We start from the raw sequence: 450486 nt of genomic DNA on the forward strand, positions 1-450486 counted from the left end.
GGTGCAGTTCCTGCGTCAGGACACCCGGCTGCCCGGTGTGGTGGCGCTGACCGGCACGATGGCGTACCCCGGATGAGATTCGAGCGGGTGGCCGCGGGTACCCCGGCGTATGTGGGCTGCCGTCGACCGGGTGCGTGACGCGGGCCGGACCGGTCACCGGAGGCTGCGCACGTACTTCCTCGTGGCGGTCCAGGCGGGCCTGGCCGCCGCGTTGGCCTGGACGATCGCCCGGGAGGTGCTCGGCAACCCGGATCCGACGTTCGCGCCGGCCGCGGCGGTGAGCGTCATCGCCGCCTCGCTCGGCAACCGCACCCGGCGGACGGTGGAGCTGGTGGCCGGTGTCGTGCTCGGCATCGTCGTCGGTGACCTGCTGGTGAGTCTCCTGGGCACCGGGCCGTGGCAGACCGGTGTGATCGTGTTCCTGGCGGTCTCCGCGGCGGTGCTCGTCCGCGGCACCGGCGCGCTCGTCACCCAGGCCGGGGGTACGGCGGTCCTGGTCGCCACGCTGACCCCGGTGTCGCCCGACCTGGAGCTGCCCCGGACCGTCAACGCGCTCGTCGGCGGTGTGGTCGGCCTGCTCGTGGTGCTGCTGATCGCGCCGTTGAACCCGCTGCGCGCGGTCCGCCGCGTCGCCGACCCGGCGCTCGACACGTTCGCGTGCCAGATGACCGCGTCGGCGGAGGCGCTGGCGCGGGCCGACGTGCGCGCGGCCGACGAGGTGCTGGCCCGGATGCGCGCCGCCGAGACGGAGCTGGCCCAGATCGACGAGATGGTCACCGCCGCCGACGAGGTGGTCCGGTTCTCCCCGGTGCGCTGGCGGCGACGGCGGGCCCTGGCCGCGTACCGGCACGGCGCCGTGCACCTGGACCGGGCGTTCCGCAACAGCCGCGGCATGGTCCGCCGGGTCGGCACCACGCTGCGGGACCGGGAGCCGGTGCCGCCGCAGCTACCCGCCGCGCTCGAGCACTTCAGCGAGGCGATCCGGCTGCTGCACCGGGAGTTCCTGGCCGCCGAGGAGCCGGTCGCCGCCCGGGAGCGGGTGCTGTGCGCGGTCCGCGACGCGGGTGAGGCGTGCCGGCAGGACATCGGCTTCTCCGGCACCATCGTGGTGTCGCAGTTGCGGACCGTCGCCAACGACCTGCTGCGGGCCACTGGTGTGCCGCCGGACGAGGCCCGCCGGCTCGTCCGCCGCGCGGCCGCGGCGCGCTGAGAGGGCCGGTCACGCCTCGGTCAGGCGGGACTTCTGCACCTTGCCCATCGCGTTGCGGGGCAGTGCGCCGACGAGCCGTACCTGCCGGGGGCGCTTGTGCGCGGACAGGTGCCGCGCCACGAAGTCGATCAGCTCGGTCTCGGCCACGCCGTCGCCGACCACGTACGCGGTCACCTGCTGGCCCAGGTCGGGGTGGGGCGTGCCGACCACCGCCGCCTCCCGGACGCCCGGGTGGGCCAGGAGGGCGTCCTCCACCTCACCGGCCCCGATCCGGTAGCCGCCGCTCTTGATCAGGTCGGTGGCGGCCCGGCCGACGATCCGGTGCGCGCCGTCCGGGTCGACCGTGGCGATGTCGCCGGTGCGGAACCAGCCGTCGGCGGTGCGGGTGGCCGCGTCGGCCTCCGGCCGGTTCAGGTAGCCGTCGAACAGCGTGCCGCCGCGTACCTGCAGCTCACCCATGGCGGCGCCGTCGGCGGGCAGCGGGCCGCCGTGCTCGTCCACCACCCGCGTGTGCACGCCGGGCAGCGGCACGCCCACCGTGCCGGGCCGCCGGGGAGCGTCCGCGCGGGCGCTCACCGTGACGAGCGTCTCGGTCATCCCGTACCTCTCCAGCGGCCGGTGTCCGGTCAGTCCGGTCAGCGCCGCGAAGACCGGCTCGGGCAGCGCCGCGCTGCCGGACACGAGCAGCCGGGCGCCGCGCAGCGCCCGCGCCGCCGCGGGTTGCGCCGCGATCCGCGACCAGATCGTGGGTACGCCGAAGTACAGCGAGCCGCCGGCTGCCGCGTACCGCTCGGGGTGGGGCCGGCCGACGTGGTGCAGCCGGCTGCCGACGCGCAGCGGGCCGAGCACGCCGAGCACCAGTCCGTGCACGTGGAACAGCGGCAGGCCGTGTGCCAGCACGTCGTCCGGGGTCCAGGCCCACGCGTCGGCGAGCCCGTCCAGGCAGGCGGCGACCGCGCGGCGGGACAGCACCGCGCCCTTCGGCGCGCCGGTGGTGCCGGCGGTGTAGAGGATCAGCGCGGTGGCCGCCGGGTCCGGTTCGGGATGCGCGGTGTCCGCGCGCCGGGCCAGGTCCAGCGGTACGACAGGCGGCGAGCCGGCGTCCGGCGTGCCGGGCGGCGCGAGCAGCAGTTCCGCGCCGGAGTCGCGCAGGATGTGGTCGCGTTCCATCGGCCCGGCGTCGGGCGGCACCGGCACCACCGCCGCGCCGGCGAGCAGCCCGCCGACCACGCCGACCACCGTCTCCAGGCTGGCCGTGGCGGGCACCGCCACCCGGGTCGCGCCGCGCAGGTCGTCGGCGACGGCGGCGGCCGCGCGGCGCAGTTCCACCCAGGACAGCGACCGGTCGCCCACCCGGACCGCGCCGGGGCGTTCGTCCGTGGACCCGGCGAGCCGGCTCAGCAGCGACACGTTCACCCCTTTCCGGTATGTCCGCCCGATGTACCGCGACCGTAGCCGGGCCGGTCACCCCTGCCGGGCGTGCCGTCGGGTATGTGTCATCGTGGTCGGCGGCGAGGGAGGGATGGGCATGTCGGGTCCGTTGCGCGGGGTGCTGGTCGCCGACTTCTCCAGGATCCTCGCCGGGCCGTACGCCACGATGCTGCTGGCCGACCTCGGCGCGGACGTGGTCAAGGTGGAGGCGCCCGGCGGCGACGACACCCGCGGCTGGCGGCCCCCGGTGCGCGACGACGTCTCCACCTACTACCTCGCGGTCAACCGCAACAAGCGCTCGCTGGTGCTCGACCTGACCGACCCCGGCGACCGGACGCTGGCGCACCGGCTGGCCGACCGGGCCGACGTGCTGATCCAGAACTTCCGCCCGGGCGCGCTGCGCCGCTTCGGCCTCGACCACGACACGGTCACCGCCCGCAACGCCCGCCTGGTGTACGCCTCGATCAGCGGCTTCGGCGACGCCGGGGGCGCCGACCTGCCCGGGTACGACCTCATGGTGCAGGCCGCGGCCGGGCTGATGAGCCTCACCGGGGACGCCGACGGCCCGCCCTACAAGGCCGGGGTGGCGGTGTTCGACGTGATCGCCGGGCTGCACGCGGCGGTCGGGATCCTGGCCGCGCTGCGGCACCGGGAGGAGACCGGGCGCGGGCAGCACGTCACAGTGGACCTGCTCTCCTCGGCGCTGTCCGGGCTGGTCAACCACACCAGCGCGTATGTCGCGGGTGCGGCGGCACCGCACCGGATGGGCAACGCGCACCCGAGCATCGTGCCGTACGAGCCGCTGCCCACCGCCGACGGCGAACTGGTGGTGATCGCCGGGAACGACGGCCAGTTCCGTACCCTCTGCCGGGTGCTCGGCGTGCCGGAGCTGGCCGGCGACGCGCGGTTCCGCCGCAACGCCGACCGCACCGCGCACCGCGACGAACTGCGCCCGCTGCTGGTGGCGGCGCTGTCCCGGCGCGGCAGCGCGGAGTGGTTCGCCGAGCTGCGCGCCGCGGGCGTGCCGTGCAGCCCGATCAACTCGGTCGCCGAGGGGGTCGCGCTGGCGCAGGGGCTCGGCCTGGATCCGGTGGTGACGGCCGGCGGCGTGCCGGGCATCCGGAACCCGATCGGCCTGTCCGAGGCGCCGCCCCGCTACGAGCTGCCGCCGCCGGGCCTCGACGAGCACGGCGCGGAACTGCGCGCCTGGCTCGCCGCGGAGTGAGCCCGGCCGCCCACCGGGCGGCCCGTCAGAGCGTCTCGACCAGGCGGAAGCGTTCCAGCACGGCCGGCGTGTCGTCGTCCACCGTGAAACCGGGGTCGCCGAGCCAGCCGCGGTAGTCCTCGCCGTGCCAGAACCGCTCGTGGCCGGCCCGCCAGGCGGCGACCGTGTCGAACCCCTCGCCCTCGTCGCGCGCGTGGTCGAGATCGACGTCGCCGAGGCGGGCGACGCGCACCTCGACCAGCTCGATCACCGCCACCGGCCGGCCGTCGGAGTCGATCACCGCGAAGCGGGTGCCGACTGCGGGCAGCGGCTCACCGTCGATCTCGTAGTCCTGGACCAGACCCGTGGTGGTGGTCTTGCTCCCGTCGAGCACGGCGGCGACGAGCTGGTCGCGCAGCGGTCCCGGGAAGGCGAACTCGAAGGTGGGCAGGTCGGCGTCCATGCGCGGCAGCGTAGCCGGGCCACGCGGGACGGGCGACCGCCTTCCGCGGCGCCCGGCCACCCAGCCCGGCCACCCAGCCCGGCCACCCAGCCCGGCCACCCAGCCCGGCCACTCAGCCCGGCGGCGGCAGCGTCCGGTCGAGCCAGTCGAGCAGGACCCGCTCGTACTGCGGGCTGACGCCGTCCAGATCCTCGCGCTCCCCGAGCGTGGGGGCGTGGTCGCAACCGGCCAGCCGGGCCACCGTCAGCTCGGCGTCGCGGGCGCTCCGCCGCCACACCGCGAGGCTCTCCTCGATCGGGACCCACGCGTCCGTCTCGCCGTGACAGAGCAGCACCGGGCCGGTCAGCCGCGCCAGGACCGGCGCCGGGTCGTAGTCCATGTCGGTCCAGGTGCCGGGCGTGGCGGGCAGCTCCTCGGGCAGGGACGCCAGCGGGAACCACTGGCGCCGCGCCGCCGCGTCGATCGCCGCCTGCGCCACCGGGCGGGCCACGTCGCCGCGCAGGTAGTCCTCGACGAGCGCGCGCAGCCGGGTCAGCTCAGCCACGTCGGCCGGGCCGTACCCGTTGCGGCGCAACTGCTCGGCGGTGCCGTAGCGCATCTGCCTCGCGGGGCTCACGCCGCTGCACCCGACCAGGACCAGGAAGCCGACCGGGCAGCGGGTGGCGGTGAGCGCCGCCGCCCACGCGCCCTGGCTGAAACCCCAAAGCCCGACCGGGGCCGCCCCGACGTGCCGGCGCAGCTCGGTCACCGCGGCCGACGCGTCCTCGGCCTGGTCGGCCAGCGGCACGTCGTGCCCGTCGATCCGGGGGCGGCGGTCGTAGCGCAGCACCGCGATCCCGGCCGGAGGCAGCAGCCGGGCCAGGTGCGCGTACAGGAAGTGGGAGCGTTGCCCGGCGTGCGAGCCGTGCAGCACGACGAGGCCGCCGCGTACCGGCCCGGCCGGCAGGTCGACGACCGCCGGCAGTCCCGCCGCGCCGACCGTCGTCTCCACGCACGGCAGTGAACCACGAGCCGTCCCGGCCGGTGGTCCCGGCCGCCGTCCGGAGCGCCCGCGTGCGTACGCTGACCAGGTACGTCGCCGACCGTGGAGAACCGCCATGACCAGCCCCGCACCCCGTGCCGTCCGGGTCGCCCGCCCCGAGGACGTGGCCGCCCTCGTCGACCTGATCGAGTCGGCGTACCGGGGCGAGCGCAGCCGCCAGGGCTGGACCCACGAGGCGGACCTGCTGGCCGGGCAGCGCACCGACCCGGAGATGGTGACCGCGGCGGTCACCGGCCCGGGCGGCGTGGTGCTGGTCGCCGAGCAGGACGGCGCCCTGGTGGCCTGCTGCCAGCTCGAACGCCGCGACGACCACGTCTACTTCGGCATGTTCGCGGTGGCCCCCGGCCGGCAGGGCGGCGGCCTGGGCCGGGACCTGCTGGCCGAGGCCGAGCGATACGCGGCCGAGCAGTGGCACGCCGGCGAGATGCGGATGACAGTCATCGTCCAGCGCGACGACCTGATCGCCTGGTACGAGCGGCGCGGCTACGTGCGCACCGGTGAACTCAGCCCGTTCCCGTACGGCGACGAGCGCTTCGGCGTGCCGCTGCGACCGGACCTGGCGTTCGAGACGCTACGCAAGAAGCTCGGCTGACTCAGCCCGCCACATCCCGGCGGCCGTAGGCCCAGCCGCCCAGGGCCGCCAGGGCGAACGCCGCCGCGACCAGCACGCCCTGAGCCGTCCAGTTCGGCGCCGCGTCGGGCACGCCAGCGAGATGCGCGTACGGGGACAGCGCGCCGATCCAGGCGGGCGCGCGCACGCTCTCCGTCACCACCGTCAGCAGGAAACCACCCGCTGTGGGCAGCATGCCCAGCACGGGAACGAGCCGGGGCGCCGCGCCGACGGCGAGGGTGGCCGCCCCGGCGCCGAGCAACGCCAGCGGCAGCACGTTGAGCATGCCCGCCAGGGCGGCGGTGAGCGGCAGGCCGGCGCCGACCACCGTGGTACCCAGCCACGTCGCGAGACCGGCCGCGACCGCCAGCGCCACCGCCCCGGCGGACGCGCTGCCCACCTCGGCGGCGAGCAGCCGGACCCGGCTGACCGGACCGGACCGCAGCAGCGTGAGCCGGCCGGCGACCTCCGCGGCGACGAAGGCGTTCAACCGCGCGGTGGCGAACGCGCCGATCGGTACCGCCAGCAGCGCGAACAGCGTGGCCACGTACCCCCGGACCCGGTCGAGCCCGCCGAAGCCCGCCCGCGCGGCGAGGTCGGCGAAGGCGGGGTTCTGCTCCAGGAAGCCGGTCAGCGACGTGGCGAGCACGCCGATCAGCAGGAAGTAGGCGGCGACACCGGTGGCCCAGCCGGCGAGCGGACGCAGGGCGCGCCGCATCGCGAAGGCCGGCACCGAGTGCAGCAGGTGGCGTCGCGGTGCCCGGCCGGCCGGTGGGCGCAGCAGTCCGGCGCCCACGTCGCGCCGGGCGCACAGGGCCAGCGCCGCCCCGGTCAGCACGACGACGGCGGCCAGCGACACGAGCAGCGGCGCCCACCGGTTCTCGTGGTACGGGCGGGTGAGCGCGAGCGGACCGTACGGCGGCAGCCACCGCAGCCACGCCGCCGCCGGCCCGGAGTCGCCGGCCATCCGCGCCAGCAGGCCGGCCCCGAGCACGGCCAGGCCGCTACCGGCCGCCCCCGCCCTGGTCGGCTGGACCTGCACGACGACCGCGCCCACCGCGACCGCGAACGCCCCGGCCGAGGCGAGACCGGCCCCGTGCAGCAGCGCACCCTGCCACGGCGTGCCGGCCGCCGTCAGCGCGGCCGCGAGCAGCGAACCGGTCACCGCCGACGTCGCCGTCAGCGGCGCCAGGTGACGCCGCAGCACCGCCGCGGGTGTCAGCCGGCCGGCGAGCAGCAACCCCCACCGGCCGGCCTCCTCCTCACCCCGGGTCACCCGGACGGTCGCCAGCAGGCTCCACACGCTGACCAGCACGGCCAGCACCGTGCCGGTGCGCCACACGGTGAACCCACCGGCGGTGTCCAGGGCGACGGGCTCGCCGAACAACGTACGGATCGCCGGGTTGTGCGCCAGCGCCTCCAGGGCGGCGGCGTCCATGCCCTCGCCGACGGCGCCGGCGTAGGTGGCCACCACCAGGGCGGACATGCCGACGGTCACACCGGTCACGACGAGGGCCGGCCGCCAGATGCCGCGGGCGGCGAGCAGGCTGACCGCTGTGCCGGCCGGGCGGGTCACGACTGCTCCCCGTAGTAGTCGAGGAAGATCTCCTCCAGGCTCGGCTCGCGCACGGTCAGCGTGGTGATCTCCGCGCCGGACAGGGCGCGCAGCGCGGCGGCGGGCGGGCCGGCGAGGGTGAAGCGCAGCAGTCCCTGCCGTTCCTCGACCGCTTCGACGCCGGGCACGCCGGCCAGGCCGGGTGCGGGGCCGGTGAACCCTACCGTCACCTCGCTGCGGTGCAGCCGCCGCAACTGCGGCACCGGGGCGATGTCGACGAGCCGGCCGGCCCGCAGGATCGCCACCCGGTCGCAGACCGCCTCCACCTCGGCGAGCTGGTGCGAGCAGAGCAGCACGCTCTGCCCGTTGTCCCGCGCCTCGCCCACCGCGCGGCGGAACTGCAGCTCCATCAGCGGATCCAGCCCGCTCGTCGGCTCGTCGAGGACGAGCAGCGGCGCCCGGGTGGCGAACGCGGCGACCAGCGCGACCTTCTGCCGGTTGCCGGTCGAGTAGGTGCCGGCCGGGCGGGACGGGTCGAGCGCGAACCGCTCGACGAGGTCGGCCCGGTAGCTGGCGTCCACGCCGGGACCGGTCGCGGCGAGCAGGTCGAGGATCTCCGCGCCGGTGAGGTGCGGCCAGAGCGCCACGTCGGCGGGCACGTACGCCAGCAGCCGGTGCGCCGCCCGCACGTCAGCGGCGTCCGCCTCGAAGATCCGGGCGACACCCCGGGTGGGACGGGCGAGGCCGAGCAGCAACCGGATCGTGGTGGACTTGCCGGCGCCGTTGGGGCCGAGGAGACCGACCACCTCACCGGCTTCGACTGTCAGGTCCAGGCCGTCGAGGGCCACCAGGCGGCCGTAGTGCTTCGTCAGATCACGGGTGCGGACGGCGGGGACTCCCATGGCGCGGCTCCTGGAGACGGCGGGACAACGACCGCCGACCAGGCTTCCCGGCACACCGCGCTCACCGTACTGCCGATGTCCCGCCCCGGGGAAGCCCCGCCCGTGTCGTCATGGCCCCACCGGCCGGTCGACCAGCGCCACCAGCTTCTTCGGGGCCAGCACGCAGTAGCTCTCGGTGAGCAGCTCGGCGACCTCGGTCCAGTCCGTGTCCGCGTCCAGCCGCAGGCCGACCACGTCGGCGGCCCAGTCCGGCTTGAAGAAGTGCGGCCCGGCCGCGAGCAGCCCGGCGATCTCGTCGCCGGGGGAGCGGAACGTCATCACGCAGACCGGCTCGTCGGTCGCCGCGGCCCGCGCGTACGCCGCCTGGTGGCCCGGGTCGACGGTGAGCACGTGGGCGAACGTGCGGCCGCGGATCCGCCACCGCACACCCACCCAGGCCGCTTCCTCGTAGGTCTCCGGCAGGCCGAGACAGACCGGCCGCAGGCGGTCGAGGTGCTCGGGTGGGACGTCTCCGGGGCCGGTCATGCGCGCAGGCTAGCCGCAGCCCCCGACATTCCGGCCGCACCGGCGTGGCGACCCCGCCACAGCGCGTCCGACCAGGAAATGTCGTAGCCGGGGAGTACGACAGCGATGAGTTTCGGTGAGCCGCACGGTCATTGCCGGGAGAACCCCCTCGGACGAGAGGACGAGACATGAGCGGCATACGAGTACTTGTCGGCACGCGCAAGGGCGCGTTCATCCTGACCTCGGACGGCAAGCGTGACGACTGGACCGTCGACGGACCACATTTCGGCGGCTGGGAGATCTACCACCTGACAGGTTCACCCGTCGAACCGGACCGGCTGTACGCGTCCCAGTCCGGCGGCTGGTTCGGGCAGCTGATCCAGCGCTCGGACGACGGCGGCCGGACGTGGACGACGGCCGGCAACGACTTCGCCTACAGCGGCGAGGTCGGGCAGCACCTCTGGTTCGACGGCACCCCACGGCCGTGGGAGTTCAAGCGGATCTGGCACCTGGAGCCGTCCCGCCACGACCCCGACACGGTGTACGCGGGCGGCGAGGACGCCGCCCTCTACCTGACCACCGACGGCGGCCAGAAGTGGTCCGAGCTGACCGCCCTGCGGCAGCACCCGACCGGCCCGTCCTGGCAGCCCGGCGCGGGCGGGATGTGCCTGCACACGATCCTGCTCGACCCGGCCGACCGGGACCGGATCTACGTGGCGATCTCGGCGGCGGGCGCGTTCCGCAGCGACGACGGCGGCGCGAGCTGGCTGCCGATCAACAAGGGGCTGCGCTCGGGCGAGATCCCGGACACCGACTCCGAGGTCGGGCACTGCGTGCACCGTCTCGCGCAGCACCCGTCCCGGCCGGACACGCTGTTCATGCAGAAGCACTGGGACGTCATGCGCACCGACGACGCGGGCGCGAACTGGCGGGAGGTCAGCGGCGACCTGCCGACGGACTTCGGCTTCCCGATCGCGGTGCACGCGCACGAACCGGAGACGGTCTACGTGGTGCCGATCACCAGCGACTCGCTGCACTACCCGCCGGAGGGCAAGCTGCGCGTCTACCGCAGCCGTACCGGCGGCGAGCACTGGGAGCCGCTGACCGAAGGGCTGCCGCAGTCGCACTGCTACGTCAACGTGCTGCGCGACGCGATGGCCGTGGACACGCTCGACCCCTGCGGCGTCTACTTCGGCACCACCGGCGGTCAGGTCTACCACTCGGCCGACGGCGGCGACACCTGGGCGCCGATCGTGCGGGACCTGCCGGCCGTGCTCTCGGTCGAGGTCCAGGTGCTGCCGTGATCCGGGTGGTGCTGCCGGCGCACCTGAAGAACCTGGCGCACGTCGCCGGCGAGGTACGCGTCGAGGTGGCCGGGCCGCCCACCCAGCGGGAGGTGCTCGACGCGTTGGAGACCGCGTACCCGATGCTGCTCGGCACGATCCGCGACCGGCACAGCGGGCAGCGCCGGCCGTTCGTCCGCTTCTACGCCTGCGAACTGGACCTCTCCAACGAGTCCCCGGACGCGCCGCTGCCGGAGGAGGTGGTCGCCGGCAAGGAGCCGTTCATCGTGCTCGGCGCGATGGCCGGCGGCTGAGCGGCGCGACCGGCGGTCGCACGACCGATCGGCGGTTGCGCGGCACGATCGGGAACCGCGCCCGTCACCGCCACGTCTGACCCGCATGACAGGTCACGGACCCCGGACGCTTGGATGGACGATGGCCGCCGCGCTGGCTCTCGCCGGCTGCACCGCGTCACCCCCGGCCGCCGATCCGCCGCCCGGCGGCCCGCCGTCCGCCGGGCAGGTCGTGCCGGCCGGCGGGCTGCGGCTGGTGGCGTTCGACGGCTGCGACGAGGCGCTGCGGCAGCTCCGTACGGCCGCGAAGGCGGCGGTCGGGCCGTGGGGTTTCGGGCCGGACGTACGCCTGCAGTTCAGCGCGGAACGGGCGGCGGTCGGCGGCAACGTTCCCAAGGACGCGAGCGCGGCGTCCGCGCCGGTCTACTCCGGCACCAACGTGCACGAGGCCGGTGTGGACGAACCGGACCTGGTCAAGACCGACGGGCGGCGGATCGTCACGGTCACCCGGGGCGTGCTGTCGGTGGTCGATCCGGCGAGCCGCCGCGTGACCGGCCGGCTGGCGCTCGATCCCGACGCCGAGCGGTTCGCCGGCGACGAGGGGAGCTTGCTGCTGCACGGTGACCGGGCGCTCGTGCTGCTGCACGCGGGCCGGGTCGTCAAGGGCCCCGTACCGGACGGGCAGACCCGCCCGGGCCGGACCCCGCAGGCCCGGCTGGTCCTGCTGGACCTCGCCGGAGCGCCCCGTGTGGTCGGGGAGTACCGGATCGACGGCCTCCTGGTCGACGCCCGGCAGTCCGGCGCGACCGCCCGTGTGGTGATCCGGTCGGCGCCCCGGCTCGACTTCCCCTATCAGTCCGACCGTAAGACGGACGCCCAGCGGATCGCCGCCAACCGGGCGATCATCGACAAGGCCGCGCTCGACGACTGGCTGCCCCGCTACGAGATCCGCGACGGTGTGCGGACCGTCGGCACCGGACGGGTGGGCTGCGACCGGGTCAGCCGGCCGGCCGGCTTCTCCGGCGCCTCGATGGTCACGGTGCTCAGCTTCGACCTGGGCGCGTCCGCGCTCGGCGCCGGTGACCCGGTCACCGTGGTCGCCGACGGCGAGACCGTCTACAGCAACGGCCCGCGCCTCTACGTCGCCAACGACCAGCGCTGGCGGACGTGGCGTGGCGGGCCGTCCGGGGCACGTGACGCCGGCACCGAGATCTACCAGTTCGACACCGAGGGGGCCACGCCACGCTTCGTCGCCGCCGGGTCGGTGCCCGGCTGGCTGATCGACCAGTACGCGCTGTCCGAGTGGGACGGTCACCTGCGGGTCGCCACCACCACGGGCGAGACGTGGGGGCGGGAGAGGTCCTCCCAGTCCGGCGTCTACGTGCTGCGCGCCGACGGGGCCACGCTGAAGCGGGTCGGCGCGGTCACCGGCCTCGGCAAGGGCGAGCGGATCTTCGCGGTGCGGTTCGTCGGTGGCACCGGATACGTGGTCACGTTCCGGCAGACCGACCCGCTGTACGGCGTGGACCTGCGCGACCCGGCCGCGCCCCGGGTCACCGGCGAGCTGAAGATCAACGGGTACTCGGCGTACCTGCACCCGGCCGGCGACGGCCGCCTGATCGGGGTCGGCCAGGACGCGACCGACAGGGGACGGGTGACCGGCACCCAGGTGTCGCTGTTCGACGTCGCCGACCCGGCCCGGCCGGCGCGCATCGCCCAGCACCACATCCCCGGCGGCTGGTCCGAGGTGGAGCACGACCCGCACGCGTTCCTGTACTGGGAGCCTGAGCGCCTGGTGGTGCTCCCGGTGCAGCAACCGGGCGTGGTCACCGACCGCGCCGACGGCGCCAGGCGCGCGCCGTCCGGCGGCGTGCTGGCGCTGCGCGTCGGCGACAAGGGCTTCACGGTGGCCGGCGCCGTCGACCACCCGGGCGCCCTGGCCGACGGTCGCGAGTGGGCACCGATCCGCCGCTCGCTGATGATCGACGGCGTGCTCTGGACGGTCTCCGACGCCGGTCTCAAGGCGACCGCCCTGGCCGGCATGACCACCCTGGCCTGGGTGCCGCTGACCTGACGACGACGGAGGAAACCCGTTGCGGCGGCGGGCGCCGTTGCGGACGATCGGGCCGTGCGCATCCGGCTGCGGCGACTGTGGATCGACGGGCGCGCCTTCACCTGGCGGGCGGAGATCCGCGAGGTACGGGGCGACACGGACTGCCACCGCTGCGTCCGGCTCCGGATCTGGGGCGGCGGGAAGACGGGCCAGGCGCTCCAGGCGGATCTGCTGTCGACCACCTGGGGGACGCGCTGGTCGCCCTGTGCCGTCGACGACGCCTACCCGGCCTCGGCCGACGTACGCGCCGTCGTCGAGTACGCCCTGCGGCACGGATGGCAGCCCGATCGGCGCGGCGGCACGTACCGGCTCGCCGAGCGGGAGCACGCGGACCGGTTCCGGTTGCCCGGATTCCTGCTCACCGACCGGCTGCGCGGACCGGAGGGCGGTGACCCGACGCGGCGCGTCGTGCCGGCGTGGGCCGCCGCGGACAGCGACTGACCGGACCTCGCCGCGCGCGACGAGGTCCGGCACGTCACTGTTCCAGCGCCGCCTCGGCCGCCGCGACCTGCGGCCCCACCCGCAGCGCGTACGCGACGACGCCGCCGAGGAGGAACGTCGTGGCGGTGACGGCGGCGATCCGGTTGCCCGGCTCCTGCGCCATCCACAGCGCCACCTGCCGCCACTCCGGCCCGCCCGGCGCGGCCAGGAACGCTCCCAGCGCCGCCCACGCGGTCGGCACCTGCCAGGCGGCCCGGGCACCGGCCAGCGCGGCCCCGAGTCCGACCAGCCCGGTCAGCCCGGCCGTGTCGCGGGCCAGCACGGACAGCGGCCCGAAGTCGGCGCCGAGCAGGCGGGCGGCGGCCAGCAGCCCGACCACCACCGTGCCGTACCCGAGCAGGTGCCCGGCCCGGCGCGGCGCCCACTGCCACGCGGCGGTCTTCTCCAGCGCCGGGTCGGTGCCGGCGAGCGTCGGCCCGAGCGGCGCCACCGCCATCGCGGTGGTGAGCACGGCGAGCCCGGCCGGCACCTCGGGCCGGTCGCTGAAGGCGGACCAGGAGACGGTCATCACCGCGACGGCGACTGCCGATCCGGCCAGGGCGGCGGGTATCCGGCGGGACCGCACGTACAGCGGCAGCCAGCGGGTCACGGCGCGGCCCGTCCGGTGAGCGCCGGCATCAGGTCCGGCTCGCAGCGCGCTGCCGCGTCCCGCAGCGCGGTGACCCGTCGCAGCTGCTCCGGCTCGGGCAGCGTGCGCAACTGCCGCACCCCGTTCCGGATCTCCGGCTGCTGCGTGTCGGTGTGCCGGTACCCGGTCCAGGAGTCCCACAGCCGTACCGTCTCGGTGTCCAGCAGCCAGGCCGCGGCGATCGCCGGAGCGATGTCGTCGCCGCTGCGCCCGCAGCCGTACCACGTGGTGCCGCCGCCCAGCGCGATGCGCTCGGCCACGTCCGCGGCCCGGCCGGTGTCCGGGTCGACCTCCAGGAGGAACTGCACGGTGCCCGCTGCCGGCTTGGGCCGGTGCCACTGCTCGCTGTCGTTGCTGCCGATGGTGTCCAGCCGCAGTTCCACCGCGCGGGTCGGCGCGTCCGGCAGCTTCGCCAGCGCGCGCAGCCCTCGGCGGGCCTCGGGAGTGATCTGCGGCAGCAGGTGCGCGTTGACGGCGGTGACGCACACCTGCGGCGTGCCGTCGGCGCAGACGTAGCGGCGTGCCTCCGGATCGAGCTGCCAGATGCCGGCGGGGCCCGGCACGCCGATCAGGAGGAGGCCCGCGACGCCACCGGCGAGGCTCGCCGCCGCGCCGGCCCGGACCGGCCACGACCTGCCCGCCGCCAGCAGCAGGCCGGCGAGGACAAGCCCGGCCCCCAGCGTGAGGCGGCTGAGCAGCAGCCGGTCGGACAGCGTCTCCCACGGGGTGTCCGGCGGCCAGGAGATCATCAGGGACGCGTTCGTCAGCCGGCTGTCCGACCCGCCGAGCATGGCGGTGCCCTCCTGCGCGACCAGGCCGGCGGCGGCCAGCAGCGGCGGCAGCAGCGGTGAGGACCACAGCCGGCCTACCGCCACGCCGACCCAGGCCGCGCCCACCAGCACCAGCACGTCGATCAGGGGCCCGGCGAGTCCGCGTACGCCGAGGTAGGCGCCGCCGGAGGCGACCACCGCCGCGCTGGCGGCGAGCACGAGCAGGTGCGCGGCCGCGACGGCGACGCCGAGCGCTGTCATCGCTGGTAGCGTGCGCTGCCAGCGGGGCCGGCCGGTGCTGTTCATCAGTTCCTCGGCGCGGGTGCGCCGGTCCCGGCGGCCCAGCACCGCGCCACCGGCGAGCGCGAGCGGCATCAGGAAGAACACGTCGGAGGCGTGCACGTAGCCCAGCCGCAGCCACTGCCCCTGCCAGAAGCTGTACATGCTCGCCGTGCCGAGGGCGCCGATGGCCAGCAGCAGCACCGCCACGGCCGGCGCGTTGGAGCGGCGCAGTTCGATGCGTACCTGTCGGATCATCAGGCGCTCCGGTGCCGCTTGAGGAGGTACGAGTAGCCGCGCTCGGCGGCGCTGTCGCCGACGCCGCCGGTCTCGCCGTGGCGGACCAGGTCGGCGGGCAGGCCCTGGAACACGCGGGTGCCCTGGTCCATCAGGATGACGTCGGAGCAGGCCGCCACCACGTCCTCCACCAGGTGGGTGGAGACCAGCACGCAGGCGTCCGCGCCGAGTTCGCGGATCAGCTCACGGAACTCGACCCGCTGTTCCGGGTCCAGGCCGACAGTCGGTTCGTCGAGCAGCAGCAGGTCCGGTTCGTTCACGATCGCCTGGGCGATGCCGGCCCGGCGCAGCATGCCGCCGGACAGCGACTTGAGCTTGGCGTCGGCCCGGTCGGTGAGGCGTACCCGGTCGATGGCCCGCTGGGCGGCGCCCGGCACCGCCGAGGCGGGCATCTCCCGCAGCCAGGCCACGTACTCGACGTACTCCCGCACGGTGAACCGGGGGTAGTAGCCGAACTGCTGCGGCAGGTAGCCGAGCCGGCGGCGCACCGGCCGCAGCTCACGGGACGCGGTGGCGTCCGCGCCGAGCAGCCGCAGCACGCCGGCGTGCGGCTTGACCACAGTGGCGAGCGCCCGCATCAGGGTGCTCTTGCCGGCGCCGTTCGGGCCGAGCAGCCCGTGCACGCCGGCGCCGAGCGTCAGGCCCAGGTTGTCGACGGCCAGGTGCCGCCCGGCCTTCACCGACAGTCCCACCGCCTCGATCCGCCAGGCGTGCCGGGTCGGCGCCACCTCGTCGGCGCTCACTGCGCGTACCAATGTCGTCTCCTTCTCGGGGGCAGGGTCGGTCGCGGCGCCGGGCGGGCGCCGTGTCGTGGTGGTGCGGGTCGCGGCGTCAGCGCCAGCCGGCGGGCCGCCGCAGGTGTTCGGCGCGCAGCGCGGTCAGCAGAGTGAGCACGACGGCGGCCGCCGCCCAGGCGGGCATGGTGGCGGGCCGGAGCAGGGCGTCGGTCGCGGCGGCGGCGCGGGCCGCGTCGGCGGCGCCGGTGAACGACACGACCGCGACCGCGGTGAGCCAGCCGCCGCCGAGGACGGCGGCGGCCACCGGCACGCCGACGCGGCTGCCGAGCAGCAGCGTCGCGGCGGTGAACGTCAGGCAGGGCAGCAGCCACAGCGCGGGGTTGCGGCCGACCGCCAGCCCGGCCGCCGCGAGCACCGGCGCGACCAGGAGCAGAACCGCGAGGGTACGGCGAAGCAGCAGTTCCAGCCCGGCGCGGGCGGTGCCGGCGACCACCTCCCAGTTCGGGTTGGCGCGGCGGGACCAGGCCACCGCGAGCCCTGCGAGCGGCGCCACCGGCGCGAGCAGCAGCACCGCCGAGGGCTGCTCCGGGTAGTTGCGGTCCAGCAGCACCGCGGCGAGGATCGCCGTGCACGTCATGGCCGCCCAGGCCAGCAGCGACCAGTCGGTCCAGCGCAGCCACCACCGTCGCAGCGGGCGCCGGCGCACCGGCTGCGGCCCGGTGCGGGCCTGTTCCAGGATCGCCTCCCGGGCGTCGCCGAGCAGCGCCCGCAGTGGCGGGGCGGCCAGCTCGCCGAGCCGGTCGCGGCACTCGGCGCAGCCCTCCAGGTGCACCTCGATCGTCCAGGTGGTGGCGTCGTCGGGGCTGCCCGCCGCGTACGCGGCCAGTGCCGGCGGGGGAACGTGAGCGGTCATGCCAGTGCCTCCCGTAGCGCGTTGCGGGCACGCCGCGCCCGGCTCTTCACGGTGCCCTCCGGCACCCCCAGCAGGACGGAGGTCTCCCGGACGGTCAGTCCGTCCAGGACCATCGCGGCGAGCACCGCCCGCAGTTCCGGGGCCAGCGCGTCCAGCGCGGCGCCCACCTCCGAGCCGAACGACCCGGCGAGCGCCTCGTCCTCGGCGGCCGGCGCGCTGCGGACCGGAAGGACGTCGGTCGGCACCTCCTGCATCCGGGCGCGGCGGCGCAGCGCGTCGACCAGGCGCCGGGCCGCGATGGTCCAGATCCAGCCGGCGGCCGAGCCACCCGGCGCGTCCGCGCCGTCGGAGCGCCGCAGCCCGCTGAACGAGCCGGCGGCCCGCCACACCGTGAGGTACGTGTCCTGGAGGACCTCGGCCACGATGCCGTCGTCGGCGCACCGCCGCCGCAGCCGGATCGCGAGCCACGGCGACGTACGCCGGTACAGCTCGTCGAACGCGTCTAGGTCGGCGCGCGCGACCCGCCGCAGCAGCCGCTCCTCGTCCTGTTGGCTTCCTCCCACGCCTAGATGGTCGTGCACGGCACCTCCGACGGATCACGGCGCGGCGTGACCTGGGTCACACCGAGCCGTGAGGGAGGTCCGTCACTCCGCCGCGGCGAACGGTCCCTTCGGGCCGAACGCCAGCGCGGCGAACCGCTCGCCGATGCGGCGGTCGGCGGCCGGGTCGGGGTGCAGCTCGTCGGGCAGCGGCAGTTCGGCGTAGTCGGCCTCGCCGTACAGCTCCAGCCCGTCGAGGTAGTGCAGGTTCGGGTCCGTCCCGGCCCGGGACGCCACGATCCGGGCCAGCTCGGCGCGGATGACGCGCAGCGTGAGCCGGCCGGTGGCCCGCTCGGCGGGGTCGCCGGTGGCCCGGAACCGCACCCGGCCGTCGACGAGGTCGACCGCACCGGGGCCGGGTGTGTCCTCCTGGGCCGGGCACAGGATCGACGACACGACCAGCAGCGGGGTCTGCGGGTGCCCCTCCCGGATGGTGTCCAGGAAGCCGTGCACGGCGGGGCCGAACGCGCGCAGCCGCATCAGGTCGCTGTTCACCACGTTGATGCCGATCTTGACGCTGATCAGGTCGGCCGGGGTGTCGCGCATCGCGCGGGCGGTGAACGGGTCGAGCAGGGCGCTGCCGCTGAACCCCAGGTTGACCAGCTCCACGCCGGCGAGCGTGGCGGCCACCGCCGGCCAGGTGCCGGTGGGGCTCTCCGCGTCCGAGCCGTGGCTGATCGAGCTGCCGTGATGCAGCCACACCCGGCGGCCGCCCGTGTCGGCCGGCTCGACCGGCGCGTCGGTGCGCAGCGCCACCAGCTCGGTGATCTCCCGCTGTGGCAGCCAGATCACCACCTCCTTGTCGGTGGCGGGCAGGTCGGCGAAGCGCACCGTGGCGACCGGACCCGGCTCGACGCCGGCCGCGCCGGTGGCCAGGTCGACGGTGAGCACCTTGCCGCCGTCGGCGGTGGCGTGACCGGCGAGGTGTCCGTCGACGACCAGGTCGTAGCGGCCGTCGGGACGCGGCCCGGAGCCGCGGTAGACCATCTTCGTCGGCAGTACGTCCAGCTCGACGGTGGTGGCGCGGGTCCGGAACACCAGCCGTACGCCGGACGGCATCGCCTCGGCCATCGTCAGCTGCGGGTCGGTGTTCTGCGCCCGGGCCCACGCGGGCAGCCGGTGCGGCAGCACCCCGTCCGCTGTCTGCTCCAGGTCGAGCGCGCCGCGCAGCAGGTCGGTGGTGACCGGGGTGGTGAGGTGCGGGGATGGCATGATCCCGATCCTGCCCCCGGATCCGGCGGAGCGGCCACCTGATTTATCCGACAGGCCGGACTCGTGACGCTGGGTCAGTCGGTGAGCACGCGCTCCTCGTACCGGGCGATCATGGTGGCGAGGACGAGGTCCGGGTCGGTGGCCCACACCTCGGCGTTGAAGATCTCCACCTCGACGTCACCGATGTAGCCGGCGGCCTCCACCGCGCGGCGCAGCGGCGGGAAGTCGATGTGCCCGTCGCCCATCATGCCGCGCCCGAGCAGCACGTCGGCCGGCAGCGGGGTGAGGAAGTCGCAGACCTGGAAGCTCGCGATCCGTGCCCCGGCGCGGGCGATCTGCCGCCACACGTCCGGATCCCACCAGACGTGGAACGTGTCCACCACGACGCCGACCTGCTCGGCCGGGAACGCCTCGGCCAGGTCGAGCGCCTGCCCGAGTGTGGACAGCACCGCCCGGTCGGCGCAGTACATCGGGTGCAGCGGCTCCAGCGCGAGACGTACCCCGCGCGCGCCGGCGTACGGCGCCAGCTCGGCCAGCGCGTCGGCGACCCGCTGCCGCGCGCCCGCCAGGTCGCGGGAGCCGGGCGGCAGGCCGCCGACGACGAGCACCAGGCAGGCGGCACGCAGCTCGGCTGCTTCGTCGATCGCGCGCCGGTTGTCGGCGAGCGCCGTGGCCCGTCCGGCCTCGTCGGCGGCGGTGAGGAACCCGCCCCGGCACAGCGACGACACCCGCAGCCCGGCGTCCGTGACGAGCCGCGCCGCGGCCGGTACGCCGATCTCGGCCACCGGCTCGCGCCACAGCCCGATCGCCGGGATGCCGGCGCGCACGCAGCCGTCGACCGCCTCGGCCACCGACCAGCGCTGCGTGGTGCGCTGGTTGAGCGACAGCCGCGCCAGCCGGGCATCGGCGGTCATCCGGCCACGCCCGCGACGTCGAGGTACGCGCGCATCCGCCGCGCCGCCAGCTCCGGGTCGCCCAGCAGTCCGGCGGCGTCGGCCAGCCGGAACGCCTCGACCAGGTGCGGTACGCCGCGCCCGCCGTGCAGGCCGCCGACCATGGTGAAGCCCGGCTGCCGTCCGTTGAGCCAGGACAGGAACGCGATGCCGGTCTTGTAGTACGGCGTGGGCGGGGCGAACAGGTGCCGGGACAGCGGCACCGTCGGGTCGAGGATCGCCCGGAAGCCGGCCCGGTCGTCCGCGTCGAGCCGTCCCAGCGCGGCCGACGCGGCCGGGGCGATCGCGGCGAACGCGCCGAGCAGCGCGTGGCTGAACCGCTTCCCGTCGCCCTCGATCAGCTCCGGGTAGTGGTAGTCGTCGCCGGTGTAGACCCGCACGGCCGGCGGCAGCAGTTCCCGCAGCCGCACCTCCCGGCCGGCGTCGAGCAGCGACACCTTCACGCCGTCGACCGCATCGGCGTGGGCGTGCACCAGCGCGGCGAACGTCGCGGTGGCCTCGTCCAGGTCGGTCGAACCCCAGTAGCCGGACAGCGCCGGGTCGAACATGTCGCCGAGCCAGTGCAGCACCACCGGCGCGCCGGCCTCCCGCAGCACCCGCTCGTAGACGCGCAGGTAGTCGTCCGGGCCGGTGGCGAGCGCGGCGAGGTGCCGGCTGGCCATCAGCACCGGCGTGGCACCGCACTCCTGGACCACGGCGACCTGCTCGGCGTACGCGGCGACCACCTCGTCGAGCGTGCCCGGCGTGCCGGTGAGCTGGTCGGTGCCGGCCCCGGCGACGATGCGCCCGCCGTAGGCGGCGGCCTCGGCGGCGCTGCGCCGGATCAGCTCACGCGTGGCCGCCCAGTCCAGCCCCATCCCGCGCTGCGCGGTGTCCATCGCCTCGGCCACACCGAGACCCCACGACCACAGGTCACGCCGCACCGCGAGCGTCGCGTCCCAGTCCAGCCGCGCCGGGCTGCCGGGGGAGTTGTCGGCGTACGGGTCGGCGACGACGTGCGCGGCCGCGTACGCGATCCGGCCGGCCGGCGGCGCGGACGGCCGGTGCCAGACGGGCGGTTCCCGCAGCGTCAGCTTCTCGGTGCCGCCGTCCGGAGCCGGCAGCGTGACGCGTGCGCTCACCGGGGGATCTCCTCGATCGTCACCCGCCGCCCCTCGCGGGCCGAGCGCAGCCCGGCCTCGGCCAGTTGCACGCCGCGCGCACCGGCGAGGAAGTCCCACGGGAACGGCTCGTCGTCGACGACGTGGCGCAGGAACGCCTCCCACTGCACCTTGAACGCGTTGTCGTGCTCGCCGTTGTCCGGCACGGTCTGCCACTGCGCGCGGAACGGCTCGGTGACCGGCAGGTCCGGGTTCCACACCGGCATCGGGGTGGCGCCCCGGTGCTGGATGCGGCAGTCGCGCAGCCCGGCGACAGCGCTGCCGTGCGTGCCGTCGACCTGGAACTCGACCAGTTCGTCCCGGTGCACCCGGACCGCCCAGGAGGAGTTGACCTGCGCGACGATGCCGCCGGCCAGCTCGAAGATGCCGTACGCGGCGTCGTCGGCGGTGGCCCGGTAACGGGCGCCGGTCTCGTCGACGCGCTCCGGGATGTGCGTGGCGGTGACAGCGGTGACGGCGGTGACCGGGGCGATGATCTGCTCCAGCACGTAGTGCCAGTGCGGGAACATGTCCAGCGTGATGCCGCCGCCGTCCTCGGCGCGGTAGTTCCAGCTCGGACGCTGCGCGGCCTGCCAGTCGCCCTCGAACACCCAGTAGCCGAACTCGCCGCGCACGGACAGGATCCGGCCGAAGAAGCCGCCGTCCACGAGCCGTTTGAGTTTGCGCAGGCCGGGCAGGAACAGCTTGTCCTGTACGACGCCGTTGCGGACGCCCTTGGCGGCGGCGAGCCGGGCCAGCTCCAGCGAGGCGAGGAACCCCTCGGCGAGCGGCTTCTCGGTGTAGACGTGCTTGCCGGCCTCGATCGCGGCCCGGATCGCCTTCTCCCGCGCGGTGGTCACCTGCGCGTCGAAGTAGATCCGGTGGGCGTCGTCGGCGAGCGCCGCGTCCAGGTCCGTCGTGTACGACGACAGCCCGTGCCGGGCGGCGATGGCGGCGAGCCGGTTCTCGTCGCGGCCGACGAGGGTCAGCTCGGGCCAGATGCGGCTGCCGTCGCGGGCCGGCACGCCGCCCTGGTCCCGAATGGCGAGCAGGGACCGGACGAGGTGCTGCCGGTAGCCCATCCGGCCGGTGACGCCGTTGAGGATGATGCCGACGGACGTGCGTTCCACTGGGCCTCCCCGCAGGTGAATGCGCTTTCAGTAAGCGCTTTCAGGGTGCTACCGTAGCCACGCCGGAACACCGGGTCAAGACGTTCCGCAGGGAGACGCATCGATGTCGCACGTGACGCTGGAAGACGTGGCCAGAGCGGCCGACGTCTCCCTGGCCACCGCCTCCCGGGCCCTCAACGGCAGGCGCGTCACCCCGCACCTGCACGACCGCGTCCTGGCCGCCGCCGCGCGCCTCGCGTACACGCCGAACGCCCACGCCCGCGCGCTGGCCGGCGCGTCCCGCCGCAGCGTCGGCGTGGTCTGCCACGACGTCACCGACCCCTACTTCGCCGCCGTCGCCGGCGGCGTCATGCGCGTCGCCGCCGACAACGACCTGCTGGTCATGCTCGCCAGCACCTTCCGCGACCCGGAACGCGAGATCGCGTACGTGTCGATGCTGCGCGCCGAACGGGCCCCGGCGATCCTGCTCATCGGCTCAGGCTTCGAGGATCCCCGCTGGGAGCGGGCCATGGCCGCCGAGCTGGCGCCCTACCTCGACGGCGGTGGCCGGGTCGCGGTGGTCAGCCGGCACCGCACCCTCAAGGTCGACAGCGTGCTGCCGGAGAACCGGGCGGGCGCCGCCGAGCTGGCGCGCACGCTGCTGGGCCTGGGGCACCGCCGCTTCGCGGTGCTGTCCGGCCCGCCCGAGCTGACCACAGTCGCCGACCGGCTCGGCGGGTTCCGCGACGAGCTTGCCGCCGCCGGCGTGGCGCTCGACCCGGGCGCGGTGGCCGAGGCGGCGTTCACCCGCGACGGCGGCTACCGGGCGATGACCGAGCTGCTCGACCGCGGGCTCGACGCCACCTGCGTGTTCGCGTGCACCGACGTGATGGCCGTCGGCGCGTACGCGGCGCTGCGCGACCGCGGGCTGTCCGTGCCCGGGGACGTCTCGGTCGCCGGCTTCGACGACATCCCTGTCGTGCGCGACCTCACCCCGCCGCTGACGACAGTGGCGCTGCCGCTGCACCGGCTCGGCGAGGAGGCGATGAAGCTGGCCCTGACCGAGAACGCCGGTCGCCGCCGCCGGATCGTGCGGCTGCCCGGCGAGGTGGTGCTGCGGGCCAGCACCGCGCCTGTGGCCTGAGCCCGGCCGGCAGGGTGCCGTCATGATCGAGGACGCGCCGTGCCGCTGACGAACCCCTGGCTGACCGGTCCGACGCCGACGAGGACGCTGGACCGGGACCGCCTGGAGGAACGCATCCTCAACCTGCTGTCGTCGCAGAACATGTGCGTGCTCGCCACGGCCGGTCCGGACGGGCCGCTGGCCACGCCGGTGCGCTACTACCCGCTCGACTTCACGCTGATGTTCACCGCCGCGCCGCGCTCACCGAAGATGCGCAACATCGCCGCCGACCCGCGGGTGTCCGTCGGCGTCTTCGCGCCGCTGGTCGGCCTGGCCAGCAGCCGCGGGGCGCAGGTGTTCGGCACCGCCCGGGTGCTCGGCCCGGAGCACCCGGACCGGGCCCGCCACTGGGCCGCGTTCCGCTGGGAGAACGAGCACGCCGAGCGGGGCCGGTCGCTGTCCGAGCCGCCCGAGGACCCGCTCGTCGTGATCGAGGCCGACCGGATCGTCTACACCGAACACTGGCTGCGCCGCGAGGGCTACGCCCCACGCCAGCACTGGCGTCGCTGACGCCGCTCGCCGTCCTTGCGGTGGTGTCGCGGCGGGCGTCGCCCGCGGCCCGCCACCTGTGGCCGAGGCGCGCTACGGACCGGCGGGGGAGCGGGTGGCGCGGAGCAGATTCCCGGCCAGCCGCAGGTCCCCGCCGCCGACCTGGGCGAGCACGTGGATCGGCTCGACAGTGACCTGCGTCCAGAGCGGCTCGGGAAAGGCCGCGCGCAGGGCGTCGGCGCCCAGGCCCCAGCCCTCGCCCGCGTCCGGCGACACCGCCAGCACAAACACCGCGCCGCCGGGCGTGGTCAGGCGCGGCAGCAGCGCCAGGTAGTCGCGTACCGCAGCGCCGCGCCGATCGAGCGAGTGCAGCAGGCCGGAGTCGAACACCGAGTCGTACGGCACCGGTGGCACCGGGATCGCCGTCGCGTCGCACACCTCGAAGCGCACCGGCAGACCCGCCGCTGACGCCTTGGCCCGGGCCTGCTCGATCGCCACCGGTGAGATGTCGACGCCTGTCACGTCGTGTCCGCGGCGGGCCAGCGCGAGCGCCAGCTCACCGGTGCCGCAGCCGACGTCGAGCACGCGCGGGCCGCGTACCCCGGTGTCGAGGACGGCGGCGAGCGCCGGCTGCGGGCCGCCGATCTCCCAGGGCGGACGCTCGGCGTCGCGATAGAGGCGGTCGTAGTGGACGTCGTCCGGCTCGTCGGTCATCGCGTACCCCCTCGGTCGGCGCGGCCACCCCCGAGCGTGTCACGTCCGGCGGCGATCGGTGCCCCGCCGGGGTCAGAACCGCAGGCGGCGCAGGTAGCGGTAGCCGACGGCGGCGGTCTGCTGCGGCGTCACATCCGGGGTGTCGTTCTCCACGATGTACTCCATCACCTGGTGCCCCCGGAAGATCCGCGCGAAGTCGATCATCCCGGTGCCCAGGTCGGCCATGTCGCCGGTGGCCGGGTCGCGGTCCTTGACGTGGTACTGCAACACCCGCTGCGGCGCCGAGCGGATCACGTCGAGCGTGAAGCCCTCCGGGTCGTCGACGCCCTCGCCGGAGTTGATGCCGCCGGTGACCGCCCAGTAGATGTCGATCTCCAGGTGCACCAGGCGCGGGTCGAGTTCCTCGGTCAGTACGTCCCACGGCCGCCGGCCGTTGCCGAAGTCGATGGTGAACTCGTGCGCGTGGTTGTGGTAGCCGTAGCGCAGGCCGGCCTTGCGCGCGGCGGCGGCCTCGACGTTCATCTGCTCCGCCCAGCGCTTCCAGTCGTCCTCGCGGTCGGAGTTCAGGTACGGCACCACCATGAACCGCTGGCCCAGCGTCCGGGCGTTCGCGATCTTCTGTTCCAGCGCGGCGGCGTCGGCGGCGATGCCGTCGTGGCTGGAGCTGGCCTTGACGCCGATGCCGTCCAGGAAGCGGCGCAGCTCCCGCGCGGTACGGCCGAAGTAGCCGAGCGCCAGCTCGACCCGGGGGTAGCCGATGCGGGCCAGGTGCGTCAGCGTCGCGTCGTAGCCGGGCGAACTGTTGAGCGCGTCACGGACCGTCCAGAGCTGGAGGCTGATCAGCTCCTTCGGCACCGGGCGCCGGCCGTGGTGGTGCCCGCCGCCGGCCTGGGCGGCAGTAGCGCCGAGCCCGGTGGCGAGCCCGATCCCGGCGAGCGCCGCCAGGGAGCCGCGCAGCAGGTCGCGCCGGTCCAGCGACTGCCGCAGCGCGGCCTGTCCGTCGAATCCGTAGCACATGGTCGCACTCCTTCGTCGCCTGTGTGCCGACGCTACAAAAGCCATGTCGATATGTCTATGTCTTTCGGTGCTCTGAGTCGAACTTTCGACCGGCGCGGCGGAAAGCCGAGACTGCGCGTTGCCGGTGCCGCGTGGCAGGCTCGGGGCGTGGCCGCATACGACGTCGCTCTCGTCCTGCTCGTCGACCCGTCCGGCGCGATCCTCATGCAGCACCGCGACGGCAACACCTCGGTGTCGCCGTACCAGTGGAGCCTGCCCGGCGGCAGCATCGAGCCCGGCGAGACACCGGAGCAGGCCGCCCGCCGCGAGCTACGCGAGGAGACCGGTCTGACCGCCGGTGAGCTGCACCTGCTGTGGAGCGGCCCCCGCCCGCACGAGGACGGCTTCGCGCACACCGTCACCGTGTACGTCTTCCGCGGCACCACCGACGCCCGGCAGGAGGACGTGGTGCTCGGCGAGGGACAGGCGATGGTCTTCGTACCCCGTGACGAGGTGCTCGACCGCGACCTCGCGGTGAGCGCCGCCAAGGTGCTGCCGCTGCACCTCGCGGAGACCGCCTAGCTGTAGCGCCCGGTCAGCGCCCCGGCGAGTACGCCGGCGAACCGGGGGAGCAGCTCGTCGTCGGGCAGATGATCCGGGTTGATCTCGGTGACCGACAACCCGGCGAAGCGCGGGCTCGCCACCAGCTCCGCCAGCGTCGCCGCCGCCTCGCCCAGGCTGAGCCCGAACGGCTCCGGCACGTCCGCCAGCGGCGCGTCCACGAAACTCAGCACGTCCACGTCGAAGTGCACCACGAACCGGTCGGCCGCGCCCTCGGCCACCGACCGGGCCCGGCGCGCCGCCGCCCGCGCGTCGGCGTGCACCTCGTCGGCCGGCACGTACGCCAGCCCCAGCTCCGCCACCAGCTCCCGCTCGTGGTCACCCCGGGGCAGCGAGTCCCCGTACACCACCACGCGCTCCGGCGACAGCAGCGGCACCGCCGGCCCGACACCCGCCACCTCGGGCAGCGTCCCCGGCAGGCCGAGCATGTGCGCCAATCCCATCGCGTCCAGGTTGCCGTTCGCGCGGGTCTCCGGCGTGTAGAGATCCGGCCCGCCGTCCACGTACACCAGCGCGGGCGACAGCCCGGCCCGCGCGCAACCGGCGACCAGGCCGACGGTGACCGTGCAGTCGCCGCCGAGCACCAGCGGCGCGCGCCCCCGGCCCAGCGCCGCCGCGACCCGGTCGGCCGCCGCCGAGGCGACGGCGGCCACCGCGCCCGCGTTCTGACCCCTCGGGTACGCCGGATCCGGCCGCCACCGGAAGCCCGGCACGTCGCCGGCGTCCTCGACGTCGGCGCCCAGCAGATCGAGCAGGCCGGCGGCGCGCAGGGCGGCGGGTGCGCGCTCGATGCCAGGGGTGTGGGCGCCGGCGCTCGACGGCGCTCCGACGACCGTCCACTGACGATGATCCATCGCCCCACCCTAACCTCGGGTGGGGCCTGACACCGGGATCAGCGCAGCACCAGCAGGTCCAGCGCGTCGATCACCGGGCCGCTGTGCACATGCGCTGCCTCGCGCAACCGCCGGACGCCGGCGGCGTACTCCGCATCGGTGATCAGCTGAAGCGGCGTGTGCGCCTCCCGGCGCAGGCCGGCCGCCGCGTCCCGCAGCGACGGCGCGGTGACCTGCGGGACCTGCTCGACCGCCGCGGTGGCAAAGCCGGCGGCGGCGAAGGCGGCCTCGACGTCGGCGATGCCGGAATACGTGTCCAGCACGCGAACGGCCTCGGGGAAGTAGTCGAACAGCGTGATCGCCTCGTGCCGTCCGGCGAACGCGGACCGGATGAGCACCGGGGCGCCGGGCCGCAGCACCCGGCGCAGTTCCCGCGCCGCGGCGGCCAGGTCGGGCACGTGGTGGATGACCGTGGACAGCCACGCGCCGTCGACGCTGCGGTCGGCGAGCGGGATGTGCCCGGCGTCGCCGGCCACGAGCGGCGTGAACGCGCACCGGGCGCGCATCGCCGCCGAAGGCTCGACGGCGACCACCTCGACGCCGGGGAACCAGTCGGTGAACGCCCGCGCCCATCTGCCGGTCCCGGCGCCCAGGTCGAGCAGTCGCGTACCCGGGCGCGGGGTGAGGTGCCGGGCGACGGCGGCCCGCCAGGCCGTGAGACCGTCGTCGGTGAGGTGCCGGGTCGCGGCGAACGCCTCGGCGGCGGCGTCGTGGTATGCGATGCGGGCCATGCCGACAGCCAACTCCCCGGCGGGTCGACGGGCAAGCACTGTGGCGCGCGACGCAGGTCGGGCGGGGGATCAGTGGATGAGGCTCGCGTGCCAGTCCCGCAGGAACGCCTCGGCCAGCGCTCGCGCCCGGGGACGTACGTCGAAGCTCTCCCCGACCCGGCGGCGGGCCATGTGCGACAGGCCGTCGGCGGCCTCGTTGAGCGGGTGTCCGCTGTGCGCCTTGACGTGCTGGAAGGACAGGTCCGGCCGTCGGCTCACCTGGTCGGCGAGACGTACCAGCGTCGGCCGGTCGGACCAGCGGCGCCGGCGCAGGCTGTACCCGGCCGGCATGTCCGCCACCGCGCCGGACTGCCAGCGGTGCAACCACCGCAGCGCGGAGAGGCTGTCCACCAGCACCGTCATCGCCGGAGGCGGCTCGTCGTACGCGGTGAGCAGGAAGTCCACCGCCCGCAACTCGTTGATCAGCACACGGGACGCGCCGGTCGGGTCCAGGCGGCCCGTGCCCCGGCTGCGCAGGCCGTACCGGCCGTCGCTCACCACGTACCCGATGCCACCGGCGCGGCCCTTCCAGCTCGCGTCGGTCGCGGCGACGACCGGCGCGGACGCCGCCGCCCACCGCTGGACCTGCCCACGTCCCCGTTCCGGCTCGGGGCGTGGCCGGCAGTCGGTGCCGTGCTCCTCGGCGAGGCGGGTGGCGTTGTCCAGGAGCTGCCCGGCCGAGGCGAGCTGGTCGTAGTGCGCCGCGGTCAGGGCGAGGGTGACCGCGTCGCCGATGCGCTGGCACTGCGGGCAGGTGGTACGGAAGACGTAGCGGCGCAGCGGCAGCGCGCGGTCGTACAGGGGTGCGGGGAGCAGGCTCAGGGCGTGGCGGAACTCGTCGGGTCGCATGGTGCCTCCTGACGGGCGGGGGAGGGCGGACGGTCAGGCCGGTGCGACGGTCCAGTTGCCGTCGGCGGTGATCTGCACGAGCGCGGGCGTGGTGAGCGGGCGGACGCCGGAGTACGCGCCGATCTCGTTGACGAGCAGGCCGCCCTCGCCGTCGTCCAGCGAGTACGCGTGGACGACGAAGTTCGACGACCCTCGCCGGTGGGTGATCCGCACGGCGGTGGCGTCGCCGCCGAGCAGCAGCACGTCGTCGCCCTTACCGGACGCCTTTCCGGTCTCCGCCGTGGTGGCCAGCTGCGCGACGGTGCCGATGGTCAGCGTCCATGAGCCGCTGGCCTCGATCTCGAACTGCGTGGTCAGCGAGCCGTCCTCCAGGTTGATCCACCGCTTGCCGGTGTACGAGCCGATCTCGTTGACGAGCAACCCGTCGCCGTCGCTGGTGAGGACGGTGTTGCTGCTGCACCGGCAGGTGAACTTGACGACCGCGAGGTCGGTCAGGTCGGGGATGCGTACCACGTCGTCGCCGCGTCCCTTCACGACCTTCGGCTTCGGGCTGGGCGACGGCGCCGGCGGCTCGGTGGTGGCCGGCGCGGCCGAGGTGGGCGCGGCGGTGGTCGGGGCCGCCGTGGTCGGCGCGGCGGACGGGGACGCCGAGGTGGGGGCGGTGCTGCGCTGAGCCGCCGTGACCGCGGTGACCGGCTGCGGCTCGTCGTCCTCGGTGAGCGCGCCGGCCAGGACGACGCCGCTGATCGCGAGCGCCAGCACGACGCCGCCAGCGACGAGGGGACGGGCGCGTGCGGGGCGGTTCGCTGCGGCGGGCGGGTTCGGCATCGTCGCGTCGCCGGTCCGCTCGGGCGGCGCGGGCTGGGTCGGGTCGGACATCGCGGTTCCTCTCGGTCGGGGTGCGGGGCGGGGGTGGGGCCCGCCCCGCAGCGGTGGCAGGTCAGCCCAGCGAGACGGTCACGCCGCCGGAGAACGGCGAGTCGTGCAGCTCCAGGCGGGCGAGCTTGACGTCCTTCGGGATGTCGAAGACGACCACGCCGGTGACCTGGTTGCCGGGGTTGATGTCGTTGAGGAACGTCTCGGCGTTCTTGTTGGCGTAGATGGCGGCCGAACCGTCGGCGGAGTACTCGGTGCCGTTGGCGGCGTACGCCTTCTGGCTGCTGCCGTCGAACATCTGCGACTCCTTGCCGATGTTCTTCACGTTGAGCGTGACCAGGCAGAACTGGCCCTGCGCCTTGGCGCCGAACGTCGACGTGCCGACCTTGCTGACGCCGCACTTGGCGGACTTGACGGTGAACTCGAACTTGCCGTCGCGGGCCGGCTGGCCGATCTTCGCGGTCTTCGGCTTGTCGTCGCTCTTACCGGCGTCCGCCTTGCCGCCGTCGGTGTCTCCGGCCGTCGCCTCGGTGCCGGATTCCGCCTTGCTGCCGGTCGTGTCCTCGGTGGTGCCGGCACCGCAGCCCAGGGCGACGAGGGCGCCGGCGATCAGGGCGAGCGTGGTGGTCTTGCGCATCGTTAACCTCCTGCTGTGAACGTGGCGGCGTCAATAAGAGCATCATCTGTGAACGCTGTCAACAAGCATGATGCTTGACAGATGTGACACACTCCGAACGTGCAGGAGACACCGACAATCACCGCAGCGGAGATCGCCCGGCTCGCCGGTGTCGGCCGGGCCGCCGTCAGCAACTGGCGCAAACGACACGGGGACTTCCCCGAGCCGGTCGGCGGCAGCGCCACCAGCCCCGAGTTCGACCTCGCCCAGGTCGAGCGCTGGCTGCACGCCCAGGGCAAACTCCCGGAACTCGCCACCGCCGACCGGCTCTGGCGGCACCTCGCCTCGGCCGGCGCCTCACCGGCCGCCGGGCTCGCCGCCGTCGGCGCCCGGCTGCTGGCCCGGCAACGCGGCCAACGCCCCACCCGCCCGGCGGACCCGCAGCTGAAGGCCCTGGCGCCGGACATCGACGTGCTCGCCGACGAACTCGGTCCACAGGGCGCCTTCGACGCGCTCTGGCAACGCTTCTCCGCCCCCGGACCGGCTCGCCCGCACGCCACCCCCGACGACATCGCCGACCTGATGGCCGGGCTCGCCGCCGTCGCCGGCGGCTCCGTCCTCGACCCCGCCGCCGGCACCGGTGCCACACTGCGCGCCGCCGTCCGCGCTGGCTGCACCTCCGCGTACGGGCAGGAGATCGACCCCGACCTCGCCCGGCTGGCCGGGCTGTGGCTGGCTCTGCGCGACGTATCAGGGGAGGTGACCACCGGCGACTCGCTGCGCGCCGACGACTACCAGGGACGCACGTTCGACGCCGTCGTCTGCCATCCGCCGTTCGGCGCCAGTAACTGGGGCGACGAGGAACTCGTCCACGATCCCCGCTGGATAGTCGGCACCACCCCGCGTACCGAACCGGAACTCGCCTGGGTTCAGCACGCGCTGGCCCACCTGCGCCCCGGCGGCCACGCCGTGCTCCTCATGCCCCCCGCCGTGGCCGGCCGCCGGCCCGGCCGCCGCATCCGAGCCGAACTGCTGCGTCGCGGCGTGCTACGCGCCGTCATCGCGCTGCCGCCGGGGGCGGCCGCGCCGCACGGCGTACCCCTGCACCTGTGGGTGCTGCGCCGCCCACCGGCCGACGCGCCCCCACCGGCGCGGACGCTGCTCGTCGACGCCGCCACCGGCGACCACACCCGCATCCTCGACACCTGGCGGTTCTTCGCCAACGACGGCGAGATCGACGAGCCCGGCTACGCCCGCGCCGTCCCGGTCATCGAACTGCTCGACGAGGAGATCGACCTCACCCCCGCACGTCGCCAGCCCGCCGTCGCGGGCGAGGAGACAGGCGAACATCTGGTACGCACACGCGAGCGCCTCGCCGCCGTCGTCGCCGATCTGCCCACGCTGATGCCGCAGGTCACGCCCGCGGCCGACGGGAGTCATGGGGAGTTCCTGACGGTCGGCGAACTGATTCGGGCCGGCGCGTTGCAGCTCCTCGGGCCGATCCGGGGTGCTTCCGGCGACGACGGTGAGCTTGCCGGTGACGGTCGGCCGGTGCTGACCGTGCCGGACGTGCTCGGCGGTGGCGAGCCCTCGGGCCGCGACGACGGGCGACTCGGGCAGGAGATCGTCCTAACGACCGGGGACGTGGTGGTGCCGATGATCGCGCGGCAGCTCACCGCACGGGTGGTGACGGCAGAGGGCGCCCTTTTGGGGCGCAACCTGTATCTGTTGCGGCCCAATCCCGCCGCGTTGGATTCGTGGTTCCTGGCGGGGCAGTTGCGGACGTCGGCGAACGAGCGGCAGGCGTCGAGCTTGTCGGGGACGCTGCGGTTCGACGTGCGGCGGGCGCAGGTGCGGCGGGTGTCGCGGGAGGAGCAGGAAGGGTACGGGGAGGCGTTCCGGCGGCTGCACGCGTTCGAGTCGGCGCTGCGGCAGGCGGCGACGCTTGGGGCGGAACTGGTGCAGCTCACTGCCGACGGGCTGGCCCGTGGCGCGGTCTGCCCCACGGATGGGCCAGGGTGATTCCCCGGCGGACATTCCTTCCGTCAGATATCCGACGCGGGGGCGGCGCTTCGGTGACAGATGCGGAAGCCTGCGGGCCGGTGGCCCGCCGTGCATCCTCCGCCTGAGACGACACGCTGACGCTCGGTTGATCGTTTCGGCCGAGTAGGCGACTACAACGATGCAGGACGGCAGTGATACTGCTTGTCTTAAGGCAATCGAAAGGAAACTGGTGAGCACCAAGCACCAAGAGTTGGCCAACTTCATCTGGTCCGTGGCCGACCTGCTCCGCGGCGACTACAAGCAGTCCGAGTACGGACGAGTGATCCTGCCGTTGACAGTGTTGCGACGGCTGGACTGCGTGCTGGAGCCGACGAAGGACGCGGTGCTTGCCCGGCACCAGCAGCTCAAGGACGCCGGCGTGCAAAACATGGACCCGGTGCTGCGGAGGGCAGCCGGGCTGTCGTTCTACAACACCAGCGAGATGTCGTTCCGCAAGCTGCTCGGCGACCAGGACCACGTGGCGCTCAACCTGCGCGCCTACATCGGCGGCTTCTCTCCGGGCGCTGTCGACGTGCTGGACAAGTACGGCTTCGACGCCCAGATCAGCCGCCTCGCCGAGGCCGGGCTGCTCTACCAGGTGGTCGCGAAGTTCGCCGACATCGACCTGCACCCGGACGTGGTGTCCAACCACCAGATGGGCTACGTCTTCGAGGAGTTGATCCGCCGCTTCTCGGAAATCAGCAACGAGACCGCCGGTGAGCACTTCACCCCGCGCGAGGTCATCCGGCTGATGGTCAACCTGCTGCTGGCTCCTGATGAGGACGACCTCGTCACCCCCGGCATCGTGCGGAAGATCTACGACCCGGCCTGCGGCACCGGCGGCATGCTCACCGAGGCGCAGGAGCACATCCAGGCCCACAACCCGCACGCCACCGTCGAGGTCTACGGTCAGGAGCTCAACGGCGAGACGTACGCGATCTGCCGCTCCGACATGATGCTCAAGGGCGGCGACCCGACGAAGATCGCCTTCGGGAACTCGTTCAACCAGGACGGCCACGAGGGCGAACGATTCGACTACATGCTCGCCAACCCGCCGTTCGGCGTGGAGTGGAAGAAGGTCGAGAAGTTCGTCAAGGACGAGGCGGCCCGCGGTCACGCCGGCCGGTTCGGCGCCGGGCTGCCCCGGATCAACGACGGCTCGCTGCTCTTCCTCCAGCACATGATCTCGAAGATGAAGCGCCCCGAGGACGGCGGCAGCCGCCTCGCCATCGTCTTCAACGGCTCGCCGCTGTTCACCGGCGCCGCCGGGTCGGGGGAGTCAGAGATCCGCCGCTGGATCCTGGAGAACGACCTCCTCGAAGGTATCGTCGCCCTGCCGGACCAGCTCTTCTACAACACGGGCATCTCCACCTACTTCTGGATCCTCACCAACCGGAAGGACTCGGCCCGCGCGCGCAAGGTCGTGCTCATCGACGGCCGGGACTACTGGACGAAGATGCGCAAGAGCCTCGGCGACAAGCGCAAGATGCTTACCGACGAGCACATCGCCGACCTGACCCGGGCATACGTGAACGCGCTGGCTATCGCGGACGATGCGGAGCACCCGCAGCACGCAAAGGTGAAGGTCTTCAAGACCACCGACTTCGGCTACCAGCGGATCACCGTCGAGCGTCCGCTGCGGCTGCGCTTCGAGGTCACCGAGGAGACGGTTGCGCTGCTCGCGGAGGCGAAGGCGGTGCTCAAGTACGCGGAGCGGGAGTCGCTGCTGGCGGCGGCGAAGTCGCTGATCGGGACGGCGTCAGCGACGCGTGCCGAGTTCGCGATGAAGCTGAACGGGCTGGGCAAGCTGCCGGCGGCGGTGGAGAAGGCGGTGTGGGAGGCGTTCTCGGTCAGCGACCCGGAAGGCGAAATGCAGACGGACCGCAAGGGCAAACCGCTGCCGGACGCGGACCTGCGCGACAACGAGAATGTGCCGCTGGAGGAGGACGTCTACGACTACCTCAAGCGCGAGGTACTGCCGCACGTTCCCGATGCATGGATCGATGAGACCAAGGCCAAGATTGGTTACGAGATCTCCTTCACCCGCCACTTCTACGTCTATCAGCCACCGAGACCACTGGCAGAAATCGACGCCGAGATTAGGGCGCTGGAATCTCAGATCCAAGCGCTGCTCAGCAAGGTGACGGTATGATTTGGAAAGATGCAACTCTACGTGCTGTGGCAGAGGTTGCGCTCGGTCGTCAGCGCGCCCCGCAGCATGCGGCAGGGCCGAATATGGTTCCGTACTTGAGGGCCGCCAACGTCAAGGACGGCAAGCTCCAACTCGATGACGTGCTGCAGATGAACTACACGCCAAGCGAGCAGGAAATCTTCAAACTTCGTCCGGGCGATGTGCTAGTCACTGAAGGTAGTGGCAGCCGTTCGGTGGTGGGATCATCGGCAGTGTGGCGGGGCGAGATTAGTGGAACGATCTGCTTCCAGAATACACTCCTTAGGATCCGGCCGAGGTTAGGCATTGCGGACGGCGGTTTCTTGGCATGGTGGGCGCGAGCGGCGCGTGCCTCTGGCGTGTTCGCATCGATTGCGGGTGGTGCAAACATCTATCATCTAGGAGCGGAGAGAGTTCGACAGCTCTCCCTGCGGCTGCCTCCACTTGAAGAGCAGAGGCGGATTGCGCATTTCCTCGATATAGAGTTGGGGAAACTTTCCAAGTTGAGGGAAGCTAGGCTTCGATCTCGCGAGCTGCTTAGGGAGCGAATCGAGGCGGTGTCCGCTGAGGCATTCGCGACCTCGGGGATGCCGCGAACGATACGCCTTCGCATACTGGCGGAAAAACTCACTGTGGGTATCGTAGTCCAGCCCGCTGCCCTCTATAGCGATCACGGGCTCCCCTTTCTTCGTGGCCAAAATCTGGCGGCTGGGTGCATTAATGATCGCGATTTGAAATACATCTCGTCGACAGATAACTTACTGAACAAGAAGTCAATCCTCCGTTCAGGTGATGTCCTTGTTTCTCGTGTCGGGCTGACGGGCCAAGCGGCGGTTGTTCCTGGGTGGGCAGTTGGTGGCAATTGTGTGGGAATGCTGATCGTTCGGCCGGGGTCGTCGTGCCTGCCAAAGTTTGTAGAGTTAGCAATCAACTCGAAGCCTTCGCAAGAACAACTTCGCCTGCTGTCAGGTGGCTCTGTGCAGGAAGTGTTGAACACGTCTGCTCTGGCGCAACTCTCGATCCCTAAGCTGTCCCTCATTGAGCAGGAAGCCGTCGTGGCGAAGGTCCTGGAGAACACTCTGCCAATTAAGGATGCGTTGCGAGTCATCGATGCTCAGTTGGCGGCCCTTCATGAGAAGGGGCAAGCATTGATGGTAGCGGCGGTTACGGGGCAGATTGACGTGACGACAGCAGGTCTGGACGTATGAGCGGCGTTCATCAGGAGCACTTATTGGAAGCGGCTATCGGGGCGGGTGTGCAGGCCTCTGGGTGGTTGCTCGGGACGGCCAGCAACTACGACCGCCAGTTCGGACTCGACACTGCCGACGTGTTCGCCTTCATCGGCGCAACCCAACCTGACGAATGGGCCAAGCTGCTGGCGTACCACGGGAACAACCCGGACTTGGCGCAGCGGCAGTTCGCCCAACATCTCGCCAAGCAGATCGACGAGCGCGGCCCCCTGGACGTCCTCCGTCGAGGCGTCAAGGACAAGGGCGTCCTTATCCGTCTCGCCTACTTCAAGCCCGCCCACGCCATCACCGACGACGCGCTCAAGCTCTACCGCGCCAACCGCCTCACCGTCACTCGCCAGCTCGCGTACTCGACCAGCAACAACAACACCCTCGACCTGGTCCTGTTCGTCAACGGCATTCCCCTCGCCACGGCCGAGTTGAAGAACCCGCTCACCGGCCAGACCGTCGAGGACGCCAAGGAGCAGTACCGCAAGACCCGTGACCCGAAGGAACTGATCTTCGCGCGCCGTACCCTCGTGCACTTCGCGGTCGACCCCGACCTGGTCTTCGTCACGACGAAGCTCGCGGGGGAGAAGACCCGGTTCCTGCCGTTCAACACCGGGTCGAACGGGCCCGGCGTGTCCGGTGGGGCAGGTAACCCGCCGGCCACGGACAAGGGTTACCGCAGCTCCTACCTGTGGGAGCAGATCTGGCACCCCGACGTGTTCATGGACCTGGTCCGGCGGTTCCTGCACTACGACAAGGAATCCAAGGCGCTGATCTTCCCGCGCTATCACCAGTGGCACGCGGTCACCCAGCTCACCGACCACGCGGCCCGCCACGGGTCGGGCCACAACTACCTGGTCATGCACTCGGCCGGGTCCGGTAAGTCGAACACCATCGCCTGGCTGGCGCACCGGCTGTCCAGCCTGCACACCGCGCCGAACGTCGCCAAGGACGGGCTGCGCCCCAACGAGCCGGTCTTCGACAAGGTCATCATCATCACCGACCGGGTCGTCCTCGACCGGCAGTTGCAGGACACTGTGTTCCAGTTCGAGCACGTGCCCGGCGTGGTGCAGCGGATCGACAAGGACTCCGCGCAGCTCGCCGCCGCGCTTCAAGGTGAGACGGCCAAGGTCGTCATCACCACGATGCAGAAGTTCCCCTACGTGCTCAACCAGGTGCAGGGCCTCAAGGGCAAGCGGTTCGCGGTCATCGTCGACGAGGCGCACTCGTCACAGTCCGGCGACTCGGCCGCCGCGCTGAAGAAGGTGCTGCTCAAACTCGGCAGCGACGACGTCGACGAGTCGGGCGACCTGCTCACGGCGTCGGCGCTGGCCCGAGGCAGGCACGAGACGCTGTCGTACTTCGCGTTCACCGCGACCCCGAAGCCGAAGACGCTCGAACTGTTCGGCACGCCGCACCCGGTCACCGGTAACCCGCACCCGTTCCACACCTACTCCATGCGGCAGGCCATCGACGAGGGATTCATCCTCGACGTGCTGCGCAACTACCTCACCTACAAGTCGTACTGGAAGCTCGCCAACGCCAACCCCGACGACCCGGAGGTCGACCCGAAGAAGGCCGGCGCCCAGCTCGCCCGCTTCGCCAGCCTGCACCCCACCATGCAGGCGCAGAAGGCGGAGATCATCGTCGAGCACTTCCGCAAGCACACCGCGCCGCGCCTCGGCGGGCGCGCCAAGGCCATGGTGGTCACCGGCTCCCGCGAGGCCGCCGTCCGTCTGCACACCGCCATCAAGAAGTACGTCGAGATGCAGGGCTACGTCGGCTGTGACTCGCTGGTGGCGTTCTCCGGTGACCTGGAGGTCGACGGCGTCGAGCACACCGAAGCGCGGATCAACGGCTTCGGCGAGGGCGAACTGCCCGGCAAGTTCGCCTACACCGCCGCTGACGACAAGCACGCCGGCACGCCGAAGGCCAAGCAGCACACCGAGTACAAGATCCTGGTTGTCGCCGAGAAGTACCAGACCGGCTTCGACCAGCCGCTGCTCACCACGATGTACGTCGACAAGCTGCTCAAGAACGTCGCCGCGGTGCAGACCCTGTCGCGGCTCAACCGCACCCACCCGCTCAAGAGCCAGGGTGACGTGTTCGTTCTCGATTTCGTCAACGAGGCCGGCGACATCGCCGAGCAGTTCAAGCCGTACTTCGAAACCGCCGCCACCACGCCCACCGACCCGAACCTGCTCTACACGGCGCAGAACACGGTTACGGGCTACCCGGTCCTCGTCGACTCGGAGATGCAGGCGTACGCCGAAGCGCTGCTGGAGGCGGAGCGGAAGGCGACCACGGAGACCGGTCTCCAGCGGGCCCACGCCGCCCTCTACCGCTTCACCGAGCCGGCCGTCCAGCGCTTCAACGCCCTGGCCGCCGACGACCCGGAGGCCGCGGACGGCTTCCGGTCCGCGCTGCGCGACTACACCCGGATGTACGCGTTCCTCAGCCAGGTGGTGCCCTACCACGACGAGGAACTGGAGCGGCTCTACCTGTACGGGCGCGCGCTGCTCAACCGGCTCCCGCGCCGGCAGGACCCGTCCGTCGACATCGGTGAGGTGCAGCTGACCCACCTGCGGGTCAGCAAGACCGGTGAGCACGACGCCTCGCTGTCCCCCGAGGGGGAACAGATGCTGCCCGGCTTCGTCGGCGGTGGTGTCGGCTCGCAACACGACCCGGAGAAGGTCGCGCTCTCGGAGCTGATCGACGTGTTCAACGACCGGTTCGGTATCGGCCTGGGCGAGGCGGACAAGGTGTGGGTCGAGCAGCAGATCGTCGCCCTGGCCGAGGACGGCACGCTGGAAGCCGCCGCGCTCGTCAACGACGAGAGCAACTTCGGCGTCGTCTGCGACAAGCGGATCGAGGACGTCATCCTGTCCCGCCACGACGACAACGGCAAGCTGATGCAGCGCTACCTCGACGACGAGAGCCTGCGCTCGCAGCTCAACCAGTTCGCACGCCGGCAGGCGTACCAGATGATCCGCCGCCGCAAGGGCATCGCCTGAGCCTTCGCACCTCGCCGAGAGGAGGACGGTTGTCCCCGTCCGAGCCCACCTTCCACCTCTGGATCGCGGTGGACGAGTCCCGGGTCATGACCGCGCTCACCCCGCTGAAAGTGACCCGCTCGCCACGTCGGCACGAGTGGGGCAGCATCACCGACCTGCGGGCGGTCCCGACCGCCCCGGAGCCGTCCAAGCTTCCTGGCGTCGTCGTGCTCTGCACCGTCGCGGTGCTCATCTCCGTCGTGCTCTGCTCCGCGGGCGCGCCACTGCTGGTCATTCTGTTTCTGGTCGCACTCCTGCTGTGCCTCGGGCTCGCCGGCATCACGGCGACGAAGCCGCCACCTCAGATCGAGGCGCCCGACCAGGCGGCCTTTCCGGCCCTGCACCACACCCTGACCGAGGCCGAGGACCGGGAAGACTTCCTCGACCTGGTGGAGTTGGCGGTGCGAGCCGGCCGAGCGCTGCCCGAGGTGGACCGTGTGATGGACGCCGCGGAGGGCGGGCAGATCCTGGCCCAGGCACTCTGGGAGGCGAGCGATGTGCTCAGCCGCCGGCAGCAGTTGCGTACTCAGATAGGGCGCCGGCAGCCCGGCCCGGCGGGGGATTCGACGAGCAGCGTGGGGAAGGCGCTGACCGAACAGCGGCAGCGCGTGACAACGCTGTGGGACGAGACGGAGTCGGAACTGACCCGGGTGCGTAACGCGCTCGAACTCGCTGCCGTGGCGGCCGAGAACGCGGCGCACGATCCCGGTGCGGACGACGCGGTCCGGGAGGCTTATCAGGAGTTGCTCGACATCTATGGGGAGCGGTACTAGCCGACGACTCGTTGGTGTCGTCTGACAGGGCTGCCGGGGGAGACGGATGCACGCGCAGGAACGAGTCGCGGATCGATACGAACTGACGTATCCGATCGGTCACGGCGGTATGGGGGAGGTGTGGGCGGGTTTCGACGAGAAGCTGGACCGGCCCGTCGCCATCAAGTTCCTGCGTAAGATCGCCATGTCCGACAGTGAGCGCGACACCGCCATCGAGCGGTTCATCCGCGAGGCGCGCGTCACCGCCCGCCTCGACCACCCTGGCGTGCCGAGCGTCCACGACGTCGGTCACCACGGCGACGACCTCTACCTCGTCATGCAACTCGTGCCCGGTGTGCTTCTCTCCGAGCTGATCGCCGAGCGCGGCTGGCTCGCCGTGCCGTGGGCCGCCGCGATCGGCGCGCAGATCTGTTCGGTCCTCGCTGCTGCGCACGCCGCCTCCCTCGTCCATAGGGACCTCAAGCCGCAGAACGTCATGGTCACCCCGGCCGGCGCGGTGAAGGTGCTCGACTTCGGCGTCGCGGCGCTCCTGGGGGCCGACGTACCGCGGCTTACCGCCACCGGCAGTACCCTCGGCACACCCACCTACATGGCCCCGGAGCAGGCGCTCAACAGCGCGGTCGGTCCTCGCGCCGACCTGTACGCGCTCGGCTGTGTCCTGTTCGAACTGCTCACCGGCAACCCGCCGTACCGGGCCGACAATCCGCTCGGCATGTTGCACCGGCATATGAACGACCCGGTGCCGTCGGTGGTCGAGCACCGCGCCGGAGTGCCGGACGCCCTCGGGCAACTCGTCTTCGGGTTGCTCGCAAAGGACCCTCAGCACCGTCCCGGTTCGGCCGCCGAGGTGTACGAGATCCTGGCCCCGTTCGGCGCCGTCGAGCCAGAGCGGGCCGCGGACCTGGCGATGGCGGTAGCCGGTGGGCAGCGGGTCGACCCCACCATGCCGTACCGGTATCCGTTCGGCCCGCTTCCGCCCCGGACGCCGCTGCCATCCACGCGTGTCGACATCGCGCGGCCTCGCACCGCGGTGGAAGTCGTCGAGCCGCCGTCGCTCGACGAGTTGGCCGAGGTGGAGGAGCGCGCGTGGGCGCTTGCCGAGGAGGAGCGGTTCACCCAGGCAGCCGAACTGATCGAGACGGCCATTCGGCCGCTGAGAAAGGGGCATGGAGCCAAGCAACCGCGGATCTTGGAGCTGCGGCTCAACCTCGCCAACCTCCACGTTCTCGCCGGGGCTTTCCGGCAGGCACTGCCGGAGTTTCAACAGCTCATCGTTGACCTTGCCCAGCGGCCCGTCCCGGATCAGGAGCTGATCTGGCAGTGCCGGCAGCAGGCGGCGGTCTGCCAGGCAGAGCTGGGTGAGGCGACCGCAGCCCTGGCGGAACTGAGAGATCTGTTGGCCGAGGAACAGCAGGCGATGGGACCAGACGAAGCCGGCTTGTTCCCGCTACGTCAGCAGGTTGCGATGCTCGCCGCCAGCGTCGGCGACTTCACTCAGGCCCGGCTCGGACTGCAGAACCTGTGGCGGGACATCAGTCGGTTGCACGGATCCGGCTCCGCCTCCGCCTCCGAGGTGGAGGCGTTGTTGACCCACTTGGACCGGCTGGAAGACGCTGCCCTGAGGGCTGATCGGAGGGAGTAGTTCAATGCGCAAGATCACGGTCGAGCTCGATGTCGATGCAGGCCAGTACGCCGACATCGTCAACGCAATCTGGCTGCAGATGGTGGCGATCGGGTGCGACTTCGCTGTAGTACCGGACGGTCGGGCTGTGTCCGATGAACTCGACGAACGCTGGGACACCTACAGCAAGGTGTCATGGAAGAGCGGCGGTAGGAGGGGAACGCCACAGGAGGTCGCAGCGAAGACTCAAGGCTCAGGTGTTCCCAAGCGGGGCTGACGATGGCAAGGGGCACGGCTGGGATGGTGGCGCCTGGCAGACGATCGACGTGTCGAGATGAAGTTCTGCAGGCAGCGAAGGACCTGGCTGCGCGGAGTTCCGACGGGACGTTCACACCCGAGGAGGTCGTTCGGCTGCTGCTCGCGAGAGGTACCGCTTATGCGGAGAACACGGTTCGCACGCATGTGATCTCTCGCATGTGCGTCAATGCTCCGGGGCACCACGCGCGCCGGTACGCGGATCTTGTACGGGATCAGAGAGGGCGTTACCGGCTCGCTCGACCTGGTGAACTGGGGACCGAGTGAACCTTCCCGATATTCAGGACGAAAGCAGACCAAGTCTCGGCACTGAAGGTCAGAACGGGCCCAAGAGCGTCCTTGGAGTCTCGTACGGCGACGGTATCGGGGAGGTCGGTCGATACCTCGACGCAGTCGCCACCGTTGTCGCCGCTACGGGTGCTCTTGCGCCAACGAGCGCCGGTCAGATCAGTCATGCCGCATCTCCCCGATGATCCTCTTGATCATGTCCCTCGATTCTGCCTCACCCAATGCGAGAGCATCTACGCCCTTCCAGGTGTTCTCGTAGGCTGCCAGCTCGTCGGGCTTGTCCAGGTAGAGGGCGCCGGTCAGGGACTCGCTGTAGACGACAGAGGGCTCAGGCGCTGCTCGTCCGCCTTTCGTGGCGGGAAAGTCGAGGATGACGAAGGACCCGGCCACCGCACCGGGATGCGGCCCGGCGGCCAGCGGCACCACGCGCACCGACACGTTCGGCAGCTCGGCGGTTCCTAGCAGGTGGCTGAGCTGGTCGACCATGACAGACACACCACCAACCGGCCGCCGGAGCACTGCCTCCGAGAGGACGGCCTCCAGTCGCGGGGGCGTTGGAAGGCGGCGGGTCAGCAGGGCTTGTCGCTGCATGCGCACCTCGACCGCCCGTTCCCGCTCCTCCATGCTCAGCCGGCTGCCCGGATGGAAGAGCCCGAGCGCGTACTCCCGAGTTTGAAGCAGCCCGGGGATCAACGATTCGTCGTAGCGACGAAGATGGGCAGCGGCGGACTCCAGGCCGACGTACAGCTCGAACCAGCTCGGTACCGCGTCCCCGTACGCGTGCCACCACCCCTTCGACTTCGTCTCCGCCGCCAACCCCCGCATTGCGTCGGTCATCTCCGCGGACACGCCGTACAACTCGCACATCGCCTTGACGTCCAGCACCCGCACCGACCCGAGGCCGCACTCGATGCGCCAGATCTTCTGTCGGCTGTACTCCAGCGCCTCCGCCGCGGCGTCGAGGGTCACGCCGGCCTCGTTGCGGAACTGGCGCAGCAGACGGCCGAGCTGTCGGCGCGGCACGGTCGAACCGATGTCTTCTGCCATCCGGGCACTCCCTGGTTCCATCCGGCAACAACGAGTGACATTGCTCTGCAACGTTTACTCGTTCCTACGAAATAAGTCAATGCACAACGTGGAAAGTCGCGCTTGGAACGTTGCGCATCCACTGCGCACTGTCACAGGATGACTACCGGCACGATGGCCTGGCGATCTCTGCGGCCGGCCGCTGTGCCTGTCGATCGGTGATCCGTTGAGTAGCCCTGGTGCCGTACCGCTGAACGGAGCTGCGGTATCAGGGCGGGGTGGGCCCGCCAGCGCGGGACGGGCAGGCAGGCCCACCCCTTCCACGACAAGGAGGACAGGCTGATGAGCGCCCGTAACGATCGACCGGGGCGGGGCAGCGGAGCGAACGCGTACCCCTCACTGCTGCCGTGGCAGGTGCGCGAGCGCCGCTTCCCGCCCGCCCGGTTCGGGCGCCGCGGCCTCGACCCCGATGCGGTGTACGCCTACCTCGGCCGGGTCGCCGGCGACATGGCCTCGCTGCACGCCGAGATCACCAGGCACCGCCAGGAGACCCTGCGGATCAAGGTGGCGCTCCGCCGCTGGCAGTCCGAGCAGGCGCGGCAGGCGAACGGCGAGCGTCGGTGACCGCGCGCTGGGTCATCCACCTGCCGGTGACCGCTGCCGACCTGCCCGCCGCACAGCGCCTGGCCCGCGTCGTGGCACGGTGGACCGGGGTGCTGCCACAGGCCGACCCGGGGGAGACAACCGTGTCGGCCGAGGACGACCAGAACGTACGCCATCAGGTCTTCTGCGACCTGCTCGTGCCCGGCGGCCGGCGGTGCCTGCTCCGCGCCGATCACGACGGCCCCTGCTCCCGCCGCGTCCATCGCTGACGCCGCTCGCCGTTGCCGAATCGTCGGCTGCTCGGCCTCGGCGCCGCAGATCCGTCAGCCCGCAGGCAGTTGCGTCAGACGCCGTAGAGATCACTGGCTCGGCTAACGTGCTCAGCAGGGGAGGTGGTCGCGTTGATGCAAGGGGACGCCCGGTTCAAGAAGGAACGCCACAAGGTGCCGAAACGGGCGCCGCGACAAGTCAGCGGCAAGGGCGCTCCACCGTCCAGCGCCACGGTGAAGCGTGAATACACGGTCCGACGCGGCCCCTGGGAAACCCCGGCGATGCGGGCCGGCGACGGCAGGAGGCCCGTATGGCTGTGGCTACAGGATGAGGAGGTCCACGCCTCCCTCGTCCCGGTGGACGGCACGCCGCCGTGTCGGCTGAGCCCCGCAGACGTCGCCCGACTCCTGCTCGCCGACCCGTCTCGGGCGATGCCGGCTATCCGTGCGCTGACCGGCGTCGCCGACGATGAGAAGGCGTTGGATTGCCTCCGGGGTTGGCGTCAGGCCGGCCGGATCGCGGCCAAGCTCAACGCCTCGGACCTGTCGGGCCGGCGGGTGGTGGAGGCGATGCGGAAGCCCGACCGGAGCGACCCGGACGGCAGCATAGGTACGGTGTCGGGCGGCCTTCCGAGCATCAACAAACGCCGCCGGTGACACGTGGGGCAGCTCATCTCCACTACCGCCCCCAATTCCGCGGCCCACGCGGACACCGATCATCTTCGATTGAGGGTCAGCATCGCGAGCGTGCGCCACGTAGGGTGGGCTTCGGACGTCTCCCCGTAACCGGAGTGCATCTTGAGCCTCAAGTACTACCTCTACCTGTCGCATCTCAAGATCGGGCTCCTCGCGGCACAGGTCGCCTCCTCCGCCCAGCACGAGTCCGAGCTCGCCGTGGACCTCAAGGTCGTCCGCTACAGCCGCAAGGCGGTCCTGCCCGAGCGCCACGACCTCGACAAGCTGGAGAAGGTGATCCGGCACCTGCAGGACGCCGACCAGATCGGCGCCGCGGATGAGGAGCGCCCCTACGTCCAGGCCTGCCTGGAGATGCGTTGGCAGGTGTTCCCGACCGCCGGCATCGTGGTCTTCGCGGGGACGCTCGACGACCAGGTCGTCGTCCTCGGCGGGTCGGCGTCACACGTGGTCGGTGGCGGTGATGCCGAACCGGTCGGATCGGTCCCGCCGTACCTGTTCCGCAAGCTTCAGGAACTGCGAGCCGACCCGGGCGAGTTCGACGACGAGCGCTTCCACGAGTCGTTGGCGCAGATCGGGGCCGCCCTGCCGGGGCCGGCGCAACGGGTCGAGTTCGTCGCGAAGCGGCTGGCCGAGAAGCCGGGCCCGAACGGCGTGCTGCTGGGCAGTCCGATCTACGTGGCGCTCGTCGACTAGGGCCTCGGTGTGGACGCGGGGGAGGTCATCCGGTGGCGGCCGGGGGAGACCGTCCTCGACACGTTCCGCATCGAGGAGGTCGTCGAGACCGGCGGTACGGGGTTCGTCTACCGCGCCCATCACCTCGCCTGGGGCGTCGACCTGGCGGTGAAGACGCCGCGCCCCGACCTGGCAGCGGCGCCCGGGATCCTCGACCTGCTCGCGCAGGAGGCGCAGGCATGGACCGAACTGGACCCGCACCCGAACGTGGTGGGCTGCAACTACGTGCAGCGCGTCGGGGCGTACCCGGTGGTCTTCGCCGAATGGGTCGCGGGCGGCGACCTGACCGCGGCGGTGCGGGACGGGCGGTGCCGCGATCTCCCGCGGGCCCTGGACGTCGCGATCCAGATGCTGCGCGGCATCGGCCACGCGCACGCGGCAGGTCTGGTGCATCAGGACATCAAGCCTTCCAACGTCATGTACGACGGTGAGACCGCACGGGTGACCGACTTCGGAACGGCCAAGGCGAAAGCGTCCGTGTCGCACAGCGCAGCGGGTGGCGTCGAGACCTCGTACGCGACGCTCGGCGGATTCACACCGCAGTACTGCTCCCCGGAGCAGGTCGATCCGGACGGAAGGATCGGCCGAGCCAGCGACATGTGGTCCTGGGCGCTGACGGTGATCGAGCTGCTGCACGGGCGCCGGCTCTGGAAGTGGGGACACGACGGTGCGGATGCGCTGGCGTCGCTACGCGGCGATCTCCCGCAGCCGCTGCGCGACCTCCTGTCCGGCTGCCTGGTGCCCGACCCCCGGTCGAGGATCGGCGACACCGCCGAGGCGGAGGCCGTCCTCCTGAGCGTCTATGCGGACTGCACATCGGGTCCCTACCCGCACTCCGACCGGGTGCCGCCGTCTCTCAAGGCCGACGGCTTGTCGAACAAGGCGCTGTCCCTGTGGGACCTCGGCGACCAACGCCGGGCGATCGAGATGTTCGAGCGGGCCAAGGCGATCGACCCGCACAACGTCCGCGCGGTCTACAACCACGGGCTCCTCAGATGGGCCGAGGGGCTGGTCACCGACGAGACCCTCCTGTCGGAACTGCGCGCCACGGGCGACTCCTGGGAGGCGGACTACCTGGCCGCGATGGTGCACATGGAACGCGGCGACGGCGTCCTCGCGGCCCGGCACCTGGCTGAGGCGGACCGCAAGCATCCGGGTTCGCCGGAGATCGCGGCCGCGCGGGAGCGCTGTGCCCGGCTGGAGCCGAGGGGCACGCTCGAGGTGTTCGGGCAGCTGTCCGGCCAGGTCGTCGCGATGGCCTGCGATCACGACGCGACACACGTGGTGGTGGCCGAGAGGTCAGGGCGGGTGCGGGTCTGGGACGCCTTCGCGGGCCGGGTGGTCGCGGAACTCGCCGCCTCCGGCCCGGCTCCCGTCGACGTCGCGATCGACCACGCCGGAGCGCGGGTCCTCGTCTGCTACCAGGATTCCCGCGTCGAGCGGTGGCGGCTCGCCGACGGCACGGCCCACCTCGAAGGCCGGCTGGACGGAGGAACAGCCGTGGCGCTCAGCCCCGAGGGTGGCTTCGCGGCTGTGGGTACGGCCGACGGCCGCGTCCTCGTCTTCCGCACCGGCGCGTGGGAGCCGGTCGCCGGCATCCGGCCCCACGACGGCACTGTCACCCGGGTGATCCTCGGCCCGGACGCCGAGGTGTGCGTCTCCGCCTCACTGGGCCGTCCCGGCTCCGCTGTCGACCACCGGGTGGAGCAGTGGTGGCCCCTGCGGGACACGAGGATGCGGGGCCTGCACATACCCGCCGACGAGATGGACGGCGACGGCCAGAAGGTCGCCCTGGCACCGGACGGGTCGACCGTCCTGAGGATCGGCTACCGGTCCCTGACGGTGGTGGACATGCGGGTCTGGGACGAACCGCGACGGTGGGAGGTCCCCTGGCTGACCGGATACCGCATGCTCGGCGTCTCCGGCCGGGCCGGCTGGGCGCTGCTCGACCCCGGGACCGGAGACCTTCAGGTCCTCGAACTCGCCATCCGCCGATGCGTCCGCACCTTCCCGAAGGACTGGGCGCGGGGTTCACGTCGCGACGCGACGGCGTTCAGCGGGGACTGCGGCTACGCGGTCATCGCCGAGTCGCACGGCTACAGCGGCCAGACCTCGCTCTCCCGACTTCCCATGCCGCTCAGCGGACACCTCGCTCCCTGGTCGTACGCGCCGCCCCGCCCGGTCGGTGCCCTCGCGCGCGACGAGCGGGCGTTCGACCAGGTCATGGAACGCATCGAGGCGATGATCGCGGCCGGAGAGGATCGGCGCGCGGCAGACGCGATCCGCGAGGCGCGAGCCGTTCCGGGCCACGAACGTCACCCGCGGCTACGCCGGGCCTCCGGGGCCCTGGGGCGGAACCTGCGGCGCACCGGACTGATCGGCATGTGGCTGGAGCAGGAGCTGTCCGATGTCATGCTCGCCCGTGGCGCCTTCGACGTCGGCGCCTCCGGCCGGTTGTTCGCCTTCCCCGCCAACGTCGACGAGGTCGAGATATTCGACCTGGAAACGCTGGAGAAGGCAGGCGGGGTCACCGAGCGGCGGAACCCCGCCACCAGCCTGTCCTTCGCCAGGGGCGGCCGGGACGTGATCATCGGCTACGCGGACGGATCGGTGGCCTGCCACGACACCAGGACGTTCCAGCCCCGGTTCAAGGTGGCCGGCGCCCTGCCGCGCGACGATGGGAACACCACCCTCGACATCTCGGGCGACCTGCTGGCGGTCGGCTTCGGCCATGGATTGGCGACGGTGTGGTCGCTGGAGGCGGCTGCCTGCGTCGCGACGGTCCGCACCGGACCCGGCACGATCGTCGGCGTCACGGCCGACGAGGCGTCCCGCTCGATCGCCGTGCAGCTGCTAACCCATGACGCGGCCGCGGCCGCCGTGGAGGTCCGGTCGATGGACACCGGAAAGCCCGTGAAGACCTTTGCGGACGTCGACCCGCACACGGAGATCCGCTTCGCCTCCGGAATGCTGCTGCTGGCCGAGATGACCCGCCTGACCGCGTGGCGACCGGGTGACAGGCGCCCGTCGTACCGGCTCGACCGGGTCAAGCACAGCTCGTCGGCGGCGTTGGCCTTCACGGACTCGCGTCGGCTCGCCGTCATCGCCGGGCTGACCGGCTTCGTCGTGTGGGACACCGCGAGCGGAGAGCTGGTGTTCGACGGGAGGGCCCTCGACGGCCCGGCCGGACGCCTCTCCGGGGTCGAGGAGGTGGTGGTGTCGCCCGACGGGAGGTTCGCGGTGGCCGGAGACCCGGGAGAGCAGACCGTCGACGTCTGGGATCTGCGCGCCGGACGCCGCATCCGCTCCCTGCACGGTCACCACGTCCGGGTCAACGCGATACGCGCCGACGACGCGTTCGGCACCGTCGTCACCGGCGACCACCAGGGCAATGTCCGCATCTGGGGCCTCGATTGGGACTACGGAGAGTGATCCGATGACCGAACGCCGCCAGCACGAGGAACTGCGAGCCGCGTTCCTGGCCAACCGGGAGCGCGTCAGAACCTGGCTCGATGCCTGGGAGATCCCCGAAGTGGTGTGGACCGACGAGTTCAACGAGATCCCTGCGCCCTGGATCGTGCGGGAGCAGGACAGGGAGAGCTGGCTCAAGCGCCACGCACCCTTCCTGGACGCGTACCACTGGTTGTTCGTCGGACGGCCGCTGACCCCGGGGGTCCGCGAGGTGCGGGCACTGTGGCACTTCGGGCCGGCACACCGGTTCGCGGAACTCGATCTGACGATCACCAGCGTCTGTGACCCCGAGTACCTGGCCGAGAAGCTGACCCTGGCGGTTCACCACGCCGGCTTGAAGGGCTGGCGTGACGAAGACGCGCAGCCGCTCTATCAATGGCTCGTCGAGGGTGTGCACACGACGCCCCTCGGCAACGGCGTGCGGGGCAGCAACCGTTCGGGGTTCGTCCTGTTGCGTTTCACCCGCTTTCCGACCTCCGACGGCGACGTGATCGTGCGTCTGACCGCAGCGGAGACCGATCGCGCCCTGGACGGCTCACCTCTCGACGACAACGGAGTGTCGGTTCCTGGCGGCTAGACCAGCGGCACTGTGCGGCACGGCCGCGATCGCCACTGAGCTGGACTGCCCGCGTCCGCGACCCGAGAATCAGGTGACCAGGCCGGTGCGGTACGCGTACACCACCGCCTGCACCCGATCCCGCAGGTCCAGCTTCGTGAGGATCCGCGACACGTACGTCTTCACCGTCTCCTGGCTGATCACCAGCCGCGCCGCGATCTCGCTGTTCGACAGCCCGTCCGCGATCAACCGCAGCACCTCCAGCTCACGCGGCGTCAGCCCCACGGCCGCAGACGCGCCCTCGGCGGGACGGATCCGCGCCGCGTACCGGCCGACGAGCTGCCGCGTCACCTCCGGCGCCAGCAGCGCGGCGCCGGAGGCGACGGTGCGGATGCCGTGCAGCAGCTGCGCCGGTGGGGCGTCCTTGAGCAGGAACCCGCTCGCGCCGGCGCGCAGCGCCTCGTAGACGTACTCGTCGAGGTTGAACGTCGTCACCACCAGCACCTTGACTGGGTGGGCGACGCCCGCGCCGGCCAGCAGGCGGGTCGCCTCGATGCCGTCGAGCACGGGCATGCGTACGTCCATCACCACCACGTCGGGCCGCAGGCGGCCGGCGAGGTCGACAGCGGCGCGGCCGTCGCCGCACTCACCCACCGCCTCCATGTCCGGCTGCGCGCCGATGATGGTGGCGAATCCGGTACGGATCAGGGCCTGGTCGTCGCAGACGAGCACCCGGATCGGCGCGGTCACGACGCGCTCCTGGTGGGGATGCGCGCCCGGACGACGAAGCCGCCGCCGGCCCGGCGCCCGGCGTCGAACTCGCCGCCGAGCACCGTGACGCGCTCGCGCAGCCCGGCGAGGCCGCGTCCGCTTCCGCCCGGACCCGCGGCGCCCGTGCCGTGGCCCTCCGTGCTGATCTCCACCGTGATCTCCCTGTCGCCATGGTGTACGTGGACGGCGGTGGGACGGCCGTGGGCGTACTTGAGCGCGTTCGTCAGCGCCTCCTGCACCACCCGGTACGCGGCCACCTCCGCGCCGCCGGTCACCTCCGCCGGGCTGCCCTCCTGCGTGAACTCCACCGGCTGCCCGGCCTGGCGGGTCTGCTCCACCAGGGCGTGCAGCTCGCCGACGGGCGGGGTGCGTGCCTCCGTACCGTGGTCGGGGTTGAGCACGTCGAGCAGCACCCGCAGGTCGCCGATGGCGCGGCGGCCGGTGTCGGTGACGGCGGTCAGGGCGGCGTCGAGGCGGTCGGGCGCGGCGGTCAGGTAGCGGGCCGCCTCGGCCTGCACCACCATCGCCGTCACGTGGTGGGTCACCACGTCGTGCAGTTCACCGGCGATGCGGGCGCGTTCGGCGGCGCGGGCGGTCTCGGCGACGTGCCGGCGGCGCTCGGCCTCGGCGGCGCGGTTCTGCCGCAGCCACGACCCGGTGCCCCAGGCGAGCGCCAGCAGCAGGTAGAACGTGGTGAAGCCGACCACCCCTTCGGTCGACCCCTGCCGGTCGAGGGCGACGGCCAGTCCGACGTACGCGAGGGAGCCGGTGAGCACCGTCGTACGGCGGCCTCGGTCCAGGTGGGCGCCCGCGCTCACCAGCGCGACGGCGAGCGCGGCGCCCGCGAAGGTGTGGTACGCGCGTACCTGGTCGAGCGCGAAGCCGAGTGACACCAGGGCGAGGGACAGCGCCGGGCGGCTGCGGCGCAGCGCCAGCGGAAGGCACTCCAGCGCGATCACCACCACTGTGAGCGCGTCGAACGGCCGGGCGGGCAGATCGCCGAGCTGCGTACCGATGCCGCGCAGCGGTGGGGTCACTGATGCGAGCGCGATCACCAGCGCGAGCGGGAGATCCCGGACCGTGACGGGCCAGCGCCGCCACGAGTCCGGGAGCATCCGTCGGGTGATCATCAGGAGACCGTAACGCTCTCCGCCGGGGCCTCGGCCGCGCGGCGGCGCCGCGTCACGATGTGGCCGCGGCGGTGGGCCAGCCAGAGGAAGACCACTGTCAGCACCGCCCCGGCCGCGACCGTGTAGAGGCTGCCCTCCGGCCCGAAGTCGCCGCCGCTGAGCAGCGTCGAACCCGACGTGCTGGCGTCCAGCAGCCCCGCCGACTCGCCGTTGCCGGAGACGACGACGCTGAAGACGCCGCCGGCGGCGAAGTTCCAGCCGAAGTGCAGGCCGATCGGCACCCACAGGTTGCGGGTCGCGGCGTAGCAGGCCGCCAGCATGAACCCCGCCTCGATCGCGATGGCGGTCGCGCCCCACAGGCTGGCGTCCGGGTTCAGCAGGTGCATCAGGCCGAACAGTACGCCGGTCAGCAGCAGCGAGAGCCACGTACCGAGCCGCTCCTCGACCAGGCGGAACAGCAGGCCGCGGAACATCAGCTCCTCGGTCACCGCCGCGGCGGCCATGAACCCGAAGATGCCGACCGCGCCGGACACCGAGCCGAGGCCGTGGACGTGGTAGCCGCCCATGAGGGCGATGTTGACGATGACCGCCGCGAACATGGCGAAACCGATCAGCACCCCGCGGTTGAGCCTTGCGGCCGCGCCGTCCCGGGCCAGCTCGGTGACCTCGCGGCGTTCGGTGCGGCGCACCACCCACCCGTACGCCATGATGGCGGCCGCGGCGGTCGCGACGCCGAGGATCAGGCTGAGCCAGGCGTTGTCCTGTGCCGCGACGACCGCCTGGCTGCCGACGAGACTGACCGCGACGACGGCCAGGAACTGCTTCACCACACGCATGACGATTCCTTCGAGAGGTCCGCGGCCGGAGCGCCGCGGTCACCTGGAACGCTATGGATTCGCGGGCCGGGAATCGTCACCGTGCGGTGGACACTTGCGGGTAGCTCGCACGGGGGACAAGCACTTCGGGGGCGTGCCCTGAGCAGAACGGCTGGCCTCGAGGCGGCCGCGGCGGGCAGGCTGCCGGCATGGCGACGGGCTTCGGCGGTGAGGTGGCGACCTACTACGCGCGGCATCGGCGCGGCTATCCGCCCGAGGTGCTCGACGCCCTGGCGGCAGCCTTCCGTCTCGGCGCCGATGACACGGTGGTTGACCTCGGTTGCGGCACGGGCCAGCTGAGCATCCCGCTCGCCGATCGGGTGGGCGCGGTCATCGGCATGGATCCGGAGCCGGACATGCTGGCGATCGCCCGGCGAACGGCAGTGGACCGGGGGACGGCCAACGCCACGTGGGTGCTCGGCGGCGACGGTGACGTCCCGGCGTTGTCCCGGCTGCTCGGCGAGGGCACGGTCGGTGCACTGACCGTCGCCGTCGCCATTCACTTCATGGACCGCGACACCCTGTTGCAGGCGGCCCGGCCGATGGTGCGCCCCGGAGGTGGCATCGTCGTCGTCACCAACGGCGAACCGCTGTGGATGCAGGACACCGAATGGTCGCGCGCGCTACGCGTGTGCCTGGAACGGATGCTCGGCCACCCGGTGACCGGGACATGCCAGACCGACGAGGCCGGGCGCCGGCGCAACCGGGAGGCGCTCGTGCGTGCGGGCTATCGGTACGGGGAGACGTCGGTGCGGTACGACGCCCCGCTCACCGTCGACGACATGGTGGGCGGCGTCTTCTCCGCGATGTCCGCCGAACATCTGCCGTCCTCGCGGAAGCGCGCGGCGTTCGCCACCGACGTGCGCGACGCCCTCGGTGGGTTGGACAGGGTGACCGAGCGGGTCGACGTCCGGCTGCAGTACGGGATCGCCCGCCCTCGCGCGAGTTCAGGCGGCAGTTACGTCACCAGGCGGTAGTTGGGGATGCCTCTGGTGCGTTCCTCGATCGGTGCGGCAGTGGACAGGGCCGTCACTCCGGCGGGAACCGGGGCCCGGGAGACGTGGATGCCCTCCAGGCAGGTGTCGCACCAGAACGAGACGTAGCCGTACCCGGCACCGGGTGGCCCGGTGAACACCATGCGAAGAGTCCGGTGACGGCAGTTCGGGCACCGGTGGTCGGACCTGGCTGGCAGCGTGCGGTAGACGACTTCGTACGCGTCCAGCCACCCGTCGAATGTAGCCACCCTGTACTCCTCGGGCCTGACCGGCGGTCTCCGACCATCGGTCTCGTGGGCACCGGATCACCCCTGGGAAGTCCTAGGTGGGATCTCGCTGAGCTTGTCCGCGGTGAGTGCGACGCTGCTGACCGTGCGACCGTTCTCGTCGGCGAACTCCACCTCGTAGGCGCGGTCGTGTCGGCGGTACATATGGACGATGGTGCCGACCGCGCCGGCTGGGAGGTTCTCCTCGGGCAGGGCCTCATTGATCTCGACCACGTCGTGCAGACGCAAGGCCACCGCTACTCCACCGGCAGCCGGTAGGTCGCGGCGACGAGTTCTCGAAGGTGTGCGAGCACGTCGGGTTTCTGGTCCGTCTCCGGCAAGTCCTGTTCGCCCTCCGCCACCAGAGCGGTACGCCAATGGGTTACGACTTCGCGCTGGGCCTCCGGGGACAGGTCCTCCAGCCAGAACGAGCCGAGGTTGTTGTCGATGATCTCCTGAAGATGCTCGGCGGCGCGTCTGTCCGACAGCCGGGACACGAGAAAATCCAGTGTCCAGTCGAACAGGCCCCCGGTCGCTGTCCAGTCGATCCCGGGCCGGAGGACGATGAGACCGGCCATTACTTCCCCACGATGAAGACGCGCGGGCCTAACCCGCGATCGGCTATGAACTGTTCGACCATGGCTGTCTGCTGCGCCGAGAACCTGGAAACGTCGACCGGGACGAGATCGGCCTTCTCCAGGTGCCTTTCGATCTGGTACTGAAGTTGTGGCCACTGCCGGTCGAAATACTGGCCGGCGAAGTTGCCCACCGCATCATAGGTGCGTCCCGGGGCGTCCACCCAGTCCGCCGAGGAGTCCGGCGGCGCCCGCCGCAGCCGTACCCCGAGCTGCTGCTCGATCCGGACGGCTGTCTCGGCCTCGGCCGGCCGGAATCTGCCGGTCGCAGGATCCATGCCCAGATCGCGAACCCGCTGCTCCTCATCTATTTTCGGGATCTGGGGAGGGTCCGTGTCGCCGCCGGGTCTCGACGGGCCTGGCTCTGGTGAACGGTGCGTCAGTCGGCGTAGCGCCTCCCTCAGCTTCTCGATCAGGTCGCCGAGCCGCCGCATCTCCGGCATCAGCCGCCGCAGACTCGCCAGCAACCCCCGCAACAACCGCCCGATCCGCGCCGCCCACGACGCCACGGTCGTCGTCACCTGCTCGACCACCAGCGGCGTCGCCAGCCCGGCCGTGGCGACCAGTTCGGCCGCGTACACGATCAGCCGGGACACGCAGGCGGCGATGGCGTCGCGGACCAGCAGCCGCACGGCCGCGACCAGGCCGGCGGCGCCCTCGGTGATCGCGGCCATCGCCTCGGCGCCCTGCGCCAGACCGGTGACGGCCTGCTGCTGCTCGGCCGCCCAGCGGCGGTAGCCGGTGGCGGCGGCGCCGGTCCACCCGGCGACCTCGGTGTGGACGGCGTGGGTCAGTTCGGCGGCGTCCTCGCGCAGCGACGCAGCGACGTTGCGCCAGGTCTGGGCGTGCGCGGTGATCTCGGCGGGGTCGCCGGCGAGCCAGTCGAGCGCCTCGCTGAGCGGCTTGACGTGCTCGATGAGCCAGGCGATGCCGTACTGGAGGAGGACCCCGGCGGGGTCGGACACGAGGGCGAGGGCGTCGAGGCCGGCGCTGACGACGCCGAGGCCGCCGTCGATCCAGCTGCCGGTGCGTACGCCCTGGGCGATGAGTTCGATGTCCTCGCAGATCCACACGCCCGCCCAAGCACTCGGCGCGGTGTCCGGGGCGGCGGCGACCAACGGGTTCGTGGTCACCGACGGTGCCGTACCCGGTCGAGCAGGTCCGCGGCGTGCGCGTCGGAGGCGCGGTACCGCTCGGCGCTGGACCGCAGCCTCCCGGCGGTGTCCCGGACCGAGGTGGCGGCGGTGCCGATGCCGTCGGTGAGCGTCCGCTGGAGGCCGTCGAGCAGGACCGGCATGATCGCGCAGAGCTGCCCGTACGCGTCGGCGCTCATCCGGACGTGTTGCCCGGCCTGCCGTGCGGTGTCGATGCTGTCGGCGCAGCGGCCCAGGTGGGCGGCGTGCGCGGTCAGGTCGTCCGGGTCGACCCGGAGGCCGTCACCGGGCGGCATCCGGCGCGCCCGGGTCGGTGCCGAGCCGCCGCTGGTGGGACTCGACGATCGCCCGCGCGGCCGGGTCGTCCGCGCCGAGCGTCTCGGTGGTGACCTCGGTGAGCCGTCGCAGCAGGTCGGCGCGGGCGTCCCGGGTGACCGCCAGGATCTGCCGGGCGGTGTGTGCGGCGGAGTGCTGCCGGACGCGTTCGTCGAGTCGCAGGCCGGTGAGCAGCCCGGACGCGTCGACGGTGACCTCGACCAGCCCGTCGGCGCTGCGGGCGGTGCCGGTCAGTGCCTGTGTGCGGGCGGACAGGTCGCGGGCGCGCGCCGCCCGGGCGACCAGCGACGACTCCCACTCGTCGAGCCGTCGTGCCGCCGCGTCCAGCGCGGCCTCGTCCGCCCACATGACGACCCTCCCTAGAGGACGGCGGTGCCCGACACGGTAGCAACCGGTCGCGATGCGTGTGGGCCCCGTGACGGCGCGGTGGTGGCCTGGCTCCCCTGTGGAGGGACATCCGGGCGTGCCGGGCGTTGCTAGGGTCTGGTTGACCGTGACGGGGAGGAAACGGGATGACACAGGACGCCACGGCCGACGACTACGCGGCGCGCGTCTCCGGCTACCGCGAGGAGCTGGCGGCCCTGCGCGCCGGCGGGCGTCCCGCCGGCGGCGTGACCGCCGAGGCGCACGGCCGGGCCGCCGACGGCCAGGTCGAGGTGACGGCGGAGGACGGGCGGCTGCGCTCCGTCGAGCTGGCCGCCCCGTTGATGCGGCTGTCCGAGGACGAGCTGGGCCGCCTGGTCGAGCAGGCGGTGAACGACGCGCTGACCGCGTCCCGCGGCAGTCTGGCGAGCAGCGAACCGGTGGCCGACCTGTCCGCGCTGACCGGAAGCCTCGGGGCCGTCCTCGCCGAGAGCGAGGCCGCGATGCGCCGGCTCCACGGCGCGATCGCCGATGCCGTCGCCGCAGCCGGTCCGGCGACCGGGCTCGGCGGGGACGTCCCGGCGAACGGCCCGGCGGACCTCCTGCACCAGGTCATGGACGTGCTGGGCACCGCGACCGGCGGGACGCCGGCCGACGACGACGGCGGGGACGAGCGGTGGAGCGGATCCGATGACGCCGGGACCGTGCGCGCGGAGGTCGACGGCTCGGCCCGGCTGACCCGCCTGGAGGTCACCCGACCGCCCCGCCGGCTGTCCTCGGCGGAGCTCGGCGAGTCGGTGGTGGTCGCGGTCAACCGCGCGCTGGAGCAGATCCCCCCGGCGGCGGCGCCGCAGGGGATCGGCTCGGCCGCGCTCGACGCGCGGCTGCGCGAGTTGCAGGAGGCCAGCGTCCGCCAGATGTCCGCGCTCACCGGCGCGCTGACCGGCGTGATGCAGACCATCCGGGAACCGGGACGATGACCGACCGAGAGGAGCGCTGATGGCTCGCGAGATCGAGATCGATCCCGAATCGATCATCGGGGCGGGTGACGACATCGTCGCCTCCGCGCAACGTCTGCGCGCCGCGCTGTCCGCGTTCGACGCCGAGCTGGCGGCCTTCGGCACCCCGTGGGGCAACGACGACCTCGGCTCGCTCATCGGGATGGTGTACGAGACGATCCGCGACCTGGCGCTGGAGAGCTACGACGCAAACCTCGTCGAGATCGAGGACATCGGCAAGCTGAGCCGGGTGATGGGCCTCAACTACCAGGAGACCGAACGCATGATCACTGAGAGCCTCGGCCGCTTCCGTGAGGTGCTCGGCTGACATGGGAATGACCCTGCCCGGAGAACTGGTGTCCCTGCTCGGCATGCTCGGCTACACCTGGCCCGAGGCCGACGAGACGAAGCTGCTGGAGATGGGCCAGGCGTGGCTGGCCTTCCCGGACCGGCTCCGTGCTCCGGTGGCCGACGCCGACCGGTCGGCGCAGCAGATGTGGACCCAGAACCGCGACGACGCCATCGAACGCTTCCAGACGAGCTGGCAGGCCGCCGACTCGGCGAAGACCAAGCTGGACGACGGGGCCTCCGCGGCGGCGCTCATCGGAACCGGGCTCATGGTGTGCGCCGGAATCGTCCTGGCGTTGAAGATCAACGTGATCGTGCAGCTGACGCTCCTGGCCATCCAGATCGCGCAGGCGGTCGCCACGGCGGTGGTCACCTTCGGTGCCTCACTGCTGGAGATCCCGATCTTCAAGCTCATCACCGGTGTCCTCATCGACCAGTTGCTGAACATGGCCACCGAAGCGGTGCTCGGTGGGTAAGCGGGGAAAGGCCGGTCTCTTCACGCCGGTCGAGAAGTGGCTCCGGGCCCGGATGCGGCACCGCCGCTACGCGCACATCTTCCGCGGTCACGTGAACACCAACGCCAATCCGCCCCGGGGTACCGGCTTCCACCACCGGTTCATGGGGGAGAACCCGCCGGGTGCCCGGGTCCGCGTCGACGCCGACGGCCGCGAGATGATCCTTGAACGGCACGCCGACGGCACGTACCGCGCCCGCGTCGACGTGCAGGACGACGGCGGCGTCTGGCGCCAGAAGCGCGGTTCGAGCACCTTCTTCCCGGACAACTGGACGCCGCAGCGGGTCGACGAGACGATCGAGGGCGCGTTCCGGTCCGGCGGCCCGCACCCGGACGACCCGAACAAATGGCAGGGGAGGGCGAACGGGCTGCTCGTCGAGGGCTTCTACAATCCCGGTGGCACGACGTGGTACTCGGCTTGGCCGGTGGGGGGACGCTAGCTGTGGGTGACATCCAGTTCGGGCGCAATCAGAACGGCGCGCCCACCATGACCAGCGGTGACGCGCGTTTCCGCCCGTTCGCCTCCCAGCTCGTCAGCGACATCCAGACGTACGCCCCGGACTGCCTCGAGCTGTTGCAGTGCATCGACGACGTGATGTCCGGGCGCTCGGACTACGAGGAGTACGAGGGCAACTCCGCTGTCGTGCGCTGCACGCCGACCGGCGTCAGCGTGGACAGCCTCGGCCCGGTGCCGTCGGGAGCGTCGTACACGGTCGACGAGGCCCGCACGGTGATCCTCGCCTACTTCGACTTCCTCGCCCCCTCGCCCGAGGAGAAGAAGCGCCACCTCGCCACCTGGGAGCGGGAGCACGGCGGCCCGTTCCCCGGGCGGCACCTGCTGCGTCTGCCCGGCTGACGCCGCTCAGCGGGCCAGCCGGGCGATCGCCGCCACCGACCGGTCCACGTCCGCCTCCGTCGTGGTCGCGTTCGACACCGAGATCCGCATCAGCCGCCGACCCCGCCACGTCGTCCCGCCGGCCCAGCACGTCCCGTCGGCCTGTACCGCGGCCACCACCCGGTCGGTGCGTGCGTCGTCGCCGAACCCGACCAGCACCTGATTGAGCACGACGTCGTTCACCACCTCGAACCCGGCCGCGGTCAGCCCGTCGGCGAACCGCCGGGCCAGCGCGCAACACCGCTCCACCAGCGCGGCGACGCCGTCGCGGCCCAGCTCCCGCAGCCCGGCCCAGACCGCGAAACCACGGGCACGGCGCGAGGACTCCGCCGTCAGGTCCGCGCCCGCGGGCACCCCACCGGAACCCACGAGGTACGCGGCCGCGTACGACATGGCCGCCGCGTGCACGTCGGGCCGGGCGCAGAACGCGAACGCGGTGTCGTACGGCAGGTTCAGCCACTTGTGGCCGTCGCAGGCCCACGAGTCGGCCGCCTCCAGCCCGTCCACCAGGTGCCGGGTGGCCGGACTGGCACCCGCCCACAGCCCGAACGCGCCGTCCACGTGCGCCCAGCCGCCGTACCGGTGGACCAGGTCGCAGGCGCGGCGCAGGTCGTCGCACGCGCCGGTGTTCACGTTGCCCGCCTGAAGGCACACGATGATCGGTCCGGGGCCGGCGTCGCGCAGCGCCGCCGCCAGGGCGTGCGGGTCGATGGCGCCCTGCGGGCCGGTCGGCACCGGGCGCAGCGCGTCGGTGCCGAGGCCGAGCAGCCGCAGCGACCTGTCGATGGTGGCGTGCCGTTCGGCGCCGGCGAACACCCGGACCGCCGGTGCGCCGTGCAGCCCTCGTCGTTCCACGTCCCAGCCGGCGTCGGCGAGCACCTGGTGGCGGGCGGCGGCGAGCCCGGCGGTGTTCGCGGCCTGCCCGCCGGTGACGAACCCGGCCGACGCGGTCGCCGGGATGCCCAGCAGCTCCTTCAGCCAGGTACCGGCGGCCGACTCGGCGGCCACCGCGGCGGGCGAGGTGACAGCGTTGAACGCGTTCTGGTCCCACCCGGCGGCCAGCATGTCCGCGGCGGTGGCGGCCGGCGAGGCGCCGCCGATGACGAAGCCGAAGTAGCGCGGCCCGGCGGTGGCCACGAGTCCGGGTTCGGCGGCGGTCACCAGCTCCGCGAGCACCTGTTCGGGCGGGGTGGGCGCGTCCGGCAGCGGGCCGGCGAACGCCCTGTGCAGCGCGGTCTGGTCCACGGGTACGCCGACCGGCCGGTCCGGCAGCGACAGCCGGTAGTCGGCCGCGTGGTCGGCGGCGCGCCGGAACAGGTGCCTCAGCTCGTCCATCGCCGCACCCTAGCCCTGGTCGCCGCTCTCTCCGAGGGCGGTGTCGAGCCGGTCCAGGTGCAGGGCGACCGGCCCGACGGTGAGCAGGCCGCTGCCCGCCCCGGCCAGCTCGCCCGCCGCCGGGGCGAGCGAGAACCGGGCCCGCAGCATCGCGTCCCGGTCGTCGAGCGCGACGGCGGCCCGCGCGGTGAGGCACCACAGGGCCTCCATGAGCAGGTCACGCGGTGGCGCCGGGGTGCGACGCAATGCCTTGGCGGCTTCCTCGCGCCGGCCGTCGGCGAGCAGGAGCAGCGGGCGGACCCAGGGCGCGTACGGGCCCCAGTCCGTGTCCGCCGGGAAGACGGTGGGCAGGTCGTGCCACACCCGCAGGCAGAGCAGCGCCAGCGGCGCCAGCCCGCCTTCCACGCCAGGCATGCCGCAGCCGGCCAGCCCGGTCGCCCACGACAGGTACGCCGCCTCCGCGTCCGGGTACGCGGCGCCGGTGGCGGTGGTCCGCATGGCCCGGTAGCCGCCGGTGAACACGCCGACGAGCGGGCTCTCGTGCCGGGCGGCGAGCCGGTCCGCCGCCTCGGCGTGCGCGTCGGCGGTGGTGAAGTCGGCGAGCGCGCTCCGCGCCTGCACCCGGATCAGGTGCCCGAGGATCTCCACTGTGGCCAGGCCGTGCCGCGCCGCGAGCGCTACCAGTTCCACCCCGATCGCGTCCCGCTCGGTGGCCAGCCCGGCCCGGCGGAACGTCTGCATGTACACGCCGTTGAGGGCCTGGGCCAGCAGCGCCGGATCGGCCACCCGCCGGGCGATCGCCTCCGCCTCCCGCGCCGCCTCGGCGGGGCGCGGCGACGCCGTACCGCGCGACTCGATCGCGACGGTGGCCAGCAGCCGCGCCCGGGTCGCCTCCGGCGCGTCCGGACCCAGCCCTGCGAGGGCCCGCTCGGCGGCCGCGACGACCCGGGCCGCCTGCGCCGGGTCGTCCGAGCGGGTCCAGATCGCGGGTACGTCGTACCCGCCGATGACCCGCGCGGTGAACTCCGGGTCGCCCAGTTGCTCGGCCGCGGTGATGGCCGCCTCGCGCTGGTCCCGGGCGGCCTCCAGTCCGCCCGGCCCGGTCACCGCGAGGCTGCGCAGCAGCCCGACAGTGGACTCCAGCCGGGCCCGCGCGCCGGGCACCACACTGCGCTCGTACGCCGCGGCGGTCTCCGCCCAGACCCGCGCCGGGCCTGTCGGTTCGGGTTCGGCCTGGCGCAGCAGGTCGGTCTCCAGCCGCCGCAGCCGCGGCCCGGGGTCGAGTCCGAGCTGGTCGCGCAGCAGTTCCCGGGCGCGGCGCAGCACGGCGAGCGCGTCGGCCTGCCGCCCGGCCCGGTAGAGCGCCGACGCCAGCAGCGCCCACCCGTCCTCCCGCCACGGGTGCGCGGCGACGTGGGCGTCGAGATCGGGTACGGCGTCGGCGGCCCGGTCCAGCGCCAGCAGCGCCTCGGCCCGCCGCTCGACAGCTGTCAGCCGGATCTGGTCGAGCCGGGCGCGTTCGGCGTGCGCCCACGGCTGGTCGAAGCCGGCGTACGCGGGTCCCCGCCACCAGCCCAGCGCCTCGTCGAGCCGGTCCAGCGCGGCCCGGGGCAGCGAGTCGGCCGCTGCGGTGACGGTGTCCTCGAACCGCCAGGCGTCGACGGTGTCCGGGTCGGCGCGCAGCGCGTACCCCGGTCCGTCGGTGACCAGCAGCCGGGCCGGCTCGCGGGGCGGACGGTGCGGTTCGAGGCGGCGGCGCAGCGCCGCGACGAACGTGCGGACCGCGCCCACCGCACCGGCCGGCGGGTCGTCCCACAGGTCGTCGACGATCTGCCCGACCGGCACGGTCCGGCCCCGGGCGGCGACCAGCCGCGCCAGCACGGCCCGGTGGCGGGGCCCCTTGAGGTCGACCGGCGCACCCGCGTCGTCCCAGGCCGTGACCGGACCCAGCACACCGAAACCGACAGGCACCGACCCCTCCTCGACCAGGGGTCACCGTATCGCGCTCATCGGTTGCTCATCCGGCGCCGCCACGCTGGTCAGGTACGACGAGACGAAAGAGGGATCGAGATGAGCACCACCATCGCGGGATTCGACTATCAGCGCGTTCCGGTCGCCGAGGGTGTGACGCTGAACGTGGCGGTGGGCGGCTCCGGCAGCCCGGTCGTGCTGCTGCACGGCTTCCCGCAGACGCACCTGATGTGGCGGCACGTCGCCGCCGACCTGGCGGGCGAGCACACGGTGATCTGCCCGGACCTGCGCGGCTACGGCGCCAGCGACAAGCCGGCCGCCGCCACCGAGGACACGTACAGCAAGCGGACCATGGCCGCCGACGTGGTGGCGGTGGCCCGCGCGCTCGGCCACGAGCGGTTCGCGCTCGCCGGGCACGACCGGGGCGCCCTGGTCGCGGTCCGGGCCGGTCTGGACCACCCGGACACCGTCACCCACCTGGCGTCGCTGGACGTGCTGCCCACCCTCGACATGTGGGACGTGCTGCACGGCGTGTCCGCGTCGGTGGCGTTCCACCTCTACCTGATGGCCCAGCCCCCCGGCCTGCCCGAGAAGATGATCGCGGGCAGCGCCGACGCGTTCTTCGGGCACTTCCTCGACGCCTGGGCCGGTGACCCGGCGGCCATGCCGGCCGAGGTGCGTGCCGAGTACCTGCGAGCCTCCCGGGAGGCGGTCGACTCGATCGTCGCGGACTACCGGGCGTCGGCCGGGATCGACGTGGCGCACGACCGGGCGGACCGGGACGCCGGGCGACGGCTGGCCATGCCGGTCACCGTCATCCAGCAGGACTGGGGCGCCGCGCTCGGCTACGACGCGGCGGCGGTGTGGCGGGCGTGGGCCCCGGACCTGGAGCACCGCACCACCACGGCCGGGCACTTCATGGCCGAGGAGGCGCCGGGCGAGATCGCCGAGGCGCTGCGTGCGCTGCTGAAGCGGTAGGCACGGCGGTCCGGGCGCGCGTGGCGCCCGGACCGTCCGCCCCCGTCCGCTCAGCCGGCCCGTCTCCGGACGTGCCACAGGCCGAACGCCGCCAGCAGACCGGCCGCGCCGAGGTGGAGCGCCAGCTCGATCCACTGGAACGCCCAGAACCGGCGGTTCGGCTGGTACGTCAGGTCCACGTGCAGGTCGAGCGCGCCGAGGCAGGCCGCGGTGTCGCCGAACGTGCCGGTGGCACCGGTGCGCGGCGGGTCGCGGAAACAGGTGCCGAACGCCTCGTCGGAGAGCTGCCGCCCGTCGGCGGTCCGCAGCGGGCTGATGCCGGTGACCCACGCGCCCGGCACGTCGAGCCCGCCGACGACCGGTGAGCCGGTGATGCTGCCCAGGTTGCGGGCCCGGTTGACGGTGTCGGCGGTCATCGGCACGGTGACGCGCTCCGGTGGCAGGTAGTGCGGGCGCAGCAGGTTCGGCACCGCGAGCTGCACCACGACCACGGCCAGGAACACCACTGCCATGGCCGGCAGGGTGCGGCGCAGCAGCAGCCCGGCGACCACGCCGAGGACGAGGCCGAACACGGCGTACCCGACCGGCGCGATCCCGCGCGCGCCGAACAGCACGGTGCTGAACCGGTCGCCGGCGATCCGGTCGACGGGCGAGGCTGCCCAGGTCAGCAGCGCGCCGAGCACACCGGCGACGAGCGCGGCGGCGGCTGACAGCACGGCGAGCTTGACGGCCAGCCAGCGGCGGCGCGGCACGCTCTGGTTCCACACCAGCCGGTGCGTGCCCTGCTCCAGTTCCCGGGCCACGAGCGGCGCGCCCCAGAACGCCCCGATCAGCGCGGGCACCAGTGCGAACCCGCCGGCGAGGAACAGCATCGTCTGCGCGTACCGGTCGGGCAGCCGGGCCGGATCGGGCACGGCGCGGATGTCCGCGCCGAGGCGCAGCAGGTAGGCACCGGCCAGCACCAGCGCGACGGCGCCGACGAGCGCCGGGAGGCGGAACTGCCGCAGCGTCATCCGGATCATCGGGTCACCGCCGGGTGGGCGGCGGCCCGGGACAGGTACGCGAGGACCAGTTCCTCCAGTGTGACCGGCGCGCCGTCGCGTACCGCCGGGCCCCGGACCACGACGCGGCCGGGCTCGGCCCAGACCACCTCGGCCCCGGCGGGCGCGGCGGCGGTCTTGCGATGCGTGGCGAGCAGGTCCGGGACCGGGCCGGCCACCTGCACCCGGGCGGCGCAGAGCACGACCAGGTGGTCGCAGACCTGCGCCACGTCGCCGAGCAGGTGCGAGGAGAGCACCGCCCCGGCGCCGAGTTCCCGCACGAAGCCGGCCAGTCCGTGCATGAACTCGCGGCGCGCCAGCGGGTCCAGCGCGGCGGCCGGCTCGTCGAGGATCAGCAGCTCGGGACGCTTCGCGGCGGCCAGCGCGAGGGCCAGTTGCGCGCGCTGGCCGCCGGAGAGCCGGCCCGCCTTCTGCGCCGGGTCCAGGCCGACCTCGTCGACGCGCCGCCGGGCCAGCGCCGCGTCCCAGGACGGGTTCAGCCAGGCGCCCATCCGCAGGTGCTCGGCGACGGTGAGGGACGCGTACACCGGCGTGTCCTGGGCGACGAAACCGACCCGGGCCAGGTGCGCGGCGTCGGCGGCCGGCGGCGAGCCGAGCACCGTCAGCGAACCCGAGGTGGGCGCGATCAGCCCGCAGGCCAGTTGCAGCAGCGTGGACTTTCCGGCGCCGTTGGGGCCGACCAGGCCGACCACGTGCCCGCGCGGAACGCTCAGGTCGCAGTCGGCAAGCGCGGTGCGGCGGCCGTACCGTTTGGTCAGCCGCTCGGCGTGCAGGGCGAGTGGTGGATGCATGCGACTCATCCTGGGCACGCCCGGAGTGGCGGACATCGGTCCGGAGCAGGGTCCGGCACTCGGCCGGCCCCTCCTTTCGGCCGGTTCGCGCCGGCCCGCGATCTCCTAGCGTGCTGGGCATGGCTACCGAACGGCTCACCCGGGTGGCAGCGACGGCGGGGCTCGCCGTGGTGCTGCTCGCCGCGATCGGCGTCCAGGCGGTGGCGATCGCCGCGAGCTGGGGGCTGCGGTACTGGCTTCCCGGCGGCGCGGCCGCCGTCGTGGTCGGCGTGCTGACTCTGGTACGCGACAGGCAGCGCGTCGTCACGGCCACCGCCGGACTCGTCGTCGCCGGGTCGGCAGTCGCCGCGGCCCGGCTGTTCGACCTGCCCACCGAGCCGGGACCGGCGCTGGCGCTGGCGTCGGCCGTCCTGGTCGGATCGGCGGTACGCGCGCTGCCGCCGCTGCCCGCCGGTCTGGTCGCGGCCGGTGGTCTCGTGGTGGCGGCCGGGGCGTGGGCGGCGGCCCGCCCGGGCGCGGGCGGGTCCGGGGTGGTCGCGTTCAACGGGCTGTGCTGGCTCGGCGGGGTCGCCGCCGGGCTCACGCTGCGGCTGCTCGACGAGCGGGCCCGGGCCGCGGCCGAGCGGGTACGCCGCGACGAGCGGCTGGAACTGGCCCGGGAACTGCACGACGTGGTGGCGCACCACGTCACCGGCATGGTGGTGCAGGCACAGGCCGCCCACCTGGTCGGGCGGCGGGATCCGGCGCGCGCCACGGAGTCGCTGGCCGGCATCGAGGCAGCAGGCGGCGAGGCGCTGCGGGCCATGCGCCGCCTGGTCGGGGTGCTGCGCGACACCGCCGACGCGCCGCCGGCCTCGGCCGGTACCGAGCAGATCGAGGAGCTGGTCGAGCGGTTCCGCTGGCAGGGCCCGCCGGTGCGGCTGCGCCTACCGGGGGAGACGGCCTGGCCGCCGGAGGTCACCAGCACCGTGCACCGGATCGTCCGGGAGGCGCTGACGAACGTGGCCCGCCACGCCCCGCACGCCGGACAGGTCATCGTGGACGTGGCGCAGGAGCCGGACGCGGTGGTGGTCGAGGTGACCGACGACGCGTCGGGGGCGCCCGCCGACCAGCGGGGCGGATACGGCCTGATCGGCCTGCGCGAGCGCGTCGAGGCCCTCGGCGGCACGCTGCGCGCCGGTCCCCGCCCCGGGGCCGGGTGGTCGGTGCGGGCGGTAGTGCCGAACGGGAGGGCGTGATGACGATCCGGGTGCTGCTCGCCGACGACCAGGCGATGGTCCGCGGCGGGCTGCGGCTGATCCTGGAGGACCAGCCGGACATCACAGTGGTGGCCGAGGCGTCCGACGGCGTCGACGCGGTGGCCCAGGCCCGCCGCCTGCGCCCGGACGTGTGCCTGGTGGACATCCGGATGCCGCGCCTCGACGGGCTCCAGGTGACGCGGGCGCTCGCCGGGCCCGGGGTGGCCGACCCGCTGCGGGTCGTCGTGGTCACCACGTTCGACCTGGACGAGTACGTCTACGGCGCGCTGCGCGGGGGAGCGGCCGGGTTCCTGCTCAAGGACGCCGGTCCGGCGCTGCTGGTGGAGGCGGTGCGGGCGGCGTATCAGGGTGACGCGCTCGTGTCCCCGTCGGTGACGGTCCGGCTGCTGCGGCACCTGACGCCGCCCGTCCCGCCCCGCGACGAGCGACGCCCGGCGTTGTCCGAGCGGGAGATCGAGGTGGTACGGGAGATCGCCCGGGGCCGCACGAACCTGGAGATCGGCGCGGAGCTGTTCATCTCGCTGAGCACCGTGAAGAGCCACGTGTCGACGGTGCAGACGAAGCTCGGCCTGCGGAACCGTACCGAGATCGCGGTCTGGGCGTGGGAGCACCGGGTGGTCGACTGAATCATTGGCGGACGCCATACCGTACGTTGTACGTTAGTGCCCTCGTCGACGGAGGGGGCACAGACGTGGAACACGCGATCCTCGCGGAGGGCCTGCGCAAGCGGTACGGGGACACGGCCGCGCTGGACGGATTCGACCTGCGGGTGCCACCCGGCACCGTGTGCGGGCTGCTCGGCCCGAACGGCGCCGGCAAGACCACAGCCGTACGCATCCTGGCCACACTGCTGCGCTTCGACGCCGGGCGCGCCGAGGTCGCCGGCTACGACGTGGCCGGGCAGGCCGACCGGGTACGCCACCGCATCGGCCTGGTCGGCCAGCACCCGGCGGTGGACGAGGCACTGAGCGGGCGGGAGAACCTGGTGATTTTCGGCCGGCTGTTCCACCTGGACCGGGCCGCTGCGAGACGGCGGGCCACCGAACTGCTCGACCGGTTCGGGCTCGCCGACGCCGGCGGGCGGCCGGTACGAACCTACTCCGGTGGCATGCGCCGCCGCCTCGACCTGGCCGCCGGCATGATCCTCGCGCCGTCGGTGCTGTTCCTCGACGAGCCGACCACGGCGCTCGACCCGCGCGGCCGCAACGAGGTGTGGGAGGCGGTACGCGACCTGGTCCGCGGCGGCACCACGGTGCTGCTCACCACGCAGTACCTCGACGAGGCCGACCAGCTCGCCGACCGGGTCTGCGTGCTCGACGCCGGGCGGGTGATCGCCGAGGGCACCCCTGACGCGCTCAAGTCCCGCCTCGGCGGCGACCGGATCGAACTGGTCGTCCGCGATGTCGCCGACCTCGCCACCGCCGCCGGGCGGCTGCGCGCCGTCGCCCGCGCCGAACCGGCGGTCGACCCGGACCGGCGGGCGGTCAGCGCCCAGGTCGGCGACCGGGCCGGCGCGCTGACCGAGGTGCTGCGCGCGCTCGACGCCGACGGCGTGACGGTGGCCGACGTGGCGCTGCGGCGACCCACGCTGGACGAGGTGTTCCTCCAGCTCACCGGCGGGCCGTCCGTCGCCCGGACCGGCGTGGAGGTGACCGCGTGACCGCGATCGTGACCCCGGCCCGGCGCCCGTCGCTGGCCGGTGACGGCCTGACGCTCACCGGGCGCGCGCTGGCGCACTGGCGGCGTGAGCCCGGCCCGCTGGTCGGCTCCCTGGGCTTCGACATCCTGATGGTGCTGATGTTCGCGTATCTGTTCGGCGGCGCGCTCCAGGTGCCCGGCGGCGGCAGCTACCGCGAGTTCCTGATGCCCGGCATGTTCGCCATGACCATGGTCTTCGGTATCAGCATGACCACCATGGCGGTCTCGGCGGACCTGGACCGCGGCGTCACCGACCGGCTGCGGTCCATGCCGGTGTCCCGGCTGGCCCCGCTGCTCGGCCGCGCGGCCGCCGACCTGATGTTCGCGGTGGTGACGCTCGCCGTCATGCTGGGCGTCGGCCTGGCGGTCGGGTGGCGGGCGCGCGGCGACCTCGGCGACATGCTCGCCGCGCTCGGGCTGATCCTGCTGCTGCGGTTCGCGCTGGTCTGGGTGGGCATCTTCCTCGGCCTGACCGTGAAGGGGCAGAGCGCGGTCACCGCCGTGCAGACGCTGGAGTTCCCGCTCGGCTTCCTGTCCAGCGCGTTCGTGGCGCCGTCCACCATGCCCACGTGGCTGGGCGCGGTCGCCGAGTGGAACCCGCTGTCCGCGACCGTCGGGGCCACCCGGGAGCTGTTCGGCAACCCCGGCTGGGGCGGCGACTCGTGGGTGGCCGCACACCACCCGCTGCTGGCGGTGCTGTGGCCGCTCGTGCTCGTCGCGGTGTTCCTGCCGCTGTCGCTGCGCCGCTACCGGGCGCTGAGCCGCTGAGCCGGACCCCGGGGGCGGCAGCGTGCCGCCCCCGGGCGCCGGTCACGGCCCGGTGAGCACGACCAGCTCGCCGGTGGCCCGGGTCATCGCGACGTACCGGTCCACCGCCCCGGCGATCCCGTCGCCGAACGACTCCGGGTCGACCAGCACCACCAGGTCGAACTCCAGGCCCTTGGCGAGCACCGGGCTCAGCGACCGGACCCGGTCCGAGGCCCGGAACGCCGGATCGCCGATGACGCACGCGACGCCCTCGGCGTGGGCGGCGAGCCAGCCGTCCACCACCGCGCGCAGCTCGGCGCGGTCGCCGTACCGCACCGGGGCGCCGTCGCGGATGGACGTGGGCACGTTGGCGTCCGGGAGGACGGCCCGGATCACCGGCTCGGCCGCCGCCATCACCTGCGCCGGGGTGCGGTAGTTGACGGTCAGCGTCGCCACCTCGACCCGGTCGAACCCGGCCCGCGCCAGCCGCTGCGGCCACGACTCGGTGAACCCGTGCCGCGCCTGCGCCCGGTCACCGACCACCGTGAAGCTGCGCGACGGGCAGCGCGCCAGCAGCATCTGCCACTGCGCGTCGGTCAGCTCCTGCGCCTCGTCCACCACGACGTGCGCGAACGGCCCCGCCAGCAGGTCCGGATCGGCGGCGCTCAGCACGCTGGAGTCGACCAGGCTGGTGCGCATGTCCTCGCCGTACAGCATGGTCATCAGACCCTCGCCGTCGTCGTAGGCGTGCGACGCGATCAGCGCGTCGACCACCGTGTCCATCTCGGCGCGCTGCGCGGCCAGCACCCCCTCGTCGCGGCGCCGCCGCAGCGACGCCTCCGGGTCGCCGACCCGCCGCCGGGCCGCGTCCAGCCACGGCAGGTCCGCCACCGTCCAGGCCCGAGGGTCGGCCCGCCGCAGCGTACGGATCTCCTCGACGCTCAGCCAGGGGGCGCACCGGCGCAGGTAGGCCGGCACCGACCACAGGTCGGCCACCACGTCGAGCGGGTCGAGCAGCGGCCACGCCCGGCCGAACGCGGTGACCAGTTCCCGGTCGCGCCCCAGCGCCCGGCGGACCGCCTCCTCCGGCTCGTCGCCGCGGTACTTCTCCACCAGGATCGTGAGCAGTTCCTCCCACACCTCGTCGCGGGCCTCGTTGTGCGGGACGCCCGGCCCGGCCGCCTCGAACGCCGTCGTCCAGTCGTCGGCGGTCAGCCGCAGTTCGGCGTCCCCGACACCGACCGTCATCCCGGTCGCGGGCGGCTCCTCGTAGAAGCGGACCGCGGCGTCGACAGCGCGCACCAGCTCGCCGGACGCCTTCAGTCGCGCCACCTCCGGGTCGGTCTCCGGCGCCGCCGCCGCGCCCTCCGGCACCAGGTCGGCCAGCGTGCAGATCTGCACGTCCTCCTCGCCCAGGCTGGGCAGCACGTCCGACACGTAGTTCAGGTACGGCTGGTGCGGCCCGACCACCAGGACCCCGCCGCGGCGCTCGCCCAGCCGCGGGTCGGCGTGCAGCAGGTACGCGGTGCGGTGCAGCGCCACCACCGTCTTGCCGGTGCCGGGGCCGCCGTCGACCACCAGTGCGCCCCGCGACCCGGCCCGGATGATCGCGTCCTGGTCGGCCTGGATGGTGCCGAGCACGTCGCGCATCCGCGCCGACCGGGTCGCGCCCAGGCTGGCGATGAACGCCGACTGGTCGTCCAGCGCGGCGTGCCCGGCCAGCCCGTCGGCGGTGAACACCTCGTCCCAGTAGTCGGTGATCCGGCCCGCGGTCCACCGGTACCGGCGGCGGCTGACCAGGCCCATCGGGTCGGCGTGAGTGGCGCCGAAGAACGGCTCGGCGGCGGGGGAGCGCCAGTCCAGCAGCAGCCGGCTGCCCGCACCGTCGGTCAGGCCGAGCCGGCCCACGTACACCGGTTCGCCGCCGTCCGCGCCGACCATCCGGCCCAGGCACAGGTCCAGGCCGTAACGGCGCAGCGTACGCAGGCGCGCGCTCAACCGCCGGACCTCCTGGTCCCGGTCGACGGCCTGCCGGCCCCGGCCGCCCGCGGCCCGGCGCGTGGCGTCGAGCCGGTCGGTCAGGTCGGCGATCGAGCGGCGCAGGCTGTCCGCGATGGCGGCGAAGTGCCGCTCGTCGGCGGCGATCAGATCGGGGTCGGCCTTGGCCGACAGTCGCTCGGGAAGATCGAAAACGCTCGTGGCAGGCAGGTTCAACTCGTCTCCGATCACGGGCACGGCCGAGCCTCCGCTCTTCGCGGCTTTTCGAATGGCGCGGCAATGGGTTACGGCCGGCAATTGTGCTCCCTGCCCCCGGTCTTGCGGCAAGACCGGGGGTGCGCTATATGTTGGTAGTGGCGGGAGAACCCGCCATTCTTTTTGCGCGAACAATTCTCGGGCTCCCCTTTTCCGGCGTCCCGCCGACGGCTGGCGACCGGCCCGGCCGGTAGGATGACGGCACCATGTCGAAGGAGCGCCGGCGCAAGGCCGATCCCGCCCGCAGCCTGGCCCTTCTCTGGCGCACCCGGGAACCGGCCAGCCGCGGCGCCGGTCCCGGTCTCAGCGTCGACCGGATCGTGCGTACCGCGATCGAGATCGCCGACGCCGAGGGCATCGACGCGCTCACCATGCGCCGGGTCAGCGAGGCGCTCGGCGTGGGCACCATGTCCGTCTACACGTACGTGCCGGGTAAGGCGGAACTGCTCGACGTCATGGTGGACGCCGTCCTCGGTGACCTGCCGCGCCCGGCTGACGTGCCGGGTAGCTGGCGGGGCCGGCTGGAACGCATCGCGCGGGACAATCTCGCCCTCTACCGGGCCCACCCGTGGCTGCTGCGTGCCGAGACGACCCGGCCGGTGCTCGGCCCGAACGTGCTCGCCAAGTACGACTACGAACTGCACGCCGTCGCGGACATCGGCCTCGACGACGTGGAGATGGACGCGGTGCTCACGCTCGTGCTGGGGCACGCCAAGAACGCGGCCCGGGTCGCGCTGGACGTGGCCGAGCTGGAACGTGAGACCGGGATGACCGACGACCAGTGGTGGCGGACGCACGGGCCCTGGCTGGAGAAGTTCATGACCGCCGGCAGCTTCCCGCTCGCCGCGCGGGTCGGCACCGCCGCCGGCATGGCGCACGGCGCGGCGTACGGGCCGGACCACGCCTTCGAGTTCGGTCTCCAGCGGGTGCTCGACGGCATCTCGGTGGTGGTGGCCGAGCGTGCCGGTGGCGAGCCGGGGCCCGGGAAGACCTTGTAATCCTACTAGTTAAGTAGGAAACTCTCGTTGGGGTCGACGATCCCCCGTCACCCCTCGCCCCCGGCTGCCCTCCGTCGCCCGCGCGTACCCGTAGGAGCCCCTCATGAGCAACGCGCCCACGCCACCCGAACCGCCCACCGCAGGCACGTCCCGGCTCGCCTTCAGCGAGGACTGGGCCGCCACCGTCCTCGGCCTCGCGCTGCTCCTCCTGGTGCTGGCCGGTGCGATCCCCGCCGGGCTGGTGCCGTGATGGCCGCCGTCCCGGAGCCCGCCACCCACACCACCGCCGCCGGGTCGTCCGCGGCCTCCACCGCGGACGCCCCGGCCGCCGCGACCCCGGTGGACCGACCCGCCGGTACGCCCGCGGTCGCGCCACCCCGGGCCGACCTGCGCTCCGGCGCGTTCTGGGCCTGGACCGGCCTGGGCCTGCTGGTGGTGCTCGGCCTCGCCGCGCTCACCCGGTTCCTCGAACAGAACGTGCCGGTCTGGGCCGAGGGCAGCGCGGTCGAGGACGTGGCCGCCGCGATCGAGTACCCGGTCTACGCGATCCTGCTCGGCCTGCTCGGCAACCTCGTCGTCACAGTGACCGGCCTGCGGGACCGGATCTCCGCCGCGTTCCGTACCGAGTTCTTCATCAAGACCGGCCTGGTGCTGCTCGGCGCCTCGATCAATCTGGCAGTCATCGCGAGCGCCGCCGGTCCCGCCATCGCCCAGGCGCTGCTGCTGATCAGCGGCGTGTTCCTGTTCACCTGGTGGCTGGCCGGGCGGTTCGGCCTGGACGAGAAGCTGCGCGCGCTGCTCGCCTCGGCGGTGTCGATCTGCGGAGTCAGCGCCGCGATCGCCGCCGCCGGCGCGGTACGGGCACGCCGGGAACAGCTCGCGTACACGGCCAGCCTGGTCATCGCGTTCGCGCTGCCGTCGATCTTCCTGCTGCCGTGGCTGGCCGACGTGCTCGGCCTCTCCGACGCGGTCGCCGGCGCCTGGATCGGCGGCAACATCGACACCACCGCCGCCGTCACCGCGGCCGGCGCGCTCGCCGGTGAGGACGCACTCCAGATCGCCAGCATCGTCAAGGTCACCCAGAACGCGCTGATGGGCGTGGTCGCGGTGGCGCTCACCGCGTACTTCGCGCTGCACGTGGAGCGCCGGCCGGACGCCCCGCGCCCCGGGCTGGGCGAGCTGTGGCGCCGGTTCCCGAAGTTCGTGCTCGGGTTCGTCGCCGCCTCGGTGATCGCCACCTGGTATCTCGACGCGGCCGGGTCGGACGGCAAGGCCACCATGGCGATCGTCACCGACCTGCGGGTCTGGTTCCTCATCCTGGCCTTCGTCAGCATCGGCCTGGAGGTCCGCGTGTCGTCGCTGCGCGAGGCCGGCTGGCGGCCGGTGACCGTGTTCGGCGCCGCCACCGTGTTCAACCTGGTGCTGGCCCTCGGGCTGGCGTCGGTGCTGTTCCACGGCTTCACGGTCTGACCGCCGTCCGTCCCCGTACACCTTGGAGGAACGCCGTGCCCGAGCCCGCCGACACCCTGGTCGACGCCGACGCCGACGCGCTGCGGGCGCTGCTGCGGCACCAGGCCAGCACCGTCACAGCGGTCACCGCCGCCGGGCCACCGGCGGCCGGGTTCACCGCCACGTCGTTCACCGCGGTGTCGCTGCGACCGCCGATCGTCTCGTTCTGCCTGGACCGGGGGTCGTCGAGCTGGCCGGTGGTGTCCCGGGCCCGGCACGTCGGGGTGCACCTGCTCGGGCACGGCCAGCACGAGCTGGCCCGGACGTTCGCCACCAGCGGGATCGACCGGTTCGCCGGGCCGACTCGCTGGCGGCCCGGCCCGGAAGGGGTGCCGGTCCTCGACGACACGCTGGCCTGGCTGCTGTGCCGGGTGGTGGACCGGGTGGTCGTCGGGGACCACGCCGTGGTGCTTGCCGAACCGGAACTGCTGCGGCACGCCGACGTCGGCTCGCCGCTGCTCTACCACAGGGGGCGGTACGCGGGCCTGGCCGACACGACCGACCCCGGCGACCGCCGCTCCGCCGCCTGACCGGCCGCCGCTATCGTGGCCGCGTGATCACCTGCGTCGTGCACTACACGATCGACCCCGCACAGCTCGAGGCGTTCGAGCGCTTCGCCCGTACCTGGATGCGGCTGGTGGCACGGCACGGCGGCGTGCACCACGGCTACTTCCTGCCCGCCGAGGGCGCCAGCGACCGGGCCGAGGCGCTGTTCAGCTTCGAGAGCCTGGCGGCGTACGAGCAGTACCGGTCCCGGTTCGGAGTGGACCCGGAGTTCGTCGCCGCCGACCGGATCCGCGACGAGTCGGGCTGCGTCCTGCGGTACGAGCGCACGTTCATGCGCCCCCTCCTGCCCGCCGACTGACAGGAGCCGTCCAGGATCGGGGCGGCGCCGAAGGCGTGGTTCGTCCTAGAGTGGCGGCGATGACGAGTGTGGTCCGGCTGAACCGTTGGGCGCAGGTCGATCCCACCCCCCACCCGTACGACCCGGCCGCCGCGTTGGACGTGGTGCGGCGCCTGGCGCCCCCGGTGCCACCCGCCGCGCCCGCCTTCCCGTCCCTGCGGCCGAGCGATCCGGTGGCCTGGGACGCGTACCAGCGGGCCTGCCAGCAGTCGCTGGAGTGGAACACGGCGATGACCGAGGCGCTGGTGCGCGAGTACGGCCCGTGGGCCTCCGGCTGGGGGATGGCTCCGCATGCGACGTGGGATTGCTGGGCGCCGTTCGTCACCTCCCAGGAGGAGACAGTCGCCCTGGTCGCCGAGCAGCTCACACGGTGGCGGCGCTGGCTGGAGGGAGCAGCCGACCGGTTCGGTCGCCTGCTGCCGTCGCTGGACGCCGCTGCGGCGGCGGGGCCGGACGACGCCGTCGCGGCCTGGGAGGCGGCGATCACCGAACTGCTGACCGCGACGGTCGCCTGGGTCGAGGACGACGACGGGTGGCAGGGGCGGTGCCACCGGGTGCTCACCTGGCTGCTGACCGCCGCCGGCCTGCCGGAGGAGCGGAGCGTGACGCTGGTGAACCAGGCTCTGGGCAGCCGGTTCGACGGCTGGGTGCGCCTGTCCGCGGCCGATGTGGCCGACATCGCCGAGCACCTCGCGCGGGACGTGGTCGGCCCGCGGTACGGCGCGTTCGCCGGTCCCGGTCAGGGCGGCGACGACTGGCCCGACACGTGGCCGGACGGCTGGCCCTCGTGGCGGGCCACCAACCGGGCCCGCCCGCACAGCTAGCGGCGATCGCCCAAGCCCACCCGCCTAACCCTGGCGCGGGGACTTCGCGGCGGCGGCGTACCGGCGGGCCAGGCGGGCGAACGCCTCGCGCAGCTCCGGCGGCCCGACCACCTCGATGTCGGCGTCGTAGCGGCCGAGCACGGCGGCCAGCCCGGGCCACGACCAGGCGCCCAGCACCAGCCGGCAGCGGTCCGGGCCCAGTTCCTCGACGATCCCGTCACAGGTCCACCCGGACACCACGCGGGCGGGCAGGTCGAGGATCACCTCGCCCCGGCAGGGCCAGTCGCCCGGCCCGGTGGCGCCCTTGAACCGGCCGGCGACGTACGCGGCCACGTCCCCGCCGGGCAGCTCGCGGGGCGTGAACCGGGGGCCGGTGGGCGTACGCGGGCTGATCCGGTCGACCCGGAACGTGCGCCAGTCGTCGCGGTCGAGGTCCCAGGCGACGAGATACCAGCGCCCGCCCCAGGTGACCAGGTGGTGCGGCTGCACCCGGCGCGGCGGCCGGCCCGCGGCCGGCGTCGTCGTCGACACCGACTCGTAGTCGAAGCGCAGCTCCTCGCGGGCGTGCACGGCGGCGCTCAGCGTCATCAGCAGCGCCGGTTCCACCCGGTGCCGGACCGGCGTGCCGGCGCGTTGCACGTCGACCACCCGCAGCGCGTCCACCCGGTGCCGCAGCCGCGCCGGCATCACCTGCCGCACCGTGGTCAGCGCCCGCGCCGCCGCCTCCTCGATGCCGGTCACCCCGCCGGCGGCGGTCTGCAACGCCACGGTGAGCGCGACCGCCTGCTCGTCGTCGAAGAGCAGCGGCGGCAGCGCCGAGCCGGCGCCCAGCCGGTAGCCGCCGTCCGGGCCCTTGGCGCTCTCGATCGGATAGCCCAGCTCCCGCAGCCGGTCGACGTCGCGGCGCACGGTACGCGGGCTGACCCGCAGCCGTTCGGCGAGCAGCGATCCGGGCCAGTCGCGTCGCGCCTGCAACAGGGACAGCAGGGAGAGCAGTCGGGCGGAAGCCTTCGGCACGACACGCATTCTGCCGCGAGAAGAGGACACTTCCTGACCGCTATGCCTGCGAGGGTGGACCCGTACCCGATCAGGACCGGAAGGAACGATGACGATGACCGGCACCACCACGACCCCCACCACCCTGGACGCCGAGCGGACCGACCTGCTGGCCGAACTCGCCGAGGCCCGGAACATGCTGATCAACACGGTGCGCGGCCTGACCGACGAGCAGGCCGGGCAGAAGCCGACTGTCAGCGCGCTCTGCCTGGGCGGCCTGATCAAGCACGTCGCGTCCACCGAGGAGGCGTGGCTGCGGTTCGTGGTCGAGGGCCCGTCGGCGATGTCCTTCGCCATGCCCGAGGGCGTCACCTGGGAGGACTTCATGTCCGGGCAGGCCCGCGAGCTGCCGCAGTGGGCGATCGAGCGGGGACGGGACTTCCAGATGCTGCCCGAGGACACGCTGCCGGCCATCCTGGACCGGTACGCCCGCATCGCCGCCCGTACCGAGGAGATCGTGGCCGGCGTCGAGGACCTGTCGGCGACCTGGCCGGTGCCGGACGCGCCGTGGAACGAGCCCGGTTCGGTCCGCAGCGTCCGGCGGGTGCTGATCCACGTCATCGCCGAGACCACCCAGCACGCCGGGCACGCCGACATCCTGCGCGAGAGCATCGACGGGCAGACCACCACCTGAGCCGGCCGGAGACCGGGACGTGACAGTGCTCGACCAGCGGACACTCAACCGGGCGACGCTCGCCCGGCAACTGCTGCTCGACCGCGCCGGCCTGCCGGTGGCCGACGCCGTCACGCACCTGTGCGGGTTGCAGGCCCAGGAGCCGCAGGAGCCATACGTCGGGCTCTGGTCGCGGCTGCGGGCCTTCGATCCGGCGGTCCTGTCGGACCTGCTGGTGCGCCGCCGCCTGGTGCGTACCCACCTGATGCGCCGCACCGTGCACCTGCTCGCCGCGGACGACGTGCTGGCCTGGCGGTCCCGGCACGACGCGATGCTGCGGCAGCGGGTGCTGGGCGTCTACCGCGGCGAGTTCGACGGGGTCGATCTCGACGAACTCGCCGCGGCGGCCCGGGAGGTCCTGGCCGACGGCGAGCCGCGCACCACCGCCGAGATCGTGGCGGCGCTCGCCGCGCGCTGGCCGGAGACCGACCGGCGGGCGCTCGGCGAGATCGTGCTCGCGCTGGTGCCGGCCGTGCAGGCGCCGCCGCGCGGACTGTGGCGGAACACCGCCGGCGTCCGTACCGTCGCTCTGGCCCGGTGGCTCGGCCGCGACGCCGACCCGCCCGGCCCGGACGGCGACGACCCGGCCGGGCGGGCGCTGGTGCGGCGCTACCTGGCCGCGTTCGGGCCGGCCGCGTCGGCGGACCTGCGCGCCTGGTGCGGCCTCGCCGGGCTGCCCGCCGCGGTGGCCGCGGTCCGCGACGAGCTGGTGGCCTTCCGGGACGCGCGCGGCCGCACGCTGCTGGACCTGCCGGGTGCGCCCCGGCCCGACCCGGACACCCCCGCGCCGGTACGGTTCCTGCCCGCCTTCGACAACGCGGTGCTCGGCTACCACGACCGCACCCGGATCATCGACGACGCCCACCGCAACCTCTCCGTGGCGGGGGCCCGGTTCGTGCTCGTCGACGGCCGGGTCGCCGCCACGTGGACTGTCGACGCGGGCGTCGTGGTGGTCACGCCGCTGCGCGCGTTCACCCGCGCCGAGCACGCGGCCGTCACCGCCGAGGGCGGCGCCGTGGCGTCGTTCCTGTCCGAGGGCGACAACCAGGGGGTACGCGTCGCCGCCCGTTGAGCCGCGCCGCGGCGCCGGTGCGGCGTGCGCGCGCCGAGGCGTACGTCAGGCGTGCACGGCCCGGCCCATCCGGGTGACCGCCTCGGTGAGCACGGCGGGGGAGGTGGCGAAGTTGAGCCGCACGAACCCGGCACCGCCGGAGCCGAAGACGTGCCCGGAGCTGAGCGCCACCCGGGCCCGGTCGAGGAACATCCGCGCCGGACCGGCCAGGTCGCTCGCCACGCCCGGTCCGTCGCCCGCCTCGGTGGGTACGCCGAGGCGCCGGCAGTCCAGCCAGGCCAGGTACGTGCCCTCGGGCGGCCGCCACGACACCGTCGGCAGGTGGTCGGCCAGCAGCGATCCGAGCAGCGACCGGTTCGCGTCGAGGCCGTCGAGCAGCCGGTCCAGCCACGGCCCGCCGGCGCGGAACGCGGCGGTGTGCGCGAGCACCCCGAGGTGGCTGGGGCCGTGGCTGACCTCCTCCGGCATCCGGGCCAGGTCGTCCGCCGCGTCCGGCCCGGCGACCGCCAGCGCCGCCTTGAGCCCGGCCAGGTTCCACGCCTTCGACGCCGACAGCAGCGCGAACGCGTTCTGGGCGCCCGGCACCGTCAGGTACGGGGTGAACCGCGCGCCGGGCAGTGCCAGCGGCGAGTGGATCTCGTCGGCCACCACCCGTACGCCGTGCCGCGCGGCCAGCTCGGCGACGGTGGCCAGCTCGTCGGGCCGGTGCACCACACCGGTCGGGTTGTGCGGGTTGCAGAGCAGGAACGCCGGCCGCTCACCGATCGCGCGGGCCCGGCGGAACGCCTCCTCCAGCGCGGCCGGGTCGAGCCGCAGGTCCGCGCCGAGCGGCGCCTCGAGGACCTGCCGCCCGGCGTTTGTGACGAACGCGTAGAACGGCGGGTAGACCGGGGGAGTGACCACCACCGCGTCGCCCGGACCGGTGACCAGGCGCAGCACCTCGACCGTACCCATCATCACGTCCGGCACCAGCGAGGTCCGGCCGACCGGGAAGTCGGCCCAGCCCCACCGCTGCGCGGCGAACCCGCCGACCGCCTCGGCGTACCCGGTGCCGAACGCGTAGCCGGTGTCGCCCAGCTCGACCGCCCGGCGCAGCGCCTCGGCCACCGGCGGCGCCAGCGGCACGTCCTGCTCGGCCACCCACAGCGGCAGCACGTCCGGCGGGTAGAGCCGCCACTTCACGCTGGTGCGCTGCCGGAGCTGGTCGAGCGTGAGCTGGGTGAGCGGGTTGCCCTCGTCGGCGGAAACGACCATGCGGCCCACACTAGGTTCCTCCTACCATCGCCGGATGACCCACCCGGCGTACCCGCTGCGCACGCCCCGGCTGCTGCTGCGCCCGGTCACGCTCGGCGACCTCGACGACGTGCACGCCTGGCAACGCCGCCCGGACGTGGTCCGCTGGATGGCCGGGGCCGCGCCGCGTACCCGGGCGGAGTCCCTGGCGTCGGTGACCGCGATGGCCGGCGAGGACGCGCTGCGCGCGGAGGGCGACTGCCTGACGCTCGCCGTGGTGCGCGACGCGCGGGTGATCGGCGCGGTCGAGCTGGTCTGGCGCAGCGCGGCGGACCGCACGGCCGAGCTGGGGTACGTCTTCCACCCCGACCACGGCGGCAGTGGGCTGGCCACCGAGGCGGCCGGCGCGCTGCTGGACTGGGGTTTCGGCGGGTTCGGGCTGCACCGGGTGATGGCCCGCTGTCACGCGGACAACGCGCCGTCGGCCCGCCTGATGGCCCGGCTCGGCATGCGGCGGGAGGCGCGGCACGTGCGCAGCTACCGGTTCCGGGACGGCTGGGCCGACCAGCTCGTCTACGCGATCCTCGCCGACGAGTGGCGGGCCGGGGTCAGATCGGGCTGACCGCGCTCAGCCCACCCGCCCCGGCGAGCGGCACGGTGCCGGAGGGCGGGCGGTCATGCCGCCTCGCACTCGTCTCCGACCCGGATCTCCCCGGTGGTCAGCGGGACCAGGCGGACGCCGAACCAGGTCTTGCCGTCGTAGCGTCGGTGCCGGGCCAGCGTGCGGATCGGTTCCTTCCCGCGCGCCAGGGTCTCCGGGTCGATGAGCGTCACCGAGCAGCGGTCGCAGCGTTCGGACACCCGGAAGTCGACGGCGCCGATGCGCACACGCGTCCAGCCGTCCTCGGCGAACGGTTCGATCGGCCCGTCCAGCACCACAGTCGGCCGGAACCGGGCCATCGCCGGCGGCTCCGGTGCGGGCTCGCCGCGTTCGAGCGCGCCCTCGACGATCCAGTCCCGCAGCCGCCGCAGCGACGGCGCCGTGGCGACCAGCAGCGGCCCGGCGTCGGACAGGTTCAGCGGGTCACCGGGCCCGCCGCCGTGCTCGGCCGACATCGGCCGGCGGCGCGGATCGTCCAGCCAGGCCAGCCGTACGGGCCGGCCCAGCCGCGCGGACAGCCAGTCGTGGGCCTCGTCGGCGGCGAGCCGGACCGTGTCCAGCCGGGACATGTCGGTCGGGACCGGCGGCCCGTCGACCGGCTCGGCGACTGTCAGCGACGACCCGTCGCGGGCGGTGAGCGTGATCGACCCGGAGCCGGGCACGGCGGTCAGGCCGAGCAGCGCCGGAAGGACGCCCGAGCCCAGTTTGCCGCCGTCCGGGCGCAGCACCAGCCAGCGGCGGTCGTGACGCAACCCCCACGGCTGGACGTCGGCCCGGTCGACGTCGACGCCGCCGAGGGACTTGACCGGATACAGGTGTACCGAGGCGAGCCGTATCACCACGCCCTCAGCCGATCTTGGGGGTGGCGCGGTCGATGATCGCGGCGAGGTCCAGTCCGCCCGGCAGCGTCCCGTACGCCTGCCCGTGGTCGCCGTCGAGCCGGGACGCGCAGAACGCGTCGGCGACCGCCGGGTGGCCGTGGCGCACCAGCAGCGCGCCCTGCAGCACCAGCGCCAGCCGCTCCACCACCCGCCGGGCGCGCAGCTCCAGGTCGGTGTGGTCGGCCAGCTCGTCGCGGACCCGGCGCACCGCGGCGTCCAGCCGGGCGTCCGCGCCGGCCGCGGCGGCCACCTCCGCCTCGTACGCGGCGAGCACCTGCGGTTCCCGGGTGAGCGCGCGCAGCACGTCCAGCGCGGCGACGTTGCCGGAGCCCTCCCAGATCGAGTTCAGCGGCGACTCGCGGAACAGCCGCGGCATGCCGGACTCCTCCACGTAGCCGTTGCCGCCCAGGCACTCCAGCGCCTCGGCGGCGTGCCCCGGCCAGCGCTTGCACACCCAGTACTTGCCGACTGCGAGGGCGAGACGCTTGAACGCGGTCTCGCCGTCGTCGCCGCGCGCGGACCGGTCGGTCGCGCCGGCCAGCCGGACCATCAGGACGGTGGCCGCCTCGGACTCCACCGCCAGGTCGGCCAGCACGTTGCGCATCAACGGCTGGTCGGCAAGGTAGTCGCCGAACGCCCGCCGGTGGGTGGCGTGGTGCACGGCGGTGGTCACGCCGTGGCGCATCCCGGCCGCCGCGCCGATCACGCAGTCGAGCCGGGTCAGGTTGACCATGTCGATGATGGTGCGCACGCCCCGGCCCTCGTCGCCGACGCGCCACGCCACCGCGTGCTCATACTCGACCTCGGCGGAGGCGTTGGAGCGGTTGCCGAGCTTGTCCTTGAGCCGCATGAGCCGCATCGGGTTGCGGGTGCCGTCGGGCAGTACCCGGGGGACCAGGAAGCAGGTGAGGCCGCCGGGCGCCTGGGCGAGGGTGAGGAACAGGTCGCACATGGGCGCCGAGGTGAACCACTTGTGCCCGACGAGCCGGTAGCTGCCGTCCGGCTCCGGCCGGGCCGTGGTGGTGTTGGCGCGCACGTCCGAGCCGCCCTGCTTCTCGGTCATCGACATGCCGGCGAGCAGGCCGCGCTTGGTCTGCGGCGGGCGCAGCCCGAAGTCGTACTCGCGGGTGGTGAGCAGCGGCTCGTACCGGGCGGCCAGGTCCGGGCTGTGCCGCAGCGCGGGCACCGCCGCGTAGGTCATCGAGATCGGGCAGCCGTGCCCGGCGTCGGGCCGCCACAGGTAGAAGCCGGCGGCCCGGGCGACGTGCGCGCCCGGCCGGTCGTCGGCCCACGGCGCGGCGTGCAGGCCGTGACCGACGGCGGTACGCATCAGCTCGTGCCAGGACGGGTGGAACTCCACCTCGTCGACGCGGTGGCCGTACCGGTCGTGGGTACGCAGCACCGGCGGGTGCTCGTTGGCGAGCCGGCCGTGCTCGGCGGCCTCCTCGCCGCCGGCGAGCCGGCCCAGCTCGTGCAGCCCGGGCAGCGCCCAGCCGGCGCCCTCGCGGGCCACGCCGTCGCGCAGCGCCGGGTCGTCGGCGGTGTCGTGGCCGACCATCGGCGGGACCTGGTTGACGACCTCGTGTGTGGTCACGGCGGCAACTCCCAGCGCAGGTGGCGGATCGGGTCGGGGCCCGGATTGAACCACCGTTCACTCCGCACCGGCAAGCGCCCGCCGACCTGTCAATTTGACTGGTTTCGTTTGACATCATCCGGCTCGGAGATAAGACTCGCCGAAACTTTCTTTTGTCCGGGAAGTGGCTAGGGGGGCCTGTGTCCAGGAAAAAGCTCGGCGTGCTCGGCGCCGCACTCACACTGACCGTCGGCGTCCTGTCCGGATGCACCGGAGGCGAGGCGGTCGACGTCGGCGGCGGGGGGAACGCCGGCGGCGCCGGTGGTGTCCTCAACGCCGCGATCGGCGGCGAGCCGGACCAGCTCGACCCGCACAAGACCTCGGCGTACTACAGCTTCCAGGTGCTGGAGAACGTCTACGACACGCTCGTCGAGCCGGACGCCGACCTGAAGATGGTGCCGTCGCTCGCGACGAAGTGGACCACCAGCGACGACCAGCTCACCTGGACGTTCACGCTGCGCGAGGGCGTCAAGTTCTCCGACGGGTCGCCGCTGACCTCCGAGGACGTCGTCTACTCGTACGAGCGGATCATCAAGGAGAAGCTGAACAACGCGTACAAGTTCGCCACCGTCAAGTCGGTCACCGGGCCCGACCCGGCCACAGTGGTGGTGACGCTGAGCGCGCCCACGCCGAACCTGCTCGCCAACCTGGGCGGCTTCAAGGGCGTGGCGATCGTGGAGAAGTCCAACGTCGAGTCCGGCGCGGTGAAGACCGCGCCGGTCGGCAGCGGCCCGTTCAAGGTGGCCGGCTACACCTCCGGCGACAGCGTCAAGCTGGTCCGCAACGACTCGTACTGGGGGGACAAGCCGAAGCTGGACGGCGTCACGTTCACCTTCGTCAAGGACCCGACGGTGGCGCTGCAGAACCTGCGCAGCGGCCAGGTCCAGTGGACCGACAACCTGCCGCCGCAGCAGGTGAAGTCGTTGCAGGACGGCGACGACCCGGTGGTGAAGTCGGCGGCCTCCACCGACTACTGGTACGTGGCGCTCAACGAGGCCCGCAAGCCGTTCGACAACCCCGAGGTGCGGCGCGCCGTCGGGTACGCGCTGGACCGCGAGGCGATCACCAAGGCCGCGAAGTTCGGGCTGGCCACCGTCAACCAGACCGCCATCCCGAAGGCCAGCGCGTTCTACTACGACTACGCGCCCTACAGCCACGACCCGGGCAAGGCGAAGCAGATGCTCGGCCAGGCCGGCGTGAGCAACCTGACCATGGATCTGATGGTCACCAGCGAGTACCCGGAGACGGTCACCGCCGCGCAGGTCATCGCCGCGCAGCTCAAGGACGTCGGCATCACCGTCAAGATCCGTACGCTGGACTTCGCCCAGTGGCTCGACGAGCAGGCGAAGGGCAACTTCGACGGGTTCATGCTCGGCTGGCTCGGCAACATCGACCCGGACGAGTTCTACTACGCCCAGCACCACAGCGGCGGCACGTTCAACTTCCACAAGTACAAGAACCCGGCGGTGGACAAGCTGCTCGACGATGCCCGCACCCAGACCGACCAGGGCGCCCGCAAGCAGGCGTACGAGCAGGCGGCGAAGCAGATCGTCGACGACGCCAGCTACCTCTACCTCTACAACCCGGACGTGGTGCAGGGCTGGTCGAAGAAGGTCTCCGGCTACGACGTGCGCACCGACCGGGCGATCCGGTTCCGGTCGGTCGCCCTGGCCAAGTGATGGCCCGCTTCGTCCTGCGGCGGGTCCTCCAGTCGGCGGTCGTGCTGGTCGGCGTCACGCTCGTGGTGTTCCTGCTGCTGCAACTGGTGCCGGGCGATCCGGTCCGGGTGGCGCTCGGCACCCGGTTCGATCCGCAGACGTACGAGGCGCTGCGGGAACGGGCGGGCCTCGACCAGCCGCTGCCGGTGCAGTACGCCAGCTACCTGGGGCACGCGCTCACCGGTGACCTGGGGGTCAGCTTCCGCACCGGCCAGCCGGTGAGCGCTATCGTGCTGGAACGGCTGCCCGCCACGCTGTCCCTCGCCGTCACCGCCGTGGTGTTCGCGCTGCTCGTCGCGTTCCCGCTGGGCATCGTCGCGGCGGTACGCAGCGGCTCCGCCGTCGACCACGCCGCCCGCGTGTTCAGCCAGTTCGGCGTCTCCGTGCCGGACTTCTGGATGGGCATCATGGGCATCCTGCTGTTCGCCGGGGTGCTCGGCTGGCTGCCCCCCTCCGGCTACGTGGCGCTGACCGACGACCCCGGCAGGTGGGCCACCCACGTGGCGCTGCCGGCGGTCACCGTCGGCCTGGTCACCGCGTCGATCCTCACCCGGTTCATCCGCTCCTCCGTGCTGGAGGTGCTCTCCGCCGACTACGTGCGGACCGCCGAGGCGAAAGGGCTGCGCAACCGGGTGGTGATCATGCGGCACGTGCTGCGCAACGCGCTCATCCCGGTGGTCACTGTGGTCGCGGTGCAGCTCGCCAGCCTGCTCGGCGGCGTCATCGTGATCGAGGTGCTGTTCGCCTGGCCCGGCATCGGCCGGCTCACCTTCGACGCCGTGCAGGCCCGCGACTATCCCGTCCTGCAGGGCGCGGTGCTGCTGGTGGCGGCGCTGTTCCTGCTGGTCAACCTGCTGGTGGACATCCTCTACGCCCGCCTCGACCCGAGGATCACGGTCAAGTGAGCGCCACGACCGAGAGCACCGGACGCCGCGTCCTGGACGCGCTGCGCCGCGACCCGCTCGCCGTCGGCGGCACCATGGTGCTCGTGCTGCTTGTGGTGGTCGGCGTTGCCGGCCCGTGGCTCGCACCGGCCGGCGTCAACGACGTCGACGTGGACCAGATGCTGCGCCCGCCCAGCGGCGCGCACCCGTTCGGCACCGACGAGCTGGGCCGCGACGTGCTCAGCCGGGTGCTCGTCGCCGCCCGCGTGTCACTGCAGGTCGGCGCCGTCAGTGTCGGCATCGCGCTGGTCGCGGGCGTGACGCTCGGGCTGTTCGCCGGCTACTACCGGGGCTGGCTGGACAGCGTGCTCATGCGCTGCATGGACGTGCTGTTCGCGTTTCCGGTGCTGCTGCTGGCGGTCGCCATCGTGGCGGTGCTCGGCCCCGGCCTGCTCACCGCCATGGTCGCGATCGGCGTGGTCTACACGCCCATCTTCGCCCGGATCACCCGCGCCGGCGTGCTCTCCGTACGCGAGCAGGTGTTCGTCCGGGCCGCCGTCTCCATCGGCGCGTCCGACCTGCGCATCATGCGCCGGCACGTGCTGCCGAACATCGCCGCGCCGCTGATCGTGCAGACGTCGCTGTCGCTGGCGTTCGCGATCCTCTCCGAGGCCGCGCTGTCCTTCCTCGGCCTCGGCATCCAGCCGCCCGCACCCGCCTGGGGCCGGATGCTGTTCGACGGGCGCGGCTTCGTCACCGACGCGTGGTGGCTGGGCGTGTTCCCGGGCGCGGCGATCTTCCTCACCGTGCTGGCGTTCAACCTGGTCGGCGACGCGCTGCGCGACGTGCTCGACCCGCGCCAGCTCACCCTGGGCGAGGCCCGCAGGAGTACCCCATGAGCGAGCGCACCGACCGCATGCCGAGCCAGCGCCGGCATCCCATGACCGACGCGACGGTGCTGTCAGTGGACGACCTCACCGTCACCGTCGGCACCCGTCGCGGCCCGGTCCGTGCCGTCGCCGGGGTGTCCTGGCAGGTGCGGCAGGGGGAGACGTTCGCGCTGGTCGGCGAGTCCGGCAGCGGCAAGAGCATGACCCTGCTCGCCGCCACCGGCCTCGCGCCGCGCGCCGCCACAGTCACCGGCCGGGTCCGGCTGCTCGACACGGAACTGACCGCGCTGCCCGACGACCGCCGCCGCAAGGTCCGCGGCCGGCACGTCGGGTTCGTCTTCCAGGACCCGATGACCTCGCTCAACCCGGTGCTGCCGGTGGGCCGGCAGGTCACCGAGGCGGCCGAGGAACACCTCGGGCTGACCCGCCGCGCCGCCCGTGACCGGGCGGTGGAGCTGCTGGAGCTGGTGGGCATCCCGTCGGCCGCGCGGCGCGTCGACGCGTACCCGCACCAGTTCTCCGGCGGCATGCGCCAGCGCGTCGCCATCGCGATGGCGCTCGCCTGCGAGCCGGACCTGCTGATCGCCGACGAGCCGACCACCGCGCTCGACGTCACCACGCAGGCGCAGATCATCGAACTGGTCGCGGACCTCCAGGCACGGCTGGGCACCGCAGTCGTCTGGGTCACCCACGACCTGGGCGTGGTGGCAGGCATCGCAGACACCGTCGCGGTCATGTACGGCGGGCGGATCGTCGAGCAGGGCCCCGTCGACGCGGTGTTCGACACGCCCACCCATCCGTACACCCGGGCGCTGCTGGCGGCCCGGCCGGACCCGTCCCGGCGCGGCGAGGACCTCGTCGCGATCCCCGGGTCGCCGCCGAGCCCGCTGGACCTACCGCCCGGCTGCGCGTTCTGGCCGCGCTGCCCGGTCCGCGCCGACCCCCGCTGCGAGCACGAACTGCCGCCGCTGACGCCGGTCGGCGACGGGCACACGGTCCGCACCTTCTACCGTGGAGAGGCCGGATGAGCGCCGACACCCCGGACGTGGTCGCCGAACTGGACGACCTGAAGGTGCACTTCCCGACCCCGGCCGGCACGGTTCGCGCGGTGGACGGCGTCAGTCTCGCCGTACGCCGGGGCGAGACACTCGGGCTGGTGGGCGAGTCGGGCAGCGGCAAGTCCACCGCCGGTCTGGCGCTGCTGCGGCTGGTCGACCCGACCGCCGGACGGGTCCGGGTGGCGGGCGAGGACGTGACCCGCTGGTCGCGCCGCCGCCTGCGCGCGACCCGCCGCCACGTGGCGATGGTCTTCCAGGACCCGCAGGCGTCGCTGGATCCCCGCCGGACGGTCGGCGACAGCATCGCCGAGCCGCTGATCGTGCACCGGCTCGCCAGCTCCGCCGCCGCCCGGCGGGCCCGGGTCGCGGAGCTGCTGGACCTGGTCGGCCTGCGCGCCGACACCGCCGGCCGCTATCCGCACGAGCTGTCCGGCGGCCAGCGCCAGCGCGTCGGTGTGGCCCGCGCGCTGGCCGGGGAGCCGGACCTGATCGTCCTGGACGAGCCGATCGCCTCGCTGGACCTGAGCGTGCAGGCGCAGATCATGAACCTGCTCCGGCACCTGCAACGCGACCTGGGGCTGACCTATTTGTTCATCGCGCACGACCTGGCCGCCGTCGAGCACATGAGCGACCGGATCGCGGTGATGTACCTGGGCCGCATCGTCGAGACCGGCCCACCCGAGCGGATCTACCGGCACCCGGCCCACCCCTACACGGCAGCGCTGCTCTCCGCGGTGCCGGTAGCAGACCCCCGCGTCGAGCGGGAGCGCCGCCGGATCGTGCTCACCGGCGACATCCCGAGCCCGGTGGACCCGCCGAGCGGTTGCCGCTTCCGTACCCGATGCCCCCAGGCCCGCCCCGCGTGCGCCGAGACCGACCCGGCGCCGGCCGAGGTGGGCCCTGGTCACCACGCCGCGTGCCTGTTCCCGCTCGACGGCGAGCGCGACGCCGGCCCGGGGGAGGAGGGCGCGACGACGCGCGCGGACGCCGCCGGCACGGCGTAGGCTCACCGCCGATGACGTTCACCACCCGGCCGACGCTGCGCGGCACGTTCGGCATGGTCTCGTCCACGCACTGGCTGGCCAGCCAGTCCGCGATGGGTGTGCTGGAACGCGGCGGCAACGCCTTCGACGCCGCGGTGGCCGCCGGGTTCGTGCTGCACGTCGTGGAGCCGCACCTCAACGGCCCGGCCGGTGAGGTGCCCGCGATCCTCGCCACCGCGACCGACCCCACGCCGCGGGTGCTGTGCGGCCAGGGCCCGGCCCCCGCCGCCGCGACTGTGGCGCACTTCCGGTCGCTCGGCCTGGACCTCGTCCCCGGCGCCGGTCCGCTCGCCGCCGTCGTGCCGGGCGCCGTCGACGCCTGGCTGTTGCTGCTGCGCGACCACGGCACCCGCACGCTCGCCGAGGTGCTGGAACCGGCGATCGGCTACGCCGCCGCCGGCCACCCGCTGGTCGGCCCGGCCGGGCAGACCGTCGCGCGGGTCCGGTCGCTGTTCACCGACCACTGGCCGACCTCCGCGCGCCTCTGGCTCCGCGACGGCCGCCCGCCCGCGTCGGGGGAGATGGTCACCAACCCGGCGTACGCGGACACGCTGCGCCGCCTCGTCGACGCGGGACGGGCCGCCGGTGCGGACCGGGAGGCGCAGATCGAGGCGGCCCGGCGCGCCTGGCGGGAGGGTTTCGTCGCCGAGGCGATCGACGCGTTCAGCCGGCTGCCGTTCCGCGACTCCAGCGGGCGCGCGCACGCCGGGCTGGTCACCGGCGACGACCTGGCCGGATGGTCGGCCACCTGGGAGGAACCGGTCACGCTGGACTGGCACGGGCACACGATCGCCAAGACCGGCTTCTGGGGTCAGGGCCCAGTGCTGCTCCAGACGCTGGCCGTCCTGGACGCGCTCGACGACCCGCGTGTCCACGACCCGTCGAGCCTGGAGGGCATCCACGCGCAGGACGAGGCGCTGAAGCTCGCGTTCGCCGACCGGGAGGCGTGGTACGGCGACACCGACGTTCCGGCCTCCGCGCTGCTGTCCGCCGAGTACGCCCGTGCGCGGGCCGCGCTGGTCGGCGACCGTGCCGACACGACGCTGCGCCCCGGCAGCCCGGCGGGCGAGCCGCCCCGGCTCCCGTCCCACCTGCACGCCGACGTGCGTCGCGGGGCCGTGCCGCAGGACCCGAGCACCGGCGAACCCACGGTCCGGGCCGACGGAGTGACCCGCGGCGACACCTGCCACGTCGACGTGGTGGACCGGTGGGGCAACATCATCTCCGCCACGCCCAGCGGCGGCTGGCTGCAGAGTTCGCCCGCCATCCCGGAGCTGGGTTTCCCGCTCGGCAGCCGGTTGCAGATGTGCTGGCTGGAGGAGGGGCTCGCCTCGACGCTGCGGCCGGGCCGGCGTCCGCGTACCACGCTCAGCCCGACGCTCGTGCTGCGCGACGGCGAGCCGGTGATGGCCTGCGGCACGCCCGGCGGCGACCAGCAGGACCAGTGGCAGCTGCTGTTCCTGCTGCGGCACCTGGCCGGCGGGCAGGAGTTGCAGGAGGCGATCGACGCCCCGACGTGGCACACGACCAGCTTCCCCGCGTCGTTCTACCCGCGCGAGGTCGAGCCCGGCGTGCTGGTGCTGGAGGACCGGATCGACCCGGACGTGCTGGCCGGCCTGCGCGCCAGGGGCCACACCGTCCGCCTGTCCGACCCGTGGAGCCTGGGCCGCATGTGCGCGGTGACACGCGACCCGCGCACCGGGCTCCTGTCCGCCGCGGCCAACCCCCGAGGCGCCCAGGGCTACGCCACAGGCCGCTGACCCCACCCTCCCGCCCCTCGCCTGCGTTGATCTTGCACTTGTGGCCCCGGCGTAACTGGCATAACGGGCGTTCGCCGGGCCGCAAGTGCAAGATCGCCGGGGAGGGGGCAGGGCGGGGGGCGGGTCAGTCGTTGATCCGGGTTATGTTGCGGATCTTGTTGGCGGCGTCGAGGGCCGCCACCTTGTACGCCTCGGCCAGCGTCGGGTAGTTGAAGACCGCGTCCAGCAGGTAGTCGACCGTGCCGCCGCAGCCCATCACCGCCTGCCCGATGTGGACGATCTCGGTGGCGCCGGTGCCGAACACGTGCACCCCGAGCAGCCGGCCGTCCTCGGGTGAGACCAGCAGTTTCAGCATCCCGTACGAGTCGCCGACGATCTGCCCCCGGGCCAGCTCCCGGTAGCGGGCGATGCCCACCTCGAACGGGACCGACGCCTCGGTCAGCTCCTCCTCGGTCTTCCCGACGAAACTGATCTCCGGAATGGTGTAGATGCCGATCGGTTGCAGGTCCGACATGCCGCGCGCCGGCTCGCCGCAGGCGTGCTGGGCGGCCAGGCGACCCTGTTCCATCGAGGTGGACGCCAGCGCGGGGAAGCCGATCACGTCGCCGACGGCGTAGATGTTGTCGACGGCGGTGCGGTAGTCGGCGTCGACGGTGATCCGGCCCCGGTGGTCGGCGGTCAGCCCGGCCGCCTCCAGCGCGAGGTCGTCGGTCTGCCCCTGGCGGCCGGCCGAGTACATCACCGTGTCCGCGACGATCTTCTTGCCGCTGCGCAGGATGCAGAGCGCGGCGCTGCGGTGCTTCTCCACGGCGGCCACCTCCTCGCCGAAGCGGAAGGTCACCGACAGGTCCCGCAGGTGGTACTTCAGCGATTCGACGATCTCCTCGTCGCAGAAGTCGAGCATCCGCGGGCGGCGCTCGACCACTGTCACCTTGGTGCCGAGCGCGGCGAACAGGGACGCGTACTCCATGCCGATCACCCCGGCGCCGACCACGACCATGCTGCGCGGGACTGCCTGGAGGTTGATCACGCCGTCGGAGTCGACGATGGTCCGGTCGTCGAAGTCGACGCTGTCCGGGCGGGCCGGGCGGGTGCCGGCGGCGACGACCGCCTTGTCGAAGCTGACCCGGGTCTCCCGGCCGGAGCCGGCGTCCACCCAGACGGAGTGGGCGTCGGCGAACCGGCCGGTGCCGGTGATCAGCGAGACCTTGTTGCGGGCCAGCTGGTTGCGGATGACGTCGGTCTGCCGGGTGATCACGTGCTGGGTGCGGGCGGCCAGGTCGGCGACGGTGATGTCCTCCTTGACCCGGTAGCTGCTGCCGTAGAGGTCGCGCTGGCTCAGGCCGGTCAGGTAGAGCACCGCCTCGCGCAGGGTCTTGGAGGGCACGGTGCCGGTGTTGATGCACACGCCGCCGAGCATGTCGCGGCGGTCCACGATCGCGACGCGGCGGCCCAGCTTGGCCGCGGCGATGGCCGCCTTCTGTCCACTCGGTCCGGAGCCCAGCACCAGCAGGTCGTAGTCATACACGAGCGACAGCCTGGCAGGGTCTCGCAACCGGTGCCAGCCGAGACGCCCCCACGAAAGCTGATCACTGCCGTAGGGTGCGCTGATGCGCCGCCCCGTAACCCTGATCATGCTCCTCGGACCGCTGCTCGTCGCCGGGTGCACCACGACCCCCGCCGCCCCGGCCGCGACCCCCTCGGCCTCCACCCCGCCGAGCCCGACCGCCCCCGCCGTCGACTACGCCGCCTGGCAGGCGGGGCGGTCGACGCCGGTGGCCGACCCGGTCTATCCGGCCCGGGGCACCGACGCGCTGGACGTCCTGCACTACGACCTCGCGCTGGAGTGGGCGCCGTCGACCACCACCCTCACCGGCACCGCCACGCTGCGGATCCGGCCGGTGAAGGACGCGCCGAACCTGGTCCTCGACTTCATGCCCTACCAGGTCGACAGCGTCACACTGGACGGCGCGACGGTTCCCGGCGCGGTGGCGAAGGAGAAGCTGACCGTGTCCGCCCCGGTGGTGGCGGACGAGCCGGTGACCCTGGTGGTCACCTACCACGGCCGGCCGAAGACGACCCCGATGCCGTCGCACCGCAAGGACACCGAGGCCCTGGGCCTCACCGTCACCAAGGAGGGCGGCCTCTGGACCATGCAGGAGCCGTTCGGGGCGTTCACCTGGTACCCGGCGAACGACCAGCCGTCGGACGAGGCGCTCTACGACATCCGGGTGACGGTGCCGGCGGGCTGGTCCGCGATCGCCGGCGGCACGCCCGCCGGTCAGTCCGGCACCACGTTCAGCTACCGCAGCACCGACCCGGTCGCGACGTACCTGACCACGCTCGCGGTGGGGAAGTACCAGAAGCTGACCGCGGCGGGGCCGCGCGGCGTGCCGCTGACCTACTGGTACCGCAAGGGCGCGGACGACAAGCTGCTGCCGTACCTGAAGAAGTCCCCGCAGTACCTGACCTGGCTGGAGAAGAAGTTCGGCCCGTACCCGTTCCCCTCCGGCGGCGTCGTGGTGGTGGACTCGGCGTCGGGCATGGAGACCCAGCAGATGATCACGATGGGCCGGAAGATCGAGAACACCGCGGCCCGCCGGGACCGCTGGGGCAGCGACCTGATGCACGAGTACGCCCACCAGTGGTTCGGCAACTCGGTCACGCCCACCACCTGGACGGACCTGTGGCTGAACGAGGGCTGGGCGACGTACATCCAGGACCTGTACACGAAGGAGACGCAGAAGCTCAGCGAAGCCAGCCTGGACCGGTACCTGCGCGAGGGTGACGCCGTCCTGCGCAAGAAGCTGGGCCCGCCCGGCCGGCCCGACCCGAAGCGGTTCGCCGAGGGCAACGTCTACCTGTGCCCGGCGGCGATGCTGCGCGAGATCCACCGGACGGTGGGCGACAAGGCGTTCTTCGCGCTGGCCCGCGCCTGGGTCCAGGAGCAGCGCAACACACCGCAGGACCGGGCCTCGTTCATCGCCTTCGTCAACAAGCAGACCGGCCGGGACTTCACCGCGCTGATCAACGCCTGGCTGGACTCGCCGACCACGCCGAAGAAGATCACCCCGAAGAAGATCGGCTGACCCGGCGCGGGGCCCCGCCCGTCCGGCGGGGCCCCGCGCCGCGTCTCAGCGGCCCTGGAGCGAGCGGACGTTGTCGCCGAACGTCCAGCCCTTCGACCCGTCCCAGTTGACCGACCAGGTCATCAGGCCCTTCAGGCGCCCCTGGTAGGTGTTCCACGCCTGAGCCACCAGCGCCGGGCTCATGTAGCCGCCGCCGGCGCCGACCTGCGCGGGCAGCCCGGGGACCTGCCGGTCCAGCGGTACGCGGATGGTGGTGCCCTGGATGACCAGGCCGGCGTCGAGGCAGTTGGTCTGCGCGACGAAACCGGCCACGGTGCCGGCCGGGTACGAGTCACCGGCGCAGCCGTACATCGAGCCGTTGTAGTACTGCATGTTCAGCCACCACAGCCGCCCGTTGTCGGCGTACTTCCTCACGATCGGCAGGTACGCGCCCCAGATCGAGCCGTAGGTGACGCTGCCGCCGGTGACGTACGCGGTCTCCGGCGCCATGGTGAGCCCGAAGCCGGCCGGCATCTGGGCCAGCACCCCGTCGATGATCCGGATCAGGTTGGCCTGCGAGGGGGAGAGCTGGTTGATGTTCCCGCTGCCGGTCAGGCCGGTCTCGATGTCGATGTCGATGCCGTCGAAGTTGTGCCGCTTGAGGATCGGTACGACGGTGGCGACGAACCGGTCGGCGACAGCGCTGGAGCTGAGGTCGATGCCGGCGGTGGCGCCGCCGATGGACAGCAGCACGGTGAGCCCGGCGGCCTTGGCCTGGCACACCTGCGCCGGGGTGGGCACCTTGACGCCGGCGTCCATGCCGTCCTCCCAGAGCACGGTGCCGTCGGCGCGGATGACCGGGAATGCTGCGGTCACCACGTTGTAGCCGTGGCCGGTGATCCGGGAGTCGGTGATCGGGATCCAGCCGAGGCCGGGGTGTACGCCGTTCGCGGCGCCGTCCCAGTTCTCCCAGTAGCCCTGGAGCACCTTGCCGGTCGGCCGGGACCGCAGCGTGCAGGTGTCACCGCCCGGGGTGGTCGGGCTGGACGACGCGGTGGGCGTGGGCGTGGGCGTCGGCGTCCGCGTGGGGGAAGCGGTCGGGGAAGGGGAGGCGGTGGGGGAGGGCGACGGCGGTCGGGTGGTGGGGCTCGGCGACGGTGTGCCGCCGGTGCAGGCGCCGAGGTCGGTCCAGAGCGCCGGTACGGCGGCCGGGTTCCAGCCCGCCCCGGCCGGCGGGGTGTGCGTGACGAGCGCCTGGTAGAGCCGGCTGCCGTAGGTCACCCGGCTGCCGGCGGTCCAGGTGACGCCCTCGGCCCAGGCCGGCGCGTCACACGCGACGAGCGCGCCCACGGCGCCGGTCGGTGTGGCGGCGGTGGCGGGCAGGGCGGCGGCGGTGGCGGCGAGCAGCGCGACGCCACCGAGCAGAGCGGTCATCCCACGTCCGAGTCGCATGACATACCTCCTCATCGATGCGCCGGAGGTTATCAGTTAACTTTGTTAAGTGTAAATGCGGCGTACCCTGTCACCACCCCGCTCAGGGCGTGACGCAGGAACGAAAGCCGCCCGCGGGCGGCCGGGAAGGACGGCGGCGGACGTGGACGCCAGACGCACCACGGTGCGCGACATGCGCCGGGCCAACAGGTCGGTCCTGCTGACCCGGATCTGGCTGGACGGCCCGCTCAGCCGGCACGAGCTGGGCCAGTCCACCGCGCTGAGCCTGGCCAGCGTCAGCAACCTGGTCGGCGAGATGATCAACGAGGGTCTGGTCGAGGAGGCCGGCTCGGTCGAGTCCGACGGCGGCCGCCCGCGCGTGCTGCTGCGCGTCGCACCCGGCTACGGCTACCTGGTCGGCGCCGACGTCGGCGAGACCCGCGTCCAGGTGGAGCTGTTCGACCTGAGCATGACCGCGCTGGCCAAGGCCGAGTACCCGATCACCGCCGCCGACCCCGACCCCGAGCGGGTCGCCGCCCACCTGCGGCACGGCCTCGCCGCCGTCACCGAGCAGGCGGGCGTCGACCCGGCCGCGGTGCTCGGCTTCGGCGTCGCCGTCGCCGGCACCGTCGAACGCACCGCCGACGCCGTCGTGCACGCCCAGACGCTCGGCTGGGACGGCGTGCCGCTCGGCGCGATGCTGCGCGCCGGCACCGACGTACCGGTGCACGTGGACAACGGTGCGAAGACGCTCGGCCAGGCCGAGATGTGGTTCGGCGCCGGCCGCGGCGTCCGGCACGCGGTGGTCGCCCTGGTCGGCTCCGGCGTCGGCGCGAGCGTGGTCGCCGACGGCGTCGGCTACCGCGGCGCGCACAGCAGCGCCGGGGAGTGGGGCCACACCACCATCGTGTACGGGGGCCGCCGCTGCCGCTGCGGCAACCTCGGCTGCCTGGAGGCGTACGTCGGGGCGGAGGCGGTGCTGGACCGGTTCCGCCAGGCCAACCGGGGCCGCCCGGCGCCCGGCGCGGACGAGGAGACCGCCTTCGGTGAGCTGCTGCGCTCCACCGGCAGCACGGCCGCGAAGGTGATCGACGAGACGGTCGGCTACCTGGGCGCCGGGGTGGCGAACCTGGTCAACCTGTTCAACCCGGAGCGGGTGGTGCTCGGCGGCTGGGCCGGGCTGGCCCTGGGCGAACGGCACCTGCCCGCGATCCGCGAGGCCACCGCGCGGCACGCGCTGCGGCAGCCGTACGCGCAGACCTCGATCGAGCTGTGCCGGCTCGGACCGGACGCGGTCGCGATGGGCGCGGCCACCCTGCCGATGACCCGGCTGCTGCGCGACGGCGGCGTGCCCCGCGACCCGGCCGCCCGCCCGGGCCCGGCGTGGGGGCCGGGCCGGCGTCACTGACCGGCCCGGCCCCCACGCGGCGACGTCAGCGCTGCCCGCGGACCCGCCGCACGGTGTCCCGGTACCACAGCGCGCTGCGCTTGGGGGTGCGGCGCTGCGTGTCGTAGTCGACCCGGACGATGCCGAACCGCTTGTCGTAGCCGTACGCCCACTCGAAGTTGTCCAGCAGCGACCAGGCGAAGTAGCCGCGCACGTCCGCCCCGGCGGCCCGGGCGCGTGCCACCGCCCGCAGGTGCTCGGTGAGGAAGCCGACCCGGTCGTCGTCGTTCACGAACCCGTCGGCGTCCGGCTCGTCGTCGAACGCGGCGCCGTTCTCGGTGATCACCATGGGCGTGCCCGGGTAGTCGCGGTGCAGCCGCACCAGCAGGTCGGTGAAGGACTCCGGCACGATCTCCCAGTCCATCGCGGTACGCGGCAGGTCACGGCGGACCACCCGGCGCACCGGCTTGCCGTCGTCGTCGCGGTCCCGGCCCTGCTCGTCCACGCCGGAGTGCAGCTGCCCGAAGTAGTAGTTGACCCCGAGCACGTCGATCGGGGTGGCGATGACGTCCAGGTCACCGTCCTGCACGGGGATGCGTACCCCCTCGGCGGCCAGGTCCGCGATCACGTCCTGCGGGTACTCCCCGCGCAGCACCGGGTCGAGGTAGAGCCGGTTGGCCAGCCCGTCGGCGGCCCGCGCCGCGTCCCGGTCCGCCGCGCTGCCGGTCTCCGGGTCGGCGGTGGACAGGTTCAGCGTCAGGCCCAGCTCGATCGGGGACCGGGCCGCCTCGCGCAGCCGCCGTGTCGCCAGCCCGTGCCCGAGCAGCAGGTGGTGCGCAGCGGCGATGCCGTCGCCAAGGTCCCGCCGGCCCGGGGCGTGGTCGCCGTAGGCGTACCCGAGCATCGCCGAGCACCACGGCTCGTTGAGCGTGGTCCAGGTGCGGACCCGGTCGCCGAGCGCGGCGAAGACCAGCTCCGCGTAGTCGGCGAACCGGTACGCGGTGTCCCGGTTCGGCCAGCCGCCCGCGTCCTCAAGCTCCTGCGGCAGGTCCCAGTGGTACAGCGTCACCCACGGCTCGACGCCCCGGCCGAGCAGCTCGTCCACCAGCCGGTCGTAGAAGGCCAGCCCGGCCACGTTCGCCGGCCCGCGCCCGCCCGGCTGCACGCGGGGCCACGCCACCGAGAACCGATACGTGTCCAGTCCCAGGTCCGCGATGAGCGCGACGTCCTGCGGCATCCGGTGGTAGTGGTCGCACGCCACGTCGCCGTTGTCGCCGTTCGCCACCGCGCCCGGCACCCGGCAGAACGTGTCCCAGATGGACGGGGTGCGGCCGTCCTCGGCCACCGCGCCCTCGATCTGGTACGACGACGTCGCCACCCCCCACCGGAAGGTCGGCGGCAGCGTGTCGATCGGGTCCGCGTCGGCGACTGACGACGAGCGGGTGAGATCGGTGTCCATGGTTCTCCTCGCGGGTAGCGGGTGGTGGTGTCGGGCGGGTCAGCGGGACAGGGGCGCGACGGCCGGGTGCAGCCGGCACGCGACGGCCCGCGCCGGGTCGTCGACGCGCGGGGCGCCGAGCACCGGCACCTGCTCGTCGCACCCGTCGAACGCCTTCGGGCAGCGGGGATGGAACGCGCAGCCGGACGGCATGGCGCGCAGGTCCGGCGGGGAGCCGGGGATGCCGGTCAGCTCGCGGCGCGGTCCGTGCAGCGCCGGGAACGAGTGCAGCAACCCCTCGGTGTACGGGTGCAGCGGTTCCCGGTACAGCCGGGCGGCCGGCGCCTCCTCGACGATCCGGCCGCCGTACATGATCGCGATGCGGTCGGAGAACTCGACGAGCAGCGACAGGTCGTGGGTGATGAACAGCACCGCGAAGCCGAGGCGTTCGCGCAGCTCGGCGAGCTGGCCGAGGATCTGCCGCTGCATCACCACGTCCAGCGCGGTGGTCGGCTCGTCCATGATGACCACCTGCGGTTCCAGCGCCAGCGCCATCGCGATCATGACCCGTTGCCGCATGCCGCCGGAGAGCTGGTGCGGGTAGCTGTCCAGCCGGTCGGAGGAGATGCCGACCAGGCGCAGCAGCTCCCTGGCGCGGGCCGACCGGCTCGCCGCCGTGCTCTTCGGCTCGTGTGCCCGGATCACGTCGAGCAGCTGGGTGGAGACCTTGTGCACCGGGTTGAGCGAGTTCATCGCGCCCTGGAACACGATCGACGTCTCCGCCCAGCGGAACTCGCGCAGCTTCGCCGGGCTGAGCGTGAGCACGTCGACCGGCGGGCCGTCGGCCGGGTGGTAGATGACCTGGCCGCCGCTGACCACGCCGGGCGGGGGCAGCAACCGGGTCAGCCCGTAGGCGAGCGTGGACTTGCCGCTGCCGCTCTCCCCGGCCAGGCCGAGCACCTCGCCGCGGTGCAGCGTCAGGTCGACGTCGCGGACCGCGCGGACCGCGTCCGCGCCGACGCCGTAGTCGACGCACAGCCCGCGGATCTCCAGCACCTGGTCGCTCATGCGCGCTTCCCTTTCTCGTCGGCGGGCGGCCCGACGGCGTCGGCGGGCGGCCGGCCGTCGGCGTCGCGCGCCTGCATGGGCACCGTCGCGGTGACCGGCGCGAGCACCGGGGTGAAGCCGACGCGCATCGCGACGACGCGGCCGTCGGCGGTACGGATCCGGGTCCGGCCGCCGGTGCGCAGCCGCGGGCTCACGAACTCGTCGATGCCGAAGTTGATCAGCGCGAGCGCGGTGCCGAGCAGCGCGATGGCCAGCCCGGCCGGCACGAACCACCACCAGGCGCCCTGCGCCAGGGCCTGCTGTCCCTGCGCCCAGAACAGGATCGTGCCCCAGTTCCACGACGTCATCGACGAGATGCCGATGAACGCCAGGGTGATCTCCGACATCACCGCGAAGATGACGGTGCCGACGAAGCCGGAGGCGATGATCGCGGTCAGGTTGGGCAGGATCTCGAAGCCGATGATCCGCCAGGTCCGCTCGCCGGTGGCGCGGGCGGCCTCGACGTAGTCGCGGCGGCGCAGCGACAGCGTCTGGGCGCGCAGTACCCGGGCGCCCCACGCCCACGAGGTGAGGCCGATGATGAGCGCCACGAGCATGTCGCTGGCCTGGTCGACCAGGGACGTGACGATGATGATCAGCGGCAGCGCCGGGATCACCAGGAACACGTTCGACACCGCCGACAGGCCCTCGTCGGCCGCGCCGCCCAGGTAGCCGGAGGTCACGCCGATGAGGATGGACAGGATCGTGGCGAGCACGCCGGCGATCAGGCCCACCACCATGACGCTGCGCGCGCCGACCAGGATCTGGCTGAAGATGTCCTGCCCGAGGTGGGTGGTGCCGAACCAGTGCCGGGCCGAGGGCGCCTGGAGCACGTCGGCGCTGCGCGCGTCCGGGTCGTACGGCGCGATCCACGGCCCGATCACCGCCAGGAGCACGTACACCCCGAGGACGGCCAGGCCGGTCGCGGCCTTGGCGTTGGCGACGAAGCGGAACCGGCGGCGGCGTGCCCGGGCCGACGGCTGCGCCATCGCCCCCTGGCCGGGGATGACCTGCTCGATGCTGGACGGGGAGAGTGTCATCGCTCAGCTCTTTCGGGTCCGCGGGTCGAGGAGCAGGTACGCCACGTCGGCGAGCAGGTTCGCCACCAGCACCGAGATCGTGATGATCAGGAAGATGCCCTGCATCAGCGGATAGTCCTTCGCGCCGACGGCCTGGAAGAGCTGGAACCCCAGGCCCGGGTACGAGAAGACGATCTCCACGAGCAGCGTGCCGCCGACGATGAAACCGAGCGACAGCGCGAACCCGGACACGTTCGGCAGCAGCGCGTTACGGGCGGCGTAGCTGAGCGCCACCCGGCGCTCGGACAGCCCCTTGGCGTGCGCCACGGTGATGTAGTCCTCGCTGGCGACAGTCACCATCATGTTGCGCATGCTGAGGATCCAGCCGCTCATCGACGACACCAGGATGGTCGCCGCGGGCAGGATGCTGTGCTGGATCGCGCTCGGCACGAAGTACGCGTCGAACGCCGGCACCAGGCCCGGCTCGTAGCCGCCGGAGGAGGGGAAGAAGCTGCCCGGCCCGGCGAACAGCGCGATCGCGACCAGGCCGAGCCAGAAGTACGGGATCGACGACAGGAACGTGGTGGCCGGCAGCAGCCCGTCGATCCACGAGCCGCGCCGCCAGCCGGCGCCGACGCCGAGCGCGGTGCCGAGCAGGAAGCTGACGATCGTGGTGACGCCGACCAGGCCGACGGTCCACGGCAGGCTGTCGCCGATCACCTGCGACACCGGGGCGGGGAAGAACGTGAACGACAGGCCCAGGTCGCCGTGCAGGAGCTGCCCCCAGTAGGCGACGTACTGCTCCCACAGCGAGCGGTCGGAGTCCAGCCCGAACAGCACCCGCAGCGAGGCGATCGCGTCGGCGCTGATCCGGCCCTGGTTGCGGGAGATCAGCGACTGGACGGGGTCGCCGGGCACCATCCGCGGGATGAAGAAGTTGAGCGTGATCGCCGCCCAGGCGGTGAACAGGTAGAAGGCCACCCGTTGCAGCAGGAACCTCATCGGGCCGCCTCCGTTCCGGCCTTCTCCGCGTCTGCCACCGTCTCCACGTTCGCTGGCTGCTCCGCGTTCGCCGGCTTCTCCGTGGCGACGGTGTCCGCGTCGTACAGCCAGCACGCCGCCCAGTGGCCGGGCGCGTCGTCGACCGGGATCGGCGGCGGCAGGTCGGTGGCGCAGCGCGGCATGGCCGCCGGGCAACGCGGGTGGAACCGGCAGCCGGCCGGCGGGCGGATCAGGCTCGGTGGCTCGCCGTGACCCCGCTCGCCCGCCGCCGCGCCGTCGCCGCCCGCGCCGGTGATCCGCTCCGGATCCGGCGCCGACTCGATGAGCAACCGGGTGTACGGGTGGGCCGGGCGCTGGGTGACCGTCTCGCTGTCGCCGCCCTCGACCATCCGCCCGGCGTACATGACGATCGTCTCGTCGGCGAAGTAGCGGGCCGAGGCGATGTCGTGGGTGATGTAGAGGATGGCCAGGTCGAGCCGATCCTTGAGGTCCTGGAGCAGGTTGAGCACGCCGAGGCGGATCGACACGTCGAGCATCGACACCGGCTCGTCGGCGAGCAGCACCTCGGGGTCGGCGCCGAGCGCCCGCGCGATCGCCACGCGCTGGCGCTGCCCGCCGGACAGCTCGTGCGGGAACGCGTCGAGGTAGCGCTCCGGCGGGGTGAGCGCGACCCGGGCAAGCAGGTCGGCGAGCGCCTTCTCCAACCCGTCCGGCCCGGTCCCGGCGTTGCCGTGGATGCGCAGCGACCGGGTCAGGTGGTAGCGGACCGTGTGCACCGGGTTCAGCGACGCGAACGGGTCCTGCAGGATCAGCTGCACCCGGCGCACGTACGCCCGGAACCGGCGCCCGCCGCGTACCCGGGTCGAGCGGCCGTGCAGCCGGATGTCACCGGCGGTGCGCGGGTAGAGCTGGGCCAGCAGCCGGGCGACTGTGGACTTGCCGGAGCCGGACTCGCCGACGAGCGCTGTCACCCGGCCACGGCGCAGCGCGATCGATACGTCGTCGACGGCGTGCACCACCGCCGGGGTGCGGGAGAGGAGGTCACGCAGCCGCCGGCGGACGGGGAAGTGCTTGGTCAGGCCGACGGCCTCCAGCACCACCTCGTCGGCCGGCGCTGGTGCGCTCTCGGTCAACGTCATGCCGCATTCCTGTCTCAGGGTTGCCGAAGCGATGGGCGGGCGCCGCCGGCCCGGCCGGGGGGATCGTGGCCGGGCCGGCGGCGGCGGGTCAGCCGGCGGCCGGCTTGAGGTGCAGCACCACGTCCACCGCGTTGGGCTGGGTGGGCTGGAGCGCGCCGTACGGGTTCGAGTCGTCCGGCCAGCCGGTCCAGTTCTTCGTGCTGTACGCGCCGCCGATGTTGTCCGCGCCGACCGGGATCATCGGCACCTGCTCGACGAAGATCTTCTGCAGGGTGGCCATCGCCGTGGTGCGGGTGGCGTCGTCGGTGGCGTTGGCGTACGACACCAGCGCGTCGGTGGCCTCCTTGCTCTGGAACCGGCCGAAGTTGCCCGCCGGGGAGGCGGTGCCGATCGGCTTGAGCACGCGGCCGTCCATGATGGTCCGGTAGATGTCGTACGGCGTGGCGCCGGACTCGGTCCACCGGAACGTGGCCTCGAAGTTGCCCTGCTCGACGTTGCGGAACCAGGCGTCCTGGTTGGCCTTGTCGACGGTCGCCGCGATGCCGATCTTCGCCAGGTTGCCCTTCACGATCTCCAGGCTGGTCTGGTAGTCGGACCAGCCGGCCGGGTCGGTGAGCCGGATCGTGACCGGCTTGCCGCTCTTGTCCTTCAGCGTGGTGCCGTCGAGCTTGTAGCCGGCGCCGGTGAGCAGCGCCTTGGCGCCCTCGACGTCGACCTTGTGCTCCTGGCCCTTGTACTCGGGCGCGATGAACGAGTCACCGGCCGGGCTGGGCAGGCCGGTCACGCTCTTGACCTCGGGGTGGAAGTAGCCGGCCTCGGCGGTGGTGAAGATGTCCGCCCGGTCGATCACCATGTTCATGGCCTTGCGCAGCGTCGGGTCGTCGAACGGCTTCTTCGTGGTGTTCACGTAGAGGCCGTGGATGCCGAGCACCGGCGGCGCCCACATCTTGTGGTTCTTCTGGTCCTTCGCCACGAACACGGTCTGGTAGTTCGGGATGAAGACGAAGCTCCACTCCGACTCGCCGTTGGCGAGCGCGGTGGTCTGCGCGCTGTTGTCGGTGTAGGAGGTGTACCGCAGCTCCTTGACCTTCGGCGGGTCCTGCCAGTAGCCGCTGTCGCGTACGGAGAGCGTCGTGGTCGCCGGGGTGAACGACTTCAGCGTGTACGGGCCGCTGCCGACCGGCTGCTTCACCGGGTCGGTGGCCGGGTCGGCGATCTTCTCCCACAGGTGCTTCGGCACGATCGGCACCCGCCACAGCACCTTCTGCTGATTGACGAACTGCGGGCTGGCCATCGAGATGGTGACCTCGTTGCCGCTGGCCACGGCGTCGGTGTACGGCACGCCCTGGTCGTTGAGCGCCGGGAACTTCTTCACCAGGTTGTAGGTGAAGGCGACGTCCTCGGCGGTGACCTTCTGCCCGTCGGACCAGGTGGCGTTCTCCCGGATGGTCACCTTGACCGTCTTGTAGTCCGATGACCACTCGGCCTTGGTGGCCAGCCACGGCTTGAACGGCTCGGCCGGCTTGACCGGGTTCCACATCATCAGCGGCTCGTAGATCTGCCACCGGTAGCCGAGCGACGCGGCTGCCGAGGTGGTGAGGAACGGGTTGTTGTTCTCCGCCTGCGGGCCGTTGGGCATGCCGACGTTCAACACCGTCGCGGCCTGGCCGCTCTTCTTGTTCGCGTTCGGGCTGTCGCCGCAGGCGGCGGCGCCGGTGACCATCGCGCCGGCCAGCGCGAGGGCGAGGAGTTGCCGTCTTCTCATGGAGGTCTCCCTCGGTGGTCCCGCAGTCCTCGGGCGGGATGTGGTGGATGGAGGGTGTGCGGTGGTGCCACCGGCGGGCGGGCCCGCCGGCGTGATCGCCGGTACGGCGGGGTGGGGTCAGGTGACGCGGGCGCCCGTCGGCTCCCGCGCGTCTGTCGAGTCCGGTGCGGTCGGGTCGCTCGTGGTCGTCGAGTCGCGGGCGGTGAAGCCGGTGGGGATGACGGTCGGGGTGTCCGGCAGCGGCGTGCCGGCGAGGTGCCCGATGAGCAGGCGGGCCGCGGCCGTACCCATCTCCCGCAGGGGTTGGCGCACGGAGCTCAGCGGCGGGTGGGTGTGCCCGGCCAGCGGAAGGTCGTCGAAGCCGACCACCGCCACGTCCTGCGGGACGCGCCGCCCGGCGTCGCGCAGCGCCTGCAACGCCCCGGCCGCGGACAGGTCGTTGTGGGCGAAGACGGCGTCGAACGGTACGCCGTCGGCGAGCAGCCGCCGCACCGCCGTGCGCCCGCACTCGAAGGTGAAGTCGCCCTCCACCACCCGGTCCGGCTCGACCGGTACGCCCGCGTCGGCGTAGGCGCCGGCGAACCCGGCGAGCCGTTCCCGGGTGCAGCCGAACCGGCGCAGGCCGGTGACGACGAGCGGCCGTCGCCGGCCGAGCGCCAGCAGGTGCGCGGCGGCGGCCCGCGCGCCCGCCTCGTTCGTGGTCCGCACCGACGGGAAGCCGGGCTGGTGGCCCCGGTCGTCGATGAGGATGACCGGCAGGCCGCGCCGGTGCAGCTCGGTGATGTAGTCGAGCGTCCCCTCCGGCTCGACCACGAGCAGGCCGTCGAACGACTTGGCCGAGACCTGGGAGGCGAACCGGCGCATCGACTCGTCGCCGTGGGTGCAGGTGAACAGCAGCATGCCGTAGCCGGCGGCCTCGACCACGTCGGCCGCGCCCTGGAGCACCTCGCCCATCCAGGGCCAGGTCAGCGCCGGGACCAGCATCCCGACCACCCGGGTACGACCCCGGGCCAGCCCGACCGCGCGGGCGCTCGGCACGTACCCGAGGTCGCTGATCACGGCGCGGACCCGGTCGGCGGTACGGACGTGCACCTCGCCCTTGCCGTTCAGCACCCGGGAGACCGTCGTCTTGCTCACCCCGGCGCGGGTGGCGACGTCGGCGATGGTGATCGGCACGTGACGCTCCCGGGTCGCAGGGATGAGCGGGGTGTTTCGGAACCGGTTGCGGAAGCGGTTCCGTGGCAGTCAACCCAAGTGGCGTCAGTCACGTCAATCACAATTGGATAACGATGTACTACTAAGTTCGAGCCTTGAAAAAAGTGCCCGGGCTGCGACTCCGCCGATCATGGCGATGAGCAGGGTCGATGCCTCGTTCTTCCGCTCGACGCGGTCCGAAATGGACGCTCAGGGGCGGGCGTACACGTCCCCGGAGTTGGCCTCGTCCGGCAGCGTGCGCAGGTACGCGGCCACAGCGGCCGCCTGACGCCAGCCGGGCAGCGCGAACTCCATCTCGTCACCGATCGCCACGGTGAACCGGGTGAAGCCGAGCGCGGTGAGCCGGTCCAGGCAGCGCGCCGCCGCCACCCGCGCGATGGTGGTGAACTCGAACGACAGCGCCGGAACCGGCCGGCTCAGCCCGGCCAGCACGGCGTCCTCGAAGCCCTCCACGTCGATCTTCACGAACGCCGGTACGCCGTACGCGGCCACGAGCGCGTCCAGCGTGGTGCCCGGCACCTCGATCTGCGCGTCCCAGGTCTCGCCCGCCCAGCCGGGGGCGCCGTCGGCGGCGCGGACGAACCCGGGGGAGGCGGTGGAGACGGTCGGGTTGGCCGAGTTCACGTGCAGTCGCACCGGCCCGGCGGTACGCCCGCACGCCGCCTCCACCACCGTCACGCCGTCGTCGCCCGCGTACATCTCGCGCAGCACCCGCGCGCACAGCGGCTGCGGCTCGACAGCCACCACAGTCGCGCCCAGCCGGCGGAAGCTGCCCAGCCGGTCGCCCACGTGCGCGCCCACGTCGAAGACCAGGTCACCGGCGCGGACCAGCGGGGCGTAGAACGCGTCGAGGGCGGCGTCGCGCGCCGGGTCGCCGTGGTAGAAGTCCAGCGACCGGCGCAGACCGGACATCGCCGGGTCCGCCTTGAGCGTCTCGATCACCCCGTCCCGCACCCCTCCGACGCTAGCCACCTGGGCATGTTCGCGAGCCTCATTCGCGCCCCTTGAGCAATCACCCCATCCCCCTAGGACGCCGTAGAGATGGTGCGCTGCCCCGCACCCGCTCCGCATCTCCACGCGAGCGGTCAACGACGACCAGCGGATCTTGGTACGAAACGGCCCCCATGGGGGCCGTTTCGTACCAAGATCTCCCGCAATCCCGGTGACCGGAACGCGGATCCCGCTCATCAGGACTCGCCCTCGTTGCCCGAGGAGTGCCAACCACGGGTGGAACGTCAGGGGTGTCTCCGTCCTCGTTTGACACCCCTGACGTTCCACCCGCTCGCGGGGCGCAGCGGACGCCAGGGGAGGGGCTGGGCGCGGCAAGGGCTGGCGGGCAGACAGGGCAGCAGCTGTCCCGGCGTTCGCTCCGCTCCTACCGGCCAACAGGCTCGCCCGGCCCCGGCCCCGGCCCCGGCCCCGGCCCCGGCCCGGCCCCGGCCCCGGCCCCGGCGGCGCGGGCGCCGGATTCGGCATGCGGTTACGGGTTCTCGACGACCTCCTGGCCGAGCGGCCACAGCGCCGCCGGGACCAGCTTGAAGTTCGCCACCCCGAACGGGATGCCGATGATCGTCACGCAGAGCGCGATGCCGGCGAGGATGTGCGACAGGGCCAGCCACCAGCCGGCCAGCACCACCCAGAGCACGTTCGCCAGGCCGGAGGGCAGACCGGCGCCCGGCTTGCGCACGATCGTGCGGCCGAACGGCCACAGCGAGTACGACGCCAGCCGCAGCGAGGCGACGCCGAACGGGATGGTGACGACGAGGAGGAAGCAGATCAGGGCGGCCACGCCGTAGCCCAGGGCCAGGACGAAGCCGCCACCGAAGACGAGCCAGAGCAGGTTCAGCAGAAAGCGGATCACCACTCCATGGTCGCTCGCGCGGGCAAGCCCGCCGACGCCGCCCGTGCGCGGGCAGCGCGCCGCCACCGCCTGCACCGGGGCCGCTCAGTCCGCCAGCAGCGCCGCTACCGCGTGCGCCGTCGCCGGATGCGTGGCGACCAGCACCGCCGCCTCGCCCACCGGCGCCGCCTCGCCCGGCGTCGTGTCGTCGTCGGCCGGCTGCCAGTCGCCGGAGCAGCCGAGCAGCACCGCCACCGCGTCGACCGCCTCGGGGTGGGCGACCAGCAGACCGTGGACCGGACCGGTTCCCGGGGACGGCGCGAGTGGGGTGGACGGGGCGGGCGTGGCCGCCCACGGCGGTGTCCAGGCGTCCAGCGCGGGCAGCGTGGCGGGGAACGTGCGTTCCGCCTCGCGGACCAGCAGCGGCACCAGCTCCGGGCCGTGCTCGCGCAGTGTGGTGATCAGCGTCGGCAGCCAGGGCAGCAGCACCGGGTCGGGCAGTCCGGCGAAGGCGGACGACATGGTCTCCACCACGAACGACGCGAGCCCCGGCACCGGTTCGAGCGCGTGCACGAAGCCGGACAGGTACTGCGGGAACGCGGGCACCACGAGCGGATTGGCGAGCAGCTCGGCGCACTGTTCGCGCAGGCGCGCCAGCGGCAGCAGGCCGAGCTGGTGGCGGGCGGCCCAGAGCAGCGCGAGCTTGGCCGGGGCCTCCGGGTGGGCCTGCGCGACGGCCAGTTCGAGCTGGGAGCGGTCGCACCCGAGCGACAACGCGAGGCTCTCCATGCTGAACAGGAAGCCGAGCATCGCGCCGACCTGCCGTACGCCGGTGGACTCGTCCACGAACGCGGTGGGCAGCAGCGTGCAGTAGTGGGCGTACCCGGTGGTGACGAACGTCCGGCACCAGGCGGGCAGCGCCGGTGCGGTGGTGCGGTGGTGGGCGAGCAGCCGCCGGATGCGGCGCAGCACGTCCGGCGCGTCGTCCACCGTGCGTTCGGCGGCGAGCAGCTCCACCGCCCGCGCGCCGAGTTCGTCGACCAGGCGTGGGCTGTCCAGCAGCCGGATGGCGTCCTCGACGGCGGCGAGCGCGCGGGCGGCTGTCGCGTCGGGGCCGCGTACCGCCCGGCGCAGCCGCTGCTCCAGCACCTGCTCGACGGTGACGCCCTCGTAGCCCAGCTCGATCAGGGCGCGCTGGTTGCGGCCGAGCGCGAGGTCCCAGCTCTCCTGTTCGGAGCGGTGGCCGAGGCGGCGCTCGCCCATGATCGGGCGGACCGCGTCGGCGGGCAGCAGGTGCCGCAGCATCCACAGCAGGTCGGAGCAGGGTGCCAGCGCCGGGTCGGCGTGCAGGTCGAGCAGGGCCCGCTGCACGGTGCGTCGTTCCAGGTCGAGGCCGAGGGGGCGCAGCCGGTCCAGGACGTCGCGGGCCAGCGGCGGCAGGGAGTCGTACCCGACCTGGCCGACGCGGTCGCCGCCGAGGAGGATCTCGCAGAGCCGGCGGACGTCGCGGCGGCCGGGCACCACGTCCTTCTCGATGCAGGTCACGGCGGCGTCGGCGAAGTCGTACGGCGTGGGCCGCGCGCGGTTACGCATGGTGGCGAGCAGGATCGACGTCTCGAACACGGCGATCGCGTCGGCGGTGCTGGCGAGGTAGCCGTTGCGGCGGGCGAGCCGGACGATGTCGACGCACCAGCCGCGCAGTTCGGCCTCGTCCAGCTCGTCGAGGACGGGCGGGGCGGCGAGGAACCCGCTGAGCCGGTCCGTGGCCGGGCCGGTCGCGGCCGGCGCGGCGGCGCGGGCCCGGCGGCCCTTCTTCTCGGTACGCTGCCCGGCCAGCCGGTACGGCGTGAGCCGGGTGCGGGCGACAGCGGCCGTCCAGTTCGCGGCGGCGATGGACACGGTGCCCGGGGCCAGCCCGAACTGCGCCTCGATGGCCGAGTGGCTGGACGGGATGAGACCGTAGCGCCAGCGGGTGCCGGTGCGCGGGCTGATCGGGAAGTCCGGCGCGGTCGAGTCGAGGCCGAACTGTTCGACCCGGCTGGCGGCGTGGAAGGCGCCGCAGACGTAGAGGCAGTCGGCCGGGTCGGCGCCGCTTGCGGCGAGGTGCTGTCGCATCCGGGTCCACATGTGGCGTTCGCGGTCCTCGTCGCGCTCGTCGCGGGCGGACCGGGACGGGCGCAGCCGCCGGAACAGGCTGCCGATCAGCACCATGACCTGGCGGTACGTGTCGTGGTCGGCGTCGGCGAGCGGCCGTTCGACGTACTGGTCCCACCATTCCGACCAGTGCCGCACCTTGCCGTGGTGCAGCAGGTGGGCCTCCAGTTCGGCGAACCGGGGGCGCAGGTCGCCGATCTCCACGCCGACCGCGTCGCCGTGCAGTGCCGTGTCCTCGTCGGCGGACACGGCGGCGGAGTCCGGCCCCGGTGCGGCTTCGGTGTCGTCGCGGGGGGTCCACTGGAAGACGTGGTCGGTGGAGCGGTCCACGAGCACCAGCTCCACGCCGGGGGTGTCCAGCGCGTACGCGACGGCCTGGTATTCGGCGGACGCCTCGGTGATCGGGGCGACCACGCTCAGCGGGCTCCACTCGGCGGGGAAGCCGTCGAGTTCGGTGGCGAACGCCTGCACCGCCACCGGCAGCCGGCAGTTGCGCAGCTCGTCGAGCAGGGGGCGCAGGTCCTCGCAGAGTTCCAGGTAGATCACCTTGGGCGGGCGGGCGCGCAGGCGGCGTGCCATGGCCAGCGCCGAGGCGGGGGAGTGGTGGCAGACGGGGAAGATCTCCAGCCGTTCGCGCAGCGCCCGGTCGACGTCGTCGACCATGCCGGTGAGGATGCCGGCGAGTGCGTCCGGGGAGCCGGCGAACGCGGCGGCGGCGTCGGTGAGCTGGTCGCGCAGCGGGCCGAACAGGCCGGTGGGTGCGGGCGCGGTCATGACAGCGACGCGATCGCCTGGCGGCCGCCGTCGAGGAAGCCCTCCCAGTCGCCACCGTCGGCCTTGGCGCGGGGCTCGACCACGCCGTGCAGGTACTTGTTGAGGATGGCCAGGTCCTCCGGGGCGCGGCGGGCCAGTGAGCCCATCAGTGAGCCGGCGAGCGTCTGGGCGCGCAGGGTACGGTCGCCGAAGAACTGGCTGTGCAGGATCGCGTCCTCCAGCACGCCGATCTGCTCGGCGGTGGACAGCGCCGACTCCAGCTTCTCGTCGTCGCTGGTGGCGGCGGACGCGGCGGCGCGCAGGTCGGCGAAGCTCTGCAGCAGGATGTCGAGCAGGGTGGGCGGCACGTCCAGTTCGATGTGGTGCCGGCGCAGCAGTTCCTCGGTGCGGAAGCGGACGATCTCGGCCTCGCTGCGCTTGTTGGTGACCACCGGGATGCGGATGAAGTTGAACCGCCGCTTGAGCGCGGAGGACAGGTCGTTGACGCCCCGGTCGCGGCTGTTGGCGGTGGCGATGACGGAGAAGCCGGGCTTGGCGAAGACGATGTTGTCGTGGTCCAGTTCCGGGATCGAGACGTACTTCTCGGACAGGATCGAGATGAGCGCGTCTTGGACGTCGCTGGTGGAGCGGGTCAGCTCCTCGAACCGGCCGATCACGCCCTGCTCCATGGCGGTCATGATCGGCGAGGGGATCATCGACTCGCGCGACTGACCCCGGGCGATGACCATGGAGACGTTCCACGAGTACTTGATGTGGTCCTCGGTGGTGCCGGCGGTGCCCTGCACGACGAGCGTGGAGTTGCGGCAGACCGCGGCGGCGAGCAGTTCGGCGAGCCAGCTCTTGCCGGTGCCGGGGTCGCCGATGAGCAGCAGGCCGCGGTCGGAGGCGAGCGTGACGATGCTGCGTTCGACGAAGCTGCGGTCGCCGAACCACTTCTGCGGGATCTCCCGGTCGAGGCCGTCGGCGCGTTCGGAGCCGAGCACGAACAGCCGGACCATGCGGGGGCTCAGCCGCCAGGAGAACGGCTTCGGCCCGGTGTCGACGGATTCGAGGTAGGCCAGCTCGTCGGCGTACTTGACCTCGGCGGGGGCGCGGAGCATGTCGGACATCAGGAGTGCTCTCCTAGGTGAGGAAGTTCTTCAGCTCGGCGACGAGCTTGCGGATGTGGCCGGAGATGACGGGGGTGCCGAGGTCGGAGAAGCGCTGCCGGAACCAGGGGTTGACGCTCTGGTCGCCGGAGCTGTTGACCGAGCCGACCGGGATGAACTTCACCCCGGAGCGGTGCACGGCCTCGATGCCGTCGAACAGCGGCTGGGACCTGTCGAACTCGTAGAAGTCGGAGATCCAGACCATGACCGTGTTCCGCGGCTCGATGATCTTGGGTCGGGCCAGCGCCATGGCGACCGGGCCGTCGTTGCCGCCGCCGAGCTTGGTGCGCAGCAGCACCTCGAACGGGTCGTGCACCCACGGGGTGAGGTCCAGCGCCCGGGTGTCGTACGCGATCAGGTGCACGTCGACCTTGGGCAGGCCGGCGAAGATCGAGGCGAGGATGGTGCAGTTGACCATCGAGTCGACCATCGAGCCGGACTGGTCGACCACCACGATCAGCCGCGACGGGGTGGTCCGCCGGGCGGTCTGCCGGTAGTAGAGCCGGTCGACGTAGAGACGCTCGTCGTCCGGGCTCCAGTTGGTCAGGTTCTGCCAGATGGTGCGGTCCAGGTCGAGGTTGCGGAAGACCCGCTTGGGCGGCACGGACCGGTCGACGGCCCCGACGGTGGCCTGCGCGACCTGGGTACGCAGCACCTCGGCGACCTGGTCGACGTAGCGGCGGATCAGCGACTTGGCGTTCGCGAGCGCCACCCCGGACAGGTTGGACTTGTCCCGCAGGAGCTGCTCGATCAGGGACATGCTCGGGGTCAGCCGGGCGGCGAGCACCGGGTCGGCGAGCACCTCGCGCAGCCGCATCCGGGCCACCAGGTCACCCTCCAGCCCGGCGAGCGTGGCACCCAGGCCGGTGCCCTCGCGGCGCAGCTCACCGGGCTGCGCGCCGCACGCCTGCTCGAACCAGCCGGCGTCGGCCTGCCAGCGGGCGAGCTGCCCGGCGCTGACCTCGCCGCCGCCGGTGGCGAACACGTTGAGCAGCAGCTTGGACGCCAGCGCGGCACGGCGTACCTCGGTCTCGGCCGGCTGGAACGGCCCGGCGGCGGCCGTGGTGTCGTCGCCGGGGGTGAGCAGGCCGCGCAGCTCGCCGGCGAGGGCGGGGAAGCGCTGCACGACGGTGTCGACGGAGACGGCCGGGTCCAGCAGCGCGGCCGGCAGGCCGAGGTCGTCCACGACGGCGACGCTCGCCGACTCCAGGCCGGGCTGCTCGTCGGGGTGGAACAGGCGGGCGAGCAGCCGCCAGTAGAGCACCTGGCGGCGGTTGGCGTGGGTGCGGTCCTCGGTCATCGGCGCAGCAACCGTCCCGCGCGTTCGCGCAGCACCGCCACGGCGTCGCCCGCCTTGGCCTCGGCCTTGGCCGTCTTCGGGTCGGTGACGCCGCACGCCCAGTCGCCGTTGTGCGCCTCGACCGTCTGCCGCTTGACGGTGGCCCGGACCGCGAGGGGTTGCAGCAGCCAGCGGCCGTCGTCCCAGCGGAGCAGGCCGAGACAGGCGGTGGAGGCGGTGACCAGCGCGGGCGTGAGCGGACCGGCGGCGGGCAGCCGGTCGGCGGCCAGGTGCAGGGACCGGCCGTCGAGGTCGAGCGCCGGGACGCCGTCGTCGTCGCGGACGGTGTAGCCCTCGACCAGTACCGGTTCGGCGATCGCGGCGGGGTGGCGCAGCAGCGGTGGGGTCGCCGCGGCCGTGGCGCCGGCCAGCAGCACCCGGGCCGTGGCGAACGGGTCGGCCGGCTCGCCGAGGGCCGCGCGGTCCTCGGCCCAGTGCAGGTCCGCGCCGTGGGCGGTGAGGTCGGTGACGGTGATCGCCCGCCGCTGGGCCAGGGCGGTGAGCAGGACCGGGTACGCCTCCAGCAGCCGCCAGCCGGCCGGGCCGACGATGGTGGCGACCTTCGCCGCGACCACTGTCACCCGGACGAGCCGGGGCGCGCCGTCCCCGGCCGGTTCGAGCAGTGCGTGCACCTGCGCCTGGAACGCCGTGTCGTGCTCGTGCAGGTCGACGCCGAGGGGCAGCAGCCGCCCGGACACCGGCTCGCCGGGCGCGGTCTCGCCGTGCGCGCCGAGGGTGAGCAGGACGGCGCGGGTCCACAGGTCGGCCCACCGGCGGGCGGGCACCTGTGGCAGCGACGCCACCGGCAGGGCGGCGCGCAGTTCGGCGGCGAGCCCGTCGAGGAGCACCGCGATGCGGCGTGACGCCGGGTCGGCGAGTGCGGCCTCGACCGGCGCGGCGGCGCCGGAGAGCAGCTCGTGGTCCGCCCCGCGCCAACCGGCGAGTGCCAGCTCGTGCAGCCAGGCTCGTGCGCCGGCCAGGGCGGGCGGGGAGACTGTGGTGCCGTCCGGTGCGGCGGTCCACGCCGCGCGGGGCCGGCCGAGCGCCGTGTCGAGGCGGTCGAGCAGGGCGTCGTGTGCCGCGCCGAGCAGTGCGGCGCGGGCCCCGGCGAGGGCAGCGAGGTGGTCCTCGGCGAGCGCGCCGGTGCGCACCGCGCCGGCCGCCGCGTCCGTCCGCTCGGCCAGCGGCGTGCCGCCGACCGCCGCGGCCAGCGCGGCCCAGGCGGCGGCGCCGGGCTCGTCGGCGCGGGCCAGCCCGGCGGTGAGCGTGTCGTCGGCGCGGTCGACGACGGCGAGCGTCTCGGCCAGCCCGGGGATCGTCCCGTCGTGGAGCCGGGTCAGGTGCGCGGCGAGCATCAGCGCACCGCCGCCGTGGCCGGGAACCAGTGCAGCTCCGGCACCGCCGTGGTGGCGGCCGGGACCTCGAGGTAGGCCAGGTGGCGCAGGAAGCGGCTGAACACCACGGCGGCCGGGCCCGGCTCGTGCCGGGCGTCGGTGCGGGCCAGCAGGGCGGTGCCGCTGTCGACGCCGTCGCCCACGTCCACCCGCAGGTAGCGGGCGACCTGTTCGGCGCCGTACTGCAGCACCGCCTCGTCGGCCAGCGCGTGCAGGTGCTTGCAGAGCATGGTGCCGCGCAGCCCGCCGCAGGGCCGGTTGTTGTTGGTGCTGCAGTTGACCGCGTGCGTGCCGGCGGTCACCGAGGAGACGTAGACGCGTTCCACGTCGGAGCCGCTGGACACCACCCCCTGCAACCGCCCGTCGGCCAGCTCCACGAAGGGCACCTTGGCCAGCTTGCGGGCCCGCGCGGGCGGCGCCACCCGCAGCACGCTGCGCCGTCGCCACGAGGCGTCGTTCGCCTCCGTCATCTTCCCGACCTCCCCGCCGGCCGGCCGCCGCCGGGCACGCCGGGACGCCGTCGCCGGCCGTGATCCGTGCCGCTGTGACGACAAGGATCATGGACCACGGGTACGACAGGAGCGCCGTCGCGGGCGGCGCCGGGAATACCGTGCGGCCCGGCGGGTAGAGGAGGGCGTGATCGAGCCCGAGCCGTCGTGCCTGTGGCGCCCGGGCAGGCGGGCGGTGCCGTGACCCCCGTGGCTCCGGCGGCGCGCCGCGAGGCCCGGGAGGCGTACGAGCGGCTGCGCCGGTACTTCATCGTGGCTCTCCAGGCCGGCCTGGCCGCCGGTCTGGCCTGGTACGTGGCCAGCACGCTGCTCAAGAACCCGCAGCCGCTGTTCGCGCCGGCCGCGGCGGTGGGCACCATCGCCGCGGCGATCGGCAACCGGATCCGCCGCACCGCCGAACTGCTCGGCGGCGTGATCCTCGGCGTGCTGGTCGGCGACCTGATCATCAAGCTGATCGGGGCCGGTCCGGTGCAGACCGGCCTGGTGGTCGCGCTGGCGATCTCACTTGCGGTGGTGATCCGGGGCAGCGGCGCCGTGATGGTGCAGGCCGGCAGCACCGCGGTCCTGCTGGGCACCGTGGAGCCCAGCGCGCCGGACCTGGCCGTGCCGCGTACGGCGAACGCGCTGGTGGGCGGCGGGGTGGCGGTGGTGGTGGTGGCGCTGCTGCTGTTGCCGCTGAACCCGGTCCGGGTGGTGCACCGCGCCGCCGGGCCCACCCTGGACCTGTTTGCCAACGAGCTGACGGCGACGGCGAACGCGCTGGCCACCCGGGACGCCGGGGCGGCCGAGGCGGCGCAGGGCCGGTTGGAGGCGGCCGAGGTCGAGCGGAAGCAGACCACCGAGATCGTCGCGGCGGCCCGGGAGGTGACGTCGCTGTCGCCGTGGCGGTGGCGGCGCCGGGCCCAGTTGCGCCGCTACGAGAACGCCGCCACCCACCTGGAGCTGGCGTACACGAACAGCCGAAACATGGTCCGCCGGGTGGTCGCGTTGCTGGAGGCCGGGGAGCCGGTTCCGGCGGCCCTGCCGGCCGCGGTAGAGGCGTTCGGGCAGTCGCTGCGGCTGCTGCACCGTGACTTCCTGGCCGGACGGCCGCCCGACATCGCCCGCTCGCGGGCGCTTACCGCCGCCGACGAGGCCCGCCGGGCCCGGGCCGCGGATCTCGGTTTCTCCGGCACGATCGTGGCCTCGCAGCTGTTCATCGTGATCGGCGAACTGCTCCAGGCATCCGGCATGACCAAGATCGAGGCGGACCGGCTGGCCGGTGTCTGCGAGCATCGCCCGGACTCCCGCCCGGACCCAAACGACCGTTAAGCTTCGGGGGTGGGAATCGAGGAACTGTACCCCGCCGGGCGTCTCGTCGCGGCCCAGCGCGCCGCCGCCGCTGCGGGCCTGGACGCGCTGCTGCTCACCCCGGGTTCCGACCTGCGCTACCTGACCGGCTACGACGCCCGCGAGGGGGAGCGGCTGACCTGCCTGGTGGTGCCCGCCGAGGGTGAGCCGACGCTGATCGTGCCGGTGCTGGAGCGGCCGGACGCCGAGGCCGCGCCCGGCACCGGGTACCGGATCGTCGACCACGCCGACGGCACCGACCCGTGGCCGCTGGTGCGCGCAGCGCTGCCCGGCCCGGTCCGCGCCGTCGGGCTGGCCGACCGGATGTGGGCGCAGCAGGTCCTCGCGCTGCGCGACGCGCTGCCCGGCGCGGCCCAGCGGCTCGCCTCCGACGTGCTGCGGGAGATGCGGATCCGCAAGTCGCCGGCCGAGGTGGCGGCGCTGGCCGAGGCGGGCGCCGCGATCGACGCGGTGCACCTGCGGATGGGGGAGTGGCTGCGCCCCGGCCGCACCGAGCGCGAGGTCGCCGCCGACCTCGCCGCCGCGATCCGGGCGGCCGGGCACGCCGCCGTCGACTTCGTCATCGTCGCGGCCGGGCCGAACGGCGCGAGCCCGCACCACGGCACCTCGGACCGCCCGATCGGCGCTGGCGAGCCGGTGGTGGTCGACATCGGCGGCACCATGCCGTCGGGCTACCGCTCCGACTGCACCCGCACGTACGTCACCGGCGCTCCCGCCCCGGCCGAGTTCGTGGACTACTACGCGGTGCTGTGGGAGGCGCAGCGCGCCGCCGTGGCCGCCGTCGCGCCGGGCGTGACCGCCGAGGCCCTCGACGCGGTCGCCCGCGACGTCATCGGCGCCGCCGGTCTCGGCGACGCCTTCCTGCACCGCACCGGTCACGGCATCGGCCTCGACGGCCACGAGGAGCCGTACGTGGTGACCGGTAACCCCCGGCCGCTCCAGGCCGGCATGGCTTTCTCGGTCGAACCCGGGATCTACCTCGCCGGGCGGCACGGAGCCCGGATCGAGGACATCGTCGTCTGCACGACGGACGGCGGGCAACGGCTCAACACCACCCCCACGGAGCTCATCGCGCTATGAACGTCGACCGGATCCTGCCCACCGACGAGGCCCACGACCTGCTGGGCCTCGCCACCGAACTCGCCGACCGGGAGCTGGCCCCGGCCGCCGCCGGTTTCGAGGCCCGCGCCGAGTTCCCCCGGGAGGTGCTGCGCACCCTGGGCCGGGCCGGCCTGCTCGGCCTGCCCTACGCGGAGGAGCACGGCGGGGCGGCGCAGCCGTACGAGGTGTACCTCCAGGTGCTGGAGATCCTCGCCAGCCGGTGGCTGGCAGTGGCCGAGGCGGTCAGCGTGCACACACTGTCCTGCTACCCGCTGGCCCAGTTCGGCACCGACGAGCAGCGCAAACTGCTGCCGGACATGATCGGCGGGGAGCTGCTCGGCGCGTACTGCCTCTCCGAGCCGCAGGGTGGCTCGGACGCGGCGGCGCTGACCACGCGGGCGGTGCGCGACGGCGACGCGTACGTGGTCACCGGCACCAAGGCGTGGATCACGCACGCCCGGGTGGCCGACTTCTACAACATCTTCTGCCGCACCGGCGGCCCCGGCCCGAAGGGCATCTCCTGCCTGCTCGCGGACCGGTCCACGGCGGGCATCCACCCGCAGGCCGCCGAGCGCACCATGGGCCTGCACGCCTCGCCGATCGCGCAGATCGCCTTCGACGACGCCCGGGTGCCGGCGGAACGGCTGATCGGCGGCGAGGGCGCCGGGTTCACCATCGCGATGTCCGCGCTGGACTCCGGCCGCCTGGGCATCGCCGCGTGCGCGGTGGGCCTGGCCCAGGGCGCGCTGGACTACGCGGTCGGCTACGCCCGGGAGCGCCGCCAGTTCGGCCGCGCGATCATCGACTTCCAGGGGCTCGGGTTCAACCTGGCCGACGCCGCCACCCAGATCTCCGCGGCGCGGGCGCTCACGCTGGCGGCCGCGCGGCTGCGCGACGCCGGACGGCCGTACTCGATCGAGGCGGCCAAGGCGAAGCTGTTCGCCACGGACGTGGCGATGCGGGTGACCACCGACGCGGTGCAGGTGCTCGGCGGCGCCGGATACGTCGCCGACCACCCGGTCGAGCGGTACATGCGGGAGGCCAAGGTGCTCCAGATCGTCGAGGGCACCAACCAGATCCAGCGGCTGGTCATCTCCCGCGCGCTGGCGAAGGGCTAGCCTGTCGCGGTGACCTTCCCCCGGATCACCGCGGACCCCGACGTCATGGGGGGTGCGCCCTGCGTACGGCAGTCGCGCATCCCCGTGGCCACCCTGCTGGCCATGATGGCCGAGGGCATGTCCGTCACGGACATCCTCACCGACCTGCCGTTCCTGGACGAGGAGGACATGGCGGAGGTGCTGAACTACGCGGCGGACGCGGTGCGCGACCGGACGGCGCGCTGAGCGTCACCGCGGCGGGCCGGGTGCGGCGTGGGAGCGCTTTTCCGGCTACTGTGCAGCGCGTGGAGGAGATCGACCGTGCCATCGTCGCCGCGCTGACCGGGGACGGTCGGCTGTCGTACACGGATCTGGCCGAGCGGGTGGGCCTGTCGGTGTCGGCCGTGCACCAGCGGGTCCGCCGGCTGGAGCAACGCGGGGTGATCAAGGGGTACGCCGCGCGGGTGTCGTTCGAGGCGCTGGACCTGCCGCTGACCGCGTTCGTGGCGATCCGGCCGTTCGACCCGTCGCAGCCGGACGACGCGCCGGAGCGGCTGGCGCACCTGTCCGAGATCGACTCGTGCTACTCGGTGGCGGGGGAGGACTTCTATCTCCTGCTGGTGCGGGTGGCCGGCCCGGCCGACCTGGAGCGGGTGCTGCAGGAGATCCGTACCGCCGCGAACGTCACCACGCGCACGACAGTGGTGTTGTCCACGCCGTACGAGAACCGGCCGCCGAAGATCAGTGGCGAGCTGACCGGTCGGGGGCGTCCCCGCCCGTCGGCGGAGCCGGCAGGTTCCACCGCCTGAGCACCCGCCGGCCGTGCTCGTGCCCGAGCACGCTGAGCGTGGCGGTGTCCAGCCGCAGCAGCGCCCCGGCCGAGGGCGGCAGCCCGATCCAGCGCGCCCCGAGCACGCGCAGGCTGTGCCCGTGCCCGGCGAGCGCGACGTCGCCCTCCTCCAGCAGCGGCGCGATCCGGTCCAGTACGCGGTCCAGGCGGGCGCCCACCTGCTCCGGTGACTCGCCGCCGGGGCCGCCGTCGGTCCAGATCGACCAGCCGGGCCGTTCGGCCTGGATGTCGGCGGTGGTGCGGCCCTCGTACTCGCCGTAGTTCCACTCGGCCAGGTCCGGCTCGATCGCGTCCACGGTGAGCCCGGCCAGCGCGGCGGTGCGGGTGGCCCGCTGCCGGGGGCTGGACAGCACCCGGGCGAGACGCCGGCCGGCGAGCAGCGGGGCCAGCGCGCGGGCCTGCCGTTCGCCGTCGGCGGTCAGCTCCAGATCGGTGTACGAGGTGTGCCGGTGGGCGGCGCTCCAGGTGGTCTCGCCGTGCCGGATCAGCAGGATCTCGTTCACCGGCCCAGTCAACCACGCCGCGACGGGCGCGGCCCGTCGACGGTTCACCGGGGAAGGCGGCGCTACCGGGTCGCCGGCGTGGGTTCGGTCAGGCCGTCGCGTGCCGGGACCGGCCGGCCGGGCGCCCGTTCCCCGGCGGGTGCGCGCAGTTGCAGGACCGCGACGGCGGCCAGCACCAGCGCACCGCCGGCGAGTTGCGCGGGGGTGAGGGCCTCGCCGAGGGTGAGCGTGGCCAGCGCGGCGGTGACCACCGGCTCAAAGGTGGACAGGATGGCCGCGGTCGACGGACCGGTGCGCTTCAGCCCGGCGAAGAAGGCCAGCATCGCCACGACCGTGGAGATCACGGCGATGGCGGCCAGCCAGAACCATCCCCGCCACCCGAAGCTCAGGTCGACGCCGCCGGTGACCAGGGCGCCCGCGCCGAGGGTGCCGGCGGCACCGGTCATCACCAGCGCCGACAGCGCCACTGGTGCCAGCCGGTGCACGACGGTGTCGGAGACCAGGATGTAGACCGTGTAGGTGACGGCGGCGGCGAAGGCCAGCAGCGCCCCGAGCGGATGGAAGCCCGCGCCACCGGCGCCGAGCAGGACCAGCAGCGTTCCACCCGAGGCGGCCACCAGCGCCGCGCCGCGTCTCGGGCTGAGCCGGTCCCGGCCGAGCAGGACCGCCGCCACCGTCACCAGGACCGGGTACGTGTAGAGGATCAGCGCCAGCAGGGACGCGTCCATCAGTTCGAGCGCGGCGAAGTACAGGCTCGCCTGCGTGGCGTACCCGATCGCGCCCAGCCCGAGGGCGACGGCCACCACCCGCCCGCGCCTCGTCGCCGGCCGCTCACCGCCGCCGTCGCCCGGCGTCGCGCCGCGCAGGCCCGGCCGGGTGAGCAGGACGAGCCCGAGCAGGACGGCGGCCAGCCCGAAACGCACCAGCAGCAGAGCCGTCGGGGAGACGCCGGCGTCGTACGCGAGCTTGCCGAAGACGGCCATCGCGCCGAAGCAGGCGGCGGACAGGAGACACAGTGCGGCACCCACGCGCCAAGGATCACCGGCACCGACTGCCCAGGTCCAGCGAAGAATTCCGCAGGTGAATCATTAGGATTCCCGCATGATCGAGCTGGACCTGCGGCGGTTGCGTTTCCTGCGGGAGTTCGAGGAACGCGGCACGATGGCCGCTGTCGCCGCGGCTCTGGGCTACAGCCCGTCGACTGTGTCGCAGCAGCTGGCCCTGCTGGAGAAGGAGGTGGGCGTCCGGCTGCTGGGCCGGGCGGGCCGCGGCGTACGGCTCACCGAGGCCGGGCACGTGCTCGCCCGGCACGCCCGGGTGCTGCTGTCGGCGGCGGAGGCGGCGGAGGCCGACCTGGCCGCCCTCGACGGTGACGTCCGGGGGACCGTCCGGGCGGGCGGTCTGCAGTCGGCGGCGCGTCGCCTGCTCGTGCCGGCCGTGGCCCGGATGAGAGCCGAGCACCCGCGGGTCCGGGTGGAGGTCTTCGAGCTGGAGCTCGAACAGTCCCTGCCGGGCCTGCGCCTGGGCACCGTCGACCTGGTCATCGGCGACGAGTACGACAGCCAGCCTCGCCCCCGCCCGGCGGGGCTTCGTTTCACGCTCCTGTTCGAGGAGCCCTTGCGGCTCGTGCTTCCCGCCGCGCATCCCCTCGCCGGTTCCGGGGGACACGTCGCGGTCACCGACCTGCGGTCCGAGGTGTGGACCGCGTCCGCCGAGGGCACCGGGCACCACGCCATGGTGGTCGGGACGTGCCGTCGTCTCGGCGGCTACGAACCGGACCTGCGGCACCGTTCCAGCGACGCCGACGTGCAACTGGAGCTGGTCCGGGCCGGCGCGGCGGTCGCCCTGATGCCGGCGCTGACCCTGCCCGGGGACGACCCAGCGCTGGCGGTGCGGGGCATCGCCGAGACCGCCCTGCGGCGCCGCCTGGTGGCTGTCACCCGGGACACGCCGCCGGCGCCCGCCCTCACCGCGTTCCTGGCCGCCGTCACGGACCGGGCCCGCGACCTCGACGCGTAGGCGCCCACCTTCAACCTATTGTCCTAGGACGCCTTACGCGATGTGCGCCGGTCAACGGCGTTTGACACGACACGCGCCGGGGACGCCACAAGGGCAAGGCGCAGCCGGACGAGGGAGGGCGACATGAGCTTCACCGACAAGGCGAAGAACAAGGCCCAGGAGATGAGCGGCATGGCCAAGGAGCGGATCGGCGACGTGACCGACAACGAGCGGTTGCGGGCCGAGGGCGCCTCCGAGCAGAGCACGGCGCGGGCCCGGCAGGCCGGGGAGCACGCCAAGCAGGCCGGCCGCGACGTCAAGGACGCCTTCAACAAGTGAGTACGCGAACGGCGGGCCACCTCATCGCTGAGGTGGCCCGCCGTCGGGTGTCCGGGGTCAGTCGTCGCGGTGGGCGAGCCACCAGGCCTGGCCGGCCTCGGGCAGCGTGTCGATCGGGTCGTAGTAGGCGTAGCGCTTGTTCAGCGCCTCCAGGTCGGCCGACTCGATCGAGGTGCGGTAGTTCTTCGTCCAGTACGAGATGCCGCGCTCACGGTCGTAGTCGGTGAGCATGTGCACCCAGCGCTTGCCGACGAACGGCACGTCGCAGACGATCCGCGGGGTGGCGTAGCCGGGCAGGTAGCCCATGATGTCGTGCTGGAGCTGCTGGGCGTGCCAGACCGGGACGCGCCAGTGCTCGGCGTTGGGGATCATGTCGCACATGTAGAAGTAGTACGGCAGGATGCCCGCCTCGCCCTGCAGCGCGAAGCACAGGTCGAGCAGGTCGGCGCTGGTGGCGTTGACGCCGCGCATGAGCACGCCCTGGTTGCGGACGTCGCGGACGCCGACGTCGAGCGCGGTCTGTGCGGCCTTGGCGACCAGCGGGGTCAGCGACTGGGCGTGGTTGACGTGGGTGTGGATGGCCAGGTTGACGCCGCGGCGGGCGGCGGTGCGGGCGACCCGTTCGAGGCCCTCGACCACGTCGGGCTGGAGCCAGTGCTGGGGCAGGCCCATGAGCGCCTTGGTGGCGAGCCGGATGTCGCGGATCGTCTCGATCTCCAGCAGGCGCATCAGGTACGACTCGAGGTTGCGCCACGGCACGTTGGCGACGTCGCCGCCGGAGACGACCACGTCACGGACGCCGGGGTGGGCCTTGAGGTAGGTGATGTGGGCGTCGTAGCGGTCGACCGGCTTGAGGGTGAGCTTGAGCTTGTCGACGGCGGGGGTGGAGTTGCCGACGAGGTCCATGCGGGTGCAGTGGCCGCAGTACTGCGGGCAGGTGGAGAGCAGCTCGGCGAGGACCTTGGTGGGATAGCGGTGGGTGAGACCCTCGGCGACCCACATGTCGTGTTCGTGGAGGCTGTCGCGGCTGGCGTACGGGTGGGACGGCCAGTCGGTGCGCCGGTCGGAGGCGACCGGGATCATGTAGCGGCGGATCGGGTCGGCGAGCAGCGCCTCGGTGCTCATCGGCTCAAACGGCACCATGGTGTTGAGCATCTGCGGCGGCACCAGCATGGACATGGTGGCCAGGGCCTTCTGGTCGGCCTCCAGGTCGGCGTAGAAGGTCTCGTCGACGGTGTCGCCGAGGACGGCGCGCAGCTGCTTGATGTTCTTGACGCAGTTGACCCGTTGCCACTGGGCGCTCTCCCACTGGTCGCGGGTGATGTGGCGCCAGCCGGGGAAGCGGGTCCAGTCAGGTTCGACGAGGGGCGCGCGGCGGTATTCGTAGGGCTGTCCGGCGGTCGGGACGGCGACCGGCGCGGGGCGGGGCGTCGGGATGGTCTCCACCGGTTGGGTCTGGGTCACGGCCCCTCCTCGTCAGTGTGCGGTTTGATCAACGGATGCGTAGGCTACTGGAAAATCTGCGGTGAAGAAATTAGTCTGCCGGAAGTTTTCCCGCGACGCGACCCCTGGCCGGGGGTTCGGGCGGCTGGACATAGGGGGTCGGGCGTGACGTCACCGGTGGGTCTGCACCGAGTCGTGGAACCGGCGGGGGTGCTCCCGCAGGCGGCCTGGCGGCTGGACCCCGACCCGCGGATCGCGGCGAACGAGGTGCGGATCCGGGTCGAGCGGCTGAACCTGGACGCGGCGAGTTTCCGGCAGCTGGCGGAGAAGCACGGCGGCGACGGGGAGAAGGTCCGCGCCGAGGTGCTGGAGATCGTGTCGGCCCGGGGGAAGATGCAGAACCCGGTGACCGGTTCCGGCGGCATGCTGATCGGCACCGTCGAGGAGGCGGGGCGCCGCTCGCCGCTGGGGCTGAAGGCGGGTGACCGGGTGGCGACGCTCGTGTCGCTGACACTGACGCCGCTGACGATCCTCGACGGGCTGGCCCGCTGGGACGGGCGCAGCGAGCAGGTGCCGTGCGACGGGTACGCGATCCTGTTCGCCCGGTCGATCGCGGCGGTGCTGCCGCCGGACCTGCACCCCGAGCTGTCCCTGGCGGTGCTGGACGTGTGCGGGGCGCCGGCGTTGACGGCGCGGGTGGTGGCCGAGCAGGTGGCGCGGCGCTCGCGTGAGGGTGATCCGCGTCCGGTGTCGGTGGCGGTGATCGGCGGGGCCGGCAAGAGCGGGTCGTTGTCGCTCGCGGCGGCGCGGCGGGCGGGCGCCGCCCGTACCGTCGGGGTGGTTCCGGTGGACGCGGAGCGGGACGCGCTGACGGCGGCCGGGCTGGCCGACGTGGTGGCGCTGGCCGACGCGCGGGATCCGGTGGGGCTGTCGACGGCGGTGACGACGGCGCTGGGTGTGCCGGCGGACGTGACTGTGGTGTGCGTGGACGTGCCGGGGTGTGAGCACGGTGCGGTGCTGGCCACGGCGGACGGCGGCACGGTGATCTTCTTCTCGATGGCGACGAGCTTCGCGGCGGCGGCGCTGGGCGCGGAGGGCCTGGCGGCGGACGTGACGATGCTGGTGGGCAACGGGTACGTGCCGGGGCACGCGGCGCTGGCGCTGGATCTGTTGCGGACCGAGCCGGGGGTGCGCGGTCTGTTCGAGGCTCGTCTGACGGCAGACTGAGACCATGACGAACCCCTCGACGCTGTATCGCGGCGGAGTGCTGCACTGCCCGGCCGACCCGAGCGCGACGGCGCTGCTGGTGCGGGACGGGCGGATCGCCTGGTTGGGTACGGACGCGGACGCGGACGCGCCGCGGGCGGACCGGGTGGTGGAGCTGGGCGGTGCGCTGGTGACGCCGGCGTTCGTGGACGCGCACGTGCACGCGACCGATACCGGGTTGGCGTTGTCGGGGCTGGATCTGTCGGCGGTGCGGTCGGCGGGTGAGTTGCTGGAGGCGGTGTCGGCGTTCGCGGCGGGTCTGCCGGGTGACGCGGTGGTGCTGGGGCACGGCTGGGACGAGTCGGGCTGGGCGGATCCGGCGTTGCCGGATGCGGCGGCGCTGGACCGGGCGGCCGGTGGGCGGCGGGTGTATCTGTCGCAGGCGTCGATCCATTCGGCGCTGGTGTCGGCGGCGCTGCTGGCGGCGTGCCCGGAGGTGGTGTCGGCGGCCGGGTACGAGGCGTCGGGGTGGTTGCGGCGCGACGCGCATCACGTGGTGCGGGCGGCGGCGTTCGCGTCGGTGTCGCGGGCGCAGCGGGTGGCGGCGCAGCGGCGGGCGCTGGAACACGCGGCGTCGCTGGGTGTGGCGGCGGTGCACGAGTGCGGTGGGCCGGACATCTCCGACGAGGAGGACTTCACCGGGCTGCTGGCGATCTCGGGGGCCGGGGTGCCGGAGGTGTACGGGTACTGGGGTGAGCTGCTGGGTGCGGCGAAGGCCCGGGAGCTGGGTGCGGTGGGCGCGGGTGGTGACCTGTTCGCCGACGGGGCGCTGGGGTCGCGGACGGCGCACGTGTCGGCGGCGTACCTGGACGGTGAGGCGGGGGCGTGCGGGCACGGGTACGTGTCGGCGGAGCAGGTTCGTGATCATCTGCTGGACTGTGCGGCGCACGGCTTGCAGGGCGGGTTCCACGCGATCGGGGACGCGGCGATCGGGACGGTGCTTCAGGGCTTCGGTCTGGCGGCGCGGTCGCTGGGTGTGGACCGGTTGCGGGCGTCCCGGCACCGGGTGGAGCACGCGGAGATCATGAGCAAGGCGTTGATCGCCGGGTTCGTGGAGTACGGGATCGTCGCGTCGATGCAGCCGGCGTTCGACAGGTTGTGGGGCGGCGCGGGCCGGATGTACGAGTCGCGGCTGGGGTTGGCGCGGTCGCTGGAGTCGAATCCGATGGGTGCGATGCACGGGGTCGGTGTGGCGTTGGCGTTCGGGTCGGATTCGCCGGTGACGCCGCTGGATCCGTGGGGGTCGGTGCGGGCGGCGGCGGCGCATCACAACCCGGCGCAGCGGATGAGTGTGCGGGCGGCGTTCGCGGCGCACACGCGCGGCGGGTGGCGGGCGGTGCACCTGGACAACGAGGGTGTGCTGGCGTTGGGGGCGCCGGCGACGTTCGCGGTGTGGGACACCCCGGCGGGCGTGGAGCGGGGGCTGCCGGTGGTGCTGGCCGAGGATCCGGAGTTGCGGGGCGCGGACGATCCGACGCCGCTGCCGGTGTGCCGGGCCACCGTGTTGCGCGGTGACGTGATCTATCAGGAAGGGTCTTCGTGACAGGGAAGCTTGGGCTGGATCCGGCGCTGGTGGCGCGGGCGCGGGAGTTGGCGCGCCGGGCCGGGCAGCCGGTGGTGGATCTGGCGCGTAGTCACACCACGGTGTCGGTGGAGCGGGCGGTGCTGCGGCTGGCCGGGGTGACCGGCGCGGACCCGGACGGTATTCCGTGGGTGAACCGGCTCGTGGACGCGGTGGTCGCGGACGTGGGGCTGGGGCACGGGGTGGCGGCGCCGGTGTTCGACGCGCTGGCGCGTGAGGGCATCACGGATGTGACGTTGCTGGCGCAGAAGGCGGCGGCCGGGTCGGTGCGGTTCGCGCAGCCGGCGGGCAAGGCGGCGACGGCTGCGCGGCGGGCGTCGCGTAAGGCGGTGGCGGCGGGGATCCGCAGCATCGACAGGCGGCGCGCGGAGCGGGACCGGCTGGTGAAGCGGTTCGGGGATCCGGAGCGGCGGCCGTGGATCTACCTGATCGTGGCGACCGGTGACATCTACGAGGACATCCCGCAGGCGCAGGCGGCGGCGCGGGCCGGCGCTGACGTGATCGCGGTGATCCGGTCGACGGGGCAGTCGCTGCTGGACTACGTGCCGGAGGGGGCGACCCGGGAGGGCTTCGCGGGTACGTACGCGACGCAGGAGAACTTCCGGTTGATGCGGGCGGCGCTTGACGAGTCGTCGCGGGAGCTGGGCCGGTACGTGCGGTTGACGAACTACGCGTCGGGTCTGTGCATGCCGGAGATGGCGACGCTGGCCGGGTTGGAGCGTCTGGACATGATGCTCAACGACTCGATGTACGGGATCTTGTTCCGCGACATCAACCCGATCCGTACGTTCGTGGACCAGCGGTTCTCGCGGCAGGTGCACGCGCGGGCGGGCATCATCATCAACACCGGTGAGGACAACTACCTGACCACCGCGGACGCGGTGGACGAGGCGCACACGGTGACGGTGTCGCAGCTGCTGAACGAGTTCTTCGCGCACGAGGCGGGGCTGGCGGACTGGCAGCTGGGGCTGGGGCACGCGTTCGAGATCAACCCGGATGTGCCGGAGTCGTTCCGGTTGGAGCTGGCGCACGCGTTGCTGGCGCGGGAGTTGTTTCCGGACGCGCCGTTGAAGTGGATGCCGCCGACGAAGCACATGACCGGTGACGTGTTCCGGGGCAACCTGCTGGACGGGTTCTTCAACCTGGTGGGCACGATGACCGGGCAGGGGATCCTGCTGGTGGGGATGATGACCGAGGCGGTGGTGACGCCGTGGTTGTCGGACCGGGACATCGCCCTGCAGAACGTGCGGTACGTGCTGGGCGCGGCGGGCGGGTTGCACGAGGACTTCGTGCCGGCGCCGGGCGGGTTCATCCAGGAGCGGGCGCACCGGGTGCTCGGTGAGGCGGTGGATCTGCTGGAGCGCATCGGGGACCAGTCGTTGCTGACGGCGATCGCCGAGGGCACGTTCGGGATCATGAAGCGGCCGGCGGACCGGGGCAAGGGCTTGGACGGGGTGGCGCGGCACGAGGCGGACTACTACAACCCGGCCACGGAGATCCTGGAGCAACCCTCATGAGTGAGAAGACGGTCGTGCGGCCGTACGGGGACACCACCGGTGACGGCATGGTGCAGGTGTCGTTCACGTTGCCGGTGCCGCACGACAAGCGGGCCGAGGGCGCGGCGGTGCAGCTGGCCAACAGGATGGGCATGGACCCGGCGATGCTGGTGCACGCCAAGCCGATCGGCGACGGGTTCACGTTCTTCGTGGTGTACGGGCGGGTGAACCACCTGGTGGACCTGTCGAAGGTGCAGGTGGTGGAGCGTGACTATCCGCTGCTGTCGGCGAAGGAGGTCAACGCGGTGGTGAAGCGGCGGCTGCGCCGCAAGCTGTCGGTGGTGGGCGCCTGCATCGGCACCGACGCGCACACCGTGGGCATCGACGCGATCCTCAACGTCAAGGGCATCGCCGGCGAGAAGGGCCTGGAGTACTACCGGGAGCTGAAGGTCACGAACCTGGGCGCGCAGGTGAGCGTGCCGGAGCTGGTCGAGGCGGCCCGGCGGGAACGCGCCGACGCGGTGCTGGTGTCGCAGGTGGTGACGCAGCGCGACGCGCACCTGCACAACACGCGGGAGATGTCGGCGGCGTTCCGGGAGGCGATGCCGGCCGGGCGCCGGCCGCTGCTGATCGTCGGCGGGCCCCGGTTCGACGAGACGATGACCGGCGAGCTGGGCGTGGACCGGATCTTCGGCCGTGGCACCACCCCGGGTGAGGTCGCCAGTTACCTCGTCCACGCCTTGATCACCTCCAGGAAGGCGAACGTCGCATGAGCGATCCCCGTGTGGGTCTGACAGTCACCCACCGCCGGTACGTGCCGTACTCCCACGCCCACTACGCGGGCAACCTGGTCGACGGGGCGTACGCGCTGGGGTTGTTCGGGGACGTGGCGACCGAGGTGTGCATCCGCACCGACGGTGACGAGGGGTTGTTCGCCTCGTACGCCGACGTGCAGTTCCGGGCGCCGATGAAGGCCGGTGACGTGCTGGAGGTGACGGCGACGGTGACCCGGGTGGGCACCCGCAGCCGCACCATCGACTTCGCCGCGACAGTGGTGTGCCGGGGCCGCCCGGACAAGGGCGAGTCGGCCGCCGAGGTGCTCGACGAGCCGATCGTGGCGGTCACGGCGACCGGCACGGTGGTCGTGCCGCCATCACCGTGAGCGCGAGGAGCGAGCCGGCTGTCGTCTGCGCCGACGTCGGGTCGACGTACACGAAGGCCGCGGTGGTGGACCTCGACGGCGGCCGGCTGGTTGCGGCGGCGTCGGCGCCCACCACGGTGGGCACGGATGTGCTGCACGGCCTGGACGCCGCGGTCGGCGCGGCCACCGCGTCGGCCGGGGTCGCTGAGGTGCCCTGGTACGTGTGTTCGTCGGCCGGGGGTGGGCTGCGCCTGGCGGTGGTGGGTTACGAGCCGCTCGTGACCGCTCAGGCGGGCCGGCGGGTCGGTCTGTCGGCGGGCGCGAACGTGGTCCACGTGGCCGCGGGGCGGCTCGGTGGGGCGGACGTGGCGGCGTTGCGGGCGGCCCGCCCGGACGTGGTGCTGCTCGTCGGCGGCACCGACGGCGGGGACGCCGACACGGTGACGCACAACGCGACGCGGCTGGCGAAGGCCCGGTTCCGGGTGCCGGTGGTCCTCGCGGGCAACGCCGACGTGCGTGCCGACCTGCACGCGCTGCTGGCGGGTGCGGGGGTGCCGGTGACGGTGGCGGACAACGTGCTGCCCCGCATCGGGGTGCTCGAGCCGGCGTCGGCGCGGGCGGCGATCCGGGAGGTGTTCCTGCGGCACGTCATCGGCGGCAAGAAGCTGTCCCGGGGTACGCGGTTCGCGCGGCTGGTCCGCGCCGCCACCCCCGACGCGGTGCTCACCGGCGTGGAGGTACTGGCCGGGACGCTCGGCGGTGACCTTGCAGTGGTGGACGTGGGTGGGGCCACCACTGACGTGTACTCGGTGCTCACCCCCGACGAGCGGGACAGCGGCCCCAGTCAGGAGGTCGCCGGGACGCTGTGGCGGGCCCGCACCGTCGAGGGGGACCTGGGCATGCGGTGGAGCGCGCCGGGTGTGGTGCGCGCCGCGGTCGAGGAGCGGCTGCTGGACGCGGCCGAGGAGGCGGAACTGACGGTCGCGGCGGCGGTACGGGCCGCCGACCCGGGGTTCCTGCCCGCCGGTGACGGCGAGCGGGCCGTGGACCGGCGTATCGCGGCCCTCGCCGCGACTGTGGCGTTGCGGCGGCACGCGCGGGGTGCGGCGACGGGGGAGCGGGCCGGGCGGGACCTGCGGGAGGTGAAGCTGCTCGTCGGCTCGGGTGGGGTGCTGCGGCACGCCGACCCGGGTGACGCGGCGGCGGTGCTCGACGCGGTGCTGACCGATCACGCGGGCGGGTGGGCGTTGCCGCGGGCGGCCCGCCCGGTCGTCGACGTGGACTACGTGCTGGCCGCCGCGGGGCTGCTCGCCGACGATCATCCGGGTGCGGCGGCGGCGATGCTGCGGCACCACCTCGGCGCCTGAAGCAGCCTCGGGAATCGAGACGCGCCGACGCGACACGCCGTGTCGCAACACACGACAGGCCCGGGTGGGTTGACAGCGGCGGGGGTCTACGCCGTACCGTCTTTGAGTCCTACCACGGGAAGCGGCTGTTGTTCGCTTCGTCCCTTCGTCCGCTGGCCGAGCGACCGGAAGGTTGCGGCGGCCAGGTCCAGCGGGCGGGGGTCGGCGGGGCGGCGCGAACCGGCCGCGGTTACCGGTGTACGGGCAGGGTGAGAGGCACGGCCAGTAGACAACGGCCAGGCGGGGGCAGCCAGTCCACGTCGGGTCGGTCCGAAGGTCGGCGCCGATCGTCTTCGCCCCACCGGCCGGGAAGGGCCTGGGAGCATCGGGGCGCGGCTTAGGCCGCGCCCCGATTTCATCCCCCCGATGTTCCCCGTGTCAGCGGCCCAGCCCTTGTCAGCGGCCGAGCCGCCGGTAGCTGCGCACCGCCGCCGGCGCGGCCACCGCGATGAGCGCCACCGGCCAGGCGATCGCCAGTTCCAGCGCGTGCCGGGCCGGCCACGAGTCCCCACCGAGGCCAGGGTTGCCGAACAGGTCCCGGGCCGCCGCCACCGTCGCCGACAGCGGGTTCCACGCGGCGATCGCGCCCAGCCAGTCCGGCATCAGCTCCGGCGCCACGAACACGTTGGACAGGGCGGTCAGCGGGAAGGCCAGCGGGAACACCACCACCGCGACCGTGTCCGGGTTCGGCACGAGCAGCCCGAACAGGATGCCCACCCAGGTCATCGCGACGCGCAGCAGCAGGATCAGCGCCACCGCGGCCAGCGCCGGGCCGACGCCGTCGCGCCACTGCCAGCCCACCAGCAGCCCGCACACCACCAGCGTGGTCATCTCCAGGCAGGCCCGTACCAGGTCGGCGCCGGCGCGGCCGGACAGCAGCGCCGAACGGGCCATCGGCAGTGACCGGAACCGGTCCACCACACCCCGGCCGGCGTCCACCGCGATGGCCGACGCGGTCGCGCCGAGGCCGTAGAGCATCGTCATGACGAACACGCCCGGCAGCAGGAACTCCCGGTAGCTGCCGTCGCCCGGCACGGACATGCCGCTGCCGAACACGTAGCCGAACACCAGCACGAACATGATCGGCAGGCTGAAGTAGAGGATGATCTCCTCCGGGGCGCGAACCACGTGCCGCATGTTCCGCCCGGCCATCAGCCACCCGTCGGTCAGGGCCCTCACGACGCCACCCCCACCCGCTGCGCGTCGGCGTGGCCGCCGGTGAGCCGCAGGAACGCCTCGTCCAGTGTGGGACGACGGACCAGCACGTCGTCCACGGCGATCCCGGCGTCGTCGAGGGCCCGCAGCACGGCGGTGAGCACGGCGATCCGGTCGGCCACCGGCGCGTCGACGCGCCGCAGCTCGACGTCCACCGTGGCGGTCGCGCCGGTGGCGCGTTCCACCACCGCCGCCGCCGCGGGCAGGTCCGCCGCGTCGCGGACCACCAGTTCCAGCCGGTCAGCGCCGATGCGGGCCTTCAGCCGCTCCGGGGTGCCCTCGGCCACGACCCGGCCGGTGTCGATGACGCACACCCGGTCGGCGAGGTGGTCGGCCTCCTGCAGATATTGGGTGGTCAGCAGCACCGTGGTGCCGTCGTCGACCAGCTCCCGCACCGCCGTCCACAGGCCGTTGCGGCTGCGCGGGTCCAGGCCGGTGGTCGGCTCGTCGAGGAACAGCACCCGCGGCGGCACCACCAGGCTGGCGGCGAGGTCCAGGCGGCGGCGCATCCCACCGGAGTAGCCGCCCGCCGACCGGTCCGCCGCCTCGGTCAGGCCGAACCGGTCCAGCAGCTCGTCGGCGCGGCGGCGGGCCCGGCGCGCGGACAGCCGGCGCAGCCGCCCGAACAGCATCAGGTTCTGCCGTCCGCTGAGCACCTCGTCGACCGCCGCGTACTGGCCGGTCAGGCTGATCGCGGCGCGGACCCGGTCCGGGTCGGAGGCGACGTCGTACCCGGCCACCCTGGCCCGGCCGGCGTCGAAACGCAGCAGCGTGGTGAGGATCCGCACCGCCGTGGTCTTGCCCGCCCCGTTCGGGCCGAGCACCCCGTACACGGTGCCGGCCGGCACGGCCAGGTCGAAGCCGTCCAGGGCGGTGGTGCGTCCGTACGTTTTTCGTATCCCGTCGGCCAGTACGGCCGTCGCGTCGTCGGTCATGGGAGTCAGCGTCACCGGCGGCGCTGACCGGGCGCGTACCGCGCGCGCACCGGGCGGCGCCGCGCCGGTCAGCGCCCGTCGACCAGCGCCAGCGCCCGCTGCCGGGGCAGGTCCGCGCCCCGGGCGTACGCGGTGGCGAACCCCGCCTCACCCAGGTGTTCCCGCAGCTCGGCGGCGGTGGGTGTGCCGGCCGGGGCGTCTGCGGCGCCGGTGCCTGCGAGCAGCGCCGCCGCCGCGCCCAGCAGCCGGGCCGCCGACTCGGGGTCGCCGTCGCGCAGCAGCGGCCCGGCCAGCCCGTCCGCGGCGGCGGCCACCACCGGCACGTCCCACACGCCGACGCCGGCGGTGAGGACCTGCCGGTAGTGGGCGCGGGCCGCAGCCGGGTCGCCGGTGGCGTCGGCGAGCTGCCCGAGCGTCACCAGCGCCGCGAGCCGCACCACATCGGCGCCGAACCAGCCCGACGGGCATTGCGCGACCGCCCGCTCGCACAGCGTCCGCGCCCGCTGCGGATCCCGGTCGCGGCGGGCGATCTCGCCGAGCCCCAGGTACGCGGCGGCGACCAGCTCCGGCGCGCCGGCCGGCCCGGCGATGCGCCGCACCCGCCGGAAGTCCTCGGCCGCGCCGGTCAGGTCACCGGCGGCGAGCCGCCCGTCGGCGCGGGTCCGCAGCAGCTCCGCCAGGTCCAGGGTGGAGCCGAGCTGCTCGGCCAGCTCCAGCGCCTCCGCCATCGGCGCGGCCGCCGACGCCACGTCACCGGTGCGGTAGGCCGCCTCGGCGTGGGTGGACAGCGTCACGATCATGCCCCAGCGGTCGTCGAGGGCCCGGAAACCGGCGAGCGCGTCGTCCAGGTCGGCGTGGGCCTGGGCGTGACGGCCGTGCAGCAGGCTGACCATCGCGGTGCCCAGCAGGCCCAGCGCCCGGCTCCACGGGTCGGCGCCGAGCAGCCGGTCCCGGACGGCCTGCTCGTGCAGCGCCGCCGCGTCCTCCGGCGACGGCGGACCGCTGGCCATGCCGGACAGGTAGAGCAGGAACGGATGCCGGGGCGGCCGGGCCATGGTCCACAGGATCCGCGACGCGGCGTCGACCTCGCTGCGCTCGCCGCCACCGGCGAGCGTGGCGATCAGCAGGGCCAGCGCGTACTCCTCGGCCAGGCCGTCGGGCGGGCCGTCGAGCCGGTCGACCAGCCGCCGGGCCAGCGCCGCGCCCTCCCCGCGCAGGCCCCGCAGCCACCAGTAGAACGTCAGCGCCGCGACCAGCCGCAGCCCGGTCGCGGTGTCCGCGTGCCGCAGCGCCGCGTGCAGGTCGTCGCGGGCGGCGTCGAGGCGGCGCAGCCACCGCTCCTGGCCGCCGCCGCGCAGCGCCACGTCACCGGCCTGCGCCAGATCCAGGAAGTACGCGGCGTGCGCGTCGCGTACCCGCCCGGTGTCGCCGTGCTCGGCGAGGCGAGCCGCCGCGAACTCGCGGATCGTCTCCAGCATCCGGTAGCGCTCGCCGGTGGCCTCCACCAGTGACTTGTCCACCAGGCCGGTGAGCACGTCCAGGACGTCACCGGCGTCCGGCGCGCACACCGCCTGCACGGCGGCCAGGTCGGCGGCGCCGGCGAACACGCTCATCCGGGCGGCCAGCCGCCGCTCCGGCTCGTCGAGCAGGTCCCAGCTCCACCCGACGACCGCCTCCAGCGTGCGGTGGCGGGGCGCCGCGGTGCGGTCGCCGCGGCGCAGTAGCCGGAACCGGTCGTCCAGCCGGGCCGCGACCTGCGTCACCGGCAGGGCCCGCAGGCGCGCCGCGGCCAGTTCCAGGGCCAGCGGCAGCCCGTCGAGGGTACGGCAGATCCGCAGCACCGCCGGGGTGGTGGCGGCGTCGAGGGTGAACCCGGGCGACACGTCGGCGGCCCGGTCGGTGAACAGCCGCACCGCCGGGTAGGCGGCCGCCGCCTCCGGTGCGGCCGGCCCGTCCGGGGCGGGCAGCCCGCCGACGGGGCACAACGCCTCGCCGGTGAGGCCCAGCGGTTCCCGGCTGGTGGCGAGCACCCGCAGTCCGGGCGCGGCGGCGAGCAGCCGGCCGGTCAGCCGGGCCGCGTCGTCGATCACGTGCTCGCAGTTGTCCAGCACCAGCAGCAGCCGCCGGTCGGCCAGCGCCGCCACCAGCCGGCCGGTCAGGTCGGCGGGGCCGCCGGGGGTGCGCAGGGCGGCGTCGCGCAGGTCCAGTGCGGCCAGCACCGCGGGCGCGACCGGCGCGCCGGGCGCCACGGCGGCCAGCTCCACCAGGCACACCGGCCCGTCGTGGCCGGACGCGACGGCGGTGGCCAGGCGGGTCTTGCCGGCGCCGCCCGGGCCGTGCAGGGTGACCAGCCGCGCCGCGCCGAGCAGGTCGTGGACCCGCCGCAGCTCCGGTTCCCGGCCGACGAAGCTGGTGAGCGGGCTGGGCAGCCGGGCGGCCGGCGCGGCGTCGTCGCGCAGCAGCGCCGTGTGCAGGGCGGCCAGTTCCGCCGACGGGTCGGTGCCCAGTTCCTCGGCCAGCACCCGGCGGGCGTCGGCGTAGACGGCGAGCGCCTCGGCGCGGCGGCCGGCGCCGTGCAGGGCTCGCATCAGCTGGCCGTGCAGCCGTTCCCGCAGCGGATGCGCCGCCACCAGGTCCCGCAGCTCGGCGATCAGCGGTGCGCCGGCCGGCGCGAGCGCCAGTTCCGCCTCCACGCGGTCCTCGACCGCGGCCAGCCGCGCCTGCCGCAGCCGGGCCGCCTCGGTGTCGGCGAACGGCGCGCCCGTCACGTCCGCGAGGGGTTCGCCGCGCCACAGGCCGAGCGCGTCGCGCAGCAGCGCCGCCGCGCCGGCCGGGTCACCGGCGGCGAGCGCCGCCCGCCCGGCCGCGGCCAGCCCGGTGAACCGGTGCACGTCGACCCGCTGCGGATCGATCGCCAGCCGGTAGCCGGCCGGGCCGAACTCGATGGGCGCGCCCGGTAGCAGCCGGCGCAGCCGCGACACCTGCGACTGCAGGGCGTTCGCGGCCTGTTCGGGTGGCCGGTCGCCGTACACGCCGTCGACGAGACGCTGCGGCGCCACGGTGCGGCCGGCGTCGAGGAGCAGCAGCACCAGCAGCGCGCGCAGCCGCCCACCGGCGACGGGCAGCACGCTGCCGTCGGCCGCGTACGCCTGGGTCGCGCCGAGCACACCGAACCGCATGCGCCCGATTGTCGCCTGTCGCCGGCGACGCCCACACTCCCCACCCGCCGGTCACAGGTGGTGCCGGCGCCATTCGGACTGCTCCTGTTCGGCGGCGACCTGCTCCTCCAGCGCGGTCCGGCGCACCTGGCTGCGCCACGGGTCACTCGACCGCAGGCCCAGCAGGACCACCGAGACGCCGGCCACCGCCAGGATCGCCAGCGCGGCCACCGCGGGCAGCCGGCCGGCCCACGGCAGTCCCACGGCCATCGCGACCACCACGGCGGTGGGTACCGCCGAGATCCGGTGTGTCACGCGCACCCCCAGCGCCAGCAGCCCCGACATGTAGATGACCACCCCGGCGATCAGCACCCGGCTGTCCAGCGCGGCGGCGTGTTCCCGCCAGGGATCACCGTGCGGGTGGGAGATGGCGGTGAGGTAACGCTTGAGGCCGAGGGCGAACAGGATGATCCCGGTGATCAGCGGCAGGTGCAGGTAGGCGTAGACGTCGCGGGCGAGCGCCGCCCGGGCGCGGACGTCGCGGGTGCGGTGCAGCCGTTGCTCCAGCGCGGGCGCCAGGCTGTCGAAGTACAGCCACCACAGCGACGCGATGATGGTGACGCCGAGCACCGACGCCACGATCACCGGCCACGTGGCCGGCAGGCCGGCGTTCAGCTTCGGCCCCAGCCCGAGCGAGATGATCGACTCGCCGAGCGCGATGAGCAGGATCAGCGCGTACCGCTCCGCCCAGTGGGCGGCGGACACGACCGTCAGCCCGGCGCTGGGGGCGAGACCCCCGGAGGTGTATTCGATGCAGAGCGCGGCCAGCCACAGCGCCAGCGGCAGCCACGTCGCCCAGGTCTGCCGGGGCGACTCGGGCAGGGCCGCGGTGGCGAGAATCAACGCCACGCTGGTCAGCGGCGGCAGGCCGAGGCGCACGGCGGTCCGTCCGCGGCGGCTGCTGCGGGCCAGGAACACCAGCACCTGGGCCGCCCGGATGACGAGGTAGCAGCAGGCGAACAGAACCGCGGCGGGCGGCCCGGACTGCCGCTGCGCCGGCCCGTCAGCGAACGCCGCCGGCATGGCCAGGGTCAGGACGAACAGGGCCGCCACCGTCACCGCGCCGACAAGCGGCATCACCCCCTGGTCGGTACGGACGACATTGCCCACTGCGGCGAAGGACACCCAGCACCACCACAGCAGCAACAGCAGCAACAGCCCGGCCAGCAACGACCTGCCGCTCAGGGTTTCGGAGAGCACGTTGGTGACGTTCAGGAACGCGAACACGAACACGAGGTCGTAGAACAACTCGACCCGGGTGACGCGGGAGCCGGGCGCGGTCGGCAGGATGCGGCCCCGTCCCCGCTCAGCGCTCATGCTGCCGAGCATGGCAGCGGGCTCAGCCCGCCGGGGCGCTGTTGTCCGATCGGTGGCGCAGGGGCGCGGGCCGACGACCGGTACGGGCGGGTAGCCTTCGGCCCGTGATCGTGGGGAGAAGCCGGTGACGACGCTGGACCGGGAACAGCCGCGTGCCACCGACGGGGCACACGGCGACGGCGCCGCGCGTCCCCTGCCGCTGACGTTCGCCGTGCCGGCCGCCGTGCTGGCCGGGGTGGCGCTGCTGCTGGCGTTCCCGCCGTACGGGTGGTGGCCGCTCGCGCCGGTCGGTGTGGCGTTGCTGGCCGCCGCGGTGCACCGGCGGCGGCTGCGCGCCGGCGCCGGGCTGGGCTTCCTGACCGGGGTGGCGTTGTTCGCGCCGCTGCTGGAGTGGACGAACCTGCACACCGGCTACCTGCCGTGGGCGCTGCTGTCGCTGCTGCAGGCCGCCTACCTGGCGCTGCTGGGCGCCGCCACCGCCTGGGTGTCGCCGCTGGCCGACCGGCACCGGGCGGCGTGGCCGCTGCTCACCGGCGTGCTGTGGGTGGGGCAGGAGGCGCTGCGTGACCGCACCCCGTTCGGCGGGTTCCCGTGGGGCCGGCTGGCGTTCAGCCAGGACACGTCGCCGCTGCTGAAGCTCGCCGCGCTCGGCGGCGCCCCGCTGGTCACGTTCGCCGTCGCGGTCGCCGGTGGGCTGCTGGTGACCGCCGCGTGGCGGGACTGGCGGCGTGCGCCCGGGCAGTGGCGGCCCGTCGCCGGGCTCACCGCCGCGCTGGTGGCGCTGCTCGCCGCCGGTACGGCCGTGCCGACCGGGGTACGCGGCGCGGGCGACACCGTCACCGTCGCGATCGTGCAGGGCAACGTGCCGCGCCTCGGGCTGGACTTCAACGCGCAGCGGCAGGCGGTGCTGAACAACCACGTCGACGCGACGCTGGAGCTGGCGCGGCGGGTCACCGAGGGCGGGCAGGACCGTCCGGACGTGGTGGTGTGGCCGGAGAACTCCAGCGACATCGACCCGTTGCGCAACCCGGGCGCGGGGGAGCGGATCTCCGAGGCGGCCGACGCGATCGGCGCGCCGATCCTGGTCGGCGCGGTGCTGGTGGGGCCCGGCCGGGGTGAGGTGCGCAACGCGGGGCTGCTGTGGCGGCCGGGCACCGGCCCGGATCTGGACCAGGTGTACACGAAGCGGCATCCGGTGCCGTTCGCCGAGTACGTGCCGCTGCGGTCCATCGCCCGCAAGGTCAGCTCCCAGGTCGACCGGGTCCGGTCCGATTTCGTCCCCGGTGACCGTGCCGGCGTGCTGAACACCGGCCCGGCCGTGCTCGGCGACGTGATCTGCTTCGAGGTCGCCTACGACGGCATCGTCCGGGACACCGTCACCGGCGGCGCGCAGCTGCTGGTGGTGCAGACAAACAACGCCACGTTCGACGTGGCCGAGGCCCGCCAGCAGCTGGCCATGGTGCGGCTGCGGGCCGTGGAGCACGGCCGGGCCGCGTTGATGGCCTCCACGGTCGGGGTGTCCGGGTTCGTTTCCCCGGACGGGCGGGTAGACGGTGCGACCGGGTTCAACACCGCCGCGGTGGTGGTGCGGCAGATGGAACTCGGTAACGGCCGTACCCCGGCGACCACGGCCGGGGTGTGGCCGGAGGTGGCGCTGACGGCGCTGGCGGTCGCGGCCCTGGCCGGCGCGGCCGTGCTGCGCCGCCGCCGGGAGGTCGCTCCCGGCTGAGCCGACGAGCGGGAGGCGGTGCGACGGTGGGCGTGGCAGCCGACAGGCGGACGGTCGGCCATCCCGGGGTGGGGCGGGTCCTGGTGGTCATCCCCACCTACAACGAGGCCGACAACGTCGGGCGCATCGTCGCCCGGGTACGCGAGGCGGCGCCGGCGGTGGACGTCCTCGTCGCCGACGACAACAGCCCCGACGGCACCGGCGCGATCGCCGACACGATCGCCGACGGCGACCCGGGGGTGCACGTGCTGCACCGGGCCGGCAAGGAAGGACTCGGCGCGGCCTACCTGGCCGGGTTCGCCTGGGCGCGCTCCCGCGGCTACGACGCGGTGGTGGAGATGGACGCCGACGGCTCGCACGCCCCGGAGGACCTGCCGGCGCTGCTGCACGCCGCCCGCGACGCCGACGTGGTGATCGGCTCCCGGTGGACGCGCGGCGCGCGGGTGCTGAACTGGCCGTGGCGGCGGCTGCTGCTGTCCCGGGTCGGCAACCTGTACGCGCGGCTGGCGCTGGGCATGCCGGTCAGCGACGCGACCGGCGGATACCGGGTGTACCGGGCCAGCGCCCTGGACGCGATCGACCTGGACTCGGTGCGGTCCCAGGGGTATGCGTTCCAGGTGGAGCTGTCGCGTCTGGCGCACCGCGCCGGGGTGCGGATCGTGGAGGTGCCGATCACGTTCGCCGAGCGGGAACACGGCGACAGCAAGATGAGCCCGCTGATCGTGGCGGAGGCGTTGTGGCGGGTCACCCGCTGGGGGGTGCGGGACCGCCTGTCGACCGCGTCCGCCCGCCCGGACGCGCTCGCGCGCTGGCCTTGAGCGAGGGCGTGTCATGCTTGAGGGGCGTGATGACCCCGGGCTGATGAGGTGAGATGCGCCGAGGACTGAAGTACGTACCACCGGCCCTGCTGCTGTTCGCGCTGCTGGAGCTGACCGTTTTCGTGCTGGTCGGCCGGGCCGTCGGGTTCGGCGCGGCGGTGCTGATGGTGTTCGGGGCGTCCCTGCTGGGGCTGGTGCTGCTGCGCCGCGAGGGCATGCGGGCGTGGCGCGGTTTCCGCGCGGCGGCGCAGGCCGGCCGCCCGCCGGGCACCGAGGTGACAGGCGGCCTGGTGGGTCTGCTGGGCGCGCTGCTGCTGGCGCTGCCGGGCCTGGTCAGCGGCGTGGTGGGCCTGCTGTTGCTGGTGCCGCCGCTGCGCCGGCTGGCCGGTGGTGGCGTGCGCCGCGCCACCGAGCGGCGGGTGTCGTCGATGGTCGCCGGTGACCTGTTCGGGCCGCGCCGGGTGCGTGTGTACCGGGGCGCGCCGCAGCCGACCCCGGAGCCCGCTCCGGCCCCGTCGCCTGGTCCCGCGCCTTCGCCCCAGCCGGTCACCGACCCGGGCAAGGCCATCGAGGGCGAGATCGTCGACCGCTGACGCGCCCCCGCTGAGCCGTCAGCTTGATCAACTCCACGTCGCCGAGGTGGTGGCAGCAGACCGCGCCCGACCCCGCCACCTCCCCGAAGTGGCGGGGCCGGCCCCTGCCCGGGCGACGAAAACGCCCCCGGATGATCCCGGGGGCGTTTTCGGTCATTGCGGGAGGTGCTCAGGCGCGACCGCGGCGGGTCCGGACCTCCTGAAGCCGCTCGGCGAGGATGTCCTCCAGCTCGGCGATCGAGCGCCGCTCCAGCAGCATGTCCCAGTGGGTACGCGGCGGCTTGGCCTTCTTCTGCTCCGGCTCGGTGCCGTCGACCAGGCGGGCGACGCTGCCGTCGAACTTGCACTCCCAGGTCGTCGGGACCTCGGCGTCGACGGCGAACGGCACCTCGAACTGGTGGCCCTTGGCGCAGAGGTACTCGCGGGTCTGGCGCGGTGCGAGCTCCGTGTTGCGGTCGGACTCGTAGCTGACCGCTCCCAGCCGGCTACCGCGCAGCATGCGCTCGCCCATGATCGACTTCCCCTCGTTCGTGGTGCTGGTCTTCAGGTGTAACGACCGGTCACCGCTCGCCCATTCCCCGGCCCACGGCGGCAGGGCCGTACGCGGGTCGGGAGTGTCAAGGGTAACCGGCCATGACAGCTGCCCGGCGGGGTCGTCCCCGGCCGGGCCGAATCGGTGGAGTGTTTCGCCTGTCAACGGGGATGTTACCCACCTGTTTGCGTGCCGGAGGTGACGATGAGCAGTGACGCGCCGGTCGGGGCCCGACCACCAGCCGGGAAGACCTTCTTCGGTCACCCCCGCGCGCTGTCCACGCTCTTCCTCACCGAGATGTGGGAGCGGTTCAGCTTCTACGGCATGCGGGCGATCCTCGTGCTGTACCTGACCGCCGCGGTCGCCGACGGCGGACTGAACCTCGGCGACTCCAGCGCCAACGCCGTGTACGGCACCTACAACGCCATGGTCTACCTGATGGCGCTGCCCGGCGGCTGGGTCGCCGACCGGCTGATCGGCGCGCGGCGCAGCGTGCTGTGGGGCGGCGTGGTGATCGCCGCCGGCCATTACGTGATGGCGATCCCCACCGGGTGGAGCGTGTTCGCCGGCATGGCGCTGATCGTGCTCGGCACCGGCCTGCTCAAACCGAACATCTCCACCATGGTCGGTGACCTGTACGAGCGGGACTCGCCGCGCCGCGACGCCGGGTTCTCCATCTTCTACATGGGCATCAACCTGGGCGCGTTCATCGCGCCGCTGATCACCGGCTTCCTCGGCGAGAAGATCAACTGGCATCTCGGGTTCGGCGCCGCCGCGGTCGGCATGACCTTCGGCGTGCTCCAGTACGTGCTGGGCCGCCGCAACCTCGGCGACGCCGGCGCCCGCCCGGCCGACCCACTGCTGGGCGCCGACCGGCGGCGCGCGCTGACCCGCATCGGCGTGGCGAGCGTCGTGGTGCTCGCCGTCCTGCTGGTGCTGCTGGTGGCCGGCTGGTTCACCGTCGACACGGTGGTCAACCTGCTGACCGTGGTGACGGTGCTGGTGACAGTCGGCTACTTCGCGCGGATCCTCACCGACCGGGAGATCAGCGGCACCGAACGCAGCCGGATGAAGGCGTACGTGTGGCTGTTCCTGTTCGCCGCCTCGTTCTGGCTCATCTACGACCAGGCCGGGTCGGTGCTGAACATCTTCGCCGCCGACCAGACCGACAGGTCGGTGGGCGGGTTCACGTTCCCGGCGTCCTGGTTGCAGTCGGTGAACCCGATCCTCATCATCATCGGCGCGCCGCTGGCCGCCGCGCTGTGGCTCAAACTCGGCCACCGGGTGTCCACGCCCACGAAGTTCGCCGTCGGCCTGGTACTCAACGGCCTGTCGTTCGTGCTGATGGCCGCCGCCGCGCAGGCCGCCGTCGGCGGCGATCTGGTCTCACCGCTGTGGCTCGTCGCGGTGTACGCGATCCAGGTCGCCGGTGAGCTGTCCCTGAGCCCGGTCGGCCTGTCCGCCACCACGAAACTCGCCCCGGTCAAGTACGCGAGCCAGATGCTGGGCCTGTGGTTCCTCGCCACCGCCGTCGGCGACGCCATCGGCGGCCAGGTGGCCCGGCTGGCCGGCACCTGGTCCCAGCCGGTGTACTTCCTGACCTTCGGGCTGGCCTCGGTCGTGCTGGGCCTGGCCGCGGTGATGTTCACCCGCCAGATCCGGCACCTGATGGCCGGCATCCACTGACCGCGCTCAGCCCGCCGGGGTCGGCGGCAGCGGCAACGGCAGGCCGGGCAGCCCGTCGATGCTGGTGGCGACGTGGTCCTTGCCGGCGAAGTACGCGCTCAGCGATGCGTCGTCCTCCCGGGCGAACCGCCGTTCGTGCAGGTCACGGTCGGCGTCGTAGGTCATGAACGGCACCGCGTAGCCGCAGGTGTCGCGAACCAGCTCGGCGCGCACCACGATGATCGCCCGCAGCCCGTGCGGGTCCGGGTCGATGTCCGGGAAGTGGGTCAGCAGGCCGGGCCAGCGCGGGTCGTCGCGGAACACCGGCTCGCCGCGCCCGTGCACCCGCACGATGTTCGGCGGGCCGGCGAACGCGCACCACATCAGCGTGATCCGGCCGTTCTCCCGCAGGTGGGCGATGGTCTCGGCGTTGCTGCCGGCGAAGTCCAGGTACGCCACGGTGTGCTCGTCGAGCACCGCGAAGCACCCACGCAGCCCTTTCGGGGACAGGTTGACGGTGCCGTCACCTGACAGCGGGGCGGTGGCCACGAAGAACATCGGCTGCGCCTCGATGAAGTCCCGCAGCCGGCCGTCGATGCGCTCGTACGTCTTTCCCATGCCCCGATCCTCGCCGCCGGCACGGTTGCGGCGCTGCCCCGTTCCCAGCCCGTGGCCGCTCAGCCGGTACGCGTACCGAGCCGCGCCAGCGCCGTCGCCAGATCGCTCACCTGGTCGGCGAGCTGCCCGGCCCGGTGCTGCGCGGCGTCCCGGTCGGCCTCGATCACCGCCGTCCGCGCGGCCAGGTCGGCCGCCCGGGCCTCGGCGGCGCTCGCGGCCCGCCGCGCGTCGGCCAGCTCCGCGGCCAGCGCGTCCCGTTCGGCGGTACGGGCGGCAGCCTGCTCCACCGCGGCGGCCACGTCCGCGCGGGCGCGCTCGACGGAAGCGGCAGCCTCGGCACGGACGGCCTCGATCGCCACGCTCGCCTCGGCGCGGGCTCGTTCCAGCGCCGCCTCGGCGTCGGCACGTGCCGCGTCGGCTCGGTCCCGCTCGGCGAGGGCCTGCCGCGCGGCGGCGGCCTCGGCGTCGGCACGGTCGGCGGCGGTCCGGGCCGCGCGCTCCGCCTCGGCGGCCCGCCCCTGGGCGGCCTGCGCCTCGGCGCGGGACTGATCGGCGCGGTCCAGGGCCCCGGTGGCGGAGCGGGTGGCCCGCTCGGCGTCGGCGCGGGCGGCGTCCCGTTCGGCGGTCACCTCGGCCGCGCGGCGGCGTTCGGCGTCGCGTTCGGTGCGTACCGTGCGCAGTTCGTGCCGGGCGGAGTCGCGGTCGCGTTCGGCCTGCACCCGCAGCGCCTGCGCGGCGCCCGCCTCGGCGCGTGCGGCGTCGCGGGCGTCCTCGGCGGCGGCGGCCCGCTCGGCGGCGGCGGACGCGGTGGCCTGTGCCCGTTCGGCGCGGTCGGCGGCGGCGTCGCGTTCGGCGTACGCGGCGCGGGCCTGCTGCCGCTCGCGGGCCGCCGCCGCGGCGGCGTCCTCGGCCTCGCGGCGGGCCTCGTCGCGTTCGGCGTGCGCGGCGGCGACCTGCGCGGACGTCTCCGCGCGCAGCTCGGCGAGCTGCCGTTCCACACCGGCCGGGGACAGTTCGGCGTGCAGCGCCTCGGTGAGCGTCTCCACGATCTGGTCGAGCCGGTCCACCGCCTCCCAGGTGCGGGCCACCTGCCCGGGCAGGCCGGGGGAGTTGCGGTGGCGCATCCGCGAGTTGCGGGCGGCCCGCTGGCAGGCGCCGTCGTTGTCCCGGCAGTAGCGGAACGGACGGCCCGCGCCGGCGCGTTGCGGCACGTCTCGTCCGCAGTGGGCGCAGGGGCGGATGTCGGTGGCGGGCTCGGCGTCCATCGGGGGCGAAGTCTAGTGGTCGGCGTCCGCGCGGGCCGCGCCGTCGAGGGTGTAGCGGCGTTGCAGCAGCACCGCGACCACCATCACGGCGGCGGGCAGCAGCCCGAAGCCGTAGCGCAGCGCGTCCAGCGCGGCCGGGGACTGGGTCACGGTCTGCCCGGCGGTCGAGGCCACGAACCCGCCGGCGGCGAGGCACAGCGCGTACGCGTAGGGGCCGAGCGCGGCACCGGTGGCCTCGGTGGCGGTCCACACCCCGGTGTACGTGCCGGCCCGCTCGGTGCCGCCAGCCGCGCGGATCACGTCGGGCAGCATCGAGAACGGCAGCAGTTGCATGCCGGCGAACGCCACCCCGAGGACCGCCACGGCGGCCACCAGCACCGGCAGTCCGGCGGGGCGGCCGATCGCCAGCACCAGCGACCCGGCGGCGAACGCGGCCTGCCCGGCGAGCAGGGCACGTTGCTTGCCGATCCGCCGCGCCACCGCCAGCCAGCCCGGGGTGACGAGCAGCGCGGGTGCGACGAACGCGGCCACCAGCACGGTGGTGAGTCCGGGGCGGCCCAGCTCGTACTCGGCGTAGTAGGGCACCCCGGCGAGCATCAGGTGGGTGGTGGTGGACATGGCCAGGTACGCGCCGACCAGCCAGCGGAACTGCCGGTCCCGCAGGCTCGCCGCCAGCGCCCGCCACCCGCCCGGGCCGTGCGGCGGGGCCGTGTCGGCGGCGGTACGGCGCAACCGGCCGATCCCGGCGACGCCGACCAGCATCGCGGCGAGCATCCCCGCCGCCAGCACCACGCCCATCCGCAGGTAACCGTCGCGTGTGGCGTCGTCGCCGCCGGCCAGCAGCGGCGCGAGCAGCCCGGAGACCAGGATGCCGAGCGTCAGCACCACCATCCGGAACGCCATCAGCCGGGTCCGCTCGTGGTAGCCGATCCGCAGGTCCGCCGGGGTCGCCAGGTAGGGCACCTGGTACGCGGCGAACAGCAGGTTGCCGGCGACGAAGAACACCGCCACCCAGCCCGCGGCGGCGGCGCCGGTGAGGCCGCCGGGCACCGCGAACAGGGCGGCGAACGCCAGTGGCAGCGCGCATCCGGCCAGCAGCAGCCGGCGGCGGTGGCCCCGGCGGGCCTGCTCCACGTCGCAGCGGTGCCCGATCCACGGGTGCAGCAGCACGTCGGCGATCTTCGGCAGCAGCAGCGTGAGCCCGGCGAGCCACGGCGCGACGGCCAGCACGTCGGTCAGGAAGTAGAGCAGCAGCAGGCCGGGCACGGTGACCCAGACGCCCATGCCGAGCGAGCCGGTGGCGAACCCGACGAGCGGGCCGCGCGGCAGGGTGACCGCGTCGGAGCGCTGATCCAGCCCGGTCATGGCGGTCTCCTGTCCTCGGGGCGCGCCGCCCCCAATCCAACGGTTGCTGGATTGTAGGGGTAACAATGGCCGGATGACCATGCCTCGCCGCCGGCCGGGCCGGCCCCGCCGCGACGACCAGCGGCCGACCCGTGACCTGGTGCTCGCCGCCGCTACCGCGTTGTTCGCCGAGCGGGGCTTCGACGCGGTGAGCGTCCGCGACGTCGCCGCCGCGGCGGGCGTGGACGCGGGCACCGTCGTGCACCACACCGGCACCAAGGCGCAGCTCTACGACGCCTGCTTCGCCCGGGTGTTCAGCGCCGAGCGGGAGGTCATCGAGGCAGCAGGGGAACGCGCCCGGGCGGCCCTGGCAGCGGGCCCGCAGGACGCGCTGCGCGCGCTGCACGACCTGCTGGACGTGTTCGTCGACTTCCTGGAGGACCGGCCGGAGACGACCGCGCTGTGGCTGCGCCGCTGGCTGGAGCCGCAACGGCACGGCGAACTGGACCGCCGCTACGCCGCCCCGCTGTACGGGCTGGTCGAGGAGCTGCTGGTGGCGGCGTCCGGGGCCGGCGCGCTGACCGAGCCGACCCCGCACGTGACGGTGCGTTCCCTGGTCTGGGCGGTGCACGGGCACGTGGTGGCGCTCGCCGCCGGGATCGGCTCGGGTGCGCGGGAGCGCCGGGAGTTCCGGGCGTTCGTGCACCGCTTCCTCGACGCGCTGTACGCCGGCGGCCCGGGAGACACCCGCCCTTGACGCCGGCCCACGCTCCGGGGATTATCCATCGGTCGTTGGATTTAGGAGGCGGGTATGGCCACATCCAGGGTCGCTGTCGTCGGCGCCGGAGCCGCCGGGCTGGCCACGCTCAAGGCGCTCGCCGACGCCGGTGTCCCGGCCGTGGCGTTCGAGGCGGCGGACACGCTCGGCGGCCTCTGGGTGTACGGCGCACCCGGCTCGCCCGCGTACCGGACGCTGCACCTGAACACCAGCAAGGGGCGCACCGAGTTCGCCGACCACCCGATGCCCGCCGACTGGCCGGACTACCCCGACCACACCCGCGTCGCCGGCTACCTCGGTGACTACGCCGACCGGTTCGGGCTGCGCGAGACGGTAAGGCTGCGGCACACCGTCGACCGGGTCACCCGCACCGGCGACGGCTGGCGGGTGCGCGCCACCGGACCGGACGGCCCGGTCACTGTCGACGTCGAGGCGGTGGTGGTCGCCAACGGGCACAACCGGGTGCCGAAGCGACCCGAGCCGTACCCGGGCGAGTGCACCGCCGAGCAGATGCACAGCCACGACTACCGCGGCCCGGAACAGCTCGCCGGCCGCCGGGTCCTCGTGGTCGGCGGTGGCAACTCCGCCATGGACATCGCCGTCGACGCCTCGTACGCCGCCGCACGGACGCTGCTGTCGCTGCGCCGCGGCGTCTGGGTGGTGCCCAAGTACCTGCTCGGCCGCCCGTCGGACACGCTCAACGGCGCGCTGGCCCGCCGGCTGCCCTGGCGGCTGCGCCAGCGGATCAGCCAGACCATGATCACCACAGCGGTCGGGCCGCCCACCCGGTACGGGCTGCCCGCACCCGCGCACGGCTTCCTCCAGGACCACCCGACGCTGTCCGACGCGCTGCTGTCCCGGCTCACCCACGGCGACATCCAGGCCCGGCCCGGGATCGCCCGCTTCGACGGCGACCGGGTCGAGTTCACCGACGGCCGCCACGACGAGGTCGACCTGGTCGTCTGGTGCACCGGCTACCGGGTCGAGATGCCGTTCCTCGACCCGGCGCTGCTCGGCGACGGCGCCGACCGGCTGCCGCTCTACCGGCACGTGTTCCACCTGGACGCCCCCGGCCTGGCGTTCGTCGGGCTCATGCAGTCCACCGGCGCGGCGTTCCCCCTGGTCGAGGCACAGGCCCGGCTGGTGGCCGCGCGACTGGCCGGCACCTGGACGCCACCGGACCCGGCCCGGCAGGCCGCCGCCTGCCGCGACGAGCTGCGCGCCGCCGCCGCCCGGTGGGGGCAGCGCCGTCCGCACATGCGCGTCGACTTCGACGTCTACCTGGCCGAACTGGGCCGCGAACTGGCCGCCGGCCGGCGCCGCGCCGGAGCGGGACGATGAGCGCGGCAGGCAAGGAGCGGGCCGGAGTGGACGCGCCGGTCCGTGGCAGCGGGCTGGCCGGACGGCGGGTGCTGGTCACCGGCGCCCGGGGCACGTTCGGGCAGCACCTGGGCGCGGCGCTGACCGCCGCCGGTGCGCACGTGGTCGGGCTGGACCTGCACGCCGACCTCGACGCCACGCCGCCGGTGCTCGGCGTCGACCTGACCGACCCGGCCGCGACGCCACCGGCGGTGGCCGCGGCAGTCGACCGGCTCGGCGGGCTGGACCTGCTCATCAACAACGCCGGTGTGGGCGGGCCCGCGCCCGCCGAGCTGCCGCCGGACGAGGTGGTACGCCGCCAGATCGAGGTGAACCTGCTCGCCGCCTGGAGGACCACCGCCGCCGCGATGCCGGCCCTGGAGGCGGCCCGCGGCCGGGTGATCTTCGTGGCCAGCCGGATGGCGGTGCTGCCGCTGCCGCTGGCCGCCGCGTACGGGGTCAGCAAGCGGGCGCTCGTCGCGTACGCCGACGCGCTGCGCCACGAAGTCGGCACCCACGTCGGCGTCAGCGTCGTCTACCCGAGCATGGTCGCCTCCCCGATCCACGACAGCACGGTGGCGGCCGGGCTGTCGCTGAGCGGGGTGTCCCGGCCGGAGCCGGTCGAGGGGGTGGTGGCGGCGATCCTGCGCGCCGCCACCGCCCGGCGCGCGCCCCGGGATGTGGCCACCACCCGGCGCGGCCGGATCGAACTGGCGCTGGCCCGGCACGCACCGGCGCTGGCCGACCGGATGGTGCGCCGTACCGTCGCCACACGGCTGGCCGCCGGTGACCTGGACGGTGCGGCGCTGGCCGAGGGCATGGTCCGGCGGCACCGGCAGGACCGCCGGTAGCCTGCTCGCCATGGCCGTCTCGCCCTACATCGCCCGGCTGCGCCGCCACGTCGGCCACGACCTGCTCATGCTGTACGGCGTCAGCGGCGTGGTCACCGACGACGCGGGACGGGTGCTGCTGGCCCGCCGGGGCGACAACGGCCGCTGGTCGGTCCCGGCCGGCACCGTCGACCCGGGCGAGCAGCCCGCCGACGCGCTGGTGCGGGAGGTTCACGAGGAGACGGGCGTCAAGGTGGCGATCGACCGGCTCGCCGGTGTCGCCACCCACCCGGTGGTCTACCCCAACGGCGACGCCTGCGAATACCTGAACATCTGGTTCCGCTGCCGGGCGGTCGGCGGGGCGCCGGCGGCCGACGGAGACGAGTCGCTGGCGGTGGCCTGGTTCGCGCCGGACGCGCTGCCCGACCTGGACGACTGGGCGCGGCTGCGGATCGGCACCGCGCTCACGGACGACGCCCCACCCTGGTACGCCGCACCGGGCGAGAGCCACCCGGCGCTGCACCAGCCCGACAACCTCTAGGCGAACGCCACCTCGTACGGCCGGTCCGGGGCCAGATTCACCGCACGGTGCCCGCCGGGCGCGTGCACGACGACGCACTGCGCCACCGGCGACACCAGCCGCGCCCGCACCCGGCCCGGCGCCCAGGTCAGCTCCTCGACCGTGACCCGGCCCCGGCAGGTGATGCCGCGCAGCGTGCCCGAGGGCAGGCCGGGTAGCGGCGCGGGGAGCAGCCGCAGGGTTCCCGGGCGCGACTGCACCAGCGACTCGATGAGCACCGCCGGGAGCGCGTGCGCGGCGTCCGCGTTGTACGTGGTCCGGCCCGGGTTGTGCGCGCTCATCAGCGACCGGAAGAACATGTCCGCGCCGAGGATCTTGCGGAGGTTCGCCGCGACCAGGTCGCCGTCGCGCAGCCGTGCCGCCGCCAGCGCCCGGTGCAGGCTGCCGTGCGCCGACCGGTTCTCGTCGCCGCGCAGCGTCAGCGCCCGGTGCGCGGCGGCGGCCAGCTCCGGGGTGTCGTCCGGGTCGATCTCGTGCAGCGGCCACACCGGATACAGGTGGCTGACGTGCCTGTGGTCCTCGTCGCCGGCGCTGCCGGGCCACGCCCACTCGGCGAGCGCGCCGCGCCCGTCCACCAGGTAGTCCGGCGGCCGTATCCCGGCCCACCGGTCGTCGCCTGTGACCTCGGCGGCCAGCCGCAGCGCGTGCCGGGCCGCGGCGACGTCCATCGTGGCGTTGACGGCGACCGGTGCGGTCCGGCCGGTGTCGTCGTGCGGGCCGGTCTCCGGCGAGTACGACGGCACCAGCGCGGGCTGCCCGTCCACTGCGGTCAGCACGTCGGCGAAGAAGTCCGCCACCTCGGCCAGCCAGCCGGCCACCTCGCCCAGCGGCTCGCCGGTGACCAGGTGGTGTTCGTGAAGCGGGTGCAGCAGCCAGTCCGCGCCGGCGAGCCACGCGGTGAACGGCCAGTCGGGGTGGACGTGGAACAGGTGCCCGTGCTCGCCGTCGGTGCGGCTGGGCGCGAGCAGCCCGCGTGCCCCGTACACGGCGCGGGCGTTGGCGCGCCAGTGGTGCACCTGGGCGGCGACCAGCCGGGCGTGCGCGGCTGTCACCTCCGGCAGCGCGCCAATGTTCGCGCCCGCGAGTTGCAGGTTCAGGTTCGCGTCGGTGGTGAAGTCACCGGCCCACGCGGCGTCCCACGAGCCCAGCCACAGTCCGGTCAGCCGGGGCGGCAGCACCCCGCTGGCGCTGAACAGCAGGTACCGGCCGGCGTGGAACAGCCGTTCCAGCAGCGCCGGGTCCAGCCGGTCCGGCGCGGCGGCCTGCCGGGCCAGCAGCTCACCGACTGGCAGCGCCCGGTCGGCGGCGGCCACGCCGAGGTCCAGGCCGACCCGGGTGTACGGACCACGATGGCGCGGCACGTGCCGGGCCAGCAGTGTGCCGTAGTCCCCGGCCAGCGCGGCGAGCCGCCCCTCCGATGCCCGGGTACGCCACGGCGGCGCGTCGGGCCGGTCGACGAGCGTGGTGAGCAGCGCCGGTCCGCGTACCCGCACCCGGTCGCCGTCGACGCTCACGTCGCCGCGCAGCAGGGTCAGCCCCTCGAACCCGTACGCGCCGCCGGCGTCCGGGTAGCGGGCACGGACCCGCAGGAACACCACCCCGTCGCGGCGGTAGGCGGTGTGCTCGTACACCACGTCGGCGGGCCGGCCCGGCAGCTCACCGGTCACCCCGACCACGCAGTCGCCCTGGTCGAGGTGCAGCACCGCGACACCGTCGGCGCGGGAGGCGAAGCAGCGCCGCCGCCCGCCCGACCACTCGACGGTCACCTCCCCGGTGGTGAAGTCGGTGTCGCGCCGGTAGTCGCGTACGGGGCCGGGCGCGGCGTCGACGGTGAGCGCGTACCCGGGGTGGAACGACTGGGTCCACTCCAGCTTCCGGCCGCCGGTGAGCAGCCGGGCGGCCTCGGCCCGGCGTCCGGCGAGCACCAGCGCGCGGATGTGCGGCATCCGGCCGGCCAGCTCGGGCGCGCGGGCGTCCCGGGTGCCGTTCGGCAGGACGAGCCGGTGGTGGTTCACCACGATCCGTTCCGCGTGCGGCCGCCCGTGGACCATGAGTCCCAGCTCGCCGTTGCCGGTGAGGAACGCGTCGGTCCAGTCGCCGGCCGGTGCGGTGTCGTGGATGCGGTGGGCCGTCACCGGCCGGCGCTGGTGTCCCGCACGGTGAGGTGCGGTTCCAGCAACGTCACCTCCGGCACCGGCTCGCCGCTCAACCGCCGCATCAGCAGCGCCACCGCCTGCCGGCCGACCTCCTCGGCGGGCACCGGTACGCAGGTGAGCCCCGACTGCTCGGCCAGCTCGTCCGGGCAGATCGCCACCACCGACACGTCGCGGGGCACCCGGCGGCCCAGCAGCGGCAGCGTGGCGAGCACCGGCCCGACCGCCGACTCGTTCTGCACGACCAGGCCGGTGACGTCCGGGTGGTCGGCGAGCAGCGCCTCCAGGTCCCGGCGTACCGCGGCCGGTCCCTCCTCGCAGGGCCGGGTCACCGCGTCGACGCCGAGCCGCTCGGCCGCGGCACGTACCCCGGCGCGGGTGCGGTGGGCGAACCCGGTGCCCCGGTCGTAGACCGCCGCCGGGGCGCCGAGCAGCGCGACCCGCCGGTGCCCGGCGGCGGCCAGGTGTTCCACGCACAGCTCGCCCGCACGCCGGAAGTCGAGGTCCACGCAGGCCAGCCCGGTGCTGTCGGCGGGGTGCCCGATCAGGACACCCGGCAGCGCCAGCTCCCGCAGCAGCGGCACCCGGGAGTCCTCCAGCTCCACGTCCATCAGCAGCACGCCGTCGACGAGCGCGCTGCCGGCGATGCGGTGCAGCCCGGCCGGTCCCTCGTCAGCGGTGACCAGCAGCACGTCGTGGTCGTAGCGCCGCGCGGTGGTGACCACGGCGGTGGCGAAGCGCATCACCACGGGCACCTGCATGCCGGTACGCAGCGGCAGCACCAGCGCGATCACGTTGGCCTTGCGGCTGGCCAGCGCGCGGGCCCCGGCGTGCGGGTGGTAGCCGAGCGCGCGGACGCTGGCGAGCACCCGGCCGCGGGTGGTGGCCGAGATGGTGCGTTTGCCGCTGAGCACGTACGACACGGTGCTGGCGGCCACCCCGGCGTGCCGGGCCACGTCGGCGATGGTGACCTGCTCACCCGGGGTGCGCCCGCTCACCGGACCGCCCCGACGCGGGAGCCCGCCGGCTCGGCTGTGGCGTCGCCGCCGGTCACGGTCAGCGCACCGGCGAGCCGGATGTCCCGCGCGGACCGGCCGACCAGCACGGAGTGGACGGCGTCCTCCACCACCATCGCGGCGCGGGACTCGTCCCACCAGGCCAGATCGGCGGTACGCAGCCGCAGCGTCACCCGGGCGGCGCAGCCCGGGTCGAGCGTGACGCGGGCGAAGTCGCGCAACTGCCGCAGCGGCTGCTTGACCCGCGAGCGCCGCTGCCGGGTGTAGAGCTGCACGACCTCGGTGCCCGGGCGGCGGCCCGTGTTGGTGACCTCGACGCTCACCTCCACCTCCTCGCCGGCGCGCGCCGTGGCGGTGCTCAACCGGAGGTCAGCGTAGTCGAACGTGGCGTAGCTGAGCCCGTGCCCGAACGGGTACAGCGGCTCACCCCGGTGGTACAGGTAGGTGGCGTCGGCGCCGATGACGTCGTAGTCGAGCAGGTCGGGCAGTTCGGCGGCGTCCGCGTACCAGGTCTGGGTGAGCCGCCCGCCCGGATCGGCGGCGCCGAGCAGCACGTCCGCCAGCCCGTTGCCGTGCTCCTGTCCACCGTGGGCACTCCACAGCACCGCCGGCACGTGCTCCTGCGCCCAGCCCACCGCGTACGGGTAGCTGCTGGTCAGCGCCAGCACGGTACGCGGGTTCGCGGCCTGCACGGCCCGCAGCAGCTCCGCCTGGCCGGTGGGCAGCGCCAGGTCGGCCCGGTCCTCGGTCTCCCGGCCGTTGACCATCGGGTGGTTGCCGAGCACCACCACCGCCACGTCGGCGGCGGCGGCGAGCGCGGCGGCAGCGGCGGCACCGTCGACGAGCAGCGTCACGGTGAACACGGCCGGGTCGCCGGTGGCGACGTTCAGCCGTCCGTCCGGTGCGACGCCGACGTGCCGGCCGGTGGCGAGGTGGTGCAGCAGCGCGGTGCCGTCGGGCCGGTGGTGCAGGCGGAACGTCTCGCGTACCACCCAGCCGCCGGGTCCGTCGCGGTCGGCGACGAGGGCCCCGGTTTCGTCGGCGCCGACGTACCGGCCGGTGTCCACGGCGCGCAGCGCCACCACGTCCTGCCCCCAGTCGACCACGTCGAACTCGATCGCTGTGCCGCCGAGCGCAAGCGGGCCGTCGCCGTCGTGGCGTACCGCCCGGTCACCGACGTGCAGGGTGATCCGGTCGGTGCCGGGGTGGGTGGTCACCTCGGGCAGCCGCCCGAGCAGCCCGGCGTACGGGCTGATCGCGTACGGCGGGGTGCCGCTGTACCAGTCGGTGAGCACGGTGTCGGCGAGCGGGCCGAGCACCGCGACGCGGGTGCCGGGGCGCAGCGGCAGCAGACCGTCGTTGCGCAGCAGCGCCACCGACTGGCGGGCGGCCTCGCGGGCGAGTTCCCGGTGGGCGAGGCTGTCGAGCGTGTCCGGCGGCACGTCGTCGTGGGGGTCCGGGGCCAGGTCACCCAGCCGCGACCGCACGGACAGGATCCGCCGGACCGCCCGGTCCACGTGGGCGGGCTCGATCAGCCCGCGCGCCAGCGCCTCGGTGAGACGTTCCACTGTGGGGGTGCTGTCCTCGTCGTCCTCGGTGAAGCTGTCGATGCCGGCGCGCAGTGCGGCGGCGAAGCCTGCCACGTGGTCGGGCAGGTACTCCTGCACGCCGGCGATGTTGCCGACCGCCCCGGCGTCACCGACCACCATGATCTCGTCGTCGGCGTAGCCGCGCAGCTCACCGTCGATGAGCGGGCTCAGGTGCGCCGGTACGCCGTCGACCAGGTTGTACGACGCCATCACCGCCACCGCCGCGCCTGCCGCCAGGGGAGCGCGGAAGGCGGGCAGCTCGTACTCGTGCAGCACGCGCGGCGGCAGGTCGCTGGAGGTGGTGGCCCGGTCGGTCTCGTTGTTGTAGCCGAGGAAGTGCTTGAGCGTCGGCGCGGTCCGCAGCCGGATCGGGTGGTCGCCGCGCAGCCCGAGCGCGTATGCGGTGGCGAGCCGGCCGGTCAGCCACGGGTCCTCGGACCAGCCCTCCTCGTTGCGCCCCCACCGGGGGTCGCGCAGCGGGTTGACCACCGGTGCCCACACGTTGAGGCCGACGCGGTCCGGGTCGGCCCGGTGCTTGACCCGTACCTCGTCGCCGACGGCGGCCCCGACCGCCCGGATCAGGTCCGGGTTCCAGCTCGCGGCCAGGCCGATCGCCTGCGGAAAGACGGTGGCGGTGCCGAGCCACGCGACGCCGTGCAGCGCCTCGGTGCCGGTGCGGAACGCGCGCAGGCCGAGCCGGGGCACCGGCGCCTGCCACTGGTGCAGCAGGCCGAGTTTCTCCGGCAGGGTGAGCCGGGCCAGCAGGTCGTCGAGGCGGTGGGGGACGGGGTCGGTCATGGTGGGCGCCTCCGGTCGGCGTTCGGGCCGCCACTCGTTCGTCGAAGCGCTTCGACGAACGAGCCGGTGATGCGGCGGCGCGTACGCGAAAAGGGGTGGTGGGGGGTCGGCGGTGTCGGCCCGGAGCGGTGGTGAAGCGCTTCGACAACCGCCGAAAAACACGCCGCTTCGGGGTTGCCCGGTCCCGGAACGCGGCGCTACCGAGGTTGACACCTTCCGGCGGGTGCGGTCAAGGGGTCATCCGGCGGGCAGGCGTCCCGCCTCCACTGTGGCCAGCGCGGCGGTGGCCCCGCCCAGCGCGCCGGCCGCGGACCCGAGCGTGCTGGCCTCCAGTCGTACGCCGGGCGGGACGGGTGTGCGGGCGGCGAGTTCGGCGTGGGCGGCCGGCAGCAGCAACGGTGCGAGCGCCGCCAGGTGGCCGCCGACCACCACCACCTCCGGGTCGAGCAGCCCGGACAGCACCGATGCCGCCTGCCCGAGCAGCCGGCCGATCTCGGTGAGCCCGGTCCGTACCGGCTCGTTCCCGGCGCGGGCCAGGGCCTGGATCCGTTCGATCTCCGGCAGGTGGTCGGTGACCGGCCCGGCGTCTGGTAGCAGCCGGCCGATCACCGCGTCCACGCCGAGGAGCGCGGTGAGGCAGCCGCGCCGCCCGCAGTCGCAGGGCGGCCCGTCGGCGGCCAGCGGCAGGTGCCCGACGTCGCCGGCGAAGCCGCGACCGCCGCGCAGCAGCCGGCCGCCGCTGATCAGGCCCGCGCCGATCGCCGGGCCGCCGGTGAGGTGCACCAGGTCGGTGGTGGCGGCGTACGGGCCGTGCCGCCGCTCGGCCAGCACGGCGAGGTTGGCCTCGGTGTCGACGGCGACGGGGAAACCCGGATCGCGCAGCGCGCGGCGCATCGACGCGGCAAGCGGCACGCCGCGCCAGCCCAGCGCCGGGGCGGCCGGCACGTCGCCGTCCGGGTCGACCAGGCCGGGTACGGCAACGGTCAGGCCGAGCACGGTGCGGTCGGCGCCGATGCGGGTGACGGCCCGCCGGACCAGTGCGGCGAGCGCCTTCACCGTCTCGTCGGGACCGGCGGTGGCGGCGGGGAACGCGCGCCGCCAGGTGAGCACCGGGTCGCCGCCCAGTCCGGCGGCGACCGCCACCAGTTCGTCCGCGCCGACGCGCAGGCCGAGCCCGGCGTAGCGGGAGCCGTCGAGCACGAGCATGGTGGCCGGGCGGCCCACCCGGTTCTCGGTCAGCCCGGTCTCGCGCAGCAGGCCGTGCTCGATCAGCTCGGCGACCAGGCTGGAGACGGTGGCCTTGTTCAGCCCGGTGCGCGCGGCGACGTCGGCCCGGGAGCAGGGGGCGTGGCGGCGGACGTGCCGGAGTACGGCGGCCCGGTTGGTCACCCGCACGTCGCCGAGGTCGGCCGTCGGCCGGTCGATGCTGATCACGTACTGCCCGCCTCCTGCGCCCGGCCCGAGTTCGGCTACAGCTTAAACTAAATGGGCGAGATTCCGGCCGGCCGGGCCCGGCCGGCGAACCACGGCGCGAACGGCGTCACCGGGACCGGTTCGCCGTCGAGCACCACCCGGCGCGGCGGATCCTCCCCGACCACGCTGACCCGCCGGACGTCCAGTGGCCCGTCCACGCGTACACGCAGCGTGTCGCCGTCGCGTACGGCGGTGATCGTGGTGTCGCCGTCGGGGTCCCGCACCACGCTCACGCCGTCGGCGCCGCCCCAGGCCACCAGCGTGACGTCCCGGAACGGCCCGGTCCCGACCGTCGCCGCGGCCGCCACCGTGGGGATCAGCGCGCCGTGCCGCACGTACAGCGGCAGCCGATCGAGCGGCACGCGCACCCGCAGGTGCCGGCCGCCGGGGTGCCGCTGCCCGGTGTACGCGTCGAGCCAGTCGTCGCCCACCGGCAGGTAGACGGCGCGTTCGCCGGACGGGTCGAGCACCGGAGCCACCAGCAGGTCGGGGCCGAGGCGGTACTGGAGGTCGGCGGTCCAGGCGGCCGGGTCGTCCGGGGTGTCGACGAGCAGCGCCCGCAGCATCGGGCCGCCGGTGCGGGCGCTCGCCACCGCCGCCGACCAGAGGTACGGCAGCAGCCGGTAGCGCAGTCGCAGCGCGTCCACCGCGTGCCGTTCCGCCTCGGCCGGGAACTCCCACGGCAGCCGGCTGGTGGTGCCGTGCAGCCGTACCAGCGGGGAGAGCGCGCCGAACTGGGTCCAGCGCACGTACAGGTCCGGTTCGGGGGTGCCGTGGAAGCCGCCGGTGTCGTGGCTCCAGAACGGCACCCCGGACAGCCCGTGGGACAGGCCGCCGCGCAGCGTGCTGGCCATGCCGGGCCAGGTGGCGTTGACGTCGCCGCTCCACTGGGCGCTGTGCCGCTGCCCGCCCAGGTACGACGAGCGCGCCCACACCGTACGGTGCCCGGCGACCTCCTCGGTGACGTCGGCGACCGCGTCGTTGAACAGCAGCGCGTACACGTTGTGCAGTTCCACGCCGGTCATGCCGTTGTGCGCCACCGCGTCGGCAGGTACGCCCTCGGCGAAGTCGGTCTTGAACGCCGCGACGCCCTGCGCCAGCAGCGGCCGCAGCAGGCCCTGGAACCAGCGCACCGCTGCGGGGTTCGTGAGGTCCACGATGGCGCATTCCGGGTAGCTGCCGTGCCAGGTGTCGGCGACGTACGTGCCGCCGTCCGGGCGGCGCAGGAAGTACCCGGCGGCCTCGGCGTCGGCGTAGAGCGGGCTGCCGGTCATCAGGTACGGGTTCATCCACAGGCACACCCGGAAGCCCTGCTCGGTGAGGTCCTTGAGCATGCCGTCCGGGTCGGGGAAGGCGTCGGCGTCCCAGCGCAGGTCCGACCAGTGCCCGGCGACCTGCCAGTAGCAGTCGAGATGCAGCACGTCGCAGGGGATGTCCCGCTCGCGGATGCGCCGGGCCCGTTCCAGTACGCGCTGCTGGCTGTCCGGGAAGAAGCCGGAGGAGATCCAGGCGCCGAACGCCCACCTCGGCGGCAGGTACGGCCGTCCGGTCAGCGTGTCGAGCCGGTCGAGCACCCGCTCCGGGGTGGGGCCGGCCAGTACGTAGTAGTCGAGCAGGTCGTCCGGGACGAGGATCTGCACGCTGCTGTGGGTGCTGGCGCACACGTCGAACTGCACCGGCAGCCCGCTGTCGACCAGGACGCCGTAGCCGCGGTCGGACAGGTAGAACGGCACGTTCTTGTGCGAACGGTCGGACTCGCCGCCGAAGGCGTCGAAGTTCCACATCAGCGGTCGCTGGCCGCGCTTGTCCAGCGGCGTGAACTTCTCGCCGAAGCCGACGAACCGTTCGTCGCCTGGTGCCACGAAGCTCTCGTGCCAGGCGGCGGGCTCGCCGTCGACCGTGGATCGGCCGAGCGGCAGCGTGCGGCGGCGGCCGCTGATGTCCCGCGTACCGCCGTCGGACGCAAGCAGCAGCCGCCCGTCGGGGGTGAGGAAGCGCAGCCCCCACGGGTCCAGGCGCACCTCGGCGACCACGCCGCCGGCGCCCACCCGGACGTGTCCGTCGGCCACGGTCACGGTGGCCGGGTGCGGCTGCGGGTGGACCAGCGTCAGCACTGCCGCGGAACGGCTGCGGACGGCGAGGTCGTCGGCGAGGCGTACCCGGATGATCCCGTCCCCGGCGGCCTCGACGCGCGCGACCAGCGTGCGACCGGACGCGCAGGTCGCGGTGAGCGTGACACCGTGCGCGTCGGTCGCGGCCACAGCGGCCCGCAGCACGTCGTCGGTACCCTCCTCGCCGGGGGCGCGGACCGGCAGGTCGGGCGGGTCGGCCACGAACGTCTCGTACGGGACCAGCGGCGGGCGGTACGGCATGGGCGTCTCCTCGCGGCGTCCACGGGCGGTCCCGCCAGTTTCTTTGGAAGCCCAACTAACTGTCAATGATCGACGGCATTGACTTTCCGTCTCACCTGTTCCTATTTTGGCCGGGATGCCAACTAAAGCGTTGTGGGACGACGGCCGGCTCTGCTACGGCGGGGACTGGAACCCGGAACAGTGGCCGCCCGACGTGTGGCGCGAGGACATCGCCCTGATGCGCGCCGCCGGGGTCAACCTGGTCACCGTCGGGGTGTTCGCCTGGTCCCGGCTGGAACCCGAACCCGGCCGCTACACGCCCGACTGGCTCGACGACGTGCTGGACCTGCTCCACTCGGCCGGCATCCGCGCCGCCCTGGCCACCCCCACCGCGTCGCCGCCACCCTGGTTCTCACTGCGCCACCCGGACGCGCTGCCGGTCACCGCCGACGGCGTCCGCCTGACCCACGGCAGCCGGGACACCTACTGCGCCGCCGCGCCCGCGTACCGGGACGCCGCCCGGAGCATCGCCGAGGTGCTCGCCGCCCGCTACGCGCACCACCCGGCGCTCGCGCTGTGGCACGTGCACAACGAGTACGGCACCACCTGCCACTGCCCGCACACCGAGGCGGCGTTCCGCCGCTGGCTCACCACCCGCTACGGCGACCTCGACGCGCTGAACGACGCCTGGGTCACCAGCTTCTGGAGCCAGCACTACTCCGACTGGGCGCAGGTCGGCACGCCCCGCGCCACCCAGTACCTCGCCAACCCCGGCCAGCTGCTCGACTTCCGCCGCTTCTGGTCCGACACGCTGCTGTCCGCGTACACCGAGCAGCGGGACCTGCTGCGCGCGGCGAACCCGGCGGTGCCTGTCACCACCAACTACGTGCTCGGCGACTGGGTGCCGGTCGACCACGCCCGCTGGGCGCGCGAGGTCGACCTGGTCGCGATCGACCACTACCCGTCCGCCACCGACCTGGGTGCCGAGGAGCAGACCGCGTTCGCCGCCGACCTGGCCCGCGGCTGGGCCCGCCACGGCGCCGGACGGCCGATGCCGTGGCTGCTGATGGAGAGCGCGCCCAACCAGATCCACACCGCCGGGCGGATGCACACCAAGGAACCCGGCCGGACGACCCGGAACAGCCTCGCCCACGTCGCACGCGGCTCCGCCGGCGTGATGTTCTTCCAGTGGCGCGCACCGGCCGGCGGGGCGGAACGGTTCCACTCCGCAGTGGTGTCGCACGCCGGCGCCGACACCCGCGTCTTCCGCGAGGCCGCCGACCTGGGCGCCGCGCTGGGCCGGCTCGCCGGGACCGCGCCGGGCCGCGTCCAGGCGGCGGTGGCCATCGCGTACGACGCGGCGAGCGGCTGGGCGCTGCGGCACACGGGGATGCCCCGCGACGCACTCGACCACCCCGGCGAGGCGGCCGCCGCACACCGGGCCCTGTGGCACGCGGGCGTCACCGCCGACGTGGTGCCGCCCGGCGCTCCGCTCGACGATTGCCGGCTGCTCGTGCTCCCCGCCCTCTACCTCGCCTCGGACGCCACTGCCGACTGGGTACGCCGGCACGTCCACGACGGCGGGCACCTGCTGGTGACCTGGCTCAGCGGCGTCGCCGACGAGTACGCCCGGGTACGCCTCGGCGGCTACCCGGGCGCGTACCGGGACCTGCTCGGGGTGCGGGTGGAGGAGTTCCACCCCCTCGCCGACGACGAACACGTGCCGCTGACCGGCGGCGGGACCGGCCGGATCTGGTCGGAGACGGTGCACCCGGCCGGCGCGGAGACGGTCAGCGCGTACGCCGGGGGAGTGCCGGCCGGGCGGCCCGCGATCACCCGGAACCGGGTCGGCGACGCGTACGCCTGGTACGTCTCCACCCGCCCCGACGACGACACCTACCGGCGACTGCTCACCGAGGCGGCCCGGCTCGCCGGTGTGACCCCGGCCTGTCCCGGCGCGCCCGAGGGTGTCGAGGCGGTACGCCGCCACGACGGCCTGCTCTACCTGCTCAACCACACCGACCGGCCGCAGCGGGTGCCGACTGCCGGGTTCGAGCTGCTCACCGGCGCGACTGTCGACGGCGAGTGGACGGTGGCACCGGGCGGCGTGGCGGTCGTACGCGGGGAGACCCCGTGACGCGGCTCCGGTGGTGGGACGGCGGCGGGCGCTGACGCGCGTACCCCGGGTCAGGGGGTGGCGACGGCGGCGCGGGAGCGGTCGGCGGCGATCCGCACCGCGAGAGCCGCCAGCACCGTGCCCATCACGTACCGCTGCAGGCGCGCCCAGCCCGGCCGGCGGGTGAGGAACGCCGACACCGAACCGGCGCTCAGCACGATGAGCGCGTTCACGGTCAGCGCCACGACGATCTGGGTCAGGCCGAGCAGCAGACTCTGCACCGCCACGTGCCCGCGCGCCGGGTCGACGAACTGCGGCAGCAGCGACACGTACAGGATGGCGATCTTCGGGTTGAGCAGGTTGGTGACAAGGCCCATGGTGAACAGGCGCCGGGGCCGGTCCGGCGGCAGCGGCGCCGGGGTGAACGCCGACGCGCCACCCGGGCGCAGCGTCCGCCAGGCCAGCCACAGCAGGTACGCCGCGCCGGCCAGCTTCACCGCCGTGTACAGCGGCGGGACCAGCACGAACACGGTGGCGATACCGGCCACCGCGGCGGCCAGGTAGACCAGGAAGCCGACGGCCACGCCGAGCAGCGACACCAGCCCGGCCCGCCGCCCCTGCGTCACCGACCGGGACACCAGGTAGACCATGTTCGGCCCGGGTGTGAGCACCAGACCGAGCGCCACCAGACCGATTCCCATGACCGCGCCGACAGTGACCACGTCGCCTCCCCGTTGCCGACCGTGAACCGGACCCTACGCCGGTTGCCGCCGTCCGCGGGTCCCGTAGTGCGCTGGTGGGGTGTTGCGCGGGTCACGTGATCGGGCGTGCGACGGTGATACTTGCCGCATGTCGATCGTGCTGTCCGCACCGGCCACCCCGACCGCTCCCGCCCTGCTGCTGCGCCCGTGGCGCGACGGCGACGCCGACGCGCTGATCGAGGCGTACCGCGATCCGGTGCTGCGCGCCTGGACCAGGCATCCGGTGACCGGCCCGGCGCAGGCGCAGGTGTTCCTGCGCCGCAGCCACCAGGGCTGGGCGGCAGGGCACCGGTTCATGTTCGCGGTGCTGGAGGAGGACCGGGTGGCGGCCTGCGTGGTGCTCAAGGACGTCCGCCCGGGACGCCCGTCCGCCGAGATCGGGTACTGGACGGCCGCGCCGGCGCGCGGCCGGGGTGTCGCGCCACGGGCGGTGGAGGCGGTCACCGCGTGGGCGTACGCCCGGTTCGCCGCCGCCGGGCTGACCCACCTGGAGCTGCTGCACCAGGTCGACAACCCGGCGTCCTGCCGGGTGGCGGAGAAGAGCGGGTACCTCTTCGCCGAGGTGCTGCCGGCCCGCCCGCCGTTCCCCCGGGACGGCCACCGCCACGTGCGCCACCTGCCCTGACGCCGGCCCGCCGCTGCTCTCAGCGGCCGAGCAGGCGCAGCAGGAGCCGTGGCTCGCCCGGCCACGCGTCGAGCAGCACCTGCCGGGGCATCTGCCGGGCGGCGTAGCGCAACGCGAGTGCCACCACCACGATGTCGTCGAGCGGGCCGATCACCGGCAGGAACTCCGGGATCAGGTCGATCGGGCTGGCCACCCAGATTCCGGCGACCACGATCGCGACGCGGGCGCGGCGGGGCACGCGCGGATCGCGGCGCAGCCGTCGTACCGCTGTCACGCAGTCGGGCACGAACGCGGCCAGATCGCGCAGGATCCCCGGCGGCAGGCGCCGGGCCAGCAGCACCAGCACCGCCCAGCTCCCGACCAGGCAGGCCGCCGCCACCGCGAGTCCGATGAGCCAGTCGCGCACGTCGTCACCCCTTTCCCCGGGGGCACGCTACGCCGCAGTCCCGCCCGCCGCGCGGGAACAGTCCGGCCCCGCGCGACGCTGACTCCTGTCGGACGGCGGCGGATACCGTGGGTACGGGAGGTGACGGCGGTGACGACAGGCTGGGAGGCCGCGGTCGAGGCGCAGATCCGCTCGGCCCAGGAGCGCGGCGAGTTCGACAACCTGCCGGGCGCGGGCAAGCCCATCCCGGGGCGCGACATGCCCTACGACGAGGGCTGGTGGATCCGCAGCTTCATGGAGCGCGAGCAGATCCCGTCCGACCTGCTGCTGCCCACGCCGCTGCAGTTGCGCCGCCGCATCGAACAGCTCCCGGCCGAGCTGCGTGACCTGCCGACCGAGGAGGCCGTCCGGTCGTACGTGGCGGCGCTCAACACCGAGGTGGTGGCCTGGCTGCGTACCCCGACCGGGCCACGCGTGGTGGTCCGCCCGGTGAACGTCGACGAGGCGGTGCACCGCTGGCGCGCTGATCGGGAACGCGCCGCGCCGGTCGTCACGGCTCCGGAGCCGCAGCGCGCCACCTCGGCCCGTCCGCGCCGTCGTTGGCGCTGGTGGCGCCGCTGAGAGCGCTCAGGGAAGCGCCGCCTGCCAGGTCCACGCGGTCCGCCGCGGCCGGTCGCCGAGCGGCGCCCGGCCGGTCAGCCACAGCAGCACCGGCGCCGGTTCGCCGCCTGGGGCGTCGGGGAACAACCGGCGCACCACCCGCGCGCACAGCCCGGCGGGTGGCGACCAGTCCAGGCCGAGCCCTCGGGTCAGGTCGCCTGTGTGCAGGACGATCTCGGCCACGCCCATCGCGGCGAACCCGCCCGGATCGCACGGCCCGAAGTGCCACGCCCGGTCGTCCGGGCTCGCCGCGTCGATCGTGGCGGCGAGCATCCCGGCCGCGGCCGCCGCGACAGTGAGCACCTCGGCCGGCGCGGCGTCCGCGCGTACCCGCAGGTCGAACGGGAGATAGCCGCCGTCGGGCCGGCCGGACACCTGACCGGCGTACGCGACCAGGTCGTGCGCGATGTGCGCGGCGGTGGTCCAGCAGGACCAGTCGAGGTCCCCGGCGCGTACCGTCCAGTCCCGGCCGGCGGCGGGCCGCAGCACGGCGGTCATCGCGGCGGCGGCGGACCGGACGTCCGCGCCGTTCACCTGCGCCGCACCCGCAGCACGCAGGTCAGCATCGGCAGCGTGAACTCCCCGTCGGCCGTCTCCGGCCGGCCGGCCAGGTACGCGCGGATGCGGTCGAGCGTCTCGGTGCGCTCCCGTTCCGGCATGACGAGCATCCCGGCCCGGGTGGCGAGCGTCGCCACGAGCGAGTCGGCGGTGCGGCGCTGCCCGTGCGGGAACTCCGCCTGCTCGGGCGAGCCGAACCGGGCCTCGCCGGTCTTCGGCAGGTGCATGGTCGCCGTCGCGGCGCGCCAGCTCGCGGGCGTGTCCCGGGGGCCGATGGCGGCGCTTCCGCTGACCGCCGCGAGCCCGGCGACCCAGTCGACCCGGTCGTCCACGACGTTCCACAGTCCGGCCAGGACACCGCCGGGCGCGAGGACACGGGCGATCTCCGGCCCGGCCACCGCCATGTCGAACCAGTGCATGGCGTTGCCGGCGACCACGGCGTCGACGGAGGCGTCCGGCAGCGGGATCGCCTCGGCGCTGCCGGACAGCGCCCGTACACCAGGCAGGGTGCGGCGGAGTTCGGCGAGCATCGCCGGGTCCGGCTCCACGGCCGTGGCGTCGTCGCTCACCTCGGCCAGCGTGGCGGTGAGCTTGCCGGTGCCCGCGCCGAGGTCGAGCACCCGCGGGCCGGGTGCGGGTTCGAGCGCCCACCGCAGGGCGGCCCGCGCGTAGTCCGGGCGGTGTTCGGCGTACGCGGTGGCCGCCGCGCCGAACGACGACGAGTGCCGGCGTCGTGCCTCTTCGTCCATCCGGTGACCCTATCGACAGCCCGGCGCTCTTGACGTACGAACAGCGCTTCCTGAATACTGGATCGTAGTTCGAGGGGGAGTACCCGACGTTCCACGCATCGCCGTCAGTACGGGCCCGGCCCATCCGGATCCCGGCGGTGCAGCCACCGCTGCGGGTGGCCCGGGGAGACCTTCGTCCAGCAGCGCCGGAACGCCCACGGTCCCGGGTGTCCCGGCCCGGGGCGAAAGGTCTCCCTTCGGTATGTCCGTGTCCTGGTGGGTCTGGGCTGTCCTCATGCTGGCGATCGCGGCGATGCTCGCCGTCGACCTGTTCCTGCACCGCGACAACCACGTCATCGGCTTCCGTGAGGCGGCGGTCTGGTCCGGCGTCTGGATCGCGGCCGGCCTGCTCTTCGGCGTCGTCCTGTGGGTCTGGCAGGGCGGCGACGTGGCGGGCACCTACTACGCCGGCTATCTGATCGAGAAGGCGCTGTCGATCGACAACGTCTTCGTCTTCGCGCTGATCTTCACGTCCTTCGCCGTGCCCGCCGCGTTCCAGCACAAGGTGCTGTTCTGGGGTGTCATCGGCGCCCTGGTGTTCCGGCTGGTGTTCATCTTCGTCGGCGCCGAACTGCTGGAGACGTTCTTCTGGACCGCGTACGTGTTCGGCGCGTTCCTCGTCTACACCGGCTACAAGATGGCGTTCCGCCACGGCGAGCAGACCCCGCCGGACCGCAACCCGGTCGTCCGGCTGGTCCGCCGGATCGTTCCGACCGACCCGGCCTTCCACGGTGACAGGTTCTTCACCCGGGTCGACGGCAAGCGGGTCGCGACTCTGCTGTTCGTGGTCCTGATCGCGGTGGAGGCCACCGACCTGATCTTCGCCGTCGACAGCGTCGCGGCCATCCTGGCCATCACCACCAGCACGTTCATCGTCTGGACCGCCAACGCCTTCGCCATCCTCGGCCTGCGCAGCCTCTACTTCTGCCTCGCCGGGCTGCTGCGCCGCTTCGTGCACCTGCACTACGGCCTGGCCGTCCTGCTCGCCTTCGCCGGCGTGAAGTTGATCCTGTCGGAGACGCCGGTCGGCAAGCTGCCCATCCCGGTCACCCTCGGCGTGATCGTGGCGACGATCGCGGTGTCGATCGGGTGCAGCCTGCGCAGCACCCGCGGCACCGCGCCGGACGGCCGCTGACGCGAGGACGGGCGCACTACCATCTGCGCATGGGCTCGGGCGGGGCGTCTGTCGAAGCCGTCTTCTTCGGCACCTCGACCGTCCACGTGTCCGACGGCAGCTCCGGAATCCTGATCGACGGCTTCCTGAGCCGGCCCTCACTGCTGCGCGTCGCGCTGGGCCGCGTGGCCCCCGACCTCGGACGGATCACCGCCGCGCTCTCCCGGGCCGGCGTGACCCGTGTCGACGCGCTCTTCGTCTCCCACTCCCACTACGACCACGTCATGGACGCCCCCGAGGTGGTGAAGCACCTCGGGGGACGCCTGTTCGGCTCCGAGTCCACTCTGAACGTGGGGCGCGGCGCGGGCCTCGACGAACAGTCGATGACGCGCATGGCCGACGGCGACGAGTACCGCGTCGGCGCGTTCACCGTGCGCGTGTTCGCCGGCGACCACAGCCCGGGCAACAGGTTCCCCGGCGTGATCGAGGAGCCGCTCGTCCCGCCGGTCAGGGCGAGCAGGTACCCCGACGGCGGGTGCTTCTCGTTCCTCATCACCCATCCCGGCGGTTCGCTGCTGATCCACCCGAGTGCCAACTACGTGCCGCACCGGTTCGACGGGCTCGACGTCGACGTCCTCTACCTCGCGATCGGCGCCCTGGGCGTGCAGTCCCAGCGGTTCCAGAACGACTACTGGCGGCACGTGGTGGACGCGACCCGGCCCGGCCTGATCGTGCCGATCCACTGGGACGACTTCTTCGTCTCCCTGGACCGCGGGCTGCGGCCGCTGCCGAGGTTCTTCGACAGGTTCGCCGTGGCCAGGGCGTTCCTCGACCGCAAGAGCCGGGAGAGTGGCATCGCCGTACGGTTCCCGGAGCCCTTCGAGGTCATCAGGCCGTTCGTCCGCTAGGTGCTCTCGTCGCACGCGGCGCCGATCGCGAGGCGCACCTCGACCTGCCGTCCGTGCGACTGGATCACCAGCGGTACGCAGGCCGGGCCCGCCACCCAGGTGCCGCCGGTGTAGACCGACCATGCGGTCGACGCGCCCGCGGCCGGGCACGCCTCGACCTGCACCGTGGTCGTCGGGACGGCACCCCGGCCCCACCCGATGCGGGCGCGATCCTCCCAGCCGGGCGCCACCCGCACCTCCACAGCCGCTCCGACCCGTACGAGCAGGCCCCACTTGGCGAAGAGACGCGTCGGCCCTCGTCCATCGGATGACTCGTTCGGTTGCACCACTGTCGACGACACCGCCACGGTGCCGGCCACGACGCGGTACCCCTCACCCGGAGCCGGTGTCGTGGCGACCGAATCGGCGCACCGCAGGCGCTGCCCGCCCTCGGGCAGTGGTGGCAGCGGCGCGGCCTGTGCGCCGGGGGAGACGGGGGCCGACCCGGCCGGCTCAGGTCGCTCCGCATCGTCCTCGCTCGTGCAGCCGGCGGCCGCGAGCAGCAGGCAGGTGGTCAGGGCGACGTGCCCCCATCTCCGGTTCGCGGCGCGCACGCCTCGATCCTTCCAAACGTCGCCGCCGAGGCAAGCCCGTGCCCGAGATTGAATATTAAAGGATTATCGGTAACAGCAATCCTTTAATTTATATGGCCAAAGGGGACAAATCGCCGCCACACCATAATGACAGTTATGTGCGCGCCAGTAGCCCGACGAGGTTGAAGGGCGGACGTGCTGAAGGTTGCGGCGGCGTCAGCGCCGCGACGTACGCCCGGCCGGACGCACGGTGGTGGCGCCGGTCGGCCCGCTAGGAATGCGAGGGCGGCGCGGGCCGACCGTTCGCCTCGCAGTAGGCCGACGTCAGGGCGTCGAGGAGACTGCCGGAGACGGCGTTGATCCGCTGGCCTTGTCTGATCGGGCCGCCGAGCGCCTTCTCCACGAGCGGTACGGCGTTGGGTGCCAGGCGTGCGAACACCGACGGCCACAGCTGGAGGTATGCGCCTTTCGGCTCGCAGTAGATCGTTGCCAGTCCGGCGCCGCCCTGGTTGAGGCGCGGCAGCAACGTCGTGATCTCGTTCTTGCCGCTGTAGGTGGCGAGTGAGATCAGGCGGTTCGCGTCAAGGGATTCCGCCCAGACGACCAGTTCCTCCAGCATCTGCCGGTACTCAACCGGCGCTTTGGCCGCGGCGGCACGGAATTCGGAGGAGCCGGGTTGCAGGGCGTTCGCCCGTCGGGCGGCGGCCTCTGCCTCCGACAGCTCTGCCACCCGACGGCCGGGATCGATGCGCTGAGGCACCAGCACCTGGGACTGCCCGACGTCGTACGCCGTGACCGTGACGAGGTCGATGACGACCTTGTCGTCGGTGATCGCCTCAAGATAGCCCACCAGCTGCACCAGCTCGTCGGGCGCACTGTCGAGAACGAGCACCAGGCGGAATGCTCCTTCCGCGAGGCTACGGGCGAGTCCGTCGGCGAACGAGGCCGAGTCGACCGATCCCTCCTGGTCGTCGTTGCGCACTGCTTCCACGATGCTCTTGACTCTGCGCCGCGCCAGGTGCGCACCGAGGGTGGTCGACTCAAGGTGATCAGGGTCGAGTCCCTGCAGGTACGCGGCATAGGAAAGCACTTGAGCGACCACGGCGCGTCGCGCCTCCGGGTTGCCGGCGAGCTTGACTTCGACGACGACGAGCCGGCCCGAAGACTCCACGGCCACGACGTCTGCACGGCCGACGCCGAGCTGCACCTCCGTGCCGAGTACGGTCAGGCGCGGCGCCCCGGACAGCGGAAGTATCTGTGGGCCCTCTGCGACCAGGTCGTGCAATGCCTGTTCCGCCGGGTACCGACTTGCCAGAAGTGGTTGCCACTTGCCGGTTGCGTCGGCGCCCCAGATCGCGTTCACGGCGGGACGTTAACACCAGTGTCTGCAGTCGACAGTCCGTCGGCCGCGGCAGGCGGGCTCCGGAACGCGCAGGGTCCCCTCCCGGAACGAGTTCCGGGAGGGGTGACGGCGGCGACGACCAGGTCGACGATGCCGTCGGCGTAGTCGTCGGTCAGTGGGCCGTTGCGCAGCAGCCAGCGGTGGTAGAGCGGGCCGAACAGCAGCTCCACCACCTGGTCCAGGGGAGCGTCGGGGCGGACCTGGCCGGCCTCGCGGGCGGCCTCCAGGCGGGCGCGGACCGCGTTCAGCTGGGGACGGAGCAGCCGGTCGCGCGTCTGGCCGCCCAGATCCTCGTCGGCGAGCGTCTCGATGGTGATGGTGCGGGTGGTGGCGGACAGCCGGGGATCGGCGAACTCGGCGACGGTGGCCCGGAGCACCTGACGCAGATCGGCGCGCAGGTCGCCGGTGTCGGGCAGGGCGATGGCCTCCGGCATGTCGTCGGCGAGCGCGTCCAGGATGACCGCGCCCTTGCCGCGCCACCAGCGGTAGATGGTCTGCTTGCCGATCCCGGCGCGGGCGGCGATCGCCTCGACGGTCAGGGCCTGGTAGCCGGTCTCGGTCAGCAGCTCCAGCGCGGCGGCGAGGATCGCGCGGCGGGACTGCTCGTTGCGGCGGGCGGGCTGCGGGGTCACGCCGCGAGCTTACAGCGAGACGAGACGTTTCGTCTTGACGGGCGCGGTGGTGCCGTGCTCTGCTGGTGCAAGCGAGACGTGACGTCTCGTCTCAGCAGAGATCAGGAGATCACGTGCCGCACATCGCCATGGTCAGCATCCCGTTTCCACGGCCACGTCAACCCGAGCCTGGAGATCATCAGCACCCTCGTGCGGCGCGGCCACCGGGTCACCTACGCCAACGATCCCGCCTTCGCCGAGGCCGTCCGGACCACCGGCGCGGAGCTGAAGCCGTACACCTCGACGCTGCCCGCCGACGGCGGCGCCGGCATCGACGACCCGATCGCGCAGCTCACGCTCTTCCTCGACGACGCCGTCGCCATGCTGCCTCAGCTCCGGACCGCCTACGCCGGCGACCGGCCGGACCTGTTCCTCTACGACATCGCCGGCGCGCCGGCCCGGCTGCTCGGCGAGCAGTGGGGGATCCCGGCCGTCCAGCTCTCCTCGACGTTCGTCGCCTGGGACGGCTACGAGCAGGAGATGGCGCCCGCCGTGGAGGCGATGCGGGCCGACCCGCGCGGCGCCGACTACTACCGGCGGTTCACGGAGTGGCTGACCGCCGAGGGTTCGTCGGTCACCGACAGCATGGCGTTCCAGGGGCGGCCGGTACGCAGCCTCGTCCTGCCACCGGAGGCGCTCCAGCCGAACGCCGACCGGGTGGACCGGTCGGTCTACAGCTTCGTCGGCCCGGTGCTGGGCGACCGCTCCGACCAGGGTTCCTGGGTACGACCGGAGCGCGCCGAGAAGGTGCTGCTCGTTTCGCTCGGCTCCGCCTTCACCCGGCAGCCCGAGTTCTACCGCCGCTGCGTCGCCGCGTTCGGTGACCTGCCCGGCTGGCACACCGTTCTCCAGATCGGCAAGCACGTCGAACCCGCCGAACTCGGTCCCGTCCCGGACAGTGTCGAGGTGCACCGGTGGGTGCCGCAGCTGGCTGTACTGGAGCAGGCGGACGCCTTCGTCACCCACGCCGGCATGGGCGGCAGCAGCGAAGGTCTCTACTGCGGAACGCCGATGATCGCCGTACCGCAGGCGGCCGACCAGTTCGCGAACGCCGAGCAGCTGGCATCCCTCGGCGTCGCCCGGGTCGTCGACTCGGCCACCGTCACCGCCGCGGAGCTGCGCGAGACACTGCTCGCCCTCACCTCGGACCCGACAGTGGTGGCCCGCAGCGCCGAGCTGCAGCGGCAGGCCCGCGCCGCCGGCGGCGCCGACCGGGCCGCCGATCTGATCGAGGCCGAACTCGCCGCGGTACGGGGCGGCGCGGCGAGCGGCGGGTGAGGCGTGGTCGCGGCGGCCGGGTGCCGCCGCCGCGACCACGCGCCGGTCAGTCCTCCGCCAGTACGGTGAAGGTGAATCCGGTGCTCGTCGGACGCTTCAGGGGGATGTCGCACTTGACCCGGCGCAGCACCTCGGACCGGGTGCGCCCGAACCGGCGGGCGATGAGCCGGTCCGGGCGCACCGGCACCGGATCGTCGAACGTGACGTTCACCTGGACCGGCCACCCGTCGAGCGGCACGACCGGCGCGTCCAGGCGCCACGCGCCGGTCCAGTCCAGGGTGAAGCGGCACCGCCGGGCGAACGCCGGGTCCAGCAGTGTGGCCGCCACCAGGTCGGGATCGTTGAGCTGGTGGCCGTGCAGATCGGCGGGGTCGAACGAGCTGACCGCCGCCCGCTCCCGGACGGTGAGCTTGACGGTGCGGTCGCAGGACACGCAGTGCACGAGCAGCCACACGTCCAGCAGTTTGCCGTTGGCGTTGACGCGGAACCGGCCCCGGGCGGCGGTGGCCGACTCCGCCCGGCAGGTGACGCAGCGCAGCGACAGCAGCGGAAGGCGGGTCCGGCGTACGACCCAGGGCAGCACGATATGCGGTTGGAATGACATGGAGAGACCTGATCTCTGAAGACCTGACGCGAGGCCGATTACGCGCGGCCTCGGACGCTGTGGCCGGGCGCGCGAGGGCAGCCCGGGGAGCCGGCGCGCAACAGCCGGCTACAGGCGTGGGGAACGTGTCAGGTTCTAGAGAGCAGGAGGGGTCACGCGGAGTCGTCCTTCTTCGCTGCGACAGGAGTGCGGGAAACGTACGGGACGTCCGGAACCGCTCTCAACCCGTTTTCCGGCGCGGTGCGATGCGTCGCCCGTCACTTCACTCACTAAAAGTTTGCACTGTCTGCAAGATTGCTCGTAGTGTCGTCGCGTGACCCCGGATCAGAGCCGCCCCGGCCTGCGTGACCGCAAGAAGCGCCAGACCCGTGCCGCCCTCAGCGCCGCCGCGCTGCGCCTGGTCGCCGAACGCGGCCTGGACCAGGTGACAGTGGAGGAGATCAGTGAGGCCGCCGACGTGTCGGCCCGCACCTTCTTCAACTACTTCCCCAGCAAGGACGAGGCGCTGCTCGGCGACCAGCCGACCGACCGTGAGGTGCTTGCCGCCCGCATCGTCGCCGCCCCGCCGGAGCTGTCCGCGTTCGACGCGCTGCGGCTGGCCTTCGACGACGTGGTCGAGGCCGTCGAGGCCGACCGCGAGGTGTGGCTGCTGCGCCTGCGGGTGATCGCGGCGAACCCGTCGCTGCTTCCGCGGCTGATCAGCGGCAACGCCGAGACCGAGCAGGTGATCGTCGCGGCGGTGGCCGCCCGGCTGGGCCTCGACCCGCGCCACGGCCACCCGACGCTCGTCACCACTGTTGCCGGCGCGGTCTTCCGCACGGCCCTCATGCAGTGGGTCGAGCGACCCGACACGACGACACTGCGCGACCTGACCGCCCAGGCGTTCGCCGCCGTCGCCGCCGGCCTGCCCGATCCGTACGCCTCGGCCTGAGTCCTTCCTGCCGGCCGCCGCCGTCGCGCGGCCGGTCGCCCGTGCACACGACAAGGAGTTCGATGACCACCGCCACTGTTCCGCCCGCCGAGACGGGTACGCGGATGTCGCGCCGGGAGGTCCTCCAGGCGCTGTCCGGCCTGATGGTCGGCATGTTCGTGGCGATCCTCGCCTCGACGGTGGTGGCGAACGCGCTGCCCCGGATCATCGCCGACCTCAACGGCAGCCAGACCGTCTACACCTGGATCGTCACCAGCGAGCTGCTGGCGATGACCGCGACGGTGCCGCTGTGGGGCAAGATGGCCGACCTCTACAGCAAGAAGCTGCTCATCCAGTTGTCCCTCGGCCTGTTCGTGGCCGGTTCGCTCGTCGCCGGCTTCACCCCGAACGTCGAGGTGCTGCTGCTCAGCCGGGTCATCCAGGGCATCGGCGCGGGCGGCATGACCGCGCTCGCCACGATCGTCATGGCCGCCATGATCCCGCCGCGTGAGCTGGGCCGGTACGCCGGCATCTTCGGCGCCGTGTTCGGTGTCGGCACCATCGCCGGCCCGCTGATCGGCGGCGTCCTGGTCGACACGTCCTGGCTCGGCTGGCGCTGGTGCTTCCTGATCGGTGTGCCGTTCAGCCTGCTGTCCATCGCCCTGCTGCAGAAGACGCTGCACCTGCCGGTGGTGCGCCGCAAGGTCCGCATCGACTGGCTCGGCGCCCTGCTGATCACCTCCGGCGTGTCCACGCTGCTGATCTGGTCGTCGCTGGCCGGCAACAAGTTCGACTGGGCGTCCGGCTGGACCGCGCTGCTGGTCGGCGGCGGGCTGGCGCTGCTCGCGCTCGCCGTGTTCGTCGAGGCCCGCACCGAGGAGCCGATCATCCCGCTCGGCATCTTCCGCAACCGCACCGTCAGCCTCACCACGATCGCGAGCATCCTCGTGGGCGTGGCGATGTTCGGCGGCACCGTGTTCCTCTCGCAGTACTTCCAGACCTCGCTCGGCAAGTCGCCGACCGCGGCCGGCCTGATGAGCCTGCCGATGGTCCTCGGCCTGCTGGTCTCCTCGACGGTGGCGGGTCAGCTGATCACCAAGTACGGCCGCTGGAAGATGTTCCTGGTCGCCGGCGCCGCGGTGATGACGGTCGGCATGCTGCTGCTGAGCACCATCGACGCGAACACGAGCGTGCCGGTGCTGTCGGTGCACATGGCGGTGCTGGGTGTCGGCGTCGGCATGCTCCTGCAGAACCTGGTGCTGGCCGCGCAGAACGACGTGCCGGCCGCCGAACTCGGTGCGGCCACCTCGGTGCTGACGTTCTTCCGCAGCATGGGCGGCGCGGTCGGCGTCAGCGCGCTCGGCGCGGTCCTGGCGAACCGGGTGACCTCACTGACCGTCGAACGGCTGGGCCCGATCGCGGCCGGCGGCGGGTCGGCGGAGGTGCCGGACCTGTCCGCCCTGCCGGAACCGGTGCTGCGGGTCGTGCAGGACGTCTACGGCATCGCCACGTCGGAGATGTTCCTCATCGGCGCGCCGTTCGCGCTGCTCGCCCTGATCGTCGTGCTGTTCATCAAGGAGAAGCCGCTGAACACGCTCAGCGGCGACGAGCGCCGGGCCCGCGAGGAGGCGGCAGCAGCCGCCGGCATGCACTGACCGCGTCCGGTCGAGCGTGGGGCCGCCCCGGGAACGCCGGGGACGGCCCCTCCTCGCGTACGGTCAGCGTTCGGTGCGGTCGTTGATCTCGGTGCCGGACTCGCCAGGCATGGCGCCGATCGACTCCTCGGCGGCCCGGCCGCCGGTGCTCTCGTCGCCCTGCGTCAGCGAGCTGCGGGGCAGCCCGGCCAGGTGTGCCGGGTCCTCGATCGGCTGGGGCGGCCACTGGTCCTGCGTACCGTCGGTCACCCCGGCGCGGCGCAGCGCCTCGACCAGTTGGTCCGGCGACAGGCGGTCGACCTCCTGTATCCCGGCCCCGCGCGCAATCGCCTGCAGTGTCTTCAGGTCTTCGCTCACGAATGTCTCGGCCATGCCCGAGCCTTCCCGGCGCCCAAGACAAGGAAACCCAGCCGGCACCCGCCCCTGCCCTGCCCTGCCCTGCCCTGCGTCGATCATGAGGTTGTTCCGGACAAAACGGACATCGGGCGGCGTCAACCTCATGATCGACGCGAAATGGGGGGTCTGGTCAGCGGCGGGCGGGTTTGCGGTCGGGGCGAGGACGGTCCCGTTCCGGGTCGACGCCCACCTGCACGGCGAACGCCGGATCCACGGCGAGCAGCGGCCGGGGGCCGAACAGGGCCATCCCGGTCAGCAGCGTGTCGGTGTCCCGGCCCTCCCAGCTCGGGCGGCGCTCCGGGTCCAGGTCGGCGTGCTCGCGACGCAGCCGCCGCAGCAGCCCGCGCGCGGCGGCGCCGGTCTCCGGCACCTCGGTCAGCCACCAGCCACCGAGCGCGGTGGCCAGGGAGCACAGCAGCAGCCCGGCGACCGAGGCCGGACCGCCCGCCGAGCGCCCCTCGACCGCGCTGTCCACGAGCCGGGTCAGCCCGACCGCGGCGACCGCGAACAACGGCACCGTGCCCAGCGCGATCCGCCGCCGCTGCCCGGGGGTGAGCAGCCAGCCGTCGCGGACCAGCCGCCCGACCGTACGGCGCAGCGCCCGGCCCACCGCCGGGTCGGCGAGCACCGCCGCCCAGGTCTGCGGGCGGCGCAGCGCGGTGTGCAGGGCGCGTACCAGCGCGGGCGAGCCGGCCGGTGGCGGTCCCTGCGCGTGCAGGGTGGCGAGTTCGCCGACGTCGACCCCGCCCGTGCGGCGCAGCGCGGCCACCCCGACCTGGCAGGCCAGCAGCGCCCGGTCGGTCAGGTACGCCAGCTCGACCCGGTCGGGTGTCGCACCACGGGTACGGCGACCGGTCAGTTCGCGTACCGCCACGGCGATCACGGCTGCCACGGCGACCGCGCCGAGGTAGTCGAGGAGGAAGATCGGCCCGCTGACTCCCCAGAGCATGGCGGCAAGTATCTCAGGAGCCGTGGCGTACCTCGGTGTCCCAGATCTGTGACCACGGACGCCGCAGGCCCCGGGCGAGGAAGATCGGCTCGCCGTTCTCGTCGTTGTCGACGTCGGCCCGCTGGTCGACCCGGCCCGCCTCGGTGACCTCGGTGAACCAGGCACGCAGCGGTTCCGGCCGGGACCAGCCGACGACGATCACCACGTCGGCGTCGTCGGGCGGCCGGCCGAACGTGGCCATGCTGTTGTGCCCGGAGTACGCGCGGGGCAGTCCCCGGGCCGGACCGTACCGGGCCAGCGCGCCGGCCTCGCCGTAGTTGCCGGTCAGCACCACCGCCCGGTCGCGCTCGGCCGGAGGCAGCGCGCGGTGCACGGCGGCCACCGAGTCGGCGAACTCCGGCCAGCCGATCGTCTCGCCCGCGTCGTAGTTGACAGCGACCACGAACCCGGGCAGCCGGTCGGCCGGCAGCGTGGGCAGCAGCAGGACCGCGCTGCTCGCGGCCATCAGCACGGCGGCAGTGACCAGCAACGCCTGCCGGGCCCGGGCCGCGCCCCGCCGCGCCCACTGGACGACCGGCACCACCCCGGCGGCGGTGAGCACCAGCAGCAGCGGCGCGTCGTAGTAGCCCTTGCCGCCGGCCACCACCACGATCGCGACCACCACCAGCCACGCCCAGGCCAGCGACCGGTACGCCGCCCAGGACGGCCGGCGCAGCAGCGCCACCAGCCCGGCGACCCACACCGGGACCGCGAACGGGCTGATGATCAGGAACTGGAGCACCACCGCGTCGATCCGGCCGCTGTAGGAGCTGTCGCCGTCGGCGATCGACGCGGCGACGTCGAGCTGCGGGAAGCCGTGCGCGGCCTGCCACGCCGCGTACGGCACGGCGAGCAGCGCGGCGATTCCCGCGCCGGCGAGCACCCACCGGTCCCGCAGCAGCCGGCGCGGCCCGGCGATCAGCAGACCGGCGACCAGGCCGACGCCGAGCAGGGCGGGCAGCGGCTTGTTGAGCAGGCCGACGCCGAGTGCTAGCCCGGCGCCGAGCGCCCACCGGGTGTCGCCGGTGCGCAGGATCCGTACCACGCACAGCGCGGCCACCAGCCACACCAGCAGGTCGACGCTCGTGGTGCTGAGCAGATGGCCGCCGGCCAGCACGATGCCCGAGGCGGCGGCGAGCACCGCCGCGGCCGTCTGGGCGACGCGGCCGGCGCCGAACTGCCGGGCGATCGCGGCGACCAGGACCACCGCCGCGCCGCCGAGGAACGCCGACGGGGTACGCAGCACCACCAGGTTGCCCGGCGCGATCGTGTCGGCCAGCCGCGCCAGCGCCGGCACGAGGGGACCCTGGTCGACGTAGCCCCAGTCGAGGTGCCGGCCGCACAGCAGGAAGTACAGCTCGTCGCGGTGGTAGCCGTAGCGGCCGGCCAGCGACAGCAGCACGACGGTGAGGACCGCGCCCACCACCAGGGGCGCGGCGGTACGCGGACCGGCGGGCGGCGGGACACCGGGTGCGGCGGCCTCACTCCGATCGATGCCGGCGACTGATTCGGCCACCCGTCCATGATGGCCCCGGCGGGCGGTCCGCCGATGCCCCGCCGCCCTCGGCCGGGTGGACGGAAACCGGTGGCCGGACGGCCGGGGCGGCGGCTAGCGTGCGCGCCGATGCTGATTCGTGACTACACCGACGCCGATTGGGCCCAGGTCCGGCCGATCCTCGCCGACGTCATCACCGCCGCCGACACGTTCCCGTACGACCCGCAGTGGCCGCCGGAGACGATGCGGGAGGTCTGGGTGGAGTGCCCGCCGGGGCGTACCTCGGTCGCGGTCGACGACGACGGCGCGGTGCGCGGCACCGCGAAGATGGGCCCGAACCGGCCCGGGCCGGGGTCGCACGTGGCGACGGCGAGCTTCATGGTCGCGGCGGACGCCCGGGGCCGGGGTGTGGGCCGGGCGCTGTGCGAGGAGGCGCTGGACTGGGCCCGGCGGCAGGGTTTCGCCGCGATGCAGTTCAACGCCGTGGTGGAGACCAACACGGCGGCGGTGGAGCTGTACCGTCGGCTCGGCTTCACGGTGATCGGCACCGTGCCGGAGGCGTTCGCGCACCCGGAGCGGGGACGGGTCGGGCTGCACGTGATGCACCGGCGGCTGTGAGCGCGGCCCGGGAGTGTCGGGGGCCGGGGCTAGGTTGACCGGGACCGTCACCACCCGAGGAGCCGCCATGACCACGCTCACCGACCGTCCGCACACCGCGTTGCTCGTCGTCGACGTGCAGAACGGTGTGGTGGGCGGCGCCCACGACCGTGACCGCGTGGTCGCCACCATCGCCGGTCTGGTCGACCGGGCCCGCGACGCCGCCGTCCCGGTGGTGTGGGTGCAGCACCGCAGCGACGACCTGCCGCCCGACAGTGAGCAGTGGCGGATCGTGCCGGAGCTGTCGCGCCGCGACGACGAGCCGCTGGTGCACAAGGCGTACGGCGACTCCTTCGAGGACACCGACCTGGAGCCGGTACTCGCCGCCGCCCGGGTGGGCCGGCTGGTCGTGACAGGCGCGCAGACCGACGCGTGTATCAGGTCGACGCTGCACGGGGCGTTCACCCGCGGCTACGACGCCACGCTCGTCGCCGACGCGCACACCACGGAGGACCTGTCCGCCTACGGCGCGCCGCCGCCCGCGCAGGTGATCGCCCACACCAACCTCTACTGGAGTTTCCAGACCGCCCCGGGGCGCACGGCCGGCACCGTCGAGGCCGCCGACGTGGACTTCGCGGCCTGACCCGCCGGGACGCGGCGGTCGGTGTCGCGGACCGGCCGGGCCGCCGTCCGCCGTGGCGACCCCGGCAAGTGGCGGCCGGAAAACACCTCGCCGGATCCGGCGGGTTGCTGACAGGCTGCCCGCCATGACCGCTCAAGCCCTCGCCGGGGCGCTCGCCGACGAGCGCCGCCGGACCGTGTTCGCCGCGATCGTGCTCGGCGCCCGGGACGTGCCGGCGGTGGTGGCCCGTACCGGCCTGCCCGCCCGCGACGCCGCGGTGGCCGTCCGCCGTCTCACCGACGCCGGTGTGCTCGCCGACGACGGCGGCGGGCTGCGGGTCGACGCCGAGCGGCTGCGCGAGTTCGCACGGGCCGGTGCGGCATCCCCGGCGGCGCCGGCCGCGAACCCGCGCGAGACGATCCTGCGCACGTTCCTGCGCGACGGCGCGCTGACCCGGCTGCCCGCGCAGCGGGGGCGCCGCCGCGTGCTGCTGGAGCACATCACCGAACGAACCTTCGAACCCGGGCGGCGCTACCCGGAACGGGAGGTGGACGACGCGCTGCGCCGCTGGTGCGAGGGCGGCGAGGCCGACCACGTGACGCTGCGCCGCTACCTGATCGACGACATGCTGCTCACCCGCGAGCAGGGCGTCTACTGGCGGACCGGCCCGTGACCGGGTGGAGCACGCAGGTCGCGCACCCGGACGAGCCGGACGCGGCGCTGCTGCTGCGCGAGTACATGGCGGAGATGGTGCGCCGCTGGTACGGCCGCCCGGAGCGGCCCGGTGAGGTGGACGCCGCGCTGGCCGAGGACCCGAACGACGACCTGGTCCCGCCGGCCGGGCTGCTGGTGGTGGCCCGCCGCGACGGCCGGCTCGCCGGGTGCGCCGGGCTGCGATGGCAGCCGGACTGGGCCGAGCTGACCCGGGTGTACGTGCGCCCGGAGCACCGGGGCGCCGGGGGCGGGGCGGCGCTGATCGCCGCGATCGAGGCGTACGCGACCGCCGGCGGAGCGACGCGGATCCGGCTGGACACCCGCTCCGACCTGGTCGAGGCACGGGCCCTGTACGCCCGGCACGGCTACCGGGAGATCCCCGCCTTCACCAGCGGCCCGTACGCGCAGCACTGGTTCGAGAAGACGCTTGCGGGACGAGTTGACGAGGCGGCGCAGGCGCGCTAAAACAGAACCAGGAACTTGAGTCACCCGGACTCAACTTGAGACCTTGGGCCAGGAGAACCGAGGAGGCAAGAGCCATGTTGATGCGTACCGACCCGTTCCGCGAGATCGACCGGATCGCCGAGCAGTTCTTCGGCACCACCGCCCGGCCCGCCGTGATGCACCTCGACGCGTACCGCGACGGTGACCACTTCTACGCGGCGTTCGACCTGCCCGGCGTGGACCCGGACAGCATCGACTGCACCGTCGAGCGCAACGTGCTGACCGTCCGCGCCGAGCGCCGCCGTCCCACCGGCGAGAACGTCGAGCTGGTCGCCGCCGAGCGTCCGATGGGCACGTTCACCCGGCAGCTGTTCCTGGGCGACACGCTCGACACCGACCGGCTGGAGGCCGGCTACGACAACGGGGTGCTGACGCTGCGCATCCCGATCGCCGAGCGCGCCAAGCCGCGCCGGATCACGGTGAGCACGCCCGCCGAGAGCAACGGCCACCGTCAGCTCACCACCGCCTGAGCACGTCACGCCCGAAGCGGGGGAGGCCGGAGCGCCGGCCGACCCCGCTTCGGCGTACCGGCGGTCAGCGCGCCTCGTCGCCAAACACCCCGTCGGCTGAGAACCTTTCTCACATGCTTCGCCCCGAGGTGCTGCCCCGCGCCCGTACCGCCGCCCTGCCCGCCGGCCCGGCCGACGTCACCGAGGCGTGGCTGCGCAACCGGCGGCTGTCCGAGCACACCCGCGACGCGTACCGCCGCGACGTCACCGGCTGGCTGAGCTGGTGCGCCGAACACGCCGTCGACCCGCTGCGGGCCACCTTCCTCGACGTCAACACCTACGGCCGTGAACTGGAGTCCACACCCCGCGGCCGGGCCGGCCGTCCGCTCACCCCGGCCACCGTCGCGCGCCGGCTGTCGGCGCTGTCGAGCTGGTACGACTTCCTGGTCAAGCTGGGCGCGGTGCCCGCCAACCCGGTGTCGGCGGCGGACCGGCCGCGCGTCGACCGGGACCACTCCGCCACTGTCGGCCTGACCCCGGAGGAGGTCGACGGGCTGATCGCCGCCGCCGAGGCCGACACCGGCCCGGCCGCAGCCCGCAACCGGGCCGCCGTCGCGCTGCTTGCCGACCTGGGCCTGCGGGTGGGGGAACTGGTCGCGCTGGACGTGTCCGACCTGGGCACGGAGCGCGGTCACCGCAGCGTCCGCTTCGTCGGCAAGGGCGGCAAGGTACGCCGGCGCGCGCTCACCCCGGGCACCGCGTACGCGGTCGACGCCTACCTGACCGTGCGGGCCGCCGCGCAGGGTGTCACGGTGCCGGAGCTGACCGGTCCGCTGCTGGTCACCGCCACCGGCGGCCGGTTGGACCGGCACGCCGTGTTCCGGCTGGTACGCCGCCTCGCGCAGCGGGCCGGGATCGCCGCGTGGGCGAAGCTGTCGCCGCACTCGCTGCGTCACGCGTTCGCCACCACGGCCCGCTCCGAGGGGGTGCCGCTGGAGGACGTGCAGGACGCGATGGGGCACGCCGATCCGCGTACCACCCGCCGCTACGACCGGGACCGGCACAACCTGGACCGCGATCCGGCGTACGCGATCTGGGCGGCCCGGGCCCGCCGTAGCGGGTGACCCGTCGTACCCGCGCCGTAGCGTGCGCGGCGTGAGACACGGACTGGAGATCGCCTGCGGCGGCGGCACGCTGACGGTCGCCGACCTGGTGGCGCTCGGCGAGCTGGCCGAGCGGGCCGGCTGGGACGGGGTGTTCCTGGAGGACTACCTCGTGCACCACGCCGGGGACGACCCGCCGACCTGGGATCCGTGGCTGGTGCTGGCGGCGATCGCCGGGCGCACCGGGCGGGTGCGGCTGGGCACGACAGTCACCGCGCTGCCCCGGCGCCGCCCGGTCAAGCTGGCGCGGGAGGTGCTCACGCTCGACCACCTGTCCGGCGGCCGGGCCGGCGTCGCGGTCGGGGTCGGTGACCCGGCCGACCGGGGCCTGGCCGCGTTCGGCGAGCCGACCGACCTCAGGACCCGCGCCGCGATGCTCGACGAGGGCCTCGACCTGCTGGTCGGGCTGCTCGGCGGCGAACCGGTCACGCACCACGGCGTCCACTACCGGGCGGAGGGCGTGGCGTTGCGTCCGGCGCCGGTGCAGTCGCCCCGGGTGCCGGTCTGGGTGGGCGGCAGCACCCAGGCGAAGGCGGTGCTGCGGCGTGCCGCCCGGGCGGACGGGATCGTGCCCTACAAGCTGACCGACACCGACGGCTGGTCCGACTTCACGCCCGATGAGGTGGCCGGCCTGGTCGCCGCACTGCCGGCCCGCCGCGCGGACGGCCAGGCGTTCGACGTGGCGGTCGGCGGCCGGCGGCGGCGTCCCGACGAGCGGGCCGAGCGGGCCTACCTGGCGCAGCTTGCGCAGGCGGGCGCCACCTGGTGGCTGGAGTACGTCCCGGCCGCCGATCCGGCAGCGATGCGGGCCGCGGTGCTCCGCGGCCCGCTGCGCTGACCGGTCAGCCCTGCGGGCGGGGGCAGAGGCAGAACGGCTGCCCGATCGGGTCGAGCAGCACGGTCCACCGCTCGCCGCCGGGCTGGAACCCGGGGCGGGTCGCGCCGGCCGCCACCAGCTCCTTCTCCGCGACCGCCACGTCGTCGACGTAGAGGTCCAGGTGGTAGCGCTTGCCGCCGCTCTCGTCGGGCCAGGCGGGCGGTGTGTATCCGGGCACCAGGCCGAAGCCGATCGACGTGCCGTCCTTGACGATCATGGCGTACTCGGCCTCGCTGTGGGTGATCTCCCACCCCAGCGCGGTGGAGTAGAAGGCCGCGTGCGCAGGCGGGTCGGAGCTGTCGAGATTGATCATGGCGATGTCGGCATTGACTGTCATGCCGACAGTCTGCCGCCGGTGCCTGACATCTTCGGCCCGGCGCGGGCGCGCGTCGCAACCGGCTGCGCAGGGCGTTCCGGTTGCCTACCGTCGACGGTGATGGGCAGGCAGCGGGAGTGGCACCACACGGCCCGGCGTCGCCGCCCGCTACGCGCGGGCGTGCTGATCGCCGGCCTCGGCGTGGGCACCTGCCTGATCGGGGTGGCCGGCCTGGCGGCGTGGAACGCGCAGGTGGTGCTCCAGGCCGACGGGCCGGTGCGGGAGACCGCCGACGGTTTCTTCCGCGACGTCGCGTCCGGGGACACCGACGCGGCGTACGAGCGGCTGTGCGCCGAGGCCCGGGGCAAGTGGAGCAAGTCGGGCTTCGGCAGCTGGGTGCGGACGCCGCCGCAGGTCAGCGGCTACGAGATCGTCGACGTGTCGGTGGCGACCCGCTCGGGCCGGCCGCACGGCACGGTGCTCGTACGGATCAACCGGGACGGCGGCGGCAGCGAGGAACGGGAGCTGCCTGTGGTACCGGAGGGCGGCGGCTGGCGGGTGTGCGGAGACCCGTTCTGAGGCTCAGCCGCGCGGGCCGAGGTCGCCGGAGCGGTAGTGGCGCCGGCACAGCACCTGGTAGCGCACGTCGGCGGTGTCGACGGTGTCGCCGATGACGACCTGCGCGCCCTCGCGCACCACGCGGCCGTCGACCACGCGCGCGTTGAGCAGCCCTTCCCGGCCGCACCAGCACAGCACCTCGACCTGGATGCGGGCCACCTCGTCGGCCAGCTCGAACAGCCGCTGCGCGGCCGGGAACAGGCAGGAGCGGAAGTCGGTGGCCAGGCCGAAGGCGTACACGTCGACGTCGAACCGGTCGACCAGCTCGGCCATCTGCTCGATGTGTTCGAGGTTGTAGAACGACGCCTCGTCGCAGATGAGGTAGTCGACGCGTACCCCCTCGGCCCACGCGTCGCGGACCAGGGCGCGCAGGTCGAGGTCGTCGGTGACCTCGACGGCCTCGTGGGCCAGGCCGATGCGGGTGGTGACCTGCGGGCCCAGCGAGCGGTCGATGCGGGTGGTGACCAGGCCGCGGCGGCCCTGCCGGGCGTGGTTGTGGTTCATCTGCAGCGCCATGGTGGACTTGCCGCAGTCCATTGGCCCCCAGAAGAACTTCAGCGCGGCGGCGTGCAGCGGCCGGCCGTCGACGCCGCGGGCGGCGGCGCAGCCGGCGGCCCGGTCGTCGCCGGGCCCCGGCAGGGGGCGGGCCAGGCAGGTCTGGGCGGCGTCGTCGGTCACGTCGGGGCAGCCTAGTCCATCGACACCGCCCGATCAGGTCCGCGATGATCCGCGGGCGCGGTTGGTCAGAGCACCCGGGGCGGGGTGTTCCCGGCGGCGATGATGGCCCGGCGCATCGGCACGGCGGCCAGCAGGGCGAAGCCGACCACGAAGAAGATCAGCAGCGACACCAGGCCCACCCGGTACGACGAGGTCAGCTGGAAGACCAGGCCGAACGCCAGCGGGCCGAGCCAGCTGGTGCCCTTGTCGCTGATCTCGTAGAAGCCGTAGTACTCGCCCTCCTTGCCGGCCGGGATGAGCTGGCTGAACAGCGAGCGGCTCAGCGCCTGGCTGCCGCCGAGCACCAGGCCGATGCAGCCGCCGAGGATCATGAACGGTACGGGCGCCTCGGCCGGCAGCCGGAACGCGGCGATGATCACACCGGTCCAGAGCACCAGCGACAGCAGCACGGTCTTCCACGCGCCGATGCGCTTGGCGAGCGCGCCGAGGGCGAGCGCGCCGCCGAAGGCGAGGAACTGCACCAGCAGGATGGTCACGATCAGCGTGCTCTGCTCCAGCCGCAGTTCCTCGGTGCCGTACTGGCTGGCCAGGGTGATGACGGTCTGGATGCCGTCGTTGAAGACCAGGAACGCGAGCAGGAAGTACAGCGTCAGCGGGTACGTCTTGATCTCCCGCAAAGTGCGTCCGAGCTGCCGGAAGCCGTCGGTGAGCACGTTGCCGCCCGCCTGCAGGGCGGCGGCGGTGGGGTGTTCGCGCAGCCAGCGCAGCGGCACCAGGGTGAACGCGGCCCACCACACGCCTGCCGACACGATCGACCAGCGGGCCAGGTCCAGCGTGCGCTGGGCGTTGCCATCCTCGCTGAGCATGGTGACCGCTACGAGGTTCAGCGCGAGCAGCAGGCCGCCGCCGAGGTAGCCGATGGCCCAGCCGCGGCTGGAGATGCCGTCGCGTTCGTCCGGGCCGCCGAGTTGCGGCAGGAACGAGTTGTAGACGACCACGGCGGCGCCGAAGGAGATGTTCGCGATCAGGAACAGCGCGCCGCCGAGCAGGTAGCGCTCGCCGGTGACGAACGCGAACGCGATGGTCGCGCCGGCGCCGGTGAACGCCGCGGCGGCCAGCAGCCGCTTCTTGTGCGCCGACCGGTCGGCGATCGCGCCGATCACCGGCAGCACGAACACGGTGAGGAAGACCGACAGCGAGATCAGGTACGGGTAGAACGACCCGGCGGCGACCTTGATGCCCAGCGGGTACACCGCGCCGTCGCAGCTGTCAGCGCCCAGCTCGCAACCGGCGGCGAGTTCGGTCACGGTGGTGAGGAACGGCCCGAGGAAGACCGTGATGACTGTGGTCTGGAACGCGGAGTTCGCCCAGTCGTAGAAGTACCAGCCGGTGCGCTCGCGGCGGGTGCTGCCCGGTCCGGCGGGGTCGGCGACGGCGGGGGTGACCGTATCGGCCATCGGGGGTCGTCCTCGGGGGCTCAGGCGGCCCAGTGGCCGCGACTGCGATAGACGTCACGGAGCACGCTGACGTGATCGGTCATGATGCCATCCACACCAAGATCAAGTAAGTGGTGCATCTGGGCGGGATCGTCGATCGTCCAGACGTGCACCTGCAACCCGATCCGGTGGCAGTACGCGAGAAACCGCCGGTCGGCCACCGGCACCCGCCCGAAGGCGACAGGCACCTGCGCGGCCACCACCGACGGGGGCAGCCGTAGCGGCCGTCCGTGCAGCGAGGCCAGCCGCAGCCGGGCCACGCCGCGCATGCCGAGGCTGGTGGCGACCTTCGGCCCGGCCAGCGCCCGCAGCCGGGCCAGCCGGGCGTCGCTGAACGAGGCGAGCAGCACCCGCTCGCCGGCGCCGGCCCGGGTGACGGTGGTGACGGTGGGCGCCACGCCGCCGTCGGACTTCACGTCGATGTTGAACCGCACCTGCGGCCAGGCGCCGAGCACCTCGTCCAGGCGGGGCACCAGGGCGGCGCCGCCGACGCGCACCGAGGACAGGTCGGCCCAGCGCAGGTCCGCGATGCGGCCCGGCTCCCCGGTGACGCGGCGCAGCGTCGGGTCGTGGAAGACCACAGGTACGCCGTCGGCGGTGGCGTGCACGTCGGTCTCCACGTACCGGTAACCCAGGGCGACGGCACGGGCGAACGCGGCGGCGGTGTTCTCGTCGCCGTCGGCCGCGCCGCCGCGGTGGGCGAACGCCAGCGGCGCGGGCGCGTCGAGGTAGCCGTGACGGGGCTGCACGCGGGCAGTATGCCCGGCCCGGGTGGCGCAGACATGGCCGGGCGGTGAAATTACCTATCCTTCCCTATCGTCGCTAGGATAGGGTCCGATGAGTAACGACATGTATTCGGTGGAGCAGGTTGCTGACCTGCTCGGCCTGCACGTGCGCACGGTGCGCGGCTACATCCGCTCGGGGCGACTGCGGGCCACGCGGATCGGCAAGCAGTACCGGATCGCCCGCGCGGACCTGGACGCGCTGACCGGCCGGCCCGCTGCGGCCGCCTCGGCGCCGGGGGCGGAGGTGTCCAGCGTCGTGCGTCTCGACGGCGTCGACCGGGCCGCCGTCGACCGGCTCGCCACGCTGGTGCTCGCCGGCGTGAACACCCACCACGACCTGGACCGCCCCCTGCGCGTGCAGACGGTCCACGACGAGGAGCGGCACCGCATGACCATCGTGATCCTGGGCGATCTCACCGCCACCGCCGATCTGCTGCGCCTGCTCGACGGGGTGCTCGACGGCGGCAACGGCCTGCTCGGCGGCGGGGAGCGCGGCCGTGACTGACCTGATGCAGGAGCGCGCCGGCGTGCCGGTGCTGGTCTGCGACCCGGACGGCCCACCGATCGCCACCGAGCGCGACGCGCTGGACCTGATCGGCGCGGCGTTCCTCGGCGCGACAGTGGTGGCGGTGCCGGCCGAGCGGCTCGACCCCGACTTCTTCACGCTCGGCACCCGCTTCGCCGGTGACGTGTTGCAGAAGTTCGTCAACTACCGGCTGCGCCTGGCGATCATCGGTGACATCTCCGCGCACCTGGAGCGCAGCGGCGCGCTGCGCGCGCTGGTGGCCGAGTCGAACCGGCACGACCAGGTGTGGTTCGTCCCGGACCTGGCCGCCCTCGACGACCGGCTACGCACCACCCCCTGACCCCGCCCCGCCCCGCCCCGCCCTCGCCTCGCTGATCTTGCACTTGCGGCCCTCGTCGGGGGCGGTTGGCCGGATTTGCCGGGGCACCAACTGCAAGATCAACGGCGAAGCGGCGGGTCGGGGTCGGGGTGTGTCGGGTCAGCCGGACTGGTTGGTGGCCGCGTCGCGGGTTCCGGGGGGCGGGTAGGGCTGCGCCGCGAGCAGCCGGGCCAGGTGGGCGCTGTTGAGCGCCAGCGTGGCGGTGGTGCGGCCGGTCGTGTCGGGTTTGGGGCGGGCGTCGACGTAGTCGGTCTTGTGCAGCGCCTCCCCGACCCAGTAGGTGGCCCCGGCGGCCGGGCAGGTGAACCCCACCTCATTGAGGGCCTGCTGCACCTCGGCGATGGTGTGGTGCGCGCCGTCCTCGTTGCCGACCACGGCCACTCCGCCGACCTTGCCGTAGGTGCGCAGGCGGCCCTGGTCGTCGGTCTCGGACAGCTCGGCGTCCAACCGTTCGAGGACCATCTTGGTCACCGACGAGGGCTGACCGAGCCAGATCGGCGTGGCGATGATCAGGATCTGGGCGGCGAGCAGCTTGGCGCGGATGGCGGGCCAGCCGTCGCCGTCGCCCTCGTCGACGGAGACCCCGAAGCGCACGTCGTGGTCGACCACCCGGACGATCTCGCCGTCGACGCCCTGCTCGGCCAGCGCGTCGAGCACCTCCTGGCCGAGTACGTGTGAACTGGACGTCGCCGGGGAGCGCTTCAGGGTGCAGTTGAGAACGAGTGCTCGGACAGCGGTCATGACGAGGTCCTCTCCGCCTGAAGGGGCGCGGGGACGTGATACCCGCCAGCGGGGCCGGGATGCGTCAGCCGGCGTGGCGGCGGTGGTGGGCGCGGGCGGTGTCGACCGGCCGGCCCGGGTCGATGTGGCGCGGCAGGTCCGGCTCGTCGGGGCGCAGCGGCACCAGGTCGTCGGTGATCGCGTCGATGATCCGGTCGGTGGCCTGCCGGGCCGCGCCGGGGGAGCCCGACCGCAGGTCGTCCAGCGGCACCGGGGCACCGAAGTGCACCCGGATGGCGGGCCGGCGCACGATCGCCCGGGCCGTCGCGCGCAGCATCCCCTTGGGCGCTCGGTAGGGCAGCACCTCGTGCGAGCCCCACTGGGCGACCGGTACGACGGCGGCGCCGCTGGCGAAGGCGAGCCGGGCGGCGCCGGTCTTGCCCCGCTCGGGCCACATGCCCGGGTCGAGCCCGATGCGCCCCTCCGGGTAGACCAGTACCACCGAGCCGCCGGCCACCGCGTGGGCGGCGACCTCCAGGGACCGGTGCACCGCGGCGGTGCCCCGGTCGACGCGGATGTGCCCGGCGTGGCGCATCAGCGCCCCGATCAGCGGGGCGCGGAACAGCCCGCCGGTGGCCATGATCCGGGGCGCGACGCGCCGGACCTGGCAGGCGGCGGCGAGCACCACCGGGTCGAACGGGCTGATGTGGTTGGCGGCCAGGACCAGCGGGCCGTGGCGCAGCGCGTCGGGCACGTCGCCGGTGACCTCCAGCCGGCCGACCAGCCCGACGACGGCGCGGGCGAGCGTCTGCGCGCCCCGCCACAGCAGCGGCGCGCGCCAGAGGGTGCTGTTCATCAGTGCTGGATGGTCGCACGTGCGGGCACGGCTCGGGGGACCGCAGGTCCTCCGGCAAGGGTGATCAGGGTCATTGGTCCCGGGCCGGGTGGGGCCCTGCGGCCCTGCTGCTTTCGCTACGACGCCGAGTAGTATCTACTACGTCTCGTAGTATGCGCAGCTGGGGGTTTCAGGTGGACGCGTTGGACGTCGCCCGCTGGCAGTTCGGTGTCACCACCGTCTACCACTTCTTGTTCGTGCCGTTGACCATCGGCCTGTCCGTGCTGGTGGCGATCCTCCAGACCATGTGGCACCGCACCGGCAACGAGCGGTACCTCAAACTCACCAAGTTCTACGGCAAGCTCTTTCTGATCAACTTCGCGATGGGTGTGGTCACCGGCATCGTGCAGGAGTTCCAGTTCGGCATGAACTGGAGTGACTACTCCCGCTTCGTCGGTGACATCTTCGGCGCGCCGCTGGCCATCGAGGCCCTGGTGGCGTTCTTCCTGGAGTCCACGTTCATCGGCCTGTGGATCTTCGGCTGGGACCGGCTGCCCAAGCGCCTGCACCTGGCCGCGATCTGGGCCGCCGCGATCGGCACCAACCTGTCGGCGTACTTCATCCTCGCCGCCAACTCGTTCATGCAGAACCCGGTCGGCTTCCGGATCAACCCGGACAGCGGCCGCGCCGAGCTGACCGACTTCGTCGCCGTGCTCACCAACAAGGTCGCCCTGGTGACCTTCCCGCACACCCTGGCCGGCGCGTTCCTGGTCGCCGGGTCGCTGATGGTCACCGTCGGCCTGTGGCACGTAATGCGCAACCGCGACAGCGCCGACACCGGCGCGTACCGGTTCGCCACCAAGCTCGGCTCCTGGGTCGTCCTGATCTCCTCGGCGCTTGTCATCCTCACCGGCGACATCCAGGGCAAGATCATGACCGACGTGCAGCCGATGAAGATGGCCGCTGCCGAGGGCCTCTACACCACCGAGAGCCCCGCCTCGTTCTCCGTGTTCACCGTCGGCAGCCTCGACGGCAGCCGCGAGCTGTTCGCCGTCAAGATCCCGTACCTGCTGTCGTTCCTCGGCACCGGCGACCCCAACGGCACCGTGCAGGGCATCAACGACCTGCAGGCCCAGTACGCCAGCCAGTACGGCCCCGGCAACTACGCCCCGATCATCCCGGTCACCTACTGGAGCTTCCGCTTCATGATCGGCTTCGGGCTGGCCGCCGCCGCGATCGCGCTGCTGGTGCTGTGGAGCCAGCGCAAGGGCCGCACCCCCACCAGCAAGTGGCTGCTGCGGGCCGGCCTGGTCATGCCCGTGCTGCCGCTGCTCGCCAACTCCTTCGGCTGGATCTTCACCGAGATGGGCCGTCAGCCGTGGATCGTCTTCGGCGAGATGCTCACCCGTGACGGCGTGTCCCGCAGCGTCTCCCTGACCGAGGTGCTCACCTCGTTCACCGCGTTCACCCTCATCTACGCCGTCCTCGCGGTGGTCGAGTTCAAACTGCTGGTCCGCTACGCCCGCGCCGGCGTACCGGACGTCACCCCCCAGTCCGACGACGACGACACCGACGACGCCGAGCGCCCGCTGGCGTTCGCCTACTGACACCCCGGAGCCCAACCGTGGAACTGACGACCGTCTGGTTTCTCCTCGTGGCCGTGCTCTTCACCGGCTACTTCATCCTCGAAGGCTTCGACTTCGGCGTCGGGATGCTGCTGCCGGTGCTCGGCCGCGACGACAGGCAGCGCCGCGTCCTGATCAACACCATCGGCCCGGTCTGGGACGGCAACGAGGTGTGGCTGATCACCGCCGGCGGCGCCATGTTCGCCGCCTTCCCCGAGTGGTACGCCACCCTGTTCTCCGGCTTCTACCTGCCGCTGCTGCTGATCCTGCTGGCCCTGATCGCCCGCGGCGTCGCCTTCGAGTACCGCCACAAGCGGCCCGAGGCGTCCTGGAAGCGCCGCTGGGACCAGGCCATCTTCTGGGGCTCGGCGATCCCGGCCGTGCTGTGGGGCGTGGCGTTCGCCAACATCTTCCGCGGCGTGCCGCTGGACGCCGACCACGAGTACGTCGGCGGCCTGCTCGACCTGCTCAACCCGTACGCGCTGCTCGGCGGCCTGACCACGCTGGGGCTGTTCCTCACCCACGGCGCGGTGTTCCTGGCGCTCAAGACCACCGGCGACATCCGGGAACGCGCCGGCGCCCTCGCCGTCAAGCTCGGCGTCGGCACCGCCGTGGCCGCCGTGGCGTTCCTGAGCTGGACGCTGAGCATCCGCTCCAGCGCCGTCGCCGTCGTGCTCGCCGTCGGCGCCGCCCTCGCCCTGCTCGGCGGTCTGGCCGCGGCCAAGGTACGCCGGGAGGGCTGGGCGTTCACCGGCACCGCCGTGGCGATCGCGCTCGCCGTGGCGACGCTGTTCGCCGCGCTGTTCCCGAACGTGATGCCGTCCACCCTCGACGCGGCAGGCACGCTCACCGCCACCAACGCCGCGTCCACCCCGTACACCTTGAAGATCATGACCTGGGTGGCAGTGGTGTTCACGCCGATCGTGCTCGCGTATCAGGGTTGGACGTACTGGGTGTTCCGCCGCCGGATCGGGGTACAGAACATTCCGCAACACTGATCGACCTGTGGGCGCAGGGGACGCGGGGCCGGTGCGAGGGGGTCGCACCGGCCCCGCAGGGCGTTACGGGGTCAGCGCGCCTCGCGCAGCTCCGCCAGCCGCGCCTCGATCTCGGCCAGCTCGGCGCGCAGCTTCTCCGCCTGCTGCTCGGCCTCGGCCCGCTCGGCGGCCAGGATCTGCTCCACCGCCTCCTGCACCCCCGGCACGTCGACCAGCGCCACCATCCGCAGCGCCTCAGCCGGCTTCACCACGTACGGCCGGGCCAGCGCCTTCGTGCCCTGCTGCGCGGCCACCGTCCACTCACCCTCGGCGTAGGCCAGCGTGACGGTCAGCCCCGGCGGGGTCTTCGGCTTCGCGGCCTTCACTGCTCGCTTCGCCGGCTTCGGCTCCGCCTGCGGCGCCTCGGTCTTCGGCTCCTCCCGCCGCGGCGCCGGCACCCGCGGCGTGTCCAGCACGAACTCCGGCTCCGGCGCGGCCGGCGGCTGCTCCGGTTCCGGTTTCGCATCCGCGGCCGGACGCCGCCCGGCGCCCTTCGGTGCGATCGCCACGTCGGCGGGGGAGAACGGCAGCTCGTCGCGGCCGAACCGCACCACCACGAACTCCTCCGACGCCGCCGGGTCGGTCAGCTCCACCACCTGCCCGAGCTGCCCGGCCATCTGCCCGGCCGCCTCGGTGAACACCACCCGGGGCTTGCGGCCCGCGGCCAGCGCCTCCCGGATCCCCTGAATCTCGTCAGTGGACAAACCCTGACCCGCCATCACGCCCTCTTCCGTACACCTGTTTGACGCAGCCTTGATACCAGCCGGCTGCGACACCGCGATGATCAGCCCCCGAGGGCCCGCAGCGCCGCGTCGGCGTGCTCGTTCATGCTCAGCTCGCTGTGCACCACGGCGAGCACCCGCCGGTCGGTGCCGATCACGAACGTCATCCGCCGGGTGCTCAGCGCGCCCAGCGGCAGCCGCCGCCGCACCCCGAACGCCCGCGCCACCTCACCGTCGGCGTCGGACAGCAGCGGGTAGTCGAGCCCGTGCCGGCGGGAGAACTCCGCCTGCCGCTGCACCGGATCCCGGCTGATCCCGACCCGGGACGCGCCCACCGCCGCGAACTCCGCCGCCAGGTCCCGGAAGTGGCAGCTCTCCGCCGTGCAGCCCCGCGTCATCGCCGCCGGGTAGAAGAACAGCACCACCGGACCGGCGGCCAGGAACTCCGACAGGCGCCGTGGCGTACCCGTCTCGTCCGGCAGCGTGAAATCCTCGACCAGGTCACCGACACCCACCGCGTCACTCATGACGCGAGGATATGTAGACATCGGCGATCCCGCTCCGTCGTACCCGGCGAGCGGCGGGGAGGCACCGCCGCACGACGCGAAGGACCGACAGTGAAGTACGTGATCATGATCCACTCCAACCCGGAGCCGTGGGGCCACCCCACCTCCGAATACCTCGCCGCCCACCAGGAGCTGCCCGCCGAGGTACGCGAACGGCTCAACGCCGACTTCGAGCAGGTGATGACCGAGCTGCACGCCAACGGTGAGCTGGTCGTCGGGGAGGCGCTCGCCGACCCCCGCACCGCCCGGCTCTACCGGTGGCGCGACGGCGCGCCGCTGGCTACCGACGGCCCGTACTCCGAGGCGAAGGAACACCTCGCCGGCTTCTTCCTCATCGACGTCGAGGACCAGGCCCGCGCCGAGGCCGTCGCCGCGAAGTTCGCCGGCCCGGGGGAGACCGTCGAACTGCGGCCCCTGATGTGGCCGGGCGGGTCCGATCAGTAACGCCACGCCCCTCGCGGACGTGTGGCGCCGGGAGGCGCCGCACGTCCGCACCGCGCTGCTGCGCCGCTACGGGCAACCCGACGCCTGCGAGGACGCCCTGCAGGACGCTGCGGAGGCGGCCGCCGCACGGTGGCCGCTCACCGGTGTGCCCGACGAACCGCGGGCCTGGCTCATCCGGGTCGCCTCGCGACGGCTGATCGACCGGATGCGCGCCGACACAGCCCGTACCCGCCGCGAGCGGCTCGACGCGGTCCGGCAACCCGGCGCCGGCGTCGTACCGCCCGTCGACGACACACCCATGACCGAGGACGACGACACGCTGCGGCTGCTGTTCCTGTGCTGCCACCCGGCGCTGAGCCGCCCCTCCCAGGTCGCGCTGACCCTGCGCGCGGTCGCGGGACTGCGCGTGGAGCAGATCGCCGCCGCCTACCTGGTGCCGGCCCGGACCATGACGCAGCGGCTGAGCCGGGCCCGCGCGACGCTGCGCGAGGCGGGCGCCCGGTTCACCATGCCGCCGCCGGACGCGCTGCCCGACCGGGTGGCCGCCGTCCTGGACGTGTGTCACCTGGTGTTCAGCGAGGGCTACACCCGCACCTCCGGCGACCAGCTCGTCGACGTGGAACTCGCCGAGGAGGCGATCCGGCTCACCCGGCAGGTCCACGCCGCGCTGCCCGGCCACCACGAGGTCACCGGCGCGCTGGCGCTGATGCTGCTCACCCACGCCCGGTCACCAGCCCGCACCGACGCCGCCGGTGACCTCGTACCGCTGGCCGACCAGGACCGCTCCCGCTGGCGCGGCGACCTCATCGACGAGGGCGTCACGCTGCTCGGCCGGGCCCTGCCCCACGGCCCGGTGGGCCGCTACCAGCTCCAGGCGGCCATCGCCGCCGTGCACGCCGAGGCACCGGCCTTCCCGGACACCGACTGGCTGCAGATCAGCGTCCTCTACGACATGCTGAGCCGGGTCGCCCCCAGCCCGTTCGTCACGCTCAACCAAGCCGTCGCGGTGGCCATGGCGCACGGCCCCGCCGTCGGGCTGGCCCTGCTCGACCCGCTGCTGGCCGACCCGGCGATGCGCGGCCACCACCGGCTGCACGCCGTCCGCGCGCACCTGCTGGAACTCCACGGCGACCCGCAGGCCGCCGCCGAGCACTACCGGCTGGCCGCCCGGCTCACCGGGAGCCTGCCCGAACAGCGCTACCTCAACCGGCGGCTGAGCCGCCTGACGGGCGGCTCCTGAGCGGCACCCGGGGCTCAGCGCCACACCGCCGCGACCTCGTCGGCCACCGCGTCGGCCTGGGCGAACCCGGCCCGCGCCGACGCCGCCCGCCGCGCCGGGTCCAGCACGTTGCGGCCGATCGCCGTCCGCGCCGCCCGGTCCGGCGACACCACCGCCACCCGCGCCCCCGCCTCCCGCAACGCCGCCACCTGCGCCGACAGCCGCGGCATCGGCCCGACCGCCGCGCGCGTCGGCGCCAGCACCACCACCTGCCCGCACCCGGCCGCCAGGTCCGCGTTCACCGGCGAGCGGACCCCGCCGTCGACGTAGCGCCGGCCGCCGACGGTCACCGGCGGCCACACCCCCGGCACCGCACAACTCGCGCCGACCGCGTCCACCAGCGGCACCCCGCTGTCCGCGTCGAACACCACGAACTCACCGGAGGCCGCGTCCACGGCGGTCACCAGCAGCCGCGCCGCCGGCCACTCCGGCGACGGCAACCGCGCCGCGATCACCGCCCGCCGTGACTGCTCCGACGGGGTACGCGCCGACAACGCCATCGCGCCGATACGTGCCCGGGCCCGCGCCGCGTCCCGGCCCCGCCCACCGGCCCACGCCCAGCGCAACAGCACGCCCGTCCCGAGCCGGGCCGGCACCTCCTCGCGGGGCGGCCGCAGCTGCGCCTCGTACAGCTGCGCCGGCGGCGTACCCGAACGCACCTGCGCCCCGACCACCGACCCGGCCGACGTACCCACCACCAGATCCGCCTCCTCCAACCGCAGGCCGTGCCCGGCCAGCCCGGCCAGCAGACCCAGCTCCCAGGCCACCCCGGTCACCCCGCCGCCACCCAGCACCAACGCGCGCCCCATGTGACAGTCCTCTCCACCCCGGATGGTCCCGCCCACGGTAACGTCGCCCCCACCGCACGACAGGGGAGAAGGGCATTGACCTCCGTCACCATCGTCACCGGGGGAGGACGCGGCATCGGCGCGGCCACCGCCCGCCGGCTCGCCGCCGACGGCCACGACCTGGTCATCGGCTACCGCGCCGACCACACCGCCGCCGAGGCGGTGGCCGCCGACGTGCGCGCGGCCGGCCGCCGCGCGGTCACCGTCGCCGCCGACACCACCGACCCCGAGCAGGTACGCCGCATCTTCGACGCCGCCGACCGGCTCGGCCCGCTCACCGGCCTGGTCAACAACGCCGGTGTCACCAGCCCGATCGGCCCGTTCACCGACCTGCGCGTCGACGACCTGCGCGAGGTCGTCGACGTCAACCTCATCGGGTACGTGCTGTGCGCCCAGCAGGCCGCCCGGCGGCTCACCCGCGGCGGCGCCATCGTCAACGTCTCCTCCGTGGCGGCCACGCTCGGCTCACCCGGCGAGTACGTCCACTACGCCGCCGTCAAGGCCGCCACCGACACCCTCACCGTCGGGCTGGCCAAGGAACTCGCGCCGCTCGGCGTCCGCGTCAACGCCGTCGCCCCCGGGATCATCCGCACCACCATCCACGCCCGCTCCGGCGCGCCCGATCGCCCCGACACCGCCGCGAGCCGGATCCCGATGGGCCGCGCCGGCGAACCCGAGGAGGTCGCCGGCGCGATCGCGTACCTGCTCGGCCCGGACGCCTCGTACACCACGGGCGCGGTCCTGCGCGTCGGCGGCGGTCTCTGACCCGGCGGTGGCCCGGGGATCTCCACCCCCCGGGCCGCCGCGTCGCGTCTCCTACTGGGTGAACAGCTTCGCCGCCGTGATCAGCGTCTGCACCACCCCGTAGCCCAGCAGCGCCGACACCACCAGCCACGACACCACCAGGCGGACCTGCTGCCCGCCACCGGTCCGCTCGTTCACGATCCGCTCCTCTCCGCCGTCACCGGCTGCCCCGGTCCCGTCTCGTCCCGCCCGGTCGCGGGCTCGTGGTACCGCTGCGGCACCGGCCGCACCAGCAGGTTCGCCACCAGACCCACCGCCAGCACCCCGACCATCGTGATCAGCGCCGGCCGGTACGCCGCCGCGGTCAACGTGCCCGGCTCGCCCTGCGCGTCGAGGAACGCGTTGACGATCAGCGGCCCGGCCACGCCCGCCGCCGACCACGCGGTCAGCAGCCGGCCGTGGATCGCGCCCACCTCGAACGTGCCGAACAGGTCCCGCAGGTACGCCGGCACGGTGGCGAACCCGCCGCCGTAGAACGACAGGATCACGCACGCCAGCAGCACGAACAACGCCGTCGCGGTCTGCCCCACCAGCGCCAGCAGCAGGTACAGCACCATGCCCACACCCAGGTAGACCATGTAGATCGGCTTGCGGCCGATCACATCCGACGTGGACGACCACACGAACCGGCCCGCCATGTTGAACAGCGACAACAGCCCCACGAACCCGCCGGCCGCCGCCACCGACACCGCCGACGTGCCGCCCTCACGGAAGAAGTCCTGGATCATCGGGCTGGCCTGCTCCAGGATCCCGATACCCGCCGTCACGTTGCAGAACAGCACCACCCACAGCAGCCAGAACGACCGCGTCCTCAGCGCGTTGGCCGCCGACACGTTCGCCGTCGTCACCAGCGGTTTGTCCGCCACCTGAGCCGGGTCGAACCCGGCCGGCCGCCAGTCCGGCGCGGGCACCCGCACGTTGAACACACCGAACATCATGATCACGAAGTAGCCGACGCCGAGCGTCACGAACAACCACACCAGCGCCGACCCCGACGCCGTGGAACCGCTGTTCGCCGGGTCGTAACCCGGGTCGTAGAACGACAGCAGCTGCCGGGACAGGGGAGAGGCCACCATCGCCCCACCACCGAACCCCATGATCGCCAGCCCGGTCGCCAGACCCGGCCGGTCCGGGAACCACTTGATCAACGTGGAGACGGGGGAGATGTACCCGATCCCCAGACCGATCCCGCCCAGCACCCCGTACCCCAGATACAGCAACCACAGCTGCCCGGTCGCGATGCCCAGCGCCCCGACCAGGAACCCCGCCGCCCAGAAACACGCCGACACGAACATCGCCTTACGCGGCCCGTTCGCCTCCACCCACGTACCGGCCACCGCGGCCGACAACCCCAGCATCACGATCGCGATACTGAAGATCACCCCGATTGCCGTCTGACCGGTGTCGAAATGCGCGATCAGGGAGTTCTTGTACACGCTCGTCGCGTAGACCTGCCCGATGCACAGATGGATCGCCAGCGCCGCCGGAGGAATCAGCCAGCGGCTGTACCCCGGCGGCGCGACGGTGTGCCGACGATCGAGTGCGGAAAGCATCAGCGCTTCCTCCGTCCAGATGGCGAGAACACCTCCGGTTCATGCCCCCGCCGCACGCTGCGCCCAAACCCGCCCCGCGCCGGACGGTCGAAACCCTGAGCCGAACGGTCACCCCCGCCCCGGCCCGTCATCACCCCACCACCGGCGGTCATCCCCGGCCGGAGATGCGACGATGACCAGGTGAAGATCCTGTCCATCCAGTCGTCGGTCGCCTACGGCCACGTCGGCAACTCCGCCGCCGTGTTCCCCCTGCAACGCCTCCGGCACGAGGTCTGGCCGGTCCTGACCGTGCACTTCTCCAACCACACCGGCTACGGCGCCTGGCGCGGCCCGCTGCTCGCCCCCACCGACGTCGCCGACGTCATCGCCGGCATCGAGGACCGCGGCGTGCTCGGCACCGCCGACGCCGTCCTCTCCGGCTACCAGGGCGACCCCGCCGTCGGCGCCGTCATCCTCGACGCCGTCGCCCGCGTCAAGGCCGCCAACCCGGCCGCCCTCTACTGCTGCGACCCGGTCATGGGCGACGTCGGCCGCGGCATGTTCGTCCGCCCCGGCATCCCCGAATACCTACGCGACACCGTCGTCCCGCGCGCCGACATCGTCACCCCCAACCAGTTCGAACTGGAATTCCTCGCCGGCCGCACCACCGACACCATCGACGACCTGCTCGCCGCCGTCGACGCCGTCCGCGCCACCGGCCCCCGGCACGTCCTGGTCACCAGCGTCCTGCACGGCGACCTGCCCGCCGGCCACCTGGAAGTCGTCGCCGTCTCCGACGACGGCGCCTGGGCCGTCACCACCCCGCTGCTGCCGATCGCCCCCAACGGCGGCGGCGACGTCACCGCCGCCCTCTACCTCGCTCACCTCGCCACCACCGGCTCACCACAGACCGCCCTGGAACGCACCACCAACTCGATCTACGCCGTACTCGAGGCCACCCTCGAAGCCGGCACCCGCGAACTGCAGATCGTCGCCACCCAGGACGCCATCGCCGACCCACCCACCCGCTTCACCACCCGCCGGCTGCGCTGACCGACAACGCGGGTGCACCAGCCGCGCGGGTGCACCCGCGCCGCGACTCGCCGCCCGCACTGGTGGACGACCCCACCGCCCACCAGGCAGGATGCGGACGTGCCACCGCACCCGGCAACCGACGACCCCGCGTTCGCCCAGCGCCTGCGCGACCTCACCCGGCTACGCCGCGTCCGCGACCGCATCGACCGCGAATACGCCAAACCCCTCGACGTCGAAGCCCTCGCCCGCGGCGAACACATGTCCGCCGGCCACCTCAGCCGCCAGTTCCGCCAGACCTACGGCGAATCGCCGTACGCGTACCTCATGACCCGCCGCATCGAACGCGCCATGGCCCTGCTGCGCCGCGGCGACCTCAGCGTCACCGACGTCTGCTTCGCCGTCGGCTGCCAGTCCCTGGGCACCTTCAGCACCCGATTCACCGAACTCGTCGGCGAACCACCCAGCGCCTACCGCGCCCGCCACGCCCCCGACACCGCCGAACCACCACCCTGCCTCACCAAACAAGCCACCCGACCGATCAGGAATCGAGAAGCCCGCACCGGCCGACCACCACTAGCGTGACCACCATGACGATCACCATTCACTACGCCTTCCTGCCCCACACCGACGCCGACGCCGCCATCGCCTTCTACCGCGACACCCTCGGCTTCGAACTCCGCAACGACGTCGGCCAGGGCGACACCATGCGCTGGCTCACCGTCGGCCCACCCAACCAGCCCGAGACCGGCATCGTCCTGCACCCACCGGCCGTCGACCCCGGCATCAGCGACGACGAACGCCGCACCATCCTCGAACTCATCGCCAAGGGCAGCTACGGCGCGCTCACCCTCGCCACCGACGACCTCGACGGCCTGTTCGACCGACTCCAGGCCGGCGGCGCCGACGTCGTCCAGGAACCCACCGAACAGCCCTACGGCGTCCGCGACTGCGCCTTCCGCGACCCCACCGGCAACCTCATCCGCATCAACGAGCGGCGCTGACCCCACCCCATGACCGACGCGCCCCGCACCCGCACCCAACGCCGCCACGACACCACCCACCGCCTCGAAAACGACGTCGACTGCTGGGTCGCCACCGCCGGCCCCGACGGCACCCCGTACCTCGTGCCCCTGTCCTTCGACTGGGACGGCCACACCCTGCTCGTCGCCACCCCGGCCGACAGCCCCACCGGCCGCAACCTCGCCGGCGGCCACGCCCGCGTCGGCCTCGGCCCCACCCGCGACGTCACCATGATCGACGGCCACGTCGAAACCCTCACCATCGACGCCCTGCCCACCGACCGAGGCGACCGCTTCGCCACCCGAACCGGCTTCGACCCCCGTACCCTGACCACGCCCTACCGCTGGTACCGCATCACCCCACACCGCATCCAGGCCTGGCGCGAAGCCGACGAACTACCCGGCCGCACCCTCATGCGCGACGGCAACTGGCTCGACTGACACCCGCACCACCGGACGGAGAGCACAATGAGCAAGGCCACCACCGGCCTGCACCACGCCGACAGCCACGACGTCATCCGCGTCCACGGCGCCCGCGAGAACAACCTGCGCAACGTCGACGTGGAGATACCCAAACGCCGCCTCACCGTCTTCACCGGCGTCTCCGGCTCCGGCAAGAGCTCACTGGTCTTCGGCACCATCGCCGCCGAGTCCCAGCGCCTCATCAACGAGACCTACAGCGCCTTCGTCCAGGGCTTCATGCCCACCCTGTCCCGCCCCGAAGTCGACGTCCTCGAAGGCCTCACCACCGCCATCATCGTCGACCAGGAACGCATGGGCGCCGACCCCCGCTCCACCGTCGGCACCGCCACCGACGTCAACGCCATGCTCCGCATCCTGTTCAGCCGCCTCGGCGACCCCCACATCGGCCCACCCAACGCCTACTCCTTCAACGTCCCCTCCGTCCGCGCCGCCGGCGCCATCACCGTCGACCGCGGCCCCGGCAAGACCCAGACCAAGAAGGGCACCTTCAACCGCCTCGGCGGCATGTGCCCCCGCTGCGAGGGCCGCGGCACCGTCACCGACTTCGACCTCACCGTCCTCTACGACGAGAAACTCTCCCTCAACGAGGGCGCCATCACCATCCCCGGCTACAGCATGGACGGCTGGTTCGGCCGCATCTTCCGCTCCAGCGGCCTGTTCGACCCCGACAAGCCCATCCGCGACTACACCAGACGCGAACTGGACGACCTGCTCCACAAGGAACCCACGAAGATCAAGGTCGACGGCATCAACCTCACCTACACCGGCATCATCCCCACCATCACCAAGTCGATGCTCGCCAAGGACGTCGACGCCATGCAGCCCCACATCCGCGCCTTCGTCGAACGCGCCATCACGTTCACCACCTGCCCCGACTGCGACGGCACCCGGCTCGCCCCCGAAGCCCGCTCCTCGAAGATCAACGGCATCAACATCGCCGACGCGTGCGCCATGCAGATCAGCGACCTCGCCACCTGGGTACGCGACCTGCACGAACCCACCGTCGGCCCGCTGCTCAAGGCACTGGGGGACACCCTCGACTCCTTCGTCGAGATCGGCCTCGGCTACCTCAGCCTCGACCGCCCCGCCGGCACCCTCTCCGGCGGCGAGGCCCAGCGCACCAAGATGATCCGCCACCTCGGCTCGTCCCTCACCGACGTCACCTACGTCTTCGACGAACCCACCATCGGCCTGCATCCGCACGACATCGCCCGCATGAACAACCTCCTGCTCCAACTGCGCGACAAGGGCAACACCGTCCTCGTCGTCGAACACAAACCCGAGACCATCGCCATCGCCGACCACGTCGTCGACCTCGGCCCCGGCGCCGGCACGGCCGGCGGCACCATCTGCTACGAAGGCACAGTCGCCGGCCTGCGCGCCAGCGACACCACCACCGGCCGCCACCTCGACGACCGCGCCACCCTCAAGGACAAGCTGCGTACGCCCACCGGCGCCCTGCCGATCCGCAGCGCCCGCACCCACAACCTGCGCGACGTCGACGTCGACATCCCCCTCGGCGTCCTGGTCGTCGTCACCGGCGTCGCCGGCTCCGGCAAGAGCAGCCTCATCCACGGCTCACTGGCCAAACGCGAGGACGTCGTCAGCGTCGACCAGACCGCCATCCGCGGCTCCCGCCGCAGCAACCCCGCCACCTACACCGGCCTGCTCGACCCCATCCGCAAGGCCTTCGCCAAGGCCAACGGCGTCAAACCCGCCCTGTTCAGCGCCAACTCCGAAGGCGCCTGCCCGACCTGCAACGGCGCCGGCGTCATCTACACCGACCTCGGCATGATGGCCGGCGTCGCCAGCACCTGCGAGGACTGCGAAGGCAAGCGGTTCCAGCCCGCCGTCCTCGACTACCACCTCGGCGGACGCGACATCAGCGAGGTCCTCGCCATGTCCGTCGACGAAGCCGAGACGTTCTTCAGCGACGGCGACGCCCGCACCCCGGCCGCCCACACCATCCTCGACCGGCTCGCCGACGTCGGCCTCGGCTACCTCACGCTCGGTCAACCCCTCACCACGCTGTCCGGCGGCGAACGGCAACGCCTCAAGCTCGCCACCCGGATGGGGGACAAGGGCGGTGTGTACGTCCTGGACGAACCCACCACCGGCCTGCACCTGGCCGACGTCGCCCAACTGCTCGGCCTGCTCGACCGGCTCGTCGACGCGGGGAAGTCCGTCATCGTGATCGAGCACCACCAGGCCGTCATGGCGCACGCCGACTGGATCATCGACCTCGGCCCCGGCGCCGGTCACGACGGCGGCCGGATCGTCTACGAGGGCACCCCGGCGGATCTCGTGGCGGCCCGATCGACGCTCACCGGCGAACACCTGGCCGACTACGTCGGCGCCTGACCGCCGTACCGGCAGCAGGGGAGAGGTGCGGGTCAACACCAGTGTCGTTCGGCGCCTCTACTCTCGGCCGGTGAGCTTCAGCGCCTTCGCCCACCGCGTCCGAGACCCGGCGCTGCCGCACCAGCGCCGGGTCTCCGCACTACGCTCGTGCGTGCAGTTGTACCGCCCAGTCGGCTTCGAGGCGACACTCAGCTTCCTCGAAGAGCAGGCCGGACCGTTCCGGCGCGACGAGGCGGCGCTGCTTCGGGCGCTGGAGCATCTCGCGGCGAGCCGCCGACTCTGGCACGAGGATCTCCAGCGGTACGCCGCCGAACGCCGCACGGCGAAGCAGCTCGGCCACCGGACACCGAGGCGCGCTGATCGAAACCCCAACCTGGGCCCGAGGATCTGGTACGGAGCTGCGCAGCGAGCGGCACTGCACGCGCTGGACTACTGGCGGCGCAGCCGGCTGCCCGAGCTGCTCGCGGGCAACGACCCGGGCGCGCGGGAGATCGGCAGCTCGGTGTCCGCCGGCCTCGCGAACGGCGGACCTTTGACTGTGGAGCAGCATGAGCGACTCGATGACGCGGTACAGCAGGTGCGGCAGCGTGTCGGCGGACGGCTTTACGAGGAGGACGCGCGGGCGTACTTCCGTGCGCGAGACCTGCTGCGCGTGGCCGCGCTCGTCAGGGACGCGGCGACGAACGAAGGCGCGAAGCCTACCTGAGCGCCTGATCATTCGGATTCGATAATGTACATTATGTCAAGTAACGCTGAGACTGGGGCTCCCCGAGCGCCCGCGTGAGGCAGGTGACCGCTTTTGCGGGCCTTCGGGGTGCCGGAGGGTCAAGCAGTCATCCCTGTCGTGCCGCCGGACCGCGTGCCCGACCTGGCGAGCGCTGGCAGCGGCAGCAAGCTCGCCGCGAGCCGGCTCGCACCTCCCGACACGATGTCGCCGCCGTTGCGCCGAGGCACCAATCATCGGGTCATCGGGCCGGCCCACCCACCAGGCGACCCGAGCATCCCCCGCCGAATCCCACCTCACTCCACCCACCGTCCGCCGATCAGGAAGTTGGCGGCGGCAAATCAGACAGCACTCCCGGTCAACCTCATGATCGCCGGAGCTGCCGCCAGTTCGACTATGTGGCTGCATCGGAGCACTGGGGTTACCGCCACCCCGGCGAGATGGAGTTGATCATCGCGTTGATCGCCACTCTCCCCCGACGCGGCCTCCTGACGGGAACGCGAGAATCATGCATAATATCCCTTATGCATGACAAACCGGACGGAACGGTAGGCGCTCTGATCGAGGAGTTCCTGACTGCCCGGGCCACCCGTAAGCCCTCCCCCCACACACTGGCCGCGTACCGGAGGGATCTGACCACTGTGGCCGAGCTGGTCGCGGCCGACGGTGACGCCTCTCCCCTGCACCTACCGGTCAGCACCCTCTCCCCCAAGGTGATGCGCACGGCGTTCGCGCGGTTCGCCGCTCCCCGTGCCGCCGCGTCGGTCCATCGTGCCTGGTCGACGTGGAACAGCTTCTTCACGTTCCTGGTCGCCGAGGGTGTCGTACCGGGGAATCCGATGCCGGCGGTGGGGCGGCCCCGCACGCCGCTCCCCCGGCCCAAGCCGCTGCGGGGCGAGGACACCCCCGAGGAACTGCTGGCAGCGGTGGCCCGGGCGGAGGGCCGGCAGCATGATCCGTGGCCGGAGCGCGACCTGGCGGTGCTGGCGCTGGCGTTGTGCGCGGGGTTGCGGCTGTCGGAGCTGCTGGCGCTGCGGGTGTCGTCGGTGGCCGGGCGCGACGGCGAGCGGCGGGTGGACGTGGCGGGTAAGGGCGGGCGGCCGCGTACGGTGCCGATCGAGGACGCCGTGGACCGGGTGCTGGCGGGTTATCTGGACAGCCGGCGGCTCCGGTTCGGGTCGCGCAGTGTGCGGCCGGATTCGCCGTTCCTGGTGGATCGTCAGGGTGAGGCGTTGCGTCGGGGTGGGCTGCAGTACCTGGTGGAGTCGTGTTACCGGCGGGCGGGTATCGGTGACCGGGTGCCTCGGGGTGCGCGGTTGCACGCGTTGCGGCACACGTTCGCGACGCGGTTGGCGGAGGACGGGGCGAGCGCGGCGGAGATCATGCGGTTGCTGGGGCATGCGTCGTTGGCGTCGTCGCAGACGTACATCGAGGTGACGGCGGGTCAGCAGCGGGCGGCGGTGGCGGCGAACCGTACCAATTGGGCGTTGTCGGGGTTGGTCAAGCGATAGCTGTCAGGCCGAGCTGGTCGGCGACGTACGACAGGTGGTGCGACGTTGCCCAGGCGATCCATTGGGTGGCGGTGCCGGGGCCGGCGTGGCGGGAGGCGCGCAGGGCGATCTGCTCGTCGCCCCAGGAGAAGTGACGCCCGGTGCGCGGCCAGTGGTCGGCGGCTACAAGGGCCTGGCAGATGTCGTAGATGCCGGTGTTGCCGCTGCCCTTGCCGTCGCGCGGCGCACGGTAGGTCCACCAGGCGTCCTGGTGGGTGTAGCGGATGTTGGGTGCTGGCCCTCGGGGTCCGGAGCCGGCGCCGGGGTAAGTGACGCCGTAGTCGGCGAACTGGATGTCGTGGTCCTTGAGCCGCTGCCAGAGGTCGAAGTCCCGCCTGCGGAGCGGGATGGCAGTGTGGGCTGGTACGTGGGAGATCGTGGCGGGCATCGCTCCGGCGGCGACGACGACCGCCTTCCAGGGGTGGCGTCCGGCCCACACGAGGTGTTTGCGGACAAGGGGTTCGGCTGTCGTGAGGTGCCGGTCGGATGCCACCTCGGCGACGTCGATGACGAGGGTGCAGTTCTCCGGTTGCAGTTCGGTGGCGGATAGGACGTGGCTCAGTCGTGCGTCGGTTTCGGTGTCGTCCGGTTCGGTGTGGTCGGCGGTGAGCCGGAGAACGCCACCGTAGGGCGCGGCGGAGTAACGGACGTCGGCCAGTTGTGCGGGGGTGTCGTTCAGGTGGGCGACGGGCAGCGCGGGGATCCCCCACGGATGCAGGTCGTCCGCGATGTCCCGGAGTGGCCGACGGGTGCCGGTGGTGGGCTCGGGGAGGTGGCGCACGTCGACGGCGATGACCATGTCACGCGGGATGCTGTCCTGTGCGCGTTGACTGAAGGTGCATGCGTCAGTGATCGGACCGTGCTTGGAGGGTGGCAGGTCGAAAATCGGGAGGATGTGTGGTGCGAGTTCGTCGGGGACGTGGCTGACGGCCTGGAGTTCGGCTTGGCGTCCCTTGAGGATCGGGTGGTATCCCGTCATTCGCATCGCCCCACACGATTTCGACGACAGTCACTTACGTCGATGGTCCACGTTCTGTGTCCGATCGACAACCATGCGTGTTCATATTGATTGGGGGCGGGCGGATGCGGGTGGGTGCGGCGCGGTCGGTGGCTGTCGGGTGGGTGCGGGAGCGGATGCGCGCGGATCCGTCGATCGAGGGGGCGTTCTTCAGCGGGTCGACTGTGGGGTTGCCGGACGACGCGGTGCTGCCGGCGTGGTCGGACGTGGACGTGTTGCTGGTACGCCGGGAGCCCGGTGTGAAGGTGGGCAAGTTCGTGCACCGGGGGGTGTTGCTGGAGGTCAGCACTGTCACGTGGGCGGAGTTGGGCGGCCCGGAGGATGTGCTGGGGTCGTGGGTGTTCGCGCCGATGTTCCGTACCGATGGGGTGATCGCGGATCCGTCGGGGCGGCTGGCCGCGGTGCGGGAGCGGGTGGCGGCGGGGTTCGCGGATCCGGTGTGGGTGCGGGTGCGGTGCGCCGGTGTGCGGCGGCGGATCGAGGCCGGGTTGCGGGCGGTCGACGCCGGACCGCCGACCGCGGAGCAGGTGCTGGCGTGGGTGTTTCCGACGTCGTTGCTGGCGGTGTGGCCGGCGGTGGCGGGGTTGGCGGATCCGACGGTGCGGCGGCGGTACGTGCGGGCGGAGCGGGTGTTGTCGCGGTTCGGGTTCGCGGATCGGTACGCGGGCCTGCTGGACACGCTCGACGGTGGCGGTGTGGGTGTGGATGCGGCGCGGGTGCGGGAGCATCTGGCCGGGTTGGCGGTGGTGTTCGACGAGGCGTCGCGGTTGCCGCGGGAGGGGTTCGCGTTCGGGGCGGATCTGGGTGCGGCGGGGCGTCCGGTGGTGTTCGACGGTGCGGCTGAGCTGATCGAGGCGGGGCGGCATCGGGAGGCGATGTTCTGGGTGCTGGTGACGTACGCGCGCTGTCATGTGGTGTTGGGCCAGGTGGCGCCGGAGCGGGAGCAGGCGTTCGGGGCGGTGCTGGCGGATCTGGGTGTGGCGTCGGCGGCGGATCGGCGGCGGCGGGCGGACGCGGTGCTGGCGGCGTTGCCGGGGTGGCAGGTGGTGGTGGATGCGGTGGCGGCGGAGGTTGTGGCAGGCTGAGGGGGAACGCGACTGGCGGCACGGGGATGGGTGAACCATCGGGGAGCTCGTCGCGGGGGTCGACCGCCTGGGCCTCCGCGGGCGAGGTGTCGTATGTCTTCTGCGCGGTTGTTGCCGGGTGCGCCGGTGGCGGAGCAGGTGTTGTCGGAGGTCGCCGCGTCGGTGGCGGAGCTGCGTGCGGCGGGGGTGACGCCGGCGCTGGCGACGGTGCTGGTGGGTGACGACGACGCGAGCGCGGGTTATATCCGGATCAAGCAACGGCAGGCGGCGGAGCTGGGTTTCGTGTCGCCGCACGTGCATCTGGCGGCGTCGGCGTCGCAGGCGGATCTGCACGCGGTGCTGGCGGATTTCAACGCGGACAAGACGGTGCACGGGGTGCTGGTGCAGTATCCGATTCCGGGTCATCTGGACTACGACCGGGCGTTGGCGGAGCTGGATCCGGACAAGGACGTGGACGGGATGCATCCGGTGAACATGGGCCGGCTGGCGTTGGGGTTGCCGGGTCCGTTGCCGTGTACGCCGGCGGGGATCGAGGCGTTGCTGGCGTTTCACGGTGTGCCGGTGGCGGGCCGGGAGGTGGTGATCCTGGGCCGGGGTGCGACGTTGGGCCGGCCGTTGGCGATGTTGCTGGCGCAGAAGCGGCCGACGGCGAACGCGGCGGTGACTGTGGTGCACACGGGGGTGGCGGACTGGCCGCGGTACACGCGGCGGGCGGAGATCCTGATCGCGGCGGCTGGGGTGCCGGGGATCGTGCGGCCGGAGCATGTGCGTCCGGGTGCGGTGGTGGTCGGTGGTGGGGTGCGGTACGAGGGGCGGCGGTTGCTGCCGGACGTGGACGAGTCGTGTGCCGAGGTGGCGGGTGCGATCACGCCGCGTGTGGGCGGGGTGGGTCCGACGACTGTGGCGATGTTGTTCCGTAACGCGGTGGACGCGGCGCGGCGGCAGAGCGGGCTGGGCTGAGCGTCAGCCGAGGTCGACGACGAGGGGCCGGTGGTCGGAGATGGTGGCCAGCGGTGTGTGGACGGCGGTGACGGGTGGGAGCCGGTCGAGGCCGTGGCGGTCGGCGAGGATGTGGTCGAGTTGGACGCGGGGTTGCCCGGCCGGGTAGGTGGGGCGTCTCGCGAGGGGCCGCCAGCGGGTGAGCGCGGCGGCGGGTCCGGCGGGCAGGTTGAGGTCGCCGAGCAGGATCCGGGGTGCGGGCAGGGTGCGCAGGACGCGGACGACGCGGCGTAGTTGCCAGACGTTCCAGCCGGGGACGAAGGACAGGTGGGTGGCGGCGACGGTGAGGGGGCCGTGGGGGGTGTCGAGGACGGCGGCGAGCACGACGCGGGGTTCGTCGCGGAGCAGGACGAGTCCGCCGCCGGGGCCGGGTGCGTAGATGGGTGAGCGTACGGGTGCGGCGCGCAGGCGGGTGACCTGCCAGGAGCGGACGGGGTGGCGGCTGATCAGGCCGATGCCGTAGAGGGGTTCGCCGTGGCCGTCGTCGTCGTGGGTGAGGGGGCGGAACTGTTCGCCGGGGGTGCCGACGACGGCGGCGGCGAAGTGGTGGTGGTCGGCGTGCAGGGCGCGGGCGGCCACGGCGGTGAGGTCGAGTTTGCCGCTGCGGGTCTGGTCGCGGTCGACTTCCTGGAGGGCGAGGACGTCGGCGTCGAGGTCGGTGACGGCGGCGGTGAGCCGGTCGGGTTCGACGAGCCCGTCGGTGAGGGATCGGCCGTGCAGCAGGTTGAAGGTGGCCAGGCGCACCTGGACACCCTACGTCGTCGTGGGAGTCTTGCCGGGTGCTGAAACTGCTGTGCTGTTCGATGCTGGTGTTCGTGGCGGTGGGGTCGGTCGGGATGTGGTTGCGGCGTCGCCGGGGGCGGTGAGGCTGGCCACAGGTGGCCTTGTCGCTGGTGGCGGCGTGGGCAGAATGCGGCGGTGGATGCCCTGTCGTTGACGACGTTGCTGACCGCTGCCCTTCTCGCCGGGTGGGTGGACGCGGTGGTGGGTGGCGGCGGTCTGTTGTTGTTGCCGGCGTTGCTGGTGGCGGCGCCGGGTGTGCCGGTGGCGACGGCGTTGGGCACGAACAAGCTGGCGGCGATCTTCGGTACGTCGACGGCGGCGGTGACGTATGCGCGGCGGACGAAGCTGGACTGGGCGGTGGCGGGTCCGGCGGCCGGGTTGGCGGTGCTGACGGCGGGGCTGGGTGCGGCGCTTGCGGGTGCGGTGCCGGGTAGCGCGTACCGGCCGGTGGTGCTCGTGGTGCTGGTGGCGGTGGCGGTGTTCGTGCTGGCGCGGCCGTCGCTGGGGGTGGTGGCGTCGCCGCAGCGGCGGACCCCTCGGCGGGTGGTGGTGGCGGTGGCGGTGGCCGGTCTGGGCATCGCCCTGTACGACGGGTTGATCGGGCCGGGTACGGGGACGTTCCTGGTGTTGGCGTTCACGGCGATTCTGGGTTCGGATTTCGTGCACGCCTCGGCGATGGCGAAGGTGGTCAACGCGGGCACGAATCTGGGTGCGCTTGTGGTGTTCGGGTTGACCGGGCACGTGTGGTGGGCGTTGGGTGCGGCGATGGCGGTGTGCAACGTGGTGGGGGCGGCGGTGGGCGCGCGGATGGCGTTGCGGCGGGGTGCCGGGTTCGTGCGGGTGGTGCTGCTGGTGGTGGTGCTGGCGCTGGTGGCCCGGTTGGGTTATGACCAGTGGATGGCGGGCTGATCGCGGTGGCGGTGCGGGCGGAGCACGACCGGGCGGTGCTGGCGGGTCTGCTGGGCCGGGATCCGGTGTTGCACGCGTACCAGCTGGGTGATCTGGACGATTTCTTCTGGCCGTACACGTCGTGGTTCCGGCGTGGCGACCAGGTGGTGTTGCTGTATCACGGGGTCGAGTTGCCGACGTTGCTGGCGTTCGCGGCGCCGGATCGGGTGCCGGACCTGGCGGGGTTGCTGGCGGAGGCGGCGCCGGTGTTGCCGGCGCGGATGTGGGCGCACCTGTCCCCTGGTCTGGAGGCGGCGGTGGGCCGCTGGTTCGTGGTGTCGGAGGCGGCGGCGCATCACCGGATGGCGTTGACGGATCCGGGGCGGCTGGCGGCGGTGCCGGCGGTGGGTGAGCCGTTGGGGCCGGCGGACGCGGCGGAGCTGGCCGGGTTGTACGCGGTGGCGTATCCGGGGAACTGGTTCGATCCGCGGATGCTGGACACGGGCCAGTACGTGGGGGTGCGGGAGAACGGCCGGCTGGTGGCGGTGGCGGGGGTGCACGTGTTCTCGCCGCGCTGGCGGGTGGCGGCGCTGGGGAATGTGACGACGCATCCGGACGTGCGGGGTCGTGGTCTGGGCGCGGGTGTGGTGGCGGCGTTGTGCGCCCGGCTGCGCGCGTCGGTGGATCATGTGACGTTGAACGTGCGGGCGGACAACGCGGCGGCGGTGCGGCTGTACGAGCGGCTGGGGTTCTCCCGGGTGGCCGGGTTCACCGAGTGCGCGTTGACGTCAGCGGCCGCGGCTGGGTGAGTCGAACCGGCCGGCGCGGATCTCGCGCAGGGCCCGGCGGCGGGTGTCGCCGCGCAGGGTGTCGACGTAGAGGCGTCCGCGCAGGTGGTCGGTCTCGTGTTGCAGGGCGCGGGCGAGGAAGCCGCTGCCGGTGACGGTGAGCGGCTCGCCGTGCTGGTCGTAGCCGTGGGCGGTGGCGTGCAGCGCGCGGGGGGTCGGGAAGTACAGGCCGGGGATGGACAGGCAGCCCTCCTCGTCGTCCTGGAGTTCGTCGGACAGCTCCAGCGTGGGGTTGATCATGTGGCCGCGGTGGCCGTCGGCGTCGTAGACGAACACCTGGGTGTTGACGCCGATCTGGGGTGCGGCGACGCCGGCGCGGCCGGGCGCGCCGAGCAGCGTGTCCATCAGGTCGGTGACGAGGGCGCGCGTTTCGGCGTCGAAGCTGGTGACGGGTTCGCTGGGGGTGCGCAGCACGGGGTCGCCGATGATCCGGATCGGGCGCATAGTCATGCCCGGAAGGCTATCCGTTGCTTACCGGTTTCCGGTGTCCGGTGGGGTGTCGAGCAGGCCGGTGCCGGCGATGCGGTCGCGCAGGGGGCGGCGGCGCAGGGCGTCGAGGACGGCGTACAGCTCGTCGGCGAGCGGCACCGGCAGTTCGGTGTCGAGGTGGCGCACGGCGGCGGTGGTGGCGGCCCATTCGGCTTCGACGGCGGGCAGCAGGGCGCGGGCGCGGTCGGTGAGGGTGACGATGCGGTGGCGGGCGTCGGCGCCGGGGCGCAGGTCGACGAGGCCGGCGCGGCGCATCTGGGCGACGGTCTGGCTGGCGGCGGAGTGGGTGACGCCGACGCGGGTGGCGAGGTCGCGGATGGGCAGCGGCCCGTCGGCGACGAGCGCGCGGACGACAGGTGAGTAGCGGGGCCGGTAGTCGGTGAGGCCGAGCCGCTGGTGGACGGCGGCGACGTCGCCGTCGAGGACGTCCAGGACGTGACGTAGCAGGGTGCCGAGGGCGTCGCGGTCGGGGGCGGTCACGTCCACTAATGTAACAGCGCTGTTGTATCTGACCCGGGGAGGCGACTGATGTATCCGCCGATCGAACCGTACGCGCAGGGGATGCTGGACGTCGGGGACGGGCAGCGCGTGTACTGGGAGACGTGCGGCAACCCGGCCGGCCGGCCGGCGCTGGTGGTGCACGGCGGGCCGGGTTCGGGTGCGGGCGCGTCGTGGCGGCGGTTGTTCGACCCGGCCGCGTACCGGATCGTGTTGTTCGACCAGCGTGGCTGTGAGCGCAGCACTCCCCCGGCGTCGGAGCCGTCCACCGACCTGTCGGTGAACACCACCGGGCATCTGCTGGCCGACATGGAGGTGCTGCGCGCGCATCTGGGGATCGACAGGTGGCTGCTGTGCGGCGCGTCGTGGGGGTCGTCGCTGGCGCTGGCGTACGCGCAGCGGCACCCGGATCGGGTCAGCGCGCTGGTGCTGTTCAGCGTGGTCGCCAACACCAGCCGGGAGATCGAGTGGGTGACCCGGGACATGGGCAGGGTGTTCCCGCAGGAGTGGGCGCGGTTCCGTGACGGGGTGCCCGAGGCCGACCGTGACGGTGACCTGTCGGCGGCGTACGCGCGGCTGGTGAACGATCCGGACCCGGCGGTGCGGGAGCAGGCGGCGCGGGACTGGTGTGACTGGGAGGACGTGCACGTGTCGCTCGCCGGCGGGTTCGCGCCGGATCCCCGGTTCGACGATCCGGTGTTCCGGTACGGGTTCGCCCGGCTGGTGACGCACTACTTCGCGAACCGGGGTTTCCAGCCGGACGGGCAGGTGCTGCGCGACGCGGGCCGCCTGGCGGGCATCCCGGGGGTGCTGGTGCAGGGCCGGCTGGACGTCAGCGGCCCGCCGGACATCGCGTGGCTGCTGACCCGGGGCTGGCCGGACGCGCGGCTGGAGATCGTGGAGTCCGGCGGTCACGGCGGCGGGCACGGCATCGGCGAGCGGGTCGTCGCCGCCCTCGACGAGTTCGCCGCCGCCGGCTGAGCCGCCGCGCACGGCTGCCACCGCCCGCGCAGCCCGAGCCGCCGTGCACGGCCGCTACCGGCCCGCGGAGCCGCCGCGACAAGCCGGGCCGCCGCGAGAAGGCCGGGCCGCCGGGTGCCGGCCCGTCAGCCGGCGAGCAGGGCGCGGATCGGGGCGGCCTTGGCGGCGGCCTCGGCGACCTCGGCTGCCGGGTCGCTGTCCCAGGTGATGCCTCCCCCGGCCCACAGGTGCAGCAGGTTCCCGTCGGCGGCGGCGGTGCGGATGGTCAGGCCCAGGTCGAGGCGGTCGGGGCCGACCCAGCCGAGCGCGCCCATGCTCGCGCCGCGCCCGACCGGCTCCAGCGCGCCGATCTGCGCCAGGGCGGCGTGTTTGGGCGCGCCGGTGACCGACCCGCCGGGGCAGACGGCGCGCAGCAGGTCGGCCAGGCCGAGGCCGTCGGCGGGCGCCGCCGACACCGTCGACTCCGCCTGCCACAGGTCACACCAGCGGCGTACGGCGAAGAGCTCGTCGACGCGCACCGAGCCGGTGCGGGCGACGCGGGCGAGGTCGTTGCGTTCCAGGTCGACGATCATGACGTGTTCGGCGCGTTCCTTGGCCGAGGCGAGCAGGTCGCGGCGCCCGGCGGGGGTGGCAGGGCGGGTGCCCTTGATGGGGCGGGTGACCAGCCGGCCGTGTTCGACGGCGACGAGGGTCTCCGGGGAGGCGCAGCCGAGCGTCCAGCCGGGGCCGTGCAGGGTGCCGCCGTAGCGGGCGCCTGGTAGCGCGGCGAGGCGGGCCAGCGCGGGGCGCGGGTCGCCGGTGTAGCCGGCGGCGGCGTGGCCGACGATGTTGACCTGGTAGACGTCGCCGCGGGCGATGGCGGCGCGGACCGCGCCGACGGCGTCGGCGTGCGCGGCAGGGGTCCAGCTGTCCCGCCAGTCTCCGAGCCGCCACGGTGCCGGCGCCGGTGGCCGGGGCGGCGCCGGGCGGTCGGTGTGGTGGTAGACGACCACCACCAGGTCGGGCAGCGCCGGCGCGGGGCTGGGCGCGCCGGGCGACACGCCGATGGCGTACGCGCCGGCGGCGGCGGACAGGTACAGCGCGGCGCCGCACACGCCGGCGCCGGGGTCGTGGTGGCCGGGCCGGGACAGGTCGGCGCGGTCGATGCCGTGTGCGGCGAGGAAGCGTTGTGCCAGGTCGGCGGGGTCGCCGCCGTCGCCGATTCGCCAGTGCAGCCGGGCGGTCTCGACGAGCCGGCGGCGGCATCCGGGCGGGGCGCCGGGTGCATCGACCTCCACCTGTGGGAGCGCTTCCACGACGTCCGGGCCGTTACGGGTCATCCGTTCAGCCCATTCTGGGTGAACAAGACGCATCCTTGCTCGATACCGCGCAGTTTCGCTTGGTACTGTGCGTCACTGGTCATGTGAACCATGACACAGTGCCCCCACAGTCCGGAGAACCCGATGTGTCAGCACCAGCCCACCTGCCCCTCCGCCGACGCGACCGACCGAGAGGCCGCCCGCGTCCTCGCCTGCTTCCCTGAGCAGGGCTGGAGCCTGCTCTGCAACGGTGTCATCGTCTTCGAGGACACCGGTGAGCTGCTCCCCGACGGGCGCACCATCGCCCCGCACCGGGGTCCGGCCCGCCACGCCCTCGTCGCCTGAGCGATCACGCAGCGTCAGTGAGCGTACGTGCCGGTCATGACCGTCCGGCGCACCGGCCGGGGCGGCGAAAGCACACCGCCCCGGCGTCAGCCGCTCAGTCCTCGAACGCCTCCGGCGCAGGACACGAGCAGACCAGGTTCCGGTCGCCGTACGCGCCGTCGACGCGCCGCACCGGAGGCCAGTACCGGCCCGCCCGGTCCACACCCGCCGGGTAGGCGCCCACCGACCGCGGGTACGGGTGCGACCACTCGTCGGCCGACACCATCGCCGCGGTGTGCGGCGCGTTGGACAGCGGGTTGTCCCCCGCCGGCCACTCCCCCGAGCCGACCCTGTCGATCTCCGCCCGGATCGCGATCATCGCGTCGCAGAAGCGGTCCAGCTCGGCCAGGTCCTCGCTCTCGGTCGGCTCCACCATCAGCGTCCCGGCCACCGGGAACGACATCGTCGGCGCGTGGAAGCCGTAGTCGATCAGCCGCTTCGCCACGTCGTCGACGCTCACACCGGTCGCCTTGGTCAGCGGACGCAGGTCCAGGATGCACTCGTGCGCGACCAGGCCCTTGTTGCCGGCGTACAGCACCGGGAAGTGGTTGCGCAGCCGCGCCGCCACGTAGTTCGCCGCCAGCACCGCCACGCCGGTGGCGCGGGCCAGCCCGTCGGCGCCCATCATCCGCAGGTACGCCCACGGGATCGGCAGGATCCCCGCCGACCCGTGGTTCGCCGCCGAGATCGCCGGCCGCCCGTCGGCGCGCGCACCGAGGGGGTCACCGGGCAGGAACGGCGCCAGATGCGACCGCACCGCCACCGGCCCCACACCCGGGCCGCCGCCGCCGTGCGGGATGCAGAACGTCTTGTGCAGGTTCAGGTGCGACACGTCCGCCCCGAACCGGCCCGGCTTGGCGAACCCGACCAGCGCGTTGAGGTTCGCGCCGTCGACGTACACCTGCCCGCCGGCGTCGTGGACCTTCGCACACAACTGGGCGATGCCGGTCTCGTAGACGCCGTGCGTCGACGGGTACGTCACCATGATCGCGGCGAGCGCGTCCCGGTGCTTGTCGATCTTCGCGTCGAGGTCGACCAGGTCGACGTTGCCGTCGGCGTCGCAGCCGACCACCACCACCCGCATGCCGGCCATCACCGCCGACGCGGCGTTGGTGCCGTGCGCCGACGACGGGATCAGGCACACGTCACGGTGGCCCTCGCCGCGCTCCCGGTGGTAGCCGCGGATCGCCAGCAGCCCGGCCAGCTCACCCTGCGACCCGGCGTTGGGCTGCACGCTGACCGCGTCGTAGCCGGTCACCTCGGCCAGCCAGCCCTCCAGCTGGCCGATCAGCTCCCGGTACCCGGCGGTCTGCGCGTCCGGCGCGAACGGGTGCAGGTGCGCGAACTCCGGCCAGGTGATCGGCTCCATCTCGGTGGTGGCGTTGAGCTTCATCGTGCACGACCCCAGCGGGATCATGCCGCGGTCCAGCGCGTAGTCGAAGTCGGCCAGGCGGCGCAGGTAGCGCAGCATCGCCGTCTCCGAGTGGTGGCTGTGGAACACCGGGTGGGTGAGGAAGTCCGACGTGCGGGCCAGCCCGGCCGGCAGGGCCGCGTCGACGTCGCCGTCGAACCCGTCGACGCCGAACGCCGCCCACACCGCCTGAAGGTGCGCGGCCGTGGTGGTCTCGTCGCAGGACACGCCGACCCGGTCGGCGTCGACCAGCCGCAGGTTCACGTTGCGCTCGGCGGCGGCGGCCACCACCTCGGCGGCGCGGCCCGGCACGGTCGCGGTGACGGTGTCGAAGAACGCGACGTCCGCGACCCGCACGCCCCCGGCGCGCAGCCCGGCCGCGAGCCGCGCCGCCGCCTCGTGGGTACGCCGGGCGATGGCGCGCAGCCCGTCCGGGCCGTGGTAGACGGCGTACATGCCGGCCATCACCGCGAGGAGCACCTGGGCGGTGCAGATGTTGCTGGTCGCCTTCTCCCGGCGGATGTGCTGCTCACGGGTCTGCAACGCCAGCCGGTACGCCGGGTTGCCGTCGGCGTCGCGGGACACCCCGACCAGGCGGCCGGGCAGCATCCGCTCCAGGCCCGAACGCACCGCCAGGTAACCGGCGTGCGGCCCACCGAAGCCCATCGGTACGCCGAACCGCTGGGTGGTGCCCGCGGCGATGTCGGCGCCGATCTCACCCGGCGGGCGCAGCAGCGTCAACGCCAGCAGATCCGCCGCGACCGTCACCAGCGCGCCCACCCCGTGCGCCGCCTCGACCAGGGCGCGGTGGTCCCGGACCGCGCCGGACGCGCCCGGGTACTGCAGGTGCAGGCCGAAGAACTCCGCCGGCAGCTCGTCGCGCTCGACGTCGACCACGCGCACCTCGATGCCGAGCGGCTCGGCGCGACTGGCGATCACCGCGACGGTCTGCGGCAGCGCGTCGGCGTCGACCACGTACACCGGGCTCTTGCTCTTGGACGCGCGGCGGGCGAGCGTCATCGCCTCGGCCGCGGCGGTGCCCTCGTCGAGCATGGAGGCGTTCGCGACTGGTAGCGCAGTGAGGCCGGACACCATGCTTTGGAAGTTCAGCAGCGCCTCCAGCCGGCCCTGGCTGATCTCCGGCTGGTACGGCGTGTACGCGGTGTACCAGGCGGGGTTCTCCAGCACGTTGCGGCGGATCACCGCCGGGGTGTGCGTGCCGTGGTAGCCCAGGCCGATCATGGACACGGCGACGGTGTTGCGCGACGCGAGGGCGCGCAGCTCGGCGATGGCCTCCCGCTCGCTGGCCGGGGCGGGCAGGTCGAGGGTGCCGTGCCAGCGGATCACCTCGGGGATCGCGGCGTCCATCAGCTCGTCGACGGAGCCGTAACCGACGGTGTCCAGCATCCGGCGTTCGTCGTCGCGCCCGGGGCCGATGTGCCGGTCGGCGAACTGCTCTGCGGTCATGCGCTGCGCTCCTTGGGTGGGGCGAGGTCGACGGGTCGGCCTCCCCCTGAGTCGCGCTGACGCGCTCCACAGCGCCTGCCCACGTGGTCCTTTTGCCTGAGAGGTTCCGGGGAGAATCTGCCCCTTCGGCGCCGTCGGGTCGACGGTCTCTCCCACGTGGGTGGTACCGGCACCTCCCACGCTACCAGCGGGCGTGTTTCCGGCTCATGTCCCGGGGGTTGATCACACCGGCGCCGGAGCCGCCGCCACCCGGTCGGCCAGCGCGCACAGGGTGGCGCCCAGCGGGGCGTCGAGGCGCAGCGCCGCGTACCCGTCGCCGCGGGTGACGCCCTGGTTGACGATCGCCACCGGGATGCCGTGGCGGGCCGCCCGCAGCACGAACCGCCGGCCCGACATGACAGTCAACGACGACCCGAGCACCAGCAGCGCCCGGGCCCGCTCGACGAGCGCGAAACAGTCTGCCACCCGGGGCGCGGGGACCGTCTCGCCGAAGAACACCACGTCCGGTTTCAGCGTGCCGGTGCCGCAGAGCGCGCAGTCGACGGTGCGGAACCCGGTCACCGCCTCGTCGGGCAGGTCCACGTCCCCGTCGGGGTTGACGCGCGCCACCCGGGCGTCGAAGCCCGGGTTCGCCTCGGACAGGCGCCGGTGCAGCTCGTCGCGGCCGGTGGCGTTGCCGCAGTCCAGGCACGTCACCTCGTCGAGGCGGCCGTGCAGTTCGATCACGCCGGTGGCGCCGGCGGCGGTGTGCAGCCCGTCGACGTTCTGCGTGATGATCCCGCCGAGCAGCCCGGCGTCCTGCAGCCGCGCCACCGCCCGGTGCCCGTCGTTGGGCGCCGCCCGGGCGATGGTCTGCCAGCCCAGGTGGCTGCGCGCCCAGTACCGCCGCCGGGCCAGCGGGTCGCGGGTGAACTCCTGGTACGTCATCGGGGTGTGCCGCCGCGCCACGCCGCTGGGCCCCCGGTAGTCCGGGATGCCCGACTCGGTGGACAGGCCCGCGCCGCTGAGCACCACCACGTCCCCGCCGGCCACCAGCCGCGCCAGTTCCTCGAACGCCTCACTCACCCGTCCATCGTCCCTCGCCGGCCCCGCACCTCCCACCCGCTCACCCGGTCGCCCGGCGGGGCCGCCGGGTCCGGGCTAGGTTGAGCCCATGCGCGTCGTCATCGCCGGAGGGCACGGAAAGATCGCCAAACTGCTGGAGCGGGAACTGGCCGGACGCGGAGACACCGCGCTCGGGCTGATCCGCAACCCCGACCACGCCGCCGCGCTGCGCGCCGCCGGCGCCGAACCGGTCATGTGCGACCTGGAACACACCGACGCCGACACCCTCGCCGCCCACCTGGCCGGCGCAGACGCTGTCGTGTTCGCCGCCGGCGCCGGACCCGGCAGCGGCGCCAGCCGCAAGGACACCGTCGACCGCGGCGCCGCCGTGCTGCTCGCCGACGCCGCCACCCGCGCCGGCGTACGCCGCTACCTGCTGGTCTCCTCCATGGGCGTGGACGCCGCGCCGGCCGAGGGCACCGACGACGTGTGGGCGGCGTACCTGCGGGCCAAGAAGGCCGCCGAGGACGACGTCACCGCGCGGGACCTCGACGTGACGGTGCTGCGGCCCGGCCGCCTCACCGACGACGAACCCGGCGGCCGGATCACCCTGGCCCGGCACGTCGAACCCGGCGCGATCAGCCGCGCCGACGTGGCCCGGGTGCTGCTCGCCCTGCTGTACGCCCCGGCCACCGCCGGGCACACCCTGGAACTCGTCGGCGGGGACACCCCCATCGCCGACGCGGTCGCCGCCGTCGCCGCCTGACACCCGGCGGCGCGTCCCGGCCCGCGATCACGCGCGGGCCGGGACACCGCTCAACGCTGGTGCCGCGACAACGCCGGCTGCGGCGCGGCCCCGCCGCCCTGCGGCAACTCCCGGGCGATGCGCTCCATCGTGCGCGACAACTGCTCACTGCCGTCGTCGAGGTGCCGGGCCGCCGCCTGCATGTGCGAGATCATCATCTCGCCGAAGATCCGCAACGCCTCCCGCGTCGCCACCGAGTCGTCGAAGCCGCTCCCGGCCGCGCTGCGGTACTCCGTCACCGCCCGCTCGGCCTCCCGCTTCGCCTCCTCCGCCGCCGCCCGCATGTAACTCTCGTACTGGGTACGGGCGTACTCGGCGACCCGGCGCGCGTAGTCGTGGGCCTGCGCGATGATCTGCTCGGCCTCCCGCTGCGCCGCCGACAACAGGTTGACCTCCTTCGCCGCCGGCGCCACCGCCGCCTCCGTGCTCGGGATCACCCCGTGCCGGTGCAGCTCCAGATGGTCGTTGAGCCGCTCGTTCTCCGCCCGCAGGTTCGCCACCTGCGCCGCCAGCAGATCCAGCTCGTCGGCCACCTGCAACCGGAACCGGTCCACATCGGTCTGGTCGTAGCCGCGGCGGGTGAACGCCGCCGACCCGAACTCCCACCGCCGCACCCGGTCCGAGGTCAACCGCACCTGCACCGGACCGGACACCTGCTGCGCGTCGTAACTGCTGATCGGACCCGCGCTCACCGGTTCACCTCCGACTCGTCAGCCCTCGTCATCGTCCGCCACGCCGGGCCGTACCAGTGCTTGCCGTAACCCTCGTGATGCACCTGACCCGGCTGCAGCCCGGCGCCGGTCAACGCCGCCACCGAATGACCCACCATCTCGTCCGAGCCGCACACGTACACGTGCCGCGACCGCCAGTCCCCGTCGGCCAGCACCCGGTCGGCGATACGCACCGACTCGCCCGGCCGGGCCGGATCCGCACCGGCCACGTACGACACCCGCAGCCACGGATGCGTCGCCGCCAGCTTGTCGATCGCCTCGCTGTCGTAGAACTCCGTCCGCGACCGGGCACCCACATACAGGTCCACCCGGCGGCCCGCACCCTCCGCCGCGACCTGCTCCACCAGCGCCTTCACCGGCGCCCAGCCGGTCCCACCGGCCAGCAGCAGCAGATCCGACGACCCGGCCTGCCACAACGTCAACCGGTCACCCACCGGCGACGCCAGGTGGATCTGGTCACCGGCCGCGCACCCGTACACCAGACGCGACGACACCACACCACCCGGCGCGGCCCGCACGTGCAACTCCACCGTGCCGTCCGGACGCGGCGCGTTCGCCGGCGAGTAGTACCGCCACGACCGCACCGCCGGATGCGACACCCCGATCGACTGGCCCGGCGCGAACGGCAACAGATACTGCGGGCGTACCGTCAGCACCGCCACGTCGAACGTGCGCTGCTCGTGCGTCAGCACCTCCGCCACCCACCACGGCGGCGACTGCGCCTCCGCGGCCTGCGCGCCCTCCGTCATCACCTGCGCGACCAGCCCGTACGCCGCGGCCCAGTCGGCGGCCAGCTCCTCGGTCCACGCGTCGCCGCAGAAGTGCCGCAACGTCGCCAGCAGCGCCTCACCGACCGCCGGGTAGTGCTCGGCGCGCACCGCGAACTTCCGGTGATCCGCGCCGAGGTCCCGCAGGAACCCGACCAGCCGGTCCACCTGGTCCACGTGGGACACCACATGCCCCAGCGCGGCCACCAGACGGTCCCGCTGCCCGGCCATGTTCGTGGGGAACATCTGCCGGGTCTCCGGATGCGCCAGGAACAGCGTCGAATAGAAGTAGAGCGGCACCTGGTCGCCGTGCGCGGCGACCAGGGACCAGCTCTGCTTGAGCCGTGCGACGTCCACGCTCAGGCGTCCCCCGCCGACACGACCTGCCCCCGCACCTGCCCGAGCACGACCTGCACGTCGGCGATCACGTCCGCCGGCACACCCAGCTCCACCAGCGTCGCGGTCAGGTGCTCACCGACCTTCGCGTAGTGCTCACCGGTGATGTTCAGCGGCTGGTGCGCCTCGTCCAGCCCACGGCCCGCGTACTCGTTGGGGCCGCCGAGCACCACCGCCAGCATGAGCGCCAGGTGCCGCCGCTGCTCCACCATGTCCACGTCGGCGAAGTAGCCGGCCAGATCCGGATCGGCCAGCACCTTGTCGTAGAACAGCTCCACCGCGGCCTTCACCGCAGCCGCGCCGCCGATGCGCTCGTAGTGGGAGATCGGGGTCGTCTCGCTCGTCACCGTCATGCTCGGTCCTTCCGCCAGGGGTCCGCGGGCAGCGCCGCGGCAGGGGCTCGCCGTCCGGCGCGGAGTCACACAGCGTTCCACGGTGACGTCGACACGCCGACGACCGGAACGGACCATAGCGCGCCCGCCGGGACACTTCACGACCACCCTGTGCCGATCCCGAGAACTGTCAATCACGGACAGTGAACGACGCTGCGGCAATCGGTGGACGCACCGCAACCCACCGGACACGATACGTCAACGTGGACGACGTACCGTCCTTTTCGGACATCCCGCGCGCACGTGCCGTGACCTGCGGCGACTCACACCCGGCCCGGCCCGCGCCGTCAACCCGCCCCGGCCTGCGGGAAAGGACCACACCCCGTCACCAAAACACGAATCGCGCCACACCCTTTCGGGCGCGGCGCGATCCCGTCAACGAGACGCGACGCAGGTCACCCGGCCCGGCGCCGCGCCCGACGCGCCGCCAGCTCGTCACCCACCGACTCCGAGTCCGACTCCGGCTCCACCGCCGGCACGGCCGACTCCTGCCCACCCACCGGCTCCGCCGGCAGATGCGACAACGAACCCTGGATCTCCTTGAACGCGCCACCGATCGCGATGCCGAACACGCCCTGGCCACCCTGCAACAGGTCGACCACCTCCTCCGGCGACCGGCACTCGTACACAGTCGTCCCGTCGGAGATCAACGTGATGCCCGCCAGATCGTCCACCCCACGCGACCGCAACGCCTCGATCGCCTTACGGATGTTCTGCAACGACACCCCGGCATCCAGCAGCCGCTTCACGACCTTCAACACCACCAGGTCGCGGAACGAGTACAACCGCGACGTCCCCGACCCCGACGCGTCACGCACACTCGGCACCACCAGCGCCGTACGCGCCCAGTAGTCGAGCTGCCGGTAACTGATCCCCACCGCCGAACACGCGGTCACACCCCGGTAGCCGACCTCGCCGTCACCGGCCGGATCGGGCCCCACACCCGCCTGCTGTTCCACACCCGGACCAGGATCCCGCGGCTCGTGCATCGGACCAACCTCCCCGCGCCCGTGGCGGTGCCGCGTCGATTCCCCGTACGCGCACCACTCGACACGGCAACCCTAACGCCGCCCCCCGGACTTCACCCGCAGGAGACACCGCGACACGCCGCGCCACCACCCGGCAACAACCACACACGGCGGCCGGCCGCCACCCACCGTGACAACCACCGCCGCGCCGACCCCGGCCACCCGGCCGGGAAACTCAACCCGCGAAGTCCTCCGGACGCACCTGCTCCAGGAACTCCCGGAACTTCTCGACCTCGTCCTCCTGCTCGTCCGGGATCACGATCCCCGCCTCGCTGAGGACCTGCTCCGCACAACGAATCGGAGCACCCACCCGCAACGCCAACGCGATGGAGTCACTCGGCCGCGCCGACACCCGCACACCGTCACCGAGCAGCAGATCCGCGTAGAACACGTTCTCCTTCAACTCGGTGATCTCCACCGCCCGCAACGGCGCCTGCAACGCCGTCAGCACATCCCGCAGAAGATCGTGCGTCAACGGCCGGGCCGGCTTGACCCCCTGCTGCTCGTAAGCGATCGCCGTCGCCTCGACCGCGCCGATCCAGATCGGCAGATAGCGGTCCCCCTCGACCTCCCGCAGCAGGACGATCGGCTGGTTGCTGGGCAACTCCACCCGAACTCCGACCACGCTCAGCTCGCGCACCGCCGCCTCCGTGTCGTCGTCACCTTGCACCGCGCCCTTCCCTGCACGGTACACGGACCAGGACACGGGAGTCCCACGCGCTACGTGCACCACGCCTCGCCGGACGGGCATACCCCGGCAAGCCTACGACACGCTCCGCGGACCAGATCTTTCCGCGCCCACAGACGACGAAGGGCCGGGCGCACACCGCACCCGGCCCCTCGCACCGACCTCACCGGCCCAACGTCGACCGCAGCCCCACCCGCACCAACGCCGCGTGCAACCGCTGCGACAACGCCACCAGCTCCCGCGCCGTCTCCGCCGCCCGAGCCCGCGCCGCCGGATCGCTCTGCCGCGCCAACGGCGCCACCAACTGCGCGAACAACCCGACCTCACGATCCGCCGCCGACCGGTACGCCCGCAGATGCCGAGGCTCCAGCCCGTACGCCGCCAGACCCGCCACCGCACTCGCGATGATCAACGCGTCCGCGTCGTACCACCCCGGCGGATCCGACACCAGCACACCCAGCCGCTCCAACTCCGCGAGCGTCGACTCCTCCACACCACTACGAGCGATCAGACCCGCCCGGTCCAGCCGCACCTCCGACGACTCCACCGGCTCCCGGCCCGGAACCTCACCACCCGGACCCACAGCCACCAGATTCGGCCGCCCCCGCCCCGGCGACGGACCAGACCCGTCCCACTGGGCCAACTGCTCCCGGATCACCCGCAACGGCAGGTACTGATCCCGCTGCGCGGTCAACACGAACCGCAACCGCGCCACATCGTCCCAGCCGTACTTCCGATAACCCGCCGGCGTCCGCTGCGGCTCCACCAGGCCCTCGGCCTCCAGAAACCGCAACTTCGAGATCGTGACGTCCGGAAACTCCGGCCGCAACTGCGCCAGCACCTCGCCGATACTCATCAGCGCAGGCGCCCGCGCCGCCCCGGACGGCGTCGAAGCCGCAGGCTCGTTCACCCCCGGCCGGCCTCCTCCTCCGGGCGCGGACCGGCGATGAACACCACCCGGAACTTGCCGATCTGCACCTCGTCACCGTTGCTCAACGTCGCCGCCTCGACCCGCTCACGATTCACGTACGTGCCGTTCAGGCTGCCCACATCCCGCACCGTGAACGTCCCACCGTCCCGGTGGAACTCCGCGTGCCGCCGCGACACCGTCACGTCGTCCAGGAAGATGTCACTGTCCGGGTGCCGGCCACTCGTCGTCACATCGTGGTCCAACAGGAACCGGGCACCCGCATTCGGACCCCGGCGAACCACCAGCAACGCCATACCCGGCGGCAACGAACCGGACATCCGGCTCGGCACCACATCGGTGTCCGGGCCCTCCAGCACTTCGTCGAGCGAGCCGAGATTGAGCGTCGAAGTGACGTCGAGCGGGGGGAACTCGTCGTCTGGGCGCGTCATGGGACCACCTCACGGATCTGTTCGGTCGGCGTCAGGGAATGGCGGGTCTGGCCGCCGGGCAACACCACACCCGGCGGCTGGCTCCCCGTGCCCGGGAAGGCGCATTCCGCAACGCTCAAACTATTGGTTCTCGGTCGACTGGGCGAGCCTAGCCAGCGCCGAAATGCAGGGCAACCGGACGCGCGGAACCTCGCCGCCGCCCGGAACAGCACGAACTCAGCTCTCGGTGAGCTCGCGGTACGCATCGGCGGTCAGCAGACCCTCGACCGCCGCCGGATCGTCCGGAGTGATCTCCACCAACCACCCCGCACCGTACGGATCCGTGTTGATCACCTCAGGGGTGTCGGCCAACGCCTCGTTGCGCGCCGTCACCGTGCCACTCAGCGGCGCGTAGATCTCCGACACGCTCTTCGTCGACTCGATCTCGCCCAGCGACTCACCAGCCGCCACCACCGCACCGGCGTCCGGCAGCTGCACGAACACGATGTCACCCAGGGCGTCCTGCGCGAAGTGCGTGATACCGACGCGGACGACACCACCGTCACCACCGACCACCCACTCGTGCTCGGCGGTGTACCGCAGATCCTCAGGAATCACCAACTGCGTCCTTCGTCATCGGTGCACCGGAGAAACCGGCGCGGCCGCGACCGGTCACGAAACCGGCCGGGCGTGGTCCAGCTTGATCGGCGCGTGCAGCTGCGAAACCTCCACAACCTCACGATCCTCGGAGGTCACGTTACCGCCGCCCTCCCGCACCGATGCGACCACCCCGCCGGGAATGTTCAACGCCGTACGCATCGTCGCCGGATCACCGATCACCATGATCGTGAACGGACCCGTCAACCGCCGCCCGTCCACCACCAGCGCACCGTCCGGCCCGTCCACGAAATACGTCGACGCGATGATCCGCGCCGCCGTACCGTCCGCGCCCTGGATCTGCATCGCCTCCGCGCCCGCACCCCGCAGCTCCTGCACCGCGTCCAGGATCCCCGACGACGACACCGCCTTCGCCGGCCCCGAGAACCGCACCTCAAGACCCGGACCCACCGCCGGCAACGTCCCCGCCAGAATGCCCAGCTCGTCCGCCCGCCGCGTCGCCTCCTCCAGCGCCGCCTGCCGGCCCTGCTCACCCGACCGCAGCTGCCGCTGGCTCTCCTCCAGCAACTCGATCTCCTGACGCAGCCGCCGCTCCCGCGAATCCAGATCCGACGAGATCCGCACCAGGTCCTCCTCCCGCGTCGCCGCGAGCGTCGGATCCGTCGACGTCGTCTTGAACTGCACCACCAGCGTGAAACCCAGCAACGCCAGCAACACCGCGATCATCGCGCCCGCCGACGAGAACCGCCGCGCCACCGACGGCGCACCCGCCGCCGCACCCGGCTCCGGCTCGGACTCCGGCACCGCCTCCCGCTCCGCGGGCTCCACCGCCTCGTCCGGCACCGGCTCCGCCGGCGCCAACGGGCTCAACTCGTCCGGATCGGGCGCGTCCGGGCGCGGATCCGGCTCACCCGCCGGACCCGACGGCCGCGCCGGCTCCCCAGGCCGCGGCCACCCCGTACCCGTCTCCCTGTGTTCCTCGCTCATCGCCACAAACCTACGCCCGGAACAGGTGCCGGCGGATCGCCGCCACGTTTCCGAAGATGCGCACCCCGAGCACGACCACCACACCCGTGGACAACTGACCGCCCACGCCCAACTGGTCACCCAGGTACACGATCAGACCCGCCACCAGCACGTTCGAGATGAACGACACCACGAACTGCTTGTCGTCGAAGATCCGGTCCAGCTTCGCCCGCACCCCGCCGAACACCGCGTCCAACGCGGCCACCACAGCGATCGGCAGATACGGCTGCAACGCCGCCGGCACCGTGGGGTCCAGATACACCCCGAGCACCACACCGGCGAGCAACGCCAGCACCGCGATCATCGGCCACCTCCCGAAGGGCTGGAAGAACCACCCGGGCCGGACGACCCGGGACTCGACGAACCGGCGGCACCCGAACCCGACGGGCGCGCACCCGCACTCGCGCTCGGACCCGGGGTCGCCGGAGGCTCGGCGTAGCGTAGCCGCGGCTGCGGCGCCGCCGGCAGGGTGAGGTCACCGACCCGCTTCACCCCGAACGACAGACCCGTCTTCCGCGCCACCTCACGCATCAACGCCGCCGCCCGGCTCTCGTCGAACCGGTCCCGCATCGACCGCGGCCCGATCGCCTGCACCTCGTACGGACCCGTCACCGGCCGGTAGTCCACCAGGATCGCCTCACCCGCCGACCGGATCGTCGACGTCGCCGTCAACCGCTGGCCGTTCACCGCCACCGCCTCGGCACCCGCCGCCCACAACGCGTTGGCGACCTTCTGCAGATCCGAATACAGCACCCGCGACGGACCCGCGTCCCCGTTCGTCACACCGTCCTGGTCCGCCGCCGCGTCGGCCAGCCGCACCACCACGCCGTCCCCGCGCACCCGGGCCAGGCCGGTACCCGCCTCCAGCGTGCGCAACCGGGACGCCTGCGAACCGCTCAACGTCGCGTCCCGCTGCCGGCTGACATCCTCGCGCAACTGCTCGGCGCGCTCGGTCAACCGGTCCGTCTCCGCCTCGCGTCCCTTGATCTCCGCGACCAGCCCCGCCCGCGCCGTCGCGCGGCTCGGCTCCTCCGCCATCGTCTCCCGGTACGCCACCGCGAACAGGAACCCGATCAGCGCCAGCACCAGCAGGCTCACCGGCCGGCCGAGCACCTCCCGCACCCGCGACATCGAGCCCGTCGCCCGGCGCGCCGCCGCGTCCCCGTACCCCGGGTCCAGCGGATTGCGGAACAGCTCGGTCAGGAAGTCCGGCGCGTACACCCGGTTCGAGGGGTCGCGCTCGTTCTGCCCGTCCCGCGGCGGCGAGGTGGTCATGCCGGCGCCTCCGTACGCCGGGCCCGCATGGCCCGCACGAGACGGCTCGCCTGCACCACGTACATCGCGCCGGCGACCCAGTAGAGGACCAGGCCCCACCAGGCCAGCCCCCAGCCGATCGCGCCGGCCGCGGTGCCGGCGTCCGGCACGGCGTCGGCCAGCAGCAGGATCGGGAACGCCGCGAGCAGCAGGAACGTCGCGGTCTTGCCGACGTAGTGCACCGGCGGCGGGCCGTAGCCGTAGCGGCGCAGCACCCCGAGGGACACCAGCAGCAGCAGTTCCCGGGCCAGCAGCGCCCCGGTGAACTGCCAGGGCACCACCTCGCGGGCGGTGAAGGCGAGCAGCGTGGCGAGGATGTAGAGGCGGTCGGCGAGCGGGTCGAGCAGCTCACCGAGCCGGCTCACCTGGCCCAGGCGGCGGGCGATCCAGCCGTCCACCCAGTCGCTGGTGCCGCCCACGGCGAGCACCGCGATGGCGGCGACGTCGGCCCGGACCACGAGGAACAGGTAGAGGAAGATCGGCACGCCGACGAGCCGGACGAAGCTGATCAGGTTGGGCAGCGTGAGGACGCGGTCTCCCGCGACCATGGCGGTCCCGGAATCCGGTTGCTCCGCTGGAGCCGGCCGACGCGACACCGAACCCTCCCTTCGCAGCACGGTCCGGCAGCCGGATGAACGGCCGCTGGAGGGACGTGCGCGTTGCCGGCCGGTCAGACGCCGGCGCCCTCTGTGATCCCGGGCTGGGACCTCCCCGACGCGGCCCGTCCTCGTGGTGATCACGGGCCGCCCAGTTGCGCTGCCACTATATCGGGCTCGCCCTTCTCCCCCGGACGCCCGCTGCGTCGTTGCTCAGTGGTGTCACGGTGTCGACCGTCACAACCGCTAAGGCATCCTAGGACACTAGTCGAGCGGTGGGGGCAGGGCGGACAGCGGCGCGAGCGGTCAGGCGGTGCGGGCAGTCGAGTCCGAGCCGGCCTGCGGGGCGGTGGTCGTCGCGGCCTGGCTGAACGCCACCAGCGCCAGCAGCAGCTCGTGCTGCACCCGGTTGGGCATCCGGTCGAGTACGGCCTGCACCGCCCGGTGCCGTCGCTCCTGGAGGTCGCGCAGCAGCGTCTCGGCGGCAGCGGTCGGGATCAGCCGCACCTCCCGCCGGTCGCGCGGGTCGGCCACCCGGCGCAGCAGGCCGACCGCCTCCAGGCGATCGCAGAGCCGGCTCGCCGACGACGGGACCACGTCCAGCAGCTCGGCCAGCCGGTTCACGTTGGTGTCCGGATGCGACACGATCAGCGACAGCACCCGCAACTGGGTGGGCGAGACGCTGACGGTGTGCCGGGAGGTCGCGGAGTCGAGCACACCGATGAGCGCCTCCGCAGCCGACTCGATGGCCGCGGCAAGATTCGGAGGTCGCTCCACTCGCTGTCCCCTGCGATCGTCCCGCTCGTGTTCGCTCCGCCGGCCCGCTCACTGCCCCGTCACGTCGTCGGACCGGCTGGAGCCGCGCCAGTCCAGGCAGACGACGACCGCGTCGTCACGGAGATCCGCGTCGGCATGGTACGCATGCAGTTCGCGCATCACCGTACCAACTGCCTCGGTCGCCGGCTGCAGCCGAGTCGACCGCATCGCGCGCGCCATCGCCCGGACACCGTACGGCTCCTGCTCGTCGGGCTCCGCCGCGTACACGCCGTCGCTGACGACGAAGAGGCGATCGCCCGGCTCCAGAGTGAACTCCTGCACGTCGTAGCGGGTCTCGGCGAACATGCCCAGCGGCAGTTGCTGCTCCAGCGCGATCGGTGTGACGCGTCCGCCGCGCAGCCGCAGCAGTTGCGGCGACCCGGCGTCCACCGCGCGCATCACGCCCCGCCGGCTGTCCAGCTCCAGCAGCAGCGTGGCCACGTGCCGGCTCCCCCGGTGCTGGTAGTAGATGGTGTCCGAGGCCAGCTCCGCCTGCTCCACCAGACTGCCGCCGGAACGTCTGGCGTTGCGCATGGCGTTCACCGTCATCGCCGTGAGCATCGACGCGGCCAGCCCGCTACCGGTGCCGTTGAGCACGGTGAGGGTGAGCCGGTCGCCGTCCACCGACCAGTCGAAGTGGTCACCGCCCACCGTGTACGCCGGTTCGAGCTGCCCGGCGAGCAGCGCGTCACCGAGCCGTACGCTGCGCCCCGGCAACAGGTCCCACTGCATCTCGGCGGCCATGCTCAGCCGCTCCCGCCGCCGGGCCCGCCGGTAGCGGTCGGTCTCCCGGTCCGCCGCGCGGATCGCCACGGCCAGCTCACCGGCGGCGTCGCGGGCGGCCTCCACAGTGGCCGCGTCCGGGTCGCCGGGCAGCTCCACCATCAGCACGCCGAGCCGCTCCCCCCACACCGACAGCGGCAGGTAGGCGCGGCAGCGGCCGTCCTCGACGACGTCCAGCACCGGCTCCTGGCTGCTGAAACAGCGCTGCGCGACGGTGTGGGCCAGCAGCGGGCCGCCGTCGTGCACGTCCGGGTCGAGCACCGGCCAGAGTCCGCTGGCGCGGTAGTCGGCGACGAACACCTCCGCCCGCGCGGCCCCGAGCGTCTGGCGCAGCACCGCGTCCGCGGTCTCCGCCAGCTGGTCGGGTGGCGCCGTGCGCAGGGCACGTGACACCGATCCGGACGCCTCCGGCATGCTCATCCTCCGATGACGACTATTGCTACAGGGCAAACATCATACGAAGGCCGCCCGACGGCGAACGCCCCGCCTCGGCCGGGCGTGACGGGGACCGGCTCAGCCGGCCGGTCGGAGCGCCAGCGCGCCGTGGAACGCGTCCGGCACCGGCTCGGGCTCACCGGCCGGCCGCCACCGCGCCACCGGCACGATGCCGTCGCCGGTCGGCTGCCAGCGGCCCAGCAGCGGCGCGAACCGCTCCGGTGCCCGCATCCGGAACGCCGGACCCATCATGGCCAGCGCCTCCGGGTGCCCGGCCAGCTCCTCGGTGTCGAAGTCGATCGCCAGCCGGCTGCCCGGCGCCACCGCGTGGTACAGCTCGTCGAGCGTACGGGCGAGCGTGTCGTCGTCCAGGAACGCCGCCAGCCCGAGGAAGACCACACCCACCGGCCGCCTCCCCCAGCCCGGCACGAACCGGTGCAGCTGCGCCCGGTCGACGGTCCCGATGTCGGTGGCGTCGCCGTAGCCGTACCCGGCCCGGTCGCTGCCGTCGAGCAGGCTCCGGCCCAGCCGGACCGTCTCCGGGTCCACGTCGGTGTAGAGGACCGTCGCCTCCGGCGCGACCTCGTGCACGTTGCCGCAGGTGGGCACGCCCGCGCCGAAGACCAGGAAGCCGTCGATCCCGTCGGCCGCCATGGCCCGCACGGTGCGGCCGAGGAATCCGCGCAGCGACCGGAAGATCTCCGCGCAGGGCCCGTACGCCGCCTCGAACGCGGCGGCCGCGGCGACGTCCACCGGGCGGTGGTGCCGGCCGCCGAGCCAGTAGTCGATCATGCGGGCGGTACTCGGTCCGTCCGGCTGATCCATCGACGGGGCTCCCTCCCCTGGGCGCTGCACGCCAGCGTACCCACCGGGCGACCCCGGCGGTATCGCCCCGGGCCGGCCGTCCGGGCCGCGATACTGGCCGCGGGAGCGCCGGCCACGAGGAGGTACTGGTGAACTCGGCGAACGGGGCCGCGGTGGTAGTCGGGGTGGACGGCTCCGAACCGGCGAGCCGGGCGGTCCGCCTGGCGGCCCGGGAGGCGCGGCGGCGCAACCGCCCGCTGCGTGTCGTGCACGGGTTCATCTGGCCGCTGCTGCGCGTACCGGTCTCCGCGCCGGCCGGGTCACCACCCGGCGCCGGGCTGCGCAACCAGGCCGAGGAACTGGTCACCGACGCGGTGGCGGTGGCCGAGGCCGAGTCGCCGGGACTGCGCATCACCGGCGAGATCATCGACGGGGAGGCGGCAGCGGTGCTGCTCGGCGAGTCCCCCACCGCCGCCCTGGTCGTGCTCGGCGACCGAGGTCTGGGTGGCTTCGCCGCGCTCGTGATCGGGTCGGTGGCGGTGCAGGTCGCCTCGTACGCCGACTGCCCGGTGCTGATCGCGCGCGGCACCGCCCACGACGACGGCCCGGTCGTGGCCGGCGTGGACGGCTCGACGCTGTCGCGCGCCGCTGTCGAGTTCGCCGCCGAGACCGCGTCCGCGCGCGGCGCCGCGCTGCGCGTGGTGCACGCCCGCCCGCGCGGCCGGGACGACGCCGAGGAGGAGCGGGTGCTCACCGAGGCGGTCGCCGGGATCGGCGAACGGTGGCCGGACCTGCCGGTGCACGCCGAGACGGTACGCGCCAAACCGGTCGCGGCACTGACCACGGCGTCGGCCGGGGCTCAACTGGTCGTGGTGGGCCGGCAGGGCCGGGGCGAGCTGGGCGGGCTGCTGCTCGGCTCGGTGAGCCAGGGGATCCTGCACCGCTCCGCCTGCCCGGTGGCTGTGGTCCGCGCCGCCGACTGAGCGGCGGCCCGGGCACCCGGGCTGAGCGGCGGTCCGACCGGGCCGGGATCCGCCCGGCAACGGTTGGTCCCGGCCCGGGCGGGTAGACGCCAACGGTCAGCCGACAGCGATCCGCAGGAGGCAGAGATGCCAGGACCACGGCCCGGCAGCAACGCGTACGACAAGCAGCGGGCACGCCTTCGCGACCTCGTCGAGCAGTCCGGACGGGCGTCCGACAAGGAGGCGAACCAGGTCGCCAACCGGATCCTCCAGGACGACAGGGGGCAACGCGGTGTGGTCCGGGGCGAACGGACCTACGGCCCCAAGGGCAACCGGGAACCGGGTGACCCGAAGTGAGGACGGCAGCGGTTGTCGACGGCGCCATCGCGGGCGCCGTCGGCAGCGCCGTCCTCAACGCGGTCTCGTACCTGGACATGGCGCTGCGGGCCCGGCCGGCCAGCAGCACCCCGGAGTCGGTCGCCGGACGGCTGGCCGACGTCACGCACGTCGACCTGGGCCCCGGCGACGAGGCGGAGAACCGCCGCTCCGGTCTGGGGCCGTTGCTCGGGTACGCCACAGGCATCGCCGCGGGGGCCGCGTTCGGCCTGCTCGCCGCGCACCGGCGGATCCCGTTGCCGCTGGCCGCAGTCCTGCTCGGCGGCGGGGTGATGGCCACCTCCGACGGCTCGATGACGGTGCTCGGCGTGACCGACCCGCGTACCTGGCGGCGCAGCGACTGGGTCTCCGACCTGATCCCCCACCTGGCGTACGGGCTGTCGGCCGCAGCCACCTGGCGGCGGCTGCGGCCGACGTCGGCTCGCGGTTAGCTCTCGTCGTCGGCGACCGGCTCACCGGCCGGGCCGTACGGCGACACCTGTCCCCTGGGGACAGGCCGCCCCGCGTCCGCGTTCGACGTGCCACGGCCTCGCGAACGGCTGCCCGCCTGGGTGGCCGTCTTCCGGCTGTCCTGGCTGGTGGCGCCGAGGTCGTTCCGGCGCAGTTCCTCCTGCTGCGGCTTGACCACGGGTCTCTCCTTCCCGGTGGAGCGCACGGCCGTCGACCGCGCACCCGACCGGCGTACCCGTCGCCGCCCGGCGCATTCCGGATCGGCCCGGGGGTCTGGCCCGGGCCGGGGCGGGTAACCCGGGTGGATGCCAGACGATCGCAACGTCGCACGTGCCCTGCTGGACCGGCAGTCCCGCACGTACGCGGAGGAGGCCGGCATCGCCCTCGCGGACCGGCCCGGCCCGCTCTACCAGCTGCTGGTGCTCACCACGCTGCTGAGCACCCGGATCCGGGCCTCGGTGGCGGTGGCCGCCGCCCGGGAGCTGTTCGCGGCCGGCTACCGGACCCCACAGGCGATGGAGGCGGCGACCTGGCAGGACCGGGTCGACGCGCTGGGCCGGGGCCACTATCGGCGCTACGACGAGCGGACCGCGACCATGCTCGGCACCGGCGCCCGGCTGTGCCTGGACCGCTGGCACGGCGACCTGCGCCGGCTGCACAAGGAGGCCGGATCCGAACCGGCCGTGCTGCGCCGGCTGCTCACCGAGTTCCCCGGCATCGGCCCCACCGGTGCGGACATCTTCCTGCGGGAGGCGCAGTCGGTGTGGCCGGACGTGCGCCCGTACGCCGACCGGCGCACGCTCGCCGGGGCGCGGCGGCTGGGCCTGCCGGCGAGCCCGGGCGCGCTGGTCGGGCTGGTCGGCGAGGCCGACTTCGGCCGGCTGGCGTCGGCGCTGGTGCGGGTCGCCCTGGGCGAGGAGTCGGCGGGCGAGGTGAGCCGCAGCGCCGCCACGGCCCACTGAGGGCTACTTGGCCGGGCCGGGCTTGGTCAGGTTCCAGGCCAGCAGCGAGGCGAGCAGCGCGAGCAGCACCACGCCGCCGGAGATGCCCTCCTCGCCGCTGTCGCGGCTTCCGGTGAAGCCGAAGTAGATCACGGCCAGCCCGGCCAGCACGGTGACGAACGTACGCATTCCTCGGTCCTTCACGCCCGCACCGTACGACCGGCGGCGCGGGCCGGGGCGGGGATCGGGCGGCTGTCCCCCGTCCGGGTGTCAGTCCGACGTGCGGCCCACAGCGGGACCGCGCAGCCGGACCCGGCGGACCGCCCGTCCGGCCACCTCGACCACCTCGACGGTGAGGCCGGGCAGCCGCACCCGCTCGCCCGGGCCCTCGGGCAGCCGGCCCAGCCCGGCCAGCACCAGGCCGGCCACCGTGGTGTACTCCCGGGACAGCGGGAACGTCACGCGGACGCCCACGTCGGGCAGGTCGTGCAGCGGGAAGTCGCCCGGCAGCAGCAGCGCGCCGTCCGGCTCCCGCACGGCGCGGCGCACGTCCCGGTCGGTCTCGTCGTACAGCTCGCCGACGACCTCCTCGAGCAGGTCCTCCATGGTGACCAGGCCGTCCACGCCGCCGTACTCGTCCACCACCAGCGCGAGCTGCTCGTGCCGCTGGCGCAGCTGCCGCATCGCGTCGGCCACCGGCAGCGTGCCCGGTAGCAGCACCGGCGGGCGTGCGCGGTCACCGACGGGCGCGTCGCCGGCGTCCACCAGGTCGCGGATGTGCACGGTGCCGCACACGTCGTCGAGCCCGCCGGGGCCGATCACCGGCGCGCGGGACCGGCTGGTGGCCGCGAGCCGGCGCATCGCCTCGACGGCCGGCAGGTCGGCGGGCAACGTGGTCACGTCGCGGCGCGCGACCAGGATCTCCCGCAGCGTACGGCCGGCGATGTCGAACGCCCCGGCGAGGATCTCCCGCTGCTGGGCGGACAGGCCGCGCTGGCTGACCAGCATCTCCCGCAGCTCCTCCTCGGTCACCTCCTCCCGGCTGGCGCGCGGGTCGCCGCCGGCGAGCCGGACCAGCAGGTCGGTGGAACGGCCGAGCAGCCACACCGCCGGCCGGGACAGCCGGGCCAGCAGGTCCAGCGGCGCGGCGCTGATCAGCGCCCACCGTTCCGCCGTCTGCATGGCCAGCCGCTTGGGCGCCAGCTCGCCCACCACGAGCGTGAGGAACGTCAGCAGCAGCGTCACCACGAACACCGCTACCGGGCGGGCGGCCCCGCCGAGGAAGCCCAGCGGGCCGACCAGCGGCTCGGCGAGCGTCACCGCGGCGGCGGCCGAGGCGAGGAACCCGGCGAGTGTGATGCCGAGCTGGATGGTGGCCAGGTAGCGGTTCGGTTCGCGGGTGAGGCGGCTCAGCCGCGCCCCGGCCCGCCCGGAGCGCGCCAACCGGCGCAGCTGCCCCTCCCGCAGGCTCACCAGCGCCATCTCGCTGCCGGACAGGGCCGCGTTGATCAGGATCAGGACCAGCACCAGCGCGATCTGCGCGCCCATCAGTCGGTCTCCAGGTCGTCCAGCGAGATCGCGTGGGTCATCAGCCAGCGGGCCAGCGCGGCCATCCCGAACAGCCACAGCGGCGCCGACTCGGTGGGGCCGTTCGTGGCGTAGATGGCGAAGCGCAGGTCCGGGGCCCGGTACGCCTCGATCCGCCACTTGTGGTTCTTGTCCCGCCAGACCGCGGAAGGGTCCATGGCGCCACGGTAGGTGACCGGGACGGGCAGGCGACGCGGGTTGGCTCACCCGGGCGGGCGGACCACCTCGCGGGCGTCGTCGGGCAGCCGCCGGGTGGCGCCGCGCCGGTCCAGCAGCTCCAGCAGCGGCACCGCCACCCGGCGGGTGGTGCCGAGCGCCTGCCGGGCGGCGCTGAGCGTGAACGGCTGCGGCAGCCCGGCGAGCACGCGTACCGCGTCGTCCGGGGCGCCGGGCAGCAGCACCACGTTCCCGGCGAGCTTCAGCAGCGCGCCGGCGCGTACCGCGGCGCCGATCTCGCGGGGGCCGAGCCCGAGGTCGGCCAGGTGGTGCGCCTCGGGGGCCTGGAACGGGCGGTCGCCGTACTCGGCCCGGACCCGGTCCACCGCCCGGGCCACCGGGTCCGGCAGTGTCCCCTGCGGCGCGGCGGTGACCAGGCCGTCGCGCACCCGCAGCGGCGGGCGCAGCAACGCCGTCACCAGGGCGCGATCGGGCAGGTCGAGCCGGTGCCGCAGCACGTCGACGGGTACGCCCGCGGCGAGCGGATGCTCGGCGGCGTACCGGGTCACCTCCTCGGTGAGGCGGCGGCCCAGGTCCCGCCAGTGCTCCGGGTCGGCCAGCCACTGCCCGGCCACCGGCGTCGCGGCCGGCGCCACGCCCATCCGGGTCAGGTCACCGGCGCGGACCAGCCGCCGCCGGCGCAGCTCACCGGGCAGGTCCGGCCGCCCGTCCAGGCCGGCCAGCACCGCCGCGCGGGCGGCCGCCGCGCCCCGGCGGCGCAGCGGCGGGGGGTCCACGTCCAGCACGGTCACGCCGCCCGCCACGTGGTGCCGGCCGGGGTCGCGCAGCAGCGCCCGGTCCCCGATCAGCAGCGGCAGCGGACGGGCCAGGCGCAGCCGTACCGTGTCCGGGCCCAGCGGCCGGACCCGGGCGGGCACCGCCGCCGAGCCCACGTGCAGCGTGAGCGTGGCCGGCAGGTCGGCGGCCGGGTCGCCGGACAGCCGCACGTCGAGCAGGTCGGTACGCCCGAACCGGCCGGGTGTGAGCAGCGCGTCGCCGCGCCCGACCCGGTCCCGGGGCAGGCCGCGCAGGTTCACCGCGACCCGGGCCACCGCCTCGACGGCGGGGTGCGCGACGCCGAGCGAGTGCAGTCCGCGTACCCGCACCGCCTCACCGGTGGCGGCCAGTTCCAGCTCGTCGCCGACGCGCAGCCGGCCACCGCCGAGCGTGCCGGTGACCACGGTGCCGCTGCCGCGCACGGTGAACGCGCGGTCCACCCAGAGCCGCACCGGGGCGTCCCGGGCCGGGTCGGGCAGCCGGGCGGTCAGGCGGTCGAGCGCGGCGCGCAGCTCGGGCAGCCCGGCGCCGGTGACCGCGGAGACCGGCACCGCCTCCACAGCGCCCAGCGACGTCGCGGCGATCTCCGCGCGGGCGCGCGCCGTCGCCGGCCCGGGATCGGCCAGGTCCGCGCGGGTTACCACGAGCAGCCCGTACGACACACCCAGCGCGTCCAGCGCGGCCAGGTGCTCGGCGGACTGCGGCATCCAGCCCTCGTCGGCGGCCACCACGATCAGCGCGGCCGGGACCGGGCCGACACCGGCGAGCATGTTCGGCACGAACCGCTCGTGCCCCGGTACGTCGACGAACGCGATGGTGCCGCCCGACGGCAGCGCGGTCCAGGCGAAACCCAGGTCGATGGTCATGCCGCGGCGGCGTTCCTCCGCCCACCGGTCCGGTTCCATCCCGGTCAGCGCCCGCACCAGCGTCGACTTGCCGTGGTCGACGTGCCCGGCGGTCGCCACCACGAACATGCCGGTCAGTCCCCCACGCTCAGCACCGCGGCACGGACCCGCTCGTCGGCGCCCTCCGGCACGGCGCGCAGATCAAGCAGGAGCCGGCCGTGCAGCACCCGGCCAAGGATCGCCGGGTCGCCGGTACGCAGCGGTTCGGCGTACCGCTCGGGCAGGCTCAGCGCCCACGAGTCCAGTTCCACGCCCGGTGCTCCGCCGCCGCCGACCACAGCCGCGCTGGGCACCACCTCGGCCTTGCAGCCGTCCTCACCGAGCCGGTCCCGCAGCCGCTCCAGCCGTTCCCGCAGCCGGGCCGGATCGGCGTGCAGCGCGTCCCGGGTGGGCGTGGACGGCGCGTACAGGGTGGCGGCCAGCGCGGCGAGGGTGAGCTTGTCCACCCGCAGGGCCCGCGCCAGCGGGTGGCGGCGCAGCCGCTGCACCAGGTCGGCGTCGCCGAGCAGCAGACCGGCCTGCGGACCGCCGAGGAGCTTGTCGCCGCTGGCGGTGACCAGGTGCGCGCCCGCCCGCAGCGTGGTGGCCGCGTCCGGCTCGGCGGGCAGCAGCGGGTCCGGCGCGAGCAGCCCCGACCCGATGTCGGCCACCACCGGCACGCCGAGCGTGGCCAGCTCGGCCACCGGCACCGCCGACGTGAAGCCGGTGACCACGAAGTTCGACGGATGCACCTTCAGCACGAACCCGGTGCGCTCACCGATCGCGGCTTCGTAGTCGGCGCGGGTGGTGCGGTTGGTCGTACCCACCTCGCGCAGCCGCGCGCCGGTACTGGCCAGCAGGTCGGGCAGGCGGAACCCGTCGCCGATCTCGACCAGCTCGCCGCGGCTCACCACGATCTCCCGGCCGGCGGCCAGCGCGGTCGCGGCCAGCACCAGCGCCGCCGCGCCGTTGTTCACCACGTGCACCGCCCCCGCGTCGGGCACCGCCGCCGCGAGCGCGTCCAGCGCCTCCCGGCCGCGACGCGCCCGCCGGCCGGTCCGCAGGTCCAGCTCCACGTCGGTGTGCCCGGCGGCGGCGACCAGCGCGTCCACCGCGGACGGGGCGAGCGGGGCACGCCCCAGGTTGGTGTGCAGCACGACGCCGGTGGCGTTGAGCACCGGGCGGGGCGTACGGCCGGGCAGGTCCGCCAGCACCGCGTCGCGTACCTGATCGGGGGTCAGCTCGCCGCGGCGCGCGCGGTCCTGCGCGCTGACGATCGCGGCCTTGACCCGGTCGCGGCCGAGCGTCGCGGCGGCGGCGGCCAGCGCGGGATCGGCGAGCAGCGCGTCGGTGCGCGGCACCCGCCGTCGCGGGTCGACCTCACGCATCGGCGCACTCCCGGGAACGGTTCTTGGCGGAGACGGACGGGAATCGAACCCGCCTGGCCCGGGTCCCGGACCACACCGGTTTTGAAGACCGGGAGGGGCACCAGCCGCCTGAACGCCTCCACGCAGCAGTCAACCACAGCGGACGGGAGGCCGCCCGGGGAGGTGTCAGACCTGGTCGGCGGCCCGCCGGTCGGCGCGTTCGCGCTGCGGCACCACCGTGTACCGCGGATCGCGTGCCGAGGCGACCCCGCCGTGGAAGATGCCGAACCGGGTGCACACCGACGCGGCGATCAGCGCGCCGCCGGACAGCGCGGACAGCACACGGCTGCGCCGGCCGAGCAGCGCGCCCACGACACCGGCGGCGGTCAGCGCCCGCCCGGCGCGCAGCAGCTTCCCGGGCGTGCCCCGCGTGTAGGGCTCGCTGAGCAGCCCGAGCCGGTTCTCCACCCGGTGCGAACCCCACAGCTCCATCGCCGCGCCCGCGACCGCGAGGCGCCGCGCCGGACCGGCCTGCGCGCCGGGCGCGGCCACCAGCCCGACACCGGCGCCGCTGGCCAGGGCGCTGCCCGCGAAGATGGCGGGCAGTTCCGGGTACGCCTCGTGCCACGACGGCACCGCCGTGTCCGCCAGCAGCACCCCGGTGTACGTGGCGAGCGCCGGCGCGGTGACGGCGGCGACCACACCGGCGGCATGCCCGGCGGGGGGCAGCAGCCGGCGGCCGAGCCCCAGCACGCCACGTTCGGGCAGCAGCGGGGCCGCCTCGGCGATCGCCGCGACCCCGGCGGCCGGGCCGAACACGCTGAGGATCCAGGTGCCCACCGACATCGGCGAGGTCACCTTCGCCACCCGCAGCATGTGGTGGAAGCGGGACGGCCGGCCCAGGTCGTTCACCAGGAAGTACGTGCTCGCGCCCACGGCGGCGAGCGCGGTGACCCGGCCGGCGCGGCGCAGCGCCGGGCGGCCGGTGAGCTGCCCGCCCGCCGCCAGCAGCGACGAACCGGCGGCGAGACCGCCGGTGAACAGGTACGCGGCGATGTCCCACCGCCACACCGGCGGCTTGAGGATGGGCCGGCCGTAGTAGGAGGTGAACTCGGCCGGCGGGACGTTGAGCTGCTCCCCGCCGCCCCTGCCGCCCTTGCCGCCCTTGCCGCGGCGTCGGCGCGGTTCCGCGTCGCGGGGCGGGTGCGGGGCCAGGCCGGCGTCGCGGGAGCCCGCGTCGGTGCGGCCCACACCGGGGCCGGCCGCGGTGGCCCGGCTGCCGTTCTCCCGCTCGGCGGCGCTGGCGTTCCCCGGTTCGGCGGACAGGCGCTCGCGGAAGCGGCGGAACAGGTCACCGACCGGGCGGTCCGGGCTCACGACGATCCTCCGACGAACGCGGCGACGGCAGCCGCCGCCATGGCCAGGGCGGCGAACCCGGCCCGCTTCCACATCTTCGGCAGGTCCCGGGTGGTGACCACCGGGTCCGGCGGCAGCCCGTACACCTCGGGCTCATCCAGCAGCAGGAAGAACGCGCCGTCGCCGCCGACACCATCGGTCGGGTCGTGGCCGTACAGGCGCGCCTCCGGCACGCCGCGCTCGTGCAGCGCGGTGACCCGCTTGGCGGCCCGTTCCCGCAGCTCGTCGAGCGGGCCGTACTGGATCGACTCGGTCGGGCACGCCTGCGCGCAGGCGGGCGTCATGCCCGCGCCGATCCGGTCGTAGCACAGCGTGCACTTCCACGCCCGGCCGTCGCCCTTGCGCTGGTCGATCACGCCGTACGGGCAGGCGGAGATGCAGTAGCCGCAGCCGTTGCAGATGTCCTCCTGCACCACCACCGTGCCGAACTCGGTGCGGAACAGCGAGCCGGTCGGGCACACGTCCAGGCAGGCCGCGTGCGTGCAGTGCTTGCACACGTCGGACATCATCAGCCAGCGGAAGTCGGTGCGGCTCTCCGGGCCGGTGGCCCGCCCCGGTGGCTGGGTGCCGGGCATGCCGAGGAACTCCGAACCGGCGGCCATCCGCGCCGCCGCCTCCGGCTGCCCCGGCGGCAGCCCGGGATTCGTACCCGTGTCGGGGGCCGTGACCGCGCCGGCCGCCGCCGACGCCGGGCTGATCGCCGGGCCGGTCGGGTCGCCGGCGAACGGCGGCGTGCGGTGCCCGGCCGGGCGGGGCTGCTCGACGAACGCGACGTGCCGCCACGAGTTCGCGGTGAGCGCGCCGGTGTTGTCGTACGACATGCCGAGCAGGTCGAAACCCGAGTCGGGGACGCCGTTCCACTCCTTGCAGGCCACCTCGCACGCCTTGCAGCCGATGCAGACGCTGGTGTCGGTGAAGAAGCCCATCCGCGGCGGCGCGTCGACCCAGCCCGCGTCCGGGGCCGGGTCGAGCGGGCCGTACAGGCTGTTGGCGTCAGGCATCCCGATCCCCGTCCTGGTGCGCGGCGGCCGACTGCTCGTCGGTGCTGCCGGCGGCGTCGTCCCCGCCTGCGGCGTCGGTCGTCACCACCGGGATCCTCCGGTCCGCCGTCATCCCGGCCCGTCGCTGGTAGTCGCCCACCAGGTCGAGCAGCGGCGGGCCGGTGGGCCGCCGCCCGGGCCGGATGTCGCAGGTGCCGACCTTGCTCTCCTGGATGAGGACGTTCGGGTCCAGCGTGATGCCGAACAGGTCGTTCGCCGAGTCGCCGGTGACCAGGCCCTCGGTGCCGAAGTGGTACGGCAGCCAGACCTGGTGGATGATCCGGCCGTCCACCCGCAGCGGGGTGAGCCGGTCGGTGACCAGCACCCGCGCCTCGATCACCGCGCGGCCGCTGATGAGGTGCGCCCAGCCCAGGTGGGCCAGCCCGATCTCGCCGGCCAGTTCCGGGGACACCTCGACGAACATCTCCGGTTGCAGCTCGGCCAGGCGTGGCACGGTACGGCTCATCCCACCGGCCGTGTGGTGCTCGGTGAGGCGGCTGACCGTGAACACGTACGGGAAGACCTGGCTGTGCGGCTCCGGCGGACTCGGGTTCATCCGGTTGATCGGATGCTCGTAGATCTTGCGGGTCGGGTTTGCCTGCTGACCGTAGAGCGCGTTGCGCATCGGCGACTCGGCCGGCTCGTAGTGCGTCGGCAGCGGGCCGTCCAGGACGCCGCTCGGCGCGTACAGCCACGCCTTGCCGTCGCCCTGCATGACGAACGGGTCGTCACCGGCGAGCGCGGCCGGGCCCGACGCGCCCTCGGGCGGCCGGTACGACGGCGGCTTCGTCTTCTCGAAGTCCGGCACGTCGTACCCGGTCCACTCGCCGGCGTCCGGATCCCACCAGACGTACTTCTTGCGCTCGCTCCACGGCCGGCCCTCGGGGTCGGCGGAGGCGCGGTTGTAGAGCGTGCGGCGGTTCGCCGGCCACGCCCAGCCCCACTCGGCGGCCACCCAGTCCTGCTCGTGGCGGGACCGGCGGCGCGCAGCCTGGTTCACGCCGTCGGCGTAGACGCCGGAGTAGATCCAGCAGCCGATCGCCGTGGAGCCGTCGTCCCGGGCCTCGCCGAAGGCGTTGAGCGGGCGGCCGGTCGCCACCTCGTACCCGTTGATCTCCTTGAGCACCGCCTCGGCGCTCGGCTCGGCGTGCGGACCGTGCGTGGGGTAGTCCCAGGCCAGGTCCAGCAGCGCGCGGTCGCGGCGCTCGGTGGAGGCGGCCAGCTTCTCCCGCAGCACGCGGCCGAGGTGGTAGAAGAACCACAGCTCGGAGCGGGCGTCGCCCGGCGGGTCGACGGCCTTCTCCCGCCACTGCAGCAGCCGCTGCGTCTGGGTGAAGGTGCCCTCCTTCTCCACGTGCGAGGCCGCCGGCAGGAAGAACACCTCGGTGCGGCACTCCTCCGGCACGATCTCGCCGGTGGCGACCTCCGGGCCGTTCTTCCAGAACGTGGCGCTCTCGATCATGAACAGGTCGCGGACCACGAGCCAGTCCAGGTTGGCCATGCCCAGCCGCTGGGCCCGGCCGTGTGCCGAGCCGACCGCCGGGTTCTGGCCGAGCAGGAAGTACCCCTTCACCCTGCCGTCGATCATGTTCAGGACCTGCTGGTACGTGCCGTGGTCGCCGGTCATCCGGGGCATGTACCCGTAGCAGAAGTCGTTCTCCGGTGTCGCCGCGTCACCCCAGTACGCCTTGAGCAGGCTCGCCGCGAAGGCCCGCGAGTCGCCCCAGAAACCCTTCTGGCCCGGGTGCCGGATGCTGTCCACCCACTCGTCGAACGTCGGGTGGTCGGCGTGGTGCGGCATCGGCAGGTAGCCGGGCAGCAGGTTGAACAGCGTAGGGATGTCGGTCGAGCCCTGGATGCTGGCGTGCCCGCGCAGCGCCAGGATGCCGCCGCCCGGGCGGCCCATGTTGCCCAGCAGGGTCTGGATGATCGAGCCGGTCCGGATGTACTGCACGCCGACGCTGTGCTGCGTCCAGCCGACCGAGTAGACGAGCGCGCCGGTGCGTTCCCGGCCCGAGTTCTCCGTCCAGGCGCGCGCCAGCTCGAGGAACTTCTCCTCCGGGATGCCGCACACCCGGGCCACCATCTCCGGGGTGTAGCGGGCGAAGTGCCGCTTCAGGATCTGGTAGACGCAGCGCGGGTGCTGCAACGTCTCGTCCCGCGGGGCCTGCGCCGGCACCGGCTCGCCGTGCGACTCGTGCTCCAGCCCGGAGGCCGAGTCACGTTCCTTGCCGGTGCCCCGGGCCTTGGCGTTGTCCTCCTGGCCCTCGTACTGCCAGCTCGCGTGGTCGTACGAGCCGGTGTCCGGGTTGTAGCCGGAGAACAGGCCGTCCAGGTCCTCGGTGTCGGCGAACTGCTCGCTGACGATGTTCGCCGCGTTGGTGTACGCCAGCACGTACTCCCGGAAGTCCAGCTCGTTCTCCAGGATGTAGCGCACCACGCCGCCGAGCAGCGCGATGTCCGTGCCCGCGCGGATCGGCAGGTACGTGTCGGCGAGCGCGCTGGTACGCGTGAACCGCGGGTCGACGTGGAAGATCTTCGCGCCGCGCTTCTTCGCCTCCATCACCCACTGGAAGCCCACCGGGTGGGCCTCGGCCATGTTCGAGCCCTGGATGATGATGACGTCAGCGTTGGCGAGATCCTGCTGGAAGTCCGTGGCGCCGCCGCGACCGAAGCTGGTCCCCAGACCGGGGACGGTGGCGGAGTGTCAAATGCGGGCCTGGTTCTCGATCTGGAGCGCCCCCATCGCGGTGAACAACTTCTTGATGAGGTAGTTCTCCTCGTTGTCCAGCGTCGCGCCGCCGAGGCTGGAGATGCCCAGCGTCCGGTTCAGCGGGCGGCCCTCGTCGTCGACGTCCTCCCAGGTCTCCGCGCGGGCGGCGAGGATCCGGTCGGCGATCATGTCGAGCGCGACGTCGAGGTCCAGGTCTTCCCACTCGGTCGCGTACGGCCGGCGGTAGCGAACCGTGGTCTGGCGCAGCGGGCTGGTCACCAGGCTCTTGCTGGCCGAGCCCTTCGGGCAGAGCCGGCCGCGCGAGATCGGGCTGTCCGGGTCGCCCTCGATCTGGGTGACCCGACCGTTCTTGTGGAAGACGCGCTGCCCGCAGCCGACCGCGCAGTACGGGCAGACCGAGCGGGCCATGCCGTCGGCGGTCTCGGTGCGGGCGGTCAGCTCCGCCGAGCGGGCCGACTGGGCGGCGGCGCCGCGACCGAGCGGGTCGGTGCCGGTGAGTTGCCGGTAGACCGGCCACCCCTGGATGAACGTCTTGAAACCCATCCGCGCACCCCCTCTCCGTCGAGAACGGCTCACCTCTGCCTGTAACCCTAGGCCAGCGGCCCGGGGCATGCGACTCGAGCCCACAGACAGAGCCGCCCCGGCCGGATGGCCGGGGCGGCTCTGGGCGTCGGTGTGCATGTCGCCTCTCGGCGAGTGGCGCGACGCGGCTCCAGCCGAACGGTATTCCGCGAAGGCAATTTAGGTGAGGCCCGGGGACACTGGACACACCGACGCTCTGCACAACGGTACCGGGGTCACGGTTCTTCCGCTCGTTCGTCGTGACCCCGGTCACCGCCGGGTCAGCTGTTCCAGTGCTCGGCCACCAGGTCAGCGGCCTGCTGCTCCCACTGGGCGTAGTGGTCCGGGTAAGCACTGACCTGGACGGTCTGGGCGGCCTTGGTCAGCGGCATGTCCTGCCAGCCGTCGACCTGCTTGAGGCCCTTCAGGAACGCGGTGGTGGAGTACTCGGGGTCGGTGATCTGCTCCACCGTGCCCCAACCACTGGACGGGCGCTGCTGGAACAGGCCCTGCGAGTCGTGGTCGTTACGGTCACCGAGGTGGCCGAGGTTCTCCAGCTTCGACTCCTGCAACGCCGTCGCGATCGACACGACGGCGGCGCGCTCGTCCATGCCGGCCTTCTTCGTGGCCGCGATGATCGCCTTGACGTTGGTGGTCTGCTCGTCGTTCAGGTCGATGTGCGACTGGGCGCCCTGGACGCCGTGCGGGATGAGCGCGGCGCTGTCCAGCTTCGCGGCGGCCTGGGTGGTGGTCACGGCCGTGTCGCGCACCGGGGTGCCGGTGTCGTGGTTCAGGGGGCCGGCGGCGAGGCCACCGGCGACGGTCAGACCGGCGATACCGAGAATGCTCTTACGCAGGATCGTGTTCATGGAGGGCTCCATTCGGGGGTCGACGCCCGCGCCGAAGGGGGTTCGGTGCGGGTGCGAGCACCGTCAGGCGCTCAAGAAAAGTTCTTCGGGGGATCCGGCGTCCTGCTCACACGCGGCCCGCAGCACGCCCGGGGGCGGCGTGCGGGGCCGGCTGGCGACGCCGGAGACATCCACAACGACCGCCTGCCCGGGATCATTCCCGGACCCCGCCACCCGCGCTCGCATGCTGCGGGGGTGCTGCTGCGGTCGTTCACCAGGTATAACGCCCCGGCCCCGCCCACGATTCCGCCGCACGGGTGTCCCCCACCACCCCGAAACCCGACACCCGCCCCAACCTCGGACATCGCCCCCGACCCATCCCCCGGTCCACCAGCGTCCCGCCCAGCCTCAACATCCGTCCGTTCCGTCCCGGCCGATCCAATCCCGGCCCCGTCCTCTGCCTGGACTCACCTGGCCCCGTCGACCATGAGGTTGACAGCACACGGTGTCCGGTTTGTCGCAGCAACTTCATGATCGGGGCATGCTCGCGGCGGCGTTCGCACTGCCGGATGGAGATCTTGGTACGAGAGTGCCCCTATGAGGGCCGCGCCACCGTGGGAGATCTTGGAAGGAAACGGCCGCCACAGGGGCCCAAATCTTCCAAGATCTCCCACGGAGTGCCGCGCTAGGCGAACAAGGCGAACAGGTAGCGAGGACGCGACGGTCGATCATGAAGTTGGCGGGGACGAAACGGACATCTCGCGCCGTCATCTTCATGATCGACGGGGTGGGGGCGGGAAGGGCGGGGGGTATGGGGACGGGTTGGGGTTACCCTGATGCCATGTCGGTCACTGCGCACGCGTACCTCGCCCGTCCCGGGCGACCCGCCGTGGTGGCGCGCACCCTGGACGAGCTGACCGGCCCCACGACCGGCATCGTCGAGCTGCCGGTGCGCCTGATGTGGAGCAGCGAACGCGCGTTCGACCTGGGCGACCCGGACGAGTTGCTCTGGATGTACGAGAACGTGCTGCGCGAGACGACCCGGGTGGAGGATCTGCGCGAGCTGATCCATGCGGGCACGTTGCGCCGGCTGTGGCCGCTGCTCAACCTGCCCCGGGGCGTACGCCTGGCCTGGGAGGGCCGGCACCGGAGCCTGCGCGCCGCGTGACCCATCCGCACGACTTCTACCGGCAGGTGGCCCGGGTGGCGCTGGCCGCTGCCGGCCCGCACCGCTTCGTGCTCGGCGGCGGGGTGGCGTGGGCCGTCCACGGCCTGGTCACCCGCCCAACCGAGGACGTCGACCTGTTCGCCGACGTGGAGGGCGCCGCGGCGGCGGCGGCCGACGGGGTACGCGCGGCGCTGGAGCGGGCCGGTTACCGGGTGGCCGAGGTGGACCCGGGCGGGCTGGGCGAGGTGTTCGACGGCTTCGACCGGGACCTGCGGGACTTCGTGGTGAGCCGGGACGGCCGGCAGATCCGGCTGAGCCTGGCCCGCCTGGACCGGCACCGCAGCCCGGTGGTGATGGACCTCGGCCCGGTCATGGACGTGCGCGACCTGATCGCCAACAAGACCGCCGCGCTGGTGAACCGGCGGGAGGTACGCGACTACATCGACGTCTCCGCCGCGCTGGACCGGTACACGGTCGCGGAGCTGCTGGAGCTGGCCCGGCAGGTCGATCCGGCGCTGGACGACGAGGACGTGCGGGCGGCGGGCCGTTACCTCGACGGGCTGGCCGACCGCCGGTTCACCCGGTACGGCCTGGACGCGCCGCGGATCGCCGAGGTCCGCCGCCGGATGGCCGCCTGGCCCCGCTGAGCAGCGGAACCAGGCGGCCGAGGGCGGGACCAGACGACCGGGAGCGGGACCAGGCGGCCGGCGCGGGCCAGCGGGCCAGCGGGCCAGCGGGCCAGCGGGCCAGCGGGCCAGCGGGCCAGCGGGCCAGAACGAGAAAAGCCGGACCGGACGACGGCTCACTTCGTCGGGCGGCCACCCGTGACGCCGAGGATCTCGCCGGTGACGTAGCTGGACTCCTGCGAGGCGAAGTAGACGTACGCGGGCGCCAGCTCGGCCGGCTGACCGGGACGGCCCAGCGGCGTGTCGGTGCCGAACTGCTTCACCTTCTCCTCCGGCATGGTGGCCGGGATCAGCGGCGTCCAGATCGGGCCGGGCGCGACCGCGTTGACGCGGATGCCGCGCTCGGCCAGGTTCTGCGCGAGCGCCTTGGTGAAGTTGGCGATGGCGGCCTTGGTGGTGGCGTAGTCGAGCAGTTGCGGCGACGGGTCGAACGCCTGGATCGACGACGTGTTGATGATCGTCGAGCCCTCCTTCATGTGCGGCACCGCGAACTTGCAGAGCCAGAACATGGCGTACACGTTGGTCTTGAAGACCCGGTCGAACTGCTCGGTGGTGATGTCGAGCAGGCCGTTGTCCTGCGACATCTGGTACGCCGCGTTGTTGACCAGGATGTCGACGCCACCGAGGTCGCGGACGGCCTGGTCGACGAGGGCGCGGCAGTTGGCCTCCTCGCGCAGGTCGCACCGGACCGCGACGCCGGTGCGCCCGGCCTGCTCGATCAGGGCGACCGTCTCCCGGGCGTCCTTCTCCTCCTCGTCGGCGAGGTAGGTGACGAGCACGTCGGCGCCCTCGCGGGCGAAGGCGATCGCCACGGCCCGGCCGATGCCGGAGTCACCGCCGGTGATGATCGCGCGCTTGCCGGTGAGCCGGTCGCTGCCCCGGTACGACTCCTCGCCGTGGTCGGGCTTCGGCCCCATCTCCTGCTCGTTGCCGGGCGGCGTCTGCTGTTGCGACGGCTGGCCCTCCTGCTGTCCGTACTGCTCGGCCGGGTGCTGCTGGGTGAACTGGTCCTCGCTCATGGATGCGCCCCTACCCCGGAGACCGGCGGGAAAACAGCAGCCTGTGACCGGAAGGGAAACGATTCGGGCCGGTGTGGCGCAGGTGACATGTGGTGGTTATGGTGCGCAACGGCGCCCACGAGGCGCGTACCCCCTTTGGAAAGGCACCTCATGACTTCCTCCTCCGGCGCCTCCCGGCGCCAGGTGCTGGCCGTCGCGGCCGCCGCCGCGACCGCTCCCCTGCTGGCCGGCGCGCCCGCCGAGGCGAAGCCGAAGCAGCCGAAGACCTGGGACCTGACGATCCTCGGCACGTCTGACACCCACGGCAACGTCTACAACTGGGACTACTACTCCGACGCCGAGTTCGACGACAGCAAGCACAACGACGTCGGCGTCGCGAAGCTCGCCACCCTGGTCAACCAGATCCGCGCCGAGCGCAAGGGCAGGGCCACGCTGGTCCTGGACGCCGGCGACACCATCCAGGGCACGCCGCTGGCCACGTACTACGCCAAGCAGGAGCCGATCACCAGCACCGGTGAGACGCACCCGATGGCCCGCGCCATGAACATCCTCAAGTACGACGCGGTGACGCTCGGCAACCACGAGTTCAACTACGGCCTGCCGCTGCTGGCGACCTGGATCGAGCAGCTCGGCTTCCCGGCCCTGGCCGCGAACGCGCTCAACGCGAAGACCGGCAAGCCGGCGTTCCTCCCGTACGTGATCAAGGAGGTCAGGCTCGGCGGGCACGGCGCGCCGAAGCTGCGCGTGGGCATCCTCGGCCTGACCAACCCCGGCGTGGCCATCTGGGACAAGGGCAACGTCGAGGGCCGCCTGGTCTTCGCCGACATGGTCGCCACCGCCGCGAAGTGGGTGCCGGAGATGCGCCGCCGCGGCGCCGACCTGGTCGTCATCTCCGCCCACGGCGGCGACAGCGGCACCTCCAGCTACGGCCCGGAGCTGCCGAACGAGAACCCGACCGCGCTGATCGCCGAGCAGGTCCCCGGCATCGACGCGATCCTGTTCGGCCACGCGCACAACGAGGTGCCGGAGAAGTTCGTCACCAACCTCACCACCGGCGAGCCCGTCCTCACCTCGGAGCCGTCGAAGTGGGGCCAGCGGCTGACCCGGATGGACTTCACGCTGGCCCGGGAGAAGGGCCGCTGGACGGTCACCGCCAAGTCGGCCACCACGCTGAACACCAACACCGTGGTCGAGGACCCGGCGGTGCTCGCGGCCGTGCGCGGCCAGCACACCAAGACCGTGGAGTACGTCAACCGGGTCGTCGCCCAGTCGAGCGTGGAGCTGTCCGCCGCCGAGTCGCGGTACAAGGACACCCCGATCCTGGACTTCATCAACCACGTCCAGACCGAGGTGGTCACCGAGGCGCTCGCGGGCGGCGAGTACGCGGGCCTGCCGGTGCTGTCCATCGCCGCGCCGTTCAGCCGTACCGCGGTGTTCCCGCAGGGCGACGTGCGCATCCGCGACGTGGCGGGCCTCTACGTGTACGACAACACGCTGGAGGCGGTCGTGCTGACCGGCGCCGAGGTGAAGGCGTACCTGGAGTACTCGGCGAAGTACTTCGTCACGCTGCCGGCGGGCGCGCCGGTGAACCCGGAGACGATCAGCGACCCGGCGGTGCCGGACTACAACTACGACGTGTTCTCCGGCGTCGACTACGACATCGACATCGCCGAGCCGGTCGGCCAGCGGATCACCCGCCTGGTGGTGGCCGGCACCGACACCCCGGTCGCGGCGGACGCCCGGTTCGTGGTGGCGGTGAACAACTACCGGCGCAGCGGCGGCGGCAACTTCCCGGGCATCGTGAAGACCCAGGTCTACAACGCGCAGCAGGAGATCCGCCAGCTGCTCATCGACTGGGCGCAGGCCAAGGGCGTCATCGACCCGGCCGACTTCTTCGTACCCAACTGGAAGCTGGTCCGCGACGGCGTGCCGGTCTTCTGACCGTGAGGCGGCGGGGCCCGGCGGTGTCCGGGCCCCGTCAGCCGCCCGCGCGCAGGTGCCACTCCGACTCCCCGCCGACCGGGTCCGGCCGGTCCGGCGGGAACTCGGTCTCGGCGGACTCGACCCGCTCCTCCGGGCGTACCCGGGCGGGCAGTTCGCCGAAGCGGACGTGCCGCAGGAACGCGTACTCCTCGTCGGTGAACGACTCGGCCGGCTCGCTCATGACCGCATTGTGCGCTCACCCGTTCCGTCTCCGCATCAACCGCTACGGCAGGGGTATGCCGCCGCGACGACCGCGGGCGACGAGGTGGAGGAGACATGCGCGCAGTACGGATGACCGCACCCGGTGTGCTGGAGCACACGGAGGTGCCCACGCCGCAGGCCGGCCCGGGTGAGGTGCTGCTGCGCGTCGGCGCGGTCGGCGCCTGCCACTCCGACCTGCACATCCTCGACGCCCCGGCCGGGGTGTTCCCGATGCCGATGACGCTCGGGCACGAGATCGCCGGCACCGTGGACACGGTCGGCGCCGGGGTGGACGGCTGGTCGCCCGGCGACCGGGCCGCCGTCTACGGGATCATCGGCTGCGGCCGGTGCCGGGCCTGCCTGCGGGGCGAGGAGAACCGCTGCCGGGTCATCCCGGTCGGCGGCATCGGGCTCAGCCGCGACGGCGGGCTGGCCGAGTACGTGGTGGTGCCGGCGTCCCGGCTGCTGCCGGTCGGGGACATGGACCTGACCCAGGCGGCGCCGCTGACCGACGCCGGGCTGACCCCGTACCACGCGGTGGACCTGGCGCGGCCCCGGCTGCGACCGGGCACGTCCTGCGTGGTGATCGGCATCGGCGGCCTGGGGCACATGGGGTTGCAGATCCTGCTCGCCACCACCGCGGTACGGATCATCGCGGTGGACACGAACACCGCCGCGCTGGACCTGGCCGGCCGCCTGGGCGCCCACCACACCGTGCAGGCCGGCCCGGACGCGGTGGACAGGATCCGCGAACTGGTCGGGCCGGCGCCGGACGGCGCGGACGTGGTGCTCGACTTCGTCGGCGCGCAGCCCACGCTGGACACCGCCCGGCAGGTGGTCGCCACCGGCGGCCAGATCCTGCTGGTGGGCCTGGCCGGCGGCACGCTGCCGGTGCGGCCGGTCGCCGACGAGCCGCCGCCGGTGCCGCTGGAGACCGGTGTGGTGGTGCCGTTCTGGGGCACCCGGGCCGAACTGCACGAGGTGATCGCGCTGGCCCGCGACGGCCGGCTGCACGCCGACGTGCACACGTTCCCCCTCGCGGAGGCGCCGCAGGCGTACGAGGCGCTGCGCCGGGGCGAGGTGCGGGGACGGGCGGTCATCGTCCCCTGAGCGGGGGCAGGCGGTCGAGCAGCGCCAGCCCGGCCCGTACCGGCCGCCGGTCGAGCACCTCGGCGAAACTCGCCCGCCCCTGGCAGAACCGGACGAACATCCGCCAGCCGGGTGGGCTCGCCAGCATCGCGTGGAACACGTCGGGCCGCCGCTCGAACACCTCCAGCAGCCGGTGCCCGGCGCGCATCTCCGGCGTCAGCCGCCGGTCGACCTCGCGGGTGTACGCGTCGAGGTCACCGGCGGCCACCGCCTCGCCGGCCAGCCGGCCCGAGCGCAGCGCGTAGCTGATGCCCTCGCGGCTCCACGGCTCCAGCAGCCCGGCGGCGTCCCCGGCGACCAGCACCCGGCCGTGGCGCAGCGGGGAGTCCCCGGTGCGGCAGCGGGTCAGGTGACCGGAGTCGTGCTCCGGGGTCACCCCGGACAGGCCGAGCCGGTCGGTGAAGTCGCGCAGGTAGGCGCGGGTGCGGTCGCCGTCGCCCCGGGCGGCTATGACACCGACTGTCAGCCGGTCGCCCTTGGGGAACACCCACGCGTACGAGCCGGGTAGCGGCCCCCAGTCGAGCAGCACCCGGCCGCGCCAGCGGTCCCGTTCGGCGGCGTCCACCGGCAGTTCCAGTTCCAGACCGAGGTCGACCTGCCGGAAGCGCACCCCGACGTGCCGTGCCGTCACGCCGGACGAGCCGTCCGCCCCGATGACGGTCCGGGCGCGTACCGTCTCACCGCCGGCCAGGCGCAGGCGTACCTCGTCGGGGTCCTGCTCGATCGCGCGGACCGCGACGCCCTCGCGGACCTGTGCCCCGGCGGCGACGGCGGCGGCGCGCAGCCGGTCGTCGAACTCCTCCCGGCGGATCATGGTGACCAGCGGCGCGGGGTGCCGGCGGGTGAACGCGCGTCGCCCGTCCCGGGTGAACGTGATCCGGTCGACCCGGTCGTGGGCGGGCACCTCGACACGCTCGGCGACCTCGGCCAGCGAGGTGCCGATCAGGCCGCCGCCGCACGTCTTGTACCGGGGGTGGGTGGCCCGTTCGACCACGAGCGTGCGGACGCCGGCCCGGGCCGCGGCGTGCGCGGCGGAGAGTCCGGCGGGCCCGCCGCCCACCACGACGAGATCCATGATCACGGGTGCAGCCTAGGGCACCGCCGTGCCGCGCCGCCCGGTACGACAGTCGAACGGGTGAGCATCATCGGGGCCCGTCCGGGTAACCGCCGGTCGCCGGCCGTCCGCGGGTCGGGCGGTCCACGCCGAGGAGGGAAGCGATGCCTCAGGTCCAGCTGTCTGCGGTCGAGGAACGGGTCTACCAGGCGGTTTCCGCGCTGGAGGTGCAGGGACACGTCCCCTACCCGGACCTGATCGCCCAGGAGACCGGGATGACCGAGGAGGAGCTGCGCGAGCCGCTGCACTCGCTCACCGAGCGGGGGCTGCTGCACCGCGAGGACTCCCCGATGTCCGGCCTGGACTTCGGACCCCGGTGGTGCGCGCGCCAGATGGCGTGATCGAGTCGTTTGCCCCACCGGGCACCGGGTAGCGATCGGAGCCGGGTGATCGACGGTCAGTGGGGGGCACGATGAGCGAGGGCCGGTCGTCGTCGGCGGTGCCTGACACCGGGTACGACGACCGGCGTCGCTGGCGCGCGCTGAGCGTCGGCCTGATCGCGGCGTTCATGACGCTGCTGGACGTCAGCATCGTCAACGTCGCGGTGCCGTCGATCGACCGGGCGTTGCACGCCACGCCGAGCGACCTGCAGTGGGTGCTGTCCGGGTACGCGCTGACGTTCGGCCTGGTGCTGGTGCCGGCCGGGCGGTTCGGCGACGCGCGCGGGCGGCGTACCGCGTTCGTGGTCGGGGTTGGCCTGTTCACGCTGACCAGCGCGCTGGCCGGGCTGGCGCGCTCGCCGGAGTGGCTGGTCGTCGCCCGGCTCGTCCAGGGCGCCGCCGCCGGCGTGGTGAACCCCCAGGTCAGCGGCATGATCCAGGAGCTGTTCCGGGGCGCCGACCGGGGCCGGGCGTTCGGCCTGCTGGGCGCCACGATCGGCATCTCCACCGCCGTGGGTCCGCTGCTCGGCGGCCTGCTCATCCAGCTCGGCGGCGCGGAGCACGGCTGGCGGTGGGTGTTCTTCGTGAACATCCCGGTCGGGATCGTGGCGATGCTGCTCGGCTGGCGGCTGATGCCGGCCCGGGCGACGAACCCGGCCGGGCGGGGCCGCCTCGACCCGCTCGGGGTGCTGCTGCTCGGCGCCGGGGTGACGGTGATCCTGCTGCCGCTGGTGCAGCGGGAGCAGTGGCGGGGCCCGGGCAAGTGGCTGCTGATCCCCGTCGGCCTGCTGCTGCTCGCCGGGTTCGCGCTCTGGGAGCACCGGTACGCCCGGCGCGCCCAGCCGCTGTTCGACCTGCGGCTGTTCACGGTGCGCTCGTACACGCTCGGCGCGCTGATCGGCCTGATCTACTTCGCCGGGTTCACCGCGATCTTCTTCATCTTCACGCTCTACCTCCAGATGGGGCTCGGCTACAGCGCGCTCGTGGCCGGCCTGGCGATCACCCCGTTCGCGCTCGGTTCGGCGCTCGCCTCCGCGCTCGGCGGCCGGGTGGTCACCCGGTACGGCCGTCCGCTCGTCGCGATCGGGCTGCTGGCGGTGGTGGCCGGGCTGATCGCGACCGACCTGGTGCTGGCCGGCAGGCCGCACGACAACGTGCCGTTGCGGACCGCGCTGCCGCTGCTCGTCGCCGGACTGGGCAGCGGCCTGGTGATCGCGCCGAACCAGACGCTCACGCTGTCCGAGGTCCCGGTGCCGATGGCCGGCAGCGGCGCCGGGATGCTCCAGACCGGGCAGCGCATCGGGTCGGCTGCCGGCATCGCCGCGGTGGGCGCGCTGTTCTTCTCGACGCTCGCCGCCGACCGCGGCGACTGGAGTACGGCGTTCCGCCACTCACTGCTGCTCGCCGCCGGGATCATCGTGCTGGCGCTCGGCGCCGCCGTGGCGGACATCGTGCTCGGTCACAGGCGGTCTGCGGGCGGCTCCTGACCGGCGGCGGGCAGCAGGACGGTGGTGAGCAGCCGGCGGGTGCGGCCGGGGCCGGGGCCGAGCGCCGCGTACTCGGCGAACAGGTCGCGGAACCGGGTGACGAACTCGGCGGTCTCAGCGTCGGTGGCGTGGAACGCGTTCTGCCGGTAGCCGGCCACGTCGCGGGCCAGGTCGCCGCCGCCGGCGTCGAGGTAGCCGTCGAAGTCGGCGAGCAGGCCCGCGACGAAGGTGAGGAACGCCTGGCGGTGCCGCTGCGGGCTCATGGCCCGGGCCTCGTCCGGGTCCACCGACGCGGCGGCCTCGTGGAGCCGGTAGCTGCGCTCGACGGCGCCGCGGGCCCGCCGCTCCCCCACCGTGTGCAGCACGCCGTGGTCGGCGAGCGTGGCGACCTGCCGGTAGAGCGTGGCCGGTGGCACGTCGCTCAGCGCGGCGCGCAGGTCGGTGGTGGTGAGCGTGCGGCCGCCCAGGAACGCCTGGACGATGCGCAGCCGGATCGGGTGCAGCAGCAGCTCCACGGTGTCGAGTGCCACAAGGGCTCCCCTTTTTGTTATCGCCTCCGGTAATGTTCTCACTGACGATAACAGAACCGAGGAGTTCGCCGATGGCCACCATCGACATCACCGCCGACCGCATCGACGTCCGGCTCACCACCGCCGAGAAGATCTGGGCCCTGCGCGGCGACCTGTCGTTCCCCCGCTCCGCCGTCAGCGGCGCCGTCGTCGTACCGGACGGTGCCCGCGCCACCCGCGGCATCCGGGCGCCCGGACTCGGCGTGCCCCGCACGCGCAACGTCGGCACCTGGCGCGGCAAGGCCGGCAAGGAGTTCGTCAGCGTCCGCGGCGGGCAGCCGGCCGTCCGCATCACCCTCACCGGCCAGGCGTACGACTCTCTGCTCATCGGCGCCGACGACGCCGACGCGGTGGCCGCGGCGGTGCTGCGGTGACGATCGACCGCCCGCTCGCCGTCGACTCGGCCGGGCAGCGGCTGTCCGGCACGCTCACGCTGCCCGACGGCGCCGGGCCGCATCCGGTGGCGCTGCTGCTGCCCGGCTCCGGGCCGATCAACCGCGACGGCGACCACCGCCGCCTGCCCCTGGGCATCCAGCGGCACCTGGCCGCCGCGTTGAGCGGGGCCGGGATCGCGGTCGCCCGGTACGACCGGCGGGGCGTCGGCGAGAGCAGCGGCGACTTCCTGCGTACCGGCTTCCACGACAACGTCGACGACGCGGCCGCCGTGCTCGCGGCGCTGCGTGCCGACCCGGCCGTGGACGGCGGGCGGCTGTTCCTGGTCGGGCACAGCGAGGGCGCACTCACCGCTGTCGCGCTCGCCGCGCGCGGCGTACCGCTGGCCGGCCTGGTCCTGCTCTCCGCGCCCGGGCGCACCGGCGCCGAGGTGCTGCGCTGGCAGGCCGCGCGGCTGCTGCCCACCCTGCCCGCGCCGGTGCGCCTCGTGCTCCGGCTCACCCGCACCGACCTGGTGGCGAAGGTGGCCCGCAACCACGAGAAGATCCTCGCCACCGACAAGGACGTGGCGTGGATCGGCGGGCAGCGGCTCAACGCCCGCTGGTTCCGGGAGTTCCTGCGCTACGACCCCCGGCCGGACCTGGCCCGCGTCAACGCGCCGATCCTCGCGCTCACCGGCGACAAGGACCTCCAGACCGACCCGGCCGACCTGCCGGTCATCGCCGCGCACGCGGGCGGGCCGGTGCGGACAGGGGTTCTGCCCGACGTCACCCACGTGCTGCGCCGCCGGCCCGGGCCGCCGTCGCTGCGGGCGTACCGGGACAAGGCGAAGCAGCCGCTGGACCCGTCGGCGGTCGAGCCGGTGCTGTCGTGGCTCGTCGCGCACAGCGGCTGAGGGGACACGAAAGGCCGGCACCCGATCCGGGTACCGGCCTTTCGACGGGTCTTACTTGTTCCAGTGCTCGGCCACGATCTCGGCCGCCTGCTTCTCCCACTGCGCGTACGCGTCGGGGTAGGCGCTGACCTGCACGGTCTGCGCGGCCTCGGTCAGCGGCATGTCCTGCCAGCCGTCGACCTGCTTGAGGCCCTTGAGGAACGCCAGCGTCGAGTACTCGGGGTCGGTGATCTGCTCCGGCGTACCCCAGCCGCTGGACGGCCGCTGCTGGAACAGGCCCAGCGAGTCGTGGTCGTTGCGGTCACCCAGGTGACCCAGGTTCTCCAGCTTCGACTCCTGCAGCGCGGTGGCGATCGAGATGACCGCGGCGCGCTCGGGCAGGCCCGCCTTCTTGGTGGCCGCGATGATGGCCTTGGCGTTGGCGAGCTGCTCGTCGTTCAGGTCCACGTGCGACTGCGTACCCTGCGGGCTCACGGCCTGGACCGCGACGGCGGCCGGCGTGGCGGTCTCCGCCGCGTGCGCGGCGACCGGACCGGCGAACACGCCACCGGTGAAGGCGAGACCGGCGATACCGAGGATGCTCTTGCGCAGGATTGTGTTCATGGTGGGCTCCGTTCGGGGGTCGACGCATCCGGGGGGATGCGTGGGCACCGTCAGGCGCTCAGGGTTCTCGGGGAGATCCGGCAGCGCGCGGCGTGCCGGGTGCATCTGCAACGACCGACGGCCCGGGCTTGTTCCGCCCCGGGGGGCGCTGGGCGCCGCCGCTCCGGTCGCGCACCGGGTTACAACGCCCCCCGCCCGCCCCCGATTCCGCCGCCGGGGTGCCGCCCACCACAGCGCAACCGGACATCCCCCCACCCCGCACCCCTCCCTCCCTCACGCGAGACGGCCGGCCCCGGAGGGGCCGGCCGTTCGTCACGGGTGTCGGGTTACCAGACCTGCTGGACGATGTCCGCCGCCTGCTCCTCCCACTGCGCGTACGCGTAGGGGTAGGCGGACACCTGGACCGTCTGCGCGGCGGTGGTCAGCGGCAGCTCGTGCCAGCCGCCGACGTTCTTCAGCGCGTTGAAGAACGCCTTGCTGGAGTACTCCGGGTCGGTGATCTGCTCGGACGTGCCCCAACCGGACGACGGGCGCTGCTGGAACAGGCCCTCCGAGTCGTGGTCGTTGTACGCGCCGAGGTGACCCAGGTTGTACAGCTTCGACTCCTGCAGCGAGGTCGCGACGCCGATCACGGCGCCCCGCTCCCCCACGCCGGTCTCCTTGGCCGCCTCGACGATGGCCTTGGCGTTGTCGAGCTGCGCGTCGTCGAGCGGGATGCGCGACTGCGCACCCTCGACGCCGTGCGGCACGAGCTTCTCCTTCGCCGGCCGGTCGGCCCGGGTCGGCACCTTGTCCAAGCCGGTGGTCTGGCCGGGCTTCACCGCCTCGGTGGAGGTCTTCTTGCCGGTGGCCAGGTCGATGGCGGCCTTGGCGCCGGCGTGCGGCCCGCTGGTCACCGGCGCGGCCACTGCTACGGGGCCGACGGCCAGGCCGCCCAGGACTGCCACACCCGCCACGCTCAGCGCGGCGCGGCGGTTACGGGAGACGGCGGCGGTCTTCGCGACGGCGGTCTTCGCGATGGCGGTCTTCGCGATGGCGGGGAGCCATCGAGTGAAGTGCTGCTTCACGATGGTTGCCCTTTCGATCGTTACGACGCGCTCCGGGGTGAGCGCCCCTCGAGGGACTACCGCCGGGTAGGTGTTTGGGTTCCGGCGGTACGGGGGACACAACGAGCCCCCCGTGTCGGTCATTCCGGAAATGACGGGCACGGCGAAGGCTGCGGTCCAGGTCACCCGCGATTCCGGGCAGTCCCGCCGTTCAGGCGTCGGACCGGGACGATCAGGCCGGACCGCCGAAGCGGACCAGCACATGCCAGAGCTGCTTGAGGTGTTGCAACGTCACCGCGACCGGTCCCCTGTCCGCCCAGCGATGCGGCTCGCGTACCACCGAGGCGGCGGCACGGCCGACGAGCGCGGCGTGCAGCGGCTCCCCCGGGCGGGCGAACTCGGCGTGCACGCGCGCGGCGAGCGGCGGGATGTCCGGACCGCGGAACTCGGCGTCCACGGCGTCGACCGGCAGCACGAAGCCGGGATGGAAGCGCAGCGCCAGGCCGTGCCGCGCGGCGATCGCCGCCAGGCGCCGTCCTGCGTCGGTGCCACGGAACGACGGGTCGACCACGAGCGCCTCCACGTCGCGGGCCAGGCTGATCTCGCCGTGCACCTGCGCCTCGATGTAGTCGTCGAGCGCCCGGCCGACCCGCCCGGACTCCCGTTCCCGGCGGCGCAGCAGCGTCCGCAGCAACGTGCCGGTGTCCATGCCGGCCACGCCCAGGGCGACGCCGGTCCCGGCGGTGGCGGTGAGCAGCGCCGCGAACACCGGCTCGAAGACGTCGACGGTGCCGAACTCGGTGGGCTCGATGTGGCTGTCACCGAAGCTGAACGTGGCCCGGGCCAGCACCTCCGGGCGCAGCCGCAGGTGGCAGGACCCGAACCGGGGGCACGCGCCGTCGGCGTGGCCGAGCAGGTTCAGGCCGCCGTACTTCGGGCGCTGTGCGGGGAGCACGCCGGGACGCTGGTACGCGCCGCCGAACATCGCCTGCTCCCACACGTCCCGGTCGCCACCCGGGTACGCGGTCAGGCCGCCGTTGGAGACGCCGGTCTCGAACTGGCTGCGGTAGACGCCCTCCTCGTCCAGCGCCTCGACCACTGTGCGGCCGTCGCGCAGCACCCGGTCGGGGTGGAAGTTGAGCGTCAGGCGCCCGTACCCGGTGACCGCGGCGACGACCTCCTCGTACCGGTAGGTGGCGCCGGAGGCGGCGAGGTGGCCGGCGATGACGGCGAGCGCCGCGGGGCGGTCGCGCAGCGCGACGTCGCGGACGTGGCGTAGCGCGGCGGACTGGGCGGCGGTGAGGGTGGCGACCGGCACGGGCCCGAGTATCACCGGACGGAACGTCGTGCGGCCACACAGTTTCCGGGCCGGCACCGGCGCCCCGCCGGGGCCGGAACGCGCGACCGGGCCCGGACCGGATCACTCCAGCCGGGCCCGGGTCGGGCGGGTGTCCTCAGTGGCCCCTGGCGATCCACTCGTCCAGGTGCGGCGCCTCGGCCCCGATCGTGGTGTCGTCGCCGTGCCCGGTGTGCACCACCGTCTCCGGCGGCAGCGTGAGCAGCCGGGTACGGATCGACTCGACGATGGTGCCGAAGTCGCTGTACGACCGCCCGGTGGCGCCCGGTCCCCCGGCGAACAGGGTGTCGCCGGTGAAGACCGCGCCCAGGTCGGGGGCGTACAGGCTGCACGCGCCGGGGCTGTGGCCCGGGGTGTGCAGCACCCGCAGCGTGGTGCCGCCGACGGTGATCGTCTGCCCGTCGGTCAGCTCGCCGTCCGGTGCCGTGTCCGGGTGCACCATGTCCCACAGCACCCGGTCGGCCGGGTGCAGCAGCACCGGCGCGCCGGTGGCCCGGGCCAGTTCGGGCGCGACCCGGACGTGGTCGTCGTGGGCGTGGGTGGCGACGATCGCCACCACGCGCCGGTCACCGATCACCTCGCGGATGGCGGCCACGTCGTGCGGCGCGTCGAGGACGACGCACTCGGCGTCGTCGCCGACCACCCAGACGTTGTTGTCCACGTCGAACGTCTGGCCGTCGAGCGAGAACGTGCCGGAGGTGACGGCGTGGTCGACGCGTGCGGTCACGGGAAGACCACCACCGAGCGCAGCACGTCGCCGTGGTGCATCCGGGCGAACGCCTCCTCGACCTGGTCGAGGGCGATCTCCTCGGTGACGAACGCGTCCAGGTCCAGCCGGCCCTGCCGGTACAGCTCGGTGAGCATCGGGAAGTCGCGGCTGGGCAGGCAGTCGCCGTACCAGCTGGACTTGAGCGCGCCGCCGCGGCCGAAGACGTCCAGCAGCGGCAGGTCGACTGTCATCTCCGGGGTCGGCACGCCGACCAGCACGACGGTGCCGGCGAGGTCGCGCGCGTAGAACGCCTGCTTCCACGTCTCCGGACGGCCGACCGCGTCGATCACCACGTCGGCGCCGAAGCCGCCGGTGGCCGCGCGGATGGCCTCCACCGCGTCGTCCTCGGAGGCGTTGACGGTGTGGGTGGCGCCGAACTTGCGCGCCCAGTCGAGCTTGCGGGAGTCGGTGTCCACCGCGATGATCGTGGTCGCGCCGGCCAGGGCCGCGCCGGCCACCGCCGCGTCGCCGACACCGCCGCAGCCGATCACCGCGACCGAGTCGCCCCGGGTCACGTTGCCGGTGTTCATGGCCGCGCCGAGACCGGCCATCACGCCGCAGCCGAGCAGGCCGACCGCCGCCGGCCGGGCCGACGGGTCGACCTTCGTGCACTGTCCGGCGTGGACGAGCGTCTTCTCGGCGAACGCGCCGATGCCGAGCGCGGGCGTCAGCTCGGTGCCGTCGGTGAGCGTCATCTTCCGGGTCGCGTTGTGGGTGGCGAAGCAGTACCACGGGCGGCCGCGATGGCAGGCCCGGCACTGCCCGCAGACCGCGCGCCAGTTGAGCACCACGAAGTCGCCGGGCGCCACGTCGGTGACGCCGTCGCCCACCTGCTCCACGATGCCGGCGGCCTCGTGGCCGAGCAGGAACGGGTAGTCGTCGTTGATGCCGCCCTCGCGGTAGTGCAGGTCGGTGTGGCAGACGCCGCACGACTGGATGCGGACCACCGCCTCGCCCGGCCCCGGGTCCGGCACCACGATGGTGGTGACCTCCACGGGCGCGCCCTTGCGCCGCGACACGACTCCCCGGACTTCCTGGCTCACGGTGCCTCCTTCGTTGCATGCGTCTGCACCCAGAACCTACCGCTGATCATGACCCGCGAACCAATGAAGCCCGGCGGATTGTCCTGGTCATGACCGGGTACCCGGTGTGCCGGTTCTACCAGGTGGGACGGGAGTGATCATGAGGCTGTCGCATGCGCCGCTGCGGGTCGCCATCGGCGCGTACATCCTGAACTCCGGGCTGGGCAAGCGGGGCCTGGAGGGTGAGGCCGCCGCTGGCATGCACGGCATGGCGGCCGGCGCGATGCCGCAGTTGCGGCAGATCCCGCCGGACCGGTTCGCCGTGCTGCTGTCGCGGGGCGAAGTCGCGCTCGGCGCGGCGCTGCTCGCCCCGTTCGTGCCGTCGCTGCTGGCCGGGGCCGCGCTCACCGCGTTCGGTGCGGGCCTGGTGCAGCTCTACCTGAAGACGCCGGGTATGCGCGAGGGCACCAGCCTGCGGCCGAGCCAGGAGGGCATCGGCCTGGCCAAGGACGTGTGGCTGGTCGGCGCGGGGCTGACCCTGGTCCTCGATTCACTGGTGCGGCACCGCCCCTGAGCCGGTCGCGCCACACCGTGCCCGGCTGCCCGCGTACTCAGGCCGCCGCCGGGACCGCGGCGGCGGCCCGCTCGTCGGCGAGCCGGCGACGGGCGGCGTTGCGGTAGCGCAGCACCTGCACCGCGCCGAGCGCCCAGAGCAGGAACTGCACGGCGAACGCCCAGCGGAACGCGGACAGCGGCGGCGCGTCCCGCCCGGCCGGGGTGGCCAGGTCGAGCACCACGCCGACGGCCAGAATCAGCGCGATGGAGGCGACGAAGCCGCCGACGTTGACGATGCCGGTGGCACTGCCGATGCGGTGCACCGGGTTGAACGTGCGGGCGTAGTCGAACCCGATCATCGAGCCGGGGCCGTTCACCGCGAGCACCACCACGAGCGCCACCAGCAGCCAGTGCGGCGCGCGGCCGGGCCAGGCCAGGACCACCGCCCACACCCCGGCGGTGGCGGCGGTGATCGCGAAGACCACCACCGAGCGGTGGAACGGGTGACGCGAGCACAGGTGCGCGATCACCGGCCCGCACACGAGCGTCACCACGGTCATCAGGGTGAGCATCCCGGCCGCCGCGGTCGGCGAGAACCCCTGCCCCTGCACGAGGAACGGGTACCCCCACAGCAGCGCGAACACCGCGCCGGAGAACTGGGTGACGAAGTGCGTCCACAGGCCCAGCCGCGTGCCGGGCTGCGCCCAGGCGTCGGCGAGCTGCCGGCGTACGGTGGCCAGGTCGGGGGCGAGCGCGGTGGCGTGTTCGGCGTGCGGGGTGTCGCGTACCGCGATGAGGACCAGCAGCACCACCGTCGCGCCGAGCGCCGCGGCGGTCAGGAACGCCGGGGTCCAGCCCGCGCGGTGCAGCAGCAGCACCAGGGGTACGGCGCCGAGCACCGCGCCGAACTGGCCGACGGTGCCGGTGAGCTGCACCAGCAGCGGGTTGCGCCGGCCGGGGAACCAGAACGCGACGATGCGCAGCACGCTGATGAAGGTCATGGCGTCGCCGAGACCGACGAGCACCCGGGCGGCGACGGCGGCCGGCACGTCACCGGCCACCGCGAACAGGAGCTGCCCGGCCACCATGAGCGCGCCGCCGGCCAGCAGCAGCCGGCGCGAGCCGTAGCGGTCCAGCAGCACCCCGACCGGCACCTGCATGGCGGCGTAGACGGCGAGCTGGGCGACGGAGAACGTGGCGAGCGCGGCGGCGTTGATGTGGAAGCGCTCCGCCGCGTCGACCCCTGTGACGCCGAGGGAGCTGCGGTGGAACACGGCCGTCAGATAGGCGGTGACGGCCACCGCGTACACCAGGGCGGCGGGGCGGCGACCCGCGCTCACCGCAGCGTCCCGAGCATCCGCGCGGCGGTGTCGATGTGCGCGGCGACCGCGTCGTGCCACGCCTGCGGGTCGTCGCCGTCAAGCGCGGCGAGCTGGCCGGCGTGCTCGGTGAGGGCGACCTCGGCCCAGCCGGGTGAGAGCCGGAAGCTCGCCTCGCCCATGCGCAGCTGGCGGTCGCGCAGCCGGTGGTACAGCTCGGCGAGGATCTCGTTGCCGGCCGCCTCGACCACCGCGGCGTGGAACGAGCGGTCGGCGGCCATCAGGGTGGTGATGTCACCGGCGGCGTGCGCGCGGCGCATCTCGCCCAGCCAGCGGGCCAGGTCGGCGCGCAGCTCGGCGCGGCGCGGCCAGACCCGGTCGGCGGCGTGCAGTTCGACCAGTCGGCGGGCCTCGATGACGTCGGCGATCTCCCGGGCCGACACCGGCCGGATCAGCGCCCCGCGCTTCGGGTAGAGCTTGACCAGCCCTTCGGTCTCCAGCCGCAGCAGCGCCTCCCGGACCGGGGTGCGGGACACCCCCGTCGCCTCGGCGATCTCGCCCTCGCTGACGAGCTGGCCGCCCGGGTAGACCTGTTCCAGGATGGCCTGCTTGAGGTGCCGGTACGCCCGCTCGGCGGCGGACGGCGCGGTCCGGCTGGGATGCGTCATGTATCTAAGACTGCTCCCGGGGTCGGCCGGGCGGCCCGGCGCGGGCCGGGACAGTGGCGCAGACCACGGTCAGGCCCACAGCTCCCGCAGCAGCTTCTCCACCTCGGCGGTCCGCTCGATCTGCGGCATGTGCCCGGTGTCGCGGAACAGGTGAGAGCGCGCGTCCGGCAGCCGGGTGCGGGCGTACGCCAGGTGCGCGGCGGGCAGGACCAGGTCGCGGTCGCCCCAGACGAGCAGCGTGGGCAGGCCGAGCGCGGCCACGGCGTCGAGCAGGTCGGCGCGCCACTGCGGGCGTACGCCGCGCCAGGTGCCCAGGTCGCGGACCAGCTCCAGCATCACCCGGGCCGCGTGCGGCTGCCGGGCCACCGCGAGCGCGGTGGCGAGCCGCTCCTCGGTGACGTACGCCGGGTCGTAGAAGATCGCCCGCTCGGTGCGGCGGACGATCCCCGGGTGCGGGCGCAGCAGCAGCCGGGCCAGCGGGCGTACCGCCAGCAGCCGCAGCGCCAGCGTCACCTCGCGGCCGAAGCCGGCGCTGTTGAGCAACGCCAGGCTGGTGACGCGCTGCGGTTCGTCGACGGCCAGGCGCATCGCGACCGCCCCGCCGAGGGAGTTGCCGACCAGGTGGGCCGGGCCGGTCACCCCCGCCACGTCCAGGAAGCGGGCCACCGCGGCGGCCAGCGCCGGGAGCGTGTGCGGGCCGTCCAGCGGCGCGGAGCCGCCGTGCCCGGGCAGGTCCACCGCGAGCACCAGGTGGTCGCGGGTCAGCGCCGTGTGCAGGGCGGTGAAGTCGTCGAGGGTACGGCCGATGCCGTGCAGCAGCACCACGGGCGGGCCGTCGCCGCTGATCCGGCAGCGCACGCGCCGGCCGTCAACGGTGCGCGCGCCGGCCGGCGGGAGGGCCACTGTCACGCCGTGCGTCCGGGTTCCCGCGCGGCCTCCTCGCCGGTCCGGGCGGCCGGGACCGGCGCGTCGACGCGGCCGGGCGGTACGTCGGCTCCGGCGCGCGTCTCGACCCCGCCGGGCGGCACATCGCCCCCGGCACGCTCGGCGGTCGCCTCGGCCCCTGCGGTCGGCACCTCGGCGACGGTGGCCACCGGGCGGGACTGGCGCATGCCCAGGGCCAGCACCCTGCCGTACCCGGCGGGTGCGACGCGGGCGAGCAGGTCGGGCAGTTTCGCCGACCAGCCGATCAGCACCCGGCCGCGGCGTCGCTGCGCGCCGCGCAGGATCACCTCGGCGGCGGTGGCCGGGTCGATGGTGAGCAGCTTCTCGAACTGCTTGCGCCCGGCCTCGTACTCGTCGAGGGCCACGCCGCTGCCGACGCGGGCGCTGGCGGCGATCCGGGTGCGGATGCCGCCCGGGTGCACCGAGGTGACGCCGACGCCGTCGTCGACGAGCTCGTGCCGCAGCGCCTCGGTGAAGCCGCGTACGGCGAACTTGCTCGCCGCGTACGCGGCCTGCCCGGCGGGGGCGATCAGGCCGAACAGGCTGGACACGTTGACCAGGTGGGAGCCGGGCTCGGCCTTGAGCGCGGGCAGCAGCGCGTGGGTCAGGCGGACCACCGCCCGGAAGTTGATCTCGATGACCCAGAGGAACTCCTCCAGGGTGACCTGGTCGAAGCGCCCGCCCAGCGCCACACCGGCGTTGTTGATCAGCAGCCGGATCCGGGGATGCGCGCGGTGGATCTCGGCGGCGACCCGGTCGGTGGCCTCGGCGTCGGCCAGATCGACGACGTGGGTCTCCACCCGCCGGCCCGGGTACGCGGCCCGGATCGCGGCGACGGTGGCGGCCAGGCCGTCGGCGTCGCGGTCGAGCAGCACCAGGTCGGCGCCGCGCCGGGCCAGCCCGTGGGCCAGCGCCGCGCCGATGCCGCTCGCCGCGCCGGTGAGCACCGCCGTGCCGCCGGGGAAGACGAGGTCACGCATCGGTTCCTCCGGAGCTGGTCGTGGCGGCCGAGGCGGTGGCGGGCGCGCCGGCGCGGTCGAACCGCACGCCGTCGGTAAGCGGGCCGTGCCGCATCAGGCGTACGTCGCGGGGATAGTTCTGGTGCAGCCGCCACGGCGCCTGCGGTCCCTGCTTGGGCAACTGGTCGACGGCGCGCAGCACGTAGCCGGACTGCAGGTCGATGATCGGCACCAGGTCGTCGGTGTCCGGCGCGAGCGGCGTGACGATCTGCCGGCCGGTGTCGTCGAGGTGGCGCAGCAGCCGGCAGACGTACGTGGCGACGAGGTCGGCCTTCAGCGTCCAGGAGGCGTTCGTGTAGCCGATGGTCATGGCGAAGTTCGGCACGCCGGACAGCATCATGCCCTTGTAGGCGACAGTCGAGGCGAGGTCGACCTCGGCGCCGTCGACCACCAGCGTCATGCCGCCGAGCGCGAGCAGGTTGAGGCCGGTGGCGGTGACCACCACGTCGGCGGGCAGCTCCTCACCGGAGGCGAGCCGGATGCCGTGCTCGGTGAACGTGTCGATGGTGTCGGTCACCACCGACGCGCGGCCGGCGCTCAGCGCGGCGAACAGGTCCCCGTCCGGCACCACGCAGAGCCGCTGGTCCCACGGGTTGTAGCGGGGCGAGAAGTGCCTGTCGACGTCGTACCCGGACGGGAGCCGGCCCTTCGCGGCGCGGCGCAGGAACCGCTTCACCACGCCGGGGGCGCGGCGGCTGAGCTGGAAGTTCGCCACGCCGAGCGTGACGTTCTTCCACCGGGCCACCGCGTACGCGGCCTTCGGGGGCAGCCAGCGCCGCGCGGCGTCGGCGAACGGGTCGCGCGAGGGCAGCGCGATCACGTACGTGGGTGAGCGCTGGAGCATGGTGACGTGGGCGGCCCGCTCGGCCATGGCCGGGACCAGGGTGACGGCGGTGGCGCCGCTGCCGATCACCACGACCCGCTTGCCGGCGTAGTCCAGGTCGTCGGGCCAGTGCTGCGGGTGCACGAGCGTGCCGGCGTACCGCTCGACGCCGGGGAACCGCGGCGTGTAGCCCTCGTCGTAGCGGTAGTAGCCGGAGTTGGTGAACAGGAACGCGCAGGTGAGGGTGACGTCCTCGCCGGTGTCGTCGCGCTGGGCGTGCACGGTCCAGCGCGCGGTGGCGCTGTCCCACTCGGCGCGTACCGCCCGGTGGTGGAAGCGGATGTGCCGTTCCACGTCGTACTCGCGGGCGGTCTGCCGCACGTACGCCCGGATGGAGTCGCCGTCGGCGATGGCCTTCGGGTCGGTCCACGGCTTGAACGAGTAGCCGAGGGTGTACATGTCGGAGTCGGAGCGGATGCCCGGGTAGCGGAACAGGTCCCAGGTGCCGCCGATGGCGCCCCGGGCCTCCAGCACCGCGTAGGTCTTGCCGGGGCACTCGCGTCCGAGGTGGACGGCGGCGCCGATGCCGGACAGGCCGGCCCCGACGATGAGGACGTCGACGTGGTCTGCGGCCATCGGTTTCTCCCGTTCGCACCGGCGGTGGACCGGACACTATCCATCGCCGTCGACCGCAGTCAACATCGTGTCGAGTCGAATCGACAGGGTGTCGAGCGGGTGTAGCATCTGCCGACATGACGACCGCCCGTACGCCGACCGGCGCCGCGCCGACGCGCGGGCGGCGGGCCGGCCGGTCCACCGGCGACGACCGGGAGACCGCGATCCTGGCCACGGCCGAGCGGTTGCTGGCCGAGCGTCCCTTCGCCGACATCTCCATCGACGACCTGGCGCGCGGCGCGGGGATCTCCCGGCCCACGTTCTACTTCTACTTCCCGTCCAAGGACGCGGTGCTGCTCACGCTGCTCGACCGGGTCACCGAGGAGGCCGACGCCGCCGCCGGTGGCGTGTTCGAGCGGCTCGCCGAGGATCCGCGCGCCCACTGGCGGGAGCTGATCGCCCGGTTCCACGCCACGTTCGGCGGGCACCGGGACGTCGTGCTGGCCTGCGCCCAGGTGCGCGGCACCAACGCCGAGGTGCGGCGGCTCTGGGCCGAGGTGCTGGAACGCTGGGTCCGCGCGGTGCAGGCCGCGATCGAGGCCGAACGCGCTCGCGGCGCGGCCCCGGACGGTCTGCCCGCCCGGGACCTCGCCATCGCGCTGAACTCGATGAACGAGCGCGTCTGGTACGCCACCTTCGCCGGGGACGGCCCGGCGGTGGCCGAGCGGGACGTGGTGGACGTGCTGCTCGACGTGTGGCTGACCGCGATCTACCGGACCACCGCGCCGCCGGTCACCGCGTCCGGCGGAACTCCATGACCCAGTTGGTCTCCCAGGTGCGCTCACCGTCGGTGGAGAACGCCTGCTCCCAGCGGCAGGAGTCGGCGGTGATCGCCGACCAGAGGAACCGGCAGCGCACCGGCCGCCCCTCGTCGGTGTCGTCGGCGTGGAACTCACCGACGCCGCCGGTGAACCCGCCGACCACCGGGGGCAGTTCCAGCACGCCACGACTGCTGTGCATCCAGTAGATCGACCACAGCCCGGTCGACGGGTTCAGGATGCGCACCGTGGAGCCGGAGAAGCCCCGGCTCGGGCAGCGCATCTCGTCGAAGCTGCCGGCGCCGTCGAAGAACGAGCGCGCCTCGCTGACACCGGCGAACTCCTCCCAGTCGTCGCTGCCGACGTGGCGCTGCCGCAGGCGCCGGTTGGTCACGTCCCAGGTGCCGACGAGGAAGTCGAAGTCGCCCATCAGCGGCCCACCGGCCCCTCGGCCCGGGCGTCCGCCAGGTAGCCGGCGAGGTCCGGCCGGTCCGGCGCGAGCACGTGCCGGATCCAGGCGGTGCGCTCGTGTTCCAGCACGCCCAGTTCCCAGACGCAGCCGACGCCGGGACGGGTCAGGTCGACGAAGTGCGCCGGGTCGTCGTCCGGGCAGTCCAGTGCGGGCTGCCCGGCGATCGCGATGCGGCACTCGACCACGTTGTCGAAGAACCAGCTGTACGCCAGCAGGTACGCCCCGGTGTCCGCGCCCCGGTGCAGCACCACCCAGCTCGCCGGCGGGGTGGAGCCGTCCGGGGCGGGCAGCAGCGCCGGCAGGTACGCGTACGCGGCGTCGACCACCCGCGGTTCGAGGCGGCGGTCCGGCTGGTCCATGTGGTAGCGCTTGACGTGCCGGCCGGCCACCTCGACGGTCCCCGGCACGGTCAGCTCCTTGTCGTGAAAAGCCATGCGGGCACGCTAGGACCGCTCCCCTGACAGCTAGTGTCAGTGGAATGCGGGCCAGTCGACTCCTGTCCATCCTGCTGCTCCTGCAGGCGCACGGCCGGCTCACCGCCGCCGACCTGGCCGCCCGGCTGGAGGTGTCGGCGCGCACCGTCTACCGGGACGTGGAGGCGCTGCACGCGGCAGGCATCCCGCTGTACGGCGAGGCCGGACACGACGGCGGCTACCGGCTCGTGGAGGGGTGGCGGACCCGGCTGACCGGGCTCACCGCCGAGGAGGCCGACCGGCTGCTCTTCGCCGGGCTCCCCGGGCCGGCGGCCGAGCTGGGCTACCAGTCGGTCGTCGCCGCCGTCCAGCTCAAGCTGCGGGCCGCGCTGCCCGCGCCGCTGGCCGACCGGGCGGCCCGGCTGGAGCAGCGCTTCCACCTGGACACGCCGGGCTGGTACTCCGACGGCGACCCGTCGCCGTACCTGGCCGAGGCCGCCGAGGCGGTGTGGCGGCAGCACCGGGTCCGGGTGCGGTACCGGGGCTGGCGCGGCGAGACGACCCGGGTCCTCGAACCGTACGGGCTGGTGCTCAAGGGCGGGCGCTGGTATCTGGTCGCCGCCCGGCCGGACCGCGCTGATCCGGCCACCTACCGGGTCAACCAGATCCTCGACCTGACCCCGCTGGACGAGCCGTTCGAGCGGCCCGAGTTCGACCTGCCGGCCTGGTGGCGCGCGCACGTGGTGGAGTTCCGGGCGGGCCTGCACCGCGACGAGGCGCGCATCCGGCTGTCGCCGCGCGGGTTCGCCCGGCTACGCGAGGTCGGCAGCGACGTGGTGGTGGCCGCCGCCGAGGCGAGCGCCGGCCCGCCCGACGCCACCGGCTGGGTGCACGCGGTCATCCCGATCGAGTCGCTCACCCACGCGCAGGGCGACCTGCTCCGGCTCGGCGCCGACGTCGAGGTCCTCGCCCCGGAGGCGCTGCGCGCCCGCCTGTCCGACACCGCCGCCGCCCTGGCCGCTCTCTACCACCCACCCACCCCGCCCGCCCCGCCTGTCCCCCGGTGATCAAGGAGTTGGTGTCCTTCGAGGAGATCGACTCGTACCCAAACTCCTTGATCACCGGGGCGGGGTGAGGGTTCGGAGGGCCCCGGCCACCGTGGAGAGGGCCCGATCGAGGTCGGAGGGCGGGGTCGACGCGTAGCCGAGGACCAGGCCGGGCGGCTGCGGGCGCTGGCCGTGCCAGGACAACGGATGGACCTTCACGCCCCGGCGCAGCGCCGCCGCCGCCAGCGCCCGGTCGTCGACGTCGCCGGGCAGCGTGACCATCAGGTGCAGCCCGGCCGCCGCGCCGTGCACCACCGCCCCCGGCAGGTACGCGCCTACCGCGCGGATCATCGCGTCCCGGCGGCGTACGTGCCGGTGCCGCAGCAGCCGCAGGTGCCGTTCCAGCGCCCCGGACTCCATCAGCTCGGCCAGCACGAGCTGCGCCAGCGCCGCGTTGCCCAGGTCGGCCGCCCGCTTCGCGGCCACCACGTCGGCGTGCAGCGCGGGCGGCACCAGCAGCCACCCGATCCGCAGCGCCGGCGCGAGCAGCTTCGAGATGCTGCCGACGTAGCAGACCCGGTCCGGCGCCATGCCCCGCAGTGCCGGCACCGGCGGACGGTCGTAGCGGTGCTCGGCGTCGTAGTCGTCCTCCACCACCAGGCCACCCTCACGCGCCCACCGCAGCAGCCGCCGGCGCCGGTCGCCGTCGAGCACCACCCCGGTCGGGAACTGGTGCGCCGGGGTGAGCAGCACGGCGGGCGCGCCGGACCGCTCCAGCTCGTCGACGCGCAGGCCCCTGTCGTCCACCGGGACCGGCGGTGTCGCCAGCCCGGAATAGGCCAGGTGCTGCCGTACGCCGAGCGAGCCGGGGTCCTCCACCGCGACGGTGTGCGTACCCCGATCGCTCAGCACCCGCGCGAGCAGGCCGAGCGCCTGGGACACCCCGGACACGATCACCACCTCGGCCGGGTCGGCACGGACGCCCCGGCTGCGGGCCAGCCAGTTCGCCACCGCCGACCGCAGCGCGGGCGCGCCCGCCGGGTCGCCGTAGCCGAGCGCGGCGGGCGTCATCCCGTGCAGCACGGCCCGCTCGGCCCGCAGCCAGGCCGCGCGGGGAAAGGCCGCCAGATCGGGTACGCCGGGAGTCAGGTCCACCTCCGCGGGTACGGCGCGCAGCTCGTCGAAGACGTCGAGGCCGGGCCGGCCGGCGAACACCTCCGCTGCCCTCCTGGGCCGGGGTGGCCGGGTGACCACGGCGGCCGGTGAGGCGACCACCACCGTTCCGGCCCGGCCGCGCCCGGTCACCTGCCCGTCCTCGGCCAGCCGCTGGTACGCCTCGGTCACCACGCCCCGGGAGACCCCCAGCTCGGCGGCGAGCACGCGGCTGGCCGGCAGGCGGGTGCCCACCGGCGCCCGGCCGTCGGCGATGGCCGATCGCAGCCGGGCGGCCAGCCAGTCCGCGCGGCCACCGGGCGGCGCCTCGCCGACGTCGAGCTGGAGGAAGTCCGCACCGGCCGCTTTGGACTTCTCGATGACGACAGCTTTGGCCCTGTCCATCGGACCATTATGGCCACAGGCTGGACCGTATGACAGCCGCCTTCCTGCTGACCTCTCTCGTCGTCGCGATCAGTCCCGGCACCGGGGTCATGCACACGCTCGCCACCGCCGTGGCCGCCGGACGCCGGGCCGGGCTGGCCGCTGCCGCCGGTGCCACGCTCAGCCTCGTCCCGCACGTGATCGCCGCGGTGACCGGCCTGGCCGCCCTGCTGCGCGCCGGCACGCCCGCGTTCCGCGTGGTGACCTGGCTGGGTGTGGCGTACCTGCTCTGGATGGCCTGGTCGGCGTTGCGCGACCGGGGCACGCTCACCGTCGGCGGCGACCGGCCCCCGCGTCCCACGGCGGCGGTGTTCCGGGACGGGGTGCTGCTGAACCTGCTGAACCCGAAGGTGACGGTGTTCTTCGTGGCGCTGCTGCCGCAGTTCGTACCGCCGGACGCGCCCGCCGCCACCGCGCGCATGCTCGCCTGCGGCCTGGTGTTCATGGCTGTCACGCTGCTGGTGTTCGCCGGGTACGCGCTCCTGGCCGGCGCGCTGCGCCGCCGCGTGCTGTCCCGGCCCCGGCTGACCGTGCTGCTGCGGCACGCCTTCGCCGGCGGTTTCCTCGTCCTGGGCCTCGGCCTCGCCTTCACCGCCTGACCCGTTCCAGCTCACCGCCCGAAAAGGAGTCTCCCCGTGCGTTTCCGGCACTCTCCCGAGATCTGGTCGGCCTTCCCGGAACTGACCTGCGGCGTCCTGCACGCCACCGGCGTCACGCCGGACGTCGACGTCACGCCACTGTCCGCAGGGCATCTCGGCGCCGCCCGGGACCGGCTCGCCGCCGGGCCGGAGGGTGGCTTCCCGGAGATCCAGGCGTGGCGTCGTGCGTTCGCCCGGATGGGCTGCCCGCCGACCCGCTACCGCTGCGCGGCCGAGTCGCTGCTGCGCCGGTTGCGGCGGGACGGCGACCTGCCCCGGCTGCACCCGCTCGTGGACCTCGGCAACGCGCTCTCGGTCCGGTACGCGGTCCCGGTCGCCGTGCTCGACCTGGCCGGGATCAACGGCGACCTGACCGTCCGCCCGGCCGACGGCACCGAGTCCTACCTGGGTCTCGGCGGGGAGTCCGAGCAGCCCGCGCCCGGCGAGGTGATCTTCGCCGACGAGGGCGGGCACGCGCACGCCCGGCGCTGGTGCCACCGGCAGAGCGGCACGTCGGCGGTACGGGCCGACACCGCCGAGGTGCTGGTCGTGGTCGAGGCGATGCACGACGGGTCGGCGCCGACCGTACGCCGGATGCTGGACGACCTGGCGGCGGCGCTGGACGAGCTGTGGCGCGTGCCGTCACGGACGGCGCTGCTCACCGCTGACGCGCCCGAGTTCGCCGTGCCGGTCCGGACGGGCTGACCCGCCGGCGTGGTGGGGGGGTCGCGCGGTGTCACACCGGTGCGCAGGTTCCGGGCATCCGGCGACGACGCTGGTAGCTGCAGGGCTCGTCGTCAGGCGTCGGGGTCGTCGGTGCGGTTGTGCGCGATCGGCTCGTCGTCAGGCGTCGGGGTCGGTGCGGTCGCGCGCCATCAGCTCGTCGAACTCGGCCGGGGTGATCTCGCCGGTGCGCAGCCGCCGGGCGTTCGCGGCGAACCGCGCCATCGCCGCGCCGCGCGGATCCGGCTCGGTGAGCAGACCGGCGTCGGCGGTCCGGGCGCTCACGGCGCCGGCCACGTCGTGCGGATCGGCCAGGTCGACCGGCTCGCCGTGCAGCTCGCGCAGCGCGTCGGCGAGTCGCGCGTCGGCGGCGTCGCCGGTGCCCCACCAGCGCCGGGCGAGGTCGACGGTGCGGCCGAGCGAATCCTCGCCCACCCGTTCGGCGCCTATCTCGGCACGCATCATGCGCAGGAAGCGGATTGTCACGGCATCGGAGTCATCGGCGATCACGCCCGTACCCTAGCGAGCGGGTCCGACGAAACCGCCGGGCGAGCCGGGGTCGTCCGGCCGGTTGAGGTCGCCGCCCGCGGGTAGTGCGCGGACATGCCCGAACGATACGAGGACTACGACCGCGTCGCGATCGTCACCGGCGCGGACTCCGGCATCGGCAAGGCGTGCGCGGTGGCGCTCGCCGAGGCCGGTCACGACGTCGGCATCACCTGGTACGGCGACGCGGCGGGCGCCGACCGCACCGCCGCCGAGGTACGCGCCACCGGCCGCCGCTGCGAGACCGTGGAGCTGGACCTGACCCGGCTCCCCGAAGCGGCGACGGTCATCGACGAGCTGGCCGACCGGCTCGGCGGCCTGGGTGTGCTCGTCAACAACGCCGGCACCGGCCTGTCCGAACCGTTCGTGGACGTGAGCTGGGAGAAGTGGCGGGAGGTGCTGGCGGTCGACCTGGACGGGCCGTTCTTGTGCTCGCAGCGGGCCGCCCGGCGGATGCGCGCGGCCGGGCGGGGCGGCCGGATCATCAACATCACCAGCGTGCACGAGCGCGCGCCCCGGGTCGGCTCGTCGGCGTACTGCGCCGCCAAGGGCGGGCTCGGTCTGCTCACCAAGGTGATGGCGCAGGAACTGGCGGCCGACGGGATCACCGTCAACGCGGTCGCGCCGGGCGAGATCGCCACGCCGATGACCGGGCAGGAGGACGTCGACCCGTTCACGCAGGACCGTCCGGGTGTGCCGGTGGGACGTCCGGGTGACGCGCGGGAGGTGGCGGCGGTGGTGGCGATGCTCACCTCGCCGGCTGCGGCGTACGTGACGGGGGCGTCGTGGGCGGTGGACGGGGGGATGCTGCTGATGGGTCCGCAGGCTTCTGCGCTTTCCTCGGATTCCTGGCGTTCCGTCTAGCTTGCGGTTTGGGGCCGGGGGCGACCGTGCCCGGCTCCGGGCGGTCAGGCTTGATCCCTGCGCCCGGCATGGTCGCCCCCGGCCCCGTCGTGGGTCAGGTGCGTTCGTTGCCGCCGGGATCCGGGGTGGCTCCCACGGGTGCGTCGAGCGGTGCCTGCTGCTGCTCTGGGTAGTGGCAGGCGGTTTGCTGTCTGCCGCCGTCGCGGGTGGTCAGGGTGGGTTCTTCGGTGGCGCAGTGGTCGGTGGCTTTCCAGCAGCGGGTGCGGAAGCGGCAGCCCGACGGTGGGTTGAGGGGGGTGGGCACGTCGCCGGTGAGGCGGATGCGGCCGGCGGGCCCGAGGGTGGTGACGTCCGGGATCGCCGAGAGCAGCGCCCGGGTGTAGGGGTGTTGGGGGCGGGTGTAGATGGTGTCGCGGTCGCCGATCTCGACGATCTTGCCGAGGTACATGACGGCGACGCGGTGGCAGAAGTGCCGCACCACGGCGAGGTCGTGGGCGATGAACACGAACGCCAGGTCCAGATCTTGTTGCAGGCTGCGCAGCAGGTTGATGACCTGCGCCTGGATCGACACGTCCAGCGCGGAGACGGGTTCGTCGGCCACGATCAGCTTCGGCTTCAGGGCCAGGGCGCGGGCGATGCCGATGCGCTGGCGCTGCCCGCCGGAGAACTCGTGCGGATACCTGTTGTAGTGCTCCGGGTTCAGGCCCACGAGTTCGAGGAGTTCCTGCACGCGTTTCTTGACGCCGCCGGGTGGGGTGATCCGGTTGACCTGCAACGGCATCGCCACGATCCGCCCGACGGTGTGGCGGGGGTTCAGCGACGCGTACGGATCCTGGAAGATGATCTGCAGGTCCTGCCGCAACCCGCGCAGCTCACCACGTTTCGCGTGGGTGATGTCCCGCCCCGCGAAGGCGATGCTGCCGGCGGTGGGTTCCAGTAGCCGCACCAGCATCCGCCCGGTCGTGGTCTTCCCACACCCCGACTCCCCCACCAGCCCGAGGGTCTCGCCCGGGCGTACGTCGAAGTCCAGCCCGTCGACCGCCCGCACCGCACCCGTGCTGCGCAGCCCTTGCCGGACCGGGAAGTGCTTGGTCAGCCCCCGCACCGACAGCAGCGGCTCGGTCTCGGTACTCATCGGGCCACCCCCACCTGGGCTACCTCGTCGCGGTAGATCCGCTCCCGCGCGGCGACCGGCAGATGACACGCCACCAGATGCCCCGCGCCCGCCGCAACCAGCTCCGGAACGTCCGTGCGGGACCGGTCGCCGTTCACGTCGGCCCACCGGCACCGCGGATGGAACGCACACCCCGACGGCAGGTTGATCAGACTGGGCGGGTTACCCGGAATGGGCAGCAGGTCCGCGTCGGCGTCACCGTGCAACGACGGCACACTCGACAACAACCCCCACGTGTACGGATGCTGCGGCGCCCGCAACACCCGCTCCACACTGCCGTGCTCCACCGCCCGGCCCGCGTACATCACCAACACGTCATCAGCCACCTGACTGACCACACCCAGATCGTGGGTGATCAACACGATCGCCGACCGGAACTCCTCCTGCAAATCACTGAGCAGGTCCAGGATCTGCGCCTGCACCGTCACGTCCAGGGCCGTGGTCGGCTCATCGGCGATCAGCAGATCCGGATCGTTCACCAACGCCATCGCGATCATCGCCCGCTGCCGCATCCCACCCGAGAACTCATGCGGATACTGATCGAACCGCTTGGCCGGCTGCGGAATCCCCACCCGGCCCAACATGTCCACCGCGCGACTGCGAGCCTCGCGTCTGCCGGCCCTCGGATGATGCACCCGGTACGCCTCAGCGATCTGCCTACCCACCGAGTAGTAGGGGTGCAACGCCGACAACGGATCCTGGAAGACCATCGCCATGTCCCGGCCCCGCAGCCGCCGCACCTCCTCCTCACCCAACCCGACGAGCTGACGCCCACCCACCGAGATCTCCCCGGAGATGGTCGTGCGCTTCGCGTTGTGCAAACCCAGGATCGCCAGCGAGGTGACGCTCTTACCGGAACCGGACTCCCCCACGATCCCCAGCGTGCGACCCCGCTCCACAGCGAACGACACCCCGTCCACGGCCCGCACCACACCGTCCTCGGTGTCGAACCGCACCCGCAGATCCCTGACCCGCAGGTACGGGCCCTCGCCGCGACGCGGCGCCGGAAGCTCCACCATGTCCGATCCCTCCCCTCAGCTCAGCCGGACCCGCGGGTCGATCACCGCGTACAGCACGTCGACGACGATGTTGGCGACCACGATGAACACCGCTGCCAGCAGCACCGTCGCCATCACCACCGGCAGGTTGAGGAACTGCACCGCCTCCACAGTCGCCTTGCCGAGACCCTGGAGGCCGAAGATGGTCTCGGTGATGAACGTGCCGCCGAGGCTGGTGCCGATGTCCAGCCCGGCGATCGTGACGATCGGTGTGATCGCCGCCCGCAGCGCGTGCCGGGTGTGCACCGTCCGGGCGGGCAGGCCCTTCGCCCGGGCCGTACGGACGAAGTCCTCCGACAGCGTCTCCAGCATCTGGGCCCGGGACAGCCGGGCGTACAGCGCCGAGTTGAGGAAACCGAGCGTCATCCAGGGCAGCAGCAGTCCGGTCGCCCAGCGCAGCGGACTCTCGGTCAGCGGCGTGTAGCTGGGGAACGGCAGCAGGCCGGTGGAGTAGACGAGCAGGTACAGCAGGATCAGCCCGAAGAAGTAGACCTGCATCGACGCCCCGGCCAGCGTGATACCGATGGCGGCGCGGTCGAACGCCGTACCCCGGCGCAGTGCCGACACCATGCCCAGCGAGACGCCGAGGCCGAGCCAGAGCACGGCACCGCCGAGGACGATGCTGAACGTCACCGGGGCGCGCTGGGCGACGATCTCGGTGACCGGCTGGTTGTTGCGGAACGAGTAGCCGAGGCAGGGCGCCGGGCAGTCCTGCCGGAAGTCGCCCGAGCCGTAGGTCCGGCCGGCGAAGACGCCGCTGACGAAGTCGGCGTACTGCCGGGGCAGCGGCTGGTCGATGCCGAGGCGGCGCTCGACCTGGGCGATGTCCTCGGCCGTGCAGTTCTTGCCGCACATCACCTTCGCCGGGCTGCTCGGCACCGCGAAGAAGAGACCGAACGTGACCAGGCTGATGACGACCAGGGTCAGGGCGGCGACGAGCAGCCGCCGTACGACGAAACGGAGCACGGGAGCACCTCCCCCGGGGTGGGCGCGGGGGCGGCCGCCGTGGCAGCCGCCCCCGCGCGGCTGTCACTTCTTCACGTAGATGCCGTTGAGCGAGATGATCCCGAACGCGTCACTGAGGAAGGCGTTGCCGACCTTCGAGCCGTGCAGCTCGTAGGTGGCGTCGTAGTAGCAGGGCACCACCGGGGCGTACTTGTCCATGATCATGCGGTCGAGCGCCATCCAGCCGGCGTCCTGCTCCGCGGCTGGCAGGTCGCGGACCCGGTCGATCTCCGCGCTGACCGACGGTTCGTCGAGGTACGACAGGTTCTGGTTGCCCTCGGCCACGATCTCCCGTCCGTCGTAGACCGGCGGGATGACAGTGGAGCCGGTGGGCCAGTCCGAGCCCCAGCCGGTGAGGTACAGGTCGTACGGGTTGTCCTTGCGGCCGACTTCGTCGTAGTAGCTGCTGTTGTCGATCGGCTTCATCACGATGTCGAAGCCCATGTCGGTGAGGTTCTTGCGCAGCGCCTCGGCCTGCTGGGTGCGCAGTTCCAGGTTGGAGTGGGCGAGCACCAGCTTCGGCCGCTTGCCGGCGAGCAGCTCGGCGGTCTTGGCCTTGTCGCCGGTGACCGGGGCGTTGAACAGGTCGTAGGAGACGAAACCGGCGGTGGTGGGCGACATGAGCGTGGTGGCGGGTGAGCCGGCGGCCTGCCCGCCGAGCACCTTGAGCAGGGCGTCCTTGTCGACCGCGTAGTTCAGCGCCCGCCGGACGCTCAGGTCGGTGACCCGCTGGGTGTTGATGCTCAGCACCCAGTTGTACTGCGTCGGGCCGCGCACCACCCGGTCGGCGACGCCCGATCCGGTGGTGCGGGGCAGCACCGACGGCGGCACGTCCGACCAGCTCAGCGCCGCCTGGTCGGCCGGCCCGTCGGCGACCAGGCGCTCGGCGATCTGGGCCTGCTCCAGGCCGAACGTCATCCGGATCGCGTCCGGGTACGCGTTGCGGATCGGGTCGGTCGCCGGATCCCAGTTCGGGTTGCGTTCCAGCTCCAGCGACACGTCGCGCTGGTAGGTCTTCACCCGGTACGGCCCGGACGAGAACGGCCGCAGGTCGTAGTTGGCGCGGGTGTCCTTCGCGGCGGGCACGGGCGCGCTGGTGGGCAGCGCCGCCGCGTACGGCAGGTCGCAGTGCGGCTGCGGGAAGGTGAACCTGATGGTCCGGTCGTCGGGGGTGGCGACGCCGTCGGGCACCGGCTTGCCGCCGTCGTACGGTCCCTTGTAGGTGGCGTTGTACGCCCCGCCCGGGTAGAGCCACTGCTGGATGTAGTGCGGGCCCTCGTTGAGGTTCGCCGCGAACGACCTCGCGATGCCGTGGGCGACGTCCTTGCTGGACACGGGCGTGCCGTCCTCGTACTTCACGCCGTCGCGCAGGGTGAACTCCCAGACCTTGCAGTCGCCGTTGACGTCCTTGCCGGGGTTGGTGGCCAGGTCACCGACGAGCAGCAGCTTGCCGGTGCCGTCCTCCTTGTAGCCGTTGAGCGCGCGGTAGAGCAGCCCGCCGGCGACCTGCTGCACGTTGACGTAGTTGCGGGCCGGGTCGAGGTGCTCGAAGTCGGCCGGCTGCATCACGGTGAGGGTGCCGCCGCGGGCCGCCCCGTCGACGTCCTTCGCCGGGCCCTGGTTGTCGGCGGCCTCGTACGAGATCGATCCGCTCTGGGTCTTGGTCTTCTGGTCGTCGCCGCCCCCGCCGTCGTCGGTGGTGGGGCTGCAGCCGGCGGCGGCCAGCGCCGCCGCGGCGAGGACACCTGTCAGTGTCCGGGTTCGTGCGCGCACGGTGTGCTCCTTCCTGCCCGGCGGCCCCCGCCGGCCGGGCACTGATGGCCGTGGGGACTACCGGGTGGAGCGGGGGTCCAGCGAGTCGCGCAGCGCGTCGCCGAGCAGGTTGAACGCCAGGACCAGCAGGAAGACCGTCAACCCGGGGAACAGGGTGTACCAGGGGTCGCTCGCGACGTAGCCGATGCTGTTGAAGATCATGCGGCCCAGGTCGGGCGTGGGTTCGGTGACGCCGATGTTGACGAACGCCAGCGCCGCCTCGATGGCGATGAACTGCGGCACCATCAGCGAGACGGTGACCAGGATCGGCGCCCAGATGTTCGGCAGCAGCTGCCGCAGCAGGATGTGCGCGGTGCCGGCCCCGGCGGCCCGGGCCGCCTCGACGAACTCCCGCTCGCGCAGCGAGATCACCTGCCCGCGGACCAGCCGCGCGGTGTACGTCCAGCTGAACAGGCCGAAGGTGGCGACGATCAGGCCCACCCGGAAGGCCGGCGACGGCGCCTCCCGGTCGGAGTAGAAGCGGTCCTGGAGGATCGGGATGACCGCGAGGGCAAAGATGAGGAACGGGAACGCCAGCGTGAGGTCGATCAGCCAGTTGACGACGCTGTCCAGCCAGCCCCTGGCCCACCCGGCCAGCACACCCACCGCGACACCGATGCCGGATGCCAGCAGCGCCGAGGCGAACGCGATGAACAGGGACGTCCGCAGGCCGTAGACCAGTTGCATCAGGATGTCCCGGCCGCTGCCCGGTTCGAGCCCGAGCCAATGGTCGGCGCTGATTCCACCGGCGTACCCGATCGGCATTCCGAAATCGTTGAGCCGGTCGGCGAACTTGTCGGTCGGGTCGATTCCGGTGAGCCGTCCCAGCAGTGGCGCGCCGAGTGCGACAAGGGCGGCGACGGCGAGCGTGACGGCGCTGGCGCGGGCCGTACGGTCGCGTTTGAGCCGCATCCAGGCGAGCCGGCCGGGTGACCGGCCGACGAATTCGCCGGGCCGGCCGACGGGGGCGGGAACGGCCTCGACATCGGGGCCGGGAGCGGCCGGTGGGTACGACAGTTCGCTCATGAGCAGTCCTCCCGACGGGGACGAAAACGCCCTGCCACCCGACGGTAATGCGCTATGAGGCGCTCTAAAGAATCGTTCCGGTAACGGCCGTTCCGGTTGTCGTGCATTGACAACGATCCGGCGTACGGAATGCATCGGCGCAATAACGGCTCGATTCGGTTGTCAGCCTTTCAGGTGGCCGTTCCGCGAATTCGGAATGCGTTGCCGCAAGGCACTCGGGCGGTTGTCAGCCGTTCGGGCATTCCCGCACACCGATGTCACACCGACCGGACCGTGGGGTCGGCTGGTGTAACACTTCGTGACTCTTCGCGTTCACACCGTCCACCTAGGGTTCTCGGCGGTCCGGTTCGCACGACGTGCCGGGCCGTCCACCGGCCCTCACCCGGGGCCCCGACGGAAGGACCACCCATGCCCTTCGCCCGACGTACCGCCGCTCTGGCCCTGGTCGCCGCGCTCGGCGGCCTCGCCGCGCCGGCCTCCCCCGCGCAGGCCGCGCCGCGCCCCGGCCCGGAGACCCCCTCGGTGCTGCTGCTCACCGTCGACGACGGCGCCGGCCTGCGCGCCACGGTGCTGACCTGCGGGCCCACCGGCGGCCTGCACCCCGACCCGATCACCGCGTGCCGGCTCGTCGCCCGCGTCGACGGCGACCTGGACGCGCTCGACGTGGACGGCGCGCCGTGCACCTCCCAGTACGACCCGGTCGTCGCGCGTGCCGTGGGCTTCTGGCAGGACCGTCCGGTCTCCTACACGCGGACGTTCGGCAACGCCTGCCTGATGCAGCGCACCACCGCCTCCCTCTTCACCTTCTGACCCCCTCCTTGTCGCGTTGATCATGAGGTTGGCGGCGGTTCCGGTCCGGTTTGCCGCCGTCAACCTCATGATCGACGGGGTGGGTCGGGAGGCGGGTGGGGTGGGTGCGGAGAATGGGTACGGGGTGTTCGGAGGGGAGACTGTGCGGGTGGACGGGCCGGTGGCGGGCGAGGGCGGGCGGGAGTTGCGGGCGGACTGCTCGCGCTGCGCCGGGGTGTGCTGCGTCGCTCCCGCGTTCACCGCGTCCGCCGACTTCGCCATCGACAAGCCCGCCGGGCGGCCCTGCCCGAACCTGGGTGCCGACTTCCGCTGCGGCATCCACACCGAGCTGCGGCAACGCGGCTTCCCCGGGTGCACCGTGTTCGACTGCTTCGGCGCCGGTCAGCACCTCACCCAGCACACGTTCGCCGGCCGCGACTGGCGGGCCGACCCGGCCACCGCACAGCGGATGTTCGACAGCTTCGCGGTGCTGCGGCCGCTGCACGAGCTGCTGTGGTACCTGACCGAGGCGGTACGCCTCACCCCGCCCGGCCCGCTGCGCGACGAGCTGACCGCCGCGCTCGACGAGACCGGCCGGCTCACCGACGGCACCCCTGACGACCTGCTCGCCCTCGACGTCGACGCGCACCGGGACCGCGCCAACCGGCTGCTGTCCCGCGCCGCCGAACAGGCACGCGCCGGACGGGCCGGCCCGGACCGCCGGGGCGCGATGCTGATCGGGGTGGACCTGCGCCGTACCCCGCTGACCGGGGCGAACCTGCGCGGCGCCTGCCTGATCGGCGCCGACCTGCGGGGCGTACGCCTCGGCACCGCCGACCTGACCGGCGCGGACCTGCGCGGGGCCGACCTGCGCGGCGCGGACCTGGGCGAGTGCCTGTTCACGCACCAGTCGCAGCTCGACGCCGCACGCGGCGACCACCGCACGGTCCTGCCGCCCGGCCTACGCCGCCCATCCCACTGGTCCCTGACCCCGACCCCGGCCCCGACGCCCCAGCCGCGCCAGCGCCGCCTCCGACCCCGACCCCGGCGGTGATCAAGGAGTTTGTGTCCGGTTCGGGGCCGGATCGGGACACGAACTCCTTGATCACCGCGAGATGGGCCGGGGCCGGGTTTGGTGGGGGTGGGGTGGGGTAGGCGGCGCGGACGACTGTTGGCCGACGGGAGGGGCCCCGGTGCGATATCGGGCACGCGACGGTGAGGAGCCGGTCGACCCGGCGCACGCCGAGGACGAGGCCGGGCAGGTTCCGCTGGTGCAGACGGCCGCGGACACCGACGTGCCCGCCCCCGCTCCCGGTACGCCGAAACCGGACGAGGTGACCGAGGACGACGTATCCGGCATGGCGGGCGGCGCCTCCGGCAGCAGCTCGGGCGGCTCCTCGATGCCGACCCACCCGGACGCGGCCCGCGGACGGGACGCCGCCCGCTGAACGTTTGCCGTCACCCGCTGCGGGCAGGAGTGCGACATGACCAGTGAAGAGTCCTTCGGCCGCGCGGCCGGCGACGAACCCGACGGCGCGACCGCGTACGAGGCGTCCCTGCGCCCGCCGGGCGAGTCCCTGCACACCACCGACGACACCGGTGACGACTTCGCCGACCTGCCCGCCGAGGACCGGCGCTCGGCACGGGAGGTCAGCCGTGCCGGTTACGACGTCGATGCGGTCTCCGGCACCGGCGACCCGTCGGAGGAGCCGGAGGAGATCGAGGAGGGCCGGCCGCTGCGCTGACGTGCGCGCGGGGTGGCGGCCGGGCCGGCGCCCCGCGCCTCGGTCATGCCCCGGTTCGCCAGCGCGTCGGCGCGCTCGTTCTCCGGGTGCCCGTTGTGGCCCTTCACCCACAGCCACGTCACGTCGTGCCTGGCGCAGGCCGCCTCCAGTGCCTGCCACAGGTCGGCGTTCTTCACCGGCTGCTTCGCGGCGGTCAGCCAGCCGTTGCGCTTCCACGCGTTCAGCCAGCCGGTGATGCCGTTGCGCACGTACGTGCTGTCGGTGTGCAGGCGTACCGTGACCGGGCGGGTCAGGCTCTCCAGCGCCCGGATCGCGGCGGTCAGCTCCATCCGGTTGTTCGTGGTCGGGGTGGCCTCGCCGCCGCACAGTTCCCGCTCGTGCCCGCCCCAGCGCAGCACCGCGCCCCAGCCGCCGGGCCCGGGATTGCCGCTGCACGCGCCGTCGGTCCAGATCTCCACGACCCGGCCGGTCTCCGCCTCCGCCATGCCCGGCAACCTACCGGGTACGCGAGCACGCGGGACCACCCGACCCGCCGCGCCCGGCTAGCGTGCCGGTATGACCACTCCCCCGGGCTTCGCCACGCTCTGCAACTTCCGTGACCTCGGCGGCTGGCGGACCGGCGACGGCCGCACCGTCGCCCGGGGCCGCCTCTACCGCTCCGACTCGCTGGCCAAGCTCGCCGGTGCCGATCTGGAACGGTTCGCCGCGCTCGGCGTCCGCACCGTGATCGACCTGCGGTATCCGTGGGAGATCGCCGACCGAGGCCGGGCCCCGGAGAGCCTCGGCGTCGCCTGGCACAACCTGAGCATCGAGCACCGGCCGTACGTGCAGGCCGACATCGATCCCGGCGTGGACCCGTGGCGCTACCTGGCCGACCGGTACGCCGAGGTGGCCGGCGACGGCGTGGCCGAGCTGCGGCAGGCGATCGAGGTGATCGCGGACGGCGAGCACCCGCTGGTGTTCCACTGCGCATCCGGCAAGGACCGCACCGGGCTGCTCGCCGCGCTGGTGCTGTCCCTGCTCGGCGTGGACGACGACCAGATCGCCGAGGACTTCGCGCTCACCGAGCACGCCACCGACCGGCTGGTGGCCGAGTGGCGGGACCGCAACGGCGGCGCGACGCCTGGCTGGCCGGCGTACGGGCGGGCGCCGGCCGAGATCATCCGGCTGGTGCTGGCCGAGCTGCGGGCCGCACACGGTTCGGTGCACGGGTACGTGACCGGCCGGCTCGGCGTCGGCGAGGAGACGATCGCCGCGCTGCGCGCCCGGCTGCTCACCGGCGGCTCCATCCCGCTGCCCTTCCAGGGCACCACCGGCGGCATGCCGACGCCGGCCGCCCGGTAGAGCACCGCCGACCGATAGCGGGTCCCCACGAAAAGCAGACGACGCCGATGCGGCGGTCTGGCACGCTGCGGGATCGTGGACACGCGGTGGGACGGCCTGCGGGCCGAGGTACGGGCGACGATCGACGAGCTGGTCTCCTCCGGCCGGGAGACGGGTGTGCAGGTGGCCGCGTACCTGGACGGGGTCGCGATCCTCACCGAGCAGGCCGGGCTCGCCGACACCACCACCGGCCGGCCGATGACGGGCAACACGCCCGTGCACGCGGTCTCCACCGGCAAGGGAATCACCGCCACAGTGGTGCACGTGCTGGCCGAGCGGGGACGGCTCGACTACGACCTGCCGCTTGCCGCGGTGTGGCCGGAGTTCGCCCGGCACGGCAAGGACGGCATCACGCTACGGCACGTGCTAACCCACACCGCCGGCCTGCCCGCGCTGGCCGCCGACGTGACGCCGGAGGACTTCACCGACTGGACGCGCATGTGCGAGCTGCTGGCCGACGCGCGGCCGCTGTGGGCACCTGGCGAGCGGCTGGCGTACCACGCCTGGACGTGGGGCTGGCTGCTCGGCGAGGTGGTGCGGCGGGTCACCGGCGCCCCGGTGTCGCGTGTGCTCGCCGAGGAGGTGGCCGGGCCGCTCGGCGTGGAGCGGGAACTGTTCCTCGGCGTACCGGAGGCGGACCTGCCCCGCCTGGCCCGGCTGGAGGACGCCGGCCTGTCCGCGCTGATGACCTGGGCCGGGGCGAACCTGCCGCACTTCGACGCGGTCGCCCCGCCCGCCGTACGGCCGGACACCGTCATCGGCTCCCGCCCCGACGTGCTGCGCGCCGACGTACCGTCCGTCGGCACGATGAGCGCCCGCGCGGTGGCCCGGATGTACGCGGCGCTGCTCGGCCCGGTCGACGGGGTCCGGCTGATCTCCGCCGAGCGGATGCGCGAGGTGTCCGCCCCGGCGGTACGCGCGCAGGAGTGGGTGTTCGGGCAGGAGAGCACGTTCGGGCTCGGGTACGCGGTCGAGGACGACGGATCGTTCGGCACCGCCGGTAGCGGCGGGAGCCTCGCGTTCGCGTACCCGGACCTGGGGTTGACGGTGGCGGCGGTGCGCAACCGGCTCGGCGCGGGCGACGGCGACCCGATGGAGCAACTGCGGACGCTGGTGCGCGACCGCGTCGCCGAGGCGACCGGCCACCGGTAGCGCCGAGCCGGCAGGCGGGCGCCGACCTCGCCCAGGCCGCGCCGGGAACGCAGCCGCGCTAGCGGCGCAGGCGGGCGCGCAGCCGGCCGGCCGCGTCGCCGAGCACCGCGCCGGTCATCGGCAGCAGCGGGCTGGACCGCATCACCGCCAGGTCCTCGGCCGGGCTGGTCACGCCGTCGAGGAACCGCAGCACCCGCTCCGGCGGGTTGCGGTCGAACAGCCGCTCGAAGAACTCCACGCCGCCGACGTGCCCCCGGTCCAGCGCGCGCAGCGCCACCGCGTCCATCCACAGGTGCCGGCCCGGGTACGCGGGCGCCGGCACCGGCGGACGGCCGGCGGCGAGCGCCCCTGCCACCTGGTCGGCCTGGCGCAGCATCGCGGAGAACGTGAATCCGGTGGACGGACGGGTCGCCCCACCCGCGGTACCCAGCCGCACCACCCGAGGGCTCGGGCGGGACTCGAACGGGCCGTCGGTCATCGGGATCACGCCGTCCTCGACCTCCCGCACCCGCAGCGCGGTCAGGTCCAGGCCGAGCAGGTCGGCGTACCCGCGCAGCGCCGCGTCGTAGCCCGCGTCGTCGAGCAGGGCCGGACCGAACTCGGTGTACTCGACGAGCGCGAACCGGTCGTCGACGGGCAGCACGTACCCGAAGGAGACGCCGCGCTGCGGTTGCGGCGTGCGGAAGTCCATCAGCACCGCCCGCTGCCTGTCGAACGTGGGCCGGTCGGCGGACAGCCACCAGCCGCGGAAGTGCTGCAACCAGCTGGTCCGACCCGGCCGCTTCGGCCGCCGGGGCCGCGAGTCGAGCACCCACCCGGCCCGCACCAGATCCCGGCCGTCCGGGTCGCGGACCGTGACCCGCTCACCGTCGTCGTGCAGCTCCCCCGCCGGGACGCTGATCCGGACCGCGTCCAGCCGCCGCTCGGCCGCGGCAGCCCGGTCGTAGACCGGGGCGGAGCGGAGCATGGCGTACCGCAGGGGGTCGAGCGTGAGGACGCGGCGGCCGGCCGGCGTGACCACGTCGACCCGCGACCAGCTCGCGCTCAGCAGCGGGTCGAGGTCGTCGCCGGGCAGGCCCCAGAACGCCCAGGTGCGGTCCTGGCCGCGCTTGTGCACCGGGTCGACCACCGCGACCCGCAGCCCGGTCACGTCGTGGCGGTCCAGCGCGGCCAGGACCAGGGACGCGGCGCCGCCGCCGCCGACCAGCGCGAGGTCGACGTCGACCGGGAAGGAAGCGTGCATCCGGCCACGCTGCCACATCGGCGGAGGCGGCCACCGGCCGACCCGCGCTCAGGCCACCGGCGCGGGCTCCTGCGGGGCCGGGTCGGCGTAGGCGGCGGCCACCGTCGCCCGGTCGAAGACCCGCCACGTCGCGGCGATCACCGCGACCGCCACCACGAAACCCACCCAGTACGGCGCGGTGATGCCGAACCGGGCCGCCACCACGCCGCCGAGCAGCGCGCCGACGCAGTTGCCGCCCGCCGCGACGAACAACGTGGTGCTGCCGACCCGGCCCATCAACGCGGGCGGGGTGAGCCGCTGCCGCAGCGAGTTCGCCACGATGTTCCACAACGCGCTGTGCGCCCCGAACGCGAACAGCGCGAACCCGACCACGGCCGCGCTGCGGGACGCGGCGAGCGCCAGGTGCAGCCCCGCCTCGATCAGCAGCCCGGTCCGCACCGTCCAGGTGGGTGTGATCGCGGCGATCAGCCGGTCCCCCACCAGCGAGCCGAGGACGCCGCCGAGCGCCATGCAGGTGAACAACGCGCCGTAGCCGACCGAGCCCAGACCCAGCCGCTCGGTGGCGAGCAGCACCAGCACCGCCACGGCCGCGGTGAGCGTGACGTTGAGCAGGCCGATCAGCACGGTCATGGTGCGCAGCAGCCGTTGCCGCCACAGCCAGCGGAACCCCTCCGCGACCTCCGCCCGCACGGAGCGCCGCTCGTCCGGCGCCGGCCCGCCGCGGTACGTCCCGGCGAGAAGTCCGACCAGCACGGCGCTCAGCGCGTACGTGCCGGCGTTGAGGACGAACGGCAGCGACGCCGCCAGCACGAACAGGAACCCGCCGAGCGGGCCGGCGATCATGTTCTGCATCACCTGGGTGCCGCCGCCCAGCCAGCCGTTCGCGCGTTCCAGCAGGGAGCGCGGCACCACCGCCGGCAGCACCGCCTGCGCGGCGGTCCGGAACACCACCTCGCCGGTGTTCACCACGAACAGCACCGCGTAGAGCAGCGCGATCCCGGCCCGGTCGGCCAGCATCGCCGCGGCGAGGACCGCGAGTGCGCCGACGCGTACCCAGTCGATGAGCACCATCAGCCGCCGCCGATCCACCCGGTCCGCGAGCACGCCACCGGGTAGCGCGAACAGCAGCCACGGCAGCCACGACACCGCCGCCCCGGCCGACACCACCAGCGGATCGTCGGTGATCGAAGCCACGTACAGCGGCGCGGCCACCGTCGCCGTCCCACTACCCAGCGCGGACAGCGTGCTCGCCGTCCACAGTCGGGCGAAGCGCCCGCCGAGCCGTTCCCCCGTCACGGCGAGGCAACCTACCAGCGGCGACGGAGCCTGCCGACCGGTTTTACCGCCGCCAGGCGAGCACCACCGGCGCTCGCGGGTCCGCCACGTCGAGCACCACGTCCGCGTGCCGCGCCGGGCTCGCCTCGGCCCGGTACCGCTCCTGCCCCGGCAGGTAGCGCGCCCGGTAGCGGCGGCGCACCTCCTCGGCCGAGCCGAACACGTCCAGGTCGCGGATCAGTGCCCGGCGCAGCGTCTCGTGGTCGAACGCGTCCCGGTAGTAGCCCTCGGGCGACAGCGGACCGCGCGCCCGGCGGACCGCGGCGGGCCGGTGGAATCCGTCGACGCTCACCCGGAGCACCGGCCGCCGCTCCCCCAGCACCTCGGCCAGGTCGTCGGCCACACGGGTCTTGCCGGCCGCGTCAGGGCCGTCGACGGCGACCCGCAGCGGGTGCGGCGGACGGCGGGCGGCGAGGTCGTCGGCGAGCCGGGCCAGCAGCCGCGACCGGGTCCCGCTCATCCGTCGGCCCGCGCCGGACGGCGGCTGTTGAGGCGGGCCGCCTGCCGGTTCAGGTGGTCGCGTTCGGCCAGGCTGGACGCCCGGCGGGCCGCCTCCGCGTACAGCCGCGCCGCCCGGTCCGGGTCGCCGTCGCGTTCGTGCAGGTACGCGGCCACCGCCGTGTACCGGGGCAAGGTGTCGTCGAGCGCCGCGAGCGCCGCCAGCCCGGCGCGCGGGCCGTCCGCCTCGCCGACCGCCACCGCCCGGTTGAGCCGGGCGATCGGGCTGCCGGTCAGGCGCACCAGTTCGTCGTACCACTCGACGATCTGCACCCAGTCGGTCTCGGCGGCGGTGGGCGCGTCGGCGTGCAGCGCCGCGATCGCGGCCTGGGCCTGGAACTCGCCCAGCCGGTCGCGGGACAGGGCGGTCTGGAGGATGCCGACGCCCTCGGCGATCAGCGTGGTGTCCCACCGGCTGCGGTCCTGCTCGGCCAGCGGCACCAGGCTGCCGTCCGGCGCGGTCCGTCCGGCCCGGCGGGCGTGGTGCAGCAGCATGAGTGCGAGCAGCCCGGCCACCTCCGGGTGGTCGATGGCGGCGGCGAGCTGCCGGGTGAGCCGGATCGCCTCGGCCGCCAGGTCCACGTCGCCGGAGTAGCCCTCGTTGAACACCAGGTACAGCACCCGCAGCACGGTGGCGACGTCACCGGGCTGGTCGAACCGGACGCCGGACACGGTGCGCTTGGCCCGGCTGATCCGCTGCGCCATGGTGGCCTCCGGCACCAGGTACGCCTGCGCGATCTGCCGGGTGGTGAGCCCGCCGACGGCGCGCAGCGTCAACGCGACGGCCGACGACGGGCTCAGCGACGGATGGGCGCAGAGGAAGTAGAGCCGCAGCGTGTCGTCCACCGCCGGCACCGGCCCGGGCGGCGGCTCCTCGTCCACGAGGTCCTCACGCCGGCGCCGGGCGGCGTCGGCGCGGACCACGTCCAGGAACCGCCGCCACGCCACCGTCACCAGCCAGCCGCGCGGATCGCGGGGCGGGTCGTCCGGCCAGGCGCGCAGCGCCTCGATCAGCGCGTCCTGCACGGCGTCCTCGGCCGCCGCGAAGTCGGCTCCGCGGCGGACGAGGACACCGAGCACGCCCGGGATGAGGCTGCGGAGCGCGACCTCGTCCATCGGACGGATCACTCGGTGATGGTCGGCGGCGCGGTCAGGAACGGGCGCAGCTCCAGCCACTCGTGGATCGGCTTGCCGCCCTGCCCCGGCGCGGCCGACAGCTCGGCGGCCAGTTCGAGCGCGCGCTCGTAGCTGTCCACGTCGATCACCATCCAGCCGGCGATGAGATCCTTCGTCTCGGCGAACGGGCCGTCGGTGACCGGCGGGCGTCCCTCGCCGTCGTAGCGGACGAACGTGCCTTCCGGGGCGAGCGCCTGGCCGTCGACGTACTCGCCGCTCTCCTGGAGCCGGGCCGCGAACTCCTGCATGTAGTGCACGTGTGCGGAGATCTCCTCCGGCGTCCACTTGTCGATCATCGGCATGTCGGACACCGGGGTCGGGCCGCCGCGGTAGTGCTTCAGGAGCAGGTACTTCATGAGTGTCTCCTCGTGGAGGGTGCGACCCATTCTGGCCGCGTTCACTCCGGGGACGAAGCAGGCCGTCCGTTCTCGACATCGGTGGCGGAGGAATCTCGGGGGTCACATCGTGTAGGGCATCCTAGGAGGCTAGTTCTGACGGGTCCGGGCCGCCTGCCCCCGTCGCGGCGGTCCGGACCCGTCAGCGGATCGCCGCGCCCTCAGCGGGCGGCGGTCCGGCGCAGGCCGGTGATCAGCACCGTGCCCGCGACCAGGTGCAACGCCACCAGCGTCAGCGTCGCCGCACTCCCCACGCCCCCGCCCAGCGGCCCGAGCAGGGACACCAGCAGCACCAGGCCCGCGACCACCGTCCACGCCGTCCGGGCGCGGGCGGTGAGCCGCTCCAGCAGGGCCAGCAGCGCCCAGCCGGCCAGCCCGGCGAGCAGCGTGCTCACCACCACGGCCGGCGGCGTCACCCGCTGGTCGGTGGAGCCGCTGCGCGCGATCAGCTCCACCCCCGCGACCGGTACCGCGACCACCCAGCCCAGCAGCGCGGCGGCGGTCGCCGCGAACACCGTGAGCAGGCGGTCCCGGCGGCGGTTCGGGCGGGCGGCGACGGTCGGGATCGTGGTCTCCATCGGTGACTCCTCCACATCGGGACGACTGCCGGAAACGCTAGGTCCGGGGGGCCGCCGCGCGGATCGGGCCGCGGAGCGGTTCCCGGCTCCGTCGCCGGAACGACCACCGCGCGGATCTCCGTCTGGCGACCGATGAGAAGCGGTGGACCGGCGGCCTAGCATCCGGACATGAGGTGCGCGTCCCGGTCCCGGTTCCTGCTGCTGCTCGACGGCGGCATCGCCACCGTGAGCGTCGCCGTGTGCCTGCTCGCGCTGCTGGCCTCCGACGCCGGCCCGGACACGCCCGGCGCGACCGCCGTCGCGGTCGGCCTCGCCGTGGCGCAGGCGAGCTGTCTGCTGTGGATCCGCCGCCACCCGGGGTACGCCCTCGCCGTCGCCGCGCTGGCAGGCGTCGGCCTGGAGGCACTCTGCCCGCAGCTCGGCTGGCTCGGCCTGGTCGCGGTGCCGATGGCGTACGTGGCCCGGCTGCGCCCGCCCCGGTACTCGCTCGTCGCGCTCGGGCTGCTGCTGGCGCCCACACCGTGGAAGCTGGTCACCGGCGGCTGGCGGGACCTGCTGCTGGCGGTGACCGCGCTGGCCCTGAGCTGGACGCTCGGCGAGCTGCAGCGGGGCCAGGCGCAACGGCGCTGCGCGTGGGAATGGCAGGTGCTGGCGGCCGAGCGGGAACGCATCTCCCGGGAACTGCACGACGTGGTGGCGCACCACGTCGCGGTCATCGCCGTCCAGGCAGCCGCCGCCGAGGACGTGTTCGACGAGCACCCGGCGCAGGCCCGCGCCGCGCTCGCCGCGATCGACACGGCGGCCCGGTCGGCGCTGACCGAACTACGGTCCATGCTGCACGCGCTCGCCGTCGACGACGGGTCCGGTCAGGGCGGGCCACAGCCGGGTCTGGCGCAGCTCGACGCGCTCGCCGACGCGGTACGGGCGGTCGGCCTGCCGGTGACGCTGCGCCGGGAGGGCGACGGCGAGGCGCTACCCGGCGGGGTGCAGCTCTCGGCGTACCGGATCGTGCAGGAGTCACTGACGAACGCGCTCCGCCACGGGCACGCCACCCGCGCCGACGTGGACGTCCACTACCGCGACGGCGTACTGCGGCTGGAGGTCGTCAACGACGGCCCGGCGCCCGCCCGCCGGCCCGGTACGCCCACCGGGCGCGGCATCGTCGGCATGCGGGAGCGGGCCCGGCTGCTCGGCGGCACGCTCGACGCCGGCCCGCTGCCGGCCGGCGGGTTCCGGGTCCACGCACGACTGCCGGTCGGAGCGGGCCGGTGACCGTGCGGGTGGTGGTCGCCGACGACCAGGAGCTGATCCGCGCCGGGCTGCGCACCGTCCTCGACGCGCGGCCCGACCTGAGCGTGGTCGGCGAGGCCGCCGACGGCGTCGAGGCGGTCGCGGTGGCGACGCGGACGAGGCCGGACGTGGTGCTGATGGACGTCCGGATGCCCCGGCGCGACGGCATCGCCGCCACCCGGGACCTGGTGGCCGCCGGCAACCCGGCCCGGGTGGTCATGCTGACCACGTTCGACCTGGACGAGCACGTCTACGCCGCGCTGCGCGCCGGGGCGAGCGCGTTCCTGCTCAAGGACACCCGCCCGGCCGACCTCGCCGAGGCGGTACGCGTGGTGGCCCGGGGCGAGGCCCTGCTCGCGCCCACTGTGACCCGGCGGCTGCTGGACCGGTACGCCGACCGGCTGCCCGCGCCCGCGCCCACCGGCGACGCGCTCGCCGCGCTGACCGCCCGGGAGCGGGAGGTGCTGACGCTCACCGCGCGGGCACTGTCCAATGCGGAGATCGCCGCCCGGCTGCACCTGAGCACCGCCACCGTGAAGACCCACGTCTCGGCGATCCTCACCAAGCTGGGCCTGCGCGACCGGATCCAGGCGGTGGTGCTCGCGTACGACACCGGACTGGTCCGGCCGGAGCCGCCGGTCCGGTAGGCGCCGAACCGGACAGCGGACCCAGACGTACCGAGCCGGGACGATTCGCCGTCCGGCCTGGCCCGGCATGTCCGCCGTCTCGCGGCGGCAGGGAGCACACCGGACGGCAACGAAGATTTCTCAATTACCCCCAGTGACCGCCGCAACCCTCCTAGTGTTGGCCACACCGGTGCTCGTCACGGAGTTGGCCACCCGAACGACGTCCCACGCCTACAGCGGACGAAAAGTGAGGGAAGACGCGGATGAAGGCACAGTCATTTCTCGGATCGGCGGCGTTCGGCGTGGGCCTCGGCGCACTGCTGCTCCCGGCCGCCGCGCTGGCGGACACCAGAGTCTCACCCGCCACCACCCCGGTCGGCGGCACCGTCGTGCTGACCACCACGTGCAACCCGAACGCCGGTGACGCGATCTTCCGGGTCACCGGCCCGGACCGGGACCAGAACGTCCGGTCCACCACTGCGGCCGCGGGCGGCGGCCTGAGCGCCGAACTGTTCACCGCCGGGTTCACGCTCGGCACGTACACCGTCGCCACCACGTGCGGCGACGGCAGCGACGGCGGCAGCGCCACGTTCACCGTCACCCCGATCGGCGGCGCGCAGGCCGGTGGCGGCGGACGCGACGGCGACACCGGAGTGCTGATCGCCGGTGGCGTGCTGGCCGCCGGGGCGCTCGCCGGAGGCGCGTACGCGGTCATCCGCCGGCGCCGCGCGGACGCCGCCGCCTGACCGGCTCGCCGAGCGGTCCGCCCGCGCCGGATGCTCCGGCGCGGGCGCCGCGTCCCTGTCGGACGGAGGTGGGATGCTGGCCTCGTCACCGCACGGCGGCCGGTCGCGGCTGCGCACCGTCGCCGTGGTCACCGCCGTCACGGTCGCCGCCGCCGCGGGCGCCGGCCTGGTCTCGGCCGGGCTCGGCACCACGTCGGCGTCACCACCGCAGCCCGGCGCCTCCGCCGCGCCCGCCACCGAACGACCGGGTACGGCAGGCCCCGCGCTGCCCCGCGCCACGCCGGTGCGGGTCACCATCCCGCGCATCGGCGTCGACGCCGAGATCGTCCCGGTCGCCACCGACGCGGACGGCGCGCTCGAGGTGCCACCGCTGGAACGCCCGGAGGTCACCGGCTGGTACCACCCCGGTCCCGCCCCCGGCCAGGCCGGCAACGCGGTGCTCGTCGGGCACGTCGACTCGCAGCACGGCCCGGCGGTCTTCTTCGACCTCGGGCGGCTACGCGGCGGCGACACCATCCGGGTGCTGCGCGCCGACGGGCGGACCGCGACGTTCACTGTGGACGGCGTCGGGGCGTACCCGAAGGAGCGCTTCCCCACCGCACGGGTCTACGGCGGCGACGCGGCTGCGCGGCTGCGGTTGATCACGTGCGGCGGGCGGTTCGACCCGCGGACCGGCAGCTACCCGGACAACATCGTCGTCTTCGCCACCGCGACCCGGTGACGCTCAGTCCGCCAGGTCGGCCAGTTCCGCGCCGAGCAGCTTCGCCAGCAGTTCCACCCGGCCCGGGTCGTTGTCGGCGGTGATGTTCCGGCTGGGCATCTCGACGGTCATCAGCAGGTAGAGATACAGCCGGTACAGCCCGAGCCGCCGCCGTGCCCCGGCGTCGAGCGGGAACGGCGCCGCCGCCCGGTAGGCGCGTACCAGCGGGTCGTCCGGCTCGTCCTCGGCGCGCCGGAACAGCAGCGGCGACACGAGGTCCATCAGCGGATCGCCCCACAGGTACCGCTCGCCGTCGACCAGGCCCGTGAGCCGGGGCGTGCCGTCCGGCCCGTCCACTGCCAGCACGTTGCCGGCCCAGCCGTCGAAGTGCAGCAGCGCCGGACGGCGTACCGCGTCGAGCACCGCCGCGTGCCGCGCCACCAGCTCCCGGATCCGGGACGCGGGTACCGGCAGCGGCACCGCCCAGTCCTCGGCGTCGGCGAGCATGTCGTCCACCATCGCCGTGTACGCGTCCCGCCACGTCGCCCCGGAGGCCCGGTCGCCGTCGTAGCCGTACCGCTCGCCGGTGACGCCGTGCAGCGCGGCGAGCGCGCGGCCGAACTCGGCGCGCAGCGGCCCGACGTCCGCGCCGGCCCGGCTCAGATCCCAGAGGGTACGACCCGGTAGCCGCGCCATGAGCAGCCAGTCGCCCAGCTCGGGGTCGGTGCCGTGGTGCAGCAGCGCCGGCGTCGGCACCCCCGGTGCGCGGTCGGCCACCAGGCGCAGGTAGTGCGCCTCCGCGCCGATCATGTCCCGCTCGTAGCGCAGCAGCGGCAGGTGCGGCGGCGGACCGACCTTGAGCACCACGTCCCGGCCGTCGGTGAGGCGTACCCACCACACGGCGGCGAAGCCGCCACCGGTCAGCGGGCCGCAGCCGGCCACCTCGGCGCCGGGTCCGAGCGAGGCGGCGAGGTAGCGGCGGACCTGATCCGGGTCGAGGGCACGCTGAGTCGGACTCACGCTCATGGACCGGGGAGCGTAGTGCCTGCGGCTGCATCGTGGGTGCAGCGATTGCGAAGACGTGCGGCACCGGCCGGCGGCACGACCGTTTCAGGCAAGCACCCGCCGCAGGGCCTCCAGTTCGGCCTCGGTGGCGCCGGCAGCCTGGAGATAGGCGGAGACCGAGCCGTGATGGCTGCGGATCCACACCATGGCATGAAGCAGGTGCGCCGCGGTCACCGGGCGGGTGCCGTGGCCGATCGCCGCGCCGGCCGGCGATCCGGTGAGGTCCAGAGCGGCGTTCGAGCGCAGGAAATCCTGGGTGACCTCCGCATCGGAAGCGTTCAGGAGAGTCTGGATGACGGCGACGACAACTCCGGTGCGGTCCTTGCCGGAGGCGCAGTGGACCAGGGCAGGTACCGCACCGGGGGCGATGAGCTGCCGGATGATCGCGACGGTGGCACGACCGGCCTGCTCAGCCATGTACGGGTACAGCGCCACCTGGTCGTCCGGCCAGCTCTGCTCGGTGAACACCGGAAAGTGGCAGTGTTTGACGTCGAGACCCGCACACCGGTCCGGCCGGTCGGCCACCTCTCGGACGCTGCGGAGGTCGATGACCGTGCGTAGCCCGAGATCCTCCAGCTCCCGGGCACCCTCGGGCGTCAGGAGATGCAGGGCGCCGGAGCGATACAGGACCCCACGGCGCAACGATCCGACGCCGCCTGCGTCGCGGAGGTTCCGGACGCCGGAACCGCCGGTGGTGGCGTCGGCCGTGGCCCCACGAGTGATCATGGAGGCGACTATACGAGGTCGGTCAGCCGACGCTTGTGGCTTCAGCCGCCTCCCCGTCGACTGCCCCTCTCCACCGTCCTCGCCATCGGACAGCGCGCCCTTTCACCCTGTCCCGTCCGGGAGTCCCCGGCCTACCGGCGGCGAGGGCGGTCGTGGTGTGGGAGAGAATCGCCGGGTGGCGAGACGGAAGGCGCGCGAGGGCGCGGGTGAACGTCCGGCGGCCTGCCCGTGCGGCACCGGCCGGCCGTACGCGGACTGCTGCGGTCCGGTCCACCGGGGCGAGGCGACGGCGGCGACAGCGGAGGCGCTGATGCGGTCCCGGTTCAGCGCGTTCGCGCTCGGCGACGCCGCGTACCTGCGGCACAGTTGGCACTCCACCACCCGGCCGGACCGGCTGGAGCTGGACCGGGGCACCCGCTGGACCCGGCTGGAGATCGTGGAGACCGGGCAGGGCGGCCTGTTCGACAGCGCCGGGACGGTCCGGTTCCGGGCGCACTACCGGGAGGGCGGCCGGGCGGGCGTGCTGGCCGAGCACAGCCGCTTCGCCCGCGAGGACGGCCGCTGGGTCTACGTCGACGCGCTGCCCGAGTGAGGGTCAGGGCGGGCGCGGTCAGGCCGGGCGCGGGGTGGGCTGGGCCAGCTCGGCGATCTCGCGCGGCAGCTGGGACAACGCCCGGTTGAACTGGGCCGGCCCGATCACCCGGTGCAGTGCCTGCAACACCGCCCGGGCGCCGCGCTCGGCGTCGGACGGGGTCGCGCCGGAGCGCTCGGCGACCCGGCGCAGGAACTCGTCGTACCCGAAGACCTCGGGGTCCTCGACCCGGGCGCGGGCCAGCAGCGGACGCAGCTCGTGCGCGACGTGCGCGGACAGGTCGTCGGCCTCGCCGCCGCTGATGCGTTCGGCGAGCGTGCGCAGTGTCGCCTCGGTCAGCGCGCGGGCGGTCTCCACCGGCACGCCGGCGCGGGCGGACACCCGCGCGTAGAACTCCGGTTCGGCCATCATCGGTCCTCCCGTCGCAACGGCAGCGTGGCTACCCGCCGCCGGTCCCGGCAAACGCCGCCGCACCGCTCAGGCCAGGGCTCGTGCCGCCGAGACGATCGCCGAGACGCCGATGCCGGCCCGGTCGAACTGCTGGGCGGGGGTGCCGGAGCCGGGCAGCCCGCGTACCGCCAGGTGGTTGACCCGGGCCGGTTCGCCCAGGTCGGCGAGCGACTCCAGCACCGCGGACCCCAGCCCGCCCTCCGGGTAGTGGTCCTCGACCACGACGAGCCGCCCGCCGGTCTCCACGACGGTCTCGGCCAGGCGCTGCCGGTCCACCGGCTTGATCGAGTAGAGGTCGATCACCCGGGCGTCGATGCCCTCGCGGGTCAGTTCGTCGGCGGCGGCGAGGCAGAGGTGCACCGTCACGCCGGTGCCGAGCAGCGCCACGTCGCCGCCGTCGCGCACCATCCGGCTGCCGCCGATCGGGAACGGCTCGGCGTCGTCGTAGAGCACCGGGTACGCGCCGCGCGTCGTGCGCAGGTAGCTCACGCCCGGGTGGTCGGGCATCTGGGCCACGAGGGCCGCGCAGGAGACCGCGTCGGCCGGGCACAGCACCGTGGAGCCGGGCACCGCCCGCAGCGCCGCGATGTCCTCCAGCCCCATCTGGGACGGGCCGTCCGCGCCGATCTCCACCCCGGCGTGCGACCCGACCAGCGCGATGTCGGCCCGGGACACGCCCGCCATCCGGATGAAGTCGTACGCCCGGGACCAGAACGCGGCGAACGTCGCCGCGAACGGCCGGTAGCCGCGCACCGCCAGGCCCACCGCCGCGGCGGCGAGCTGCTGTTCGGCGATGAACATCTGGAAGAACCGATCCGGGTACGCGGCGGCGAAGCGCTCCGCCCGGGTGGAGTCGCTGACCTCGCCGTCGAGCGCGACCACGTCGGGCCGGGCGGCGCCGAGGGCGCGCAGCGCGTCACCGTACGCGTCCCGGGTGGCGACCTTCGCGCCGCGCTCGTACCGGGGCAGTTCCGGCTGCCCGTGCTCGGCCGGGGCGGTGCGCGGCGCGGCAGGGGGTTTCGGTCCGGCGACCCGGATGCGCCGGGGACCGCCGAGCGCCCGCACGGCCCGGTCGGCCAGTTCCGGGTCGAACGGCTTGCCGTGCCAGGCCGGGTCGTTCTCGACCTCGGGTACGCCCTTGCCCTTGACCGTGCGGGCCAGCACCACTGTCGGCCCGGTGGCGTCGCGTGCCTGCCCGTACGCCTCGTCGATCGCGCCCAGGTCGTGGCCGTCCACCACGATCGCGTGGCAGCCGAACGCCTCGACGCGCCGCCGGTAGGTGTCCAGGTCCCACTCCAGTTCGGTGGGGCCGCGCTGGCCGAACCGGTTGACGTCCACGATCGTGGTGAGGTTGCGCAGCCCGTAGTGGCCGGCCTTGTCCAGCGCCTCCCACACCGATCCCTCGGCGGTCTCGCTGTCGCCGCAGAGCACCCAGACGTGCGCGGGCGACCGGTCGAGGTACTGGGCGGCGAGCGCCACCCCGACGCCGACCGGCAGGCCCTGCCCGAGCGAGCCGGTGGCGACGTCCACCCAGGGCAGCACCGGCGTGGGGTGACCCTGCAGGCGCGACCCGGATCGCCGGTACGTCTCCAGCAGCTCCTGCTCGCTGATCGCGCCGGTGGCGCGGAACACCGCGTACAGCAGCGGGGAGGCGTGCCCCTTGGAGAAGATCAGGTGGTCGTTGCCGGGGTTGCCCGGGTAGGACCAGTCGTAGCGCAGGTGCCGGGCGACGAGCACGGCGAGCAGGTCGGCGGCGGACAGGCTGGACGTGGGGTGCCCGGAGCCGGCCATCGTGCTGCACCTGATCGCGTCCACCCGTAGCTGGGCGGCCAGGTCCGCCAGCCCGGTCAGCTCCTCGTCGCGCAGCGTGCGCTCTGCTTCCACCGTCACCGCGATCGTCTCCCGGGGTCGCCCGAATTCCCGGACCAACGCTAGGCCGCAGACGCGACCATTGGTCCCCTTTCTGGCGATTCATGCTCGACCGGTGAGCAGCCAGAGCGCCACCAGCAAATACGGCAGCACCGCGACCGCGAAGGCAGCCGGGTTGCCCACCGCACCGGCGAGCAGCCCGTACCCGGCGTAGAAGGCGACGATGGTCAGGTCGGTGGCCATTCCGGCGAGCGAGGTGACGGTGGCCCGGGCCGACCCGGTGATCCGGGCCTGAAGCCGCACGTCGGCGAGCACGGTGGCCAGCTGGAACGCGGCGAACGCCGCCGCCAGCAGCACGAACCCCGCCGGGTGCCGCAGCAGCGCCCCGGCGGCGGTCGCCGCGGCCGCGAACACGAGCAGACCGGCATACCCGCTGTGGGACAGCCGCTCGCCCAGCGGCGCGAGCAGCCCGCCCACAGTCATCCCGGCCCACACCAGCAGGAGCAGCAGCGGTACGCCCACCTCGGCCATGCCGGTGTCGGCGGCCAGCAGGCCGGTGTACTCGTCCAGTCCACCCCAGATTGCGGTGACGGCCGCGACCAGCAGCACGGCGGCGCGGACGCGGCGGTCGGCCCGCACCTCGCGCAGGCCCAGGCGCAGGCTGTCCAGCCAGCCGGGCTCGTCGTCACCGGGCCGCTCCCCGGCTCGTCACCCCGGACCGGCCCGTCCGGCTGGTCACCCGGGACCGGCGCGACCGGCGGTGGGCGGTGCTCCGGGAAGCGGGCCGCGACGGCGGCCGCCAGCAGGCACGTCGCCACGCTCGCCGCGCCGACAGCGAGGTAGCCGCCGAGCGCGTACACCGGCCCGGCGAGCACCCCTGATCCGACCGCGCCGAGCACCTCGGCGGTGCGGGTCCGGCCGATCAGCCGGGCGTACCTGTCGGTCGCGCCGAGGCGTTCCAGCTCGGTGAAGACGAGCGCCTCCAGCGCCCCGGAGCGCAGCGCGCCACCGGCGCCCCAGAGCAGGAACCCCACGGTGAACGCCGGGTAGGACGGCAGCAGCACCCAGAGCCCGAACCCGGCGGCGGCCAGCAGCGGCGCGAGACAGAGCAGCAGGCGGCGCGACACCGCGTCGGCCCACACACCGGAGGGCACCTCCAGCACGATGCCGGCGGCCGCCCAGAGCACGAACAGCGAGGAGATCTGCCCGACCGACAACCCGGTGTCGGCGAACAGCAGCACGTAGAGCGGGTAGAGCAGGACGAGGTCGGTGAGGAACGCGTACCCGTAGAGCGTCGCCGCCAGACGGCGGGTCGCTGGTACGCGGGCAGGAGCGACGAGCATGGAACCTTCCCACGGGACGTGACGGACACCGGTCGGAATGCACGGCGTCCGCGGCGGCCCGCGGCCTCGTCGCTCAGGAAGGCATCAACATCGCCAGGTCATGCCGGGATCCTATCCGCCGCGAGGCGCTCCGGTTGTCCCCCGGCGGGCACGAGATCGGGGCGGGACCGTGCGGTCCCGCCCCGATTCGTCGCCGCTGTCGGGTCAGCGGCGGAACTTCTCCACGTCGGCCTGCGGGATGACCATGGTGGCCTCGCTGTCCGCGGCCTGCTCGGCGGTCGGCTGACGCGGTGTGGTCGGCTGGGTGCGGTCGGAGTCGGCGTACGCCGGAATGTGCTGCGTGGCCTCCGCGCCCGCCGGCGACGGCACCGGCTCGGTGGGGTCCTCACTCGCGGCGGCCGTGGTGGCCGGGTGGGCCGGGACCGGCTGCGTGCGGTCCGCCTCGGCGTCGCGGCTCACCGGCTGGGTCAGCTCGGAGTCCGCGTACGGGCCGGTGGCGGCCAGGCGGGCCTCGACGTCACGACGGCCGGCCTGGTACGCGCGGGCGTGCGTGGCGATGGTCCGCGACTCCTCCTCGGCCCGGGTCAGCCAGTTCTCCCAGCGGCTCTGCATCGGCCGGACCAGCCCGCCGCCGACGCCGACGACCAGGATGCCGCCCACGGTGGCGAGCACCGCGATCAGCACCGGGGTGGTGACCGTGGTGGCGACGCCGATCTGGTTGAGCGCGGCGATGACGCCGAGGCCCAGGATGAACACCGAGGCGAGGTTCGCCAGCACCCGGCCGTAGGAGAGGCCGCCGAGCGCGCTGGAGATGATGTCCTTCACCGCGCGGGCGATGGCCGCGGCGACCACCACGATGACGATGGCGACGAACGCCCGCGGCAGCCAGGCGATCACGCCGGCGATCAGGTCGGAGATGGGGTTCGGGCCCCAGATGCCGAACGCGAGTTGCAGCGTCACCAGCAGTACGCCGTAGTAGGCCAGCTTCGCGACGATGTCGCTGGCGTCGTACTTCGAGCGGGCCAGCGCGGTCTTGATCCCGCCGCGCTCGACGGCCCGGTCGAAGTGGACCCGCTCCAGGACCTTGTCCACGAGCTTCAGCACGGCCTTGGCGATCAGCCAGCCGACGATCAGGATCGCGACGAACGCGACCGCCTTGGGCAGGAACAGCATCACCGAACGGAACGCGTCGCCCACCGCGTCCCCGAAGTTGTCTCTCATCGAAGGGCCTCCACGTACGTGGTCCAGGTTTGTTCGGGTGGGGCTACCCGGACCCGCGCGCGGGGAAACGCGTCAGCCGCCGGGACAGCGGTAGACGACCCGGGTACTGGCCTGCGCCGTCGACGGTTCGATGATGTTGACGGTGGCGATCCCGGTGGTCGTCCCGGCCCCGCTGAACGTCCACTTCAGGGTGAGCGCCGCCGTGTGCTGCCCGCTGCCGACCCGCTCGGTGAGCACGGCGCCGGGCGGCGCGTCGGAGCGGAACCACTGGTATCTGATCGTTCCGCCGCGCCCGTTGGTGCGCACGGTGGCCACCACGTCGACAGTCACGTCGCAGGCGACACCCGCCGGCCGGGGCACCGCGACAATGACCCCCTCGACCTCCAGCGGGCGCAGCCGCTGCCACAGGTAGAGGCCGACAGTCAGCAGCAGCACCACGGTGAGCAGCGTGGACAGCACCGAGACGACGCGACGCCAGACCGGACGCGGGCGGATCGGCGGTGCGGTGGGCCAGGGCGGCGCGGGCGGCGGCGTCGCCGGCACGCCCGGCCCGAAGCGCAGCTCGCCGCCCGGGGCCGGCACGTCACTCGCCGCCCTCGCGTGGCCGGTCCGATCCGGGTACGCCCCGGCGCCCGTCGCCGCCGTCCCGGTGGTGTGACCCTGATGCGGTACGCCTGTGGGCTGCCAGGAGGCGGTGGGCTGCCACGACGCTGTCGGTTCCGCGCCGGGGCGCCCAGTCGGCTCCGCCGGCGGACGCGGGTAGACGGTGGCCTGTCCGGTCGCACTTGCCGGTGCCGGGCGCATCTGGACCGTCGCCTCGCCCGCCGGATCGACCGGAGCCGACCGCAGACTCACCGTCTGCTCGTCGGTTGGACCGTCCGGAGCCGCGCCGAGGTGGACCGTCGCCTCGCTCGCCGAGCCGTCCGAGGCCGGACGCAGGCTCACTGTCTGCTCCCCCGCCCTGCTGTCCGGAGCCGCCGGGAGATGAACGGTCGCCTCGTCCGCGTCGTCTGCCCGGCCCGGCCTCAAGTGCATGGTCGGTTCGGCATCGGGCGGCGTCGGCGTGGCTGAGGCGGCGAGGTCTGCGGTGCGGTCGTCCCCGCCGGGGATCGCGGCCAGGTGGACCGTGGGTTCGGCGGTGGATGAATGGTCGGCTGCCCCGGGGAGGTGGACGGTGGGCTCCGACCTGCCGGTCGCCGCCGGGGTGTCGACGGCGAGCCGGACGGTCGGCTTCGCTTTCTCGGCAGTCGACTCCGCCTGCGTGACGGCGAGCGGCACCGTCGAGTCGGCGTCGGCTCGGGGGCGGACCAGGTGGACGGTGGGCTCGGCGGCGTCCGCGTCGCCGGTGATCGGCAGGGCGCGGGTGGGCAGCGCCTCGGTGGGCTCGTCGGGGCGGGTCACGCCGACCGTCCCCGGGACGGGCTGCGGTGCGGGGCAGCGGGCACTGTCGTACTCCTAGCCAGGGGTGCAGTCGTGGTAGAGCGTCACGTACACCGGTGACGTCGAGGTGGTCGTGTTGCCGGCGGCGTCGGCGGCGGTGACCCGGACGGGGATGCGGGCGCTGCGCTTGGGCGTGGACAGCGGGCCGAGCGTGCCGGTGAACAGCCCGCGCCCGGCGGCGGCCATCCGGATCGTGCCGGTGGCGCCGTCGACGGTGTAGCCGAAGGTGACTGTGAGCGCGGCCGGGCCGCTGCGGTCGTCGGTGACGGTGGCGGTGACGGTGCTGCTCTTGGCGCCGTAGGGGCATCCCTTCGGGTCCAGCTCGCCCGGGTCGGCGCTGACGCCGTCCACGACCGGCGCTGTCACGTCCGGTGGCGGTGGGCTGCTGGTGCGCGACGCGCTGGGGGTGGGCGTGCCGGCACGGGTCGGCGTCCCGGTCGGGTCGGGGGTGGCCGACGGCGCGGGAGGTGGCGGCGCGGCGGACACGGTGGACGGGCTGGGCGTCGGTGACGGGCTCGGCGTCGCGGTGCCGGTCGGGTCCGGTACGGGTACGCCGGTGGTGACGGGAGCGGCGCTCGCCGGGCCGGTCGGTCCCGCGGCGGACGTGTCGTCGTGGGCGGCGTAGCTGTAGCCGGCGCCCCCGGCCAGGACGGCGGCGACCAGGGCGCCGGCGGCGAGCGCGGTGCGGGCGCGGCCCTTGCGGAACCGTCCGGCCCGGCCGGTGGTGGTCGTGCCGAGTTCGGTGTGCGCGACGGCGGTGGCGCCCTCGGCCCGGTCCGGGAACGGCCACAGCGCGGCCAGCAGCACTGCCCGCCGGGCCAGCTCGCGCAGCCCGCGTTCCTCCCATTCCGGGCCGTAGCCGGTGCCGGCGACCTGTTCCAGCAGGTCCAGGAACGCCTCGGCGGACGGCGGACGCTCGTCGGGGCGTTTGGCCATGCCGTGGCGCAGCAGTTCGTGCACCGGCGGGGGTGCCGCCTGGGCGGGGATCGGCGCGCTGGCGTGCTGGTCGCGCAGGGAGAGCAGGTCCGGTCCCTGGTACGGGGGGCGGCCGGTGAGGCACTCGAAGAACGTGGCGGTGGCGGCGTAGACGTCGCACGCGGGGCTTGCCGGGGCACCGGTCCACTGCTCGGGGGCCATGTAGCGGGGCGTGCCGGACACCGTGGTGTCGGAGCCCTGGCCGATCGGCATGGCGATGCCGAAGTCGGCGAGTTTGCTCAGCCCGGTGCCGTTGACCAGCACGTTCTCCGGTTTGTAGTCGCGGTGCACGACACCGTGGGCGTGTGCGGCGGCCAGGCCGGCGAGTGAGCCCTTGAGGACGCATAGCGCGGCCTCGGGTGTGGTCGGGCCGTGTTCGCGCAGCATCTGGCGCAGGGAGACGCCGTCGACCAGTTCCATCACGATGGCCGCGCCGTGCGGGCTCTCCACGTACTCGTAGAGGCGGCTGACGTGCGGGTCGTCGATCTCGCCGAGGAGCCGGGCCTCGGTGCGGAACGCGGTCCGGAACGCCGAGTCCTCGCCCAGGTCGCGGATCAGGTACTTGATCGCGACGGGGGTGCCGGTCGCGTCGTGGGTGGCGAGCACGACGCTGCCCGACGCGCCGGCGCCGAGCCGGCGGACCGGGGTGTATCCGGACAGTTCCCAGCCGCTCATGCGACAGACTCCACGGCGTCCCACGGGCGGATGTCGGACGCCGCCTCGCTCGTCATTCTCACCGTGGCGCAGCCGCCGGCCATCGCCGCAACGGCTGCTTCCGGACGCCGGTCGGCGCCCGGTTCTCCGCGCGGCGCGGCGCCGCACGCCAGGTGGTCGGTATCGGACACACCGCCACGATTACCAGACCCCGGCAACCGCCGTCACCTCGTCGATCATGAAGTTGACAGGGACAAAGCGGACAGACATCGCCGCCAACTTCATGATCAACAAGAAGGAGCGGGGGCGCGGGTCAGAAGCGGCGGGGTGCGGGGATGCCTGCGGGTGGAGGGGTGCGGAGCAGCCAGAGGGGGTTGCTCGCGCCCACTATCTCGCCGTCGCGGTCGCGTACCTGGGTGCGGACGTACGTGCCGGCACCGACGCGCACCGGCAGGTCGTGCCAGCCCTGCCGCAACTGCCGCCACGGGACCTGCCCGACCCGGACCGCCGGTGTCGGGTCCGCGACACCGGCCCGGTCGACCTCGCCGGTGACCGTCTCCAGCGTGGCCCCGGCCGGCAGGTCGGTCGCGCGCAGCCGCACCGTGACGGTGTCCTCGGCGAGCACGGCGAGCGCGCCCATCGCGCTGCGGCCGCCCAGCTCCAGGTCCAGTGCGCCCCGGTAGCCGGTCAGGTCGGCGAACCACGCCTGCCCGGCGCGCAGCGCCGCGACCAGGTCGTCCCGGCCGGTCGAGGCCGCCCACACCGAGGTGACGTTGCGGTCCCGGCCGGCCCGCCAGTCGGTGCCGTCGTGGTCGTCGGTGACCCCCACGGCGGTGAGCGGGATCGCGTTGCGGGCCGCCACGTCGTACGCCCAGAGGTGGTCCTCGACCGGCCGGCGTCCGATCTCGATCAGGTCGACGCCGAGCGCGTTCCGGCTGACCAGGAGGCGGGCCAGGGATTCCCGGCGTTCGGTGTCCAGCGGATGGTTCCAGCACACCACGCCGCCGTGCGCGTGCAGGAACTCCACCATCCGCTCGGTGGCGTCGACGTCGTTGTCCCGATACGGCGGGGACGGGAAGCGCGGCAGCGTGCCGTCGCCGCCGAACCAGTTGAGGTGCCGCACCATCGACACCTCGTACGCCCGGTGGTGGGTGACGCCGGGGTACGCGCCGTCGTAGCCGCGCAGCACCTCGGCGCGCAGCTCCTCGCCCGCCTGGCCGGCGCGGCGGGCGCGGTCGAAGACGAGCCGGTCCACCAGGTACGCGCCACGCCCGCCACCGGCCGCCGTCACGCCGAGGCGCAGCCCGCGCAGCGAGTTGTCCCCGGCGACCAGGTCCGGCCAGAGCCGCCGTACGTCGGCGAGCACGTCGAACGTGTGCCGCCGCCAGGCGCCGGGCGGGGCGGGCAGCTCGACGGTGCCGTGGCGGCCGTCCACCGTGTGCCGGACCGTGTCCACGCCGCCGAGGCGGTACCGCAGCACGAGCTGCCCGGCGGGCCGGCCGGGTCCGGCCGGGTGGTGCGACAGCGCGAGTTCCACGGTGAGCGTGGCGTCCCGGCCGGCCGCTTCGGGGCGTACGTCGAGGTGCAGTGTGGTGTCGGAGATGTTGGCGGTGTGCGTCCAGTTCCACGCCTTGCCCGCGTACCAGAGGGTGCCGGAACCGGCGGCGGTGAGGCGCAGCGCGCGGCCCGGGCCGTCGAGGGCGTCCGGCGCGTCCACGAAGTCGGCGGCCGAGACGCTCAGCCGTCCCTCGGTGGCGGGCTGCCAGGTCCAGGCCAGGCCGCCCTCGCGTTCCTCCGGGCCGTCGAAGTGGACGACCCGGCGGTGGTCGTGGGCGGCGACCCGGAAGTCGTGGTCGGTCCACCAGAGCACGTCGACGCCGTTGCGGCGGGCCTGGTCGAGGTGGGCGGCGTAGCTGGCCACGCCCTCGCTGAACGAGGCGTGCAGGTGCATCGCCATGCTGACCGGCCGCCGGCCGCGCGGCGCGGGCGGCGGCCCGTCGTTCGTGGCGGCCAGCCCGATCGGCACGCCGATCCCGGCGACCGCCAGCCCGCCCGCGGCGACGAGCACGCTGCGCCGGTCCAGCCGCCCGCGACCCGCCATGCCACTCCCCCCGTCCGCCGGAGCCAGCGTACGGGCGCAACCTCAGCGCGGGGGCACCGCCACCCGGGCGGCGAGCGGGCGTCCGGCCAGCCGCCGGATCGTCAGGTACGCCTCGCAGCCGAGGCAGAGCCCGAACGCGGCGTTGAGGAAGGCGGCGGCCAGCGCCGCGCCGGTGGCGGCCAGGCCGAGCGCGGGCAGCCCGGCGAACCAGGCGGCCGCGCCGGCGACGCTGAAGACCAGGCCGACGACCTGGGCGAAGCGCACCGGCGCGACCGGCTCCAGCTCCGCCGGCGGGTCCAGCCGGGGCGCCACCAGGGCGCGGAACAGCAGGCCGTACGGCCCGACGCGCGGGTTCAGGGCGGTGAGCGCGAACACCACGGCCTGGGCGAGCAGGAGCAGCCCGGAGCCGGTGACGAGGACGATCGCGAGGACGACTGTGGTGAGGACGGCGGCGAAGCGCGGTCCCCGGGGGTCGAGCAGCATGGGGTGGGTCCGTTCGTGCGGGGGGCGGTCGGTCAGGCGGGACGCGCCGCCGCACAGAGGCTCGTGGCGAGCCGGCCGTGGTCCACCACCCGGCGGCGGGTCAGCCGTACGCCGGTCATCGCGCCGCCCCGGCCGTGAGCGCGTCGATCAGGTCGTCGCGGTCGGGCACGCCGGCGGCGCGGCGCACCACGCGGCCGGCGGCGTCCACCACCAGCACCGTCGGGGTACGCCACACGTCCAGTTCCCGGGCCGCGTCGAGGTGTGCGTCCACGCCGACCTCCAGCACCGCGACAGCGTCGAGGCGGGCGGCGACGTCGGCGAGCACCCGGCGGGCGGCCCGGCAGGGCGCGCAGACCGGGGCGGAGAACTGCACCAGCGTGACCTCGCCGGGGCGTACCCCGAGGGCGGTGAGGGTGGCCCGGTGCGGCGCGTCGGCGGCCGATGGGCGCTTCCGGACGGCACGCAGCCGCCCGTCGTGGCGGCGGCGCCACCAGCCGAACACGGTGGCGGCCGCGAGCACCGCGACGAGCACGACGATCCCGGTCAGGCTGGGCGACTGCACGGGCCCAGGCTGCCACGGCCGGTCGCGGAAGACCATGGTCCGTCCCGGTCAGCGGACGTGAGATCGCCTACTCCGGCGGTAGGAGCAACCGGCTCACCGGCCGGTGAACGTCGCTTTTGTCCTCTGGCGCGCCGCGCGAGCTTGGCAATATTCTCCACCACGCGCGCAGTCGTTGCAGTTCCTTTACATCGCCCGGCGCCGGCCGGGCCATCGAGGAGGCGAGATGCACTTCGACCACCCCGAGCTGGACCGCCGTACGCTGCTGCGGGCCGGTCTCGGCGCCGCAGCGGTCGCGGTCGTCGGCAGTGAGCTCGCCCTGCCGGCCGCCGCGCAGGCCGCGCCGGGCGCGGACCTCGACTGGATCATCAGTTGCGACGAGTGGGCCGCCCGCCCGCCGGCCGACCCGCTGTCGGTGAGCGCGATCCCGACCAACAAGATCATCGTGCACCACATGGCGTTCCCGAACGTCACCGACTACTCCGAGGAGCACGCCAAGCAGCTCGCCCGCGACTGCCAGGACCTGCACATGGACGGCAACGGCTGGTCCGACACCGGGCAGCACTTCACGGTGAGCCGCGGCGGTCACGTCCTGGAGGGACGGCACGGCAGCCTGGACCGGCTGCGGGCCGGCGACCGGCAGATGATCGCCGCGCACTGCCCAGGCGAGAACGGGCGGGCCATCGGCATCGAGAACGAGGGCACCTACGTCACCGAGACGCCGCCGGAGGAGCTGCTCGACTCCCTCGCCCGGCTGTGCACCGCGATCTGCCGGCAGTACGGGCTGCACGCGCACGACATCTTCGGTCACTGGGACTTCCGGGCCACGCTCTGCCCGGGCGCGATGTTCTACCGGGAGTTCCCGGCGCTGCGGCGAGCGGTGTTCACGAAGCTGGGCACGAAGCTGGGCGACGTGCCGGCCCGCCGCTGGCCGGACATCTGGCGTTTCGTCGGCGGCCCGGTGGTCCAGGTCGCGCAGTACCTGCTCACGTTCCGCGGCTACACCGTGCCGGTGACCGGCGTGTTCGACGCGGCGACCGTCGCGGCGGTGCAGGACTGGCAGGCGCGCAACGGCATCCCGGTCGACGTCGACGCCACGCTCACGGCGCCGACCTGGGAGACCCTGGCCCCGGAGCTGGACCAGAAGTCGTCGGGCGTCCCGGTGGTGGCCGCGCAGTCCATGCTCGCCTCCAAGGGCTACGCCGAGGTCACCCCGACCGGCGAGTACGACCACGCCACCCGCACGGCGGTGAAGGACCTCCAGCGCCTGCACGGACTACCGCCCAACGGCAAGATCAGCACCACTACCTGGTGCGCGCTGGTGGGGGGTGTGGTGCGCCAGTCGTTCCACAAGCACTGACGGCGCACCGGCGGGGAGAGCGGTGGGGGTGGCAACGGCGCCACCCCCACCGCGTCGTTGCGGCCTGGATCGCGGCGAAACGTCGGCATTGACGACTGGTGAACGACGGCTATCCCGGACGGCGGTGGTGCGCCGATCATTGCCCGCAGATAGATATGAGTCATTCTCACCTCCGGGCAGAACGCCCGGGCACGGAGGCCGAGACGCCGTCAGCCGGGCGTACCGAACGGCCCTACTCCGCGTCCCCCGGAGGATCGCCATGCCATCACCCGCCATCCGTGCCCGCCTCGCGGCGCTCACCGCCGCCGCCCTCACCGCGAGCGTCCTGACGGTCATCGCGCCGTCACCGGCGCTCGCCGCCACCACGTTCACCCCCGACGACTACTGCCTCGGCCAGTGCGCCGACATCCTGCCCCCCGGGCAGAACGGCAACGCCACGCTCGCCGGCATCCTGGCCCACCAGGCGCTCGGCACCCGCCCCGCGCACTCCAGCGACCAGCTCGACGAGTACGCCAACCTGGTCTACAACTACGCCGGGCTGACCGACGAGCAGATCGCCCACTTCTACAACGACGCCTCGTTCGGCGTCCCCGACGCCCAGGTCGAGAGCAGGATCTCGCCGCGTTCGGACGTCACCATCGTGCGGGACAAGGCCACCGGCGTCCCGCACGTCACCGGCACCACCCGCTCCGGCACCATGTTCGGCGCCGGGTACGCCGGCGCCCAGGACCGGCTCTGGGTGATGGACCTGCTGCGGCACGTCGGCCGCGGCAACGTCAGCTCGTTCGCCGGCGGCGCGCCGGGCAACCGCGAGCTGGAGCAGAGCGTCTGGGCCAACTCGCCCTACACCGAGGCGGACCTCCAGGCCCAGGTGGACGCGCTGCGCCTCAAGGGCACCCGGGGCCAGCAGCTCTACACCGACGTCGTCGACTACATCGCCGGCATCAACGCCTACATCGACAAGTCGATCGCCGACGACAACTACCCCGGCGAGTACGTGCTCACCGGCGCCGGGAAGCCGAAGCACTTCACCATGACCGACCTGATCGCCACCGCCGGTGTCATCGGCGGGCTGTTCGGCGGGGGCGGCGGCAGCGAGATGCAGTCCGCGCTGGTCCGGGTGGCCGCCCGGGCCAAGTACGGCCCGACCGAGGGCGACCGGGTCTGGACGGCGTTCCGCTCGCAGAACGACCCGGAGACCGTGCTGACGCTGCACGACGGGCAGAGCTTCCCGTACGGCGCGGCGCCGCCCGGTGCCACCAGCGCGGTGCTGCCCGACGCCGGCACGGTGGTCGCCGAGCCGCTCGCGTACGACGCCACCGGCGGAGCCGCCGCCCGCACCGGCAGCAGCGCCACCACCAAGGACCTGGTCGGCGGCCTGTCCAACCTGCGGGCGCACGGCATGTCCAACGCGGTGGTGGTCTCCGGCCGGCACACCACCACCGGCAACCCGGTGGCCGTGTTCGGCCCGCAGACCGGCTACTTCGCCCCGCAGCTGCTCATGCTCCAGGAACTCCAGGGGCCGGGCATCAGCGCGCGCGGCGCCGCGTTCGCCGGGCTGAACCTCTACGTGCTGCTCGGCCGCGGCCAGGACTACGCGTGGAGCGCCACCTCCGCCTCGCAGGACCTGACCGACACGTACGCCGTGCCGCTGTGCACCACCGACGGCAGCGCGCCGACGCTGCGCTCCAACCGCTACCTCTACCGCGGCCAGTGCGTCGCCATGGAGGTGCTGGAGAAGCGCAACTCCTGGTCGCCGACGCTCGCCGACTCCACCCCGGCCGGCGCATACACGTTGCGCTCGCTGCGCACCAAGTACGGGCTGGTGGCCTACCGAGGGCTGGTGAACGGGCAGCCCACCGCGTTCACCAAGCTGCGCTCCACCTACCGGCACGAGGCCGACTCGGCGATCGGCTTCCAGGCGTACAACGACCCGGCGGCGATGGGCAGCGCGGCGGCGTTCCAGGCGTCCGCGGCCAGCGTCGGGTACGCGTTCAACTGGTTCTACGTCAACTCGACCGAGGCGGCGTACTACAACTCCGGCTCCAACCCGGTCCGGCCGTCCGGGCTCGACCCGAACCTGCCCGCGAAGGCGGAGCCGGCGTACGAGTGGGCCGGCTGGAACCCGGACACCAACGACGCCACGTACGCCCCGGCGTCGGCCCACCCGCAGTCGGTCAACCAGGACTACTACGTCAGCTGGAACAACAAGCAGGCGCGTGACTTCGGCGCGGCCGACGGCAACTTCAGCTACGGCGCGGTGCACCGGGGTCAACTGCTCGACGGGCCGGTGAAGGCGGCCATCGCCCAGCGCAAGGTCGGCCGCGCCGACATCGTGCGGATCACCGCCGAGGCGGCGGTGACCGACCTGCGCGGCCAGCAGGTCCTCGGCGAACTGCTGCGGGTGCTGGACAGCACGCCGGTCACCGACCCGGCGCTGGCCGCCGCGGTGACCAAGCTGCGGGCCTGGCAACAGGCCGGGTCGCGGCGGGTGGAGACGTCACCCGGCTCGAAGGTCTACCAGCACGCCGAGGCCATCCGGATCTTCGACGCCTGGTGGCCGCTGCTGGCCTCGGCGCAGTTCCGTCCCGGCCTCGGCCCCGACCTGTACGGCGCGCTCGTCGGCGCCCTCCAGGTCAACGAGGCGCCCTCGGGCGGCCAGAACGGCGCCCGCGACGGCACCGTGAACTGGGCGGCGCAGGGCCAGGCGCACAAGGGCTCGGCGTTCCAGTACGGCTGGTGGGGCTACGTCGACAAGGACCTGCGGGCCGTGCTCGGCGACCCGGTGGCCGGCGGGCTCGGGCGCACGTACTGCGGCAACGGCAACCTGGGCGCGTGCCGGCAGGCGCTGCTGGACACGCTCGGCCAGGCCGCGGCGGCGCCGGCGACCACCGTCTACCCGGGCGACTCGTCGTGCGGGGCGGGCGACCAGTGGTGCGCGGACTCGATCGCCCAGTCCGGGCTCGGCGGCATCACCCACCCGCTGATCGCCTGGCAGAACCGGCCCACGTACCAGCAGGTCGTCTCGTTCCCGGCGCGCCGGGGCGACGCGGTGACCAACCTGGCGCAGGGCCGTACCGCCACCGCGTCCAGCACGCAGTTCCTGACCAGCAACACCCCGGCGAAGGCGGTCGACGGCAGCCTCGGCACCCGGTGGGCCAGCAGCTACAACGACAACCAGTGGCTGCGGGTGGACCTCGGCTCGGCCCGGACGATCAGCCGGGCGGTGCTGCGCTGGGAGGCCGCCTACGCCACCGGCTACCGGATCGAGGTCTCCGGTGACGGCAACTCCTGGCAGCCGGTGTTCAGCACCACCGCCGGCAACGGCGGCGTCGACAACGTGACGTTCGCCCCGGTCAGCGCCCGCTACGTGCGGATGTACGGCGTCACCCGGGCCACCTCGTACGGCTTCTCGCTCTACGAGTTCGAGGTCTACGGACGGTGACCGCAGACGACCGGCCGGCGGGTGTTCCCGCCGGCCGGTCGTCCGCGTCCGGGCAGGTCAGTCCCGCCTATTCGAACAGGTGTGCGAGGATGGCCGGGTGTCGAGCGAGGCCACCATCCTGCACGCCGACCTGGACGCGTTCTACGCCTCGGTCGAGCAGCGCGACGACCCCCGCCTGCGCGGCCGGCCGGTGATCGTCGGCGGCGGCGTGGTGCTCGCGTGCAGCTACGAGGCCAAGGCCCGGGGCGTGCGCAGCGCGATGGGCGGCCGGCAGGCGCGGCGGCTCTGCCCGGACGCCGTCGTGGTGCCGCCCCGGATGGCCGCGTACACGTCCGCCAGCCGGGCGGTGTTCGAGATCTTCCGGCACACCACCCCGCTCGTCGAAGGGCTCAGCATCGACGAGGCGTTCCTCGGCGTGGGTGGGCTGCGGCGGCTCGCCGGAGCGCCGGCCGCCGTCGCGGCCACGCTGCGGGAGCGGGTACGCCGCGAGGTCGGCCTGCCGATCACCGTCGGCGTGGCCCGGACGAAGTTCCTGGCGAAGGTGGCCAGCGGCGTGGCGAAGCCGGACGGGCTGCTGGTCGTCGAGCCGGACCGGGAACTGGCGTTCCTGCACCCGCTGCCTGTCGAACGGCTGTGGGGCGTCGGCCCGGTCACCGCCGCGCGGCTGCGCGACCGCGGCATCCGTACCGTCGGGCAGGTGGCCCGGCTGGACGAGCCGGCGCTGGTGTCGCTGCTCGGCGCGGGCGCCGGGCGGCACCTGCACGCCCTTGCGCACAACCGCGACCCACGGGCGGTGCAGGTGGGCCGCCGGCGCTCCTCGATGGGCGCGCAGCACGCGCTGGGACGCGGGCCGCACTCCCCCGCCGACCTGGACGCGGTGCTGGCCGGGCTGGTCGACCGGGTCACCGGCCGGATGCGCGCCGCCCGGCGCACCGGCCGCACGGTGACGCTGCGGCTGCGCTTCGCCGACTACACCCGCGCCACCCGGTCGCACACCCTCGACGAGCCGACCGCGCAGACCGGGCCGCTGCGGGCCGCCGCCCGTGACCTGCTGCGCGCCGCGCTGCCGCAGATCGCGGAACGGGGCGTCACGCTGCTCGGCGTCTCGGTGGGCAACCTCGGTGCCGGGCACACGCAGCTCACCCTGCCGTTCACCGCCGAACCCGGCCCGGCGCTGGACGCCGCCGTCGACGCGGTACGGGACCGCTTCGGCTCGCGGGCGCTGACCCGTGGCGTGCTGCTCGGCCGCGACCCGGGCGTCGAGATGCCCCGGCTGCCGGACTGACCGCCCGGCCTCCTCCCCTGGTAGGAGACGCGCTCCGACCCGTGGCCGCGAACGCGGCCTCCGGGCGGGCGCGACCGGCCCGGCCCGCCACCAGCATCTACAGGCATGACTACGGTACGGAACCGGGCGGCCGGATGGCACCGCCCCCTGATGCTCCTCGTGTCCGCGATGGCGGTGCTCACCGTCGTCGCCGCGGTCGGCGTGCTCGCCGACCCGCGCGTGCTCACCGGCGCGCCGATCTGGCTCAAGCCCCTGAAGTTCGCGATCTCGTTCGTCCTCTACGGCGTCACGCTCGCCTGGATGCTCTCCCTGCTGCCCCGCCGCAGCCGGGCGGCCGAGCGGGCGGCCACCGTGATCGTGGCCATGGCCGTGGTGGAGATGGTCGTCATCGTCGGCCAGGTGCTGCGCGGCACCACCAGTCACTTCAACGGCACCACGACGCTGGACTCGATGCTGTTCAGCGTCATGGGCGCCGCGATCACCGTCCTGTTCGCCGCCCAGCTCGTGCTGGCGGTCGTGCTGTCCCGCCGGTCCCTCGCCGACCGGGCCGGCGGTTACGCGGTACGGCTCGGCCTCGCCGTGTCCCTGCTCGGCATGCTCGTCGCGTTCCCGATGGTGGCGCAGCAGCCGGCCGGCGCGCCCGCCGGGATCAGCGGAGCGCACAGCGTCGGTGTGCCCGACGGCGGCCCGGGGCTGCCGCTGCTCGGCTGGAGCACCACCGGCGGCGACCTCCGCGTCGGGCACTTCGTCGGCATGCACGCGTTGCAGGCGCTGCCGCTGCTGGCGATCCTGCTCGACCGGTTCCTCGGCGCGCGGCTGGACGAGCTGACCCGGGCCCGGCTGGTGCTCGTCGGCGGGACCGCGTACGCGGCACTGACGCTGCTGGTGACCGGCCAGGCGCTGCGCGGGCAGCCGCTGCTCGCGCCGGACGCGCTCACGCTCGCCGCGGCGGCCGTGCTGGTCGCGGCCACGGCGGCGGCCACCGCGCTGGTGCTGGCCCGCCGGGCCCGCCGTACCGAGGTGGTGCTGGTCGGATGAGCACCGCGCTGTTCGGCCTGACGTTCGCGCTCGCGGCCCCGTTCTGGGCGCTGATGATCCTGGCGCCGCGCTGGTCCTGGACCGGCCGGATCGTCGGCTCGCCGCTGATCGTGGTGCCGGTGCTGCTCGTCTACGCGGCCCTGGTGCTCCCCGCGCTCGGCACGGTGCTGCCGGTGGTGACCGCGCCCACGCTCGACGGCCTGCGGGACCTGCTCGGCACCGCCGACGGCGCGGCGGCGGCCTGGGCGCACATGATCGCCTTCGACCTGTTCGTCGGCAGGTGGATCTGGCAGGACTCCCGGGAGCGAGGGCTGCCGGCCCTGCTCACCGCCCCGGTGCTGCTGCTCACCGTCCTGCTCGGCCCGATCGGGCTGGCCGTCCACCTCGGACTGCGCTCCGCGTGGCGGCGGCCGGCGAACGCGGTGGCTCCGGCCGCACCGGTTGCCTAGGCTGACGCGGTGGGCTGGGTCGGTCGGCTGTTCGACGCGCGGGACACGTTCGCGCGGGTCCTGCTGCTGGACCTCAGCGGCATCGGCTATCTGGTGTTCGGCGCGCACGGCGGCCCGGCCGCCACCGGTACGCAGTGGGCGCTGGCGGTCCCGGCGTTCGTGCTGGCGCTGCTGTGCCACCGCCGGCCCCTGGTGAACCTGCTGGTCCAGTCGGCCCTGCTGGTCGCCGCGCTCGTCCTGGTCGACGACGTGATGATCAACCAGGTCGGAGCGAGCTGGGCGCTGCTGGAGCTGACCATGCGGGCCACCCGGCCGCGCACGATCTGGCTGGGCGCCGGGCTGCTCGCCGCCGTCGACCTGTCCGGCCAGATCGGGGAACCGGTCCGTCGGGCGCTCGCCGGCCTGTTCGGGCTGGCCGTCACCGTCGGCCTGCCGCTGCTGCTCGGGCTGGTCGTGCGGACCACCCGGGAACTCGGGCGGCAGGCCGAGGTGCGGGCCGAGGCGGAGCGGCGCCGGCGCGAGTCGGAGAGCCGGGCGGCCCGCGCCGACGAGCGCGGCGCCATCGCCCGGGAACTGCACGACGTGCTCGCGCACCACGTCGCGTCGATGGTGCTGCGGGTCGGCGTGGCCCGGCACGTGCTGCCCGACCTGGATCCCCGGGTCGGTGAGGTGTTCGACGACGTGCACGCCACCGGCACGGCCGCGCTGACCGACCTGCGACGGCTGGTGGCGGTGCTGCGCGACCCGGACGGCGTCCGCGGCGACGCCGCGCTGACCGCGATCGAGCCGTCGGCGCTGCCGGCCGCGCTCGGCGCGGCGGTCGACCGGGCCCGGCAGGCGGGCGTCGTCGTCGAGGCCGACGTCGACCCCGCGGTCGGCACGCTCGACGCGGTACGCGGCCAGGCGGTGCTGCGACTGACCCAGGAGGCGTTGACGAACGTGGCGAAACACGCCGGCGCGGCGGCCCGCGCACACCTGACCGTGTCGGTCGAGGACGGCGCGGTGCACTGGGCGGTCACCGACGACGGGCGGGGCGCCGCGCCCGCCGGGGTGCCCACCGGCGGCGGACACGGCATCGTCGGCATGCGGGAACGGGTCGAGGTGCTCGGCGGACGGCTGGAGGCCGGGCCCACCGGGTCCGGCTGGCGGGTCCGGACCGTACTGCCCCCGGCCGGGCCCGCCCACCAGGCGCCCCGGCCCCGCGCGGGCACGCCGGAGCCGGCGTGATCCGGGTGCTGCTGGTCGACGACCAGCACCTCATCCGGGCCGGCCTGCGGATGCTCTGCGACGCCCAGCCCGACCTCGAGGTCGTCGGTGAGGCCGACAACGGCCGGGACGCGGTCGCCCTCGCCGCCCGGCTACGACCCGACGTGGTGGTGATGGACCTGCGGATGCCCGGCGTCGACGGCATCACCGCGACCAGCCGCATCCTCGCCGACCGGCCCGCCACCCGGATCATGGTGCTCACCACGTTCGGCGACGACGACCATCTCTACCCCGCGCTGACCGCCGGCGCCTGCGGGTTCCTGCTCAAGGACGCGCCGCCGGGCGACCTGCTCGACGGCGTCCGCCGCGCCGCCGCCGGCGACAGCCCGTTCAGCCCGGACGTGCTGCGCCGGCTGGTCGACCGCGCGGTGCACGCCCGCGCCGGCGCGCCCCGGCGGACGGCCGACCTGACCGCCCGCGAGCGGGACGTGCTGGACCTGGTCGCCGACGGCCTGTCGAACACCGAGATCGCCGAGCGGCTGCACATCGGGGTGACCACAGTGAAGACGCACATCACCAGCCTGATGACGAAGACCGGCAGCGCCAACCGGGTACGCCTGGCGCTGTGGGCGCGCGGCGGCTGACCGGGTCACTCCTCGATCGCCCCGCCCACCGCCCGCAGGTGCGCCCGGAACGTCAACGCCGGGTCCGCCTCCCGGGCCGCCAGGTACGCGCCGAACCCGACCTGCGCGCGCAGCGACTCCCCGGCCCGGATCCGGTCGGCCTGCCGCCGCTCGGTGTCCCGGATGGACTCGGCCAGGTCGAACAGCTCCCCGGCCCGGTCGGCGGCCACGAACAGCACGCCGTCGTCGTCGGCCAGCGCCAGGTCCCGCGGGCCGACGGTGAACGGCCCGACCCGGGCGTGCGCCAGCGCCCCGTCCGGGCGCGGGTCCAGCTCCAGCGGACCGCTCGGGGTGGCGCCGAGGCTGAACACCGGCAGCCCGACCGCGACCAGGTCCGCGGTGTCCCGGTGCGCGCCCCACACCACCAGCCCGGCCAGGCCGGCGGCCCGCGCCTCCAGCACCACCAGGTCGCCGACGCAGGCCCGGTCGGTGCGCCCGCCGTCGTCGACGACGAGCACGTCCCCCTCGGCGGCCTGCTCGATCGCCTCCAGGAAGACGTCCACGCTGCCGGCGTGCCGGGCCGGGCGCACCGGGCCGGCCAGGCGCCGCCCGGGCAGCACCGGGACGACGGCGGCCGGGGCACAGCGGACGGGGACACCGGCGCGCAGGCAGGCGTCGGCGACGTGGGCGGTGCTCAACGCGGCGAACCGCGCGGCTGGCGCGTCGTGACGGATGTCCATACGCCGACGCTAGCCAGCCGGACCGGCCCGGGCAGGTGCCAGTTGACGCCCGGTGGCCTTCGGCCGGTGCCGTACGCCGGGCCGGCGCGGGACCGGCCGGCTCATCCGGGCGCGGGCCGGTGGACGGGCCTCCGACTCCCCCGCACCGGCGGCCCGGCGCACACTGCCGTTGGCGTCCTCGGGCCGGCAGCCGGTGGCCCGTAGCAGTTCGCTCTGCGCGGTCCGCAGGTCGCTGATCATCGCCTCGCCGAACGCGCGTACGCCCTGCGACCAGGCGCGCCCGGCCAGCTCGGCGCCGGACCGGACCAGCTCCCGGGTGCGTTCCAGGTCCTCACCGGACTTGCAGGCCCGCTTCAGCTCCCGTACCGCCTGGCCGAGGCGGGCCACCGCGTCGGGCAGCGCGGGCGGAACCGGCTCGTCGTACTGCAGCGCGGTGGCGGAGCGGCGGGCGATCGAGCGGGCGTACAGCACCAGGCGTTCGAGGTGCTGGGTCGCTTCGGCGTACCTGTGGAACTGGGCCCGGCGGTGCCAGCGGGCGGGCGCGATGGTGACCACCTCCTCGGCTCCGCTGAGCGCGTCGTTGAGCCGCCCGATGTCCGGTTCGATCCCGCGCAGGTCCTCCAGGGCGCGCTGGGCCGCGTCGGCGTCGCGGCGGGTCAGCGCGTGGGCGACGGCGTCGAGCTGCTCGGTGAGCCGGGCGACCACCGGTTCCACCGCCCGGTCCAGCACCCGGATCGGGTTGACCGGCAGCAGCAGCGCCACCACGAACAGGCCGACCAGGCCGCCGACCAGCGCGTCGAAGATGCGGGGCAGCTCCAGGCCGGGCTGCACCGGCGCGAGCGTGGCGATCAGCACCGCCGTACCGCCGGCCTGGCCGACGAGCGCGCCGCCGCGCCCGGCCACCAGCAGCGCGGTGGCGATGGCCAGCGTGACCACCAGGCCGGTCTGCCAGGATCCGCTGCCCAGCAGCGCGCGCAGCAGGTCTCCGACCAGGATGCCGAGGCCGACGCCGATGAGCAGCTCGAACGTGCGCCGGGCACGCTGGCCGATGGCGGTGGCGATGGTGCCGACAGCGGCGGCGGGGGCGAAGACGTGCGCGCCGGAACCGAGCAGTTCCTGGGCGATCAGCGCGGCGAGCGCCGCGGCCAGCCCGGCCTGCGCGGAGATCACCACGGTGATCTCCAGCTGGCGCAGCCGGTTCCGGCCGGCCGCGCCGCCCTCGGCGCGGGCCCGGGACAACGCGAGACCGCCCCGCTCGACCGCCCGGTCCAGGGGCGAGCGGACGGTGTCGGCGCGGCGGTCGGCCATGACGGCGGTTACCCGCCCCGGGGCCGGTGAATCGTCGGCCGCGCTCCCGCGCGCCTTGGGCGGTTCAGCGGCGGAACGTGCGGTCGAGCAGGTCGAACAGCGCCGTCCAATGCCGCTTCGTGGCCTGCTCGTCGTACATCGGGGTGTCCGACTGGGTGTAGCCGTGGCGGGCGCCGGCGTACACCTCGGAGCGGTAGGTCACCCCAGCGGCGTCGAGCGTCTTCTCCAGCGTGGCGATCTGCTCGGCGGTCATCGACGGGTCGGCGTCGGCGTGCCCGAAGTAGAGCTCGCCGGTGACCGCGCCGACGGCCAGGTGCGGGCTGTCCGGGGCGTCGGTGACCACCCGGCCGGCGTGGAACGCGGCCACCGCGGCGATCCGGTCGGGCAGCGCCTCGATCGCGCGCAGCGCGTTCGTGCCGCCCATGCAGTAGCCGGTGATCGCCGCCGGTCCCGGCGCGACATCCGGGCGGGCGGCGAGGAAGTCCAGGTAGGCGGCGGTGTCGCGGGCCACCGCGTCCGGCGTCAACGCGGCCATCATCGGCCCGATGCTCTCGAACAGGGCGCCGCGGCGGCTGTCGTCGGCGAGCGCGCCGAGGTCGATCAGCGGGGCGCGCCCGGCGCGGTGGAACAGGTTGGGGGCGAGCACCACGTACCCGCGCTCGGCGATCGTGGCGGCCATCTCCGCGACCCGGGGCCGCAGCCCGAACGCGTCCATGAACAGCAGCACGGCCGGGAAGGGCCCGCCGGTCCCCGGCGTGGCCAGGTAGGCGTCAGCGGTTCCGTCGGGGGTGGGCACGTCCACGGTCGTCGGCTGCACTGTCAGGGCCTCCTCGCTGCGGGTTCCGCGCTGCAGGCTACCCCCCGGCACGGCGGCTGTTTGCGGAGGTCCAGCGTGGGAATCCGGCGATCCCGGCGGAGGAAGGCGGCGAGATGGACCAGGATCAGTTCATCGGCGCGGTGGCCCAGCGGTGCGGCGCGTCCGCGGAGCAGGCGACCGCGATCACCCGGGCGACCTTGACCACGCTGGCCGAGCGGATCGACGGCGGGGAGGCCCGTGACCTCGCCGACCGGCTGCCGGAGGCGCTGCGGGCGTACGCGTTCGGCCCGGCCGAGGACGCCGAACCGTTCGGGCTCGACGTGTTCGTCGAGCGGGTGAGCGGACGCGCCGACGTCGACGTGGACGCCGCCCGGGACGGGATCACCGCCGTGTTCGACGTGCTGCGCGACGCCGTCGACCCAGCCGCCTACGCGCAGGTCGTCACGCAGCTCCCGGCCGAGTACGGCGAGGTGGCCGACCAGAGCGCCCCGTACGTGCGGCGCACGGCGTGACGGGGACGCGATGAGCGAGGACGCGCTGCGCCGGCCGCCCGAGGCCGACGCGCAGGAACAGCGGCAGGACGAGACACTCGTCGGTCCGCCCGACACGGTCGACGCGGCGGTGCCCGAGGCGAGCGAGGCGGACCTGGCCGAGCAGGGCGTGCTGCGCCCGCCGAGCGACCGGGCCGGCCTCGGCGAGTCGGTGCGCGACGACCTGACCGCCGCCGACGCGGTGGAGCAGAACACGGAGATCCCGCTGCCGGACGAGGAACACTGGGCCTGACGGTCAGTGATCCGGGCTGTCCGCCCGCGCCATCAGCCGCAACGCGTTCGGGTCCAGGCCGATGCGGACCGGCGTCTGCCCGTACGGCTCGCCGTCGACCTCGATGCGGGCCGGCCGGTCGGTGTCCAGCCACAGCTGGCGTACCGCCAGGAACGGCTCCTCGCCGAGGGTGCGGCGGTGGCCGGCCGCCGCGTTGCGCGCCGTCTCGCGCAGCAGCCCGCGCCGGGTCGGCCCACCCACCGGGTACGCGACCAGCAGCCGGTCGTCGGCGGTGGCGTCGGCGGTGATGGGCCGGCCGGCGTGGAAGCCGCCGTTGGCCACGTACACCTGGTGGGTGGTGAACGTGTGCTCGCGGCCCTCGGCGCGGACCGTCACGGCCAGCGGCCGGTGCCGGGCCAGCAGCCCCAGCCCGGTCATCGGGTACGCGAGCCGCCCGACGACCCGCTTCAGCCCCGGCGGCGCGGCCTGCATGATGTCCGCGGACAACCCGATCCCGACGTGGTTGGTGAACCGGGTGTCGCCGATCAGGCCCAGGTCGACGTCGATGACCTTGCCGCCGGTGAGCACCCCGATCGCGGCGTCGAGGTCGAGCGGGACGCCGACCGTACGGGCGAAGTTGTTCGTGGTGCCCAGCGGCAGCAGACCCATCGCGATGTCCCGGTGGGCGAGCAGCCGCGCGGCCGCGCCGACCGTCCCGTCGCCGCCGCCGGCGACCAGCAGGTCCGGCCCGAGGCCGGCGGCCTCGGCGAGCACCCGGTCCAGCTCGCCGGGCCGGTCCACCGGGTACGCGCCGAGCAGCGCGAAACCGGCCCCCCGCAGGCGTGCGTGGACGGTGTCGTAGAGCCGCCGGCCGCGGCGGGAGTGGGCGTTGACCACGAGCGCCGCCCGCCGTCGTTCCCGGATCGCCGTCGACAGCTCCTGCTTGGTCCGCACGGTTGCGACCCTAGCCGCCCCCGCGCGGCCGTGGGCCGGTGGCGCTGCCGGTATTGACCGGGTCGGTTATCGTCGCGGCGGCCGTGATCGTCGATCTTCGAGGGTGGATGTCCCGATGAACCAGCCGGCAGCGCCGCAGGCGACAGTGCCAGTGCTTCAGCCCACCCAGCCCAACCGCCCGGCGCGGGCCCTGATCGGGCTGGCGCTGATCGTCCCGGCGGTGATCGCCTGGATCTGGTCGTACGTCCTGCCCACGCTGTCCACTGTGACCCGCAGCTTCCAGGCCGACGGGCCGCGCCGCTCGGGCCAGTCGGCCGGTACGGCGAACTACGAGGCCGCCTTCACCTCCGGGTTCGTCGGACAGGTCGGGTTCGCGGTGCTGCTCGCCCTGATCCCGCTGGCGGTGGCGCTGCTCGCCGCCCCGCTGCTCGCGGTCCTCACCGACCGGGCCGGCCGGGTCACCCGCCTGGCCGCCCGGGGCGTGCTCGCGCTGCCGCTCGCCGCGTACGCGCCGGTCGCGGTGTTCCTCGGCATGCGCGCCGAGGGCATCGAGGACGGCGGCCTCGTCCAGGATCTGCAGTCCCCGCGTGTGTTCCTCGCCTCGGCGACGGCGCAGGTGACCGCCGGGCTGGTCGTCGCGGTGGCCGCGACGCTGTACCTGAGCGCCCTGCGCCGGCGGGACCCCGACGACCGGCCCGCGCCCGCCATGCTGGCCGTCGGCGGGCTGCTCGGCCTGGGTGTCCTCGCCGCCGCCCTGCAGACCTACGCCGCCCCGCTGATCCTGACCGGCGGCGGGCCGCGCGGCGAATCCACTGCGACGCCGGTGTTCACCGCCGTGCAGACCACCTTCCGGACGATGCGCTTCGGTGTCGGGTCCGCCACGTCGACGCTGCTGCTGGTGCTGCTCGGCCTGCTCGGGCTGGCCGCGGTCGGGCTCATCCTGGCCACCCGGCTGCGCATCGAGTTCGACGGCTGGCAGGACCGCCCGGCCGTCCGGGAGGCGGAGTCCTTCTCCGGCCGCCGGCCGCTTCTCGTCGGGTTGACCGCTGTCGCGCTCGTCGTCGTCCTCGGCGTGACCGTCTGGGCGTCGCTGCCGTGGCTGCGGAACTTCTCCGCCGACACCGGGCGGCTGCCCAACGGGGTCGAGACCTCGACCGTGTTCGCCAACACCTGGGTGCCGCCGCTGCTGTCCACACTCGTCGCGGTGACGCTCGCGGCGCTGGCCGGGTTCGGGATCGGCGCGCTGCGGCCGCTCGGACGCTGGAGCGAACTGCTGCTGGTGCCGTTCGCGCCGTGGTTGTTCGTCGGTGTCGGCCCGCTGGCCATCGCCGCCTTCGAGCGCACCAGGGAACTCGGCCAGCTGGGCCTGTTCCTCGGCTTGGTGCCGCCGACCTGGCTGTCGGTGCCCGCGCTGTTCGCGATCACGCTGCTGTTCCGGGGCCAGCACGAGCGGTGGCGCTCCGGCGGCGCCGGCCGTACGCTGCTGCTGCCGGCGCTACCGATGCTGGCCGTGACCGCGTTGCCGACCTGGCTGGCGCACGCCCAGTCGCCGCTGTGGGCGACGCTGGTGGGCCGGGGCCCGGACAGCCTCACCGCTCCCGCGCTGGTGACGATGATCGCCGGCCGCGCCTTCGGCGCCGGCGGCGAGCTTCCGCTGGGCCTGATCCTGCCGCTGCCCATGCTGATCCTGTTCGTGCTGCTGTTCGTCGCGCTCATGGTCGGCTACGTGGATCGGCTCGCCATCCGGGTGGGGCGGCGCAGCGGCGCCGACGCGCCGCCGGCCGGGGCGGACGAGCCCGTCGGCAAGGTCACCGCATAGGGAAACCCCCGATTACGGCCGGTGACGGCGCGCCTAGCGTCGGGCCATGGCAACTGACGCGCTCACACCGGCCCGGACCGCCCGTGCCCGCCGCGACGGCGGGCTCCCGCGAGGGCTGATCCTGCCCCTGCTGCTGCTCGCCCTGCTCGCGCCGGCCGGGTGCGACTCCGGCGGCGGGATCGTCGACGGCGGGCCGGCCGACTCCGCGGCGGGCGGGGACGGCGGCGACGTGGACGCGGGCGCGGTGGACGACGTCCGGCCCCCGTGCCCGTTCACCGCCGCCCAGGTCTCCGAACTGGTCGACCGCAAGCTGCGCGACGAGGGGAACTGCTCGTTCGGCGACGGCATCGCCCAGCTGGCGGTCACCACCGCCTCCGCCACCGCAGGCAAGGCCACCTACGACTACCAGTACGACCAGGCCGGCCAGCAGTACGAGAAGGTCGTCGACCTGGAGCGGGGTGAGCGGGGCTACCTCGCGGTCAAGGACATCCGCGGCGAGGCGGTGCTGATCGAGGGCAAGGGCACGTACACGGTGACCATCAGCAGCTTCGGCGGCGGCACCGCGGGCAACGAACAGATCCTGCGCCGCACGCTCGACGCGATCCCGGCCTGAGCGGGGCAGCCATGCGAAGCCGCCGACTGATCGCGCTCGCGCTGACCGCGACCCTGCTCACCGCGTCCGCCGGCTGCGGCGACGACGAACCGCCGGCCGCCGGCGGCGCTCCGCCCGGTGCGGGCGCGCCGGTCGCGGAGCCGACCGGGGAGCCGCCGGCCGAGCCGAGCGCCGAACCCGTGGACGACGACGCCGCCCCACAGGCGTGCACGCTGGTGTCGAAGGCCGACGCCGAACGCCTCGCCGGCACGCCGCTGGACGAACCGGTGGTGGCCGGGCAGTCCTGTACCTACACCGGACCGGTGACCGGGCCGACCGCCCAGGTCGAGGTGTTCGTGGGCGAGGGCGCCAAGAAGTACCTCGACATCGAACGGCAGCTCGGGCACGAGATCCGTGAGCTGACCGGCACGGCCGACGAGGCCCTGCTCACCGACGAGGCGTTCTTCCTGCGCAAGGGCGAGCTGTGGGTCGCGGTGCGGCTGATGCGGCTCAACGACCCGCAGGAGAACCGGGCGCCGCTGGAACGGCTCGCCCGTACCGTCGCCGGCCGGATGTGAGGCGGCCGGTGCGCGGCCGACGGCTGCTCGCAGCCGGCCTGGTGGTGCTGCTCGCGGCGACCGGATGCGGCGGCCCCACACCGGGTCCGGCCGACGCGGGCGACGGGGAACAGCCCCGGTACGGGCAGGCTCCGATGCCGGGGAAGGACGTCACGCTGCAACCGGACGTGGTGCTCGTCGGCGGAGGCAGCCGGACCGTGCGGTCGGTGAGCCCGGACGGGCTGACCTGGCGGCTCGATCCCGGCGCGCGCGACGCGGACCGGCTCGCGCCCGGCCGGGTCATGTTCCTCACCGGACGCGGCGTGGGAAGGGTGCTCGACCTGGCCGAGTCCGGCGGCGACCTGGTCGTCACGATCGGCCCGGTCACGCTCACCGAGGTGATCCGGGACGGCACGTTCGGCGGCGACGGCGTCACGCTCGACCGCCCGACCGTCTACGTGGCGGGGGAACCGTCGTGGACCCGGGACGTCGCGGCGGCCGGCGGCACGCTGGGCCGGTCGCGTCCGCTCGCCGTCGAGCCCGCGCAGCCGCCACCGGCGCCGGGCGGGCAGGCGGCCGCCGGTGCCCACGGCTACCGGGTGCGGACGTTCTGCTGCGCCGGTGGCGTCGGCACGCACTTCACGTACGACGACGGCGGGCTCCGGCTGGCCGGCACCGTGACGCTGACGGTCGGCCGCCCGGCCGCGTCGTTCCACCTGGCCGTCGGCGCGGGCAAGGTGACCCGGGCCGAGCTGGAGATCGGCGGCGGCTTCGGCATCAAGGTGGACTTCACCGCCGGCATCGACGGCGGGCAGAACCACCGCCGCACGTTCCCGGTCCCGGTCGACATCGCGTTCCCGATCGGGCTGGTCGCCGGCCTGCCGCTGTCGTTCACGGTGAGTCAGACGCTGGAGGTGGCCACCGCGTTCGGCGCCCGCCGGGGCACGTTCCGCGGCGCCGGTGAGTACGCGCTGGCCGGCAAGCTCGGGTTCGGTTACGCGAACGGCCAGGTGGGTTCGCGCGTCACGGAGGGCTTCGCGCGCCGGGTGAGCCTGCTCGACTCGCTCACCGGCGTGCCGGTCGGCGTGATGGGCCTGGTCGTGCGGCACGGCGTGCGGTTCACGATGGGGATCAGCGCGTTCCTGTTCACCGCCGGCATCTGGTTCGAGCTGATCGCCTCGTACGGCGCCACCATCGGTTCCGCGCTCGGCGCGCCGTACGCGCTGTGCCGGGGTGTCGGGCTCGGTGTGCATGCGCGGTTCGGGATCGGCTACCGGATCCTGGAACCGGTCGTCCAGGTGATCAACAAGTTCCTCAGCCTGCTCAGCCCGTCCCGGGCGCCCCGGATACCGCCGATCGTGGCGTCGGGCGGGCCGAGCTGGAGGGCCGCCGTCTACCGCAACCAGGAGGTGATCCCGCCCGTCTCGATATGCGGACAGCTTCCGGGCTAGGCCGCGCCGACGCTGGGTTCGCGGGCGCGGCTGTGCCACCATCCCGCCATGGACGCCGCACTGGTCGGCCGCGACGCGGTCGTCGAGCGGGTGTGGCGTGCCCTGACCTCCGGTACGCCGGTGCTGCTCGACGGTCCCAGCGGCATCGGCAAGACCGCGCTCTGGCGGGCAGTGGTCGCCCGCGCCGGGCGGACCGGCTGGCGGGTGCTGTCCGCCGCGCCCACCGAGGCCGAGACCGCGCTGCCGTACGCGGCTCTGGCCGACGTGCTCCGTCCGCTGGCCGACGCGCTGCCCGGGCTGCCCGCGCCGCAACGGGTGGCCGCCGACATGGTGCTGCTGACCGGTGAGCACGACGGCGCGGTGGACGAGAGGGCGGTGGGCGCGGCCACCCGCACACTGCTCGACGCGGCGGTCACCGACGCCTCCCGGGTCCTGCTCGCGGTCGACGATCCGCAGTGGCTGGACCCGCCGAGCGCCCGGGCGCTGCGGTTCGCGCTGCGCCGGCTGACCCGGTGGCCCGCCGTACTGGCCACCCACCGCACCGGGGACAACCCGCTGGTGCCGGTGCCGCTGGGGCTGGACGACGACCCGACCGGCCGGCATCCGCTGCTGCGCGCCGACGTACCGCCGCTCACCCCGCCCGATCTGCACCGCGTCCTGGCGGCCCGGCTCGGCGGCACGCTCAGCCGTCCGCTCACCGAGCGGCTGGCCCGCGACGCCGACGGCAACCCGCTGCTCGCCATCGAACTGGCCCGGGCGGTGCTGCGGCTGCCCCGCCCGCCCGCGCACGACGAGGACCTGCCCGTACCGTCGTCGCTGCGCCAGCTGCTCGCGGAGACGCTGCGGGCGCTGCCCGGCCCGAGCCGGGACGCGGTGCGGCTGGCCGCGCTGCTGACCGTGCCGACGCTGCGGGACCTGGCGGCGGCGGGTGTGCCGGCCGGGGCGCTGGACGCGGCCGAGGACGCCGGGCTGGTCGTGGTCACCCCGAGCCGGATCGACTTCGCGCACCCCCGGTACGCGGCGGCGATGCGCGAGAGCATCCCGCCGGGGGCCCGGCGGCGGCTGCACGCGCTGCTCGCCGGCGCGGTCGCCGACCCGGACGAGCGGGCCCGGCACCTGTCCCGGTGCACCGTGGCGCCGGACGCCGCCGTCGCCGCCGACCTGGCCGCCGCGGCGGCCCGGCAGCGGATGCGCGGCGCCTCCGCGCTCGCCGCCGACTGGTACGCCCGGGCGGCCGAGCTGACCCCGCCGTCCGCCGCCGCCGACCGGAACCGGCGTCGCCTCGACGCGGTGCAGTGCCGCATCGACGGCGGCGACTACGCGGCGGCCGGGCGGGCCGCCGAGGCGGCGGCCGGGGAGCTGACCGGCGCCGAGCGCGGCGAGGCGCTGCTGTTGCGTGCGCTCGTCGCGTGGTGCGCCGACGACCTGGTCACCGCCGTCCGCGTCGCCGAGCAGGCGCTCGCCGCCGCCGGGCCGGACGGGGATCTGGCCGGGCGGATCCACACCCACCTGACCATGTTCCACGACCAGCCGGAGCCCGCCCGCCGGCACGCGCGGGCCGCGATCGCGCGCCTGTCCGACCGGGACGAGCACCGCCCGCTGCTCACCGCCGCGCTGCTGCTGCTGTTCTTCCACGAGGTACGCGCCGGCGGCCCGGCGCCCACCGACCTGCTGGACCGGGCACTGTCACTGGAGGCGGGCGAGCCGTCCTTCCTGGCCGGTTCGGTGCCGGCGATCTGGTGGAAGTCGGTCGACGACCACGACCGGGCGCGGTCCCGGCTGCACCTGATGCTGGACCTGGCGGTGGCGCGCGGCGACGATCCGCTGCGGCACGAGGTGCTGACCCACCTCGGCGAGACGGAACTGCTGGCGGGGCGCTTCGCCGAGGCCGGTACGCACATCGCCGCCGCCCGTGACCTGGGTGAGCAGCTGGGCACCGGGCTGGTGGGCGAGAGCTGGCTGGCCGGTGTGCTCGACGCGCACCGGGGACGGCTGGCGCGGGCGGGCGCCGCAGCTGCCGGGCTGCGCCGCGACGACGACCTCGGCGACGCGTGGAGCCGGCGACTGCACCACCAGCTCACCGGGCTGGTGGCGCTGGCCTCCGGGGAGTGGGCCACCGCCGCGGCGGCGTACGGCGCGCTCGCGGCCGACCTGGACGGGTCGGGCATCGCCGAACCGCTCGGGCAGCGCTTCGAGCCGGACTGGATCGAGGCGTGCGTGGGCGCCGGTGACCTGGACACCGCGCACGCCGCGCTGGACCGGCTGGCCGGGCGCCACAGCAGGCTGCCGCGCCCGTGGACGACGCTCGGGCTGGCCCGCAGCCGGGTGCTGCTGGCCGGGGCGACCGGGGCGGATCCGGGCGCGGCGCTGGACGCGCTGACGCAGGCCCGGGCCGCGGTGCCGGAGGCGGTGCTGCCGCTGGACCGGGCCCGCTGCCTGCTCGCCGCCGGGCGCGCGTACCGGCGGGTGCGGCGACGGCGGGAGGCGCGGGCGGCGCTGGACGCGGCGGTGGCCGAGTTCGACGCGCTCGGCGCGTCCGCGTTCGCCGACCGGGCGCGGGCGGAACTGGGCCGCATCGGCGCCCGCACCCCGGCCCCGACGGCACTCACCGCGACCGAGGAGCGGGTCGCCCGCCTCGCCGCGCGGGGGCAGACCAATCGGCTCATCGCCGACGCGCTCTACATCAGCCCGAAGACGGTGGAGGCCAACCTGGCCCGGGTCTACCGCAAGCTGGGCATCGCCAGCCGCGCCGAGCTGGGTGCGGCGATGGGCCGGCCGCCCGGCGACTGAGTCGCTCAGGACGCGGCCAGGGCGCTCAGGACGCGACCAGCGCGTCCAGGTGCGCGCCGAGCAGCTCCCGGGCGCGCGCGGGCGGCATCCGATCGGGGTACAGGAGCGCGTGCAGCGCGAGCCCGTCGAGCAGGGCGTGCAGCCGGGCGACCGCCTCGGGGTCGGCGGCCGGTTCCCCGGTGAGCAGCGCGACGGCGAACTCGGCGGCGCGGCGGATGCCGTCGTCCGCGTCGGCCATCCGGGTCTGCGCCGCCGGATCGGTCTGGGCGCGCGCGGCGAGCAGCAGCCACACCTCGGCCTCGCGGACGCGCTGGCGGTCGAGCGGCAGCAGTTGTTCCAGGATCCGCTGGGCGACCTCGCGCGGGCTGCCGGTGCGGTCGTCGGCGGCGATCCGCTCGGCCGCCTCGGCCTGCACGTGCTCCATGGCGAACACCAGCAGCTCGGTCTGGGTGGCGAAGTAGTGCCGCAGCGCGCTCGGTGACCAGCCCGCCTCGGCCGCGATGCTGCGGACGGTGGCGGCGCCGACGCCGTCGCGGTAGACGACCCGCCACATCGCCCGCGCCAGCTCGGCACGGCGCGCGTCGTGGTCGACGATCTTGGGCACGGGCCCCTCCGGAACCTGGTTGACGAGCGCTGTTACGGTTATCGCACAGCGTACTAAAAAGGGAGACCGCATGCTCGTGGCAGTGATCGTCGGATGCGAGGTGGCGTTCTGGGTGGTGCTGCTCGCCGGCCTGATCGCCCGGTACCCGCTGCGACGGCCCCGCCTCGGCGCCGCCCTGCTGATCGCCGTACCGGTGGTCGACCTCGTGCTGCTGGCCGCCACGATGATCGACCTGCGCCGGGGCGCGACGGCCACGTTCGCCCACGGCCTCGCCGCCGCGTACCTCGGGTTCTCGGTGGCGTTCGGGCACAGCATGGTGCGCTGGGCCGACCAGCGGTTCGCACACCGGTTCGCCGGCGGCCCTCCCCCGAGCCGGGCACCCCGGTACGGGATGGCGCGGGCCCGGCACGAGTGGCGGGAGTGGGGCAAGGGCATGATCGGCTGGGCGGTCGCCTGCGCCGTGCTGCTCGCCGGCATCGCCGTGGTGGGCGACAGCGAGCGCACCGCCGAGCTGTGGGCGTGGACCGGGCGGCTCAGCGTGGTGATGGCGGGCTGGCTGGTGTTCTGGCCGGTCGCGTACACCGTCTTCCCGAAGCGGGCGCCGCGCGACGCGTGAGGCCCACCCGCCCGCGACTCCTCGCTCATCGGGGCCGCGGTCAGCCCGCGTCGGCGTCCGGCCAGGCGGCGCGGACCAGCGCGGGCAGCACCTCGCCGGCCGGGCCGCGCAGGTTCACCGCGCAGATCGCGTCCAGCGGTGTCGGCACCGGGTTCACCTGCACCACCGGGGCCCCGAGGCGGGCCGCGACGAGGGGGATCTCGGCGGCCGGGTGGACGAGCGCCGAGGTGCCGACGGTCAGCAGCAGGTCGCAGCCGGACGCCGCCTCGACCGCCGCGTCGAGCGCTGAGGCCGGCAACGCCTCGCCGAACCACACCACCCCGGGACGCACGGGCGCGCCGCAGCCGGCGCAGGCAGGCGGCGTGACGCGCCCGTCCGACGGTTCCGGCATGCCGGCGGGTGCCACCGCGTCGCCGGACGCCACGCCGTCGCCGGGTGCCGCGTCGTCCTCGGGTGCCGTCGCGTCCTCGGGGATCGGCGCGGGCCGGGCGCAGGCCGAGCAGCGGGGCGCGAACAGGCTGCCGTGCAGGCGTACCGGGGCCGGCACGCCGCCGCGCTCGTGCAGGTCGTCGACGTTCTGCGTGATCACCACGGTCTCCGGCAGACGGGCCCGGATCGCGGCCACCGCCCGGTGGCCGGGATTCGGCCGGGCCCGGCGCACCCCGTGCCGGCGTGCCTCGTACCAGCCCCAGACCAGGGCCGGGTCGGCCCGGAACGCGGCGGGGGTCGCCAGCTCCTGCGGGTCGTACCGCTGCCAGAGCCCGGTCTGCGCGTCGCGGAACGTCGGCACGCCGCTCTCGGCCGACATGCCCGCCCCGGTGAAGACCACCGGCCGCCGCGCGGCGGCGAGCAGCCGACCCGCCTCGGCCGGCTCCGGCCCGGTCACACGTCCACCGTCAGCCGCACGTCGACCCGGTCGCCCAGCTCGATCCCCTCGGCCCGGCGCGCCGCGACCCGCAGCGGCACCACGTACCGGCCGTCCTTGGGCCACAGTGACGTCCGCCAGTCGGTGTCACCGATCCGGACCGTCACCGGGATCATGCCCAGCCGTAGGTGACCGACGCCGAGGCGGCCTCGATCGCCGCGCTCTGCTCGTCGGGCACCGTGACGAAGTGGTACGGCGCCGGACCGCGCCAGAACCACACCTCCCCGCTGAACGCCAGCTCCATCCGGTCAGGATAGGGGCCGGGACCGACGCGACGGCAGCAGCCGCAGCCCGGCCACCGTGACCCAGGCGAACAGCGGGAACACGGCGACACGTTCCATGCCGCCCACGCCGATGCCGGCGTCCACCCGGGACAGGAACAGCACGCTGCCGGCCAGCCCGAGCAGGCCCAGGAACGCGCTGACGGGCCGCAGCTCACGCAGCAGCGGCGACCGGCCGAGCGCGGCGGCCAGCAGCGCCGCGTTGCCGAGCGCGAAGACCAGCAGCGCGCCGAGCACGTGCAGGTTCTCGTCCACGTCGGCCGGGTGGAGGCCGGCCAGCACGTACCCGGCCCCGGCGGCCACTGCCGACGCGACGGCGACGGTCGCGGCGCGGCCCGGGCGCAGCGCCCGGTGTGCGAGCAGCGCCCCGAGCGCGAGCAGCAGCCCGGCGCCGACGAACACCGCGTTCATGGCCGGGTGCCACGGCGAGCAGACCGGACGCGGGCGGCTGCTGTCCCACACACCGCAGGTCACGTTGCCGAGGTCGCTGATGTTGTGCTCGGCCCAGCTGAACCGGGGCTGGTCCCAGGCCAGGCCGACGACCACGTTGGCGGCCAGGAACGACACGGCGGCGAGCAGCCAGCAGGCGCCCGCGAGGCGGTTTCTCATCCGCCGAGTGCACCGCCCGAGTGGTCCCGGCGCACGGGGCGTGGCGGGCCGGTTCGAGGTAGGGCCAGGCCTACCCGGAGAGCGGGGTCCAGTCGGCTGGGAAGCACGGTGTGCCCTGGCTAGCGTCGTGCCATGACCGTTGATCACGGGCTGGCCGCCGCGTTGCGCCGCCGCCGCTACCTGCTGTCCGCGTGGCCGTGGCGGGCCCTGGCGTACGCCGTCACGACGCTGCCCCTGGCCGGCGCGGCGGCGCTCGGCGCGGCGGTGGTCGCCGCCCCGCTGCTGCTGGTGGCCGGCGCGCTGCGGCGGGGCCGCCCGGTCGACGCCCGGGCGCTGGCGGTGCTGGCCGTGCTGGCGCTCGCGGTGGTGGCGCTCGCGCCGCTGGCCGGCGCGCCGGTGGCGGCTGTCGAGCGGTGGCGCCTCGGCCTGGTCGACGACCGCCCGGTGACCGCGCCGCGGTGGCGTGGGCTCGCCGCCCGCCTCACCACCGCCGCCGGGTGGCGGGAGGCCGCGTACCTGGCCGTGCTGGGTGTGGCGGTGCCGCTGGCGTACGGAATGGTCGGTCTGCTCGTGCTGCTGGACGCGGTGCTGGTCGCCGGTCCGTGGCTGGCCGGCGGCGAGGACCGGATCGTGCTGCTCTGGGCCACTGTCGACTCCCCGGCCGAGGCGGTGCCGTACGCGCTCGCCGGTCTGCTGGCGGTCCCGGCGCTGGTCTACCTGGCCGGGCTGCTCGTAGCGGTCCAGGCGGCGGTGGCCCGCCTGCTGCTCGACGACGCGCCCGCCGGGACGGCGCTGCGCGAGGTGACCCGGTCCCGGGCCCGCCTGGTGAGCGCGTACGAGGCGGAGCGCCGCCGCATCGAGCGGGACGTGCACGACGGCGTGCAGCCGCGCCTGACCAGCCTCACCCTCCAGCTCGGGCTGGCCCGCCTCGACGTGCCGGACGGCTCCCCGGCGGCGGGGCCGCTCGCGGCCGCGCACGAGCAGGCCAAGGAGCTGATGGTGACGTTGCGCGGGATCGTCCACGGCATCCGCCCGGCGCAGCTCACCGAACTCGGCCTGGCCGCCGCCGTCGGTGACCTGGCCGCCCGGTCGGTCGTCCCGGTCGCCGTGCACGCCGACCTGACCCGCCCGGTGCCGGAGCTGGTGGAGACCACCGCCTGGTACGTGGTCTCGGAGACGCTCGGCAACGTGGCCCGGCACGCGGGCGCCACGCAGGCCGAGGTGCGGCTGATCCGCGACGAACGGCTGCTGGTGGTGGAGGTGCGCGACGACGGCCGGGGCGGCGCCGACCCGGCGCGCGGCACCGGGCTGACCGGGCTCGCGGACCGGGTGGCCGCGGCGGACGGGCGGCTGCTGCTGTCCAGCCCGCCCGGTGGGCCTACCCTCGTGCGGGTGGAGCTGCCGTGCCGTCCGTGACCCGGGTCGTCCTGGCCGAGGACGAGGTCCTGCTCCGGGAGGGCCTGGTGGGCCTGCTGACCCGGTTCGGCTTCGCGGTGGACGCCGCCGTGGGTTCCGCCCCGGAGCTGCTCGACGCGGTCCGCACGCACCGGCCCGACCTGCTGGTGACCGACATCCGGATGCCGCCGCAGCACCGTGACGACGGCCTGCGGGCGGCGGTCGCGCTGCGCGCCGAACGCCCGGACCTGGCCGTGGTGGTGCTCAGCCAGCACGTGCAGAGCGGGTACGCGGCCGCGCTGCTCGACAGCGGCGACGGCAACCGGGTCGGCTACCTGCTCAAGGACCGGGTGGCAGACGTCGCCGAGTTCGCCGCGACGCTGCGCCGGGTGGCGGCCGGCGGCACCGCCGTCGACCCGGACGTGGTGCGGCACCTGCTGCGCCGCCCCCGTGACCCGCTCGGCGCGCTGTCGCCCCGGGAGCGGGAGGTGCTGGGGCTGGTCGCCGAGGGGCACTCCAACGCCGCGATCGCGGCCCGCCTGTACGTCACCGAGGCGGCGGTGGGCAAGCACGTGGGCAGCATCCTGGCCAAGCTCGACCTGCCGCCGGACGAGGACACCAACCGGCGGGTGCTCGCCGTGCTGGCCTGGCTGCGGGCGGCGGGCTGACTGGGCGTTACAGGCTCATCGGCACGGGGTCGGTGGCCAGCGCCCGGAACCGCTCGCGCGGGTCGGGCACGAGCCGCCGTGCGGTGAGGTCGAGCAGCCCGCCGACGCCGCTGACCGAGGCGACGGGGGTGCCGTCGGCACGGGTGAACTCCTGGCCGATCCGGAACGTCTTGCCCTCGCCCCAGTGGAACTCGCAGGTCACGTCGACCTCGTCGCCGCCGCGCAGCTCCCGCAGGTAGCGCACCGTCACCTCCAGCGCGACCGGCCCGACGCCGCCGGCGAGCAGCCGGTCCTGGCCGATGCCGGACGCGCGCAGGCACTCCCAGCGGGCGTGCTCGGCGTACTGGAGGTAGACGGCCTGGTTGAGGTGTCCCTGCGTGTCGAGTTCGTAGCCGCGCACGGTGACGCGTACCCGGAACGGATCTGCCATGCCGGCAGCCTAACCAGCGGCGCCGACAAAACGGCGTGCGGTCCGGGCCGCGCGGCTCTAGCCTGCCCGGCGTGACAGTGGAGATCGTGACCCTGGCGCAGCGGCCCGGCCTGGCGCCGCTGCTGGACACCGACTTCGACGGCGCCTGGCCGCCGTTCATGCTCTGGGATCCGATGGGCGCGCTCTACTACGGCGTCGCGCACGAGCTGTACCCCGAGTTCGTCTTCGCCGCCGTCGACCCGGCCGAGCCGGGCCGGGCCGTCGCCCGCGGGTACGCGGTGCCGCTGCGCTGGACCGACGACGAGCTGCCCGACGGCGGCTGGGACCGGGTGATCCAGCGGGCCACGCTCGGCCGCCTCACCGGGTCCACTCCGAACCTGGTGTCCGCGCTGGAGATCTGCGTGCGCCCGGACCGGCGCGGCGGCGGGGTGTCCGGGCTGATGCTCGCGGCCATGCGCGCGGCGGTGGCCCGCGCGGGCTTCGACACGCTGGTGGCGCCGGTACGCCCGAGCGGCAAGGCCGCCGTCCCGGACGTGCCGATGACCGAGTACGCGGCCCGGCGCCGCCCGGACGGACTGCCGGCCGACCCGTGGCTGCGGGTGCACGTCCGCGCGGGCGGGGTGATCGAGCGGGTCGCGCCCCGGTCGATGACGGTGACCGGCACGCTCGCGGACTGGCGGCGCTGGACCGGGCTGCCGTTCGACACCTCCGGCCCGGTACGGGTGCCGGGCGCGCTGGCACCGGTGCTCGTCGACGCCGACCACGACCACGCCGCGTACGTCGAGCCCAACGTGTGGGTGCGCCACCGGCTCTGACGGCTCAGGCCGGCCAGGCGTGCCCGATCCCGTCGAGCAGCAGCACCACGCCCTCGGTGGCCGCCTCCCGGTCGCGGGAGATCTCCCGGTACTCCGGTGAGGTGGACCAGCGCTCGAAGTCCTCGCGGCTGTCGAACGACAACAGCACCGCCTTCTGGTGCGGCCACTCCCCCTCGACCACGCGGGGGGCGGTGTCGGCGGCGAGCAGCTTCCCGCCGTAGCGGGCCAGCACCGGCGGGAAGGCGGCGGCATACCTGTCGTAGCGCGCCCGGTCGTGGATGGTGAGCTGTGCGAGGGCGTAGACGGTCACCGGCTCAGGCTACCGACCGCCCGAGCGCCGCGGTGTCGTCCGTCAGGTCGGCGCCACCGCCGTCGCGACCCGGCCGACTGTCCGTTGTGCGCTAGCGATTATGCCCCTGACCTGCGGATACTGGTGACAGGCTCGCGCGCGCCCCGCGCCGGGTGGGGGGAAAGAGGTGGGGCACGATGATCGGACAGGAGACCCAGCCGGACGCCATACCCGAGCCGCGGAGCGCGCCGGAGGGCCGGCTGGCCCGGCCCGCCACGCCGGTTCCCGGCGCGGTGTGGCAGGTCCGCGTACGGACCAAACTCGACGACCTGTACCAGCAGCTCTCGGTGCTGTCCCCGCGCGACCCCGAGCGGGCCGAGGCGCTGCGCGCGCAGCTGTCCGGGGTGGAGGTGGTGCTGGGACGCAGCGGCGTGGTCGAGTGGTTGCGCGGCGGCAACCTGGAGTACGCGTGGCAGACGATCCACTCGGTGGAGCGGGCCATGGTGGCGCTGCGCTCCGCGGACGAGCTGACCGGGCTGCTGCCCGCGTACCGCAGCGCGGCGGCGCAGGTGCTGCCGGCCGACGACAAGGTGCTCACCGACCTCGACCCGTCGGCCGGCGCCCCGTCCGAGGCGCTGCTGCGCGCCCGGGTGCAGGCGTTGCTGCTGCGCTACCACTCCGCGTCCGACGAGTTCCACGAGTCGGCCCGCCGGCTGCGCAACCGGATGCTGGGGCTGTCGGTGTTCGCGCTGCTGGCGGAGGTCCTCGTGGTGCTGGTGCAGTGGCTCAGCCACGACGTCCGGCTGCTGGAGGCGCCGACCGACGCCGGTGGCGTACCGGCCTGGCGGCTGCTGTTCTTCGTGCTGATCGCCGGGGCCCTCGGGGCGTTCCTCAGCGCGCTGCCGTCGATGATCACCTCCCGGTCCGGCGGGCTGCCCTACAAGCTGCCGTTCCAGCAGGGGCTGCTCAAGCTCGCCGTCGGCCCGCTGGTCGCCGTGGTCGGCATCATGCTTGTCATCGGCGGCCTGGTGGAGACCAGTGTGAGCAGCACCGCCGCGCTGCTGGGCCTGGCGATCGTGTTCGGCGCGGGGCAGCAGGCGGTCACCGCGTTCGCCGACCGGCGGGCGGCCGAGCTGCTCGGCCCGGCGGCCAAGAGCTGATGCCGCGCGGGCGGCCGCCGGCCCTGGGTAGCCTGATCCCATGATCTTCATTACCGCCAAGTTCCGGGTGCGCCCGTCCGACGCCGACCGCTGGCCGCAGATCGCCGCCGACTTCACCGCCGCGACCCGGGCCGAGCCCGGCTGCCTGTGGTTCGACTGGTCCCGCAGCCTGGACGACCCGACCGAGTACGTGCTGGTCGAGGCGTTCCGGGACGACGAGGCGGGCGCGGCGCACGTGCAGTCGGAGCACTTCCGGACCGCCCAGCGCACGCTGCCGCCGCACCTGACCGAGACGCCCCGGATCGTCAACGTGACGGTGCCGCAGCAGGACTGGTCGCGCCTGGGCGAGATGGCGGTGCCGGGCGACGCCTGAGCTGAAGATTTCCCACGGTTCACCGCGCAGGCATTGAAGCTTGTTTTCACCTCCGGTTACCCTCGGCGGAAAGATCCACCATCCACCGTGGAGGAGCTGAAGCATGCGCAAGCTGATGGCGGCGCTCGGCGCCGGGGCGATGACGGCCGCGGGCCTGCTCGCGGTCGCGACACCGGCCCGGGCCGCGGCCTGCACCCTGGTGCAGTCGGAGATCTACAACGGTGCGAACCTCATCGCCTGGTCGCGCGGCCTGGACGGCTGCGCGGGCGACGTCTACTGGGAGATCCAGTCCGGCGACGGCGGCACCTGGCAGGTCACCGACAGCGGCACCACGCACTACGACGACCAGGTCGTCAGCTACTACGGCGACGTGGACCTGCCCTGCTACCTGCGGGTCTACGCGGCATTCGGGGACCAGGAGCGGCTGACCCGGCCGGTGCGCAACAACAACTGCGCGGGCTGACCACCGGCCGGGGCGCGTCGGGCGCCCCGGCCGCACCGCCGGTCAGGGGATGGTCAGGCCGTACGCGGCGAGGATCTCCAGGATCGGCTGGTAGTAGCTGGTGCCGCCGCTCGTGCAGTTGCCGCTGCCGCCGGACAGGACGCCGATGACGGTGCCGGTCGCCGCCACGTAGAGCGGGCCGCCGCTGTCGCCGGGCTCGGCGCAGATGTTCGTGCGGATGAGCCCGGTGACGCTGCCCTCGGCGTAGTTGACGGTCGCGTTCAGCCCGGTCACGGTCCCGCACCGCACGCCCGTGGTGGCGCCGCTGCGGCAGACTGCCTGCCCGACGTACGCGCTGCCGGCGGCGGTGACGGTGATCTGCCCCGGGTAGGTGTGGATCGCGCTCGGGTGGGCGACGGTGCCGGTGTAGCGGACCACGCCGTAGTCGTTGCCGGGGAAGCTGCTGCCGGTCCGGCTGCCCAGCACCGTGGTGCCGGCGCCGTCGGCGTACCAGGTGGCGGCCAGGCGGGTGCAGTGCCCGGCGGTCACGAAGTACCAGGTGGTGCCGCGGCGCACGTTGGCGCCCAGCGAGCACCGCCCGCCGCCGCCGTAGATCGCCTGGCCGCCGGCGATGAGCGTGCGCAGCCGCCCGGGTTCGTGGCGCAGCACCGCGCCGGCCCGGTCGGCGGTCCGGCGTACCGCTGCCAGCTCGCTGCCGCGTACCGTGTCGTCGGCGGTGACGGTCAGCCGGCCGGTGGCCGGGTCGTGCCCCCAGGCGGTGCCGGGCGTGCGGAGCCCGGCCAGCGCGGCGGGTTCGGGCGGCGGCGCGGCGACGCCGGCCCGGGCGACCGCCGGGGTGCCGGCCAGCAGGGCGGCGAGGACGAGTACGACGAGCGCGGGTCGGCGCATCCTCGCGACCTCCTCCATCGTCTACGGTCGATTAGTCAAGCATCGGCCCGGTGGCCCGATCCACTCAACCGGCAGAACCGGCGGTTCCCGAAACTTCCGGAGCCGCGGCGGGCGGTACGCGCGCGCCCGCAGGCCGTGCCCGCCCGCGGATTCCGCCCGTCCACCTGGTGCCGCGTGCCCGATGTCGACGCATCGAGGTGATTAAGTTTTCGGAACGCTTCCGGTAGGCTCCGGGCAGAGATTCGCTTCGATCCACTCACGATGTGCCGGGGAGTCCCTCCCCCACCAGACGCGGCCACCGGGCGGCCGTGCGGAGCCGACATCGTGGCGGGCGGTGGCCGAGGCGAGCCGATCCCATTGACAGGCTAGAGAGGCGTTCAGATGGACAAGGTGCTCGCCCGCGGCAGCGGGAGCGCGGCAGCCCGGTCACGCCCGCGGACCGCTGTGGTCGCGATGGTGGCGGGGGCCGCGGTGGTCGCCGCCACGATAGCGGTGGCGACCAGTGCCAGCGCCGGCACGACGCTCGGCGCGTCGGCGGCGGAGCAGGGCCGGTACTTCGGCACGGCGGTGGCGGTGAACAAGTTGTCCGACAGCACGTACGTCGGCATCCTGAACCGCGAGTTCAACATGGTCACCGCCGAGAACGAGATGAAGTGGGACGCCACCGAGCCGTCCCGGAACCAGTTCAACTTCAGCGCCGGCGACCGGCTCGTCGCGCACGCTCAGGCCAACGGCATGCGGGTACGCGGCCACGCGCTGCTCTGGCACCAGCAGCAGCCCGGGTGGACGGGAAGCCTGTCCGGCAGCGCGCTGCGCGAGGCGATGATCAACCACGTCACCCAGGTCGCCACCCACTACCGGGGCAAGATCCACTCCTGGGACGTGGTGAACGAGGCGTTCGACGACGGCAACAACGGCGCCCGCCGCAACTCGAACCTCCAGCAGACCGGCAACGACTGGATCGAGGCCGCGTTCCGTGCCGCCCGCGCCGCCGACCCGGGCGCCAAGCTCTGCTACAACGACTACAACACCGACAACTGGTCGTGGGCCAAGACCCAGGGCGTCTACAACATGGTGCGGGACTTCAAGTCCCGGGGCGTGCCGATCGACTGCGTCGGTTTCCAGTCGCACTTCAACAGCGGGTCGCCGTACCCGAGCAACTACCGCACCACGCTGCAGAACTTCGCCGCGCTCGGCGTCGACGTGCAGATCACCGAGCTGGACATCGAGGGCTCGGGCAGCAGCCAGGCCACCGCGTACGGCAACGTGACCCGGGACTGCCTGGCCGTGGCGCGCTGCAACGGCATCACGGTCTGGGGCATCCGGGACACCGACTCGTGGCGGGCCAGCGGCACCCCGCTGCTGTTCGACGGCAGCGGCAACAAGAAGCAGGCGTACACGGCCGTGCTGAACGCGCTGAACGAGGGCGGCACCCCGCCGCCCACGACCGCGCCGCCGACGAGCACCCCGCCCACGTCGACGCCGCCGACCAGCACGCCGCCGACCAGCACGCCGCCGACCAGCGCGCCGCCGACGACTCCCCCGCCGACCGGCGCCTGCACGGCGACGTTCACCACCAACCAGTGGCCGGGCGGCTTCGTGACGAACGTGCGGATCACCGCCGGTTCCAGCGGGCTCAACGGGTGGACCGTGTCGCTCACCGTGCCCTCGGGCTCGGCCGTCACGAACACCTGGAGCGCCCAGGCCAGCGGCACCAGCGGTGCGGTGACCTTCCGCAACGTGGACTACAACCGCCAGGTCGGTGCCGGTGGCACCACCGAGTTCGGGTTCCAGGGCACCGGCACGGCGCCCTCCGGCACGCCGGCCTGCGCGGCCGGCTGACCGTCGGCGCGACCCGGCACGGTGCCACCGTGCCGGGTCGCGTCCCCGGCGGGCACCAGTCGACGACCGTACAGTGGGGTAGGTCCTGTTCCACCGTTTCGCCCGGAAGGACCACAGTGAACCGACGCATCAGGACCACCCTCGGCGTCGCCCTGGCCGCCACCCTCGTCACCACCGCCGCGCCGACCTCCGCCGCCGCTGCCCACGACCGCCGTCCCACGGTCATCGCGCTGCCGGACGGCTTCCAGCCGGAGGGCGTCGCCGCCGCCGGCCGGTACGCCTGGTTCGGCTCACGGGCCACCGGCGAGATCTACCGCGCCGACCTGATCACCGGCGCGGGCCGGCAGGTCAGCCCCGCCACCGGCACCCCGTCGCTCGGCCTGAAGGTCGACCCGCGCGGCCGGCTGTTCGTGGCCGGTGGCACCGCCGGTGACGCCCGGGTGATCGACACGCGCACCGGCGCCGTGCTCGGCCGCTACCGGTTCGCCGAGGCGCCGACGTTCGTCAACGACGTGGCGCTCACCCGCGACGCCGCCTGGTTCACCGACTCGAACCGGCCGGTGCTGTACCGCCTGCCGCTGGGACGCGGTGGCACGCTGCCGCCCGCCGACGGCTTCACCACGCTGCCGCTGACCGGCGACTTCCAGCAGACCGGCACCGGCGTCAACCTCAACGGCATCGCGCCCACGCCCGACGGACGCGCACTGATCGTCGTGCAGTCGAACACCGGCACGCTGTTCCGGGTGGACCCGGCGACCGGCGTCACCACAGCCGTCGACGTGCCGGGCGCCACGTTCCTCAACGGCGACGGCCTGCTGCTGCTCGGCCGCACGCTGTACGTGGTGCAGAATTTCCTCAACCAGGTCGCCGTGGTCGACCTGAACCGCTCCGGCACGGCCGGCGTCGCGCGCGGCGTCATCACCGACCCGGGCTTCGACGTGCCGACCACCGTCGCCGCCGCGCTCGGGCGGCTCTACCTGCCGAACGGCCGGTTCACCACCCCGCCGACGCCGACCACCCCGTACACCGCTGTCGCTGTCGACGCGCGCTGAGCCGCCCGCCGCCCGCGCTGCACGTCCGGCGCGGGCGGCGGCGGTTCACTCCTCCATCTCCGGCCCGAGCAGCCGGATCTCCTCGATGTCGATGGCCGCCTGGAGCTGCCGCAGCACCACGTCGTCGATCTGCCTGGTGTTGCGCAGCCGGGTGATCTCCTGCCGCTTGTGGTCGAGCACCCGCAGCCGCAGCCGGCGGGCCATCTCCCGTTCCCCGTCCGCCTCCTCGGCGTCCGGGTCGCGGGCGGCGGCCAAGTGCTCCTCGTAGTCGGCGCGCAGCCGGTCCACCGTGTCCTGCGTGGCGCCCACGTCGCCGGCGGCCCGGGGCAGCGCCTCCAGGGCGGCCTCGGTGGCCCGGATCCGGGCCCAGCGCACCTCGTCGTCGCGTTCCCGGTCGCCCGTCAGGCCGGCCCAGCTCACGACCGCGGGAAGGGTGGTGCCCTGCACCAGCATGATCAGCACGATCACCACCACGGTCACGAAGATGATCAGGTCCCGTTCGCGCACGGTGCTGCCGTCGTGCATGGTGACCGGCACGGCGAGCGCGGCGGCGAGCGAGACGGCGCCGCGGAACCCGGCCCAGCCCACCGCGGTACGCATCCGGCCGTCGAAGTGCCGCGCGCGGCTCGACTCGCGCCGGTCCACCCGTTGCAGCGCCGACACCGACAGGTGCACCCAGACCAGCCGGATCACCACCACGACCAGGGCGACGAGCACCGCGATGCCGAGCGACGCGGCCGGCGAGTGGCTGGTGATGCTGCGCAGCGAGCGCGGCACCTGCGTACCGAGCAGCACGAACAGGCCACCGTTGACCATGAAGGTGGACAGGTCCCAGAACGCGAACGCGGTGACCCGGGAACGGGCCCGGATCACCCGGGGCGCGGCGTAGGACAGCAGCAGCCCGGACACCACCACCGCGAGCACGCCGCTGGCGTGCACCGCGTCGGCGAGCAGGAACGCGACGAACGGGGTGAGGATGCTCAGCCCGCCCTCGCGCATCGGGTCGTCGACGTGTTTGCGGATCAGCACCACGACCGCGCCGACGAGCAAACCGGCGGCCACCCCGCCGGCCGATTTGCCGACGAACTCGCCAGTGAGCGTCAGCGCTCCGGGCACCGTCCCGCCCGCTACCACGCCGGCGGCCACGGCGAACAGCACGAGCGCCGTACCGTCGTTGACCAGGCTCTCCGCGCGCAGCGTGGTGAGGATGCCGCGCGGCATCCGCTTGGCCAGACCGGCCACCGCGGCGGCGTCGGTCGGGGCCAGGACCGCGCCGAGCACCCACGCGGCGGCCGGCTGCACACCGAGGGCCTGCGCGGTGTACGCGACGGCGACCATCGTGACGATCACCAGCACGACGGCGAGCCCGACGATCACCGTGAGGTTGGCCCGGATCTCGCGGAGGCTGATGACCAGGCTCTCCCGGTAGAGGATCGCCGGGAGGAACAGCAGCAGCACGACCTCGGGTTCGAGGATCAGGTTGTCGAACGGCGACAGCAGGCCGATCAGCGCGCCCATGGCGATCAGCAGGACCGGCGGCGCGACGCTGTAGCGACCGCCGATCGTGGTGCCGACGAGCACTGTGGCGCCCAGCACCGTGATCAGCACGAGTGCTTCCACGCCGTACCCCCGTCACCGTTCGCCGGGAATCACGGTGCCCTACGGCGGCGGCCGGGCGGGACGGAATCGGTGATCGCTACTCGAAGCGGGACGGGTCTCCGGCCCCGCGGCGCAGGATCTCCGGCTCCGGGCCGGACAGGTCGACCACGGTGGTCGGCTCCAGCCCGCAGTCCCCGGCGTCGACCACCGCGTCGACGAGGTGGTCGAGCCGCTCCTTGATCTCCCAGCCCTGGGTCATCGGCTCGTCCTCGCCGGGCAGCAGCAGCGTGCTGGTCAGCAGCGGCTCGCCGAGTTCGGCGAGCAGCGCCTGGGTCACCGTGTGCCGGGGTACGCGCGCGCCGACCACCCGCCGCCGCGGGTCCTGCAACCGGCGCGGCACCTCGGCGGTGGCCGGGAGCAGGAACGTGTAGCTGCCCGGGATGACGGACTTCACCTGCCGGAAGACCGCGTTGCTGAGCTTGACGAACTGGCCGAGCTGGGCGAAGTCGGCGCACATCAGCGTGAACGGGTGCCGGTCGTCGAGCCGCCGGATGTCCCGGATCCGCTCCACGCCGTCGCGGTTGCCGATCCGGCAGCCGAGCGCGTAGCAGGAGTCGGTCGGGTAGGCGATCACCCCGTCGGCGCGCAGCAGGTCCACCACCTGCCGGATCACGCGGGGCTGGGGGTTGTCCGGATGCAGGTCGTAGTACCTCGCCACGCCGGTCAGCCTATGTCCGCGCCTGGGCGGGCGCAGGTTTGGCCCGGGCGGTTTCCGGAAACAGGTGGGGGCCGTTCACGACAGGGGGACCGAATCATGTCCGAAGCCAGCACAGACCGCGTCGCCGACCGCCCCGCGGAGGTGACCGATCCGCTGCTGTGGGATCTGGCCGCCGCGGTGGCCGACGCGCACCAGCCGGACGACGAGCGCGTCTGCGCCAGCCCGAGCTGCGCCGGGGCGGCGTGGCCGTGCGCGGCGTGGAACAACGCGCAGGCGGGGCTGAGCGCCGCCCGGACGCCGCGGCAGTCCGCCGCGCCGCGGCCGGTCGCCGCCGGGCAGCCGGGCGACGGGCAGCCGGGCGCCGCTCAGGCCGGTGCCGCGGGTGAGCCGGGCACTGGCGCGGCGCGGACCGGCGCACGGAGCCTCGCGGCCACCGCCGCCTGACTCAGCGTAGGCACGCGGCTCCTCGCGCCGCCCCGGCCGCCTCGGCCCGGGGCGGCGCTTTCGCGTCCCGTCGCGGCTGGTCAGCGCGCTTCACGGAGGGCCGGAGGGTACGCCGCGAGCACGGGAGAGCGCTCTCTTTGGTAACAAGACATTGACGGATCCGTAACCCAAACCTTAATGTCCCTTCCCAAGAGAGCGCTCTCACGACTGCCGGACCACCACTCCGTACCCCGCCTTCTCCTCGTGAAGGGGACCTCCATGACCCTCCTGCGGGACTTCTCCCCCGACCCCGTACCCCCGGCCCCGCCCGCCCCGTCCCCGGCCCGCCGGCGCGGCCTGCGGGCGACCGCCCTCGTCGCCGCGTCAGTGCTCGCCGCCGGCCTGCTGGGCGTCGTGGTCGCCGGTGGCGGCACGGCCACCGCCGGCGCCGTCGGCGCGGGCAGCTACACCGAGACGCGGCCGGCCGGCGCCCTGCTGCCCAAGGGCTGCGGCGCGATCAGCACCAACCCGCGCGTCTTCACCACCGCCGACGCGCCCGCCGGCGCCATCCCCACCAACGACTGGTGGTCGTCGCTGATCTGGAAGCGCAACAACTGCACGGGCAGCGAGGTCCTGCACGCCCACCCGCTGGCGGCCAAGGCCGAGAACAACGGGCTCGGCCTGTCCTACACCACCACGCCGGCGATCAGCGGCACCGCGACCGGCGTCGGCGAGTTCCACTACCCGTACACCGAGGACGTCCGCGTCGGGATGCCCGGACTGTCCGCGCCGGTGGTCAAGGCCGCCGGGTGGACCGACTGGACGGTCACCGCCGACTGGAGCGACGGCAGCCGCACCATGCGCGCCACCATCGGCCACGGCCTGCCGTTCAGCTACTACACGGTCAGCGGCGGCACCGCCCAGCTCACCACCGCCGGGACGCCGACCGTCTGGCGCAACTCCGGCGCCACCATCGGCTTCACCGTCCGGGGCCACGACTACGTCGCGTACGCCCCGACCGGCGCGACCTGGACCGTCAGCGGCACCGGCATCAGCTCGACCCTGGCCGGCAAGGGGTACTTCTCGGTCGCGGTGCTGCCCGGCGGCGGCGACCGGGCCGCACTGGCCGACATCTACGCCCGGTACGCCCACGCCCACGTCACCGGCACCCGGATGAGCTACGCCTACGACCCGTCCGCCGGCACGGTACGCACCACGTACGCGTTCACCACCACGCCCCGCGAGGGCAGCGAGACGAAGACCGTGGTGGCGCTCTACCCGCACCAGTGGCGCAGCCTCACCGGCGCCACCCCGATCGGCCAGACGTACGTCTCGGCGCGCGGCGCCATGCGGGTGCTCACCGGCGTGCCGTCGTTCACCACCACGATGCGCTTCACCGGCGTCCTGCCCGAGGTGCCCGCCGTGGGCGACTCCAGCGGCGCGGACCTGTCCACCGTCACCGGCTACCTCAACGCCGAGCAGGGCAACCCGGAGGGCGTCAGCGGCACCGACACCTACTGGGCCGGCAAGGGACTCGGCCGGGCCGCCCGGATCGCCGAGATCGCCGACCAGCTCGGGCAGACGTCGGTCCGCGACGCGGCGCTGACCGCGATGCGGAACCGGCTGACCAACTGGCTCACCGCCGGCTCCGGCGAGACCGGCCAGCTGTTCTACTACGACCGCAACTGGGGCACGCTGATCGGCTACCCGGCCTCGTACGGCTCCGACGAGGACCTCAACGACCACCACTTCCACTACGGCTACTTCATCGCGGCCGCCGCCACGCTCGCCAAGTTCGACCCGGGCTGGGCCGACGACAGCCGCTACGGCGGCATGGTCGACCTGCTCATCCGCGACGCCAACAACTACGACCGAGCCGACAGCCGCTTCCCCTACCTGCGGGACTTCGACATCTACGCCGGGCACGACTGGGCCTCCGGGCTGGCGCCGTTCTTCGCCGGCAACAACCAGGAGTCCTCGTCGGAGGGGATGAACTTCGCCAACGCGCTGATCCAGTGGGGCCAGGCCACCGGCGACACCGCCGTCCGCGACGCCGGGGTCTACCTGTGGACCACCCAGTCCGCGGCGATCTCCGAGTACTGGTTCGACGTGTACGACCAGAACTTCCCGTCCGCGTTCGGGCACAAGACGGTCGGCATGGTGTGGGGGGACGGCGGGTCGTACTCGACCTGGTTCTCCGCGGCGCCGGAGATGATCCAGGGCATCAACATGCTGCCGATCACCGGCGGTCACCTCTACCTGGGCGACTTCCCGGAGTACGTCAAGGCCAACTACGCCGAGCTGGTCACCAACAAGGGCGGCCCGCCGACCGTGTGGCAGGACATCGTCTGGGAGTTCCTGGCCCTCGGCGACGGTGAGCAGGCGTTGCGCAACTTCCGCGCCAACAGCGGGTTCACCAGCGAGGAGGGTGAGAGCAAGGCGCACACGTTCCACTGGATCCGCAACCTGGCCGCGCTCGGCACCGTGGACACCACTGTGACCGCGAACCACCCGCTGGCGAAGGTGTTCGTCAAGAACGGCGCCCGCACCTACGTGGCGTCGAACATCACCGCCCGGCCGCTGACTGTCACGTTCACCACCGGTGTCACGCTCGCCGTGCCGGCCGGGAAGACGGCCACGTCCGGTGCGTACACGTGGAGCGGCGGCAACGCCACCGGCGGCGGCACCGTGCCGACCGGTCCCCCGCCCACCACGACGCCCACCCCGACCCCGACCCCGACGCCGACCACCGCGAGTCCCACGCCGACCTCCGCGAGCCCCAGCCCGACGGGTACGGGCGGCCCGCTGAAGCCGGTCCGGTACCTGCGGTCCGGCGGCGGGCTGGACGGCACCGCCGGCACCGCCGGCACGGTGAACGTGGCGGCGGCGAACGGCAACCACGACGGCACGCCGACCAACCCGCAGGTGTTCACCGCCACCGGGCTGACCGGCACGTACACCGGCGGGGCGACCGCCTTCGACCTGGCCGTCGACGCCGGCACCGCGGTCGGCAACGGCGTCCAGATCCGGGTCTCCTACGACCTGACCGGAAACGGCAGCGTCGAGCGGGTGGAGACCTACCGGTACTTCGCCACCGACCCGATCCCGGGCGCGGAGCGGTACCGGCAGACCCAGGGCCTGCTCTCGTCCACCGGCACGCTGGGCAACCTGTCCGGCGGCACGGTACGCGTCGAGGTGTGGAACGCCATCGGTGGCGCACCCACGATCCTCGGTGTCGGCAACGCCTCGACGGTCACGCTGCCGTACGGCTCCTGACCCACGGTTCCGGCGCCCCGGCCCGCATGGCCGGGGCGCCGGCTCGTGCCTGCCGGTTCACGGCCAGCGGGTCGCGGTGGCCTCGAACACCTCGCTGTCGCTGGCCACCGGGATGACGCAGAGCAGGTGCCCGCCCGGCGCGCGCAGCACGTGGCAGTCGAGCCAGCGGGACACCGGCGTGGCGCCGAGGCCGCGCAGCCGCTCGACCTCGGCGGCCACGTCGTCGGTCTCGATGTCGAGGTGGTGGCGGGGCGCGTCGTCGACCGACTGGACGGCGGTGACCAGCCCGGGCACCACGTCGGCCAGGCCGGTGAACTCCGGTTCGGCCGGATCGGTGCGCAGCTCCGAGCCGAGCGCGGCGGACCAGAACGCGGCGGACTCCCCCGCCTCGTCCCGCGGCGCGTCGATGATCAGGGCGTACAACCTCGATCGATGCATCGCCCGAGCCTAGCCAGGACCGCCGGCGGCGGCAGCCCGGCGGGGTCAGGCGGTCACGTGGGCGCTGTCGCCGGCGGTCGCGGCGAAGGACGTGCCGCTGACCATCCGCGCGGCGTCGGAGGCGAGGAACACCACAAGCGGAGCCACGTCCTCCGGCTCCACCCACGGCACGCCCAGCGGCGTCTTCGACCGCAGCGCCGCAATCGCGGCGTCCTCCACCTCGGCGAGGTCACCGGAGGCCGGCTTCCCCGCCTCGACGAGCGCCTGCACGTAGCGGTCCCGGTGCCGGGTCAGCGCGGTGTCGACCAGCCCCGGGATGACCGCGTTCACGGTCACGCCGTGCGGCCCGAGTTCCAGCGCGGCGGACTTGACCAGCCCGATCAGTCCCCACTTCGACGCCGAGTACGCGGACCCGTTCGTGGTGCCGTGCTGCCCCTGGGTGGACGACGTGACCACGATCCGGCCGCCGCCGCGGCGTACCAGCAGCGGTGCGAAGACCCGCAGCACGTTGGCGGCGCCGGTGAGGTTCACGTCGATCTGGTCGTGCCAGTGCTGGTCGGTCATCTCCAGCAGCGGCGCGAACGCCTGGATGCCGGCGTTGGCGAACAGCACGTCCACGCCGCCGTGCTCCCGTTGCACCGCCTCGGCGACAGCGCGTACCGCGCCGATGTCGCGCTGGTCGGCCACGTGCGCCGACCACCGGGCGCCCGCCGCCGTCACCCGGCGCCCGGTCTCGGCCAGATCCTCCGGCGTGGCGGGCGGGAAATCCAGGATCGGGCTGACCGGCCCGGCGACGTCCATCCCGGCCACGTCCGCGCCGGCCTCGGCCAGCGCCACCGCCGCGGCCCGGCCGATCCCCCGCGCCGCGCCGGTGACCACAGCGACCCGCCCCGACAGCATCCCGGCCGACATCGTTCCCCCTCCGCGGGCACCGTCCGTGACGCCCCTCTGGCACGGTATGCCCGCCGGGCCGTCCCGTGCCGGGGTTCGCCCGGTCAGGCTCGCAGCCGCGCCCGCAACCATCCCGGGTCGGGGTTGACGACCGCCCCGTCCGGCAGCACCACGGTGGGGACCGTCTCGTCGCCGCCGGTCACCGCCCGGACGGCGGCGGCGGCCTCCGGGTCGCGCCAGATGTCCACCCAGTACGCCCGCCGGGCCCGCCCGCCCAGCCGGAGACGCAGCCGCAGGCAGTACGTGCAGCCGGGCCGCCAGTAGATCACCGGCCGGCCGTCGTCCGCGCTGCGCCGACGCGCCTGCGCCGAGGTCAGCGACCGGGGGAACGCCAGCGGTGAGAAGAGCGCCGCCAGCGCGGCGAACGCGAGGAACCCCACCGCCGCCGACACCGGCGTGTCCTGGCCGGCGGCCACCGCCACGCCGACGACCAGCATCAGCGCGGCGAGCCGCCAGCTGCGCATCACGCGGTCACCTCGGCCAGCAGCTCCAGCAGGTGCCGGTACGGCTGCCCGGTGGCCCGCGCCAGCCCGATCTCGCAGGTACGGTTCACCGAGGCGTACCCGTCGAAGGGCCGCGCCGCGACGGCGGCGGCCTCGGCCCGGGTTGCCGACGCGGTCAGCTCCGGATGCAGCAGTCCTCGGTCGCCGGCGAAGCCGCAGCACTGCCAGCCCTCCGGGACCACCACCTCGTCGGCGACCGCGCGGGCCACGGTGAGCAGCGCGTCGTCCAGGCCGAGCCGGACCGACGAGCAGGTCGGGTGCAGCGCGAGCGAACCGATCCGGCGGCGCACCGTCAGCCGGGGCAGCAGCGTGCCGGCGGCGTACGCGACCGCGTCGACGACCCGCAGGTCCCCGGCGCCGTCAAGCAGCCGTTCGAAGCCCTCGGTGCAGGACGCGGCGTCGCTGACCACGGGCAGCGCGCCGTCGCGGCTCGCGGCGCGCAGCACCGGCGGCACGCGGTCGCGCACCGCCCGGTAGCCGTCGACGAGGCCCTTGGAGGACCAGGGGGTGCCGCAGCACAGGTCACCGATGCCGTCCGGCACGAGCAGGCGTACGCCGGCCCGCTCGGCGAGCGTGAGCAGCGCGGCGGCGACGCCGGTGCCACCCTGCGCCGGGGCGAACAGCGTGCCCAGGCAGGACGGCACGAACACCGCGTCCGGGTCGTCGGCCGGGTGGGGGCGGCGCGGGGTGCCGCCGCGCGGCAGGTCCCGCTGCCACCGCGGCACCCGGTCCGCGCCGAGCACCGCGCGGGCGGCCCGGGTGGCGGCCTCGGGCAGCGCGGGCGGCAGCGCCCCGGCCAGGTCGAGTCCCCGGGCCATGCCCCGGGTGGTGGCGCCCCAGCGGCGGGCCGCCCCGCGCCAGGCGGTTTCCGCCGTCCGGCCGTGCTCCTGCGCGCGCACCCGCTTGACCAGGTCACCGGTGTTGATCAGCACCGGGCAGGCGGTGGCGCACATGCCGTCGACCGCGCAGGTCTGCACCGCGTCGTAGTCGTAGTCGTCGGTCAGCTCCCGTGCCAGCGCGGTGTCTCCGGCGGCCTGCGCGGCGGCGATCTCCCGGCGCAGCACGATGCGCTGCCGGGGCGTGGTGGTGAGGTCGCGGCTGGGGCAGACCGGCTCGCAGTAGCCGCACTCGACGCAGCGATCGACCTCCTCCTCCACCGCCGGCACGGTCTTGAGGTGCCGCATGTGGATCTCCGGATCGTCGCTGAGCAGCACGCCCGGGTTCAACACGCCGTCCGGGTCGCAGAGCGTCTTCAGCTCGCGCATCACCTCGTACAGCTCGTCGCCGAACTGGCGGCGCACGTACGGCGCCATCACCCGGCCGGTGCCGTGCTCGGCCTTGAGCGTGCCGCCGTGGCCGAGCACCAGGTCGACCATCTCGTCGGTGAAGTCGGCGTAGCGCGCCGGGGCCTCACCGCCGTCGAACCGCTCGTTGAGCATGAAGTGCAGGTTGCCGTCCTTGGCGTGGCCGAAGATGACGCTGTCGGCGTACCGGTGCCGCTCGAACAGCTCGGCGAGCGACGCGCAGGTGCCGGCGAGCGCCTCGACCGGGACGGCGATGTCCTCCAGCAGCGCTGTGGTGCCGGACGGGCGGGCGCCCGCCACCGCCGCGTACAGGCCCTTGCGGATGTGCCACAGCGCGGCGCGGGCGGCCGGCTCACCGCTGAGCCGCGCCGGGGCGCTCAGCGGCAGGCCGGCCAGCACCGGTCCGGCGTCCGCGACCCGGTCGGCGAGCGCCGCCGGGTCGGACTCCTGCCACTCGGCGAGCAGCGCGGCGTGCCCGCGCACGGCCAGGCCGCGCAGCGCGGCGTCCGCCTTCGGGTCGCGCTGGGCGACGCGAAGGGCGGCGGCGTCGAGCAGCTCGATCGCCGCCGGCCCGGCGGCCACCAGCGCCGGCATGGCGGCCATCGCCGCGCCGAGCGAGTCGAACACCAGCAGGCCGGTCGCGGCGTGCCGGTGCACGGGTACGGTGCGGAACGTCGCCGAGGCGACGAACGCGAGCGTGCCCTCGCTGCCCACCACGAGCCGGGTGAGCAGGTCGGCCGGGTCGTCGTGGTCGAGGAACGCGTTCACGCCGTACCCCATGGTGTTCTTCATGGCGTACTGGGCGCGGATGCGGCGCACCGAGTCCGGGTTGCCGCGTACCCGGTCGCGCAGCCGCAGCAGCCCGGCGTGCAGGGCCGGTTCGGCGGCGCGCAGCCGGGCGTCGGCGTCCGGGGCGCCGGTGTCCAGCACGGTGCCGCTGGGCAGCGCGAGGACCAGCGACTCCAGCGTCCGGTACGTGTTGAACTCGGTTCCGCAGGTCATGCCGCTGGAGTTGTTGGCGACCACGCCGCCGACCGTGCAGGCGGACTCGCTGGCCGGGTCGGGGCCGAGCTTGCGGCCGTACGGCGCGAGGCGCGCGTTCACCTGCCGCAGCACCACCCCGGGCTGCACCCGTACCCGCCGCCCGTCGTCGAGGACCGTCAGGTCGCGGAAGTGCCGCCGCACGTCGACGAGCAGCCGGTCGGTGACGGCCTGGCCGCTGAGGCTGGTGCCGCCGGAGCGGAACGTCAGCGGGGTGCCGGTGCGGGCGCCGTACGCCAGCAGCGCGGCCACCTGAGCGGCGTCGGCCGGCGTGATCACCGCGCCGGGGTGCAGCAGGTAGTGCGAGGCGTCGTGGGCCATCCGCAGCCGGTCCGCGGCCCGGGTCGCCACGCCGCCGGGCACCACCGACTCCAGTCCGGCCCGCGTGGACGCGCTCAGCTCCGTCATGATCACCGCACCTCCCCCGGCTCACAGTAGTCACGCACGGCGGGGCTCACCGCGCGGTGATCCGGTCCAGCACCCGCCGCTGGAACGCGCGGGCGGCCGGGCCGGACGGCGGCGTGCCGCCGCGGCGGGCCTCGATCGAGGCCCGGATCAGCGCGGCGTCCGGGTCGTCGGCGGCCACCCGCAGCCCGGCGTCGACCTTGCCCAGCCAGACCCCGTCGCGGCTGCGCACCAGCGACCGGCAGGCGCCGAGCACCGCGTCCTCCGCGCCGGGGGCCGGTTCGTCGCCGGGTGGCGTGGGCAGCGCCAGCCACCAGCGCAGCGCGTCGGCGAGCAGCGCCCGCAGCGCCTCCGGGGACGGGTCGGCGAACACGTCAGCGGCGGGCGGGCCGAGCAGCGTCCGGCCGGACTGGCGCAGGATGCTGCGGTCCAGCGCGTACCAGAACCGCCCGTCGGCGGCGGGCCGGTCGGCCGGGTCGTAGGTGGCGCGAAACGGCATGGCCGCGCCGGTGTTCAGCTCGACCTCGAAGCCCGGCTCCGGGGTGCCGGAGGCGGCCACGTCGCGGCGGTAGACGACCAGTTCCAGGCCGCGTGCCGGGCAGGGCAGCGACAGGTGCCGCAGCCGGTCCACGAGCAGGCGCTTGTCCGGCTCCGGCATCGGCCCGGCGGCCACCAGCGCCACGTCCACGTCGCTGCGGCCCGGCTGGTACGCGCCCAGCCCGACCGACCCGGCGGCGTAGGCGCCGACCAGGTCGTCACCGAGCACGTCCCGGGAGCGGCGGACCACTTCGGCCAGGTAGTCGCGGATGTCGTCGTGCATTCCGGCATCCTGCCCCGGCCCGGGCGCGGTCAGTCCGCCGGGTCGGGACTGCACACGGTCAGCGCGCCCGGCACCACCTTGACCTTGAGTCGTTTCGCCTTGCCCCGGGCGCCGCCGTCCAGCTCGTACGTCTTCGGCACGTCGAACCGCACCCTGATCTTGCGGCCCCGGGTGATCCGCACGAACGGCGACTCCTCGGAGCGCCCGGCGGCCATCCGGCCCAGCGTGCGCGCCCAGTCCACCGCGCCGCTGGCGGTGGACACGCCGACCTCCAGGGCCCCGTCGTCCGGGCGGGCGTCGTCGAAGGCCGGGATGCCGCCGGTGATGGTGCCGACGTTGCCGAACAGCACGCAGCTCGCCTCGTCGTCGAACCAGTCGGCGCCGTCGACCCGGATCCGGGTCCGTACGCACTCGCCGCGCACGTGCCGCAGCCCGGTCCAGACGTACGCGATCCGGCCGAACCGGCCCTTGAGCTGCCGGTCGGCGTCACGGATCAGGTCGCCGTCGAACCCGGCGCCGGCCATCACGGCGAAGTGCTCGCCGTTGATCCGGCCCAGGTCCAGCTCGCGCCGGCGGCCGTGCAGCGCGATGCGTACCGCCTCCGGCAGGTCCACCGGGATGCCCAGGTTCACCGCGAACAGGTTGGCCGTGCCGGCGGGCAGGATGCCCATCGGCACGCCGCTGCCCGCGAGCGCGTCGGCGCACCGCTGCACCATGCCGTCGCCGCCCCACACCAGCACCAGCTCGGCGCCCTCGTCCAGCGCCGCGCGGACCCGCTCGGGTGCCTTGCGGCTCTTCGGCACCTCGTACCAGAGCAGCCGCCCGACCCCGGCGGCGACGAGCCGGGAGCGCAGCTCGTCGAGCCCTCCCCCGAACGTCTTCTTCCGGTGGGCGACGACGGCGACCACACCGGCCGGGGGCGCGGCGGGTGCGGGGGTGGTGTCCGGGCGTTCGGCCGTACGCGTGTCCATGGCCCGGCTGGTACCCGGACGCCGCGGATCCCACGCCTGCGCGCGACGCGCCCGACACCCCTCGGCGGCGTACTGTGCCCGGGCCGCCACGTTCGGTACAGTGCGGGGCGTCGATCCGTGCCGCCGGGTACGGGTGCGAAAGGTGTGGAATGTCGAGACAGGCCGGGTGGGTGGCGCGCTGCACGCTGCGCCTCGGCCTGCTGCTCGGCGGCGTGGCTGTGGTCTGGGGTGCCCACGAGGCCGCCTCCGGCTCGGCCGCCCACGCCACCGAACGTCCGTCCGGCCCGCTCACCGCCACCGTCGGGGTGCTCACCCACACGCTCGGGACGGTGCTCGGCCTGCCCGCGTCCGGAACCGGCGAGGCGATCCCCGCCGGGTCCGGCGACGCCGCGGCGGAGCCGGCGACGCCCGCCGCGCCTGCTCCCGACCCCGCCGCACCCGCGCCTGCCTCCGGCTCCACCGCGCCGGTGCCCGCACCCGACGCGACCGCGCCGAAGCCGGACACGCCCGCGTCCGGCACGCCTGCGTCCGGCACCGGCCGGCCGAAGGCGCAGCCGGCCCCCGCGGCGCCGGTCACCGGCCGGGTGGTCGAGGCGGTGGTGACGCCGGTACACGACCACGTGCTCACGCCCGTCACCGACGTCCTGCGCCCGGTCACCGACCCGGTACGCGACCGCGTGCTCACGCCGGTCGCCGAGGGCCTGAGCCCGGTCACCGACCCGGTGAAGGCGGGCGTGCTCGACCCGGTGGCGGACCTGCTGTCGCCGGTCGTGGAGCCGCTGCGCCCGATCCTCGGCCCGGTCTGGCGGGGCCTGGAACCGGTGCTCGACCCGCTGGCACCGGTGCTCGGCCCGCTCAGCCCGGTGACCGATCTGCTCGACCCGCCGGCCGCGCCGGAACCCGGATCACCTCCGGCACCCGGCGAGCCCGGGCCGGTCGATCCGGGCCGGCCGGCCGAGCCGTCCCATCCGGCCGACCCGGCCGCGACGCCCGCTGCCGAGCGTGCGCACGACACACCGCCCCGCCTCGGCGGTCCGGTCCTCGCCGCCCCGGCGGCGCGCACCCTCACCGTCGTCGGCACGCGGTGGGCCGACCCGGCACAGAGCCGGGCACCGGCGGCCGTCGGTCCGGCGGTGCACGTCACGACCACGCCCGCCGTGCCGCTGCCGCCGCACGGCCTCAGCCACGGCGGCGGCACGGTGCACAGCGAGGCGGCCGACGCGGACGCGAACCGCTGGCGGCTGCCGACCCTGGCCCACCGGTACGCACGGCCGACGGCCGAGCCGCTGCCGCCGTCGCGCACGTCGCGCCCCGGCACCAGACCCGCCTGAGCGGACTCCACAGGCACCACCTCCGATCCGGAACACGGGCGTGTCCCGCCCGACTGCCGCATGCCGCGGCGGCGCCGTCCGGCGCCCGCAACCGACCCGATCACGCCTGCACAACAGGAGTTCGTTCATGAGCACAGCCCTGCCCGTCGTACGCGCCCGATGGTGCGACATCGGCCGCATCGCCGATCTCGTCGCCGAGGCCCTCGCGCCCACCGCGCTGGCCGCCTGGCTCGTCCCCGACACGTCCCGCCGCCTGCCGGTCCTCGCCGCCGTGGCGCGGATCTGGACCGAACACGCGTTGCTGTTCGGCGACGCGTTCCTGCTGCCCGACGGCAGCGCCGCCACCGTGTGGTTCCACCGCTACCGCCCGATCCCCGCCCCCCACCGGTACGCCGACCGGCTCGCCGGCGCCGCCGGGCCGGACGAGGACCGGTTCCGCCGCCTCGGCGTGGAGCTGGCGGCACGCCGTCCGGCCGAGCCGCACAACCATCTGGCGCTGCTGGCCGCGCCCCGGGGCGGCGCGACGCAGGCGCTGTCCGCGGCGCAGCGCCGGATGGACACGTTGAGCCTGCCCACGTACGCGCATCCGTGCGCCGGTGAGCAGGCGGAGGAGCTGCTGCGGCGGCACGGCTACGCCGAGCGGGAGACGTTCGCCGCCCCCGACGGCACACCGGTGCGGTCGTTGTGGCGGTCGGCGCCGTTCCACGCCGGCGGCAACGACAGGTGGCGGACCCGCCGGGCCGCCCGCCGGGAACGCGACGGCCGCGCCGCCGGGTGGGCGGCGCGCTGACCGGGTGAGTCCTCCGGGCCGGGGCGGCGCCCGTGCGCCCCGGCCCGGAGCACGCCACACCGTCCGGGTTCTTCGGCCGGTGCCGCCGGCGCTGCTCGGTTAGCCTGCGAGCCGGGCACGACTCAGCCGAGCAGTCGGAGGTAACGCGTGCGGAACAGCGGATCCACCCCGGAACCGGGCCGCGCGGCACCGGTGCGCCCGCGGCGCAAGCGGCGGCGTCTGCTTGTCGTCCTCGCGGTCTGCACGCTGCTGGCCGGCTGCGGGCTGGTCGCCGGCGGCTACTACTTCGACAGCGTGCCGACGCCCAGCGACCTGAAGCTGCCCGAGTCCACCACCGTCTACTACGCCGACGGCCGCACGCCGATGGCGAAGCTGGGCGCGCAGAACCGCACCATCGTGCCGTACGACGAGATGAACGACTCGGCGAAGCAGGCGATCGTGGCGGCCGAGGACCGTACGTTCTGGACGAACCAGGGCATCGACGTCAAGGGTGTGCTGCGGGCGGCCTGGGCCAACATCAGCGGCGGGCAGCGGCAGGGCGCGTCCACCCTCACCCAGCAGTACGCGCGCATCGCCGCGGACCTGCGCGGGGTCACCTACTCCCGCAAGCTGCGCGAGGCGGTGATCGCGTGGAAGCTCGACGACGCGTACTCCAAGGAGGAGATCCTCGGTTTCTACCTGAACACGGTGCCGTTCGGGCGGGGCGCGTACGGCATCGAGGCGGCCGCGCAGACGTACTTCGGCAAGACGGTACGCCGGGACGCGCCGGCCGCGCGGCAGCTCACGCCGGCCGAGGCGATGGTGCTCTGCGCGATGGTGAAGCAGCCGGAGGCGGACCCGGCCGACCCGGAGGGCTCGCCCGGCTACGACCCGCGCCGCAACGCGCTGGCCCGGCAGAACTCGATCGACAGGTGGAACTACATCCGCGACGGCATGGTCAAGCTCGGCTACCTGACGCCGCAGCAGGCGGCGGACCTCGCGTACCCGGACACGGTCCGGCCGATCGACAAGGACGCGGGCCGGTCCGACCTGGACCGGCCGACCGGCCTGGTGGTCAACCACGTGCTCGCCGAGCTGCGCGAGACCGAGCCGTTCCGCGGCAAGCCCGACGAGGTGATCCGCGACGGCGGCTACCGGATCGTCACCACCATCGACAAGCGGGTGCAGGACGCGGCCGAGGCGGCGGCGGACATCCGGCGCGACACCGCGCCGCAGGCGGTCCGCGGCCAGCCGAGCAACTGGCAGGCGGCGCTGGTGGCGGTGGAGCCGGGCACCGGCCGGGTGCTCGGCTACTACGGCGGCGACAAGGGCTCGGGCGCGGACTACGCCGGCTGGTACTACGACGAGAACGGCGAGACCCGCGGGTTCGGTCAGCATCCGCCGGGGTCGTCGTTCAAGGTGTACGACCTGGCCGCGGCCGTCCGCGACGGGATCTCGGTGAAGCAGCGGTTCGACTCGCCGGACACCAAGGAGTTCCCCGCCTCGGGGCGCACCAGGGGCAGCGCGGCGGGGCCGATCCGCAACGCCGAGCACGCGCCCTGCCAGCCGGACTGCGCGCTCTGGGAGGCCACCGTCGCCTCGCTGAACGTGACCTACTTCGAGCTGACCGAGAAGCTGGGCACCGCCAAGGTGATCGAGACGGCGCGGCAGGCCGGCGTGGAGTCGATGTGGGAGACGGTGCGGGGCAATCCCCGGCCGCAACGCGTCGACCTGCGCAGCGACCCGGCCGACGAGGTGGCGAAGCGGTTCTCCACCGAGGTCGGGATCGGGCAGTACGGCATCACCGTGCAGGACCACGCCAACGGGATGGCCACGTTCGCCGCGGGCGGCAAGCGTGCCGACGCGCACTTCGTCCGGTCGGTGAGCAAGGACGACGAGGACGTGTGGACCGAGCAGCTCCGTACGACGGATCTGGGCCTGGACCGGGAGGCGATCGACCAGCTCGACTGGACGCTGCGCCGCGTGCGGGCCGCCGAGCTGGGCAACGGCTGGGACTCCGCCGGCAAGACCGGCACCTGGCAGGCCGGGCAGAGCACCACGCAGAACGTGCACACCTGGATGGTGGGCTGGACCGGCGCGCTCGCCTCGGCCGTCTGGCTGGGCACCACCGACGGCAAGCCGCTGCGGACCAGGGGCGGCAGCTACGAGGTGTACGGCTCGACCGGCGCCGCGCCGATCTGGCGGCAGTTCATGACGCGGGCCACCGCGGCGATGAAGCTCGACCCGGAGAAGTACCGCTTCGGTCAGCCGACGTTCCCCGGCGAGACCCCGGAGCCGACGCGGTCGGCGCCGCCGCCGACCACCGCCGCGCCGACGCCGTCGGAGTCGCCGAGCCCCAGCCCGTCCTCGTCGAGCCCGAGCCCGGACCCGACCGGGCGGCCGACCTCGCGGCCGACGCTGACGCCGTCGCTGCCACCGCTGCCCACCGTGTCGCCGACGCGGACCCGCGGCCCGCGCTGAGCCGCCCGGGCGGCGGCTCGGCCGCCGTCCGGCCGCGCGGGCGGCGGCCTCGCGTCTATGCGCGCCATTCGCACACAGCGGCAACGTCCGCAATTTGCACCGGCGTTCATCCATCGTCGGCGATGTTCGCCCTGATCAGGGCCTATTGAAGATCATGGTTGCCTGAATCGACGCGCGCGGCGACACGCCCGACTGTCAGTGGTTGCCCAGGTCACTTATTGCTCCGGGCTCGCGCGGCGTGTGATTGTGCACCAGCGAGCCGCCGACCCCCGGCGAATCGCGACGGTCGATCTGTCGACCCGGAGCCACGCCGGCAGCTCCGGTGACCGGCCGTCACCCTGCCTCGCACCACCGCGCCGCCCGTCCCCACCGGGCTCCGTGCGGCGCGCCTGTAGAACAGGAGCAAACCCCCGTGAAACTCTCACCTCGCCTCGCCGCGCTCACCGGCGCGGCCGCGGCCGGCCTGCTCGCCGCAGGAACCGCCGCCGCCGTGCAGGCCGCGCCACCCGGACCCGCCGCCCCGAACCCGGCGCAGGCCCGCGCGACCGCCGCCGACTCCGCCCGCGCCCTGGTCGCGAACCGCCCCGCCTACCTGCAGGCCGGCTCCGACGACGCGTTCGTCCAGAAGCCGGTCATCTCCTCCGAGGGCACCCAGTACGTGCCCTACGAGCGCACCTACAAGGGCCTCCCGGTGGTCGGCGGCGACTTCGTGCTCGCCACGGACTCGGCCGGCAACCTGAAGTACGCCTCGGTCGCCCAGCAGCGGCCCATCGGCGCCCTCGCCACCACGCCCGCGCTGACCCCGGCCGCCGCCGCGAAGACGGCGCGTGCCCAGCTCAAGACCGTGAACGCGGTCGAGGGCACCACGCTCGTGGTCTACACGCTCGGCGCCGCACCGGCGCTGGCCTGGGAGACCACTGTTCGCGGCACCGGCGCGGACGGCCCCAGCCGGCTCACCGTCGACGTCGACGCCCGCACCGGCGCGGTCCTGCGCAAGCAGGAGCACGTCGTCCGCGGCACCGGCACCGGCGCCTGGAACGGGCCCAGCCCGCTCACGCTCAACACCACCCAGTCGGGCTCCACGTACACCATGAAGGACCCGACCGTCACCAACCTGAGCTGCCAGGACGCGGCGAACAACACCACGTTCAGCGGCTCCGACGACGTGTGGGGCAACGGCACCGCCACCAACAAGGAGACCGGCTGCGTGGACGCGCTGTTCTCCGCGCAGACCGAGCACAAGATGCTCGCCCAGTGGCTGGGCCGTAACGGCGCCAACGGCAACGGCGGCTACTGGCCGATCCGGGTGGGCCTCAACGACCAGAACGCCTACTACGACGGCAGCCAGGTGCAGATCGGCAAGAACACCGCCGGCCAGTGGATCGGCTCGCTGGACGTGGTGGCGCACGAGATCGGCCACGGCATCGACGACAACACCCCCGGCGGCATCTCCGGCGGCGGCACTCAGGAGTTCGTGGCCGACACGTTCGGCGCGGCCACCGAGTGGTTCGCCAACGAGCCGTCCAGCTACGACGCGCCGGACTTCCTGGTCGGCGAGAAGATCAACCTGGTCGGCTCCGGCCCGATCCGCAACATGTACAACCCGTCGGCGCTCGGCGACCCGAACTGCTACTCCAGCAGCATCCCGTCGACCGAGGTGCACGCCGCGGCCGGCCCGGGCAACCACTGGTTCTACCTGCTCGCCAACGGCAGCAGCCCGACCAACGGGCAGCCGTCCAGCTCGACCTGCAACGGCAGCAGCGTGACCGGCCTGGGCATCCAGAAGGCCATGAAGATCATGTACAACGGCATGCTGCTGAAGACCTCGTCCTCGTCGTACCTGAAGTACCGCACCTGGACGCTGCAGGCGGCGAAGAACCTCTACCCGGGCAGCTGCGCGGAGTTCAACACGGTCAAGGCGGCCTGGGACGCGGTGAGCGTGCCGGCCCAGTCCGGTGACCCGACCTGCTCCGGCGGCACCCCGACGCCCACCCCGAGCACCACGACCACCCCGCCGTCGGGCGGCTGCTCCGGCAACAAGCTCGCCAACCCGGGCTTCGAGTCGGGCAACGTGAACTGGAGCGCCTCGTCCGGCGTCATCACCACCGACAGCGGTCAGGCCGCGCACGGCGGCTCGTACAAGGCGTGGCTGGACGGGTACGGCTCGTCGCACACCGACACGCTCAGCCAGTCGGTGACGATTCCGGCGGGATGCCGGGCGACGTTGAGCTTCTGGCTGCACATCGACAGCGCGGAGTCGACCACCAGCACCGCGTACGACAAGCTCACCGTCAAGGCGGGCAGCACCACGCTGGCCACGTACTCCAACCTGAACAAGGCCACCGGCTACGTGCAGCGGTCCTTCGACATCTCGTCGCTCGCGGGCACCACGGCGACCATCTCGTTCAGCGGCGTGGAGGACAGCTCGTTGCAGACGTCCTTCGTCGTCGACGACACCGCGGTCACCCTGAGCTGACCGTGGCGTAGCGCGGCCGGTCGTCGTCCTCCCGGCGGCCGGCCGCCTCGTCGTGTCAGCACGGTGCCGCGTCACGCCTGGTCGGCGCCGCGTGCGGGGCGGCGCCGCGTACGGTCGGGTCAGACCGCGCGCCCGGCCCGGGACCCGGCGCCGCGGTCGCGGTGGATCCGGGCGGCCGCCTCGTGCATCGCGCGGCCGAACAGCTCGGCCTGGTCGCCCATGCTGCCGAGCCGGGCGGCGAGCGCGTCGGCGTCGGCGCGCGCCGACGCGCTGACCCGGTCGTCCAGCTCGGACAACGCGGCGTTGGCGGCGGTCACGAGGTGTCCGCAGAGGACGTCGAGGGGCTCGCCGGCCAGCTCCGGGTCGATCGTCACGGAATCGAGCCGGCCACCCTGGACGGCGACCGCGCGGACCCGGCCGCCGGCTGCCGTGCCCTCGGCGAGCAGCAGATCGCCCGGCTCGCCGTCGGCGTGCGCCGAGGCCCGGGAGCGCATCGCGGTGAGCGCCTGCTGCGTGCGGGTCAGCAGCTCGTCGATGCTCGCGGCCGCCGAGAACGGGTCGTTGGTCATATCCGCGCTTTCTTCACGTCTTAGCCGAGCATGCGTGACCCTAGCAACCGGCTCCGACGAATCGCCGTCACCGCCCGGTCCGGGTCGCGTCCCGGCGCCGCGAGCAGGCCGGACACCGGCCACGCGGCGTGTCGCGGACGGACGAGCGCCCGGCCGGGGCGAACCGGCCGGGCGCTCGGACGAGGTCAGCGCAGGCGAAGCTGCTGACCGGGGAAGATCAGGCCCGGGTCGGCGCCGACCACGGCGCGGTTGCGCTCGTGCAGGGCACGCCAGCCGCCGTCGACGCGCTGCGCCACGGCGATCTCCGACAGCGTGTCCCCGCGCCGGACCACGTACGTCCCGGCGCCGGACGACGGCCGCGGCGCCGCCTTCGTCGTGGCGCGTTCCGGCGCGGCCTTCGTCGCGGCGGCCCGCTTCGGCGCCGCCTTCCTCGGTGCCGCCTTCGTGGTGGCCCGCTCGGACCGGGTCGCCGCGCTCGCCGAGCCGCCCTTCTTGCCGCAGACCGGCCAGGCGCCGATGCCCTGGCCGCGCAGCACCTTCTCCGCGACGGCGATCTGCTCGGACCGGCTGGCCAGGTCGGCGCGCGCGGCGTACTTCTGGCCGCCGTAGCCGTTCCAGGTGGCGCGGGAGAACTGGAGCCCGCCGTAGTAGCCGTTACCGGTGTTGATCTTCCAGTTGCCGCCGGACTCGCAGCGCGCGACCGCGTCCCAGTTGACGCCCGCGCTGGCCGGAGCGGCCGGGCCGAACAGGGTCGCGGCGCCGACGGCGGCGCCGGCCAGGACCGCTCCGAGAGCGGTGCGGCGGCTTCGGGCTGAGTATTCAGTTGCCATGTGGATTCCTCCACGCCGACGAGGTGAGCTGTCGGGTTCGGGCCGAGGAGCCCGGCCGCCGGTGGCGGCTTCACCCCGAGGTGACGATGCACCGTGGAACGTGTGGTTCCCCCGCTCCCGCACGAGGTTCGGTTACCGGGGCCGGCGGCGGGATTTGGCGTTTCCGGCCCGCGGTGTCCGCGTCTGCGAACGGAACCGACGCTAGGAGCGTTTTGCGACGATCGTCCACTTCTTGTGACGCTCTTCACCCGGCCGGGCGACCGGCGGCGGCGCTACGGTGGCAGGGCCAGGCAAGATCACGGGAGGGCTTGACGGATGACCGATCACGGACACGAGCTGACCTTCGGCGGCTTCATCACCCCCGCCGCCGGGCAGCCCGACCAGGTGGTGGCGCTGGCCCGGCTGTGCGAGCAGGTCGGGCTGGACCTGGTCACGTTCCAGGACCATCCCTACCAGCCGGGCTTCCTGGACACCTGGACGCTGATGTCCTACGTGGCCGCCGCGACCGAACGTATCCGCCTGGCCGGAAACGTCCTCAACCTGCCGTTGCGCCAGCCGGTGGTGCTGGCCCGCAGCGTCGCCAGCCTGGACCTGCTCACCGGCGGCCGGGTCGAGCTGGGGCTCGGCGCGGGCGCGTTCTGGGACGCGATCGAGGCGGCGGGCGGGCGACGCCTGTCCCCCGGCGCCGCCGTTGAGGCCCTCGACGAGGCGATCCGGGTGATCCGCGAGGTCTGGGACACCGACCGCCGCGGCATGATCCGCGTCGACGGCGAGCACTACCGGGTGGTCGGCGCCAAGCGCGGTCCGGCGCCCGCGCATCCGGTCGGCATCTGGGTCGGCGCGTACAAGCCGCGCATGCTGCGCCTGGTCGGCCGCGCGGCGGACGGCTGGCTGCCCTCCCTGTCGTACCTGCCGAAGGGCCCCGACGAGCTGCCCGCCCTGAACGCGCTCGTCGACGAGGGCGCCCGGGCCGCCGGGCGCGACCCGGCCGCGATCCGCCGCATGCTCAACGTGACCGGCACGTTCGCCCGCTCGTCGGCCGGCTTCCTGGCCGGGCCGCCGGAGCAGTGGGTGGAGGAGCTGGCCGGGCTCACGCTGGAGCACGGCATCACCACGTTCATCCTCGGCAGCGACGAGCCGCGCGCGATCCAGATCTTCGGCCAGGAGGTCGCGCCCGCCGTGCGGGAGCTGGTCGCCGCCGAACGCGCCACGCCCGCCGGCGGAACCCGCACGGCCACCGACGCGCAGGCCGCCGCCGGCGGCCCGAGCACGCTCGGCGTCACCCCCACCCCCGACCCGGGGGTACGCCTCAGCGCGCGCCGCCCCTGGGACGAGTCCACCCGCCCGAGCGCCCCGCCGCCGCCGGCCGGGCACGTCTACCCGGCCCGGGGACAGGCCGCCGGGCAGCACCTGGTGGACGTGCACGACCACCTGCGCCAGGAACTGGCCCAGGTGCGCGACCTGCTGGAACAGGTCAAGCAGGGCAGTGTCTCGCCGGGCCGGGCGCGGGCCGCGCTGAACGAGATGACCATGCGGCAGAACAACTGGACGCTCGGGGCGTACTGCGCGGCGTACTGCACGATGGTCACCCAGCACCACGGGCTGGAGGACGCCTCGATCTTCCCGCACCTGCGCCGCTCCGAGGCCGGGCTGGCGGCCGTGCTGGACCGCCTGGAGGAGGAGCACGTGGTGATCCACGGCGTGGTGGAGAGCGTCGACCGGGCGCTCGTGGAGCTGGTCCGCCGGCCCGGCGACTTCACCGGACTCCAGGAGGCGGTGGACCTGCTCACCGACACGCTGCTGTCGCACCTGTCGTACGAGGAGCACCAGATCGTCGAGCCGCTGGCCCGGCACGGATTCTTCCCCGGCCAGCTGTGAGGTAGCTGACTTTTGCTTTCCTAAGCCAGGGGGTACCGTCGACGCCATGACGGACCTCCTCGCGCAGCGTGACTCCTGGTCCACCGCCAACTGCTCGATCGCCCGGGCGCTGGAGGTGGTCGGCAACCGCACCACGCTGCTCCTGCTGCGGGAGGCGTCGTTCGGCACCCGCCGCTTCGACGACTTCGCCCGGCGGGTCGGCGTCAGCGAACCGGTGGCCGCCGCCCGCCTCAAGCAGCTCGTCGCCGACGGGCTGCTCGACCGGCGTCCCTACCGCGAGCCCGGGCAGCGCACCCGCGACGAGTACGTGCTCACTGCCAAGGGCAGCGACCTGATCCCGGTGCTGGTCGCGCTGCGGCAGTGGGGCGACGCGTACGCCGCCGACGAGGCGGGCCCGGCGGTCCGGGTGGCCCACGACGAGTGCGGCGCCCCCGTGCACGCCCGGCTGCGCTGCGACGCCGGGCACGACGTACCGCCCGGCGAGCTCGCCGTCCTGCCCGGTCCGGGCCTGTTGTCCGCCTGACTCCCCTCCCTCACCACACCTCGGAGCGACACATGAAGATCGCTGGAAGCACCGCCCTGGTCACCGGCGCCAACCGCGGCTTCGGCCGGCACCTGGCCGCCGAACTCGTCGCGCGTGGCGCCACCGTCTGGGCCGGCGCCCGCAACCCGGACACCGTGGACCTGCCCGGAGTCACCCCGGTACGCCTGGACGTCACCGACCCCGCGTCGGTCGCCGCCGCCGCGGAGCGGGCCGGTGACGTGACGCTGCTGGTCAACAACGCGGGCGTGAGCACCGGCACCGATCTGCTCGACGGCGACCTCGAGAAGATCCGGCTGGAGCTGGAGACGCACTACCTCGGCACGCTGTCGGTGGTCCGGGCGTTCGCGCCCCGGATCGCCGCGAACGGCGGCGGCACGATCCTGAACGTGCTGTCCGCGCTGTCCTGGTTCACGTTCCCTGGCGTCGGCGCGTACGGCGCGGCCAAGGCCGCCGAGTGGTCGATGACGAACGCCCTGCGCCTGGAGCTGGCCGGGCGGGGCGTCCGCGTCGCGGGCCTGCACGTGGGCTACATGGACACCGAGATGGCCGCCGCCGTACCCGGTCCGAAGGCCCACCCGGCCGACGTCGCCCGGCTCGCCGCCGACGGCATCGAGTCCGACAGCTACGAGATCCTGGCCGACGACGTCGCCCGGCGGGTCCAGGCCGGACTGTCCGGCGGCGTGGCCGCGCTCTACCCCGCGCTCCCCTGAGCCGACCCGGCTCGCCGCCCCGGCGCACCGGCTCAGCGGCCCCTTCACCAGCCAACGGCGATTACAGCCGGCCGCGCGGCTGGATACCAGGCCGACCGCCTCACCGGCTCCACCAGATCCACCCCGATCCACACCCGTCCACCCGGGCACACCCTGCCGACGCGGGCCTGCAGAGACCACCCGCCGGGAGCTCACTCACCGAGCCCGCTCCCTCCATCTGGGACTGATCTTCCCCATCCTGGGACAAGCCAGCTTGATCCACGCCAGCTCGGCGAGGTGGCGGCATCGGGGGCATCCTGATGCCGCCACCTCGGCGCAATGGAGTCGATCAATCCCGCCGGGCGGGGCGGGTGGGGCTACAGGCCTCGGGCCAGGCGGTCGGCGAGGATGCGGGTGAACCGGGCCGGGTCGGCCAGCTCGCCGCCCTCGGCCAGCAGCGCCATGCCGTACAGCAGCTCGGCGGTCTCGGTCAGCGCGGCCGTGTCGCCGCCCTCGCCGTGCGCCTTGCGCAGCCCGGTGACCAGCGGGTGGGCCGGGTTCAGCTCCAGGATCCGCTTGACCCGGGGCACCTCCTGGCCCATCGCCCGGTACATCTTCTCCAGCGTCGGCGTCATGTCGTGCGCGTCGCCCACCACGCAGGCCGGCGAGGTGGTCAGCCGGGTGGACAGGCGGACCTCCTTGACGCTGTCGGCGAGCGCGCCGCCGAGGAACGTGAGCAGGTCGGCGTACTCCTGCCGTTCCGCCTCGGCCTTCTCCTTCTCCTCCTCGGTCTCCAGGTCCACCTGCCCCTTGGCGACCGAGCGCAGCGTCTTCCCGTCGTACGCGCCGACGCGCTCGACCCACACCTCGTCCACCGGGTCGGTGAGGATCAGTACCTCGTAGCCCTTGGCACGGAACGCCTCCAGGTGCGGCGAGTTCTCGATGGTGGCCCGGTTCTCGCCGGTGGCGTAGTAGATCTCGGTCTGGCCGTCCTTCATCCGCTCCACGTACGCGCGCAGCGTGGTCGGCTCGGCCGGGTCGTGGGTGCTGGCGGCGCGGACCAGTTCCAGCAGCGTCTCGGTGTTGTCCGGGTCCTCCAGCAGACCCTCCTTGACCACCGCGCCGAACTCGGTCCAGAACGTGCGGTACGACTCGGCGGACATGTCCTTGAACGTGGCGAGCACCTTCTTGACCAGCCGCCGGCGCACCGCGCGGATCTGCCGGTCCTGCTGGAGGATCTCCCGGGAGATGTTCAGCGACAGGTCGTGCGCGTCCACCACGCCCTTGACGAAGCGCAGGTAGTTGGGCATCAGCGCGTCGCAGTCGTCCATGATGAACACGCGCTTGACGTAGAGCTGCACGCCGCGGCGGCCCTGCGGGGAGAACAGGTCGAGCGGGGCGTGCGAGGGCAGGAACAGCAGCGCCTCGTACTCGAACGTGCCCTCGCCGCGCATGTGGATCGTCTCGAGCGGGTCGGCCCAGTCGTGCGCGACGTGCCGGTAGAACTCCTTGTACTCGGCCTCGTCGACCTCGTCCCGCGAGCGCGCCCAGAGCGCCTTCATCGAGTTGAGCGTCTGTTCCTCGCGGGTGGTGGCGCCGTCCTCGCCGGGCTTGTCGACAGTCATCCGGATCGGCCACGAGATGAAGTCGGAGTACCGCTTGACGATCTCGCGGATCGTCCACTCGGCGGTGTAGTCGTGCAGGTTGTCCTCGGTGTCGACCGGCTTGAGGTGCAGCGTGACCGAGGTGCCCTGCGGGGCGTCCTCGACCTCCTCGATCGAGTACGTGCCCTCGCCCGCGGACTCCCAGCGGGTGCCGCCGGACTGCCCGGCGCGGCGGGTCAGCAGCGTCACCTTGTCGGCGACCATGAAGGTCGCGTAGAAGCCGACGCCGAACTGGCCGATCAGCTCCTGGGACGCGGCGGCGTCGGACGACTCGCGCAGCTTGCGCAGCAGTTCGGCGGTGCCGGACTTGGCGATCGTGCCGATCAGGCCGACGACCTCGTCACGGGTCATGCCGATGCCGTTGTCCCGCACGGTGAGCGTACGGGCGTCCTTGTCGACCTCGATCTCGATGTGCAGGTCGGACGTGTCCGCCGGCAGCTCCTTGTCGACGAGCGACTCCAGCCGCAGCTTGTCCAGCGCGTCGGACGCGTTCGAGATCAGTTCGCGCAGGAAGACGTCCTTGTTCGAGTAGATCGAGTGCACCATCAGCTGCAACAGCTGACGGGCCTCGGCCTGGAACTCCAACGTCTCGACCCGGTCGCTCACACCGACTCCCTTCCCTCTGGCGGGCCTACGGCGCAAAGGATACGAGGGGTGACCGAGGGGGCACGCACCGGCCGCCCTCGAAATCCACTGGTACAACCAGTTGACGGGTTGATGTGTTCGGGGCCACACTGCTGCGCATGACCTTCGATCCCGCCCCCCGTGTCTCGGTCTCCGACCACGTCTTCGGGCGGCTGCGCGACGCGATCGTGTCCGGTCGCTACGCGCCGGGCGAGACGCTGCCCGGCGAGCGGGAGCTGGCCGGGGCGTTCGCTGTGAACCGGCACGCGGTCCGGGAGGCGCTGCGCCGCCTGCAACAGCTCGGCCTGGTCCGGGTCAGCCAGGGCGGCGCGACCCGGGCGCTCGACTGGCGGGTGCACGCCGGGCTGGACCTGGCGCTGTCCCTGGCCCGCTCCGGCGACGTACTCCCGGTCGAGACGCTGGTGCGCGACATGCTGGAGATGCGGGCCTGCGTCGGGATCGACGCGGCCCGGCTCTGCGCCGAGCGCGGCGACACGTCCGTCGTCGCCGCCGTGGTCCGGGCCGCCGAGGAGTACGGCGACCTGGCCCCCGACCTGGACCTGATGAACGAGGCGAACATCGCCATCTGGCGGCTGATCGTGCGCGGCAGCGGGAACACCGCCTACCAGCTCGCCTTCAACAGCCTGGTGGCCGGCACGTTCGCGGTCGGCGACGTCCCCCCGGACGCCCGCGCGGCCGAACTGCTCGACGTGGCCGGGCACCGCCGTCTCGCCGCGTCGATCGCCTCCGGTCAGGGCGCGGCGGCGGCCCGGCACGCCCGGGAGCTGCTGACCGCGCCGGTCACCACCCCCACCACCCCCACCCCCGGAAGGGAAGCGCGCGCATGATCCCCGCCGTGCTGTACGCCGTCCCGGCGTTCCTGCTCCTGATCGTCATCGAGGCGGTCTCCTACCGCTTCCTGCCCGACGACGACGAACGCGGCTACGAGCTGCGCGACACCACCACCAGCCTGTCGATGGGGCTGGGCAGCCAGATCATCGGCTTCCCGTGGAAGCTGCTCACCGTCGGCCTGTTCGCGGCGCTGTGGACCGTGGCGCCGGTGCACCTGTCCCCCGGCGACTGGTGGACCTGGGTGATCCTGTTCTTCGCCGACGACCTGGCCTACTACTGGTTCCACCGCTCGCACCACGAGGTACGCGTGCTCTGGGCCAGCCACGTCGTGCACCACTCCAGCGTCTACTACAACTTCTCGACCGCGTTGCGGCAGAGCTGGACGCCGATGACCTCGCTGCCGTTCTGGCTGCCGCTGGCGCTGCTCGGCATCCCGCCGTGGATGATCTTCCTGCAGCAGTCGGTCAGCCTGCTGTACCAGTTCTTCCTGCACACCGAGCGGATCAACGTGCTGCCCCGTCCGATCGAGTGGATCTTCAACACGCCGTCGCACCACCGGGTGCACCACGGCTCGAACACCGAGTACCTGGACCGCAACTACGGCGGCATCCTGATCGTCTGGGACCGCCTGTTCGGCAGCTTCGAGCCGGAGCGGGCCACCGCGCGCTACGGGCTCACCAAGAACATCGGCACCTACAACCCGCTGCGGGTGGCCACCCACGAGTTCGCCGCGATCTGGTCCGACGTACGCCGGGCCGACTGCTGGCGGCACCGGCTGGGCTACCTGTTCGGCCGTCCCGGCTGGCAGCCGGCCCGATGAGGCGCTCCTGGCTGCTGCCCCTGTTCGGGCTGGTCGCGGCCGTCGAACTGGCCGGCGTCGCGCTCGACTCGACGGTGCTCCAGTGGCTGGCCAAGCCGCTGCTCGCGCCGGTGCTGCTGGCGTACCTCCGGGCGCACCGGCGCCGCATCGACGCGGTGGCGGTCGGCCTGGTCGCCGCCACCGCGGGCGACGTCGCCCTGCTCCTGCCGGGCGACACCGCGTTCCTGGCCGGCATGGGCTTCTTCCTGGTCACCCAGATCGCGTTCATCACCGCCTTCGTCCGGTACCGGCGTGCCCGGGGCGTGGCGTGGGCCGGTTACCTGGTTGCCTGGGCGGGCGCGAACGCGCTGCTCTGGGGCATGCTCGGGCCGCTGCGGCTGCCGGTGCTCGGCTACAGCCTGGCGCTGTGCCTGATGGCCGCCGCCGCGACCGGGGTGTCGGCGCGGGTCGCCGCGGGCGGGGCACTCTTCCTCATCTCGGATCTGCTCATCGGCGTGGGCGCGGCCGGGGTGGACCTGCCCGGGCGGGGCCTGCTGGTGATGGTCACCTACTGCGCCGCGCTGCTGCTCATCACCACCGGCTGGGTGGCCGCGACGCGACCGGCGACCGGCCCGCAGCCGCCCCCGGCGGGTACCCTGCTCGCGTGGCCAGGGAGAACGGGCGCAAGCTGATCGCCTCGAACAAGAAGGCGCGGCACGACTACGACATCCTCAAGACGTACGAGGCGGGCATCGTGCTGGCCGGCACCGAGGTCAAGTCGCTGCGTGAGGGGCGGGTGTCGCTTGTCGACGCGTTCGCCCAGGAGCGCGACGGCGAGATCATGCTGTACGGCCTGCACATCGCCGAGTACGGCTTCGGCACCTGGACCAACCACGCGCCCCGGCGCACCCGCAAACTGCTGCTGCACCGGGTGGAGATCGCCCGGATCCTGGAGAAGCTGCGCGACGGCGGCATCACGCTGGTGCCGCTGTCGATGTACTTCGCCGACGGCTGGGCCAAGGTGGAGCTGGGCCTGGCCCGGGGCCGCCGGTCGTACGACAAGCGTCAGGCGCTGGCCGAACGGGACGCCAAACGCGAGATCGCCCGGGAGATGGGCCGCCGGCTCAAGGGCCGGACGGCGGCGCGGCGGGGCTGAGCGCGCCGTTTTCTGTCCCAGGGCGGTGGCACGCTGAGGCGCATGACCGATCTGACCTGGAACCCGCTGCTCCGCGAGCAGCTCACCTGGCACTGGACCTACCAGTTGCGCGACCGCCTCGCCGGGCTCACCGACGCCGAATACCTCTGGGAGCCGGTCCCCGGCTGCTGGAGCGTGCGCCCGCGCGGCGACGACGGCATTCCGGCGATCGACTTCGCGATGCCGCAGCCGGACCCGCCGCCGTTCACCACCATCGCCTGGCGGCTCGCCCACGTCATCGTCGGCGTGCTGGCCATGCGCAACGCGTCGCACTTCGGCCGCGCGCCCACCGACTACGCCTCGTTCCCCTACTCCCCGACCGCGGCCGGCGCGCTGGCCCAGCTCGACGAGGAGTACGCCGCCTGGACGGCAGGGGTCGAGGCGCTCGGCGAGGAGGGCCTGGCCCGCCCCTGCGGCCCGGCGGAGGGGCCGTTCGCCGACGTCCCGATGGCCACGCTCGTGCTGCACATCAACCGGGAGGTGATCCACCACCTGTCCGAGGTGTGCCTGCTGCGCGACCTGTACCGCCACACGCCGGAGGCACGACGGTAAGTACAAGAATCCTTGTACATCGTGTCTTGTCGGTCTAGCCTGGCGTCATGACTGACGGAACCGGCAACCGGCGCGTGAGCGACCCGCGAGCCATGCGGGCGCTCGCCCACCCCACCCGGCTGCGACTGCTCGGCGAACTGCGCCTGCGCGGCCCGCAGACGGTCGGCATGCTGAGCGAGCGGACCGGCGAGGCGGTCGGGTCGGTCAGCTATCACGTCGGCAAGCTGGCCGAGCACGGCTTCGTGGCCGAGGCACCCGAGCTGGCCCGGGACCGGCGCGAGCGGTGGTGGCGAGCCGCGCACGCCACCACCGACTGGGATCCGCTCGAACTGCTCGACGACCCGGAGCGCCGGCTCGCCGGCAACCTGCTGCGCCAGGCCGCCATGCAGCGCTACGTGGACCGCTACCAGGCGTACCTGGACTCCGAGGCGAGCCTCGACCCGGCCTGGGTCCGCGGCACCACCAGCAGCGACATCGTGCTGCGCCTGACGCCGGAGGAACTGGTCGAGCTGCGCGACGAGCTGTCCGCGCTGGGCCGGCGCTGGCAGGAGCGCGGCGCACCCGGCCGGGCCGGCGCCGAGATGGTCACGCTGATCTGGCAGGCGTACCGGGGGCCGCAGTGAACCGCGACCGCCGGCCGCTGGCCGGACTGCTGATCGGGCACGCCGTCTCGCTGACCGGCAACGTGCTCACGCTCATCGCGCTGCCGCTCTACGTGCTCGCCGAGACCGGCTCGCCGGCAGCCACCGGGCTGGCCGGCGCGTTCGCCACCGCGCCGGTGGTGCTCGGCGGCGCGTTCGGCGGCGTGCTCGTCGACCGGATCGGCTACCGGCGGTCCAGCGTGCTCGCCGACGTGGTCTCCGGCGTGACGATCGCCGCCGTACCCCTGTTGCACTCCACCGTCGGCCTGCCGTTCCCGGCGCTGCTGGCCCTCGTCTTCGTCAGCGGCCTGCTGGACACACCGGGGCAGACCGCGCGCACGGCGCTGCTGCCGGAGGCCGCGGCGGCGGCCGGGGTGCCGATCGAGCGGGCGGCCGGGTGGGAGGACGCGACCTCGCGCGGCGCCCGGATGATCGGCGCACCCTTGGCCGGCCTGCTGGTCGGTGTGTTCGGGGCGGTGCCGGTGCTGGCGCTGGACGCGGTGACGTTCGCCGTGTCGGCGCTCGTAGTGACGCTGCTGGTCCCGCGTGGCCTGCGACCGTCCGACGACGGCAGCGAGCCGGAGACCGGAGGCTACTGGCGGCAGTTCGCCGCCGGGCTGCGTTTCCTGGTCCGCGAGCCGCTGCTGCGCGCCATGGTCCTGCTGGTGCTGGTGACCAACCTGTTCGACGCGGCCAAGAGCCAGGTGCTGCTGCCGGTGGTCGCCGAACGGGAACTCGGCGGGCCGGCCGCGTTCGGCCTGCTGGTCGGCGTCATGGGTGGCGGGGCGCTGGTCGGCTCGCTGGTGTTCAGCGCGATCGGTCACCGGCTGCCCCGCCGGGCCACGTTCGTCACCGCGTACGCGCTGTGCGGCGCCCCACCACTGTGGGCGCTCGCCGCCGCGCCGTCGCTGCCGGTGGTGGCCGCCGTGGTGGCGGTGGCCGGGCTGGCCGCCGGCGCGCTCAACCCGCTGATGGGCGCGGTCCAGTTGGAGCGGGTGCCACCGGCCATGCGGGCCCGGGTGTACGGCGTGATCGGCGCGGGCGCGTGGGCGGCCATGCCGGCCGGCGCGGTCGGCGCGGGATTCGCCGCGGACCGGTTCGGCCCCACATCCACGCTCGTCGTGATGGGCGCGTGCTATCTGCTGGTGGTGCTGACACCGCTGCTGGGTGGGCCGTGGCGGGACATGCGCCGGCCCACTGTGCAGCGGCAGCGGGAGCCCGAGCCGGCGTCGGATAGCCGGCAGGAAACGCTCTCTTGACATCGACCGACTTCGTTCATACCTTCATCCAAGTCTATTTGTATGGTTTGTTAACCGTTGGGCGGGGCCGGCCGCCGTGACGGGGAACGGCCACCACCCCCGCAGGAGGCGCCCCGTGCGCACTATCCGTACCCTCGCCGCCCTGGCGGTGACAGCGGTCGGCCTCACCGCCGCCCTCGCCGCCGTCCCCAGCACCCCGGCCGCCGCCGCCCCCGGCGCGGTCACCTGGTCCGACGACTTCAACGGCCCGGCCGGCGCCGCCCCCGACGCGAGCAAGTGGCGCTACGACATCGGTGGCGGCGGCTGGGGCAACAACGAACTGCAGTACTACACGAACAGCACCCGCAACGCCGCGCTCGACGGCAACGGCAACCTGGTCATCACCGCCCGCAAGGAGAACCCCGGCGGCTACAACTGCTGGTACGGAAGCTGCCAGTACACCTCGGCCCGGCTGCTCACGAACGGCACGTTCGCCCAGGCGTACGGGCGGTTCGAAGCACGCATCAAGGTCCCGCGTGGACAGGGGCTGTGGCCGGCGTTCTGGATGCTCGGCAACGACATCGGCACGAACCCGTGGCCCGGCAGCGGCGAGATCGACATCATGGAGAACGTCGGCTACGCGCCGTCGACCGTCTGGGGCACGCTGCACGGCCCCGGCTACTCTGGCGGCAGCGGCGTCGGCGCCTCCACCTCACTACCCGGCGGCCAGGCGCTCGCCGACGCCTTCCACACGTTCGCCGTGGACTGGGCGCCGGACTCGATCACCTGGTACCTCGACGGCGTCGCGTACTCCCGCAAGACGCCCGCCGACATCGGCGGCAACCGCTGGGTCTTCGACCACCCGTTCTTCATGATCATGAACGTGGCGGTCGGCGGCAACTGGCCCGGCTCGCCGGACGGCAGCACCACGTTCCCGCAGACCATGACCATCGACTACGTCCGGGTGCAGGCGTGGGACAACGGCGGCGGGGGCACCGGCGGCCAGATCGCCGGGTACGGGAACAAGTGCGTCGACGTGGCCAGCGCCAGCACCGCGAACGGCACCCCGGTGCAGCTCTGGACCTGCAACGGCACCGCCGCCCAGCGCTGGACCTGGAACGCCGACGGCTCGGTACGCGCACTCGGCAAGTGCCTCGACGTGGCCGCCGGATCCACCGCGAGCGGCGCCAAGGTGCAGCTCTACGACTGCAACGGCACCGGCGCGCAGAAGTGGGTGTTCAGCGCGGCCGGGGACATCGTGAACCCCCAGGCGAACAAGTGCCTGGACGCGACGGGCCCCAGCTCGGCCGACGGCACCCGGCTGCAGATCTGGGACTGCACCGGCGGCGCCAACCAGAAGTGGCGGCGCTGACCGGTCCCCGACCCGGGGCGGGCGGCACCCCGCCCGCCCCGGCGCCCTCGCCCCTCCTCTCCCCTCTCCCCCGCGATCTTGCACTTTCGGCCCGAGCGGCGGCCCGAATGCCCCATTCACCCGGGCACAAACTGCAAGATCAGCAGGGCTGACTGCCCAGGGCAGGCACCCCCGGAGGATCGCTGATGGCGTTGCGTTTCTCGGGGCGGGCTGGGATACCGTGAGTTCTGTTTCGCTGCCGCGAGACCAGGTCATCGATCTCCTGGAAGCGCGATCATGGATGAGTCGACCGGCGCGCCGACGCCGATGAGCGGATTCGCACCCCAGCCCATCCCGACCGCACGGCTGGTCCTGCTGCCGCTGGGTGTCGAACATGCCGAGGAGATGGCGGCCGTTCTCGCCGACCCGGCGCTGCACACCTTCATCGGCGGCGAGCCCGCCACCCCGGCGGCGTTGCGGGCCCGCTACGAACGGCTTGTCGCCGGCTCGCCCGACCCGGCCGAGTCGTGGTGCAACTGGGTCATCCAGCTCCGGGACGGCGGCCCGCTGGCCGGCTTCGTCCAGGCCACAGTCACCGAGCCACACGGGACCGTGACGGACGCCGCCACGGCGGGCGCACGGGCAGTAGGACACCGGCACCTCGACGAGGCGACACCGGCCGCCGCGGGACCGGTCGCGGAGATCGCCTGGGTGGTGGGCACACAGTGGCAGGGGCGCGGAATCGCCACCGAGGCCGCCCGTGGGATGGCCGGCTGGCTGGGGCGGTGCGGTGTGCGTACCCTCGTGGCCCACATCCATCCCGACCACCGCGCGTCGGCCGCGGTGGCCACGGCCTGCGGCCTGGCCCCCACCGACGTGTGGCAGGACGGCGAGGTCCGCTGGACCGGACCTGCCGCCCCGCCTCCCCCGCCTGCCCGGAGTTGACCAAGGAGTTCGTGTCGGAGACGACGTCCGATCCGGACACGAACTCCTTGATCACCGGGGAGAGCGGGGGGCAGGGCCGGGGGGTTAGAAGGGGGCGTCCACTGACAGGCGGCGGACCTGGGTCAGGTAGGGGTCCAGTTCGCCCACCTCGAAGCGGCACGTGCCGATGACGTGCCAGAACTGGCCGCCCGGGTCGCCGTCCAGCTTGTACCGGCCGTCCGGGCTGACTGCCGCCCACCCGTCCGGCAGGCCGATGAGCGTGGTCCGCAACTGGGCGTGCTCGGGGTCGGCCACGTCCCACAGCCGTACCGTGCCGTCGTCACCGGCGCTGGCGAGCAGGCTGCTGTCCGGGCTGAAGTGCACCGACCAGACGCGGCGGGTGTGCGCCGCCAGGGTGCCGTGCAGCCGGCCGGTCGCCGGATCCCACAGCCGGATCACCAGGTCGTCGCCGGCGGTGGCGAGCAGGTTGCCGTCCGGGCTGAACGCACAGGACCAGAGCCGGCCGTCGTGTTCGGTGAGCACGAGGCGCCGCTCACCGGTGACCGCGTCCCACACCACCGCCGTGCCGTCGTTGCCGGCGCTGGCGAGCAGCGTGCCCTCGCTGTTGAAGCCGACCGAGTAGACCCGGTCGGTGTGGTGGTCGAGGGTGAGCCGGCAGGTGGCGGTGGCGGCGTCCCAGAGTCGTACCGTCTGGTCGTCGCAGCCGGTGGCGATGGTCTCGCCGTCCGGACTGAACGCGACGGTGCGGACCCGGCCGCGGTGCGGGGTGAGCGTGGCGAAGTGGCGCCCGGTACGGCGGTACCACAGGCGTACCGTGTCGTCGTCGTTCGCGGTGGCCAGGGCGTCGCCGTCAGGACTGAACGCGACCGCCCAGACGTGGTCGGTGTCCACGTTGAGTTCGCGCTCGTCGGCGCCGGTGTCGGTGTTCCACAGGTGCACGCCGCCGTCGCCGCTGGGCGTGGCCACCAGCGGTTCCTCCGGGCAGAACACCACGGACAGCAGCCGGTCGGCCGGGCTGGCGAGCTGCCGCAGCAGGCGGCCGGTACGCGGCTCCCAGAGCCGGATCACGCCGTCGTTGCCGCAGGCGGCGAGCACCTCGCCGTCGTCGCGGAAGGACAGCGCCGTGACCTTGCGGCCGTGCCCGCGCAGCGTGTGCTGGAGCTGCCCGCTGCGGACGTCCCACAGCCGGGTGGTGCCGTCGTTGCTGCTGGTCGCCACCTGGTTCTGGTCCGGCCGCCAGACCACCGGCCACACCGAGCCGCGGTGCCGGGTCAGCTCGTGCCGCACCTGCCCGTCGTCGGTGTCCCAGAGCTGGATCGCGCCGTCGCTGGCGGCCGTGGCGAGCAGGCTGCCGTCGCCGTTGAACCGGACGCTGTAGATCGCGCCGCGCTGCCGCCCGAGCACCCGCACCGGCCGGCCCGTCTCGGTCTCCCACAGCCGCAGCGCGCCGTGCGTGTCGCCGGTGGCCATCAGTGTGCCGTCGGGGTGGATGTCGAGGGCGTACACGTCGGCCTCGTGGCCGCGCGGCGCGCGCAGCAGCTCACCGTCGGTGGCCCGGCGGATCCAGATGCGGCCGTGCTGCCCGACGGCGGCCAGCAGCCGGCCGTCCGGTGAGTGCACGACCCGGTAGACCACCTCGGGCTCCTGCACCTCGAACGCCAGCTTGCCGGTGGGGATGTCCCAGCCGCGGACCGTGCCGGCGCTGTCGGCCACCACCACGCGCCGCCCGTCCGGGCTGAACGAGGTGCCCCAGATCGGCGCGGAGTGGCCGGGCCACTCGTGGCGCAGCCGGGCGCCGCGGGTGTCGTAGAGCCGCACCACGCCGGCCGCGTCGCCGACCACCAGCCGGCCGCGGCGGCCGTCGGTGAGCAGCGGCCACACCCAGCCGGTGAAGACGTCCTCGATGACGTGCCGCACGTCGCCGTGGTCGGCGTCCCACAGCCGTACGGTGAGGTCGGCCGAGCCGGTGACGAGCTGGTGGGACGCGGCGTCGTAGCGGACCGCGTACACCCGGGAGCGGTGTCCCTGAAGCGTGCGTACCGGCAGCCCGGTGGCGGTGTCGCAGAGCAGCACACCGCCGTCGTCGCTGCCGACGGCGAGCACCGCGCCGTCCGGGCTGTACGCCACCGGCACCGGCAGCCGGCCCACCTCGAAGCCGTAGCCGACGCCCACGGCGGGCGGGGCGAGGCCCGGCGCGACCGGCCGGCCCGGTGCGACGACGGCGCCGCGCAGTTCCGGGGCGCGCAGCAGCGCCGGGTCGGCGCTGACGTCGATCAGCGCGGTGCGGTGCCAGCTGCTGCCGGCGACACGCGCGCCGCGCAGGTCGGTACGGAACAGGCGCGCGCCGGCCATCTCCGCGTCGCGCAGGTCCGCCCCGGCGAGGCGGGCCTGGTCCAGGCGGGCGCCGCGCAGCCGGGCGTGTTCCAGCCGCGCCTCGGTCAGGTTGGTGGCGATCAGCCGCGCGTCGGTCAGGTCGGCGCCGGTCAGGTCGGCCCCGGCGAGTTCGCGGTGCGACAGGTCCTCGCCGCGCAGCACCGCGCCGCGCAGGTCGGCCCGGTCGGGCAGGCGCAGCCGGGCGGACAGCCGCAGCGCGTTGGCGCGCAGCGTCTCGCCCGCCGACTCGTCGCCGAGCACCCGGGCGGTCCACGCGGTGCAGCGGGCCGGGTCGGCGAGGTCGCCGAGGAACTCCACCGCGAGCGCGGACAGCGACCGCACCGCCAGCGCGGACGGTTCCTCGCCCCTGTTGATCTGCTCGGCCACCCCCTCGGCGACCAGCCACTCCATCACCGAGGTGTGGATGAACCCGAACAGCCCGTCGTCGGTGCGGACCAGCAGGCTGCCTGCGCCGACCGCGTGCGCCGCCTGCGGGCCGGACAGCCGCGAGTCGGCCCGGCCGGCGAGCTGGCCGGTGGACTCGGCCAGCTCGGCCAGGCGCAGGTATGCCTCGCCGCTCTCCCAGAGCTGGAACGCCAGCCGGCTCACCGCCTGCCACAGCTCGGGGCGGCGCAGGCTCACCGGGGCGCCCGGGATGCCCTGGGTACGGCGCTCCTCGAAGTCCAGCCAGGACTCCAGGATCTCCCGGTACAGCGCGGCGGCGCTGAACGTGCCGCCCGCCCCGGCCACCGCGGCGAGCCGCCCTTCGTCGAGGTTGGCGATGAAGCCGAGCATGCGCGGGTTGCGGGAGAGCCCGAGCAGGTCCTTCACGCCGGCGAGCAGGTCCATCCGCTCGCGGGCGGCCCGCTCGTCGCCGCCGTACCGGTTGCGCAGGAACGCCTCGATCTGCCCGGGGGTGAAGTCCTCCACCGCGAGTACGCGCCGGTGCGGCAGCAGGCCGACCCGCTCGCCGAGCGCGGTCAGCACCTGCGAGTTGGTCTTGAAGTGCTGGGTCCGGCTGCTCACCACGATCTTCGCGTTGCCCTCGGCGGCCTGGAGCAGCGTCTCCAGGTGGTCGGCCGCCCGGTCGTACGTCACCCGGGCGACCAGCTCGTCGAACCCGTCGAACAGCAGCACGATGCGGCCCTGGCGCAGCATGTAGCGGAACGCCTTGAGGTCGATCACCTGCTCGCCGTGGTTGGCCAGGTGCGCGGCGACCAGGCCGTCCACGGAGTGCGCCTTGTCCAGCGCGCGCAGCTCCACCAGGATCGGGATCAGGTCGGGCGCGGCGGTGGGCAGCCGCCGGGCCACCTCCCGCAACGCGAACGTCTTGCCCCGGCCGAAGTCGCCGAGCACCAGCACGAACCGGCCGTCCGGTGCGGAGACGGTCTCCAGCAGCTCGTCCACCACGTCGTCGCGGACGCGCTGGTCGGCGCCGACCAGGTGGCGGTAGCGCTGCGGCACGTACTGCCCGGGCGGGTAGAGCCGGTCGGCCTGCAGCCGGGCGGTCTGCGCGGCGACGTACTCGCGCAGGTCGAGCAGGCCCTGGAACTCGGTCAGGTGCAGCACGCGGACGCCACGGCGCTGCGCCTCCTCGGCCAGCCCGCGCGGCACCCGGTCGCCGTCGTAGACCAGCTCGGAGGCGATGTCCGGGTCGGTGGCGTGCACCCGGCGGGCGAAGACGTCCACGTCGGCGGCGGTGGGGGTGCCCACGTGCGCGCCGACGCGCTGCTGGCGGACCACCCCGTCGGAGCGGTAGCTGATGTACAGGTGCGGCGGGTCGGTGCCGACGCGGCGTACCACCACCCGGTCGTAGCGGGCTTCGCAGACCTCGGCGAGCCGGTCCAGCAGCCGCTGCACCGGGGCGACCGGCGCGGCGGCCACCGCCACGCCCTGGGTGGCCCCCTCGACGGCCACCGGGCGGCGCGGGTCGGGCACCTGCGCCGGGCCGGACGCGCCGAAGGTGGCCTCGGCGTGCGGCCAGGACACGGCGGTGACCGTGCCGCCGTCGAGCCGGTCGTCGCGGCCGAGCACCCAGCGGGTCATTCCGTCGCCGCCGAGCCGCAGCACCTGCGCCCGGCCGTCGCGGGGCGCGGCGGCCAGCGGCACCACCGGGTCCACCCGGGCCGACGGCGCGGCGTCGGAGAGCAGCAGGTTGAGCATCGGGCCGACCAGCCGGTTGACCGAGCCGCGGTCGCGCAGCGACACCGGGTCCGGGGGCACCTCGTCGGCGTACGGGCTGCGCGCCCCCGGCGCGTGCGCCATCGCCCCCAGCCGCAGCCAGCCGGACTGCTGGTAGTGGCGCAGGCGCTGGGCGAACCAGCTGGACTGCGCCTCGCCGAGGAAGCCGTACCGGTCCTCCTCGCGGTGGGTGATGGCGATGGTGGAGTTCAGCCCGGCCACCACCACCCGCAGGTCCGGTACCGGGAACAGCGTCCAGGGCTGCTCGCTGTCGAAGATCCGGTCGTCGAGGCCCTGGTAGAGGTCGTCGAACAGGCGCGCGTAGTGCCGCCACTTCGGCCAGTACGGCGGCTGCGGGTCGACGTCGTCGGCCTCGCAGGTGGCGAAGTACGCGCGGCAGGCGGCCATCGTCACGTCGCGCGGGCCGGGCACCACGACCAGGCGGTGCGGTTCCAGCCCGAGCAGCACCCGCAGGCCGGTGAGGAAGCTCAGCGCGTCGGAGAACTCGCGCGGGCTGCCCGACTCGGTGAGGTTGCCGGCGACGACGAGCAGGTCCGGCCGGGGCACGCCGTCGTTCATCAGCAGCGTGAGGTCGCCCATCAGGTGTTCCTGCACCTCACCCGGGGTGACCGGCGCGCCGGGGGTGATCACGCCCCGGCCGAAGCGCGGCCCGGCGACCTGGAGCACGGTGACGGTGTCCCGGGCGGTCGGTGGCGCCGCCGCGGCCGGCGGGAACGGCGGCGGGTTGATCGGGGTACGCCGGGCGCGGCGGGGCGCGGGCGCGCCGGCGGCGGGCGTGGCGAGCACCCCGTGCGGGTCGGCCGGGTGGTGCGGGAACACCGGCTGCCGCATCGGCTTGGCGCGCCCGTCGAGCGCCTCCCGGATGCGGTCGAGCACCCGGTTGCGGGCCTGCACCGGATCGTCGACGCCGACCAGGTCCACATAGGTGATGGTGGCGAGCAGGCCGTCGATCGGGCAGTCCTCGACGCGTACCGTGACGAGCTTGTTGCCGGTGCCGTCCGGGTCGGCGCGCAGCGCGGCCTGCCACTCCAGCTTGCCGTACGTGGAGTGCAGGTAACGCTCGGACAGCACCGCCACCACCACCTCGGCCTCGCGGACGCCGCGGTCCATGAAGTCGATGAAGTTGGTGCCTGCCACGAAGTCCCACGCCTGCAACAACGTGCGATAGCCCGCCGCCTCGAACTCCCACGCCAGCCACGTGGCCCAGCGTTCGTCGGCCGGCGAGTAGCTGATGAAGAAATCGATGGGGCGGTCGGACCGGGTGGGGTGCGCGCCTACAACCACATGGTCATTATGGCCACCGACGGTCAACAGATCGACACCCTCGGCAGCTCGGATCGTCCCGCGTCGGGCTCCTCCGCCCGCGCCGGCATGTGCGAGGATCATCCCTCGTGGAGACCCCCGGCGATCCGCCGAACGCCGTGCCCGACCGCTCCCGCTGGGGCCGCCTGCACGTGCTGGACTGGATCGCGATCGGGCTGGCCGTGCTCGGCGTGGTGTTCGTGCTCACCGGGCTGCTGCCCCGCGCCGACGCCGAGGGCACCATGCGCCGGATCATCCCGATCCTGATCTTCCTCGGCACGGTGGTGGTGCTGGCCGAGCTGACCGCCGTGGCCGGGGTGTTCGACGCGCTCGCGACCCGGGTGGCGGTGACCGCGCGGGGCAGTTTCCGGGCCCTGTTCTGGCTCTGCGTCGGCTTCGCCTCGGTGACCACGATCGCGCTCAACCTGGACACCACGGCGGTGCTGCTCACGCCGGTGATGATCGCGCTGGCCCGGGCGCTGAACGTGCCGCCGACGCCGCTGGCGATGACCACCGTGTGGCTGGCGAACACGGCCAGCCTGCTGCTGCCGGTGTCCAACCTGACGAACATCCTGGCCAGCGACCGGGTCGACCTGGACCCGGTGCCGTGGGCGGCCCGGATGTGGTGGCCGCAGCTGGTCGCCGTGGCGGTGACCGCGCTGCTGCTGTGGTGGTGGTACTGGCGTCCGGCGCGCGCCGGGGCCGACCCGTTCGTCCCGCCGCCGCCGTACGTGCCGCCGGACCGGGTGCTCTACCGCACCGCGCTCGCCGCCTGCCTGCTGTTCGTCGCCGGAATCCTCGCCGGGGTGGAGATCGGCATCGCCTCCGGGGTGGCCGCCGCGATCCTGGTCGCCGGCTTCGCGGTGCGGGCCCGGCACCGGCTGCGGCTCGCGCTGGTGCCGTGGCGGCTGCTGGTGTTCGTGACCGGGCTGTTCCTGGTGGTGCAGACCATCGGCCGGCACGGCCTGGACACGGTGATGGGCACGCTCATCGGCACCGACCCGGGCGCGGAGGGGGCGCTGCGGGCGGGCGCGGTCGGCGCGCTGTTCAGCAACGCGGTGAACAACCTGCCCGCGTACCTGGCCGGCGAGGCGGTCATCGCGGCCGACCGGCACACCCAGTTGCTGGCACTGCTGATCGGCACGAACGTGGGTCCGCTGGCCACGCCGTGGGCGTCGCTGGCGACACTGATCTGGTACGAGCGGTGCCGGGCCGCCGGGGTGGCCGTACCGCTGGGCCGGTTCGTGGCCACCAGCGCCGCGCTCGCCGTGCTCGCCACCACCGCCACCGTCACGGCGCTTCTTGTCGGTCCCGGTGCCTAGCATCGCGACCATGAGCAGCACGCCCGAGATCGTCCGCCGCTACTTCGCGCTCGCCGGCCAGGCCGACAAGGAGCCCTACCTCGCGCTGTTCGCCGACGACGCGGTGGTCGAGGACGAGGGACGCACCCACCGCGGGATCGACGAGATCCGCGCCTGGCGCAGCGGCACGCCGCTGGTGTCGTACGAGATCACCGACGTGGAGCAGGCGCCGGCCGGCACAGTGGTGACCGCCACGATCAGCGGCGACTTCCCCGGCAGCCCGTTCGCCGGGCTGCGGTTCCGGTTCGAGGAGTACGACGACACCCGCATCCGCCGGCTGCGCATCGCCCCCTGAGCCGGGGCGGGAAAACCGGTATGGCCCGATTCCGAGCGGTGGCTACCGTGCTCACATGACCGCCGCGCCCACACTGCACTTCTGCACCGACCCGGGCGAGTTCCTCGCCGACGCCGAGGCCTACCTGGCCGCCGACCCAGTGGTCGGGACAGTCGTCGCCAGCGTCACGCGCCGGATGGCGGCCCGCCGCGCCGAGGGCGCCGCGCTGCCCGAGGACGACTGGTGGCTGGTGGTGCGGGACGGCTCCGGGGCGGTGGTGGGCGTCGCGATGCGTACCGCGCCGTTCCCGCCGCGGCCGCCGTTCCTGCTGCCCATGCCGAGGGAGGCCGCGGTGGCGCTGGCCGGGGCGTGGCACCGGCGCGGCGAGCGGGTCCGCGCGGTGAACGGCGCGCTGCCCGCCGCGCGCGCCTGCGCCGACGAGGTCGCACGCCTCGACGGCGGGCGGGTCGAGATCGCCCAGCACACCCGGCTGCACGTGCTCGACCAGCTGGCACCACCGACTCCGGTGCCCGGCGCGCTGCGGGCGGCCACCACTGTCGACGTCGACCTGGTCGCCGCGTGGTTCGGCGCGTTCACGGCCGACGCCGACGAGCAGGCGGGCCGCCCGCGCGGCACCAGCGCCCACGAGACGCCCGACCGCGCCGAGCTGCTGCGCCGGATCCGGCACGGCCGGGTCTGGTTCTGGACCGACGGGTCGGGCCGGCCGGTGCACCTGACCGCCGCCCACCCGACGTCGTTCGGCGTGGCCCGCGTCGGGCCGGTATACACGCCGCCCGAGCAGCGCGGACGCGGCTGGGCCGGCAACGCGGTGGCCGAGATCAGCCGGCTGCTCACCGCCGAGGGCGCGCGGGTGTGCCTGTTCACCGACCAGGCCAACCCGGTGTCGAACCGGCTCTACGCCCGGCTCGGCTTCCGCCCGGTGGTCGACATGGCCAACCTGGTTCTGGCCGGCTGAAGCGGCCCCGGGTCAGCCGGCGAGGCCGAGCGCGGCCAGCCGGCGCGGGTCGGCGATCACGTCGACGGCGGCGATCCGGCCGGCGGTGACGGTGAACGCCATCACCGACAGCGGGCGGTCCCCTGCGGTCACGAGCACGCCGGCAGCACCGTTGACGAGCACCGGCCGGGCGTGCGGGAACAGCCGGCCGAACGTGGTGGCCTGCGCCGCCACAGTCGTCGCGCCGGTGAGCACGACCGTGTGGCGGGCGCGGGCGCTCCCGGCGTCGGAGCGCAGCACCACGTCCGGGTGCAGCACCGCGATCAGCGCGTCGAGGTCGCCGTCGCGGGCGGCGGCGAGGAAGGCGTCCACCACCGCCCGCTGCCGGGTCAGGTCCGGGTCGGGCGTGGGCGCCTGTCCGCGTACCCGGCGGCGGGCCCGGCTGGCGAGCTGCCGGGCCGCCGCCGGCGAGCGGTCGACGAGCGGGCCGATCTCGTCGAACGGCACGCCGAACATGTCGTGCAGCACGAACGCGAGCCGCTCGGCCGGGGTCAGCGTGTCCAGCACCACCAGCAGCGCCAGCCCCACCGAGTCGGCGAGCACCGCGGCGTGCGCCGGGTCGTCGGCGCCGGCGTCCACCACGGGGTCGGGCAGGCGTACGTCGAGGGGGTCCTCCCGGCGGGCGGCGCGGGACCGCAGCGTGTTGAGGCTGACCCGGGCGACCACAGTGGTGAGCCACGCGTCCAGGTTGTCCACGGTGGCCGCGTCGGTACGGGACAGCCGCAGCCAGGTCTCCTGCACCGCGTCCTCGGCGTCGGTGAGCGACCCGAGCAGCCGGTACGCCACCGCGCGCAGCCTCTGTCGCTCCCGCTCGAACCGTTCCGCCAGCCCGGTGTCCATCACCTGAGCCTCCCCTCCCGCACACCGTCCCGACCCACGCCGGGTCACCGATGTGACCAGAGGTGACGGCTGTCACATCTGGCACGCCGGCGGTGCGACGCGGGTCGACGTGGCAGCACAGGCGACGGAAGGCGAGACGATGAACAGACAGATCCTGGTCACCGGCGGCACCGGCACGATCGGCCGGCACGTCGTACCGCTGCTGCGCGCCGCCGGGCACCCCGTGCGGGTGCTCAGCCGGCGCGGCGGGCGGTCCGGCGACGGCGTCACCCATGTGACCGCCGACCTGCTCGGCGGCGCCGACCTCGGCCCCGCCCTGCGCGGGGTGTCCACGGTGCTGCACCTGGCCGGCGGCGCGAAGGGCGACGACCGCGCCGCCGCCCACCTGGCCCGTGCCGCGCACCGGGCCGGTGTGGCGCACCTGGTGCACATCTCGGTGACCGGCGCCGATCGGGTGCCGCTGGCCTGGATCCGGTCCAAGCTCGATGCCGAACGCGCGGTGGTGGACTCCGGCGTCCCGTGGACGGTGCTGCGCGCCGCGCAGGTGCACGACCTGGTGCTGACCATGCTGACGGCGATGACCCGGCTGCCCGTGGTGCCGGTGCCGGGCGGTCGCAGCCTGTCGACGCCGCCGAGGTGGCGGCCCGGCTGGCCGAGCTGACGCTGGGCGCACCGGCCGGGCTGGTGCCGGACCTGGCCGGGCCGGACACCCACGGCATCGGCGAACTGCTGACCGGCTACCTGACCGCCACCGGGAAGCGCCGGGCGCGGCTGCCGGTACGCATCCCCGGGCGGGCCGGCCGGGCGTACCGGGACGGCGCGAACCTCGCCCGGCCCGGCGCGGCGAGGGGCGTGCGGACCTGGGCGGACTTCCTGGCCGAGCGGGCGCCGTCGCGGCCGGTCGCCTGACCGGCCGCGGCGCGTCAGGAGTCGGTGGCGCGTGCCGGCGGGTGGAACTGCTCGAACATGACCTCGTAGCCGTCCGGGTCGAGCCCGTAGAAGATCCGTGCCCAGCCCACGTCCTCCGGCTCCAACGTCACCGGCAGCCCCTCGTCACGCCACAGCGCGTACGTGGCGTCCAGGTCGGCGGTGGGCACGGTGAGCACGAACCCGAGCCCGGGCGGCCCGGCCTTGACCGCGCGTTCCCGGTCCGCGTCGTGGTGCCCGTGGCGGTGCAGGTCGGACAGGATCAGCCAGGTGTGGCCGAACGTCAGGTAGCGCAGGTTCGCCTGGCCGGTCTGCGGGATCTCCTTGAAGCCGAGTCGCAGGTAGAGCCGGTGGGAACGGTCCAGGTCACGCACCCGGAGCCCGAGCTTGAGTTGTCTGGCGGCCATCCGGCCGAGGCTAGCCGACCCGGCTCACCAGCCGACCGACCCGAGGCCGACCGGGGTGAGGCGGCGCACCTGCGGCTCGATCCACTGTGCCGCGGTGACCAGTTTGACCAGCCGGTCGATGGTCTCCGGCGGCCCGGCCACGAAGCTGCGCCGGTCGGCCGGGCAGCCGTACCTGTCGTCGAACGTGCCGCCGTCGAGCGCGCGGACCGCCATGCCGGCCTCGACGGCGAGCAGCATCCCGGCGGGCAGGTCGACCGCCTCGGGGCGGTAGCCGACGATGCCGTCGATGTCGCCGCGGGCCAGCATCACCCAGGACAGCAGCGGCGCCCACAGTTGCAGCACCCGGCGGGCGCTGGTGTCCAGCACCACCTTCAGCGCCCGGGCGGTGCTGTCGTCGCGGCGTACCTCGTGCCCCTGGGTCCAGGCCAGCACCGGCGCGGACGGCACCGGGCGCTGTGCGGCGCGCAGCGGCCGCGCGGCCGGGCCGGACGCGTGCACGAACGCGCCCCGGCCGCGCACCGCCGACCAGGTACGGCCGGCGACCGGGTCGTGCACCACGCCGAGCACCGGCGAGCCGTTGTCGCACAGGGCGATCCCGACCACGTACGCGGGCAGCCCGATCGCCACGTTGTTGGTGCCGTCGAGCGGGTCGACGAGCCACGCCCAGGCCGTGTCCGGGGCGTACTCGCCGCCCTCCTCGGCGATCACCCCGTGCTCCGGCCAGCGGGCCCGGATCCGGTCGACGATCAGCCGCTCGGCGGCCAGGTCGAGGTCGGTCACCAGGTCACCGGTGTCGTTCTTGGCCCGGGCGTGCACCTCCCCCCGGGTGCCCCGGCGCAGCAGTCGGCCCGCCGCCTGCGCGGCCTCCACCGCGAACCGGTGCGCGTCGCGCAGGTCGGGCCCGCCTCTGCTCGGCTCCACGTCCATGGCTCCTCCAGCCAGTCAGCCCCGTGCCACCAGTCGCGCGATCTCCCGCGCCATCCGCGCGGTCTCCGCCGCGTCGCAGCGGTCCCGGCGTACCCGGTGGCTGCGCCCGTCCACCGCGCCGAGGCTCAGGTCGCACGCGCCGGGAGTGGTCCGGCCGAGCGCCACTGTCACCGCCGGCTCACCGGCGTCGACCTCCGAGGTGTGGAAGCCGCCGGCGCGCAGCGCGTACGAGTCGCCTGCGGAGTGCGTCTCCACCGTCGCGGTCATCGCGGTGACCAGCCGGTCGGTGGCGGCCATCTCGTCCACCTCGCCGAGGCTGTGCACCTCGTAGATCCGCCAGGCCGGGTCGGCCGGCGCGTCGTCGACCTCGATCAGCTCGTTGCGGACGGTGCCGTGCAGCACGTGGCTGAGCAGGTCCCAGCTGTGCGAGTGCATGGTGGAGGTGGTCGGGCGCACCGGCGGCGGGTCGGCCGGCCAGGCGTGCACGCAGATGCCGTCCGGGCCGTCGCGTTCCACGGGCAGGCAGGTGAAGCCGAGCGGATGCCGGACCGCGCGCAGCGGCCGCCGCCCGTCGGCGACGTCGCCGAGCACGTCCAGCACCCAGCCGCGCAGCATCTCCGGCCGGGTGCCCCGGTCGATCTCCCGTTCGAGGTCGGCGTAACTGGTCATGAGTAGGGGTTCCTCGCCTGGACGGCCTTGCCGATGATGTCGGCGACCTCGCGGTCGCCGAAGGACCGGGGCAGCGTCAGGCCGAGGGCGGTGAACAACCGCCGCACCTGCTCGACCGACGGCTCGTCGTCGAGCTTGACCTGGGCCGCCGCCTCGATCGGCACGCGCCGGCTCTGCCGGCGGCTGTAGTCCAGCTCGATGTTGAAACGGTTGTAGTAGACCTCGCCGCGGTCGATGCGCAGTGCGGGCGTCTGCGGGTTCTCCTGGGTGATGACGACGCAGGAGGAGGAGAGGTCGTAGCGGAACGTGGTCATCTGCGCGGAGAGCCGCACGTCGACGGTGAGCAGGCCGGAGCGCTGCAGGTGCCAGCAGGCCGCCAGCACCGTCGCGTACGACTCCTTGCGGGTGCGGTCAACGGTCCACGGCTCGCCCGGCGCGTCCGGGTCGAGGCTGCGCCGGAACCGCGCGTACCGCTCGCAGACCTCCTCGTCGGTCGGGTCGATGATCTCGATGGCGACGGTGAGCGTGGCGTTGCGCCGCCGGGCGTGTTGCAGGCATTCCGGCAACGTGACCGCGCGCAGGAAGGTGCCGGTGCCGCCCTTGAAGCTCCACTGGTCGGTGTGCCGCCGCGCCTCGGCGAGTGCCTGCCCGACCTCGCTGCCGTGCAGCACGCGGACCATGGAGACGCTGTCGATGGCCTCGCGGGCCCGGTTCAGCGCGCCCTCCGGCCCGGTGATCTCCTGCATCTGCGGCACCAGGTCGGTCAGCCGGTCGCGGGTGTCCGAGATGACCTGGCGGACCTCCCGCTCGGTGGTGCGCCGGCGCAGCCGGTCGCGCAGCATCGCCTGCGCGAGCAGGCCCAGGACCAGCAGGATCGCGCTGTTGACGACCTCCTGGTCGACCGCGTTGGTGAGGCCGAGCACGGACACCGTGAGCGCCAGGACGAGGCCGATGAACGCGTCGAGATTGGTCACGACCCAGGCGAGCAGGCGCGTCATGACATCCCCCGGTCGACGACGGAACCTCCATGATAGCCCGCTGTCAATGTCGCCATCACGCCCTGTTTCCGGCCGGTGGCGGTCCGCCCTGCCGGCGGGCGGCGCAGATCAGCGAACCGCCCAGCCCGGGCGCGGCGCGGGCCAGCCGGCGCGAGGCCACCCACCGGCCACCCGGCAGCCGCCAGCCGACCTCGTTGGACCGCAGCGCGACCGGCGTGAACCCGGCCCGGCGCAGCGTGCGGCGCAGCAGCGAGGCGGTGAACGGGCGGATGTGCAGCCACAGGTACGGGTGCAGCGGGTCGACCTGACGCGGCGCCCGCCCGGCGAGGAACGCCAGCCGGTCCTGCACCGGCGCGAGGTTCGGCGTGGTGAGCACCAGCAGGCCGTCCGGCGCCAGCACCCGGTGGCACTCCCGCAGCAGCGCCAGCGGGTCGTACACGTGCTCGATCAGCTCCCCGGCGAGCAGCCCGGCGAAGCTGCCCGCCCGGAACGGCAGCCCTCGGGTGGCGTCCAGCCGGACCGGCAGCGCCCGTCCGCCGGCCGCGGCGCGGGCCGTGCGCAGCGCCGTCTCGGCCGTGTCCGCGAGCACCACCGGGCCGGGCAGCGCGGCCGGGTCGAGCATGCCGCGCGGCCCGCAGCCCAGTTCCAGCACCGGTCCGCGTCGGGTCACCCCCTCGACCATCAGCCGGGCCGCGACCGCGCGGCGCACCCGGTGGTACGGGTCGTCGACGTACCCGTCGACCTCGGCGCCGTCGTGGTAGCGGTGATGGTTGGCGTGCCTGCCGTGCGCCTGCGCGCGGTGCGACGACGTCCCGGTCGGCGGCTCGGCCATCACCCCTCCACAGCGGACGCCGGCCCCGTCGGCGGCGTCCGCTCCAAGCCTCGCACCGGTCGCGCCCGGCGGCGCGCACATCCATCACCGGATGTGCGCGCGGCGGTACGTCAGATCGCCCGCGCCCAGTCCAGCCGGGTGCTGTCGTCGTACTCGTCGCCGGGGATCCACCACTGCTCGCCGAAGCCGCTGGTGGACACGATGATGTTGCCGCCGTCCGGGTACTCGTTCTCCGGCGGGATCGACAGCGCGGCGCAGTAGCGGCCGTCCGGGGAGAACACCGGCGACAGGTAGAACCGGGGCTCGTCGGTGAGCTTCTTCAGCCCGGTCCCGTTGATCCGCACCGAGGCGAGGGACTGGTTGAGTGTTTCCAGGTCCGGATACCAGCGGTTGGTGCAGAACACCACGCGACCGGAGTCCGGCGTGAAGACCGGCGAGATGAACGTCTCGCCCGCCACCGGCGTGTAGATCGGCCGCACCGCGCCGGTCGCGAGTTCCAGCACCCGCAGTTGCCAGCCCTGCGAACGGCTGCGCCACCGCAGGACGATCATCGAACCGTCCCGGGACCAGTCCGGGTCGGCCATGGAGTGCCCCTCGACCAGCACGCGGGTGGCGCCGGTGACCACGTCCACAGCGATCAGCCGGTCGTAGTCCTGCCCGGTGACCAGCGCGATCTCGGTGCCGTCCGGCGACCAGGTCGGCGCGCCGTAGCGGACACCGAACGGGTCGGCGAGCAGCGTGCGCTTCTGGCCGGTGACCCGGTCGTACACGGCCACGAACGGCTCCAGCGTGCCGTCGCCCGAGCGGGCCGTGTTGACCCAGGCCACGTACCGGCCGTCCGGCGAGGACTTGGCGTGGTCCCCGTTCGGCAGCAGTTCGCGCGGCGTGGTGCGGCCCGGGTCGATCTGGAGCACACCCCAGCCGACGCTGACCAGCCACGACCCGTTCACCACGTCGGCGGCGGCCGGCGCGGCGGACGCGGCGTGGGGCGCGGCGGCCACCCCGGTCGCGGCGGCGAGCCCGGTCAGCGCGGCGGTACGCAGCAGGGCACGACGATTCAGTGCGGTCATTCGACAACCCCCGTGAGAGACGTGGCCCCCACCCTCCCGAGTGGATCGACGCACCGGAATCGGACGAGCGGCCGCTTCACGTTCGGCTGCTCGTCCATCACCGCCGGTGAGCCCACCGGAGACCGGTACGCTCGCCCCGATGACCTCCGACGCGCTGCACCGCGCCCTCACCGAAGCGGGCGACCCGCCGCTGCTCCCGCTGCCCGGCGTGGCGGTCGAGCTGCTGGCCGCGCTCGCCGCCCCGCCGCGCCTCGGCGCGCACCTGCGGCTGGTGCACGACGTCGCCTGGCACCTGACCGCCGCGTTCGCCGACCGGTTCGCCGCGGTGCCGTTCGACAGGCAGGCGGTGCTGTTCGGCGCCGCCGTGCACGACCTCGGCAAGGTCGAGCATCCCGGCGAGCTGACCGGCCCGGGGTCGGCGCACGAGGAGGCGGGCTACCAGTTGCTGCTGCGCTTCGGCGTACCGGAGGAGCGGGCCCGCTTCGCCGTCACCCACGCCGCCTGGCACTCCCCCGGCGTGCAGCTGGAGGACCTGATGGTCAGCCTCGCCGACAAGGTGTGGAAGGGCCGCCGGGTCACCGACCTGGAGCAGCTCGTGGTCGACCGGCTCGCCGGCATCACCGGCCAGGAACGCTGGCAGACGTTCCTGGACCTCGACGACGTGCTCGCCGAGCTGGCCGCCGGCGCGGACCGCCGGCTGGCGTTCCAAGCCGAACATCCGGTGTACGGCTGACGCCGGACCGACGGCGGCGATGAGTCCGGCACCGGCCGCCGGTCTGCCCTGGGTCGGTGTTCTCCGATGTCCGGGAGGAAGCATGAGCACCAGCGAAGCGCGGGGCCGGGTACGGGCGTTCGTCACCGTGTCCCTGGACGGCTACATCACCGGTCCGGACGACCACGCGGGCCAGGGGCTTGGTGTCGGCGGCGAGCGGCTGCACCACTGGGTGATGGGCGGGCCGTGGACGTACGACACGCCACGCGAACCCGGCACCGGCATGACCGGTGAGGACCGCGCGTACTTCGACGAGCTGCTGGCGGGCGTCGGCGCCGCGCTGTGCGGCCGGGGCATGTACGACAGCGCCGGCGCCTGGGGCGGCCGCAATCCGTTCCAGGCGCCCCTGGTCGTGCTCACCCACCGCACCGCCGACCAGCCCGACCCGGACGCCGGTTTCCTCATGGTCGACGGGTTCGACGCGGCGCTGGCCGCGGCCCGGCGTACGGCCGGTGACAGCGCGGTGGTCATCGGCGGGGGCGCCGACGTCATCCGGCAGGCGCTCGCGGCCGGCGTCGTCGACGAGCTGGGCCTGTCCACCGCGCCGGTGATCCTCGGTCGCGGGAAGCGGCTGTTCGAGGGCTTCGACCGGGACGTCGACCTGGAGATCCGCGCCGTGCACCACTCGCGGTACGCCGTCCACGTCCGCTACGCCGTCGGCCGCCGCGCGAGCGATACCGATTGACTTTCGATAGGTTCCGCGCGATAGTCGATGCATGTTGACGGCGCAACGCGCGGTGACACCACTCCGCGCCTTCCTGGTCCTGCTGTTCGCGATCCTGGTGCTGTTCCAGACCATGTCGCTGCCCGGGCAGTTCGCGCACATGGCGCGCGAGAACCCGGACATGGCGTACCTGCGGTGGCCCGCCACCGCCGTGACGATCTTCTGGGTGCTGTGCGTGCAGGTGGTGATCGTCTGCACCTGGCACCTGCTCACCCTGGTCAAACGCGACCGCATCTTCACCGAGGCGTCCCTGGGCTGGGTCGACGGGATCGTCTGGGCGGTCGCCGCGGCCTGGGTGGTGCTCGTCGGCGTGTTCCTCTACGTCGGCTTCAACGCCGACGACCCGGGCCTGCCGCTGCTGCTGTTCCTGCTGGTCACCGGCGTCAGCGTGCTGGGGCTGCTGATGGTCGTCCTGCGCGCGCTGCTGCGCCAGGCCACCACGCTGCGCACCGACATGGAAGCGGTGATCTGATGCCGATCGTCGTGCGCATCGACGTCGAACTGGCCAAGCGCAAGATGAGCGTCGGCGAGTTCGCCGAGCGTGTCGGGCTCACCCCGGCGAACGTCGCCGTACTCAAGAACGGCCGCGCCAAGGCCGTCCGGTTCAGCACCCTGGAGGCCATGTGCCGGGTGCTCGACTGCCAGCCCGGCGACCTGCTCGAATGGGTCGCCGACGAGGAGGACCGATGAGACACCTGGCCGCCGCCGTCGCCCTGCTCGCCGTCGCGCTCGGCGTCACCGGCTTCGTGTACGGCGAGGCCGACGACTCCCCCGGTCTCCAGTTCCTGTCCGCACTGCTCGTCATCGGCGCGGTCGCCATCGGCGTACGCGTCGCCCGGCGTACCCGATAGGGCCGGCGCCCCCTCGACGCCGGCCCCTGCCGCTCAGCCCTTCACGCAGACGACCTGCTTGAGGTGGGCGACCACCTCGACCAGGTCGTCCTGCTGGGCCATCACCTCGGTGATGTCCTTGTACGCGCCGGGGATCTCGTCGACCACACCGGCGTCCTTACGGCACTCCACCCCGGCGGTCTGCGCGGCCAGATCCGCGGTGCTGTACGTCCGCTTCGCCTGCCCCCGCGACATCCGCCGACCGGCGCCGTGCGACGCCGAGCAGTACGCGTCCAGGTTGCCCTTGCCGCGCACGATGTACGAGCCGGTGCCCATCGAGCCCGGGATGATGCCCAGGTCCCCCGTCCCGGCCCGGATCGCGCCCTTGCGGGTCACCAGCACGTCCACCCCGTCGTAGCTCTCCTCCGCCACGTAGTTGTGGTGGCAGGAGATCGGCTCGTCGTAACCGGCGTGCGGGAACGCCTCCCGCACCACCTGGCAGAGCAGGGCGAGCATGACCGCCCGGTTGCGGCGGGCGTACTCCTGCGCCCACCACAGGTCGCGCCGGTACGCCTCCATCTCGGGCGTGCCGGCGAGGAACACCGCGAGGTCCCGGTCCGGCAGGTCGGTGTTGTGCGGCAGGCCGCGCGCCACCGCCATGTGCCGCTCGGCCAGCTCCTTGCCGATGTTGCGGGAACCGGAGTGCAGCATCAGCCAGACCCGGCCGTCGTCCGCGCCGCCCTGCTCCAGGCAGACCTCGATGAAGTGGTTGCCGCCGCCGAGCGTGCCGAGCTGCCGCTGCGCCCGCGTCTGGAGCTGGGCCACCCTCCGGTCCAGCGTGCCGAACCGCCGCCAGAACTCGTCCCAGCCCGCCTGCTCCAGTCCCCGGATCCGGCGCGGATCGACAGCGTCGTCACGCATCGCGAAGCCGACCGGGATCGCCGCCTCGATCGCCGACCGCAGCGGCGCGAGGTCGTCGGGCAGGTCGGCCGCGGTCAGCGAGGTCCGCACCGCGGACATGCCGCAGCCGATGTCCACGCCGACCGCGGCCGGCGACACGGCCTGCCGCATCGCGATCACCGAGCCGACAGTGGCGCCCTTGCCGAAGTGCACGTCCGGCATCACGGCGACGCCCTGCACCCACGGCAGCGCGCCGATGTTACGCAGCTGCCGGGCCGCCTGCGCCTCGATCGCGTACGGGTCGGTCCAGACCCGGACCGGTGCCCGGGTACCGGCCAGCGGGGTGAAACCCATCGTCGTCTCCTTGCTCATGTCCGTCTGAAATAAGTGCCCCGGACACGGAGAACCGCCCGGCTCCGGTGTCGGGGCGGGCGGTTCGCGCGGATCGTCGCGCCGGCGCTAGACGCGCCACCACCCGGGTTGCCACTGCCGTCGCCGGCCCGTGCCCGATTCGGGCAGCAGGGCACCGGCGCGCGGCGCGAGCCGCTCGGCGCGGGTGCGGTTCTGCTGCGACACGGCAGTCTCCCTGGTGGATCGGATCGACGTTGCCCGCTCACCGTACGGGCGCCGCACACGAGCGGCAACGCGATATCTCTTCGGGCGCAGTGGTGCACGCGGGGGCGACGAAGGACGCACCCCGCGTCGCGACTCCATGAGTGCCGGGCGCGCCCGGCGGCCGGCTGCTAGCCGGCGTGCGCCACCGGGTGGCGCCGCATCTCCTCCATGAACGGGTAGCGCGCGGTCAGCTCGGCGAGCGTGATGCCGGCCCGCCACGCGGCCGCGACCTGCGCGACCTGGAGCAGGTCGGTGGCGTCGCCCCGGGCCTGGACGTCGCCGTCCACCCGCAGGTCGATCATGAAGTAGCGGGCCTGGGAGCCGAGGCTGACGCAGACCACGCCCCGGGGGGAGGTCATCTCGGCGCAGGTGAACCGGCTGCGCCCCTGCTCGGGCGCGGTCACCTCGCCCACGTCGAGCTGGTGCGCGGCGGCGGTCGCCACGAGCGCGGGGGCGAGACCGCCGGGCTCGACCAGATCCGGGTAGAGGCGCACACCCAGTGCGGCCGACACGTCGCTCATGACTGACTCCCACTTCCTCGTGACAGAGACCAGCAGCGCGCAGGTTACGAGTGTGTTTCCGGCACGCACGGCCATCTTTTCCCGTGCGACCGTCCCGGGGCAATAGGAACGCCCTCATCGAACCCCTCCGAGGTACGCTGCCGCCTCATGGCGCTGATCCGGTGTGACTTCTTCTCCGAGGCGTTGGGCATGGGCACGTCGATGACGGTGCTGCTGCCCGATCGCGGCGCGGCCGGGATCGGCGTGCCGGGCGCCGCCGCCGACGGCGACCCGCCGGTGCTCTACCTGCTGCACGGCCTGACCGACGACGACACGGTGTGGACCCGGCGCACCGCGATCGAGCGGTACGTGGCGCCGCTGGGCCTGGCCGTGGTGATGCCGCAGGTGCAGCGGAGCTTCTACTGCGACGAGGCGCACGGCAACCGGTACTGGACGTTTCTCAGCGAGGAGTTGCCCGAGGTGTGCCGGTCGTTCTTCCGGCTCCGACCGGCGGGAGGACACGTTCGTCGCGGGCCTGTCGATGGGCGGCTACGGTGCGATGAAGTGGGCGCTGCGCCACCCGGACCGGTTCGCGGCGGCGGCGAGCCTGTCCGGCGCGCTGGACGTGACGCGCCGCCGCCACCATGCGACCCGTCCGGTCGACCCGGCGGTGTGGCGCACCGTCTGGGGTGACGGCCCGGTGCCCGCCGACGACGACACGGTGGGGCTGCTGGAGCGCTCCGGCGACGACCGGCCGGCGCTCTACGCCGCCTGCGGCACCGAGGACTTCCTGTACGAGGACAGCCTGCGGTTCCTCGACGTGGCCCGGAAGCGCGACGTGCCGGTCACCGTCGACTTCGGTCCGGGTGACCACGACTGGGCGTACTGGGACGCGCGGATTCAGGACGTGCTGGCCTGGCTGCCGCTGCGCACGCGCTGACGGCGGTGCGCGCGGGCGCTGAGCCGGCGCTGAGCGGGCTCAGACGCCCACGGTGCCGTCGATCGCCTCGCGGATGAGGTCGGCGTGCCCGTTGTGGCGGGCGTACTCGTGCAGCATGTGCAGCATGACCAGGCGCAGCGAGACGTCCTCGCCCCAGCGTGCCTGGTGACCTGTCACGTCGAGCGACTCGGCCTCCCGCTCGATGCGCCGGGCGTGCTCGATCTCGCGCCGCCACGCCTCGAACGCCTCCGCCGCGTCGGCGTCGCGAGCGTCGTACGCCTGCTGGAAGTCGCCGCGGTCCGACCACACCAGCGGCACGTCCTCGGCGGCGATGACCCGCCGGAACCAGGTGCGCTCCACCTCCGCCATGTGCCGGACCAGGCCGAGCAGGGACAGCGTGGACGGCGGCGACGCCTGCCGGCGCAACTGCTCGTCGGTCAGCCCCTCGCACTTGAGGGCCAGCGTGGCCCGGTGGAAGTCGAGGAAGGCGCGTAACGACTCCCGCTCGTCCGCGAGCAGCGGCGGGCCGATCCGTTCGGTCTCCATGAGCGTCGAGCCTAGCAGCAATCGATCATGGTGGAACGACCGCGTCACCGCAGCGACGAACCGGCCACCGGGAAGTCGAACCAGGTGTTCGGGTACGGCTCGTCGACGTACCGGTAGTGCCACCACTCCAGCGGATAGTTCTCGAAGCCCTGCGCGGACATCAGCCGGCGCAGCAGGTCCCTGTTGTACCGGGCGGTGTCGCTGATCCGTGCGTCGGCGGTGTGGGCGCGCGGGTCGAAGCAGTCGAACCCGGTGCCCATGTCGATCGAGTCGTCGGCGAAGCGGCGCCCGGCCGGGTCGGTGCAGGGCACGAGCGGCTGGCCGGGCGTGTACGCGGCCTGCGGCGGCCCGGAGACCGGGACCAGGGTCAGGTCGACGGTGCTGCCCCGGCTGTGCGCGGTGGGCGCGCCGATGTAGCCGTCGGCGAACAGCCGGTCCTTGGGCACTCCGGGATAGAACTCGCCCTTCATCCGCTGCTCGCCGGGGAGTTTCGCCCAGGCGACGAAGTCGTCGGCGGCGCGCTGCGGGCGGTAGCAGTCGTACACCTTGAGGCTGTGCCCGCCGGCGAGCGCGGCGGTCTGCACCCGGTGCAGCGCCTGCGCCGCCGGGCGGGTGAGCAGGCAGCGCGGTTCGGCGTACCCGTCGATGGGACGGCCGACGAAGTTGTGCGGGCCCGCGTACCGGATGTCGGTGCGGACAGTGGGGTCGACGGTGGTGAGGTCCACGATGTCCGCCGGCGCGCGCGGGCCGCTCGGGGTGGGTGACGGCGGCACGGACGGCGACGGCGACGGCGCGGGCCGCTGGCAGGCGGCGGCGAGCAGCGCGGCCGCGACGGCCAGGACCGCCGTCGCGCGCATGCCGGTGCCCATCCGCCGTGTCTACCAGCCCGGGCGGGCCGGCAGCGGCGGAACCGGTGGTCAGCCGCCCAGCACGGTACGCAGGAAGTCGACAGCGGCAGCGTCGTCGTCGATGGCGCCCGCCTCGTGGCCGTTGAACCGCCACACCGTCAGGTCCTTGTCGCCCCGGTAGTCGTGGTAGGCGGCGTAGACGGTGGACGGCGGCGTGATCTCGTCCATCAGCGCGACGGAGAACCGGGCCGGCACTGTGGCGCGGCGGGCGAACGCGACGCCGTCGACGTAGCCGAGCGTGCGCAGCGCCTGCTCCTCGCGGTCGCGGTGCACGGCGAGGTAGTCGCGGATCTCCCGGTACGGCGTGGCGTCGGTGATCGTGATCGCGCGTGGGATGTCGCAGAGGAACGGCACGTGCGCGACAGCCGCGCGGACCCGTGGTGCCAGCGCGGCGGCGGCGAGCGCGGCGGCGCCGCCCTGGCTGTGACCGAGTACCGCGATCCGGTCCGGGTCGACAGCCGGCAGCTCGCACGCGGCGTCCACGGCGCGGACCGCGTCGGTGAGGAAGCGCCGGTAGTAGTACCTGTTCGGATCCTCGATGCCCCGGGTGGCCATGCCCGGCGCCTGGGGTCCGGCGGCGGCGACGTCCGGTGTGTCGCCCCGGCTCCACCCCGAGCCCTGACCCCGCGTGTCCATCTGGAGGTGGGCGAAGCCGGCCGCGGACCAGAGCAGGTTCTCCAGCGCGTGGCCGCGGCCACCGCCGTACCCGACGTACTGCACGATCGTGGGCAGCGGCTCCGTCGCGCCGCGCGGAATCCGCAGCCAGGCGCGGATCGGCTGTCCGGCGAAGCCGGGGAAGGTCACGTCGAAGACGTCGACAGCGGTCAGCGGCGTGGGCAGCGGGGTCGCGGACACCGGGTCGCCGCAGGAGCGCGCCTGTGCCAGAGTGTCAGCCCAGAAGGCGTCGAAGTCCGGAGGCTCGTGCAGGTCGCTGCGGTAGGTGCGGAGTTCGGCCTCGGTCAGGTCGGTGAACACGCCTCGGTTTTCCTCGTCGTTCGTCGGGGGTGGACGGCGAGCCGTCGGAAGATGACTGGCGCATTTCCGGAACGTTTCCGCAACTCGTGCGAACGCTAGGGCCGGTCCGGCCTGTCGTCAAGCCCTCGGCGTACGGCAAGATGTGCGTGGGGCGGGACGGTCTACCGGTCGGTTCCGGCAGCCGGCGAAGGGAACACGGGTGAGCGCGGACGACGAGCGCAGGGTGACCATCACCGCGATCGCACGGGAGGCCGGCGTCTCGGTCCCGACCGTGTCGCGCGTGCTCAACGGACGTTCCGACGTCGCACCGGACACCCGGGAACGCGTCGAGGAACTGTTGCGCCACCACGGCTACCGGCGCCGCGGCAGCCGCACGGTGCGCCGGGCGGACCTGGTCGACCTGGTCTTCAACGACCTGGACAGCCCGTGGGCGGTGGAGATCATCCGCGGCGTGGAGGACGTCAGCCACGCCGCCGGAGTGGGCACCGTCGTCTCGGCGATCCACCGCGAGTCCAGCTCCACCCGGCAGTGGCTGCACAACCTGCGCGCCCGCGCGTCCGACGGCGTGATCGTGGTGACCTCGCACCTGAGCCCGGCCGTGCAGGCCCAGTTGCGGCGCCTCAACGTGCCGGTGGTGGTGGTCGACCCGGCCGCCGGCGTGGCCGCCACCGACGTGCCCGCGATCGGCGCCACCAACTGGACCGGCGGCCTGGCCGCCACCGAGCACCTGCTCAAGCTCGGCCACCGCCGGATCGGGTTCGTGGCCGGCCCGCCGCACCTGCTGTGCAGCCGGGCCCGGCTGGACGGCTACCGGGCCGCGCTGGCCGCCGCCGGTGTGGCCGCCGACGACCGGCTGGTGCAGCCCGGCGACTTCTACCACGCCTCCGGGTTCACCGCCGGTGGCGCGCTGCTCGACCTGGACGACCCGCCGACGGCCATCTTCGCCGCCAGCGACCAGATGGCCTTCGGCGTGTACGAGGCGATACGCCGCCGCGGGCTGCGGGTCTGCGACGACGTGAGCGTGGTGGGCTTCGACGACCTGCCCGAGGCGCGGTGGGCCTCCCCGCCGCTGACCACCGTGCGCCAGCCGCTGGTCGAGATGGGCCGGCTCGCCGCGCGGACCGTGCTGCGGCTGGCCCAGGGCGAGGAGATCGACTCGCCCCGGGTCGAACTGGCCACCGAACTGGTGGTGCGGGACAGCACCGCGGGGCCCGCCTGCCGCTGATCCGGGCCGCTGCTTTCACTCCTGTTCCGGAATTTCCGGCTCCCGCAGCGCCGACCCGGTCGACATGGCGACCGCGGCGGCGTTGCGGCGTCGCCGGGCCAGCAGCAGCGCTCCCCCGGCCGTCAGCACCGCGCCCACCGCCACGGTCACGCCCGCGCCGGGCCGCGGCCCGGGTGCCGCCCCGCCGCCGCGCAGATCGGCGTGCCCGGCCAGCGCCGAGGCCGCCCCGCCCGCCGGTGGCGCCGACCGGTCCAGTTCCCCCGGCTCGACGAGCCGGCCGACCCGCGCGTCGCGGGGCTGCGCGAACCCCCAGTCGAGCAGCGCCGCGCCCTGCTGCCAGCCCCGCTGGGTGGTCACCTCGGCGCCGAGCAGGGTGACCACGAGGCGCCGGCCGCCGCGCTCGGCCGCGCCGACGTACGTGTGCCGGGCCAGGTCGGTGAAGCCGGTCTTGCCGCCGAGCGCGCCCGGATAGTGGTCCAGCAGCATGTTGTCGTTGGAGATGGCGAACCCCTTCGCCCGCTGCGCCGGCTGGGCCGGGATCTGCGCGACCCGGGTGGCGGCGTATTCGCGGAACGCCGGGTCGGCGAAGCAAGCCCGCGCGATCAGCGCCAGGTCGTACGCGCTGGTGAACTGCCCCGGTCCGTCCAGCCCGGACGGGGTGACCGCGTGCGTCTGCCGGGCGCCGAGGCGGTGCGCCTCCTCGTTCATCGCCCGCACCCCGCCGGCCAGCCCGTCCGGGCCGCCGCCGAGCCGGGCGAGCGCGTTGGCCGCCTCGTTGCCAGAGCGCAGCAGCAGGCCGAGCCAGATCGTCTCGATCCGGTAGTGCCCGCCCTCGACCAGCCCGACCGCCGAGCTGCCCGGTTCCACGGCCAGGTCCCCCGCGGTCACCGTGACCTCCCGGTGCGGATCCAGCCGGGGCAGCATGGTGGCGGCGAGCAGCAGCTTCTGGACGCTCGCGGGCACGCCGTACTCGTGCGGGCCGCAGCCGCCGAGCACCGCGCCGCTGTCCAGGTCGGCGACCACCCAGGATGTCGCGGTCACCGCCGGCGGCGCGGTCGACGCGGGCGGGACGACCAGGCCGGCGGTGTCGAGCGCGGCGCCGCCGACGGCCCGCGCGGCCGGGTCGGGCGCGGGCGGCGGCTGCGGCGGCCGGGTCGCCGGGGCCGGCACGTTCGGGCAGGGCGGCGCGGCCGGCAGCCGGCGTACCGGAGCGCGGACGGCGGCCGCCGCCGGTGTCGCCGGCGCCGGCAGCAGCAGGGCGGCGGCCAGCGCCACGAAGGGTCCCCAGGTCCTCATGACCCGGACGCTAGCCACGCCGACCCGAACGGGTCACCGGCTCCGGGATTCGGGCCCCGGCACCGGGGTCAGACGGTAGGCTCCGCTGCTCGCTCGCGGCTCAGCGCGCGCGGAGCCCGTGCCCGGCGAGCGGGCCGACCTGCCATCCGCGGCGGCGGCACTCGGCCAGCACACGCGGGAGCGCGGCGAGACCGGCCCGCCAGGCGCCCGGCGCGGCGGTACGGGAGGAGTCGTGCAGCAGGATCGTGCCGCCCGTGTCCAGTCCGGCCAGGACGGTGCGCGCGACGGTGTCCGCGGTGGCGGTAGCGGTCCAGTCCCGGCCCCAGCAGCTCCACAGCACCGGCCGCAGGCGCAGCCGCCGGGCGGCCACCAGCGCGGCGGTGGTGAGCACGCCGTACGGCGGTCGCAGGAACCGGGGCGGACAGCCGGTCACGTCGGTGACCAGGTCGTACGTGCGGGTCAGGTCGCTGACGGTGCGGGCGGGGCCGCGCAGCAGTAGGTTGTCGTGCGTCCAGCCGTGCACGGCGATCTCGTGGCCGTCGCCGGCGACCCGGCGGCCCAGCGCGGGGTGGCGCCGCAGCATCGCGCCGAGCACGAAGAACGTGGCGCGGACCCGGTGCGCCGCCAGCACGTCCAGGACGTGGCCGGTGGACTCCGGGTCCGGGCCGTCGTCGAAGGTCAGCGCGACCCGGCCGGGCGTCCCGAGCCCGTGCAGCCCGGGCAGCAGCCGTCGCCGCAGCGCGGGCAGCGCCGTCACCGCCGGTGCCGCGTGCAGCGCCGGCAGCGCGAGCGCGGCGGCCCGGGCGAGAGTGGCCGCTCTCATCGCAGGCCGCCGGTGGACTGCAGCAGCGCGGCGAGCACGGCGACGGCGTCGCCGACCGGGTCCAGCAGCGGGCGGCGCGTACCGGCCGGTCCGGCCGGCGGTGCCCGGCGCGCCGCCTCGGCGACCAGGCCGGCCGGGTCCCGGGACACGTCGTCGCGGGACGGGCTCGCCGGTCCCGTCCCGATCACGGCTGCGAGCACCGGCCCGAGCTGCTGCGGTGTGGCCGCCCACCGGCTCAGGCCGGCCCGGGCCAGGATCGCGGCGTTCGCGCGCCCGTGCCCGGCGATGGGCCGGTAGGTGACCACCGGCAGCCCGGCCGCCAGCGCCTCCTGGCAGGTCAGCCCGCCGGCGTTCTCCACCATGACGTCGACCGCGCGCATCAGCGCCGGCATGTCGTCGACCCAGCCCAGCACGTGCCGCCCGGCGCCGCGCAGCCGGTGACGCAGCGCCGCGTTGTGCCCGCACACCACCACCGGCCGTACGCCCGCGGCGGCGACCTCGGCCACCGTGGCCGCCACCTCGCCGGCGCCCCAGGAGCCCGCGACGACCAGCGCGAGCACCCCGTCGGCAGGGAGACCGAACCGCTGCCGGGCCCGCCGCCGGTCCTCCGGGCCGGGCCGGGCGAAGGCGCGGGACACCAGCGGCTGCACGGCGGTGACGTCGGCCGCGCCGGCCCGGTGCGTCTCGGCGTGGCGGACCGCGCAGTACACGTCCACGCCCGGCGCGAGCCAGGTCGGGTGCACCACGAAATCGGTCACGTAGGTGATCACCGGGACGCGGAGCCGCCCGCGCCGCCGCAGCGGACCGAGGAGCTGGTTGGCGAACGGATAGGTGGTGACCACGGCCCGCGTGTCGGGCGGGATGCGGCGGCGCAGGCGGCGGCGGAACGGCCGCATCAGCGCGCGGATCGCGCGTACGGCGGTCCGCGAGCTGCCGGTCAGCCGGAACAGCGCGTGGTAGCCCCACGGGAGCCGGTGCAGCACCCCCCGGTACGTCTCGCGTACCGCCCGGTGCACCGGGCGGGGCAGCAGGTGCAGGAGGTTCAGCCGGTCCACCGCGAAGCCCCGCGCACGCAGCCGGTGCGCCAGCTCGTCGGCGGCCCGGTCGTGTCCGGCGCCGATGTCCGCCGAGACCACCACGATCCGGCCCGGGTGCTCCATGCCGGGCGCATACCCACGGAATCGGTGTCCACGCGACCCGCCGGGACGCCGGGTTCAGGCGCGGCGGCGTCCGCGGCGGCGGGACCGGCCCCGCCGGGCGGCGAGCACCGCCGCCACCCCGCCGATGGTGAGGGCCAGCAGACCGGCGAGCGGCACGATCATCCGCCAGTCCCCGTCGCCGACGCGGCGCAGCGCGGTCCCGGCCGGTCCCCGCCACGGCGGGGATGCGGTACGGCTCGGCTCGGCGGCCGCCGCCTGCCGGGGCTCCGCCGCCTCGGCGTCCTGTTCGCCCGGCTCGACCAGCCGGCCGACCGAGGCGTCCCGGGGCTGCCGGAAGCCCCAGTCGAGCAGCTGGGCGCCCTGCTGCCAGCCGCGTACCGGGCGGGCCTCGGCGCCGAGCAGCGTCACCACGAGGCGGCGTCCGTCACGCTGGGCGGCGCCGACGTAGCTGTGCCGGGCCAGCTCGGTGAAGCCGGTCTTGCCGCCGAGCGCGCCGGGATAGCGGTAGATGAGCTGGTTCTCGTTCTGGATCTGGAACCCGCCCTTCTTCAGCGCGGGCTGGGCCGGGATCTGCGTGCGCTCGGTGAGCGCGTACCGGCGGAACGCGGCGTCGGCGAAGCAGGCCCGCGCGATGAGTGCCAGGTCGTACGCGCTGGTGAACTGGCCGGGGCCGTCCAGGCCGGACGGGGTGACCGCGTGCGTCTGGCCGGCGCCGAGCCGGCGGGCCTGTGCGTTCATCTCGGCGACGCCGGCCTGGGAGCTGCCGGCGCCGAGGCGGGCCAGCATGTTCGCGGCGTCGTTGCCGGACTGGAGCAGCAGGCCCAGCCACAGCGTCTCCACGCTGTAGCGGCCGCCGACGAGCAGGCCGACGGCCGAGCTGCCCGGTTCGATGTCCAGGTCGGCGCGGGTGGCGACGGCGACCTGCCTGGGGTCCAGCCGGCTCAGCATGGTGGCGGCCAGCAGCAGCTTCTGGGTGCTGGCCGGGGTGCCGGGGACGTGTGCGCCGCAGGCGCCGAGGACCGCGCCGGTGTCCAGGTCCGCCACGAGCCAGGTGGTGGCGGTGACCGCCGGGGGTGCGGGGCTGCCGGGTGGCGTGACCAGCCCGGTGCCGGCCAGCGCCTCGCCGCCCACCGCCGCCTGTTCGGGCGTCGTGGCCGGCGGCGTGGGGCGGGGCGGCCGGCTGACCTTCGGCGCGGGCAGGCGCGGGCAGGGCACCGGGGCGGCGCCGGGAGCGGCGGGTGTGGCGGCCGGGGCGGCGGCGGCCGGGGCGGGTGTCCCGGTGGCGAGCAGGGTGACGGCGGTGGCGGCGGCCAGGACCCGGGCTCTCATGAGATGGCACCCTACCGAGCCGGATGATCAGGTCCGGACGGCTCACCGGCGTCGTGACGCCGTGCCGATCATGCGGTCCCGGTCGGTGACCGGCCGGGGCGTCAGCGCACGCCGCGCAGCCACCACCGCTGCCACGGCGTCTCCACCGCGCGCCTGTGGTAACCGGACCGCACCCAGGCCACCGCCCGCGCGGGCGGCAGCCCGTCCAGCACGGCCAACGCGGCGAGCGCGGTGCCGGTCCGCCCGACGCCGCCGTGACAGGCCACCTCGACCCGCTCCCCCGCGTACGCGCGCCGCCGCGCCTCCCGCAGCGCGTCCAGGGCGTCGGCGCGGTCGGCCGGGATCCAGAAGTCGGGCCAGCGGACCCGCCGGGACTGCCACTCCGGATCGGGACCGGGCGCCAGCAGCAGGGCGAAGTCGGCCGGCGACGCGGGCCCGGCGACCCGGCGGCCGCGCACGGTCGCGCCCCCGGGGAGCGTGAGCAGGCCGGTCTGATCGGTCCACCGTGTCGCGTCCATGGCTCATTGTGTCGTGTCGCCCGGACACGTGAGTGCCCGCCGGACCTCGTCCGGCGGGCACTCACGATCGAGCCGGGTCGTCCCCGGCGCGCCTCGGATCAGCCGAGGCGACGGCGGCGCCAGGCCATGGACGCCAGCAGCAGCACCGCACCGGCGGCGGCGAGGCCCCCACCGAGCTTCAGCGGCGTGCCGATGCTGTCACCGGTCACCGGCAGCCCGCCGTGGTGCGGCGACTTGGTCGGCCGCGGCGGCAGGACGGTACCGGTCGCGCTGGCCACCAGGCCCGACGTGAGACCGGTGGCGGTGAACGTGTAGCGGCCCGGCCGGGTCGGCCGGTAGGTGACGGTGAAGTTGCCGCTGGCGTCGGCCGTCACGGTGAACGTGGTCGGCGCGGGCTGCGGCTGGGCACGGTTCGGCGTGTAGGCGACGGGCGCCATCGCCACCGTGCTGCCGTCGCTGCGCCGCGCGGTCCCCTCGGCCGGGGCGGCCGCGGGCAGGCCCGTGATCGCCACGTCGATGCGCACCGACTCGTTCGGCGCGAAGCCCGAACCCCGCAGGGTGAACGTCTCGCCGAGCCGGATGGTGGTCGGTGAGACGGTCAGCGACGCGACGTTGGGCGGGTAGACCGGGGGCTGCGGCTGCGCCGCCCCGGCCGCGGTCGGCACGGCCGCTACGGCCAGGCCCACCGTGAGCGCCATGATGATGCGGGATAGCCGCATGATGGTTTCCCTCCTACTGTTCACAGCTTGGTGCGTTGACTACTTGGGTGGTCCATGGGGTGACGGTGGGCGTGTGCACCAGTTCGGCAGTCCCGGCGCCGGTCTGTCCGGTGAGCACCGTGACGTCGAGCGTCCGGGTCTGCCCCGGGCGGGTCTCCACGTTCGCCACCGCGACCTGGCGGCGGCCGTGGATGCCGCTGCCCATCGCGGTGTCCCGCCCGTCCATCCGGCCGGTGAGCACGGCACCGCCGGTGGGCGTGTGCACGGAGACGAACGTGCGTGCGGTGTACTTGTCGCCGGCCAGGGCCAGCCCGGTGACCGACTTGCTCAGGCCCGACTTCGGGGCGGTGGAGTGCACCGTGACCCGCAGCCGTAGCTCGCGGCGCCCGTCCGGGTGGCATTCGCCGACCGTCACGGTGGCCGAGAACCTGAGGTAGTAGCCGAGCTTCGCGCCGCTGCCGTCGTTGAGGAACACGCCGACGGTCGGCACGGTGTCCTTCTCCGGGAGTTGACCGGCCAACCGGCTGCCGGCCAGTGCGCGTTGCTCCTCAGATCGGACACTCCAGAACAATATCCGACGTTCATTGATTGAACGGGTAAAAACGGTCAAAAGCGCCCTCGGGTCTACCGTCTTGGTGAACAGCGTGTCGAAGACGCCCGACGCGGATCTGCTGAAGAACTCGTCCTGGTCCTTCGTGTCCAGGTCCCGGTACGAGTCACTGAGCAGCGTCCGTACCGCGGTGGCGGCACCGAGCGACGGCCCGTCCGGCACGTTCACCGGACCCACCACGCCGAGCAGGTACGACAGGACCACCGGATCCACCGCCAGCACCCCGTCCACAGTGGTGCCGGTCCGGCGGCGCACCATCTCCCGGTAGAGCGCAGCGGCGGCCGGGAAGTCCGGCGTGAGGTTCACGTCCGCCGGATAGATGCCCGGCAGCTCACCCCAGAGCCGTTTCGCCTCCGCGCCGACCTTGAGCGGCGGGTCGAAGAACCGCAGGTCCGACGAGCTGCCCTGCTTCACCAGGCGGATCCCTCCACCCTCGGCGCGCAGCACGGCGTACGCGCCGAACATGCCGCCGGTGGCGCGCAGCTCGGCCGGGTTCTGCGAGACCAGCAGATAGGTGCGCGGCCCGTCCGCACCGAGCAGCGGCGGCAGCAGCCGGGCACCCCTGTCGGCGGCCGAGGTCAGCTCGCCGAGCTGGTCCAGCTCGGTGCGCAGCGCGACGACCGCGTCGCGTACCTGCGTCACCAGGTCGCCGGTGGGCACCTGCCGCAGCCGGTCGGCGGTGCGGCGCACGGCCTGGTCGGCGGCGGACACCTCGGCCGAGACGGCGCGCAGGCGGGCCAGGTCCAGCTTGCCCTGCTTCGGCACCAGCGAGGCGAGGTCGACGCGCAGCAGCGTGGGGAACGCGAGCCGGGCCAGGTCGTCCACCGCCACCGAGATCTGCCGGACCGCGGCCAGGTTGTCCCCCGCGTACGGCGTCTGCTGGCCCACCCACCACACCGGATCGCCGGTCTCGCCGCGCGCGGCGGCGGCCTGCTCCTGCAACGCGGCGAGCGTGCGCTGGGCGCGGGCCACGTCGCCGTCGAGCACCTGGGCGCTGAGTTCCCGGGCCAGCCCGGCGGCGTTCACCAGGTGGGCGCGGGCCTGCCAGCCCCGGAACGCGACCCAGCCGCCGGCACTGAGCAGCACCGATACGACGACCAGCCCGGTCAGCAGGATCCGGCGGACCCGGGCGCGGCGGCGCCGTCGCGAACGGCGCCGCCGGCCGGGCGTGGCACCAGGTCCGGTCACGGATTTCCCCCTACGTGTCGGTCGAATCGGACACGATTCGCGATCGAGTGCTTTTTAGCACGAGAAAGTGCCTTTTCGAGGCGTTATTCGACACTCTGACGATTTATCGGCTGTGTGCGAGCTTTGTTCGGTTCGAGGCCCGCTCGGCCGCCTCGTGCAGCAGCGCCTCGATCCGGTCCACCCCGGCTCGCATCGACATGTCCCGCAGGTACGCGTCGCGGCCCCGCCTGCCCATGTCGAGCCGGGCGGCCGGCGGGATGGCGGCGGCCAGCCAGAAGCGGTCCGCCAGCGCCGCCCAGTCCTCCGGCGGGCAGGACAGGCCGGCTCGGGCCCGCTCCACCAGCTCCGCCGTCTCCCCCGCCGCGGAGGCGACCACCGGCGCGGCGCAGGAGAGCGCGGCCTGGAGCTTGCCGGGCACCCGGCCGCGCAGCTCCGGCAGGTCGCGCTGGGCCACGAGCTGGTAGTCGGCGGCGGCGTAGAGCTGCGGCATGTCCACCGCGGACCGTCGTTCCAGGAACCGGACGTTGTCCGCGCCGAGGTCGGCGGCGAGCCCCCGCACCCGCCGCTCCTGCGGACCGGAGCCGACGAGCACCAGATCCATCCGGTCGCCGAGCGCCGCGGCCGCCCGGACCGCCGTCTCCAGATCCTGGCGCGCACCGATCGTCCCGGCGTGCATCACCACGCAGCGGTCGTCCCGGCGGACCAGCCGCCGTACCGCCGGACCGGCCTGGGTGGGACGGAAGATGCGCTCGTCGGTCCAGTTCGGCGCCGCGCGAACCCGGCCCGGGTCGGCCCCGGCGGCGCGGACCAGATCCGCCATGGACGGCGAACCGACGGCCACCACCGCCGCCTCCCGGTAGAGGCGGCGGGAGGCGGCCTCCAGCCGCGCCGACCACCCGCCGTCCGGCGCCGCGCGACCGTCCCGCTCCGTCCACACGTCCTGCACGTGCAGGACCGTCGGTGTACGGCCGAGCAGCCGCAGCAGCCCGGTGGCGGCGAACGTGACCGCCGGGTGCCCGTAGACGTAGAGCACGTCGACGTCGCGCAGCAGGCCCCGTCCGGCGAGCGCGGCGCTGCCGGCGAAGGAGAGCCAGCTCGCGGTACGGGCGCGGGCGGCGCCGTCGCCCGGGGCGTACCGGGGCACCCGGCGCACGGTCAGCCGCTCGCTGTGCGTCTGGTGCCGCCAGCGCTGCCGCCAGCCGGGATAGACGTGGCCGCCCGGGTAGTCCGGGAAGCCGGTGAGCACCCGTACCTCGTGGCCCCGGGCCACCAGCTCCTCGGCCAGGCTGCCCGGGACGAACGCCGGCTCCGGCGGGAAGTGGTAGGTGAGGATGCCGACCCTCATGACCGCGCTCCCGGCGCGGCTTTCCGGACGGCCGGGCGTCGCAGCGCGTACCATTCCCGCATCCCCTCTGCGTCCGGCCGCGACCGCCGGAAGAACGCCGTCGCGGCACCCTCCGTCGCGACCGTGCCGACGAGAGGGGTGCAGATGGTCGACGAGGTGCTCTTCGTCTGCCACGCGAACATGTGCCGGTCACCGATGGCGGAGTTCATCGCCCGCCGGATGCTGGCCGGCCTGCCGCTGGCGGTGGCCAGCGCGGGAACCGACGCGTTAGACGGGGCGGCCATGCACCCGTACGCGGTCGAGGTGACCGCGGCCACCGGCGCGGACCCGGCGGCCTTCCGCACCCGCCGGCTGCGCGCCGAGCACCTGACCGGTGCGGCGCTGGTGCTGACCGCGACCCGCCGGCAACGCTCGGCCTGCACCTCGCTGGCGCCGGCCGCGCTGACCCGGACGTTCACGCTGCGGCAGTTCGCCCGGCTGGCCGCCGAGGCCCGCCCCGCCGAGGCGGAGGCGGACGCGGGCACGCCGTTGCGGGCGGCGGTGTCGGCCGCGGTCCGCGCCCGGGGGCGGCTGCAACCCGCCGCCCCCGGCGCGGAGGACCTGCGCGATCCGATCGGCGGCTCACCCGCCGACTTCCGGCGGTGCGCCGAGGAGATCGAGCGGTCGATCCGGCCCGTGCTCGCCCTCATCGCGACAGCCGGGTGAGTTCCTGCGTCCGGTCGCCCACGGCCTTCGCGCCCCGCCGGGTGCCGGCCCGGTCGGCCGGTACGGAGGGTGCCGCGGGCGGCACGACCACCTTGTACGCCTCGTACTGGTAGGCGTCCGCCTTGGCCACCTTGGCCATGTTGAGCACGCAGCCGAGCAGGCGCACCGACACCGAGCTGAGCGCGTGCGCCGCCGCGGCGACCTGGCTGCGGGAGGTACGCCCCTGCTGGGTCACCAGCAGCGCGCCGTCGGCCTGCACGGCCACCACCACACCGTCGGTGACCGCCAGCAGCGGCGCGGTGTCGATGACCACGATGTCCGCCGAGTCCCGCAGCGCGACCAGCAGGTCCGCCATGGACTTGGAGCCGAGCAGCTCGCTCGGGTTGGGCGGGGTGGCGCCGCTGGGCAGCACCAGCAGGGACTTCTCGCCCCAGCGCTGCACCACGTCACCGACCTGGACGTCACCGACGAGCACGTCGGTGAGGCCGACGCCGCCGTCGAGCCCGAGGTAGTCGGCGACCTTGGGGCGGCGCAGGTCGGCGTCGATCAGCAGCACCCGCCAGCCCGCCTCGGCCAGCGCGATGGCGGTGTTGCAGGCCATCGTGGTCTTGCCCTCGCCCTGCAGCGCGCTGGTCACCGCGATGACCCGGGCCGGCTCGTGCACGTCCACGAAGCGCAGGTTGGTGCGCAGCTTGCGGACCGCCTCGGCCCGGGCGGAGGTGGCCGCTTCGCCGACGATCAGCGGCGCGGACCGGGCGCCGGTCTCGTACGGGATCTCGCCGAGCAGCGGGCTGCCGGTCACCCGTTGCAGCCCGGCGCCGTCGCGCATCCGGACGTCGGCCACCCCGCGCAGCACTGCCAGGCCGGCGCCGAGCAGCAGGCCGAGCACGCCGCCCAGGACCAGGTTGCGGGTGGGCTGGGGCGAGACCGGGTTGGAGGTGACCCGGGGACCACTGACCACCTCGATCTTGATGGGCGGGGACTTGCCGTCCGGCGGCGTCTCGACCTTGCGGACCAGCTCGGTGAACTTGGTCGCGAGCATCTCGGTGGTCTTCAGCGCCCGGGTCTGGTCGGTGTCGGTGATCGTCGCCTTGAGCAGGACCGTGCCCGTCGTGGCGGTGGTGTGGATCCGGCTGCGCACCTGGTCGGCGGTGAGGCCGAGCGGCGCGTCGGCGACCACGCTCTGCGCCAGCCGGTCGCTGGTGAGCAGGTCACCGTAGGACTTCACCCGCTGCTGGAGGAAGAGGCTGCCCTGGTAGGCGTCGGTGACCCCCTGGCTGGGGGTGGTGACGAAGAAGGTCACCGAGGCCTCGTACCGAGGCGCCGTCCGGACCGTCACCAACGCGGCGGTGCCGAGACCGACCATCACCGTCACCAGCACGATCCACCAGTGGCGTCGGACCAGGCGCAGGTAGCCGAGAACGTCCATCACGCTCCCCCTCGCGACACGCCGGTCTGCCGATGAAACTGCACGAAAGCCCCCTAAAAACCCCAGTCGCCGTGCCAGGATCGAATCGCCTATTCACGACGTTACGTGACTGGACGACAGTAAACGACCGAACAGGCACAGACGGTCTAATCCTTTCAATACGGATAGGACGTAGAGGGCAGCCCATGGATCGTGACGCGATCACAGCCGTTCGACCCCCCGGCCGGATCACCCACCGCGCCGCCACCCTTTCCCTGTTAACGCTGGACACGGCCGCGTGGTGCGGAGGTTTTCTCGGCGCCGCCTGGACGCGGTACGAGTTCGATCTCACCGCCGCCGCCAGCGCCCGTACGCTCGGCGTCGCGCTGGCCTGCGCCGCGCTGTACGCCGCGCTCACGTTGCTGCGGTCCCGGCTCTACGGCCGGTATCCGATCGGCAGCGCCGGCGACGCGCAGGGCCTGGCCGCCACCGTCGCGCTCGTCACGGCGGTCGGCTTCGCCGCCGTCCTGCCGTGGACGCAGCACCCGGTCCCGGCCAGCACGCCGCTGGTCGGCGGCGCGGTGGCGCTCGTGGTGATGGCGGCCGCCCGGGGACTCTGGCGGGCCCACGCCGACCGCCGGCCACCCGCCGCCCGGCACGCCGAGCGCTGCCTGGTCTACGGGGTGGACGCGGCGAGCGAGCGCCTCGTCCGGGTGCTGCTGCACGACGCGGACAGCAGCTACCGGCCGGTGGGCCTGCTCGACGACGCGCCCGAGAGCCGCGGCCTGCGGCTGGAAGGGCTGCGCGTGCTCGGCGGCCGGGAGCAGATCAGCGTCGCCGTCCGGACCACCCGGGCGAGCACGGTCATCTTCTCGATGAGCGGCTCCGACCCGCAGCTGCTGCGCGACGTCCGTACCCGCACGCTGGAGGCCGGGGCGGCGTTCAAGGTCCTGCCGCCGGTCCGCGAGGTCCTCGACCGCCCGGTGGCCGCCACCGACGTCCGCGACCTCCAGCTCACCGACCTGCTCGGTCGCGCGCACCGGGCGGCCGAGCTGAGCGTGGAGCGCGGCGGGCTGGCCGGGCGCCGGGTGCTCGTCACCGGGGCCGGCGGCTCGATCGGCTCGGAACTGTGCCGGCAGATCGCCCGCTGCGAGCCGGACGAGCTGATGATGCTCGACCGGGACGAGTCCGCGTTGCACGCGTTGCAGATGTCCCTGCACGGCCGCGCGCTGCTCGACGGGCCGGAGCTGATCCTGGCCGACATCCGCGACGCCGAGGGCATCGCCCGGGTGGTCGCCGACCGGCAGCCCGACGTGGTGTTCCACGCCGCCGCGCTGAAGCACCTCCCGCTGCTGCAGCGCCACCCCGGTGAGGCGATCAAGACAAACATCCTGGGCACGCTGAACGTGCTGGAGGCGTGCCGGGACGTCGCCGAGTTCGTGAACATCTCCACCGACAAGGCGGCGAACCCGACCAGCGTCCTCGGCTACTCCAAGCGGATCACCGAGCGGCTCACCGCGTACCACGCGCAGCGCCTGGACGGCCGGTACCTCAGCGTCCGGTTCGGCAACGTGCTCAGCAGCCGAGGTTCGGTGCTCACCGCGTTCCAGGCGCAGATCCGCGCCGGGGTGCCGGTGACTGTCACCCACCCCGACGTGACCCGCTACTTCATGACCGTCCAGGAGGCGGTGCATCTGGTGCTGCAGGCCGCGACGATCGGCCGGGGCGGTGAGGCGCTGGTGCTCGACATGGGCGAGCCGGTCCGGATCGCCGACGTGGCCCGCCGGCTCGCCGCCGAGGCGGACCGCCCGGTGGAGATCGTCTTCACCGGTCTGCGCCCGGGCGAGAAGCTGCACGAGCACCTGTTCGGCGCCGACGAGGTGGACACCCGGCCGCTGCACCCGCTGATCTCCCACGTGCCGGTGCCCGAGCTGGACCCGGAGGAGGTGCGCGGGCTCGACCCGTACGCCGACCCGGACGAGCTGATCAAGTGGATGTCCGCGTTCTGCGATCCGGTCGGGGCGTCCCTGCCGGCGCTGCCCGGGCAACGCTGACCCGCCGGCCGATGGGACGCTCCGCCCGAGTGGTGAGACGGGCGTCCCATCGGCCGGCTCGGCTCGCCGCCGGTGGCGGCGCCCGTTAGGGTTGGTACCGGTGTGCCGGGAAGCCTGGTCGGCGATAATTCCGCCGACCCCAGCTTCCGAACGGACGCCGCATGCCCCAGCACACCCCGCACCGCTCCCGCCTGCTGTCCCGCCGCTCCTGGCCGGAGGCCCGCTTCCTGGCCGACGTGCTGCGCACCGAGACCGTCGGCGGTGGCCTGCTGCTGCTCGGCGCGGTGCTCGCCCTGATCTGGGCCAACTCGCCGTGGCGCGCCGCGTACGCCGAACTGAGCCACTGGGTGCCCTGGCCCGGCGGCGCCGGGCTGCACCTCGACCTCGACCTGCGCACCTGGGCCGCCGACGGGCTGCTGGCGATCTTCTTCTTCGTGGTCGGCCTGGAACTCAAGCGCGAGTTCGTCGCCGGGGACCTGCGCGACCCCCGGCGGGCCGCGCTTCCGGTGGTCGCCGCGCTCGGCGGCATGATCGCCCCCGCGCTGGTCTACCTCGCGGTGACGCTCAGCGCCGGCGGCACCGGCCTGCGCGGATGGGCCATCCCCACCGCCACCGACATCGCCTTCGCGCTCGCCGTGCTCGCCGTGGTCAGCTCCCACCTGCCGCAGGGGCTGCGCGCCTTCCTGCTGACCCTCGCCGTGGTCGACGACCTCTTCGCGATCACCATCATCGCGGTCTTCTACACCGACGCGTTCCACCCGCTGCCGCTGCTCGCCGCGCTGCTGCCGATCGCCGCGTTCGGGCTGCTGGTGCAGCGGCGGCGGACCTGGTGGTGGGCGCTGATCCCGCTCGCGGTGACCGCCTGGGCGCTGGTGCACGCCTCCGGCGTGCACGCCACAGTGGCGGGCGTGCTGCTCGGCTTCACCGTGCCGGTGCTGCGCGGGCGCAACGGCGCACCCGGGCTGGCCGAGCGGCTGGAACACCGCTGGCGCCCCGTCTCGGCGGGCCTGGCCGTACCGGTCTTCGCCTTCTTCGCCGCCGGGGTGACGCTGGTCGGGGTCGACCTGGGCGGCGTGCTCACCAGCCCGGTCGTGCTCGCGGTGGCCGCCGGGCTGGTGCTCGGCAAGGTGATCGGCGTGTTCGGGTCGACGTACCTGCTCGCCCGGTTCACCCGGGCCGAACTGGACGAGGAGATCACCTGGGCCGACCTGGCCGGGCTGGCGCTGCTGGCCGGCATCGGCTTCACCGTGTCGCTGCTCATCGGCGAGCTGGCGTTCGGCCCCGGCAGCCCGGAGGAGGACGGCGTCAAGGTGGCGGTGCTGCTCGGCTCGCTCACCTCGGCGCTGCTGGCCTCGGTGGTTCTGGTCCGCCGCAACCGGGTCTACCGGCGGATCAGCGAGCGGGAGAGCCGGGACGCCGACGGTGACGGCGTCCCCGACGTCTACCAGGAGGGCCCGGCCTGAACCGGCGCGGCGGGCGCGACCGTCCGGTCACGCCCGCCGCCACCCTCGACGCGGTACGCCTCAGCGCCGGCGCTCGGCCGGCCGCGGCTCGCGCTTGCGCTCCGGTTCCTCGAGCGCCTCGGCGGCCGGCGCGGTGAGGTCGTCACCGGGCACGGCCACCTGCTCGGCGCGGTCCTGCTCGTCCTCGCGCCCGCCCGGCGGCGGCTCCGGCGCGGTGGCGCCCCCGGCGAAGCCGTACTCGTTGGGCTCGTCGTGCCTGCTCATGGGCGGAACCTCCCGGTCGTGCCGATTCGTCCTCCGCCGGGCGGTCACCGCCACGGCGCTCACCCGGGCTACTTACCCACCGGAGCGCTCTCCGATCATCGGCCGCCGCCGTACCACTCACGTCAGGTCAGCTCGGAGACCGCCTCGAAGATCAGCCAGAGGCCGCAGATGGCGAACAGCACCGCCGCGCCGTAGCGGATGGTCCGCTCCGGCAGGTGCCGGCCGAGCATCCGGCCCACCAGGATCGCCAGCGCGTCCGCCGCCACCATGCCGAGCGTCGAGCCGAGCCAGGTGCCGAACCAGCCGTACTTGGTGGCCAGCGTGATGGTGGCGAGCATGGTCTTGTCGCCCAGCTCGGCCAGGAAGAACGCCACACCGACGGCGATGACGGCGGACCGGCCGCCGCGCTCGGCCTTGCGCTTCTCCTCCTCGGTCAGCCTGTCGCCGCGCAGCGTCCAGGCGCCGAAGCCGAGGAACGCCAGACCGGCGATGAGCGAGATCCAGTCGGTGGGCAGGGCGGCGTTCAGGCCGTACCCGATGGCCACCGAGGCCAGGTGGACCACGGCGGTGGCGATCGTGATGCCGATGAGCACCGGCACCGGCTTGAACCGCGTGGCGAACGTCAGTGCCATGAGCTGGGACTTGTCGCCCAGCTCGGCGACGAAGATGACGCCGAAGCTGACCACCAGCGCGACGAGGAAACCCTCCATGTGAACCTTCCCGATCAAGCCGGGAGGAGGAACGGGGGCGCCCTCGACCCGGCTGCGACAGCCTGAGTCGAAGGTCTCGCCCGCCCCGGAGACCGGGGCCGCGTGGCCGGATGCGGAACGCACCAGTGTGTCGACCACGACATTGGGGGCTACTCCCCTTCGCGCCGCCAGCCTAGCCGATCACCGGCCGGCCCGGTCACCGGGTGTGGCCGGGGCCACGGCGGCCGTCAGTCGGCGCGGGCCAGGCTCACCCCGAACAGCCCGTCCGGGTCGGTCCAGAACGCCCGCCTGTCGAACCCGGCGGCGGCCAGCTCGGCCGCGATCCCCTCCGGCCGGAACTTGGCCGACACCTCGGTCCGCAACTCCTCACCGGCGGCGAACACCACGTCGGTGTCCAGCACCCGCACCCGGGTCGGGTGCTCGGCGCGCAACCGCATCTCGATCCACTCCCGCTCGGGGTCCCAGACCGCCACGTGCCGGAACGCGTCGACGTCGAAGTCCGCGCCCAGCTCGCGGTTGATCACCCGCAGCACGTTGCGGTTGAACTCGGCGGTCACGCCCGCCGCGTCGTCGTAGGCGGGCACGATCACGCCCGGGTCCTTGACCAGGTCGGTGCCGACCAGCAGCCAGTCGCCGGTCTCCAGCGCCGCGCGCATCGCGGTGAGGAACTCGGCCCGCTCCACCGGCAGCAGGTTGCCGATCGTGCCGCCGAGGAACGCCACCAGACGCCGGCCGCCGGTGGGCAGCCGGTCCAGGTGGCGGGTGAAGTCACCGACGATCCCCCGCACCCGCAGCCCCGGGTACGCGGCGGCGATCTGCTCGGTGGACGACCGCAGCGCGCTCACCGACACGTCCAGCGGCACGAACGTGCCCAGGTCGCCGTGGCGGGTGAACGCGTCGAGCAGCAGCCGGGTCTTCTCCGACGAGCCCGACCCCAGCTCGATCAGCGTCTTCGCGCCGGTCATGGCGGCCACGTCGTCGGCGTGCGCGGCCAGCACCGCCCGCTCGGCCCGGGTCGGGTAGTACTCCGGCAGGCGGGTGATCTCCTCGAACAGCTCGCTGCCCCGGGCATCGTAGAACCACTTCGGCGGCAGCCACTTCGGTGTCGCGGCCAGACCGACCCGTACGTCCTCCCGCAACCCACGGTCGAGGTCCTGCTGCTCCAGGTGGATCTCCAGCGGCTCCGCGCTCATCGAGTGTCCTCTCTTGCGGTGGGTACGGATCGTCAGGCGGCGGTCGTGTCCCGCACGTCGAGCCCGCCCGTGGTCGCCACCACGAGCCGGCCGTCCGGCACGGCCCGCCAGGCCGGGTCGTCGTCGAACGGTTCGGACGCCAGCAGCACCGAGTCCGGGCCGCGGCGCACCGACAGCGCGTGCCCGGCCGTGCTCGCCACCACCGTCGTACCGTCGGTGAGCAGCAGGTTCAGCCGGGAGCCGGGAGCGGCGGCGGTCACCGCCGCGACGGTGTCCGCCACCGCCTCGTCCGGCGGCGCGCCGGCCCGCAGCCGGTGCCGGACCAGCGCCCACAGCAGCGCCGAGTCGGTCGGCACGTCCAGGGTGATCAGGTCGCGGACGGGCAGGCCGGCGGCGAGCGGGACCAGGGTGTCCGGCCAGCCCCGCACCACGCCGTTGTGGCTGAACAGCCACCGCCCCTCGGCGAACGGCGCCGCCGCCGTCTCGTGCAGCGGCATGCCGACGGTGGCCGAGCGGACCGCGGCCAGCACCGCCCGCACCCGCGTCACGGCGGCCAGCTCCGGCAGCGTGGTGTCGCTCCACATCGGCTGGGCCCGCCGGTAGCGGACCGGGTCGCCGTCGCCGGGATACCAGGCGACGCCGAAACCGTCGGCGTTTATCGTGCCGCCGCCGCGCATGTCACGCGGCGCCCACGACTGGCGCAGCAGCCCGTACGGCGGGTCGAACAGCAGGCTGCCCAGGAGCACGGGTGGACCGAGGTACGCGAGGTGACGGCACATCGGGCCGGCTCACTCCTCCGGGCCGGCGTCACGGGCGCAGCGGAAACCGCTGAAGATCTGCCGCCGGATCGGGTAGTCCCAGTTGCGGAACGTGCCCCGGCAGGCGGACCGGTCGGTGCCGAACGAGCCGCCCCGCAGCACCCGGTGGTCGTCGCCGAAGAAGACCTCCGAGTACTCCCGGTACGGGAACGCGGTGAAGCCCGGGTGGCCCCGGAACGGCGAGGAGGTCCACTCCCACACGTCGCCGACGAGCTGGTGCACGCCCAGCGGCGAGGCGCCCGCCGGGTACGCGCCCACCGGCGCCGGCCACAGGTGCCGCTGCCCCAGGTTGGCGTGCTCGGTGCCCGGGTCCTCGTCGCCCCACGGGTAGCGGCGAGATCGGCCGGTCGCCGGATCCCAGCGGGCCGCCTTCTCCCACTCCGCCTCGGTGGGCAGCCGCTTGCCGGCCCACGCCGCGTACGCCTGCGCCTCGTACCAGCAGACGTGCACCACCGGCTCGTCGTCGCGTACCGGCGACCAGCGGCCGAACCGGCGGTACGCCCAGCCGTCCCCGTCGCGCCGCCAGTGCATCGGCGCGCTCAGGTCCGCCTCGACGCGGTGCCGCCAGCCCGCCTCGCTCCACCAGCGCGGTTCGTCGTACCCGCCGTCGGCGATGAACGCCCGGTACTGACCGTTCGTCACCGGCGCGGCGTCGATGACGTACGCGGGCAGGTCGACGGTGTGCGCCGGGCGCTCGTTGTCCAGCGCCCACGGGTCGGTGGAGGTGCCCATCGTGAACGGCCCGGCCGGCACCCGCACCTCCCCGCCGACCCGGGCCCGGGGCTCCGGCGGGGGCGGCGCGTCCAGCACCGGGGCGCCGGCGCGCAGCTGGTGGGTGGCGAGCATGGTCTCGTCGTGCTGCTGCTCGTGCTGCACGATCATGCCGAACGCGAACCCGTCGGCGACGAGCGGACGCTCGGTGAAGCGGATGCCGTCGAGCAGGTCGAACACCTTGTCGCGGACCGTACGCACGTAGGCGCGTGCCTCGGCCGGCGGCAGCAGCGGCAGCGCCGGGCGGTCCTTGCGCGGCTGCTTGAACGCGTCGTAGAGGTCGTCGATGTCGTGGCGCACCGGTTCGCGGCCGCCGACGTCGCGGACCAGCCACAGCTCCTCCTGGTTGCCGACGTGCGCCAGGTCCCAGACCAGCGGCGACATCAGCGTGGAGTGCTGCCTGACCAGGTCGTCGTCGTCCACCGCGTCGGTCAGCAGCGCGGTACGGGCCCGGGTCCGCTCCAGCTCCGCGGCGATCCGGTCGCGTAGTCGCTCGGTGGTGGTCACCGGTGTCCCCTCTCCGCGGCGGCGCGGTGCCGCCGGATCGCTCGATCGGTCTCGTCGTGGATGCCCTCCGGCAGGCCGAGCCGGGGCAGGGCCGTCAGGGCCAGGTCGAACAGCGCCTCCGCGGCGCTCGCCAGCGGACGCTCGGCCAGCCCGCACCGGGCCGCCGCACGCCACCGGCCGGCGACCGGGCCGGCCGCCGCCAGCGCGTCCCGGGTGGTGGCCGGGTCGGTGAACAGCGCCGTGAGCACCGCCAGCGGCACCGTCCACTCCGGGCCGGGCTGGGTGTCCAGGTAGCGCAGCTCCAGGTAGCCGCGTGGGCGTACCGGCGGGAACAGCGTGCTGAGGTGGTATTCCAGGTCGTCGGTGGTGGGCGGGCGGGGCAGCGCCCCGGCCAGCCAGTCGGCGAACGTGACACCGGGCGGCGCGGTCCAGTCCGGGCCGTCGCCGCGGACGCACAGCAGCGGCGCGGCGAGCGCGTATCGGGTCCAGGCCGCCACCGGGTCGTCGTCGGCGCGCTCAGGCGACCACACCGGACGGGTCCGGGCCGGGTCGATGGCCAGCCAGGTGGCCATCCGGGCGGAGGCCCAGCCGGTGCGGCGGCCCGCGTGCCGGTCGGCGGTGGCGAAGGCGGCGAGCAGCGGCGGGCCGACGGCGTGCGCGGCGGCCCAGCGCTGCGCCAGGTGCTCCGGCTCGCCCGCGTCCAGGCAGACCTGGAGCCCGGCGGTGCTGTACATCATCGCCCGTCCCGCCGGGCCGCGCCGGTCGAAGGCGCAGCGCATGGCGCGGTACCGGGGGGTCTCCACGACGGGCCGGGGAAGGCGCCACGGGTCGATGCCGCTGCGGCCGAGCACCAGGCCGGCGGCGTCCAGCCGGGCCCGCAGCTCGGCGACGTCGGCCTCGGTGGCCAGGATGAGCGCGGCGACAGTCGATCGCGGCGTCGCGGAGATCTCCACCTGCCCGCCGGGCTCCACGGTCACGGCGCCGCCGCGCCGGAGCTCGTCGGCCGGGCTGGTGGGGTCGAGGGTCACCGGGCTGTGCCGCCCCAGCGCCTCGCGTAGTCGCTCGCGGTCGACCGGCCGGGCCGGGTCCGCGGCGTCGTGCACGGTCCATTCCAGTTCGACGCCGACGAGTGCGGGTGGCCCGGTCTTGAAGCAGATCCGGGCGAGGTGGCCCCGGGCCGCCTCCTCGTCCCCCAGAACGACTGCGCGGTCCAGGTCCGGCGACATCACCATGGGACGGCTCCTCCTCGGCGATGGGCGACGACGTCGTCGCGACGCGCCCGGCCGGGACGGCACGGGACGCCGCCCCACCATCCTCTGTCTAGCAGACGAGATCCGCTTGCCCGGAGAGATGAATTTTTGTCCGGAATCTGATTGCGCCGCGGCCGCTCAGCCGTCCGCTTCCCGGCCCGGGGGCTCGGGCTCCGGCGCGTCGTCCGGGCCCTCCGGCGACGCGCCCACGAGGTTGCGGCAGTAGCTCTCCACCTGCTCGGGGCCGCCGGCGGCGGCCACCAGGTCGGCGAAGCCCGGCCTGGTGAGCGCCTTCTCCCGCTGTCGTTCCGGCTTGGCCAGGTAGGCGCGGCAGTGGCCGGCCATGCTCGCCCCGCCGGCCGGGGGCGCGGACGGCCGGGCCTTGGCGCTCGGCGTACCGGACGGGGCCGGAGCCGGTGGGGACACCGCGCCGGACGCGTCACCGGCCGGGGTGCTCGGCGCCGGCCGGGACGGCCCGGTGACGGCGGGGCCGGTGCCCGTCGGTCCGGCGCCGGTCGGGCCGGCCGTCGTCGCGGGCGGCACCACCGGCTCGGGGTCGTGGTCCAGGCGCACGGCGGCGAACGCCACCCCCGCGACGGCGGTGGCGGCGAGCCCGGCCAGCGCGGCGGCGATCCGCAGGCGCCGGCGCGGGCGCGGCGCGGTCACCGGCACGGGCGCCGCCGCGGTCCCGGCGCGGGCCGTCCGGAAGGCGGCGAGCGCCTGCTCCTCCCCGGCGACCTCGTCCGGGCCGGCCGGCCCCGCCGCGGCGGACAGCAGCCGGGTCAGCGGGTCGGCGTCGGCGCCCGGCGGCGTGCCGGCGCGTGCGGCGTCGAGCAGCCGGTCGGACTCCGCCCGGTCGGCGGGCCCGCCGGACCGGCGAGCGTGCATGCCGTCGTCTCCCCTCACGTCAGCCCTCCGCCGGCTCGGCCTCGGGCGCGTGCGGCACCTGGCGCTCGGTCCGGGGACGCGGCGCGACGACGTCCCGGGTGTCCTCCGGCGCGGTCTGCACCGCCGAGCGCTCCAGCAGCGCGGCGAGCCGGCGCAGGCCCCGGTGCGCGGCGGTCCGCACCGCGCCGGCCCGCCGGCCCAGCACCCGCCCGGCGGTCTCCGCGTCCAGGCCGATGACGGCCCGCAGCATCACCGCCTCGGCCTCGGCCGGCGGCAGCGTACGGATCAGCGCGAGCGCGCTCTCGGTGGCGATGGCCTCACCGGCGCGGTCGGCGGTGTCGACGTCGGCGGCCAGATCGTTGAGGGCCTGCACCGGCACCGGCACGGAGGGCCGCCGCCGCTGCCGGCGCAGATGGTCCATGGCCCGGTTGCGGGCGATGGTGACCACCCAGGCGCGGAACTCGCCGCCGGTGAACGACGGCAGGTCGCGGGAGATCTGGAGCCACGCCTCCGAGGCCACGTCCTCGGCGTCGGCGCCGACGAGGGCGGTCAGGTAGCGCAGCAGCGCCGGTTGCAGGCTGCGGTAGAGGAACCGGAACGCCTCCTCGTCCCCCGCCTGCGCTGCGGCGACCGCCTCGTTCAGTTCGGCCGTCACGCGCGCCGCCCCACCCGGATGACGGCCCGGAGCCGGGCGTCAACGGGTGCCAGTGACCACACCGCCATCCGCACTCGGCCCCCCGGTGAGCTGATCGGGCACCCGCACGAGGGTGCGGTGCGCCGTGGAAACTGCCGCGCGCGGCACGGGCGTCGGCGGGACATACCGTACCGGCGTCCGGGGGCGGCCGGGAGTCGGGCCGACGCCGGGGCGGGCGGGGTGCGTCGGCAAGCCTCCGGACGGCGGAGAAACAGAGAGAAATGTCTAGCTGCGTCACCGGCGTGTCGGGGTAACACCGGCGGCGGGCGCGACGCTCCCCGGATTGGACCGCCCGCCGGGGCGGCGAGCCGCGAGCGCGGGGGCGCGTCACTTTCTGGCCGATCGTACCGGGTCGATCACGATCAGCCGATCGGCGTCCCGGGTGCCGGACACCCGGCCGAACGGCCGGGCCGGACCGGCCGCGGATATCGCGGGAAATACTTCAGGCCTGCTGTGGGTACGGTATGGGGGTGCTGTCCTCAGACGTCGTACTCAGCGGTCGGTACCGCCTGGATGACCGTGTCGCCACCGGCGGCATGGGCGACGTCTGGCGTGCCACGGACCTGGTCCTCGGTCGTCCCGTCGCGGTGAAGGTCCTGCTTCCCGCACTGGTGTCCGACCCCGACTTCATCGCCCGGTTCCGCGCCGAGGCGCGGATCATGGCCTCGCTGCGCCACCCCGGCGTGGTGCAGGTCTTCGACTGCGGTGAGGACGAGCTGCCCAGTGGCGGCCGCGCCGACTACCTGGTGATGGAGTTCGTCGCCGGAGAGCCGCTGTCGCGGCGGATCGAGTCCGCCGGGTCCCTCGAGGTCGCCGAGACCATGTCGATCGTGGCCCAGGTGGCGCAGGCGCTGCACGCGGCGCACGGCCGCGGCATCGTGCACCGGGACGTGAAGCCGAGCAACCTGCTCGTGCAGGACGACGGCACCGTGGTCCTGGTCGACTTCGGGGTGGCCCGGTCGACGAACGTCACGAGCATCACCAGCACGAACGCGGTGCCCGGCACCGCCCTCTACATGGCGCCGGAGCAGGCCGCCGGCCGGCCCGTCTCGGGCGCCACCGACGTGTACGCGCTCGGCGCCGTCGCGTACTGCTGCCTCACCGGCAGCCCGCCGTTCACCGGCGACAACCCGCTCCAGGTGGCCGTACGTCATCTCGACGACGAGCCGCCGGAGCTGCCGGCGGAGATCCCGGCGTCGGTGCGGGAGCTGGTCTCCCGGGCGCTGGCCAAGGACCCGGCCGACCGTTACCCGAGCGCCGCGGCGATGGCCGACGCGGCGCGGGCCGCGCGTACCGACTCGCCGACCGCGACGGTGGCGCTGCGCGGCGCGGCGGCCTCGGCGCGGTCCCGCGACGACCAGCGGGCGGTCCGCCCGGGCGCCGCGGTGGCGACGTCGCGGCGGCGGGGCCGGCGCGGCACGCTCGTCGGCGCGCTGGGCGCGGTGCTGGTGGCGATGGGTGCGCTGGGCGCGCTCGTGGCCGCCACCAACGACACCGCCGAACCGGCCACGAAGATCGACAAGACGGCGCCCGCGGTGGCGCCGAGCGACCCGGCCGCGGAGCCGGTCGCCGACGAGCCGTCGGCCGACGACGAGTACACCTACCGCCCGGTCGGCCCGGGCGGCCGGCCGTCGGCCACGCCCTCGGTGACGCCGAGCACCTCGGCGACCCCGTCGGCGCAGCCGAGCGTCACCGACGAGCCGGCTCCGTCGGCCGAGCCGAGCAGCACGCCGTCGAGCGCGCCGACGACGACGGCACCCACCACGCCGCCGGCACCGGACCCGACCACCGCCGACCCGGGCACCGGCACGGGCGGCGGCGGTGACACCGGCGGGCAGCCGGCCACCCAGCCCTGACCCACCATGAGCCGGCCCCGCCCACGGCGGAGCCGGCTCGTCCGTGTCCGGGCGGCGGTGCTCAGTCCGCGCCGAGCGACGCCACCACCGGCCGGGACAGCGCCCGGCGGGCCGGCAGGACCGAGGCGAGCAGCGCGGCCACCACCGCCACCGCGACGATCAGCCCGATCCGCGCCCACGGCAGCACCAGCGTGAAGTCGCCGCCGATGCGGGCCACCACTGCCATCGCCCCGGCCGCCGCCCCGGTGCCGAGCGCGATGCCGAGCAGCGTGCCGACGAGCGCGGTGAGCACCGCCTCGACCGCCAGCACGCCCCGCATCCCGGCCCGGCTCAGCCCGACCGCGCGCAGCACCGCGGTCTCCCGGGTGCGTTCCACCACCGACAGGCTGAGCGTGTTGGCGACCCCGACCAGCGAGATCACCACGGCCAGGCCGAGCAGCGCGGTGACGAACCCCAGCACCAGGTCGACGGTGCCGGTGAGCATCTTCTTGTACGCGGCCTGATCCATCACGTTCACCGTCGGATAGCGGGCCAGCACCGACTCGACGGCGGCCCGGGCCGCGTCGACGCTCACCCCGGGGGCCGGGTCCACCTCGGCCAGGTAGCCGCGCTCGGTGGGGAACATGGCGGTGAAGTCGGCGTCCAGCACGTCCACCAGGTGACCGGCGGGCACCGGGCTGCCGGCCAGGACCGGCTCCTCGTCGGCCACCACCGCGACGACCCGGAACGGGCGGCCGGCGAGCGTGATCGTGGAGCCGGCCGTCCAGCCCCGCGCCGCGGCCAGCTCACGGTGCACCAGCACCGAACCCGGCCCCAGGTCCGCCGGGTCACCGGCGTCCACGGCGGACAGCGTGCGCCGGACCAGCGCCGGATGCGCGGCGCGCAGCTGCACGTCGCCGACCACCCGGCTGCGCTGCTCGTGCACCACACCCAGCTCCGGGCGGGCGGCCAGGTCGCCGGCGACGGTGGCCGGCAGGTCGCCGCCGATGCCGGTGACCAGGAAGTCCACGCCGATCCGGGCGTCCACCGCGCGTTCGATGCCGGACTTGACGCTCGCCGCGCCGACCACGAACGCGGAGACCAGCCCGATGCCGATCACCATGGCGGTCGCGGTGGCGGCGACCCGGCGCGGGTTGCGTACCGCGTTCGACACGGCCAGCCCGCCGGTGGCGCCGAACGCCGCGCGGAACGGCCCGCCGAGCACCCGTACCAGGGCCGGCACCAGCACCGGGCCGAACGCCACGATGCCGCCGAAGGCCAGCAACGCGCCGGCCGCGACCAGCACCACCTGGCCGGTGGCACCGGCGCCGGCCAGCGCCGCCACACCGGCGGCGAGCGCCAGCGCGCCGACCGCCAGCCGGACCCGGCCGGCCGGACGTACCGGGTTGACCGCCGCGTCGGTGAGCGCGGCCACCGGGGCGACCCGGGTGCCCTGCCAGGCCGGCAGCGCGGCCGACGCCACCGTGAGCAGCGTCCCCAGCGCCAGCGAGAGCAGCAGCGTCCGCGGGGTCAGGGTGAGCCCGCTGCCGAGCGGCGCGCCGGTGCCGGCGAGCAGGAGACCGAGGCCGCCGGCCACCGCCGCGCCGGCCAGCACCCCGGCCGCGGAGGCGAGCAGGCCGGTCACCGCCGCCTCGGACAGCGTGGCCCGGTAGATCTGTCCCCGGGTGGCGCCGACCAGGCGCAGCAGCGCGGTACGCCGGGAGCGCTGGGCGAGCACGATGGCGAAGGTGTTGGCGATCACGAAGCCGGCCACCACCACGGCGACCGCCGCGAACGTGCCCAGCAGCATGCCGAACTGCCGCAGGTCACGGACCGCGTCGTCGACTGCGGCGTCGAGGATGGCGTCGCGGTCCCGGACCGTCACGTCCGGTCCCACCACGGCGCGGATCCGGTCGGCCAGCGCCGCCGTGTCCACCCCGGGCCGCGCCGCCACCATGATCCGGCCGTAGCCCTTCTCACCGCTGACCGTGAGCGCGTCCGGGCCGGTCAGCCCGATGTACGGGCCGCCGACGTCGCGGGAGCCGCCGGCCACGTCGACGGTGCCGACCAGGGTGTACGGGCGGGCCGCGCCGTCCTGCCCGCCGATCGACACCGGGGCGCCGACGGTGAAGCGCTGCGCGGCGACGGTCTCGTCGTCGAGCACCACCTCGCCGGGGCGCTGCGGCAGCCGCCCGGCGACCACGTCGTAGGACTGCAGGTCCGTCTCGGTGGGGATCGCGGCGAGCACCGCGTACCCGAGCACGGGACGGCCGTCGCTGCCGACCACCCCGGCGGAGCCGGTCAGCTCGCCCGCGGCGGCGGCCACCCCGTCGACGGCGCGCACCCGGTCCACGAGCGCCGGGGGCAGCGGGCCGGTCTCGGCGTACGCGGCCAGGTCGGTGTGTCTGTCGAACTCACCGGCCCGCTCGTACGCCCCGGCGCGCATGCCGTCGATGAACATCAGCGTGCCGGCGACGAACGCGACGCCGAGCACGATCGCCAGCGAGGACAGCAGCAGGCGCAGGCCGTCGGCGCGGACCTGGCGCAGGGTCAGGCGCAGCATCCCGGTCACCGCCCCGCCGGGGTGACGGCCGGGTCGAGCCGGCTGAGCGCGTCCCGGACCGCGCCGACCGTCGGCGCGTGCAGTTCGTCGACCAGCCGGCCGTCGGCGAGGAAGACCACCCGGTCGGCGTACGCGGCGGCGGCCGGGTCGTGGGTGACCATGACGACGGTCTGGCCGAGCGTGTCCACCGCCTCGCGCAGCAGCCGCAGCACCTCCGCGCCGGAGCGCGAGTCGAGGTTGCCGGTCGGCTCGTCGGCGAAGATCACCCACGGCCGGGTGATCAGCGCGCGGGCCACCGCGACGCGCTGCTGCTGGCCGCCGGACAGCTCCGCCGGGTGGTGCCCGAGGCGGTCGGTCAGGCCCACCGCGGCCACCACCTGACGCAGCCAGGCCGCGTCCGGGCGGCGGCCGGCGATGGCCAGCGGGAGGACGATGTTCTCCTCGGCGGTGAGCGTGGGCAGCAGGTTGAACTTCTGGAAGACGAAGCCGATCCGGTCCCGGCGCAGCCGGGTGAGCCGCCGGTCGTCCAGGCCCGTCAGGTCGGCGTCGCCGATGTGGACCGCCCCGGCGGTCGGCCGGTCGAGGCCGGCGAGGCAGTGCAGCAGTGTGGACTTGCCGGAGCCGGACGGACCCATCACGGCGGTGAACCGGGCGGCGGCCAGGTCGAGGTCGACGCCGTCGAGCGCGACGACGCGGGACTGGCCGGCGCCGTACTCCCTGCGCAGCGCGCGGGCGGCGAGGGCGACGCCTGTGGTCGGTGGTGCGGACACTGTGGTGCTCCTGTCGGACACGGTCTGAAGACGCTTCCGACGCTAGGTCCGGCACCGCTGAGGTGATCTCCACCTGCGCGCTCGACCTCGGTGCGACCACGGTCGTCCCTCACCGGGGGAACCCGTACGACCTGAGGCGTACGGCCGGTCAGCCGCCGGGCGTGACCAGGCCGCTCTCGTACGCCAGCACCACCGCCTGGACCCGGTCGCGGAGCTGGAGCTTGGCCAGGATGCGGCCCACGTGGGTCTTCACCGTCGCCTCCGCGACGTGCACCCGGGCGGCGATCTCGGCGTTGGAGAGCCCCTGCGCCACGAGCAGCAGCACCTCGCGCTCCCGCTCGGTGAGCTGGGCCAGCCGGGGGTCGGCGGCCGGCGCGGGACCGAGCTGCCCGGCGAACCGGTCGAGCAGCCGCCGGGTGATCGACGGGGCCACGACCGAGTCGCCCTGGGCCACCACCCGGATCGCGGCCATGAGCTCCTCCGGCGGCACGTTCTTGAGCAGGAACCCGCTCGCCCCGGCGCGCAGCGCGGCGAACGCGTCGGCCTCGGTGTCGAACGTGGTGAGCACCAGCACGCGCGGCCCGCCGCCGTCCGAGCGGGCGCAGATCCGCCGGGTCGCCTCCACCCCGTCCATGGTGGGCATCCGCAGGTCCATCACCACCACGTCGGCCTCGACCCGGTCCAGCACCCGCAGCGCGTCCGCGCCGTCGATGGCCTCGCCGACCACCTCCAGGTCCGGCTGGGAGTCGAGCACCATCCGGAACCCGGCCCGCACCAGCATCTGGTCGTCGACGATCATCACCCGCACGGTCACGCCGCCGCGCTCCCTTCCTCGGTGCCGGCGCCCGCCGGCAGTGGCAGCCGCGCCTGCACCCGCCAGCCACCGGCGAGTGTGGGGCCGGCGGCGAGGCTGCCGTCGTACACCCCGACCCGTTCCCGCATGCCGACCAGGCCGTGCCCGCCGGACGGCGCCGGCCGGACCACCGGCGCGCCGCCGCCGTCGTCGACCGCCCGGACCACGACGGCGTCGGCGGCCCAGTCCAGCGTCAGCTCCACCGACGCGCCGACACCGGCGTGCTTGAGCGCGTTGGTCAGGCTCTCCTGCACCACCCGGTAGACGGTCAGCTCCAGGCCGGGCGGCAGCGCCCGTGGCGTGCCGGCGCCGCCGCAGGTGATCCGCAGCCCGGCGGCGCGGAACCGGTCGAGCAACGCGGGCAGTTCCACCAGCGCGGGTCGCCGGTGCGCCGGCTCGACGGCCGGCTCGTCCGCCGGCACCGGCTCCGGGCGGTCCGGTTCCCGGAGTACGCCGACCAGCCGCCGCATCTCCTCCAGCGCCTGCCGCCCGGTGTCGGCGACCACCTTGGCCGCCTCCCGGGCGGTGGCCGGGTCGCGGTCGAGCGTGAACCGCACCCCGTCGGCCTGCACGATCATCACGGCCATGCTGTGGGCGACCACGTCGTGCAGCTCACGGGCGATGCGGGTGCGTTCCTCGGCGACGGCGGCGCGCGCCTCGGCCTCCCGTTCCCGTTCCAGCGTGGCGGCGCGTTCCTCCAGGCTGAGCACGTAGAGACGGCGGGTCCGCAGATTCAGTCCGGCCAGGAAGACCGCGCCGACGATCAGGCTGTAGAAGATCGCGCCCATCCACCAGGGACCGGTGCCGGGTGTCTGGAGCGCGGCGAGCACCCCGCCGATCACGGCGACGATCCCGGCGGCGATGCCGTCGCGGAGCCGGTCGGCGTACTTGACCACGCTGTAGAGGGCGATCAGCACGGCGACGTCGTAGCTGAGCGGGCCCCAGCCGGCGATCACCTGGACCAGCGCGAGCGCGGCCACCAGGGCGCCCACGGCCGACGGGTGGGTACGCCGGAGGAACAGCGCCGCCGCCATCGCCAGGCCGACAGCGGTCGCCGGGATCCCGGTGTGCCCGGCGACAAAGCCGGACAGCGCGAAGAACGCGACGAGGCCGCAGACGGCCGCGTCGAACGCGACACCCCGCAGCGGTCGACCGAGGATCAGGCGGTTCACGATCCCCCAGCCTAGGCCCGCCCCTGCGTCCTCCCCCGCCCGCTCCCAGGTCAGCGGGTCAGCAGGGCCTGCATGCGGCTGATCTCGGCGGACTGCTCGACGGCCACCGAGGTGGCGAACTCCTGCATCGGCTGGTCGACGCCGACCTTCAGCAGGTCGGTGGACATGACGATCGCGCCCCGGTGGTGGTCGGACATCATCTGCACGAACAGCTTGTCGAACGCCGCGCCGCGGGCGTCGGCGAGCCGCCGCATCGCCTCCGCGGACTGCATCCCGCGCATGCTGCCGTGGTCGTGCCCGGGTACGTCGGCGGGCAGGTCGCGCGTGCTGAGCCAGGCGCGCAGCAGGCCGACCTCCGGCCCCTGCGCGGCACGGATCCGGTCGGCGACGGCGCGCACCCGCGCGTCGGCGGCGCGCTCGGGCGCGAGGGCGGCCATCTCCAGGGCCTGCTCGTGGTGCGGGATCATCATCCGGACGTACCAGACGTCGAGGCTGTTCCAGCGCGGCGTGGTGGCGCCCCGGACCTGCTCGGCCGGGCGGGTCGCGGCGGGCTCCCCCGGGCGTCCCGGTACCACCACCGGCGGCGCCGACCCGGCGGCGCTCGCGCTCGGCGCGGCCGGCGCGGCGGTTCCGGCCGCCTCCGGGGTACGGGTGTCCTCGCGCCCGGTCAGCGCCAGCGCGCCGGCCACCACGAGGGTCACCAGTGCTGTGACGCCCACCCACACACGCGCCTGCCGGCTGGTCATACGACGCCTCCTCCGGTCAAGGTGACAGCGATCCTATCCATAGACGAAAGTTCCCAAGTGTGACCCGGATCACATTGATGGCCGTCTCAAATAGGTAAGGTGTGGCGAATCATGACCCCCTTTCGAAGGGTGTTGCCGATGATCAGCGTCCGCACGTCCCGAATCCGGATCGTCAGCCTGGCCGCCGCCGGCCTGCTGCTCGCCGGCGTCGTCACCGCGCCCCCGAGCAGCGCGCAGGAGATCCCCCGCGCGCAGGCCGCGCCGGCCACCGTGGACAGCGCCGTCCCCGGTGTCGACGAGATCTCCAGCAGCCCCAACCTGCGCCAGGTGGCGAACCTGCCCAAGCAGGCACCGTTCGACACCACTGCCGCCCTCGGCACCGACATCGCCTTCCAGGGGCGGTACGCGTTCGTCGGCAACTACGACGGATTCGTCGTCTACGACGTCTCCCGCCCGAGCCGCCCGGCGATCGTGTCCCAGGTGCTCTGCCCCGGCTCGCAGAACGACATCTCGGTCCACGGCAACCTGCTGTTCCTGTCGACCGACTCCTCCCGCAGCGACGACTCCTGCGCCAGCACCACCCAGCCGGCGTCGGTGAAGGAGTCCTGGGAGGGCATCAAGATCTTCGACATCCGGGACAAGCGCAACCCGCGCTACATCAAGTCGGTGGAGACGGCGTGCGGCTCGCACACCCACACCCTGGTGCCCGGCAAGGACAAGCGGAACGTCTACCTGTACGTCTCCTCGTACAGCCCGCGGGCCGAGTTCCCGGACTGCCAGCCGCCGCACGACTCCATCTCCATCGTCAAGGTGCCGGTGAAGAACCCCACCACCGCCTCCGTGGTCGCCACGCCGAACCTGTTCCCGGACGGCGGCTACCCGGGCATCCCGGGTCAGTCGTCGGCCACCACCGGCTGCCACGACATCACCGCGTACCCGTCGAAGGACCTGGCCGCGGGCGCCTGCATGGGTGACGGCATCCTGCTGGACATCTCCAACCGCGAGGCGCCCCGGGTGATCGAGCGGGTCACCGACGCGGAGAACTTCGCGTTCTGGCACTCGGCCACGTTCAACAACGCCGGCACCAAGGTCGTCTTCACCGACGAGCTGGGCGGCGGCGGCGCGGCCACCTGCAACGAGGTGGTCGGCCCGAACCGCGGCGCGGACGCCATCTACGACATCACCGGCCGTGGTGACGCGCGCAAGCTGGAGTTCCGCAGCTACTACAAGATCCCCCGAGCCAACGCGGACACGGAGAACTGCGTGGCCCACAACGGCTCGCTGATCCCGGTTCCCGGCCGCGACATCATGGTCCAGGCCTGGTACCAGGGCGGCATCTCGGTGTGGGACTTCACCGACTCGCGCACCCCCAAGGAGATCGCCTACTGGGAGCGCGGGCCGCTGGACGCCTCGCAGCTGCGTACCGGCGGGTCCTGGTCGGCCTACTGGTACAACGGCCACATCTACTCCAGCGACATCCAGAAGGGACTGGACGTGCTGGAGCTGCGTGACCCGCGTACCTGGCTGGCGCAGTTCCTGCTGGTGCCCGAGCTGAACGTGCAGACCCAGGCCGGTTACCTGAGCTGGTGACCCGCTGACCGTCGCCGGGCCCGGTGCTCCCCCTCGCGGGGACGCCGGGCCCGTCGCCGTCAGCGCCCCCGTCACGCCTCGTACGAGATGAACTCCAGGAGGCTCCCGTCGGGGTCGCGGAAGTAGACGCTCGTGCCGGGGCCGCCGGCGCCGAACCGCGGGACCGGCCCCGTCTCCACCTCGACGCCGTGACGCCGCAGGTGCGCCACCGCCGCCTCGACCGGCCCGTCCCAGACGAGACAGACGTCGCTGTTGCCGGGGCGGACGGGCAGGCGGGCGACGTTGCCCGCGAGGTCCATCCCCGGCCCGTGCACGCTGAGCTGAGTGGGCCCGATCCGGAACGCGACGCGCTCGCCGCCGACGCCGATCACCTCGGCGCCGGCCACGTCCCGGTAGAAGTCGGTGGCGACCCGCCAGTCCGAGACGGCGATCACGACGGGGTCCAGCCGGGTCACGGGCGTCATCGTCCGACAGTAACGCCGGCGCGGACCGCAGGCGCCCTGGTCAGCTCATCGGCAGCCGGTAGTCGCGGGTGCCGCCGCCGGCCGTGACCACGCGCACCTCGCCGCTGCGCAGCCCGTACGTCACCGACCAGCGGGTGTGCGACTGGCGTACCGCGTTGAGCAGCCGCAGCGCACCGGCCGCGTCGACCACCCCGCCGGTGCGGTCCAGCTCCTTCGCCAGCACCCCGTACCGGTGGTCCTGGCGCAGTTCGCGGTCCGGCACGCCGACGGCGGGCACGTTGGTCAGCGCCTGCCACGGGCCCTGCCGCCGGTCCACGGTGAGCTTCCCGTCGACGAACTCCACCACGGCGGACGCGCCCGTCGCGTCGGCCAGCAGGTAGTGCAGCGGCGGCCCGCCGTCGAAGTCGAGGTTGTAGCGCCGGAACACGGCGACCGCCTCGTCCACGGTGGCGGCCGAGTCGAGCACCAGGCGCAGGATGCGCACCGAGCCGACCTTCGGCAGTCCGGGCACCGGCTCGGCGCGTGCCCCGTCGTCGGCGGCCAGCCCGACCGCGAGACCCCGCTCGTTCATGCCGTCGAACGGCAGCAGCGGTGCGTCCAGCAGCCGCCGGTCCCCGGTCGGGTCGGCGGACACGCCCAGGTAGGAGATGTCGACGAGGGAGATCGAGGCGTACCCGTCCGGCGGGTCGGTGCGCAGCACCAGCGCGGGATTGGGCTCCCAGTCGAAGTTGCGGGCGAACAGCGGCCGGTCCCGGTCGGCGAGCGCGGCGAACAGCGAGCAGCCGAACGGGCTCGGTGGCGTCGACCCGGCCAGCCCGGCGGTCGGGTCGTAGTCGCCGTCGTACGTCATCTCGTACATCGGCAGGTCGTCGATCTTGCGGAGGCTGGCCAGGGTCCGCTCGACCTGAGCCGGGTCCTGACGGGAGGCGGCCGGTGAGCCGGCCGCGGCCGGTGGACCGGACCGGCTCTCCCCGCAGGCCGTGGCGAGCAGGAGCAGCGCGAGCCCGCCGGCGATGAGGGTCCTCCGCATGACAGCGACGCTAGAAGAGGCGTGCGCCGATGTCCATCCGGGAGTCGGTCAGCTCCGCACGATCGCGAACATCCAGCAGCCGTACACCACGTTGCGGCTGTGCAACTGGTCCACCGCCGGGTCGGCGAACAGCTCCGCGATCACCGCCTCCGGATCGCCGCCGTCGTGTCGCCGTCCGCCCACGATGCGGCCCCGGCTGTCGTACGCGCGCAGCACCTGCTCCCGTCCGCGCCACCGCGACGGGTACGCCGTCACGTCGTCCGGGCCGGCGCAACCGGCGGCGTGCGCGAACACCGGCCCCACCTCGCGGTACGGGCCCGGTGGCAGCGGCGGGGCGTACCCGAACAGCAGCAGCGCCTCGTCCGGCCGGGCGTCACGCAGGCAGCAGCGCAGCGGCTCGCCGCCGGTGGCACGCCGGTGCTCAGGCGGCTGCCCGGTGGCGTCGCGGCCGGTGCGTCGCAGCTCGGCGAGCGTCCCGGCGGGCAGCGGGCGGATTCCGAACGCGGTACGGGTGGTCGTCACGGTCCCAGCTTGGCGCGGCCCCGGCCGCGGCGCTGGCGGTGATCGGACCTGGCGTTCGGGCACCGCGAGATTGCCGCCGAGCGGGCACCCGCGGACCGTATCCGGTGCCGACAATGGCCGGATGGATGTCGACGACTACCGGGCCCACTCCCCGTACAGCGATCCCCGTCACCACGCGGCGCTGCTCGACGCCGTGCCCGCCGACCTGCCTACCGTCGCGGCGACCGCCCGCAACGTGATCGTCCACTACCGCGCCGGCGGCGTGGAGCTGCCGGACGTCCGCCAGGCCGAGGTGAACCTGCGCTGGGTGGACCGCATCCTCGACACCGACCAGTCCCGGTTCCCGCTGCCGCTGACCGCCGAGCGCCCGGCCACCGAGCGGGTCGCCGGCTGCTGCCGGGACCACGCGCTGTTCGTCGTCGCGGCGCTGCGTCAGCACGGCGTACCGGCCCGCAGCCGGGTCGGCTTCGCCGGCTACTTCGTGCCCGGCTGGCACCACGACCACGTGCTCGCCGAGTGGTGGAACGGCGAGCGCTGGGTCTGGGCCGACCCGGAGCTGGACCCGGCCGGCGACTGGCCGTTCGACGGCTACGACATCGACCCGGAGGCGGGGCACTTCGAGTCGGCGGCCCGGGTGTGGCTGGCGTACCGGGCGGGCCGGATCGACCCGGACACCTACGGCGTGGACCCGTCGCTGCCGATCCGGGGCGACTGGCTCGTCCACGACTACGTGCTGCTGGAACTGGCCCACCGGCACAGGGACGAGGTGCTGCTCTGGGACGAGTTCGGGGCGATGACCGAGGACCTGACCGCCGCCGATCTTCCGCTCGTCGACGAGGTCGCCACGCTGCTGGTGGCCGCCGACCGCGGCGACGCCGCCGCCGGCCGGGAGCTGGCCCGGCGGTACGCCTCGGACGCACGGTTGCGTCCGTGGCCGACTGTGCACTGCGCCGACCCGGTCTCCGGCGTGACCGCCGACGTGGACCTGCGGCGCTGACCCGCACGGCGGGCCGCGCACCCGGCCGGCCGGACGAGGCCGCGCGGGCTCACCCGGGCAGGGGCGCCTCGTCGCCTCGGGTGCGGCGCGGGTTGACCAGCCGGCGGACCATCGGGGTGGCGTTCCAGCGGGCCGCGCCGACCAGGTCCCGGGCGTGTTCCAGCACCGTGTAGTCGGGCCGGGCGATGCCCTCGGCGATGGCCCGGTCGAGGTCGTTGCCGCAGCGGGTGAGCACACTGTCGAAGTCCCGGCGGACCGGTTCGAGCAGGTCGTAGCCGAAGGAGCGGTGCAGCCGGGCGAACAGCGGCTTGTAGAGGCGGGCCCGTTCGTGCAGCCCGGACGAGTACGACATCGGGTTCTTCGGCCGCTGCCGCACGTACTCGGGTAGCAGGTCGGCGAAGGCCCGCCGGACGATCCACTTCTCCTGCCCGTCGCGCAGTTTCACGTCCAGCGGCAGCCGCATGGCCAGCTCGACGACGCTCAGGTCGAGGAACGGCACCCGGGCCTCCACGCCGTGCGCCATGCTGGCCCGGTCCACCCGTTGCAGCTCGGTCCGGCACAGGTTGCGGATCTTGTGCAGGAACAGCCGGCGGGACCGCTCCGGCCCGACCCGGTGGTACATCGGGTACCCGCCGAACAACTCGTCGGAGCCGTCGCCGGTGAGCACCACCCGGACGCCCAGCTCGCGCAGCCGCCGGAAGATCGGCACCGAGACGACGGCGTTGATGATGTCGCCGTACTCGGTCAGCTCGGAGATCCGGATCGCCTCGCGGACGTCGGCGAGCCGGATGTCGCGCGGCCGCAGCTCGATCACCTCGTGCGGTACGCCGAGGTCGGCGGCGAGCCGCCGGGCGTACGCGACGTCCGGGCTCTCCGGCACGCCGATGGTGACCGCCACGCAGTCCGGGTGCAGTTCCCGGGCGTGCAGCAGCGCCAGCGAGCTGTCCAGGCCGCCGGAGAGCACCACGCCGACGGTGAGGTCGGTGTCCAGCCGGGCGCGCATCGCATCGGTGAGCGCGACGCGGACCAGCAGGGCCGCCTCGTCCGGGTCGTCGATCACCGGCAGGCCGTCGCCGAGGGTGAGCAGGTCCACGTGCGGGCCCAGCCGGACCGGGCGGCCGGGCTCGACCCAGCCGTGGTGCCCGGGCGCCACCTCGCCGATCGGCGCGCCGTGCCCGACCAGCGCCTTGACCTCGGAGGCGAGGTGCAGGCAGCCGGGCAGGCGGGACCAGTACAGCGGCTTGACGCCGAGCGGGTCGCGGGCCAGGTACGCCCGGCCGGTGTCGCGCTCGACGATGACGAACGCGTACTCGCCGCGCAGCCGCCGGACCGCGTTCTCGCCCCACTGGCGGAACGCGGCGAGCACCACCTCGGTGTCGCCCGCGGTCATGAACCGGTGCCCGAGCCGGGTCAGCTCGGCGCGCAGCTCGTGGTGGTTGAAGACCTCGCCGTTGAAGCAGAGCAGGTGCCGCTCGTCCGGTGACATCCACGGCTGCACGGATCGTTCCCGGTCCACGATCTTCAGCCGCCGCACGCCGGCGAGCAGGCCGTTCTCCTGCCGGGTCTCGGTGACCTCACCGCGCGGCGCGAGCGCGGCGAGCATCCGCCGGAACGTCGCCGGGTCCGCCTCGGGGCCGATGCTCAGCGCGATGCCGCACACCGGGTCACACCCCCATCTCGGCCTCGTACGCCCGCCGGTAGCGCCGGCGGACGGCCGGGCCGAGACACACGTGCCACGCCTGTCCCTCGTCGACCACGTTCACCTCGCCGGCGTCCTGGCGGGCCAGCAGCAGTCCGGCCAGCGCCGGGCGGGCGCCGAAGCGGTCGTACCACTCCAGTTCGACGTCGGCGGCCCAGCCGAGGCAGTGCCCGCTGGGCACCATCGCCGCGTACCCGAGGCGGCGCAGCCGGTACTGGTGCTCGGCGCTGCGGGCCAGGCTGGTCACCCAGAGCGGCGGTGTGCCGTCCGGCGCGATCGCGGTGAACTCGCGGGCGAGGTCGTTGAGGAACGCGATCATCTCGCGGCGGGCCCGGCGGAACAGCAGCCCGGCGGTACGCGGGGTGGCGTCCGGGCGCAGGCGCCGCCGGACCGCCCGCAGCCCGCGTCCCACCACTGTGGCGGGCTGTTCCTGGTAGCGGAACTCGAGCAGGCCGCGGCGGCGCAGCCATTCCAGGTCGACCAGTTCGGTGCTGGTGCGGACCTGGTCGTCGGTGAGGAACGTCGGGCTGTCCCGCCACCAGAGCACGTCGACGCGGGAGAGCAGGTAGATGCGGACCAGCGCGGTGAGGTCCTGCGCCGAGCTGCGCGCGTTGGGCTGGTAGCGGGCCATCTCCAGCAGCAGCGTCTCCCGGGCGCCGATCAGGCCCTGCGGCGTGGCGTCGAGGACGGCGGCGATGGCCGGTTCGCGCAGCCGCTGGTCGAGCAGCACCTGGCGGGCGGTGGTGGACGGCGCGTCGGCGAGCGCGCCCACCTCGACCAGGAGTTCCGCCACCGCCGCCCGGTACGCGGACAGGTCCGGCTCGGCGCCGGCGCGCCGGCCGCCGGGCACCCGCCGGGCGGGAGCGGTGGACGTGACGGCGGGACCGGGCTGGCGACCTGGGCTGCGGCTGGGCACTCGCATGGTCTCCGTCCCCTCTCGATCAGGACACGGCGTGATTGGGCCTGCACACACCGTAAAGACCGAGAAGGCGCGATTCCTCCCATCTCCCCCGAAGTGCCCGATCAGGTGGCGGACGGCGATACCAGTGCCTGCACCTCCTCGTATCCGGGTGGGGGCGGCAGGCCCGCGTCGCGCCCGGCGCCGATCGCGTCGGTCAGGTGCAGCGCCGCGCCGAGGGCGGTCCGGAACAGCAGCGAGCCGGTGCTGACCCGGGCCACGCCGAGCCGCCCGAGGGCGGCCAGGTCCGGGCCGCCCGGCCGGTACAGCACGTTCAGCGGCAACCCCACTTCGGTGGCGAGCGGGCCGACCAGGTCGTCCGGTGCGCCCGGCACGAACAGGCAGTCGGCCCCGGCGGCCCGGAACGCCGCCGCCCGTCGCCGCGCCTCGTCCAGCGGCGCCGGCACACCCAGCCACCAGGCGTCGGTGCGGGCGTTGACGACCATCCGCGGCACTGCCGCGCGGACCGCAGCGATCACGGCGGCGACGTGCTCCGCCGGGGCCAGTCGCCCGTCCGGGCGGCCGTCCTCCAGGTTCACGCCGACCACACCGAGCGCGGCCAGCTCGCCGACGTAGCGCGCCACCTCGGCCGGGTCGTCGTGGAAGCCGTCCTCGACGTCCACTGTCAGCAGCGTCGGCAGGCGCCGCAGCCGGTACGCCAGCTCCAGCGTCTCGGCGCGGGTCGCCCGGACGGCGTCCGGCCGCCCGGCGGCCGCCGCCACGCCCAGGCTGGTCGTGCCGATCGCCTGATGGCCCCGGGTGGCGAGCGCCGCGGCGGAGGCGTGGTCCCAGGCGTTCGGCAGGAGCAGCGGCTCGCCGGGCCGGTGCAGGTCACGGAATGCGCGGTACCTGTCGGTCATCGCGGGATCACCTCGAGTCAGGTTCGTCGGGACGTCAGGGGTCTGGACGGCAGGACGGCAGCGGCGGCGCAGCACGCCGACCACGCCGGTGGCCAGGGCGAGCGCGTGCCGCTGCCCCGGGCAGCCGCGGGGACCGGCGCCGAACGTCAGCGCGGCGTTCGCCCGGCCGGCGCGGAAGCGGTCCGGCTCCGGGAAGGCCGCCGGGTCGCGGTTGGCGGCGTCGAACCGCAGCAGCAGCCGCTCCCCCGCGCCCACCGGTTGGCCACCCAGGCTCAGCGGGTCGGCGGCGACCCGGCGGGTGACCCGCACCGGCGGATCGAGGCGCAGCACCTCGGCGAGCAGCGCGTCGGTGCCGAGCCCGTCCGGCGCGGCGCGCCCGTGCCGGACGGCGGCCACGACCAGCCCGGCGGTGGCGTCGGCGGCCTGCACCAGCAGCCCGAGCCGGTTCGCGGTCACTTCGGCCGGAGCGGGCGGCGACATGGCCAGCAGCGCCGCCACCGCCCGGTCCGCCCGGCGCACCGCCGCCGGACCGGCGCCCGGGTGGTAGGCGGCGGCCACCGCCGTCACCTCCGCGACGGCCGCCGCCGGGTCGGCCAGACCGAGCCGCTCCGCCAGCACCACGAGGGGTACGCGCCGAGCCAGGTCAGCTGTCAGGTCCACCCGGTCACCGCCGTTCTCGCCGGTCGCGGCGCGGTCGAGAATCTGCCCGGTCAGCCGTTCCGCGGCCACGCGCAGTTCCCGTGGGTCGAGCGCGTCGAGCGCCGCGACCCCGACGGCTCGCCGCGCGGGATGGCGGTCCGGCGGACTGAACCGGCTCACCGAGGCGCGCAGCCATGCCAGGCCGCCGTCCGGCCCTTCCTCGGCGGGCGGCACCACACAGCGGGGATCGGTCAGGACGGAGATGACGTCCGCGTACCGGGTGACCACCCAGCCGCCGTCGCCTGAGGTCGGCGGCCCGCAGGGCGGTGTGCCCGGAGCAGCCGTGATCGTCGGTGAATCCATCGCCCGACCGTAGAGCGCTGACAGTTCGGTCCGGACCGAACGATCCGGCCCGGCACCCCCGGCGGTCAGGCGCGGGCGGGACCGGCGCCGCGGAACACGGGCGGGTCAGGCGCGCGCCGGGCCGGTGTCGCGGGACGCGGGCGGGGCCAGCAGCGCCGGGTCGAGCCCGAGCGTCTCGGCCAGCGCGTCCCGCCCCGCCGGGGTGAGCCGTACCGCCCGGCCGGTGCCCCGCGCGGTCCAGCCGAGGTCGAGGAAGCGCCCGCACAGTGCCGCCCCCACCGCGCCGGCCAGGTGCGGACGCCGTTCGGTCCAGTCCAGGCAGTCGCGGACGAGCGGTCGCCGGGTGCCGCGCAGCGGTTCGACGGGTACGCCGAGACCAGCCAGCCAGGACATTCCGGTGCCGGTCAGCGCCAGGCCGCCGGAACGGTCGAGCACACCACGGTCGAGCAGGGCGTCGTGCAGGAGCACGCCGAGCCGCCCGGCCAGGTGGTCGTAGCAGGTACGGGCGTACGCGAGGGCGGCGCCGGCCGACGCGGCGCGCAACGTGCGGGGCGGGGTCGCCGGTGCGGGCGCCCGCGCGGCCAGGTCCTCGACGAGCTGGGCGACGCCCGGGTCGGCGAGGCGGACGTACCGGTGGCGGCCCTGCCGCTCCTCGACCAGCAGGCCGCCGGCGACCAGCCGGGTGAGGTGGTCGCTCGCGGTGGACGCGGCGACCCCGGCGGCGCGGGCCAGCTCCCCGGCGGTCCAGGCGCGGCCGTCGAGCAGGGCCAGGCAGAAGCCGGCCCGGGTGGGGTCGGCGAGCAGCGCGGCGAACCCGGCGAGTCCGCGGCCGTCGGCACCGGTGGTCATCGGCCCATGCTGACACGGGCACGGTTCGGGCCGCGCCGAACGGTCAGGGGGTTCTTTACAGCAGTCTCTCCAACGTTGTAGAAACGGTGGCACCGCACCTCCGTCTATCCCCGAGGGCAGGCCCGATGGGACACCTCCGCCGCGGTGGCGCGCTCGCCGCCGTACTCACGCTTCTGCTCGCCGGCGCGGCCCCCGCGTCCGCCGCCGGGCCCGACCGCTACCGCAACCCGGTCTCCGCCGGGTTCGCCGACACCTTCGCCGACCCGGTCGTGGTGCGCGGCGACGACGGACTCTGGTACGCCTTCGGCACCTCCGACCCGCTGCGCGAGGGCGAGGGACGGGCGCACCGGGTGCCGATCGCCCGTTCCGCCGACCTGGTCGACTGGACCTACGCCGGCGACGCGTTCGCCCCGGACCAGCGGCCCGCCTACGCCGCGCCCGGTGCCGCGTTCTGGGCGCCCGACGTGCGGCGGGTGGCGGGCCGGTGGGTGATGTACGTGACGGTCACCGACACCACCGTCTCGGACGACACGTTCGACACCGCGGTCGGCGCGGCCACCGCGCCGAGCCCGGCCGGCCCGTGGACGTTCGCCGACACGCCAGTGGTCGCGCCGCGCCCGGGCGCCGGCGGCGGTTACCTGTGGACGATCGACCCGAGCCAGCTCACCGGCGCCGACGGCCGCCACTGGCTCTACTACGGCAGCTACTACGGCGGCATCTCGGTCACCGAGCTGTCCCCGGACGGGCTGCGCGCGGTCGGCACGCCGACGCCGGTCGCGATCGACAACAAGTTCGAGGGCGCGTACGTGCTGCGCCGCGACGGCTGGTACTACCTGTTCGCGTCCACCGCGAACTGCTGCGCCGGCCCGGCCACCGGCTACTCCGTCCAGGTCGGCCGGTCCCGTGACCCGCGCGGCCCGTTCACCGCCCGGGACGGGCAGCGCCTCGACGTGTCCCGGGCCGGCGGCACGCCGGTGCTCACCCAGAACGGCAACCGCTGGATCGGCACCGGGCACAACGCGGTGCTCACCGACCTGTCCGGGCAGGACTGGATCGCCTACCACGCGATCGACCGCGCCGACCCGTACCTGGACGAGCCGTTCGGCGTCAACGAGCGGCCGATGCTGCTGGACCGCCTCGACTGGATCGACGGATGGCCCGCAGTGAACGCGGGCGCCGGTCCCTCCGACACCGCCCGGCCCGCGCCGGTCACCACCGGACCGGTCGACGCCCGCTTCGCCACCGCCGACCTGCGCGGCTGGCGGGCCGAGCACGGCCGCTGGCAGGCCGCCGGCGGGGTGCTGACCGGCAGCGGCACGCTCACCTCGCGTACCCGGATCGGCGGTGACCTGCGCGCGGAGACCGACCTGCGGCTGACCGGCGCGGCCACCGCCGGGCTGCGGCTGGGTGGCGTGGACGTCCGCGCCGGGCGCGGCCGGCTGAGCGCCGGCGCCGCGTCCACCGCGCTGCCCGCCGGCCTCGACCTGCGCGACCGGCACAACCTCGCGATCGAGGTACGTGGGCGGCAGCTCGTCGCCACGCTCGGCCCGTCCCGCCTCGGCGACCCGGTCGCCCAGGTGTCGGTGCGCCTGCCCCGCCCCGCGACGGGTGAGGCGTCGGTGCGCGCCGAGGGCGGCCCGGCCGAGTTCGACAACGTCAGCGCCGTCCGGCTGTACCGACCGGCGCGACACACCGTCCCCGGCCCCCGGGTCGGACCGGTGCTGCGCGGCTACTCCGACGAGTTCACCGGCAGGCTCGACCCGGCCTGGCAGTGGGTACGCCAGGACCCGGCCGCCACCGTGAGCGGCGGCGCGCTGCGCTGGCCGGTGCAGGACGCCGACCTGTCCGGCACCGGCAACACCGCCGGGGTGCTGCTGCGCGACGCGCCGGCCGGGAACTACGTCGCCGAGACGAAGGTGACGTTGGATCTGGGTGAGGACAGCGTGCGCAACTACCAGCAGGCGGGCCTGGTCGCGTACGTCGACGACGACCGGTTCGCCCGGCTGACCCAGGTGGCGATCTGGAACACCCGGCAGGTCGAGTACGGCTACGAGCTGCCCTTCGCCGGGCAACCCGTGTACGGCGGCAGCATCGTCGGCACCCCCGGCACCACCACCTGGCTACGGCTCGCCCACCGGGTCGATCCGGTGAACGGGGAGCACGAGTTCCGGGCCGGGTCCAGCCGTGACGGGAAGCACTGGACGTGGGGCGCGGTGTGGACGTTCCCGGCGGACACGACGCCCCGGATCGGGCTGGTGGCGCACGGCGGCGCGACGCCGGCGGTGACGGCGGAGTTCGACTACCTGCGCTTCCACCGCTGACGCTCGGGGCCGTCCCCTGTCGTGGGGGCGGCCCCGGCTCAGCCGCCGGAACGGGGGCAGGCGGTGGTCAGCTCGCTGATGGTGCGGGTGTCGCCGTCGTAGCTGCGCGCCGCCACGAACGCCCCGGCCGGCGGGTGTGCCCCGGCGACCGCCCGGGCTCGGCGCCGGTCCGCCGCGCCGAACCGCAGCGCCAGGCTCAGGTGCGGCACCCACCGGCCGGGCTGATGCCACGAGTGCCCGCCGGACGCCTCGGCGAGCACGTCCCAGACCGCGCCGTGCAGCGCGACGAGCTGCGGTGTCGGCCGGACCAGCCACACCAGTGGCGCGCTGCCGTCGAGCACCGCCACCCGGCCCAGCCGCACCGGCAGCGGCAGCGCCGCGTCGCAGAGGTCGGCCAGGCGCTGCTCGGCGCCGGGCGGGAACTCCTCCACCGAGGCGAGCGTCAGGTGCGGCCGGTTCGTCGGGTGCGTGTTGCGGGCCAGGCTGGGCAGCCCGGCGGCGGCGAGCCGGTCCCAGGCAGCGCGAACCGCCGCTTCCAGTTCGGGAGAGCAGAGCAGTTCGACCGTCCGCACGTGATCAGGCTAGTCGCCGGCGACCGCCCGCGACGCCCCGTACGTCAGAGCCAGCCGGCCTCCCGCGCCCGCCGTACCGCCTCCGCCCGGTCGGCGGCGCCGAGCTTCTGCACACAGGCGCTGAGGTGGTTGCGGACCGTTCCGGCGGCCAGGTGGGTGCGCCGGGCGATCACCGCGACCGGCGTACCCAGCTCGGCCAGCCGCAGCGTCTCCAGCTCACGCGGTGTCAGCGGGCACTCCGGCAGGGTGAGCGCGTCGGCCGCGAGCGCGGGATCGACGTAGCGGGCGCCGGAGTGCACCCGGCGGATCACGTCCGCCAGCGCGCCGCCGGGGGCGCCCTTGGCGAGGAACCCGCGTACCCCGGCGGTGAGCGCCGGCCGGAGCTGGGCGGGCCGGCCGTGTCCGGTGAGGATCACCGGGGCGCAGCCGGGCAGCGCCCGGGTCAGCTCGGCGGCGACCTCGACGCCGCCGGGCGGCGGCATCTCCAGGTCGAGCACGGCGACGTCCGGGCGGTGGGCCAGCGCCGCGTCCAGGGCGCTGCGCCCGTCGTGGGCGTGCGCGACCACCTCGATGTCCGGTTCCAGGTCGAGCAGGGCGGCCAGGGCGAGCCGGATCAGCTCCTCGTCGTCGGCCAGCAGCACCCGGATCACGGCGTCACCGGCACTGTCGCCACCAGGCTGAACACGCCGTCGGCGGCCTCGGCCCGGACCCGTCCGCCGGCCGGTGCGAGCCGGTCGGCCAGGCCGCGCAGGCCGCCGCTGAGCCGGTCCGGTCCGCCGTCGTCGCGGACGCCGTCGTTGCGTACGGTCAGCGTCACCACGCCGCCCTCCCGGGTGATCTCGATCCGGCACCAGCCGGCCCGGCTGTGCCGCAGCACGTTGGTTCCGGCCTCGCGCAGCACGGCGGCCAGGTCGGCGGCGACCGGCGCGGGCACCTCAGCGGCGGGCGGGACCACTGTCGTGCGGACGCCGCTGGAGCGCAGCACCTCCCCCACCGCGGCGGCCTGCTCGGCCAGGTCGACCGCGCGGTAGCCGTGCACCGCCGCCCGGACCCGGGTCAGCGCCGAGCCGGCCAGCCGCCGCGCCTCGGCCGCCTCCCGGGCGGCCCGGCCGGCGTCGCGCGGCGCCAGCCGCTCCGCCAGCTCGGCCTTGAGCGCGATCACCGTGAGGTCGTGGCCGAGCAGATCGTGTACGTCCCGGGCGAAGCGCAACCGTTCCTCGGCCGCGGCGAGCCGCGCCTGGGCGGCCTGCCCCTGCCGGGCCTCGACGAGCAGGTCCCAGAACCAGACCTGCACCCAGGTGAGCGCGGCGATGCCGGCTCCCACCGCGCCGGTGACCAGCAGCGCCGTGGGCACCGGCCCGCCCGTCGACCAGGTGACGGCGGCGGACACCGCGAGGACGCCGGCCGCCGCCACCGCCGCGACGACGGGCCGGAACAGCAGCGGCATCATGCCGACCAGGGACGCGCCCAGCCACGCCCAGGTGGGCCAGGAGCCGGCCGCGACCGGGCCGAGCAGCGGCAGGCTGAGCAGCGCCGCCACGGTCAGCGCCGCGTGCCGGCGGCGACGGGCCGGTACGGGCAGCCACGGCGTGACGGCGGCGTGCAGCACCGCGATCTGGGCCGCGGTGAACGCGAGCAGCCCGGCGGCGCCGAGCGCGACGCGTACCGGGTCGGGTTCGCGGGTCAGGCCGACCACGGGCAGCAGCACGGTGGTCCACACGTTGGTGGCCAGCGACAGCAGGGTGACCCGCCGGGCCCGGCGCAGCCGGTGGTCGGCGGAATCGACTGTCATGCCCGCCGATCCTAGGGCGTGCGCCGGCCCGCCCGCCCCTGCGAGATGTCACGGCCGGATCGTGCGTTCCGCACGGTTTCCCGGTGACTGATGCGCCTTCTCCGGTGCGCCCGGCGGCGGCAGGGTCGGGGCATGACGGAGATGACTGTGGTCGTACCCCGGCGGTGGGCCGGGTGGGCGCGGACCCGGCACCTGGCCGGGATGGTGGTGGCGATGGTGGCCGGGATGGTGCTGCTCGGGCCGCTGTGGCAGGTGGGCGGGCGGCTGCTGGGCGGCACGGCGGTACTGGCGCGGCCGGACGTGGGCGCGCTGGTGATGGCGACGAACATGGCGGCGGGCATGGCCGCGTGGATGTGGTACCGGGGGGACGGCCGGGCCGCCACCGCGGAGATGTCGGCGGCCATGTACGTGCCGTTCCTGCTGCTGCTCCCGCCCTGGTGGGCCGGGTGGGTCGGGGACGACATGCTGCTGCTCGGCGGTCACCTGCTGATGGTCCCGGCGATGCTGCTGGTGGCGCTGCGGCACCGGCACACGCCCGCGGCGCCGCCGCGCCGGCACCCGGTCGCCGCGGCGGTGGCGCGGGGGTGGCCGGCCGGGCTGGGGCTGCTCATGACCGTGGACATGTGGTTCGCGCCGACCGTCTTCGCGCCCTGGACGCTGCTGGTCCTGCCGGCCGGCTACCTGCTGATCGGCACCTGGCGGCGGCAGTGGGGCGACCGGCGCGCGCTGGCCGCGCAGCTCGCCGGGGCGGCCGTGTGGGGCGGCCTGGCGGTCGTGGCGATGATCGCGTCCGCCGACGTCGCCGGGGTGCTCGTCGGGGTGGGCTGGCTCGTCCACGCGGCCTGGGACGCCTGGTACCACCGCACCGGCGCGGTGGTGCCGCGCGGGTACGCGCTGTGGTGCGCGGTGTTCGACGTCGGGGTGGGCCTGACCACGCTGCTGGCCGTCCTGTCCCGGTGATCCGGCGGGGGCACGGGGCCGCGCCGGATCACCCGGAGGGGACGGCACAGGGGTGGCGCGGCGAACGTTTGCCCCGGTCGCCGCGACCCCCGCGCGGCGGTGATGAAAAACTTGTCGCATGACCGCCGCACCGACCCCGACCGACCCCGCCGTTCCCGACGACGCCGAGGACGCCTTCGCCTTCGCCGATCTCGGGCTACGCACCGAGTTGCTGGGCGCGCTGTCCGCGCTCGGGTACGAGGAACCGACGCCGATCCAGCGGGAGGCCATCCCTCCGTTGCTGGCCGGGCAGGACCTGCTGGGTCAGGCGGCGACCGGTACGGGCAAGACCGCCGCGTTCGCGCTGCCGCTGTTGCAGCGGATGCCGGTCGGCCGGGCCGAGGGCGACCCGGTGTCGCTGGTGCTCGTGCCGACCCGGGAGCTGGCCGTTCAGGTCTCCGAGGCGTTCCACCGCTACGGCAAGGACCTGGGCGCCCGGGTGCTGCCGATCTACGGCGGGCAGCCGATCGGCCGGCAGTTGCGCGCGCTCGACCACGGGGTGGACGTGGTGGTGGCGACGCCGGGCCGGGCGCTGGACCACATCGCCCGGGGCACGCTGCGGCTCGGCGCGCTGAGCACGGTGGTGCTGGACGAGGCGGACGAGATGCTCGACATGGGCTTCGCCGAGGACATCGAGGCGATCCTGGAGCACGCCCCGGCCGGCCGGCAGACGGTGCTGTTCTCGGCCACCATGCCGGCCCGCATCGACGGGCTGGCCCGCCAGCACCTGACCGATCCGGTCCGCATCCGCATCGAGCGGGAGCGGCCGGTCGCCGGGGAGGCGCCCCGGGTGCGGCAGAGCGCGTACATCGTGGCCCGGGGGCACAAGCCGGCCGCGCTGGGCCGGGTGCTGGACGTGGAGTCGCCGACCGCGGCGATCGTGTTCTGCCGCAGCCGCGAGGAGGTGGACCGGCTCACCGAGACGATGAACGGCCGGGGCTACCGGGCCGAGGCGCTGCACGGCGGGATGAGCCAGGAGCAGCGGGACCGGGTGATGGGCCGGCTGCGCGCGGGCACGGCGGACCTGCTGGTCGCCACCGACGTGGCCGCCCGCGGGCTGGACGTCGAGCAGCTCACCCACGTGGTCAACTACGACGTCCCGTCGGCCCCGGAGTCGTACGTGCACCGGATCGGGCGGGTCGGCCGGGCCGGGCGGGAAGGCGTGGCGATCACGCTCGCCGAGCCGCGTGAGCACCGGATGCTCAAGACCATCGAGCGGGTCACCGGGCAGCGGATCGCCATCGACAAGATCCCCACTGTGGCGGACATGCGGACCCGGCGGCTGGAGCTGACCCAGGGCGCGCTGCGGGAGAGCCTGCTGGAGGACGACCTCGACCCGTACCGGGCGATCGTGGAGTCGCTGACCGACGAGTTCGACCTGGTCGAGGTGGCGCTGGCGGCGGTGAAGCTGGCGCACGAGGCGACGTCGCCGGGCTCGGACGACGAGGAGGAGATCCCGCAGGTCCCGGTCCGCGGTCCGCGCGAGGGCCGGCCGGAGACCGGCGGGCGGGGCGAGCGGCGGGGCCCGGGACGCCCGCGTACCGGCGGGGCGACGCAGGTCTTCATCGGGCTGGGCCGCCGGGCCGGGGTACGGCCGCAGGACCTGGTGGGCGCGATCACCGGGGAGACCCGGGTCAGTGGCCGGGACATCGGCTCGATCGAGATCGCCGACCGGTTCTCCCTGGTGGAGGTGCCGCAGGGGGTGGCCGATGAGGTGATCGCCGCGCTGCGGGGCACCACCATCAAGGGGCGCAAGGCGACGGTGCGCCGGGACCGCGACGGCGGCGAGTCCGACGGCCGGGAGCGTCCCTTCGACGCCGGCCGCCGCGGCCGCCGCTGAGGCGTCCACCGCCGGCGGGTGCTCACCACCGCCGGCGGTGACGGTCACCGGCCGTCCTCACCCGCCATGCGGCTCGTCAGCCGCCCGATGACGGTACGCGACCACGGGCGGTACCTGGTGTTCTGGAACGCGGTCACGAGCCAGTCGTCCCCCTGGTGGACGAGGACGAACGTGACCGCCGAGAGCCGCTTCGCCGACGGCTCGGTACGGCCGCGCTGCCAGCGCATGATGATCCCGCCCAGCGCCCACACCACGGCGACGTCGGTGGCGACGTGCCGGATGCGCGGCTCTCGGACGGTCATGCGCGAGCCGCGCATGACGCCCGCGAACAGCGCCCGGTGACCGTCGGCGATCGCGCGCCGGCCCGCCATCCGGGTGCCGTCGAAGGCCGTGTAGTCCGCGTCCTCGCTGAAGAGGGCCGCGTACCGGTCCGGATCCCCCTCGCCCCACGCGTCGCCGAGCCGGGACAGGGTGCGGCGGACGCCGGCGCCCGCAGATTGATTCAGCATGCTAAACATTTTAGCTCGCTGAAATGTTTTTGTCAGGCCCTGTCGCCGGAGGGGGCGGAGACACGGGCAGTCTGCTCCTGGAGGATGACCACCACGTTGCTGACGAAGTGCTCGACGGTGGCGAGCTGCGCCTCGGTGTACCCGCGCGTCAGCTCCCTGATCGCCGCACCCAGGGGCGCGAAGACCGGGCCCATCTCGGCGTCGAGCCGCTCCACGTCGGCGACGACGAACGTCTTGCGCCGGTCCGTCGCGTCCGGGCTGCGCCGTGCGTACCCGGCGCGGGACAGCCGGTCCACCAGCCCGGTGACCGCGCCCGGCGTGAGCCCGAGCTGACGGGCGAGATCACCGGAGGTGAGCGGGCCACGCCGGGCCAGCAGGTCGAGCGCCTTGTTCTCCGTGGCCGTGAGGCCACGCCGGGCGGCCACCGCCTCGTGGAACATCACCACAGCGGTGCTCAACTCCCGGCCCAGAAGATCGCCGAGGTCCGAGGTTCCGCTTCCCGGCGGATCCCCGTCAGTTGCTCTGCGCGCCACCTGACCAGCCCTCTCCGTGCGGCGTCCGTCGGTCCTGGCCGCACGCCGGCCAGTATGCCGGGCCGGGCGGCGCTGCCGGCGCTCCGGCCGACCGGGATGCCGGACGGACCATTCCCGCCGCGCCGCGGGAGCGGGGGTCCGGCTACCACCGGACCCCCGCTCCCACTCAGGCCGCGGCGAGCGCCCCCGCCTCGATCTCGGCCGGTCGCAGCGCCAGCGCGAGCACGTCCGCCACGTCGGACAGGGTGTGCACGGTCAGCGCCTCCCGCACCTCGGCCGGCAGGTCGTCCAGATCCGGCTCGTTGCGCTTCGGGATGATCACCTCGGTGAGACCGGCCCGGTGCGCGGCGAGCAGCTTCTGCTTCACCCCGCCGATCGGCAGCACCCGGCCGGAGAGCGTCACCTCGCCGGTCATCCCGAACTCGGGCCGCACCGGCCGCCCGGTGACCAGGGACGCCAGCGCGGTCACCATGGTGATGCCGGCGCTCGGGCCGTCCTTCGGTACCGCGCCCGCCGGGACGTGCAGGTGGATCCGCCGCCCGGCCAGCGCGTTCGGGTCCAGCCCGTAGCGCCGTCCGTTCGACCGCAGGTACGACCACGCGATGTGCGCGGACTCCTTCATCACGTCGCCGAGCTGACCGGTCAGCGTCAGTCCCGGCTCACCCTCCATCGTGGTGGCCTCGATGAACAGCACGTCGCCACCGGCGCCGGTGACGGCCAGGCCGGTCGCCACGCCGGGCACGGCGGTGCGTTCGGCCGACTCCGGGGTGAACTTCGGCCGGCCCAGGTAGCGGGCCAGGTTCCCGGCGTCCACGTGCACCGGCGCGGCGTCCGTGGCCAGCGCGACGGCCACCTTGCGCAGGATCTTCGCCAGGGCCCGTTCGAGCTGCCGGACGCCCGCCTCCCGGGTGTACTCGCCCGCGATCAGTGCCAGCGCCTCGTCGGCGACTGTCACCTCCTCGCCGGTCAGCCCGGCCCGCTCCCGCTGCCGGGGCAGCAGGTGGTCCCGGGCGATGGCGACCTTCTCGTCCTCGGTGTAGCCGTCCAGCGCGACCAGCTCCATCCGGTCCAGCAGCGGGCCGGGGATCGCCTCCACCACGTTGGCGGTGGCGAGGAACAGCACGTCGGACAGGTCGAGGTCGACCTCCAGGTAGTGGTCGCGGAACGTGTGGTTCTGCGCCGGGTCGAGCACCTCCAGCAGGGCCGCCGCCGGGTCGCCGGAGTAGCCGGCGGCCAGCTTGTCGACCTCGTCGAGCAGCACGACCGGGTTCATCGAGCCGGCCTCGCGCAGCGCCCGCACGATCCGGCCGGGCAGCGCGCCGACGTAGGTGCGCCGGTGGCCGCGGATCTCCGCCTCGTCCCGGACACCGCCGAGGGAGACGCGGACGAAGTTGCGGCCCAGCGCCCGGGCGACCGACTCGCCGAGGCTGGTCTTGCCGACACCGGGCGGGCCGGCCAGGGCCAGCACCGCGCCGGAGCCGCGTCCGCCGACGACGCCGAGGTTGCGCTCCGCGCGCCGGTTGCGCACCGCGAGGTACTCCAGGATGCGGTCCTTCACGTCGGCCAGGCCGGCGTGGTCGGCGTCGAGCACGGCCCGGGCCGCGGCCAGGTCGTTGTTGTCCTGGGTACGCGTGCTCCACGGCATCTCCAGGACGGTGTCCAGCCAGGTACGGATCCAGCCCGCCTCGGGTGAGGCGTCGCTGGCCCGCTCCAGCTTGCCGACCTCGCGCAGCGCCGCTTCGCGGACCTTGTCCGGCAGGTCGGCGGACTCCACCCGGGAGCGGTAGTCGGCGGAGCCGTCCGGCTCGTCCTCGCCGAGTTCCTTGCGGATCGCGGCGAGTTGCTGGCGGAGCAGGAACTCCCGCTGGGACTTCTCCAGCCCCTCGCGGACGTCGCTGTTGATCTGCTCGGTGACCTCCTGCTCGGCCAGGTGTTCCTTCACCCAGCCGACGAGCAGTTCCAGCCGGGCGGTGACGTCCGGCGCGGCGAGCAGTTCGGTCTTCTGGGTCAGGCTGAGCCAGGGCGCGTAGCCGGCCGAGTCGGCCAGCTCGGACAGGTCGGTCATCCGCTCCATCGCGTCGATCACCTGCCAGGCGCCGCGCTGTTGCAGCACCGAGGTCATGAGCGCGCGGTACTCGCGGGCGAGTTCCCGGGCGCGGCCCGCCGGTGCGGGTTCGTCGAGTGTGGTCGCCTCCACCCAGAGCGCGGCGCCGGGACCGGGCACGCCGGAGCCGATGCGGGCGCGGGTGAGACCGCGGACGACCGCCGCCGGTTCGCCGCTGGGCAGCCGGCCCACCTTCTCGATCGTGGCGACCACGCCGACGGAGCCGTACTCGCCGTCGATGCGGGGTACGGCCAGGAGTTCCTTGTCGCCGGTGGCGCGGGCCGCGTCGACGGCGGCCTGGGTGGTCGGGTCGAGGGTCACCGGGATGACCATCCCGGGCAGCAGGACGGCGTCGGTCAGTGGGAGTACCGGAAGAGTTGCCATCGAACACCTGCCATCACGTTGGTTGAGCGTGTCTGGCTCAAGTAACAAAACGTGCCCCTTGTTCCGGGTTGTGACCCACGCCACGCCGAGCACCCCCGTTCCGGCGCTCCGCGCCCAATGGCGGCACCGTTTACCGCGACCCGCCGAATGGAAACAGTCGGCTATTGTTGCGGGATTACCGCGCGGTAGGTCAAACTCTTAGCCACACCCCGCCCGACACAGGGAGTAATGGCGATGGCAAGGAAAGTAATCACCGTTCTGACCGACGACCTCGACGGCGGAAAGGCCGATCGGACCGTCGAGTTCAGCCTGGACGGCGTGGCGTACACGATCGACGTCTCCGACGAGAACGCGGGCGTCCTGCGCAAGGCCCTGGATCCGTACATCAGCGCTGGCAGGCGAATCGGCCGGGGAGCGGCCGAGGTCACCCGCGGCGCCCGTCGCGCGACCCGGCCGAGCACCTCCGGAATGGACCGCGAGCAGAACCGCGCCATCCGGGAATGGGCCGCCAAGAACGGGTTCGAGATTTCCGAGCGCGGGCGCATCCCGGTGTCGGTGGTCGAGGCGTACAAGAACCGCTGACCGTCACCGGTTCACCGTCGGGCATCCCGGGGTCACGCTGAGAAATCGGCGTGGCCCCGATCGGCATTCTCCGCCCGGCGCTTTTCGTCCGGCGGATACCCACGGCACGAGATTTCCTCCGGGATCGCCTCCCACCGTTCCGTACGCGGAAAGGCCGCGGCCGCCCGGAGGAGTCCCCCGGACGGCCGCGGCCGTCGCGTCGCTCAGTTGACCCGGATGCGCACCACGTCGATGGCGGGGGTCTGGTTCGCCCGCTCCATCATCGGGATGCGGTGCGAGCCGTCACCGGCCCAGACCGCGCACTGCGCCACGCCCGACTGCGCCAGGCCCGGGATCTGGATCAGCACGTCGTCCGGCTGGTTGCCACCCCGGCCGTCCTCGGTGGCGACGAAGAACGCCGGCACGTCCTGCGGGTTCGGGGGCTGCCGGGTGCTGCCGAGCATCCGGCAGGCGGTGTGGAAGTGACCGCGTACCAGGCCCTGGCCGTTGAGCAGCGAGCTCTCCAGGTAGTAGCCGCCCTGACCGGCGGCGAGGAAGCGGTCCCGCACCAGGTTCTTGGTGGTGACCCGGAGCGTGAACGGCTGGTTGCGCCGCACCTGGTTCGGGAACTGCGTGATCAGCAGCGACGGGTTGTTCGCCGCGGCGCCCACCTCACCGAACGCGGTGCTCACGCACCGGTTGCCGTTCTGGAAGCCGTCGTGCGCCTGGAGCTGGCTGCCGGAGCAGTCCTTCGCGAGCACGTTCAGGCCGTTGCCGCCGCCGTTGTTCTGGCCACCGCCGTTGTTGTTCCCGCCGCCGTTGTTGCCGCCGTTGTTCCCGCCGGTCTGGCCGCCGTTGTTCCCGCCGTTCTGGCCCCCGTTGTTCCCGCCGTTCTGACCGCCGTCGCGGGGGGTGTCGGTCACCGCGCACTGGGCGAGCTGGTCCAGGCCCTGCGGGCGCTGGGCGACCCGGCCGATGGCGGTGGCGATCCGGTTGAGCGCCGCGGTCCGCTTGTCCGCGAGCGGACGCAGGATCGCGTTGTTGATGAACTCGCCGCCGTTGCGGCCCTCCGCCGCGAGCCGCCGGTTCGCCTCGGCGATCTGGGACTCCAGCAGCGCCAGGGTGCGGTCCACCTCGGCGCGGGCCCGGTCGGGCACCTGCGGCAGCCGGCCGCGGACGTCCGGGCAGGCCACGGTCGGGGTGCCGGCGCCCGCGCCGCCCGCGTTGGTCTGCTGGCACTCGGCCGGTGACATCTGGCCGTCGCCCCAGTGGTTGCGGACCCAGCGGCCGTTCTGCCAGGTACGGGTGGTGCTGCCCTGACCGTCCGGGGCGGTCGCCCCCGGGCTCGCGGGCACGCAGGACGCCGACGCGGCGCGGGTGGTCGTCCGCCGGTCCTGGGCGGACGAGATCTGGGTGACGGCGACGATGCCGCCGAAGACCGCGAGCGTGCCGACAACCGCCAGCAACCGCTTGCTCCGCGCGTTACCGGATGACCGGCGCGCCCGTGTGGACCTGCGCATCGAATTGCTCTCCTTCTCGATCCGGTAGTTGACTGGTGATCCCGGCGGACCGATGAATTCGGGGTGTGAGATCACTGCGACGCTCGGTCGCACGTCAATGGCCGACGATGCCCTTTCCGCACCGTCTCCGCGCCGTCCGGGCGCGGCGGGGAAGATCTGCGTCCATTCCCGATGAGGTACGGAGCGCCGTCGGCGAAGGTTCAACCGGAGATCGGAAAAAATCGAAAGTCGCCGTCCGCGCCGGCGAGGACGGTTCAGTCGGCGCAGAGGTGGTCGAAGGCGAACCCGCCGTCGAAGGAGTCCCGCCGGGCGGCGAGCGCGCGTACCCGCCGGAGGAGCTCGTCACGGTCCAGCAGGGACGGCGCGGCGCCGTCGAGGTCACGCAGCCGCTCCCCCAGCGCCACCACGGCCAGGTCCTCGGCGAGCCGCCCCGGTTCGACGCCGCAGGCGAAGCCGCGCGAGGTCAGCCGGACCCGCTCCAGCAGGCAGCGGCCCGGCCGCACCTCGGCCCAGGCCCAGCCCTCCGCCGGCCCGTCGGTCCAGCGCACGTGCAGACCGCGCAGGATCGGGTCGGCGATCCGGCCCGCCACGTACGCCTCGACCGCCTCGACCCGGGCCAGCGCGCCGAGGTCGTTCACCGGTCCACGCCGGCCGTCCGGCAGCCGGCCGATGATGTCCCGGAACCCGACCGCGTCGCCGGCGTCCGGGTCGGTGCCGTCGGCGTAGGCCCGCGCGTCCAGCACGTACTCGGCGAACCGGCGGACCTGCTCCGCGCCGCCCAGCGCCGGCGACTCGACGCGCACCAGCGGCAGGCCGACGGCGGCGCAGACCGCGTCGGTGAGCCGTTCCTCCCGCCGGGCCGGCGACCCGTCCGGGGCGGGCGTGGTGAACCGCACCGCGAAGCGCGGCAGCCCGGTGTCGGCGGCGCAGACCACCAGGTCGAGCGACGCCCGCCCGGCGGTGCTCCACTGACTGCCGGTGACCCCCGGCGGGCGACCCTGCACCAGGTCACCGAGCCGTCGGCCGGCGTGGCCGACGTGGCCGGCCCGGACCAGGGACGGCGCGACGCCGGGCGGGACCGGCCGCAGCCAGGAGGCGGTCACGCTGCCTGTGCTCGTCATCTCGCCCCGATCCCCCTCGTCCGGTCGACGCCCGAGTGTAGGCGGTGCGGCGCAGTCGGTACGGCCGACCGGTGCGCGACCGCGCCCGTCCCTCTAGGCTCTGCCCGTGCCCAGCGGACGGACCCCGGAACAGTTCACCAAACGCAGTCTCGTCACCGTCTCCCACGCCATCGAACGCGCCGCGCTCGCCGAGGCCGAGGATGGCCCGCTCGTCGTGCTCGCGCTGTTCCAGCGGCTGCCGTACTTCACCAGGGAGCGCGAGGTCTACCGGCGCATCGCCGGCCGTGCCGCCGTGACGGTGGTGGCGATGGTCGGCGGACCGCCGCCCGACCTGCCCGAAGGGGCGTACGGCGTGACGCTGGACGAGGCGGAGGCGCTGGCCCGGGAGTGGACGGTGGTGGCGTTGAGCCCGCGTTTCGGCGCCACACTCGTCGCGCACGACCGGGCCGAGGTGGCGCCCGCGCCGACGCTGGAGGCCGGCCGGCTGTTCGAGGGACGCTGGGGCTTCCGCCGCGACGAGGCGCTGCACGAGGTGATCCGGCTGCGCGAACAGCTCGCCGAGCGGCTGCCCGCCGCGGCACGTACCGCGCTGGACGAGGCGATCGCCCGGGTGCGGGACATCCCGGCCGGGCCGGGCGAACCGCGCGCCGAGGCGGCGCTGCGGATGCTGGCCCGCCGCGGCGACCGGAACCACCAGCCGGTCGAGGCGGCCGAGACCATGCTGGACGAGTCAGGCCTGGCCCGGTGGTCCGGCGCGGACGGGGTGACCGCCTCCGGCACGCTGCCGGTGGCGCTGGTCGGCCTGCGGGTGGAGGCGCCGCCCGGCTCGCCGGAACGCTTCGGCCGACGCGGCGTCGCCCGCGAGGGGCACGCCGTGCTCACCGCGATCACCGCCGTGCTGCGGCCGGTCGACCGCGCGGTGCGCGTCACCGAGAACGAGTTCCAGCTCGTCCTGCCCGGGCTCGACGAACCGGCCGCGCTGGAGGTGGTACGCCGGTTGCACGACGCGATCGGCGCGCTGGCCCGGTCGTACCCGTTCATGGCGTACATCGTGCACGCGGCGGTCGGGGTGACCACCCGGCGGCCGCTGCCCACCGCGGACCTGCGCGCCGCCGTCGACTGGGCGGTACGCAAGGGCCTGCCGGTGGCGGGCCTGCCGCCGGAGAACGCCGACGCCGTGGCCGCGCCGGCCCGCTGACCCGGCCGGTCCGGTTCGAGGAGAGGGAGACGCGGTGCGGGTGGTGTCGCTGGTGCCGTCGCTGACCGAGGCGGTCGCGGCCACCCGCCCGGAGGTGCTGGTCGGCGCGACCGACTGGTGCACCCACCCGGCCGGGCTGGACGTCGCCCGGGTCGGCGGGACGAAGTACCCGGACCTGGAGCGGGTGCTCGCGCTCGAGCCCGATCTGGTGCTGCTCAACGAGGAGGAGAACCGGCTGGCCGACGCCGAGGCGCTGCGCGCCGCCGGGGTGCCGGTCCGGGTCACCTTCCCGCGTACCGTGCCGGAGGCCCTCGACCAGCTCGGTG

445 protein-coding genes, 1 tRNA gene, 2 pseudogenes and 3 riboswitches (2 of these 451 running past the window's edge) are annotated in these 450486 nt (G+C 73.9%); of the genes and pseudogenes, 205 read left to right on the forward strand and 243 right to left on the reverse strand.

The features are described 5' to 3' along the window. Together CLT75_RS06910 and CLT75_RS06915 are read left to right on the forward strand one after the other, a co-directional pair. Positions 1 to 76 carry the 3' end of a sensory rhodopsin transducer gene (locus CLT75_RS06910; protein WP_135240015.1) on the forward strand. The gene continues 302 nt to the left of window position 1, outside the view, so 76 of the gene's 378 nt are visible here — the last part of the coding sequence; the start codon falls outside the window, past its left edge; it ends in the stop codon at positions 74 to 76. A gap of 54 nt (positions 77 to 130) precedes the next feature. Further along, positions 131 to 1210 carry an FUSC family protein gene (locus tag CLT75_RS06915; RefSeq protein ID WP_486485078.1) on the forward strand — a complete coding sequence of 360 codons (1080 nt, stop codon included), beginning with the start codon at positions 131 to 133 and terminating at the stop codon, positions 1208 to 1210. A gap of 9 nt (positions 1211 to 1219) precedes the next feature. On the opposite strand, the gene CLT75_RS06920 is transcribed toward CLT75_RS06915, so the two are convergent. Continuing rightward, positions 1220 to 2620, reverse strand: a complete 1401-nt coding sequence (locus tag CLT75_RS06920) for an acyl-CoA synthetase (RefSeq protein WP_135240017.1) — start codon at positions 2618 to 2620, stop codon at positions 1220 to 1222. 118 nt (positions 2621 to 2738) lie between these two features. Between CLT75_RS06920 and CLT75_RS06925 the strand changes: the two genes are divergently transcribed. Next, positions 2739 to 3866: a CoA transferase gene (locus CLT75_RS06925; RefSeq protein ID WP_135240018.1), complete on the forward strand. Its 1128-nt coding sequence runs from the start codon at positions 2739 to 2741 to the stop codon at positions 3864 to 3866. 25 nt (positions 3867 to 3891) lie between these two features. Here CLT75_RS06925 and CLT75_RS06930 read toward each other — a convergent pair whose 3' ends face one another. After that, positions 3892 to 4308: an ASCH domain-containing protein gene (locus tag CLT75_RS06930; RefSeq protein ID WP_135240019.1), complete on the reverse strand. Its 417-nt coding sequence runs from the start codon at positions 4306 to 4308 to the stop codon at positions 3892 to 3894. Between the two features lie 112 nt (positions 4309 to 4420). Beyond that, positions 4421 to 5299, reverse strand: a complete 879-nt coding sequence (locus CLT75_RS06935) for an alpha/beta fold hydrolase (protein WP_135240020.1) — start codon at positions 5297 to 5299, stop codon at positions 4421 to 4423. Between the two features lie 106 nt (positions 5300 to 5405). Between CLT75_RS06935 and CLT75_RS06940 the strand changes: the two genes are divergently transcribed. Next, entirely contained in the window at positions 5406 to 5942 is a 537-nt protein-coding gene (locus tag CLT75_RS06940; RefSeq protein WP_135240021.1) for a GNAT family N-acetyltransferase, read from the forward strand. A gap of 1 nt (position 5943) precedes the next feature. On the opposite strand, the gene CLT75_RS06945 is transcribed toward CLT75_RS06940, so the two are convergent. From CLT75_RS06945 to CLT75_RS06955, 3 genes are all read right to left on the reverse strand, one after another. Next, complete coding sequence (locus tag CLT75_RS06945) at positions 5944 to 7536, reverse strand: ABC-2 transporter permease (protein ID WP_209310282.1); 1593 nt, start codon at positions 7534 to 7536, stop codon at positions 5944 to 5946. Further along, the gene (locus tag CLT75_RS06950) at positions 7533 to 8417 is read right to left on the reverse strand and encodes an ABC transporter ATP-binding protein (RefSeq protein WP_135240022.1); all 885 of its coding nucleotides are present in this window, start codon (positions 8415 to 8417) and stop codon (positions 7533 to 7535) included. Before CLT75_RS06950 ends, CLT75_RS06945 begins: the two co-directional genes overlap by 4 nt. A gap of 108 nt (positions 8418 to 8525) precedes the next feature. Next, positions 8526 to 8942 (reverse strand): MmcQ/YjbR family DNA-binding protein, encoded by a 417-nt coding sequence (locus CLT75_RS06955; protein WP_135240023.1) that lies wholly within the window; start codon positions 8940 to 8942, stop codon positions 8526 to 8528. 167 nt (positions 8943 to 9109) lie between these two features. On the opposite strand from CLT75_RS06955, the gene CLT75_RS06960 reads away from it, so the two are divergent. The 4 genes from CLT75_RS06960 (at position 9110) to CLT75_RS06975 (ending at position 13051) form a co-directional block, all read left to right on the forward strand. Next, the gene (locus CLT75_RS06960) at positions 9110 to 10225 is read left to right on the forward strand and encodes an exo-alpha-sialidase (RefSeq protein ID WP_135240024.1); all 1116 of its coding nucleotides are present in this window, start codon (positions 9110 to 9112) and stop codon (positions 10223 to 10225) included. Continuing rightward, complete coding sequence (locus tag CLT75_RS06965) at positions 10222 to 10518, forward strand: MoaD/ThiS family protein (RefSeq protein WP_135240025.1); 297 nt, start codon at positions 10222 to 10224, stop codon at positions 10516 to 10518. The genes CLT75_RS06960 and CLT75_RS06965 overlap by 4 nt, the downstream gene beginning before the upstream one ends. Before the next feature lie 121 nt (positions 10519 to 10639). After that, positions 10640 to 12571 carry a beta-propeller domain-containing protein gene (locus CLT75_RS06970; RefSeq protein ID WP_135240026.1) on the forward strand — a complete coding sequence of 644 codons (1932 nt, stop codon included), beginning with the start codon at positions 10640 to 10642 and terminating at the stop codon, positions 12569 to 12571. Positions 12572 to 12625: 54 nt separating this feature from the next. After that, positions 12626 to 13051 carry an integrase gene (locus CLT75_RS06975; RefSeq protein ID WP_135240027.1) on the forward strand — a complete coding sequence of 142 codons (426 nt, stop codon included), beginning with the start codon at positions 12626 to 12628 and terminating at the stop codon, positions 13049 to 13051. A gap of 34 nt (positions 13052 to 13085) precedes the next feature. Here CLT75_RS06975 and CLT75_RS06980 read toward each other — a convergent pair whose 3' ends face one another. From CLT75_RS06980 to CLT75_RS07020, 9 genes are all read right to left on the reverse strand, one after another. Further along, positions 13086 to 13700 (reverse strand): hypothetical protein, encoded by a 615-nt coding sequence (locus CLT75_RS06980; protein ID WP_135240028.1) that lies wholly within the window; start codon positions 13698 to 13700, stop codon positions 13086 to 13088. Continuing rightward, on the reverse strand, positions 13697 to 15046 hold the full coding sequence (locus CLT75_RS06985; protein ID WP_135240029.1) for a hypothetical protein: 1350 nt from the start codon (positions 15044 to 15046) through the stop codon (positions 13697 to 13699). The genes CLT75_RS06980 and CLT75_RS06985 overlap by 4 nt, the downstream gene beginning before the upstream one ends. Beyond that, complete coding sequence (locus tag CLT75_RS06990) at positions 15046 to 15840, reverse strand: ABC transporter ATP-binding protein (protein WP_135240030.1); 795 nt, start codon at positions 15838 to 15840, stop codon at positions 15046 to 15048. Before CLT75_RS06990 ends, CLT75_RS06985 begins: the two co-directional genes overlap by 1 nt. Before the next feature lie 76 nt (positions 15841 to 15916). Next, positions 15917 to 16735, reverse strand: coding sequence for a zf-HC2 domain-containing protein (locus CLT75_RS06995; RefSeq protein WP_135240031.1), 819 nt, complete (start codon positions 16733 to 16735; stop codon positions 15917 to 15919). Beyond that, positions 16732 to 17316, reverse strand: a complete 585-nt coding sequence (locus CLT75_RS07000) for an RNA polymerase sigma factor (RefSeq protein WP_135240032.1) — start codon at positions 17314 to 17316, stop codon at positions 16732 to 16734. The genes CLT75_RS06995 and CLT75_RS07000 overlap by 4 nt, the downstream gene beginning before the upstream one ends. A gap of 63 nt (positions 17317 to 17379) precedes the next feature. Then, on the reverse strand, positions 17380 to 18546 hold the full coding sequence (locus CLT75_RS07005) for an SGNH/GDSL hydrolase family protein (RefSeq protein ID WP_135240033.1): 1167 nt from the start codon (positions 18544 to 18546) through the stop codon (positions 17380 to 17382). Positions 18547 to 18620: 74 nt separating this feature from the next. Next, positions 18621 to 19460, reverse strand: coding sequence for a sugar phosphate isomerase/epimerase family protein (locus CLT75_RS07010; RefSeq protein WP_135240034.1), 840 nt, complete (start codon positions 19458 to 19460; stop codon positions 18621 to 18623). Beyond that, on the reverse strand, positions 19457 to 20620 hold the full coding sequence (locus CLT75_RS07015) for a dihydrodipicolinate synthase family protein (RefSeq protein WP_135240035.1): 1164 nt from the start codon (positions 20618 to 20620) through the stop codon (positions 19457 to 19459). The genes CLT75_RS07010 and CLT75_RS07015 overlap by 4 nt, the downstream gene beginning before the upstream one ends. After that, positions 20617 to 21768, reverse strand: a complete 1152-nt coding sequence (locus CLT75_RS07020) for a Gfo/Idh/MocA family protein (RefSeq protein ID WP_135240036.1) — start codon at positions 21766 to 21768, stop codon at positions 20617 to 20619. Before CLT75_RS07020 ends, CLT75_RS07015 begins: the two co-directional genes overlap by 4 nt. 103 nt (positions 21769 to 21871) lie before the next feature. Here CLT75_RS07020 and CLT75_RS07025 point away from each other — a divergent pair, with 103 nt between their 5' ends. Together CLT75_RS07025 and CLT75_RS07030 are read left to right on the forward strand one after the other, a co-directional pair. Then, a complete protein-coding gene (locus tag CLT75_RS07025; RefSeq protein ID WP_135240037.1) occupies positions 21872 to 22891 on the forward strand; it encodes a LacI family DNA-binding transcriptional regulator in 1020 nt (339 codons plus the stop codon). A 39-nt stretch (positions 22892 to 22930) separates the two neighbouring features. Next, complete coding sequence (locus CLT75_RS07030; protein ID WP_135240038.1) at positions 22931 to 23440, forward strand: pyridoxamine 5'-phosphate oxidase family protein; 510 nt, start codon at positions 22931 to 22933, stop codon at positions 23438 to 23440. Positions 23441 to 23512: 72 nt separating this feature from the next. Here CLT75_RS07030 and CLT75_RS07035 read toward each other — a convergent pair whose 3' ends face one another. Together CLT75_RS07035 and CLT75_RS07040 are read right to left on the reverse strand one after the other, a co-directional pair. Beyond that, positions 23513 to 24133, reverse strand: coding sequence for a class I SAM-dependent methyltransferase (locus CLT75_RS07035; RefSeq protein WP_135240039.1), 621 nt, complete (start codon positions 24131 to 24133; stop codon positions 23513 to 23515). A gap of 72 nt (positions 24134 to 24205) precedes the next feature. Then, positions 24206 to 25150 (reverse strand): sugar phosphate isomerase/epimerase family protein, encoded by a 945-nt coding sequence (locus CLT75_RS07040; protein ID WP_135240040.1) that lies wholly within the window; start codon positions 25148 to 25150, stop codon positions 24206 to 24208. A 147-nt stretch (positions 25151 to 25297) separates the two neighbouring features. Here CLT75_RS07040 and CLT75_RS07045 point away from each other — a divergent pair, with 147 nt between their 5' ends. Beyond that, positions 25298 to 25711, forward strand: a complete 414-nt coding sequence (locus CLT75_RS07045) for an NUDIX domain-containing protein (protein ID WP_135240041.1) — start codon at positions 25298 to 25300, stop codon at positions 25709 to 25711. On the opposite strand, the gene CLT75_RS07050 is transcribed toward CLT75_RS07045, so the two are convergent. From CLT75_RS07050 to CLT75_RS07070, 5 genes are all read right to left on the reverse strand, one after another. Then, entirely contained in the window at positions 25708 to 26604 is an 897-nt protein-coding gene (locus CLT75_RS07050; protein ID WP_135240042.1) for an arginase family protein, read from the reverse strand. The two genes, CLT75_RS07045 and CLT75_RS07050, sit on opposite strands and share 4 nt — an antisense overlap. Before the next feature lie 38 nt (positions 26605 to 26642). Continuing rightward, a complete protein-coding gene (locus CLT75_RS07055) occupies positions 26643 to 27374 on the reverse strand; it encodes a methyltransferase domain-containing protein (protein ID WP_135240043.1) in 732 nt (243 codons plus the stop codon). A 69-nt stretch (positions 27375 to 27443) separates the two neighbouring features. Further along, positions 27444 to 28262 (reverse strand): RNase H family protein, encoded by an 819-nt coding sequence (locus CLT75_RS07060; protein ID WP_135240044.1) that lies wholly within the window; start codon positions 28260 to 28262, stop codon positions 27444 to 27446. Between the two features lie 33 nt (positions 28263 to 28295). Then, entirely contained in the window at positions 28296 to 29141 is an 846-nt protein-coding gene (locus CLT75_RS32565) for a hypothetical protein (protein ID WP_167796889.1), read from the reverse strand. Between the two features lie 61 nt (positions 29142 to 29202). Further along, complete coding sequence (locus tag CLT75_RS07070) at positions 29203 to 29775, reverse strand: DUF4352 domain-containing protein (RefSeq protein ID WP_135240045.1); 573 nt, start codon at positions 29773 to 29775, stop codon at positions 29203 to 29205. Between the two features lie 99 nt (positions 29776 to 29874). Between CLT75_RS07070 and CLT75_RS07075 the strand changes: the two genes are divergently transcribed. From CLT75_RS07075 to CLT75_RS33065, 8 genes are all read left to right on the forward strand, one after another. Beyond that, positions 29875 to 31776 (forward strand): N-6 DNA methylase, encoded by a 1902-nt coding sequence (locus CLT75_RS07075; protein ID WP_209310283.1) that lies wholly within the window; start codon positions 29875 to 29877, stop codon positions 31774 to 31776. A 211-nt stretch (positions 31777 to 31987) separates the two neighbouring features. After that, positions 31988 to 33949 (forward strand): HsdM family class I SAM-dependent methyltransferase, encoded by a 1962-nt coding sequence (locus CLT75_RS07080; RefSeq protein ID WP_486485079.1) that lies wholly within the window; start codon positions 31988 to 31990, stop codon positions 33947 to 33949. Positions 33950 to 34044: 95 nt separating this feature from the next. Beyond that, positions 34045 to 35175 carry a restriction endonuclease subunit S domain-containing protein gene (locus tag CLT75_RS07085; protein ID WP_135240046.1) on the forward strand — a complete coding sequence of 377 codons (1131 nt, stop codon included), beginning with the start codon at positions 34045 to 34047 and terminating at the stop codon, positions 35173 to 35175. A gap of 47 nt (positions 35176 to 35222) precedes the next feature. Then, positions 35223 to 38219, forward strand: coding sequence for a type I restriction endonuclease subunit R (locus CLT75_RS07090; protein ID WP_486485080.1), 2997 nt, complete (start codon positions 35223 to 35225; stop codon positions 38217 to 38219). Positions 38220 to 38248: 29 nt separating this feature from the next. Then, positions 38249 to 39031, forward strand: a complete 783-nt coding sequence (locus tag CLT75_RS07095) for a hypothetical protein (RefSeq protein WP_135240048.1) — start codon at positions 38249 to 38251, stop codon at positions 39029 to 39031. A 46-nt stretch (positions 39032 to 39077) separates the two neighbouring features. After that, positions 39078 to 40673 (forward strand): serine/threonine-protein kinase, encoded by a 1596-nt coding sequence (locus CLT75_RS07100; protein ID WP_135240049.1) that lies wholly within the window; start codon positions 39078 to 39080, stop codon positions 40671 to 40673. 4 nt (positions 40674 to 40677) lie between these two features. Further along, positions 40678 to 40929, forward strand: coding sequence for a hypothetical protein (locus CLT75_RS07105; RefSeq protein WP_135240050.1), 252 nt, complete (start codon positions 40678 to 40680; stop codon positions 40927 to 40929). 23 nt (positions 40930 to 40952) lie between these two features. After that, positions 40953 to 41234, forward strand: a complete 282-nt coding sequence (locus tag CLT75_RS33065; protein ID WP_135240051.1) for a DUF7669 domain-containing protein — start codon at positions 40953 to 40955, stop codon at positions 41232 to 41234. Here CLT75_RS33065 and CLT75_RS07115 read toward each other — a convergent pair. Both CLT75_RS07115 and CLT75_RS07120 read right to left on the reverse strand, forming a co-directional pair. Next, entirely contained in the window at positions 41195 to 41422 is a 228-nt protein-coding gene (locus CLT75_RS07115; RefSeq protein WP_084213096.1) for a DUF397 domain-containing protein, read from the reverse strand. The two genes, CLT75_RS33065 and CLT75_RS07115, sit on opposite strands and share 40 nt — an antisense overlap. Next, positions 41415 to 42302: a Scr1 family TA system antitoxin-like transcriptional regulator gene (locus CLT75_RS07120; protein ID WP_135240052.1), complete on the reverse strand. Its 888-nt coding sequence runs from the start codon at positions 42300 to 42302 to the stop codon at positions 41415 to 41417. The genes CLT75_RS07115 and CLT75_RS07120 overlap by 8 nt, the downstream gene beginning before the upstream one ends. Positions 42303 to 42623: 321 nt before the next feature. On the opposite strand from CLT75_RS07120, the gene CLT75_RS07125 reads away from it, so the two are divergent. From CLT75_RS07125 to CLT75_RS07150, 6 genes are all read left to right on the forward strand, one after another. Further along, a complete protein-coding gene (locus CLT75_RS07125; RefSeq protein WP_135240053.1) occupies positions 42624 to 42905 on the forward strand; it encodes a DivIVA domain-containing protein in 282 nt (93 codons plus the stop codon). Next, positions 42902 to 43153 carry a hypothetical protein gene (locus tag CLT75_RS07130; RefSeq protein ID WP_135240054.1) on the forward strand — a complete coding sequence of 84 codons (252 nt, stop codon included), beginning with the start codon at positions 42902 to 42904 and terminating at the stop codon, positions 43151 to 43153. The genes CLT75_RS07125 and CLT75_RS07130 overlap by 4 nt, the downstream gene beginning before the upstream one ends. Before the next feature lie 123 nt (positions 43154 to 43276). Further along, positions 43277 to 43810, forward strand: coding sequence for a hypothetical protein (locus CLT75_RS07135; RefSeq protein WP_486485081.1), 534 nt, complete (start codon positions 43277 to 43279; stop codon positions 43808 to 43810). Positions 43811 to 43951: 141 nt separating this feature from the next. Then, complete coding sequence (locus CLT75_RS07140) at positions 43952 to 44542, forward strand: DUF7019 family protein (protein ID WP_135240055.1); 591 nt, start codon at positions 43952 to 43954, stop codon at positions 44540 to 44542. A 9-nt stretch (positions 44543 to 44551) separates the two neighbouring features. Next, positions 44552 to 48013: a protein kinase domain-containing protein gene (locus tag CLT75_RS07145; protein ID WP_135240056.1), complete on the forward strand. Its 3462-nt coding sequence runs from the start codon at positions 44552 to 44554 to the stop codon at positions 48011 to 48013. 4 nt (positions 48014 to 48017) lie between these two features. Beyond that, the gene (locus tag CLT75_RS07150; RefSeq protein ID WP_135240057.1) at positions 48018 to 48629 is read left to right on the forward strand and encodes a hypothetical protein; all 612 of its coding nucleotides are present in this window, start codon (positions 48018 to 48020) and stop codon (positions 48627 to 48629) included. 69 nt (positions 48630 to 48698) lie between these two features. On the opposite strand, the gene CLT75_RS07155 is transcribed toward CLT75_RS07150, so the two are convergent. From CLT75_RS07155 to CLT75_RS07165, 3 genes are read right to left on the reverse strand one after another with little or no spacing between them, the layout of a single operon-like run. After that, entirely contained in the window at positions 48699 to 49358 is a 660-nt protein-coding gene (locus tag CLT75_RS07155) for a response regulator transcription factor (RefSeq protein ID WP_135240058.1), read from the reverse strand. Further along, positions 49355 to 50509 carry a histidine kinase gene (locus CLT75_RS07160; RefSeq protein ID WP_135240059.1) on the reverse strand — a complete coding sequence of 385 codons (1155 nt, stop codon included), beginning with the start codon at positions 50507 to 50509 and terminating at the stop codon, positions 49355 to 49357. The genes CLT75_RS07155 and CLT75_RS07160 overlap by 4 nt, the downstream gene beginning before the upstream one ends. After that, positions 50509 to 51345, reverse strand: a complete 837-nt coding sequence (locus CLT75_RS07165; protein ID WP_135240060.1) for a CPBP family intramembrane glutamic endopeptidase — start codon at positions 51343 to 51345, stop codon at positions 50509 to 50511. Before CLT75_RS07165 ends, CLT75_RS07160 begins: the two co-directional genes overlap by 1 nt. Positions 51346 to 51533: 188 nt before the next feature. Here CLT75_RS07165 and CLT75_RS07170 point away from each other — a divergent pair, with 188 nt between their 5' ends. Beyond that, a complete protein-coding gene (locus CLT75_RS07170; protein WP_135240061.1) occupies positions 51534 to 52361 on the forward strand; it encodes a class I SAM-dependent methyltransferase in 828 nt (275 codons plus the stop codon). Here the strand turns inward: CLT75_RS07170 and CLT75_RS07175 are convergent. From CLT75_RS07175 to CLT75_RS07200, 6 genes are read right to left on the reverse strand one after another with little or no spacing between them, the layout of a single operon-like run. Beyond that, positions 52343 to 52627: a hypothetical protein gene (locus tag CLT75_RS07175; RefSeq protein WP_135240062.1), complete on the reverse strand. Its 285-nt coding sequence runs from the start codon at positions 52625 to 52627 to the stop codon at positions 52343 to 52345. The two genes, CLT75_RS07170 and CLT75_RS07175, sit on opposite strands and share 19 nt — an antisense overlap. Before the next feature lie 57 nt (positions 52628 to 52684). Then, positions 52685 to 52900 (reverse strand): DUF4926 domain-containing protein, encoded by a 216-nt coding sequence (locus CLT75_RS07180; protein WP_135240063.1) that lies wholly within the window; start codon positions 52898 to 52900, stop codon positions 52685 to 52687. Positions 52901 to 52902: 2 nt separating this feature from the next. Continuing rightward, positions 52903 to 53223, reverse strand: coding sequence for a hypothetical protein (locus CLT75_RS07185; RefSeq protein ID WP_135240064.1), 321 nt, complete (start codon positions 53221 to 53223; stop codon positions 52903 to 52905). Beyond that, positions 53223 to 54413: a WXG100 family type VII secretion target gene (locus tag CLT75_RS07190; RefSeq protein WP_135240065.1), complete on the reverse strand. Its 1191-nt coding sequence runs from the start codon at positions 54411 to 54413 to the stop codon at positions 53223 to 53225. The genes CLT75_RS07185 and CLT75_RS07190 overlap by 1 nt, the downstream gene beginning before the upstream one ends. Continuing rightward, positions 54410 to 54730, reverse strand: a complete 321-nt coding sequence (locus CLT75_RS07195; protein ID WP_135240066.1) for a type VII secretion target — start codon at positions 54728 to 54730, stop codon at positions 54410 to 54412. The genes CLT75_RS07190 and CLT75_RS07195 overlap by 4 nt, the downstream gene beginning before the upstream one ends. Then, a complete protein-coding gene (locus CLT75_RS07200; protein ID WP_135240067.1) occupies positions 54717 to 55118 on the reverse strand; it encodes a YbaB/EbfC family nucleoid-associated protein in 402 nt (133 codons plus the stop codon). The genes CLT75_RS07195 and CLT75_RS07200 overlap by 14 nt, the downstream gene beginning before the upstream one ends. A gap of 164 nt (positions 55119 to 55282) precedes the next feature. Here CLT75_RS07200 and CLT75_RS07205 point away from each other — a divergent pair, with 164 nt between their 5' ends. Genes CLT75_RS07205 through CLT75_RS07225 form a run of 5 tightly spaced genes read left to right on the forward strand, consistent with a single transcriptional unit; the run spans position 55283 to position 57849 of the window. Continuing rightward, positions 55283 to 56113: a hypothetical protein gene (locus CLT75_RS07205; protein ID WP_135240068.1), complete on the forward strand. Its 831-nt coding sequence runs from the start codon at positions 55283 to 55285 to the stop codon at positions 56111 to 56113. Positions 56114 to 56132: 19 nt separating this feature from the next. Next, positions 56133 to 56459 carry a hypothetical protein gene (locus tag CLT75_RS07210; RefSeq protein ID WP_120569993.1) on the forward strand — a complete coding sequence of 109 codons (327 nt, stop codon included), beginning with the start codon at positions 56133 to 56135 and terminating at the stop codon, positions 56457 to 56459. A gap of 1 nt (position 56460) precedes the next feature. Continuing rightward, positions 56461 to 56955, forward strand: coding sequence for a WXG100-like domain-containing protein (locus CLT75_RS07215; RefSeq protein WP_135240069.1), 495 nt, complete (start codon positions 56461 to 56463; stop codon positions 56953 to 56955). Next, complete coding sequence (locus tag CLT75_RS07220) at positions 56948 to 57433, forward strand: EndoU domain-containing protein (RefSeq protein WP_030502361.1); 486 nt, start codon at positions 56948 to 56950, stop codon at positions 57431 to 57433. The genes CLT75_RS07215 and CLT75_RS07220 overlap by 8 nt, the downstream gene beginning before the upstream one ends. 2 nt (positions 57434 to 57435) lie before the next feature. Beyond that, entirely contained in the window at positions 57436 to 57849 is a 414-nt protein-coding gene (locus CLT75_RS07225; RefSeq protein WP_128136620.1) for a hypothetical protein, read from the forward strand. 6 nt (positions 57850 to 57855) lie between these two features. Here CLT75_RS07225 and CLT75_RS07230 read toward each other — a convergent pair whose 3' ends face one another. After that, positions 57856 to 59223: a pyridoxal-dependent decarboxylase gene (locus CLT75_RS07230; RefSeq protein ID WP_135240070.1), complete on the reverse strand. Its 1368-nt coding sequence runs from the start codon at positions 59221 to 59223 to the stop codon at positions 57856 to 57858. Between the two features lie 9 nt (positions 59224 to 59232). Then, on the reverse strand, positions 59233 to 61194 hold the full coding sequence (locus CLT75_RS07235) for a BTAD domain-containing putative transcriptional regulator (protein WP_135240071.1): 1962 nt from the start codon (positions 61192 to 61194) through the stop codon (positions 59233 to 59235). 99 nt (positions 61195 to 61293) lie between these two features. Here CLT75_RS07235 and CLT75_RS07240 point away from each other — a divergent pair, with 99 nt between their 5' ends. Then, complete coding sequence (locus CLT75_RS07240; RefSeq protein WP_135240072.1) at positions 61294 to 62172, forward strand: alpha/beta fold hydrolase; 879 nt, start codon at positions 61294 to 61296, stop codon at positions 62170 to 62172. 50 nt (positions 62173 to 62222) lie between these two features. Here CLT75_RS07240 and CLT75_RS07245 read toward each other — a convergent pair whose 3' ends face one another. Together CLT75_RS07245 and CLT75_RS07250 are read right to left on the reverse strand one after the other, a co-directional pair. Further along, a complete protein-coding gene (locus CLT75_RS07245) occupies positions 62223 to 63194 on the reverse strand; it encodes an ABC transporter permease subunit (RefSeq protein WP_135240073.1) in 972 nt (323 codons plus the stop codon). After that, positions 63191 to 64024 (reverse strand): ABC transporter ATP-binding protein, encoded by an 834-nt coding sequence (locus CLT75_RS07250; RefSeq protein WP_135240074.1) that lies wholly within the window; start codon positions 64022 to 64024, stop codon positions 63191 to 63193. Before CLT75_RS07250 ends, CLT75_RS07245 begins: the two co-directional genes overlap by 4 nt. A 119-nt stretch (positions 64025 to 64143) precedes the next feature. Here CLT75_RS07250 and CLT75_RS07255 point away from each other — a divergent pair, with 119 nt between their 5' ends. The 4 genes from CLT75_RS07255 (at position 64144) to CLT75_RS07270 (ending at position 67749) form a co-directional block, all read left to right on the forward strand. Then, complete coding sequence (locus tag CLT75_RS07255; RefSeq protein WP_135240075.1) at positions 64144 to 65262, forward strand: histidine kinase; 1119 nt, start codon at positions 64144 to 64146, stop codon at positions 65260 to 65262. Next, entirely contained in the window at positions 65262 to 65909 is a 648-nt protein-coding gene (locus CLT75_RS07260) for a response regulator transcription factor (protein ID WP_135240076.1), read from the forward strand. The genes CLT75_RS07255 and CLT75_RS07260 overlap by 1 nt, the downstream gene beginning before the upstream one ends. Positions 65910 to 65974: 65 nt before the next feature. Continuing rightward, positions 65975 to 66943: an ATP-binding cassette domain-containing protein gene (locus tag CLT75_RS07265; protein ID WP_135240077.1), complete on the forward strand. Its 969-nt coding sequence runs from the start codon at positions 65975 to 65977 to the stop codon at positions 66941 to 66943. After that, entirely contained in the window at positions 66940 to 67749 is an 810-nt protein-coding gene (locus CLT75_RS07270) for an ABC transporter permease (RefSeq protein ID WP_135240078.1), read from the forward strand. The genes CLT75_RS07265 and CLT75_RS07270 overlap by 4 nt, the downstream gene beginning before the upstream one ends. Positions 67750 to 67791: 42 nt before the next feature. Here the strand turns inward: CLT75_RS07270 and helR are convergent, their stop codons facing one another. Next, on the reverse strand, positions 67792 to 69963 hold the full coding sequence (helR, locus tag CLT75_RS07275) for an RNA polymerase recycling motor ATPase HelR (RefSeq protein ID WP_135240079.1): 2172 nt from the start codon (positions 69961 to 69963) through the stop codon (positions 67792 to 67794). A 224-nt stretch (positions 69964 to 70187) separates the two neighbouring features. On the opposite strand from helR, the gene CLT75_RS07280 reads away from it, so the two are divergent. The 6 genes from CLT75_RS07280 (at position 70188) to CLT75_RS07300 (ending at position 74216) form a co-directional block, all read left to right on the forward strand. Further along, complete coding sequence (locus tag CLT75_RS07280) at positions 70188 to 70979, forward strand: TetR/AcrR family transcriptional regulator C-terminal domain-containing protein (RefSeq protein WP_135240080.1); 792 nt, start codon at positions 70188 to 70190, stop codon at positions 70977 to 70979. Positions 70980 to 71082: 103 nt separating this feature from the next. Beyond that, a complete protein-coding gene (locus CLT75_RS32570) occupies positions 71083 to 71229 on the forward strand; it encodes a hypothetical protein (RefSeq protein ID WP_162959099.1) in 147 nt (48 codons plus the stop codon). Beyond that, positions 71229 to 72449, forward strand: a complete 1221-nt coding sequence (locus tag CLT75_RS07285) for a putative sulfate exporter family transporter (protein WP_135240081.1) — start codon at positions 71229 to 71231, stop codon at positions 72447 to 72449. Before CLT75_RS32570 ends, CLT75_RS07285 begins: the two co-directional genes overlap by 1 nt. A gap of 35 nt (positions 72450 to 72484) precedes the next feature. Next, a complete protein-coding gene (locus tag CLT75_RS07290) occupies positions 72485 to 73018 on the forward strand; it encodes a flavin reductase family protein (RefSeq protein WP_135240082.1) in 534 nt (177 codons plus the stop codon). A 23-nt stretch (positions 73019 to 73041) separates the two neighbouring features. Then, the gene (locus CLT75_RS07295) at positions 73042 to 73353 is read left to right on the forward strand and encodes an NIPSNAP family protein (RefSeq protein WP_135240083.1); all 312 of its coding nucleotides are present in this window, start codon (positions 73042 to 73044) and stop codon (positions 73351 to 73353) included. Between the two features lie 59 nt (positions 73354 to 73412). Beyond that, entirely contained in the window at positions 73413 to 74216 is an 804-nt protein-coding gene (locus CLT75_RS07300) for a hypothetical protein (protein WP_135240084.1), read from the forward strand. A 24-nt stretch (positions 74217 to 74240) separates the two neighbouring features. Here the strand turns inward: CLT75_RS07300 and CLT75_RS07305 are convergent, their stop codons facing one another. After that, on the reverse strand, positions 74241 to 75242 hold the full coding sequence (locus CLT75_RS07305) for a WYL domain-containing protein (RefSeq protein ID WP_135240085.1): 1002 nt from the start codon (positions 75240 to 75242) through the stop codon (positions 74241 to 74243). 85 nt (positions 75243 to 75327) lie between these two features. Here CLT75_RS07305 and CLT75_RS07310 point away from each other — a divergent pair, with 85 nt between their 5' ends. After that, on the forward strand, positions 75328 to 75906 hold the full coding sequence (locus tag CLT75_RS07310) for a DinB family protein (RefSeq protein WP_135240086.1): 579 nt from the start codon (positions 75328 to 75330) through the stop codon (positions 75904 to 75906). Positions 75907 to 75925: 19 nt separating this feature from the next. After that, a complete protein-coding gene (locus tag CLT75_RS07315; protein WP_135240087.1) occupies positions 75926 to 77017 on the forward strand; it encodes a winged helix DNA-binding domain-containing protein in 1092 nt (363 codons plus the stop codon). 45 nt (positions 77018 to 77062) lie between these two features. Here the strand turns inward: CLT75_RS07315 and CLT75_RS07320 are convergent, their stop codons facing one another. After that, positions 77063 to 78271, reverse strand: coding sequence for a MalY/PatB family protein (locus CLT75_RS07320; RefSeq protein ID WP_135240088.1), 1209 nt, complete (start codon positions 78269 to 78271; stop codon positions 77063 to 77065). A 34-nt stretch (positions 78272 to 78305) separates the two neighbouring features. Here CLT75_RS07320 and CLT75_RS07325 point away from each other — a divergent pair, with 34 nt between their 5' ends. After that, the gene (locus CLT75_RS07325; RefSeq protein WP_135240089.1) at positions 78306 to 78872 is read left to right on the forward strand and encodes a GNAT family N-acetyltransferase; all 567 of its coding nucleotides are present in this window, start codon (positions 78306 to 78308) and stop codon (positions 78870 to 78872) included. Positions 78873 to 78925: 53 nt separating this feature from the next. Here the strand turns inward: CLT75_RS07325 and CLT75_RS07330 are convergent, their stop codons facing one another. Then, complete coding sequence (locus CLT75_RS07330; RefSeq protein ID WP_486485082.1) at positions 78926 to 79753, reverse strand: MOSC domain-containing protein; 828 nt, start codon at positions 79751 to 79753, stop codon at positions 78926 to 78928. 4 nt (positions 79754 to 79757) lie between these two features. Next, positions 79758 to 81386 carry an acyl-CoA dehydrogenase family protein gene (locus CLT75_RS07335; RefSeq protein WP_135240090.1) on the reverse strand — a complete coding sequence of 543 codons (1629 nt, stop codon included), beginning with the start codon at positions 81384 to 81386 and terminating at the stop codon, positions 79758 to 79760. 179 nt (positions 81387 to 81565) lie between these two features. Here CLT75_RS07335 and CLT75_RS07340 point away from each other — a divergent pair, with 179 nt between their 5' ends. Genes CLT75_RS07340 through CLT75_RS07365 form a run of 6 tightly spaced genes read left to right on the forward strand, consistent with a single transcriptional unit; the run spans position 81566 to position 88778 of the window. Continuing rightward, positions 81566 to 83104: an ABC transporter substrate-binding protein gene (locus CLT75_RS07340; RefSeq protein ID WP_135240091.1), complete on the forward strand. Its 1539-nt coding sequence runs from the start codon at positions 81566 to 81568 to the stop codon at positions 83102 to 83104. Continuing rightward, the gene (locus tag CLT75_RS07345) at positions 83104 to 84048 is read left to right on the forward strand and encodes an ABC transporter permease (protein ID WP_135240092.1); all 945 of its coding nucleotides are present in this window, start codon (positions 83104 to 83106) and stop codon (positions 84046 to 84048) included. The genes CLT75_RS07340 and CLT75_RS07345 overlap by 1 nt, the downstream gene beginning before the upstream one ends. After that, on the forward strand, positions 84045 to 84926 hold the full coding sequence (locus CLT75_RS07350) for an ABC transporter permease (protein ID WP_135240093.1): 882 nt from the start codon (positions 84045 to 84047) through the stop codon (positions 84924 to 84926). The genes CLT75_RS07345 and CLT75_RS07350 overlap by 4 nt, the downstream gene beginning before the upstream one ends. 41 nt (positions 84927 to 84967) lie before the next feature. Further along, entirely contained in the window at positions 84968 to 85945 is a 978-nt protein-coding gene (locus tag CLT75_RS07355; RefSeq protein ID WP_135243935.1) for an ABC transporter ATP-binding protein, read from the forward strand. After that, positions 85942 to 86979 carry an ABC transporter ATP-binding protein gene (locus tag CLT75_RS07360; RefSeq protein ID WP_135240094.1) on the forward strand — a complete coding sequence of 346 codons (1038 nt, stop codon included), beginning with the start codon at positions 85942 to 85944 and terminating at the stop codon, positions 86977 to 86979. The genes CLT75_RS07355 and CLT75_RS07360 overlap by 4 nt, the downstream gene beginning before the upstream one ends. Before the next feature lie 11 nt (positions 86980 to 86990). Continuing rightward, the gene (locus CLT75_RS07365; RefSeq protein ID WP_135240095.1) at positions 86991 to 88778 is read left to right on the forward strand and encodes a gamma-glutamyltransferase family protein; all 1788 of its coding nucleotides are present in this window, start codon (positions 86991 to 86993) and stop codon (positions 88776 to 88778) included. Between the two features lie 124 nt (positions 88779 to 88902). Here the strand turns inward: CLT75_RS07365 and sthA are convergent, their stop codons facing one another. After that, positions 88903 to 90306, reverse strand: a complete 1404-nt coding sequence (sthA, locus tag CLT75_RS07370) for a Si-specific NAD(P)(+) transhydrogenase (RefSeq protein ID WP_135240096.1) — start codon at positions 90304 to 90306, stop codon at positions 88903 to 88905. Positions 90307 to 90388: 82 nt separating this feature from the next. On the opposite strand from sthA, the gene CLT75_RS07375 reads away from it, so the two are divergent. Continuing rightward, positions 90389 to 91867: a M1 family metallopeptidase gene (locus tag CLT75_RS07375; protein WP_135240097.1), complete on the forward strand. Its 1479-nt coding sequence runs from the start codon at positions 90389 to 90391 to the stop codon at positions 91865 to 91867. Positions 91868 to 91912: 45 nt separating this feature from the next. On the opposite strand, the gene CLT75_RS07380 is transcribed toward CLT75_RS07375, so the two are convergent. Beyond that, on the reverse strand, positions 91913 to 93298 hold the full coding sequence (locus tag CLT75_RS07380; RefSeq protein WP_135240098.1) for a glycosyl hydrolase family 18 protein: 1386 nt from the start codon (positions 93296 to 93298) through the stop codon (positions 91913 to 91915). A gap of 142 nt (positions 93299 to 93440) precedes the next feature. Between CLT75_RS07380 and CLT75_RS07385 the strand changes: the two genes are divergently transcribed. Next, positions 93441 to 94685 carry an ROK family transcriptional regulator gene (locus tag CLT75_RS07385; protein WP_135240099.1) on the forward strand — a complete coding sequence of 415 codons (1245 nt, stop codon included), beginning with the start codon at positions 93441 to 93443 and terminating at the stop codon, positions 94683 to 94685. A gap of 25 nt (positions 94686 to 94710) precedes the next feature. Here the strand turns inward: CLT75_RS07385 and CLT75_RS07390 are convergent, their stop codons facing one another. From CLT75_RS07390 to CLT75_RS07460, 14 genes are all read right to left on the reverse strand, one after another. Further along, on the reverse strand, positions 94711 to 96123 hold the full coding sequence (locus CLT75_RS07390) for a GH1 family beta-glucosidase (protein ID WP_135240100.1): 1413 nt from the start codon (positions 96121 to 96123) through the stop codon (positions 94711 to 94713). A gap of 39 nt (positions 96124 to 96162) precedes the next feature. Continuing rightward, positions 96163 to 97170, reverse strand: coding sequence for an ABC transporter ATP-binding protein (locus CLT75_RS07395; protein ID WP_135240101.1), 1008 nt, complete (start codon positions 97168 to 97170; stop codon positions 96163 to 96165). Continuing rightward, positions 97167 to 98249, reverse strand: a complete 1083-nt coding sequence (locus CLT75_RS07400) for an ABC transporter permease (RefSeq protein ID WP_135240102.1) — start codon at positions 98247 to 98249, stop codon at positions 97167 to 97169. The genes CLT75_RS07395 and CLT75_RS07400 overlap by 4 nt, the downstream gene beginning before the upstream one ends. Before the next feature lie 3 nt (positions 98250 to 98252). Next, positions 98253 to 99230, reverse strand: a complete 978-nt coding sequence (locus CLT75_RS07405) for an ABC transporter permease (protein WP_013286255.1) — start codon at positions 99228 to 99230, stop codon at positions 98253 to 98255. Next, the gene (locus tag CLT75_RS07410; RefSeq protein WP_135240103.1) at positions 99227 to 100369 is read right to left on the reverse strand and encodes an ABC transporter ATP-binding protein; all 1143 of its coding nucleotides are present in this window, start codon (positions 100367 to 100369) and stop codon (positions 99227 to 99229) included. Before CLT75_RS07410 ends, CLT75_RS07405 begins: the two co-directional genes overlap by 4 nt. Before the next feature lie 88 nt (positions 100370 to 100457). Further along, positions 100458 to 102134, reverse strand: a complete 1677-nt coding sequence (locus tag CLT75_RS07415; RefSeq protein WP_135240104.1) for an ABC transporter substrate-binding protein — start codon at positions 102132 to 102134, stop codon at positions 100458 to 100460. Between the two features lie 117 nt (positions 102135 to 102251). Continuing rightward, positions 102252 to 103310, reverse strand: coding sequence for a LacI family DNA-binding transcriptional regulator (locus CLT75_RS07420; RefSeq protein ID WP_135240105.1), 1059 nt, complete (start codon positions 103308 to 103310; stop codon positions 102252 to 102254). 228 nt (positions 103311 to 103538) lie between these two features. Further along, entirely contained in the window at positions 103539 to 104261 is a 723-nt protein-coding gene (locus CLT75_RS07425) for an FkbM family methyltransferase (protein WP_209310438.1), read from the reverse strand. Positions 104262 to 104829: 568 nt separating this feature from the next. Beyond that, a complete protein-coding gene (locus CLT75_RS07435; protein ID WP_209310285.1) occupies positions 104830 to 105210 on the reverse strand; it encodes a YccF domain-containing protein in 381 nt (126 codons plus the stop codon). Positions 105211 to 105294: 84 nt separating this feature from the next. Continuing rightward, complete coding sequence (locus tag CLT75_RS07440; protein WP_135240107.1) at positions 105295 to 108117, reverse strand: DUF5682 family protein; 2823 nt, start codon at positions 108115 to 108117, stop codon at positions 105295 to 105297. Beyond that, a complete protein-coding gene (locus tag CLT75_RS07445) occupies positions 108114 to 109226 on the reverse strand; it encodes an ATP-binding protein (RefSeq protein WP_135240108.1) in 1113 nt (370 codons plus the stop codon). Before CLT75_RS07445 ends, CLT75_RS07440 begins: the two co-directional genes overlap by 4 nt. A 13-nt stretch (positions 109227 to 109239) precedes the next feature. Next, positions 109240 to 110565 carry a VWA domain-containing protein gene (locus CLT75_RS07450; RefSeq protein WP_135240109.1) on the reverse strand — a complete coding sequence of 442 codons (1326 nt, stop codon included), beginning with the start codon at positions 110563 to 110565 and terminating at the stop codon, positions 109240 to 109242. Further along, positions 110562 to 111959, reverse strand: a complete 1398-nt coding sequence (locus CLT75_RS07455) for a hypothetical protein (RefSeq protein ID WP_135240110.1) — start codon at positions 111957 to 111959, stop codon at positions 110562 to 110564. Before CLT75_RS07455 ends, CLT75_RS07450 begins: the two co-directional genes overlap by 4 nt. After that, positions 111959 to 112429, reverse strand: coding sequence for a hypothetical protein (locus CLT75_RS07460; protein WP_209310439.1), 471 nt, complete (start codon positions 112427 to 112429; stop codon positions 111959 to 111961). Before CLT75_RS07460 ends, CLT75_RS07455 begins: the two co-directional genes overlap by 1 nt. A 258-nt stretch (positions 112430 to 112687) precedes the next feature. On the opposite strand from CLT75_RS07460, the gene CLT75_RS07465 reads away from it, so the two are divergent. The 5 genes from CLT75_RS07465 to CLT75_RS07485 are packed head-to-tail and all read left to right on the forward strand — an operon-like array spanning position 112688 to position 116864. Beyond that, a complete protein-coding gene (locus tag CLT75_RS07465) occupies positions 112688 to 113818 on the forward strand; it encodes an FUSC family protein (protein WP_167796890.1) in 1131 nt (376 codons plus the stop codon). 9 nt (positions 113819 to 113827) lie between these two features. Next, the gene (locus CLT75_RS07470) at positions 113828 to 114937 is read left to right on the forward strand and encodes a M24 family metallopeptidase (protein ID WP_135240112.1); all 1110 of its coding nucleotides are present in this window, start codon (positions 113828 to 113830) and stop codon (positions 114935 to 114937) included. Then, entirely contained in the window at positions 114934 to 116076 is a 1143-nt protein-coding gene (locus tag CLT75_RS07475) for an acyl-CoA dehydrogenase family protein (RefSeq protein WP_135240113.1), read from the forward strand. Before CLT75_RS07470 ends, CLT75_RS07475 begins: the two co-directional genes overlap by 4 nt. A gap of 9 nt (positions 116077 to 116085) precedes the next feature. After that, positions 116086 to 116301 carry a DUF433 domain-containing protein gene (locus CLT75_RS07480; protein ID WP_030502405.1) on the forward strand — a complete coding sequence of 72 codons (216 nt, stop codon included), beginning with the start codon at positions 116086 to 116088 and terminating at the stop codon, positions 116299 to 116301. Positions 116302 to 116360: 59 nt separating this feature from the next. After that, on the forward strand, positions 116361 to 116864 hold the full coding sequence (locus CLT75_RS07485; RefSeq protein ID WP_135240114.1) for an Lrp/AsnC family transcriptional regulator: 504 nt from the start codon (positions 116361 to 116363) through the stop codon (positions 116862 to 116864). On the opposite strand, the gene CLT75_RS07490 is transcribed toward CLT75_RS07485, so the two are convergent. Together CLT75_RS07490 and CLT75_RS07495 are read right to left on the reverse strand one after the other, a co-directional pair. Continuing rightward, entirely contained in the window at positions 116797 to 117408 is a 612-nt protein-coding gene (locus CLT75_RS07490; RefSeq protein WP_135240115.1) for a histidine phosphatase family protein, read from the reverse strand. The two genes, CLT75_RS07485 and CLT75_RS07490, sit on opposite strands and share 68 nt — an antisense overlap. Positions 117409 to 117470: 62 nt before the next feature. Beyond that, a complete protein-coding gene (locus tag CLT75_RS07495; protein ID WP_486485083.1) occupies positions 117471 to 118436 on the reverse strand; it encodes a DMT family transporter in 966 nt (321 codons plus the stop codon). A gap of 73 nt (positions 118437 to 118509) precedes the next feature. Here CLT75_RS07495 and CLT75_RS07500 point away from each other — a divergent pair, with 73 nt between their 5' ends. Both CLT75_RS07500 and CLT75_RS07505 read left to right on the forward strand, forming a co-directional pair. Next, on the forward strand, positions 118510 to 119427 hold the full coding sequence (locus tag CLT75_RS07500) for a LysR substrate-binding domain-containing protein (protein WP_135240116.1): 918 nt from the start codon (positions 118510 to 118512) through the stop codon (positions 119425 to 119427). Positions 119428 to 119550: 123 nt separating this feature from the next. After that, positions 119551 to 119745 carry a CsbD family protein gene (locus CLT75_RS07505; protein WP_073829538.1) on the forward strand — a complete coding sequence of 65 codons (195 nt, stop codon included), beginning with the start codon at positions 119551 to 119553 and terminating at the stop codon, positions 119743 to 119745. A gap of 57 nt (positions 119746 to 119802) precedes the next feature. Here the strand turns inward: CLT75_RS07505 and CLT75_RS07510 are convergent, their stop codons facing one another. After that, positions 119803 to 121209 carry a KamA family radical SAM protein gene (locus CLT75_RS07510; RefSeq protein ID WP_135240117.1) on the reverse strand — a complete coding sequence of 469 codons (1407 nt, stop codon included), beginning with the start codon at positions 121207 to 121209 and terminating at the stop codon, positions 119803 to 119805. A gap of 144 nt (positions 121210 to 121353) precedes the next feature. Between CLT75_RS07510 and kdd the strand changes: the two genes are divergently transcribed. Genes kdd through CLT75_RS07540 form a run of 6 tightly spaced genes read left to right on the forward strand, consistent with a single transcriptional unit; the run spans position 121354 to position 128040 of the window. Further along, a complete protein-coding gene (kdd, locus tag CLT75_RS07515; RefSeq protein ID WP_135240118.1) occupies positions 121354 to 122415 on the forward strand; it encodes an L-erythro-3,5-diaminohexanoate dehydrogenase in 1062 nt (353 codons plus the stop codon). Positions 122416 to 122419: 4 nt separating this feature from the next. Next, a complete protein-coding gene (locus tag CLT75_RS07520) occupies positions 122420 to 123997 on the forward strand; it encodes an amidohydrolase family protein (RefSeq protein WP_135240119.1) in 1578 nt (525 codons plus the stop codon). Then, positions 123994 to 125553 (forward strand): lysine 5,6-aminomutase subunit alpha, encoded by a 1560-nt coding sequence (gene kamD / locus CLT75_RS07525; RefSeq protein WP_135240120.1) that lies wholly within the window; start codon positions 123994 to 123996, stop codon positions 125551 to 125553. Before CLT75_RS07520 ends, kamD begins: the two co-directional genes overlap by 4 nt. Next, on the forward strand, positions 125550 to 126305 hold the full coding sequence (gene kamE, locus CLT75_RS07530; RefSeq protein ID WP_135240121.1) for a lysine 5,6-aminomutase subunit beta: 756 nt from the start codon (positions 125550 to 125552) through the stop codon (positions 126303 to 126305). The genes kamD and kamE overlap by 4 nt, the downstream gene beginning before the upstream one ends. Next, positions 126302 to 126694, forward strand: a complete 393-nt coding sequence (gene kal / locus CLT75_RS07535; protein WP_135240122.1) for a 3-aminobutyryl-CoA ammonia lyase — start codon at positions 126302 to 126304, stop codon at positions 126692 to 126694. The genes kamE and kal overlap by 4 nt, the downstream gene beginning before the upstream one ends. Then, positions 126691 to 128040, forward strand: coding sequence for a glutamate mutase L (locus tag CLT75_RS07540; protein WP_135240123.1), 1350 nt, complete (start codon positions 126691 to 126693; stop codon positions 128038 to 128040). Before kal ends, CLT75_RS07540 begins: the two co-directional genes overlap by 4 nt. A 435-nt stretch (positions 128041 to 128475) precedes the next feature. Here CLT75_RS07540 and CLT75_RS07545 read toward each other — a convergent pair whose 3' ends face one another. The 4 genes from CLT75_RS07545 to CLT75_RS07560 form a co-directional block, all read right to left on the reverse strand. Continuing rightward, positions 128476 to 129258, reverse strand: a complete 783-nt coding sequence (locus CLT75_RS07545) for an ABC transporter permease (RefSeq protein WP_135240124.1) — start codon at positions 129256 to 129258, stop codon at positions 128476 to 128478. Then, positions 129255 to 130229 (reverse strand): ATP-binding cassette domain-containing protein, encoded by a 975-nt coding sequence (locus CLT75_RS07550; protein ID WP_135240125.1) that lies wholly within the window; start codon positions 130227 to 130229, stop codon positions 129255 to 129257. The genes CLT75_RS07545 and CLT75_RS07550 overlap by 4 nt, the downstream gene beginning before the upstream one ends. Before the next feature lie 68 nt (positions 130230 to 130297). Further along, positions 130298 to 133408: a BTAD domain-containing putative transcriptional regulator gene (locus CLT75_RS07555; protein ID WP_135240126.1), complete on the reverse strand. Its 3111-nt coding sequence runs from the start codon at positions 133406 to 133408 to the stop codon at positions 130298 to 130300. 51 nt (positions 133409 to 133459) lie between these two features. Next, on the reverse strand, positions 133460 to 134764 hold the full coding sequence (locus CLT75_RS07560) for a low temperature requirement protein A (RefSeq protein ID WP_486485084.1): 1305 nt from the start codon (positions 134762 to 134764) through the stop codon (positions 133460 to 133462). Positions 134765 to 134897: 133 nt separating this feature from the next. On the opposite strand from CLT75_RS07560, the gene lnt reads away from it, so the two are divergent. The 3 genes from lnt to CLT75_RS07575 are packed head-to-tail and all read left to right on the forward strand — an operon-like array spanning position 134898 to position 137904. After that, positions 134898 to 136493: an apolipoprotein N-acyltransferase gene (gene lnt, locus CLT75_RS07565; RefSeq protein WP_486485335.1), complete on the forward strand. Its 1596-nt coding sequence runs from the start codon at positions 134898 to 134900 to the stop codon at positions 136491 to 136493. 26 nt (positions 136494 to 136519) lie between these two features. After that, positions 136520 to 137311, forward strand: a complete 792-nt coding sequence (locus CLT75_RS07570; RefSeq protein WP_135240129.1) for a polyprenol monophosphomannose synthase — start codon at positions 136520 to 136522, stop codon at positions 137309 to 137311. Between the two features lie 53 nt (positions 137312 to 137364). Beyond that, positions 137365 to 137904, forward strand: a complete 540-nt coding sequence (locus CLT75_RS07575) for an FxsA family protein (RefSeq protein WP_135240130.1) — start codon at positions 137365 to 137367, stop codon at positions 137902 to 137904. Between the two features lie 169 nt (positions 137905 to 138073). On the opposite strand, the gene CLT75_RS07580 is transcribed toward CLT75_RS07575, so the two are convergent. After that, positions 138074 to 138415, reverse strand: coding sequence for an RNA polymerase-binding protein RbpA (locus tag CLT75_RS07580; RefSeq protein ID WP_007070998.1), 342 nt, complete (start codon positions 138413 to 138415; stop codon positions 138074 to 138076). A 225-nt stretch (positions 138416 to 138640) separates the two neighbouring features. On the opposite strand from CLT75_RS07580, the gene CLT75_RS07585 reads away from it, so the two are divergent. Further along, entirely contained in the window at positions 138641 to 140122 is a 1482-nt protein-coding gene (locus CLT75_RS07585) for a peptide MFS transporter (RefSeq protein ID WP_135240131.1), read from the forward strand. Positions 140123 to 140128: 6 nt separating this feature from the next. Here the strand turns inward: CLT75_RS07585 and CLT75_RS07590 are convergent, their stop codons facing one another. The 3 genes from CLT75_RS07590 to CLT75_RS07600 are packed head-to-tail and all read right to left on the reverse strand — an operon-like array spanning position 140129 to position 143349. Further along, positions 140129 to 140719, reverse strand: a complete 591-nt coding sequence (locus CLT75_RS07590; protein WP_135240132.1) for a pyridoxamine 5'-phosphate oxidase family protein — start codon at positions 140717 to 140719, stop codon at positions 140129 to 140131. Between the two features lie 59 nt (positions 140720 to 140778). Then, positions 140779 to 141984, reverse strand: a complete 1206-nt coding sequence (locus tag CLT75_RS07595; RefSeq protein WP_135240133.1) for a hypothetical protein — start codon at positions 141982 to 141984, stop codon at positions 140779 to 140781. 12 nt (positions 141985 to 141996) lie between these two features. Beyond that, the gene (locus CLT75_RS07600; protein WP_135240134.1) at positions 141997 to 143349 is read right to left on the reverse strand and encodes an MFS transporter; all 1353 of its coding nucleotides are present in this window, start codon (positions 143347 to 143349) and stop codon (positions 141997 to 141999) included. 73 nt (positions 143350 to 143422) lie between these two features. Here CLT75_RS07600 and CLT75_RS07605 point away from each other — a divergent pair, with 73 nt between their 5' ends. From CLT75_RS07605 to CLT75_RS07620, 4 genes are read left to right on the forward strand one after another with little or no spacing between them, the layout of a single operon-like run. Further along, entirely contained in the window at positions 143423 to 144085 is a 663-nt protein-coding gene (locus tag CLT75_RS07605; protein WP_486485085.1) for a TetR/AcrR family transcriptional regulator, read from the forward strand. Positions 144086 to 144139: 54 nt separating this feature from the next. Beyond that, the gene (locus tag CLT75_RS07610) at positions 144140 to 145447 is read left to right on the forward strand and encodes an NAD(P)-binding domain-containing protein (protein WP_135240135.1); all 1308 of its coding nucleotides are present in this window, start codon (positions 144140 to 144142) and stop codon (positions 145445 to 145447) included. Beyond that, positions 145444 to 146316 carry an SDR family NAD(P)-dependent oxidoreductase gene (locus tag CLT75_RS07615; RefSeq protein WP_135240136.1) on the forward strand — a complete coding sequence of 291 codons (873 nt, stop codon included), beginning with the start codon at positions 145444 to 145446 and terminating at the stop codon, positions 146314 to 146316. Before CLT75_RS07610 ends, CLT75_RS07615 begins: the two co-directional genes overlap by 4 nt. A 10-nt stretch (positions 146317 to 146326) precedes the next feature. Continuing rightward, complete coding sequence (locus CLT75_RS07620; protein WP_030272300.1) at positions 146327 to 146836, forward strand: NUDIX hydrolase; 510 nt, start codon at positions 146327 to 146329, stop codon at positions 146834 to 146836. Here CLT75_RS07620 and CLT75_RS07625 read toward each other — a convergent pair. From CLT75_RS07625 to CLT75_RS07645, 5 genes are all read right to left on the reverse strand, one after another. Beyond that, positions 146833 to 149010, reverse strand: coding sequence for a glycoside hydrolase family 95 protein (locus CLT75_RS07625; protein ID WP_135240137.1), 2178 nt, complete (start codon positions 149008 to 149010; stop codon positions 146833 to 146835). The two genes, CLT75_RS07620 and CLT75_RS07625, sit on opposite strands and share 4 nt — an antisense overlap. Next, the gene (locus CLT75_RS07630; RefSeq protein WP_135240138.1) at positions 149007 to 150026 is read right to left on the reverse strand and encodes a LacI family DNA-binding transcriptional regulator; all 1020 of its coding nucleotides are present in this window, start codon (positions 150024 to 150026) and stop codon (positions 149007 to 149009) included. The genes CLT75_RS07625 and CLT75_RS07630 overlap by 4 nt, the downstream gene beginning before the upstream one ends. Beyond that, the gene (locus CLT75_RS07635) at positions 150023 to 152431 is read right to left on the reverse strand and encodes a glycoside hydrolase family 3 C-terminal domain-containing protein (RefSeq protein WP_135240139.1); all 2409 of its coding nucleotides are present in this window, start codon (positions 152429 to 152431) and stop codon (positions 150023 to 150025) included. Before CLT75_RS07635 ends, CLT75_RS07630 begins: the two co-directional genes overlap by 4 nt. Before the next feature lie 237 nt (positions 152432 to 152668). After that, a complete protein-coding gene (locus tag CLT75_RS07640) occupies positions 152669 to 153865 on the reverse strand; it encodes an ROK family transcriptional regulator (RefSeq protein WP_135240140.1) in 1197 nt (398 codons plus the stop codon). 47 nt (positions 153866 to 153912) lie between these two features. Further along, the gene (locus CLT75_RS07645) at positions 153913 to 156276 is read right to left on the reverse strand and encodes a TIM-barrel domain-containing protein (protein ID WP_135240141.1); all 2364 of its coding nucleotides are present in this window, start codon (positions 156274 to 156276) and stop codon (positions 153913 to 153915) included. A gap of 115 nt (positions 156277 to 156391) precedes the next feature. On the opposite strand from CLT75_RS07645, the gene CLT75_RS07650 reads away from it, so the two are divergent. Beyond that, complete coding sequence (locus CLT75_RS07650) at positions 156392 to 158392, forward strand: beta-galactosidase (protein WP_135240142.1); 2001 nt, start codon at positions 156392 to 156394, stop codon at positions 158390 to 158392. 50 nt (positions 158393 to 158442) lie between these two features. Here CLT75_RS07650 and CLT75_RS07655 read toward each other — a convergent pair whose 3' ends face one another. Then, on the reverse strand, positions 158443 to 159093 hold the full coding sequence (locus tag CLT75_RS07655) for a LysE family translocator (RefSeq protein WP_135240143.1): 651 nt from the start codon (positions 159091 to 159093) through the stop codon (positions 158443 to 158445). 127 nt (positions 159094 to 159220) lie between these two features. On the opposite strand from CLT75_RS07655, the gene CLT75_RS07660 reads away from it, so the two are divergent. Then, entirely contained in the window at positions 159221 to 159757 is a 537-nt protein-coding gene (locus CLT75_RS07660; RefSeq protein WP_135240144.1) for a GNAT family N-acetyltransferase, read from the forward strand. A 19-nt stretch (positions 159758 to 159776) separates the two neighbouring features. Here the strand turns inward: CLT75_RS07660 and CLT75_RS07665 are convergent, their stop codons facing one another. Continuing rightward, on the reverse strand, positions 159777 to 160163 hold the full coding sequence (locus CLT75_RS07665) for a YkvA family protein (protein WP_135240145.1): 387 nt from the start codon (positions 160161 to 160163) through the stop codon (positions 159777 to 159779). Between the two features lie 129 nt (positions 160164 to 160292). Between CLT75_RS07665 and CLT75_RS07670 the strand changes: the two genes are divergently transcribed. Next, a complete protein-coding gene (locus CLT75_RS07670; RefSeq protein WP_135240146.1) occupies positions 160293 to 160763 on the forward strand; it encodes a DnaJ family domain-containing protein in 471 nt (156 codons plus the stop codon). A 6-nt stretch (positions 160764 to 160769) separates the two neighbouring features. On the opposite strand, the gene CLT75_RS07675 is transcribed toward CLT75_RS07670, so the two are convergent. Next, positions 160770 to 161336, reverse strand: a complete 567-nt coding sequence (locus tag CLT75_RS07675; protein WP_135240147.1) for a maleylpyruvate isomerase N-terminal domain-containing protein — start codon at positions 161334 to 161336, stop codon at positions 160770 to 160772. Then, on the reverse strand, positions 161333 to 162109 hold the full coding sequence (locus CLT75_RS07680; protein ID WP_135240148.1) for a class I SAM-dependent methyltransferase: 777 nt from the start codon (positions 162107 to 162109) through the stop codon (positions 161333 to 161335). Before CLT75_RS07680 ends, CLT75_RS07675 begins: the two co-directional genes overlap by 4 nt. A gap of 241 nt (positions 162110 to 162350) precedes the next feature. Here CLT75_RS07680 and CLT75_RS07685 point away from each other — a divergent pair, with 241 nt between their 5' ends. Next, the gene (locus CLT75_RS07685) at positions 162351 to 163283 is read left to right on the forward strand and encodes a TerC family protein (protein ID WP_135240149.1); all 933 of its coding nucleotides are present in this window, start codon (positions 162351 to 162353) and stop codon (positions 163281 to 163283) included. Between the two features lie 29 nt (positions 163284 to 163312). Next, positions 163313 to 164170: an MBL fold metallo-hydrolase gene (locus CLT75_RS07690; RefSeq protein WP_135240150.1), complete on the forward strand. Its 858-nt coding sequence runs from the start codon at positions 163313 to 163315 to the stop codon at positions 164168 to 164170. Here the strand turns inward: CLT75_RS07690 and CLT75_RS07695 are convergent. The 3 genes from CLT75_RS07695 to CLT75_RS07705 form a co-directional block, all read right to left on the reverse strand. Then, positions 164167 to 164763, reverse strand: coding sequence for a hypothetical protein (locus CLT75_RS07695; RefSeq protein WP_135240151.1), 597 nt, complete (start codon positions 164761 to 164763; stop codon positions 164167 to 164169). The two genes, CLT75_RS07690 and CLT75_RS07695, sit on opposite strands and share 4 nt — an antisense overlap. Positions 164764 to 165013: 250 nt before the next feature. Then, positions 165014 to 166105 (reverse strand): PDDEXK family nuclease, encoded by a 1092-nt coding sequence (locus CLT75_RS07700; protein ID WP_135240152.1) that lies wholly within the window; start codon positions 166103 to 166105, stop codon positions 165014 to 165016. Beyond that, positions 166102 to 166776 carry a TetR/AcrR family transcriptional regulator gene (locus CLT75_RS07705; protein ID WP_486485086.1) on the reverse strand — a complete coding sequence of 225 codons (675 nt, stop codon included), beginning with the start codon at positions 166774 to 166776 and terminating at the stop codon, positions 166102 to 166104. Before CLT75_RS07705 ends, CLT75_RS07700 begins: the two co-directional genes overlap by 4 nt. 78 nt (positions 166777 to 166854) lie before the next feature. Here CLT75_RS07705 and CLT75_RS07710 point away from each other — a divergent pair, with 78 nt between their 5' ends. Further along, a complete protein-coding gene (locus tag CLT75_RS07710) occupies positions 166855 to 168093 on the forward strand; it encodes a macrolide family glycosyltransferase (RefSeq protein ID WP_167796891.1) in 1239 nt (412 codons plus the stop codon). Between the two features lie 46 nt (positions 168094 to 168139). On the opposite strand, the gene CLT75_RS07715 is transcribed toward CLT75_RS07710, so the two are convergent. Further along, positions 168140 to 168697, reverse strand: coding sequence for a DUF1062 domain-containing protein (locus tag CLT75_RS07715; RefSeq protein WP_135240154.1), 558 nt, complete (start codon positions 168695 to 168697; stop codon positions 168140 to 168142). 313 nt (positions 168698 to 169010) lie between these two features. Between CLT75_RS07715 and CLT75_RS07720 the strand changes: the two genes are divergently transcribed. Beyond that, positions 169011 to 169628, forward strand: a complete 618-nt coding sequence (locus CLT75_RS07720; RefSeq protein WP_135240155.1) for an acyl-CoA-like ligand-binding transcription factor — start codon at positions 169011 to 169013, stop codon at positions 169626 to 169628. Positions 169629 to 169690: 62 nt separating this feature from the next. Then, positions 169691 to 171262: an MDR family MFS transporter gene (locus CLT75_RS07725; protein ID WP_135240156.1), complete on the forward strand. Its 1572-nt coding sequence runs from the start codon at positions 169691 to 169693 to the stop codon at positions 171260 to 171262. 63 nt (positions 171263 to 171325) lie between these two features. Here CLT75_RS07725 and CLT75_RS07730 read toward each other — a convergent pair whose 3' ends face one another. The 3 genes from CLT75_RS07730 to CLT75_RS07740 form a co-directional block, all read right to left on the reverse strand. Further along, positions 171326 to 171634 (reverse strand): hypothetical protein, encoded by a 309-nt coding sequence (locus CLT75_RS07730; protein WP_121683769.1) that lies wholly within the window; start codon positions 171632 to 171634, stop codon positions 171326 to 171328. Between the two features lie 154 nt (positions 171635 to 171788). Next, positions 171789 to 172607 carry a TIGR04222 domain-containing membrane protein gene (locus CLT75_RS07735; protein ID WP_135240157.1) on the reverse strand — a complete coding sequence of 273 codons (819 nt, stop codon included), beginning with the start codon at positions 172605 to 172607 and terminating at the stop codon, positions 171789 to 171791. Positions 172608 to 172620: 13 nt separating this feature from the next. After that, entirely contained in the window at positions 172621 to 174162 is a 1542-nt protein-coding gene (locus tag CLT75_RS07740; protein ID WP_135240158.1) for a glycosyltransferase family 39 protein, read from the reverse strand. A gap of 108 nt (positions 174163 to 174270) precedes the next feature. Between CLT75_RS07740 and CLT75_RS07745 the strand changes: the two genes are divergently transcribed. The 7 genes from CLT75_RS07745 to CLT75_RS07775 all read left to right on the forward strand — a co-directional run bounded on the left by CLT75_RS07745 (position 174271) and on the right by CLT75_RS07775 (position 179028). Beyond that, on the forward strand, positions 174271 to 174759 hold the full coding sequence (locus CLT75_RS07745; RefSeq protein ID WP_135240159.1) for a GNAT family N-acetyltransferase: 489 nt from the start codon (positions 174271 to 174273) through the stop codon (positions 174757 to 174759). 67 nt (positions 174760 to 174826) lie between these two features. After that, positions 174827 to 175381 (forward strand): isochorismatase family protein, encoded by a 555-nt coding sequence (locus tag CLT75_RS07750; protein WP_135240160.1) that lies wholly within the window; start codon positions 174827 to 174829, stop codon positions 175379 to 175381. 124 nt (positions 175382 to 175505) lie between these two features. Beyond that, on the forward strand, positions 175506 to 176033 hold the full coding sequence (locus tag CLT75_RS07755) for a DUF2087 domain-containing protein (RefSeq protein WP_135240161.1): 528 nt from the start codon (positions 175506 to 175508) through the stop codon (positions 176031 to 176033). Then, a complete protein-coding gene (locus CLT75_RS07760; protein ID WP_209310286.1) occupies positions 176030 to 176539 on the forward strand; it encodes a GNAT family N-acetyltransferase in 510 nt (169 codons plus the stop codon). Before CLT75_RS07755 ends, CLT75_RS07760 begins: the two co-directional genes overlap by 4 nt. Before the next feature lie 74 nt (positions 176540 to 176613). Continuing rightward, positions 176614 to 177048, forward strand: a complete 435-nt coding sequence (locus tag CLT75_RS07765; RefSeq protein ID WP_013286325.1) for an Hsp20/alpha crystallin family protein — start codon at positions 176614 to 176616, stop codon at positions 177046 to 177048. A gap of 113 nt (positions 177049 to 177161) precedes the next feature. Next, entirely contained in the window at positions 177162 to 178151 is a 990-nt protein-coding gene (locus tag CLT75_RS07770) for a tyrosine-type recombinase/integrase (protein ID WP_135240162.1), read from the forward strand. A gap of 31 nt (positions 178152 to 178182) precedes the next feature. Continuing rightward, entirely contained in the window at positions 178183 to 179028 is an 846-nt protein-coding gene (locus tag CLT75_RS07775; RefSeq protein WP_135240163.1) for an LLM class flavin-dependent oxidoreductase, read from the forward strand. Positions 179029 to 179032: 4 nt separating this feature from the next. On the opposite strand, the gene CLT75_RS07780 is transcribed toward CLT75_RS07775, so the two are convergent. Beyond that, on the reverse strand, positions 179033 to 179404 hold the full coding sequence (locus tag CLT75_RS07780; protein ID WP_135240164.1) for a VOC family protein: 372 nt from the start codon (positions 179402 to 179404) through the stop codon (positions 179033 to 179035). Between the two features lie 99 nt (positions 179405 to 179503). Between CLT75_RS07780 and CLT75_RS07785 the strand changes: the two genes are divergently transcribed. Further along, positions 179504 to 179962: an Rv0361 family membrane protein gene (locus tag CLT75_RS07785; RefSeq protein ID WP_135240165.1), complete on the forward strand. Its 459-nt coding sequence runs from the start codon at positions 179504 to 179506 to the stop codon at positions 179960 to 179962. Between the two features lie 3 nt (positions 179963 to 179965). On the opposite strand, the gene CLT75_RS07790 is transcribed toward CLT75_RS07785, so the two are convergent. The 3 genes from CLT75_RS07790 to CLT75_RS07800 form a co-directional block, all read right to left on the reverse strand. After that, positions 179966 to 180652, reverse strand: a complete 687-nt coding sequence (locus CLT75_RS07790; protein WP_370585003.1) for a thymidine kinase — start codon at positions 180650 to 180652, stop codon at positions 179966 to 179968. A 92-nt stretch (positions 180653 to 180744) separates the two neighbouring features. Beyond that, on the reverse strand, positions 180745 to 182136 hold the full coding sequence (locus tag CLT75_RS07795) for an MFS transporter (RefSeq protein ID WP_135240167.1): 1392 nt from the start codon (positions 182134 to 182136) through the stop codon (positions 180745 to 180747). 20 nt (positions 182137 to 182156) lie between these two features. Further along, entirely contained in the window at positions 182157 to 182924 is a 768-nt protein-coding gene (locus tag CLT75_RS07800) for a glycerophosphodiester phosphodiesterase family protein (RefSeq protein WP_135240168.1), read from the reverse strand. A gap of 88 nt (positions 182925 to 183012) precedes the next feature. Here CLT75_RS07800 and CLT75_RS07805 point away from each other — a divergent pair, with 88 nt between their 5' ends. Both CLT75_RS07805 and CLT75_RS07810 read left to right on the forward strand, forming a co-directional pair. Further along, positions 183013 to 183465, forward strand: coding sequence for a helix-turn-helix domain-containing protein (locus CLT75_RS07805; protein WP_486485087.1), 453 nt, complete (start codon positions 183013 to 183015; stop codon positions 183463 to 183465). Beyond that, on the forward strand, positions 183458 to 183826 hold the full coding sequence (locus CLT75_RS07810) for a DUF4180 domain-containing protein (RefSeq protein WP_135240169.1): 369 nt from the start codon (positions 183458 to 183460) through the stop codon (positions 183824 to 183826). Before CLT75_RS07805 ends, CLT75_RS07810 begins: the two co-directional genes overlap by 8 nt. A gap of 138 nt (positions 183827 to 183964) precedes the next feature. On the opposite strand, the gene CLT75_RS07815 is transcribed toward CLT75_RS07810, so the two are convergent. Beyond that, a complete protein-coding gene (locus CLT75_RS07815) occupies positions 183965 to 184606 on the reverse strand; it encodes an NAD(P)H-dependent oxidoreductase (protein ID WP_135240170.1) in 642 nt (213 codons plus the stop codon). A gap of 64 nt (positions 184607 to 184670) precedes the next feature. Further along, positions 184671 to 185441 (reverse strand): lysophospholipid acyltransferase family protein, encoded by a 771-nt coding sequence (locus CLT75_RS07820; protein WP_135240171.1) that lies wholly within the window; start codon positions 185439 to 185441, stop codon positions 184671 to 184673. A gap of 173 nt (positions 185442 to 185614) precedes the next feature. On the opposite strand from CLT75_RS07820, the gene CLT75_RS07825 reads away from it, so the two are divergent. Both CLT75_RS07825 and cydB read left to right on the forward strand, forming a co-directional pair. Further along, positions 185615 to 187027, forward strand: a complete 1413-nt coding sequence (locus CLT75_RS07825; RefSeq protein WP_209310287.1) for a cytochrome ubiquinol oxidase subunit I — start codon at positions 185615 to 185617, stop codon at positions 187025 to 187027. A gap of 17 nt (positions 187028 to 187044) precedes the next feature. Then, entirely contained in the window at positions 187045 to 188043 is a 999-nt protein-coding gene (gene cydB / locus CLT75_RS07830) for a cytochrome d ubiquinol oxidase subunit II (protein ID WP_135240173.1), read from the forward strand. Positions 188044 to 188114: 71 nt separating this feature from the next. On the opposite strand, the gene CLT75_RS07835 is transcribed toward cydB, so the two are convergent. Further along, positions 188115 to 188801: a hypothetical protein gene (locus CLT75_RS07835; protein ID WP_135240174.1), complete on the reverse strand. Its 687-nt coding sequence runs from the start codon at positions 188799 to 188801 to the stop codon at positions 188115 to 188117. 65 nt (positions 188802 to 188866) lie between these two features. Next, the gene (locus CLT75_RS07840) at positions 188867 to 189331 is read right to left on the reverse strand and encodes a peroxiredoxin (RefSeq protein ID WP_486485088.1); all 465 of its coding nucleotides are present in this window, start codon (positions 189329 to 189331) and stop codon (positions 188867 to 188869) included. A 90-nt stretch (positions 189332 to 189421) separates the two neighbouring features. On the opposite strand from CLT75_RS07840, the gene CLT75_RS07845 reads away from it, so the two are divergent. Together CLT75_RS07845 and CLT75_RS07850 are read left to right on the forward strand one after the other, a co-directional pair. Then, a complete protein-coding gene (locus tag CLT75_RS07845) occupies positions 189422 to 189814 on the forward strand; it encodes a YciI family protein (protein ID WP_135240176.1) in 393 nt (130 codons plus the stop codon). A gap of 19 nt (positions 189815 to 189833) precedes the next feature. Beyond that, the gene (locus tag CLT75_RS07850; protein ID WP_135240177.1) at positions 189834 to 191054 is read left to right on the forward strand and encodes a DUF6596 domain-containing protein; all 1221 of its coding nucleotides are present in this window, start codon (positions 189834 to 189836) and stop codon (positions 191052 to 191054) included. A 14-nt stretch (positions 191055 to 191068) separates the two neighbouring features. Here CLT75_RS07850 and CLT75_RS07855 read toward each other — a convergent pair whose 3' ends face one another. Beyond that, positions 191069 to 191902 (reverse strand): patatin-like phospholipase family protein, encoded by an 834-nt coding sequence (locus CLT75_RS07855; RefSeq protein ID WP_135240178.1) that lies wholly within the window; start codon positions 191900 to 191902, stop codon positions 191069 to 191071. Positions 191903 to 191977: 75 nt separating this feature from the next. Here CLT75_RS07855 and CLT75_RS07860 point away from each other — a divergent pair, with 75 nt between their 5' ends. Then, entirely contained in the window at positions 191978 to 192706 is a 729-nt protein-coding gene (locus CLT75_RS07860; protein ID WP_135240179.1) for an SDR family oxidoreductase, read from the forward strand. 51 nt (positions 192707 to 192757) lie between these two features. Here CLT75_RS07860 and CLT75_RS33070 read toward each other — a convergent pair whose 3' ends face one another. Together CLT75_RS33070 and CLT75_RS07865 are read right to left on the reverse strand one after the other, a co-directional pair. After that, positions 192758 to 192883, reverse strand: a complete 126-nt coding sequence (locus CLT75_RS33070; protein WP_486485089.1) for an MFS transporter small subunit — start codon at positions 192881 to 192883, stop codon at positions 192758 to 192760. Beyond that, the gene (locus tag CLT75_RS07865) at positions 192880 to 194298 is read right to left on the reverse strand and encodes an OFA family MFS transporter (protein ID WP_135240180.1); all 1419 of its coding nucleotides are present in this window, start codon (positions 194296 to 194298) and stop codon (positions 192880 to 192882) included. Before CLT75_RS07865 ends, CLT75_RS33070 begins: the two co-directional genes overlap by 4 nt. A 180-nt stretch (positions 194299 to 194478) precedes the next feature. Between CLT75_RS07865 and pdxY the strand changes: the two genes are divergently transcribed. From pdxY to CLT75_RS07900, 7 genes are all read left to right on the forward strand, one after another. Continuing rightward, positions 194479 to 195330 carry a pyridoxal kinase PdxY gene (gene pdxY, locus CLT75_RS07870; RefSeq protein ID WP_135240181.1) on the forward strand — a complete coding sequence of 284 codons (852 nt, stop codon included), beginning with the start codon at positions 194479 to 194481 and terminating at the stop codon, positions 195328 to 195330. 99 nt (positions 195331 to 195429) lie between these two features. Then, entirely contained in the window at positions 195430 to 195894 is a 465-nt protein-coding gene (locus CLT75_RS07875) for a helix-turn-helix transcriptional regulator (protein WP_013286348.1), read from the forward strand. Positions 195895 to 195899: 5 nt separating this feature from the next. Further along, positions 195900 to 196313 carry a VOC family protein gene (locus tag CLT75_RS07880; protein ID WP_135240182.1) on the forward strand — a complete coding sequence of 138 codons (414 nt, stop codon included), beginning with the start codon at positions 195900 to 195902 and terminating at the stop codon, positions 196311 to 196313. A 9-nt stretch (positions 196314 to 196322) separates the two neighbouring features. Next, a complete protein-coding gene (locus CLT75_RS07885) occupies positions 196323 to 196772 on the forward strand; it encodes a pyridoxamine 5'-phosphate oxidase family protein (protein WP_135240183.1) in 450 nt (149 codons plus the stop codon). 27 nt (positions 196773 to 196799) lie between these two features. Then, complete coding sequence (locus CLT75_RS07890; protein WP_135240184.1) at positions 196800 to 199175, forward strand: excinuclease ABC subunit UvrA; 2376 nt, start codon at positions 196800 to 196802, stop codon at positions 199173 to 199175. Between the two features lie 70 nt (positions 199176 to 199245). Continuing rightward, positions 199246 to 199881 (forward strand): hypothetical protein, encoded by a 636-nt coding sequence (locus CLT75_RS07895; protein ID WP_135240185.1) that lies wholly within the window; start codon positions 199246 to 199248, stop codon positions 199879 to 199881. 542 nt (positions 199882 to 200423) lie between these two features. Continuing rightward, on the forward strand, positions 200424 to 201410 hold the full coding sequence (locus CLT75_RS07900) for a tyrosine-type recombinase/integrase (RefSeq protein WP_209310288.1): 987 nt from the start codon (positions 200424 to 200426) through the stop codon (positions 201408 to 201410). Here CLT75_RS07900 and CLT75_RS07905 read toward each other — a convergent pair. Then, a complete protein-coding gene (locus CLT75_RS07905; protein WP_135240186.1) occupies positions 201400 to 202434 on the reverse strand; it encodes a beta family protein in 1035 nt (344 codons plus the stop codon). The genes CLT75_RS07900 and CLT75_RS07905 overlap by 11 nt on opposite strands. A 122-nt stretch (positions 202435 to 202556) precedes the next feature. Here CLT75_RS07905 and CLT75_RS07910 point away from each other — a divergent pair, with 122 nt between their 5' ends. Continuing rightward, a complete protein-coding gene (locus CLT75_RS07910; RefSeq protein ID WP_486485090.1) occupies positions 202557 to 203552 on the forward strand; it encodes a hypothetical protein in 996 nt (331 codons plus the stop codon). 5 nt (positions 203553 to 203557) lie between these two features. Continuing rightward, positions 203558 to 203632, forward strand: a riboswitch (ZMP/ZTP riboswitch). Positions 203633 to 203645: 13 nt separating this feature from the next. Then, positions 203646 to 204512, forward strand: a complete 867-nt coding sequence (locus tag CLT75_RS07915; RefSeq protein WP_135240188.1) for a tetrahydrofolate dehydrogenase/cyclohydrolase catalytic domain-containing protein — start codon at positions 203646 to 203648, stop codon at positions 204510 to 204512. Between the two features lie 3 nt (positions 204513 to 204515). Here the strand turns inward: CLT75_RS07915 and CLT75_RS07920 are convergent, their stop codons facing one another. Further along, on the reverse strand, positions 204516 to 205295 hold the full coding sequence (locus tag CLT75_RS07920; protein ID WP_135240189.1) for an endonuclease/exonuclease/phosphatase family protein: 780 nt from the start codon (positions 205293 to 205295) through the stop codon (positions 204516 to 204518). A gap of 174 nt (positions 205296 to 205469) precedes the next feature. Between CLT75_RS07920 and CLT75_RS07925 the strand changes: the two genes are divergently transcribed. Both CLT75_RS07925 and CLT75_RS07930 read left to right on the forward strand, forming a co-directional pair. Further along, positions 205470 to 206243 (forward strand): sulfite exporter TauE/SafE family protein, encoded by a 774-nt coding sequence (locus CLT75_RS07925; RefSeq protein WP_209310289.1) that lies wholly within the window; start codon positions 205470 to 205472, stop codon positions 206241 to 206243. Beyond that, on the forward strand, positions 206228 to 207031 hold the full coding sequence (locus CLT75_RS07930; RefSeq protein WP_135240190.1) for a GNAT family N-acetyltransferase: 804 nt from the start codon (positions 206228 to 206230) through the stop codon (positions 207029 to 207031). The genes CLT75_RS07925 and CLT75_RS07930 overlap by 16 nt, the downstream gene beginning before the upstream one ends. Here CLT75_RS07930 and def read toward each other — a convergent pair. Continuing rightward, a complete protein-coding gene (gene def / locus CLT75_RS07935) occupies positions 207011 to 207520 on the reverse strand; it encodes a peptide deformylase (RefSeq protein WP_135240191.1) in 510 nt (169 codons plus the stop codon). The genes CLT75_RS07930 and def overlap by 21 nt on opposite strands. A 21-nt stretch (positions 207521 to 207541) precedes the next feature. Beyond that, the gene (locus CLT75_RS07940; protein WP_135240192.1) at positions 207542 to 208039 is read right to left on the reverse strand and encodes a MarR family transcriptional regulator; all 498 of its coding nucleotides are present in this window, start codon (positions 208037 to 208039) and stop codon (positions 207542 to 207544) included. Between the two features lie 48 nt (positions 208040 to 208087). Here CLT75_RS07940 and pip point away from each other — a divergent pair, with 48 nt between their 5' ends. Next, positions 208088 to 209038 (forward strand): prolyl aminopeptidase, encoded by a 951-nt coding sequence (gene pip, locus CLT75_RS07945; protein ID WP_135240193.1) that lies wholly within the window; start codon positions 208088 to 208090, stop codon positions 209036 to 209038. Between the two features lie 125 nt (positions 209039 to 209163). Here pip and CLT75_RS07950 read toward each other — a convergent pair whose 3' ends face one another. Beyond that, the gene (locus CLT75_RS07950) at positions 209164 to 210357 is read right to left on the reverse strand and encodes a chorismate-binding protein (RefSeq protein ID WP_135240194.1); all 1194 of its coding nucleotides are present in this window, start codon (positions 210355 to 210357) and stop codon (positions 209164 to 209166) included. Positions 210358 to 210480: 123 nt separating this feature from the next. Between CLT75_RS07950 and CLT75_RS07955 the strand changes: the two genes are divergently transcribed. Next, positions 210481 to 210681 (forward strand): DUF5999 family protein, encoded by a 201-nt coding sequence (locus CLT75_RS07955; protein WP_013286363.1) that lies wholly within the window; start codon positions 210481 to 210483, stop codon positions 210679 to 210681. A gap of 94 nt (positions 210682 to 210775) precedes the next feature. On the opposite strand, the gene gcvP is transcribed toward CLT75_RS07955, so the two are convergent. Both gcvP and CLT75_RS07965 read right to left on the reverse strand, forming a co-directional pair. Further along, positions 210776 to 213598, reverse strand: a complete 2823-nt coding sequence (gene gcvP, locus CLT75_RS07960; protein ID WP_135240195.1) for an aminomethyl-transferring glycine dehydrogenase — start codon at positions 213596 to 213598, stop codon at positions 210776 to 210778. A 74-nt stretch (positions 213599 to 213672) separates the two neighbouring features. After that, positions 213673 to 213763, reverse strand: a riboswitch (glycine riboswitch). A gap of 57 nt (positions 213764 to 213820) precedes the next feature. Beyond that, entirely contained in the window at positions 213821 to 214663 is an 843-nt protein-coding gene (locus CLT75_RS07965) for an NAD-dependent protein deacetylase (RefSeq protein ID WP_135240196.1), read from the reverse strand. An 88-nt stretch (positions 214664 to 214751) separates the two neighbouring features. Between CLT75_RS07965 and CLT75_RS07970 the strand changes: the two genes are divergently transcribed. Then, a complete protein-coding gene (locus tag CLT75_RS07970) occupies positions 214752 to 215408 on the forward strand; it encodes an SDR family oxidoreductase (RefSeq protein WP_135240197.1) in 657 nt (218 codons plus the stop codon). 50 nt (positions 215409 to 215458) lie between these two features. Here CLT75_RS07970 and CLT75_RS07975 read toward each other — a convergent pair whose 3' ends face one another. The 15 genes from CLT75_RS07975 to CLT75_RS08045 all read right to left on the reverse strand — a co-directional run bounded on the left by CLT75_RS07975 (position 215459) and on the right by CLT75_RS08045 (position 227200). After that, a complete protein-coding gene (locus CLT75_RS07975; protein WP_135240198.1) occupies positions 215459 to 216139 on the reverse strand; it encodes a DivIVA domain-containing protein in 681 nt (226 codons plus the stop codon). Beyond that, a complete protein-coding gene (locus tag CLT75_RS07980) occupies positions 216136 to 217302 on the reverse strand; it encodes a globin domain-containing protein (RefSeq protein ID WP_135240199.1) in 1167 nt (388 codons plus the stop codon). Before CLT75_RS07980 ends, CLT75_RS07975 begins: the two co-directional genes overlap by 4 nt. A 2-nt stretch (positions 217303 to 217304) precedes the next feature. Then, complete coding sequence (locus tag CLT75_RS07985; RefSeq protein WP_135240200.1) at positions 217305 to 217694, reverse strand: group I truncated hemoglobin; 390 nt, start codon at positions 217692 to 217694, stop codon at positions 217305 to 217307. Positions 217695 to 218128: 434 nt separating this feature from the next. Continuing rightward, positions 218129 to 218722, reverse strand: coding sequence for a MerR family transcriptional regulator (locus CLT75_RS07990; protein ID WP_209310290.1), 594 nt, complete (start codon positions 218720 to 218722; stop codon positions 218129 to 218131). A 214-nt stretch (positions 218723 to 218936) separates the two neighbouring features. Next, a complete protein-coding gene (locus CLT75_RS07995) occupies positions 218937 to 219401 on the reverse strand; it encodes a bifunctional nuclease family protein (protein ID WP_036311069.1) in 465 nt (154 codons plus the stop codon). A gap of 211 nt (positions 219402 to 219612) precedes the next feature. Further along, positions 219613 to 220305 (reverse strand): transcriptional regulator FtsR, encoded by a 693-nt coding sequence (gene ftsR / locus CLT75_RS08000; RefSeq protein WP_209310291.1) that lies wholly within the window; start codon positions 220303 to 220305, stop codon positions 219613 to 219615. Positions 220306 to 220355: 50 nt separating this feature from the next. Next, the gene (odhI, locus tag CLT75_RS08005; protein ID WP_007071101.1) at positions 220356 to 220808 is read right to left on the reverse strand and encodes an oxoglutarate dehydrogenase inhibitor Odhl; all 453 of its coding nucleotides are present in this window, start codon (positions 220806 to 220808) and stop codon (positions 220356 to 220358) included. 216 nt (positions 220809 to 221024) lie between these two features. Then, positions 221025 to 221405 carry a glycine cleavage system protein GcvH gene (gene gcvH, locus CLT75_RS08010; protein WP_135240202.1) on the reverse strand — a complete coding sequence of 127 codons (381 nt, stop codon included), beginning with the start codon at positions 221403 to 221405 and terminating at the stop codon, positions 221025 to 221027. Between the two features lie 54 nt (positions 221406 to 221459). Next, positions 221460 to 222392, reverse strand: coding sequence for a DUF881 domain-containing protein (locus CLT75_RS08015; protein WP_135240203.1), 933 nt, complete (start codon positions 222390 to 222392; stop codon positions 221460 to 221462). A gap of 10 nt (positions 222393 to 222402) precedes the next feature. Then, complete coding sequence (locus CLT75_RS08020) at positions 222403 to 222735, reverse strand: small basic family protein (RefSeq protein WP_007071104.1); 333 nt, start codon at positions 222733 to 222735, stop codon at positions 222403 to 222405. Beyond that, the gene (locus tag CLT75_RS08025) at positions 222732 to 223706 is read right to left on the reverse strand and encodes a DUF881 domain-containing protein (protein ID WP_135240204.1); all 975 of its coding nucleotides are present in this window, start codon (positions 223704 to 223706) and stop codon (positions 222732 to 222734) included. Before CLT75_RS08025 ends, CLT75_RS08020 begins: the two co-directional genes overlap by 4 nt. Further along, on the reverse strand, positions 223703 to 224341 hold the full coding sequence (clsA, locus tag CLT75_RS08030; RefSeq protein WP_486485091.1) for a CDP-alcohol phosphatidyltransferase family protein: 639 nt from the start codon (positions 224339 to 224341) through the stop codon (positions 223703 to 223705). The genes CLT75_RS08025 and clsA overlap by 4 nt, the downstream gene beginning before the upstream one ends. A gap of 306 nt (positions 224342 to 224647) precedes the next feature. Further along, positions 224648 to 225118, reverse strand: a complete 471-nt coding sequence (locus tag CLT75_RS08035; RefSeq protein ID WP_135240206.1) for a MarR family transcriptional regulator — start codon at positions 225116 to 225118, stop codon at positions 224648 to 224650. A 48-nt stretch (positions 225119 to 225166) separates the two neighbouring features. Further along, positions 225167 to 226354, reverse strand: a complete 1188-nt coding sequence (locus CLT75_RS08040; protein ID WP_120569856.1) for a PP2C family protein-serine/threonine phosphatase — start codon at positions 226352 to 226354, stop codon at positions 225167 to 225169. Between the two features lie 99 nt (positions 226355 to 226453). After that, on the reverse strand, positions 226454 to 227200 hold the full coding sequence (locus CLT75_RS08045; protein WP_135240207.1) for an SAM-dependent methyltransferase: 747 nt from the start codon (positions 227198 to 227200) through the stop codon (positions 226454 to 226456). 128 nt (positions 227201 to 227328) lie between these two features. Between CLT75_RS08045 and CLT75_RS08050 the strand changes: the two genes are divergently transcribed. The 3 genes from CLT75_RS08050 (at position 227329) to CLT75_RS08060 (ending at position 228968) form a co-directional block, all read left to right on the forward strand. Continuing rightward, positions 227329 to 228162, forward strand: a complete 834-nt coding sequence (locus CLT75_RS08050) for a universal stress protein (RefSeq protein WP_135240208.1) — start codon at positions 227329 to 227331, stop codon at positions 228160 to 228162. 126 nt (positions 228163 to 228288) lie between these two features. Next, complete coding sequence (locus tag CLT75_RS08055; protein WP_013286381.1) at positions 228289 to 228498, forward strand: hypothetical protein; 210 nt, start codon at positions 228289 to 228291, stop codon at positions 228496 to 228498. Then, the gene (locus CLT75_RS08060; RefSeq protein ID WP_135240209.1) at positions 228495 to 228968 is read left to right on the forward strand and encodes a hypothetical protein; all 474 of its coding nucleotides are present in this window, start codon (positions 228495 to 228497) and stop codon (positions 228966 to 228968) included. The genes CLT75_RS08055 and CLT75_RS08060 overlap by 4 nt, the downstream gene beginning before the upstream one ends. On the opposite strand, the gene CLT75_RS08065 is transcribed toward CLT75_RS08060, so the two are convergent. After that, the gene (locus CLT75_RS08065) at positions 228965 to 229165 is read right to left on the reverse strand and encodes a hypothetical protein (RefSeq protein ID WP_135240210.1); all 201 of its coding nucleotides are present in this window, start codon (positions 229163 to 229165) and stop codon (positions 228965 to 228967) included. The genes CLT75_RS08060 and CLT75_RS08065 overlap by 4 nt on opposite strands. Before the next feature lie 127 nt (positions 229166 to 229292). Between CLT75_RS08065 and CLT75_RS08070 the strand changes: the two genes are divergently transcribed. Beyond that, entirely contained in the window at positions 229293 to 229949 is a 657-nt protein-coding gene (locus tag CLT75_RS08070) for a hypothetical protein (protein WP_135240211.1), read from the forward strand. 3 nt (positions 229950 to 229952) lie between these two features. On the opposite strand, the gene CLT75_RS08075 is transcribed toward CLT75_RS08070, so the two are convergent. The 10 genes from CLT75_RS08075 to CLT75_RS08120 form a co-directional block, all read right to left on the reverse strand. Then, positions 229953 to 230132, reverse strand: coding sequence for a hypothetical protein (locus CLT75_RS08075; RefSeq protein WP_135240212.1), 180 nt, complete (start codon positions 230130 to 230132; stop codon positions 229953 to 229955). 66 nt (positions 230133 to 230198) lie between these two features. Then, positions 230199 to 231476 (reverse strand): hemolysin family protein, encoded by a 1278-nt coding sequence (locus CLT75_RS08080; protein WP_135240213.1) that lies wholly within the window; start codon positions 231474 to 231476, stop codon positions 230199 to 230201. Beyond that, positions 231476 to 231673 (reverse strand): hypothetical protein, encoded by a 198-nt coding sequence (locus CLT75_RS08085; RefSeq protein ID WP_030503909.1) that lies wholly within the window; start codon positions 231671 to 231673, stop codon positions 231476 to 231478. The genes CLT75_RS08080 and CLT75_RS08085 overlap by 1 nt, the downstream gene beginning before the upstream one ends. Before the next feature lie 45 nt (positions 231674 to 231718). Next, on the reverse strand, positions 231719 to 233482 hold the full coding sequence (selB, locus tag CLT75_RS08090; protein ID WP_135240214.1) for a selenocysteine-specific translation elongation factor: 1764 nt from the start codon (positions 233480 to 233482) through the stop codon (positions 231719 to 231721). Positions 233483 to 233487: 5 nt separating this feature from the next. Next, the gene (selA, locus tag CLT75_RS08095) at positions 233488 to 234780 is read right to left on the reverse strand and encodes an L-seryl-tRNA(Sec) selenium transferase (protein WP_135240215.1); all 1293 of its coding nucleotides are present in this window, start codon (positions 234778 to 234780) and stop codon (positions 233488 to 233490) included. A 24-nt stretch (positions 234781 to 234804) separates the two neighbouring features. After that, positions 234805 to 234900: transfer RNA gene (locus CLT75_RS32575), tRNA-Sec, on the reverse strand. 45 nt (positions 234901 to 234945) lie between these two features. Continuing rightward, positions 234946 to 236136 carry an NrfD/PsrC family molybdoenzyme membrane anchor subunit gene (gene nrfD, locus CLT75_RS08100; protein WP_135240216.1) on the reverse strand — a complete coding sequence of 397 codons (1191 nt, stop codon included), beginning with the start codon at positions 236134 to 236136 and terminating at the stop codon, positions 234946 to 234948. Next, positions 236133 to 237176, reverse strand: a complete 1044-nt coding sequence (locus tag CLT75_RS08105) for a 4Fe-4S dicluster domain-containing protein (RefSeq protein WP_135240217.1) — start codon at positions 237174 to 237176, stop codon at positions 236133 to 236135. Before CLT75_RS08105 ends, nrfD begins: the two co-directional genes overlap by 4 nt. Beyond that, the gene (gene fdh / locus CLT75_RS08110; RefSeq protein WP_209310292.1) at positions 237169 to 240492 is read right to left on the reverse strand and encodes a formate dehydrogenase; all 3324 of its coding nucleotides are present in this window, start codon (positions 240490 to 240492) and stop codon (positions 237169 to 237171) included. The genes CLT75_RS08105 and fdh overlap by 8 nt, the downstream gene beginning before the upstream one ends. Before the next feature lie 299 nt (positions 240493 to 240791). Continuing rightward, a complete protein-coding gene (locus CLT75_RS08120; protein ID WP_135240220.1) occupies positions 240792 to 241379 on the reverse strand; it encodes a hypothetical protein in 588 nt (195 codons plus the stop codon). An 820-nt stretch (positions 241380 to 242199) separates the two neighbouring features. Here CLT75_RS08120 and CLT75_RS08125 point away from each other — a divergent pair. Both CLT75_RS08125 and CLT75_RS08130 read left to right on the forward strand, forming a co-directional pair. Next, the gene (locus tag CLT75_RS08125) at positions 242200 to 242526 is read left to right on the forward strand and encodes a hypothetical protein (protein WP_135240221.1); all 327 of its coding nucleotides are present in this window, start codon (positions 242200 to 242202) and stop codon (positions 242524 to 242526) included. After that, complete coding sequence (locus CLT75_RS08130) at positions 242523 to 243173, forward strand: nucleotidyl transferase AbiEii/AbiGii toxin family protein (RefSeq protein WP_071094961.1); 651 nt, start codon at positions 242523 to 242525, stop codon at positions 243171 to 243173. Before CLT75_RS08125 ends, CLT75_RS08130 begins: the two co-directional genes overlap by 4 nt. A 155-nt stretch (positions 243174 to 243328) precedes the next feature. Here CLT75_RS08130 and CLT75_RS08135 read toward each other — a convergent pair whose 3' ends face one another. Then, the gene (locus CLT75_RS08135) at positions 243329 to 244231 is read right to left on the reverse strand and encodes an SDR family oxidoreductase (RefSeq protein ID WP_135240222.1); all 903 of its coding nucleotides are present in this window, start codon (positions 244229 to 244231) and stop codon (positions 243329 to 243331) included. 150 nt (positions 244232 to 244381) lie between these two features. Here CLT75_RS08135 and CLT75_RS08140 point away from each other — a divergent pair, with 150 nt between their 5' ends. Continuing rightward, on the forward strand, positions 244382 to 246172 hold the full coding sequence (locus tag CLT75_RS08140) for a 5'-nucleotidase C-terminal domain-containing protein (RefSeq protein ID WP_135240223.1): 1791 nt from the start codon (positions 244382 to 244384) through the stop codon (positions 246170 to 246172). A gap of 37 nt (positions 246173 to 246209) precedes the next feature. Here CLT75_RS08140 and CLT75_RS08145 read toward each other — a convergent pair whose 3' ends face one another. Continuing rightward, entirely contained in the window at positions 246210 to 246395 is a 186-nt protein-coding gene (locus CLT75_RS08145; protein WP_135240224.1) for a hypothetical protein, read from the reverse strand. 95 nt (positions 246396 to 246490) lie between these two features. Here CLT75_RS08145 and CLT75_RS08150 point away from each other — a divergent pair, with 95 nt between their 5' ends. Further along, entirely contained in the window at positions 246491 to 247525 is a 1035-nt protein-coding gene (locus CLT75_RS08150; protein ID WP_135240225.1) for an NAD(P)-dependent alcohol dehydrogenase, read from the forward strand. Here CLT75_RS08150 and CLT75_RS08155 read toward each other — a convergent pair. After that, entirely contained in the window at positions 247512 to 248639 is a 1128-nt protein-coding gene (locus tag CLT75_RS08155) for a geranylgeranyl reductase family protein (protein ID WP_135243945.1), read from the reverse strand. The genes CLT75_RS08150 and CLT75_RS08155 overlap by 14 nt on opposite strands. A gap of 143 nt (positions 248640 to 248782) precedes the next feature. Here CLT75_RS08155 and CLT75_RS08160 point away from each other — a divergent pair, with 143 nt between their 5' ends. Next, positions 248783 to 249019 carry a hypothetical protein gene (locus CLT75_RS08160; protein WP_013286401.1) on the forward strand — a complete coding sequence of 79 codons (237 nt, stop codon included), beginning with the start codon at positions 248783 to 248785 and terminating at the stop codon, positions 249017 to 249019. A 71-nt stretch (positions 249020 to 249090) separates the two neighbouring features. Then, the gene (locus tag CLT75_RS08165; RefSeq protein ID WP_135240226.1) at positions 249091 to 250545 is read left to right on the forward strand and encodes an MFS transporter; all 1455 of its coding nucleotides are present in this window, start codon (positions 249091 to 249093) and stop codon (positions 250543 to 250545) included. Here CLT75_RS08165 and CLT75_RS08170 read toward each other — a convergent pair. Further along, positions 250518 to 251075 carry a helix-turn-helix domain-containing protein gene (locus CLT75_RS08170; protein WP_135240227.1) on the reverse strand — a complete coding sequence of 186 codons (558 nt, stop codon included), beginning with the start codon at positions 251073 to 251075 and terminating at the stop codon, positions 250518 to 250520. The genes CLT75_RS08165 and CLT75_RS08170 overlap by 28 nt on opposite strands. Before the next feature lie 71 nt (positions 251076 to 251146). Here CLT75_RS08170 and CLT75_RS08175 point away from each other — a divergent pair, with 71 nt between their 5' ends. Together CLT75_RS08175 and CLT75_RS08180 are read left to right on the forward strand one after the other, a co-directional pair. After that, the gene (locus tag CLT75_RS08175; RefSeq protein WP_135240228.1) at positions 251147 to 251488 is read left to right on the forward strand and encodes a hypothetical protein; all 342 of its coding nucleotides are present in this window, start codon (positions 251147 to 251149) and stop codon (positions 251486 to 251488) included. Next, positions 251485 to 252402, forward strand: a complete 918-nt coding sequence (locus CLT75_RS08180) for an alpha/beta fold hydrolase (RefSeq protein ID WP_135240229.1) — start codon at positions 251485 to 251487, stop codon at positions 252400 to 252402. Before CLT75_RS08175 ends, CLT75_RS08180 begins: the two co-directional genes overlap by 4 nt. 51 nt (positions 252403 to 252453) lie before the next feature. Here the strand turns inward: CLT75_RS08180 and CLT75_RS08185 are convergent, their stop codons facing one another. From CLT75_RS08185 to CLT75_RS08205, 5 genes are all read right to left on the reverse strand, one after another. Next, the gene (locus CLT75_RS08185) at positions 252454 to 253005 is read right to left on the reverse strand and encodes a hypothetical protein (RefSeq protein ID WP_135240230.1); all 552 of its coding nucleotides are present in this window, start codon (positions 253003 to 253005) and stop codon (positions 252454 to 252456) included. A gap of 326 nt (positions 253006 to 253331) precedes the next feature. Then, positions 253332 to 254072 (reverse strand): hypothetical protein, encoded by a 741-nt coding sequence (locus CLT75_RS08190; protein ID WP_209310293.1) that lies wholly within the window; start codon positions 254070 to 254072, stop codon positions 253332 to 253334. Between the two features lie 211 nt (positions 254073 to 254283). Next, positions 254284 to 255384 (reverse strand): DUF3626 domain-containing protein, encoded by a 1101-nt coding sequence (locus CLT75_RS08195; protein ID WP_135240232.1) that lies wholly within the window; start codon positions 255382 to 255384, stop codon positions 254284 to 254286. A 121-nt stretch (positions 255385 to 255505) separates the two neighbouring features. Beyond that, positions 255506 to 256135 carry an MBL fold metallo-hydrolase gene (locus CLT75_RS08200; RefSeq protein ID WP_135240233.1) on the reverse strand — a complete coding sequence of 210 codons (630 nt, stop codon included), beginning with the start codon at positions 256133 to 256135 and terminating at the stop codon, positions 255506 to 255508. Next, entirely contained in the window at positions 256132 to 257220 is a 1089-nt protein-coding gene (locus tag CLT75_RS08205) for an S-(hydroxymethyl)mycothiol dehydrogenase (RefSeq protein ID WP_135240234.1), read from the reverse strand. Before CLT75_RS08205 ends, CLT75_RS08200 begins: the two co-directional genes overlap by 4 nt. 139 nt (positions 257221 to 257359) lie before the next feature. On the opposite strand from CLT75_RS08205, the gene CLT75_RS08210 reads away from it, so the two are divergent. Then, positions 257360 to 257773, forward strand: coding sequence for a hypothetical protein (locus tag CLT75_RS08210; protein ID WP_013286411.1), 414 nt, complete (start codon positions 257360 to 257362; stop codon positions 257771 to 257773). A 37-nt stretch (positions 257774 to 257810) separates the two neighbouring features. Here the strand turns inward: CLT75_RS08210 and CLT75_RS08215 are convergent, their stop codons facing one another. The 5 genes from CLT75_RS08215 to CLT75_RS08235 all read right to left on the reverse strand — a co-directional run bounded on the left by CLT75_RS08215 (position 257811) and on the right by CLT75_RS08235 (position 263164). Continuing rightward, positions 257811 to 259094: an MFS transporter gene (locus CLT75_RS08215; protein ID WP_135240235.1), complete on the reverse strand. Its 1284-nt coding sequence runs from the start codon at positions 259092 to 259094 to the stop codon at positions 257811 to 257813. Beyond that, positions 259091 to 259741, reverse strand: a complete 651-nt coding sequence (locus CLT75_RS08220) for a GntR family transcriptional regulator (protein WP_135240236.1) — start codon at positions 259739 to 259741, stop codon at positions 259091 to 259093. Before CLT75_RS08220 ends, CLT75_RS08215 begins: the two co-directional genes overlap by 4 nt. A 69-nt stretch (positions 259742 to 259810) precedes the next feature. Further along, the gene (locus CLT75_RS08225; RefSeq protein ID WP_135240237.1) at positions 259811 to 260650 is read right to left on the reverse strand and encodes an alpha/beta fold hydrolase; all 840 of its coding nucleotides are present in this window, start codon (positions 260648 to 260650) and stop codon (positions 259811 to 259813) included. Beyond that, complete coding sequence (locus tag CLT75_RS08230; RefSeq protein ID WP_135240238.1) at positions 260647 to 261666, reverse strand: SDR family NAD(P)-dependent oxidoreductase; 1020 nt, start codon at positions 261664 to 261666, stop codon at positions 260647 to 260649. Before CLT75_RS08230 ends, CLT75_RS08225 begins: the two co-directional genes overlap by 4 nt. After that, positions 261659 to 263164, reverse strand: coding sequence for a flavin-containing monooxygenase (locus CLT75_RS08235; RefSeq protein ID WP_135240239.1), 1506 nt, complete (start codon positions 263162 to 263164; stop codon positions 261659 to 261661). The genes CLT75_RS08230 and CLT75_RS08235 overlap by 8 nt, the downstream gene beginning before the upstream one ends. Positions 263165 to 263280: 116 nt before the next feature. On the opposite strand from CLT75_RS08235, the gene CLT75_RS08240 reads away from it, so the two are divergent. Further along, on the forward strand, positions 263281 to 263961 hold the full coding sequence (locus CLT75_RS08240) for a TetR/AcrR family transcriptional regulator (RefSeq protein WP_135240240.1): 681 nt from the start codon (positions 263281 to 263283) through the stop codon (positions 263959 to 263961). Here CLT75_RS08240 and CLT75_RS08245 read toward each other — a convergent pair. Together CLT75_RS08245 and CLT75_RS08250 are read right to left on the reverse strand one after the other, a co-directional pair. Continuing rightward, entirely contained in the window at positions 263936 to 264391 is a 456-nt protein-coding gene (locus CLT75_RS08245; protein ID WP_135240241.1) for a hypothetical protein, read from the reverse strand. The genes CLT75_RS08240 and CLT75_RS08245 overlap by 26 nt on opposite strands. Further along, the gene (locus CLT75_RS08250; RefSeq protein WP_135240242.1) at positions 264391 to 264867 is read right to left on the reverse strand and encodes a hypothetical protein; all 477 of its coding nucleotides are present in this window, start codon (positions 264865 to 264867) and stop codon (positions 264391 to 264393) included. The genes CLT75_RS08245 and CLT75_RS08250 overlap by 1 nt, the downstream gene beginning before the upstream one ends. 44 nt (positions 264868 to 264911) lie before the next feature. On the opposite strand from CLT75_RS08250, the gene CLT75_RS08255 reads away from it, so the two are divergent. Further along, positions 264912 to 265913: a WYL domain-containing protein gene (locus CLT75_RS08255; RefSeq protein WP_135240243.1), complete on the forward strand. Its 1002-nt coding sequence runs from the start codon at positions 264912 to 264914 to the stop codon at positions 265911 to 265913. Between the two features lie 51 nt (positions 265914 to 265964). Here CLT75_RS08255 and pdxR read toward each other — a convergent pair whose 3' ends face one another. Continuing rightward, entirely contained in the window at positions 265965 to 267449 is a 1485-nt protein-coding gene (pdxR, locus tag CLT75_RS08260) for a MocR-like pyridoxine biosynthesis transcription factor PdxR (RefSeq protein WP_135240244.1), read from the reverse strand. 29 nt (positions 267450 to 267478) lie between these two features. Here pdxR and CLT75_RS08265 point away from each other — a divergent pair, with 29 nt between their 5' ends. Together CLT75_RS08265 and CLT75_RS08270 are read left to right on the forward strand one after the other, a co-directional pair. Then, positions 267479 to 268087 (forward strand): LysE family translocator, encoded by a 609-nt coding sequence (locus tag CLT75_RS08265; protein ID WP_135240245.1) that lies wholly within the window; start codon positions 267479 to 267481, stop codon positions 268085 to 268087. Between the two features lie 36 nt (positions 268088 to 268123). After that, positions 268124 to 268831 carry a phenylalanine--tRNA ligase beta subunit-related protein gene (locus CLT75_RS08270; RefSeq protein WP_135240246.1) on the forward strand — a complete coding sequence of 236 codons (708 nt, stop codon included), beginning with the start codon at positions 268124 to 268126 and terminating at the stop codon, positions 268829 to 268831. A 138-nt stretch (positions 268832 to 268969) separates the two neighbouring features. Here CLT75_RS08270 and CLT75_RS08275 read toward each other — a convergent pair whose 3' ends face one another. Next, a complete protein-coding gene (locus CLT75_RS08275) occupies positions 268970 to 269359 on the reverse strand; it encodes a hypothetical protein (protein ID WP_135240247.1) in 390 nt (129 codons plus the stop codon). 93 nt (positions 269360 to 269452) lie between these two features. On the opposite strand from CLT75_RS08275, the gene CLT75_RS08280 reads away from it, so the two are divergent. Further along, on the forward strand, positions 269453 to 270259 hold the full coding sequence (locus CLT75_RS08280; RefSeq protein WP_135240248.1) for an SDR family oxidoreductase: 807 nt from the start codon (positions 269453 to 269455) through the stop codon (positions 270257 to 270259). A gap of 94 nt (positions 270260 to 270353) precedes the next feature. Here CLT75_RS08280 and CLT75_RS08285 read toward each other — a convergent pair whose 3' ends face one another. The 5 genes from CLT75_RS08285 to CLT75_RS08305 all read right to left on the reverse strand — a co-directional run bounded on the left by CLT75_RS08285 (position 270354) and on the right by CLT75_RS08305 (position 276334). After that, positions 270354 to 271394, reverse strand: a complete 1041-nt coding sequence (locus tag CLT75_RS08285; protein ID WP_135240249.1) for a dipeptide ABC transporter ATP-binding protein — start codon at positions 271392 to 271394, stop codon at positions 270354 to 270356. Further along, positions 271391 to 272452 carry an ABC transporter ATP-binding protein gene (locus CLT75_RS08290; RefSeq protein ID WP_135240250.1) on the reverse strand — a complete coding sequence of 354 codons (1062 nt, stop codon included), beginning with the start codon at positions 272450 to 272452 and terminating at the stop codon, positions 271391 to 271393. Before CLT75_RS08290 ends, CLT75_RS08285 begins: the two co-directional genes overlap by 4 nt. Before the next feature lie 15 nt (positions 272453 to 272467). Then, a complete protein-coding gene (locus tag CLT75_RS08295) occupies positions 272468 to 273457 on the reverse strand; it encodes an ABC transporter permease (RefSeq protein ID WP_135240251.1) in 990 nt (329 codons plus the stop codon). 63 nt (positions 273458 to 273520) lie between these two features. Continuing rightward, positions 273521 to 275269, reverse strand: coding sequence for an ABC transporter substrate-binding protein (locus CLT75_RS08300; protein WP_135240252.1), 1749 nt, complete (start codon positions 275267 to 275269; stop codon positions 273521 to 273523). 57 nt (positions 275270 to 275326) lie between these two features. Continuing rightward, on the reverse strand, positions 275327 to 276334 hold the full coding sequence (locus tag CLT75_RS08305) for an ABC transporter permease (protein ID WP_135240253.1): 1008 nt from the start codon (positions 276332 to 276334) through the stop codon (positions 275327 to 275329). Between the two features lie 408 nt (positions 276335 to 276742). On the opposite strand from CLT75_RS08305, the gene CLT75_RS08310 reads away from it, so the two are divergent. The 4 genes from CLT75_RS08310 (at position 276743) to CLT75_RS08325 (ending at position 278868) form a co-directional block, all read left to right on the forward strand. After that, the gene (locus CLT75_RS08310) at positions 276743 to 277144 is read left to right on the forward strand and encodes an SSI family serine proteinase inhibitor (RefSeq protein WP_135240254.1); all 402 of its coding nucleotides are present in this window, start codon (positions 276743 to 276745) and stop codon (positions 277142 to 277144) included. Between the two features lie 160 nt (positions 277145 to 277304). Continuing rightward, on the forward strand, positions 277305 to 278177 hold the full coding sequence (locus CLT75_RS08315; RefSeq protein WP_135243946.1) for a pentapeptide repeat-containing protein: 873 nt from the start codon (positions 277305 to 277307) through the stop codon (positions 278175 to 278177). A 139-nt stretch (positions 278178 to 278316) separates the two neighbouring features. Continuing rightward, the gene (locus CLT75_RS08320) at positions 278317 to 278571 is read left to right on the forward strand and encodes a preprotein translocase YidC (protein ID WP_135240255.1); all 255 of its coding nucleotides are present in this window, start codon (positions 278317 to 278319) and stop codon (positions 278569 to 278571) included. 36 nt (positions 278572 to 278607) lie between these two features. Then, positions 278608 to 278868 carry a hypothetical protein gene (locus CLT75_RS08325; protein WP_013286433.1) on the forward strand — a complete coding sequence of 87 codons (261 nt, stop codon included), beginning with the start codon at positions 278608 to 278610 and terminating at the stop codon, positions 278866 to 278868. Here the strand turns inward: CLT75_RS08325 and rnhA are convergent. After that, positions 278787 to 279353 (reverse strand): ribonuclease HI, encoded by a 567-nt coding sequence (gene rnhA, locus CLT75_RS08330; protein ID WP_135240256.1) that lies wholly within the window; start codon positions 279351 to 279353, stop codon positions 278787 to 278789. The two genes, CLT75_RS08325 and rnhA, sit on opposite strands and share 82 nt — an antisense overlap. A gap of 70 nt (positions 279354 to 279423) precedes the next feature. Between rnhA and CLT75_RS08335 the strand changes: the two genes are divergently transcribed. Further along, on the forward strand, positions 279424 to 280212 hold the full coding sequence (locus CLT75_RS08335) for a tyrosine-protein phosphatase (protein ID WP_135240257.1): 789 nt from the start codon (positions 279424 to 279426) through the stop codon (positions 280210 to 280212). Positions 280213 to 280287: 75 nt separating this feature from the next. Next, a complete protein-coding gene (locus CLT75_RS08340; protein WP_209310294.1) occupies positions 280288 to 281403 on the forward strand; it encodes a serine hydrolase domain-containing protein in 1116 nt (371 codons plus the stop codon). A 58-nt stretch (positions 281404 to 281461) separates the two neighbouring features. Here the strand turns inward: CLT75_RS08340 and CLT75_RS08345 are convergent, their stop codons facing one another. The 6 genes from CLT75_RS08345 to CLT75_RS08370 all read right to left on the reverse strand — a co-directional run bounded on the left by CLT75_RS08345 (position 281462) and on the right by CLT75_RS08370 (position 286628). Beyond that, positions 281462 to 282646: a lycopene cyclase family protein gene (locus CLT75_RS08345; protein WP_209310295.1), complete on the reverse strand. Its 1185-nt coding sequence runs from the start codon at positions 282644 to 282646 to the stop codon at positions 281462 to 281464. 48 nt (positions 282647 to 282694) lie between these two features. Further along, positions 282695 to 283942, reverse strand: a complete 1248-nt coding sequence (locus CLT75_RS08350; protein WP_135240260.1) for an MFS transporter — start codon at positions 283940 to 283942, stop codon at positions 282695 to 282697. Positions 283943 to 283985: 43 nt separating this feature from the next. Then, positions 283986 to 284441, reverse strand: coding sequence for a nucleoside/nucleotide kinase family protein (locus tag CLT75_RS08355; RefSeq protein ID WP_135240261.1), 456 nt, complete (start codon positions 284439 to 284441; stop codon positions 283986 to 283988). Next, positions 284438 to 285595 (reverse strand): DUF6596 domain-containing protein, encoded by a 1158-nt coding sequence (locus tag CLT75_RS08360; protein WP_135243947.1) that lies wholly within the window; start codon positions 285593 to 285595, stop codon positions 284438 to 284440. Before CLT75_RS08360 ends, CLT75_RS08355 begins: the two co-directional genes overlap by 4 nt. An 8-nt stretch (positions 285596 to 285603) precedes the next feature. After that, positions 285604 to 286041, reverse strand: a complete 438-nt coding sequence (locus CLT75_RS08365; protein ID WP_135240262.1) for a YciI family protein — start codon at positions 286039 to 286041, stop codon at positions 285604 to 285606. Between the two features lie 170 nt (positions 286042 to 286211). Next, positions 286212 to 286628, reverse strand: coding sequence for a DUF6069 family protein (locus CLT75_RS08370; RefSeq protein ID WP_135240263.1), 417 nt, complete (start codon positions 286626 to 286628; stop codon positions 286212 to 286214). Positions 286629 to 286796: 168 nt separating this feature from the next. On the opposite strand from CLT75_RS08370, the gene CLT75_RS08375 reads away from it, so the two are divergent. The 4 genes from CLT75_RS08375 to CLT75_RS08390 all read left to right on the forward strand — a co-directional run bounded on the left by CLT75_RS08375 (position 286797) and on the right by CLT75_RS08390 (position 290011). Further along, entirely contained in the window at positions 286797 to 287900 is a 1104-nt protein-coding gene (locus CLT75_RS08375; protein WP_135240264.1) for a histidine kinase, read from the forward strand. Continuing rightward, on the forward strand, positions 287897 to 288565 hold the full coding sequence (locus CLT75_RS08380; protein ID WP_135240265.1) for a response regulator transcription factor: 669 nt from the start codon (positions 287897 to 287899) through the stop codon (positions 288563 to 288565). The genes CLT75_RS08375 and CLT75_RS08380 overlap by 4 nt, the downstream gene beginning before the upstream one ends. Before the next feature lie 242 nt (positions 288566 to 288807). Continuing rightward, positions 288808 to 289290 carry a hypothetical protein gene (locus CLT75_RS08385; RefSeq protein ID WP_013286444.1) on the forward strand — a complete coding sequence of 161 codons (483 nt, stop codon included), beginning with the start codon at positions 288808 to 288810 and terminating at the stop codon, positions 289288 to 289290. A gap of 73 nt (positions 289291 to 289363) precedes the next feature. Next, entirely contained in the window at positions 289364 to 290011 is a 648-nt protein-coding gene (locus tag CLT75_RS08390; protein WP_135240266.1) for a class F sortase, read from the forward strand. 3 nt (positions 290012 to 290014) lie between these two features. On the opposite strand, the gene CLT75_RS08395 is transcribed toward CLT75_RS08390, so the two are convergent. Together CLT75_RS08395 and CLT75_RS08400 are read right to left on the reverse strand one after the other, a co-directional pair. Beyond that, positions 290015 to 291016 carry an aminoglycoside phosphotransferase family protein gene (locus CLT75_RS08395; protein ID WP_135240267.1) on the reverse strand — a complete coding sequence of 334 codons (1002 nt, stop codon included), beginning with the start codon at positions 291014 to 291016 and terminating at the stop codon, positions 290015 to 290017. An 84-nt stretch (positions 291017 to 291100) separates the two neighbouring features. Next, positions 291101 to 291781, reverse strand: a complete 681-nt coding sequence (locus tag CLT75_RS08400; protein ID WP_135240268.1) for a tyrosine-protein phosphatase — start codon at positions 291779 to 291781, stop codon at positions 291101 to 291103. Positions 291782 to 291956: 175 nt separating this feature from the next. Here CLT75_RS08400 and CLT75_RS08405 point away from each other — a divergent pair, with 175 nt between their 5' ends. After that, positions 291957 to 292373, forward strand: coding sequence for a YchJ family metal-binding protein (locus tag CLT75_RS08405; protein WP_135240269.1), 417 nt, complete (start codon positions 291957 to 291959; stop codon positions 292371 to 292373). 18 nt (positions 292374 to 292391) lie between these two features. Here CLT75_RS08405 and CLT75_RS08410 read toward each other — a convergent pair whose 3' ends face one another. From CLT75_RS08410 to CLT75_RS08450, 9 genes and pseudogenes are all read right to left on the reverse strand, one after another. After that, positions 292392 to 292781 carry a DUF2267 domain-containing protein gene (locus CLT75_RS08410; RefSeq protein ID WP_135240270.1) on the reverse strand — a complete coding sequence of 130 codons (390 nt, stop codon included), beginning with the start codon at positions 292779 to 292781 and terminating at the stop codon, positions 292392 to 292394. A gap of 69 nt (positions 292782 to 292850) precedes the next feature. Then, positions 292851 to 294713: a transketolase gene (locus CLT75_RS08415; RefSeq protein WP_135240271.1), complete on the reverse strand. Its 1863-nt coding sequence runs from the start codon at positions 294711 to 294713 to the stop codon at positions 292851 to 292853. A gap of 81 nt (positions 294714 to 294794) precedes the next feature. After that, positions 294795 to 296035 (reverse strand): annotated as a pseudogene (locus CLT75_RS08420) (MFS transporter). Between the two features lie 204 nt (positions 296036 to 296239). Then, entirely contained in the window at positions 296240 to 297256 is a 1017-nt protein-coding gene (locus CLT75_RS08425) for a mechanosensitive ion channel family protein (RefSeq protein ID WP_135240272.1), read from the reverse strand. A 72-nt stretch (positions 297257 to 297328) separates the two neighbouring features. Beyond that, positions 297329 to 298657: a hypothetical protein gene (locus CLT75_RS08430; protein ID WP_135240273.1), complete on the reverse strand. Its 1329-nt coding sequence runs from the start codon at positions 298655 to 298657 to the stop codon at positions 297329 to 297331. 54 nt (positions 298658 to 298711) lie between these two features. Beyond that, positions 298712 to 300346 (reverse strand): serine/threonine-protein kinase, encoded by a 1635-nt coding sequence (locus CLT75_RS08435; protein ID WP_135240274.1) that lies wholly within the window; start codon positions 300344 to 300346, stop codon positions 298712 to 298714. A 292-nt stretch (positions 300347 to 300638) separates the two neighbouring features. Further along, entirely contained in the window at positions 300639 to 302426 is a 1788-nt protein-coding gene (locus CLT75_RS08440) for a hypothetical protein (RefSeq protein ID WP_135240275.1), read from the reverse strand. 42 nt (positions 302427 to 302468) lie between these two features. After that, positions 302469 to 302909 carry a DUF4395 domain-containing protein gene (locus CLT75_RS08445; RefSeq protein ID WP_135240276.1) on the reverse strand — a complete coding sequence of 147 codons (441 nt, stop codon included), beginning with the start codon at positions 302907 to 302909 and terminating at the stop codon, positions 302469 to 302471. Between the two features lie 115 nt (positions 302910 to 303024). After that, complete coding sequence (locus tag CLT75_RS08450) at positions 303025 to 303471, reverse strand: thioredoxin family protein (protein ID WP_357001502.1); 447 nt, start codon at positions 303469 to 303471, stop codon at positions 303025 to 303027. Positions 303472 to 303694: 223 nt separating this feature from the next. Here CLT75_RS08450 and CLT75_RS08455 point away from each other — a divergent pair, with 223 nt between their 5' ends. From CLT75_RS08455 to CLT75_RS08485, 7 genes are all read left to right on the forward strand, one after another. After that, a complete protein-coding gene (locus CLT75_RS08455; protein ID WP_135240278.1) occupies positions 303695 to 304828 on the forward strand; it encodes a peptidoglycan recognition protein family protein in 1134 nt (377 codons plus the stop codon). Between the two features lie 259 nt (positions 304829 to 305087). Next, complete coding sequence (locus CLT75_RS08460; RefSeq protein WP_135240279.1) at positions 305088 to 308273, forward strand: penicillin acylase family protein; 3186 nt, start codon at positions 305088 to 305090, stop codon at positions 308271 to 308273. Between the two features lie 97 nt (positions 308274 to 308370). After that, on the forward strand, positions 308371 to 309558 hold the full coding sequence (gene dinB, locus CLT75_RS08465; RefSeq protein WP_135240280.1) for a DNA polymerase IV: 1188 nt from the start codon (positions 308371 to 308373) through the stop codon (positions 309556 to 309558). A gap of 105 nt (positions 309559 to 309663) precedes the next feature. After that, entirely contained in the window at positions 309664 to 310596 is a 933-nt protein-coding gene (locus tag CLT75_RS08470; RefSeq protein WP_135240281.1) for a hypothetical protein, read from the forward strand. Continuing rightward, positions 310593 to 311045 (forward strand): ABA4-like family protein, encoded by a 453-nt coding sequence (locus CLT75_RS08475; protein WP_135240282.1) that lies wholly within the window; start codon positions 310593 to 310595, stop codon positions 311043 to 311045. Before CLT75_RS08470 ends, CLT75_RS08475 begins: the two co-directional genes overlap by 4 nt. Before the next feature lie 9 nt (positions 311046 to 311054). Beyond that, positions 311055 to 312272 (forward strand): histidine kinase, encoded by a 1218-nt coding sequence (locus CLT75_RS08480; RefSeq protein WP_135240283.1) that lies wholly within the window; start codon positions 311055 to 311057, stop codon positions 312270 to 312272. Then, a complete protein-coding gene (locus CLT75_RS08485) occupies positions 312269 to 312895 on the forward strand; it encodes a response regulator transcription factor (protein WP_135240284.1) in 627 nt (208 codons plus the stop codon). Before CLT75_RS08480 ends, CLT75_RS08485 begins: the two co-directional genes overlap by 4 nt. 5 nt (positions 312896 to 312900) lie before the next feature. Here the strand turns inward: CLT75_RS08485 and CLT75_RS08490 are convergent, their stop codons facing one another. The 3 genes from CLT75_RS08490 to CLT75_RS08500 form a co-directional block, all read right to left on the reverse strand. After that, positions 312901 to 313614, reverse strand: coding sequence for an RraA family protein (locus tag CLT75_RS08490; RefSeq protein WP_135240285.1), 714 nt, complete (start codon positions 313612 to 313614; stop codon positions 312901 to 312903). A 9-nt stretch (positions 313615 to 313623) separates the two neighbouring features. Further along, positions 313624 to 314922 (reverse strand): FUSC family protein, encoded by a 1299-nt coding sequence (locus tag CLT75_RS08495; RefSeq protein WP_135240286.1) that lies wholly within the window; start codon positions 314920 to 314922, stop codon positions 313624 to 313626. A 64-nt stretch (positions 314923 to 314986) separates the two neighbouring features. Then, on the reverse strand, positions 314987 to 315739 hold the full coding sequence (locus tag CLT75_RS08500) for a dienelactone hydrolase family protein (protein ID WP_135240287.1): 753 nt from the start codon (positions 315737 to 315739) through the stop codon (positions 314987 to 314989). 113 nt (positions 315740 to 315852) lie between these two features. Between CLT75_RS08500 and CLT75_RS08505 the strand changes: the two genes are divergently transcribed. Together CLT75_RS08505 and CLT75_RS08510 are read left to right on the forward strand one after the other, a co-directional pair. Then, positions 315853 to 316251 carry a DUF2267 domain-containing protein gene (locus CLT75_RS08505; protein WP_135240288.1) on the forward strand — a complete coding sequence of 133 codons (399 nt, stop codon included), beginning with the start codon at positions 315853 to 315855 and terminating at the stop codon, positions 316249 to 316251. Positions 316252 to 316261: 10 nt separating this feature from the next. Then, the gene (locus CLT75_RS08510) at positions 316262 to 316522 is read left to right on the forward strand and encodes a hypothetical protein (RefSeq protein WP_013476688.1); all 261 of its coding nucleotides are present in this window, start codon (positions 316262 to 316264) and stop codon (positions 316520 to 316522) included. A gap of 3 nt (positions 316523 to 316525) precedes the next feature. Here the strand turns inward: CLT75_RS08510 and CLT75_RS08515 are convergent, their stop codons facing one another. Next, positions 316526 to 317455, reverse strand: coding sequence for a diacylglycerol kinase family protein (locus CLT75_RS08515; protein WP_135240289.1), 930 nt, complete (start codon positions 317453 to 317455; stop codon positions 316526 to 316528). A 115-nt stretch (positions 317456 to 317570) separates the two neighbouring features. Between CLT75_RS08515 and CLT75_RS08520 the strand changes: the two genes are divergently transcribed. Genes CLT75_RS08520 through CLT75_RS08540 form a run of 5 tightly spaced genes read left to right on the forward strand, consistent with a single transcriptional unit; the run spans position 317571 to position 324664 of the window. Further along, positions 317571 to 319274, forward strand: a complete 1704-nt coding sequence (locus tag CLT75_RS08520) for a sugar ABC transporter permease (RefSeq protein ID WP_135240290.1) — start codon at positions 317571 to 317573, stop codon at positions 319272 to 319274. 46 nt (positions 319275 to 319320) lie between these two features. Then, complete coding sequence (locus tag CLT75_RS08525) at positions 319321 to 319887, forward strand: hypothetical protein (RefSeq protein WP_135240291.1); 567 nt, start codon at positions 319321 to 319323, stop codon at positions 319885 to 319887. A gap of 11 nt (positions 319888 to 319898) precedes the next feature. Beyond that, entirely contained in the window at positions 319899 to 320444 is a 546-nt protein-coding gene (locus CLT75_RS08530) for a hypothetical protein (protein WP_135240292.1), read from the forward strand. An 8-nt stretch (positions 320445 to 320452) separates the two neighbouring features. Continuing rightward, positions 320453 to 321874 (forward strand): hypothetical protein, encoded by a 1422-nt coding sequence (locus CLT75_RS08535; RefSeq protein WP_135240293.1) that lies wholly within the window; start codon positions 320453 to 320455, stop codon positions 321872 to 321874. 48 nt (positions 321875 to 321922) lie between these two features. Next, positions 321923 to 324664 carry a helix-turn-helix transcriptional regulator gene (locus CLT75_RS08540; protein ID WP_135240294.1) on the forward strand — a complete coding sequence of 914 codons (2742 nt, stop codon included), beginning with the start codon at positions 321923 to 321925 and terminating at the stop codon, positions 324662 to 324664. A gap of 25 nt (positions 324665 to 324689) precedes the next feature. Here CLT75_RS08540 and CLT75_RS08545 read toward each other — a convergent pair whose 3' ends face one another. Then, on the reverse strand, positions 324690 to 325268 hold the full coding sequence (locus CLT75_RS08545) for a TetR family transcriptional regulator C-terminal domain-containing protein (protein WP_135240295.1): 579 nt from the start codon (positions 325266 to 325268) through the stop codon (positions 324690 to 324692). Between the two features lie 70 nt (positions 325269 to 325338). Here CLT75_RS08545 and CLT75_RS08550 point away from each other — a divergent pair, with 70 nt between their 5' ends. Then, positions 325339 to 325884, forward strand: a complete 546-nt coding sequence (locus tag CLT75_RS08550; RefSeq protein WP_091327543.1) for a hypothetical protein — start codon at positions 325339 to 325341, stop codon at positions 325882 to 325884. 40 nt (positions 325885 to 325924) lie between these two features. Here CLT75_RS08550 and CLT75_RS08555 read toward each other — a convergent pair whose 3' ends face one another. The 4 genes from CLT75_RS08555 to CLT75_RS08565 are packed head-to-tail and all read right to left on the reverse strand — an operon-like array spanning position 325925 to position 327699. Beyond that, positions 325925 to 326770, reverse strand: coding sequence for an SIR2 family NAD-dependent protein deacylase (locus tag CLT75_RS08555; protein WP_135240296.1), 846 nt, complete (start codon positions 326768 to 326770; stop codon positions 325925 to 325927). After that, complete coding sequence (locus CLT75_RS33075; RefSeq protein ID WP_486485092.1) at positions 326767 to 326925, reverse strand: DUF1905 domain-containing protein; 159 nt, start codon at positions 326923 to 326925, stop codon at positions 326767 to 326769. Before CLT75_RS33075 ends, CLT75_RS08555 begins: the two co-directional genes overlap by 4 nt. Further along, on the reverse strand, positions 326922 to 327053 hold the full coding sequence (locus CLT75_RS33080; RefSeq protein ID WP_486485093.1) for a DUF1905 domain-containing protein: 132 nt from the start codon (positions 327051 to 327053) through the stop codon (positions 326922 to 326924). Before CLT75_RS33080 ends, CLT75_RS33075 begins: the two co-directional genes overlap by 4 nt. Before the next feature lie 4 nt (positions 327054 to 327057). Further along, entirely contained in the window at positions 327058 to 327699 is a 642-nt protein-coding gene (locus CLT75_RS08565) for a DUF998 domain-containing protein (RefSeq protein ID WP_135240297.1), read from the reverse strand. Positions 327700 to 327831: 132 nt separating this feature from the next. Here CLT75_RS08565 and CLT75_RS08570 point away from each other — a divergent pair, with 132 nt between their 5' ends. Further along, positions 327832 to 329115 (forward strand): histidine kinase, encoded by a 1284-nt coding sequence (locus CLT75_RS08570; RefSeq protein ID WP_135240298.1) that lies wholly within the window; start codon positions 327832 to 327834, stop codon positions 329113 to 329115. Beyond that, positions 329103 to 329762 carry a response regulator transcription factor gene (locus CLT75_RS08575; protein ID WP_135240299.1) on the forward strand — a complete coding sequence of 220 codons (660 nt, stop codon included), beginning with the start codon at positions 329103 to 329105 and terminating at the stop codon, positions 329760 to 329762. The genes CLT75_RS08570 and CLT75_RS08575 overlap by 13 nt, the downstream gene beginning before the upstream one ends. Before the next feature lie 7 nt (positions 329763 to 329769). Here CLT75_RS08575 and CLT75_RS08580 read toward each other — a convergent pair whose 3' ends face one another. After that, complete coding sequence (locus CLT75_RS08580; protein ID WP_135240300.1) at positions 329770 to 330192, reverse strand: acyl-CoA thioesterase; 423 nt, start codon at positions 330190 to 330192, stop codon at positions 329770 to 329772. Between the two features lie 71 nt (positions 330193 to 330263). Between CLT75_RS08580 and CLT75_RS08585 the strand changes: the two genes are divergently transcribed. Beyond that, positions 330264 to 331007, forward strand: coding sequence for an N-acetyltransferase (locus CLT75_RS08585; protein WP_486485094.1), 744 nt, complete (start codon positions 330264 to 330266; stop codon positions 331005 to 331007). Positions 331008 to 331011: 4 nt separating this feature from the next. Here the strand turns inward: CLT75_RS08585 and CLT75_RS08590 are convergent, their stop codons facing one another. Further along, a complete protein-coding gene (locus CLT75_RS08590) occupies positions 331012 to 331317 on the reverse strand; it encodes a DUF1330 domain-containing protein (protein ID WP_013286485.1) in 306 nt (101 codons plus the stop codon). Positions 331318 to 331493: 176 nt separating this feature from the next. Between CLT75_RS08590 and CLT75_RS08595 the strand changes: the two genes are divergently transcribed. The 3 genes from CLT75_RS08595 (at position 331494) to CLT75_RS08605 (ending at position 333292) form a co-directional block, all read left to right on the forward strand. Beyond that, positions 331494 to 332456 (forward strand): hypothetical protein, encoded by a 963-nt coding sequence (locus CLT75_RS08595; protein WP_135240302.1) that lies wholly within the window; start codon positions 331494 to 331496, stop codon positions 332454 to 332456. 40 nt (positions 332457 to 332496) lie between these two features. Then, a complete protein-coding gene (locus CLT75_RS08600) occupies positions 332497 to 332829 on the forward strand; it encodes a putative quinol monooxygenase (RefSeq protein WP_135240303.1) in 333 nt (110 codons plus the stop codon). Between the two features lie 103 nt (positions 332830 to 332932). After that, positions 332933 to 333292, forward strand: a complete 360-nt coding sequence (locus CLT75_RS08605) for a hypothetical protein (protein WP_135240304.1) — start codon at positions 332933 to 332935, stop codon at positions 333290 to 333292. 42 nt (positions 333293 to 333334) lie between these two features. On the opposite strand, the gene CLT75_RS08610 is transcribed toward CLT75_RS08605, so the two are convergent. Continuing rightward, positions 333335 to 334180: a trypsin-like serine protease gene (locus CLT75_RS08610; RefSeq protein ID WP_135240305.1), complete on the reverse strand. Its 846-nt coding sequence runs from the start codon at positions 334178 to 334180 to the stop codon at positions 333335 to 333337. A gap of 381 nt (positions 334181 to 334561) precedes the next feature. Between CLT75_RS08610 and CLT75_RS08615 the strand changes: the two genes are divergently transcribed. Both CLT75_RS08615 and CLT75_RS08620 read left to right on the forward strand, forming a co-directional pair. After that, the gene (locus CLT75_RS08615; RefSeq protein ID WP_135240306.1) at positions 334562 to 336022 is read left to right on the forward strand and encodes a glycoside hydrolase family 10 protein; all 1461 of its coding nucleotides are present in this window, start codon (positions 334562 to 334564) and stop codon (positions 336020 to 336022) included. A gap of 116 nt (positions 336023 to 336138) precedes the next feature. Further along, the gene (locus CLT75_RS08620) at positions 336139 to 337074 is read left to right on the forward strand and encodes an SMP-30/gluconolactonase/LRE family protein (RefSeq protein WP_135240307.1); all 936 of its coding nucleotides are present in this window, start codon (positions 336139 to 336141) and stop codon (positions 337072 to 337074) included. Between the two features lie 45 nt (positions 337075 to 337119). On the opposite strand, the gene CLT75_RS08625 is transcribed toward CLT75_RS08620, so the two are convergent. Beyond that, the gene (locus CLT75_RS08625) at positions 337120 to 338694 is read right to left on the reverse strand and encodes a Na+/H+ antiporter (RefSeq protein ID WP_486485095.1); all 1575 of its coding nucleotides are present in this window, start codon (positions 338692 to 338694) and stop codon (positions 337120 to 337122) included. Between the two features lie 76 nt (positions 338695 to 338770). Further along, positions 338771 to 339391: an L-threonylcarbamoyladenylate synthase gene (locus CLT75_RS08630; RefSeq protein WP_135240308.1), complete on the reverse strand. Its 621-nt coding sequence runs from the start codon at positions 339389 to 339391 to the stop codon at positions 338771 to 338773. A 96-nt stretch (positions 339392 to 339487) separates the two neighbouring features. Between CLT75_RS08630 and CLT75_RS08635 the strand changes: the two genes are divergently transcribed. Further along, positions 339488 to 339835: a hypothetical protein gene (locus CLT75_RS08635; RefSeq protein ID WP_135240309.1), complete on the forward strand. Its 348-nt coding sequence runs from the start codon at positions 339488 to 339490 to the stop codon at positions 339833 to 339835. Between the two features lie 258 nt (positions 339836 to 340093). Beyond that, complete coding sequence (locus tag CLT75_RS08640; protein WP_135240310.1) at positions 340094 to 343090, forward strand: glycosyl hydrolase; 2997 nt, start codon at positions 340094 to 340096, stop codon at positions 343088 to 343090. 57 nt (positions 343091 to 343147) lie between these two features. On the opposite strand, the gene CLT75_RS08645 is transcribed toward CLT75_RS08640, so the two are convergent. The 6 genes from CLT75_RS08645 to CLT75_RS08670 all read right to left on the reverse strand — a co-directional run bounded on the left by CLT75_RS08645 (position 343148) and on the right by CLT75_RS08670 (position 349523). After that, the gene (locus CLT75_RS08645) at positions 343148 to 343528 is read right to left on the reverse strand and encodes a VOC family protein (RefSeq protein ID WP_135240311.1); all 381 of its coding nucleotides are present in this window, start codon (positions 343526 to 343528) and stop codon (positions 343148 to 343150) included. A 45-nt stretch (positions 343529 to 343573) separates the two neighbouring features. Next, positions 343574 to 344440: an SDR family oxidoreductase gene (locus tag CLT75_RS08650; RefSeq protein ID WP_135240312.1), complete on the reverse strand. Its 867-nt coding sequence runs from the start codon at positions 344438 to 344440 to the stop codon at positions 343574 to 343576. A gap of 83 nt (positions 344441 to 344523) precedes the next feature. Continuing rightward, positions 344524 to 344943: a glutaredoxin domain-containing protein gene (locus CLT75_RS08655; protein WP_135240313.1), complete on the reverse strand. Its 420-nt coding sequence runs from the start codon at positions 344941 to 344943 to the stop codon at positions 344524 to 344526. Then, positions 344943 to 347735, reverse strand: coding sequence for an FAD-binding and (Fe-S)-binding domain-containing protein (locus CLT75_RS08660; protein ID WP_135240314.1), 2793 nt, complete (start codon positions 347733 to 347735; stop codon positions 344943 to 344945). Before CLT75_RS08660 ends, CLT75_RS08655 begins: the two co-directional genes overlap by 1 nt. A gap of 46 nt (positions 347736 to 347781) precedes the next feature. Continuing rightward, positions 347782 to 348552 (reverse strand): nucleotidyltransferase domain-containing protein, encoded by a 771-nt coding sequence (locus CLT75_RS08665; RefSeq protein ID WP_135240315.1) that lies wholly within the window; start codon positions 348550 to 348552, stop codon positions 347782 to 347784. Between the two features lie 29 nt (positions 348553 to 348581). Next, entirely contained in the window at positions 348582 to 349523 is a 942-nt protein-coding gene (locus CLT75_RS08670; protein ID WP_135240316.1) for a diacylglycerol kinase family protein, read from the reverse strand. 149 nt (positions 349524 to 349672) lie between these two features. Between CLT75_RS08670 and CLT75_RS08675 the strand changes: the two genes are divergently transcribed. The 4 genes from CLT75_RS08675 to CLT75_RS08690 all read left to right on the forward strand — a co-directional run bounded on the left by CLT75_RS08675 (position 349673) and on the right by CLT75_RS08690 (position 356580). Then, on the forward strand, positions 349673 to 350854 hold the full coding sequence (locus CLT75_RS08675; RefSeq protein WP_486485096.1) for a hypothetical protein: 1182 nt from the start codon (positions 349673 to 349675) through the stop codon (positions 350852 to 350854). Positions 350855 to 350981: 127 nt separating this feature from the next. Then, the gene (locus CLT75_RS08680) at positions 350982 to 351644 is read left to right on the forward strand and encodes a hypothetical protein (protein ID WP_135240317.1); all 663 of its coding nucleotides are present in this window, start codon (positions 350982 to 350984) and stop codon (positions 351642 to 351644) included. Between the two features lie 147 nt (positions 351645 to 351791). Beyond that, positions 351792 to 354104 (forward strand): transglycosylase domain-containing protein, encoded by a 2313-nt coding sequence (locus tag CLT75_RS08685; RefSeq protein ID WP_135240318.1) that lies wholly within the window; start codon positions 351792 to 351794, stop codon positions 354102 to 354104. Positions 354105 to 354516: 412 nt separating this feature from the next. After that, entirely contained in the window at positions 354517 to 356580 is a 2064-nt protein-coding gene (locus CLT75_RS08690) for a M4 family metallopeptidase (RefSeq protein WP_135240319.1), read from the forward strand. Between the two features lie 119 nt (positions 356581 to 356699). On the opposite strand, the gene CLT75_RS08695 is transcribed toward CLT75_RS08690, so the two are convergent. Together CLT75_RS08695 and CLT75_RS08700 are read right to left on the reverse strand one after the other, a co-directional pair. Further along, on the reverse strand, positions 356700 to 357149 hold the full coding sequence (locus tag CLT75_RS08695; protein WP_135240320.1) for a YbaB/EbfC family nucleoid-associated protein: 450 nt from the start codon (positions 357147 to 357149) through the stop codon (positions 356700 to 356702). Between the two features lie 185 nt (positions 357150 to 357334). Beyond that, on the reverse strand, positions 357335 to 357979 hold the full coding sequence (locus tag CLT75_RS08700) for a LysM peptidoglycan-binding domain-containing protein (RefSeq protein WP_135240321.1): 645 nt from the start codon (positions 357977 to 357979) through the stop codon (positions 357335 to 357337). Then, positions 357978 to 358123: riboswitch (cyclic di-AMP (ydaO/yuaA leader) on the reverse strand. Its footprint overlaps the gene before it by 2 nt. A gap of 171 nt (positions 358124 to 358294) precedes the next feature. Between CLT75_RS08700 and CLT75_RS08705 the strand changes: the two genes are divergently transcribed. Genes CLT75_RS08705 through CLT75_RS08715 form a run of 3 tightly spaced genes read left to right on the forward strand, consistent with a single transcriptional unit; the run spans position 358295 to position 361111 of the window. Next, positions 358295 to 359857 carry an LLM class flavin-dependent oxidoreductase gene (locus CLT75_RS08705; protein WP_135240322.1) on the forward strand — a complete coding sequence of 521 codons (1563 nt, stop codon included), beginning with the start codon at positions 358295 to 358297 and terminating at the stop codon, positions 359855 to 359857. A 46-nt stretch (positions 359858 to 359903) separates the two neighbouring features. Continuing rightward, positions 359904 to 360380: a winged helix-turn-helix transcriptional regulator gene (locus tag CLT75_RS08710; RefSeq protein ID WP_091418149.1), complete on the forward strand. Its 477-nt coding sequence runs from the start codon at positions 359904 to 359906 to the stop codon at positions 360378 to 360380. Between the two features lie 32 nt (positions 360381 to 360412). Continuing rightward, complete coding sequence (locus CLT75_RS08715) at positions 360413 to 361111, forward strand: SDR family oxidoreductase (RefSeq protein WP_135240323.1); 699 nt, start codon at positions 360413 to 360415, stop codon at positions 361109 to 361111. 356 nt (positions 361112 to 361467) lie between these two features. Here CLT75_RS08715 and htpG read toward each other — a convergent pair whose 3' ends face one another. Next, positions 361468 to 363360 carry a molecular chaperone HtpG gene (gene htpG, locus CLT75_RS08720; protein ID WP_135240324.1) on the reverse strand — a complete coding sequence of 631 codons (1893 nt, stop codon included), beginning with the start codon at positions 363358 to 363360 and terminating at the stop codon, positions 361468 to 361470. 137 nt (positions 363361 to 363497) lie between these two features. Here htpG and CLT75_RS08725 point away from each other — a divergent pair, with 137 nt between their 5' ends. From CLT75_RS08725 to CLT75_RS08770, 9 genes are all read left to right on the forward strand, one after another. Then, positions 363498 to 364226 (forward strand): GntR family transcriptional regulator, encoded by a 729-nt coding sequence (locus tag CLT75_RS08725; RefSeq protein ID WP_135240325.1) that lies wholly within the window; start codon positions 363498 to 363500, stop codon positions 364224 to 364226. Continuing rightward, entirely contained in the window at positions 364223 to 365050 is an 828-nt protein-coding gene (locus tag CLT75_RS08730; protein ID WP_135240326.1) for a sterol desaturase family protein, read from the forward strand. The genes CLT75_RS08725 and CLT75_RS08730 overlap by 4 nt, the downstream gene beginning before the upstream one ends. Continuing rightward, positions 365047 to 365721 carry a lysoplasmalogenase gene (locus CLT75_RS08735; protein WP_135240327.1) on the forward strand — a complete coding sequence of 225 codons (675 nt, stop codon included), beginning with the start codon at positions 365047 to 365049 and terminating at the stop codon, positions 365719 to 365721. Before CLT75_RS08730 ends, CLT75_RS08735 begins: the two co-directional genes overlap by 4 nt. Beyond that, entirely contained in the window at positions 365694 to 366185 is a 492-nt protein-coding gene (gene smpB, locus CLT75_RS08740) for an SsrA-binding protein SmpB (RefSeq protein ID WP_013286513.1), read from the forward strand. Before CLT75_RS08735 ends, smpB begins: the two co-directional genes overlap by 28 nt. A 42-nt stretch (positions 366186 to 366227) precedes the next feature. Beyond that, positions 366228 to 366776, forward strand: a complete 549-nt coding sequence (locus CLT75_RS08745; protein WP_135240328.1) for a DinB family protein — start codon at positions 366228 to 366230, stop codon at positions 366774 to 366776. Positions 366777 to 366823: 47 nt separating this feature from the next. Then, positions 366824 to 367399: a winged helix-turn-helix domain-containing protein gene (locus tag CLT75_RS08750; RefSeq protein ID WP_135240329.1), complete on the forward strand. Its 576-nt coding sequence runs from the start codon at positions 366824 to 366826 to the stop codon at positions 367397 to 367399. Beyond that, the gene (locus tag CLT75_RS08755) at positions 367396 to 368676 is read left to right on the forward strand and encodes an MFS transporter (RefSeq protein ID WP_135240330.1); all 1281 of its coding nucleotides are present in this window, start codon (positions 367396 to 367398) and stop codon (positions 368674 to 368676) included. Before CLT75_RS08750 ends, CLT75_RS08755 begins: the two co-directional genes overlap by 4 nt. A gap of 115 nt (positions 368677 to 368791) precedes the next feature. Beyond that, positions 368792 to 370027 carry a ricin-type beta-trefoil lectin domain protein gene (locus CLT75_RS08760; RefSeq protein WP_135240331.1) on the forward strand — a complete coding sequence of 412 codons (1236 nt, stop codon included), beginning with the start codon at positions 368792 to 368794 and terminating at the stop codon, positions 370025 to 370027. Between the two features lie 276 nt (positions 370028 to 370303). Further along, positions 370304 to 370951: a GNAT family N-acetyltransferase gene (locus CLT75_RS08770; RefSeq protein ID WP_135240332.1), complete on the forward strand. Its 648-nt coding sequence runs from the start codon at positions 370304 to 370306 to the stop codon at positions 370949 to 370951. Between the two features lie 84 nt (positions 370952 to 371035). On the opposite strand, the gene CLT75_RS08775 is transcribed toward CLT75_RS08770, so the two are convergent. Then, a complete protein-coding gene (locus tag CLT75_RS08775; protein ID WP_135240333.1) occupies positions 371036 to 376810 on the reverse strand; it encodes a WD40 domain-containing protein in 5775 nt (1924 codons plus the stop codon). A gap of 107 nt (positions 376811 to 376917) precedes the next feature. On the opposite strand from CLT75_RS08775, the gene CLT75_RS08780 reads away from it, so the two are divergent. From CLT75_RS08780 to CLT75_RS08790, 3 genes are read left to right on the forward strand one after another with little or no spacing between them, the layout of a single operon-like run. Then, positions 376918 to 378150: an SLC13 family permease gene (locus CLT75_RS08780; protein ID WP_135240334.1), complete on the forward strand. Its 1233-nt coding sequence runs from the start codon at positions 376918 to 376920 to the stop codon at positions 378148 to 378150. 10 nt (positions 378151 to 378160) lie between these two features. Beyond that, positions 378161 to 378484 (forward strand): nuclear transport factor 2 family protein, encoded by a 324-nt coding sequence (locus CLT75_RS08785; protein ID WP_135240335.1) that lies wholly within the window; start codon positions 378161 to 378163, stop codon positions 378482 to 378484. A 55-nt stretch (positions 378485 to 378539) separates the two neighbouring features. Beyond that, entirely contained in the window at positions 378540 to 379439 is a 900-nt protein-coding gene (locus CLT75_RS08790; RefSeq protein WP_135240336.1) for a GNAT family N-acetyltransferase, read from the forward strand. A 12-nt stretch (positions 379440 to 379451) separates the two neighbouring features. On the opposite strand, the gene sigJ is transcribed toward CLT75_RS08790, so the two are convergent. Beyond that, positions 379452 to 380318, reverse strand: coding sequence for an RNA polymerase sigma factor SigJ (gene sigJ, locus CLT75_RS08795; protein ID WP_135240337.1), 867 nt, complete (start codon positions 380316 to 380318; stop codon positions 379452 to 379454). A gap of 139 nt (positions 380319 to 380457) precedes the next feature. Between sigJ and CLT75_RS08800 the strand changes: the two genes are divergently transcribed. Both CLT75_RS08800 and CLT75_RS33085 read left to right on the forward strand, forming a co-directional pair. Further along, positions 380458 to 380979 (forward strand): SDR family oxidoreductase, encoded by a 522-nt coding sequence (locus CLT75_RS08800; RefSeq protein WP_486485097.1) that lies wholly within the window; start codon positions 380458 to 380460, stop codon positions 380977 to 380979. Further along, entirely contained in the window at positions 380955 to 381227 is a 273-nt protein-coding gene (locus CLT75_RS33085; protein WP_486485098.1) for a hypothetical protein, read from the forward strand. The genes CLT75_RS08800 and CLT75_RS33085 overlap by 25 nt, the downstream gene beginning before the upstream one ends. Before the next feature lie 14 nt (positions 381228 to 381241). Here CLT75_RS33085 and CLT75_RS08805 read toward each other — a convergent pair whose 3' ends face one another. The 6 genes from CLT75_RS08805 to CLT75_RS08830 form a co-directional block, all read right to left on the reverse strand. After that, positions 381242 to 381652, reverse strand: coding sequence for a VOC family protein (locus CLT75_RS08805; protein ID WP_135240338.1), 411 nt, complete (start codon positions 381650 to 381652; stop codon positions 381242 to 381244). A 24-nt stretch (positions 381653 to 381676) separates the two neighbouring features. Continuing rightward, positions 381677 to 382579 carry an inositol monophosphatase family protein gene (locus tag CLT75_RS08810; protein ID WP_013286528.1) on the reverse strand — a complete coding sequence of 301 codons (903 nt, stop codon included), beginning with the start codon at positions 382577 to 382579 and terminating at the stop codon, positions 381677 to 381679. A gap of 15 nt (positions 382580 to 382594) precedes the next feature. Further along, positions 382595 to 383248: a sulfurtransferase TusA family protein gene (locus CLT75_RS08815; protein ID WP_013286529.1), complete on the reverse strand. Its 654-nt coding sequence runs from the start codon at positions 383246 to 383248 to the stop codon at positions 382595 to 382597. Further along, complete coding sequence (locus CLT75_RS08820; RefSeq protein WP_135240339.1) at positions 383245 to 384246, reverse strand: hypothetical protein; 1002 nt, start codon at positions 384244 to 384246, stop codon at positions 383245 to 383247. Before CLT75_RS08820 ends, CLT75_RS08815 begins: the two co-directional genes overlap by 4 nt. 55 nt (positions 384247 to 384301) lie before the next feature. Further along, positions 384302 to 385078: a class I SAM-dependent methyltransferase gene (locus CLT75_RS08825; protein ID WP_135240340.1), complete on the reverse strand. Its 777-nt coding sequence runs from the start codon at positions 385076 to 385078 to the stop codon at positions 384302 to 384304. Between the two features lie 110 nt (positions 385079 to 385188). Next, the gene (locus CLT75_RS08830) at positions 385189 to 386148 is read right to left on the reverse strand and encodes an LpqB family beta-propeller domain-containing protein (protein ID WP_135240341.1); all 960 of its coding nucleotides are present in this window, start codon (positions 386146 to 386148) and stop codon (positions 385189 to 385191) included. 139 nt (positions 386149 to 386287) lie between these two features. Between CLT75_RS08830 and CLT75_RS08835 the strand changes: the two genes are divergently transcribed. The 5 genes from CLT75_RS08835 to CLT75_RS32580 all read left to right on the forward strand — a co-directional run bounded on the left by CLT75_RS08835 (position 386288) and on the right by CLT75_RS32580 (position 388495). Continuing rightward, on the forward strand, positions 386288 to 386881 hold the full coding sequence (locus tag CLT75_RS08835; RefSeq protein WP_135240342.1) for an HD domain-containing protein: 594 nt from the start codon (positions 386288 to 386290) through the stop codon (positions 386879 to 386881). An 82-nt stretch (positions 386882 to 386963) separates the two neighbouring features. After that, positions 386964 to 387605: a dihydrofolate reductase family protein gene (locus CLT75_RS08840; protein WP_135240343.1), complete on the forward strand. Its 642-nt coding sequence runs from the start codon at positions 386964 to 386966 to the stop codon at positions 387603 to 387605. Positions 387606 to 387636: 31 nt separating this feature from the next. Next, positions 387637 to 388116, forward strand: a complete 480-nt coding sequence (locus CLT75_RS08845) for a DUF2975 domain-containing protein (RefSeq protein ID WP_135240344.1) — start codon at positions 387637 to 387639, stop codon at positions 388114 to 388116. After that, the gene (locus tag CLT75_RS08850; RefSeq protein WP_013286536.1) at positions 388116 to 388334 is read left to right on the forward strand and encodes a helix-turn-helix domain-containing protein; all 219 of its coding nucleotides are present in this window, start codon (positions 388116 to 388118) and stop codon (positions 388332 to 388334) included. The genes CLT75_RS08845 and CLT75_RS08850 overlap by 1 nt, the downstream gene beginning before the upstream one ends. Then, positions 388331 to 388495, forward strand: coding sequence for a hypothetical protein (locus tag CLT75_RS32580; RefSeq protein WP_167796893.1), 165 nt, complete (start codon positions 388331 to 388333; stop codon positions 388493 to 388495). Before CLT75_RS08850 ends, CLT75_RS32580 begins: the two co-directional genes overlap by 4 nt. Positions 388496 to 388528: 33 nt before the next feature. On the opposite strand, the gene CLT75_RS08855 is transcribed toward CLT75_RS32580, so the two are convergent. After that, positions 388529 to 389728: an RtcB family protein gene (locus CLT75_RS08855; RefSeq protein ID WP_135240345.1), complete on the reverse strand. Its 1200-nt coding sequence runs from the start codon at positions 389726 to 389728 to the stop codon at positions 388529 to 388531. A gap of 389 nt (positions 389729 to 390117) precedes the next feature. Next, positions 390118 to 390510: a hypothetical protein gene (locus CLT75_RS08860; protein WP_073828521.1), complete on the reverse strand. Its 393-nt coding sequence runs from the start codon at positions 390508 to 390510 to the stop codon at positions 390118 to 390120. Positions 390511 to 390657: 147 nt separating this feature from the next. Here CLT75_RS08860 and CLT75_RS08865 point away from each other — a divergent pair. After that, positions 390658 to 391429: pseudogene (locus CLT75_RS08865) on the forward strand (alpha/beta hydrolase). Between the two features lie 39 nt (positions 391430 to 391468). Here the strand turns inward: CLT75_RS08865 and CLT75_RS08870 are convergent. From CLT75_RS08870 to CLT75_RS08880, 3 genes are read right to left on the reverse strand one after another with little or no spacing between them, the layout of a single operon-like run. Continuing rightward, entirely contained in the window at positions 391469 to 391975 is a 507-nt protein-coding gene (locus CLT75_RS08870; protein ID WP_135240346.1) for a DinB family protein, read from the reverse strand. Between the two features lie 44 nt (positions 391976 to 392019). Beyond that, entirely contained in the window at positions 392020 to 392832 is an 813-nt protein-coding gene (locus CLT75_RS08875; RefSeq protein ID WP_135243950.1) for a M15 family metallopeptidase, read from the reverse strand. 60 nt (positions 392833 to 392892) lie between these two features. Further along, positions 392893 to 393858, reverse strand: coding sequence for an acetylxylan esterase (locus tag CLT75_RS08880; RefSeq protein ID WP_135240347.1), 966 nt, complete (start codon positions 393856 to 393858; stop codon positions 392893 to 392895). Between the two features lie 199 nt (positions 393859 to 394057). Between CLT75_RS08880 and CLT75_RS08885 the strand changes: the two genes are divergently transcribed. Continuing rightward, on the forward strand, positions 394058 to 395083 hold the full coding sequence (locus CLT75_RS08885; RefSeq protein WP_135240348.1) for a LacI family DNA-binding transcriptional regulator: 1026 nt from the start codon (positions 394058 to 394060) through the stop codon (positions 395081 to 395083). 15 nt (positions 395084 to 395098) lie between these two features. Here CLT75_RS08885 and CLT75_RS08890 read toward each other — a convergent pair whose 3' ends face one another. From CLT75_RS08890 to CLT75_RS08925, 8 genes are all read right to left on the reverse strand, one after another. Then, positions 395099 to 396379 carry a D-alanyl-D-alanine carboxypeptidase family protein gene (locus CLT75_RS08890; RefSeq protein ID WP_135240349.1) on the reverse strand — a complete coding sequence of 427 codons (1281 nt, stop codon included), beginning with the start codon at positions 396377 to 396379 and terminating at the stop codon, positions 395099 to 395101. Positions 396380 to 396479: 100 nt separating this feature from the next. Next, complete coding sequence (locus CLT75_RS08895; protein WP_135240350.1) at positions 396480 to 397202, reverse strand: polysaccharide deacetylase family protein; 723 nt, start codon at positions 397200 to 397202, stop codon at positions 396480 to 396482. Next, a complete protein-coding gene (locus CLT75_RS08900) occupies positions 397199 to 398362 on the reverse strand; it encodes an MGDG synthase family glycosyltransferase (protein ID WP_135240351.1) in 1164 nt (387 codons plus the stop codon). Before CLT75_RS08900 ends, CLT75_RS08895 begins: the two co-directional genes overlap by 4 nt. 54 nt (positions 398363 to 398416) lie before the next feature. Next, positions 398417 to 399691: a serine hydrolase gene (locus tag CLT75_RS08905; RefSeq protein ID WP_135240352.1), complete on the reverse strand. Its 1275-nt coding sequence runs from the start codon at positions 399689 to 399691 to the stop codon at positions 398417 to 398419. Positions 399692 to 399792: 101 nt separating this feature from the next. Beyond that, a complete protein-coding gene (locus tag CLT75_RS08910; RefSeq protein ID WP_135240353.1) occupies positions 399793 to 400209 on the reverse strand; it encodes a protein-tyrosine phosphatase family protein in 417 nt (138 codons plus the stop codon). Positions 400210 to 400307: 98 nt separating this feature from the next. Continuing rightward, the gene (locus CLT75_RS08915) at positions 400308 to 400928 is read right to left on the reverse strand and encodes a hypothetical protein (protein WP_135240354.1); all 621 of its coding nucleotides are present in this window, start codon (positions 400926 to 400928) and stop codon (positions 400308 to 400310) included. A gap of 13 nt (positions 400929 to 400941) precedes the next feature. Then, positions 400942 to 402726, reverse strand: coding sequence for a DUF4012 domain-containing protein (locus CLT75_RS08920; protein ID WP_135240355.1), 1785 nt, complete (start codon positions 402724 to 402726; stop codon positions 400942 to 400944). Between the two features lie 103 nt (positions 402727 to 402829). Continuing rightward, on the reverse strand, positions 402830 to 404071 hold the full coding sequence (locus tag CLT75_RS08925; protein ID WP_135240356.1) for a glycosyltransferase family 4 protein: 1242 nt from the start codon (positions 404069 to 404071) through the stop codon (positions 402830 to 402832). Positions 404072 to 404194: 123 nt separating this feature from the next. Between CLT75_RS08925 and CLT75_RS08930 the strand changes: the two genes are divergently transcribed. Continuing rightward, on the forward strand, positions 404195 to 404776 hold the full coding sequence (locus CLT75_RS08930) for an arsenate reductase/protein-tyrosine-phosphatase family protein (protein ID WP_486485099.1): 582 nt from the start codon (positions 404195 to 404197) through the stop codon (positions 404774 to 404776). On the opposite strand, the gene CLT75_RS08935 is transcribed toward CLT75_RS08930, so the two are convergent. Further along, complete coding sequence (locus tag CLT75_RS08935) at positions 404757 to 406205, reverse strand: polysaccharide biosynthesis tyrosine autokinase (protein WP_135240357.1); 1449 nt, start codon at positions 406203 to 406205, stop codon at positions 404757 to 404759. The two genes, CLT75_RS08930 and CLT75_RS08935, sit on opposite strands and share 20 nt — an antisense overlap. 185 nt (positions 406206 to 406390) lie before the next feature. On the opposite strand from CLT75_RS08935, the gene CLT75_RS08940 reads away from it, so the two are divergent. Next, positions 406391 to 408238 (forward strand): nucleoside-diphosphate sugar epimerase/dehydratase, encoded by a 1848-nt coding sequence (locus tag CLT75_RS08940; RefSeq protein ID WP_135240358.1) that lies wholly within the window; start codon positions 406391 to 406393, stop codon positions 408236 to 408238. A gap of 161 nt (positions 408239 to 408399) precedes the next feature. After that, positions 408400 to 409701, forward strand: a complete 1302-nt coding sequence (gene nhaA / locus CLT75_RS08945) for a Na+/H+ antiporter NhaA (protein ID WP_135240359.1) — start codon at positions 408400 to 408402, stop codon at positions 409699 to 409701. A 60-nt stretch (positions 409702 to 409761) separates the two neighbouring features. Here the strand turns inward: nhaA and CLT75_RS08950 are convergent, their stop codons facing one another. The 8 genes from CLT75_RS08950 to CLT75_RS08985 form a co-directional block, all read right to left on the reverse strand. Beyond that, complete coding sequence (locus tag CLT75_RS08950; protein WP_013286558.1) at positions 409762 to 409965, reverse strand: hypothetical protein; 204 nt, start codon at positions 409963 to 409965, stop codon at positions 409762 to 409764. A gap of 122 nt (positions 409966 to 410087) precedes the next feature. Next, positions 410088 to 410675: a TMEM165/GDT1 family protein gene (locus CLT75_RS08955; protein ID WP_013286559.1), complete on the reverse strand. Its 588-nt coding sequence runs from the start codon at positions 410673 to 410675 to the stop codon at positions 410088 to 410090. 227 nt (positions 410676 to 410902) lie between these two features. Then, positions 410903 to 411868, reverse strand: coding sequence for an L-histidine N(alpha)-methyltransferase (gene egtD, locus CLT75_RS08960; RefSeq protein WP_135240360.1), 966 nt, complete (start codon positions 411866 to 411868; stop codon positions 410903 to 410905). 32 nt (positions 411869 to 411900) lie between these two features. Next, positions 411901 to 412647: an ergothioneine biosynthesis protein EgtC gene (gene egtC, locus CLT75_RS08965; RefSeq protein WP_135240361.1), complete on the reverse strand. Its 747-nt coding sequence runs from the start codon at positions 412645 to 412647 to the stop codon at positions 411901 to 411903. A gap of 9 nt (positions 412648 to 412656) precedes the next feature. Beyond that, positions 412657 to 413964 carry an ergothioneine biosynthesis protein EgtB gene (gene egtB / locus CLT75_RS08970; protein WP_135240362.1) on the reverse strand — a complete coding sequence of 436 codons (1308 nt, stop codon included), beginning with the start codon at positions 413962 to 413964 and terminating at the stop codon, positions 412657 to 412659. After that, entirely contained in the window at positions 413961 to 415196 is a 1236-nt protein-coding gene (egtA, locus tag CLT75_RS08975; protein WP_135240363.1) for an ergothioneine biosynthesis glutamate--cysteine ligase EgtA, read from the reverse strand. Before egtA ends, egtB begins: the two co-directional genes overlap by 4 nt. 156 nt (positions 415197 to 415352) lie before the next feature. Beyond that, positions 415353 to 416102, reverse strand: a complete 750-nt coding sequence (locus tag CLT75_RS08980) for a hypothetical protein (protein WP_486485100.1) — start codon at positions 416100 to 416102, stop codon at positions 415353 to 415355. 19 nt (positions 416103 to 416121) lie between these two features. After that, a complete protein-coding gene (locus tag CLT75_RS08985; protein ID WP_135240365.1) occupies positions 416122 to 416757 on the reverse strand; it encodes an RNA polymerase sigma factor in 636 nt (211 codons plus the stop codon). Between the two features lie 503 nt (positions 416758 to 417260). Here CLT75_RS08985 and CLT75_RS08990 point away from each other — a divergent pair. Continuing rightward, positions 417261 to 418652 (forward strand): serine/threonine-protein kinase, encoded by a 1392-nt coding sequence (locus CLT75_RS08990; protein WP_135240366.1) that lies wholly within the window; start codon positions 417261 to 417263, stop codon positions 418650 to 418652. Positions 418653 to 418713: 61 nt separating this feature from the next. Here CLT75_RS08990 and CLT75_RS08995 read toward each other — a convergent pair whose 3' ends face one another. From CLT75_RS08995 to CLT75_RS09015, 5 genes are all read right to left on the reverse strand, one after another. Further along, a complete protein-coding gene (locus CLT75_RS08995; RefSeq protein ID WP_135240367.1) occupies positions 418714 to 421194 on the reverse strand; it encodes an FtsX-like permease family protein in 2481 nt (826 codons plus the stop codon). A 5-nt stretch (positions 421195 to 421199) separates the two neighbouring features. Further along, complete coding sequence (locus tag CLT75_RS09000) at positions 421200 to 421964, reverse strand: ABC transporter ATP-binding protein (protein ID WP_135240368.1); 765 nt, start codon at positions 421962 to 421964, stop codon at positions 421200 to 421202. Positions 421965 to 422112: 148 nt separating this feature from the next. After that, positions 422113 to 422778, reverse strand: coding sequence for a response regulator transcription factor (locus tag CLT75_RS09005; protein WP_135240369.1), 666 nt, complete (start codon positions 422776 to 422778; stop codon positions 422113 to 422115). Then, positions 422775 to 423989 carry a sensor histidine kinase gene (locus tag CLT75_RS09010; protein WP_486485101.1) on the reverse strand — a complete coding sequence of 405 codons (1215 nt, stop codon included), beginning with the start codon at positions 423987 to 423989 and terminating at the stop codon, positions 422775 to 422777. Before CLT75_RS09010 ends, CLT75_RS09005 begins: the two co-directional genes overlap by 4 nt. A 50-nt stretch (positions 423990 to 424039) precedes the next feature. Beyond that, the gene (locus CLT75_RS09015; protein WP_135240370.1) at positions 424040 to 424735 is read right to left on the reverse strand and encodes a DUF305 domain-containing protein; all 696 of its coding nucleotides are present in this window, start codon (positions 424733 to 424735) and stop codon (positions 424040 to 424042) included. A gap of 138 nt (positions 424736 to 424873) precedes the next feature. On the opposite strand from CLT75_RS09015, the gene CLT75_RS09020 reads away from it, so the two are divergent. Then, a complete protein-coding gene (locus tag CLT75_RS09020) occupies positions 424874 to 426325 on the forward strand; it encodes an LVIVD repeat-containing protein (RefSeq protein ID WP_135240371.1) in 1452 nt (483 codons plus the stop codon). Positions 426326 to 426396: 71 nt separating this feature from the next. Here the strand turns inward: CLT75_RS09020 and CLT75_RS09025 are convergent, their stop codons facing one another. The 3 genes from CLT75_RS09025 to CLT75_RS09035 are packed head-to-tail and all read right to left on the reverse strand — an operon-like array spanning position 426397 to position 428341. Next, positions 426397 to 426789, reverse strand: a complete 393-nt coding sequence (locus CLT75_RS09025) for a VOC family protein (protein ID WP_135240372.1) — start codon at positions 426787 to 426789, stop codon at positions 426397 to 426399. Positions 426790 to 426829: 40 nt separating this feature from the next. Beyond that, entirely contained in the window at positions 426830 to 427819 is a 990-nt protein-coding gene (locus CLT75_RS09030; protein WP_135240373.1) for a carcinine hydrolase/isopenicillin-N N-acyltransferase family protein, read from the reverse strand. A gap of 48 nt (positions 427820 to 427867) precedes the next feature. Next, the gene (locus CLT75_RS09035; protein WP_135240374.1) at positions 427868 to 428341 is read right to left on the reverse strand and encodes a DUF1203 domain-containing protein; all 474 of its coding nucleotides are present in this window, start codon (positions 428339 to 428341) and stop codon (positions 427868 to 427870) included. A gap of 121 nt (positions 428342 to 428462) precedes the next feature. Here CLT75_RS09035 and CLT75_RS09040 point away from each other — a divergent pair, with 121 nt between their 5' ends. Next, positions 428463 to 429338: a transglutaminase domain-containing protein gene (locus CLT75_RS09040; RefSeq protein WP_135240375.1), complete on the forward strand. Its 876-nt coding sequence runs from the start codon at positions 428463 to 428465 to the stop codon at positions 429336 to 429338. Positions 429339 to 429387: 49 nt separating this feature from the next. Here CLT75_RS09040 and CLT75_RS09045 read toward each other — a convergent pair whose 3' ends face one another. From CLT75_RS09045 to CLT75_RS09060, 4 genes are all read right to left on the reverse strand, one after another. Beyond that, positions 429388 to 430998, reverse strand: coding sequence for an asparagine synthase-related protein (locus CLT75_RS09045; protein ID WP_135240376.1), 1611 nt, complete (start codon positions 430996 to 430998; stop codon positions 429388 to 429390). Positions 430999 to 431002: 4 nt separating this feature from the next. Continuing rightward, positions 431003 to 431959, reverse strand: coding sequence for a hypothetical protein (locus tag CLT75_RS09050; protein WP_135240377.1), 957 nt, complete (start codon positions 431957 to 431959; stop codon positions 431003 to 431005). A 101-nt stretch (positions 431960 to 432060) separates the two neighbouring features. Further along, positions 432061 to 433857: a cytochrome P450 gene (locus tag CLT75_RS33090; RefSeq protein WP_486485102.1), complete on the reverse strand. Its 1797-nt coding sequence runs from the start codon at positions 433855 to 433857 to the stop codon at positions 432061 to 432063. 105 nt (positions 433858 to 433962) lie between these two features. Continuing rightward, the gene (locus tag CLT75_RS09060) at positions 433963 to 434706 is read right to left on the reverse strand and encodes a winged helix-turn-helix domain-containing protein (protein WP_135240378.1); all 744 of its coding nucleotides are present in this window, start codon (positions 434704 to 434706) and stop codon (positions 433963 to 433965) included. 125 nt (positions 434707 to 434831) lie between these two features. Between CLT75_RS09060 and CLT75_RS09065 the strand changes: the two genes are divergently transcribed. Next, the gene (locus tag CLT75_RS09065) at positions 434832 to 437027 is read left to right on the forward strand and encodes a family 43 glycosylhydrolase (RefSeq protein ID WP_135240379.1); all 2196 of its coding nucleotides are present in this window, start codon (positions 434832 to 434834) and stop codon (positions 437025 to 437027) included. A 38-nt stretch (positions 437028 to 437065) separates the two neighbouring features. Here CLT75_RS09065 and CLT75_RS09070 read toward each other — a convergent pair whose 3' ends face one another. The 3 genes from CLT75_RS09070 to CLT75_RS09080 are packed head-to-tail and all read right to left on the reverse strand — an operon-like array spanning position 437066 to position 439391. Next, on the reverse strand, positions 437066 to 437599 hold the full coding sequence (locus tag CLT75_RS09070; RefSeq protein WP_135240380.1) for a 2'-5' RNA ligase family protein: 534 nt from the start codon (positions 437597 to 437599) through the stop codon (positions 437066 to 437068). A 44-nt stretch (positions 437600 to 437643) separates the two neighbouring features. Next, positions 437644 to 438249, reverse strand: a complete 606-nt coding sequence (locus CLT75_RS09075; RefSeq protein WP_120569680.1) for a response regulator transcription factor — start codon at positions 438247 to 438249, stop codon at positions 437644 to 437646. Further along, positions 438246 to 439391, reverse strand: a complete 1146-nt coding sequence (locus CLT75_RS09080; protein ID WP_135240381.1) for a histidine kinase — start codon at positions 439389 to 439391, stop codon at positions 438246 to 438248. Before CLT75_RS09080 ends, CLT75_RS09075 begins: the two co-directional genes overlap by 4 nt. A gap of 132 nt (positions 439392 to 439523) precedes the next feature. Here CLT75_RS09080 and CLT75_RS09085 point away from each other — a divergent pair, with 132 nt between their 5' ends. After that, on the forward strand, positions 439524 to 440351 hold the full coding sequence (locus CLT75_RS09085) for a hypothetical protein (RefSeq protein WP_135240382.1): 828 nt from the start codon (positions 439524 to 439526) through the stop codon (positions 440349 to 440351). Between the two features lie 118 nt (positions 440352 to 440469). Next, complete coding sequence (locus CLT75_RS09090; protein WP_135240383.1) at positions 440470 to 442230, forward strand: DEAD/DEAH box helicase; 1761 nt, start codon at positions 440470 to 440472, stop codon at positions 442228 to 442230. Between the two features lie 44 nt (positions 442231 to 442274). Here the strand turns inward: CLT75_RS09090 and CLT75_RS09095 are convergent, their stop codons facing one another. From CLT75_RS09095 to lon, 3 genes are all read right to left on the reverse strand, one after another. Further along, entirely contained in the window at positions 442275 to 442739 is a 465-nt protein-coding gene (locus CLT75_RS09095; RefSeq protein WP_135240384.1) for an SgcJ/EcaC family oxidoreductase, read from the reverse strand. A gap of 32 nt (positions 442740 to 442771) precedes the next feature. Beyond that, positions 442772 to 443197: a MarR family transcriptional regulator gene (locus CLT75_RS09100; RefSeq protein WP_209310296.1), complete on the reverse strand. Its 426-nt coding sequence runs from the start codon at positions 443195 to 443197 to the stop codon at positions 442772 to 442774. 241 nt (positions 443198 to 443438) lie between these two features. After that, positions 443439 to 445760, reverse strand: a complete 2322-nt coding sequence (lon, locus tag CLT75_RS09105; RefSeq protein WP_135240385.1) for an endopeptidase La — start codon at positions 445758 to 445760, stop codon at positions 443439 to 443441. A 234-nt stretch (positions 445761 to 445994) separates the two neighbouring features. Here lon and CLT75_RS09110 point away from each other — a divergent pair, with 234 nt between their 5' ends. Then, positions 445995 to 446342 carry a histone-like nucleoid-structuring protein Lsr2 gene (locus CLT75_RS09110; RefSeq protein ID WP_135243955.1) on the forward strand — a complete coding sequence of 116 codons (348 nt, stop codon included), beginning with the start codon at positions 445995 to 445997 and terminating at the stop codon, positions 446340 to 446342. 203 nt (positions 446343 to 446545) lie between these two features. On the opposite strand, the gene CLT75_RS09115 is transcribed toward CLT75_RS09110, so the two are convergent. Next, positions 446546 to 447841, reverse strand: coding sequence for a hypothetical protein (locus CLT75_RS09115; RefSeq protein WP_167796894.1), 1296 nt, complete (start codon positions 447839 to 447841; stop codon positions 446546 to 446548). Positions 447842 to 448095: 254 nt separating this feature from the next. Further along, positions 448096 to 448962, reverse strand: coding sequence for a PDDEXK family nuclease (locus CLT75_RS09120; protein ID WP_135240386.1), 867 nt, complete (start codon positions 448960 to 448962; stop codon positions 448096 to 448098). Positions 448963 to 449068: 106 nt separating this feature from the next. On the opposite strand from CLT75_RS09120, the gene CLT75_RS09125 reads away from it, so the two are divergent. Beyond that, entirely contained in the window at positions 449069 to 450160 is a 1092-nt protein-coding gene (locus CLT75_RS09125) for a DICT sensory domain-containing protein (protein ID WP_135240387.1), read from the forward strand. A 34-nt stretch (positions 450161 to 450194) separates the two neighbouring features. After that, positions 450195 to 450486 carry the 5' end (the start) of a helical backbone metal receptor gene (locus CLT75_RS09130; RefSeq protein ID WP_135240388.1) on the forward strand. 431 nt of this gene lie beyond the right edge of the window, so 292 of the gene's 723 nt are visible here — the first part of the coding sequence; it begins with the start codon at positions 450195 to 450197; its stop codon lies off the right edge, out of view.

Source organism: Micromonospora sp. CNZ285, from assembly GCF_004637285.1.

Coding starts and splice junctions, on each gene's coding strand:
- CLT75_RS06925 (WP_135240018.1), top strand. CDS start 2,739: ATGTCGGGTCCGTTGCGCGGGGTGCTGGTCGCCGACTTCTCCAGGATC.
- CLT75_RS06930 (WP_135240019.1), bottom strand. CDS start 4,308: ATGGACGCCGACCTGCCCACCTTCGAGTTCGCCTTCCCGGGACCGCTG.
- CLT75_RS06940 (WP_135240021.1), top strand. CDS start 5,406: ATGACCAGCCCCGCACCCCGTGCCGTCCGGGTCGCCCGCCCCGAGGAC.
- CLT75_RS06950 (WP_135240022.1), bottom strand. CDS start 8,417: ATGGGAGTCCCCGCCGTCCGCACCCGTGATCTGACGAAGCACTACGGC.
- CLT75_RS06955 (WP_135240023.1), bottom strand. CDS start 8,942: ATGACCGGCCCCGGAGACGTCCCACCCGAGCACCTCGACCGCCTGCGG.
- CLT75_RS06960 (WP_135240024.1), top strand. CDS start 9,110: ATGAGCGGCATACGAGTACTTGTCGGCACGCGCAAGGGCGCGTTCATC.
- CLT75_RS06970 (WP_135240026.1), top strand. CDS start 10,640: ATGGCCGCCGCGCTGGCTCTCGCCGGCTGCACCGCGTCACCCCCGGCC.
- CLT75_RS06985 (WP_135240029.1), bottom strand. CDS start 15,046: ATGATCCGACAGGTACGCATCGAACTGCGCCGCTCCAACGCGCCGGCC.
- CLT75_RS06995 (WP_135240031.1), bottom strand. CDS start 16,735: ATGACCGCTCACGTTCCCCCGCCGGCACTGGCCGCGTACGCGGCGGGC.
- CLT75_RS07005 (WP_135240033.1), bottom strand. CDS start 18,546: ATGCCATCCCCGCACCTCACCACCCCGGTCACCACCGACCTGCTGCGC.
- CLT75_RS07010 (WP_135240034.1), bottom strand. CDS start 19,460: ATGACCGCCGATGCCCGGCTGGCGCGGCTGTCGCTCAACCAGCGCACC.
- CLT75_RS07025 (WP_135240037.1), top strand. CDS start 21,872: ATGTCGCACGTGACGCTGGAAGACGTGGCCAGAGCGGCCGACGTCTCC.
- CLT75_RS07035 (WP_135240039.1), bottom strand. CDS start 24,133: ATGACCGACGAGCCGGACGACGTCCACTACGACCGCCTCTATCGCGAC.
- CLT75_RS07040 (WP_135240040.1), bottom strand. CDS start 25,150: ATGTGCTACGGATTCGACGGACAGGCCGCGCTGCGGCAGTCGCTGGAC.
- CLT75_RS07050 (WP_135240042.1), bottom strand. CDS start 26,604: ATGGATCATCGTCAGTGGACGGTCGTCGGAGCGCCGTCGAGCGCCGGC.
- CLT75_RS07055 (WP_135240043.1), bottom strand. CDS start 27,374: ATGGCCCGCATCGCATACCACGACGCCGCCGCCGAGGCGTTCGCCGCG.
- CLT75_RS07060 (WP_135240044.1), bottom strand. CDS start 28,262: ATGCGACCCGACGAGTTCCGCCACGCCCTGAGCCTGCTCCCCGCACCC.
- CLT75_RS32565 (WP_167796889.1), bottom strand. CDS start 29,141: ATGTCCGACCCGACCCAGCCCGCGCCGCCCGAGCGGACCGGCGACGCG.
- CLT75_RS07070 (WP_135240045.1), bottom strand. CDS start 29,775: ATGCGCAAGACCACCACGCTCGCCCTGATCGCCGGCGCCCTCGTCGCC.
- CLT75_RS07100 (WP_135240049.1), top strand. CDS start 39,078: ATGCACGCGCAGGAACGAGTCGCGGATCGATACGAACTGACGTATCCG.
- CLT75_RS07105 (WP_135240050.1), top strand. CDS start 40,678: ATGCGCAAGATCACGGTCGAGCTCGATGTCGATGCAGGCCAGTACGCC.
- CLT75_RS33065 (WP_135240051.1), top strand. CDS start 40,953: ATGGTGGCGCCTGGCAGACGATCGACGTGTCGAGATGAAGTTCTGCAG.
- CLT75_RS07115 (WP_084213096.1), bottom strand. CDS start 41,422: ATGACTGATCTGACCGGCGCTCGTTGGCGCAAGAGCACCCGTAGCGGC.
- CLT75_RS07120 (WP_135240052.1), bottom strand. CDS start 42,302: ATGGCAGAAGACATCGGTTCGACCGTGCCGCGCCGACAGCTCGGCCGT.
- CLT75_RS07125 (WP_135240053.1), top strand. CDS start 42,624: ATGAGCGCCCGTAACGATCGACCGGGGCGGGGCAGCGGAGCGAACGCG.
- CLT75_RS07150 (WP_135240057.1), top strand. CDS start 48,018: ATGACCGAACGCCGCCAGCACGAGGAACTGCGAGCCGCGTTCCTGGCC.
- CLT75_RS07160 (WP_135240059.1), bottom strand. CDS start 50,509: ATGATCACCCGACGGATGCTCCCGGACTCGTGGCGGCGCTGGCCCGTC.
- CLT75_RS07165 (WP_135240060.1), bottom strand. CDS start 51,345: ATGCGTGTGGTGAAGCAGTTCCTGGCCGTCGTCGCGGTCAGTCTCGTC.
- CLT75_RS07170 (WP_135240061.1), top strand. CDS start 51,534: ATGGCGACGGGCTTCGGCGGTGAGGTGGCGACCTACTACGCGCGGCAT.
- CLT75_RS07185 (WP_135240064.1), bottom strand. CDS start 53,223: ATGGCCGGTCTCATCGTCCTCCGGCCCGGGATCGACTGGACAGCGACC.
- CLT75_RS07195 (WP_135240066.1), bottom strand. CDS start 54,730: ATGCCGCCCGGTGACGGCCTCCGGGTCGACCCGGACGACCTGACCGCG.
- CLT75_RS07200 (WP_135240067.1), bottom strand. CDS start 55,118: ATGTGGGCGGACGAGGCCGCGCTGGACGCGGCGGCACGACGGCTCGAC.
- CLT75_RS07205 (WP_135240068.1), top strand. CDS start 55,283: ATGACACAGGACGCCACGGCCGACGACTACGCGGCGCGCGTCTCCGGC.
- CLT75_RS07210 (WP_120569993.1), top strand. CDS start 56,133: ATGGCTCGCGAGATCGAGATCGATCCCGAATCGATCATCGGGGCGGGT.
- CLT75_RS07215 (WP_135240069.1), top strand. CDS start 56,461: ATGGGAATGACCCTGCCCGGAGAACTGGTGTCCCTGCTCGGCATGCTC.
- CLT75_RS07230 (WP_135240070.1), bottom strand. CDS start 59,223: ATGGACGAGCTGAGGCACCTGTTCCGGCGCGCCGCCGACCACGCGGCC.
- CLT75_RS07240 (WP_135240072.1), top strand. CDS start 61,294: ATGAGCACCACCATCGCGGGATTCGACTATCAGCGCGTTCCGGTCGCC.
- CLT75_RS07245 (WP_135240073.1), bottom strand. CDS start 63,194: ATGATCCGGATGACGCTGCGGCAGTTCCGCCTCCCGGCGCTCGTCGGC.
- CLT75_RS07250 (WP_135240074.1), bottom strand. CDS start 64,024: ATGCATCCACCACTCGCCCTGCACGCCGAGCGGCTGACCAAACGGTAC.
- CLT75_RS07255 (WP_135240075.1), top strand. CDS start 64,144: ATGGCTACCGAACGGCTCACCCGGGTGGCAGCGACGGCGGGGCTCGCC.
- CLT75_RS07260 (WP_135240076.1), top strand. CDS start 65,262: ATGACGATCCGGGTGCTGCTCGCCGACGACCAGGCGATGGTCCGCGGC.
- CLT75_RS07280 (WP_135240080.1), top strand. CDS start 70,188: ATGTCGAAGGAGCGCCGGCGCAAGGCCGATCCCGCCCGCAGCCTGGCC.
- CLT75_RS32570 (WP_162959099.1), top strand. CDS start 71,083: ATGAGCAACGCGCCCACGCCACCCGAACCGCCCACCGCAGGCACGTCC.
- CLT75_RS07285 (WP_135240081.1), top strand. CDS start 71,229: ATGGCCGCCGTCCCGGAGCCCGCCACCCACACCACCGCCGCCGGGTCG.
- CLT75_RS07300 (WP_135240084.1), top strand. CDS start 73,413: ATGACGAGTGTGGTCCGGCTGAACCGTTGGGCGCAGGTCGATCCCACC.
- CLT75_RS07305 (WP_135240085.1), bottom strand. CDS start 75,242: ATGCGTGTCGTGCCGAAGGCTTCCGCCCGACTGCTCTCCCTGCTGTCC.
- CLT75_RS07310 (WP_135240086.1), top strand. CDS start 75,328: ATGACCGGCACCACCACGACCCCCACCACCCTGGACGCCGAGCGGACC.
- CLT75_RS07320 (WP_135240088.1), bottom strand. CDS start 78,271: ATGGTCGTTTCCGCCGACGAGGGCAACCCGCTCACCCAGCTCACGCTC.
- CLT75_RS07325 (WP_135240089.1), top strand. CDS start 78,306: ATGACCCACCCGGCGTACCCGCTGCGCACGCCCCGGCTGCTGCTGCGC.
- CLT75_RS07345 (WP_135240092.1), top strand. CDS start 83,104: ATGGCCCGCTTCGTCCTGCGGCGGGTCCTCCAGTCGGCGGTCGTGCTG.
- CLT75_RS07355 (WP_135243935.1), top strand. CDS start 84,968: ATGACCGACGCGACGGTGCTGTCAGTGGACGACCTCACCGTCACCGTC.
- CLT75_RS07360 (WP_135240094.1), top strand. CDS start 85,942: ATGAGCGCCGACACCCCGGACGTGGTCGCCGAACTGGACGACCTGAAG.
- CLT75_RS07365 (WP_135240095.1), top strand. CDS start 86,991: ATGACGTTCACCACCCGGCCGACGCTGCGCGGCACGTTCGGCATGGTC.
- CLT75_RS07375 (WP_135240097.1), top strand. CDS start 90,389: ATGCGCCGCCCCGTAACCCTGATCATGCTCCTCGGACCGCTGCTCGTC.
- CLT75_RS07380 (WP_135240098.1), bottom strand. CDS start 93,298: ATGCGACTCGGACGTGGGATGACCGCTCTGCTCGGTGGCGTCGCGCTG.
- CLT75_RS07390 (WP_135240100.1), bottom strand. CDS start 96,123: ATGGACACCGATCTCACCCGCTCGTCGTCAGTCGCCGACGCGGACCCG.
- CLT75_RS07395 (WP_135240101.1), bottom strand. CDS start 97,170: ATGAGCGACCAGGTGCTGGAGATCCGCGGGCTGTGCGTCGACTACGGC.
- CLT75_RS07400 (WP_135240102.1), bottom strand. CDS start 98,249: ATGACACTCTCCCCGTCCAGCATCGAGCAGGTCATCCCCGGCCAGGGG.
- CLT75_RS07405 (WP_013286255.1), bottom strand. CDS start 99,230: ATGAGGTTCCTGCTGCAACGGGTGGCCTTCTACCTGTTCACCGCCTGG.
- CLT75_RS07410 (WP_135240103.1), bottom strand. CDS start 100,369: ATGACGTTGACCGAGAGCGCACCAGCGCCGGCCGACGAGGTGGTGCTG.
- CLT75_RS07415 (WP_135240104.1), bottom strand. CDS start 102,134: ATGAGAAGACGGCAACTCCTCGCCCTCGCGCTGGCCGGCGCGATGGTC.
- CLT75_RS07425 (WP_209310438.1), bottom strand. CDS start 104,261: ATGTCCGGTCTGCGCCGGTCGCTGGACTTCTACCACGGCGACCCGGCG.
- CLT75_RS07440 (WP_135240107.1), bottom strand. CDS start 108,117: ATGACCGCGCCCGCACCCACCGGCCTGTTCGGCCCGCTGCGCGACCAG.
- CLT75_RS07445 (WP_135240108.1), bottom strand. CDS start 109,226: ATGTCCGACATGCTCCGCGCCCCCGCCGAGGTCAAGTACGCCGACGAG.
- CLT75_RS07450 (WP_135240109.1), bottom strand. CDS start 110,565: ATGACCGAGGACCGCACCCACGCCAACCGCCGCCAGGTGCTCTACTGG.
- CLT75_RS07455 (WP_135240110.1), bottom strand. CDS start 111,959: ATGCTCGCCGCGCACCTGACCCGGCTCCACGACGGGACGATCCCCGGG.
- CLT75_RS07475 (WP_135240113.1), top strand. CDS start 114,934: ATGAACGTCGACCGGATCCTGCCCACCGACGAGGCCCACGACCTGCTG.
- CLT75_RS07500 (WP_135240116.1), top strand. CDS start 118,510: ATGATCGAGCTGGACCTGCGGCGGTTGCGTTTCCTGCGGGAGTTCGAG.
- CLT75_RS07505 (WP_073829538.1), top strand. CDS start 119,551: ATGAGCTTCACCGACAAGGCGAAGAACAAGGCCCAGGAGATGAGCGGC.
- CLT75_RS07520 (WP_135240119.1), top strand. CDS start 122,420: ATGACGAACCCCTCGACGCTGTATCGCGGCGGAGTGCTGCACTGCCCG.
- kamE (WP_135240121.1), top strand. CDS start 125,550: ATGAGTGAGAAGACGGTCGTGCGGCCGTACGGGGACACCACCGGTGAC.
- kal (WP_135240122.1), top strand. CDS start 126,302: ATGAGCGATCCCCGTGTGGGTCTGACAGTCACCCACCGCCGGTACGTG.
- CLT75_RS07550 (WP_135240125.1), bottom strand. CDS start 130,229: ATGACCGACGACGCGACGGCCGTACTGGCCGACGGGATACGAAAAACG.
- CLT75_RS07555 (WP_135240126.1), bottom strand. CDS start 133,408: ATGCGGTTCGGTGTGCTCGGCGCGACCCAGGCGTACGCGGCCGACGGC.
- CLT75_RS07560 (WP_486485084.1), bottom strand. CDS start 134,764: ATGAGCGCTGAGCGGGGACGGGGCCGCATCCTGCCGACCGCGCCCGGC.
- CLT75_RS07575 (WP_135240130.1), top strand. CDS start 137,365: ATGCGCCGAGGACTGAAGTACGTACCACCGGCCCTGCTGCTGTTCGCG.
- CLT75_RS07580 (WP_007070998.1), bottom strand. CDS start 138,415: ATGGGCGAGCGCATGCTGCGCGGTAGCCGGCTGGGAGCGGTCAGCTAC.
- CLT75_RS07585 (WP_135240131.1), top strand. CDS start 138,641: ATGAGCAGTGACGCGCCGGTCGGGGCCCGACCACCAGCCGGGAAGACC.
- CLT75_RS07590 (WP_135240132.1), bottom strand. CDS start 140,719: ATGGGAAAGACGTACGAGCGCATCGACGGCCGGCTGCGGGACTTCATC.
- CLT75_RS07595 (WP_135240133.1), bottom strand. CDS start 141,984: ATGGACGCCGAGCCCGCCACCGACATCCGCCCCTGCGCCCACTGCGGA.
- CLT75_RS07600 (WP_135240134.1), bottom strand. CDS start 143,349: ATGACCGGGCTGGATCAGCGCTCCGACGCGGTCACCCTGCCGCGCGGC.
- CLT75_RS07605 (WP_486485085.1), top strand. CDS start 143,423: ATGACCATGCCTCGCCGCCGGCCGGGCCGGCCCCGCCGCGACGACCAG.
- CLT75_RS07610 (WP_135240135.1), top strand. CDS start 144,140: ATGGCCACATCCAGGGTCGCTGTCGTCGGCGCCGGAGCCGCCGGGCTG.
- CLT75_RS07615 (WP_135240136.1), top strand. CDS start 145,444: ATGAGCGCGGCAGGCAAGGAGCGGGCCGGAGTGGACGCGCCGGTCCGT.
- CLT75_RS07620 (WP_030272300.1), top strand. CDS start 146,327: ATGGCCGTCTCGCCCTACATCGCCCGGCTGCGCCGCCACGTCGGCCAC.
- CLT75_RS07635 (WP_135240139.1), bottom strand. CDS start 152,431: ATGACCGACCCCGTCCCCCACCGCCTCGACGACCTGCTGGCCCGGCTC.
- CLT75_RS07645 (WP_135240141.1), bottom strand. CDS start 156,276: ATGCCGTACCGCCCGCCGCTGGTCCCGTACGAGACGTTCGTGGCCGAC.
- CLT75_RS07650 (WP_135240142.1), top strand. CDS start 156,392: ATGCCAACTAAAGCGTTGTGGGACGACGGCCGGCTCTGCTACGGCGGG.
- CLT75_RS07660 (WP_135240144.1), top strand. CDS start 159,221: ATGTCGATCGTGCTGTCCGCACCGGCCACCCCGACCGCTCCCGCCCTG.
- CLT75_RS07680 (WP_135240148.1), bottom strand. CDS start 162,109: ATGGACGAAGAGGCACGACGCCGGCACTCGTCGTCGTTCGGCGCGGCG.
- CLT75_RS07685 (WP_135240149.1), top strand. CDS start 162,351: ATGTCCGTGTCCTGGTGGGTCTGGGCTGTCCTCATGCTGGCGATCGCG.
- CLT75_RS07690 (WP_135240150.1), top strand. CDS start 163,313: ATGGGCTCGGGCGGGGCGTCTGTCGAAGCCGTCTTCTTCGGCACCTCG.
- CLT75_RS07715 (WP_135240154.1), bottom strand. CDS start 168,697: ATGTCATTCCAACCGCATATCGTGCTGCCCTGGGTCGTACGCCGGACC.
- CLT75_RS07725 (WP_135240156.1), top strand. CDS start 169,691: ATGACCACCGCCACTGTTCCGCCCGCCGAGACGGGTACGCGGATGTCG.
- CLT75_RS07730 (WP_121683769.1), bottom strand. CDS start 171,634: ATGGCCGAGACATTCGTGAGCGAAGACCTGAAGACACTGCAGGCGATT.
- CLT75_RS07735 (WP_135240157.1), bottom strand. CDS start 172,607: ATGCTCTGGGGAGTCAGCGGGCCGATCTTCCTCCTCGACTACCTCGGC.
- CLT75_RS07745 (WP_135240159.1), top strand. CDS start 174,271: ATGCTGATTCGTGACTACACCGACGCCGATTGGGCCCAGGTCCGGCCG.
- CLT75_RS07750 (WP_135240160.1), top strand. CDS start 174,827: ATGACCACGCTCACCGACCGTCCGCACACCGCGTTGCTCGTCGTCGAC.
- CLT75_RS07755 (WP_135240161.1), top strand. CDS start 175,506: ATGACCGCTCAAGCCCTCGCCGGGGCGCTCGCCGACGAGCGCCGCCGG.
- CLT75_RS07765 (WP_013286325.1), top strand. CDS start 176,614: ATGTTGATGCGTACCGACCCGTTCCGCGAGATCGACCGGATCGCCGAG.
- CLT75_RS07770 (WP_135240162.1), top strand. CDS start 177,162: ATGCTTCGCCCCGAGGTGCTGCCCCGCGCCCGTACCGCCGCCCTGCCC.
- CLT75_RS07780 (WP_135240164.1), bottom strand. CDS start 179,404: ATGACAGTCAATGCCGACATCGCCATGATCAATCTCGACAGCTCCGAC.
- CLT75_RS07785 (WP_135240165.1), top strand. CDS start 179,504: ATGGGCAGGCAGCGGGAGTGGCACCACACGGCCCGGCGTCGCCGCCCG.
- CLT75_RS07795 (WP_135240167.1), bottom strand. CDS start 182,136: ATGGCCGATACGGTCACCCCCGCCGTCGCCGACCCCGCCGGACCGGGC.
- CLT75_RS07805 (WP_486485087.1), top strand. CDS start 183,013: ATGAGTAACGACATGTATTCGGTGGAGCAGGTTGCTGACCTGCTCGGC.
- CLT75_RS07815 (WP_135240170.1), bottom strand. CDS start 184,606: ATGACCGCTGTCCGAGCACTCGTTCTCAACTGCACCCTGAAGCGCTCC.
- CLT75_RS07820 (WP_135240171.1), bottom strand. CDS start 185,441: ATGAACAGCACCCTCTGGCGCGCGCCGCTGCTGTGGCGGGGCGCGCAG.
- CLT75_RS07835 (WP_135240174.1), bottom strand. CDS start 188,801: ATGGCGGGTCAGGGTTTGTCCACTGACGAGATTCAGGGGATCCGGGAG.
- CLT75_RS07840 (WP_486485088.1), bottom strand. CDS start 189,331: ATGAGTGACGCGGTGGGTGTCGGTGACCTGGTCGAGGATTTCACGCTG.
- CLT75_RS07855 (WP_135240178.1), bottom strand. CDS start 191,902: ATGGGGCGCGCGTTGGTGCTGGGTGGCGGCGGGGTGACCGGGGTGGCC.
- CLT75_RS07865 (WP_135240180.1), bottom strand. CDS start 194,298: ATGCTTTCCGCACTCGATCGTCGGCACACCGTCGCGCCGCCGGGGTAC.
- CLT75_RS07880 (WP_135240182.1), top strand. CDS start 195,900: ATGACGATCACCATTCACTACGCCTTCCTGCCCCACACCGACGCCGAC.
- CLT75_RS07885 (WP_135240183.1), top strand. CDS start 196,323: ATGACCGACGCGCCCCGCACCCGCACCCAACGCCGCCACGACACCACC.
- CLT75_RS07890 (WP_135240184.1), top strand. CDS start 196,800: ATGAGCAAGGCCACCACCGGCCTGCACCACGCCGACAGCCACGACGTC.
- CLT75_RS07900 (WP_209310288.1), top strand. CDS start 200,424: ATGCATGACAAACCGGACGGAACGGTAGGCGCTCTGATCGAGGAGTTC.
- CLT75_RS07905 (WP_135240186.1), bottom strand. CDS start 202,434: ATGCGAATGACGGGATACCACCCGATCCTCAAGGGACGCCAAGCCGAA.
- CLT75_RS07915 (WP_135240188.1), top strand. CDS start 203,646: ATGTCTTCTGCGCGGTTGTTGCCGGGTGCGCCGGTGGCGGAGCAGGTG.
- def (WP_135240191.1), bottom strand. CDS start 207,520: ATGACTATGCGCCCGATCCGGATCATCGGCGACCCCGTGCTGCGCACC.
- pip (WP_135240193.1), top strand. CDS start 208,088: ATGTATCCGCCGATCGAACCGTACGCGCAGGGGATGCTGGACGTCGGG.
- CLT75_RS07950 (WP_135240194.1), bottom strand. CDS start 210,357: ATGACCCGTAACGGCCCGGACGTCGTGGAAGCGCTCCCACAGGTGGAG.
- CLT75_RS07955 (WP_013286363.1), top strand. CDS start 210,481: ATGTGTCAGCACCAGCCCACCTGCCCCTCCGCCGACGCGACCGACCGA.
- gcvP (WP_135240195.1), bottom strand. CDS start 213,598: ATGACCGCAGAGCAGTTCGCCGACCGGCACATCGGCCCCGGGCGCGAC.
- CLT75_RS07970 (WP_135240197.1), top strand. CDS start 214,752: ATGCGCGTCGTCATCGCCGGAGGGCACGGAAAGATCGCCAAACTGCTG.
- CLT75_RS07985 (WP_135240200.1), bottom strand. CDS start 217,694: ATGACGGTGACGAGCGAGACGACCCCGATCTCCCACTACGAGCGCATC.
- CLT75_RS07990 (WP_209310290.1), bottom strand. CDS start 218,722: ATGCACGAGCCGCGGGATCCTGGTCCGGGTGTGGAACAGCAGGCGGGT.
- ftsR (WP_209310291.1), bottom strand. CDS start 220,305: ATGAGTATCGGCGAGGTGCTGGCGCAGTTGCGGCCGGAGTTTCCGGAC.
- odhI (WP_007071101.1), bottom strand. CDS start 220,808: ATGACGCGCCCAGACGACGAGTTCCCCCCGCTCGACGTCACTTCGACG.
- CLT75_RS08015 (WP_135240203.1), bottom strand. CDS start 222,392: ATGAGCGAGGAACACAGGGAGACGGGTACGGGGTGGCCGCGGCCTGGG.
- CLT75_RS08020 (WP_007071104.1), bottom strand. CDS start 222,735: ATGATCGCGGTGCTGGCGTTGCTCGCCGGTGTGGTGCTCGGGGTGTAT.
- CLT75_RS08025 (WP_135240204.1), bottom strand. CDS start 223,706: ATGACCACCTCGCCGCCGCGGGACGGGCAGAACGAGCGCGACCCCTCG.
- CLT75_RS08040 (WP_120569856.1), bottom strand. CDS start 226,354: ATGCCGGAGGCGTCCGGATCGGTGTCACGTGCCCTGCGCACGGCGCCA.
- CLT75_RS08045 (WP_135240207.1), bottom strand. CDS start 227,200: ATGGATCAGCCGGACGGACCGAGTACCGCCCGCATGATCGACTACTGG.
- CLT75_RS08055 (WP_013286381.1), top strand. CDS start 228,289: ATGCCAGGACCACGGCCCGGCAGCAACGCGTACGACAAGCAGCGGGCA.
- CLT75_RS08070 (WP_135240211.1), top strand. CDS start 229,293: ATGCCAGACGATCGCAACGTCGCACGTGCCCTGCTGGACCGGCAGTCC.
- CLT75_RS08080 (WP_135240213.1), bottom strand. CDS start 231,476: ATGGGCGCGCAGATCGCGCTGGTGCTGGTCCTGATCCTGATCAACGCG.
- CLT75_RS08085 (WP_030503909.1), bottom strand. CDS start 231,673: ATGGACCCTTCCGCGGTCTGGCGGGACAAGAACCACAAGTGGCGGATC.
- selB (WP_135240214.1), bottom strand. CDS start 233,482: ATGTTCGTGGTGGCGACCGCCGGGCACGTCGACCACGGCAAGTCGACG.
- selA (WP_135240215.1), bottom strand. CDS start 234,780: ATGCGTGAGGTCGACCCGCGACGGCGGGTGCCGCGCACCGACGCGCTG.
- CLT75_RS08105 (WP_135240217.1), bottom strand. CDS start 237,176: ATGCCTGACGCCAACAGCCTGTACGGCCCGCTCGACCCGGCCCCGGAC.
- CLT75_RS08120 (WP_135240220.1), bottom strand. CDS start 241,379: ATGAACACGATCCTGCGTAAGAGCATTCTCGGTATCGCCGGTCTGACC.
- CLT75_RS08125 (WP_135240221.1), top strand. CDS start 242,200: ATGTCGGTCACTGCGCACGCGTACCTCGCCCGTCCCGGGCGACCCGCC.
- CLT75_RS08135 (WP_135240222.1), bottom strand. CDS start 244,231: ATGAGCGAGGACCAGTTCACCCAGCAGCACCCGGCCGAGCAGTACGGA.
- CLT75_RS08140 (WP_135240223.1), top strand. CDS start 244,382: ATGACTTCCTCCTCCGGCGCCTCCCGGCGCCAGGTGCTGGCCGTCGCG.
- CLT75_RS08145 (WP_135240224.1), bottom strand. CDS start 246,395: ATGAGCGAGCCGGCCGAGTCGTTCACCGACGAGGAGTACGCGTTCCTG.
- CLT75_RS08150 (WP_135240225.1), top strand. CDS start 246,491: ATGCGCGCAGTACGGATGACCGCACCCGGTGTGCTGGAGCACACGGAG.
- CLT75_RS08155 (WP_135243945.1), bottom strand. CDS start 248,639: ATGGATCTCGTCGTGGTGGGCGGCGGGCCCGCCGGACTCTCCGCCGCG.
- CLT75_RS08160 (WP_013286401.1), top strand. CDS start 248,783: ATGCCTCAGGTCCAGCTGTCTGCGGTCGAGGAACGGGTCTACCAGGCG.
- CLT75_RS08165 (WP_135240226.1), top strand. CDS start 249,091: ATGAGCGAGGGCCGGTCGTCGTCGGCGGTGCCTGACACCGGGTACGAC.
- CLT75_RS08175 (WP_135240228.1), top strand. CDS start 251,147: ATGGCCACCATCGACATCACCGCCGACCGCATCGACGTCCGGCTCACC.
- CLT75_RS08185 (WP_135240230.1), bottom strand. CDS start 253,005: ATGAACACAATCCTGCGCAAGAGCATCCTCGGTATCGCCGGTCTCGCC.
- CLT75_RS08210 (WP_013286411.1), top strand. CDS start 257,360: ATGAGGCTGTCGCATGCGCCGCTGCGGGTCGCCATCGGCGCGTACATC.
- CLT75_RS08220 (WP_135240236.1), bottom strand. CDS start 259,741: ATGACGCATCCCAGCCGGACCGCGCCGTCCGCCGCCGAGCGGGCGTAC.
- CLT75_RS08230 (WP_135240238.1), bottom strand. CDS start 261,666: ATGCGTGACCTCGTCTTCCCCGGCGGCACGGCGGTGCTCACCGGCGCG.
- CLT75_RS08235 (WP_135240239.1), bottom strand. CDS start 263,164: ATGGCCGCAGACCACGTCGACGTCCTCATCGTCGGGGCCGGCCTGTCC.
- CLT75_RS08240 (WP_135240240.1), top strand. CDS start 263,281: ATGACGACCGCCCGTACGCCGACCGGCGCCGCGCCGACGCGCGGGCGG.
- CLT75_RS08245 (WP_135240241.1), bottom strand. CDS start 264,391: ATGGGCGACTTCGACTTCCTCGTCGGCACCTGGGACGTGACCAACCGG.
- CLT75_RS08250 (WP_135240242.1), bottom strand. CDS start 264,867: ATGGCTTTTCACGACAAGGAGCTGACCGTGCCGGGGACCGTCGAGGTG.
- CLT75_RS08255 (WP_135240243.1), top strand. CDS start 264,912: ATGCGGGCCAGTCGACTCCTGTCCATCCTGCTGCTCCTGCAGGCGCAC.
- pdxR (WP_135240244.1), bottom strand. CDS start 267,449: ATGGACAGGGCCAAAGCTGTCGTCATCGAGAAGTCCAAAGCGGCCGGT.
- CLT75_RS08265 (WP_135240245.1), top strand. CDS start 267,479: ATGACAGCCGCCTTCCTGCTGACCTCTCTCGTCGTCGCGATCAGTCCC.
- CLT75_RS08280 (WP_135240248.1), top strand. CDS start 269,453: ATGCCCGAACGATACGAGGACTACGACCGCGTCGCGATCGTCACCGGC.
- CLT75_RS08285 (WP_135240249.1), bottom strand. CDS start 271,394: ATGAGTACCGAGACCGAGCCGCTGCTGTCGGTGCGGGGGCTGACCAAG.
- CLT75_RS08290 (WP_135240250.1), bottom strand. CDS start 272,452: ATGGTGGAGCTTCCGGCGCCGCGTCGCGGCGAGGGCCCGTACCTGCGG.
- CLT75_RS08305 (WP_135240253.1), bottom strand. CDS start 276,334: ATGAGCGAACTGTCGTACCCACCGGCCGCTCCCGGCCCCGATGTCGAG.
- CLT75_RS08310 (WP_135240254.1), top strand. CDS start 276,743: ATGCCCTTCGCCCGACGTACCGCCGCTCTGGCCCTGGTCGCCGCGCTC.
- CLT75_RS08325 (WP_013286433.1), top strand. CDS start 278,608: ATGACCAGTGAAGAGTCCTTCGGCCGCGCGGCCGGCGACGAACCCGAC.
- rnhA (WP_135240256.1), bottom strand. CDS start 279,353: ATGGCGGAGGCGGAGACCGGCCGGGTCGTGGAGATCTGGACCGACGGC.
- CLT75_RS08335 (WP_135240257.1), top strand. CDS start 279,424: ATGACCACTCCCCCGGGCTTCGCCACGCTCTGCAACTTCCGTGACCTC.
- CLT75_RS08345 (WP_209310295.1), bottom strand. CDS start 282,646: ATGCACGCTTCCTTCCCGGTCGACGTCGACCTCGCGCTGGTCGGCGGC.
- CLT75_RS08355 (WP_135240261.1), bottom strand. CDS start 284,441: ATGAGCGGGACCCGGTCGCGGCTGCTGGCCCGGCTCGCCGACGACCTC.
- CLT75_RS08360 (WP_135243947.1), bottom strand. CDS start 285,595: ATGGACGAGGTCGCGCTCCGCAGCCTCATCCCGGGCGTGCTCGGTGTC.
- CLT75_RS08365 (WP_135240262.1), bottom strand. CDS start 286,041: ATGGGTCGCACCCTCCACGAGGAGACACTCATGAAGTACCTGCTCCTG.
- CLT75_RS08370 (WP_135240263.1), bottom strand. CDS start 286,628: ATGGAGACCACGATCCCGACCGTCGCCGCCCGCCCGAACCGCCGCCGG.
- CLT75_RS08375 (WP_135240264.1), top strand. CDS start 286,797: ATGAGGTGCGCGTCCCGGTCCCGGTTCCTGCTGCTGCTCGACGGCGGC.
- CLT75_RS08385 (WP_013286444.1), top strand. CDS start 288,808: ATGAAGGCACAGTCATTTCTCGGATCGGCGGCGTTCGGCGTGGGCCTC.
- CLT75_RS08390 (WP_135240266.1), top strand. CDS start 289,364: ATGCTGGCCTCGTCACCGCACGGCGGCCGGTCGCGGCTGCGCACCGTC.
- CLT75_RS08395 (WP_135240267.1), bottom strand. CDS start 291,016: ATGAGCGTGAGTCCGACTCAGCGTGCCCTCGACCCGGATCAGGTCCGC.
- CLT75_RS08400 (WP_135240268.1), bottom strand. CDS start 291,781: ATGATCACTCGTGGGGCCACGGCCGACGCCACCACCGGCGGTTCCGGC.
- CLT75_RS08410 (WP_135240270.1), bottom strand. CDS start 292,781: ATGGCCGAACCGGAGTTCTACGCGCGGGTGTCCGCCCGCGCCGGCGTG.
- CLT75_RS08425 (WP_135240272.1), bottom strand. CDS start 297,256: ATGAGAGACAACTTCGGGGACGCGGTGGGCGACGCGTTCCGTTCGGTG.
- CLT75_RS08435 (WP_135240274.1), bottom strand. CDS start 300,346: ATGAGCGGCTGGGAACTGTCCGGATACACCCCGGTCCGCCGGCTCGGC.
- CLT75_RS08440 (WP_135240275.1), bottom strand. CDS start 302,426: ATGGCGGGTCGCGGGCGGCTGGACCGGCGCAGCGTGCTCGTCGCCGCG.
- CLT75_RS08445 (WP_135240276.1), bottom strand. CDS start 302,909: ATGCTGCTCGACCCCCGGGGACCGCGCTTCGCCGCCGTCCTCACCACA.
- CLT75_RS08455 (WP_135240278.1), top strand. CDS start 303,695: ATGCACTTCGACCACCCCGAGCTGGACCGCCGTACGCTGCTGCGGGCC.
- CLT75_RS08460 (WP_135240279.1), top strand. CDS start 305,088: ATGCCATCACCCGCCATCCGTGCCCGCCTCGCGGCGCTCACCGCCGCC.
- CLT75_RS08470 (WP_135240281.1), top strand. CDS start 309,664: ATGACTACGGTACGGAACCGGGCGGCCGGATGGCACCGCCCCCTGATG.
- CLT75_RS08475 (WP_135240282.1), top strand. CDS start 310,593: ATGAGCACCGCGCTGTTCGGCCTGACGTTCGCGCTCGCGGCCCCGTTC.
- CLT75_RS08490 (WP_135240285.1), bottom strand. CDS start 313,614: ATGGACATCCGTCACGACGCGCCAGCCGCGCGGTTCGCCGCGTTGAGC.
- CLT75_RS08495 (WP_135240286.1), bottom strand. CDS start 314,922: ATGGCCGACCGCCGCGCCGACACCGTCCGCTCGCCCCTGGACCGGGCG.
- CLT75_RS08505 (WP_135240288.1), top strand. CDS start 315,853: ATGGACCAGGATCAGTTCATCGGCGCGGTGGCCCAGCGGTGCGGCGCG.
- CLT75_RS08510 (WP_013476688.1), top strand. CDS start 316,262: ATGAGCGAGGACGCGCTGCGCCGGCCGCCCGAGGCCGACGCGCAGGAA.
- CLT75_RS08520 (WP_135240290.1), top strand. CDS start 317,571: ATGAACCAGCCGGCAGCGCCGCAGGCGACAGTGCCAGTGCTTCAGCCC.
- CLT75_RS08525 (WP_135240291.1), top strand. CDS start 319,321: ATGGCAACTGACGCGCTCACACCGGCCCGGACCGCCCGTGCCCGCCGC.
- CLT75_RS08530 (WP_135240292.1), top strand. CDS start 319,899: ATGCGAAGCCGCCGACTGATCGCGCTCGCGCTGACCGCGACCCTGCTC.
- CLT75_RS08540 (WP_135240294.1), top strand. CDS start 321,923: ATGGACGCCGCACTGGTCGGCCGCGACGCGGTCGTCGAGCGGGTGTGG.
- CLT75_RS08550 (WP_091327543.1), top strand. CDS start 325,339: ATGCTCGTGGCAGTGATCGTCGGATGCGAGGTGGCGTTCTGGGTGGTG.
- CLT75_RS33075 (WP_486485092.1), bottom strand. CDS start 326,925: ATGATCCCGGTGACGGTCCGGATCGGTGACACCGACTGGCGGACGTCA.
- CLT75_RS33080 (WP_486485093.1), bottom strand. CDS start 327,053: ATGGAGCTGGCGTTCAGCGGGGAGGTGTGGTTCTGGCGCGGTCCGGCG.
- CLT75_RS08565 (WP_135240297.1), bottom strand. CDS start 327,699: ATGAGAAACCGCCTCGCGGGCGCCTGCTGGCTGCTCGCCGCCGTGTCG.
- CLT75_RS08570 (WP_135240298.1), top strand. CDS start 327,832: ATGACCGTTGATCACGGGCTGGCCGCCGCGTTGCGCCGCCGCCGCTAC.
- CLT75_RS08580 (WP_135240300.1), bottom strand. CDS start 330,192: ATGGCAGATCCGTTCCGGGTACGCGTCACCGTGCGCGGCTACGAACTC.
- CLT75_RS08595 (WP_135240302.1), top strand. CDS start 331,494: ATGATCGGACAGGAGACCCAGCCGGACGCCATACCCGAGCCGCGGAGC.
- CLT75_RS08600 (WP_135240303.1), top strand. CDS start 332,497: ATGATCTTCATTACCGCCAAGTTCCGGGTGCGCCCGTCCGACGCCGAC.
- CLT75_RS08605 (WP_135240304.1), top strand. CDS start 332,933: ATGCGCAAGCTGATGGCGGCGCTCGGCGCCGGGGCGATGACGGCCGCG.
- CLT75_RS08610 (WP_135240305.1), bottom strand. CDS start 334,180: ATGCGCCGACCCGCGCTCGTCGTACTCGTCCTCGCCGCCCTGCTGGCC.
- CLT75_RS08615 (WP_135240306.1), top strand. CDS start 334,562: ATGGACAAGGTGCTCGCCCGCGGCAGCGGGAGCGCGGCAGCCCGGTCA.
- CLT75_RS08635 (WP_135240309.1), top strand. CDS start 339,488: ATGTCCGAAGCCAGCACAGACCGCGTCGCCGACCGCCCCGCGGAGGTG.
- CLT75_RS08640 (WP_135240310.1), top strand. CDS start 340,094: ATGACCCTCCTGCGGGACTTCTCCCCCGACCCCGTACCCCCGGCCCCG.
- CLT75_RS08645 (WP_135240311.1), bottom strand. CDS start 343,528: ATGCATCGATCGAGGTTGTACGCCCTGATCATCGACGCGCCGCGGGAC.
- CLT75_RS08650 (WP_135240312.1), bottom strand. CDS start 344,440: ATGTCGGCCGGGATGCTGTCGGGGCGGGTCGCTGTGGTCACCGGCGCG.
- CLT75_RS08655 (WP_135240313.1), bottom strand. CDS start 344,943: ATGCGCAGCTGGCGGCTCGCCGCGCTGATGCTGGTCGTCGGCGTGGCG.
- CLT75_RS08660 (WP_135240314.1), bottom strand. CDS start 347,735: ATGACGGAGCTGAGCGCGTCCACGCGGGCCGGACTGGAGTCGGTGGTG.
- CLT75_RS08665 (WP_135240315.1), bottom strand. CDS start 348,552: ATGCACGACGACATCCGCGACTACCTGGCCGAAGTGGTCCGCCGCTCC.
- CLT75_RS08670 (WP_135240316.1), bottom strand. CDS start 349,523: ATGGACACGCGTACGGCCGAACGCCCGGACACCACCCCCGCACCCGCC.
- CLT75_RS08675 (WP_486485096.1), top strand. CDS start 349,673: ATGTCGAGACAGGCCGGGTGGGTGGCGCGCTGCACGCTGCGCCTCGGC.
- CLT75_RS08680 (WP_135240317.1), top strand. CDS start 350,982: ATGAGCACAGCCCTGCCCGTCGTACGCGCCCGATGGTGCGACATCGGC.
- CLT75_RS08695 (WP_135240320.1), bottom strand. CDS start 357,149: ATGACCAACGACCCGTTCTCGGCGGCCGCGAGCATCGACGAGCTGCTG.
- CLT75_RS08700 (WP_135240321.1), bottom strand. CDS start 357,979: ATGGCAACTGAATACTCAGCCCGAAGCCGCCGCACCGCTCTCGGAGCG.
- CLT75_RS08705 (WP_135240322.1), top strand. CDS start 358,295: ATGACCGATCACGGACACGAGCTGACCTTCGGCGGCTTCATCACCCCC.
- CLT75_RS08710 (WP_091418149.1), top strand. CDS start 359,904: ATGACGGACCTCCTCGCGCAGCGTGACTCCTGGTCCACCGCCAACTGC.
- CLT75_RS08715 (WP_135240323.1), top strand. CDS start 360,413: ATGAAGATCGCTGGAAGCACCGCCCTGGTCACCGGCGCCAACCGCGGC.
- CLT75_RS08725 (WP_135240325.1), top strand. CDS start 363,498: ATGACCTTCGATCCCGCCCCCCGTGTCTCGGTCTCCGACCACGTCTTC.
- CLT75_RS08730 (WP_135240326.1), top strand. CDS start 364,223: ATGATCCCCGCCGTGCTGTACGCCGTCCCGGCGTTCCTGCTCCTGATC.
- CLT75_RS08735 (WP_135240327.1), top strand. CDS start 365,047: ATGAGGCGCTCCTGGCTGCTGCCCCTGTTCGGGCTGGTCGCGGCCGTC.
- CLT75_RS08745 (WP_135240328.1), top strand. CDS start 366,228: ATGACCGATCTGACCTGGAACCCGCTGCTCCGCGAGCAGCTCACCTGG.
- CLT75_RS08750 (WP_135240329.1), top strand. CDS start 366,824: ATGACTGACGGAACCGGCAACCGGCGCGTGAGCGACCCGCGAGCCATG.
- CLT75_RS08770 (WP_135240332.1), top strand. CDS start 370,304: ATGGATGAGTCGACCGGCGCGCCGACGCCGATGAGCGGATTCGCACCC.
- CLT75_RS08785 (WP_135240335.1), top strand. CDS start 378,161: ATGAGCAGCACGCCCGAGATCGTCCGCCGCTACTTCGCGCTCGCCGGC.
- CLT75_RS08790 (WP_135240336.1), top strand. CDS start 378,540: ATGACCGCCGCGCCCACACTGCACTTCTGCACCGACCCGGGCGAGTTC.
- sigJ (WP_135240337.1), bottom strand. CDS start 380,318: ATGGACACCGGGCTGGCGGAACGGTTCGAGCGGGAGCGACAGAGGCTG.
- CLT75_RS08800 (WP_486485097.1), top strand. CDS start 380,458: ATGAACAGACAGATCCTGGTCACCGGCGGCACCGGCACGATCGGCCGG.
- CLT75_RS08805 (WP_135240338.1), bottom strand. CDS start 381,652: ATGGCCGCCAGACAACTCAAGCTCGGGCTCCGGGTGCGTGACCTGGAC.
- CLT75_RS08810 (WP_013286528.1), bottom strand. CDS start 382,579: ATGGACGTGGAGCCGAGCAGAGGCGGGCCCGACCTGCGCGACGCGCAC.
- CLT75_RS08815 (WP_013286529.1), bottom strand. CDS start 383,248: ATGACCAGTTACGCCGACCTCGAACGGGAGATCGACCGGGGCACCCGG.
- CLT75_RS08820 (WP_135240339.1), bottom strand. CDS start 384,246: ATGACGCGCCTGCTCGCCTGGGTCGTGACCAATCTCGACGCGTTCATC.
- CLT75_RS08825 (WP_135240340.1), bottom strand. CDS start 385,078: ATGGCCGAGCCGCCGACCGGGACGTCGTCGCACCGCGCGCAGGCGCAC.
- CLT75_RS08830 (WP_135240341.1), bottom strand. CDS start 386,148: ATGACCGCACTGAATCGTCGTGCCCTGCTGCGTACCGCCGCGCTGACC.
- CLT75_RS08835 (WP_135240342.1), top strand. CDS start 386,288: ATGACCTCCGACGCGCTGCACCGCGCCCTCACCGAAGCGGGCGACCCG.
- CLT75_RS08840 (WP_135240343.1), top strand. CDS start 386,964: ATGAGCACCAGCGAAGCGCGGGGCCGGGTACGGGCGTTCGTCACCGTG.
- CLT75_RS08845 (WP_135240344.1), top strand. CDS start 387,637: ATGTTGACGGCGCAACGCGCGGTGACACCACTCCGCGCCTTCCTGGTC.
- CLT75_RS08850 (WP_013286536.1), top strand. CDS start 388,116: ATGCCGATCGTCGTGCGCATCGACGTCGAACTGGCCAAGCGCAAGATG.
- CLT75_RS32580 (WP_167796893.1), top strand. CDS start 388,331: ATGAGACACCTGGCCGCCGCCGTCGCCCTGCTCGCCGTCGCGCTCGGC.
- CLT75_RS08855 (WP_135240345.1), bottom strand. CDS start 389,728: ATGGGTTTCACCCCGCTGGCCGGTACCCGGGCACCGGTCCGGGTCTGG.
- CLT75_RS08860 (WP_073828521.1), bottom strand. CDS start 390,510: ATGAGCGACGTGTCGGCCGCACTGGGTGTGCGCCTCTACCCGGATCTG.
- CLT75_RS08870 (WP_135240346.1), bottom strand. CDS start 391,975: ATGGAGACCGAACGGATCGGCCCGCCGCTGCTCGCGGACGAGCGGGAG.
- CLT75_RS08875 (WP_135243950.1), bottom strand. CDS start 392,832: ATGCGCGCGACGGCGGTCCTGGCCGTCGCGGCCGCGCTGCTCGCCGCC.
- CLT75_RS08890 (WP_135240349.1), bottom strand. CDS start 396,379: ATGAGGACCTGGGGACCCTTCGTGGCGCTGGCCGCCGCCCTGCTGCTG.
- CLT75_RS08895 (WP_135240350.1), bottom strand. CDS start 397,202: ATGAGAGCGGCCACTCTCGCCCGGGCCGCCGCGCTCGCGCTGCCGGCG.
- CLT75_RS08900 (WP_135240351.1), bottom strand. CDS start 398,362: ATGGAGCACCCGGGCCGGATCGTGGTGGTCTCGGCGGACATCGGCGCC.
- CLT75_RS08905 (WP_135240352.1), bottom strand. CDS start 399,691: ATGAGAGCCCGGGTCCTGGCCGCCGCCACCGCCGTCACCCTGCTCGCC.
- CLT75_RS08910 (WP_135240353.1), bottom strand. CDS start 400,209: ATGGACGCGACACGGTGGACCGATCAGACCGGCCTGCTCACGCTCCCC.
- CLT75_RS08915 (WP_135240354.1), bottom strand. CDS start 400,928: ATGCGGCTATCCCGCATCATCATGGCGCTCACGGTGGGCCTGGCCGTA.
- CLT75_RS08925 (WP_135240356.1), bottom strand. CDS start 404,071: ATGAGGGTCGGCATCCTCACCTACCACTTCCCGCCGGAGCCGGCGTTC.
- CLT75_RS08935 (WP_135240357.1), bottom strand. CDS start 406,205: ATGGACGTTCTCGGCTACCTGCGCCTGGTCCGACGCCACTGGTGGATC.
- CLT75_RS08940 (WP_135240358.1), top strand. CDS start 406,391: ATGGATCGTGACGCGATCACAGCCGTTCGACCCCCCGGCCGGATCACC.
- nhaA (WP_135240359.1), top strand. CDS start 408,400: ATGCCCCAGCACACCCCGCACCGCTCCCGCCTGCTGTCCCGCCGCTCC.
- CLT75_RS08950 (WP_013286558.1), bottom strand. CDS start 409,965: ATGAGCAGGCACGACGAGCCCAACGAGTACGGCTTCGCCGGGGGCGCC.
- CLT75_RS08955 (WP_013286559.1), bottom strand. CDS start 410,675: ATGGAGGGTTTCCTCGTCGCGCTGGTGGTCAGCTTCGGCGTCATCTTC.
- egtD (WP_135240360.1), bottom strand. CDS start 411,868: ATGAGCGCGGAGCCGCTGGAGATCCACCTGGAGCAGCAGGACCTCGAC.
- egtC (WP_135240361.1), bottom strand. CDS start 412,647: ATGTGCCGTCACCTCGCGTACCTCGGTCCACCCGTGCTCCTGGGCAGC.
- egtA (WP_135240363.1), bottom strand. CDS start 415,196: ATGGTGATGTCGCCGGACCTGGACCGCGCAGTCGTTCTGGGGGACGAG.
- CLT75_RS08980 (WP_486485100.1), bottom strand. CDS start 416,102: ATGCACGCTCGCCGGTCCGGCGGGCCCGCCGACCGGGCGGAGTCCGAC.
- CLT75_RS08990 (WP_135240366.1), top strand. CDS start 417,261: ATGGGGGTGCTGTCCTCAGACGTCGTACTCAGCGGTCGGTACCGCCTG.
- CLT75_RS08995 (WP_135240367.1), bottom strand. CDS start 421,194: ATGCTGCGCCTGACCCTGCGCCAGGTCCGCGCCGACGGCCTGCGCCTG.
- CLT75_RS09015 (WP_135240370.1), bottom strand. CDS start 424,735: ATGACCAGCCGGCAGGCGCGTGTGTGGGTGGGCGTCACAGCACTGGTG.
- CLT75_RS09020 (WP_135240371.1), top strand. CDS start 424,874: ATGATCAGCGTCCGCACGTCCCGAATCCGGATCGTCAGCCTGGCCGCC.
- CLT75_RS09025 (WP_135240372.1), bottom strand. CDS start 426,789: ATGACGCCCGTGACCCGGCTGGACCCCGTCGTGATCGCCGTCTCGGAC.
- CLT75_RS09030 (WP_135240373.1), bottom strand. CDS start 427,819: ATGCGGAGGACCCTCATCGCCGGCGGGCTCGCGCTGCTCCTGCTCGCC.
- CLT75_RS09040 (WP_135240375.1), top strand. CDS start 428,463: ATGGATGTCGACGACTACCGGGCCCACTCCCCGTACAGCGATCCCCGT.
- CLT75_RS09050 (WP_135240377.1), bottom strand. CDS start 431,959: ATGCGAGTGCCCAGCCGCAGCCCAGGTCGCCAGCCCGGTCCCGCCGTC.
- CLT75_RS33090 (WP_486485102.1), bottom strand. CDS start 433,857: ATGGATTCACCGACGATCACGGCTGCTCCGGGCACACCGCCCTGCGGG.
- CLT75_RS09060 (WP_135240378.1), bottom strand. CDS start 434,706: ATGACCACCGGTGCCGACGGCCGCGGACTCGCCGGGTTCGCCGCGCTG.
- CLT75_RS09065 (WP_135240379.1), top strand. CDS start 434,832: ATGGGACACCTCCGCCGCGGTGGCGCGCTCGCCGCCGTACTCACGCTT.
- CLT75_RS09080 (WP_135240381.1), bottom strand. CDS start 439,391: ATGACAGTCGATTCCGCCGACCACCGGCTGCGCCGGGCCCGGCGGGTC.
- CLT75_RS09085 (WP_135240382.1), top strand. CDS start 439,524: ATGACGGAGATGACTGTGGTCGTACCCCGGCGGTGGGCCGGGTGGGCG.
- CLT75_RS09090 (WP_135240383.1), top strand. CDS start 440,470: ATGACCGCCGCACCGACCCCGACCGACCCCGCCGTTCCCGACGACGCC.
- CLT75_RS09095 (WP_135240384.1), bottom strand. CDS start 442,739: ATGCTGAATCAATCTGCGGGCGCCGGCGTCCGCCGCACCCTGTCCCGG.
- lon (WP_135240385.1), bottom strand. CDS start 445,760: ATGGCAACTCTTCCGGTACTCCCACTGACCGACGCCGTCCTGCTGCCC.
- CLT75_RS09110 (WP_135243955.1), top strand. CDS start 445,995: ATGGCAAGGAAAGTAATCACCGTTCTGACCGACGACCTCGACGGCGGA.
- CLT75_RS09115 (WP_167796894.1), bottom strand. CDS start 447,841: ATGCGCAGGTCCACACGGGCGCGCCGGTCATCCGGTAACGCGCGGAGC.
- CLT75_RS09120 (WP_135240386.1), bottom strand. CDS start 448,962: ATGACGAGCACAGGCAGCGTGACCGCCTCCTGGCTGCGGCCGGTCCCG.